This is a genomic window from Rhodococcus sovatensis, from assembly GCF_037327425.1.
GTDB classification, from domain to species: domain Bacteria; phylum Actinomycetota; class Actinomycetes; order Mycobacteriales; family Mycobacteriaceae; genus Rhodococcoides; species Rhodococcoides sovatense.
Genome location: NZ_CP147846.1, coordinates 3566710 through 4028082, shown reverse-complemented (window position 1 = coordinate 4028082; position 461373 = coordinate 3566710). Strand labels below are relative to the sequence as shown.

Sequence of the window (461373 nt, the reverse complement as noted above, 5' to 3'; positions counted from 1 at the left end):
TGATGAAGGAACACGCTCCGAAGTACACCGGTGGGATTGCCCTCGGTACGGCCGGGGACGACGGCAGTGGGATCATGCTTGCGACCGAGATCGGAGCGGCAACAGACAAACTCGGCAACGTATCGGCTTGGCGTTTCATCGTGCCTCCCGTTCCCTTCCTCGGCTCGCTGCTGGTCGACCGCGAGGGGAAACGGATGATCGACGAGTCAAGGTACGGCGCGGCCCTCGGTCACGCGATCGTCGAGCAGGGAGCTGGTCGCGGTTGGCTGCTCGCCGACGCCGATCTCGTCCGGCAGGCCAAGAAGCAACTTCCGTCGCAGTCCACCTGGTTCCAGCGTGTTCAGAACGCGGGACTGATGCGTACCGCGAAGCGCGGCAACACCGTCGAAGCAGCTGCCCGAGCTGCTGGAGTCGACCCGTCCGGGCTCCGGGCGACCGTCGAGGCGCACAACTCGGCCATCGCTGCGTCGACCGCGGACCCGTTCGGCAAGCACGACGACTTCCGTACTCCGGCGCTGAAGGCTCCGTTCACATTGTTCGACGCAGGGATTCCAGCCGGTTCGGCGGTGGCCAAGCTGATGAATCCATGCCCCATGCTCACCCTCGGCGGCCTTGTGGTCGATGAAGAGACTGGCGGAGTGAAAGACACGTCGGGATCGGCGATTCCGGGTCTGTTCGCCGCTGGGCGTACTGCCGTCGGCTTGTGCTCGAACTCGTACGTCAGTGGGTTGTCGCTGGCGGATTGCATCTTCTCGGGGCGCCGCGCCGGCGCACACGCAACGAAAGGGGAACTTCGTGCTGTCGACGCAGACGCGAATTGAACTCGCCGAACGGTTGGCGACGGCAGAGGTCACCAGGCATCCGATCGCGCCACTGCCGGTCATCGACGTCGTCGACGCCTACGAAATCCAGTTGCTGAACATCAGACGACGAGTCGAGGCGGGAGCGTCGATCGTAGGCCACAAGGTCGGCCTGTCCTCGCTCGCGATGCAGCAGATGATGGGCGTCGACGAACCCGACTATGGACACCTCCTCGCCGATATGGAGGTATTCGAAGATGTTCCCGTCGACACCGGGAGGTTCTGCTTCCCGCGGGTGGAAGTGGAAGTGGCATTTCTGCTCGGTGCAGATCTCCCGGGTGAGGGATGCACTGTCGACGACGTCCTTGCGGCGACGGCGTACGTCGCGCCGTCCATCGAGCTGATCGACTCCCGCATCGAGAACTGGAAGATCGGTCTGTCCGACACGATCGCCGACAACGCGTCCTCCGCCGGGTTCGTGCTAGGTCAGCAGCGAGTGCGACCGTCGGAGATCGATCTGCTGAGCATCGACGCCGTTCTCTGGCGAAACGGCGAGGTTGCAGCGAAGGGGCGGAGCGACGCGGTGCTCGGCAACCCGGTGACCGCGGTGTCCTGGCTCGCGCGCAAGGTCGCCGGATTCGGCGTCCGTCTGAAGAAGGGCGACATCGTGTTGCCTGGATCATGCACTCGGGCAATCGATGCCGAAGCCGGTGACTCCTTCCGCGCGGAGTTCACCGGACTCGGAACCGTCTCCCTCGAATTCACCTGAACAGAAAGGTCTCACTTCATGGCCACAGCGACCGTAGCGATAGTCGGTTCCGGCAACATCAGCACAGACCTTCTGTACAAGCTGCGAAGATCGGACTATCTCGATCCGCGCTGGATGATCGGGATCGATCCCGACAGTGAGGGATTGGCCCGCGCTCGCTCGCTCGGTCTCGAGACCAGCGCCGAGGGCGTCGACTGGTTGTTGGCGCAGGACGAACGACCGGACCTGATCTTCGAGGCGACGTCGGCGTACGTCCATCGGGCCGCTGCTCCGCGGTACGCCGAGGCCGGCATCCGCGCGATAGATCTGACGCCCGCAGCAGTGGGCCCTGCAGTCGTCCCGCCCGTGAACCTGCACGCACACGTCGACGCTCTCAACGTCAACATGATCACGTGCGGTGGGCAGGCCACCATCCCGATGGTGCATGCGGTGTCTCGGATCGTGGAGGTGCCCTATGCCGAGATCGTCGCATCCGTGGCCTCGGTGTCGGCGGGCCCGGGAACTCGGGCGAACATCGACGAGTTCACCAAGACCACCAGTCGGGGAATCGAGGAAATCGGCGGGGCCGCGCGAGGGAAAGCAATCATCATCCTCAATCCTGCGGATCCACCGATGATCATGCGAGACACGATCTTCTGCGCCATTCCCGAGGACGCCGATCCTGATGCGATCTCCGAATCTGTGTTTCGGATGGCGGCGGAGATTGCCGAATACGTGCCGGGCTACCGCCTGCTGAACGATCCGCAGTTCGATCCTCCCTCCGAGATCTCGGGCGGATTCGCAAAGGTGTCGATCTTCGTCGAAGTGGAAGGCGCCGGGGACTTCCTACCGCCCTATGCGGGAAATCTGGACATCATGACCGCTGCTGCCACCAAAGTCGGCGAGCAGGTTGCTCAACATATTCTGGAGGCGGGTGTTCGATGAGTCGGATACGAGTGACAGACACGTCCTTGCGCGACGGCTCGCACCACAAGAGGCACCTGTTCACCACCAGCGATGTGGAGAACATCGTCGCCGCGCTCGACGGCGCAGGAGTGCCTGTCATCGAGGTGACGCACGGTGATGGACTCGGCGGCTCCTCGTTCAACTACGGATTCTCCAGAACGCCGGAGCAGGAACTGATCTCGATCGCCGCGAAGACGGCGAAGAACGCAAAGATCGCGTTTCTGATGCTGCCGGGTCTCGGTGTCAAGGACGACATCGTCACCGCGCAGGGCAACGGTGCGTCGATCTGCCGGATTGCTACACACTGCACCGAAGCCGATGTGTCCGTTCAGCATTTCGGCCTCGCGCGGGAACGAGGGCTCGAGACCGTCGGCTTCCTGATGATGGCGCACTCGCAGCCACCCGAGGTACTGGCCAAGCAAGCGCGCATCATGGCCGACGCAGGGTGCCAATGTGTCTATGTCGTCGACTCGGCCGGTGCGCTGGTCCTCGAGCAGGTGTCGGACCGGGTGTCGGCCCTCGTCGCAGAATTGGGTGATGATGCGCAGGTAGGGTTCCACGGCCACGAGAACCTCGATCTGGCCGTGGCCAATTCGATATGTGCAGTTCGGGCAGGAGCGAAGCAGATCGACGGCAGCGCTCGACGGTTCGGCGCAGGCGCAGGCAATACGCCGGTCGAAGCGTTCGTCGGGGTGTGCGACAAACTCGGCATCGAGACAGGCATCGACTTCTTCAAGATCGCCGACGCCGCCGAGGATGTGGTCCGCCCGGTGATGCCGGCCGAGTGCCTGCTCGACCGGCAGGCGTTGATGATGGGATACGCCGGGGTGTACTCCAGCTTCCTCCGTCACGCCGAACGCCAAGCCGAGAGGTACGGCGTGTCCTCGGCGGAATTGCTGGTGCGGGCGGGTGCCAGGAAGCTGGTCGGTGGTCAGGAAGACCAGCTCGTCGACATCGCCCTCGAGCTCCAGAAGGAGGCCGCGGTCGGCTGATGTGCGGCTCCGCCGCAGTGGCCCTGGTGCGGCTCCGCCGCAGTGGCGCGGTTGAGTGCACTGGCGTGCGCTCAACCGCACCACTAGGGGCGCAGCACCTCGATCACGCTCGCCCCGTCGTCGGCGCCATGACCGCGGGCGATCGCGGCGTCGTACAGAGCTTCGACGGCGGCAGGTAGTCCGGCGGGAATTCCGAGGGACCGGCTGGTCTCGGTGATGTGTGCCGCCGTGGCGCCCATCATGGTGACTGTGCTCAGATCTCCTGGATAGGACCGAGCGTCGATGGACGTACCCAGTCCTGGGCCGACGATGGCCGGAATGGCCGCGATCATGTCGAGAGCCTCCGGCACGAAGTCGCTCGCGGTGACCCCTGCTGTGTTCACCAATGCGGTGGCGTGGAGGATCGCGGACAGTGACGTCAAGAACACTGTGAGCTGCGCTTGGTAGTAGAGCTGCGCCAAGCCCGGGTCGTGACCGAGATAGCGCGCGGATCCGATCGCTGCGAGCGTCGCTTCGACGGCGTCGAACGTCGAACGGTCACCGCTCTAATACACGTACGCGGAATCGGTTCCGATCATCGGCGCCGGGACCATGACGCCACCGGTGACGAAGCTCGCCCCCTGTGCACGTGCCCACTCGGCCGCCTCCCTGGTGCGGTCAGGTGTGTCCGAGCTGAGATTGACGAGAGTCTTTCCCATCAGCCGTGATCGGTAGGGCCCCAGGATGTCGTACATCGCGTCGTAGTGAGTGAGGCTGAGGACGATGATGTCACCGGCTGCGAGTGCACCCTCGACGGAATCGGCGACGGTGACGCCCGTCAGGCCGTCCGCTCGCGACCGGGTCCGATTCCAGACGGTCACCGGATGGCCGGCATCGACGAACGCCCGGGCCATTGCCTGCCCCATCGGTCCGAGTCCGATAATTGTGATTGTGTCAGACACGTTCTCCCCCATACGCGATGCTCTCGTAGATTCTGGCAAAGCGGCTCTTCAACTTTAACCGGGCAACTCAGCAGGAAGTCTGAATACTGGCCCGCGCGGAGCGGGTCGTGTGAAACCGTATCCGACGGGCCGAGTTGTCAACGTTCCGGAACCCACATGCGGATCGCTTTACCTGTTTTACCAGTCGGTTGTAGCCTTCCGTTTTGGCGTTGGTGATGCCGGTGGTGATGAACGCGTTGATTTCCGGCCACCACGTGTCGACCATCTTGGCCAACGTGAGCAGCTCCGGGACCTGCGAATCGGCGCACCATGTGAAGAACCGCTGCAACCGATGCGATGTCCGATGCCGATCCCCACCATCGCGGACGGTCGAGAGCAAGGTCCTCAATTCCTCCTTCGCGATATACGCGGACAAGATCTGAGCACTCGGATCCTGCGCGTCGATTTCATTCCACATTCGAGCAAACCCTCTGTCCGACATACGTTCCCGGCCACGCAGAAGTCGACGTCTGTTCGCCCATTCCGGGTCGATCGCCCGCCCACGCCGGGACCGCTGATCCCACGTCACCCGCTGCCGAACCTTGGTGACGGCGTCGTTGGCTTTGGCGACAAGATGGAAATGATCGACCACCAGCACTGCGTTCGGCAACAGGTCCGGGGTGCGGACCGCGGAGGCGTAGACAGCGGCGGGGTCGATCGCGACGTATTCGATGCCGTCCCGAAACTGCGCACTACGAGCACGGAGCCAGCCCACCACTGTCGCCGACGTGCGACCGCTTTGCTGCCCGAGCAAGCCCTGAGAGCCGCTGATGTCGACGAACCCGGTGTCCCACGGATCGGTCCGCACCCATGTGCCTGTCGTGGTGCAGCGGTCCCATCGCGGCTTGCCGCGGCGGGTCTCATCGATTCCCAACACTCTCACCGGGTCGGGTTCGGTCAACATCCGCCCGGCCAGATCGACGAACCCTCGATGCGCAGTCGGCCAGGAGACGCCGTGACTGGTCGCCACTTCGGAGACCGATCGGGCAGCGTCTCCGATAGCCCATCCCATCGCGCGACCGAGCCGGCCGGTCACCCTTGCCCGCGGGGGTAGCTCGTCGACGCTCTCGGTGAACGATCCGCGCTGGCAATACTCCTCCCGGCAACGCCACCGGGTTTTGGTCCACTGCAACAGTATTGATACCTCACCGTACGGAATGTCTTTCGGTCTGGTGACCGCATGCCCCTTCACCGATGTCGACACCACGCCGCAACCCGGGCATGCCGCGGCCCGTTCGTCGTCGGTGAAGAACTCCACCAATCGCACGCCGATATCGTCGGTGGACACACGGTCCACGCGTACTCCGGGCAACCCGAACAGCACTGTCGTACTCTGATCCATGCCCTTGGTTCCTTCTGCAGTCGGAATGTGTCGCAACATCCAGACTTCAGGGGCCAAGGGCTTTCAGCTGGTAGACGCGCCGAACGAGCTCAGGACCAGGGTTGCCCGGTCAAGATCGAAGAGCCGGCAAAGCTGTCTGCACCGCGTCCCTCGACCTGCTGACGGACATTCGTTTCTCCCTTCGTCGGTGAGAGAAAGGATTGCGCGCTACCGTGAATCCTGCAAGTACCCACTATTTTGTGCGCTACTGACTTATTCGTAAGCATGGAGGACGAACGATGGACCGCAAGCGTCGTGGGCCGTACATCTGCGGTATCGATGCCGCAATGGACGTGGTGTCCGGAAAGTGGAAGTCACTGATTCTGTGGGAGCTGAACAACTACGGCGTTCGACGCTTCGGAGAACTGAAGAAAGGACTCCCCGGGGTCAGCGAAAAGATGCTCGTACAGCATCTGCGCGAGATGGAGGAGGACGATCTCGTTCACCGCGAGGTATACCGAGAAGTGCCTCCGCGTGTCGAGTACTCGTTGACCGTCCACGGGAAATCACTCAACGCTGCGTTGGGTTCGCTCGGTGATTGGGGAACCGAGCGCCAGCAGCGGCTCCGCCGCAGTGGCGCGGTTGAGTAGGCCAGAACATACTTAACCGCGCCACTGATATGTAGAGAGATTTGTCAAGAGGGCATGGTGAGACGCCGCCGGGGAGCTACCCCGACGGCGTCTCGGCGCTTCGCCCGGCTGAGTCTGTGTGTGATGAGCGTGTCGTATCGCGACGCGCGGTCAGACTGATATACGCGGGTTGGTTACCGCAGGACGGGGATTCGGCTGGATCGTGTCCGCGTGTCTAGGATCGAGCGTCGACCCCCCAGTACAGAGGAGTCTGCTCATAGGGGCATCGCGGGTCGATCCACGCGCTGTCACCACATCGGCTCAGCTAAGCGAAGCAGTTCAAAGGGATGCTCAGGTCATCCGGCCGTCATCGTCCATGACAGCAAGCGACCAGCACCAGCCAGCGAGTTCACGCGCGATCGCGACGTTCGCCACGACCGGCCGCTTGCGACGCAGCCCGAAACGCACCCACCGCTCGTGCAGACGCGCATTGCCGGCTTGCCCTCGGGCACGTGCTGCCGGGTCGGCGAACTGTTGACGTCGCACCAACCCGGCACTGAGACGATTCTCGGGTCGGTGATGCCACGCCGACTCGATCAACAACCGCCGCAGATGTGTGTTCCCGGTTTTGGTGATCGAGCCTTGAACCCGGGAACCACCGGAGGAGTATTCGGTGGGAACCAATCCAACGAATGCTCCGATAGTATTGCCGGTGAACCGTTTCCAGTCACCGATCTCCACAGTCAAGGCGAGTGCAGTCAGTGTCGCGACACCGCGTAGACATCCCAGGCGGTGCACGATCGGGGTGAATTCACTGTTCTCGGCGATCTCTTCGATCGCGGTGTCCAGGCGTGCGCGGCGGGCGATCATGGTCAAGGTGTGGTCGTAGTCGGAGTCGAATGCCGCCCGTGACGCGGTTTCGGTCAGCAACGGGCGTGCCGTACTGCGCAGCCACCGGTCGTGGGTCTGCGTCCATGCTGAGCCGTCGCGGTAGACGATGTCGTGGCGGAGCAGCAGTTTCGAAAGGCGGTGGCGGGCCCGCATCAGATCGCCGCGGCAGTCTTCGCGGGCGCGGACCAGATCGCGGGCCGCTTCCTGGGCGACGGTGGGAATCGAGACGGCGGTGACTTCATCGAGTCGGAGTAGTTTCGCCAGGTGCAGGGCGTCGCGGGCATCGGTTTTGATGCGGTCCCCGGCCGGTCTTTGTAGTTTCGAGGGTGCAGCGACTGTGCAGTTGATCCCGGCGGCGGTCAAGGATCGGTAGAGCCCGAAGCCGGTGGGTCCGGCTTCGTAGACCACTGCTGTCGGGCCTGGTAGAGAGCGGATCCAGGACAGTATCTGCTGGTGATCGGTTGTGAGTTTGGATTCGAACACTTCCCCTGTCATGCCGTCGATTGCTGCTGCTGCAGTCGATCGTGCGTGCACATCCAGGCCGATACTCGTACGATTTGTATTCACCGGGGCCTCCCACCACTGTTGGATAGACCGGGCAGGGGGATTTCCTGCTCGGTAACCCACGAACATGGGTGAGAGGGGCCCCGGCCCGCAACCCCCGAAACCAACAAAAATTCGGGAGCATCCTCATACCGTCTAGTCGGGGACCGGCAGAATCCCCTCCATCACGGCGTGATCGATCGAGTCCTGCAACCGCGGACACGAGTCCTGAGTCGCCGAGCTGCCCGATTCTCGGAAGATCGGGCACGACTCGGTCGGTCGTGACGTCCACTGAACCGACGTCTGTTTGAGACTGTTCTTGCGCGCCAATACGCACGTTCCGCAGGCACGACATTCGACGGGGGTGAGTCGAGAGTCGAGGTAGTTCTCCTTGTCCAGGACCGTCTGCGCGTGGATCTCTTGAATCCGAGAGGGATCGTTCGCGAAATCAGGTGCCTTCGCCCACCTCACGCGTCGGCTTTCTCGGCCGCCTGCTTGGCGAGGTTCTCTTCGACTTCGTGCTGCCACGCCTCATTGGCTTTCGTGGTGTCGACCTCGAATTCGAAGCGCCCGGTCATCTTCTCGTTCACCTCGGCGACGTCGACGTAGAACTGGTCGTACCAGCGTCGCAATTGGTAGACCGGTCCGTCCTCCTCGCACAGCAGGGGATTGTCGATCTTGGTCTTGTTCTTCCAGATCTCCACATCCTGAAGGAAACCGACGCTGATGCCTTCGGTGAATTTCTCCGCCAGTTTGCTCGCGGTCTTGTCGTCGATACCTTCGGGCTTCTGCACGGTGATTCCCCATTGCAGGACGAACGAGTTCTGATCGATGGGGTAGTGGCAGTTGATCAGAACGCTCTTTACTTCGTAGCCGCCGTAGATATTGGTCAGTGGATTGATCATGTACGACGGACCGTAATACGACGCCTCGGACATCAGGAGAGTGTCGCCGCCGTACTGTGACGCCATTCCGATGTCCGGGCGGCCCTTGGTGTTCAAGTACTGCGACGCGATGTGACCTTCGAACACATTCTTGAAGTAGGTCGGGAACGCGTAGTGGATGTAGAAGAAATGAGCCATGTCGACGACGTTGTCGATGATTTCGCGGCAGTTCGCGCCTTCGATGACCATGGAGTTCCAGGTCCAGTCGGTCCAGTCGTCGCTGTAGGCGCCGTCGATGCGCGGAATGGTCACGTCCTCGGGCGGCGGATTGCCCTCGGCGTCGTTCCAGACGAACAACTGCCCGTTCCGATCGAGCGTCGTCCACGAACGCGTCCGGGCCAGAGGCGGGACGCGTCGGGCATAGGGAATCTCGGTGCACTTTCCACTGGCTCCCCACCGCCAGTCGTGGAAGGGGCATGCGATCTCGTCGCCCTTGACGGTTCCCTGAGTGAGATCTCCACCCATGTGTCGGCAGTAGCCGTCGAGGACGACGATCTTGCCCGACGAATCGGCGAACACGACCAGCTTGGTGCCGAAGGCAAGCACAGCGTGTGGGGCGCCGTCCATGAATGTCTTGGTCAGACCGAGGCAATGCCAACCGCGTGCATAGCGAGTCGGTGTCTCGCCGACGTCGATCTCGCGAATCCTTGCCATGTGCACCCCTAACTTGCCGGTCGATAGTTCTACTAGAACACGTTATAGAATGACCCATGAAATGGCTAGTGAATGCGTTGCAATGTCTTCTCGACAGTAACCGGAACGTGTTCTAGTCTGGGACGGGAACCCACTGAAGGCAGGAGTAGGCAAAAGTGACTCACGAGGTGATGGAGAGGCTGGACGCCTTGCTGCCGGCGCTGCGCGAACGCGCGCAGGAGACCGAGGATCTGCGGCGTCTTCCCGACGAAACGGTCAAGTCTTTGCAGGAGACGGGGTTTTTTCGTCTGTTGCAGCCCGCGCAGTGGGGCGGATACGAGGAAGACCCTGTGCTGTTCTACTCGGCGGTCAAGAAGATAGCGAGTGCCTGCGGATCGACGGGCTGGGTCTCGTCGATCATCGGAGTCCACAACTGGCACCTGGCCTTGTTCACGCAACAGGCGCAGGAGGACGTCTGGGGTCAGGATACCGACGTCAGAATCTCGTCGTCGTACGCGCCGATGGGCGCGGGAACCGTCGTCGACGGTGGTTATCGACTCTCGGGTGCATGGCAGTGGTCCTCCGGCTGTGACCATGCGTCCTGGGCGATGCTCGGCGGGCCGGTCATCAAGGACGGTCGACCGGTGGACTTCGTGACGTTCCTCGTTCCACGAGAGGACTACCGCATCGACGACGTCTGGAACGTGGTCGGTCTTCGCGGCACCGGCAGCAATACCGTTGTGGTCGAGGACAAGTTCGTCCCGACGCACCGAGTTCTGAGCTTCAAGAAGATGAACGACGGAACTGCCGAGGGGCTCGGGCGCAACACTGCGCCGGTCTACCGGATGCCTTGGGGAACAATACATCCGACGACGATCTCGGCACCGATCGTCGGAATGGCGGAAGGCGCCTACGCCGCGCACGTCGAGCATCAGGGCAAGCGCGTCCGCAAAGCATTCGTCGGTGAGACCGGCAAGGACGACCCGTTCGCGAAAGTGCGCATCGCCGAAGCCAGTAGCGATATCGATGCGGCGTGGCGTCAGCTGTCGGGAAATGTCGCCGACGAATACGAGGTGCTGAAATCCGGCAACGAGGTTCCCATCGAACTGAGACTGCGTGCCCGACGCGATCAGGTGCGCGCCACCGGTAGGTCCGTCGCGTCGATCGATCTGCTCTTCGAGAGTGCGGGCGCATCTGCGCTGCAGAACGATGCTCCGCTGCAACGATTCTGGCGTGACGCTCACGCCGGCCGCGTACACGCCGCGAACGATCCCGAACGTGCGTATCAGATGTTCGGCGGAGGCGAATTCGGGCTCCCGTTGAAGGACACGATGGTATGACCGCGGTAGCCGAATCGATCACCTACGAGTCGACGTCGAAGTTTGCCCAGGTGCGCGACGATCTGACCTTGCACTACCACGAAGCCGGCGTTGGAAACGACACCACGATAGTGCTGCTGCACGGTGGTGGGCCTGGAGCATCGGGCTGGTCCAACTTTGCCGCCAACATTCCAGTTCTCGCGCAACACTTTCACGTGCTGTGTGTCGACCAACCAGGATTCGGGCGGTCCGACAAGCCGACCGAGCATCCGCAGTACTTCGTGCACAGCAGTTCGGCTCTGAAGGATCTGCTTGCCCATCTGAAAATCGATCGTGTTCACCTGCTGGGGAATTCGCTCGGCGGAGGAACGGCGGTCCGGTTCGCACTCGACTATCCCGAGCGAGCGGGCAGATTGGTGCTCATGGGTCCCGGAGGGTTGAGCATCAATCTGTTTGCACCCGATCCCACCGAGGGCGTCAAGAATCTCGGCAACTTCTCTGCACCACCCGGGCCGTCGAAGGAGAAGCTCGAGGCATTTCTGAAGGTGATGGTCTACGACCAGTCGCTGATCACCGAGGAATTGCTGCAACAACGCTACGAACAGGCGTCGACGCCGGAGTCTCTCGCCGCGATGAAGGCGATGGGAAAGTCGTTCGGTGGCGCCGACTACGAAAAGGGCATGTTGTGGCGTGAGGCGTACAAGCTTCGGCAACGTGTGTTGCTGATCTGGGGGCGCGAGGACAGGGTGAATCCGATCGACGGAGCGCTCGTCGCGTTGAAGACCATTCCGCGGGCGCAACTTCACGTGTTCGGACGGTGCGGGCACTGGGCTCAGGTCGAGATGGCAGACGAGTTCAATCGCTTGACCACCGCATTCTTGACCGAGGGGAGCTGACAGGAATGGGAATCCGTTCACTGGCCTACATGCGCATCGAGGCCACCGACATGGACGCCTGGCGGCAGTACGGCCTCAAGGTGCTCGGCATGGTCGAGGGTAAGGGCGTCGTACCAGGTGCCCTGTACCTGAGGATGGACGACTTTCCGGCTCGTCTCGTCATCGTGCCGGGGGAGAAGGATCGCCTGCTCGTATCCGGATGGGAGACTGCGAATGCCGCCGAGCTGCAGTCCATTCGAGATTCCCTGGACGCAGCGGGAGTTCCGTACAAGGAGGGAACGGCGGAGCAGGTCCAGGATCGCCGCGTCGACGAGCTGATCGTGTTCGAGGATCCGTCGGGCAACACGCTCGAGGCGTTCCACGGTGCGGCGCTGGAGCATCGGCGACTTGTGAGTCCGTACGGACACAGGTTCGTGACGGGCGAGCAGGGTCTGGGACACGTGGTGCTGTCGACGGACGACGACGAAGTCTCACTGCGGTTCTACCGGGATGTCCTGGGATTCCGCCTGCGTGACTCGATGCGTCTGCCACCTCAGATGATGGGCAGGCCAGCAGACGGCCCGCCTGCGTGGTTGCGGTTCTTCGGATGCAACCCGCGGCACCATAGTCTGGCATTCCTGCCGATGCCGACTCCCAGCGGAATCGTCCACCTGATGATCGAGGTGGAGAATTCCGACGACGTGGGCTTGGCGTTGGATCGCGCGCTGCGGAAGAAGGTACCGATGTCGGCGACACTCGGCCGCCACGTCAACGATCTGATGCTCTCGTTCTATATGAAGACGCCTGGTGGATTCGACATCGAGTTCGGCTGTGAAGGACGGCAAGTCGAGGACGATGCCTGGGTCGCGCGCGAAAGTACAGCCGTGAGCCTGTGGGGACACGACTTCTCGGTCGGGATGAAGTAATGACGTTCGATCCCCGCACGTTCCGGACCACGCTCGGCCAGTTCTGTACCGGGATCACTATCGTCACCACTGTCGACGGCGATGATCCTGTCGGGTTCGCCTGCCAGTCCTTCGCGGCGCTCTCGTTGGAACCACCGCTCGTACTGTTCTGTCCGACAAAGGGTTCGAGGTCGTGGTCGGCAATCGAGAAGTCGGGACGCTTCGCCGTCAACGTGCTCGGTGAAGACCAGCAGGACACGTGCGCCAGGTTCGGCTCGCGGGAGCCGGACAAGTTCGCCGGCGTGCACTGGAGTCCGTCGGAACTGGGCTCGCCGATTCTGTCCGGATCGCTGGCGCACGTCGATTGCACGGTCGAGACTGTTCACGATGGCGGTGACCACTTCATCGTCGTCGGACGCGTCCATTCCCTCGGTGAAGTCCGCGGCGAACGCCCGTTGTTGTTCTACCGAGGTCAGTACTCCGGCATCGAGCCGGACAAGACTGTTCCGGCGCCGTGGCGCAACGATCTGGAGGCGTTTCTGACGGCCGCTTCCTCGGATACTTGGCTGTGATGGGACTACCGTGATCCTTCGTGATCACTTTTCGTCGTGTCGTCGAAGCGGACTTCCCGCTGATCGCTGAGTGGCTGTCACAACCCCACGTCGCGCGCTGGTGGAATCAGGAATTCACCGCGGAGGCGGTCGAACGAGACTTCGGGCCGGTCGCGCGCGGCGAGGAACCCGCCGAGGACCTTCTGGCATTCGAGGACGATGTACCGTTCGCGCACGTGCAACGGTGTAGGTGGAGCGACTACCCGGAGGAGCTCGACGCCATTGCACAGTTCGTCGAGATGCCCGACGAGGCAACGACGATCGACTACCTCATCGGGGACGTCGCTCAAACGCACAAGGGTCGCGGAACCCGCCTGATTGCGGCGCTCGTCGAGGACACATGGAATGCGTATCCGGCGTCGAACACGATCATCGTTCCGGTAGTTGCCGGCAACCGTGCGTCGTGGAGGGCGTTGGAGAGGGCAGGTTTTCGACGCGTCGGCGAGGCGCAATTGGCGGCCGACAATCCGATCGACCCGCCGTTGCACTACGTTCAGCGGATCGACCGTCCGGTCATCGGATCCTGACGGCGTCCCCGAATTCCATACGTAGAGAGGGCATATGCGTCGTCAGCAGTGCGTGTCGCGAGATGTCCAGCTGACGTAGCTCGGAAGCGAGCGGACCCTCGCCCAGGGTGAGTCGAGCGCCGCCCGGCCTCGTCCTGACTGTTCCGGGTGTCATCGTCCAGCTCGTGCTTCGGGTGACGCCGTCGAGACACGAGTAGGCATCGAGCGGCCGAGCGAATGCGCGGCCGGGGGCGGGCAGACCCGCACCCAGCTCGAGTCGGAGAATCTCCCGACCGTCCTGACTCAGTCGGCCGTCGAAAGTCGAACCGTACGAGGCGTCGAAGTCCGCCAGTTCCTTCGGAAATCCCCAGATCTGTCGGCCCGCCGCCATCGTGAAGTCGCCGTCGACGGGCAGACGATGGATGAGTACCCCCGTCGAAGTGGGGAAAATGACGCCGAATTCGTTGTACGGCCCGAGATCTCCGTCCTCGTAGCGCACGAAGATGAGCGCGCACAGCCCCCGCCCAGGCCGGAACGTGCGGATCTTCAGTCCCGCGTAGTCGATAGATCGTTGTGCGCGTGCTGCATCGACGGAGAACAACGCCATCGCGGACCTGGCGCTGCGGACGTGCACCGGCATCTCGATGCGCTGTCCGAGCACGGTATGCGAGGTCACGCCGTCACACCTCTGAGGCCGTCGGCGCCGAAGACTTGCTCGAGCATCGACGTGTAATCGGGTCCGCGGCGCAGGCTCTGGCCGCCGTCGACGTTGATGATCTGGCCGGTGATCCACGAGGATGCCTCGCCGAGCAGGAATATCGCGAGTGCGGCGATGTCCGATACCTCGCCGACGCGATTCAACGGCGTGCACTGCAGGTAGTCGTCGAGGATCGGTCCGCCGTCGGTGATCAACGCGACGAGATCCGTTCGAGTCAGACCTGGTCTGATGCCGTTGACACGGACGTTGCTCGCCCCGAGTTCGTCCGCGGCGAGTTTCACGAGATGGTCGACGCCGGATTTCGACACCCCGTATGCCCCGAACCATCGATGGGTGTTGTTGCTGGCGATGGACGATATCGCCACGAACGATCCGCCACCGCCGCGCACGAGTTCGCGAGCAGAATGCTTGAGCGTCAACATCGTTCCGGTCACGTTCAACTCGACGGTGCGGCGCCACGCCGCCGCATCGATCTGTGTCACAGGTGCAATCGTTTCGTTGCCGCCTGCGCAGGCGACAACGCCGTCGAGCCTGCCTGTGTGCGAGGTCGCGAAAGCGACAGCATCGACGACGGCATCCTCGTCGGTGACGTCGGCAGGGAAGGTTCGCAACGATGTGGCTTCGGCCGCGTTCTCGAGCTTGCTCTTGGTACGACCGACGATGGTGACGGTCGCGCCTGCGTCGGCGAGCGCGGTGGCGATGCCGAGCCCGATGCCGCTTCCCCCTCCTGTCACGAGGATCGACTTTCCTTCGAATTCGGTCATTGCTGCCTCTCGTAGGGTCTGCAGTCCATAATAGGAACATGTTCTAGTTTGGGGTGAGGTTTCCGCGGGCCGGGAGTGGAGTCTGCGGACATGTCGGCTGAAGGTGTCGTACCCGCGTGGGAGCATCGACCGGTGATCATGCATGCCGACCTGGACTCGTTCTACGCGTCGGTCGAGCAGCGGGATGACCCACGGCTACGAGGGAAACCCGTGCTCGTCGGCGGCGGAGTCGTGCTTGCAGCCAGCTACGAGGCCAAGGCGTTCGGAGTCCGCACTCCGATGAGCGGATCCCAAGCCAGAGCGTTGTGTCGACATGCGATCGTCGTCCCGCCGCGGATGGACGCCTATATCGAAGCCAGTAAGGCTGTCTTCGAGATCTTCCATGACACCACCCCGCTCGTGGAGGTCATCTCCGTCGACGAGGCATTTCTCGACGTCACCGGCCTGCACAAGATCCGGGGTACCCCCGTCCAGATTGCTCGGCGACTGCGCCGAGAAGTCAAGGATCGTGTCGGGCTCCCCATTACTGTGGGAATTGCCAGCACCAAGTTCCTCGCCAAGGTGGCCAGTGCCGTCGGCAAACCGGATGGGCTGCTGCTCGTCGAACCTGGCCGTGAACTCGAATTCCTGCACCCTCTGAAGATCGAGCGGCTCTGGGGTGTCGGCAAGGTCACCGCCGAGAGGCTGCATGCGTTCGACATCGTCACAGTCGGCGACATCGCTGCACAGTCCGAGGCATCGATCGTGTCGATCCTCGGAAAAGGCGCAGGCCACCATCTGTACTCGCTCGCGAACAATCGGGATCCCCGACGGGTGCAGACCTACCGCGGCCGCAGTTCCATCGGTGCCCAGCATGCGCTCGGACGAGGTCCGACGTCGCCGAAAGATGTCGAGGTGTCGCTCATTGCGCTGGTCGATCGTGTCACCCAGCGCATGCGGGCGGCCGACCGGACGGGCAGGACCGTCGTGCTCAGGGTCCGATTCGCTGATTTCACGACGATCACTCGTTCGCACACCCTGAACCGAGCCACGGCGGACACGCAGGATGTCCTCGATGCAGCGCTGACGTTGCTTCGTGACGTTGCGTCGTTGATCGCAGATCAGGGCATCACCCTCGTAGGTGTGACCGTCGCCAACATCGAGCGAAGCGGGGCCGAGCAGCTCGAGCTGCAATTCGAGCAGCGACAGGATGCGCCGAGTGCGTCAGCGCTCGACCTTGCGCTCGACGGCGTACACAGCAAGTTCGGAAAGAAGTCGCTGACGAGAGGTGTTCTGCTGGGCCGTGATTCGGGCCTTTCGGTACCGCTACTTCCGGACTGAGACGGACAGTTCGAAGTTCTTCGGCATCAGTGTCAGCCGTTCCTCGATCTGCAGTCGGTACGACGGGTCAGCGGAAAACTCGAACTGTTGCAAGATCGTCCCGATCACCAAGACGGCTTCGTGAATGGCGAATTGTCTTCCGATGCACGCTCGTTCGCCTGTTCCCCACGGCTTGTAGACATGCCCGGGACGGGCTCGGACGGCTGCCGACAGGAAACGGTCGGGGTCGAATTTCTCCGGGTCCTCGCCCCACACCGGATCGCGGTGCAGTCCGGGAATGAGCACGAACGCCCAGTCACCCTTCTTCATCTCGTGGAATCCGCCGATCACGGTGTCCTCCCGCGCCTCGCGTGCGAATGCGGGCGCGGTCGGCCACAGGCGCAGCGTCTCGTCGAGGATGCGTCGGACGAGTCTGAGCTTGGGAACCTTTTCGAAGGTAGGTGTGTCGGAACCCCATACCTCGTCGACCTCTGCACGGGCGGCGTCGAGGATATGCGGATTCTGCGCGAGGTAGTAGAGAGCGAAGGACAGCGCCCCCGAGGTCGTCTCGTGGCCGGCAATGAGAAAGGTCAGAATCTGGTGCCGAATGTTGATCTCGCTCAGCGCATTCGGATTCGTGGAATCACGGGCGGCATCGAGCATGATGTCGAGCAGATCGGAGGTGCCGGTGGCGGCCGGCGAGGCGGAGTCGCGGCGGGTTCTCACGATGTCGTCGAGAACCTCTGCGAGGTAGCGCTGATTCTCCGCGTTCGTGCGGTCTGCCTTGCGGAACACAATGTTCGCGAGCCACGGTATCGGGATGATCTCGCGACGTTGGTTGTGCGAGAGGACCCCGACCATGGCGTCGACGAAGGGGTGTGGGGTGTCCCGGGTGAACGAGTCGAAGGAGTAGCTGAACCCGGTTCGACCGATCGTATCGAGAGTCAGTTTGGTCATATCGGAAGACACGTCGACGGTGCTGTGTGCTCTCCAGTGCGCGACGAGGTCGGATGCGACGTCAACCATGATTTGGTGGTAGCTACGCATGGCGCTCTGGGCAAATGCGGGGCGCAGCAGATCGTGTGCCTTGTGCCAGTTCGGCTCGTACGAGTGGGCAGTGAACAGGCCGTCTCCGCCGATGGACCGGAGGCCCTCGATCGCGGGGGAAATGTGTTTGACGAACCTGTCTTCGTCACACAGTTCGCCGGCCAGGTCGGCGCCCGACACCAGGACGTACCGACGCCCCAGGACGACGCGTTCGAAGATCGGGCCCAGCTCTCTGGACAGGGCAATCGAATCCTGGACGGGTGTCGACGCGTGCACCCCTACGACATCGCCGAGAAACGGCAACCGTCTCGGGGGATGCGGCAGTGCCGAGGTCCGGGGAGCGACGTCGGTGACCATGTCAACCTCTTCGTTCGTTACTGAACGCCAATTCAACAACGAACGTACTCGCTACTGAATCCATGTCAAGTAGCATTGGCCGGGATATGACCAGCCCCCGAAAACGCTTGTCGCCGGACGCGCGAAGGACTCAGCTCCTCGACATCGGTTCTCGCCTGTTCGCCGACAGGCCGTACGAGGACGTCTGGATCGAGGAGGTCGCCGACCTCGCGGGAGTCTCCCGCGGGTTGATGTACCACTACTTCGCGTCGAAACGCGATTTCTTCGCGGAGATCATGAAGGTGGAGTCCGCGCGGATTCTCGACATCACGGCACCCGACACGTCACTGCCGGTCACTGAACAGGTCGCCGCGGGTCTCGACGCCTACATCCGATACACGGTCGAACACGAACACGGAGTGCGGGCGATCAATCGGGGAGCGATGCTGGGTGACGCGGAAATTCAGGCGATCTTGACTGCAGAGCTCGAAGTGCAGCAAGAACGCATTCTGGCCGCGTTGCCTGCCGGAGTGCGCGAGGACGAAATCACCAAGACGGCGCTTCGTGGGTGGGTCTCGTTCGTTCGGGCGGTGTGCATGGATTGGTTGGATCGTAAGTCGATCACGGAGGCCGACGTCAGAGACCTGTGTCTTCGTGCGCTCGAGGGGCTGCTCGAGACGTGAGGGAGGGACTATCGTGGCGGCATGTGCCGAAACATCACCACCCTGCGCGGGCTCGAACCGCACGCCACAGACGAGGAGATCGAAGCCGCCGCGAGGCAATACGTGCGCAAGATCAGCGGTGTTCAGAAGACATCCGACGCGACTCGTGATGCCTTCGAGATCGCCGTCGCCGAAGTGACCGCGACGACCCATCGATTGCTGGACGCACTCCCGGAGCGCAGGCAGCCTCCGCCGACGGTTCCGCCGCTCCGCAGACCGGAAGTTCAGGCGCGGATCGCAGCGAAAGCAACACCCTGACAGTCAGCCCACCGCGGCGAGGTACTCGCTGTAGAACAGGGCCATGCCGAGTGCCGATGCGATGGCTGCAAGCAGCCACAGTCGGATGATGACGGTGGTCTCGGGCCAGCTCGCCAATTCGAAGTGGTGATGGATGGGCGCCATTCGAAACACGCGAACTCCGTTGGTCCTGAATACCGCAACCTGAATGACCACCGAGGAAATCTCGGCGACGAACAGAGCGCCGATCACCACCGCGAGCAGCTCGGTCTTGGTGACGAGTGACAATCCTGCGAGCAAGCCGCCCAGCGCGAGTGAACCGGTGTCACCCATGAATATTTTCGCCGGCGCGGCGTTCCACCACAAAAATCCGATACAGGCTCCGGCCGCCGACGCGCACACCAGAGCAAGATCGAATGGATCGCGGACGTCGTAGCAACCCAGTCGTGGGTCTGCCGAACAGGATTGCCGATACTGCCAGAAGGTGATGACGGTGTAGGCGCCCAGCGCGAGGGACATCGAACCGGCAGCGAGGCCGTCGAGGCCGTCGGTGAGGTTGACGGCGTTGGACCACGACACGATCAGGATGCAGCAGAATCCCACGAAAACGAGTGTCGGCATGTACGCGATCGCCAAGTCTCGCACGTACGACAGATGCCTGCTTCCAGGTGTGACACCACCATTGTTCGGAAACCGCAGCACTAGGACCGCGAAAACGACTGCTGCAGTTATCTGTCCGGCGTACTTCGCCTTGGCGGTGAGGCCCAGGCTTCGGTTCTTCGTCAGTTTGACGTAATCGTCCGCAAACCCGACGAGACCGAGGGCGGTTGTCAGTCCGAGCACCAGAAGCGCCGACGCCGAGGGGCCGTCGACGTCGTAGCGGATACCGAGCACGTGAGCGCCGCCATAGCCGAGCCACAGCGCGGCGAGGATGGCGATGCCGCCCATTGTCGGAGTTCCGCGCTTCGACTGATGGCTCGCAGGACCTTCCAGCCGAATTTCTTGGCCAAGTCCCTGCTGTGAAAACTGCTTGATCAGGAGCGGCGTCAGGAGAATGGACACTAAAAATGCGACACCGCCGGCCGACAGGATCAAGATCACCGCGGCGAATCCATTTTCTCGTTCTCCCCCTGCTCGTGTTCGGTGTCTCCCGCGACACTGTGCCAAACACCGACCGCTGTCGCTTTCGATCCGACTAAAAGGTAGTCGACCCGTGACCGGCGGCGGAGTTCAAAGGCCGTGGGCTATCGCGTGGCTATTGCGCGATGGCGCCAGAACTCACCTAGTGCTGTCGGGGGGGACCTCCGGCAATCCTTCGCTTGCGCGTAGTTTTTCGGCCATCGAACTGAGAAGATTCTGCGATTCCTCGGACAGATCGAACGCGCGAGTCGACAGCCGCCGAAGGCCGTAGCCTTGCAGCTGAGTCACGAGTTCGAGATCCGTCTCGATCTGCGCGGCGTAGATGTCGTCGAAAAAGTAGTCGGGCTTGACCTTGAAGAATCGCGCGAGTGCCGCGACGGTCTCCTCCGACGGGTTCGTCCTCTGCCCGGAGCGCAGCTGCGAAATGTACGGTTTCGAAATCTGGTATCCGCCCTCGGCCAAAGCCTCGGCTACCTCGGCGTTGGTATGGGGCTTGCGGCCGGGTGGGTGCACCTTGTCGAACAGCGTGTTCAGCCGCGAGGCGAAGTCTGCAGGCATCGGGATCTACTGGCACCCTTCTCGGTCCACCCGAGCCGTACTCATGTTGACCCGGGAATGATAACGAGTAGGTAACCATATTCGGCGGTGGCCGGTTGGTTCGACCCGCCAAGGGGGCCACGCGGGCCGTTTGTGCTCCCGCATCCGCGAGTAGGTCGACCGGTCGGCCTGTTTTCGGGCTCGACGCGTCATTCGCCCGACCGACACGCAGGGCGTCGAGCAGATTCGGTCCTTCTGTGCGGTTGCTGAAAGTTAGCCCTTCCGGTCTACTGGTGGGTGAAAAGCGGCTGTCCCGACAGAGGCTTTCGGCGAGTGGCTGTCGATGAATGGCTTTCTGTGGTGTGGCGAAATGGGATGCGGGGGTGCTCATGAACGACAATCGCCGTCGAACGTTCGAAACCGGTGGTGGTGGGATCGAGGTCGTGTCCCCCCTAGTGCGGGCAGTTCTGTCCTACGCGCCGTGCGACGAACGCGAACCGATGCTTCCGACCGAGTGGATCGAACTGTCGGACGAGGTTGCCGGGCTGGTAGACGATGAACCGTCAGTCCGACTGCGGCTGAGTTGTGCGCAGCAACTCGGTCGCGGCGTGCCCGGCCCCTTCGGATCGATGTTCTACCCCGGTGACCACTTCGAGGTCATCGTGCCGTGGCGCAGCGCCGAGCAAGGTGCGCTCCTGATGATCAACATGCTCGACGCCTCGGCGCCGAGCAGATTCGAATTCGACACCGAACTCCCGGCCGGATGGAGTGTCCGAGTCGAACGCGATGGATCGGTCTCGATGGTCGACGACCACGGGGTGCCCCGAATCTTCATCGGCGCAACGTGGGCGCTCGACTCGCGGTCCGCTCGTGTCGGGACGCGATATACCTGCGAGCAGGGGAGACTCGTTCAGAACATCGACGTATGCGTCGAAACTTCGTTTCCCGTGCTTGTCGACCCGGATCCTGATGCGATCTTCACTCCCGACGGCTTCCTCGTCACCGACACCTGGGAACCACGCTTGATCCCCGACGAGACCGACATAGTGGTCGGCGACGCCTAGATTCGCTCGATGATCGTGCCGGTGGACAGCGCGCCACCCGCACACATCGTGATCAACGCGGTCGAGGCGTCGCGCCGTTCGAGCTCGTATAGAGCAGAGGTGATCAATCTCGACCCGGTACTGCCGACGGGATGCCCGATCGCGAGTGCGCCACCATTGACGTTGACCTTGTCCATATCGGGCTTGTGTACCGACGCCCAGGACAGCGGAACCGATGCGAACGCTTCGTTCACTTCGAAGAGATCGAGGTCCCCGATCTTCATGCCGCTCTGCTCCAATACGCGAGTTGTTGCCTGTACCGGACCGTCCAGATGGAACTCGGGTTCGGCGCCGACCAAGCACTGCGAGACGATCCGAGCTCGCGGGATGTATCCCAGCGCTCGGGCGCGGTCCTCGTCCATCAAAATCACGGCGGCGGCGCCGTCGGATATCTGCGAGGATGTTCCGGCGGTGTGGAGACCGTCCTCCATGACGGGCTTCAATCGCGCCAGCGATTCGGCGGTGGTATCGCGGAGTCCTTGATCCCGTGTGACGACCTCGTCGCCTACCCGGGTTGGAATTACCTCGCGGTCGAACCGGCCCTCGTCCCACGCCCGTTTCGCGAACGCTTGCGATCTGACTCCGAGGGACTCCAGGTCCGCGCGGCTCAGGCCGCGGCGTCGGGCAATGCGTTCGGCCGCTTCGAACTGATTCGGGAGGTCGATGTCCCACGAGTCGGGGCGTCGTGGACCTGCGTTCTCGCCGACGTTGGCGCCCAACGGCACACGACTCATCGCCTCGACTCCGCAGGCCATGCCGGCGTCGATCGCGCCGATGGAGATGAGGCCGGCCACAAGGTGATTGGCCTGCTGCGCCGAGCCGCACTGGGCGTCGACCGTCATACATCCGCTTTGCCACGGTAGACCCGCGTGAAGCCAGGCTGTCCGGGTGATGTTGTTGGATTGTTCGCCCGCCTGGGTGACGCACCCGCCGATTACCTGCTCGACATCCTCGGCGGCGATCCCGAGCCGATCGATTGCGCCACGTTGGACGACACCCAGTAACTCGGCGGCATGGAGTCCGGACAACCAGCCTCCTCGCTTGCCGATGGGAGTGCGCACTGCTTCGACGATGACGGGATTGCCCACGGTGGGCTCCTTTCTAGTCACCATGAAAGTAGAACATGTTCTCGAAAGATGGCAAGTGATTGCCTTCCCAGTGAGGCGGGGTTGTGCTTGAATGAATCTAGAACGTGTTCCACAACTGTTCGCCCCTAGCCTGGTCCGGCTTGCGGAGTGACCGAAAAGACTGTCAGGAGAACCCAGTGACAGATGTACACCAGGACGTTGCGCGTCCCGATCTGCCCGAGGGCTTCGACCCCACTGATCCGGGCATCTACGAACAACGGATACCGGTCGAAGAGTTCGCGGAGCTCCGTAAGACGGCACCGATCTGGTGGTGTCCGCAACCACCGACTGTCGGCGGCTTCGACGACGACGGATACTGGGTGGTCACCAAGCACGCCGACATCAAGGAGATCTCCAAGCGCAGCGACGTGTTCTCGAGCTTTGAGAACACCGCGCTGCCACGGTTCAACGACGACATCACCCGCGAACAGGTCGAGCTTCAACGCTTCGTGATGCTCAATCAGGATGCGCCGCAGCACACGAAGACGCGAAAGCTGGTGTCCAAGGGCTTCACTCCCAAGGCGATCAACGGCTTGCGCGAGGAGTTGGAGCGGCGTGCGAACGAGATCGTGAAGAATGCCGCGAAGAACGCCACGGGTGACTTCGTCACCGAGATCGCATCGGAGCTGCCGCTGCAGGCGATCGCAGACCTGATCGGCATTCCCCAGGAAGATCGACAGAAGATCTTCGACTGGTCCAACGAGATGACGTCCTACGACGACCCGGAATTCGACATCGACCCGGTCGAGGCGTCCACCCAAATCCTTGGCTACGCCTATCAGATGGCCGACGAGCGACGTAAGTGCCCGAAAGACGACATCATCACCACCCTCATCAACGCCGATATCGACGGTGACCACATGGCCCCGGAGGAATTCGGGTTCTTCGTCATCATCCTGGCGGTGGCCGGCAACGAGACGACCCGCAACGCGATCACTCACGGGATGGCCGCCTTCATGGACAATCCGGAGCAGTGGGAGCTGTACAAGAAGGAGCGTCCGGACACCACCGCCGACGAGATCGTGCGGTACGCAACTCCGATCGTCGCTTTTCAGCGGACGGCCAAGGAGGACTTCGACCTCGGGGGTACGACGATCCAGGCCGGTCAGCGAGTGGCGATGTTCTACAGCTCTGCCAACTTCGACGACGAAGTATTCGAGGATCCGTACAAGTTCGATATCCTGCGAAACCCCAACCCGCACGTAGGATTCGGCGGTCACGGTGCGCACTACTGCATCGGTGCGAATCTTGCTCGCATGGAGATCAATTTGATGTTCAATGCGATCGCCGACCACATACCCGATATCTCCAGGCTCGGCGATCCGCGTCGGCTGCGATCGGGTTGGCTCAACGGGGTCAAGGAGTTCCAGGTCGACTACACCGGTAAGTGCCCGGTCCAACACTAGCTCTTGTTCGCCACTGGCGGCTCCGCCGCCGAAGGCACGGGGCGGCTCCGCCGCCAGTGGCGCGGTTAAGTGTCATGGAGTGCACTTAACCGCGCCACTGGGGCTGGAGGCCCTTACATCACTGGGCCGGAGGCCTTCAGTGAATATAGATCTCGGCGAACTTCCGCATGGAGTCCTTCTTGGCTTCGAGCGGGCCGTCGAATCCGATGCCGTCGAAGATCCAGGGCACGGTGATGATGTCGGTAACGCCTGCCTCCTCCAGCTCGGCGTACCCGTCCTTGCCGAATCGGTCGATGCACACCGTCTGAATCTCGTACGGCTCGTCGGCCTTCCCGTACTCCGCGCGTAGCTCCTTCAACCGGGCGATGACGGACACCAGATCGTCGAACTTGATCATCGCCGACGTCCAACCGTCTCCGACACGCGCTGCTCGCCGCAACGCGACGTCGGTGTGGCCGCCCACGTAGAACGGAACCGGTTTCGTCGGCGCAGGACTCATCTGCAGCTTGTCGAAGTCGTAGAACTCGCCGTGATGCTCGACCATGCCGCCGCCGAGGATCGACTTGATGACCTCGATCATCTCGTCGACGCGCTTCCCACGTTTGGCGTAGGGCACTCCGCACCATTCGAATTCCTCAGGTGCCCAACCGATGCCGACGCCGAATCCGAACCGGTTGCCGGTCAACGCGGCAACCGATCCGACTTGACGTGCCAGGAGTACTGGATTGCGCGAACCCAACTTGAGCACCTGGGTGTAGAACTCGATTCTCGTCGTCACCGCACCCATCGCGGCGGCCGCGATCAACGGGTCGACCCACGGAGTCTCTTCGTTCCACATCCGCGAACCGTCCGGCGTGTAGGGGTAGTCCGCGGACTGAGTTTGCATGTAGAACAACGAATCCGGAAGTGCAATCGAGGTGAAGCCACACTCCTCCGCGGTCTGCGCCAGTGCTGTCAGCTCGTGCAACGGTGTCATCGCGATTCCGACGGTGTACTTCATGGCTGCTCGCTCCCTACTACCCACATCGAAAAGTACTGTGACCCTCCGCCGTACGCGTGACCGAGGGCCTTCTTGGCGTTCTCGACCTGGTGATCGCCCGCGCGCCGCATTACCTGCATCGCGGCTTCGGCGAATCGAATCATCCCTGACGCGCCGATCGGATTGGACGACAACACACCGCCGGAACAATTGACCGGCAACCGTCCTCCGATGGCCGTGTCTCCTGCCTCGGTGAGCTTCCATCCTTCACCTTCGGCCATGAACCCGAGGTTCTCTAGCCACATCGGCTCGAACCACGAGAACGGAACATAGATCTCTGCGACGTCGATCTCCTCCAGCGGGTCGGTGATACCGGCCGACTTCCACAAAGCGGCCGCGGCGTCGCGTCCAGCCTGCGGGTTCACTTGATCTCGCCCGGCGAACGTCGTAGGCTCGGTTCGCATCGCCGTCGCATGAATCCAGGCGACGGTCTTCCCATCGGCCTCGCGTGCGCGCGCGGTCTCCTCGTCGCCGATGACTACAGCGCAGGCACCATCCGAGGACGGGCAGGTCTCGTCGTATCGAATCGGGTCCCACAGCATCTGCGATGCCTGCACCGATTCGAAGGTGATGTCGGGCTGCTTGAGGTGCGCGTAGGGATTGATGCTGCCGTTCAGTCGATCCTTGACGGCGACCATCGCACCGATGTGCTCGGGTGCGTGGGACCTGCGAATGTACGAGCGGACGTGGGGCGCGAAGTATCCACCCGCGCCTGCGCCGACCGGCATGTTGAACGGAACCGGAATCGACAACGCCCACATGGCATTACTTTCGGACTGCTTCTCCCACGCCACCGCGAGTACGCGTCGATGCACGCCCGACTGCACGAGTTGCGACGCCACCACCGCAGTAGATCCACCCACGGACCCGGCGGTATGGACACGAAGGAGCGGCTTGCCTGTAGCGCCGATGGCGTCGGCCATGAACAGCTCCGGCATCATGACGCCTTCGAACAGGTCAGGAGCCTTGCCGACGACGACCGCGTCGATATCGTCCCAGGTCACCTCGGCGTCCTGCATGGCACGGTCTATGGCCTCACGGACGAGCCCGGACATCGAGACGTCGTGACGCTTGGCGACGTAGTGTGTCTGACCGGTGCCGAGGACGGCGGCGGGGTGCTTGCTCACTTACTTTCCCTCCATGACGGCGACCAGATTCTGTTGCAGCAGAGGCCCACTCGTCGCGTGTGCGAGAACTCTGCTGTCCTTGCCGTCGAATATGCGAGTTGCGGCATGCCCGATGCGCTCGAGTCCTGCAGAGAACATGGCATTCCCGACGAGGGTGCCCCCGGACGGGTTCACCGTCGTTCCGCCTGGTAGCCACTCCGACAGAATCAATTCCTGATGTGTGAACGGTGCATGCAATTCTGCTGCCGAGATGCTCGACAGATCCCCGCCGGATGCCTTCAGTGCTGCGTTGTACGCAGAAGGTGCGGTCGTGAGGTCGCGAGCGCCGAAATTGGGGGAGTCGACGAGATGCTCGATCCCGGTGATCCACGCCGGGTTCTCTCGCAGCGAGCGCGCCCGGTCGCCGGCAGCGAGGACGATCGCCGACGCTCCGTCGGTCACGGGTGCGCAGTCGTGTGCACGAAGGGGATCGGCGATGTAGTCGGCGGCGAGCAATTCGTCGATGTCGAGGACGCCTGTGAGTTGCGCGAGCGGGTGCGCATTCGCCCGGTTGCGTACGGCGACCTCTGCCATCGCGCGTTCGTCCCACTTGCCGGCATCGATCCCGGCACGTGCTTGAATTCCGGCCAGCGACAGCGAGTCCGGCCACAGCGGCGCGACGAGATACGGATCGAGCTGCAGTGCGAGTACCTTCGCGAGCGTGCCGGCGGAGGACTTGCCGAACCCGTAGACGAGAGCTGTCTCGACTTCTCCCGTCATCAACTTGATCCACGCCTCATAGAACGCCCATGCCGCGTCCATCTCGACGTGTGACTCGTTGATCGGAGGTACCGCACCGATCGCATCGATGGCGGAGATGAACGAGAACGCTCGGCCTGCCAGGTAGTCGGAGGATCCGGAACACCAGAATCCTATGTCGGACTTGCTTATTCCAAGTTCTGAGTACAGCTGCTGAAAGCACGGAACCAGCATTTCGACACCATTGGTGGTGCCTGCGGTTTCCGCGACGTTGGGTGCCTGTGCGAAGCCCACCACTGCGATATCGGTCATTGCTCGCCTCTCTACAGGTGGTGCTTGTAGGTGTCGTAGTCCGCGTCGGGCTCACCCGTCGGGCGGAAGTACTCGATGTTCTCGAGCGTGTAGCCCCACTCCTCACGAGGCTTCCACTTCGCTGCCACACGCATTCCCATCCGCACTTCGGCGGGCTCGCACTCCAGGATCAGGTGCAGAAACGCGATGTCGGCGCCGTCGAGCAACACGTAGGCGGCAATGTAGGGCGGTTTGATGCGTTGCCCGAGGAATGGAACGTTGACGATGCAAAACGTCGTGACGGTGCCCGTGTCGGGGAGTTCGACCTGCTCTGCCGTCGGCCGCCCGTCAGTGGGGCTGGCGCCGCGAGGGGGTACGTAGACTTTGCCCTCTGCGTCGGTTCGGCCGCCGAGAATGCGGCCCTCGGCGAGCCCGCGCAAGTAGTAGCTTTCTTCGGCCGACGCGGAATGCGTGTACTGCAGCCGGACCGGGGTGGTGATCATGGCGACAGGCTCGGCACCGGGATCAGAACCGGAATCAGGTTGGTCGTTGCCCTCTCCAGGTTCGAAGAATGCTACGTCATGGATGTCGCCTACCCGATCCTCTGCCCAACGAGCGTGGACACGCATCCCCGTCGACATGTTCGCCGACGAACCGGCGTCGACGGCATGCAGTAGCGCAGTGTCGGCTCCGTCGAGCTGGATCAGGGCGAAGGCAAAGGGGTGATCGAGCGGCTGCCCTTCGTACGGCACAGGTACCCATGACCACGACACGACGGTGCCGGACGATCCGACGTCGACGAAATCGGTTGTCGGTTCTTTTGTGGCCGAGTCGAATTCGGGAGGTGGTACGTACACCCTCCCGTCGCTTCCGCGTCCGCCGATGATCTGTTTGCGGCGCAAGCCCGTCAAGAACTCTCCGATTGTGGGCCCGACCGAGCGGGTGTAATCGAAGGCGTTGTTCAGAGGTGCGCTGAGTGGTGTGTTCACCATAGTCACATTTTTAGTAGAACAGGTTCTTATTATGGTGGCAAGGGTGGTCTGATGGAAGGCGTGCGAAATGAAGTTCGGATTGCAGCTCGGATACTGGGGCGCGCAGCCGCCGTCGGGGGTCGGGGAGCTCGTCGACGCGGCGGAGTCGGCGGGATTCGACGCCATCTTCGCCGCTGAATCGTGGGGATCCGATGCATTCGGCCCGCTTGCGTGGTGGGGGTCGCGGACGACGACAGTGAAGTTGGGGACCTCGGTGGCGCAGCTGTCGGCTCGTACGCCGACGAGCTGTGCGATGCACGCGCTCACGCTCGACCACCTGAGCGGCGGCCGCGCCATTCTCGGCCTCGGTGTGTCCGGGCCGCAGGTCGTCGAGGGGTGGTACGGGCAGCCGTTCGCAAAACCATTGGCGCGCACGCGCGAATACGTCGACATCGTGCGTCAGGTTCTCGCGCGCGAAGCTCCGGTGACCAGCGACGGACCGCACTATCGGCTTCCTGCCGGCGGGACTGGACTGGGTAAGGCGCTCAAGCCGATCACGCATCCGCTTCGCGCGGACCTGCCGATTTGGCTGGGGGCGGAGGGGCCCAAGAACGTGGCATTGACGGCGGAGATCGCCGACGGTTGGCTTGCGATCTACTATTCCCCGCGGCTGGCGCCGATGTACGACACGTGGCTCGACGAAGGGTTCGCGCGTGCGGGAGCTCGGCGGACCCGGAAGGATTTCGAGATCGCCGCAACCTGTCAGGTGGTTCTCACCGACGACCGAGCGGCGGCAATCGCCGAGCTCAAGCCCACGATCGCGTTGTACGTCGGTGGCATGGGCGCACCGGAGCTCAACTTCCATGCGCAGGTCTACCGCCGAATGGGGTACGAGCGCGAGGTCGACGAGATCGGACGACTGTTCATGTCCGGCCGCAAAGCCGAGGCCGCGGCTATCGTGCCCGACGACATGGTGGCCGAGACGATGATCATCGGCGACGCCGACCATGCCCGTCGCGAAGTGAAGCGCTGGGAGGATGCCGGAGTGACGATGTTGTTGGTTACGGCGCGCACTGCGTCGGAAGTGACCGCCTTGGGGGCCTTGCTCAACTAGTAGAACACGTTCTAGATTGAGGGCATGACGACTGCGACGCGAACGGGTGGACTCTGGAACATCGCGGCCGAGGAGCCGGACCGGATTGCATTGGTCGACGCCGGCCAATCGGGTGGCGTGAGCTACACATACGGCGAGTTGGTCTCCGACGCCAACAAGTACGGTCGGGGGCTGCAGGACATGGGGCTGCAACCCGGCGACAGCGTGGTGATGATGCTGCACAACAGCGCCGATCTCGTAGCGTTCTACTTCGCAGCGTTCCAGACCGGTCTCTACATCGTCGCGGTCAACTGGCATCTCACCGGACCTGAGGTCGCGTACATCTTGAAGGACAGCGAAGCGAAAGCCTTTGTCGCATCGGAGCGTTTCGCCGACGCCGCTCGTCAGGCTGCCGACGAGGCAGGCGTCCCGGGCAGGTTCTCGGTCGGATCGATCGACGGGTTCACGCCGCTGCGCGATCTCGGCGGTTCCGACGAGCGACCCGACATTCTCACCGCCGGTGGACCGATGCTCTACACGTCGGGCACGACCGGAAAGCCGAAAGGTGTAAGACGCCCGCTCACCGGCGCAGATCCGGACCAGGTGCCCCTGGCGTCGAGCGGATTCTTCGGGATCTTCGGGATCAAACCGTTCGACGATCACGTCCACATCTGCGGCTCGCCGCTCTATCACACTGCGGTGCTGAATTTCGTCGCGATCTCGATTCAGCTGGGGCACAAAGTAGTTCTGATGGATCGGTGGGATCCGGAAGAGATGCTCGCGCTGATCGACCGGCATCGCGTCACGCACAGCCATATGGTCCCGACGCAGTTCCATCGACTGCTTGCATTGCCGGAGGAAGTCCGCGCGAAGTACGACGTGTCCTCGCTGCGGGTGATGATCCACGGAGCTGCGCCGTGTCCGCAGGAGGTGAAACGGCGGATGCTCGAGTGGTGGGGTCCGGTCGTCACCGAGTACTACGCGGCGACAGAGGGTGGGGGCACAGTCATTTCCGGTGAGGAGTGGCTGCGCAAACCGGGTTCCGTCGGCACTGCATGGCCGAATTCGGTGGTCAAGGTGCTCGGCGACGACGGCAGCGAGCTTCCCGTCGGTACACCCGGTCAGGTGTACATGCGGATGGGCGGGTCCAGCTTTGAATATCACCACGACAAGAAGAAGACCGCGGAGTCACGCGTCGGGGATCTGTTCACGCTCGGTGATATCGGCTACCTGGACGAGGACGGGTATCTGTTTCTGTGTGATCGCAAGTCCGACATGATCATCTCGGGTGGAGTGAACATCTATCCCGCCGAGATAGAAGGTGAGTTGATCACTCACCCGAAGGTGGCCGATGTTGCGGTCTTCGGTGTCCCGCATGCCGATTGGGGTGAGGAGATCAAAGCCGTCGTGCAGCCTGAGGTGGGCGTCGAGCCGAGCGAGGAGCTGACCGAGGAGATCATGGTGTTCGCGCGGGAGCGGCTGGCCAAATTCAAGCTCCCGAAATCCGTCGACTACACCGACGAGCTACCGCGCGATCCGAACGGAAAGCTGTACAAGCGCAAGCTTCGTGATCCGTACTGGCAGGGCCGCGCGAACATTTAGGGCGCGGAGCGCCCAGATGGACTGGCCGATTACAGCGGATCGTGCTGCACGTGCTGCATTGGAGTGCCGACTTTGCGCAGCGCGTAGATGGTCGTTCGAACCATGGACGGCGAGCCGCAGATCTGGATCTGGCGATCCGCCCACGATCCGAACTGAGTGACCACTTTGCCTATCGGTCCGTGCAGTCGGTGGTGCATTCCCCACGGCAGTTCGTGCGTCCCTGTGGTGTGCCACCAGGGGTCTTCTTCCTCCTCCGTGACCGGAACGACGGTTAGCCAGGGATTGGACAGCGACAGTTGCCACAAGGTGTGCATGTCGTAGAGGTCCCGCGGAAAGGTGCCGCCCACGAAGAGATGGACACGGGGATTGCGGCTGTATCGCGCCATCTCCATGATCTGTGCGCGGAGCGGCGCCAAACCGGTGCCGCCCGCGATCATCAGTACGTCGTCTCGGAGGCTGCGATCGACCTGTAGTCCGCCCAGTGGAGGGCTGATGGCCCAGCGATCGCCGACGACCGACTCGGTGACGATTGCTGGGCTGACCCAGCCACCGGACACGCGTCGGACATGAAATTCGATCTCGCCCTGAGGGTTGCACGGTATCGCTGGGGAGAGGTAGCGCCACAGTTTCGGACGCTGCGGAATCTGCACGCTGACGTACTGGCCGGGAAAGTAGTGGATGCCCTCGTCGACCTGAAGTCGAACGATCGCCAGGTCGTCGAGCACGCGCTGATGCTCGACGATGGTCGCACCCCAGTAGGGCGGAAGTTCATCGGAGTCCGCTGCGACGGCCATGTTGTCGGTGACGAATGCAAGGGTCCTGTGCCATGCGCCTTCTACCTCGTCCGTCCACACTTCGTTGCCGACGAAGTTGCGGAACGCTGCGATCAGGGCCGACCCACCTGCGCGGAAATGTGATCCGTCGATCCCGTGCTTGCGGTGATCGCGTCCGAGTTGTCGAAGAAACGACTCGACGCGGTCGTCCTTGTCCAGGTTGTCGAAGACGTACGCCAATGCTCGAACGAAGTGGTCCCGTTGCTCATCCATCGATGCGGGAAAGTAGGACCGAAACTCGGGATGCGCGACGAACAATTGGGCGTAGAAGGACCGCGCGAGGTGCGCCGGTCCGTCATCAGCCGCCAGAACGGACTTGAAACCGGCGCGAACCAGGGAAATAGTTCGCGCATCGAGCATCGATCAACCTCCGCCATTGCTAGACGGTTCCGAAGTAGACCGCCCGAGGGTATCGCGTTTGCACTCACGTGGCCATGCTGCTGCGAGTCGACCGGTGAAGGCTCCCGGCAATATTTCTTAAGTTGAGCGGAACAGACTCAACCTTTGTAACGTTGTACCCATCGACATGAAGTTCTTCTCCGCAGAAAGAAGGTGACCGGTGGACAGTTTCACTCCCACCACGAAGACGCAGGCTGCGCTCAGCGCAGCTCTGCAGGCCGCGTCCGCGGCCGGAAACCCGGATATCCGTCCGGCGCACTTGTTGGTGGCGTTGCTCGATCAGACCGACGGCATCGCCTCCCCGTTGTTGAAGGCTGTCGGCGTCGATCCAGCTGCGGTGCGCAGTGAAGCACAGACACTGGTCGACCGCCTTCCGTCCGCTACGGGATCGACGACAACGCCGCAACTCGGGCGCGAAGCACTCGCCGCGATCACCACCGCCCAGAGCCTCGCAACCGAGCTCGACGACGAGTTCGTCTCCACCGAGCACCTGATGGTCGGTCTTGCGACGGGCGACTCCGACGTCGCCAAGCTCCTGACCGGCCGCGGTGCAAGTGCTGACGAGTTGCGCGACGCCTTCCAGACGGTCCGCGGCAGCGCCCGCGTCACCAGTGCAGACCCCGAGAGCACGTACCAAGCGTTGGAGAAGTACAGCACCGATCTGACCGCGCAAGCGCGCGAAGGCAAGCTCGATCCGGTCATCGGACGCGACACCGAGATCCGACGCGTCGTACAGGTTCTGTCTCGCCGCACCAAGAACAACCCTGTTCTGATCGGCGAACCCGGCGTCGGCAAGACCGCCATCGTCGAAGGTCTCGCGCAGCGCATCGTCGCCGGTGACGTGCCGGAGAGTCTGCGCGGAAAGACCGTCGTATCGCTCGATCTCGGTTCGATGGTCGCGGGAGCCAAGTATCGCGGTGAGTTCGAGGAACGGCTCAAGGCCGTGCTCGACGACATCAAGAACTCCGCGGGCCAGGTCATCACGTTCATCGACGAGTTGCACACTATCGTCGGTGCCGGCGCGACCGGTGAGTCGGCCATGGACGCGGGCAACATGATCAAGCCGATGCTCGCCCGAGGCGAACTGCGGCTGGTCGGCGCGACGACCTTGGAGGAGTACCGCAAGTACGTCGAGAAGGACGCCGCGCTCGAACGTCGATTCCAGCAGGTGTACGTCGGTGAACCGTCTGTCGAGGACACCGTCGGAATCCTGCGCGGTCTCAAGGAGCGTTACGAGGTGCACCACGGTGTCCGCATCACGGACTCCGCTCTGGTGTCGGCCGCGACCCTGTCCGACCGCTACATCACCTCGAGGTTCCTCCCGGACAAGGCCATCGACCTGGTCGACGAGGCTGCGTCGAGGCTCCGCATGGAGATCGACTCACGTCCCGTCGAGATCGACGAGGTCGAGCGGGCCGTCCGTCGTCTCGAGATCGAAGAGATGGCGCTCGAGAAGGAGACCGACGAGGCGTCGAAAGCACGGCTGGACAAGCTACGCGCGGAACTCGCCGACAGCCAGGAGAAGCTGAATCAGCTCAGTACTCGCTGGCAGAACGAGAAGAATGCCATCGATTCGGTGCGCGTTCTGAAGGAGGAGCTCGAAAACCTCCGCGGCGAGTCCGAGCGTGCCGAGCGCGACGGCGACCTGGGCAAGGCCGCCGAGCTTCGCTACGGGCGAATCCCGACGTTGGAGAAAGAACTCGCGCAGAAGACCGAAGCCTCGCCGAAGCAGGGCGATGTCATGCTCAAGGAGGAGGTCGGCCCGGACGACGTCGCCGATGTCGTCGCAGCCTGGACAGGTATCCCCGCCGGCCGAATGCTGGAGGGCGAAACCGCCAAGCTCCTGCGTATGGAAGACGAGCTGGGCAAGCGTGTCGTCGGCCAGAAAGATGCCGTACAAGCGGTGTCGGACGCAGTCCGGCGGTCTCGTGCAGGCGTCGCCGACCCGAACCGTCCGACGGGATCCTTCCTGTTGCTCGGTCCCACCGGCGTAGGCAAAACCGAACTTGCGAAGTCGCTCGCGGACTTCCTGTTCGACGACGAACGAGCGATGGTTCGGATCGATATGAGTGAGTACAGCGAAAAGCACGCTGTCGCACGGCTAGTCGGTGCCCCTCCCGGCTACGTCGGGTACGAGGCGGGCGGTCAGCTCACCGAAGCAGTTCGCAGACGTCCGTACACCGTGGTGCTGTTCGACGAGGTCGAGAAGGCCCACCCGGATGTCTTCGACATCCTGTTGGCGGTGCTCGACGAGGGCAGGTTGACCGACGGGCAGGGCCGAACGGTCGATTTCCGGAACACGATCCTGATCCTCACCTCGAACCTCGGTGCGGGCGGATCGAAGGAGGAGGTGATGGACGCTGTCCGGCGTGCATTCAAGCCGGAGTTCGTCAACCGACTCGACGACGTCGTGGTGTTCGACTCGCTGTCGGAGGAGCAGTTGGAATCCATCGTCGACATCCAACTCGGCTTCCTGGCGAAGCGGCTGGCGACGCGCAGACTGACGCTCGACGTGACCTCGCCGGCGAAGTTGTGGCTCGCCGCCCGCGGTTACGACCCGCTCTACGGTGCTCGTCCGTTGCGCAGGCTGATCCAGCAGGCCATCGGTGATCAGTTGGCGAAGCTGTTGCTGGCCGGTGAGGTTCGCGACGGCGATGTCGTGTCGGTGAACGTCAGCCCGGACGGGGACGGGTTGGTCTTGGGTTAGCGTCCCGCTCCACACCCGCGCGAGAAACACCCGGTGTTTCTCGCGCGAGTGTGGAGTTCGTCTACCGCGCGCCATGACTGTGGGGACGTACCCTCGATACATGACTTACCCGGAAGATCCGCGCGAACGGCCGTGGGACGACGGGACGGCGAACCCGCCGCCCGACCGTCCGGAAGCCGACCAGCCGACCGAGACGTGGCAGGCATACCCGGACTCCCAGCCGCTGCCGGATTCCGCGTCGTATCCGGATCAGCCGACCCAGCAGTATCCATCGGGCCAGCAGTACAGCCAGCCCCAGTACAACCAGCCCCAGCAGTACGGCCAGCCCCAGTACAACCAGCCGAACCCGACGCAGGCTATGCCGCCGTACGACCCGAACCAGCACTACGCGGCGAATCAGAACTATGCCAGTCAGAACTACGCAGGTCAGAGTTATGGGCAGCCGCCCATGTACACCGGCGAGACGGCGTACATCTCCGAGGATCCGGGGTCGGGCGGCAATTCCTCCAGAAAATGGCTGCTCGCGTCGGTGGCCCTTGTCGCGCTGGCCGTCGTCGTGCTGGCAGGCTTTCTCGTCCTGTCCAATCAGAAGTCGGAGCCGGCCACGGCGGCCGGACCCTCGTCGACTTCGCGGGCACCGCTACCGACGCTGCCGCCGAGTCAGCCCCCGTCCGTGTCACCTTCGGTTCCAGGGGGTTTGGTGCCGGGTGGAATCCCCGAGATTCTCGGTGAGTCCGGCGCCGCAATCGGAACCATCACCGCGATCGACGGCTCGACTCTGTCGATACAGGGCATCGACGGTGCACCGGTCACGGTTCTCGTCACCCCGCAGACCCAGGTGCTGTCGCTGTCGGGGTTCGATGTCTCGTCGCTGACAGTGGGTTCGCTCGTCGTGGTGAACGGTAGTCCGATGCAGGACGGCACGATCACCGCCGATGTCATCGTCGAAACGCCGGACCTCGGGGGATAGGCGCTTCCGGGTCGTTCCGCGGCCTTCGTCCGTCGACGCTATAAGCTGACGTCCGATGACGGCTATGTGGTTCGGACTTGCAGCGATCGCCCTCGTGGGCGCGGTCGCCCTTCTCTATATCGATCGTTCGCGTCGCGATCAGCTCGGACGCGTGCGTCAGATGTGGGCAAAGGCCCAGGGCTATTCCTACTCCGCCGACGACGAGGACATCGTCCATCGGTTCAAGCGTGCGGCGTTGGCCAAGCCTGAGCACACCACTGCACTCGATCTCGTACGTGGTGTTCGGCGTGGGGAGAAGTTCGTACTCTTCGACGTCGAGGAGCTCGCGACCATTGTCGCGGTACAGCGCCCGGTCGGGTCCGACGTGGACATCGATCTACGCCTCAAGTCGACACCTCCACCGCGAGATCCGGACATGGAGCTTCTCGGGGCGATCGGTCCGCGTGTCGTATTCGCAACCGATACCGATGTAGCCCGCCGGGTATGCGACCAGCGAATGGCTGCGTTCACCGAATCCGTTCCCGCGAAGATGTCGTTGATCTGGAGCGAGAACGACTGGACACTCGGTTCTTTGCCACTCGGGAGCACCGGTCGAGATTGGGACGCCGCGATCGACGCGGTGGCGCGGCTGTCGGGCATGCTGCACGTGCTTCCTCCAGTCGTTCGCGCGTCCGCCGGTTCGGCCAGGGTCGATGCACCGCAGCAGGGCCGTCGGTCGCAAACTCCTGCCGGACGCTCCGACATGGACGTAGCGCCGCGACGACGCGGTGGAAGCGTCACGGACGGTGGCCGACCTGCCGCAGGCCACGTGGACACCGGTCCCGGCCAAGCTCGTGATGCAGGAATTCGTCGCGACAATCCCCGGCCAGGCCCACGACCTGCGCCGCCGTCGCGGGGCGAGTCTCAGAATCGTCCGACGCCGATCACCCGCGATGCGGACCGGCGCCCGACCGACCACTGACCATTCTCGTCGCCGCGAGTCTGCAGAACTGAAGGCAAACGCCGTAGCCTTCAGTTCCATGACCGCCGAACCGATCGAACCTTCGTCCGCTGCCGCCATCCGTCCGGTTGCCCTTGTCACCGGTCCCACCTCGGGTCTCGGAGCGGGCTTTGCGACGCACCTGGCTGCACGTGGCTACGACCTGGTGCTCGTCGCCAGAAACGAACTCAAGTTGCGGGCGCTCGCCGACGACCTGCGGGTTCGGTTCGGCGCCGACTCGGAGATCATCGCCGCGGATCTGTCGACGCAGGCGGGCCGTGATGCGACCGCGGAGAGGCTGCATCGGGGCGTCGAGTTTCTCGTCAACAACGCTGGATTCGGGACGGCGGGTGAGTTCTGGACGGCTGAGCCAGAGCTCCTGCAATCCCAGCTCGATGTCAACGTCACCGCGGTGATGCAGTTGACGCGTGCCGCACTGCCGTCGATGGTCGCAGCTGCCAGAGGCACGGTCGTCAATGTTGCCAGCGTCGCGGGCATCTTGGCCGGACGAGGGTCGACCTATTCGGCGTCGAAGGCCTACGTCATCTCCTTCTCCGAGGGACTCTCCGGAGGGCTCGCAGGAACCGGTGTTCAGGTGCAGGCCTTGTGCCCCGGATTCGTCAAGACCGAGTTCCACCAGCGCGCGGGCATCGAGATGTCCTCGATTCCGAAGTTCATGTGGTTGAACGTCGAGCAGGTGGTGCGCGAATCGATGCGCGACCTAGGCAAAGGCAAAGTCATCAGCGTCCCTGGTGCCCAGTACAAAGTTCTGACCGCGGTCGGGACGAAAGTACCCAAGAGCGCAGTGCGCAAGCTGACCAATCTGGTCGGACGAGGGCGGGGACGAACTTAACGAGAATCTCCTCGCACGGGCGAGCCTCCGGGCGAGTTCTGTTTGGTCCCGTAAATTCAGACCTTGTGACTGTTTTTGTGATTGCGGCGATCCTCGTCCTTGCAGTTCTCGCGTACGCGGCGAGTGTCGAACGGCGTGTGCGTCGTTGCCGCTCGACCACGGTCGCGAGCAGAGAGCTCGTGACGGTCGAACTCGAGCGGCGTCATGGGCAGTTGGAACCGTTGATCGCGGCAATCGAGTCCTCGGATCTGGACCAGTCCCTTGTACGTCAACTCGTCGGCGCGCGTTCGTGGTCCAAGGCTGTGCGTGAGCGGGGACTCGGCCTCGCTGCCCAAGCCGCCGCCGAGAACGCACTGTCGGCGGCTGTGCACGCCGTACTGGCGGAGTCCGATATGCATCCGAGCCTCCGATCCAACTGGGCGTTCCAGGGACCCGCGGGAGACCTGGAAACGACCGAAAAGCGTATTGCGGGCGCAGTCCGGGTGTACAACGACAATGCGTACAAGCTTGCTCAGCTCCGCACGTCGTTCTCGACGAAGCCGATGGCGAAGGCGCTGAAGGTTTCCGCCCCCGAACCCTTCGTCGAACATGTCGCCCTCTTCGCCGACGGGCAGCCGGAGGATGTGCCCGCATAGTCCGACAACGAACGCGGTCGGTAGATTCATCCACGGAATCGACCGAAGGGAACCACAATGGCCGACAGTGCCCAGCGCGCCGAACTGGCCGAGCTGGTTCGGGAGCTCGCCGTCGTACACGGCAAGGTGACGTTGTCCTCCGGCAACGAAGCCGACTACTACGTCGATCTTCGACGCGCGACGCTCCATCATCGCGCGAGCGCGCTGATCGGCTCCTTGATGCGCGACCTCGTCGCCGACTGGGATTTCGACGCCGTCGGCGGGTTGACGATGGGAGCGGATCCTGTCGCACTGTCGATCGTGCACGCACCCGGTCGGCCGATCGACGGCTTCGTCGTGCGTAAAGCCGCGAAAGCGCACGGGATGCAGCGTCAGATCGAAGGTCCTGACGTCGTCGGGAAGCGAGTTCTTGTCGTGGAAGACACCACGACAACCGGTAACTCGCCGCTCACCGCAGTCAAGGCGCTCCGCGATGTCGGCGCGACGGTCGTCGGGGTGGCAACCGTCGTGGACCGAGCAACCGGCGCAGACGACGTCATCGCCGCCGAGGGGCTCGAGTACCGCTCGCTCCTCGGGCTGGCGGATCTAGGTCTGTAGGCGGCTCCGCCCCCAATGGTCACCTGGGGGCTCCGCCCCCAGTGGCACGGTTAAGTGTTCTGGAGTGCACTCAATCGCGCCACTGGGCCGGAGGCCAGCGGGCCTACTGCAACTGGGCGACGACGATGTAATTGTCGTCCGTGGGTTCCCCGTCACGAACGTCGCAGTTGGCGAGTATCAGTCGACCCGGCACCGATCGACGAAGTTCGTTGTCGCCCAACAGCGAACCCTTGGGTAGCGGTCCGACGGTCTCGACGGAGTACTGCAGAACCCCGGACGGTGTCGACAGCACGACCTGATCGCCGGGCTGCATCACGCTCAGCGCCTTGAAAGGTGCGTCGCGCGTCGAATAGTTGTGTCCCACAACCACGACGGTCTGCTGCGTTTCGGTTCCCGGCAAGCCACTCTCGGCCCACCAGGCCGGACGCTCGTCGACCGGGTTCAGAACCTGCCCGCTCTCACCGCCGCGGTAGAGCCCGTCAGGGTTTATCTCGTTGCTCATGTACGTCACCGAGTCGGCCGACCTCAGTTCGATCCAGCCGGGCTGCGCGGCGGTGACGGGAACCGGTGGAATCACCGAAATTCGTGACTCCGCCGGCGATCGATCCGCAGGTGCGCTATCGGGTTGCGTACTCGCACAACCCGATAGCAGCACCGTAACGCTCAGAGCGACTGCGAAACTACGAAGCCGCATCTGACGAGTTGCGACGACGGAGGTAGACGGTGCTGCCGACAGCAGCAACGCCGACGACTCCGACGCCGATCAGGATTGCGGGTAGATTGCTCGATCCGCTGTCGCTTTCTGCGCGTGCAGACGAATCGCCGAGTGCGAGGTCGACGGCAGGTAGTTCGCCCGCGGCGACGGTCACACCGTCTTCGTTGGTGGTGAAGTAGTCGACCACGGTGAAGGATCCGTCGTCGTTCGATACACCGACCAGTCGAACGCCCGTCTTGTCGACGACGACGGTGTTGGCGTCGACCTCGGTGACGTCGACACTCTCACGAACAGTGTTGCCCAGGTTGATCGTCCAGGTGAATTTCGGACCGCTCGCAGCGAGTTCGGCTGCCTCGGCCTTCAGGTCTGCCTCGGCCTTCGCTGCCGCGTCTGCCCCGGTCTTCGCCTCGGCTGCGGCAGCTTTCGCAGTCGCAGCATCTGCAGTTGCCTTGTCGGCCGCATCCTTCGCGTCCAGTGCAGCAGCAGCGAGCTCGTCCGCCTTGGTGGTTGCCGCTTCGGCGGCAGTCTCGGCGGCCGCGAGTGCCGCAGCTGCCTCGTCGGCCTTCGTCTGAAGATCTTCCGATGAATCTCCCGCGGTGGTGGCAGCGGACGCTGCTTCTTCAGCGGCCGTCGTCTTGGCTGCGGCATCGGCTGCCGCGGCATCAGCTGCTGCCCTTGCCTCTTCGGCTGCCTTGCCCGCTTCGATGGCAGCGTCGGTCGAGGTTGCAGCCGTTGCTTCCAGTTCCAAGGCCTTGGACTCGGCGGCGGCGGATATTGCTGCCGCACTTCGCGCTTCCACTGCCAGCGACAGTGCCTTCGCTGTGGCTGCTGCTGCCGCACGGACGGCGGTGTTGATCTTGGCGGCATTCAGAGTTTCGAAGGCCGCGGGCAAGGCGTCGAACGCTTCGCGCGCGGCGAGTGTCGCTGCATCGGAGTCGGCTTTGGCGGTAGCAGCAAGCTCGGCCTTTGCACTCGCATCGGCGCGAGCCTCGGCGGCGGCTTCGGCCGCTTCGGGAGTTCCGGCGGCGATGGCGTCGGCCTCCAGCTTTGCGGCGTTCGCCTCGGCAGCAGTCGCCTCCGCTGCCGCGGTGTCCGCTGCGGCCTTCGCATCCGCTGCGGTCTTGTCAGCTGCTGCAGCTTCCTCCTTGGCCTTAGTGGCAAGTCCTGACGCAGTAATGCTGTCGAGTTTGGCAGCTTCCGCGGCCTGGGTCGCCTTTGTTGCCTCGAGAGCGGCGGCCGCAGCGTCGACCTCTGCCTTGGCCGATGCTTCGGTCGTGTCGGCTGCGGCGGCGACTGCTGCGTCGTATCGAGTCTGCGCAGCCGCGGAAGCGTCGGTCGCTGCCTTCGTTGCCTGTTCTGCCGCAGCTAGAGCCGCCTTCTCGGCGTCGGAGAGCTGAGGAACGACGTCGACATTGAACGTGACGGATCCATCGGCGTTGACGACTACTCCGCCAGTGACCTGGGGCAGCGGGCGTTCAGCGGAGGGTGCAGGAGCAGCGGCGGTGTCACCCTCGGCAACTACCGCGTTGGGAACCACCAGGGGATCCGGTGTCTCCGCGGCGCTCTCGGAGGGAGAGCTCGGCGCCTCGGACTCGCCGGTCGAATCGTCGGCAGGGGGAGCTTCTTCTACGACGCTTTCCGGGGTGGGTGTCTCCTGGGCCAATGCCGTTCCTGGTCCTGCGACGGCGAACGACAGTGCAAGTGCAGCTCCGGCTGCAGCGAGGCGGGTCCGCCGTGATCGAGCAATCGACTTCTGCGACATGAATGTTCTAGCCCTTCGGTCGTGGTGGCTCGCGCCACCGACACGTCCGTCCCGATCCGGAAATGCTTTTAGTGAGGCACACGTACTTGTGCTTCAAGGACCGTAACCGACCGTTAGGTATTTGAACCTTTGCCGACAGTTTGGTTATAGAAGTGTTACTGATGGTGCTGCTGTGACATCAGTGGTTGTTGGGGCGGCCAGGTCTGGAGCGAAAGGCTATTTCGGTCACTCTGAGTGTGCGAACGACTCATTCGGTCACCTGGGGGCACCTGCATTCGGTCACCTGGGGGCACCTGCATTCGGTCACCTGGGGGCACCTGGGGGCGGGCGGACGCCTGGGGCTCAGCTCAGGCTGTTCCCGTCCATGAAGTTCTTGATCGCAAGGTCCCACTCGGATTCGCGCTGATTGTCGAGGTGGAAGCGATAGGCCGCATACAGGCCGTAGAGGAGAAGGTGCACCGTGAGCAAGCTCCCGATGCCGGTGAACAATGCCGCCGCGACGGCGTCGCCGTGCGTGAGTGGTTGCATCGACAGGATGCCGTTGTCGTTCACCCAGATGTCGGTCTCGGTGCCTGCCGGTGATCCGCTGACGGCTGAGATCTGGCCCTGGTGGTCGACGCCCGCATAGGTCCACGTCGCGTCGACGGTTGTTGTGGTCTGGACGCTGACGTCGGACTGCGCGAGCGTCGTGGGATTGGCATCCGCCGTCGTCGTGGCGGTGACGGAATGGCGGGAGTGCTGCTGCTCCGAGACCCGATCGGTCTGGACGGACAGGGTCGTCATCGCGAACCATGCAGAGAGTGGAAGCATGAGAATCATCAGGGTGACAACGATGCTCTTCGTCCGTGCCTGCACGCGATCGGATCTGCGAAGCAGAGGATTGTGACCGAGGTAGGGGTCGATACTGGACGCCTTGGCGTGGTCTGTGTGCTTCCGGCGCATTGTCGTCCCTACTTCCCGTGTCCTGTGTTTACCTTTCAACAGTGACAAGGTGCTGGGCTGCGAACAAGGAGAAGGGGCCAGCATCACATATTTGTTAGCTCGGCAAAATTACGGAGATGCCCGATGAAACGCTCGACGCTGTCCCGGCTCGCCTTCGCGGGGGTGACCTCGGCCACCGTGTTCGGGGCGGTCGCGGGCTCGGAGAAACTACAGCGAATCGCCAAGCCGTTGATGATTCCGGCGTTGGCTGCGCGCGGTGTTCGCCCCATGTCGACGCTCGGCATAGCGGTCGCGGCGGCCACCGTCGGCGATGTGCTGTTGATCGATCCGGACGACGACGCCCGCATTCTTCGAGGCGCTGCGGCGTTCGCAGTGATGCAAGGGTGCTACTGCTCGTTGCTGGCTGCGCGCGGTGCCAGGCCGACTCCTGCGAACGCCGGCCCGCGGCTCGCAGGGTGGGCAACCGCTGCCACGCTGCTGATGCAGAGGTCACCGGCGGTGGCCCCCGGGCTTGCAGGCTATGGATTGACCCTTGCGGCGATGTCGACCCTTGCCGCCGACCGAGCGGTTGCCCCGGGATCCGCTACTTTCGCGGGGGTGGTCGTGCCCGGCTCGGACCCTCGATCGCGGCTCGCGCTCGGCGGAATACTGTTCACCGTCTCGGACGCACTGATCGTGTTTCGGCGACTGTTTCTCGACAGGGAGTCGCATCGCCGAGTGGCCGAAGGCGCGATCCTTGCGACATATGCGGTTGCCCAACTATTCCTCGTCGAGGGGCTCTCGGGGGAGAAGTAGGACCCGGTGATGGTCCGAGGGATCTACCAAGATCGGCACGATCGCTCCGGCGTGGAACCGTTCTTTCTCTGCGGGTGGAATCGAGTAGACGATACGGCCCGCGAACGACGCCGATCCAGGGATCGTGAACTGCATCTGCAACTCACTGTGGGTGTCGTCGACCGGACGGACCTCTTCGACGGTGGCCCACCCTTCGACGCCGCTTCTCTCGAATCGCCGTTGCTCTGCCGTCCGCCTATTTGCGACCATCATGGCCAACCCCAGCGCGGTACCGAAGCCCGCGACCAGCGCCGCGAGTTGATAGGGGAGTGTGCCCGGTGGTGCGGCAACTCTGAACCATCCGATCCAGACAACGAGAACGACAAGATAGCCGGCAGTGACGACGGCCACTGCGCGCGCGGTTCGTTGGTGGTTCATCCGAAATCTCCTCGAGGCTTTTCCAGCCTAGCCCGAAATTGTGCACGTGGGGCTTACCGATAACCGCGGTAACGCCTATCATGTCGAAGTGTCCTCACCTACTGTGTTCATCACCGGCGCTGCCGCCGGGATCGGACGATCCACTGCCCTGAAATTTGCTCGTTCCGGTTACCTCGTCGGTGCGTACGACATCGACGAGACGGGGTTGGCCTCGTTGAACAAGGCGATAACCTCCACCGGCGGACGTGTAGTCACCGGAATCCTCGACGTCACCGACCCCAAGCAGTGGGAAGAGCGGCTGAAGGAGTTCGACGCCGAAGCGAACGGCCGTCTCGATGTCTTGATCAACAATGCGGGAATCCTCGTTGCCGGGCGCTTCGAAGAGATGCCCATCGAAGTCCACAAGCGCCAGATCGACATCAACTTCAACGGCGTCGTCTACGGGACTCTTGCTGCATTCCCGTACCTGAAGGCCACCCGAGGTGCGCAGGTCATCAATCTCTGTTCGGCATCGGCCATCTACGGTCAGCCCGAGTTGGTCACGTACGGAGCTACAAAGTTCGCGGTTCGGGGTGTCACCGAAGCGCTCGATCTAGAGTGGGCCGAGTACGACATCTCGGTGAAGGCGATGTGGCCACTGTTCGTCCAGACTGCGATGACGCAGGGCGTCTCGACCGGCACCACCAATTCGCTCGGCATCAAGCTGACCGCCGAAGACGTCTCTCAGGCGATCTTCGACGCCACCAGGCCCTCGAAGCGGCTTTATCACAAGGTGCACTTCCCGGTCGGGATCCAGTCCAAGGCACTCTCGCTGGGCTCGCGATTTTCGCCGGCCTGGCTTACTCGCGAGGTCAACAGGCGGCTCAGTCACAAGTAACCGCCTGCCGACGGCACGGTTCCTGCTACGCCGGTAGGGTCGCTCAGCAGTACGGGTGAGCGAAAGTGGGGTCGGGTTCTTCGATGGCGAATATGCGCGTGAACAAGCTTGTGGCAGTGGCGGCGTCGGTGGCGATCGCGGCAGTTCTGTCCGGGTGCGGCAGCGAGTCGGGTGCAGAATCCGCTGCCGCACCCGCTGTCACGACGACAACGGTTGCTCCGACCACCACTACGGAACTTCCCGCGCCCGTCACGACGACGACAGAGGCCGCTCCTCCTCCGCCGCCGCCCGTGGAACCCGAACCGATCCCGACGCCGCAGACCACATACGCAGCGCTGGACGGGGCCTATTATTTCTCTTCGCCCGACGGGTTGTTCCAATGCGGCATCGTCACCCTCGCCAGCAGGACCGAGGCAGGATGCCAAGGAACGACGGCGCCAGTGCCGCCGAGGCCCGAGGACTGCATGATCAGCTGGGGCAACGGGATTCGAGTCACCAATGCGGGCGAGGCCGAGTTCATGTGTTCCGGTGGCGCTGTATACACCTCGGGCGGCGAGAGCATAGATCCCCCGCTCGCGGTGGGTCAGTCGATCGAGGCCGACGGATACTCGTGCCTGTCCGCGTCGAACGGTATCTCGTGCACCAACGACGAGACTGGGCACGGCTTTCGCATTGCTCCTGACAGCAACGAAATCTATTGAGCAGCAACGATACCGAAGACGGCGCCGGTCCCACTGAGTGGGGCGAGCATCCGCGCGGCGTCGGGCCCTGGGAGCAGGAACACGACGAACCAAGGCCAGTGGGGTTGGAGTTCGACACCGAACTTCTCGACGAGGGCGATCGCCGCAACGTCGTCGACGCCTACCGCTACTGGACGCGGGAAGCGATAGTCGCCGATATCGACACCCGGCGTCATCCACTCCACGTTGCCATCGAGAATTTCGGCAACGATGCCAACATCGGGACTGTGGTGCGCACCGCCAATGCATTTGCTGCACAGGCAGTTCACATCGTGGGGCGCCGACGCTGGAACAGGCGAGGTGCGATGGTCACCGACCGCTATCAGCACATCCACCACCACGAGACGGTCGCAGATCTGCTCGTGTACGCCCGTGCCGAGGGGCTGACCGTCGTGGCCGTCGACAATACGCCGGGATCGGTGCCGATCGAGACTGCAGATCTACCGCGCGAGTGTCTGCTGTTGTTCGGGCAGGAGGGCCCAGGGGTGACTGCCGACGCACGGGCAGGCGCGTCGATGACGGTGTCCATTGCCCAGTTCGGTTCTACCCGAAGCATCAACGCCGGCGTCGCCGCCGGGATCGCGATGCACTCGTGGATCAGGCGTCATGCTGACCTGTCACAGGCTTGGCCCTGACTGTTTGTGTCGGTTCCAGTGGCAGATGGCAGGATCTTCGGTTATGCAGGAGCTATGGGCGCAGCGGGCAGACGCGGCGGAGGGGGCGGTTCTGGCGCGGCACGTGCGACGGCTGTGGGGTCTGCCGGGCACGGCGCTCGGCGTCGTCGCATGGCCACCTGTGCGGCGCGAGCGTCTGTTCCTCAAATGGCACTACTGGTGGCAGGCGCATCTGCTCGATTGCGCCGTCGATGCGGCCAGTCGTGAGCCTACGTCCAAGCGTCGCCGACGACTGGCGAAAATAGCTCGTGCGCACCGCATCCGAAACATCACTGGATGGACCAACAACTACTACGACGACATGGCGTGGCTCGGTCTGGCGCTCGAACGCGCTCAGCGGTTGCACTCGGTCGGTAACCGGACCGGTATCCAGAAGGTCGAGATGGAATTGTTCGACGCCTGGTCTCCGCGGGCGGGTGGCGGAATTCCGTGGCGCAAAGGTGACGACTTCTTCAATGCGCCGGCGAACGGGCCCGCATCGATCCTTCTCGCGAGGACAGGACGACTGTGGCGCGCGCAGGCGATGGCCGACTGGATGGATACCAAGCTGAAGGATCAGGAGAGCGGCCTGATTCTCGATGGCATCCGACCAGGCGGACCGGCCAGGGACCAGGGTGTGCTCGATCGGGCCGTGTACAGCTACTGCCAGGGTGTCGTGCTCGGCATCGAGACCGAGCTCGCAGTCCGGCTGGGCGACGCTCGGCATCGTGAACGTGTGCACGCACTGGTTGCGGCCGTCGAAACTCGGCTGTGTCGCGACCTTGTCATCGGCGGTGGCGGTGGTGGTGACGGTGGGCTGTTCAACGGCATTCTCGCCCGCTATCTCGCGTTCGTTGCGACCGACCTGCCCGGTGATACCGACGAGGATCAGGCGTCGCGCGCGCTGGCGGCCTCGATCGTGCTCGCCTCCGCGGACGCGGCTTGGGAGAACCGACTCGAGGTGGAGGACCACCCGTTGTTCGGTGCGGCGTGGGAGAAGCAGGCGCGCTTGCCTGGACCGGGCTTGTCCGTAGCGACCTTCAGCGGCGGAACGGTTCGATCCTCGCCTGTTCCCGAACGCGACTTCGCCGTCCAACTGAGCGGGTGGATGCTGATGGAGGCTGCGTTCACGGTGTCGGCAGCGGGCTTCCTCAGCTAGCGCAATTGGTTAGTTAAGGTATTGGATTGTGGCAACCTCGTGGAATCCAGCCGTGTACCAGCGCTACGCAGACGAGAGGACGCGGCCGTACTTCGAGCTCCTCGGCCGCGTACGGCACGAGTCGCCGAGGCAAGTCGTCGATCTCGGATGCGGCACTGGGGTGCAGACGGCGACACTGGCGGAGCGATGGCCGGAGGCGAACATAGTCGGGATCGATTCCTCACCCGACATGGTCGCCAAGCAGCCGAGTCGACTCCCGGCGAACGTCACGGTAGTCGAGGGTGACATCGCTGCGTTCGACGCGTCCGGCATCGATCTTGTGGTTGCCAACGCTGCCCTGCAGTGGGTACCGCAGCACCGAGAACTGATCCGCGCTTGGGCGTCGCAGTTGAATGCCGGTGGCAGCCTCGCGTGGCAGGTCCCCGGGAATTTCGACGCCCCGTCGCACGTCCTCATGCGCGGCCTCGCCGAATCCGCGGCCTGGTCGCCTCTCCTGCGTGGAGTTCTTCGCAGTGGGGATAGCACCGATCGGGCCGAGGAGTATGCGTCGGCGCTACTCGCCACGGGCATGGCCGTCGACGCCTGGGAGACGACGTACGTGCATGTGCTTCAGGGTGAGGACCCCGTGCTCGAATGGGTACGTGGGACCGGACTTCGGCCGGTGCTGGATGCCCTCGATGACGAGCAGCGGCAACGATTCGAGCAGCAGTACGCTCAACTGCTTCGTGATGCGTACCCGTCGACACCCGCGGGGACGCTGTTTCCGTTCCGGCGAATCTTCGTCGTCGGGCACAAGAGCTGACCTACTCGAGTACTTCTTCGACCTCGATGGTTTCGGCGGGTTTGGCCATCTCTTTTCGATATTGCCAGATGCCGAGGCCGGTGCCGGTGACAAGGAGAACGACCATCGAGATCAGGACTGCGGGCAATAGCCATGGCACCATCTCGAGAAAGCTCCCGAAGTAGAAGCCCAGAAGCAGGAGAACCGGTGCCCAGATGATTGCGCCGAGCGTGCTGGCGATGGTGTACCGACGGTGATTCATCTTCGCAGCGCCTGCAACCATCGGGCACAGTGTGCGGACCCAGGGAATCCATCGGGCCACCAGGACTGCCCAGAATCCGTGCTTTTCGAGCAGCAGGTTGACCTTGTGCAAGTTCTTGGTGTTGAGGTACTTGCCGTTCTTGCGCGCGACGAGCGTCGAGCCGGTTCGGTGTCCGATGACGTAGCCGACCTGGTTGCCCGCGATCGCCGCGATCATCGCGCCGGCCGACAGAGCCCACACGTGGGCTGTGCCCGACGCGTGCGTCGCCATGACGATGCCCGCGGTGATGAGCATCGAATCGCCAGGAAGGAACAGGCCGATGATGACGGCGCATTCGATGAACACGAACGTCACCACCACGATCCACACCACTAGTGGACCGGCGGTTGCGAGGGGGCCGAACTGGCCCATCGACTCAATCACGATTGCAGAGTTCCGCGGTCTAGGAGTGGGGATCCTGCTGCGCGTCGATGGCGTCCGTCGCTTCCGCCAGCGGCGTCTTGCGTGCCTTGAGCATGCGCTTGCCGACCTCGATGACGATCGGCAGCACCGAGACGAGGACGATCAGGATGAAGATGATGTCGACGTTGTCTCGGATGAACTGGATCTGACCGAGCAGGTAGCCGAGCATGGTCACGCCAGCACCCCAGATGACGCCGCCGACGACGTTGTAGGTGAGGAAGATCGAGTACTTCATCCTCGATGCGCCGGCGACGACGGGCGCGAACGTGCGCACGATCGGTACGAATCGAGCCAGGATGATCGTGATCGGGCCGTGCTTTTCGAAGAATGCGTGTGACTCGTCGATGTACTTCTTCTTGAAGAACTTCGAATCGTTCGACTTGAACAGAGCCGCGCCGCCCTTGGTGCCGATGAAGTATCCGACCTGATCGCCGAGGATGGCGGCGATCGGAATGAGGATGATCAGCACCCAGATGGACGCGAACGGGGGAATCTCGTCGGACTTCGATGCCGCGATCAAGCCGGCGGTGAAGAGCAGTGAGTCACCAGGTAGCAGCGGGAACAGCAGCCCGGATTCGATGAAGACGACGAGCAGCAACCCGACCAGCACCCAGGTGCCGAACGAGTTGAGCAGATTCACCGGATCGAGAAATCCGGGCAGAAGTGCCAGGTTTGTCGTCACGGATTCCGAGGCAGCAAGAAGACTCACGGCGCCCACCCTACCGGCCGAAGCTGGGACAACCGTAAGCAACAGCTGGTGAACTGCCGCGAGAGCGGTGTCCGATTCGTCACGTTCGGGAGTGGTGGTGCCGAGGGGGATGTGGGTGGGTACCGCGACACGCGGCGCTTGGACTTGCCATACTGCACTGGACAATCAATCTCTTCACATGGAGGAATGACGCCGTGCCGATAGCAACTCCCGAGGTCTACGCCGAGATGCTCGGCCGGGCCAAGGAACACCAATTCGCATTTCCGGCAATCAACTGCGTGGGTTCCGAGTCCATCAACGCCGCGATCAAGGGCTTCGCCGACGCGGGTAGCGACGGCATCATCCAGTTCTCGACCGGTGGCGCCGAGTTCGGCTCCGGCCTGGGTATCAAGGACATGGTCACCGGCGCTGTGGCGCTGGCCGAATTCGCGCACGTGATCGCTGCGAAGTACGACGTCACCATCGCGCTGCACACCGACCACTGCCCCAAGGACAAGTTGGATACGTATGTCCGCCCGTTGCTCGCCATTTCGCAGGAGCGCGTCGACGCAGGCCGTAACCCGCTGTTCCAGTCGCATATGTGGGACGGATCCGCGGTCCCGATCGACGAAAACCTCGAGATTGCGAAGGACCTGCTCGCCAAGGCTGCGGCTGCTCGCATCATCCTCGAAATCGAGATCGGCGTCGTCGGCGGCGAAGAGGACGGTGTCGAGGCCGAGATCAACGACAAGCTCTACACCTCCGAAGAGGACTTCTTGAAGACCGTCGAGGCTCTGGGCGCGGGCGATGCAGGATCCCGCTACCTCCTCGCTGCGACGTTCGGCAACGTGCACGGCGTCTACAAGCCCGGCAACGTGAAGCTGAAGCCGTCTGTGCTTGCCGATGGGCAGCGCGTGGCTTCGGAGAAGCTCGGACTTGCGTCCGGCTCGAAGCCGTTCGACTTCGTCTTCCACGGCGGATCGGGTTCGGCGAAGAGCGAGATCGAAGAGGCTCTGAACTACGGCACTGTGAAGATGAATGTCGACACCGACACGCAGTACGCGTTCAGTCGTCCGATTGCCGGTCATTTCTTCAGCAACTACGACGGTGTGCTGAAGATCGACGGCGAGGTCGGCAACAAGAAGGCCTACGACCCGCGTAGCTACCTCAAGAAGGCCGAGGCCGGTATGACGGCGCGCGTCATCGAGGCGTGCAACGACCTGAAGTCGGCAGGGCGCAGCGTTTCTGCTGGATAGCGCGTCCCGCGCAGTGGCACGGTTAAGTGTGTGATGGTGCACTTGATCGCGCCACTGCGGCGGAGCCGCACCGCTATTTCGGCTTCGTTACTCCGGATTGCAGACTTTCCAGTCCTCGCCTTCGAGCCGCAGATCGAACGTTCGCGGTGAGCGCTCGTTCGGATTCGCGGCGGTGTACGCGAGGACCTGCACGATTGCGGTGTCGCCAGTGATCTGTACGGCGTCGATACCGTCGACGACGGGGATGTTCCCTTGCTCGGCCGCTATCCGGTGCACCTCGGCGAACTCGGCGTCCGGGATATCGCGGTAGTACACGGCCAGGTCTCCACACGACGAAGCCCGGAGCGTCGCCAGATCCCCCGACGACAACGCCTCTGTGAACGACGTCACCTGCGTTCGGATTTGTGCGTCCGGGGAGTCTTCGGCGCGATCCCCGGACAGATAGAGGTATCCCGCGACGCCGACGGCTGCGAACAGCAACACTGCTGCTGCGAGCGCCGCGATCCACCGGCGTCCGCCTTTGCTGCGCGGCTTCGCCTGCTCGGGCGTCGGGCCGACTCGGAGCGGTTTCGCTTGCTGTGCGGAACCGCGGGACCGAGCGATCGCACCGCGTGCCTCGGCTCGGGCGTTCGGGTCCTCACCACGTGCTGGAATGCGACGCGGCCCGACCGGCGGCTTCGCGACCGCACGGGGTTGGCTGCGTACCACCTTCGGTAGCGCGGTGGTCTCGGCCTCGGTGGTGTCGGCCGCTGGGGAATCCGGTGTCGCAGGGTCGGTCTGTGCGCTGCTGGACTTCGTGATGTCGATGGCCTGCGTGGGCGCGGCGTCGACTACCGCCGCATCCTCTTTCGGCACGTCAGCTGCCGAGTCCTCTGCCGGAACCGATGTGGACGGAGCAGGTTCCGATCCTGCAGGATCGGGCTTCTCCGAGCTAGGTTGTGCCGCCGATCGAGGCGTGCTCTTCGGCTTGTCGCCCGACACCGACTTGGCTGGGGGAGTGGCGGCAGGCTCGGCAGGGCCGCCCTGCTTCGGGATTGCCTCGGTGGCAGGCTCGTCTGCCCGTGGTTTCGACTCGTCCTTCTCCGACACCTTGCCTACTCCCAACTGACCGAGACTGCGCGAAACAACGAGCCTAATGCGCCAGGGTGGGTGGCCGGCCGCAACCTGTGCGGGTGTCGGGGCACAATGGTCGTCATGACTTCTTTCGGTGACTTGCTCGGACCACAGCCAACGCTGCTTCCCGGCGACGACGAGGCAGAGTCCGCACTGCTGAACCACGCGGATCCGGCGAAGGTGGCGGCCGACAATCCGACGGCGTCCATCGCGTGGGCTTACCTGGCCGAGGCCGCTCTGGAGAGTGGGCAGACCATCACCGCGTACGCCTATGCTCGTACCGGATATCATCGCGGGCTCGATCAGCTTCGCCGCAACGGATGGAAGGGATTCGGGCCGGTCCCGTACAGCCATGAGCCCAACCGAGGATTCCTCCGATGCGTCGCCGTTCTCGCGAAAGCTGCGCGCGATATCGGGGAGAACGACGAGTACGCCCGTTGCCTCGACCTCCTCGAAGACAGCGACCCCAAGGCTGCGGAAGCTCTCGGCCTCGGCTGACACGCAGGCTTCCGACGCTCGCAGGCTCGAACGGCTCCGCCCGTCATCTCGGCGCGGCAAGGCTCGCATTCGGGCGGGGCGCGCACGTCTGCGGCTGTCGATTCTTCCGGTCGTGCAATGCGCACTGGCCGCGGGTCTCGCATGGTTCGTGGCGACCGACATCGTCGGCCACTCGCAGCCCTTCTTCGCCCCGATTGCGGCGGTGGTATCACTCGGAGTTTCCCTGGGTGCACGCATGCGACGGTCCGCCGAATTGGTCGTCGGGGTCACCGTCGGAATCGGTGTCGGCGATCTGATCATCTCCGCGATCGGCAGCGGCCCGTGGCAGATTGCGCTCGTGGTTGCCCTCGCAATGTCGACCGCGGTGTTCCTCGACGGCGGCCCCATCATCGCGATGCAGGCAGGCTCGTCGGCGGTGCTCGTTGCGACACTTATTCCTCCCGGTAATTCGGGCGGCGTCGACCGCATGGTCGACGCCTTGACCGGCGGTCTGGTCGGGATCGCCATTGTCGCCCTCATTCCGACGCACCCGGTCTGGCGGGCGCGCAAGGACGCTGCGAAAGTCCTCGGTATTGCGTCCGAAGTTCTGCAGAAGGTCGCTGACGGCTTGGTCGCGAACGATCCGAAGCCGATCGAGGAGGCGTTGCGGAAGGCGCGTGCGACGCAGTCCGACATCGATACGCTGAGGACGGACCTCAAAGGTGGTCGAGAGATCGCGCGGCTGTCCCCGCTGTTCTGGGGCCATCGAAACCGGCTGGCGGGGTTGGCAAAGACCGCCGATCCCATCGACAACGCGATCCGAAATATTCGAGTTCTGGCTCGCCGGTCGCTGACGCTGGTCCGCGACGACGAGATACTCGATCCGCGGGTGGTGGACGAGGTCGAGAAGCTGGCTCAGGCGACCGACGTGCTGCGGAGGATGGTTCTCGCGGATCCAGGCCAGCAGCCCGATGCAGCGGAGGCGGCCAGAGCGTTGCGGGCCGTCGCAGCAGGAGCCAAGCCGGAGCTGATCTCGAACGCCGGCCTGTCCGCGACGGTCGTGGTGGCGCAGTTGCGCTCGATCATCGTCGACTTGCTTCAGGTCGCCGGTTTGAAGCGAATTTCCGCCCTTGCGACGCTACCGCCGACGGTGCAGAAGCCGGATGTGACGCCGGATTTGTTCTGACGTGCCGTGACGGCAGGTCGAAGACATCCACGCGATTGCACATATGCATATGTACGCATATGGTGATTCCTGGATCGACAGAGCAACACGACGGACACCGAAGGGGAATCATGGGCGCGGGGCACGGGCACAGTCACGGAATGGGAGGCGCTGGCGAGACTGCAGCGCCGTCGACCAAACGCATCCGCAACATGGTGATCGCGCTCGGCATTCTCGTCGTGTTCCTCGTTCTCGAAGCGACGGTGGCGCTGATCATCAATTCGCTCGGACTGCTCGCCGACGCCGGACATATGCTCACCGATGTCCTCGGAATGTCGATGGGTCTCGTCGCGCTGTTGCTTGCTCGCAAGGGAAGTGCCGTTGCCGCCAGGACTTTCGGTTGGCATCGCGCCGAGGTTCTGACGGCCATCGCCAACGCGGTACTTCTTCTCGGGGTCGCCGCGTTCATCATGTACGAGGCAATCGACCGAATCGGTGACGCTCCGGAAATCCCAGGTCTTCCACTGATTCTTACCGCCGCGGCGGGCCTGCTGGCCAATCTCGTTGTCATGGTGCTCATTCGGGGCGACGCCAAGGAGAGCATTGCAGTTCGAGGCGCGTACATGGAGGTCCTCGCCGACGCCGTGGGTAGCGTCGGCGTTCTCGTGGCCGGGTTCGTCATGCTCGTGTTCGGGTGGACGTGGGCGGACATCGTCGTCGGTGTTCTGATCTCGCTGTGGGTCATCCCGCGGGCGATCAAGCTCGCCGGCTCCGCGCTACGGATACTGACGCAGGCGAGCCCTGGTCATGTCGACGTCGAAGCGGTCGAAGCGGACCTCGAGGCGCTGCCCGGTGTCGTCGGGGTGCACGACCTGCATGTCTGGACTCTCACTACCGGGATGGACGTTGCGACTGTGCATCTCGAATGCGACGGGTCCAGCTCGGTCCTACTGGAGCGGGCCAAGACGGTCCTGTCGACGTACGGTCTCGACCACGCCACCGTTCAGGTCGAACCGAGCGCCCATGGCGCAGCCTGCAAGGACGAGCTCACCTGGTGAGTTTCTGGCGTTGGGGACGGTCGTGAAGGGTCACTCGCCCGCCGCTTCCCGCCGCACCCGGAGCATGGTCAACGGGCCGCTCAGCAGCGGGAGTATCGCGTAGACCCGTGTCCTCGACGTGAGGCCGCGACCCAGAAGTGCCGCGAGCGCCACGCTCAGATACAGCGCCCCGTGTACCGGCCCGAGAGCGCTCGCGACCGCCTCGTCGTGCACTGTCAGTAGGTTGGCCGCGAGGGCGACGACGCTGATCAACTCGAGCGCGGACAGCACGCCCAGCGTCCGGAGCAGTGGCCTCACGAGTAGTCCGACGCGGGCCGCACGATCATCAGCACCACCACCGCGACCCACAGCAGGTTGAAGATCCCAGCCAGCATGCCGAGCCGGCGCAACTGGGTGCCGTCGTCAGGGGCGTCGAGCGCCTCACGTTGTCGCGGGACGATTTGGGTAGCCAGCAAGACACCGGCGACAGCCGTCAGCACCATCGCCACGACGACCCATATCTCGGTCGAGCGTCCCTGCACAGCGGCCAGGACGAGTCCCACTGCCGGGACGACGATCGCGACTATGCCGTAGCCCCTCGAGACGCGGTGCAGCATGGCCGCGGTGTCGGCGCTGCGGACGTCGCTCCCGGGCGCCGACGGGACCGACAACGGCGCATACCGGGGGAAGAGGCTGGCAGTGACCGCTACAGGACCGACGAAGAGGATGCCGGCGACCACGTGCACCGACAGCAAGAAAGCTTCCATACCTTCAGTTTAACTGAAGGTCAGAGGTTGCCCGTGACGATGTCCGCGAGTGGCTGCCGCTGAGGTGTAGCGCCTCGCTGCAACGACGCGAAGGAGACTGTGTAAGAACGGGAGTCGCGAACCCAGCTACGCTGGGGCGATGACCAGTACAGGTGTCGTAGCGGTGTGGCACTTCGAGGATGGCTGGGGCGTCGTCGAGTCCGCTGATACTCCGGGCGGCTGCTGGGTTCACCTCAGCATGTTGTGGGCGATCACGCTGCCTCCGGCGCGCGAGAATGAGATCATCCACGTTACGGGCTCGGGCGCCACCGTGATCGTGGGTGAGATTGTGGATTTCGAATGGGAGCAGGTACGTCAGGACGGTTTCGACTATCGCGGAATCAGCGTGCGGCCTCGTCGAGACGGCCCTGAAAAGACCGTCCGCTGGGTGTATGGAAGCGATCGCCATCCAGGGATTGTGGTGCGAACCGTTCCACGGCCGGAACAATGATCGGTTGCGCTATCGATTTCTGTCGTACGCCCAGTCCATCGGGCTGTAGAGGGCGTCCGGCTAGGTCGGCGAACATGGCTCGAGGGAGATCCATTGTGGTCCACCGTCGTCGGCGCCTACCTCCTCGAATTCGCTGACGCAGCCATGCAAGGGGGTCCTAGTTCCCGCTCATCGATGACTTGCCCGTGACGATGGCCTCGAAGTGACGGCGGAGTGCCGCGGCCAGACCCGGATGCCGTGCAACGAAGTCCTCGTCGAGCTGGGCGACGGACGCAGCGGCAGCGTCGAGCAGAGACTCGCCGGCGGCGGTGACGATCAGGGTCGATGCCGCACCAGCGTGAGCGGTCCCGTCGTCGACCAGGCCTGCCGACACGAGGGACGCCGTCGCGGCGTGAGCACTCTGCACCGTGATGCGCGACCGGCGGGCCAACTCGCTGAACGACACTCCGGGGCTCGACCTGATGTGCCCCAGCAGTCCGTACTTGCGCTGCGTCAGCCCTATCGGTCTCAGCGCGTCGGCCAGCGCGGCCTCCCAGGCACCGGCGAGAGCCAGCAGCGTGATCGATGGGCTGAACGGCGGCACCTCGGGCATGTCGGCAGCCTAATGGGACTCCAGCGGCGACAGTCGGCCGGTCACACCTGATCGGTACGGCCGCGTTTGGCCTGATAGAGCTCTGCGTCCGCACGAGCGAGAATGTCGGAGATCGGCTCGTCGGCATCTCTCGATGCCGCCACCCCGATGCTCGTGTAGGGCAAGGATTCGACGGTGGTCGAGACGAAATCGCCCACGATGTCTTCCGGGTGGCCGGACAGGAGGGCCGCGAATTCGTCCCCTCCGATGCGCGCGACCACAGTGCCGTCGGGCGCGGCTCGTTTCCAGGTCGCCGCCAGGTTCGCCAGCAATTCGTCACCTGCGCGGTGACCTTGGGTGTCGTTCACCGCCTTGAAGTTGTCGACGTCGACGATCACCACCGTCACGGGCAACTTCGACGGGTCGACGCGGCGTCCGCTCGGACCCGTGACCGCCTCCGTGGTCGCGATCTCCCACCCGGCGCGGTTGAGTACTCCAGTCAGTGGATCGGTGCACGAGGCTGCGATCAACGCTTTCGTGACCGAGCCGAATGCCTCGGCCGCTGCAAAAATTGCCACGGCAAAGATGATGTAGGTGATCGGATACACCGGCGCAGACGAGCGAAGCGTCGCCAGTAGAACCAGCGCGATAAGGACGCCGATCGCAATATGGGCGTCGCGGCTCGGATGGAATGCGCGGATGTACATCGCCAGAAACATCGCTGCGATCAAGCAGGGGAACAGCGCTGCGGTGAGGACATGGAACGCCATCACTGCAGGTGTTGCCAGCATTGCGGCGCCCAATGCGACGTGCTGCCCGGCGGTTGTTCGAGGACGAAGCCGCAACGTCACCAGACCGGCGATCCCGAGGCAGACAGCGACAATCCCACCGGTGATGTCGGCTGTGACCCGGCTTCCGTGAGGAAGGACCGTCGCGATCACGCCGGCCCCGTACAGAACGGTGGTGACCACGAGGAATTGCCTCAGAAGTCGCGTCCGAAGCTCCGCCACACCGTGCACCGATCCCGGATTGCGAACATGATCGAACAAGCGCATGCCCTTACTCTTCCAGGACGTACATTCGATGTCTTGGCCACACAGAGAGTCAATGGGCGTAGTGCGCGATTTCGATCAGATTGCCATCCAGGTCGCGGCAGTAGTGCGAGACCATCTCGCCCAATGCGCCGATTCTGATCACGGGGCCATCGATGATCGTGACGTTGCACGCGCGAAGGTGAGCGGCGACCTCGTCAGGTTTGGTGTCGGTGATGAAGCAGAGATCCTCGGAACCCGCTGCCTCAGTTCGGCCTGTCGCCCATGCGGGGTCCTGGTCCAGTGCCCCGAGCGGCCGCAGGTTGATCTTCTGATCGCCGAACGTGAGGGCGGTCCGGTTCTTCGGACCGAATCGAACGATTTTCATGCCGAGAACCCGGGCGTACCAGCGTGCAGTGGCTTCGACGTCATGGCAATTCACGACTATGTGATCGAACCGTTCGACGCGCAAGCTCATGGCAGGCACGGTAGCACCAGCATTCAGCAGAGCTCACCTGGTGAAAACCTTCACCGCCGCGCCGGGACGCCACAGCTCGATTTTCATGTGATCGTCGACCAGAGATGTCAGTACGACCTCGCCGATGTCGAGGTCGAAGACGTGGTACGGCGACAGTTCGGACGGAGCGGCGTCGAAAATTCTCTGCAGCACTTCGGGATCCACGAGTTCGACGGCCCTCCCCGAGATCTTCGCGTCGCCGCCGTCCATCGAGTGATGTCCCGGGTTGCTGTGTACCGCGAACCGTGCATCGCGTTGTAAGTCAACAGCTTTCAGTGCCTTCAGCATCGAACCGAGCCGTAGGGTCCCGTCGGCCGAGAATTCGACCTCGGTGCCACTGACGCGTGGTGATCCGTCGGATCGTAGCGTTGCCAGGACGTGATGCTTGTGTGCGCGAAATCGTGCGGCCACCGCCGCGGCCATGTCGGGTGCTGCGATGTCGAATTCTCTCCAGGAAGCCATGTATCGCAGTATCGCCGAGAATTACTGACACCTTCTGTCAGTAATTACTCGTAGGATCTGCACATGCGTTCGGCTCGCTTGCTGCAGTTGATGCTGACCCTGCAATACGGGCGCTCGGCGACGGCCCAGGCGCTCGCCGAGCAGGTGGGGGTGTCGGTGCGCACCATCTACCGTGACATCTCGGCACTCAGTGCGGCGGGAGTGCCGTTGTGGACCGAATCCGGGCCCGGAGGTGGAATCCGACTGCTCGACGGATGGCAGTCGAAGTTGAGCGGAATGACCGGCGTCGAGACCTCGGCTCTGATGCTGCTCGGAGTGCCCTCGATAGCGGCTGATCTCGGTCTCGCCGACGCGAGCGAGGCAGCCGAGAACAAACTGCTCGGCGCTTTGCCTGAGCCTTTGCGTGCCGACGCGCAACTGTGGCGTGAGCGGCTCCACATCGACGTGCCGGCTTGGTTCCGGCAACCCGCGTCGACGCCGTATCTACCAGTGATCAGTGCGGCGGTGTTCGGGGCACGTCGACTCGAACTGGGCTACCGCGGGTCTACGCGGCAGGTCGATCCGCTCGGTCTCGTCGTCAAGGCGGCGATCTGGTATTTGGTTGCCTCGCGAGCGGGAACGGTTCTCTCGTATCGGGTGGATCGCATCGAATCCGCGGAAATGACGTCCGACGTGGTCAACAGACCCGTCGGCTTCGATCTCGCCGAATGGTGGCGTGAAGCCGCCGCGTCCTTCGACCGGACCTTGCGGACCTACAACTGCCGAGTCAGGCTCTCACCGTCGGCGCTACGCATGCTCCCGAGCATCATCGGCCACGAGGCGACTCCCAAACTCCCCGTTCCCGACGAGGACGGATGGTCGACGACGGACCTCGTGTTGGAAACCGAGGAGGTTGCGCTCGGGCAGCTCATCGCCCTCGGCGCAGGTGTCGAGGTGATCGCGCCGCCGTCGCTGCGCGAAGGTATCCAGCGGGTCGCCGCCGACATGATCCGACTCAACTCCTGACTTTCCCAACGGCGACAGAATTGTTCGGAAATCTGGCGGTCAGAGCCAGAACCTCATGAGGTAGTTGCCGTACTGGGCGTAGATCTCCGGCACGCCGGAGAGGCCGAAGACGGTGTAGATGGCGTCGAAGAACAAAGAGTTGATCTGGGGCACGAAGAGGAACGCCACCAGGATCAGGATCCCGTATCCCTTGAAGTTCTCCAGTGCCCGACGAGTGTCGTGGGATAGATAAGGTTCGATTGCGGCGTACCCGTCGAGACCGGGAATCGGCAACAGGTTCAGGATCGTGGCCATGACCTGAAGGAACGCCAGAAAGCTCAGGCCCCACCAGAATGCGGAGTGGTCTCCGTCCATTCCGAACACCCGGATGACGATCAACAGGATCACCGCCACGATTGCGTTCGCAGACGGACCCGCCAACGCAATTCGCCTCTGAACCTTCGGCTCGAACATTCCGGTGCGCAGATATACCGCACCGCCCGGGAGTCCGATGCCTCCGATGGCGATGAAGGCGATCGGGAGTACGACCGACAGCAGGGGGTGGCTGTACTTCAGCGGATTCAGAGTGAGGTAGCCGCGAAGCTCGACCTCTCGGTCACCGGCTCGGTACGCGGTGTAGGCGTGGCCGAATTCGTGCAGGCACACCGTCAGTATCCAACCGGCGAGAACGAGCACGAACACCCCGATGCGGGCCGGCACGGCAGACTGGGCTGTCCACGCGAGTACGCCGCCCAGGGCGGTGATTGCCGCGACTGCGAGGAAGACCGGACTCGGTCTGACTGGGTTGCGCCGAACTGGAATGCTCACCGAACCAACAACCACTCCCGGTCGTGACGGTAGAACGTCGAACGCTTGACTTCTCTGTCGCCGGGGACTCCGTCTCGGGTGAGTTGAGCGGCGATGGCACCCAGCTGCATTGCTCGTCCGTGAGTCCAGCGTCGGCCGAAGAGACGCCGACGCCCCGTCACACGGGCTTTGAGGCCGGGCATCTCGGGAGTGGGGACCACTTCGACGCCTGAGACCGCACCGGAAAAAAGCTGGGTGTCGTCGACGTACGCTTCGCCTTCGAGCTCCGTACCTGCAGGCCCGCGCACCAGTGCGCGCCCGACGACGGCCTTGCCTGCGTCGTCTCGGATGAGGGGCATGGGTTTCGCAGTTCCGGTCAGGGCTACTTTCGCCGCACGCGAACCGGTGCCGAGCCGATAGATGTGTCCGGCCGACGTCGTTGTCTCGGGTACGAACGCAATCTCGAAGTGCAGTCGTTCGGTACGCATCAGTCGAGTCAAGACTGCGGCGAGGGAGGCATCGTTCCCCAGCACGATCACTCGGGGGTCGGCGATGGTGCCGACCGCGGAGAAGAGCGAGTCGCATTCCTCGTCGGTCGGTACAGGCGACGCAGACGTGAGGGGTACGTCCGTCAGCGAAATCGGCAGCGGAGGGCTTCCACAGTGCAGGACAAACGGTGTCACAGCGCTCCCATTGTCACAGTGCTCCCAGATCGGCCGGTGTTCGGTGTCGCAACTCCTCGCACACGAGCTGTCTTGTTCGACACCACCGTAGCGCCATGACGGGTGCCACACCCTCTCGGCTAGACTTACGTCCCGGCCTGCCCTGATACCTGGCAGCAACCTGCTTACGTCACTACACAGAAGAGACACCAGGAGAGCACATGCCGGCGATAGTCCTGATCGGCGCCCAATGGGGCGACGAGGGCAAAGGCAAAGCGACCGATCTGTTCGGCGAACAACTGCAGTGGGTTGTCCGCTACCAGGGCGGCAACAATGCAGGCCACACGGTGGTGCTCCCGAATGGTGACAAGTTCGCTCTGCACCTGATCCCGTCGGGCATCCTGACACCGGGCGTGAAGAACATCATCGGCAACGGCGTCGTCGTCGACCCCGGCGTTCTGCTGACCGAACTGGCTGGGTTGGAGGAGCGGAATGTCGACACGTCGGGCCTGCTGCTCAGCGCCGATGCGCACCTGATCATGCCGTACCACGTAGCCATCGACAAGGTCACCGAGCGTTTCCTCGGAGCCAAGAAGATCGGCACCACGGGCCGCGGAATCGGGCCGTGCTACCAGGACAAGTTCGCCCGTGTCGGCGTTCGTGCGGCCGATGTCCTGGACGAGAAGATCCTGACGCAGAAGGTCGAAGCGGCGCTCGAGTTCAAGAACCAGGTGCTCTCGAAGATCTACAACCGTCGGGCGTTGGATTCACAGCAGGTCGTCGACGAGGTTCTCGGCCAGGCCGAGCATTTCAAGCATCGCATCGCGGACACCCGGCTCGAGCTCAACTTGGCGCTGGAGCGGGGCGAGACGGTGTTGTTGGAAGGCTCGCAGGGAACGTTGCTCGACGTCGACCACGGCACCTATCCGTATGTGACGTCGTCCAACCCGACAGCGGGCGGCGCGGCTGTGGGTTCCGGTATCGGGCCCAACAAGATTTCGACCGTCCTCGGCATTCTCAAGGCCTATACGACGCGCGTCGGATCGGGCCCGTTCCCGACGGAGTTGTTCGACAACTTCGGCGAGTATCTCGCCAAGCAGGGTGGTGAGGTCGGCGTCACCACCGGGCGTGCTCGACGCACCGGTTGGTTCGACGCTGTCATTGCGCGCTACGCGACTCGCGTCAACGGAATTACCGATTACTTCCTGACCAAGCTCGACGTGCTCTCCAGTCTCGACACCGTTCCGATTTGCGTCGCGTACGACGTCGATGGTGTGCGGCACGACGAAATGCCGATGACGCAGACCGGTTTCCATCACGCGAAGCCGATCTACGAGGAGATGCCTGGTTGGTGGGAAGACATCTCTGCTGCACGCACTTTCGAAGATCTTCCGCAGAATGCGCAGAATTACGTTCTGCGGCTCGAGGAGCTCTCGGGTGCCTACATGTCGTGCATCGGTGTCGGTCCCGGACGCGACCAGACCATCGTGCGTCGGGACATTCTCGATTCCTAGTAGATAGCTCGGCATAGACAGTTCGATGCGCCCCGAGGCTTGAATGCCTCGGGGCGTTGTGCTGTCTGGACCATATCTGGGGCCGACTAGGGTCTTTCGGCACGTTGCGGATAGCCAAAGGATGTAAGTCTCGGTTGGTTAGATTCCTGTTAAAGAACTATCGGACTTTTACCTTGACTTTGCTAACGGGTTCCCTTCGCTTCCCGAAACAATAAGTGTCGCAATCAGTTGCGTTGGCCCACCAAAGCCACTCACTACCCCGGCGGGTAGTTCACGCCCGGCCCGTCGTACATGCAGGGCCGAACCCAAAGAGAAGAGAAGTTCATGAATAGAGCAACCAAGGGCGCCGTCGCCGCTGGCGCGGCCGCGGTGCTGCTACTCGGCGGACTAGGAACTCTCGCGCTGTGGCAGGACTCCGAAACCGTCGGCGGTGGTGCGATCAATTCCGGCGAGCTGAACTTCGAGCCGACCGGTACGCCCGGCGTCTGGACCGATGTCTCGGAGGGTGGATCGGTCGTCATCGGGGCCGATCCGTCCGGTTACCTGATCGTCCCTGGCGACGTACTGACCTACACCAACAGCTACACCGTCAACTCGGCGGGTGAGAATATCGAGGCCACGATCACGGCCGACTTCTCGCAGGTCACCGGCGACCCGGCTCTGGCTGCGGCGCTGGCTACCACGGTGGCAGTCGACGGCGGTGCCGCCCTGCCCAACGGTTCTGCCGTGGATCTTCCGCTGACCTCGCCCACACAAACCGTCGCCGTCGCCGTCACCATCACGTTCGACCAGGCGACGACCGATCTGGTGGCACAGAACGAGACCGTCAATCTGAATAGCTTCACCTTGACGCTCGACCAGGTTCGACCCGTCTAGCAGGTCGCAAGTGGCGATCAAGCACAGTCGGTACTGGGCGCTCGCGGCAGCGTCCGTCGTCGTGGTGATCTTCGGATCAGCACAGGCGACGGGCGCGCTGTGGCGCGACGAGGTAGCCGTCGCAGGCGGCACGCTCAACTCCGGCACGCTGGACATCAAAGTGGTCCCGACGGCGCCGAGGTCGACGACTATGTCCTCGCAGCGCTCGGTTCGACGAACCTCGGGCCGAACGGCTCCTCGCAGGCCCCGCTATCTATCCGCAACGCGGGCGACGTTGCTTTCGACTACAGGCTGCAAGGTTCGGCGGTGATCGGTGCGGTGCCCCTCAACCTGACCGCCACCCTCGTGTCCACGATGGGCGATTGTCCAGCAGTGGGTGCACCGACCGGCTCGGTGACCGTGCTCTACACCGGCAACGCGCAGGGCGCGCAGACCCTCGGCACGAGAGCGCTGGCCCCCGGCGCCAACCAGGTGTGGTGCTTCCACGTTTCCGTCGGCGCCAACTCGCCGCAGAGCCAAGCATCCACAGTGAGCTTTTCGTTCAGAGCGGACCAGACATGAGCACCGATGACACCGACGTGATTCCCGTCGCGAATGCTGACGAGGAGGACGAACAGACCGGTGCGTGGTGGTGGTTCAGCCGAATAGTGTCGTACACCCTGCTGGCCGCGATGCTGGCGGTTCTGGCGGCCACAGTGGTGATACCGCGGCTGACTGGTTCGACGCCGTACACCATCCTCACCAGCTCGATGAGACCCGCATATCCGCCCGGCGCCCTAGTCGTCGTCAAGCCAGCGGATCGCTCAGAACTCACAGTCGGAACACCGATCGCGTACCAGATTCGCTCCGGCGAACCCGAGGTCGTGACCCACCGCATCGTAGCAACCCAATTCAGCGGTGATGGCGTCACGACGTACATCACCCGCGGCGACAACAACGGGTCCGATGACGAGAACCCGGTTCGATACGGTCAGATTCGCGGGAAAGTTTGGTACTCGGTGCCCTATGTGGGCTACGTCGACAACTGGCTCAACGGCGAACAACGTCGAATCACGGTCACTGTCATCGTCATCGGACTGAGTGCGTACGCGCTGTACATGTTCGTCGGAGCCGGCAACGACTACCGAAAGCAGCGTCGAGAGTCGCGGGCGCCATGAAGAGGAATGCCGCAATTCTAGCTACCGGCGCGCTCGTCGCGATCGTGACACTGGTGCTCATCGGTGCCGAACCTTCGCGCCAGACCCCGACCGTGAGCTTCAGCAGTGACGGTCTGACATGGTCCTCCAGCCTACCGAACCCTCTGTTCGACAAGCGAATTCGGTGGATACCCGGTGACAGTCGAACCAGTACCTTCCATGTACTCAACGAGACCGATCACGGCGCGAATGTCCAGGTGTTCGCGACCAGCTCGAACCCAGCCTTCGTCGAGGCTCTCGAGGTGACCATCGACCGGGCCCGGGTGAACGCTGCCTGCGCCTTCGTCGAGGTCTTGCCCCGCGAGAAGAGACGGGTCGATACGACCGTCGCCATGGCAGTGAACGCGGGAGACGACACACAGAATTCCGGTGCGGATCTCGATTTCGTGGTGCAGTGGGACAACGAGGATGCGTGTTCCATCGGCGCCGATCGAAACGACAATACGGATGGAGTGCAGCGCTGATGGCGCGCCACAGTAGTGACAATACGGCGGGCAATGGGCTCGCACCGAGGACGATTCTGCAGCGCCTCGGGTCCGCGCTGATCGGTGCCCGCACTCGCGCCATCATGTCGATCTGGATCGTTCTGGGTCTCGGAGCTGTCGGAACGCTTGCCGCGTGGTCGGACACCTCGTCGGCAACGTCGGGCGCGTTCACCACAGGGACTATCGACATCAAGGTGGGCAACCCGGCGGTGGACAACAATCCGGTCGCCTTCGCCACCACATTGACCAAGGCCGACATTCTTCCGGGGCAAACCGTCAGCGCGCCCCTGCAGGTAACCAACAGTGGCACTGTAGGTTTCACGTACACGATTGCGGCCTCGACCAACAACGGCACGCTCGGTGTACTGCTGAATACCGCCGTGTACGCGGGCACGACCTGTACCGGAACTCCGCTCAGCACGATCACCGGCCTGACCGTCGCCCCTCAGAATTTCCAATCCAGTTCCGTTGCACTGTCCAGGCCGATCGGCTACGGCGATCCCGCGGACAACCTCTGCTTCTCGGTGACCATGCCGAGTACTGCGACCTCGCCGGCGACACCGATCTCCGGAACAGTTACCTATTCCCTTCTAGCGACGTCGGTGTAGTCATGTCCAACCACACATCTCCAGCTACCGCGCACACCAAGCGGCGCCGTCGAAAGCTGGCACGCGAGATCGCCCTCACCGCTGGGGCTGTCGCGGGCTTGTTCTGTGTGCTGGTCGCCCTGGCGGCAGTTGTTTTCGGGATCACACCGCTCGTCTTCCGATCGGGATCGATGTCGCCAGCCATCGACACCGGCGCCCTGGCCATCAGCAAGCAAACGCCCGCGACCGAGATCGAGGTGGGCGACATAGTCAACGTCACCAACGCCTCGGGCGAGGGAATCACCCACCGCGTCGTCGAGATCGGAGCAGTAGGTACCGACAGCGTCCAGCTCGTTCTCCGAGGCGACGCCAACACCGAGGCAGACGCCGAAACCTACATCGTCGCCGAGGTCGGCCGCGTGGTGTTCAGCGTCCCGAACCTCGGATACGCGGTGACCTGGATGAGCGGACCCGTTGCCGTCTTCCTCGGTGGGGTCTTCGTCGGTGTCCTCCTCATGATCGCCTGGCGCCCCAGGACCGACGAGGACCGCCACCACGATGACCGAGGTACGGACGAGCCGGGTGGGTCTGGTGGGCACAGCAAGGCCACGCTCACGGCGATCCTCGCCATCGGGGCGGTCGGGGCACTGGGGCTCGCTGCAACCAACACACCCACCACCCTGGCGGCATGGAACGATCCTGCGACCGCAACCAGCGGAACGTTCACGACAGGCCTGCCTCCGGTTCCGGTGCCGGGAGACCCGACGTGTGTCGACAGAGCAGGCTCCTTCGGTGTGGGCGCCTACGTGACGATGTCGTGGGCGCCTCCGCCGGGATCGGGCTACACCTACCGATGGACGATCACTCGGCTCGGGACAAGCTTGCCACCCCACACGGTGAATATTGCATCCGCTGATGTGCACAATGGAACCTGGTTCGAGACCCTGACCGGAACCTGGACCTTCACCGTACAAACGGTGTCCGGAACCCGGGTATCGGCGCCGAGCCGGGGGTTCACAGTGACGATGACCCTGACGACGTCGCCCCTGAACCTGTTTCCCGCCGCGCGATGTGGAGCTCTGGCTCCCGCATCGGCCCCGGCAGTGGCCCTAATGGCGCCGGAGGAAGTGTCGAGCTCGTCTACAGCAGAGGACCTGAGCACGTCAGAGATGTCCACCAGCGCTGAATCGTCGGTGATCGAGACCTCGCCGACGGAGACCACTGAGATCACCGGGACCACTGAGACCGTACTGACGGAGACTTCGCCGACCGAGACTGTGCCGACCGAGACTGTGCCGACCGAGGCCTCGCCGACGGAGGCCGAGTCTCCTGCCGCTCTGGCTCCGGAGACTTCCGAGGCTGCGCCGACCACAACCGAGGCTGCGCCGACCACAACCGAGGTCAAGCCTGCCGACCTGATCACTCCGCAGACCTCGCCGTCGGGGGCCTCGGTGGCGAAGGTCGTCGATATCGGCGGCTCGCCCACCCTGCAGATCACCGACACTGCCGACGGAGTGCAGTACAGCGCTCTAATCTCGTCGAGTTCGGAGTACGGGTACGGCGTGGTGTGGGGCTCCGGGGGCCAGCTATGGCTTCTGGGGTCGGAGCAGTTGGTTCGGCTGGACAACGCGGGGTCGAGTTGGACGCGCACGGTAATCGACGCCTCGGCGACAGACGAGATCCCCGCGGATATCGCGGCTTTGCTGAATTGAGGCCCGGACGAGGCTGTCGGCGACTCGCATCCCGTTTGGCTGGTTGAAAAATTCCGGGGGTTCGGTTTGATACCGAACTGCATAATTTGTGTACGCAAAATCGGCGTCGATCAGTCTATTTTCCTATACTCACCCTACAACGGCAATCATGCAGGAAAACTTGCATTAATTTGCTTCCAGCTTCTTTGTGAGTCATTCAGTCAATATATGCCCGCCGCGGAAATCAATGGTGTCCCGTTCATAACCTGTGCGACGCGAGGGTGAGTGTGCGGAAGTACACACAAATCGACCTCGGAGGGCCGGATGTGCCAGTCGTCCGGACAGTGACGTCGATTGCTGGTCGGTTCCCAATGCCTTGGAGGTGATTCGACGCGTCGAGCGCGGCGGGTTCAGCTACGCGAACTTCATGAGCCACGTGAAGTCGAGATGCACTGAAAAGTGCTTTGGCCGAGTTCTTTCCGGGTTGAAGTGACCATCGTTCGAGTTCGTCGGACCGAGTAGTTCAAGGATCGCGTCGCGGACACCCCGGCTCGAACTCGACTTGGAGTTGAAACGCGGTGAGAATGTGCTGGACGTATCGGTACGTGAGCCGTCCAACCCGACAATGCGTGCCCGTTCGGGCCTGTTCACGGCGGAGCTGTCGACAACCTCGGCAATCACCGACTCTTTCCAAGTCCGGAGTTTTTTTCTTCCGGTCGATTCCGGCGTACGGTCCTTTCTGCGCACCTGCGGGGAGTTCCTGCAATATATGTGAGTTATTCGTTGGTCCGACTCGGCGTATGAGGGGATACTCGACTTCAGGTACACGAGGAGGGGCGTGCGATGTCTACTAGTTACAGCGGTCTCGATGTTTTCGGGTTGCAATTCGATCGCTTCGCGTACGAACACACTTGGATCGGCGAGGAGGTCGGTGAGTTCATGCTCGGGCCGAATGGCGGCGGGATGCTCGAGTATCAGCATGCCACCGTCTTCGCTCTCCCCGAGGGTGGTGCGCACGAAGTGCATGGACCCATCCTCGAGTGGTACCTCGCCCACGGCGGCCCCTATGGCCCGCTCGGATACCCCATCAGCGACGAGAAGCCGACTCCGACAGGTTTCGGGCGATACAACTTGTTCGAACGCGGCGCAGTGGGCTGGCTGCCCGAGACTGGCGCCTTCACCATCGGCGGGGCGCGCGAAGATCAAGATGTGCGACCAGGCCCGGACGCGGAGGTCGTGTCCGGGGTGGACGCGTCGAGCGCCGAGTCCTTTCTGGTCTGATTCGATCGAGCGGTATGGTTCGGCTGCGTTACACCCGACGCTCATGGTGTAAATCAGTGCAAGAGCGTGTTTCATTCCCTGGGTATTCATTTCAATACAGCCAGTAGGAATTCTGATTTCATAACATTTCGAAATTCTTTTGAATTCCGGCAACACGCGGAGATTGTGCGCCGATGATGTGTTGAGCCAGCGCGGAATGCGCTCGCCTTCCGTTCGAGGAAAAGAGTCGGAGCATGAACGAACAGGTTCATAATTCAAATAGAAAACGCAAGATTCGGGCTTTGTTGGCAGGAGGCTTGGTTCTGGGTGTCGGCGCGGCAATAACTTTGGCCGCATGGACCGACAATGTTTTTGGAAATTCCGATTTCGCTACGGGTGATGAGGCGTGGAACATTCAAGCGAGTTTCAGTACGACGGCGACGGCGAACTGGGTCGAGGCCGACGTAAGCCCGGGTGAGCCTTTCGGATTTCCGGTCGCGCGGTTGAATCTTACGCCCGGCGAAACGGTCTACGCGCCCATCGCCCTGAGGTTGCAGAATGCACAAACTTTGAATGCGGATGTCACCTTGAACGGTGCGGTACCGGGTACGCCCGCGGGTTCGGCTGCGTTGACCAGCGCGTTGACGTACTCGGTCACCTCGGGCGGCACCGCTGAAGGGTGTGCTGCGGGCACTCCAGGGGGCACCTCGGTCGTTGCGCCAGGATCCGCGCTGACCACCGGGAGCGCGCCGAACGCAATAACGCTACTGGCGGCGGGTACGCCTGTACAGCTTTGTTACGCAGTGACTTTGCCGGCTGGCTCGCCCCTCGACCTGGCGGGTCTCAATACCGGGCAGCTGATCTGGCAGTTCGTCGGCACATCGGTCACCCCGTAGCACGTGCATTCTCAGCACGTGCTGTCTCACCGCAAGCAGCAGAGAAAGAGACAACGGCGGGCACTGGCAGCAGGCGGGATCGTCCTCGGTATCGGGGCGGTGCTCGTGGCGGCCAGCTGGACCGACCGGGTGCTCGGTAACAGTGACTTCGGATCGTCGAAGTTCGGGATCGAGTCGAGCACCGACGGTGGGTCTACGTGGTCGTCCCACCCTATCGGCGGGCCGAACTCGTTGGTGTTCACAAGCACCGCAACGGGTCTGGTGCCTGGTTCTGTGGTGTACGCGCCACTCCAGTTGCGTGTCGAAGTTGGTTCCGAACCAGCTTCCGTCGCGTTGCAGGGTGCGTCGTTCTCCGGCACCGGCGTCGGCAATTTGTCGACGGCACTCCGGTACCGGGTAGTCCGCAACGCACTGACATGTGACGCGGGAGCTTTTGCCTCGAGTCCGGCGTTCGTGGTCGGTGCCGGGGGAGCAGTAGCGCTGAACGTTCCTGCTCCATCCAGCTTTCCGCTCGTCGCTGGGGCTGTACCCACCGATGCCGGGCCAGCCGTTCCGTTGTGTTTCGAAATCAGCCTGCCTGCGACCGACGCCAATTGGTCCGACGCCGCATTGCCCAACAAGACACTGGTTGCCAACTGGCCTTTCGTAGGAACTATGTAGAAGGCAGAAGAAATGGGTGCGATGACACACACTGCAACTCCGCGAGCGAGACGCTCCCCCTGGACTGTTATCGGTGACATCTTGTTGAATATTCTTGCGATCGGCGGAGTCATTTGTCTCGCATTGGTTGCGTGTGCGTTCTTCTTCAACATCACGCTGATCATGTTCAAGACCGGTTCTATGGCGCCGTCGATTCCAGCAGGTTCGCTTGCAGTTGTCCGCGCCGTGCCCGCGGCTTCGGTGCAGATCGGGGACGTAGTCACTGTCGATCGTGAGGGCAAGCTCCCCGTCACGCACCGAGTGGTCGCGATCGATCCGATCTCGAAAACGGGAGTCACCGTTCTCGAACTCAAAGGCGACGCGAATGCCGACGCCGATCCGGGGTTGTACGACGTCACAGAGGTGCGCAAGGTGCTGTGGTCTGTTCCGGGGCTGGCACGCGTCATTGTCTACTTTTCCAATCCGTATGTTCTCGGCGCGATCACCTTGGCGATGGCAACCCTGGTAGTGGCGGTCTTTTGGCCGCGCGACCGCGACATCGCCGGTCCGCCGGAGGGTAGCGAGCGCTCTGGATGAGAAATCTCCGTCGACGGGCTCTCGAAGGGCGATGCTCCGCGCTGGTGTGTGTGGTGTTACTCGGCCTTGCGCTCGTATCGGGCAAGAGTCTCGTGGGGTATACGGCAGCGTTGTGGACCGATTCCGAGTATGTCGCCGGCACGGTCGGATCGGGATCGTGGGTCACCAATGGATACGGTCTCGGTATCGGTCCTCTGGTGAACAGTGCGGGTGGCATCTCGATTCTCCCCGACAATCCGACGCCTCTACCCTGGGACTCCGCAAGAAGCGGTCGCGATTCGACCAATCCCGGAACTGCAACGGTCGCGGGTACAGGGCCGTTTGCGTCGTCGGCTGTCGTGATGGTGAACCAATTAAGGATGTCCGGTGCTTCGGCGTCGACCGCTCCTGTCGGGGCGGCCGCCTGCGGTTCGTACGTAGTGGGCGCGGCCGGTGTTCCGACGTACTGCACCACCGGAACGCCCACGGCGAGTGCATCGGCGACAGTGTCTTCGATGCGACTGACCGGCAGCGTTGTGGGAGTCAGTTTGTTGGGCGTGATCAGCCTCGTCAACACCGACATCGTGGCCGTCAGTAGTGCCGGCCAGACCATCACAACTTCTGTTGGCTGCCAGTTGGACGTCGGTACGAACGTGTGGACTGTTCCTGCCGCCGCCAACACCACGACGGCCAATCCCAATGGAAGTGTTCTCGTCGGCGGTCGGTCCGTCCGCATTCCCAGTGCAAACTCCACGACCTCTCCCGGATCCTTTACCGATGGCCTCGTGGGGTACACGAACGTTGCCTTGACCAGTAGCCAGTCGCCGACGGGCGCAGCGGCAGGATTCAGTCGGCTGACATTGACGGGCTCGGTCAGTCTGCTTGCCCTCGGGGTTCTGCCTCTGACTTTCTCGATCGATCTCGTGAGTGCGGAATGCGGTCCAGGAGCAACGCCGGCGGCCGCGACCGCGGCTCAACCAATGGCACGCGGAGCAGCTCCAGCAGCAGTGACGACCACGCCGGAGGTCCCGAGTACCCCTGACGCACCGAGTACCACTGACTCTCCGAGTACCACTGCCTCTTCGATTACAACCGAGGAAGCAGCGGTCGCGCAAAGCCCTGAGGTGACCACCACAACCGAGGTGCCTACGACGACGGAAGCTCCGATCGAGACAGTCGATCCACCCCTTAGCGATCCCCCTGCTGATCCACCCCTGGACACTGCCAAGCCGACACCACCGGAATCGGCGACGGTGTTCACCGGTCCGATCGAAGGCAATGTCGAGTCGCTGACGTTCGACGGAGGCCTCGTGTGCAGCGCGCCTGCGGGGTCCGACTACACCGGAACCGTCGAATTATCCTGCAGTGATGGAAGTTCGATCGGTGCTCCCGGTTCGGCGCTGACGCCCGACGGCGTCGCCGAGGCAACAGTCGAGGGCGTGTGGGCGCCGGTGCTGACCCCCGGGGGTACTGCCCAACACGTCATTGCTGCGACGCGCAGGTAGCTCATTGGCGATCCCCCCGCTCAGAACAGCGTCGGCTCCCCGAACCCCGAGACTCCTTCGATGGCGAGTATTCGCTGCTTCGTCGACGCACCGCCGGGGGCCGAGAACCCGCCCACCTCGCGGCCGGCGCCGAGGACGCGGTGGCACGGGATGATGACGGGCACCGGGTTGCGCCCCAGCGCGCCCCCTACGGCCTGCGCACCACTTGGTCGGCCCACTTGGGCCGCCACGGCCCCGTAGGTGAGCGTCGAGCCGCGCGGGATCGAGCGAGTGACGTCGTAGACCGCTCTGTCGAAGTCCGACACGTCGAGCACCACCGGCACCGACGACAAATCCGCGGCCGAACCGTCGAGAAGCGCCTGGATCCCGTCGATCGCCTGCTGGGCCAGGCCGTCCGGGACGCCGACCACCGCCTCGAATCCGGCAAGGTAGGCGATCAAGGCGTCCTGGGGTTCCGGGAGTGCGACCGCGCTGACACCCTGGCGCGTCCACGCGAGGCCACACCGGCCGAGGGAGGTGTCGAAGAGCGCGTAGGGCACGCAACCAGTATGAACCACAGCAAAACCAGTCCACCAACCATCAAATTGGACTTGATTTGTCATACCAGTAGCGCGAATACTGACGCCATGGCGATCCGAGTCCTCAATGCAACGTCCCTGGCCCGCGATCTTGGGCGCTGGCGAACGGACGCCGAGGATGGGTCAGGGCCTCGACGGGCATCTCGCCGAACCTCACGTCCGACCTATCGCGCTTTGGCCGACGGCGTCAGGCTGCTGATCCACGACGGCCGGATTCCTCTCGGAGTCGGGTTGCCCAGCGAGCGAGACTTGTCGGCCGCACTCGACCTCAGTCGAACCACCATCACCTCGTCGTATGCGGTACTCCGCGAAGAGGGCTACCTGATCAGCAAGCAGGGCGCGCGCAGTACCGTCGCGCTTCCGGACATGGCGAGGCCGAACGGGCTGCTCGTACAGTCGCGCACGTCGAGCGGACCGGTCATCGACATGAGCCATGCCGCGATGGCTGCCCCGACCGAGGCCATGCTGTCCGCGTACAACGCTGCGCTGCAAGCGCTTCCGGCGTATCTATCCAACCACGGTATGGAGCCCATCGGACTGTCGGTGCTTCGCGAATCCATTGCGCGTCGCTTCGTCGAACGCGGGTTGCCGACGACCGAGGACCAGATCATGGTGACCTCGGGCGCCCAGCAGGCCGTCCGCCTCCTACTCGGTACGCTGACCTCGCCGGGTGACCGGGTGCTGATCGATCATCCGACGTATCCCAATGCCTTGGAGGCGATTCGACGCGTCGGGGCCAGGCCGGTTCCGGTGCCGATCCGGCCCGATGGCGATCCGTGGGACCTGGACGGAATCCGGAGCGCAGCAAGGCAAACCGCGTCGAAGGTCGCGTACATTATCCCCGATTTCCACAATCCCACCGGCCGATGCCTCGGTGCCGACGGCCGTGCCGAACTCGCCAGGATCGCGCGGGATACCTCGATGACACTGATCGTCGACGAGACGATGGTCGACCTGTGGCTCGATGCGCCCCCGCCGCCGCCGGTTGCGTCGTTCGGTCGGGTGTCGGGTACCGACATCGTCACGATCGGATCGGCGTCGAAGTCGTACTGGGGAGGTCTGCGCATCGGGTGGATTCGCGCCAACCCCTCGTTGATCAGCCGTCTGGCAGGCTCGCGCGCCGCGCACGACCTCGGCACTTCGGTGATGGATCAACTCGCCGCGGGATTCTTGCTACAGGATGCCGATGCGATCCTCGAGACACGGCGGATTCAGCTACGCGAACGTCGTGACGCACTGGAAGGTGCGTTGGCCGAACACCTTCCGGATTGGAGCTACCGTCGATCGACCGGCGGAATGTCGTTGTGGCTCCAACTTCCAGCGCCGGTGTCCAGCGCGTTGGCGGCGACGGTCCCGGCATTCGGCGCAGTGCTGGCGGCCGGGCCGAGGTTCGGCGTCGAGGGAGCATTCGAGCGGTTCATTCGTATGCCCTACACGCGTGAGCCCGTCGAGTTGGCGGCCGCCGTCTCGGCGACGGCGGCCGCATACCAGGCGCTTGCGCCGAACGTCGACGCCGAGCAACCAGCGTTGGTGTTCTGAAAGAGACTCAGCGCCACACTGACTCGGCGTCGACGGCAGTCGACGACGGAGCGGCTGGAATCCCGTTGGGCGTGCGTGAGAAACGCGGAGCCGGCCGATGTTGGGTGACTCCACCGACCTCGATGAGAGTCTCTCGTGCCTCGAGATGCACCTGCTGCGGAGCTTCGGCGAACGTCAGGACGGGTGAGACGCACGCGTCGGTGCCGTCGAAGATCGCCGCCCATTCGTCGCGTGTCTTCGTCTTGAATGTCGTCGTGAAGAGTTCACGCATCTCGGGCCAGCGGTCGCGCTCGCCTTGGCTCGGAGTGGTGGCCGGGTCGAGCTCGAGCAGTCTGAGCAGTTCTGCGAAGAACTGGGGTTCCAGGGCCCCGACCGCCATGTACTTGCCGTCGGAAGTTTCGTAGGTGTCGTAGTACGGCCAACCGGTGTCGAGCATGTTGACGCCGCGTTCGTCGGACCAGGCGCCGACGCCTCGCATGCCCCAGATCATGTGGGAGAGCGCGGCGGTGCCGTCGACCATTGCCGCGTCGACTACTTGCCCTTCGCCTGATGTCTGTCGCTCGAACAGCGCTGCGAGGATTCCGAAGATCAGGAACATCGATCCGCCGCCGAAGTCACCGACCATGTTGAGCGGTGGAACAGGGCGCTCGCCTTGCCTGCCGATGGCGTGAAGCACGCCCGTCACGGAGATGTAGTTGATGTCGTGGCCGGCAGCCGACGCCCATGGACCTTCCTGGCCCCAACCGGTCATGCGACCGTAGACCAGCCGCGGATTCCTGGCGAGCGCGGCGTCCGGACCGAGTCCGAGACGCTCGGTGACTCCCGGCCTGAAGCCCTCGATGAGGACGTCTGCACGCTCGATCAACCCGAGCACCTTCTCGATGTCGGCAGGGTCCTTGAGGTTGGCCTCGACGAGGGTGCGATTGCGGAGTTGCTGATCGTGTTCGGAGATCTGTCCCGTGCGCTGCACGCGGACGACGTCGGCACCCAGATCTGCCAGCAGCAACGCTGCATGCGGCCCCGGTCCGATACCCGCGAGCTCGACGACGCGAAGTCCTGTCAGCGGTCCACCACTACTCGACACGTTTCCCTCGTTCCGATCGGGCCGTCAATGTGAATTGAGGTTAACTTAAGCCTGGACGTCCAACTAGTCCGGGCCACGCTTTCGAGCAATGGATAATGGCCGAGTGAGCGCAGCTACGGAACCAACACGGATCGGCACACCACTGACGCCGGGGGCCACGCGAGTGATGCTGCTCGGCGCGGGCGAGCTGGGCAAAGAGGTGATCATTGCATTCCAACGCCTCGGCGTCGAGGTCATTGCCGTCGACCGCTACGACAATGCGCCGGGACATCAGGTAGCCCACCACGCGTTCACCATCGACATGAGCGATGCGGAACAACTCCTCGCGCTGATCGACGCCCAGCAACCCGACTACGTCGTGCCCGAGATCGAGGCGATCGCCACCGATGCACTGGCGGAGGTCGAGAAGCGCGGCCGGACCGTTGTCATCCCGACGGCACGCGCCACTCAGCTGACGATGAACCGTGAGGGCATTCGACGCCTGGCCGCGGAGGAGCTGGGATTGCCGACCTCGCCCTACGCGTTCGCCGAGTCGTTGACCGAAGTGCAGAATGCGCTGTCCACGATCGGTTTTCCCGCAGTGATCAAGCCCGTGATGTCCTCGTCGGGCAAAGGGCAGTCCGTCGTGCGGGGCGCCGAGGAGGTGGAAGCCGCGTGGGAGTACGCACTGAAAGGCGGACGCGTCGACCTGGGTCGTGTCATCGTCGAGGGATTCGTCGATTTCGACTACGAGATAACGCTTCTCACCATCAGGTCGATCCAAGGCACCGACTTCTGCGAGCCCATCGGTCACCTTCAGCGATCGGGTGACTACGTCGAATCCTGGCAGCCGCAACCGATGTCGGATGTCGCACTCGCGGGCGCGAAGGACATCGCCGAGAGAATCACGGCCGCCCTCGGAGGCCGCGGTCTGTTCGGCGTCGAATTGTTCGTCAAGGGTGACGACGTCTACTTCTCCGAGGTCAGTCCGCGCCCACACGATACGGGGTTGGTGACGCTTCGTACGCAACGTTTTTCGGAGTTCGAGCTGCATGCGCGGGCGATCCTGGGGTTGCCGGTGGACACGTCGCTGATCTCGCCCGGGGCGTCGGCGGTGATCTACGGCGGCGTCGACGCCGAGGGGATTGCATTCGACGGCGTCGGCGATGCCCTGGCGGTGCCCGAGACGGACCTTCGGCTCTTCGGCAAGCCCGAGAGCTTCGTTCGTCGACGCATGGGCGTCGCGGTGTCCACTGCGGGCGACGTCGACACGGCGCGTGCGCGGGCGACGGAGGCAGCAGGCAAAGTCAGACCAGTCCTGTGAGCGTCTGGGGGGAGCTGCTCGTCGGGCTGGCGATTCTCATCGGTTTGGCGGGCATCGTCGTGCCGATCCTGCCCGGAACGATTCTGATCTTCGCGGCAATTGCTGTGTGGGCGTTCATGACCGGCGGTGCGGCCGCATGGACTGCGTTCGCGGTCGCTGCGCTGCTGCTGGTCGCAAGCGGCGTCGTGAAATACACCTGGCCGGGGCGTCGAATGAAGGACGCGGGAATCCCGACGCGGTCGCTCATCGTCGGTGGCCTGGTCGGGATCGTCGGGTTCTTCGTGATCCCGATCGTTGGATTGTTCATCGGGTTCATCCTCGGCACCTACGCGGCGGAACTCCCGCGGCACCGAAATCACTCCGATGCTTGGCGATCCACCGTCCATGCGACCAAGGCAGCAGGACTGTCGATTCTCGTCGAGCTTCTGGGTGCACTGCTCGCCACCGGAGTCTGGCTCGGAGCGGCGCTGTTCATTTGACCCGATACCAGGCTCTGGCATTGCCGTCGAGGACTGCGGGGAGATCTCCGCCGACGGCTTCGGCGATCAGATCGATGTCGGATTCCTGGAACCGCCTCGGCGCGCGGGTTCCGGGGAGGTCGGTTCCGAACATCAGGGCGGCCGGGTTCACTGCATGGATCTGCCGCATCGCGTCGACGATATCCATGTCTATGCGGCCGAAGCCCGCTGCCTTCACTCGGACTCCACGATCCACGAGGTCGAGTAGATAGGGCAAACCCTGCGACGACATCCCAAGGTGGTCGATGCTGGCTGCCGGGAGTTTGCACAGGATCGGTTCGAGGGACAGCAGCATCGAGGCATCGACGTACAACTCGGCATGCCATCCGACCAGATCGTGCGCGCGTCTTGCCTGGGCAGTGAGGGTCTGAACGTCGGTGGCGCCGCGTTTGAGGTTGAGCCGAATGGCACGAACCCCCGCATCCTCCAGTGCGAGGATGTCCGCATCGGTGGCGTCGGGTTCGAGTTGCGTCACCCCGACCCAGCCGTCGCCGAGCGTCTCGAGAGCGGACAGCAGGAAGCTCTGGTCGGCGGCATGAAACGACGCGCTGATCACTGCTCCGCCGGTGATGCCCAAGCCGTCCGTGTCGCGGTCGTAGTCGGCGATCGTGTACGGATCGGGAACGAAACCCTGGTTCTCGATCAGCGGAAACCGAGGGTCGAGGATGTAGCGATGGGCGTCGAACACCCCGTCAGCATGCCAGCTGCGTCGTTCCGGCACCCGGCGACCCTGGCCGGTGTTTGAATTCGATACATGAAAGCCGAAGCCACAGTTGTCCTCGACGGTTACACCTACTTCGAATGTCCTCGCTGGCGCGACGGTCGTATCTGGGTGTCCGACTTCTACAGTCAGCAAGTTCTGTCGGCGCAGGAGGACGGGTCGGACGTGCGCGTCGAGGCCGAGGTTCCCCAGCAGCCGTCGGGGTTGGGCTGGCTACCGGACGGGCGGTTGCTGATCGTGTCCATGCGCGATCATACGATTCTGCGGCGCGAGGACGACGGTTCCCTCGTGGTGCACGCTGACCTGTCGTCGCACGTCGACGCCAACCTCAACGACATGCTCGTCGATTCCCGCGGCCGTGCCTACGTCGGCAATTTCGGTTTCGATCTGATGAACCTCGCAACACCCGATACTGCGGACCTGCTGCGGGTCGACCCCGACGGCTCGGTGCACGTCGTGGCCAAGGATCTGTACTTTCCCAACGGAATGGCGCTGACGCCGGACGGTGAGCTGCTGGTCGACGAGACCGTCGGTAATCGCATCAGTGTGTTCGCGGTCCATCCCGACGGCTCGCTAGGTGAGCGCCGAGATTGGGTCAAGTTCGCGGAACTCCCCGACATGAGCGATATGACGACAGCGTTGGGACAGCTGGTACTCGCACCGGATGGATGTGCGATCGACACGGACGGATCGCTCTGGGTGTCAGACGCTCTCGGTCAGCGCATCGTGCATGTGGTGCCGGGCAAGGGGGTCGTCGATCAGCTCGAGTTCGACACTGGCGTGTTCGCCTGCGGATTCGGCGGCGACGACGGCAGGACGCTGTTCGTATGTGCTGCACCGGACTTCGACGAGCACAAGCGCAAAGTCGAAACGGAAGGAAAATTACTGGCTGTACGGGTGTAGGCGCTGCGCGCCAGTGGCGCGATTAAGTGTCCCAGGGTGCACTTAACCGCGCCACTGGCGGCGGAGCCGCCTAGGCCTTGTCGGGCTCGGACGCCTTGAGCATGTCGTCGCGCTCGACGACCTTGACGCGTTCGCGGCCTTCGGGTTCGCCGAGGGAGCGTTCGTGGGCGTCGAGGCGGTACCAGCCGTCCCAGGTGGTGAAGGGGACCTGCTTGCCTTCGAGGAAGGCGGTGACGGAGTCGAGTTCGGGGTCGGTGGCTCCGGTGAAGGTGGGCGCGTCCTCGAGGAGGTTGGCGACGGTTTCGTTGGCGTCGCCCTTGGTGTGGCCGATGAGGCCGACGGGCCCGCGCTTGATCCAGCCGGTGACGTAGGTGGCGGGAACAGGGACCGTCGACGACGGAGATTCCACGACGCGGCCGGCTTCGTTGGGGATGGTGCCTGCCTGCTCGTCGAAGGGGAGCTGGCTGATGTTCTGGGAGAGGTAACCGACGGCGCGGTAGACGGACTGGACCTCCCAGTCGTTGTACTTGCCGGTGCCCTTGACGTTGCCGGTGCCGTCGAGTTCGGTGCGCTCGGTGCGGAGGCCGGTGACCTTTCCGTCTTCGCCGAGGATTTCGGTGGGCGATTCGAAGAAGTGCAGGAAAAGCTTGTGCGGGCGGTTGCCGACGTCGCGGATGGCCCAGTCCTGCAGGGTGTTGGCGACCATGTCGACCTGCTTGGAGTTGCGGCGGGCCTGTTCGGAGCCTTCGTCGTAGTCGATGTCCTCGGGCGCGACGATGACCTCGATGTTGGGCGAATGGTCGAGTTCGCGGAGTTCGAGAGGGGTGAACTTGGCTTGTGCGGGTCCGCGGCGGCCGAAGACGTGTACCTCGACGGCCTTGTTCGCTTTGAGGCCTTCGTAGACGTTGGCGGGGATCTCGGTCGGCAGGAGTTCGTCGCCGGTCTTGGCGAGGACGCGTGCGACGTCGAGAGCGACGTTGCCGACGCCCAGTACGGCTACCTTCTCTGCCTCGAGGGGCCAGGTGCGGGGGACATCGGGGTGGCCGTCGTACCAGGAGACGAAGTCGGCGGCGCCGTAGCTGCCGTCGAGGTCGATGCCGGGGATGTCGAGGGCGCGGTCGGCGTTGGCGCCGGTGGAGAAGATGACGGCGTCGTAGAAGCGGCGCAGGTCGTCGAGGGTGATGTCGGTGCCGTAGTCGATGTTGCCGAGCAAGCGGACCTGGGGCTTGTCCAGCACCTTGTGCAGGGCGGTGATGATGCCCTTGATGCGTGGGTGGTCCGGTGCGACGCCGTAGCGGATGAGGCCGAAGGGCGCGGGCATGCGTTCGAAGAGGTCGATGCTCACGCCGGGTCCGCTGACATTGTGGTCGGACTTCATGAGTGCATCGGCGGCGTAGATGCCGGCCGGTCCGGCGCCGACGATGGCGACGCGGAGTGGGCGAGTCTGATCAGTCATGTGCAGCGAACTACCTTCGTCGAGGGCAAGTACGGACACCCCAGCATAAATTAAGTGTTACCTGATCAGTGCTGGTGGGCGTAGCTACGGGGCATTGCCTCAGCCTTTCACCATTTCCTTCCATTCAGGTAGGGTTTGCGCTGTGCATACGACTTACCTGGTCCGGCGGCTAACCGTCGACTTCTGTCGTACTTGCACCACCATGTGTCGTCGGTGACGCGGCTCTCTGCTCCCGCCACTTCTCACCCCCCAGCTTCCCATTGTGCGCTCGTATCCAGCGCTGCTGCCCAGACCGTGCGAAAATCGCTCCGGGCTAGGAGAAACACATGACAATCCTGGAAAATTCAGTCGGCACATCTCTCACCCGCGAGACAGCTCTGGTCCCCGACAATCTGACCCTCGACAAGCTGGGGCCGCGATTCGGTGCCGAGGTCATCGGGCTCGATGTCGCTTCGGCCTCGGATGCCGAAGTCCTGGCTATCCGGGATGCACTCGTCGAACACAAGGTCCTGGTGCTGCGCGGCCAGTCGCTCGACGATGCCGGTCAGATCGATTTCGGTCGACGGCTCGGCGACCTGACGGCTGGGCACCCGGTGCATGACAGCGGTCATGTGGCAGCCGAGGTGTATGCCCTCGACAGCCAGGACAACGGGTTCGCCGACGTGTGGCACACCGACGTCACGTTCATGGAACGACCGCCGATGGGCTCGATTCTGCGACCGGTCGTGCTTCCTCCGCACGGGGGCGACACCAACTGGGCCGACAGTCAGCTTGCCTACGAGTCGTTGTCGGCACCCGTCCGTCAGATGATCGACCAGCTCACCGCCGTGCACGACGGCAATCGCGAGTTCGGCTACTACCTCGCGCAGAAGCGTGGCGGCAAAGGCAATGTCTGGGACGGGAAAGAAGTGACCGCGCTGGTACCCGTCGAACATCCCGTGGTTCGGGTGCACCCCGAGACCGGACGCAAGGGCATCTTCGTCAACCCTGGGTTCACCTCGCACATCGTCGGGGTGTCCGAGGCGGAGAGTCGTGGAATCCTCGACCTCCTGTACGCGCACCTGACCAAGCCCGAGCATGTCGTGCGGCACCGCTGGCGTCTCGGCGATCTGGTCCTGTGGGACAACCGCAGCACCTCGCACTACGCCAACCGCGACTACGGCACCGAGCACCGCGTCATGCACCGCATAACGTTGCGCGGGGATATCCCTGTCGGACCCCGAGAGCGATAAGTGTCGACCCTGCGGGAAGATTGCGGCTATGGCGTCGTGGCGTGAACGAAGACAGCAGTGGGCCGACAGCCGTGAGGAAGCGCAGAACAATGCATCCGCAGCGGCGGCAGAGACGGGTGAGCGTCGTCCGCCGACCCCCTGGCCGTTCATTCTCGCGGTCGGAATCGTCGTCGTTCTGCTCGCCGCTATCTTCCTGGCAGCCCGATTCGCGCCCGCCGAGGACAACGTCACGCAGGCGCAGTTGCTGACCGACAGCATCGACGATTTCGTCCAGGCGCAGAACGACGGTGACGCCGACCTACTACGGTCGACGACCTGTCAGGATCAGCTCGCCCAGTTGATCTCGGGGAGCGACGCGGACTACGCGTCGGCCCGAGCGGACGACGTCGACGAGAACGGAAAGCTCGTCGTGGACGGTGCTCCCACCGACTACGAGGTGAACGGTGATCGCGGAGTGGTGACGGTCCCGACCAAGCTCGAGAAGGTCGGCGCGACGTCGAGCGAGAAGTGGAAGTTCGTCCGCGTCGACGACAAGTGGCTGGTGTGCAATGTATGAAAGGTTGAGCCCGTGACTTACGCAGGTGACATCGCTCCGCAGGCAGCGTGGGAGTTGCTCGAGAACGATCCCGACGCAGTGCTGGTCGACGTGCGAACCCACGCCGAGTGGCAGTACGTCGGCGTCCCGGACACCTCGTCGATCGATCGGCCGACGCATCTCATCGAGTGGGTCAGTTACCCCGACGGTGCGCGGAACGTGCGTTTCGTCGAGCAGTTGAAAGAGGCTGGGGTGGACGGTGAGCGACCGGTGGTGTTCCTGTGCCGCTCGGGCCAGCGTTCGATCGGCGCCGCCGAGGCTGCGACTGCGGCAGGCATCGGGCCGTCGTACAACGTGCTCGACGGTTTCGAGGGTGCAACCGATGCAGACGGTCACCGCGGCGCCGTGGGGTGGCGTGCGGTCGGATTGCCGTGGAGGCAGGCATGAACGTGCCCAAAGGTGGAGGATTCCACAAGCCGCTCCCGGACGGTGTCGGGCAGGGAACCCTGGGTGTTCGCGGCGGTTTGATGCGGTCCGGGTTCGACGAGAACGCCGAGGCGCTGTACCTGACTTCAGGGTTCGTTTACGAGAGCGCGGGGGCGGCTGAGCAAGCGTTCACCGGCGATATCGACCACTTCGTCTACTCGCGATACGGCAACCCGACCGTCAAGATGTTCGAGGAGCGCCTGCGTCTCATCGAAGGTGCCGAGGCGTGCTTCGGAACCTCCAGCGGGATGTCGGCGGTGTTCACGGCCCTCGGCGCGTTGCTGAAGGCCGGCGACCGACTCGTGGCGGCCCGCAGCTTGTTCGGGTCCTGCTTCGTGGTGTGCAACGAGATTCTGCCGCGCTGGGGCGTCGAAACCGTGTTCGTCGACGGCGAAGACAACGCGCAGTGGGAAGAAGCACTCTCGGTTCCGACGACTGCCGTGTTCTTCGAGACTCCGTCCAATCCGATGCAGTCGCTGGTCGACGTCGAACGGGTGTCGGAGCTGGCGCATGCGGCGGGCGCAACAGTCGTGTTGGACAACGTTTTTGCGACGCCGCTACTGCAGGACAGTCTTGCGCTCGGTGCGGACGTCGTCGTGTATTCGGGCACCAAACACATCGATGGACAGGGCCGAGTGCTCGGCGGTGCGATCCTCGGTTCCCGTGAGTACATCGACGGACCTGTGCAGACGCTGATGCGCCACACCGGTCCTGCGCTGAGTCCGTTCAATGCGTGGACCCTGCTCAAGGGGCTCGAGACGATGCCGGTTCGGGTGCGGCATTCGACCCAGTCCGCGCTGGAAATCGCGACGTTCCTGGAGGCGCACTCGGCTGTGTCATGGGTCAAGTACCCGTACCTCGAGTCGCATCCACAGCACCAGCTGGCGAAGAAGCAAATGAAGGGCGGCGGCACGGTCGTCACCTTCGAGCTCGATGCGCCCGGTGGTGAGGCAAAGAAGCGCGCGTTCGAAGTTCTCGATGGGCTACGCGTGATCGACATTTCGAACAACCTCGGCGACTCGAAGTCGCTCATCACCCATCCGGCGACTACCACCCACCGCGCTATGGGTCCGGAAGGCCGTGCGGCAGTGGGCATTTCCGACGGTGTCGTGCGCATCTCGGTAGGGTTGGAAGACACCGAAGACCTCATCGCTGATCTGGATCAGGCGCTGGGCTGAGCTGGGGCCCCGGCGGCTCCGCCGCTAGTGGCACGGTTAAGTGTGTTGACGTGCACTCAACCGCACCACTGGTGAGGATCAGCCCAGCCCGAAAGCCGAGAGCACCGTCCGGAATTTCGCCGTCGTTTCGGCAAGTTCCGCTTCGGGGTCCGAAGCGTCGACGATCCCGCCGCCCGCGGTGGCGAGGGCAGTCAACCCGTCGGCGGCGAGTTCGAGTCCGCGGATCGCGACCATCCACTCTCCGTCGCCGGTGCCATCAGCCCATCCGACAGCTCCGGCATAGAAGCCACGAGGCCCCTCGATGCGCGCGATCGCATCCATCGCAGCCCTTCGGGGGACGCCTGCGACCGCTGGAGTCGGGTGCATCGCGATGGCGAGGTCGAGTGACGTTGTAGATGGATCACGGAGGATGCCGGTGATCGGTGTGCTCAGGTGCCACAGCTGCGGCGTGCTGCTGAGCTGCGGCGTGCTCGGGATCTGTAGGTCTGTGCACCATGGTTGCAGTGCGGTTCGAATTTCCTCGACGACGAATCGGTGTTCAGCCTGATCCTTGGCGCTCGCGGCGAGCTGGTCGGCGATACCGGCGTCCAGTGCGGGATCGTCGCTGCGTGCAGCGGTTCCGGCGAAAGGGTGGCACGAGACCGTGCGGCCGTGGCGTCGGACGAGTAATTCGGGGCTCGAACCGATGAGGAATCTGCCCGCGTAGCCTGCCCCTGCTGTCGACAGGTCGACGGCGTAGCCGTTGCCCAGTGGGTCGCCGCTGACGAGTGCTCCGAGAAGGGCGATCGGATCGATCGGGGTGTCAGCACGGAGTTGTAAGGACCGCGCCAGGACGACTTTTTCTGCAACGCCTTGCCGGAGTTCCTGCACCAGCGCACGGACTCGTTCGAGGTGAATATCAGCGGCAGGAACCTGCCCACCGATGCTTACCGGGGGGAGGATGGCCGGTTGATCAGCGGGGCGCCACGGTCCCTGGCGTTTGGTGAGTGTTCCGGGTTCGGTCAGCGCGATTGAGTCGGACATGTCGAAAGGCAGTGCCCCGACGACCGGTGTTCCCTCGCGGACGGCGTCTGTTGCGGCGGTGATCGTTGAAAACGCGCGTCGGACGCCGGTGGCCTCGATGTTGTACTCGCGTCGAGACAGCACGAAGCTCGTAGTGGCGCGGTTGAGTGCACCAGGGGAACCCTTCCCGTGCCACTGCGGCGGAGCCGCTGGGTGTGGCTGCGGCGGAGCCGGAGGGTGTGGCTTCTGCATCAGAAGGGCGACTGCGTTCGGCCGACGAGGTCGGCGACCGAGTTGATCACCTTGGTCGGACGGTACGGGTAGTTCTCGACCGACACGGTGGTCGAGATGCCGGTGAGAACCAGAATGGTCTGCAACCCGGCTTCGAGTCCCGACAGAACGTCGGTGTCCATGCGGTCGCCGATCATCAGGGTGCTCTCGGAATGACCACCGATTGCTCGGAGGGCGGAGCGCATCATCAATGCGTTCGGTTTCCCGACGTAGTAGGGCTCTTTTCCTGTTGCTTTGGTGATCAGCGCCGCGACCGATCCGGTGGCCGGTAGCGAGCCCTCGCGGGATGGGCCGGTGGCGTCGGGATTGGTGGCGATGAACCGTGCGCCCTTCTCGACGAGACGAATTGCCGTGGTGATCGCCTCGAACGAGTAGGTGCGTGTCTCGCCGAGCACGACGTAATCGGGACTGGAGTCGGTGAGTACGTAGCCGATGTCGTGGAGGGCTGTGGTCAAACCCGACTCTCCGACGACATAGGCGCTACCACCGGGGCGCTGGTTGCCGAGAAAATTAGCGGTAGCGAGTGCCGATGTCCAGATGGACTTCTCGGGGATGTTCAGGCCGCTGCGCTCCAGCCGTGCACGCAGGTCACGCGGGGTTCGGATGCTGTTGTTCGTCAGCACGATGAACGGTATGTCGTTCGATTGGAGCTCGGCCAAGAATGCGTCGGCTCCTGGAATGAGGTGATCCTCGTGGACGAGAACGCCGTCCATGTCCATGAGGTAGGTCCACTGTTGCGGTTCGTCCTGTGAGCTCACCAGTCCATTGTGCGCTACTCGGTGTCCCTTTCAGCCGGCTCTCTTGAGTGCGGCCCGTCTCAGCGCCCTTTCGCGTGCGGTCATTCCGCCCCAGACACCGAACGGTTCGTTGGTGGCGAGGGCGAACTGTTGGCACTGTGCGATGACCGGGCACTGGCCGCACAGAACCTTCGCCTGGTCCTCCCGCCGTCGTCGCGCGCTCCGGCCTTCTCCCGACGGGGAGAAGAACACGTCTGAGCTTTCGCCGTGGCATGCAGCGTCCACATGCCATTCTGTTGTTACGGATGCCATGGGCCGATGATGCCGTCCCAATAGACCGGGAAGAAGGTTTCAAATCATCGAGCGTCTAATGGTCTGATGAATTTCAGGTTCGAGTACCTGGCTGTGCCATGTGGTGGCGCGGTGGTCGGAATGGTCCTGAACGAACGCGGATCGGAAGATCTCCCGCATCTCGGCAGTACCGCGGCTGCAGCTCTGGCTGCGGTCGTGGCGGTGTTGGCAGTAGTGGTGCTCTCGCGCGCCGGGACGGCGGCTGGGGCTGGCGTGGCGGGGTCTGTGGCGGCTGGGGCTGCGCTGGTGTCGGTTCCGCTGCTGATCTCCGGGACGCCAGGCTTGTTCGCGAGCGGAACAGGAGCGGGGCTGATACTGGGCGGGCTCCTCGTGCTGTGCACGTCGCGAAGGAGCCTGCAGGCCGCGCTTGCCGTTGGTGTGCTGCTCGGTTCGCTCGGCCCCGTCAGTACGACGCCGCGGCGATATGCGGATTACTTGCCGGACGGTGAGGGTCTCGGTTCGTCGACGATGTGGCTACTCCTGGCTGCCACGGTGGGTTTCACCTTGCTCTGCTTGCCGGTTCGGTTGCGGGTCGAGGCGAGCGAGCTGCGGGCCCTGATTGTCGGTCTTGCTCTTCCCGCCCTCATGCTGCTAGTGCACTGGGTCTTTGGGCTCTCGATCGATGACCGCAGCTATCCGGGCGCCACGTGGCAGGCGACGGTTGCCTGGTCGGTCGTCGTCGCTGCGGTGGTTGGAGGTGCAGTGTGGCTACCCCGGGCGACGGGGCTGGTTCTGGTTGCCGGTCTCGCGATCGCGGCGGTCGATCCGCAACCGGTCTTCGTGACCGACCGATGGCTGGTCGTGGTCGTTGTGTCGACTTCACTCCCCGGGCTGTTTGCGGGGTGGAGGTGGCCGAAACCGGTCGTCGGAATCGGGCTTCTCGCCGTCGTCGCCGGTGTCGGACTCGCGGATGAGGGCCTCGTCGCGATTGCGCTGCCGTCCGTTGCGGCGTTTGTGCTCGCTTCCAGTTTGCCTGCGCCGGGTGGTGTTGCGGTCCCTGCGCTTCTCGCGCCGGTGTTGATCGTCGTTCCGTATACAGCGGATGTGGGGTGGACGGCGTACTCGGGGCAATTCGGTTGGGTGGCCATCGGACCTACGCAGGCAGCGCTCGTTGTGGCCGACGTGGCAGCGTTCGCGACGATCGCTGTGTGCGCTCTGGCGGCATGGCTGTTGACGCGGCGGGTAGGTTCGGTGGCTGTTCAGAATGGTGGGTAGCGGTAGCGGTCGCGTGCTGTGACGATGGCTCGGTGTTCGAGAAACCGTTCTCTGAGGAAGATCGCTTCTTCGCGGGCTTTCGGGTCCTCGAGTCGGGCGATATCGCCGAGTGAGGGCACGAAGGCTGCTCTGTCGGTGTCGATCAGATCGCCCCACTCGCTGTTCTCGCCGATGTTGGTTTCCCACCAGGTGGGTTCGTAGAGGTCATCGGCGGGTCGCTCGCGAACAGATGCCGCTGCCGCCTCCTCGGGAGCACATGGGTCAGCGACGTGTTGGTAGTAGTGATCGGTCGCGGGGTCCGGTGACGGTGACGAGGGCCGGTTGTGGACGAAATCGTCCGGAACCATCACCGACCCGTACGTCGAGGGTGTGATCCTGCGTAGACCTGAACATGAGGTCCAGAAGATTCCGTCTCCGTTCAATCGTGCTGCGGCCCACAGCTTCAGTGTTTTCGCTTGGTGATGGTAGTGGCACAGTGGTTGCAGATTCGACTGGATCGTCCAGCCGCCGGCGACCGGGTCGTTGTGGTCGAACGCGACGATGTGGTCGATGTCGCATCGGGCTGCGGGCACACTGCAGCCCGGGAAGGTGCACGTGCAATATGTTGCGCGCGTGAGCGCGACGAGTTCTGCCGATGGCCGGTACGTCAGTGCCCCCGGCGGTGGTTCGGTCATACCGCCGTGACCGTCCGGGTCACTCCCCGCCGCCAGTGACGGATCCGCGGCGGCTGCGGCGAGGAAAGCAGCAATAGCCTCCGACAGTGCCACCTCACCACCCGCGGAGGACCGTGCACGCCCAGCACCTCCTGCCACAGGTGAACGAGTTCGTCCGAGTGTCGGATCGGGAAGCGACGCGGCAGGACGAACCCGGCCCCGCGCGATGATCCGGAACGCACGCGGTCCACCGGCCGACCCGGAATTGGCGACACCACCACCAGACTCGGGCTCGGGCTCGGGCGCGGGCGCAGGCTCGGTCTCGGTCTCGGTCACGGACTCGGGCTCGGGGGCGGCGTCGGGGCTCGCCTGTGCCCGGGCAGCGTCGAGCACTTCGGTGAGAAAGACCTGCCATCGAGCATCACCGGCGATCATGCGCGCGGTCTCCGGATCGAGGACGGTCCCATCACCGAGAGTGGCCGGGTCACCGGACAATCCGAGCAGCGACTCGATACTGATCATGATCTGCAGCAGATGCGTACGGCGAGGCTTCATCAAATCCGCAGCACCACCGACCGCACACCCCTGATGGCCACACAGGCACGCGATCACATCCTCACGGTGAATCAGCGCAATCAACGCATACCCACGCAACTGCTTCTTGCTCCGCGGATCACGCGAACACACAGTCCCGGCCAACTCCTCGAGAAGGGAGTCACATTCGGCGCCCTCGAGCGCCGTCATCTTCGCAAACAAACTCGCCATACCGTCATCGCATCGCTTGATGCTCGCGCACCGTTCCTCGGATTCGGCAGCCTTTCGTGCCGCGTTCGCCTCGGCGTCGTCATGGTCGATCCACCGACTCCACACCCGCTCACGCAGCGCCTTGGCATTGCAGCGATACGCTGCAGCCAGCACATCAGCCTCGATCGCCTGCACCGTCTCATCACTGGCCTTGACCAACGTCAACGCAATCGCCCGCACCCGCGAATAATCCAGATCACCCGCAGCGAACGCAGCATCGACCCCATGCAGACGCCACGCCAACTGCTTACCGACCACGATCATCTCCCGCGTGACCGTCCGAGACAGCGACAGCGCCACCGCTGCTTCACATTCAGCAGCCCTCTCCGCACGCGCAAGATCGGCATCCCCACCGGCATCGAACAGCTCCGCCTCCGCACACACCCGGAAATCGACAAGACCGTACAACCGACGAACCAGGACCGCCGACGCAACATTCTCAGCACGCCGGGCATCGGACAAGCCGACCAGCAAGCTCGACACACCCAACTCGGTCTCGCGTCGCCACTCGTCCATATCGCCCCCCGGCATCCCCATAACACGAAGACTACTCGAACACCTGTTCGAACGCAAGGGTTCAGCGAGGAACACCGCCTCGAACCTCGCAGGATTCGAGAGCCACTTCGGGAACAATCCGCGCCGCGGGAAAGTTGGTCGGAGCATGACGCGAGTGGCGGTAGCAACAGCATTCGGTGGACCGGAAGTCGTACGCATCGTGGACGAGGCTGTCGCCGCACCCGCGGCAGGTCAGGTACTCGTCGAGGTCAAGGCGATCGGCGTGAACCCGTTCGACTACAAGTCGTACAGCGGGGCATTCGGGACGGATCCTTCGACTCTTCCCCTGCACCTCGGTAGCGAGGCAAGTGGTGTCGTGGTCGCGGTGGGGAACAACTCGTCAGGTCCGGGTGGTCCTGTTTCCGTGGGCGACGAGGTAATCGTGTCGGGCGCGCAAGGGACGTACGCCGAAAAGCTCTTGGTACCGGCCGAAGCCGTACTGCCGAAGCCGAAGACACTGAATTGGGAAGTTGCAGCCGGTCTGCTCGCGGTAGCGGGCACCGCGTTCGACACCCTCGAAGTGACCGGCGTATCGGAGGGGGACACCGTGCTCGTGCACGGTGCAGCGGGTGGTGTCGGATCGATGGTCGTTCAACAAGCGAAGGCGCGCGGAGCCCGCGTCATCGGCACTGCGCGTGCCGTCAACCATGATGCGCTGCGCGCCTACGGTGCGGAGCCGGTCGAATACGGCGACGGTCTGCTGGATCGAATCCACGAGATCGCGCCCAGCGGTATCGACGTCGCCATCGACACCGCGGGCACGGACGAGGCGGTGGACGTGTCGTTGGCATTGGTCGCCGACAAGAAGCGCATCGTCACTATCGCGGCGATGGGGCGCGCTACCGAGGACGGCTTCGTGTCGGTCGGGGGTGGGGACGGAGAAAGCGCGAAGCGGCGCAAGGCGGCTCGCCTCGATTTGGTGAACTTGGCTGGCGCAGGCGAATTGACGGTTCAGATCGCCAAGACCTTTCCGCTCGACCAGGCAGCCGAGGCGCACCAGGCACTGAAATCGGAGCACCCGCGCGGAAAGTTCATTCTGATCCCTTGACCGGCATCAGTAGTGGGACACGTCGAAACTACCTCGTCACTCCAGCTTGAAGCCGACCTTCACCGTAACCTGAAAGTGCGCGATAGCACCGTTTTCGATGTGGCCCCGGGTCTCGACGACCTCGAACCAGTCCAGGTTCTTCAGCGTGGCGTTCGCGCGTGCGATTGCCTTGCGCACGGCATCGTCGCTGCTCTCGCTCGAGGTTCCGACGATCTCGGTGACGCGGTAGACGTTGTCGCTCATGTGACGATGCTCCTGCTCGGTCGGTGGTCATCAGTCGTGCACGTCCATGCTTCTATGGATTCCTCGGATTCGAGGCATATTCGCGAGGCAGCTGCATGCTGATTCGCGCGGAATACGACAATGAGAGGCGGACGGTGAGTACGCAGTCCATCGGCGAACCCGACATCCACCCACTCGACGACCCCATCCGGGGGTCGCTGCGGGGAGCACACTCGCGGTTCGCGCAGACCGTCGGCAAGACCTCGCGCTTCGATCCGGAAATTTCACCGTTTCTCGGCCACCCGCCCGTCATCGAGGACGCGGACTTCGATGACATCGTGGAACTTTTCGGTCCCGGTCAAGTGGTCTCCCTGCGCGGCGTCGACCATCGTGTTCCCGCGCACTGGCACATCGTCGATCGATTCGAACTGGTACAGCTCGTCGGTCACCACCTCGATACTCGACCGCACCCCGATGCAGTCGTACTCGGGGCGTCGGACGTCCCTGACATGCTCGAACTCGTCAGGCAGACCAAACCCGGCCCGTTCCTGTCGCGTACCCACGAGCTCGGCACGTACCTCGGCATCAGGGAGGGTGGCAGGCTCGCCGCGATGGCCGGTGAACGGATGCGTCCGACCGGCTGGACCGAGATCAGCGCCGTGTGCACCGACCCTGCCTATCGGGGGAGGGGGCTGGCAACCGAGCTCGTTCGGGCCGTCGGCCACGGTATCCGCGAACGCGGGGAAACACCGTTTCTGCACGCGTCGGCCTCGAACGAAAGCGCCATCCGCCTGTATTTGTCGATTGGATTCGAGCTTCGCGAGAGGTCGCTGCTGACGCTGGTGCGCACGCCCACGAGCAGTCTCGACGGTGGACCGGCATGATGGAGTGGTGGCCGACTCACCGGAAACCCGTCCCGACGAGCGCTTCACCCTCGCCAGCGAACGGACGTTTCTCGCGTGGATGCGCACGTCGTTGGGACTGCTCGCCGGCGGCATAGCCGTCGTACATCTTGTTCCCGACTTCAGCACTGGATGGGTCAGGACGACGCTCGGTCTCGTGTTGATCGTGATGGCGGCATCCGCATCGATGGTCGGGCTTCGGAGATGGCTGCAGGTTCGTAAAGCCCTCGAAACCGGTGCACCGATGCCCGAGGCCAAAGACCTCTGGATCTTCGCTGTCGGGATCGGAGCCATCGCTGTGCTGGCGGCCGTAGTCACGGTATTGGGAATCAAGTAGTCGGTCCAGTGTGTCGGGCATCTCGACGCAGAGTGCACAATCGGAACACTTAGCGGTCTTAGAGAGGAAGCAGCGCGTGGCGAAGGCTTTGAAACTCGGATACAAGGCGTCGGCGGAACAGTTCGGTCCGCGGGAGCTCGTCGAACTCGGCGTTCTCGCAGAGCAGCACGGAATGGACTCCGCGACGGTCAGCGACCACTTCCAGCCGTGGCGACACGAAGGTGGGCATGCACCGTTCTCGCTGGCATGGATGACGGCGGTCGGCGAGCGAACCAACACGATCCAGCTCGGCACCTCGGTGTTGACGCCGACGTTCCGCTACAACCCCGCGGTCATCGCACAAGCCTTCGCGACGATGGGCTGCCTGTACCCGGGGCGGATCATGCTCGGCGTCGGCACCGGTGAAGCTCTCAACGAAATCGCGACCGGATTCACCGGCGAATGGCCCGAGTTCAAGGAACGCTTCGCACGGCTGCGCGAGTCCGTTCGGCTGATGCGCGAACTGTGGCTCGGAGACCGCGTCGACTTCGACGGCGACTACTACACCACCAAGGGCGCGTCGATCTACGACGTTCCCGAGGGCGGTATTCCGGTCTACATCGCGGCCGGCGGGCCTGTAGTGGCGCGGTACGCAGGGCGCGCAGGTGACGGATTCATCTGTACCTCCGGCAAAGGCATGGAGCTCTACACCGACAAGCTGCTTCCCGCCGTCGAAGAAGGCGCAGGCAAGGCCGAGCGCGACTCCGGCGAGATCGACAAGATGATCGAAATCAAGATCTCGTACGACACCGACCCCGACCTGGCGTTGGAGAACACTCGCTTCTGGGCACCGCTGTCGTTGACGCCGGAGCAGAAGCACTCCATCGAGGATCCGATCGAAATGGAGAAGGCTGCCGACGAACTGCCGATCGAGCAGGTCGCCAAGCGCTGGATCGTCGCCTCCGACCCAGACGAGGCCGTCGGACTCGTCAAGCAGTACACCGACGCGGGCCTGAACCACCTCGTCTTCCACGCCCCGGGCCACGACCAGAAGCGGTTCCTCGAACTCTTCGAGCGTGATTTGGCGCCGAGGCTCCGCGCGCTCGGCTGAGTTCAAGTAGTTCGCAGGCACCACACCGCTTGAAAGGTCCATTCATACGTCTATGGCGTATGAATGGACCTTTCAAGCGATGGTGGCCGGGCAGTCGGACCGCTTGAACGGACCTTTGCAGCTATCTGATCGTATGAATGGACCATTCAAGCGATGGTGGACGGGTCAAGCCGCGGACCATTCAAGCGATGGTCGACGGCTCAGCCCGCAGCCAGTGCGAACATCCTCATGTCCCGGTCGGTGCGATTCTTGTACTCTCCGTACACGCGGACCATGTCGTTGAAGGCGTCGTAGATTCTCGCTTTCTCGGCGCCGGTGACGGGTGTTGCCGTGACCGGGATTTTCTTGCCCCCGATGGCGACGGTTGCCCGGGGGTCGGCGAGCAGATTCGACGTCCACGCCGGATGGTGCTGCTGCCCGAAGTTGCTGCCGACGACGAAGAGTCGATCACCCTCGCGGTAGTACAGCAGCGGTGACGTCCGGGGCTCGCCGGACTTGCGGCCCGTCGTGGTCAAGAGCACGACCGGCGCGGCGATGGGACCGAGAACGGTGAACCGCCCGTTCGTGCGTTCGAGCAGCGCTCTGTCGACGCCCGCCAAATTTCTGATCACCCACGAACCGGGCTTGGTGGCCGCGAACGCAATCGCGGGCTTACGGATGAAGCTGGTCTCGCTGCCCCAACGGACGTCGGGAAACGGTGATTCGGCCATGACCGATCTGACTCCCGCAGGTCACGTTCTGTCAACTACCGACCCGCTACGCTGGCGGGCATGGCCGAGCCAGCATCGAGCATCTATATCGCCTCACCCGAGGGTGACACCGGGAAATCGACCATCGCATTGGGTGTGCTGCAGATGTTGTGTGCCTCCGCTGCCCGCGTCGGGGTGTTCCGTCCCATCGCGCGGTCGACGACGGAGACCGACTACATTCTCGAACTCCTCATCGACCACACGACGGCGGATCTGTCGTACGAGCAGTCGCTCGGTGTCTCGTACGAGGCGGTCCATTCGGATCCTGATGCCGCGCTCGGGGACATCGTCGCCAAATTCCACGATGTCGCGGCCCAGTGTGACGCCGTGGTCATCGTCGGCAGCGACTACACCGACGTCGGCAGTCCCAGCGAACTGAGCTTCAACGCGCGTATCGCGGCGAACCTCGGCGCCCCGGTCCTTCTCGCGTTGAGTGGATCGGAGAGGACGACGGAAGAGATCGTGCAGTTGGGGCAGCTGTGTCAGGCCGAGCTCCGCCAGCATCACGCGCACCTCGTCGCGGTCGTCGCGAACCGCTGTGATCCGGACAAGCTCGACGAGATCACCTCCGCGCTCGAACCTCTCGGTGTACCCGCGTGGAGTCTGCCCGAGATCCCGCTCCTCATCGCACCGACGATGTCCGAGCTGCTCGACGCTGTGGACGGGAAGATGTACAGCGGTGACTCCGAGCTGATGCAGCGCGAGGCACTGCGCGTCATGGTGGGCGGTATGACGGCCGAGCACATCCTCGAGCGCCTCACCGAAGGCGTCGTCGTCATCGCACCGGCGGACAGGTCCGACGTCCTCCTCGCTCTCGTCAATGCTCATGAGGCCGAAGGGTTTCCATCGCTGGCGGGAATCGTCATGAACGGTGGGATAGAGCCGCACCCGGCCATCGCGCGGCTGGTCGCAGGTCTCGGTCCGCGCCTCCCGATCCTGACGACCGACCTCGGCACCTTCGATACCGCATCCGCCGCCGCCAAGGTACGAGGCCGTGTGGCGGTAGGTTCGCAGCGCAAGGTCGACACCGCGTTGAGCTTGATGGAGCAACGAGTCGACGCGCGCACCTTGCTCGACCGGCTCGAACTGAGCATCCCGTCGATCACGACTCCGCAGATGTTCGAGTACCAGCTCATTCACCGGGCGCGGGCACATCAGAAGCACATCGTTCTGCCCGAGGGCGGCGACGACAGGATCCTCCGAGCAGCCGGCCGATTGCTGCAGCGGCAGGTAGCCAAGCTGACAATTCTGGGCGAAGAGGGTCCGATCCGTAGGCGAGCCGCCGAGCTGGGCGTCGACCTCGACGCAGCGCAGGTGCTCGACCCCAAGACCTCCGAATACGCCGAGGACTTCGCGGCCGAGTACACCGAGCTGCGCAAGCACAAGGGCATGCGCATCGAGCGTGCCCGCGAGATCATGACCGACATCTCGTACTTCGGAACCATGATGGTGTACAAGGGAATCGCCGACGGGATGGTCTCCGGCGCCGCCCACACCACCGCCCACACCATCCGACCATCCTTCGAGATCATCAAGACAGCCGACGGTGTCAACACCGTGTCCAGTATCTTCCTGATGTGTCTGTCGGATCGTGTTCTTGCGTACGGTGATTGCGCGATCGTGCCCGACCCGTCGGCGGAACAACTGGCCGACATCGCGATATCATCGGCTGTCACATCGGCGCAGTTCGGTATCGAACCACGTATCGCGATGCTGTCCTACTCCACCGGGGACTCCGGCAGCGGCGCAGACGTCGACAAAGTCCGCGAGGCCACTCGTCTTGTCCGCGAGCGCAACCCGGAGTTGCTCGTGGAGGGTCCCATTCAGTACGACGCCGCGATCGAGCCCTCGGTCGCGAAGTCGAAGCTCCCGGATTCCGACGTGGCCGGGCGGGCGACAGTGTTCATCTTCCCCGACCTCAACACCGGAAACAACACCTACAAGGCCGTCCAACGCAGCGCCGGAGCAGTCGCGGTCGGCCCGGTTCTGCAAGGTCTTCGCAAGCCGGTGAACGATCTCTCCAGAGGGGCACTCGTCGAAGATATCGTCAACACCGTTGCCATCACGGCAATCCAGGCTCAGGGAATCGAAGAGGGGAACCAAGCGTGAGCGTTCTCGTCGTAAATTCCGGCTCGTCCTCGGTCAAGTTTCAGTTGGTCGACCCGGTATCGGGGGAATCGTTGGCGTCGGGACTCGTCGAGCAGATCGGTGAGTCCGAGGGGCGCGTCGTACTCGAATACGGGGGATCCGAAATCGAGAATCGCCGTGAGATTCCCGATCACGGCGTTGGACTCGCGGTGGCCTTCGAGATGCTGGAGGCGTCCGGTGTCGAACTGCGCTCGGAGGTGACCGCGGTCGGACACCGCGTCGTGCACGGGGGAGAGGTCTTTTACCGGCCGACGCTCATCGACGACGATGTGCTGCAGCAGATCTCCGATCTCAGTGCTCTTGCGCCCCTGCATAATCCGCCGAACGTGCTCGGGATCGAAGTGGCCAGAGAGCAACTTCCCGACGTGTCACACGTTGCAGTATTCGACACAGCGTTCTTTCACGGACTCCCCGCTGCCGCGGCGACGTACGCCATCGATCGTGACGTCGCAAAGGCGCACGGTATTCGCAGGTATGGCTTCCATGGAACGTCCCACGAGTATGTGTCGCAGCAGGTTACGCGCTTTCTCGGGCGCGAGGGTCTGAACCAGATCGTGTTGCACCTCGGTAATGGGGCATCCGCGTCCGCCATCCGCTCCGGCGTTCCGATCGACACCTCGATGGGGCTGACCCCGCTGGAGGGTCTGGTGATGGGAACCCGCAGTGGCGACATCGACCCCGGAGTCGTCATGCACCTGAAACGTAGCGCGGGCATGGATGTGGATGCCATCGATCAATTGCTCAACCGAGCGTCCGGGCTCAAAGGTCTCGCTGGAGTCAACGACTTTCGTGTACTCGGCCGCAACATAGAGAACGGCGACGCCGACGCAAAACTGGCCTACGACGTCTACATCCACCGACTGCGCAAATACATCGGCTCCTACATGGTGCTGCTCGGTCGGCTCGATACCATCACCTTCACCGCTGGCGTCGGTGAGAACGCCGCAGGTGTTCGAGCGGACGCTCTCGCGAACCTCGAAGGGTTCGGTATCGAGGTCGACGCCGAGCGAAATGCTGTGCGCAGCAGAGAACCTCGAATCGTGTCGACCGATGCGTCGACCGTGACAGTGCTCGTGGTTCCCACCAACGAGGAACTGGCAATCGCACAGGCCACCGAGCAGGTAACTCTGTAGCAGGTGGCTCAGAACAGCGATTGAGGCCTGATCGCATTCGCCAGATCGACGAGGGTGTACCGGTGCGCGCGGTCGGTTGCGTTACGTGCCAACGCCCGAAGGCCAGCCTCGGTGCCGGTACGCAAACCGGTCTCGGTGAACGGCACGCCGAGGATCGGCTCGCGCTCGGCCTCCACCGCATGACCCGATCTGACCCAGTCCATTGCCATTGCCAGCACCAACGTCCGCATCTGAAGGGCGCGAGGTTCGCGGCGCGGCAACATCGCAACTCTCCGCGCAGCCTCCCTGAAGTCTTCCTCCACCAGGTCGGGTGACGGACGATCCATCAGCAACGTCAGTACGCTCGTCATCCGGGCCACGGCGTAGTGGCGCGAGCTGATGGGAACCTGATCGAGCACCGCCACCGCTGCCGTCGGATCGCTGCGGTACATCATCTGCCTGGCAAGGCCGAATGCCGAGCTCACCACCGCGCGGTTGGTGCGCCATACCGACAGGTAGTAGGACTCGGCGCAGGCCCGCCACTTCTCGCGTTCGTCCGTGTCGAGCCGCAGCGTGCCTTCCATGATCAGTTCGGCGCTCGCAGCGAGGGCGATCTTGGGTGCGAGCTCGCCTGGCATGGCGTCGAGCACCTTCTCGAAATGACTCGACGCATCACCGAACTCGTTCTTGAGCAATCCGATGAGTCCGGCGTACCACTCGACTCGCCACGGATCGGGACCGTTGGTGCGCACCTGCTTCAGGACGGACTCTGCCGTCCCGGTGTCCCCCAGATCGATGTGGGCTTTGACCTCGGCCAGCGTGATCTCCAGACCCCCGGGTGACCCGTCGGCGAACCGCTCGATTCCATTGCGCCGCGCGTGTGCAAGCGAATCCAGCGTTTGCTGCGGCTCGCTGTGCACCGCTGCTGCGAGAAGCGGCGCGCTGGGGTCGAGGGGATCGACGAGCGGTACCGGAAGAGCCGACACGACTTCTCTGGCGCTGATCCGGTCACCGCGTATCTTGCCGTCGACGTAGGTGTCGGTCCGACCGACCGATTCCTCGGTACCGAAAGTGGTACGCGGTGGACTGAATGCCGTCGACAGACCGGGGCGTTCGGTCCCGGTCTGCAGGGCGAGAATCTCGCGGAGCACACCCGTCGCCTGGCTCGCCAATACCTCGGCCGACGAAAACCTCTGTGCCGGATCGGGATTAGTAGCGCGCAGGAGAAGTCGCTTGAACGACGGGTACTTGCGGAGCAGCTCGTGGTCCTCGTCCGACGGAATGCCCGCGTCGTACTTTCCCTTTGTCGACGGCATCTCCAGAGTAAGGACCGCAAGCGTTCGGCCGGCCGTGTAGATGTCCGACGCCACCGTCGGACCCGTCTCGACGATCTCCGGTGCCTGGTATCCGGCTGTGCCGTACAGGTATCCGTAGTCCTCGATGCCCGCGACCGCCCCCAGGTCGATGAGCTTGATCTGGTCGTCGGTGACCATGATGTTCTCCGGCTTGAGGTCGTTGTAGACCAAACCGATCGAGTGCAGATACGACAGCGCAGGAAGAACTTCCAGCACGTAGGCAATGGCCTGCTCTACGGGCATCCGGGCGGACGTATCGCCTCGGGCGGACAGAATGTCCCGCAACGATCGCCCTCCGACGTACTCCATGACGATGAAACCGATCTTGGTTCCGTCGGATCGGGGCTGTTCGACGAAATTGTAGATCTTCACGACGCCCGGATGAGCCACCTCGGCGAGGAACTGACGCTCTGCGACCGCGACTGCGTGCGCCTCGTCGTCGCCGAAGTGCAACAGCCCTTTGAGGACAACCCAACGATCACTGACGTTGCGGTCGATCGCTAGATAGACCCAGCCGAGCCCACCGTGCGCGATGCAACCCTGGACCTCGTACTGTCCGACGACAAGGTCACCGGGTTCGAGGAGCGGTGTGAAGTCGAACCGCGCCCCACAGTGCGGGCAGGTTCCCGACGGATTGTCCGGCTCACCGTCGGCGCTACGACCGACCGGCGAGTTGCACTTCCAGCAGAAGCGCTTTCGAGCTGGCACAGTCGGATCGGACATGACCGCGGTAGCTGGATCGACCGGATCCACCCGCGGGATCTCCACCAAACCCGCGCCGAGGCGTCGCCTCGTGTCCGTGCGGTGTGATCGGCTCGAGCGGGTTCGCCCCGACGTCCGCGAAGAACGCACCGGGGCAGCAGCTGTGGCCTGTGTCCGAGCTGCTGCTTGGGTTCGTTCAACTGCTTGGGTTCGATCGACTGCCTGGGTCTGCTGCGACGGCGCGGTCGTCGGGCCGGTCGGTGTGTCGGAATCGCGAGTACTCATGCTGAGGCCGTCAGTCCACGTACTGGGGGAAGGGGGCACCGGGGGAGCTGCCCATTACGCTGAGCCAGCGGTCGTACAGGCGATTCCAGGTGCCGTCGCGTCGGATCCGTTCGAGCGTGCCGTTGACGAACCGGACCAAATCTTCGCTCTCCTTCTTGATTCCGACGCCGTAGGGCTCCGGGCTCAGACTGTCACCGACGATCTCCAGGTACGGATCCTGCGCGGCCAGGCCGGCCAGGATCGAGTCGTCGGTACTGATCGCGTCGACCTGCCTTTGCTGAAGCACGACGAGGCAATCAGACCACATCGGCACCGTCGTGATCTGTGCCGTCGGCACGATCCGCTGGAGCCTGCGCAGTGATGTCGTGCCGTCCACTGCGCAGACGCGCCTGTTCGCCAGGTCCGCAACACCGTTGATGCCGGAGCCTCGCACTGCGAGCACCCGATGCTGAGCCTGGAAGTACACGGTGGAGAACGACACCTCTTCCTTGCGGGCGCACGTGATGGTCATCGTCTTGACCACGACGTCCACCGTCGAATCCTGCAGTGCCTCTATACGTTCGGCAGACGTGAGGATCCTGAAGTCGACGCGTTCGGGATCACCGAAGAGGTCGCGGGCGATCTCGCGGGCGATGTCGACGTCGAATCCGACGAGCTTGCCTGTCATCGGATCGAGAAAGCTGAACAGATTGCTACCGGTATCGAGACCCACGATGAGTCTCCCTCGCTCCCGCACGGCGTCCACCGTCGGAGTCGGTGGCGCGTTCTCCGCGGCTACTCCGGCCGGCGTCGGACGAAGGCTGGCAGTGGGTCTGGCGCATTGCGCTTCGGTGGAACCAGGCTCGGGAGCATCGGTGGGCGGGCCTGCGCCGTCGGGAAGCGGTGGCTCGGTGTAGCTGACCTCGGTCTCGGGCGGAAGCGCCGGTGTTGCCACACAGCCGGTGGTGAGGATACCGACGAGGATCAGGGAGAGGAGTGCTACGAGTTTGTTCACAGGTACTCACGCAACCTAGGGATGAGACCGACGGCCACTGTCGCTGCAGCGGCGATCGTGAGAAAAATTGCGCCTGAAGACAATCCGGTCAGAGAGGTCTTGGCGCGTTCCACGTTGCCGCGGAGTTCACCGCGTGCGTTCTCGATACCGTCGATCAACATCTCGTCGAGTGCGTCGAACTGGAAGGCCGAATCCGCCACTCCGCTTCCCGTCGCAATCGTGACTGCGGTGTTGAAGTCACCCACGGCCAGTGCCCCGTCGATCCGCTCGTGAGCCATCTGCCATTTGGCGAGTGATTCGGTCATCGCCGCGTCATCTTCGAATAGTTCGCCGAGTTTCCTTGTGTTCTCGTCGAATTCGGCATCGTACTCCCGTGCACTTCCGCGGCGGACGAGGTTCAGGGTCTCGTCGGATCGGGCCTGTTGCGCGAGAATGAAGCCGGTGGTCAACTTCTGCAACGGCGCGACGCCTCGGTCGAGGGCGCGATCGGTCGCAGTTGCCGAGATCAGACCGGCCACCAACATCCACCCGAGCAGAAGCGCCACCATCGTCGACGCCGTCAGGAATCCCAGGTTCAGCGTGCGGTGCGTCCGAGCTGACAGATAGACCTGAGCCAGCACTAGCAGCGCGAGAGTCACGACGATCAGTCCGATGGCGAACACCGGCGGATTGACGAATCGCTCCTGATCGTTCGAGACGCGCGCAGCCTGCTCGGTGTACAACCGTTCGGCGCGGGGGAGGAGCGATGACTGCATCAGAGTCGACGCCTCACCCAGGTACGACGCGCCGACCGGGTTGCCGCTGCGGTTGTTGGACCGGGCCGTCTCCACCAGCCCGGTGTACACCGGCAAGGAAGACCCGATCTCGGTCAACGCGGTGCGGGCCTCGTCGTCGGTCTCGCCCAGACCGCCGGACGCGCGAATGATCTCGGCTCCCGCCTCACCGACGGCCTGAGCATAGCGATCGCGAACCTCCTGCGGTTCGAGTCCGCCGGAGATGAATGCCGTCGACGCTGCGGCGTCCGCAACCGACAGGGCCCCGTAGAGGTTCTGAGCCGAATTGGCCAGTGGCTCTGTGCGCACCAGCAACGAGTCCAAGGTTTCGGCTCGGTCGGACACCGCCCCTGCTGTCACGAAACCAGTGCCGACCGTCGCCAGCACAAGCAGCACGCCGAGAGCGATCATGCGCACCGGCGTCGACCGCGCCAGCCGTTGTAGCTCGCGTCGCGAGTCGCTTCCCGAGGCCGAAGCTGCTGTCGTGGGAGGTACGGCAGCAGTGGGTGTCGTGCCGACCACATTCACAGGTTCGAGCATATAAGTTCCGGGCCGTGACGCGTACGTGGACGCTGAAGACCCACGAAGAACGGTCCCCTAAGGTAGTGCAGTATGCGCGGCGACGGTGACGGGTGGGTAGTCGGAGAGAACGGCACGCGACACTGGGGTAAGCATGGCGCCGCAGGTCTGCTCCTTCGCGCGCCCTCGGCCGACGGCGAGCCGACGGTGCTGCTCCAACACCGAGCGCTGTGGAGTCATCAGGGTGGCACGTGGGCCCTCCCGGGCGGTGCCAAGGATTCCCACGAGAGCAGCGTCGTCGCCGCAGTCCGCGAGGCGGACGAGGAAGCCGGGATCGGTTCCGAGCGGCTGCATGTTCGAGGCGAGAAGGTCACCGCCCGGTTCTCGAGTGGGTGGTCCTACACAACGGTGTTCGCAGACGCAGAAGCGCAGCTGAACACGACACCGAACGGGGAAAGTACGGAATTACGGTGGGTCCCTGAGGTGATGGTCGATCAGCTGCCGCTTCATCCCGGTTTCGCCGCCAGCTGGCCGGCGCTACGAACAGAGCCTCTGCGGGTGCTTCTGGACACTGCGAACGTCCTGGGTTCCCGCCCAGACGGCTGGTGGAAGGACCGTAGCGGAGCGACCAAAGCACTACTGGCCTCGCTTGCCGACATCCTGCCGCGCACCGTCGAACTACCCGGTGGGAGCTTCGGGTGGTTGAAGGAAATCGAAGCGGTGCTCGAAGGCGAAGCGCGGGCTGCGCAGTTCGAGGACGTCCGTATCCCCATCTTTCACGCCTCGGCCAGCGGCGACGACGAACTCGCCCGGCGCGCCCACGAAGGTTCCGCATTGACCGCGCTCGTCACGGCGGACCGGGGACTCAGAGAACGACTGCCGACGACGGTGCATGTCCTGTCGCCGTCGACCGTGCTCGGCTGGCTGGACTAGCTTCGCGTCAGCTTCTGTGACAGTTCCTGCGCTGCGGCCTGTGGATCTCGGGCCTGCGTGATGGCACGGACCACGACGATCCGATCGGCACCTGCGGCGAGCACTTCGTCGACATTGCCTGCGTCGACGCCGCCGATGGCGAACCATGGGCGCGAGGGCGCGGATTCGGCGGTGCTGCGCAGCAGCTCGAGCCCGGCCGCCGTGCGGTTCGGCTTGGTGGGAGTCGCCCACACCGGTCCCGTCGCGAAGTAGTCGACGCCATCCTCGATGGCAGCCAGGCTCGCCTGGTTGCGATTCTGCGTCGAACGACCGATGACGACGTCGGGCCCGAGGATCTGCCGCGCGTAATGCACAGGCAGGTCGTTCTGGCCGAGATGCAGCACGTCCGCATTGGACGCCAATGCGAGATCCGCCCGATCGTTCACGGCCAACAGTGCACCGTGGCGCTTCGTCGCGGCGGACAGAACTGCCAACGCAGCTAGTTCGTCCTTGGCTTCGAGAGGACCGAACTCGCGCTCACCGGCCGAATTCTTGTCACGCAGCTGGATGATGTCGACGCCGCCGGAGAGCGCAGCCTCGGCGAACTGGGCGAGGTCGCCGAGCTCGCGCCTGGCGTCGGTGCACAGATACAGGCGGGCCGAGGTCAACCGCTCGCGCGCCGATTCGTTACGGGAGCTCTGAGTGGGATACACAGTGCAAAGGTAGTCTGTGAGCAGTTGGTCGATACACGGGAGTCCTGGGGTACGCAGGGCTGAGAGTGGGCACGCCGTCCTTACCGTCAATACCTGAACCGGATCATGCCGGCGCAGGGAGTGAGGTGGTTGTGAGATGTCCGGAACTCTGGCAGTGGTCGGCGGCGGTGTCATCGGCCTGGCGGTAGCAGTGCGGGCAGCGCGTGACGGCTGGTCGGTGCGGTTGTACGACCCGATGCTCGGCTCAGGGGCGTCGTGGGTCGCGGGCGGAATGCTAGCTCCGCTGTCGGAGGGATGGCCCGGTGAACACGAACTGCTCGCACTGGGCGCGCACTCGTTGGCGCGGTGGCCGGAGTTCGCTCGATCACTTCCCGGTGACGTGTTCTCCTCGACCGGTTCGCTCACCGTTGCACTCGATGCCGCCGACGCCGAGGATCTGCGAACCATTGCCGAATTCGTCGGGCAGCAGGGGCACGAACTCGAGATCCTCGGTCGCGCGCAGATTCGTGAACTCGAACCTTCGCTGGCCCAGAACATTCGCCTCGGGCTTCTCGCGCCCACCGAACTGGCCGTCGACAACCGGGCCCTGATGGCCGCGTTGAAGGAAGCCGCAGTTGGAGTGGAGATCATCGGCGAGGCGGTGACAGACCTGGACGCTCTGGATGCCGATCAGATCGTCGTCGCGGCCGGCGCGCAGACTGCGTCGTTGCTCCCTGCAATGCCGGTTCGCGCCGTGAAAGGCGAAATTCTCAGGCTGCGTCGACGCCCGAGCGCAGGTAGCGCCCCCACCCGCACGATTCGCGGCAGCGTTCACGGCCGCCCCATCTACCTCGTTCCGCGCGGCGATGGACTGGTCGTCGGTGCCACCCAGTACGAATCGGGCCACGACACACAGGTCACCGTCGCAGGGGTGCGTGACCTCATAGCCGACGCCGAACGACTCATGCCGAGCATCGGCGAATACGAACTGTACGAAAGCGCGGCGGGGCTGAGACCGATGAGCCCCGACGGGCTACCCGTCATCGGGCGTCTCTCCGAACGCGTCATCGTCGCATCAGGTCACGGTCGCAACGGAATCCTGTTGACGCCCATCACTGCAGACGCCGTCTCGGCGCTCCTCTGCGGCGACACACTCCCCGAAGCCAAGGCAGCAGATCCATCCCGATTCGAGCCCGTCCTTGGACCGAAAGGTTAGGAAAGAAATGATTACGGTCAATGGGAAAGAGCTGGACATCGCTGCGGACGTGACCATGCGGCAGCTTCTCTTGCAGCTGTCCATGCCCGAGCGGGGTATCGCAGTTGCCGTCGACGGAACAGTGTTGCCCAAGAGTAGATGGGACGCAACAACCGTCGAAAAGGGTTCTACCATCGAGATTCTCACGGCTGTGCAGGGTGGTTGAGCAAATGTCGGACGTATTGAAGATTGCAGACAAGGCCTTCGACTCCCGGCTCATCATGGGCACCGGGGGAGCCGCGAACCTCGCGGTGTTGGAGGACGCGCTCGTCGCGTCGGGCACCGAGCTGACCACCGTCGCGATGCGACGCGTCGACGCTGCGGGCGGTACCGGCGTGCTCGATCTGCTGCGCAAGTTGAACATCGCGCCGCTGCCGAACACTGCAGGGTGTCGAGGCGCCGCCGAAGCGGTCCTGACCGCTCAGCTGGGTCGTGAAGCTCTCGAAACGAATTGGGTGAAGCTCGAAGTCATCGCCGACGAGCGGACCCTGCTGCCCGACGCGATCGAACTGGTCAAGGCCGCAGAGCAACTGGTCGACGACGGTTTTCACGTCCTCCCGTACACCACCGATGATCCGGTGCTCGCGCTAAGGCTCGAGGACATCGGTTGCGCGGCCGTCATGCCGCTCGGTGCGCCAATCGGAACTGGTCTCGGCATTTCCAACCCGCACAACATCGAGATGATCGTCGACGCCGCGTCGGTGCCCGTCATCCTCGACGCGGGGATCGGAACCGCGAGCGATGCAGCGCTGGCCATGGAGCTGGGGTGCGATGCGGTCCTTCTCGCGACCGCTGTCACCCGCGCGAAAGATCCCGCGTTGATGGCGTCGGCGATGCGGCATGCGGTGTCGGCCGGGTACGAGGCTCGTCGAGCCGGCCGGATTCCGAAGCGGTTCTGGGCTCAGGCGAGTTCGCCTTCGGCGTAGTGGCACGGTTGAGTGCATCGGGGTGCACTCAACCGTGCCACTGGGCCGGGACGGCCCAGATCGTGCACTGGGCCGGGACGGCCCATCATCCAAAAGGATGACCAAGGTCGAGACTCGCGGGCGATGTGCTCGGCCCTGTCGGTGCGAGAGGGTTAGCGCCATGATCGAAGTGGCAGGACTGACCAAGCAATACGGAGCGGTGAAGGCTGTAGAAGACCTCACCTTCACCGTCAAGCCAGGAATTGTGACCGGCTTCCTCGGACCCAACGGTGCGGGTAAGTCGACGACCATGCGGATGATCCTCGGATTGGACCGCCCTACCAGCGGCCACGCCTTGATCGAGGGTAAGCCCTACAACCAACTCAAGCAGCCACTGCGTACCGTCGGAGCGCTTCTCGACGCCAAGTGGGTGCACCCCAACCGTTCTGCGCGAGCACATCTGGAATGGATGGCAGCGTCCAACGGGATTCCGAAGTCGCGGGTGGAGGAAGTCCTGCGCCTCGTAGGTCTGAGCGAGGTCGCCAAGAAGAACGCCGGTGGATTCTCGCTCGGTATGTCTCAGCGACTCGGACTCGCTGGCGCCCTTCTCGGAGATCCCAAAGTTCTGTTGTTCGACGAGCCGGTGAACGGCCTCGACCCCGAGGGCATCGTCTGGATTCGAAAGTTCATGCAGCGCCTCGCCGCCGAAGGTCGAACGGTGCTCGTGTCGAGCCACCTGTTGTCCGAGATGGCCCAGACCGCAGAGCATCTCGTGATCATCGGCCGCGGAAAGCTCATCTCCGACTCGTCGGTCCAGAGCTTCATCGATCACGCCTCCGAAGCGTCGGTGCGGGTTCGAAGTCCGCAGCTCGATGCGCTTCGTAGTGCACTGACTTCCGCGGGGCTCACGGTTCGCGAGCCGGGCGCCGGAAAGGAACTGCAGCCTTCGTTGGTCGTGGTCAACTCCACAACCGAAGCCATCGGTGATATCGCAGGCAGGTCCGGCATCGTCCTTCACGAATTGTCCTCGCAGCGTGGATCGTTGGAGGAAGCGTTCATGAAGCTCACCGGCGACGACGTTCAATATCACGGCGTAGAAGCCGAATCCATGGGAGGTGCACTCTGATGGGTGTATTGGCAGCAGAACGTATCAAGATCACCTCGACGAAGTCGCCGTGGTGGTGCACCATTGCCGTCGTCGTCCTCGGTCTGGGTCTGGGCGCAATCGTTGGATTCACCTCGAAGTTGAGCCTCGACTCGTACAACAACGATGTGGCAGCAGGGAATACCCCCGACTTCGATCCGTACTTGCCCACAGTGTTCGACGCAGTCGGAAGTGGCGTCGGTGGCTTCGGCGTCATGGTTCTGATGATCCTGGCGGCCCTGACGGTGACGAGCGAATACCGGTTCGGCGTCATCCGGACTACGTTCCAGGCTATTCCGAACCGCACCTCGGTGTTGGCGGTCAAAGCGCTGCTGATCGGTGTCTTCGGCTTCGTTTTGAGCTTCGTCCTCGGCCTCGGCGCGTTCTACCTCGCGAAGGCCCTCGCCGGACCGGACGCGGGAGCAATGCTGAGCTTCGATGTCGACGGAACCTGGCGGGTCATCTACGGAACCGCCATCCTCGCCTTCCTGCAGATCGTCGTTGCCGTCGGCGTCGGTGCGCTCCTCCGTCAGTCCGCAGGTGCGATTGCTCTGCTCCTCCTGTGGCCCTTGGTCGTCGAGAATCTGTTCGGACTCTTCGGATCCGTCGGCCGTGCGATTCAGCCGTTCCTCCCGTGGCTCAACGCGAGTCACTTCCTTGGATCCGACGGCGGGATCGACTTCCACTGGGGTCCGATCGGTAGCCTGATCTACTTCATCGGCTTCACCGCGATCGTGTTCGGGCTTGCGGTGTTCGTGGTCAATCGCCGAGACGCCTGACCTGGTTGCAGCTAGGGTGCTTGCATGCGAAGGATGAACCTACTTGCAAGTTTCGCAGTCGGCGCCCTGGTGCTGGCCGGTTGCTCGTCCTCTACGGATACATCCGAGGAGGCCGAGCAGCCGGCCGTTTCCGTACCGTCTCCCATTTCGACCGCGGACGGTCAAGGCTTGGCCGATGCGATCACCGAGGATGCCGTTGTAGGTCATCTCGAGGAACTCGAGCGAATTGCGTCGGAGAACAACGGAAATCGAGCGGCTGGTACCTCGGGATACGACGCCAGCGTCGACTACGTACAGAGCAAGTTGGATGCAGCGGGTTTCGAGGTAGAAACGCCGGAGTTCGAATTCGACCAGTTCGCAGCCGACACCCAATTGTTGTCCGCCGGTGATCAGCAGATTTCCGTAGCGGCACTGCAATACTCGCCGTCCACCCCGGAAGGCGGGATCACGGCGCGCGTCGTCGCCGCGCCGGCCGACGAATCACCCGGTTGTGAGGCAACGGATTACGACGGTCTCGACCTTGCGGGTGCCATCGTCGTCGTCAATCGTGGCGTATGCCCGTTCAGCGCCAAGCAGACCATCGCCGCAGACCTCGGCGCGGCAGCGGTGGTGGTGGTCAACAACCAACCCGGTCCTCTCGACGGCAGCACCCTCGGCGGGGCGGATGTCGCAAAAATTCCTACCGGCGGCGTCAGCCAGGAAGACGGACCCATCGTGGCGGCAGCACCGGAACTGACGCTGACGCTCGATACCGAAACCACGACAACCAAGAGCCGCAACATCATTGCGCAGACCAAAACCGGGGATAGGTCGAACGTTGTCGTCGCCGGTGCGCACCTCGACAGCGTCCCTGAGGGTCCGGGTATCAACGACAACGGCACTGGTACTGCAGCAATCCTGGAATCGGCGTTGCAATTGGGCGCAGAACCGGAAGTCACCAATGCAGTCCGTTTCACGTTCTGGGGGGCCGAGGAGCTTGGACTCGTAGGATCCGCTAAGTACGTCGAGGGACTGAGCGACGAGGACAAGGCGAACATCGCGCTGTACTTGAACTTCGACATGATCGGCTCGCACAACGCCGGCTACCTCGCCTACGACGGGGATGACTCCGACCAGGTAGGAGCGCCCGCCGGGCCTCCCGGATCCGACGCGATCGAGCGGGTCTTCGTTGAGCGCCTACTGCAAGAGGGCATCGCAGCCGACGGAACCGACTTCGACGGCCGCTCCGACTACGGCCCGTTCATCGAGGTCGGAATCCCCGCAGGGGGGGTCTTCACGGGCGCAGACGAGGAGAAGACACCTGAGCAGGCCGAGAAGTGGGGAGGCACAGCAGGTGAAACGTTCGACCAGAATTACCACACGGCCGAGGACACCCTGGCGAACGTCGACAGAGAGGCGCTGGCCGAGTACGCCTCGGCGGTCGGTTTCGGTATCGGCACCTATGCTCAATCGGTCGAAGGGCCCAACGGCGTTCCGGTCGGCGCTGCCCGCGCAGAGGCCCGAGCTGAGAAGTAGTTATGTGTAACCGTCGGTTACGCTCGGTTTCATGAATCCGTACGTGGCGTCGACGATCGAGTGGGTGCGCGGTGTGAATCGCAGCCCAGCGATCGTCGATGTCGTACGTCGGGTCAGGCGAGTGCTTCCCGGGGATCCGACATTCGGCGATCCGTTGTCCATGGCAGGCCCGGGTTCCGCACTGGCGGTCGCGCGCGCCGCGGACAAGTTTCTCGACGACGAGCCCGGGGCGTCTCGCGAGGTCGGACTCGGTGCGCTGCAGGTGTGGCAGGCGGTGCTCGAACGAACTGGCCGTGGTCGCGGCGAACGCGACGTCACCATCGTCTTCACCGATCTCGTCGGGTTCTCGTCGTGGTCACTCGTTGCGGGCGATGCTGACACCCTCACCTTGTTGCGCAAAGTCTCGAAGGCCGTCGAGCCGGCCGTTGCCACTTCCGGTGGCCACGTCGTCAAGCGACTGGGCGACGGCATCATGGCGGTCTTCTATCGACCGGACAAGGCCCTCGAAGCTGTGGTGAATGCGCGTGCCGCGCTCGAGGAGGTGAGTGTTAACGGCTTCACGCCGACGATGCGGGTGGGTATTCACACCGGCAGTCCTCGCCAGATCGGGTCGGATTGGCTCGGCGTCGACGTCACAGTGGCCGCACGAGTGATGCAGACCGGGGGCAATGGCAACCTGATGATCTCCCAGGTCGCGCTCGATGCACTGCCGGCTGGGACGCTGGAGTCGCTCGATCTGGCCGCGCGTCCATATCGGCGCGGCTTCTTTGCGCCGAAACTCAGCGGGGTGCCCGAGGACCTGAAGATTCTGCGCTTGGTGGCATCGCCGTCGCCTCGAGCTGAGAAGGCCCCTCCTATCGGCTGAGTCTCCACAGCGGTGAGACCGGGCCGTGCCCCGCGCCGAGGTCGTACGACGCAGCCAGGCATTCGGTGACCCAGTCCTTTCCGAACGCGACCGCGTCGGGAACCGAATACCCGTTGGCCAGGGCGCAGGTGATCGCCGCCGCCAGAGTGTCGCCGCCGCCATGATCGTTCCCGGTATCGATGCGCGGGCTCGTGAACTCGAGAATCGTGTCGCCGTCGAACAGAATGTCGGTGCTGTTGTCCGACGTCCGTAGGTGTCCGCCCTTGACCAGTGCCCACTGGGCGCCCAGAGCATGAAGGGCCTCCGCAGCCCGACGTGCAGTGGCATCGTCGATGACGTCGATTCCAGTGATCAGGCGGATTTCGTCGAGATTCGGCGTCACGATTGTCGCGATCGGAAACAGCGTGTTCCTGATGGCGTCGAGCGCTTCGGCGTGTAGGAGTGGATCGCCGTGCATCGATGCACACACAGGATCGACGACGAGGGGGATCGAGGCGTCTCTGCCGATCCCGACCTCGACGCACACCGACGTGACGGCTTCGATGATTGCGGTGGACGCGAGCATGCCGGTCTTCGATGCTCCGATTCCGATATCGCCGACGACCGTGCGTACCTGGTCGGCAACCACATGTGGCGGGATCTCATGGAATCCACTCACACCGACCGTGTTCTGCACGGTAACGGCGGCAACGGCAACGCACGCGTGGACGCCACACATCGCCATCGTTCGACTGTCGGCTTGTATTCCTGCGCCACCACCGGAGTCGGTACCGGCGATGGTGAGCGCGCGTACGGGGGTCGAGCCGTTGGGTGTCAGCGGTAGGAACTTCACGATCGTTGACAGTACCGGGAGCGGTGTAACTCACAGCGACAGATGCGCAGTCCGCTATGAATGTTGTTGCATCACAACATCGGTCGGGACCATCTGTGACGTCTACCAGTGCGAGTGTTGCAAGTACGTTTCATACCTACGCAACCGAAGGTTTGTTGGTACAAACGGGTGACAAGCTCAGTGATCGCATGTTTAATAGTGGTGCACGTCACAATTTACTAGAAATCTTCGCATCACCATCCACCTACGCAAAGGAGGTGACCCATGCTTGCCAGTACCCCCAGTGCCGATGTTTCCATCAATACCGACCAGAACCGCTTCGAGTTGAGGCTCAACGGTGATCTGGTCGGAATCGTCGGCTTCTACGAGGTCGAGGCCCCTGTCAAACGCGGTCGGACCCACGTCGTCTCGTTCATGCACACCGTCGTCACCGAGGACTTCGGGCATCAGGGCCTCGCCGCCATTCTCGTTCGCCGGTCGCTGGACAGTGCTCGGTCGTATGGATGGAAGGTGAAGCCGGTCTGCACGTACGTCCAACGATTCGTTGCTGCGAATCCGGACTATGCAGACCTCGTCGTTCCGCTCTGACGCGTCGCTCCCTCTGACGTAACGGTTGCAACTCGACGTGGCGTCGAATTGCTATCCGATTCACCGGTCGCACGGCGACCGATGCAGACCACTGTTCTCATGGTGAAATGCATCACAATAAAGTCGATCTCTCGAACCCCCCGGCGGTCGCCTCGTCGGTGCGTATCGAGGACAACGCCGCGTACAGCAGGTTCGACCTGTTCGTCGGCGATGATCTGATCGGAATTCTCGGGTACCGCGAGGCGGACAATGACTCCGTCGCGTTCATGCACACGGTCGTCAAAGAAGAATTCGGCGACCGAGGCTGGGCGGGTGTGCTCGTCCGCGGGGCTCTGAATACCGCTCGCGACCGCGCCTGGCGGATAGTCCCGGTCTGCACCTACGTGCGACGCTATCTCGCTCGAAATCTGGAGTACCTGGATCTGGTGGCGTGACGGTCGCGTTTCTCGTAGCCCCGCGAGAGCGGTGCTCTTGAACCGGCCTCCATTGTCGTGAATACTGCTCGCATGAGAGAGCGACGCTCTCGCGAGGGAGGGGTATTCGGGTGGACAGGCAACGATCGGCAGCTGCATTACTCGTGGGCGCGGGTGTCCTTTTCGCGATCTATCCGATACTGCGCCCGTACTCGTCGGAACTCGGACGAGCCGGCGCCGACGCGTTCGCGTCACCGCTGTGGATAGTCGCGCACGTCAGCGCGATGATCGGTTTCATCACACTTGTTCTTGCGCTTCGGGCGCTGAACGTCGGCACAGCCGCCGATGTGACGACGTTGATCGGCGTCGCACTGGTGTTGCCCTACTACGGCGCCGAGACGTTCGCGCTCAATGTCCTCGGCGCCGACGCGCTGGATACCGGCAACTATGGCGCGATGGACCTCGCCGAGCCCATTCGCTACGGGATGACCCAGTCGGTCATGTTCGGCGTCGGATTGGTCGCAATCGCAATCGGGGCTTTTTTAGTGGCTCGACGAGTTGCGTGTTGGCAGGGTTGGGTGTTCGCTGCCGGGTTCGTGCTGTTCCTGCCACAGTTCTTCGCTCCGCCGTGGATGCGGATCGCCCACGGGTTGCTGATCCTCGCCGGCGCTGTGCTGCTGGCCGCCCGGACGTTCGAGCGTCAGGAAATCTCGACGACGACCGGTGCGTGATCGCTCGCACCCTTGCCCTTGCGCTCGTCACGGTCGATCGATGCGCCTGACACTCGTGCGGCAAGAGCCGGGGACGCCAACGCCATATCGATGCGCAAGCCCTGCTTCTTCGGGAACCGGAGCTGGGTGTAGTCCCAGTAGGTGTAGGTCCGCGGCTCGGGCGTGAACTGACGTGTCACTTCGGTGAATCCGACCTCGCCGAATGCTTCGAACGCATCGCGTTCTGCCACCGACGTGTGAGTCTTGCCCTCGAACAGAGCCGGATCCCAGACGTCGTCGTCGGTCGGGGCGATGTTCCAGTCGCCTACCAACGCGATCTGCGCCTGTGGGTCCGACAAGAGCCAGGCCTGCGCGTCGGCCCGCAGCTTCGCCAGCCACTCGAGCTTGTACGTGTAGTGGGGATCCGCCAACTCGCGGCCGTTGGGAACGTACAGGCTCCAGATGCGGACGCCGCCGCACGTAGCTCCGATAGCGCGCGCTTCGCGAACAGCTTCGACCTCGGGGTCCTTGCTGAAGCCAGGCTGATCCTCGAAGCCGATCTGCACGTCATCGAGGCCGACCCGGGAGAGCAATGCGACACCGTTCCACTGGCTGAGGCCGACGTGGGCGACCTCGTACCCGATCTCGGTGAAACGTTCGTACGGGAACTGCGCGTCCTTGCACTTGGTCTCCTGCATAGCCAAGACGTCGACGTCGGACCGTTGCAGCCAGTCGACGATTCGATCTTGCCGAGAGCGGACGGAGTTCACATTCCAAGTAGCAAATCGCACGAGGGAGAGACTACTCGAGGTCTCCGACACGGCCCCGACCCTCCGGATCAGTGGCACGGTTGAGTGCACGCCAACGCGCTTAATCGCGCCACTGCGGCGGAGCCGCATAGCGATACCGATGATGCTCGACGAACCCGAGTTCCCGGTACATCGCGACCGCGCCCGCGTTGGCGGCCGCCACCTGGAGATATGCGTGCGTCGCGCCCTGGATTCGTCCCCATGCGACGAGCTCACCGCACATCCTGGTGCCGAGACCGTTGCGGCGATGCGCTTCGGCGACTTCCACGGCCGTCAGGCCGACCCAGCGGCGACCGTCAGGCCCGGACGTCACAGCGGCACGGCCGATCGCAAGCACGCCCAACGCTGCGCTTCCGATGCGGGCAAAGCCCGTCACACCATCGTGCACAGCCGAGATGACCTCGACAGCATCTGTGGGGAGGGGACGCCCGCGGTAGCGATACAGACCCAGCCAATCGTCGTCGGGTGCCTCGACAATCACCGACACCGTCTCCTGCGGCAGCTCGAGGCGCGAAATGTCGGCGGCCATCACCAGAGTCTCGTCACGCGTCGACCAACCAGCGGGCACCGAGCCGAGACGATCGGGAAGTAGGAGCACGGTCGGCAGTCCGCGCGAGCTGAACCACTCGGCGATCGCATCGAGATCGGCGACGGTTGCCTGCGGTTCCAGCGGTGCCGCCGAATTCGCCCGTCCGGTGAATCCGTGACCGGCGCGCATCAGCCAACCGCCGATCCACTCCTGCTCGACTCCCGGCCACCCATCAGCGGCAGCTCGTTCGAGCGACCTGATTTCGGAAGTACGAATCGGTCGAGGTCCGAGGGCCTTCAACGCGACGACTCGATCCCGAGAGATTCGCACGACGCGGCCGTCCGACGCCTTGACCGCCACCACCGAATCGTCGTAATCGATCAACGAGCCAATGACGTCGGTCATCGGATGGCTGTGACCGGGCGGCAGTCGGTACCGCATGGTGACGCGGCTACCGACCGCGACTGCGTCGGCCACTCAGTCGTCCTCGTGGCCGAACGGATCCTCCACTGTGCCGGGGATCCAGGACAGACCTGGTGTGCCCCATCCGGCGCGTTTGATGGCCTTCTTCGCGGCTCGTGCATTCCGCCCGATCAGTACGTCCACGTACAGGAATCCATCGAGATGTCCGACCTCGTGCTGCAGCATCCGCGCAAAAAAGCCCTTGCCCTCGATATCGACAGGGTCTCCGTTGGCGTCGGTGCCGGTGACCCGTGCCCAGTCGGCGCGGCCTGTCGGGTACTGCTCGCCGGGTACGGACAAGCAACCCTCGTCGTCGTCATCGGGATCGGGCATGGTCTCGGGAATCGCGGACGTCTGAAGGACCGGGTTGATCACTTCGCCTCGGCGACGGACCAACGTGCCGTCGGGCCCCTCGTCGGGGCAGTCGTAGATGAACAGCCGAAGCGGTTCGCCGACCTGATTCGCGGCAAGCCCGACACCGTTCGCGGCGGCGAGCGTCTCGTACATATTCGCGATAAGGTCGGCGAGCTCTTCGGGGGACTGAGTGACAGGTTGGGTGGGGGTGTGCAGTACCGGGTCGCCGACGATCCGGATCGGGAGAATTGCCATGGTCGACAAGAATACTGGCGTTCTGTCGAGGAGCGTGCACGCGGTGAACGCGCGCGACTCGCCGCGACTACCGTGAGCGGCCGTCCGCTCGTGCTCACCGTGGTTGAATAAGGACCGAAACACACGCGTGTAATTCGTGCCGGCTTCCCGCCTTCGGGTCCGTCGACGCGGTTCGAGGGGGGCTGACATGGCACGGGCAGCATTCAGGGCAGCAGGAACTAGGGTACGGGCAGCGGCACACGCACAGAGTAGGGATTCGCTCGGCGAGCGGATCCGAGAAGTCGAGGAGTGAGAATGGACGGCGCAGCAGCGCGTGACTCGAACCAGTCTCAGCAGTCTGACAAATCCCAGAACATCAACGAGGTCGGCGAAGACGGACTGACTCGACGCGAGCATGACATCCTGTCGTTCGAACGTCAGTGGTGGAAATACGCCGGCGCGAAGGAAGAAGCCATCAAAGAGCTCTTCTCGATGTCGGCGACACGCTATTACCAGGTCCTGAACGCTCTGGTCGATCGTCCCGAGGCTCTTGCCGCGGATCCGATGCTGGTCAAGCGGCTGCGCAGACTCCGCGCAAGTAGGCAGAAGGCTCGCGCTGCCCGGCGACTCGGCTTCGAGGTCTGAAGTAGGCATTCGGGGGGCGAGGGAGCCGGCGGCCGATCAACTAGTGTCTTCGAGTGTGAGCAGTCCCAATCCGGAATCGTCCGGCCCTCCGCTCCGCGCATTGGCAATGGTCCTCATTTCGCTCGCAATTCTGTTTGCGGCGATCGGTGCACTGTCGTTGACCGGCTCGGACGGCAGTGAAGAAGCAGCGGCACCCGATGCGACGAGCGAGGTAGCTCAGGCACCCGCGACATCGCAGGCCGCGCAAGCGCCACCCGCGTCCACCTCGGCGACATCATCTGCGCCCACGACCTCGGCCGACCCGTCGGACGTCGAGGTGCGAGTCCTCAACAACAGTGACGTATCCGGACTCGCCGCCAGCACCGCTGCGACACTCACCGCCGAAGGGTGGACGATCACCGAGACCGGCAACTACGCCGAGTCCCAGGTCGCGTCAACCACCGTCTATTACGGCACCGCTGCAGGCGCCGACGACGCAGCCCAGGAGATCGCCCAGCAGCTCGGTGCGAGAGCCGCAGCACTGCCTGCCACCATCACCGGCTTCGGCAACGGCGTGATCGTGATGGTCACCCAGTGACGGTTCTGCTCCAACAACGCAGTTCTGTCTCGACAACACTGTGAGTGAAGTACTACTACCGGGCATAGTTATGATCGACGCAACGTCCAGCCGGCCCCACGAAGGAGCTTTTTCCATGGCACCGACCAGTACAGCCCGATCGGGATTCCGCTCCTTGCGCCTCGCGACACCTCTCGTCGCCGTCGCTGCGTTCGGCTTGGTCGCGTGCACCGCTCCCGAAACGCCGTCCGACGTGCCCGGCACGACGCCGCCGGTGTGGACGGGCCACGAGGATCCGAGCGCAGAAGGCGTGGCAGCAGACGCTCCGGAGTCGGAGATGGAAGCAGAGTTCGAGAACGCCGAGGGCACCGCAGTCGGCACCGTTTCCATCGTCGAAGAGAACGATCACCTGGTCATCACCGTCGAGGCCGAGGACATGACTCCCGGCTTCCACGGACTTCACATTCACGCCACCGGCGTATGCGAACCGAATTCGGTTGCTCCAGCAGGCGGCGCGCCCGGTGACTTCCTGTCCGCAGGAGGGCACCTCCAGCTCGACGGCCGCACCGAGCATCCCGCCAGCGGAGACCTCACGTCACTGCAGGTCGGCCAAGACGGCACGGGCAAGCTCGTCACGACGACCGACGCGGTGACGCTCGACGACCTGCGCGCCGACGGTGGACGCTCGATCATCATCCACGCAGGAGCGGACAACTTCGCGAACATCCCGCCCCGCTACACGTTGGCCGACGGCGCCTCAGTGCCCGACATGACCACTATGACGACCGGAGATGCCGGCGGGCGCGTCGCCTGCGCGGTCCTGGGCTAGGTGACCCCCACAAGCCCGCCCGGCTCCGCGGGCTCCGCTCCTGTGCCTTCTGGTCGCTCCGCGGGCTCCGCTCCTGTGCCTTCTGGTCGCTCCGCGGGCTCCGCTCCTGTGCCTTCTGGTCGCTCCGCGGGCTCCGCTCCTGCCATCCATTTCAACAGCTCGCCCCGTCCGACTCTCGGCGTCGAATGGGAAATTGCGTTGGTGGACAACGGATCACTCGACCTCGTCAATTCGGCTGCCGAGGTCATGGACGGCATCACCGAGTTGGTCGGCTCCGAGACCCCTCGGGTTACCAAGGAGCTTCTCCGCAACACGGTCGAACTCGTCACCGGTGTGTGTGAGAACGTCGGCGAGGCGATGGACGACCTCGGGGAATCACTCGATCTCGTTCGTCGAGCGGCACATCCACTGGGAATCGAACTTGTCTCCGCTGGAACGCACCCGTTTGCCGAATGGTCGACCCAGGTGCTGACGAGGTCCCCGAGCTACGACGAGCTGATCGCGCGTACCCAGTGGTGGGGACGGCAGATGCTCATCTGGGGCGTGCACGTCCATGTCGGGGTTTCGTCCCAGGACAAGGTCTTTCCGATTCTCAACTCGTTGCTGCTTCAGTACCCTCATCTGCTGGCGCTGTCGGCATCGTCGCCGATCTGGGCCGGCAACGACACCGGTTATGCAAGCAACCGGGCGCTGATGTTTCAGCAGCTCCCCACCGCAGGTCTGCCGTTTCAGTTCGAGGACTGGGCACAGTTCGAGGGTTTCGTCCGCGACCAGATGAAAACCGGCGTCATAGAACAACTCGGCGGCCTGCACTGGGATATCCGACCCGCTCCGAGGTGGGGGACCATCGAGGTTCGAGTGTGCGACGGCGCGTCCACCAAACGTGAGCTGGCCGCGCTGGTTGCCCTGACGCACTGCCTCATCGTCGATCTGGACGAGCGCCTCGAAGCAGGCGAACAGCTCCCGAGCATGCCACCGTGGCACGTTCAGGAGAACAAGTGGAGGGCCGCACGCTACGGGCTCGACGCCGAGATCATCCTCGACGCGAACAGCAACGAACGCCTCGTCACCGACGATCTGAACGATCTACTCGAGCGGCTGACTCCGACAGCGGTTCGTCTCGGATGTGCTGACGAACTCGCTTCGGTCGCCGACATCCCCCGGCGTGGTGCGTCGTATCAGCGGCAGCGACGCGTCGCCGCCGAATCGGACGGAGATCTGCGCGCGGTCGTCGAGTCGCTCGTCACCGATTTGAAACAATCGTGACCGTCTCGATGTAAACAACTGTTCATCTACCGTTTACGATAAGCGGCGTGCTGCAGGGGGATGAGAGGAAGACACGCGCGGCTGCGCGCTCGGATGGGCGCTCGGATGGGCGCAGCAACCTGCGCCTGTATGGACTCGGTGCCGTCGCCGTCGTGCTGTTCCTCGGTGCATTGCAGATTGCGGCGATGATCAAAGGGTTCCCAGGCCCCGTTCCAAGTATGTGGAACGACATCGCCGGAACCCCGAAGTCGATGGCTGTCCCGTGGGGCGGCCTGGCGTTGGCTTTGGTCGGGGTGAACGTCCGGACGCGGATCTGGGCGCTGTCCCTGGCCGTGGCAATAGATGTCGTCGGCGCCATTCTCAGACTCGACGCCGGCCGACCGTTCGCTGTTGGCAACGGCGCAGTCATCGTGTTGGCCGGCCTCGCGGTGTACACGGTGTGGCACAGAGACGTGAGCGGGATCAGGTCGGTATGCCTCGGCGGACTGCTCATCTTGGCCACGAAGGCAGGCGACGCGTGGCTGCAGATCACGACCATCGTGCGCCCGTACGTCCTCGACGAGTACGCCCAGCTCGCCGACCATGCGCTCGGGAACCCGTCGTGGGTGGTGGCCAATTGGCTCGAGATTCTCGGACCAGGCGCGTACGCGGTGTTGCATTGGGTCTACATCCAGCTGCCGGTCGCCGCCATCGCCATCGCCATCTATCAACTGCGTGGCGTCGCCTCCGGTCGCCCGTGGCCCACGCACCACCTGGTACGGACATTTCTGTTGATCGGGCTGGTCGGCCCGATCTTCTACATCCTGTTTCCGGTCGTCGGACCCATGTTCGCGTTCGGTCCCGCGGGCGACGGTTTTCAGATCGCAAATCTCTGGCCGACGGTGGTGCCGTTCGACACGTCGCCGTCGGAAATCGGCTTTGACGGGGAAACCCCGCGCAACTGCATGCCCAGCCTGCATACGGCATGGGCGCTCAGTCTGTTCATCCACTCCCGGCGAGGTCCGTGGTGGATGCAGTGGGGCGGAACCGCGTGGCTCGTGTGCACGCTGGCGGCGACATTGGGTTTCGGCTATCACTACGGCGTCGATCTGGTCGCGGGGGTAGTGCTGTGTCTGACGCTCGAGTCGATCCTCCGCGATCCCGAGCGTGGCTGGGACCGCGGACGGATCAGGCTGGTCGCCTACGGATCCACGGTCATGCTCACATTGCTGCTGAGCTACCGGTACCTGGCGGTGCCGATCGGGACCTACCCCGAACTGTTCGGCCCCGCGATCGTTGTGCTGATGGGATCGGTCGTCGGGATGTTCTACGCAACGTTCTTCGCTGCCCCCGGGTCCGCGCTCGCGATCTGGGGTGGACGGGCGGGCGAGGAGACATTCAGTTCTGCTCGTCGGGCTCCATCTCGTTGATGATGAGCAGACCGTCTCGGCCACGTTGTTCCCGATAGGCGACGCGTCCGACGGTATGTGCGATGACCGGTGCCGTGACAATGGTGAAGACCCCGACCAACACCAGCATCCAGATGTCGACGTTGCCGCGCAGCTGAATTATTGCGCCGACGAGCACCAGGAAGAGACCGACCACCTGAGGTTTCGTTGCGGCGTGCATCCGGGAGAGCGTGTCGGGGAATCGGACGATGCCGACTGCTGCAGTGAACGCCAGAATCGCTCCCAGCAGAATCAGGATCGCCGAGACAACTTCGAGAATTGCGTTCATTCGTCCCTCACTCTGAATCGTGCGACGCTGACCGAACCGACGAAACTCACCAGCGACAGCGCGACGATGGCGGGCACGATCGTGGTGTCGAGGCTGTAGACAGACCACACGGCCAGGCCGCACATCGAGACCGCGAGGATGGTGTCCATCGCCACGAGTCGATCCAGCGTGGTCGGTCCGTCGAGCAATCGGTATGCGGTTATGATCGCGGCACCGATGAGCAGGATTCCGGAAATCGCGAGAACGATCGTCACGTCCAGTCCCCCTTTCGTTCGTCGTCGATCTTCTTGTCGTCGCGGCGCTTGTCGAGCGGCGTCGACTCGTCGCCGACAACTCCGTGGTACCGCTCGTACTCCTGGAAGTGCAAGGGGCTCGGCTTCCAGTCGGAGTCCCGCTCGAAGGCTGCGATGAAGAGTTTCTCCAGTCTTCGCACCGAACGGTAGAAGGAATCGACCGACTTTTGGGTGCCCATGTCGAGGACGTGCACGTAGACCAGTCTGCGAGTCTGATCGATCTCGAGGACCATCGTGCCGGGGATCAGATTCAATGCGTCGACGCACAGGGTCAGCACCAAGTCGGATTTGATCGCGAGGCGGCACCGCAGGACGCCTGTTACAGGCGGTGCCTTCGGTCTGATTGCCAGCCACGCCACACTGAGGCTGGATTCGGCTGCGTAGTACAGGAATACGCCGAGGAGTTTGATCAGCGACAACAGGTGGACCCGGCCCTCGACCGGCACCTTCGGAAGCGGTAGCAACACCATGATGCCGAGCCCGACGACGATTCCGCCCAGCACATTGGCGACACTGACGTTGCCCCACAACAGCACCCACACGGCGGTCAACCAGGCGAGCGTCCAGAGACGAAGCAGCAGAAAGCGATTCAGAATTTTCATCGTCCTGCCTCTTCTCCGGCGATCCGGTCTGTCAACCGGTCCCCGACGAACTCCGCGCCTCGGACCGCGTCGATGTAGACCGACCGGTCACGCAGGTCGACAGCTGCCCGGTCGCTGATGTCGATGATCCGACCAGCGAATACCGTCAGCGCCAGTCCTACGATAACGAGCCCTGCGGTCGGGATGAGCATGAAGGCCGGAATGCGGCCGACGTCCTCGCGGTCGGCGAGCTGGATGTCGCTGGAATCGTCGATGAGAGCAGAAGGGCTGTTGTCCGCCAGGTCGCCCTCGGGTGCGTCGGCGCGAGCCCGCCAGAATGCCTTGGTCCAGACGCGGGCTACGACGTACAGCGTCAGGAGGCTGGTGACAGTTCCGCCTGCAACGAGAATCCACGCCAACACGCTGCCCTGTGCACTACCGGCCTGCAGAAGAGCAACCTTGCCGATGAATCCGGAGAACGGCGGAATACCACCGAGATTCAGTGCAGGGACCAGGAACAGGATGGCGACCACGGGACTTGCGGCAGCGAGGCCACCGAGTCGCCGCAGTGACGATGATCCTGCCTGACGCTCGATCAGACCCACAACGAGGAAGAGCGTCGTCTGCACGATGATGTGGTGCGCTACGTAATAGATGGCGCCGGACAATCCCGACTGCGTCGACAGTGCGACGCCGAACACCATGTAGCCGATGTGGCTGACGAGGGTGAACGACAAGAGTCGTTTGATGTCGCTCTGTGCGATGGAACCGAAGATGCCGACGAGCATCGTGAGCAGCCCGCACACCATCAGAACGTTGTCGAGTGATCCGTCGGGGAACAGCAGAGTGTGCGCGCGAATGATGGCGTACACACCGACTTTCGTCAGCAACCCGGCGAATACCGCGGTGACAGGTGCCGGTGCGGTCGGGTAGGAGTCGGGCAGCCACGTCGACAGAGGGAACACCGCAGCTTTGATGCCGAACGCAACCAGCAGGACGGCGAAGATCGCGGTTCTCGTACCCGACGGGATGTCGTCCATCCGCACCGCGATGTGCGCCAGGTTCAGCGTCCGGGTGGCGCCGTATACCAGGGCGATGCCGACCAAGAAGATCAGCGAGGACACCATCGACACCATGACGTACGAGACACCTGCGCGCACTCGGTCCGCGCTGGCACCGAGGGTGAGCAGAACGAACGATGCCGCGAGCAGTACTTCGAAGCCGACGAACAGATTGAACAGGTCGCCGGCGAGAAACGCGTTGCAGATGCCCGCGGTCAGTGCGAGATAGGTGGGCAAGAAGATGGACACAGGCTGGTTCTCACTGCCGTCGCGAATGCCCTGCCCGATCGAGTAGATCATGACGGCGAGCAGCACGATCGAGCTGATGACCAGCATCATCGCAGCGAGTCGATCCACGACGAGTGAGATTCCGATGGGGGAGTCCCATCCGCCGACCTGCAGCGCGGACGTGCCGTCGCGATCTGCCAGGTAGAGCAGGGCTCCGGACACCGCAACGACGGCAACGAGTGCCACGACGGTAATGAATCGCTGAACCCGAGGACGCCGACCCGCGACGAGCGTGAGAGCTGCCGCGAACAGTGGGATCAGAACCGGTAGCGGCGTGAGGACGTCGATTGCGCCTGTGGAGACGGTCATTTTTCGTCTCCCTTCGAGCCGGTGTTGTCTTCTCTTGCGCTGGTGTCTTTCAGCGCACTGTCGATGCCGTCGAGACCGCGCATCTCGGGTTCCTCGTCGTCATCGTCGAAGTCTCCTTCGTGCAGATCCTCGTAGCATTCGAGATCTTCGATGTTCTTCAATTCCTCGATCGGGATGGGGTTGCCGCGAGAGTCGAACGCGTCGCCGCCGAAGCTCGGCTCGCCGGTGACCGGGTCGTCCGAGCGGTCGCGGTCGGGGGCCTCGGCCATGGATCGACGCTTGGAGACCTTCGTGTCCTCCGGGTCGTTCTCGACGTCGTCCTTGGTGTTGAGCGTGAACGAGCGGTACGCCAGCGCGAGTACGAACGCCGCGATACCCATGGTGATGACGATGGCGGTGAGAATTACCGCCTGCGCCAAGGGATCTGCCATGGACTCGTGGATGGAGGTGTTCCTGCCGACGATCGGTGGGTTCCCCGGAGGTCCGCCGGCGGTGAGGATCAGGATGTTGACGCCGTTGCCGAACAGCAGCAGGCCCAACAGCATCTTGGTTATGGAACGCTCGAGTAGGAGGTAGACGCCGCACGCGGCGAGAGCCCCGGCCACGATCAGCATTCCGAGATTCGCGGTCATCGGACGTTCTCCTGGCGCTGCATTTCCACCTGTGTATCGAGACGGGCGCCGAGGCTTCGGAGAACGTCGAGGACGAGACCGACCACGATGAGATAGACACCGAGATCGAAGAACAGTGCGGTGACGAGTTTGATGTCACCGAGAAGGGGCAGTGTCACTTCGAATGTCGCCGAGGACAACGCGGGGGCTCCGAGGAACATCGAGGCGATCGCGGTGCCGACCGCGAGCACCAGTCCGAGTCCGAGGATCTTGCCTGCGTCGATCGGGACTGTCTCGCCGAGTTCGTACCGACCACCGGCCAGATACCGCAGCACGAGTGCGAGCCCGGCCGTCAGGCCACCGGCGAATCCGCCGCCGGGCGCATTGTGTCCGGAGAAGAAGAAGTACACCGACAGCACCATGATGGTCGGAAAGATCAGCCGGGTGGTGACTTCGAGAACGAGCGAGCGGTGCCGCGGATCGATGAGGTCGCCGCCGAGCAGCCACGTCGTGTCCGATCCGGCGCCGTGGTCGTTGCCGGTGTTGGGGGCGTCGGCGACCCGCGGAGCGCTGCCGAACCGGCGGTTCCGGAACACGAGGCTCGCGACGCCGGTCGCTGCCACGAGCAGAACCGAGATCTCGCCCATGGTGTCCCATGCACGGATATCGACGAGTAGAACGTTGACGATGTTCCTTCCGTCGCCCAGCAGGTAGGCGGCGTCGGGTAGTTGGAGCGAGATCGGGACGCTGTTGCGGGCGTTCATTGCGTACGCGCCGAGAATTGTGATCGTCGCGCCGACGGCGACTGCCAATGCGGCGCGGGGGAGTCGTGATCCGGCGGACCCTCGGTCGTCGACCTCGGCGGGCAGCTTCCGCAGGACCAGCACGAAGACGACGAGGGTCAGGGTTTCGACGAGGAACTGAGTGAGCGCCAGGTCGGGTGCGCCGTGTACCGCGAAGATGACGCCGCAGCCGTACCCCGTCAATCCGACGAGAATGACGCTGGCGAGACGGTTGCGCATGACGGTGGCACCGAGGGCGCCGGAGATCATGACGAGCGAGATCACGATCTGGAGCGGGGTATCGAACAGGACGAAGTCCAGACCCGGCTCGAATCCGACCGCGAGCACTGCCATCGGCAGCAGCACCAGCGTCAACAGGATCGTTCCCTGGGTCAACGGTAGTGAACCGCGCTGTGTCGTGCCGGTGAGCCGAATGGAGATGGTGTCCATACCTCTGAGGACCGCGTCGTAGACACGGTCGGCGTTGCCGAGTGCCGGGTGCTCGAACTTGAGTCGGTTGACCATCCGGTGCGCGACGAACAGGGCAACACCACCGGTGACGACGATGACCGTCAGACCGAGCGGGAGGTTGAAGCCGTGCCACAGCGAGAGGTGGTACGGCGACTGCCCGTACGAATCCACCGTGCGCGCGTACGGGCTGACGATCTTGTCGACGACGGGCGAGAAGACCCCCGCCACCGCGCCCAGTACAGCGAGAAACGCGGGAGCAGCGATGAAGAGCGCCGCCGGCGCGTGCATGCTCTTGACTGCTGGGCTCGGACGCTTGAGCTGCTTGCGTCCGAACGCGCCCCACACGAAACGGATGCTGTACGTGACCGTCAGAATCGAACCGAGCACCATTCCCGTGACGACTACAGCACTGACAGTCGGGTTCAGGGCCGGGGTGCCGATCACCGCGGACAGCGCGGTCTCCTTTCCGACGAACCCGAGGAAGGGAGGTAGGCCCGCCATACTTGCCGCGGCCAATGCGGCGACGCCTGCGAGTATCGGCGCTTTCTTGCCGAGGTGGGCAAGCTTGCGAATGTCACGGGTGCCCGTCGTATGGTCGATGATGCCGACCACCATGAAGAGCGCAGCTTTGAACATCGCGTGGGCGATGATCATCGTCAGCCCCGCGAGCATGGCCTTCTCCGTGCCGATTCCCACGAGGACCATCAGGAAGCCGAGCTGGCTGACGGTGCCGAATGCAAGGATCAGCTTCAGGTCGAACGCGCGTAGTGCGCGCCAGCCGGCGACGATCATCGACAGCAGGCCGAGGGTGATGATCGTGGCTCGCCATGGGCCGGAGTCGGCGAACCCAGGCGCCAACCTTGCGACCAGGTAGATGCCGGCCTTCACCATCGCCGCCGCGTGCAGGTAGCCGCTGACCGGAGTCGGTGCGGCCATGGCGCCAGGGAGCCAGAAGTGCAGGGGGATGATCGCGGACTTCGACAGCGCGCCGATGAGGATCAGCACTATCGCGACGCCGGGAAGCCAGCCCGACGGGGCGTCGGCAATGACGTCGGACAGGTTGTAGCTGCCTGCCACCTGACCGAGGATGATGATGCCGACCAGCATCGCCAAGCCGCCGGCTGTTGTGACGAGAAGCGCCTGCGTAGCGGCGCGGCGGGAGGAGGCGCGTTCCGCGTAGTGGCCGACGAGGAGGAAGGACAGGACTGTCGTGATCTCCCAGAAGATGTACAGCACCAGCATGTTGTCACTGGTGATGAGGCCGAACATTGCGCCCGAGAACGCCACCATCTCGGCGGCGAAGATGCCGAGCCGTGGCTCGTCGTCCTCGAAGTATCGTGCGCAGTAGACCAGGATCAGCGCGCCGATTCCGAGGACGAGCAGCGACATGATCGCGGCGAGCGAATCGAACCGCATGTCGAAGTTCATCGACAGGCCGGGGACCCACTCGATGTCGACTGTCTGCTCGGTGTTCCAGTTCGCGAACACCCAGACGAGACTGACAAGCGGAACTAGAGCGAGTGGAAAGAAAGCGTTGCGGCCCCACCAGCGGACCAAAAGTGGTGCGCACAAGGCCGCGGCCAGGTGCGCAATCAGGATAGCGAGCAAAAGTACTCCGTCGTCTCTGGGTCGTGGCAGTCCTTGCGGACTGCCACGGTGGTCGTTGGGCGGCGTTGAGTAGTCGAACAAAACGGTAGGTATGCTCACGGGCCGTGTGCTCGGCCGGCGAGTATAAGTTGTGTCCATCCTACTTTGCGTGGTGGATGCCCCGCATTCGGCGTGAATCGGGCACGGCTGCCGTTGACGGGTGCGACTCGGCGGTCTATCGTAATCAACGAAATGGTTGATAAAGGAGATAGTTGACTATGCGGGAGTCGGAGTCGAACAGTGACCGGCTCGACGAAGGCTTCATGGCACTCGCCGATCCAGTTCGTCGGGCACTCGTCGCTCGTCTCAGTCGCGGCCCGCGCACGGTGAACGACCTCGCCGAACCGTTCGAGATCAGCAAGCAAGCCATTTCACGTCACATTCAGGTCCTCGAGAACGCGGGCTTGGTGACGAGGTCACGCGACGCTCAGCGTCGGCCGGTCCATCTCGATTCCGCGCGGCTCGAGGAGCTGACCGAGTGGATCGACAGGTATCGCATCATCCACGAACAGCAGTTCAGGAAGCTCGACGCACTGCTGTCCACAACGAAGGAGCGAAAACGATGAGTAATCCTCTTACGATCAGCCTCCCCGACGGGATGCCGTTCATTGCCATCTCTCGTGAGTTCGACGCACCCGTCGACGCCTTGTTTCGCGCCCACAAGGAACCCGAGCTCGTCAAGCAGTGGCTCGGCCCCAACGGCTACGACATGGAGATCGAGAGCTACGACTTCAGTACCGGTGGCAGATACAGGTACGTGCACATCGATCCAGAGGGAAACCGCTACGCCTTCAACGGTGTTTTCCATGTGGTGCGCGAAAACGAGTTCGCGATCCAGACTTTCGAGTTCGAGGGGTACCCGGACGTCGTGAGTATCGAGGCGCTGACATTCGTCGACCTCGGTGACGGCCGCACTCGGCTGGACATACACAGTGCATATCCGTCGCTCGAGTCGCGGGACGGCATGGCGCAGAGCGGAATGGAAAAGGGTGTGTCCGAGGGGTACGAGCGACTCGACGTCATCTTGAAGGGCTGAGGGCATGGACTGGACGCTGGAAGTAGTGATGGTCCCGGTCACGGATCTGGACAGGTCCATCGAGTTCTATCGCGACCGTATCGGATTCGACCTCGACCACAAGACCGTCAACGAGTTCATGACAGTCGCGCAGCTGACTCCTCGCGGATCGGGTTGTTCCATCGTCGTCGGCACGCTGCCGGCGCAGCAACAGATGACGCCCGGTTCGCTCAAGGGGCTGCAGCTCGTGGTCGCCGACGCCTATGCCGCGCGCGAGGAGTTGGTAGGCCGAGGAGTGGAGTGCGAGGAGATCACTGTGTTCGACGAACGGGACGGGGGGACTCTCTTCGGCTTCGCCGATCCCGACGGCAACACGTGGGCGGTTCAGCAGATGAAGGTGCGCGGGGAGAAACCGCTGATTCCGCGATAAATTTGGGGCGTGAGTGGAATTACGGAATGAACGGGAAGAACCAGATTCGCACTGCGGGTTTGGCGTTCGTCCGGGACCGTCGGATGCTTCAGGCCCGCTCGGTCGGGAAAGCGGCGTTCTATATGGCGGGCGGCAAGATCGACCCTGGCGAGACCCCCGAGGAGGCATTGCATCGGGAGATTCGCGAGGAACTCGATGCCGATGTGGTCGGTGTTCAGTTCCTCGGAATGTTCGAGTCCGAGGCGTGGGGTCATCCGTCGGGAACTCCGCTGGAGCTTCATTGCTTTCTTGCGAATTTGACGTCGGAACCTACGCCTACCAGTGAGATCGCCGAGATTCGCTTCTTCACGCGCGACGAGTATGCGGCGATGCCGTTCGTCGCTCCGGGGTCGTTGATGGTTTTCGATCGGATGAAGGAACTCGATCTGATCGATTGAAGGTAGCGCGCGGCTCAGGTAGGTTGGAATGCGGAGAACGTACGTTCTCCGCATTCGACCGCTAAGGAACCTCAATGACGAGCTTGTCCCAGAAGGCCACAACCCTCCTCGAACTGCACAAGCCGGGTACCCCCGTCGTGCTCCCCACCGTGTGGGACGCGTGGTCGGCCAACCTTGCTGTCTCGGCAGGCTTCGCTGCGCTCACCGTGGGTAGCCACCCTGTCTCCGATTCGATCGGAAAGCCGGACAACGAGGGCATCACTTTCGACGAACTGCTGGCTCGTATCTCGCAGATCAGCTCCGCCGTCGACGTTCCGCTGTCCGTGGACATCGAGTCGGGCTACGGCGAAGATCCCGAGCGGCTCATCGAGGGCTTGATTTCGGCGGGCGCTGTCGGTCTCAACATCGAGGACACGGTCCACAGCGAAGGTGGCCGGCTCCGTGAGGCGCAGGAGCACGCCGATTTCGTCGGCGCGCTGCGTGCAGCATCCGACGCGACCGACGTGCACGTGGTCATCAATGCGCGGACCGACCTGTTCGTCAAGCAGGTCGGCGACGAGAGCGACCGCGTCGACCGCGCAATCGCACGCATGAAGCTTGCGGCCGACGCAGGAGCCGACTCGCTCTACCCCGTCGGCTTCCACAACGATGCGGACTACACGCGTCTCGCCGAGGAGCTCCCGTTGCCCATCAATGCGATTGCCAACCCCGTCGACGGCGATCTGGCGCACTTCGCGTCGCTGGGAGTGGGCCGCATCAGCTTCGGGCCGCTGTTCCAGGGCGCGCTCGCTGGGGAAGCAGCCACGCTGCTTGCTCGCTGGAAGTAGGCGGCTCCGCCGCTAGTGGCACGGTTAAGTGCACCAGGGTGCGCTTAACCGTGCCACTAGCGCGTAGCGCTGTAGGCCTTCAAATGTTCGACCTGCTCGGGATCGAGCGACGGACGGACAGTACGGCGCGCGAACTCGACATCGGCGGCGGTGACGTCGGTGGCCTCCATGGACCGACGCATCGCAGTCAGTGCGGCCTCACGCAGTAGGGCCGAGCAATCCGCTGCGGAGTACCCGTCGAGCCCTTCGGCGAGCGAATCCAGATCGACGTCGTCCGCAAGCGGAATCGACTTGCCCGACGCCCGAAGAATGTCCTTGCGTGCGTCGGCATCCGGCGGTGGCACGAAGACCAGGCGTTCGAGACGTCCGGGTCTGAGCAGCGCCGGATCGATGAGGTCGGGCCGGTTGGTGGCGCCGAGAACGACGACATCACGCAACGGTTCGACACCGTCCAGCTCGGTCAGCAACGCCGCAACGACCCGATCTCCGACGCCGGAGTCCGAACTCTGTCCGCGTCGCGGCGCGAGCGCGTCGACCTCGTCGAGGAAGATCAGTGACGGTGCCGAGTCGCGGGCGCGTTGAAATAGTTCGCGCACAGCCTTTTCCGAGGAGCCGACCCACTTGTCCATCAGTTCGGCGCCCTTGACCGCGTGGACGCTCAGCTGGCCTGAGCTGGCAAGCGCACGGACGAGGAAGGTCTTTCCGCATCCGGGTGGACCGTAGAGGAGTACACCGCGGGGAGGCTCGATCCCTAGGCGCGAGAACGAGTCCGGATGCTGCAGCGGCCAGAGGACTGCCTCGGTGAGTGCCTGTTTGGTTTCGACCATGTCGCCGACGTCGTCGAGAGTGATACTCCCGATGGCCAATTCCTCTGCTCCCGAACGGGACAGCGGACGAATGACCTCGAGTGCGCCGAGAAGGTCCTGTTGAGTGATTCGTGGATCCGAACTATCCGAGCTCGCTCGGGATGCTGCCCGCAGCGCAGCTTCTCGGACGAGTGCGGCCAGGTCGGCTACGACGAAACCTGGTGTCCGTGAGCCGATCTCGCCGAGCGTCAGGCTGTCAGTGGGCGATGTGCGGAGGAGATGATCGAGCAGCGCGGTCCGGCCTGCGCCGTCCGGTAGAGACAGTGTGAGTTCGCGATCGCAGAGGTCCTGAGCACGAAGCCTCGCATCGGTGGCTTCGGGGTGTGCAGTAGTGGCGACGAAAGCAATCCCGGAGGTGTCGACCGCGCGCCTGAGCTGATCCAGGACGAGCGTCGACGCCGGTTCCGTTGTCGCCGGGAGCAGTGCGTCGATGTCGGTGATCAGCAGAACTCCACCCCCGGAGAGGCTGTCGACGGCAGCGGAGATGGCGTCCACTCGCGCGGGAGCGTCGAGTGCGCCGATCGAGGGGCCGTCCAGTTCGACGACGGGTCGGCCGGCCAGAACAGCGCGCGCAAGCGTCGCCTTCCCGACACCGGCGGGGCCGGTGACCAACACACCGAGGTGTGGCGACGCGCCGAGCTTCGCGAGGAGTTCGGCCTCGTCGAGCGCAAGCCGTAGCCACTCGGACAGCTTCGCCTGCTGCGCGGTCACCCCCACCAACTCGGTGACGGGCACCGCGGTCGTCACCGTGCGGACGGGCTCGACAGTGAGCTGGTGCGACCCTGCTTCGCCCCAGCTCACTGCCGAGTTGGGTTGCACGCTGACCGGCCCATCGGTCGGGTCCGTCGACGATACCGTCAGAAGTTCGGTGGTCCAGGCAACTCCGAAGGTACGTGACAGTGCTTGCGTAGCAGCGCTGGTGCTCGTTCCGGGGCCGAGATCGCGGGGCAGGAGCGAGACGGTGTCGCCGACGGTCAGAACCTTTCCGAGCAACGCCTGACGCAACGTGCTGTCGGAAATCGACCCGGCTGCAAGCGTCGAGCCTGCCAGGCGCACCGATTTTGCGCCGTACACCGTCACCGGCGCGATCGCGATCGAGCCGTTTTCCTTGATTCCTGCGTTGGACAGAGTGACATCGTCGAGCAACGCCGTTCCCTGAGGCGTGTCCGACGGGGCTCGTCCGGCAACCGCGGCTGTACGACGTGCACCGATGAGTGCGATGGCGTCCCATTCACGAATGCCGAGTGCGGCAAGCACTTCGGGATGCAGCCGCACGACACCTCGTCTGGCATCGGCCGCGGAGGTATTCAACCGAGCTGTCAGGACCAGCTCCGGCGTCGTCACAGCGGGGTCTTCGGCCTACGAAGACCGAGTCGGGCGGCGGAACGTCGGTTGTTGCCGGGAGCGCGGCGAATCGCGCGTCGTTCTGCGCGTCGTTCGGCAGGCTTGGCATCCCAGGTGTACGGGCGCGCAGCCACCCAGCGTTGCGAGCGGACCGCAAACGGTATGTGCGCCAGGTATATCGCGACCAGCACCATCAGCAGCACCAGCGGGAAGGTGATCAACGCAGCTGCTGCCAGTGCGACGAGGATCAGCAACGCAGCGGCCATACGTGGCGGTACCGACACCGTCTTCAAGGCGAGGGTCGGGATGCGGCTGACCGCGAGGGCGGCAGTGAACACGGTCCACCCGCACACCACGTAGAACGACGCCCACCAACCGTCGCCCCATTCCTGAAACGCGGCGATGGGAGTAAGAACGATCAGAGCCCCCGCCGGTGCGGGCACACCGGTGAAGAACTCGCTCGCGTATCCGGGGGTGTCGTCCTCTTCGAGAAGCGTGTTGAACCGAGCGAGGCGCAGCACCATGGCGACCGCGTAGACGAGCGCGATGATCCACCCGGTGCTCGAACCCTCCAACAGCGTCACGTACAGGACGAGCGCGGGCGCCACGCCGAAGGAGATCGCGTCGGCCAGCGAATCCAATTCGGCGCCGATCCTGCTGGTGGCGTCGAGCAGTCGAGCGATTCGTCCGTCGAGCGCGTCGAGAATCGCGGCCGCACCGATCATGGCGAGAGCGAAGCCCAGCTGCCCTTCGAGGGCGAACTTCACCGCCGACAGCCCCGCACACAGCGCGAGGATGGTGACTACCGAGGGCAACAATCGGACAGCAGCGGGTGGCCGGGCGCGTCTGGTGATCATCCTTGAAGACCCTTTACTGAGGTAGCTCGGCGAGCACCGTTTCGGCGCCGACCGCTCGCTGACCGCGTTCGACCAGCAGTGTGGTCCCGGCCGGGAAGTATGTGTCTACGCGTGACCCGAATCGGATCAGCCCGTAGGTGTCGCCGATCGAGAGTGTGTCGCCGACCTTCGCGTTGTTGATGATCCGTCGAGCGATGAGACCGGCGATCTGTACGACGCCGACGTCGTGACCGGACGGTGTCCGAATGTGCATACTGTTTCGCTCGTTCACTTCGCTGGCCTCGGCCAAGTCAGCGGACTTGAACTGCCCCTTGCGGTGAACGATTTCGAGGACCTGGCCGCCGACGGGCACACGCTGTACGTGCACGTCGAGAACGGACAGGAAAATGCTCACCCGTGGTACGGCGTCGGTGCCGAGATCGAGTTCTGCCGGGGGAACTGCCGTGTCGACAAGCGTGACGAGCCCGTCCGCCGGTGCCACCACGACACCGGGCCGATTGGGAGGAACACGACTCGGGTGCCGGAAGAACGTTGCGCACGCGCCAGCGGCGGTGAGCCCTGCGCGACGGATCCACTTGTGTCTGCGACCGAGCGCGGCGACTGCCAGCGGCCCGGCAACGAACGGTAATCCAGCTGGATGCAGCGGGGGAACGCTCTCTTTCACCAGGTCGGCGACGTGCGCAATGCCGCTGCGGGGCGGTTGACCGATCGGGGTGGGACGGCGGGCCACTTCGCTCCTAGTGCTGATCGACGTGCAGGTTCCTCAACGGACACTGCCGGGGCTTCACACAGTACGTGAGAAGCCCCGGCAGTTGCGATGCGCGCTTAGGTCAGACTTTCGAGCGACCCGCGACCAACTTGACGAGGAACAGAAGGATGCACGCGCCAAGCAGACATGTCAGGAAGCTGAAGATCCAGCCTCCGCCCTCGACGTCGAGGAAGGAGCTGAGAATCCAGCCGCCGAGCAGTCCACCGATGATTCCGACGACGATGTTCAGGATGATGCCCATCTGAGCATCGGTCTTCATGATTTTGCTGCCGATCCAGCCGGCGAGTCCGCCGATGATGATCCAGCCGATGATGCTTAGGCCCAACATGTGGTACCCCCTCTTGTTTGCCGCGAATGATGCTGAGGGGGAATTACCGCAAAGGTCAACCGGCAAACATCACTTCGCGGCGAGTTCGCTTTCCGACTTGATCCGACGGAGGGTCTCGTTCATTCCGTCGATCAGCTCGACGTCGAACTGCTCTGTGCCGCCGAGGACTTTGCTGACGAGAAAGCCAGAGACTGCGCTGGTGCCCGTCGGTGCCTCGCGCTTCTCGACGACGGTGGTCCCGGTGCCGTTCGGGGTGAGGGTGTACGACCAGATCGTCTTGTTCTCGACTATCCGGAACGCGATGGATTTGTTGGGGGCGAACTCGACCACCTTCGCAGTGGTCGGCCATACGAGGAATCCCTTGCGGTTGACGTTGAGCGTGGTGGTTCCTTTGCGAACATCACCGCCGAAAACCTTCATCTTCTTGCACTGTGGACTCCATTCGCCCATGCGCTTCAGATCCGACACGATCTTCCATACCTGTTCCGGGCTGGCGTCGACGTCGATGCTGGCTTCCAGGGTCTTGCTCACGCGTACCTCCGAGATCGGTGAGTGCAACCAGGCGTCACACACAATTCGTCACAGCCTAGCCAGGCTCATAGGCATGGTGGAACAGTTGCGCCGAAATGGTGTGGGTTTCGGCGAAACGGACGTGCCCATTACCTACGGGCAGCGCGGCGTCGGCGTACCACCTCGGCAATTTGCCGGGCAACCTTCTCGGGGTGCGCCATCACGTCGACCGCAGAGAATCTCAGTACCAGCCACCCGTCGAGCTGCAACTCGTTCTGGCGCGTGCGATCGCTGGTGAACACTTCCGGGGCGCTGTGGTACGCCCGACCGTCGACCTCGATGATCACCTTGGCCAACTCGTCCACGAAGTCGCAGATGTACCTGCCCACCCACACGTTCGTCTGCAGTCTCAATCCGAGCTGGATCAGCGTTCGATCGAGCACCCGCTCTGGTTCCGACGCGAACCCCACCGCGGCTTTGTCGATCTGGTCCAGTGCGCGCGCATTGCCTCGTCGTCGTGGACTGTTGCGAATCAACGCCCGCAAACGATCGACATCGATTTCGGCTGCGAGCCGTTCGTCGACTATTCGCGACACATCCGCCGGGGCCATGACTGCGCAACAGTCGATCAGCGCGCGTTCTCGACCTACGACAGGTAAGCACTGAACTTCGGTGGTCTCGCGGTCCGGTATCTCGCGGCGGTAGACGGTCAGCCACGAAGTCGAAGGGGCGCTCGACTTCGGTGGGATGGTGGCTTCGACGCCGGGGGACTCGGACACCCACCCGTACAGCCACGCTGCCGTGCGGTGACTGAGCAACGCACCGGGTTGCCACAGAGTCACGGCATAGCAGCGGGCGATGCGCGTGGGTTCTTCCGCGCTGTAGATCTTTGGAAGGATGCGGTGATACCTGCGTGTGATGGTGCTGTTCGGTATTCCGGCCGCGAGGAGTTCGGCGCGAGTCGCGACGCCATGTGGATGCATGCGGATGAGCATCGGCTGGGCGGGAGTGTTGCCGTTGCGACCGACCTGGGGAACGAAATTCCCTGTGGATAGCGGTCGCAGTTGGGGATGAATGAGCCTGGTGGCACAGTTGCGCCGAAATAACGTGGGATCCCACGTGATAACAGCGCAAGTGTGGCTTCCTGCTCACTTTTCCAGCCGGCTCTACTGGTAACGAGTCACATCTTCGCGTAGCGCGCGAGCACGAACGCGTACAACCCGTACAGCGCGATCCCTATCCCGGCGGCGACGAGCAACGCCTGGCCGAACGGCTGTGAGCCCAATGTCTTGATCGCCCCGTCGAGACCCGTCGCCTTGCTCGGGTCGGAGGTGAACACCGCGGCGACCACGAGGCCACCGGCGCCGATCAGCGCTATCCCTTTCGCCACGTAGCCTGCGATACCGAGACGCTCGACCGCCTTGCCGCTGTACCCCTCGAGGTCGTCGAGAAAGTTCTTCGACACGCCCTTGTATACGTGGTAGCCGCCTACTCCGACGACGACGAGGCCCACGACGATCAGCACGAGCTTGCCGAGTGTGGTCTCCATGAGCTGGGCAGTCATACCTGCGTTCTGCTGGCCGCTCGACTCACCGGATCCGCTCGCGAAGCCGTACGTCGACCAAGCGAAGGCGATGTAGACGACGGCGAGCGACGCGGCCTTGAGGCGGTCCGTCACGCTGCCCGCGTCCTCGTCGGACTTCTTGCCGACGATTGCTTCCATCACGCGCCACAGCGCCAGCGCCACGAACGCCAGGACGGCGACCCACAGGGCGATCGACCCGCCGGGCCTGCTTCCGAGTTCGGCGAGCGCGCCGGACTGGTCGGCGTTTCCGCCTTGGCCGAATGCGAGTCGGATCGCGATGTAGCCGATCAGGATATGCAGCAAACCGCTGACGAAGTGCCCGGCGCGGGCCGCCTTCTCGAAGAGGTCACTGTTCTGGACGTTTTCGACGGCTCCGGATGCCGATGTATTCATTTCTGCCCCCGATTCACAGTAGTGGTCCTGCCTGTACCCACCGAGGACACTGAAGAAACTCGTTCCCGCGCGCCTCACGCACAACCGGTAACGAGAGGCGAACACTGGTCGATAGAACGAACGAGGAACCAGGCCACAACCAGAATTTGTTCGGAGTGATCGATCGTGAACCTTCATTCGATCTTTTCTCGTCCAGGCTCGTCGGTGCCGCTACTCGATTCGGCACGGATGAGCGGAAGCCCACGTACGTGGCCGAGTGAGAAGCTCGAGCGGCTCTTGACGGCCCGCGAAATCGACATGATCATGAGAGGTCAGATCTAAGACCCTCGCAGGCTCGTCCCCGCAGCGGCATACTTGTAACCAAGTAGAAGCCCGACCGGGAGGGTCATGAAGCCTGCAATCCTCAGCGTCGACGACGATCCGGGTGTATCTCGATCCGTCGCACGTGATCTCCGTCGTCATTACGGCGAGAGTTACCGCATCATCCGGGCGGAGTCCGGTGCTCAAGCACTCGATGCTCTCAAGGAACTCAAACTGCGCGGCCACCCTGTCGCAATCCTGCTCGCCGACTACCGCATGCCTCAGATGAACGGCATGGAATTCCTCGAACAGGCCATGGACCTGTACCCCCAGGCGCGACGCGTGCTGCTGACCGCATACGCGGACACCGACGCCGCGATCGACGCCATCAACGTCATCGACCTCGACTACTACCTCCTCAAGCCATGGGATCCTCCCGAGGAAAAGCTCTACCCCGTGCTCGACGCCCAACTCGACGCGTGGTGTTCCTCGGATCATCGGCCGATCGAGGAAACCAAGGTTGTCGGGCACCGCTGGTCGGCTCGGTCCTCGGAGGTCCGCGAATTTCTCGCTCGTAACCAGCTTCCGTATCGCTGGTACATGTCCGACGAACCGGAAGGCGCTCGCCTGCTGACCTCCGCGGGTGTCGACGACACGGACTGTCCCGTGGTCGTCACCTCCGAGGGCAAGGCGCTGTGCGCACCGTCCGATTCCGAGCTCGGCGAACACCTCGGGCTGACGACGACTCCGTCGGGTGAGTTCTACGACCTCGTGGTCATCGGCGGTGGTCCCGCGGGGTTGGGTGCAGCGCTGTACGGAGCGTCGGAAGGACTTCGTACGACGCTCATCGAGCGGACGGCGACGGGCGGTCAGGCCGGCCAGAGTTCTCGCATCGAGAACTACCTCGGATTTCCCGACGGCGTTTCCGGTGCTCAGCTGGCCGAGCGGGCGCGTCGACAAGCACTCAAGTTCGGTGCCGAGGTGGTGACGACGCAGGATGTCGTCGGCCTGGAAGCCAACGGTTCGGCTCGGACGGTCCGATTCGCAGACGGTCGCAGTATCGACGCGCAGACCGTGATCCTGTCGACGGGCGTGGCATATCGACAATTGGCGACGCCTGGAATCGAGAACTTCACCGGCAGAGGCGTGTTCTACGGCTCGGCGATGACCGAAGCTGCGCGCTGCGCGGAACAGGACGTCTATATTGTCGGCGGCGCCAATTCTGCCGGACAGGCCGCGGTCTATCTGGCGCGTGGGGCGAAGTCGGTGACGATTTTGATCAGGGGGCAGTCGCTCGAGGCGTCGATGTCGTATTACCTGATCAAGCAGATCGACGAGCACCCCAGGATCAGTGTGCGCACGCGTACCGAGGTCGTCGGCGTCGCCGGTGACGATCACCTCGAGTCGATTACGTTGCACAACAGAGCGACGGACTCCGAGGAGACGGTAGCCGCGCAATATCTGTTTCTGTTCATCGGTGCGGCACCCCGAACCGAGTGGCTCGACGGTTTCGTCGTACGCGACGAACATGGGTTCGTCGTCACCGGGCCAGATCTCGTGGTCGACGGACGAGGTCCTTCGGGGTGGGATCGCGACAGGCTGCCGCACCACTTGGAAACCAGCGTTCCCGGTGTGTTCGCGGCGGGAGACGTGCGGTCCGATTCGGCGAAACGTGTCGCGTCGGCGGTGGGAGAAGGAGCGATGGCAGTGATGCTCGTACACAGATACCTGGCCAACCCATGACCGACCCGCAGCTCTCGTGTAGCCCGGAGGAGCTGAAGACACTCTTCCTGTTCGAGAAGCTGAGCGACGATCAGCTCGAGGAACTGTGCAGGCAAGGCCACGTGGAGATCATCGAGCCGGGTCCGGTGTTCGCCGAAGGTGAGCCGGCGACCTGCTTCTACGTGCTGATCGAAGGCTCGCTGGTTCTGTCCAAGCTGTCCGGTGGCGAGGATCTGGTGATCAGCCGGACCTCGCAACGCGGCGTCTATGCCGGTGCGTGGCAGGCGTATCTGCGAGAGCGGGTCCCGCAGGTGTATCCGAGTTCGCTTCGGGTGACCGAGCCTTCGCGATTCTTCGTGCTCGACGCGGACTGCTTCGCCGAGATCGTCGCAGAGTGGTTTCCGATGGCACTCCACTTGTTGGAGGGCTTGTTCATCGGTGCTCGCAATACCAAGCAGATCGTCGATCAGCGGGAACGGTTGCTGGCGTTGGGTTCGTTGTCGGCAGGGCTGACCCACGAGCTCAACAACCCTGCGGCAGCAGCAGTTCGGGCGACGTCGGCGCTGCGTGACCGCGTCGCGCACATGCGTCAGAAGCTGAAGATGATCGCGAACGGTTCGCTCGATCCCACGTCTCTCACCTCGCTCGTCGAGCTGCAGGAAGAAGCCGTCGAACTCGTCGCGAAGGCACCTAAGCTGACGCCGCTCGAGGCGTCGGACCGGGAGGACGAGCTCGGTGACTGGTTCGACGATCACGACATCGCGGGTGGTTGGGATTTGGCGCCGACGTTCGTGCAGGCGGGCCTCGACGTGGCGTGGCTCGAGAAGGTGGCTGCGACGGTCGACGAGTCCAAGACTCTCGAAGGTGCGATCAGGTGGCTCAACTACACCGTGGAAACGGAGTTGTTGATGAACGAGATCGCCGATTCGACGACGCGGGTGTCCACGCTCGTGGGAGCTGCGAAACAGTATTCGCAGATGGACCGTGCGCCCTATCAGACCGTCGACATTCGCGAATTGCTCGACAGCACACTGGTGATGCTCGCTCGGAAGATCGGGGACGACATCACCGTCGTCAAGGAATACGATCCAGCGGTACCGCCGATCCCCGCCTACGCAGCCGAGTTGAACCAGGTGTGGACCAATCTCATCGACAACGCAGTTCAGGCGATGGACGGAGTCGGAACCCTCACCGTGCGTACCGTTCTCGATCACGAGCAGGTACAGATCGAAATCTGTGACACCGGTCCCGGAGTGCCCGACGCGATCGAGTCCCGAATCTTCGAGCCGTTCTTCACCACCAAGCCGGTGGGTGAAGGAACAGGTCTCGGCTTGGACATCTCGTGGAGGATCGTCGTCAAGAAGCATCAGGGGGATCTCAACGTCGAATCAGAGCCTGGCAACACCAGATTCATCGTCCGATTACCCGTCGAACCTGCAGTGAAGGAAGACTGATGAGCGAGCCGATTCCGGGCATCGATACCCAGGTACCACCGTCGGGGTCGGGCTGTTCCGAATGTACCGACACCAAGGGCTGGTGGTTCCACCTCCGGCGCTGTGCGCAGTGCGGGCACATCGGGTGCTGTGATTCGTCGCCGTCGCAACATGCGAGCAAGCACGCCGAGAGCACGGGCCACCAGTTCATCCGGAGCTTCGAGCCCGGCGAGAGTTGGTACTACAGCTACGCCGACGAGCAGATGTACGACGGACCGGATCTTGCTCCGCCGCAGCATCATCCGCTCGATCAACCCACTCCGGGGCCGCAGGATCTGGTGCCGCCGAACTGGCAGCGATACCTGAACTGACATGAGCAAGAACAAGACCGAGCCGAGCGACGTCGATGCCCTCACCTGGCTGAACACCGTCGAACATCCGGTGCGCCGCGCGGACGGGCTCGCGCTACACGAGGCATTCGCACGCATAACCGGACAACCCGCAGTGATGTGGGGCCCGTCGATGGTCGGCTACGGTGCCTATCACTACCGCTACGCTTCCGGCCGTGAGGGTGATGCACTGGCGGTGGGGTTTTCGCCGAGAAAATCGTCGCTCGCCGTCTACGGCCTCACGTATGCTCCGGATTCGAAGGCGCTGCTCGACACGCTGGGCAAGCACAAGGCTGGCGCTGGCTGTCTGTACATCAACACACTTGCCGATGTCGACGTCGGTGTCCTCGAGCAGATGATCGAGGTCTCCTACCCCTACGTCGTGGGTACCCTCGGGACATGACCCTTATCGCTGAGGACGTGTTCCTGCTTCTTGTCGACGACAACAGCGGAAAGCCGATAGTCGACAGCACCAAATTCCCTCGCGTGCTTGCCGGTGGTCTGGTGCTCGAACTGGCGATGAACGGTTCGGTTCGCATCACCGTCAAGGGTGAGCAGGTCAAGGACGGCCGACTGGTGGTGTCCGGCCCACCGCCACCGGATCCGCTTCTCGCGCGAGCGCACGCGCTCATCGGTAGCCAGGGGAATCCGATGAAGCCGCAGAAGGCGATCGAGAAGCTGCAGAAGAACCTGCACAAAGAAATCGGATTTCGGCTCGCACAGCAGGGCTTCGTCACCGAGAGGCACGACAAGATCCTCGGACTCTTCCCGACGACCAGCTGGCCCGCCCAGGATGCGACACGAAAGAACTGGGCTCGTCAGTGGATCGGTAGCTCCATCATCGACGGTACGACCCCGACGCCAGAGATATCTGCGTTGATTTCCCTGGTATCGGCAATCGATGCCGTGCCCAAGGTTCTGCCGGGCGTCGACAAGAAGATGGCGAAGGCACGGGCCAAGCAGATCGCCGAAGGTGAATGGGCAAGTGCGGCTGTGCGGAAGGCGGTCCAGGACGTCAACGCCGCGGTCATGGCGGCCGTGATGTTGCCGATCATCGTGTCGACTTCCTCCAGTTGAGCGATTCCCAGCTGACCTGGTGCCGCTAGGATCCTCTGGTATGACGCGCTCGCTGGCGATTCTGCTGTTCGACGACGTCGAGGTTCTCGACGCCTGTGGACCTTTCGAGGTCTTCTCGGTGGCGAACCGAGTCACGACGAAGAGCGGCGGGGAACCAGCTTTCGACGTCGTGCTGGTCGGCATCGACGAGGGCCCTGTCCGCGCGCGAGGGGGTATGCGAATCGCGGTCGACACCACGATCGCGGACGAGCGTCACTACGACGTCGTCCTGGTGCCCGGGGGCGTCGTCGGTGGAGTGTCGGCGAATGCCCCGGTGATCTCCTGGATCGAGAGACGCTCTACGACAACAGAATTGATTGGATCGGTGTGTACCGGTGCATTCTTGCTTGCCCAGGCTGGGGTTCTGGATTCGCGACCGGTGACGACGCATTGGGAAGACATCGACGATCTCCGACGCCAGTGGCCGCAACTCGACGTCCGCGAAGACGTTCGGTACCTCGATCACGGTGACATCGCGACGTCGGCCGGCATCAGTGCCGGCCTCGATCTCGCCCTTCATCTGGTTGCGCGGTTGGTGAGCGCCGAGGTTGCGACGCTCACCGCGCGGCAGATGCAGTACGACTGGTCAGACGGTCAGCAGGCGTAGAACGAGCGCGGCGATTGCGATGACAGCGAGGAATGCCGCCGGGCCGATGCCGGAAATGTCCTTGACCCGCAGGTGTGCGATGACGGCACCGACGAAGTACAGAATCACTCCGATGGCTGCCGCGACACCGATAGGCCACCAGAAGAGGCCGACCGCGAGTCCGATCGCACCAGCGATTTCGAGGTACGCGAGGACGGGGATCTTGTCAGCGGGTACGCCGACTTTTTCCATGCCAGGGATGACGGAATCACTCTTGGTCAGCTTGCCTACAGCCGACATCGCGAGCGCGAATGCCAGGAAGATCGAAACGATCACGGTTGCAACGAACATGGCAGTCAGTGCTCTTTTCTGAAGTCGCTAGCAAAAACGAAGTGACACGTCAGACAGTAGCACTTCGGTAGGATGGTGCGTATGGCGAGCGGTGAAGTGCATGACGTGCGCGCGTGCGACGGTGCGCTTGCCCGCGCCTTCAAATTCTTGGGCAAACGATGGAACGGGATCATCCTCGCGACGCTCATGAACGGCCCTACAGGCTTCTCGCAGCTGCGGCGGTCGGTGGCAGGCATCAGTGATTCGGTTCTGTCCGAGAGGCTGGGGGAGCTCACGCGTGCCGGCCTCGTGGAACGGAACGTGGACGAGGGGCCGCCGATCTCCGTCGAGTATCGGTTGACGCGGTCTGGAAGCGCGCTGCTGCCGGCTCTACATGAACTGTCCATCTGGGCAGAGACAAACCTGGCCGAGACCTGAAAAGGGGCCCGGCATGCGCCGGACCCCTTCGTCTACTTACTCGGTGCCTCTACGAGTTCGGGTGCGTTTGTCCCTCATGGGAATCCGCGAACTCCTGGGTGTCGAACACCTCTCCGCCCAGCGGATCCACAGGTCCGCTGCTCGCCGAGTACTCGACTTCTCCGGTCTCCGGATGCACTTCCAGCGACTCGCTGTGCACCTCGTGCACCGCGAGCACAACGTCGCCCTCGTTGGACTCGGGGACTCCCACCCGTGACGGACTCAGGCCTGCGAACGTCGACGAGATCCCAGCTCCCCGAAAGCGTTTGGGGGTTCGAACGGCTTCGCCCGACGTCGTCGACGGAATGTCGACGGGTTCTTCGGAATCGGTCGCCGTCGAGGTCTGGGTGACCCGTACGTAACGTGGCGTCGTCGCGACGTCGTAGCGGAACGCCTTGAGCATGGACACACAGGCCAATACCAGAATGATCGAGAAGGGTACAGCCGTCGCGATCGACATCGTCTGCAGGGCAGTGAGAGAGCCGGCCCCGCCGATCAGAAGCAGAATCGCTGCGACGACGCCTTCGAGAACCGACCAATACATCCGAGTGATCTTCGGGGTATCGAGATCGCCTCCGGTGGAGAGGATGTCGATGACGAGCGAACCCGAGTCCGACGACGTCACGAAGAAGAACACGATGACCAGAATGGCCAGCACGCTGGTGATGATCCCCAGCGGGAGCCCGTCGAGCAGCTGGAAGAGGCTGGTGTTGGTATCGACTGCTCCGTCGACGAGCATGTCACCCTGTTCGCGCTGCCGGAGAATGCCGGCGTCACCGAAGATGGTGAACCACAGTGAGCCGATGACGGTCGGTGCCAGAAGCACGCCGAACACGAACTCGCGAATGGTGCGACCGCGCGAGATACGGGCGATGAACATGCCGACGAACGGCGCCCAGCTCATCCACCATCCCCAGTAGAAGATGGTCCAAGAACCGGCCCAGCCGTCGTCGGAGAAGGGCGAGGTGCGCAGCATCAGCTCGGGGAGCGCTTGGGCATAACCGCCGAGGTTCTGAACCCAGGACTGCAGGAGAAACAGCGTCGGTCCGAGAATCAGGACGAACAGCGCAAGGCCTGCAGCCATCCCCATGTTGATATTGGACAGCCACTTGAGTCCCTTGGAGACACCGGACACAACGGAGAACGTCGCGAGGCCGGTCACGAACACAATGAGAATGACAGTGGACCAGTTGTTGGTATCGACCCACCCGAGGTACTCCAGTCCTGCAGAAATCTGCTGGACGCCGAATCCGAGCGAGGTAGCGACGCCGAACAACGTACCGACAATTGCGATGGTGTCGATCGCGTGTCCGATCGGACCTTCGATCCGCTTACGTCCCAGCAGTGGCTCGAGAAGCCAGCGGATGGAGAGCGGACGTCCCTTGCGGTAGGTCATGTAGGCAAGGCCGAGTCCGACGACGACGTAGATGGCCCACGCATGCAGACCCCAGTGGAAGAGTGTCAGCTCCATCGCCTGATTGGCAGCGGGATCGGTCGACCCTGCGACACCCCCGGCCTCAGGCGGAACGACATAATGCGACAGAGGCTCGGCAACGCCGTAGAACACCAGACCGATGCCCATGCCTGCGCTGAACAGCATCGCGAACCACGACAGCACTCCGAATTCAGGCTTCTCGTCGTCGCGACCGAGCCGGATATTGCCGACACGACTCACGCCGCAGTAGATGGCGAAGACCACGAACCCGGTTGCGCTGAGGATGTACCACCACCCGACACCATCGGTGATTGCGGCGTTGAGCGATTCGAAGGCGCCTTCGGCTGTTCTCGCGAAGATGACGGAGAACGCGATCATCGCGAAGATGATGATGGACGCTGGGATGAAAACTGGCTTACGAAGGCCAGCCCACGCTTCCTTGACTGCGTTGGGCTTCTTTTCTGAACTCACTGGCGCTTCCGTCCTCACAATTTCGTATGCGAATCGTGGGCGGCGGCCGACGCTTGGCCACTCGGTTCGAGGTGCGGCGACCGTGCCGGGCCGACCACTTTCGGTTCTCGTACTTTTCGCTGTATATGGTCAAGTGCCATGGATAACCGTAGCCGACCTACCGTATGCATGCGAACCCGGTGAATCGCACGAGTCGCTGACGGACTGTCCTCCCACTACTGTTTTCTTCGTGCGGCAACCACGTATACCGGTCTTACCGTGACGCGCGGCCGCCTGGTGCCGGGTGATTCCTTCGCCGGGTACACCGTCGAGCGTCTGCTCGGGGTAGGCGGCATGAGCGAGGTGTACCTGGTTGCGGGCCGTGAGACGCTCAAAATCCTCAACAGTGAAGCCTCGCAGAGCGAACGGCTTCGAGCCAAGTTCGTCGGCGAAGCCGAGATCGCGGGGAGGCTGCACCATCCGAACATCGTGTCGGTGCACGCGCACGGAGAGTGCGAAGGCCAGTTGTGGATGTCGATGCACTACGTCGAGGGTTACAGCGCAGCACGTTTGGTGGCGCGGGGACAGATCGCGTTGGAGCCGGTCCGTGCAGCCCGCATCATCAGCGAAGTGGCAAAGGGGCTCGATTACGCCCACTCGTGCGGCATTCTTCACCGTGATGTGAAGCCGTCGAATATTCTGATCAGCACCGAAGCGCGGCCGGACGGATACGAGCAGGTCCTGTTGTCCGACTGGGGTATTGCGAGGCTACTCGACGATTCGACGCCGCTCGCGACTGGTGGGACCGTCATGGCGTCCATTCGATACGCCGCCCCCGAGTTGCTGAGAGGGGAGACGCTGACGGCGGCGACGGATATCTATGCGCTCGGAGCGACGCTGGTGGAACTGCTCACCGGAAAGCCGCCCTACCCGTTGTCGACCGCGCTGGCGATCACGGATGCTCACCTCAACGCATCTCCTCCCGTGGTGACCGAGCGTCGAACGACGCTGAGGAAGGGGCTGAACGGGGTCGTCGCGACAGCGTTGGCGAAGGACCCAGGGGACCGGTATTCGACGTGCAAGGAACTGAGCGACGCGGTTGCCCGTGCGCTTGCCGCCCCCGCTCCCGAACCCCCGCCCCGGAGGTCTCCCTTCGGGGCGGGGCTGCGAGGCGTTCTACGCCGATATCACTAGCGTCGGACTCGTCAGGTGTTGAATTCGTCGTCCTCGAGTGGCCTGTTGGCGACGACAGGGTAGTTGCCGGTGTACCCGAGACGCTCTTCGGCCACCGCGAGGACCTTGGCACGGACCAGGTACCAGCCGCCGATGAGCGCCGGGATGATGACGACGAGTGTCGCGATGGTCCACGAACCGATCGGTGCGTCGAATGCCATCAGCACGAGGACACCGAACAGGAACACCAGCGTCGCGTAACTGGTGTAGGGGGCGCCGAACAGCCGGAACTTCGGTCGTTCGAGGATTCCCTTCTTGGACCATCGGTAGAGCTGGATCTGGCAAAGCACGATCGTTGCCCAGCTCGCGATGATGCCCAGGGCTGACATGTTCAGCACGATCTCGAATGCCTCACCCGGCGCGATTGCATTGAGGGCGACGCCGAACAGTGTGATGAAGCAGGTCAGCAGAATGCCTCCGAAGGGCACGCCGCCCTTGGTCATCTTCTTGGTGAATTCGGGGGCGCTGCCGTTCATCGCCATCGAACGCAGGATTCGACCCGTCGAATACAGACCCGCATTGAGGCTCGACAACGCGGCTGTCAGCACGACGATGTTCATGATCGTGCCTGCGCCGCCGAGGCCGATGCTCGAGAAGAACGTCACGAACGGAGACGTGCCCGCCGAGTACGCGGTGTAGGGGAGGAGCAGTGCGAGCAGGACGAGGGAGCCGACATAGAACAGTGCGATGCGGGCGATGACCGAATTGATGGCCCGGGGCATGATCTTGGCAGGGTTCTCTGTCTCACCTGCGGCCGTACCGACGAGCTCGACGGCTGCATAGGCGAAGACGACACCCGAGATGACGATGACCAGCGGCCACGCACCCGACGGGAACAACCCGCCGTTGTCGGTGATCAGGCTGATTCCAGGCATCTCGGTCCCGACTGGAATGCGTCCGGCGAGGAAGACTATGCCCACGATCAGGAACGTCACGAGCGCGATCACCTTGATCATCGCCGCCCAGAACTCCATCTCACCGAACCACCTGACGGAGATGAGGTTGAGGCTCATGACGAGAACCAGCGCAATGAGTGCGATGACCCACTGCGGGATCACCTCGAACGAGCCCCAGTAGTGCATGTACGTCGCAATGGCGGTGACGTCGACGATGGCTGTCATCGCCCAGTTCAGGAAGTACATCCAGCCCGCGACGAAGGCCGCCTTCTCGCCGAAGAACTCGCGAGCGTAGGAGACGAACGATCCCGACGACGGACGATGCAGTACCAACTCTCCGAGGGCGCGGAGGATGAAGAAGACGAAGAGCCCGCATAAGGCATAGGCGAGGAAGAGGCCGGGGCCTGCGCTTTCGAGTCGTGCGCCGGCTCCGAGGAATAGACCGGTACCGATGGCTCCGCCGATCGCGATCATCTGAAGCTGACGGGGCTTCAGGCCTTTGTGATAGCCCTCCTCCTCGTGGTCCATCGCCGAGTTGTCGTAGGTGGTGTCGACCGAATCGGACATGTGATTCCTCGCTGCCTAAGTGAGTCCAGGGTGAATTGTCCGAATTAGTGGATGCTCCAATGCTCCTGTCCCGAACGGTATTTCCCTTCCATCGCGCAAGGAAAGGCGTTGGGTGTAAACAAAGCGTTCGGGTGTAAACAGTGGGTGAAAACGGACTTGGGGTGGTGAGCATCTGCTCGGCGCCTAGATCCGGTCGCGGGGTGCGCCCTCGGCGAACACTCACGATCGACCTTGCACTCGGCATGGGCGAGTGCTAGAAATGCAGTTGGCACTCGCGCCTTGTGAGTGCCAGGTCGGGACGGTGAGGCTGGGAATCATCGACACCCCTGGTCGTCCGTCGCGGGCACCGAACTCGGCCGAGCAAGTGCAGATGAGCGAGACGACACACGTTTCGTTCTGCGTGTCACCCCCAATCCGGAGGATCACTTCGCAATGGCCAAGATCATCGCGTTCGACGAAGAGGCACGCCGTGGCCTCGAGCGAGGACTCAACGCCCTCGCCGACGCAGTAAAGGTGACGTTGGGACCCAAGGGTCGCAACGTCGTGCTCGAGAAGAAGTGGGGAGCTCCCACGATCACCAACGATGGTGTTTCCATCGCCAAGGAGATCGAGCTCGAAGATCCCTACGAGAAGATCGGTGCCGAGCTCGTCAAGGAGGTCGCCAAGAAGACTGACGACGTCGCAGGCGACGGCACCACCACCGCTACCGTTCTCGCTCAGGCACTCGTTCGTGAAGGCCTGCGCAACGTCGCAGCCGGCGCGAACCCGCTCGGCCTCAAGCGCGGCATCGAGAAGGCTGTTGCAGCCGTCACCGAGTCGCTGCTGGCTTCCGCCAAGGAGATCGACACCAAGGAGCAGATCGCTGCTACCGCTGGCATCTCCGCAGGCGACCCGTCCATCGGCGAGCTCATCGCCGAGGCAATGGACAAGGTCGGCAAGGAAGGCGTCATCACGGTCGAGGAGTCCAACACCTTCGGCCTGCAGCTCGAACTGACCGAGGGCATGCGCTTCGACAAGGGCTACATCTCGGCATACTTCGCCACCGATGCAGAGCGTCAGGAAGCCGTCCTCGAAGACGCGTACATCCTGCTCGTCAGCTCCAAGATCTCCACGGTCAAGGACCTGCTGCCGCTGCTGGAGAAGGTCATCCAGTCGGGCAAGCCGCTCGTCATCATCGCCGAGGACGTCGAGGGCGAAGCTCTCTCCACCCTCGTGGTGAACAAGATCCGTGGCACCTTCAAGTCCGTTGCCGTCAAGGCTCCCGGATTCGGTGACCGTCGCAAGGCGCAGCTCGCCGACATCGCCATCCTCACCGGTGGCGAGGTCATCAGCGAAGAGGTCGGCCTCTCCCTGGAGACCGCCGGACTCGAGTTGCTCGGTCAGGCACGCAAGGTCGTCATCACCAAGGACGAGACCACCATCGTCGAGGGCTCGGGCGACTCCGACGCCATCGCCGGTCGTGTCAGCCAGATCCGCGCCGAGATCGAGAACTCCGATTCCGACTACGACCGTGAGAAGCTGCAGGAGCGCCTGGCCAAGCTGGCCGGTGGCGTTGCAGTCATCAAGGCCGGAGCGGCAACCGAGGTCGAGCTCAAGGAGCGCAAGCACCGTATCGAAGATGCTGTGCGAAACGCCAAGGCAGCCGTCGAAGAAGGCATCGTCGCCGGTGGCGGCGTGGCTCTGCTCCAGGCAGCGCCTGCACTCGACAACCTCAAGCTCGACGGTGACGAGGCAACCGGCGTGAACATCGTTCGCGTCGCGCTGTCCGCTCCGCTCAAGCAGATCGCATTCAACGCAGGCCTCGAGCCCGGCGTTGTCGCGGACAAGGTCTCCAACCTGCCCGCAGGTCACGGCCTCAATGCCGCGACCAACGAGTACGAGGACCTGCTCGCTGCAGGCATCAACGACCCGGTCAAGGTCACCCGCTCGGCACTGCAGAACGCAGCGTCCATCGCGGCTCTGTTCCTCACCACCGAGGCCGTCGTCGCCGACAAGCCAGAGAAGGCCGGAGCGCCCGCGGGCGACCCGACCGGTGGCATGGGCGGCATGGACTTCTGAGTCCGTCTCTCTCGAAAAAAGCCCGACTCCACTTCGGTGGGGTCGGGCTTTTTCGTGCGGAAGGGGCCTCGGTCAGGAGAATTGGGTGCATCCGGCCGCGCTCAGCGCGGTCGGATGCACCCGATTCCGACGCTATTCGACTGCGAGTTCGCCCAATTCGTTCCAGTCGGTCCCGTCGACCTCCTGGCTGATGATTTTCGGCGTCTCCTGCAGGTACTGCGGGAGATCCTTCTGGGCCTGCTTGAAGTGCGCCGAGTTCACGTGTGTGGCACCGGCATCGGGATCCTTGAAACCCTCCACCAGGACGTACTCGGTGGGGTCGTCGAGAGTGCGCGACCAGAAATACCACAGGCAGCCTTCCTCGGCCTGGCAGGCTTCGGTGAAGTCGCGTGAGATCTCAGGCCAGTTGTCGGCATGCTCGGGCTTCACTTTGAACTTGGCGGTGATGAAGATCAACGGTGCTCCTCGTGTCGATGCTGATGGTCCTTCGGCAGTACCCGAATAGTGCGGATGACAAGCCTGCCGTCACCTAGGCTCGGTTCATGGCCAGTAGCTCACCTGCGATCGAACTACCGGTCGGTGACCGCATCGTACGGATCTCGAACCCGGATCGGGTGTACTTCCCCGAGAGTGGGGCAACCAAGCTCGATCTGGTGAACTACTACCTCAGCGTCGGTGACGGCATCGTGCGCGCCCTTCGGGAGCGCCCCTGCATGATGCATCGCTTCCCCAAGGGTCTGGCAGGGGAGAAGGTGCACCAGAAGCGCGTGCCCAACGGCGCGCCGCCGTGGCTCGAGACCGTGCGGGTCACGTTCCCGCGCTACAACCGCACGGCCGACGAGCTGTGCGTCACCGAGTTGGCACACGTGGCCTGGGCAGTGCAGATGTCCACTGTGGAGTTTCATCCGTGGAACAGCCGACGGGCCGACGTCGAGAAGCCGGACGAGTGGCGCATCGACCTCGATCCGATGCCTGACTGCCCGTTCGACCGCGTCCGACGGGTCGCAGGTGTCGTGAAAGACGTGCTCGACGATCTCGGTGCGGTTGGATGGCCGAAAACCTCGGGCGGACATGGCCTGCACATCTACGTGCGAATCGACCCGGTGTACGGCGTCAAGGATGTACGCAGGGCCGCACTGGCTTTCGCCCGCGAAGTAGAGCGTCGCGCGCCGGAGGAGGTGACCACGACGTGGTGGCGCAAGGACCGTGACCCGACGAAGCTGTTCGTGGACTACAACCAGAATGCTCGCGATCACACCATCGCCAGCGCCTACTCGGTCCGCGGAAATCAGGAAGCCACCGTCTCGACACCGATCTCCTGGGGCGAGATACCCGACGTCGATCCGCTCGAGTTCACGATCTTCACGGTGCCGGCCAGGTTCGCCGAGCTGGGGGACCTGCACGCGGGCATAGACGATGCGGTGTTCTCGATCGAGCCGCTGCTCGAATGGGCCGAGCGCGACGAGCGCGAAGGGCTGACGGAGCCGGAGGAGTAGCTGGACGGTCTTAGGACTGGCTAGCCGAACTCGAAGTCGTGTACAGATTTCGGCGGATCTTACGCATAACTTCGAGTTGGGCAGGGGAGGGGAAGTCGGTCCCGGACTCGACGGCGGTGTGATCGAGCAGCGAGGCCCATCCCGTGCTGACCGTGTCGGTAGACTGTGTGTTGTGTTACCTCCCGCCTAGGACGTGGGATAAACCCTTGGAGGGTTGGTTGATTGCGTACTCCCCGCGGATACGGGGTAGATGCGGTGTCCGTGCTGTAACTTGCGTACCTTACATAACTTAGAAGTTTGATTCATAGGCCGATGATGCTCGTCAACTCCTCGGTGGAGTAGCTGCGACCTGTGTGCCGAGGCTGTCGTACGCCGGACGCGGTGGAGCGCCTCGCGACACGGCGTGAAGGTGGAGGGCGGTTGCACGGATCGGGGGCATGCGTTGTCTACGGTCACTTGAATCGGACAAACCGGGGGGTCCTGTGGTCAGTGGCATGTTGTCGAGTGCTTGGGCGAAATTTCGATTCGATACCGACGAGTCGCTGTCGCTGGTTCGCCACAGTGAGGATGCGGCTGCAATTGCAGCGCATCTGTGGGATGACTGGCTTCCGGCCTCGACCAAGACGTTCCTCTCCGGCGGAGCGTCCGAGGTCGAGACGCGGGCATTGGCCCAATGGCTCGCTGGGACTCATGACGTCGGAAAACTGTCGCCCGCGTTCGCAGTGCAAGTTCCGGTGCTTGCGGGCCAGATGCGCGATGCCGGCCTGAAGATGCGCTCAGAGATATTATTTCGCACCGAAGTGCCCCACTCTCTGGTGAGCCATCGTGCGATCCGAAGCTACTTCGAAGCTCGCGGGTGGGGTAGAGGAGTGGCAAGTTCGTACGCGGTAGTCGCCGGTGGACATCACGGTGTACCGCCAGCCCTCGCGCAGCTCCGAGATGACGAATTGCCGCGCCACTACGGCGGTCCGGAGTGGCGCACTACGCGCAACGAGCTGATCGGCCACGTCTCTGAGCTCACCGGGGCAGATCAGTTCTTCGACTCTTGGAGGGAGCATCCTCTATCGCCCCAGCAGCAGGTCCTGTGGACGGGGTTCGTGATCGTCGCCGACTGGATCGCCAGTAGCGACTACTTTTCGTTGGGACATCGCTCAGAATCCGTCGAGGAAGCTGCCGCTGCGTGGAACAAGCTCGATCTTCCGCCGCCTTGGCGGGCCGCACCGCCGTCGACAATCGATGAACTGGCCCATGCTCGGTTCGACCTCCCTGCGGGGGCGTCACCGAATTCGGTGCAGAGGGCTGTTGTTCAGGCCGCCCGAGAAATGGCCGAGCCTGGGCTGGTGGTCGTGGAAGCACCTATGGGCATCGGGAAGACGGAGGCGGCGCTCGCGGCATCGGAATACTTGGCCGAGAAGTTCGGCCAGGGTGGGGTTCTCGTCGCGTTGCCGACGATGGCAACCTCCAATGCGATGTTCAGGCGGGTGAAGCACTGGATCGAGCATCAGGACCCCGACGCGGTATCGAGCCTGACGCTCGCCCATGGGAAGGCCTCGCTCGAGGATTCGTACCGCGGGTTGATGCGACGGAGCCAATTCACCGACATCGGTCGCGACGTGGTGGTGGGCGACAGATCGTCTACGACGGAAGTCATTGCTCATCACTGGTTTTCAGGTCGCAAGAAAGCACTGCTGGCGGAATTTGCAGTGGGTACCATCGATCAGTTGCTGTTCGCTGGCCTCAAGGCGCGGCATCTCGCGTTGCGTCACCTCGCGCTGGTGAACAAGGTGGTAGTCGTCGACGAAGTTCATGCCGCCGATGTCTACATGATGCAGTATCTGATAAGAGTACTCGAATGGCTTGGCGCATATCGGGTCCCAGTAATTCTTCTCTCTGCTACTCTGCCCGCAGGCCAGCGTATTGCATTGGTCAACGCATACGAGAAGGGCCGCGGATGGAGCGGTGACGATGTTCAACTGGCCGGCGACATCGGCTATCCCTCAGTAACCGTTGTCGATGGCACTCGCCGGGTGATCCAGGTCGAATCGACGTCGTCGCCCGTCACTGTCGAGATCGAGAGACTCGACGACGGTATCGGCTCGTTGGTCGCGAGATTGCAGCGCGACCTGGTCGATGGCGGTTGCGTGGGAATCGTGCGGAATACAGTGCGACGCGCTCAGGAGACCGCTCGTGCCTTGGCCGAGCACTTCCCTGGTTCCGTCATTCTGGTCCATTCTCGATTTGTCGCGCAGCACCGCGCTGATCTGGAAAGTCGGCTGGTCTCGGAGCTCGGCAGGACGGGCGGGCGGCCGCACCTGCGAATTGTCGTTGGAACGCAGGTCATCGAACAATCCCTCGACGTGGACTTCGACCTGATGGTCAGCGACCTGGCACCCGTCGACCTGCTGTTTCAACGAATCGGCCGACTTCACCGACATTCTCGGGGGCGTCCTGCAGCGCTGTCCGCTCCGCGGTTGCTGATTGCGGGGGTTGAAGAGTGGTCGGACGAACCTCCTCAGGCTATACAGCAGTCACGCGGAATCTACGGAGACCTCCACCTGATGCGCGCGCTCGCAGTCCTGGCTGGCAAGAATGCAGTGACTTTGCCGTCGGAGATTGCCTCACTCGTACAAGCTGCGTACGACGACAACTTCACGTGGCCGACGGGGTGGGCTGACGCGGGAGCGGCGGCGGAGACTGCGTTCCGAGTGAAGGTGGCCGAACTGGAAAGCCGCGCGTCGACCTGGCGAATTTGGCAACCGTCGGAGAACCCGACGCTGGTCGACTGGCTCAAGCAGAACGTAGGGGAGGTAGATGACGCTCGGGGGCAGGCGAAGGTCCGAGACACAGAGGAGGGTGTCGACGTTCTGCTCACGAAGTCTGTCGGTGGTCAGGTGTATCTATTGGACCAGTGCGGAGGTGGGCCTGTCGGCACAACGTTTCCACCGGAGGATGCGCTCGCGCGGAGGGTTTTGACCGGATCGGTCAAACTTCCTCGCGAGTTCACCCATCCAGGGATAGTCGACCAAACGATCGACCTGCTTGAGCGGCAGATGTACGGCGGATGGCAGGAGTCCAAATGGCTTGCAGGCGAACTAGTTGTGGAGCTGGACGGTGAAATGGCGACGACGCTGCTTGGGTTCGATATCCGCTACGACCCAATCGAAGGACTTGTGGTGAACAGAAGCAACGAGAAATCATGACAGCGACTGAGGTGTCCTTCAATCTGGTAGATGAACCGTGGATACCCGTCCGAGCTGTGGACGGAAGTTCTCACGCGATGTCGATCGGTGGTGTTCTTGGTGGTAGTCGGCGCATAGCGGCGGTGTTGGGTGACGTCCCGACGCAGGCGTTCGCGATCCAACGACTCCTGATAGCCATAGTCCGTCGCGCTGTTGAGTGGGGTGACGATCCCGTCGGTACCTGGACACGAATCTGGGACACAGGAGCCCTTCCTGCCGAGCAGATCGAGCGATACCTCGCCGGAGTCCGGACGCGATTCGACCTACTCGACCCCGTCGAGCCTTTCTACCAAGTGCCGAGTTTCGAGTCCAACAAGGGTGATTACAAGCCGATTTCGTTGCTGATCAGCGACGTACCATCGGGTGAGAAGTACTTCACCACTCGAGCAGGATCGGGAGCATCGACGCTGAGCCTTGCCGAGACCGCAAGGTGGGTTGTCCACTGCCAGGCATTCGATTTCTCCGGAATCAAAACTGGGGATCCGCGAGATCCCCGGACAAAATCCGGCAAGGGATACCCGATCGGGGTGGCATGGGCGGGCCAGTTGGGTGGGGTTCTTTTCGAGGGACAGAGTCTGTTCGAGACGCTGATGCTCAATACCGTGGTCAAGACGAGCGATGCTTCTACCGTGCTGGCCCAGGACCTGCCGGTCTGGGAACGACCTCACTGTGGTGTCGGTGAACGCGTGGATGGACCCCCTTCCGGCCCTGTCGATCTGCTCACATGGCAAAGCCGTCGCATCCATGTCAGGTACGAGAACCGATTCGCAGTCGGCGTACTGGTGGGCAACGGCGACCCGATCCAATCGCACAACCGTCAAGCCTTCGAGTTCATGACTCGCTGGCGTTTCAGCGAGGTGCAGTCCAAGAAGTTCGGGGAACCTCGATACTTCCCCAAGACTTTCAGCCCGGACCGTGCCATGTGGCGGGGCATGGAAGGACTGCTGGCGGACACCGCTCCTGCGCCGGGAAAGACAAAGGATCTTGCACCGGGTACGTCGGACTGGTTCGACCTCCTCCTCGGGCGCGGCGTGCTTGCGGGGTCCGATGTTGTGCGTCCCCATGCATTTGCACTCGAGTACATCACCCAATCAAGTGTGATCGGTGCTGCCGTCGACGACTATCTGCAGCTACGCGTCGCTCTGTTCGGACGGACCGGCAGTCACCGGCAGTACGCAGCGGATGCCGTCAAGGCGGCGGATCGGGCGGTGGCAGCTTTGGTGCAACTGGCCGGAAATCTGGCGGAAGCGGCGGGTGGTCCGGCTGACGGTCCTCGAAGCACCGCACGAGGGCGTGGGTTCTTCTTACTGGACCAGCCATTTCGGCGGTGGGTCGCAGACCTCGGTATGTCCGAGGACATGGAGGATTTCCTGGACAACTGGCAAGAACAAGTTCGATCCATCGTCTCGAACGCGGGACGTGAGTTGATCGGAGATTCCGGGACGGCGGCTTTCCAGGGAAGGTTGGTCAGAGATCGTTGGCTCGATTCCGCGATCGCGTCTGGCTTCTTCTGGAGTGCACTTCGTAAAGCGCTGCCTAATGCTTTCGACAGTGAGAGGAAAGCTTCATGATTGAAAAACAGTCGCACACAACCCGCGACGAGTCCTTGCACAAGGCTGTGATTGGCCGAATCGGCGTCATTCAGGCCCGGCGCGGCGACGGCTTCCGACACCCGGACATAGATGCGCGTTTGGCGCGGTTGCGTCGTGCGGTGTTGGCCGAACCGGGTACTGTGCCTGAGATATGGGACGACACTGTCGGATCCCTGCCGGACGGTCTGCGATTCGGAGAAGGGCCGTCCCAGTGGGAATTCGCTGTCCATGAGGCGATGACGCTGTATGCCCTGCATCAGCAGTCCAAGGAAGCGCCTGTTCACAAGATTGGTGTATCCCTGGGAACAGCGGTTCAGAAACTTGTGCCCGCGTCGGAGCGCGACAAAGCCAATCCACTTCGTTCTAGGTTTCAGGCCGTGTCGCTTGCGCAGACGCGTGCCGGAGTTACCCATCACCTCCGATCGCTTGTTGCCTTGTTGCGGGCAGCAGATGAGCCGCTGGACTACGGCAAACTAGCCATCGACCTGCGGCAGCTGCAGGATCCCGTGCTTGCTCCGTACGTCCGCCTCCGTTGGGGACGAACCTTTGCGCGCGTAGCCAGCACCGAACCTGATGCAACACCCAATTCTCTACAAAACGGTTCTTCGACGACCGACTCTGAAGGGGCTTGAAAAGGTATGACCTACTTGGATATTCACATCATTCAGTCTGTGCCGCCGAGCAATATAAACCGGGACGACACGGGCAGTCCCAAATCGGCAACTTACGGCGGTGTTCGACGAGCACGAGTGTCGAGTCAGGCGTGGAAACGGGCTACGCGCAAGCGATTCAACTTGACTCTGAGTACCAGCGACATCGGACACCGAACAAAACGTGTGGCCGATCTCCTCGGCGAGCATATCGTTGGTGTCGACCAGGGTATTGACAAGACCGAGGCGCAACAGCTGGCCAGCGGCATACTCAAGGCTGCCGGAATCAAGCTGGCGACACCCAAACCCGCGAAGGTCACCCCCAAGGACGCGCCACCGCTACCCGACGAATCGGGATACCTGTTGTTTCTCAGTGCAGGTCAGTACCAGGCGCTAGCAGAAATGGCTGTCGCTGCCCGTGTGTCAGAGGGCAAGCTCGATGCCAAGGCAGTGAAGGCGGTGCTTCAGTCGAAACACAGCATCGATATCGCACTATTCGGTCGGATGGTGGCCGATGATGCAGAACTCAACGTCGATGCCGCAGCGCAGGTGGCGCACGCGATCAGTGTTCAAGCCGTCGAGCAAGAGTTCGACTACTTCACGGCCGTCGATGATGCTCAGGAGCGGGACCATGAGACCGGTGCCGGAATGATCGGTACCGTCGAGTTCAACTCGTCCACCTTGTATCGGTATGCCAACGTGAATATCGCGGGGCTACTGAAGAATCTCGGCGACTCCGCGGCGACGGCACGTGCGGCGGCCGCCTTCGTCGAGTCGTTCGCATTGTCGATGCCGACGGGAAAGCAGAACACTTTCGCCAATAGAACGGTCCCTGAAGCCGTTGTTGTGTCCGTACGTGACGATCAACCTATCAACCTCGTCGGCGCGTTCGAGAATCCGATCTCCAGATCGGAAGGTAGCAGCGTGGTCGAATTGGCGTCGACACAGTTGGTGAGCCGATACAACGACATTGCGCAGGTGTATTCAGCTCCGTCGAAGACCTGGGTAGTGGCGGTCGGTGACGCATCGGAACCACTGGCGGTGCTCGGCGATCGTATCCCCGTCGCACAGTTGATCAGTGAGATCGAGCAAGCGGTGCAGCTCAGTATCGGTGAGTCACGTTGACCGCATTGTTGATTCGCCTAGCGGGTCCGATGCAGGCATGGGGAGCGTCGAGTAGGTACAGTCGGCGCGATACAGAACAAGAACCTACCAAGAGCGGAGTGCTCGGCCTGTTGGCGGCAGCGCAGGGATTGCGTCGCACGGACGAACTCGCGCATCTAGCCTCGCTGAAATTCGGTGTGCGAGTCGATCAACCTGGTTCCTTGCTTCGCGATTTTCAGGTTGCCCGAAGCCTTGATGGGAAGAAGACGTTCCCGCTGTCGTACCGCTACTACTTGAGTGATGCCGTTTTCGTTGCGGGAGTGGAGGGGGAGTCTTCCTTGATCGAAGCTCTAAGCAGCGCATTGAAAAACCCGACATTCCCGCTCTACCTAGGCCGTAGATCGTGCCCACCGAGCTTCCCACTACTGCTGCGCACTTCTGATGAGTCACTGGAGGAATCGCTTCGACGCTTCCCCTGGCAGGCAGCCGAGTGGTACCGCGCGAAACAGGCCCCGCGAGTCGCTCTCCGAATCGCGTTGGATGGCATGGACGGCGTGGAAGGGGACATGGTCAAGGACGTCCCTGTCAGCTTCGATCCTAGGCACCGTCGCTACGAATGGAGGACCGTGGTGGATGAGAGAATGGACGTTGAAAATCCTTCGAGCCGAATTCGTGGACACGACCCTATGGCAGCACTCGGAGGATCCTGATCATGTACCTGTCGAAAATGCCTCTCAACAGGCGCAGGCGTGGTGCCGTCAAGCTGCTGTCCTCGCCACAAGCCATGCATGCCGCGGTTCAGTCGGCATTTGCTCCGGGATCCTTCGTCGAGTCGGAAGGGCGGGCTCTGTGGAGGGTCGATGAGTTGGGCCGCGATGGCATTGCTCTGTACGTGGTCAGCCCGGTTGAACCAGACTTGAGTCATGTTGTGGAACAGGCGGGATGGCAGACCGGTGAGATGTGGAAGTCCGTCGAGTATGGAGGCTTCCTTGCAGGCTTGCGGGCGGGCCAGCGCTGGGGGTTTCGGTTGCGTGCAAATCCCGTTCACAGTGTTTACAAGTCGGACAAGGCCTGGGGAGACACGAAACCCGTCGCACATCTGACGGTCAAACACCAGCAGACATGGTTGCTGGACCGGGCGGCGAAGTGCGGGTTTGCGATCCCTGACGGCCCGCAACACGAGGCCGCGTTGCGGGTCGTCGATCGTTCGACCTTGAAGTTCAACAAGGGCGGCCACTCCGTGACGATCGGGACTGCTACGTTCGAAGGTGTGCTGCAGGTCGAGGACCCGGTGCTGTTGCGTTCAGTGTTGACGAATGGACTGGGTCGCGCGAAGGCCTACGGATGCGGATTGATCACGTTGGCTCCCTTGGGAATAGGCTAGCCGATGGGAAACGTTCCGGGTCCGCCACCCACGAGACCGAGTGAGCTTGTTCGCGTCGCTGATCGAATATCGTTCATCTACTTGGAGCGATGCACCGTGCACCGCGACGGCAATGCCATTACCGCGACAGACGAGCGCGGCGTGGTGCATATTCCGACGGCGTCCATCGGTGCTCTTCTCCTCGGCCCGGGGACCCGGGTGACGCACCAGGCGATGGTCTTGATGGCAGAGTCCGGGTCCACGTGTGTGTGGGTCGGGGAGCAGGGTGTGCGGTATTACGCACATGGTCGTCCGTTGGGCAGAACAAGCAGGTTGCTCGACGCTCAGGCAAGGGCAGTGTCGATGCGGGACTCCAGACTGGCCGTTGCTCGCGCGATGTATGCGATGCGGTTCCCTGGTGAGGACACCTCGGAGCTCACGATGCAGCAACTACGAGGTAGGGAGGGAGCGAGAGTTCGGAAGAGCTATCGGGAGCATTCTGAACGAACCGGAGTGGAATGGGTGCGTCGGGATTACGACCCGAACGATTTCGCCGCTGGCGATGAGGTCAACAAGGCGCTGTCGGCGGCAACAACCTGCTTGTATGGGATGGCGCATGCGGTGATCGTGGCCTTGGGTTGTTCGCCCGGGCTCGGTTTCGTTCATACCGGACATGATCGATCGTTCGTTTACGACATCGCAGACCTGTACAAGGCAGAGTTTGCGATTCCGGTAGCGTTCGATGTTGCCGCGGAGCAGGTGGACGATGTAGCCGCGGTAACTCGCAGGAAAATCCGGGACTTGATCTACGCGGAGAAGTTGTTGCCGCGATGCGCGCACGATGTCAAGGCGCTGCTTGTTCCTGGCGATGAGGATGAATCGACGGAATGGGAAGCCGATGTCGTGTATTTGTGGGATGACAAGACCGGGGCCGTGGCCAGTGGGCAGTCTCACGACGAGACAGATTTCGACGTCCCATGGTGATTCTGATCGTCACCGCGTGTCCAGCCGGCCTGCGCGGCCACCTCACCCGCTGGCTGCTCGAGATCAGTCCCGGGGTCTTTGTCGGTGTCCTGTCGCGACGGGTACGAGAATTGCTGTGGCAGCGTTGCATTGAACTGGTCAAGGACGGACGCGCAATCATGGTCTTTCCCGCACGCAATGAGCAACGGTTGGATTTTTTGGTTCACCGACACGAGTGGGAACCAGTGGATATCGACGGGGTCTCACTCGTTCGTCGACCACACACCGGCGAGTCTCTTGACTCGGCTGCGAAGCCTCGAGCGGGCTGGAGTAAGGCGAGCCGGTACCGTAAGGCGCGGGCACGTCAAAATCGGCCAGACGCGTAGGAAGTGATTCAGAATCACACTTCGATCAGGAATTTCCCCTGGTCAGCAAGAGTGCTCCCCGCGGACGCGGGGATGAGCCCAAGCGCGCCAGTGCCGGGCCGCGCTTGCTCTTGTGCTCCCCGCGGACGCGGGGATGAGCCCGGTTGATCATCCAGCTCACGGCAACAATGGTCGTGCTCCCCGCGGACGCGGGGATGAGCCCTCCTCGTCGTTGACTCCGACGTTGACCCGGGCGTGCTCCCCGCGGACGCGGGGATGAGCCCGGGTCGGCCGCGGAGTACCTCGTGTCGCAGGGGTGCTCCCCGCGGACGCGGGGATGAGCCCTGTTCCTTCGGGTACATCGTGCCGAGCTCGATGTGCTCCCCGCGGACGCGGGGATGAGCCCCACGACGGCGCGATGCCCTCGATGGTCGCGGTGTGCTCCCCGCGGACGCGGGGATGAGCCCACGACGAATCGCGTCGAACGGGGATGGCTCCCGTGCTCCCCGCGGACGCGGGGATGAGCCAACGTGTCCTCGGGTCCGACGGATCTGGTCCTCGGGTGCTCCCCGCGGACGCGGGGATGAGCCCGTGGTGACCACTTCCTCGTCCATTCGATACATGTGCTCCCCGCGGACGCGGGGATGAGCCCGGGTCCGGGAACACACCGGAGCAATTGGCGTTGTGCTCCCCGCGGACGCGGGGATGAGCCCGGACCGGATCGGATGATGAGATTCGCCTGTGCGTGCTCCCCGCGGACGCGGGGATGAGCCCCGATTCTCAGCCGCACTCGAGCGCGTCGGCGGGTGCTCCCCGCGGACGCGGGGATGAGCCCGGACCCGGTTGAACCAGGTCGGCAGTCTTCGGGTGCTCCCCGCGGACGCGGGGATGAGCCCCGATGAAATCGCCTGCGGTGTCACCGAGCAGTGTGCTCCCCGCGGACGCGGGGATGAGCCCGCGCCGGGCAGGTTCGCCTTCTTCATCTCGGCGTGCTCCCCGCGGACGCGGGGATGAGCCCGTGAGGACGGGTCGGTCGGTTGGGTCATGGTGGTGCTCCCCGCGGACGCGGGGATGAGCCCGAGTTCGAAGGCCGCAGCCTGTTCGGGATGCCGTGCTCCCCGCGGACGCGGGGATGAGCCCGCCGGTCAGCGGGCCTTCGAAGGGGATGTCGAGTGCTCCCCGCGGACGCGGGGATGAGCCCTCAACGCCAATGGCATCGCCACCCTCGCGAAAGTGCTCCCCGCGGACGCGGGGATGAGCCCGAGCAGCTCGCGAACTACGACAACCGATCCGGGTGCTCCCCGCGGACGCGGGGATGAGCCCACGAGGACGTCTGGCTTGATCTCCGATTGCAGGTGCTCCCCGCGGACGCGGGGATGAGCCCACCCGCAGCAAGCGCGCAATGTAGGTGCGCAGGTGCTCCCCGCGGACGCGGGGATGAGCCCACCGGCACGGTCACGTTCGAGCCGGTCGGCGGGTGCTCCCCGCGGACGCGGGGATGAGCCCCCGGCAGTGAGGAGCGGGACACGTTCGTCCTTGTGCTCCCCGCGGACGCGGGGATGAGCCCGGGCTCGCCTGTCAGGCATTCCGTTCGGGGTGGTGCTCCCCGCGGACGCGGGGATGAGCCCGGCGCGGCGACGGGCTTTGCAGTTGCATGGGAGTGCTCCCCGCGGACGCGGGGATGAGCCCGGTCCGACCGTGAACACACGTAGTCACGGGTAGTGCTCCCCGCGGACGCGGGGATGAGCCCGTCCGCGAGTTCGCCGACTGGTCGCTGTATCCGGTGCTCCCCGCGGACGCGGGGATGAGCCCGCAGCCGAACTCGCACGCCAGATCGGCATGAAGTGCTCCCCGCGGACGCGGGGATGAGCCCAGTTCCATCGGAGTGTCCGGTGGCAACTGCACGTGCTCCCCGCGGACGCGGGGATGAGCCCAGCCGACGCAGTCAGAACATCGACACCACTGAGTGCTCCCCGCGGACGCGGGGATGAGCCCGGGTGGCCGATGTATGGGTCTCGTCTGCGATGGTGCTCCCCGCGGACGCGGGGATGAGCCCGATGTAGGGATCGAAGGGTTCTTCGCGCGGATGTGCTCCCCGCGGACGCGGGGATGAGCCCTCGGAAACAGGCTGCTCCCGCCCGACCCGGACGTGCTCCCCGCGGACGCGGGGATGAGCCCACCACCGCCCGAGGAGAAGCTCTGACCCTCTAGTGCTCCCCGCGGACGCGGGGATGAGCCCAGGGTTTCGACGTCGGTGCGAGAGTGCGCGATGTGCTCCCCGCGGACGCGGGGATGAGCCCGGCAAGAGGCGCAATACCGAGCCGACCTCGAAGTGCTCCCCGCGGACGCGGGGATGAGCCCTGATGGACACCCTCGCGCAGCGAATCACCAACGTGCTCCCCGCGGACGCGGGGATGAGCCCGGGGAATTCGGATTCGGCAGGACGGACCTCGCGTGCTCCCCGCGGACGCGGGGATGAGCCCCACCAGTGCCCTTGCCCCTGGTCGCCAATCCGGTGCTCCCCGCGGACGCGGGGATGAGCCCTCGAATTCGACCCCGGCGCTGCGTCCGACGAACGTGCTCCCCGCGGACGCGGGGATGAGCCCGCGGCCGACTATGATATGGACGCGCTTCTACGGTGCTCCCCGCGGACGCGGGGATGAGCCCCCTGCCAGGCACGCCGCCCAGTGTCGGTAACCGTGCTCCCCGCGGACGCGGGGATGAGCCCTCGTCGGCCGTGGATGCGGTGAGAGCTGATGAGTGCTCCCCGCGGACGCGGGGATGAGCCCGACAACGTGTGGGTCGCGAAGGCGAACGGCGTGTGCTCCCCGCGGACGCGGGGATGAGCCCGTACGTACGAACGTACGAACGAACGTAGATACGTGCTCCCCGCGGACGCGGGGATGAGCCCACGTCGAACGGGCCACCGGACAGTTCGACGACGTGCTCCCCGCGGACGCGGGGATGAGCCCAGGACCGTCGACGACGACACCGCCCTCCACTGGTGCTCCCCGCGGACGCGGGGATGAGCCCAGTGATACTGCGCGCTCACTGGTCCTCCTCAGGTGCTCCCCGCGGACGCGGGGATGAGCCCAGGTGGGGAGCTTTGGCGGTGGCGGAGGGATTGTGCTCCCCGCGGACGCGGGGATGAGCCCCTCGGAAAGTCGTCGACGGTTCCGAGCCCTGAGTGCTCCCCGCGGACGCGGGGATGAGCCCGACCCGGAAGAGTTGACCAACCAAGCCGAGTTGTGCTCCCCGCGGACGCGGGGATGAGCCCGTCGCTCGCCGCATCAATGGTGCGACGACGTTGTGCTCCCCGCGGACGCGGGGATGAGCCCAACAGTCGGCAACGGCTGGTCACAGCTCGGCAGTGCTCCCCGCGGACGCGGGGATGAGCCCAAGCCCGAGGTTGCAGCCGCACAGGCGTATTTGTGCTCCCCGCGGACGCGGGGATGAGCCCTCGTGCGCGGTGTGCAGGATCGACACACCCGGGTGCTCCCCGCGGACGCGGGGATGAGCCCGCGTTGGCTACCTCATACGGTTCCGCATACGCGTGCTCCCCGCGGACGCGGGGATGAGCCCTTCGAGGGATGGGAGCAGCTCGGCGACGGCAAGTGCTCCCCGCGGACGCGGGGATGAGCCCAAGGGGTGACACACATCTGTGCCGATGGGGATGTGCTCCCCGCGGACGCGGGGATGAGCCCCCTGACTCCCAGGCCGCCGCAACCACGTCGGAGTGCTCCCCGCGGACGCGGGGATGAGCCCGAGAGCACCTGAGTGGAGGTGTAGTGATGCTTGTGCTCCCCGCGGACGCGGGGATGAGCCCGGGCGGGTGATCGCCCGCGGCGCTTCACCGGTAGTGCTCCCCGCGGACGCGGGGATGAGCCCCCATTCGTGGAATTGACAGCTGATGCGGAGAGGTGCTCCCCGCGGACGCGGGGATGAGCCCTGGACCTCCTCACGCGAGAGCCGCCAGCCGGGGTGCTCCCCGCGGACGCGGGGATGAGCCCGGGTGCTCGATCCGGAGGAAACGTTCGAGGAGGTGCTCCCCGCGGACGCGGGGATGAGCCCCTGAACATCGTCGACGGTGCTCCGCATTTCGCGTGCTCCCCGCGGACGCGGGGATGAGCCCCACTGGTTGCCGTTGGCATCGGGAGTGGGGCCGTGCTCCCCGCGGACGCGGGGATGAGCCCATCTTGGTCGGCGGCCGATCTCCGTCGTACGTGTGCTCCCCGCGGACGCGGGGATGAGCCCGGCTCCGCTGCGGGGATGACTTTGCGGTAGTAGTGCTCCCCGCGGACGCGGGGATGAGCCCGGAGCGCTCGCTGTGACTTGTCCACAAGGCCGGTGCTCCCCGCGGACGCGGGGATGAGCCCCGGCCGCGGATGTTCCTCCGGATCGTTCTCCGGTGCTCCCCGCGGACGCGGGGATGAGCCCGGTCACGAGCCACCCATCGTCGGGGTGTGCGTGTGCTCCCCGCGGACGCGGGGATGAGCCCGCGCCCGCGCGCGCCTCGTCGAACGCGGGGCAGTGCTCCCCGCGGACGCGGGGATGAGCCCAGCCGTCAATCTGGCAACGGCCCGACAGTCCAGTGCTCCCCGCGGACGCGGGGATGAGCCCACGTGCGGTGGGTCGGTCTTCATGGCAGCCGCGTGCTCCCCGCGGACGCGGGGATGAGCCCTTCGGGACGGTGTAGCCCTCGACGACGGCGACGTGCTCCCCGCGGACGCGGGGATGAGCCCTCACCCTCGGTGACGGCTACACCACCGAGGACGTGCTCCCCGCGGACGCGGGGATGAGCCCGGCGCCGGAGGCAGAGGCATCTGGTGACGAAAGTGCTCCCCGCGGACGCGGGGATGAGCCCTGTCTGTCCGGTTGTCGGCGCAGGATCAGTTGGTGCTCCCCGCGGACGCGGGGATGAGCCCGCACGGTACCAGAGCTGCGGACTCTCGCCGAGGTGCTCCCCGCGGACGCGGGGATGAGCCCGTCCTGCACGGCGTCCTGTGCCGCCTCCGCTGGTGTGCTCCCCGCGGACGCGGGGATGAGCCCCGCGGGCGTACGCACTTCTTCGCGACAAGGGAGTGCTCCCCGCGGACGCGGGGATGAGCCCATGAGCGCTGCAGAAAGAATGTCAGCGAAGAAGTGCTCCCCGCGGACGCGGGGATGAGCCCTGAGGCATGAGTTTGCTCAGATCGACGGTGCCGTGCTCCCCGCGGACGCGGGGATGAGCCCGGCTGGTTCGTGCGAACGGGTCGAAGGCTGCGGTGCTCCCCGCGGACGCGGGGATGAGCCCGATCCGCTGCAACCGACACGCCCACCCCCTCTGTGCTCCCCGCGGACGCGGGGATGAGCCCGGCGCCGCGACGACAGCCAACACGGCAACCACGTGCTCCCCGCGGACGCGGGGATGAGCCCTGCAGGACGCGCGGGTCGGACCAATCCAGGAGGTGCTCCCCGCGGACGCGGGGATGAGCCCGGCCGACACTTCCTGCAGGCGACGGCAGCGAAGTGCTCCCCGCGGACGCGGGGATGAGCCCTGTCCTGACAATCAGGGCCGAGCGGCGGGGTGGTGCTCCCCGCGGACGCGGGGATGAGCCCAGTCGGATGATTTCGTCGACGGCTTTGCGTTCGTGCTCCCCGCGGACGCGGGGATGAGCCCGCTTCTTTGCCGGTTTCGCCTTCCGCCCACCGGTGCTCCCCGCGGACGCGGGGATGAGCCCCGTGCGAGCTCGCCGAGCTGTTCGGCCGTCGCGTGCTCCCCGCGGACGCGGGGATGAGCCCGCAGTCTGCACTGCCGACGCCGCCGCATTGAAGTGCTCCCCGCGGACGCGGGGATGAGCCCTGGCCTGATGGCCTCGGTGCCGCGAAGACAGAGTGCTCCCCGCGGACGCGGGGATGAGCCCAACGCGACGAGTTCGTCCTTGTTCTCCAGCAAGTGCTCCCCGCGGACGCGGGGATGAGCCCAGGTTGTTGACCCAGTCCAGCGCACGCTGGAGGTGCTCCCCGCGGACGCGGGGATGAGCCCGACGGCAAATCCCCGCCGATGATCCGCTGGCTGTGCTCCCCGCGGACGCGGGGATGAGCCGCAACGACTCCTCGACGATGGCCTGGTTGCCACCGTGCTCCCCGCGGACGCGGGGATGAGCCGGCGATGTCGTCGAGCTTCACCCGGGATCGAGTGTGCTCCCCGCGGACGCGGGGATGAGCCCGCACACTCACCCGAGTCGAACCGCGGCGTCGCGTGCTCCCCGCGGACGCGGGGATGAGCCCCCGGCCCCCTCTTCGCTTCCGCCGCCGTCGACGGTGCTCCCCGCGGACGCGGGGATGAGCCCAGCCTGGCCTGCGGGAGCTGCCTGCGTGAAAGGTGCTCCCCGCGGACGCGGGGATGAGCCCTCGAAGGCATTCAGGCGTGGCAGGACTCGCTCGTGCTCCCCGCGGACGCGGGGATGAGCCCACAAAGGGAGAATGAAATGTACGCCACCACCGGTGCTCCCCGCGGACGCGGGGATGAGCCCGAGAACACGATGACCGGTCCCTGGCCGAACGGGTGCTCCCCGCGGACGCGGGGATGAGCCCCTTGAACGTCACATCTGACGCGAAATCAGTGAGTGCTCCCCGCGGACGCGGGGATGAGCCCACGCCTCGGCCGAAGAGGAATTCGGGAGTGACGTGCTCCCCGCGGACGCGGGGATGAGCCCGATCGCGTTATTCCACAGCCACATGGCTGCATGTGCTCCCCGCGGACGCGGGGATGAGCCCCCGCGGTAGAACGGATCCATAGCCGTCATGTGGTGCTCCCCGCGGACGCGGGGATGAGCCCATCGCGGCGTTGACGTCGAGATTGCCGGCGACGTGCTCCCCGCGGACGCGGGGATGAGCCGCGGTGGTCGCAACAGTCGAACCCGCCCCCACTTGTGCTCCCCGCGGACGCGGGGATGAGCCCTTCAACGCCGAGACGGACTACGAGGAGGCGTAGTGCTCCCCGCGGACGCGGGGATGAGCCCTCGCCGTCGGCTGGATTCGAGCCGCCTTCGACGTGCTCCCCGCGGACGCGGGGATGAGCCCTGCTCGTGCCCGTAGTGCCGATCGGAGCCCGCGTGCTCCCCGCGGACGCGGGGATGAGCCCGTGTGTGCGCGATCATTGCGATCCCTTTGGTGGTGCTCCCCGCGGACGCGGGGATGAGCCCCGAGAGAGGTCAGGACGGATGGTGATCTTGGCGTGCTCCCCGCGGACGCGGGGATGAGCCCTGGCCGGCCCACTTGGACTGCAGGTTCTTGACGTGCTCCCCGCGGACGCGGGGATGAGCCCGACGTACTCGACGCCATCCTTGCTCCTGTTCGGTGCTCCCCGCGGACGCGGGGATGAGCCCAACGACGACGCTCGTCGACTGATCGAGGGCGTGTGCTCCCCGCGGACGCGGGGATGAGCCCGAATCACACCCTCGATCACAACGACAACCTGAGTGCTCCCCGCGGACGCGGGGATGAGCCCATAACCGAGCAGCACAAGATGCTCTATCAGGAGTGCTCCCCGCGGACGCGGGGATGAGCCCACCTCACGGGTATCGGCATTGAATCCGACCACGTGCTCCCCGCGGACGCGGGGATGAGCCCCCGAACTGCTCGAGCACGACGTTCGCGATCTCGTGCTCCCCGCGGACGCGGGGATGAGCCCCGAGTGCGGTCGACGTCGGTGCCGGCCGCGAAGTGCTCCCCGCGGACGCGGGGATGAGCCCGTGCGAGGCACCGAGTCGGACACGATCGAATAGTGCTCCCCGCGGACGCGGGGATGAGCCCAGTGGACCGCTGCGCTTGATGAGCACACCCTCGTGCTCCCCGCGGACGCGGGGATGAGCCCGGCGGTCGTCCCCGCTGGTCTGTGACGGACTGGTGCTCCCCGCGGACGCGGGGATGAGCCCTGGCTCTTCGGCCTGCGCGAGAGCATCATCTCGTGCTCCCCGCGGACGCGGGGATGAGCCCGTGGTGTCGTCGCGCAGGTGCAGCATGGCTACGTGCTCCCCGCGGACGCGGGGATGAGCCCGGTCATAAGACCACGTTGCAGTTGTCCGACGAGTGCTCCCCGCGGACGCGGGGATGAGCCCGCCACCGCGAGGAAGTCGGATGTTCAGCACCTGTGCTCCCCGCGGACGCGGGGATGAGCCCCGAGCGCTTCGTGCGCGAGGGCGCGCAGGTAGGTGCTCCCCGCGGACGCGGGGATGAGCCCATCTCGCGCCAGTTGTCCTTGAGGTAGCCCTCGTGCTCCCCGCGGACGCGGGGATGAGCCCACCGAGCCCTCGAAGTCTCGTTGCCCTTGTCGGTGCTCCCCGCGGACGCGGGGATGAGCCCGCCAGACCCCAGAGCGCGTTCATGCCGCAGTTGTGCTCCCCGCGGACGCGGGGATGAGCCCATGGGCGGTGGACTACACCCGAGGGAATCCCGGTGCTCCCCGCGGACGCGGGGATGAGCCCATCGTCGGTGACATTGCGTGGGTGTTCAATCAGTGCTCCCCGCGGACGCGGGGATGAGCCCACCGCGTGCAGGACCGCAGCGGTGATCCAACCGTGCTCCCCGCGGACGCGGGGATGAGCCCGTGTTTTCCTCCATGCGCCAACCGATGTCGGTGTGCTCCCCGCGGACGCGGGGATGAGCCCACCGGGCTCGAATACCTGGTGAAGAACAAAGGGTGCTCCCCGCGGACGCGGGGATGAGCCCATAACGCGAGTTATCGCTTTCCTCGCCACTTGGTGCTCCCCGCGGACGCGGGGATGAGCCCGAGATTCCGCTGAGAGTGAAGTTCGAGACCGAGTGCTCCCCGCGGACGCGGGGATGAGCCCCCGCCCCGAATCCCGAGCCATAGCGAACGCGAGTGCTCCCCGCGGACGCGGGGATGAGCCCGGGTGGCATCGAACTTCTCGGCGCCGTGGCGGGTGCTCCCCGCGGACGCGGGGATGAGCCCATCACCGGGCCTGGTGTGTGGGCGAGCTACGCGTGCTCCCCGCGGACGCGGGGATGAGCCCGGTCGTCGCCAGCTTCGGCAACGTCACCGCAAGTGCTCCCCGCGGACGCGGGGATGAGCCCGTATCGCGCGCCCGGCGATCGTGACCCACGACGTGCTCCCCGCGGACGCGGGGATGAGCCCACCAGCCGAGGCCTTGCCATCGAACCCCAGAGGTGCTCCCCGCGGACGCGGGGATGAGCCCACCCGCACCGGGTACCGCTCCGACATCGAAGTGTGCTCCCCGCGGACGCGGGGATGAGCCCGGGCAGATCGTGACTGTGATCCCTGCTGGCGCGTGCTCCCCGCGGACGCGGGGATGAGCCCAGCCCGGACATCTCCGTGATCGACGGCCACCGGTGCTCCCCGCGGACGCGGGGATGAGCCCCGCGACGGTAAGACTCAAGCCGAGGAGATCGCGTGCTCCCCGCGGACGCGGGGATGAGCCCTCGTCCACGGATCCAGCCATGGCGCTGGAGTCGTGCTCCCCGCGGACGCGGGGATGAGCCCCAACCCGGTCAACGGCGCGGTGGAGCCACTCGGTGCTCCCCGCGGACGCGGGGATGAGCCCGTGGAACCATCGGCGGGTAGTCGGATACTCGTGTGCTCCCCGCGGACGCGGGGATGAGCCCGGTGATGCCATGTCGAAACGGGCGGCGCCGCCGTGCTCCCCGCGGACGCGGGGATGAGCCCAGATGGCCAGCGGGAAGTGGTCGAACCGCGACGTGCTCCCCGCGGACGCGGGGATGAGCCCCGCAACTTCAAGCTGGCGGGTACGTTCACGCCGTGCTCCCCGCGGACGCGGGGATGAGCCCGAGGCCGTGACCGTGTGGTTCTTCACGGTGCTGTGCTCCCCGCGGACGCGGGGATGAGCCCGACGGGATCCCACACGTCCACGATGCGGCCCAGTGCTCCCCGCGGACGCGGGGATGAGCCCATCTGCACGCGGAGCGGGAACGCAGAGCTGCGGTGCTCCCCGCGGACGCGGGGATGAGCCCGGGTCGGACAGTCCCCGCGAAGTGAGCTGGGTGTGCTCCCCGCGGACGCGGGGATGAGCACCAGGTTCTCGCCGTAGCGTGGGACTCCGTCGTGTGCTCCCCGCGGACGCGGGGATGAGCCCGGCATGGACGTGTGGTGTGGCGACCACTGGGCGTGCTCCCCGCGGACGCGGGGATGAGCCCGCCTGGAACTCGTCACCACGGAAGTCGCGGATGTGCTCCCCGCGGACGCGGGGATGAGCCCAGCTCTCGTGTTGCTGCGCTGATCCGGCCGGTGTGCTCCCCGCGGACGCGGGGATGAGCCCGGGGCCGACGCGAAAGACGTACTCACCCCAGTGTGCTCCCCGCGGACGCGGGGATGAGCCCAGGCACAGACGATCTTGGAGAACAGCGGACCCGTGCTCCCCGCGGACGCGGGGATGAGCCCGCCGAACGAACCTACACCGATCCACACGTCACGTGCTCCCCGCGGACGCGGGGATGAGCCCACGAAGCTGGTGGCAGTAGCCGACCCGCCGTAGTGCTCCCCGCGGACGCGGGGATGAGCCCAAGGGCATCGAGTATCTGATCAAGAACAAGGGGTGCTCCCCGCGGACGCGGGGATGAGCCCAGCCGGGCACGAGCCTGCATCTGGGGACAGCAGTGCTCCCCGCGGACGCGGGGATGAGCCCCCCTGACCGACGTAGCTTCCTCGGCCCTCGGAGTGCTCCCCGCGGACGCGGGGATGAGCCCGTCGGGCGGACAGGTACAGCTCACTGCTGGTTGTGCTCCCCGCGGACGCGGGGATGAGCCCGGTGGTGATGCCGGTACCCCTGAAATGAAAGCGTGCTCCCCGTGTCCGTGGCCATGAAAAAGTACCCACGCGGACGCGGGGATGAGCCCACCACCGGCTGTTGCTGTCCCGTAGCCGCCAAGTGCTCCCCGCGGACGCGGGGATGAGCCCAACAGCGATAAAGGCGGTAGCATAAATGAGTGGTGCTCCCCGCGGACGCGGGGATGAGCCCCTTGAACCCGTTGTGATCGCCGAACTTTCGGAGTGCTCCCCGCGGACGCGGGGATGAGCCCGGGCGAGTACCGTCGTCATCGATTTCGATGACGTGCTCCCCGCGGACGCGGGGATGAGCCCACAGCAAGACGTTGTTCCTGAAAACCGAGCAGGTGCTCCCCGCGGACGCGGGGATGAGCCCTGGAACCGACTGGTGTTCCGAATCCGACGCAGGTGCTCCCCGCGGACGCGGGGATGAGCCCGATCAGTAGATAAACGCGAGTGCCTTGGACAAGTGCTCCCCGCGGACGCGGGGATGAGCCCGCCAACAACAGTTCAGCCGGCCTCTCGGTTGGGTGCTCCCCGCGGACGCGGGGATGAGCCCGGAAACAAATCGGCGTTCGCGTCGATCACAGAGTGCTCCCCGCGGACGCGGGGATGAGCCCAGATTGCGCAATTAGCCATCAACGCAGGCTTTGTGCTCCCCGCGGACGCGGGGATGAGCCCGGAACTATCGCGGAAGGTGTGGCGACGACTCTGTGCTCCCCGCGGACGCGGGGATGAGCCCATCAAGGATGGTCAGAACGTCGGTGACGGTGTGTGCTCCCCGCGGACGCGGGGATGAGCCCTCCGCACGGAACCGCTTCTCGACTTCCCGCGCGTGCTCCCCGCGGACGCGGGGATGAGCCCTCCGAGTTCGCGTCGAGCCAATCGATGGCCGCGTGCTCCCCGCGGACGCGGGGATGAGCCCTCCGCCAGGAGCCGTTCGAGCACAGTGGCATTGTGCTCCCCGCGGACGCGGGGATGAGCCCAAGTGGCTGGACGCGGCAGGCCAGAGTCCGTTGTGCTCCCCGCGGACGCGGGGATGAGCCACGCAAGACCGTGACCCGTGGACGAAGATGCCTAGTGCTCCCCGCGGACGCGGGGATGAGCCCTGCATGGAGCTAATGTTCATTCACGTGGCGAAGTGCTCCCCGCGGACGCGGGGATGAGCCCACACCCCGCAAGATGACGGTGACGGTCGATACGTGCTCCCCGCGGACGCGGGGATGAGCCCTCGCTGGCCTCCGCCAGGGCCGCGGCGGCAGCGTGCTCCCCGCGGACGCGGGGATGAGCCCGTCGGGCGGACAGGTACAGCTCACTGCTGGTTGTGCTCCCCGCGGACGCGGGGATGAGCCCGCAGGCAGCGATGTTGGCTTTGACGGCCGAGCGTGCTCCCCGCGGACGCGGGGATGAGCCCTCGGGCCATCCGAGGCGCTCGATCGCGCAGCGGTGCTCCCCGCGGACGCGGGGATGAGCCCGCTACCGTGGCCAAAGGTGTCGCGGCCAGCATGTGCTCCCCGCGGACGCGGGGATGAGCCCGTGGCGCCGAGAGAGGTGGACTCCGCGATCGAGTGCTCCCCGCGGACGCGGGGATGAGCCCGTGGCCGGGTAGATGATCCCGTTGATGACGAAGTGCTCCCCGCGGACGCGGGGATGAGCCCTCAGCCGCCACACGAGCCGCGTCGTACAGGTCGTGCTCCCCGCGGACGCGGGGATGAGCCCGAGGCTGATCGGGATGGCCACGATAACTACCGGTGCTCCCCGCGGACGCGGGGATGAGCCCAACGGATGCACCCACCTATTACGAGCCGCGACGTGCTCCCCGCGGACGCGGGGATGAGCCCAGGATGGTGCGAATGTCGACGTCCCGGTAGTCGTGCTCCCCGCGGACGCGGGGATGAGCCCCTGACGCCGTCATCGGACCCGTCAACGACGACGTGCTCCCCGCGGACGCGGGGATGAGCCCTCGTCTCCAAGCTGCTTCCAGCCGCTGTTGCCGTGCTCCCCGCGGACGCGGGGATGAGCCCACCATCCAGTCAATCGCCGACGCGCTCGAAGTGTGCTCCCCGCGGACGCGGGGATGAGCCCTGCTGCACGCTCGTAGATCCCATTCTCAACAACGTGCTCCCCGCGGACGCGGGGATGAGCCCAGACCGGCATCGATCATCTGTCGTGTCGATCGGTGCTCCCCGCGGACGCGGGGATGAGCCCGACTCGCGCCCATGCTGTCGGCGTTCAAGAACGTGCTCCCCGCGGACGCGGGGATGAGCCCCTCAATCCGGTTCGCCGAATAGGTGAACGGACGTGCTCCCCGCGGACGCGGGGATGAGCCCGCCAGAGGGGATGGGCTGGCACCTGTCGTGGAGTGCTCCCCGCGGACGCGGGGATGAGCCCCGGACTCCTTCAGTCGTTCCAGCCCCCTCCGTGTGCTCCCCGCGGACGCGGGGATGAGCCCAGGTAGCACGTGGCAACGCCGGTCGAGGTGAGGTGCTCCCCGCGGACGCGGGGATGAGCCCGCCAGTCGACAAACGGGCCGCGGCACTCGAGCGTGCTCCCCGCGGACGCGGGGATGAGCCCACTGTAGCCCTAGCGGCGCACCGCATCGCACTGTGCTCCCCGCGGACGCGGGGATGAGCCCACGCAGGCCGCTGTCGAAGGTTGGCTCGACACGTGCTCCCCGCGGACGCGGGGATGAGCCCACCTACATCACGGCGACTCTCGTGCCGTAGCTGTGCTCCCCGCGGACGCGGGGATGAGCCCACGCTCGTCTGGAACGGCCGAGGCTGGACGGAGTGCTCCCCGCGGACGCGGGGATGAGCCCTTCAACTTCCGTGGCATCGATGCTGTCGTGAAGTGCTCCCCGCGGACGCGGGGATGAGCCCTTGGGCACCGATTTCGTCGTGGTCGCGGAACGGTGCTCCCCGCGGACGCGGGGATGAGCCCCGACGTCGACGAGGACGGAATCGAGATCGTCCGTGCTCCCCGCGGACGCGGGGATGAGCCCTCCCGAAGCCGGATGACGGGCGTACCTGGGACGTGCTCCCCGCGGACGCGGGGATGAGCCCGGTATCGAGCGGACCGCGTACGACTTCGGCGCGTGCTCCCCGCGGACGCGGGGATGAGCCCTCGGCTGGGACTGGAAGGTTGAGCAGTTCGAGGTGCTCCCCGCGGACGCGGGGATGAGCCCCACACGCGCCAGACGCGCCGAAGGGCGGATACGTGCTCCCCGCGGACGCGGGGATGAGCCCAAGGCGCGCGCATCGTGGAGCTCGAGCCCAAGGTGCTCCCCGCGGACGCGGGGATGAGCCCCGGGAACCGGAACGCCTGGCTACCCATATCCCGTGCTCCCCGCGGACGCGGGGATGAGCCTCGAGAGCCGCAGCGGTGTCCTCGAGCGTGAGCGTGCTCCCCGCGGACGCGGGGATGAGCCCACATCCTCCGAACTACCCTCCTACCGGTTAAAGTGCTCCCCGCGGACGCGGGGATGAGCCCAGGCCACCGGTGAGAAGGTCGCCGATGTCCTTGTGCTCCCCGCGGACGCGGGGATGAGCCCGAGTGGCAGAAGATGCGCGGCGTCTCGTTCATGTGCTCCCCGCGGACGCGGGGATGAGCCCAGCGGTCGTGCTCGCAGCGCTACTGTCACGCCGTGCTCCCCGCGGACGCGGGGATGAGCCCGCCTCGCCCTTCACGCCCTGCGCTGCAGCGAGGTGCTCCCCGCGGACGCGGGGATGAGCCCGACTCGCGCCCATGCTGTCGGCGTTCAAGAACGTGCTCCCCGCGGACGCGGGGATGAGCCCATGGTCATGATCTTGACGATGAAGACTGCAGGGTGCTCCCCGCGGACGCGGGGATGAGCCCGCACCCGCACCGGACACCGACGCATCAACCACGTGCTCCCCGCGGACGCGGGGATGAGCCCGAGTCGGTTGGGAAGCTAAGGCCGCGAAGCCGGTGCTCCCCGCGGACGCGGGGATGAGCCCACCGGCTGGGGCGACGTCTCCGAGATGGCGACGTGCTCCCCGCGGACGCGGGGATGAGCCCCCAATCGGGCTCATCATCGCTCTATTGGCCGGGTGCTCCCCGCGGACGCGGGGATGAGCCCGGATCCTTGGCCGTCCGCGTGTCCTCGCCGTAGTGCTCCCCGCGGACGCGGGGATGAGCCCCTGTTGCACGGGCTGTTGTGCGACGGGCTGCGGTGCTCCCCGCGGACGCGGGGATGAGCCCCGAACCGAAGGACGACATTGTGACGACCAAAGGTGCTCCCCGCGGACGCGGGGATGAGCCCTCGACGACATCGACCGCGTCCTCGATGCCAGCGTGCTCCCCGCGGACGCGGGGATGAGCCCTACTGGGGGACAGGGCCAGATTCGGTGATCCGGTGCTCCCCGCGGACGCGGGGATGAGCCCGGATGCCCCGAATGCCCGTGCACCCATTGGATGTGCTCCCCGCGGACGCGGGGATGAGCCCACCTGGCGGAGTTCGTGTTCGATCTTCACCAAGTGCTCCCCGCGGACGCGGGGATGAGCCCTCGCCGCCGCGCACGAAACCTTCGGCACGCCGGTGCTCCCCGCGGACGCGGGGATGAGCCCCAGATCATCGCGCAGGTCGACGCATCGAACGCGTGCTCCCCGCGGACGCGGGGATGAGCCCTCGTTGACGTTGGACTTGGTGAACCCGGCGTTGTGCTCCCCGCGGACGCGGGGATGAGCCCGGTCGAGTCTGTCGATGCTGCGATGCGCAGCGGTGCTCCCCGCGGACGCGGGGATGAGCCCCGGCCGGACGACCCCAATTTGCCGCAGAAAATGTGCTCCCCGCGGACGCGGGGATGAGCCCATCAACCGCATCACCTTCCCGAACATCATCGTGTGCTCCCCGCGGACGCGGGGATGAGCCCTACGCCGTGCAGGGCCTGGCCGCCGACATGATGTGCTCCCCGCGGACGCGGGGATGAGCCCGACGTCGTTGCCGAGCGTTACCGCGCAGAAGAGTGCTCCCCGCGGACGCGGGGATGAGCCCAGCGGCTTCGCGGGGATCTTGCCGAGGTAGGCGTGCTCCCCGCGGACGCGGGGATGAGCCCGTCAGTATCGAGCACAAAGTCGAGTCGCCCGGGTGCTCCCCGCGGACGCGGGGATGAGCCCTGCGGACTAGAGCGTGTCTCTTAAATTGGGTCCGTTTTCGTTTTCATCGCCGGGCGGTGGTTGTGGTTGCGGGAGTGCAGAACTGCCGCGCACAGGACAACGCCCCCGAGGAATGTCATGGCGTACTTGTCATATCGAGTGGCCACACCACGCCACTGTTTGAGCCGCCCGAAGCCACGCTCGACGGTGTTGCGGTGCTTGTACATCGTCGGATCGAAACCCGGTGGACGACCACCGGCGGACCCCTTGTCGGCCCGTCGCTGCTTCTGGTCGCTGCGCTCGGGAATGGTGTGTTTGATCTTGCGGCGACGCAGTTCGGTGCGGGTACTGGGATGGGTGTACGCCTTGTCGGCGAGCAATCGGTAGTCCTGGTCCCCACCGGCAGCTCGGTGGGCATCGAGCAACGGCACCAACTGTGGATTGTCCCCGGCTTGCCCACCGGTCAGCAGCATCGTCACCGGCGAGCACGTCAGGTCGGTCAGTGCATGGATCTTCGTGGTGAATCCTCCGCGAGATCGACCCAACGCGTGGTCAGCGGGTTCGTCGACGGATTTCTTGTAATTCGACAAGGCCCCCTGTGAGAGTGTCGGCTCGCGCACCGGCCGCATGCTGATGCGCCCGGACGCTGGTCGAGTCGATCGAGAGCACCGCCCCGATATCGCCGTCGAGTTCTTCCGGGTCGAGACCGAACACCTCGGCCACCGCGGCAAGCATCTCGTCGTAGGTGCCATCGAAGGACCATCGGTGGTGGCGTTTCCACACCGTCTGCCACGGACCGAAGTCCTCCGGCAGATCTCGCCACGGACACCCGGTACGGAATCGGTATGCGATGCCCTCCAGAATTCGCCGGTGCTCGGCGAACCGCCGCCCACGTTTTCCCACGTCGGTGGGTATCACTGGCTCGACGATCTCCCAGAACTCGTCACTGATCACTCCCACGCGCGTCATCGAAATATCATCGCTGACAGCACCTCTCAAATTTGGGAGACACGCTCTAGCCGCGCTGACCGGGCCGTCACCGTGCTCCCCGCGGACGCGGGGATGAGCCCGCCGGGCTCGGTCAAGCGAAGATCGCAGACAAGTGCTCCCCGCGGACGCGGGGATGAGCCCAGGTGCAGCGGCATTACGTGCCCGCCCTCGAAGTGCTCCCCGCGGACGCGGGGATGAGCCCGCGCCGAAGCGTGTCGGCCGCCCGCGCAAGCAGTGCTCCCCGCGGACGCGGGGATGAGCCCACCTGTTACAACACCTCGCGTTATGCGCCCGTGTGCTCCCCGCGGACGCGGGGATGAGCCCCGGTGCGATCTTCCGACGTCCGGGTGGCACACGTGCTCCCCGCGGACGCGGGGATGAGCCCTTGCCTAGAAATACCAAGAGAGCAGACAGTAGGTGCTCCCCGCGGACGCGGGGATGAGCCCACCCGCCGGGTCTCGAAAGTGTCGAGCCTGCAGTGCTCCCCGCGGACGCGGGGATGAGCCCGACGCTGTCGATGCGCCCGCGGAGCTGCGCACGTGCTCCCCGCGGACGCGGGGATGAGCCCGACCCGGCCTCGACGACTATCGAGCAGGAGCCGTGCTCCCCGCGGACGCGGGGATGAGCCCGCATGAAACCCGCACTTACTCAACAAGATGACGTGCTCCCCGCGGACGCGGGGATGAGCCCACACACCAGGGCGCCTCTGGTACGGCGTGAACGTGCTCCCCGCGGACGCGGGGATGAGCCCATAACAACTGACGGCATGGACAGGTCGCCTTTGTGCTCCCCGCGGACGCGGGGATGAGCCCAGCTGGGCGCGAGCCTGCATCTGGGGACAGCAGTGCTCCCCGCGGACGCGGGGATGAGCCCGACGAGGTAACGAAGTGATCGGATCAGACGCAGTGCTCCCCGCGGACGCGGGGATGAGCCCACACGGACCCTGTCGAAGCTGCAGTACGTCGCGTGCTCCCCGCGGACGCGGGGATGAGCCCAGCCCGCCGCCGAGGTGATCCGAGAGCACACGGTGCTCCCCGCGGACGCGGGGATGAGCCCCACCGTGCGTGTTCTGGCACGCGAGATTGACGGTGCTCCCCGCGGACGCGGGGATGAGCCGTGATGTGTCGGTCGGAGATCGTGTGTCCGTCTAGTGCTCCCCGCGGACGCGGGGATGAGCCCCGCGGCAGGAGGCGCTGATGGTCGTCCAGCTCGTGCTCCCCGCGGACGCGGGGATGAGCCCCGACAGCGCATGTCTACATCGACGAGGACGCCGTGCTCCCCGCGGACGCGGGGATGAGCCCTGACCGGACGGGATCGGTTGGGTGCTGTGTACGTGCTCCCCGCGGACGCGGGGATGAGCCCTGTACAAATCTTGGAAGTCTTTCCACACAGCTGTGCTCCCCGCGGACGCGGGGATGAGCCCACGGTGATGTGCCGGTGTTTCGGGAGCAACCAGTGCTCCCCGCGGACGCGGGGATGAGCCCACAGGAAGATCCGTGTCCATGGTGGGGACAAAGTGCTCCCCGCGGACGCGGGGATGAGCCCAAGAATGAAGAGCCGCTCGCAGTGATGAGGGGGTGCTCCCCGCGGACGCGGGGATGAGCCCTGATGGATAGTTGGGGCAACGGTGAGTACGACGGTGCTCCCCGCGGACGCGGGGATGAGCCCGGCGCCCGGATCTCCAACTTCCTACTCCACACGTGCTTCCCGCGGACGCGGGGATGAGCCCACGATCCACATGCACAAACCCGGCATCATCGAGTGCTCCCCGCGGACGCGGGGATGAGCCCTGGATGAGTCGTCCCTCTACCGGAGATACATAGTGCTCCCCGCGGACGCGGGGATGAGCCCAGTTCAGCGCGGGCACCGGGGTAAGCGATCGCGTGCTCCCCGCGGACGCGGGGATGAGCCCACCATCGAACGCTGGGGCAGGGCTGGTGGCTGGTGCTCCCCGCGGACGCGGGGATGAGCCCCCGATCTGGGGGCAGCTCGAGGATTCGCAGGCGTGCTCCCCGCGGACGCGGGGATGAGCCCTCTCCGAGCTGCTCGGCGTAGGCGCCCGCGGTGTGCTCCCCGCGGACGCGCGGATGAGCCCGTCGACGGCCTTCGAGTCCTCGGTGAGGCCGAGTGCTCCCCGCGGACGCGGGGATGAGCCCTGGGTCTGCGCACAGATGCATGCCTACGGCTTGTACTCCCGCGGACAGCGGGGATGAGCCCGGAGAGGGACACCAGATAGACGTGTACGACGTGTGCTCCCCGCGGACGTGGGGATGAGCCCAACCCCACGCACGCGTTCTTCATGAGCCTCTGGTGCTCCCCGCGGACGCGGGGATGAGCCCTGCCCCTGCAATTCGAGACGCGTGGACGACAGGTGCTCCCCGCGGACGCGGGGATGAGCCCTGCACATACGCGGCGATCAACGGCCACAGTCCGTGCTCCCCGCGGACGCGGGGATGAGCCCGCGTGAGTGGAAACGCCGCGCAGCAACATCGAGTGCTCCCCGCGGACGCGGGGATGAGCCCTGCATGAATACGAGAATGTTGATCGGGGTCGCGTGCTCCCCGCGGACGCGGGGATGAGCCCCACGGTCGCAGGCTCCCAAGACATGGTTTGACGTGCTCCCCGCGGACGCGGGGATGAGCCCACACGAGCGAGCCGAGCCACATACTGCCGCAAGTGCTCCCCACGGACGCGGGGATGAGCCCGCGCTCGTGCGGTCGAGCTCATCACCGAGGGTGTGCTCCCCGCGGACGCGGGGATGAGCAACAACTCAATGAAGCGCACGGTGCGGCTATCGTGTGCTCCCCGCGGACGCGGGGATGAGCCCAGCACACCCGGCCGTGCCGTACAGCACATGGAGTGCTCCCCGCGGACGCGGGGATGAGCCCGCTTCTGTACCGGTCAGCATCAGCCGTTGAACGTGCTCCCCGCGGACGCGGGGATGAGCCCGTCCTCGACCTGTTCGTCGAAGATTCCCAGCGGTGCTTGTCAGCGGACATGAAAAACTGCCCACGGGCGGACATGAAAGTGCCCACTGACGGCCAATAAGAACTGCCCACCCGCGGACACGAAAGTGCCCACTGGCGGTCATGAATCTGCCCAGACCACCACCCATGCTCGGCGCGTCAGCGCCGAAGGGGCCTCTCCTGCGGTTTCGATACCGATGCCTAGTCCGTATCGAACCCACCGCAGGAGAGACCACTGTGAAGTCTGACGGAGAACTCATGGACATACTCAATGCGTACGACCTGACCGGCTCGTTCCGCGCGGCCGCCGACCTCTGCGGCTGCTCCCACCACACTGTGAAGAAGGCCGTCGAGGACCGCGACGCCGGCCTCCCGCCAGCAAGACGGCGCGCGAAGATCATCGACGACTGGCTCGAACTCCTCGAAGAGTGGGTCTCGAAATCCAAGGGGAAGATCCGCGGCGACAAAGCCCACGAACGCCTGACCGCCATGGGCCACACCGGCACCGACCGCACCACCCGCCGCGCACTTGCCGATGTCAAACATCAATGGCGGCTTGGCAATACAAGGGTGCATCGGCCCTGGATCACCGAACCAGGACTGTGGCTGCAATACGATTTCGGAGACGGCCCGATCGTCGATGGCCGCAAGATCGTCCTCCTCGTCGCCTGGCTCGCGTGGTGCCGCTACCGCATCGTCGTCCCACTGCGCGACCGGACCGCAGGCAGTGTCTTCGCCGGCCTGGACCGAGTGTTCCGCATCCTTGGCGGCGCCCCGACCTACCTGCTCACCGACAACGAAAAGACGGTGACCATCGTCCACGTCGCGGGCGTCCCGGTCCGCAACCGACAAGTAGTGACGTTCGGGCGCTATTGCGGCATCACGGTGCTGACCTGCCAACCAGCGGACCCCGCATCGAAAGGAGGGGTGGAAAACGCCGTCAAACTCGCCAAAGCCGACATCGTCCCCACCGAGACCAACCTGCTCCCGCAGTACGCCACCTTCGCCGACGTCGACACCGCCTGCACTGCGTTCATGACCGAAGTCAACGCCCGGGTGCACCGCACCACCCGCCGCGTCCCGAACGAGATGCTCGCCGAGGAACGCCCCCGACTGCACGCCGTCCCCGACCTCCCGCACACCGCGGCCCTCGGTGTCACCCGCAGAGTGCCGGACAATACCCCGATGGTCACCTTCGATCACTGCCAATCTCGATTCCCTCAACGCTATTGGGTCAGAGTGTGTGGGTGCGGTTGCACGACGGCACAGACGAGGTCATCATCTGCGCACTCGACGACGGCGGTCCGATCGAAGTCGCCCGACATCGCCGCACCACCCCGGGAACCCCCGCTCTCGACGACGCACACTTCCCCGGCCACCACGCGAGGATTCCCGGGGACTACAGCGTCCGCGCACGCACTGCCTCCGAACAAGCACTCCTCGCGATCGGCGAAGGCGCCGCGACATGGCTCAAAGAAGCAGCCGCAGTCGGCACCGAACGGATCTTTCAGAAGATGTCTCACGCTGTCGACGTTGCGCGTCTCGGTGGCCGCGCCGATGTCGATTGGGCGCTCGGGCACGCCGCCGTGCACGGCCGCTTCGCCACCGGCGACCTCGACTCCATCCTCGCGAGCAAAGGAATGGACCTCACACGCCGCGGAGCCTCGGAAACGACCTCCCTTGCACAGGGCACCGGAGGGTGGGATCTCCTCGGCAACAACAACATCGCAGACAAAACCACGCGGCGACACAGCGCCGACGAGGCGAACGGGAGCCCGACATGAACACCGCCACAGCAGAACTACCCGCCGACGTCGAAGCGCTGATGCGCCCACTCCGCCTCCCACACGCCCGCTCCATCGCCGCCGAAGTCCTCGCCACCGCCTGAGCCCAACGCTGGGACCCTGCCGAGGTCGTCAAAGCCCTGCTGACCGAAGAATCAGCCGGCCGAGCCCGATCGATGCTCACCTCACGCCGCAAAGCCGCAGGCTTCCCCACCGGGAAAACGTTCGACGTGTGGGACGAGAACGCATCGTCGATCCCGTTGCCCACCCAACAGGCCCTGCGGACCCTCGAATGGGTCGGGCGGCGGGAGAACCTCGTTGTCTGCGGACCCGCCGGAACAGGAAAGACGTTCTTCCTCGAAGCGTTGGGACAGAACGTGATCCAGGCGGGGATGCCCGTCGCGTGGTTCACCCTCGAGCAGATCGGTGTCCTCGTTCGCGCGCACCGCTCCGATGACTCCCTCGGCAAAGCGATCGCCAAGATCGTCCGAGCTAAGCTCGTGGTGATCGATGACGTCGGGCTGTTGCCGGTGGGGACCGACGCCGCCGAAGGGCTCTACCGGATCGTCGAAGCAGCCTACGAACGCAAGTCCGTGGCGATCTCCTCGAACCTGCATCCCAGTGGATTCGACGAACTGATGCCGAAGACTCTCGCCACTGCAACGGTCGACCGGTTGCTCCACCACGCGCACCTGTGCCAGACCAGCGGAGATTCCGTTCGCCTCGCCCAAGCACTGCACGCACACCTCGGCACGACCGGTTTCAAGGGTGGAGCCCGCATGTGGCCCGACGCCCCGATCACCAACTACGTGCTCCCCGCGGACGCGGGGATGAGCCCCGTGGCGAGCGGCCCGATCATCGACGACTGCCGGTGCTCCCCGCGAACGCGGGGATGAGCCCAAACCGAAGAAATCGGCTTCCATGCCAACATCGTGCATCCCCGCGGACGCGGGGATGAGCCCACGATGATCGCTACAGCGGCGAACAACCTCGCGTGCTCCCCGTGGACGCGGGGATGAGCCCTCTCCGTACACCTCACAACCTGCGTAAGTAGCGTGCTCCCCGCGGACGCGGGGATGAGCCCACTCAGCCACCCACTCTGTACCGGCGCGCAAGTGCTCCCCGCGGACGCGGGGATGAGCTCTCGCCGAAGGCTGGTATGACAGCACGCGCGACGTGCTCCCCGCGGAAGCGGGGTGCGCCCTAACTTGCGGGGTCGAATACCTAACCGAACGCGTTCTCCTCGAACCGCGCTGGCTGCCATCGGCTGCGGATGCCGATCCCAGCCGCTCACGGCGAACTGGTCGTGTCTGATCCCGTACACATACAACCACCCACAATCAGTACAAGCGTCATTGACGTCGCGGTTTGAATACGAGGCGCAAGGCCGAAGCGAGATCGAAGTTAAGCGCCGAAACCGGAGGAAATACGTACACAACCTCGAACTCGGCGATCCGGAGCAGCTAGCGCCGCAGCGACTCCACCGCCCCACGGACGGCGTCGAGGTGGGCGGCCATGGCCTGGGCAGCTTCGTCGTAGTTGCCCGACCGGATGCCCGCGACGATGGTGTCGTGCTCGATGTTGGACTTCTGCTGGCGTCGGGCGACGAGGTTGAGAGTTTCCGACTGTCGGGTCAGCGCACCACGAATGTCGACGATGATTGCTTCGAACACCCGATTCTTGCTGGCCCGTGCGATCGCGGTGTGGAACTGGCCGTCCAGCAGGACCCAGGAGTGGTGGTCATCCTCGTTGCGCATTTCGTCGGTGAGCCCTTCGAGCACCAGGAGGTCCTCGTCGGTGCGTCGTTCGGCAGCCCACCCGGCCGACGGTATCTCGACGTGGGGCCGTGCTTCCATGAGTTCGCGAGCCGCGTAGTTTCCGATGTCGAGATCGCCGGTGACTCGGTCTCGGACGACGAATGTTCCACGGCCGGTTTTGGTTTCGGTCAGCCCGAGTGCTGTACACGACCGTAGTGCTTCCCGGATCACCGATCGCGAGACTCCATGCCGGGTGGCAAGAGCGGACTCGGCCGGAAGTTTGTCTCCGATGGCCACCTGCCCCGACACGATCGCGTCGCGTATGTCCGCGAACACTGCTTCCGCTGCGCTCATTCTCATCGCGGTCGGCTGACTGACCGCCCAGCTGTCCGACAGGCTCATGCCTGAATCGTCCTCTTCCCGTATCGAGGCAGTCAAGCCAGCGGTTGACGGCTGACGTGTCCTAGTTCACACTCTAACCTGTCAGACAGCCGGACAGCCGGACGGCACCCGTCGAGTATTCAGGGAGCAAGCAGTGGACGCTATACGTGTCGAGAAGGACCTTCTCGGCGAGCGCGAGATACCCGCAGACGCGTACTGGGGTATCCACACCCTGCGTGCGCTGGAGAACTTCCCGATCACCGGGCGACCCATCTCGACCAATGCTCACCTGATCCGCGGCCTCGCCGCCGTGAAGTGGGCAGCCGCATCGGCCAACGAGGAACTGGGCATTCTCGACGCCACCCGCAGCGAAGCCATTCGTCAGGCCTGCCGAGACATCCTCGACGGCCGGCTGCACGAGGAGTTCGTCGTCGATGTCATCCAGGGCGGTGCAGGCACATCGACCAACATGAATGCCAACGAGGTGATCGCGAACCGTGCACTCGAGATCCTCGGATACGGTCACGGCGAGTACAGCCACCTGCATCCCAACGAGCACGTCAATGCCAGCCAGTCCACGAACGACGTCTACCCGACAGCTGTCAACATCGCGACGATCTACGCAGTGCATGAACTCATCGAATCGATGAAATTCCTGCGCGACGCCTTCCGTCGCAAGGCGACCGAGTTCGCCACCGTCGTCAAGATGGGGCGCACGCAGTTGCAGGACGCGGTGCCGATGACGCTCGGGCAGGAGTTCGGGACCTACGCGATCATGATCGACGAGGACTGCTCTCGGCTCGAGGAAGCCGCGCTGCTGGTGCACGAGATCAACCTCGGCGCAACCGCTATCGGAACTGGCCTCAACGCGCCGGTCGGATACACGACGTCTGCAGTCGCGCATCTGTGCGCCATCACCGGCCTGCCGCTGGTGACCGCAACGGATCTGATCGAAGCGACACAGGACGTCGGTCAGTTCGTACACCTGTCCGGTGTTCTCAAGCGCGTCGCGGTGAAGTTGTCCAAGATCTGCAACGACCTGCGACTGCTGTCCTCGGGCCCGCGCGCCGGCTTGAACGAGATCAATCTCCCGCCGATGCAGGCAGGTTCGTCGATCATGCCCGGCAAGGTGAATCCGGTCATCCCGGAGGTACTCAACCAGGTGGCCTACGAGGTCATCGGGCACGATGTCACCATCACCATGGCAGCCGAAGCAGGACAGTTGCAGCTCAACGCATTCGAGCCGATCATCGTCAAATCCCTGTCCGACGGCATGGCGCACCTGAGTGCCGCATGCCGTACCGTCGCCAGTCGCTGCGTCGACGGCATCACTGCCAACGTCGACCTGCTCCGTGCGCGGGTCGAGAACTCCATCGGTCTGATCACCGCACTGAGCCCGTATCTCGGGTACGCCGAGTCCACGGCAATCGCGCAGGAAGCCCTGCTCACCGGCCGCAACGTCGTCGATCTCGTACTCGAGAAGAACTTGATCGCTCGCGAGGAACTCGACCGTCTGCTCAGCCCCGAGCATCTCGCCAATCTGCGCGTCGCACCCATCGAACACGCCGACGCCCCCGACACCTCGACAAGGTAGGCATGCATGACCATCGACAGTAAAGTCGCAGTCAGGACCGAGGATCTCGGGTTTCGGAAGACACTGAAGCCCAGACAGATTCAGATGATCGCGATCGGCGGTGCGATCGGCACCGGCCTGTTCATGGGAGCCGGTGGCAGGCGTCGGACTCAATGCCGCTGTGCCCGCTCAGGCCTTCGAGATCGTCTTGAACCTTGCAGCTCTCGGTATCATCAGCGCATGGGCCGTGATCATCCTCTGTCAACTGAAGCTGTGGTCGCTCTCGCGCACAGGGCAGATCGAGCGGCCGAAGTTCCGAATGCTCGGTGCGCCCTACACCGGCATCGCAACGCTCGGATTCCTGCTGGCAGTGCTCGTTCTGATGGCATTCGACAAGCCGGTCGGCACCTGGACCATCGCCTCGATCCTGATCATCGCGCCTCTTCTGGTGAGTGGTTGGTTCCTGTGCCGCAATCGCATTCGTGCGCTGGCCGAAGAACGAGAGGTATGACAGCTTGTCTTACATTGCCCTGCTGACAACGGGCGGAACCATTGCCAGCAGTCGCGACGAGAACGGCATCAGTCGTCCGGGTCCCGGCGCCCTTGGACTCGATGTCGCGTCCGAGGTGAAGGTTCGCCACCTGATGTCCAAGGACAGTTCGACGTTCGACTTCTCCGACATGGGCCGGATTGCCGACGCCGTCGCCGAAGCACTCGTCGACGAGGCGTGCCAGGGCGTCGTCGTGCTGCACGGCACCGACACCATGGAAGAATCAGCGCTGCTGGTGGACCTGTTCCACGACGACCCTCGTCCGGTCGTGTTCACCGGCGCCCAGCGCACGTCCGACCACGACGCTCCGGACGGTCCCGTCAACGTGGCTGCCGCAACGGAACTGGTTCTCGACGACACCAACCGTGGACGCGGTGTTCTCGTTGTGTTCGGCGGACGTGCACTGCCCGCACGCGGCCTGTCGAAGTGGCACACAACCGATCTCGATGCGTTCATCAGCTCTGCGGAACCACGGGTCGTCGTCCCGAGAGTCGACCTGACAGGAGTGCGGGTCGACATCGTGGCCCTGTACCCGGGGGCCGATGCGGTAGCGATCGAGGCGTTCGTCGCTGCGGGTACCGACGGAATCATCCTGGAGGCAACAGGTTCCGGGAACACCAATGCGCAGATCGTCGACGCCGTGAAAAACTGCGGCGTCCCGGTGGTGGTCACGACGCGCGTGCCGGTCGGCCCAATCGAGCCCACCTACGGCGGTGGTGGAGGAGGGGCCGACCTCGTCGACGCCGGGGCGGTGTTCTCGCCGCTGCTGCGCGCAGGTCAGGCCCGAGTAATGCTCGCCGTGCAGATCGCGTCGGGGAGATCGTAGGCTGCCGCTACAGTTCCGTATCGCCCCAGCTCGCGACGGTGATGTCGTCACCCACGGTCACCGTCCCGCCACGGATGACGGTGAACTTCGATCCGAACGCCACGCCCTTCTGTCGTGCCGTGCGATACGTCGCCAGTGTCGCCAGCGGTTCGCGCCCGTCACGGCGGCCGAGGCTCTGATCGACAGTGGTGACGGGGCATCGGATCGCAAGTTTGGTGTAGGTGAGCTCGGTATCGCCGATCGCGACGCTGCGGACCAAGTCTTCGGTGTGCGGCGAATCCCAGCCGTCGACGACGATGTTGGGGCGGAAGCGGTTCATCGGCAACGCGGTGTCCAGCCGTGAATTGAGCCCGTCCAAGGTGGACTTCGACAGTATGTGTACGGCCGAACTGTCCGCGAATCCGGCTGTCCCGGGCGCTATTCCATCCGTGACCCGATGGAAGTCCTCGGGTACTGCGACGAGACGTGACTTCTCGCCGATCACCTCGCTCAGGAACGACGCAACGTCATCGCCTTGATCGATGCCGCGGAACGGGCGGCCGAACATCGTGACGTCGCACGACGAGGAAGCCTTGTCGATCGGGCAGGTCACCGAACCGGCGTCCGGGTAGTGGAGCGTCAATCCGTCGACGTCGATCGTGGGGCGAATCAGAGCCAACACCGGATCGCGTCGCTGGCTGCGGAAGGACAGATCCTCGTCGACGATCATGAATTCACGGTCGTGCTCGATACCGCGGAACGTCATGCGCGCGGACCGAAGCGAGAGGCCCGCACAACCCTTGACCGGGTAGCAGACCAACTCGGTAACCGCAGCATTCACAGTGACGAGGATACTGGGGTCATGACACGTGCTCTCCTACTAGTCGATGTACAGAACGATTTCACCGAGGGCGGTGCGCTCGGTGTCGTGGGCGGCGCCGAGGTCGCGCGGCGAATAAGCGGGCTTCTCGCGAGCGAAGGCGACGCATACGACGTCATCGTCGCGTCCCGGGATTGGCATGATGCCGACAGCGACAACGGTGGCCATTTCGCAACCGACGAGCCGGCGAACTTCACCACTACCTGGCCCGTCCACTGTGTTGCGGGCACCGAGGGTGCCGAATACCACCCGGACCTGGCCCTCGGATCGGTGGACGTACATGTGTTCAAAGGGCAGGGAAAGCCGTCGTATTCGGCGTTCGAAGGTTCGACGGACGACGGAGTGCCCCTTCGTGAGGTACTGGCGAGCAACGAGGTGACCGACATCGACATCGCCGGGATAGCCACCGACTACTGCGTCCGGGCATCGGCGCTCGATGCGATCGCCGCTGGGCTGAAGGTGCGAATCCTCACCGGCTTCATCGCAGGGGTGGCGTCTGAGACATCGAACGCTGCCTTGAACGAACTGTCCGACGCTGGGGCAGAACTCGACTAACGGGAGTCGACCGTCGTCGTGATCGAGGTGACCGAGGGAGCTGCGGGTGTGCTGCCGAATCCGAATGTCACTGGGGGAGTGACGGGCGTCAGGTGTCCGAGGTCTTCGCCGCGCCACGATGCCTCGGCGGCGGTGATCCTGTGCTGGTGACGGGCACCGTAGTACTCGCGTCTGCCGTTCCCCGCGCTGCCACGGGTGCGCACACCGCGCAGGACGACGCGGGCTATCGGGTCGGAGATGCGGCAGAACCACGGTGCCGTAGACACCGCGTTCGGGACCAGATGAAGCAGTCGGCCGAGTGCGGTCGGCTGCCCTGTCGTCACCGAGACGCGAAGATCGTCGGCAGCGAGTTCGACGCTGTTTCCGCGCTGGCTGAACTCCACCGGAGTGAGGTAGACCTCGTCGAACGTGTATGTTGCGGTAACGAATTCACGCACGTTCTCGTTGGGTGCGAGCAAGAGCCGATGGCCATCGGTGAACTGCACCATCACATCGGTGAACTCGCCGAGCGGTGAGTTGGTCCAGTGTCCGATCACTATGCGCACACCCGAGTCGGTGCCTATCCCGAATATCTCGCCGTGAAACCGTGACCTTCCCATCACACCGACTGTAGCCACAGAGGCGCCCCGGTCGGTGCATGATGGTTTCCATGGCGTCTTTGCAACCCACGATCTTCGTCCTGTTCGGCGCGACCGGTGACCTAGCCAAGCGGATGGTCCTGCCGTCGTTCTACCAACTCCACGTCGAGGGCCTGCTGCCCGATAAGTGGTTGCTCATCGGAAACGGTCGCCACGACACCCCGGACGAGGAGTTCCGCGATCACGTCCACGATGCGCTGAAGGAGTTCGGTTCCGACCTCGATCGCGCGGATTGGGACGAGTTCTCCCAGCGCGTCAGATTCGCTGGCAACGGATTCACCGTCGACGATCCGGGTCAGCTCCCCGAGGTGGTGGAGGCCGGGCGCACGGACGTCGGTGACGACGCGCAGCTCGTGCACTACATCGCGCTGCCGCCGAGTGCGTTCGAGGACTACACCGCGGCACTCGGCGCGCATGGCCTGGCACAGGGCGCGCGGGTGGTCTACGAGAAGCCGTTCGGCACGTCGCAGGAGGCATTCGAGCAGCTGGACAAGGCTGTGCACGCGGTACTGGACGAGAAACAGATCTACCGGATCGACCACTTCCTGGGTAAGGAGGCCACGCAGAATCTGCATGTCCTGCGGTTCGCCAACGGGATGATCGACGGAATCTGGAATTCCGACCACGTCGCGCAGGTGCAGATCGACGTGCCGGAAACCTTGAACATCGACGATCGAGCAGAGTTCTACGACAGCACCGGCGCTGTGCTGGACATGCTCGTCACGCACCTATTTCAGGTCGCTGCGGAGATCGCGATGGAGCCCCCGGCGTCGTTGCGGGCCGAGGACCTCCAGTCTGCGCGGGAGTCGGTCATCGGGTGCTTCCGGCCGATCGAGGTGTCCGAGGTGGTCCTCGGACAGTACGACGGATACCGGGACGTCGAGGGCGTCGCCGACGATTCGACGGTCGACACCTTCGTCGCCGCGAAGTTGTGGGTCGACACCGATCGTTGGCGCGGGGTGCCGTTCTTGCTGCGGACCGGAAAGATGTTGGGAGTCAGCGCACAACGAGTGTCGCTCGTGTTCACCAAGCCTGCGAACAGTCCGCTGACCGATCTTCCACACGACGGTGCAGTGCTGTCGTTCGATCTGTCCGGAAACGGTGCCATCGACATGGCGATGACGGTGAAGGAGCCGGGACCGAATTTCGATCTGTCGGTCGGGCATCTTTCCTTGCCGCTGCCGGAGGTTCCGGACGCCGAACCGCTGTCGCCGTATTCGCGGTTGATTCTCGATGTGCTCAACGGAGATCGTTCTTTGTTCACCAGACCGGACGGGCTGGCGCACGTGTGGGAGGTTGCGGCACGGCTGCTCGACAACCCGCCCGCGATCAAGCAGTACGCGGGCGGGTCGATGGGGCCGAAGGAGTCCGACGAACTTGCGTCGCCGTGCGGTTGGTTGGTGCGCTGACGCCGACTACCAGCGTGCCCGATCGACAGGTTCAACGCTGGGGCATCAGCATCCATGCGGCGAGGTAGACGAGTGCCAGCGTGCCGCCCGAGATGAAGGCGCCGATGACGGCGAGTACTCGGACGAGGTTCGGGTCGATCCCGAAGTACTCGCCGACGCCGCCGCAGACACCGGCGATCATCTTCTGCTTGTCGGAGCGTACGAATTCTTTGGGAGGGTTCGTGTATGTCATGGGAAGAATTCTGCGCGTCGCACGGGGTCCGGCACATCAGGAAGATCCCCTATCTTCGACCCTGAGGTTGTCGAGGTACCGCGAGTGTTCGAGCGTCTGGCGTTCACCGAACCGTCACCGTTTCGTTCCCGCTCACGGCTAGCTTTTTGCACCATGACTCTAGATTTCAGCTCGATCGGTGATATCGCCACTGCCGTCGACCTTGCGGACACCTCCGGATTCACCGTCGACGACAACGACGACGACGATCCCATCCTGCTGACCGTTCCCGACGGACGAGTCGTCGACACGTGGCGTGAGGACTATCCCTACGAGGAGCGGATGACGCGCGCGGAGTACGACATGGAGAAGCGGCTGCTGCAGATCGAGCTGCTCAAACTCCAGATGTGGATCAAGGACACCGGCCGACGCCACGTGATGGTGTTCGAAGGGCGCGACGCTGCGGGCAAGGGTGGAACGATCAAGCGCTTCATGGAGCACATGAACCCGCGCGGAGCACGCGTCGTCGCCCTGGAGAAGCCATCGGCTCGCGAGTCCACGGAGTGGTATTTCCAGCGCTACATCCAGCACCTGCCCGCTGCCGGCGAGATCGTGATGTTCGACCGCTCCTGGTACAACCGTGCAGGCGTGGAGCGTGTCATGGGGTTCTGTGACGAGGACCAGCATGCGCGGTTCGTCCGTCAGGCACCTCTGTTCGAGCAGATGCTCGTCGACGACGGTGTGAGTCTCACCAAGTTCTGGTTCTCGGTGTCTCAGCTCGAGCAGCGGACGAGGTTTGCGATCCGCCAGGTCGATCCGGTTCGGCAATGGAAGCTCTCGCCGATGGACCTGGCTTCTCTCGACAAGTGGGACGCGTACACGGCGGCGAAGGAGGAGAGCTTTCGAGCTACCGACACCGACGTCGCTCCGTGGACGATCGTCAAGAGCAACGACAAGAAGCGCGCCCGAATCAACGCGATGCGGTTCATTCTCAACAAATACGACTACGCGAACAAGGACTTGGAAATTGTCGGAGAAACCGACCCGTTGCTCGTCGGGCGCGCCCGTGACGTGATCGGCGAGTGATTCGCGCATTCCTTGCGAGTATTGGCAAGAAAATGACATGCCGCTTTAACCAGGGCTAATACCTGCAATAGCGGGGGCGTCGCCGCCTGCGCCCAATAATGCGGTAAAAACGTACATGAGCCGTGATCGATCGGCTCGTTTCCAATAGGAGGAGTGCTCATGGGTTCTGCAGAAATCTTCATCAACGACATCATCAGCGGCGTGTACGACGGCGTCATCGATGTCATCTCCGGCCGGATCGTCGACCTGCTGTTCTCGGGCAGCGCAGCCTGATTCGCTAGACCATACGCGGCGTCGGGGGCCGCGGTGGTCGAAAGTTGCCATCTGAAACAGGTTTCCTGTTTACCGGCGAAATACATGCATATGGACTTTTATTGTCGATTCGTAACCAATTCGCTGTGGGGTTGGTAGTAATACATCGGGCAGCGGGAGTATTCGAAAGATATTCGCTGACCAGGTATCTCACCTCGAATCGAAGGAGTTTCACAGATGTCCATCAAGCCCTCGAACAAGATCGAACTCTCAGACCTCCTCAGCCTCCTTTCGCTGCTGTCGGGCAGCTCCGAGTCGGGTTCGAGCGAGACGAGCGCATCGGCTTCCCTTTTCTGAGCGTGTAGCTCGAACGACCTCTTCCACGAACGCCGATCGAGACCGCTACCGGGGTTTCGGTCGGCGTTCGTCGTGTGCAAGTCTTTACCGAGTGCAGACCGTGCCGATCCAGATGCCCGACGGCTCGACCGTCCCGGTGAATCTGTTCGAATCCTCAGAGCCACGTTCCGATCTGCCGGTGATCGTCGTTCTCCCTGGTCTCGGCATTCCCGGCGGCTACTACGTTCTGTTCGCCCAGGCGCTGACCGCGCGCGGATTCCACGTGGCCACGGCCGACCTCCGGGGGCAGGGTGACAGCCGGCCCAAGCCGAGCGGGGCGAGCAAGTACGGGTATCAGGAACTGGTTTCGGTCGACTTTCCCGCCATTTTCGAGGTGGTCCGGGAGCGGTTCCCCGACGCCACCCCGTACGCTCTCGGCCACAGCATGGGCGGTCAGCTCGCATCGCTCTATGCCGCCCGTATCCGTGGTCGCCTCGGCGGTCTGATCCTGGTCGCCTCCGGCTCGCCGTACCATCGCGGTTTCGGTATCGCGCGCGGCGCGTCGCTGTTCGTCGGCGCTGCCGCTATGTCGTTGACCAGTAGTGTTGCGGGCTTCTGGCCCGGTGACCGCATCGACATCGGCGGTTTCGGGCGCCAATCCAAAGTGCTGATCGACGACTGGTCCCGTTTCGCCCGCTCGGGCAAGATCGAACCGGCAGGTGCGGACATCGACTACGAGGAACGCATCGCACGGCTGACCTTGCCGATCCTCGCTGTCACGCTCGCCGGCGACGACCTCGCTCCACGCAGCTCGATGACCAACCTGTTGGCCAAGTTCCCGAGGGCGGACATCACAAGGCGACACCTGGAGTCGCCGCGTGGTCACAATGAGTGGATCAGGCAGTCGTCGACGGTTGTGGACGAGATCGAGGCGTGGTTCGCTCGGTGACCCCTGGGTGGGTCAACGACTTCCAGAGGAACTGGTAGGCCAGCGCCGTCTTGAACGCCAACTGAGCGTTGTCGGCGGCGCCGCCGTGCCCACCTTCGATGTTCTCGAAGTAGCTGACGTCCTGGCCGACTTCTTCGAGCCGGGCCGCCATCTTGCGGGCGTGACCGGGGTGCACTCGGTCGTCACGAGTGGAAGTAGCGATGAGAATCGGTGGGTACGCTCGCTCGCTCGCCGGGACGACGTTCTGATACGGCGAGTACTCGGAGATGAACTTCCACTCCTCGGGGTCGTCCGGGTCGCCGTACTCCGCGACCCACGACGCCCCGGCCAGCAGCAGGTGATAGCGCTTCATGTCCAGCAGCGGCACCTGGCAGACGAGTGCCCCGAACAGTTCGGGGTACTTGGTCACCATGATGCCCATCAGCAGACCGCCGTTGCTGCCGCCTTGCGCACCCAACTGCTCAGGCGTCGTGATCCCGCGGTCGACGAGGTCACGCGCGACGGCAGCGAAGTCCTCGTGCACCAAATGCCGTCCGGCGCGCAGAACCTGAGTGTGCCAGTCCGGCCCGTACTCACCGCCGCCGCGAATGTTCGCCACGACGTAGGTCCCGCCGCGTTCCAGCCATGCAAGCCCGATCGAACCGCTGTACGACGGCGTCATCGAGATTTCGAATCCGCCGTAGCCGTACAGCAACGTCGGGCCCGGGTCGGCGTCCTGCCTGCGCACGACGAAGTAGGGGACCTCGGTGCCGTCTTCGGACACGGCGAAGTGCTGGGCAACGGACATGCCATGGGCGTCGAAGAACGACGGTGCCTGCTTCACGATCTCGAGGTCGCCGCCGACCGTGCCGAACAGCAGCGTCGCGGGGGTCAGGTATCCACTCGACGACAGAAAGAACTCATCGCCGTTCTCCTCCGGGTCGGTTCCGACGATCTCGGTGGAGGTCAAGTCCGGAAGCCCCGTGAGAGCTTCGTCGTTCCAGCCGTCCGCAACCGGGGTGAGGACGCGCATCTCGGTCTTCACGTCGACGAGGGTGACGACGATGAGGTGGTTCTCGGTCCAGGCGTACTGATGTAGCGAGCGGTGGGCATCCGGGGTGAACAGCACCGCCATATCTCGCTCGCCTGCCAGGAATGCGTCGAAATTCGTGGCGAGCAGCGCGCCGGACGGATATGTCACGTCGCCGATCGTCCACTCGGTCATCGTGCGGACCAGTAGCCACTGCTTGTGGACCGAGGTCGTTGCGTCGGTGGGCGTCTCGACGAGTGTGAGCACGTCGTCGTCGAGCAGGTAGAACTCTGCGTTGTAGAAGTCGGTTGCTCGTTGGACGAAGTCGCGTTCGAAGCCGGGAGTTCTGTCGTGCCACGCCGAGATCGAGATGTCGCTCGCTTCGCCCTCGTACACCACGGTCGCTTCGGCGAGCGGTGTGCCACGCAACCACCGTTTCACAATCCGCGGGTAGCCGGATTCGGTCAGTGAGTCCTCACCGAAATCGGTTCCGATGTAGACGGACTCGGCATCGATGTATCCGATGTCGGTCTTGGCCTCGTCGACATGGAAGCCGCCTTCGAGTGGGCCTCGGAATGACCTTGTCCGGAGATCGAACTCGCGTACGACGGTGGCATCGGCTCCACCACGGGACATGGTCACCAAGGCGATGTTCTGGTCGGGGCGTAGTACCTGTGCACCGCTCCACACCCAGTTCTCGCCCTCGGCTTCGGCGACGGCGTCGAGATCGAGCAGTACGTCCCATTCCGGTGACGCCTTGCGGTATTCGTCCATCGTCGTCCGGCGCCACAGCCCACGCACATGGGTGGCGTCGCGCCAGAAGTTGTAGAGGTATTCACCTCGGCGCCGCGCGTACGGAATTCGAGCGTCCGTGTCGAGGACCTGAAGGATGCGCGATTCGAGGGCGTCGAATTCGTCCCCGGCGAGGGCCGCCGTGGTGGAGACGTTTCGACTGCGGACCCAGTCGAGGGCCGTGTCGTCGGTGACCTCTTCGAGCCACAGATAGGGATCGCCGGTAATACTCATGCGTTCTTTCTACTGCACGAGCTCGCGGGTACTGTCCCGAAGGATGACCGGCCATGCGCTGACGCTCGCACTCGTAGGTCTCGTGGTCATGGTGTGGCCGTGGTCTGTTCTACCCGCATTTCTGCTCGCAGCGACCGAGCGCGGAGCAGCGAAGTCGGCCGCGTACGCGGTCGGGTACGTCGCGGCGCTCGCGATCGTCATGGTCCTCGCCGCAACGCTGTTGCCGCCGGGGCCACGCGCGAGAGCGACCGGGCATCTCGTCGCGTGGATCGAACTCGTGATCGGGATCGCGCTTGCGCTGTTCGTGTTGGTCCTGTGGATTCGGCAACGCAGGCGCGAGGAGGTGACACCCAAGTGGCTTCGCGGACTCGATCGCATCGGGATCGTGGCGGCCTTCGTGCTTGGGTTGTGGGTGCCGAACTACATGCTGGTCACCGTTGCAGTGGCCGAGCTGACGTTGCTGGGACTTCACGGTGTAGAAGCAGTCCTGGTGGCAGTGGTGTGGGTAGGTGTCGCCACATTGGGAGTGGTGACACCGCTGCTGGTGCTGGCTCGATCGGGCGCACGAGCCGCTGCAGTGCAACAGGCGTGGCGAACCTGGCTGGTCGAGCACAGTTCGGCGATCATCTACGTTGTTCTCGGACTGGTGTCGGTGGTGCTCGTCGTCAAGGGGGGAAGCGCGATATGAACCTGTGGGAACAGCACTCCTGTCTGCCGCTGGTCGAGACGGCCGACGTCGCGGAGCTGGCGAGGTATCCGCTGGGGAGCTACGTGTCCGTCAATGTCGGATACTCGCCGCACTCGAAGTCAGACTCCACGGCGCTGTGTGAAGACTTCCGGCGGAAGGCTCTTGCAGACAGTCGATTTCGGATGGTCGAGCAGGTCGAGCCCGGCGAGCAGGGCATGACGACGCTCGCTTTCGACCTGGAGGATTCCCGGCCGATCGAGGGCGACCTCGACAACGTCCGTCACTTCTACGACCTCGGCGTCAGGTCGATGCTGCCCACGTACAACTACGCCAACGCGGCAGGGTCCGGCTGCCTCGATGTCGACGACACCGGCCTGACGTCGTACGGCCGCGACCTGGTTCAGGAGATGAACCGCACGGGAATGCTCGTCGACGGTTCGCACTGCTCCATCCGCACCGGCCTCGACATCGCGTCGACGACGGAGCGGCCGATGATCTACAGCCACTCGAATTTCGCTGCGCTGTGGCGACATCCGCGCAACATCACCGACGAGCAGGCCATCGAATGCGCGAGGACCGGGGGAGTCGTCGGCATCAACGGCGTCGGGATCTTCCTCGGCGCGAACGGCCCGGACGAGGGGCTTCGCCGTGTGCAGGCGATGGCCGATCACATCGAGTACGGCGTGGAGCTGCTTGGGATCGACCACATCGGAATCGGCTCCGACTACTCGTTCGACGCAGAGGATTTCAACACCGAACTTGCGGCGAATCCGGAGGCGTTCTCCGAGGAGTACACCCGCTACGGCCCGCTGCAGTGGGTTCCGCCCGAGGATGTCGTCACACTGCCGGCGGTGCTGCGTGAGCGGGGGTTCGACGAGACCGCTGTTTCGGCTGTGTACGGCGGAAACTTCCGACGCGTCGCGGCAGGCTACCAGTGAGTAACTGGACCGTCTGAAGACAGGGATTCAGGACGGGACTATCCTGGTGAATCGTGACCTCACACTATGACGTCGTTGTCCTCGGAGCCGGTCCCGGTGGGTACGTCGCTGCTATCCGCGCGGCACAACTCGGACTGAGCACTGCCATCATCGAGAAGAAGTACTGGGGCGGTGTCTGCCTGAACGTCGGCTGCATCCCCTCGAAGGCACTTCTCCGAAACGCCGAGCTGGCGCACCTCTTCACCAAGGAGGCGAAGCTGTTCGGTATTTCCGGTGAAGCATCCTTCGACTTCGGTGCGGCTTTCGATCGCAGCCGCAAGGTTGCGGACGGCCGCGTCAAGGGAATTCACTTCTTGATGAAGAAGAACAAGATCCCCGAGTACGACGGCAAGGGCACGTTCACCGATGCCAACACCATCGAGGTGGAGCTGAGTAAGGGTGGCACCGAGACGCTCACGTTCGACAACGCGATCATCGCGACCGGCAGCACCACCAAGCTGCTGCCCGGCACCGAGCTGAGCAAGAACGTCGTCACCTACGAAGAGCAGATCATGACGAAGGATCTGCCGGGCTCGATCCTGATCGTCGGCGCGGGCGCCATCGGAATGGAATTCGGCTACGTCCTCAAGAACTACGGAGTCGACGTCACCATCGTCGAGTTCCTCGATCGCGCGCTCCCCAACGAGGATGCGGACGTCTCGAAGGAAATCGAGAAGCAGTACAAGAAGCTGGGCGTCAAGATCATGACCGGCGCGGCCGTTCAGAGCATCGACGACGACGGCTCCAAGGTCACTGTCGCGATCAAGAACAACGCCTCGGGCGAGACCGAGACGGTTACCGTCGACAAGGTCATGCAGTCCGTCGGCTTCGCGCCCCGAGTTGAGGGCTTCGGCCTCGAGAAGACCGGCGTCGAGCTCACCGATCGCGGCGCGATCGGTATCACCAACACGATGCAGACCAACGTCCCACACATCTACGCAATCGGTGACGTCACGGCCAAACTTCAGCTCGCTCACGTGGCCGAGGCTCAAGGTGTCGTTGCTGCCGAGACCATCGGCGGCGCGGAGACCCTGCCGATCGACGACTACCGCATGATGCCTCGTGCGACGTTCTGTCAGCCGCAGGTCGCCAGCTTCGGATTGACCGAGCAGCAGGCTAAGGACGAAGGCCGCGAGATCAAGGTTGCGAACTTCCCGTTCGCCGCCAACGGCAAGGCGCACGGACTCGGCGACGCCACCGGCTTCGTCAAGCTGATTGCCGACGCGCAGTACGGCGAGCTCATCGGTGGCCACCTCATCGGACCCGACGTCTCCGAATTGCTCCCGGAACTGACGTTGGCCCAGAAGTGGGATCTGACGGTCAACGAGTTGGCCCGCAACGTTCACACCCACCCGACGCTGTCGGAGGCTTTGCAGGAAGCCATCCACGGCCTCGCAGGACACATGATCAACTTCTGATCTTCGAATCGATCGGCGGCGACCACTTCGGTGGTCGCCGCCGTTGTCGTCTGCGCAGCCCTTCGGCCCCCGGCCCGATCCCATTCGACCAGGTAGAAGTCTGTGACTTTTCATAGCCACAGTAAGTGAGGAAAACGTCACTCGGCTGACCGCTGGCTGGTAATTTCCCTTTCCTGCGCGCGGGGGACTCGCGCTACACACGAGGCCGGGGGTGGGGAATTGTCGTCGCCGACTTCGACGCTCGCACGCGTGAGCGACGGAGTTTCCAGTGGATTCGCCTCGTTCGGTCAGACGCTGGAACTGGGCGTTCTAGCCTTCGTTCACCTCGTCCGCGATGTCGTCACGCTGCGACATCCGTGGCGCGACACCGTCGAACAAGCCTGGTTCGTCGTCACCGTCACAGTCGTTCCTGCAGTCCTGGTGTCGATTCCGTTCGGCATCATCGTCTCTGTCCAAGTCGGAAGCCTGACCGACCAAATCGGAGCGACGTCGATCGCCGGTGCTGCAGGGGGGCTCGGGGTGATCCGGCAGGGTGCGCCCATCGTTGCTGCGTTACTGCTGGGCGGTGCTGCGGGGGCTGCCGTTGCAGCGGATCTGGGGGCGCGCACGATCAGGGAAGAGATCGATGCTTTGCGCACCATGGGCATCGATCCGGTACGACGACTGGTCGTTCCGCGACTGGCGGCATTCATCGTGATCGCGCCGCTGCTGTGCATCCTCATCATCTTCATGGGACTCGCCGCCGGATACGCCATCAATGTCGGCTTTCAGAGCGGAACACCGGGCAGCTACATCAGCTCGTTCGCCTCGTTCGCGTCGGTCGGCGACTTGATCGTCGCCTTGGTGAAGGCCGAGATATTCGGCATCATCGTCGTAGTCGTCGCCTGCGACAGGGGACTGAACGCCGCGCACGGGCCGCGAGGAGTCGCCAACGCGGTCAACGCGGCGGTAGTGCTGGGAGTGGTGTCTGCGTTCGCGGTCAACGTCGTCGTCACTCAGTTGGTCGCGATGTTCATGCCGCAGAGGCTGGGCTGAGATGGCTACACCGTCGACATACACGGTTCATGGCACCGCCGGACTGACTCGCGTCCTTCGCCGGGTCGGTCGAATACCGGGCAATGCAGTCGAGATGCTCGGCCATCAACTCACGTTCTGCTTCAAAGTCCTCGTTGCGATACCGCACACCATTCGGTCCTACCAGCGTCAGACGTTGCTGATCTTGAGCGACATCACTTGGGGCAGTGGCAAGTTGATCGTCGGCGGTGGAACCGTGTCCGTGCTGGTCGTGTTGGGCGTCGCCGTGGGCGCATCCGTTGGTATCGAAGGATTCAACACCCTGGGCATGGTCGGGATGGAACCGCTGACCGGTTTCGTGTCGGCCTACGCGAGTACCCGTGAACTTGCCCCGATGATCGCGGCGATCGGATTCGCGACTCAAGCGGGATGTCGAATGACAGCCGAGATCGGTGCCATGCGCATCTCCGAGGAGATCGACGCTCTGGAGGCCCAGGGAATTCAGTCGATTCCGTTCGTCGTCACCACGCGGGTCGTCGCCGGGATCGTCACCATCGTGCCTCTCTATCTGTTGACGTTGATTCTGAGTTACGTCTCGTGCGCAGTTGTCGTACGAATCGTCGGTGGGCAATCGTCCGGAACGTACGACCACTACTTCAGCGCATTCCTTCAACCCGTCGACGTGCTCTACTCGCTGATCAAGGCCGCCGTTTTCGTCGTCACCGTCATCATCATCCACGGGTATCAGGGCTACTACGCAACAGGCGGACCCGAAGGCGTGGGACGCGCCTCCGGTCGAGCTGTCCGCGCCAGCCTGGTTGCGGTGGTCGTCTTGGACACGGTCATGACGTTGGTGCTGTGGGGATTCGACTCAGGGATAAGGATTTCAGGGTAAAGCGATGGCTGTGTTCGATGATCTGACCGGGCGTTCGGCCGGTCGCGCTACGCTCCGCCTGCGCGGTATTGCGGTCGCTGCGGTCGCCGTCGTGCTCGCGTGCACTCTGAGCGCGTATGCACGCGGAGCTTTCGAATCGACCTTCGAGCTGAGCATCGATGCCGCCTCGGTCGGGGACGGACTGACTCCCGGCGCCGAGGTCAAGTTTCGCGGGGTGTCGATCGGATCGGTAGTGCGGATCGAGACTGTCGGATTCGGACGGCAGCGTATCGACCTGGAGCTCGATCCGAGCCAGTCGCGAGAACTCACCGACACCATGCAAGCCCAGTTTTCTTCGTCCAACGTCTTCGGCTCCACGGCAGTCGAATTGGTCTCGGATGGAAGCGGTCGTCCGCTGTCGCACAACTCCACCGTGACGATCGCGGACGACAATCGTGGAGCGACAGTGACCGGGGTGTTCCGGCGCGTCGCAGATCTGACCGAAGTTCTCGATTCGGACCAGGTCCAGAACTTGCTGGATGTACTTGCAGACACCTCGGTCGATGTGAGCCGAAACTTGAAGCCGTACTTCGATACTGCCCAGATGCTCACCGATCACCAGACCGATCCGCTCGCTTGGAAGTTGCATCGTGGCGCGGAGCTCGGGGAGGGATTGAACAATCTGGTTCCGCCTGTGCTCGATCTGGTGATCGACATCCTGGACAAGAGCGCATACGTCGAAGGGCAGGCCGATCGGACGAGAACGCTGAACGCGATCAACGGACTCAGCGACCAGCTGCTGGTACCGATCGGGGATCTGTTGAAAACCGGCAACCCACACCTCACGAAACTGCTGTCCACGGTTCTGGATCTGTTGGTTCCGATCACCGCATCGCTCGGCACCCTGGCCCCGAGCTACGACAAGGTTCCCGAGGTCATCGACGGGATCGCTGACGCTTTCCCCCTGGTCGAGGGCAAGCCACAGCTTCAGCTCGATCTGATCGTCCGGACGATGCCCAATCTCGCGGGTGCGGTGGCGTCGTACGAGGAAGCTACGCGATGATCAAAGTTGCAGCGCCACTTGCCAAACTGCTCGCTTTCATCGCTGTCACTGCAGTATGCGCGGTGATCATCGTCGCCGCGCTGCGCACACCGGTAGCGGGGCCCACTTCGACATACGCTGCCGAGTTCGACGATGCATCCGGCTTGTACGTCGGTGACGATGTGCGCATGTCCGGGGTGCAGATCGGCAAGGTCTCCTCGGTCGAACTCGACGGTGGTCTCGCCCGGGTCGAGTTCAGCGTCGAAAATGCCAGGCCGGTGTTCGTCAGCACGCAGGCGGCGGTTCGTTACCAGAATCTACTCGGCCAACGCTATCTCGAACTGGTACAGACGGATCGCGACCCCGGCGCGGTCATGGCAGCGGGAGCCACCATTGCACGCGAGCAGACGATTCCGTCGTTCGACATCTCGGCGTTGTTCAACGGATTCGAACCGATATTCGACACACTCGACGCCGCTCAGCTCAATCAGTTCGCCGAGAATGTGTTGCGCATGGTCCAGGGGAACGGCAGTGGACTGGGGCCCGTGCTTCGGGACGTAGACCGCATCACGCAGTTCGCCGTGCAACGCGAGGCCATCATCGGGCTTCTGATCGACAACCTCGGCCAGATATCGGGGACGATCGGCGGGAAGTCGGCCGCGGTTGCCGATCTCATCGAGGAACTGACCGGGCTGGTATCGCGACTGAGTACCGAGATGACCGGAGTACTGGGCGCGCTCGATCAGGCGAACTATGGGTTGGGCCCGCTCGTCGGGCTGGCGGAAGGACTGCGCGACGCGTACGACGGGGGATACATGCCCATCGATGGTCTGCTGCGGCGTCTGTTGCCTCAGACCGAACAGGTCACCGAGATTCTGGCGTTGACGCCGGGACTTCTCACCGGACTCAATCGAAGTATCCCGACTCCGGCGGCGCAGACGTACACGTGCAGTAGAGGACAGCAGGACATTCCGGGTATCGGTCTCGTCGTTCTCGGTGGACAGAAGTTGGTGTTGTGCCGATGAAACGCAAAGGTGTACGTGACGAGCAGTCCGAGAACAAGACCCATCTCTTCTGGGGATCCGTCGGTGTCGCGGTGGTCACCGTCATGATGCTCGCAGCAGGTGCGGTCTACGCAATGCCGTTCGGGGAACGCACCTACACGGCCAACTTCGCCACTGCTGCCGGTGTGAAACCCGGTGACGAGATCAGGGTGGCGGGAATATCGGTCGGATCGGTCCGATCCGTCGCGCTGGCGGGAGACCACGTCGACATCGAATTCGGTGTCAGCCGTGAGGTCTTCGTCGGCGAGGCCTCGACGCTGACGGTGAAATTGCTGACGCCCATCGGCGGTCACTACATACTCCTGAAATCGGTCGGGAACGAAGAACTCGGCTCGACGGAAATTCCGCTCGAGCACACCGAGGTCCCGTACGAACTCTCCGACGTCATCGAGACATCGACGCCTCTCGTCCGCGACATCGACGGCAGTACCTTGCGGGAGACAGTTGCCGAACTCGACGCTGCTCTCGGAACTCAGCCGGAGTCGACCCGTGCCATCGTCGACAATCTTTCGTCGTTGACGGACGTGATCGCGCGGCGCACGGAACAGCTCGAACAAGGCCTTGTCGTGTCCGACGAATATGTCGGTGCGCTGTCGGACGATCGCGTGATGCTCACTGAGCTGGTCCGCCAACTCGGCACTCTCACCGAAGGATTCGGTAGCAAGCGGCAGGAGGTGGTGGGGGCGTTCGACCTGCTGCACAGGCTCTTCCTGTTGTTCCACCGGCCGGTGATGGCATTCGAGGAGGGGCTGGAGCCGTCGATCGTTCAGCTGGAGGAGATCACGCAGAAACTGTTCGCCAGGCTCGGCGAATTCGACGGGGCGATCACCACCATGAAACAGAGTTCGGATTCCCTCGCCACCCTGCTCGGCGAGGGCAATGGACCGATGATCGACCAGTCGCAGAGCACGATTGCCGGCATCGACGTATGCATCCCGTTGCCGGAAAGGGCGTGCTGATGCGCAAGACAGTGTTGCTCGGAGTGTCGGTTCTCGGCATCGTTGCGCTGACGGGGGGTGCGGCGTCGGCAAGTGGGGTGATCGACTTCTCTACTCGTACGTCGGCGGTCTGTGCGGAGTTCACCGATGCCGTCGGTCTGTACGAGGGGAATTCGGTGACGATGCTCGGGGTCGTCGTCGGGACGGTCGAGCAAATCGAAAGTTCGGGCGACGCCGTGGTCGTGACCATGGATGTCGACGACAGCGTTCGGTTGCCGGCCGACGTAGGGGCGGTCACGCTGTCGAGTTCGATCGTCACCGATCGTCGCGTGGAATTCACCGCGCCGTACCGTCAAGGTCCCGAGTTCGATCGCACGAGCTGTATCCCCCTGGACAGAACCAGAACCCCACTCGGGATCAGCGATACGCTCGACGCCGTCACGGAACTGGCGTCGGACCTTCTCGGCCCTGCGGACGCGACCGGTGCGCGTGAAGACATCCTCGGGGACACCTTACGGTCGGTCGACGGTTCGTTCCGGGGTTCGGGTGCGCAGTTGAACGCGGCGCTGAAGCAGTTGGCCGAGTTGGTCGGTGAGCCGGCAGACCGCGACACCACCGTTCGGCGACTGATCGACAATCTCGACGGCTTGATCGACACGTTCGCAGTGAGTTGGCCGGACGTGGCCAAACTTCTCGACAATCTGAAGGCCGGCATGATCACGTTGTCGGAATTCACGCAAGCCTTCGGGGGCGCGGTGCTGCTGACGGTCGACTTCATTCCGCCGCTCGTGCGCACCATCGCCAAGTACGACGACAAGGTCTACGGACTTGCCGACCAGTTGATCCCGGTCGTGGACGTGGCGCTCGGCAGAATCGGTGACATCAAGGACATCCTCGAGCAGGTTCCCACCGTCAGTGACAACTTGACGACGATGTACGACAGCGATCTGCAAAGCGGGCGGTTGATCTACCGCCCCCCACAATTCGAGATCGACACCAACTCGCCCAACGAGATCTGCGCGCTGCTGAACAAGTACTCGCCCACCTGCTCGGCGAACCAGCAACGCGGGGACGTCATCGATGTCGGCCTCGTTCAGCTCATCCTAGGGTCGGCGGGGTGGCGATGAAGCGCGCGATGAGCACCATCAGCAGCGTTTCGCTGGCCATGGTGCTTGTCGGGTGTGGTCTCGATCCGGTAGACCTGCCGATTCCCGGTAGCTACGTTGCAGGTGAGCAGTATTCCGTGGAGATCGAGTTCGCCAGTGTCCTCAACCTTCCGCGTAAAGCGAAGGTCGTCGTCGATGGTGTCGACGCAGGGGTCCTCGAGAAGGTGGAACTGGTCGGCACGACTGCGGTCGCCACTGTCGACCTCTCCAGTGCAGTGCAGTTGCCGAAAGACACCCGGGCCGAGCTCAGACAATCGACGATACTGGGCGAGATCTACATCGCGCTCCTACCGCCTGCTGAATCTTCCGGAACCGAAATGCCCACCGAAGCAGGCTTTCTCACTGACGGTGATGTGATACCGATCGAACGTACCGTGCCCGCGGACAACGTCGAAGATGTTCTTCGAGGGCTGTCGAACGTGGTAGCAGGAGGGCACTACGTGCAGCTGCAGGAGGCAGTCGACAACTTCAACGCCGCCGTCCCACCGGATCCGGCGGTCCTGGACTCCGTGAACACTGCAGCGCGCGCAGCTGTGACGGACATCGGCGACAACACCGACGAGATCGACCGGATTCTTGCAGCAGCGGAGGGCGTTTCGACGACGATCGTGGCGCGTCAGTCCGGTGTCGATCGAGTGCTCACCGTCGGCCCGTCTCGCGCATCGGGGTTGTCCGAGGTGCTGTTCAGCGTCGTCCACTTGATCTTCACCCTCGGCTACATGTCGCAGAATATCGGGGATGTGCTCGCCGAACCGTATGACGAGTTGCACGATGCCGTCGGCATCATCGCTCCTGCGCTCGTCACGATCGGCAGTGCGGACTCGACGGTCCCCATGAACGTGGACAAGGTGAACAGTCTGCTCCGCGACCGCCTGATCCCGTACTTCCAATCGACTCCGAACATCGCACTCCGTTCGGTCTCGGTCGAGGGTGCGACGGCACGAGCCGACGACATGATCGGAATTCTGCGCGGGATCGGAATCGTCCGATGAGATCGTCCGCGGTACTCTCGCTCGTCGCGCTGCTGGTTCTCACGTTCGCCGGGGTCGCCTACTTGACTGTCGGTGTTCTCGACATGGATCCACGACGGACGGACAACCATGTGACCGTCAAGATGGAATCTTCCGGTGGGTTGATGCAGACCTCGCAGGTGACTTCCCGCGGAATGAAAATCGGTACAGTGCAGGCGATATCGGTGACGCCGGACGGATTGGACGTGTCGATCGCCCTCGACGCGAGCAAAGACGTCGCCGTCGACTCCGACGTGGTCGTCGCCAACCTGTCCGCCGCAGGTGAGCAGTACATGGATATCCGGCCCCGTCACTCCGGCGGTCCCTACCTGCAGAACGGGGACGTGATCGAGAGCACCCGAGTGACCGCCGCCGCTACCGTCAGCGAAACCTTGCAGTTGGGTGATGCCCTCGCTGCACAACTCGATACATCGGCACTGTCAGGTCTGGCCGTGACGGCATCGGAGGCCATCGACGGGCGCGACAGTGACATCGACACGCTGGTGGAGACGTTTCGATTCCTGGCGGCGACTCTGCGGGACAAACGGACCCAGATCGAGAATCTGTACGACAACGCACAACAAGTCGGGCGGAACGGCTACGGATACGGCCCGGTCCTGACCGACGCAGCGCCGTACGTGGGAGAGACGGGCGCGGGTGTCACCGGGTTGCTCGAGTCCTTCAACCAGTACTCCTATGTGGCGTCCGATGTGTGGGACGATCCCCTCGGCCCACTGGCCGTGCGGATCGATGGATATCTCACGCCGCTCAACCCTGATCTCGCGCTGATCGCGACACTGCTGAAGCCGTATACCGCGCCGATCAAGCCCCTACGCGTAGACGCTGGCTCGATCGTCGATGTCTTGACCACTGTGTTTCCACGCGGAGGGCCTGCGAAGCTCTCGGTGGAGATGCCGAATTGATCGGAGAGGTCCGCATGACCGAAGTCGAGACAGAATCGACACGCGACAGCGAGACAGCAACCGCACCTGCTACTGGCAGCTTCTGGACTCGCTGGCTGCCGACAGGCATTGCAGTTCTCGGAATTGTCTTGGCCGTGGTGTTCGGATTCCTGTGGCGTTCTGCCGCGGGCGATCTGGCGGACTCGGCCGCCCGCGACCGCGATCGGCAGATTGCCGTGAACACGGCGACCGAATACACCGAACGATCGCTGACCTACGACTATCGAAACCTCGACGCCTTCTTCGGCGGGGTCGACGAGGGTGCGTCGCAATCCCTACGGGACAGGTACGACGGTGTCAGGGAGGCGCTGACGGCCATCATGACCGAATCTCAGGTGGTCGCGTCTGGTGAAGTGCTCTCTGCTGCGGTTGATTCCGAATCCGGCGGTGAGTACAAGATCACGGTGTTCGCGCAGCAGACTACGCACAATGTGCAGCAACCCGATGCCGGCGAGGTTCCGAACCTGCTGTCCCTCACCGTGACGAACCAGGGTGGACAGTGGCTGGTCAGCGATTACGGGCCGAAGACCTAGGCCTCGCTCGGCGGGCGTCAGGCTATTTCGGCTTGGTGGCGCTGACGAATTGGGCGAGTCCGCGGATATCCTGTTCGATCTCGGTCATCGACGCTTGCTCGAATCTCGATGTGAACGTGTCTTTGTCGAACATCCGCACTCCTACCCGCTCGGAGCCGATTCGCAACACCGTCCTCACGGGGGCGAGCTTTCGGCCGTAGCTGGTCATGATCGCGATCCGGCCGCCAGGGCGCAGTACGCGGAGCAGTTCTTCGACCACCACCAGCGGCTCGGGTATCAAGTACAGCGCCGCATAGCAGCAGACTGCGTCGAACGTGTCGTCGGCGAACGGAAGTGCTTGCGCATCACCTCGCGCATACGCGGCGTGCGAGCTTCGGTTGTCACGGACGGCGCGCGCGATCATCTGCTCGGAGATGTCGAATCCCACTGCAACACCAGCGCCGGACAGATGCGAGGCGAGGTGTTTGGTGAAGTTTCCTGGGCCCGACGCTACGTCGAGGACGGTCATCTCACCGGAGAGCCTCAGATCGGCGACCGCCTTTTCCCGTTCGGCAGACATCGACAGGCCTCCTACACCCATCATCGCGATACCCGCAGGCCGCCAGATCTTCTCGTATATCGATGCGACGAGCGGATTGTTCATGGCGCGGGTCGCGGCCGTCGTGGAGGGCGCGGACGCACCGCCGAGTAGTTCGACATAGCCGCCGGAGATGTCTGCGGCCGCGCGTAGTTCTGCGGGCTCGACGAGCGCAAGCGCGCGACGAAGGGCGGCGTCTACGGTCGACTCAGGTTTCTCGTCGGCTTCTTCAGTCGGCGGCGGCACGATCGAGTACGGGGGGGTTCCCGTGCCCTGCAGACGGTAGCGCCCCCAGAAGTCGATGTCACCGACGGTGACATCAGCATGGCCGACCTCGGTTCGCAGAGTTCCGGACCGACTGCGCCCGGCAGAGTTCTGCATGAACTCGTGCAGTTTCTCGTGCGGGTGGACGCGGCCGTACCAGCGATAGCGGCCATCGATCGGCTGAGAATGCCCACGTAGGTCCACTCGTACGTCGAACTCGACCGGCTCGTCGAATGCCAGCGTCGCGGTCCCGTGAAAGTCGGGTCTACCGGCCAGGTCGCTCACAGAAGTTCGTCTCCTTCGGTCGAAAACGCGGTGTGCAGGGGCTGGTCGGCATCGATAGTGACTCCCGCTATGACACAGGAGGACTCGACTATTCCCACCATGAGTGCGGCGACGTACGAAGCAAAGGTCTCTATTGTCATGACGGGCGGTCGTGCATCGGAGTCTCCCAGCCACCAATCCGTCGCCGACGCCACCGCGCCGAACGCGGAGTAGGAGACCAGTTCGATTGCGGAACTGTTCTCTGGATCCGCACCGGTAGCGTCAGCGAACACCTCGGCGAGCTTCCTGGCCGCAGCGCGCGCCGAGTCCAGTGCGGGATCGGGGCCTGCGCTCGATTCATCGGTGCGCCGGTTGCCGGCGCGTCCGGCGAAGTGACTGTGAACGAGAAAGCGGAACAGGTTCGGTTGTTCGGACACGATGACTGCGTACTCGGAAGTTCCACGCTCGATCAGAGTGCTCACGGAATCCTCGAACAAGTTGGTAGCAAGCAGGATTCGGTTCCACAGCATCTCTCGGACGTGTTCGACTATGGCCGCGTACAGATCGGACTTGTCGGCGAAATGGCGGTAGAGTTTCGGCTTCGCCGCACCGGCGGTGCTGGCGATATCGCCCATGCTGACGTCGGGACCGTGGCTGTCGATAGCCGTCAACGCGGCGTCGACGAAGCTCTGCCGCACCGCTTGGCGGTGCTCGCGCCACCGCTCACTGCGAGCGTCCGGCTTTGGCGGACTCTCGTCAGGGTTGACACGTTCGGTGACCTCGACCACACTTGGATAGTACCCATTACCGGCGGTACTGGCTAACGGCGGTACTGTAATTCGAATAGGGGTTCGGGGTGGGGTTCGGGCGCGCGGGCGGCCCGTCGAGCAGGGGAGGTCGGCAATGAGTCGAGTGAAGGTCGGGCGGCCGAATTTTTCGACCGAGGACGAGGTGACGGTGGGGGCCCGTACGGTCGGTCCGCGTGACCGAACTGCGCGACGGTTGTTGAAGTCGACCGCGAACAAGTTCTACGACGCCGAAGTCGATATCGATTGGGATGCTCCACTTGCGGACGGCAAGAAGTGGATGCCGGAACACAGGGTCTCGCTCTATGGCACGAAATTGTGGGGAAGGCTCACCGAGGAGCAGAAGGTCGAGCTCGGCAGACACGAGATCGTCAGCATTCTGTCGTTCGGCATCTATGCGGAAGGGTTCCTCAGCACCAATCTCCTCCGCGTGTTCGGACGAGGCTCGATGTCCGATCATTCTATGTACTCCATCGCCGAAATAGGTGAGGAGTCCAGGCATTCCATCATGTTCGGCAAACTCATCGAGAAGGCAGGCATCGAGCCGTACCTGTTGCCCAAAGGATCACTGCTCTTCGTCAAACTCGGTCAGTTCTTGCCGATCGGGCCCGCAACGTTCGGTGCGACGCTGCTCATCGAGGAGGTTCTGGACCGAGCACAACGCGAGGCACAGAACGATGTTGAAATTCAGCCACACCTACGCCAGATGATGCGCATTCACGTGATCGAGGAATCCCGACACATCACGTACGCGCGCGAGGAAATGGTGCGGAGGATGCGATCGACCAATCGAGTCAATCGAGCGCTTCACCGTCTCATTCTCGCTGTGATCGCCAACTTCACCTACCCCGTTCTGGTCAATCCGAAGGTGTATCGGTCGGTGGGGATCAATCCCATCCGAGGCATCGTGACCGCGATGTCGAGCGGCTCGTACAAGACCAACATGCAATTCGCGTCCGAGCCGATGATCCGGTTCTTCGCCGACGCCGGTATGTGCGACGGATTCGTGACCAAGCGGCTGTGGCGTATGACGCGCGCGATGCCGGACGATCTCGTATGACGGGCACGGCGAGGGTGCACTACGACCCACACGTCGACATCGACTGGGAATCACCTTGGCAAGTGGATCTGTTCGCGATGCCACCGGAATCGCTGTCGCTGTACGGGACTCGATGCTGGAAGGCGCTTTCCGCCGAGCAGCGGCGCACGTTGGCCCTTCACGAAGCGGTCAGCATGTGGAGTACCGTCGCATACCTGTCGGCGATCCTCACCGGCAATCAACTCAGGCGAGCCGCCGAGGAAGGGTTGAACAGTCCTGCTTCCCGCGCTGCCCTCGAAGAGGTGGCAGGCGGTTCACGGACGACGATCACCTTCGGACGGCTGATCCGGGCCACGTCGCTTCCGCCGTACAGACCTCCTGTCGGGACGGCGACTGCAGTCAAACTGCTCAGCTTCCTGCCGTTGGGGGCGGCGTCGCACGCTGCGACTCTGCTGGTGGAGGAGACCTTTGCGAGCACGATGGCAGGCACAGTCGCCGACGCGGGGGTGGAACCGCACGTTCGGCAGGCAGTGAAGATCCATGACCTGGACTGTGCGAGCAGGTTCCGGTTCGCGCGATCGGAAGTGATCGCGGCGCAGAACAAGTCGAACCGAATCGTCAGGGCCTACAACCGGCTTCTCTTGTCGATTCTCGCGAATGTGATTCTGCGGATCACCATTTCGCCTGCCGTCTATCGGTCGGTGGGACTCTCGTCGACGCGTGGGTTGCTCGGGTCGAGAAAGAACCGGGCCGACGCCAGGCGTCGGAACACCGCTTCGGTCGTCGAGTTTCTGGATTCGGCAGCGATGCTCGACGGCGTGCTCACCGCACGGTTGTGGAAGTTCACCGGCGCTCTGCCGCAGGAGGAGAATTCATGACGGTCCACCGCACGAACACGCTGATCATCGGGACCGGATTCTCTGGGCTGGGGATGGCCATGCAGTTGCTCGATCGGGGCCGTGCGGACTTCCTCGTGCTCGAGAAGGCAGAGTCGATCGGCGGAACATGGCGCGACAACACCTATCCGGGGTGCGCGTGTGACGTTCCGTCGCATCTGTATTCGTATTCATTCGAGCCGAATCCGAACTGGTCGCAGATGTGGTCCGGTCAGCCTGAGATTCTGCACTACCTCCAGGGTCTCGTCGACAAGTACCAACTCGACCGACACATCAGGTTCGGTACGGAATGCACGGGAGGGTATTGGGACGAGGTCGAATCACGCTGGCATATCACGGTTGCCGGCGGCGACGAGTACGTCGCGCAGTTCCTGGTGTCGGGGGTCGGCGCCTTGCACGTCCCGAGCACTCCGGTGCTGGCGGGTATCGATACTTTCGAAGGAGCAGCGTTTCATTCGGCCCGCTGGGACCATGAGGTCGATCTTGCGGGCAAGAACGTGGCGGTGATCGGAACCGGTGCGAGCGCCGTGCAGTTGGTCCCGCAGCTCGTCGATACCGTTGCCTCGCTGCAGTTGTACCAGCGTTCGCCTGCGTGGGTGCTTCCGCGTTCCAACTTTGCGATCCCTGAACCCGTTCGTCGCGCATTTCGACAGCTGCCGTTGCTGCGGAGACTGTTTCGCGACTCGATCTATTGGTTGGCCGAAGGAATGGCGCTCGGATTGAACGGACATTCGAACCTGCTCCGGCCGATCGAGTTCGCCGCGCGCAGGTTCATCGCACGAGAAGTGAGGGACCCTGAACTCCGCCGCAAGTTGACTCCGGACTATCGGATCGGGTGCAAACGAATTCTGGGCTCGAACTCGTACTACTCGGCCTTGACTCGATCGAATGCCGAGGTCGTCACCGACGGCATTGCCGAGGTACGGGCCAGATCGATCGTCAGCTCGGACGGGTCCGAGCGAGATGTCGATGTGATCATCTACGCCACCGGTTTTCACGTGACGGATGGTTTCGAGAGTGTGAATGTCGCAGGTGTCGGTGGAAAGAAGTTGGTTCCGCAGTGGAAAGCACACGGAATACAGACGCACCTCGGCATAGCGGCCGCGGGCTACCCCAATGCGTTCTTTCTCCTCGGCCCCAACACCGGACTTGGTCACAACTCGGTCGTCTTCATGATCGAACAGCAGATCAAGTACGTGCTGCAAGCGATCGACTTCATCGATGGCAGTGTTGCCGAAGCGTTGACAGTCCGACAGAAGGTACAGAACGAATTCACCGCTGACATTCAGCGCAAGCTCTCTGTTGGGGTCTGGTCGACCGGTGGCTGCTCGAGTTGGTATCTGGACTCTCAGGGCGTCAATCGGACGGTGTGGCCTGGCTTCACCTGGCAGTACTGGCTGCGGACCCGAAAATTCGAACCTGCCGACTACGAAGTTGTGGTTCCACGCGGCCTCGGAGCGAACTCCGGGGCGACCTCTGAATCGGAAGACGTGCTTGCATGAGAAATTTCGCAGACAAAGTGGCAGTCGTGACGGGCGCCGGCTCGGGAATCGGTCGTGCTCTTGCCCTGAACCTCGCGCGTCGTGGCACCGCATTGGCCGTCTCCGACGTCGACGGGCAGGCATTGAACGACACTCTCGTGCAGTGCAAGGACTTCGGCGCCCGGACGATGTCGTACGAGTTGGACGTCTCTGACAGGGCGGCCGTCTACGCGCACGCCGACGCAGTCGTCAGCGATTTCGGGCGGGTCAATCTGGTCGTCAACAATGCGGGTGTCGCACTCGGTGCCGATGTCCTCGACATGACGTGGGACGACTTCGAGTGGGTCATGAACGTCGACTTCTGGGGTGTAGCCAACGGATCGAAAGCGTTTCTGCCCGCACTGATCGAGTCGGGTGAAGGACACCTCGTCAACATCTCCAGTGTGTTCGGGCTGATGGGCGTTCCGGGCCAGAGCGCCTACAACTCGGCCAAATTCGCTGTCCGCGGTTTCACCGAGGCGCTGCGGCAGGAGATGAAGATAGCGAGGCATCCGGTCGGTGTGAGTTGTGTACATCCCGGCGGAATCAAGACCAACATCGTCGCCAATGCACGGGGGATGGACGCACTAGGCGATCATGACGAGGTCGCTCGGCGCTTCGAGCAGATCGCTCTGACAACTCCGACGAGAGCGGCGAAAGTAATTCTTGGCGGTGTCGAACGGAACAGGGCTCGCATCCTCATCGGGCCCGATGCGCGTGGCTTCGATCTGATCCCCCGCGTTGTCGGTCCGCGCTACCAGGACCTGCTGGCGCCGCTGCATCGGCTCGGGATCGAAGCGGGTAGGAGAAGTGGCGTCATCAAGCACTAATCGACGTCATGGACGCTTCGCCAGTGATGTTCTATGCGACCGAGCGTCGTGACGGGCGGTTCTCCGTACATCCATTCGCGCGCGATCCGATGCCAGTTCGCGGTGGCGTTCAGCTGCCCGAGGACTCCGAAGGTCATGAAATCTGCTCGGCGAGAGAACAGGTGCTCCGGCGGCAGAGTCTGGCTCTTCATGCCGCGGAACTGTGTGCCGCGCGGGTCCACTGCCAGCAACATGCCTTCGGACGCGAGAGACGGAGTGACGGTGAAGGTGTCGTCGACAAGATTCCATTCTGCTGCCGCATACGTGTAGTCCAGACACTCGTCGGCGGTCACCCCGGCATCGGGTTCGACTATGCCGCGCTCGATCATCGCCGCGAGCAAATCCTCGCCGCGCTCTTCCGCCGCCGCGCGAAAACACTCGAGTTCGAACTGCACGTGCTCGTGCAGCATGCGTTTGTAGAGGCCGAAGTCGACGAAACCGACGCGTCCGTCCTCGCACAGTAGGACGTTCCCCGGGTGTGGATCGCCGCAGAACTCGTCATGCCGGAACAGCGAACCGATGTAGAACCGGTAGATGATCTCACCGATGCGGTTGCGTTCGTCGGCGGACAGAGTCGCAATGTGCGAGAAGGTCTGGCCGCGAACGTATTCGGTGACCAGTACTCGTGGAGTCGACAGTTCCGCGATGGCGTCGGGAACTGCGATGAACGGATGTCCGGCGAACCGTCGGGCGAGTAGGTGTTGCGTGCGAGCCTCTTCCACATAGTCGAGCTCGCGCTCGAAGTTCACACGAAGCTCTTCTATGAGCGCCGATGCCGTGATCGACGGGACGGTGGACCGCCAGAACTTCAGGAACAGCGCTAGATTCTTCATGTCGGCCCTGATGGCCTTGTCCACACCGGGATACTGCACTTTCACGGCTACTTCTCGACCGCCGGCCAGTTCCGCCCGGTACACCTGGCCGATCGATGCCGCCGCAATGGGTGTTGCATCGAATGTTGCGAACGCGTCCTCGAGGGTGCGCCCGAGATCCTCCTCGATGACGTTTCTCATCGAGTCGAACGGCACCTGCGGAGCTTGATCGCGCAGCGCCGCGAGCTTCGCTTGAAAGCGCTCTCGGTGCTCGTCCGGGACCAACGCGAGGTCGAGCACGGAGAGCATCTGGCCGAGCTTCATGGCGGCGCCCTTCATGCCCCCCAGTACGTTCACGAGCTGGTCGGCCGCCTGGATGGACGCATTCTCGGCTATGCGTGCACGCAGCGCTTCGGATCGACCGACCATCGACATGCGGGTACCGGCCGTGCGAGCCGCCTGCCCTGCAACGGCACGGCCGAGTGCGCCGCCGCGAGCCAAACGTGATGTGGGCAGGTGATGTTCGCGCGATCGTTCAGGCATCGTTTGCTCCGGGTGGGTCGGGAATGTGACTCAGAAGTCGCGTTCGATGCGGAGCGTCTCGATCGTGGTTGCCAAACCGTCGTACTGACCTACCAGCAGCAGGAACTCGATGAGCTGACGCTCGTCGAACTCACCTGCGAGCGCCGACCAGGTGGTGTCGGACAAATTCTTGGTTCCGAGGAGCTCGTCGGTCGCAGTCAGGATCGTCCGGTGCCGTTCGCTCAGTCCCAGCGCATCCGGCCCTTCCTTCACCTGTGCAAGAAGCTCTTTCGTGACGCCGAAGCGCCGGCCGATTCGGCTGTGATGATCCATCTCGTATCCGCACTCGCGAAGGTGCGCCACCCGATTGATCACGAGCTCGGTTTCCATTCGGGAGATCTTGCCGCCCGGCATCAGTCGTCCGCTGAAGAAGAGCCACCCACGGAACAGTCCGCCGGTACGGCCCAGCGTGCTGAACAAGTGCGCGTTCGGGGTGCCTGCGACCCTCGACAGTATTCGCCACAGCACCCAGTTGATCGGGCCTAGGTCTTTGAACGAGCCGGTCGGAATTCGAGGTGTGCTCACGCCGTCGACGCTACCTTTTTACGTTTGCCGCGCACCAGGAGATAGGAATCGTCGATAAGATCCTCGAGGAGTGGTCGCGGAATTGTGTCGTTCAGGTAGACGGTCACCCAGTGTCGCTTGTTCATGTGGTAGCCGGGCACGATGTGTGCATGCTCCCCGACCAGCACCTCAGCGCGTTCGGGTTCGCACTTCAACGTAATCCGATCGACGCCGGCTTCGTCTGTTCCGATGGCGGCGAACATCTTTCCGTTCACCTTGTAGACCGCTGTCTCGTTGCCGAACGGGTACGAGAGTTCGGAATCAGGCTTGTCGGCACACAACTCGCGGTACCCGTGAGACACCATTGGAGTCTAGGACTTGCGCCAGTGATCGAACCGATCCTTGATGTCCGACGCCACGTCGCCGATGCCGTTACCGACGGCGTCCACGGCTCCGGTGAATCCGCTGCCGAGATCGCGGATGGTCTTGATCAGCGGATCCTCCGAGGTGTCGAAGTTCGCCTTGTACGATCGGGCGGCGTTGCGGAATTCGTCGGACGCCTTGGCCTCGTGATCGGTCGACCTTCGTGGGTAGTCGCCTCGAAGAACCGCCGCGTATTCACCGCTGTCGACCCACTTCTTCAACGCCGCGGCGCGCAGGACCGAGAACGGGTGTGCCATCAACTCGATGTTGAGGAGCTTGAGCACACCGTCGCGTAGATCCCCGCTGGATTCGTACTCGGCTGCCTGCGCGAGGAAGGCGTCGACGTCGATCTCGCTGATGCGTGCACCACCCGCCAACTTGAGCTGGACGCAAATTGCAGTGTGCACATCCTGGCCGCACAGCAAACCGGCTCTGTCGCCCGACAACTCGGACTTTCGTTGCCATTCCATCAGCCCTGCGATTATTGCGCGTAGCGCCCAACCACCCACCGGAATCCAACCGATGGTGCCGGCCAGTCGCATCAGGTGCATCAGCACGGTGCGGTAGACCGCGTGACCGGAGAGTGCATGGCCGAGCTCGTGGCCGACGACGAAACGCTGCTCCTCGTAGGTCATGATGTCGAGCAAGCCGGTCGTGACGACGATGAACGGGCGATCCATACCGATCGTGAACGCGTTGACCATCGGCGACTGCATGACGAACATTTCCGGGGTCTCGTCGGCGCCGAGAATCCGCACGCAATCGCTGCGTAGATCGTCGAGATCCTTGAATTGCCGCTCGTCGACGCGCACGGCCGTCGCGAGGTACATCAGACGGTGCTGCCGTTCGCGAAGCAGACCCGACAGTGTTCGCAAGACGGTGTCGAAACCCTTGAGAGTGCGAAGGGTGACCAGTGCTGCTCGGTCCGACGGGTGCTCCCACGTGCGAGAACTGATGTCGGGGAACTCGATACGGGTGCGGTCCGGCGCGGTTGTCAATTGGTTCTCCCAGCGTGATCGGTCTCAAGTTCAAAGTATCAGTAAAGCGGGGCAAGTGGTCCGAACAGCGCTGTGACGTGGGATCGGGAGCCGAGTAGTACGCCTCTGCAGAGCCTGATTGTGGTTAGGCTAACCTTCAAGTTCGATATTCAATGACCTCGACGGTCGAATGCATGGAGGTTACGACGGTGGTCACGTTCAAACCGGCTCTCGGGCTTCTGGCGGTTGCGCTCACGGTGGCAGCCGGGGTCAGCGGCTGTAGTTCGGCGAATGTCGGCGAGGGCGACGGTGCCACCCGATCGATCGAGACCGTCCGCGGAACCGTCGACGTCCCGGATTCGGCGCTTCGAATCGTCACTTTGGAACCGTTGGAACTCGACACCGCTGTTGCGCTCGGTGTCGTTCCCGTCGGCACTGCCGTACTCAGTGAGGCCGCCGGTGTGCCTGGCTATCTCGGCGACGAGGCTGTGAGCATCGAGATGGTCGGTTCTGTCACCGACCCGCGTATCGAGTCGATCGCAGCGTTGCAGCCGGATCTCATCCTCGGCACCGAGACTCGGCACGGCAAGTTCTACGACCAGCTGGCGGGCATTGCCCCGACGGTGTTCATGAAGTCGCAATCGGACCCGTGGAAGGACAACGTTCGTTTCGTCGGACGTGTGCTCGGCAAAGAGGGGAGCGCCGAGGATCTGCTCGGCGACTACGACGCGCGGTGCTCTGAAGTCGCCGAAGAACACGCGACCGAAGGCCGTACCGCGCAGCTGATCCGGCCGCGAAACGGTGAGCTGACCCTGTACGGACCGTCGTCGTTCGCGGGCAGCACCCTCGAATGTGCGGGATTCACGACGCCGCCGCGGCCGGAATGGGCCGAGGAGATCTCGATAGATCTGTCCCCGGAACTGGCCGGGGAGGCACGGGCGGATCTGATTGTCGTGACCTCGGTCGACCCGTCCGACCCCGCAGCGATACCCGAAACGATCAGCGACAATGCGGCAGCTCTACCGAACCCGCATGCGGTCGATCAGTCGTACTGGATCACCGGCGTCGGGCCGAAGGGTGGGCTGGCGGTGCTCGACGACATCGATCGGATTCTCTCGGAGCAGAATTGACGTCGCTCCGCGACGCAGTGGCACGGTTGAGTGTGCTGGAACATACATAACCATGCCACTGCGGCGGAGCCGCCTCGTGTCGCTGCGGCGGAGCCGCTCCGTGTTACTGCGGCGGAGCCGCTCAGGTTCGCACCGCACCAGCCAACGACGCTGCCTGCTCGGCTCGCGCGATGACACGGTCTCGCGAGGAATCGATGTGTGCCTCGAGTGCGGACAGTGCGTCGCCTAGTTTGCCGTCGAGCAGGAGTTCGCCGATGCCGATGTGCTCACCGATCTGTTCGCGAAAGTCCTCCGGGGACATCGGCCCGAGCATGCGGACCGGACGGACCTTTGCATTGACGGCACGGAGAGCGTCGGTGAGCGCAGAATTTCCCGATGCGGCGAGCAACGTCGTGTGAAAGCGCTCGTCCATCAAGACCACATCGGTGGATTCGAAAGAGGAGTCGAGCAGTTGCCGCCAACTGTTCACTTCGTCCTCGATGGACCGCCGATTGTGCTGAACGGTGGAATCCTCCATGGCGCGGACGATGCCGCGGGACTCGAGGGTGCGCCTGAGCTCGTACAGCCCGGCGAGGTCGTCTACGCGTGGTCGATATGGGTGCAGCCCGTCTTCGCTTCGTATGACTAGAGCGTGTCTCTTAAATTGGGTCCGTTTTCGTTTTCATCGCCGGGCGGTGGTTGTGGTTGCGGGAGTGCAGAACTGCCGCGCACAGGACAACGCCCCCGAGGAATGTCATGGCGTACTTGTCATATCGAGTGGCCACACCACGCCACTGTTTGAGCCGCCCGAAGCCACGCTCGACGGTGTTGCGGTGCTTGTACATCGTCGGATCGAAACCCGGTGGACGACCACCGGCGGACCCCTTGTCGGCCCGTCGCTGCTTCTGGTCGCTGCGCTCGGGAATGGTGTGTTTGATCTTGCGGCGACGCAGTTCGGTGCGGGTACTGGGATGGGTGTACGCCTTGTCGGCGAGCAATCGGTAGTCCTGGTCCCCACCGGCAGCTCGGTGGGCATCGAGCAACGGCACCAACTGTGGATTGTCCCCGGCTTGCCCACCGGTCAGCAGCATCGTCACCGGCGAGCACGTCAGGTCGGTCAGTGCATGGATCTTCGTGGTGAATCCTCCGCGAGATCGACCCAGCGCGTGGTCAGCGGGTTCGTCGACGGATTTCTTGTAATTCGACAAGGCCCCCTGTGAGAGTGTCGGCTCGCGCACCGGCCGCATGCTGATGCGCCCGGACGCTGGTCGAGTCGATCGAGAGCACCGCCCCGATATCGCCGTCGAGTTCTTCCGGGTCGAGACCGAACACCTCGGCCACCGCGGCAAGCATCTCGTCGTAGGTGCCATCGAAGGACCATCGGTGGTGGCGTTTCCACACCGTCTGCCACGGACCGAAGTCCTCCGGCAGATCTCGCCACGGACACCCGGTACGGAATCGGTATGCGATGCCCTCCAGAATTCGCCGGTGCTCGGCGAACCGCCGCCCACGTTTTCCCACGTCGGTGGGTATCACTGGCTCGACGATCTCCCAGAACTCGTCACTGATCACTCCCACGCGCGTCATCGAAATATCATCGCTGACAGCACCTCTCAAATTTGGGAGACACGCTCTAGACCGTCGGCCTGTAGTCGTGCGAGCGCCTCGCGCACCGGAGTGCGCGAGACGCCGTACAGGTCTGCAAGGCGTTCCTCGCCGAGTCGTTCGGTGGCGGTGATCGCGCCGGAGATCAGATCTCGGCGCAGCGAAATGTACACCTTCTCTCGAAGGTCCTTGCGCGGCATGACAAGCGCGATCAGATCGCCATCGCTGCGCGTACGTCGGCCTCGGAATCGGTGCCGCCTGCTCCGCTCGAGGTGATCCGCCCGGCTTCGAGGATGTAGTAGTTCTGGGCCGACTCGAGTGCGAAACCGATGTGCTGTTCCACCAGAAGCACGCCGAGTCCACCGCGCTGGGTGAGATCGAGGATCGTGCGTTCGATCTCGGCGACGACGGAGGGCTGAATCCCCTCGGTGGGCTCGTCGAGAATCAGCATTTTCGGTTCGGTGATCAATGCTCGGGCAATGGCGAGCTGCTGACGCTGGCCACCGGACAGCAATCCGGCGCGACGGGTCAACAGCTCCTTCAATGCCGGAAAGAGGTCGAGGGCCTCGTCGATCAACGCCTTCCCACGTTTACGACCGTCGGCGACGACCTGGAGATTCTCGGCCGTGGTGAGCTGCCCGAACGACTGCTGCCCCTGCGGGACGTACGCAAGCCCCCGCGCGACCCGTGCACTCGGACGAAGCGCACTGACGTCTTCACCGTCGAAGATGACCTTGCCGGAGGTGACCTTGAGTAGACCGACAGCAGCCCGGAGGAGCGTCGTCTTGCCGGCGCCGTTGTGCCCCATGACGGCGGCGACGCCGTCCGCCGGCACGGTGAGGGAAGCGCCGTGGATGACTTCGCTGCGGCCGTAACCGGTGCGCACGTCGACGAGTTCAAGCATGGCTGTCTCCTTGGGGGGTCTCGGCACTCTCTTCAGCGATCTGCTCGAGCTCTTCACCGGCTGCGGCTGTACCGAGGTAGACCTCCTGGACCTTGGGATCCGCCTGCACCTCGGCCACGGTTCCCTCGGAGAGGACCTTGCCGCCTGCGAGGACGGTGACGGAGGTGGCGAACGCCCGCATGAAGTCCATGTCGTGTTCGACGACGACCACTGTGCGCTCCCCGCCGATACGGCGCAGCAACTCACCGGTCTCTTCGCGTTCCTCGTGGCTCATTCCTGCAACCGGTTCGTCGAGAAGAAGCACATCTGCGTTCTGTACCAGCAGCATTCCGATTTCCAGCCATTGCTTCTGACCGTGCGCGAGGATTCCCGCCGGCTTGTCGCGCTCCTTCGTCAGGCCGATGGTCTCGAGTGCTTCCTCGATCTCGTCGCTGACGGCCTTGCGCTTGCGCAGCATCGTCATCATCGACCGCCCGGAGCCTGCCGCGATATCGAGGTTCTGGAGCACGGTCAGCTGCTCGAAGATGCTGGCAGTCTGGAATGTTCGACCGACGCCGAGGCGCGCGATCTGGTGCACCTTCTTACCGAGCAATTCGACGCCTGACTTGGTGACCGACCCCGTTGCCGGCACGAGTCCGGTGATGGCGTCGATCAGCGTTGTCTTGCCGGCGCCGTTCGGGCCGATGAGGAACCGCAGGTCGCCCTGCATGAGGGTGAGATTCACGTCGGTGTTCGCTTTGAAACCGTCGAAACTGACCGTGAGCCCGCGAACTTCGAGGTATTGGCTCGACATGCCGGCGTTTCCACCGAACGTCGGCTGGTGGTTGTCGATGTGAATCATTTGACCAGCTCTTTCTCTTCGACATCGACCACGAGGGGAGGTTCGTCCGCTTTCTTGCGTCTGCGCAATGCGAACAAGCCGGCGACACCGGCAGGAAAGAATCCGACGACGACGATGAACAGCAGGCCTTGCGCGTAGGTCCAGCCCGACGGGAACTGTTCGGACAGTGTGGTCTGCGCCCACGCAACTCCCAGCGCACCGAGGACCGGTCCGAGCAGAGTCGTGCGGCCACCGATAGCGACTCCGATGAGGAACGCGATGGACGGGACGATGCCGACGTCGTTGGGAGATACGATTCCGACGATCGGTACGAACAGCGCACCGGCGAGTCCAGCGAAGAACGCAGCGGTCACGTACGCGACGATCTTCACGTTCGCAGGGTCGTAGCCGAGGAAGCGGACGCGCTCTTCCTGGTCACGGACTGCAACGAGCAGTTCGCCGTAACGTGAGTACATCAGCTGGCGAGTGATGGCGACGACGACGAGCAGCACACCGGCGGCAATGAAGAACAGCATCTGCTTGTTGGCAGGATCGTTGAGGTTGAACCCGAAGAAGGTGCGGAACCTGTTGAGTCCGTTGGACCCTCCAGTGCTCTGCTGGCCGATCAGCAGGATCGCGAACGCGGCCGCGAGTGCCTGACTGAGGATGGCAAAGTATGCACCCTTGACCCGACGTTTGAAGACACCGAGACCGAGGACCAACGCGACGAGAGCGGGCACGAAGAGAATGCCGAGGACGGTGACGAACGGGGAGGTGAACGGAACCCAGTACGACGGCAGTTCACGGATGCCGGCGATCGACATGAAGTCCGGTACGTCGTCACCTCGGATCTCGGCGTCGGCGATCTTGAGATGCATCGCCATGATGTAGGCGCCGAGTCCGAAGAACACGCCCTGCCCGAGGGTGAGCATTCCGCCTCGGCCCCAGGCCAATCCGATACCGACGGCGACGATGGCGTAGCAGATGAACTTACCGAGGAGATTGAGCCGGAACTCGCTGAGAACGGCAGGCGCGACGGCGAACAGGAGGATGGCCGCAAGGGCAAAGCCCAACCAGGCACCGCGCTTCGCGATGAAGGTACTCATACCAAACTCCTTGTCTTGACCGCGAACAGGCCTTGCGGGCGGGCTTGGAGGAAGATCACGATCAACACGAACACGATGACCTTGGCGATGGACGCCGTGGTGCTGTATTCGATGAACGAGTTGATGGTGCCGAGTGCGAACGCTGCGATGACAGCACCCTTGATCTGGCCGAGTCCGCCGACGACGACCACCAGGAAGGCGTCGATCAGGTAGCTCTGGCCGACGGTGGAGCTCGTGGATCCGATGAGCGTCAGCGCGACGCCCGCGACTCCGGCGAGACCCGAGCCGATGAAGAACGTCGAGATATCGGTCTTGCGGCTCGAGATGCCGGAGGTTTCGGCGAGATCGCGATTCTGCACTACCGCTCGGATGCGGCGGCCCATCGGAGTCGTCTTGAGTGCGAACGACAATGCGACAACACAGATTATGGCGAGAACGAGAATGAAGATGCGGGTCTTCGGGACCACGGCCCCGAGGATCTCGACGCCGCCGGACAACCAACCGGGGGAGACGACGTTGACTGCGGGAGCTCCGAAGATGTCGCGCGCGAGCTGTTGCAGCACGAGCCCGACGCCGAACGTGACGAGCAGCGTGTCCAGTGGACGGTGGTACATGCGCTGGATCAGAGTGACCTCGAGCAGGACGCCCATGGCGCCGCCGACGAGAAATCCGACGATCAGTGAGATGAACAGCGACGCGCCGCCGGTCGAGACGACTTGCTGTACGACGTATGCGGTGTACGAACCGGCCATGATGAATTCACCATGGGCCATGTTGATGACGCCCATCTGACCGAACGTCAGCGAAAGTCCCAGAGCGGCGAGCAAGAGAATCGATCCGATACTGAGGCCGGTGAACAGCTGCCCGACTACGACATCCATGTGAGGCTCCTTCTTAGGATGCGGCTCCGCCAGTGGCACGGTTAAGTGCATTGGGGTGCACTCAACCGTGCCACTGGAGCGGAGCGGCTGGTCAGTTGAGGTCGGCGGCCCAGTCGTAGGTCTCCAGGAACGGATCGGGCTCGATCGGCGCCGGGGATTCCCAGATGGTGTAGATCAGGCCGTCCGGGCGGATCTCGCCGATGCGCGCGGTCTTGCTGATGTGGTGGTTGTCGCCGTTGATGACGACCTCACCCTCGGGCGCGGCAAAGCTGACGCCGTCGGCAGCAGCCTGAATGTCACTGACCGCGAACGAGTCTGCCTTCTCGACGGTGTTCTTCCATAGGTAGACCGAGGTGTAGGCAGCTTCCATCGGATCCGAGGTCGGCTTGTCGGCGCCGTACTTGGCTTTGTAGTCGGCCACGAACTTGTTGTTCTCCGGCGTGTCGACGGTCTGGTAGTAGTTCCAGGCGGTCAGCTGGCCCGCGATGTTCTGGGCGCCGATGCCTGCGACCTCTTCCTCGGCGATGGACACCGAAATGACCGGCATATCAGCGGCATTGAGTCCAGCGTTGGTGTACTCGCGGAAGAACGCGACGTTGGAGTCACCGTTGAGGGTGTTGAACACTGCATCGGCGTCGGCGGAGCGGACCTTGTTGACGATCGTGGAGAAGTCCGTCGAGCCGAGCGGGGTGTAGTCCTCGCCCTTGATCTCGATACCGTTGGCCTCCGCGTATGCCTTGATCTCGCGGTTGGCGGTCTGCGGGAAGACGTAGTCGCTACCGACCAGGTACAGGGACGTCACTCCCTGTTCCTTGAGGTAGTCCAACGCGGGGATGATCTGCTGGTTCGTGGTGGCGCCGGTGTAGAAGATGTTGTCCGAAGCCTCGAGGCCCTCGTACTGGACGGGGTAGTACAGCAGCGCGTCGTTGTCCTCGAAGACCGGGAGCATGGCCTTGCGCGAGGAGGAGGTCCAGCCGCCGAATACTGCTGCGACACAATCGCTGCTGATCAGCTTCTCTGCCTTCTCCGCAAATATGGTCGGTTCGGAAGCGCCGTCCTCGGCCACGACCTCGATCTGCTTACCGTTGACGCCCCCGGCAGCGTTGATCTCCTCGACGGCAAGAGCGATCGAATCACGCACTGTCACTTCGCTGATGGCCATGGTGCCGGACAGCGAGTTGAGCGATCCGACCTTGATGGTGTCGCCCGAGGTGTCGACGCAGGACTCGGCAGCTGTTCCACCGTCACCGGAAGCTGTGTCACTGGCCTTGCTACCGCACGCGGTGAGTGCCAAACCGACCATTGCCAGCGCGGCCGGAGCAACCAGCGCGCGCGTGGCGAACTTACTAGAAGGAAGAGCAGGCATCTGGCGCCCTTTCGCTTGTATACGGGGTTGTATTCGCGATTGCAGACAGTAAAGGGGAAGTATTGCGCGGGTATGTTGCACGATGACGAGTTCGTTTCGGACGTTACCGCGCGGTAAACATGCTGCTGCGCCAGCTATTCGGGCTGCTGTGAGGACTTACTCCCCGGTTGTGCGCTGAGGCGGGCCGCAGGCGCACAACCGGGGGGTATATCGCAGCAGCGCACCGAGCTATGACAAGTAGGGTTGACATTTTATGACAAGTCGGCTTGACTTTTGTCATGACCAACGCGCCCAGAACCAATGCGGTGCGTGACTATCGCAAGGCTGCGCGGCTGACGCAGGCCGAGCTGGGAAAGGCCTGCGGGGTCAGTAGGCAGAGCATCGTCTCCGTCGAAGGCGGTGACTATGCGCCGAGCGTTTACCTGGCGCTGAACCTCGCGACGGCCTTGGGTACCACCGTCGAAGCGCTGTTCGCACCCACACATGAGTCAGGGGAGTGACGACCATGAGTATCTTCACCAAGTCGATGAGGTTCGTCGGCGATCTGGACGACGGGTTCTACGACGACGAGCGTCAGCGAGATGTCTGGAACGAGGCATCCGCCGTCGGGTTTCAGCTTTTCATCTGGGCGTCGCTCCTGGCGGGTGCAGTGTTGCCCTGGGTCGCCGGACGGACAGGTAGCTGGATCGCCGTCGGGATTATCGTCGTCTACCTGACCATCTCGTTCGCAGTGCTCGCCTACTCGCGATCCCGCGGGCTGGACATGTACACGTCTCAGAAATTGGCTCGCCCACGCATTGCGCTCGTTGTCGGTCTCTACCTTGTCGGAGGAGCCGGCGCGGTGGTGAACTTGCTGTTCCGCGACGTCGGGAACGGTGCATTGTTGGCTGTCGCGATGGCGGGCGGCGCTGCGATCGGACTGTCGTGCGGCGCGATCGGATTGGCGCGCAAGCGGCGGCTCGACCGCGAGGACGAAGCCGCCGCAGAACAGGCAGAACTCGTCGAACTCGACAAGGAAGGCTGATCTTTCATGAGTGCGTTCATCAAGGCCATGTTCATCAAGGCGATGCGGTTCGTGGGCGATCTGGACGACGAGTTCTACGACGACGAGCGCCAGCGGGATGTCTGGAACGAATCCTCCGCCATAGGGTTTCAGTTGTTCTACTGGTCGATTCTGATTGCTGCCGCAGTGCTTCCATGGGCGTCCGGACAGACGGGAGCGTGGATCGGACTGGGCCTGCTCGTCGCCGCCACGGTCGTCGGTTGCGCGACGATGGGTTACTCGGCGGCACGCGGGGTCAATCTGTACACCGCGGCCAGGATGGGTCGGGTGCGCGGAATCGTGGTCGGTCTGCTCGTTGCCGTCGGAGCTATCAGTGTGCTCGTCACGTTGCAGCCGGAGGTGTATTCGGAACCATCCACCTGGGTGGGGGGAGCCGTCGGTGGCATCGTCGGCGGCGGCGCGGTCGGCGCGGCGATTTGGTACATGCGTCGTCGCAACGCGCGGTTCGAGAACGAAGAGGTCTAGGCAGAGCTCTACCGCCTCGACGGTTGATGCTGGGTAATGCAGTGAATTCCGCCGCCACGCGCGAACAGTGGACGCGCATCGACCGTCACGACCTCGCGTCCCGGATACACCTGCTGCAGAATCGATACGGCCTCCGCGTCGACTGGATCATCATAGCTACACGCGATGACACCACCGTTGACCACGAGATGGTTGATGTAGCTGTAGTCGACGAATCCCTCGGAATCGGACAGCGTTGCCGGAGCGGGCATCTCGACAATTTTCCACTCGTTGCCGTGACCGTCGTGGGAGGCGCGTAGCACCTCGAGGACGAGCCTGCTCACCTCGAAATCCGGGTGCGACGGATCGCGCTGAACGTGCACCATGACGGTCCCGGGCGTCGGGATAGATGCAACGATGTCGACGTGTCCTCGGGTGCCGAATCTTTCGGAGTCACGCGTCAATCCGCGCGGCAGCCAGATGACGTGCTTCGCACCGATCGTCCGCGCGAGTTCGGCCTCGACGTCGGTCTTGGTGAGGCCGGGGTTACGGCCGGGATCCAACTGTACTGTCTCCGTGACCAATACGGTTCCCGTTCCGTCGACCTGAATCCCGCCACCCTCGTTGACCAGATTCGATGCGATCCGCGGAACGCCGGAAAGGCCGGACACGAACTCGCCGATGCGAGAGTCCTTGTCCCACTGAGCCCAATCCTGTGCACCCCAGCCGTTGAACACCCAGTCCACCGCCGCCACGGAACCGTCCTCGGTGTGGACGAAGGTCGGCCCGATATCGCGCATCCAGGCGTCGTTCAACGGCGCTTCGACGATGTCGATGTCGATGGAGAGGTAGGTGCGGGCGATGGACACCTCGTTCGGATCGACGACGACGGTGACCGGCTCGAACTTCGCGATGGCGTGTGCGACGGCGGCCCACGTCGATCGTGCTTCGTCTTTGTCCTTCTCGTCGTCGCCGAGCGAATAGCCCTCGCACGGGAACGCCATCCATACCCTGTCCTGTGGTGCAGTCTCGGCGGGCATCAGGTATCGCGGTGCAGCCGTGCTCATTTCACGACCGCCGTCGCGGCGTGGCCGTCGCCGTAGGGGCGCGAGGTGTCTACGGGTTCGGTCAACCTGTCGTACGTGTCGGGTCGGCGTGTCAGGAGGAACGGGAAGAGCTCCAACCATTCCCGACGCTGGTCGAGGTCGAGATCGGCGACGAGCACTGCCGGTTCGTCTCGGGGAGCCTGAACGAGGATGCGTCCGTACGGGTCGGAGATGAACGAGGATCCGTAGAACGTGATCGCGCCCTCGTCGCCGCAGCGGTTCGGCACCACCATGAACAGTCCGCTCGAGATTCCGTTGGCGACGATGACCTGCTGCCACAGCGGCTGAGTGTCGAACTTCGGGAACGTCGGTTCGGAACCGATGGCCGTCGGATACGCCAGTATCTCTGCGCCGCCGAGTGAATAGCTCCGCGCGACCTCGGGGAACCACTCGTCCCAGCAGGTGGGCAGGCCCACTCGGGCTCCGCCGAGCTCTTCTGGAGCGTAGACGGGATAGGGGTCGTCGGCCGGGCCGGGCCGGAAGTAGGTGTCCTCGTAATATCCGGCCGAAATTGGGATGTGGAGCTTGCGAGTGCGTGCCAGCAACTCGCCCGTCGGTCCGACCATGATCGCGGTGTTGAACCCGAGACCGTCTGCTTCCTCGGCTTTTTCGTACAACGACGCATGGACGACGATGCCGTGTCCACGTGCGGCCTCGGCGGCCAGCGAGAACGTGGGTCCGGTCAGCAGATCCTCGGCGTCACGGCCGGGATTGTCCGACGCACGCGTGTCGGCCGGGTAGCGCAGCAGCGCGATCTCGGGGAGGAATACGACCTGGGCGCCCTGGTCTGCAGCCGAGGCGATGGCGTCGAGAAGTTCGCGGCGCAACTGGGCGGCGTCGGGTATCCATCGGTGTTGCACGAGCCCGACGCGCAAGGGTGCGCGGTCCGTCGGGGCGGTGCGGGTCAAAGGCTCGGCTGCGGTGAGATCCGTGAGGGTCTGCATGTGGACTCCTGTTAAAACGAATGTGATTCGTTAAGTATCGTGGATGTCTGCTTCGAACGCAACAGATACGGGAGAAATGCTGTGGGACGACCGTCGGCTCCACTTCTCGACGTCGATCGCATCACGACGGCGGCCCTGACTCTCGTCGAAGAGTCCGGTGGGTTCACCATGCCGCAGCTGGCCAAGAAGCTGAAGGTCAGTCCGTCCTCGCTGTACAACCATGTGTCTGGACGCGACGAGATCGTCGAGCTGCTGCGGGGACGGGCAATGTCCGAGGTTGATATGCCGGAGGTCGGCGCACCGTGGCGCGAGGCGCTCGCACAGATAGCGCGCGGGTACCGAGACAGCTACGGCCGCTATCCACGGCTGATCCCGCTACTGACGGCCCAGGCGGTGAACAGCAGCGCTGCGTTCGGGATGTACAACACGATGGCTCGGATCTTGTCCGAGGCAGGATTCGTACCGGCGGATGTTCTGCGCATCATCACCGTGTTGGACAGCTATGTCCTGGGTTCGGCGCTCGATCTCGCTGCCCCGGAGGCCCCCTGGGAAACGAGCGACGAGGTCGGAGCGGAGTTCCGGGCAGCCTTGGACACCATTGCCCGTACCGCTGGAACTCGTGCAGCACGGTCCGAGGACGCTTTCGAGTTCGGGCTGCGGGCACTCCTGGCGGGACTCGATCCTCGGTAGCTGCTACAGCCGCTTGGCTTCGATGCCGCCCATCCCCGGCATCTCCGGCCAAGTCTTGTGTAGGTGCTGTGCTGTTCACTCCTCCTGCGGGACGAACGTGGAGTCCTGCTCAGTCGTCGATGACGAGCACCGGGGTGTCCTTCTTCAGGATTCGACCCTTGAAGAACTCGGGCATGCGGATGGCGATGACGAACATCAGAACGACTCCGAGGGCGATGATGCCGACGCCGATGAGGAACACCATGCCGATGCCGAACAGTGACGAACCGCTGCCGAACTCCGGGTCCCACGCGTCGACCGAGGTCTGCACGAACACGACCGCCATGCCGATCCCGCCGAGCAGGGGAGCGAGGAACTTGAAGAAGAAGTTCCGCACCGAGGTGAACAGCTCCTCTCGGAAATACCAGACACACGCGAAAGCCGTTATGCCGTAGTAGAAACAGATCATCAGACCAAGGGCTGCAATGGTGTCGGTGAGCACGTTGTCGCTCACAACACGCATAACCGCGTAGAACCCGGCCGATGCGACGCCGGCGACGATCGTCGCGAAACCCGGGGTGCTGAACCGTGGGGTGATCGAGGCGAAGCGTTTCGGGATGGCCTGGTAGTGACCCATTGCCAGCAACGTGCGGGCGGGGGAGATGAAGGTCGCTTGTAGCGAGGACGCCGAGCTTCCGAGGACTGCGAGGGACAGCAGGACCGCGAACGGGCCCATCACCGGACCTGCCAACGCGGCGAAGACGTTGTCTGTGGTGTCCGGATTCTGCAGTCCGTTGCCGGTGTCGCCGGTTCCTGCGAACAGAAGCGTCGCAACCGCCGTCAGCAAGTACAGGACGATGATGAAGAATACGGTCACGATCGCGGCGCGTCCCGGAATCTTCTCGCTGCCCGCCGTCTCCTCGTTGACCGTCAGGCAGACGTCCCAGCCCCAGTACATGAAGATCGAGAGTGACAGCCCCGCCGTGAAGGCCGAGAAACTCTCGATACCGAACGGGTCGAACCAGTCGAGGCTGAAGCTGATGTCGTCGGCGCCCTCGCCCTGTCCGATCTTCACGAACGCGGCGATGATGAACCACGCCATGACCACGAGCTGGAACGACAGCATCGTGTACTGCACTTTCTTGGTCTCCTGCATGCCGCGGTAGCAGATCCACGCGGCCAACGCCATGAAGGCCAAGCACGTGATGATGTTGACAAGCTTGTTGCTCGACAGGTCCGCGAGCGAATCGTTGCTGGTGACCTGGGCGAGGAAGAGGTAGAAGAAGTCGACTGCGACGCCCGCGAGATTCGACAGGACGATGATGGTCGCGGCGATAAGGCCCCAACCGCCCATCCAGCCGATGTATGGACCGAAAGCCTTGGACGCCCAGGTGAACGACGTACCGCTGTCGGGTTCGGCGGAGTTCAGCTCGCGATATCCCAGTGCTACCAACAACATCGGGATGAATCCGACGATGAAGATCGCTGGCAGGTTGACCCCGACCTCGGACACTGTCGGCCCGAGGGACGCCGTCAGCGCATACGCGGGCGCGATAGTGGAGATGCCGAGGACGACGCTGGCGAGCAGTCCGAGTTGACCGGCGGACAGACCTTTGGATTCGACCTGAACATCGTAGTGCTCCTTCATGATCGATCTCCTACTCCGCGTGGTACCACGATCATCGGGACGGGAAGAACACGCAGGATCTTCGCTGCGGTGGAGCCGAGGAACAACCGTCGTGGCTGACCGAGTCTGCTCGACCCGACCATCAGAACGTCACCGTCGTGCCATTCCAGCGACGAGACGGCCTTCTCGATCCCGTTGCCCTCGGCGACGATCGACTCCACTTCGGTGCGCGACGGCAGCGATTCGAACGCCTTTCGGAGGTTGTCGTCGGCCTTGGCCATGTCGCGTTCGCGAGCGGCGCGAGTGCGGGTGTCCTCACCTGCTGCGCGGCTGTCGATCGACACGAGAGAGACGAGGCGCAGGGGGAGGAGGGCCTCGGTGCTCAGTTCGAATGCCGTGTCGGTCAATACCTCGGCGCCAGGACGGTTTCCGACGGCGCAGGTGATCCCTCGTAACCTTTCGACCTGGCTGTGTCGCGTGCCCCGGGGTGCGAGCGCCAACGGAACGTGGGCCACGTGCAACAGCTCGCTGGTGACGCTGCCGATCGCGTGCCTGCCGAGGAGGCCGTCGCTGGCCGCGCCGACGACGATCATGTCGGCGTCGCGCTCGGTGGCGATGTCGATGAGGCCCTGAGCGAAGGACTCGTCGAACAGCAGTCGCCCCTCGGCCTCGATGTCGTCGGGCACGAGCGCCATTGCCTCGGCGAGCCACTCCGTCGCCTGCTGAACGAGAATGTCGTCGTAGGCGACCTCGACCGGTGCTTTCGACGGCACCGGCCGTTCACACGGAAGCACGATGCAGATGTCCAACGTAGCGTTGAACGTGCGGGCAAGTATCGCGGCGAGAGCGATACCGTCCTCTCCGCTGGGCGTGGCTTGGTATCCGACGATCAGGCGCATGGTGCGGCCTCTCTAGTGCTGTGAATCTCTAGTGGCACGAACTGTCGGGGTCGGTGTGACAACTCTTGGCAGGTGAGGGCGCCACGTCCAGGGATGGGTTCCGATCGAAGAAGCCGAACGGTTTGAGCCAGAACGAGACCGTGTCCGCGGGCATCACCGGCCAGTCCTCGGGGCGGGTGATGTGGTGGATCCCGAAGGTGTACCAGAGCACGACATCGGTGTTCTCGATGGGCCGGTCCGCCTCGGTCCACTCGGGAAGGCCGTGGTCGACGCCACTCTGGTTGACGAATTCGCCACTGGGCCAACGCTCGTCGGGTGAATTGGGCGTCACCCACACGGTGTGACCGATAACCTGAGCGCGTTGGAACACCGGCGACGCCGGGTCGAACATCGATGGGATCGCGGCGCCGGGCACGAGCTTGTACGCCGGATGGGTACCGAGACCGTTGGTCACGTTGTCGTTGACGACCTTCCACGCCTTCTGCGTGTGCCAGTCGTAGTCCTGCTTGCCCTCGGACTCGGTCGTCAGCGGGGTGTTGAGCTGTGTCAGGGCGAGCCCGTACGGATTGTCCGGGCCCATCGGAACCTGTTTCGTCTCACTGGCATAGACGGTGTTCTCGGTGCCGTCGATGTCGAGATCGAGCCGTGCGACCAGGAAGTGCTGGTGGTAGGGCGCATAGGTCCGGTTGTCGACCAGCGTTCCCGACGGGTGGGTGCCGCCTTCTTCGAAGTGGGTGACCACCATGATGCCCGTCGCACGGACCTCGCACTCGATGTTGCCGTCCTGGTAGAAGCGCCAGTAGACGAGGTACTCGTAGTTCGCCACGGTGGCGTGGAAACTGACCGTCAGCCGTCGCATACGCCGGACCTCGGCGCCGGCGTCGTGATCGACGTGCTTCCACAGCACCGCGTTGTCTTCCTCGTGGATGCAGATCGCGTTGGTGATCGTGTACGGCTCCCCCTTGCTGTTGTGCAGCACCGCGTCGAGGTACCGGATCTCACCGAGACAGTCGCATCCGAGTTCGAGTGAGGTGGTCATGAAACCGAGACCCCATTCGCCGATGTCGAACGCAGTACGACGGTAGTGGTCCTCGGTGTGATCACGATAGGGAACGACCATCTCCGCGAACGATATTCGATTGGCAACGGACCTCACGTTGCCGTTGTCGTTGTACGTGACCGCGTGCAGCGTCATACCCTCGCGGTAGTTGAACCCCACGCGAAGGGACCAGTTCTGCCACGTCAACTTGTTGCCGTCGAGCTCGAACGACGGTCCGTCGGGTTGAGTGATCTCGAGGGGTTTCAGCGGCGGCCTCGTGCTCGAGTTCCTGATTCGCTCCGGAATGTGCCGTGGAACGTACTCGCCCATGATCTCCGGTCGCTCGACACGGTAGGTGTCCTCGATCTCGAGCAGTTCCATCGTGTTGACGTCGATGACGCAGTGGAAACCGCCCACCGGTCCGGCGTATGGATTGGCGCCCGCCGCGGCCTTGACCCAGGTATCGGACCAGCCGAGGCGTCGACCCTTGTACTTGTCGGGAGTCACCGCCTCGCCGTAGGTCCACGTGTCCATGAACACCATGTCCAGGTCGGTGATGCCTCGATCTGCAAGAGCGGCAATGACGTCGGGATGCGCACGTAGCACGGCATCCGCTTCTTCCCACTCGTCGACGGTGAAGTTCGCCTGCACGTCCGGGATATGCGTCCAGGACTCGATGACGAGTTCGTCGAGCGATACGACGGCCTTGAACGTCGTGTTGTCGGTCCGGTTCAACACCACCGTCACGGCCCGTCGGGCCGGCACCGTGCCATCGGCGTCGAATGCCGCGATCTCGGCCTTCGACGGTTCGATCATTTCGATCGAGGCGTACCGCCAACCGTCCCCGACGGCGTGGTCCCGCGCGAGTGTTGCTGCTACCGAGCTGAATTCGTCGGAGGACAGGGGGTCCAATGGGTGAAAGGTCATGCGATGGAATCCGTCGAGCTCATGACGTGCTTGATGCGGGTGTAGTCCTCCACGCCGTAAGCCGAGAGATCCTTGCCGTAACCGGAGTACTTGAATCCGCCGTGCGGCATCTCGGCGACGAGTGGGATGTGACAGTTGACCCACACACAGCCGAAGTCGAGCGCGGCCGAAAGGCGAAGACTCCGGCTGTGATCGGAGGTCCAGACGCTCGACGCGAGTCCGAAGTCGACGTCGTTCGCGAGGCGGATTGCCTCGTCTTCGTCGGTGAACTTCTGGACCGTCAGCACCGGCCCGAAGGTTTCTTCTTGGACGATGGCGTCGGATTGCTTCACGCCGGTGATGATGGTGGGCTCGAAGAAGAAACCGGTGTCGCCGATGCGCTTGCCGCCGGTGGCGATGGTGGCGTGCGGGCCGATTCCCTCGACCTTGGCCTTGACCTGGCCGAAGTGGTTCACGTTGTTGAGGGGTCCGTAGAACGTGTCGGGATCGTCGGGGAGGCCCACCTTCACCGACTTCGCTTTGGCAACCAACGCATCGACGAGCTGGTCGTGCACGGATTCGTGTACCAGCACTCGCGTGACGGCGGTGCAGTCCTGACCGGCGTTGAAGAATGCCGCGTCACCGATGCCGTCCGCTGCCTTCGCGATGTCGACGTCGTCGAACACCACTGCAGGTGCCTTGCCGCCGAGCTCGAGGTGAGCGCGTTTGAGCTCCTTGGCCGCACCGACTGCCACCGCTATACCTGCGCGCACCGAGCCGGTGATGGACACCAACGCAGGAGTCTTGTGATCGACGATGGCCGCACCGGTGCCGCCGTTGCCGAGAACGACGTTGAACACACCGTCGGGAATGATGCCCTTGGAAATTCTGGCCAGCACGAGCGTGCTTTCGGGCGTTGTGTCGCTCGGCTTGAGAACGATGGTGTTTCCCGCCGCGAGTGCGGGACCGATCTTCCAGATGGCCATCATGAACGGGTAGTTCCACGGCGTCACTTGGCCGACGACGCCGAGTGGCTCACGTCGGACGTAGGACGTGAAACCGTCCATGTACTCGCCCGCGGACTTTCCTTCCAACATGCGCGCTGCGCCCGCGAAGAAGCGGACCTGGTCGGCGCCGACGGTGATCTCCTCGGCCGCGATGGTCGCCTTCGGCTGCCCTGTGTTGCGGCTCTGCGCCTCTACCAACTCGTCGCTCGCGGCTTCGATGGCGTCGGCCAGTTTCAACAGAACTTTCTGGCGCGCACTGGGCGTCGTCTTGCCCCACGTAGTGAAGGCCTCGCGGGCCGCAGTCATGGCCGCGTCGACGTCGGCTGCGTCGGAAATCGGGGATCTGGCGACCACCTGTTCGTCGACGGGGTTCACAACATCGAGAAGCTCACTGCCCGAGGGCGTCACGAACTGTCCACCGATGTAGTTCTGCAGGACCTGCACAGTCATCGTGTTCATCCCATCTTCGACACACATTTTCGGTTCTGCACAGCGTGCACCCGCCGAGTGATCTTCGCTACCCGACAATATGTCGATTCGATTGCAACAGGACAGGACGAAGTGGTGTGTGTAGTCGCGGTTGGTGTCGGTTGACGACACCGGTACCGTCGTGCCATGAGTGTGGGGAAGGGACCGACGCAGATCGGCGACGGCATCTGGGCGTTTCTGTGGGAGCCGGGGGGCTGGGGGCAGACCAACACCGGTCTTCTCGTCGATCCTGGTTCGGCGTCGATGGTGATCGATACGGTATGGGACGTCGACCGTGCAGAGCGGACGGCAGCCGAGACTGCGGCATTGGTACGCGACGCGCCGATCACCGAAGTCGTCAACACGCATTCCGACGGAGATCACTGGTGGGGCAACGACACCGTCCCGGCCGACGCTCGGATCACGACGAGTTCGGCGTCGCTGCACGCGATGAAGGAAGAGACGCCGCCGTCGGGAGTGCACGCGTTCGCTTCGCTGGGGGCGCTCGTGAGGTGGGTGCCAGGACCCGTCGGTGCGATGGGCGGCTATATGAACCGTGTCCGAGGCGGCGCCACCTTCCCTCGGAAGACACCGAGGATGCCGGACCACACCTTCGACGTGACCGAGACGATCGCCGTCGGTGGCAGGGAGGTGCAGCTGAGGTATCTCGGTCCGGCGCACACCGTCGGAGACCTCGTCGCGCACGTGCCCGACGCCGGCGTCGTGTTCACCGGCGACCTGTTGTTCATCGGGTCCACGCCGATCCTGTGGCACGGTCCGCTCGGCAACTGGATCGACGCCCTCGACCACCTGCTGTCTCTCGACGCGAAGGTGTACGTGCCGGGACACGGTCCGGTGTGTGGAACGACCGAGATCGCCGCGTTGCGTGACTACTGGAACTGGGCGGACACGGCCGGCCGCGAACACTTCGATGCGGGCGTCGAGGCACCCCACGCGGCTCGAAACATGATGCGGTCGAAGGAGTTCGAGCAGTTCGCTGCATGGGACTCGCCGGAGCGGCTCATCCTGAGCATGTCGACGTTGTATCGATTGTGGGAGGGCAAGCCAGCGGCGCCGCCGACCCTGGCTCGACGAGCGCGGGCTTTCGCAGCAGCCGGGGCGTTCCTTCGAGAGTGAGATGGAGGGCGTCACCGCGCGGTGGTTGCCTGCGGGCTCGAGTGCGCGCTGAGTTTGCGGACCCCCATGAAGCCCACGAGGCCGACGACGATCAGGGTGATTCCGAGCCACAGGGGTCCCGAGTCGGTGATGAGAAGCGACAGACCTACGATCCCGATGAATGCCGGGATCCAGTTGAACAATTCGATCAGCGGAAGTGGCGGGTCCGTAGGTATGCCCGCGGCCATCGCCGCCTTGTTCGGAGCCACATCCGGATACCACTCGGTGAACGCGACGGCGAACAGCATGGCGCCGATCTGCAGGATCCACCCGGTCCAGAAGTTGTCCGAGGTATCCAACACGATGACCCCGTACAGACCTGCCAGTGCGGAGAAGCTGAACGCGAGTGCCCATGCGAGCGTGATGCGGTAGTTGACCTTTCGGAACAGCGGAGTGTCCCAGACTTCCTCCTCCACCTGTTCCTTCGCGTACTCGAGCGTGAACGGATTGCGCAGCAGTATCGAGCCGAACGCGAACACCACGAGCGCGATGTTGGTCATTTCGCCCGACCACAGTTCCATCCACGCGATCATCCCTGCCGTGGCGAAGAGCCCGATGCCCGAGATGATCGCGAAATACCCGACGTCGAACAGTTCCATCTTCTTGACCCGGCCGCCGTGCCGGTGGCCGAGGACGATGAACAGCACCGACATGCCAAGGGCAATGCTCGCGGCCTCCTCGAACCTTCCGGGCCCGACGATGAGCGACATCGCGATCCACGGCGCGAGCCCCGACAACGGGGATTCGAGGAAGGCGTCGATCAGGCTGCGTTTCTTGTCGGTGGCTTTCTCGTGTCCCATCAGATGATGGTCCATGGCCGGCGCCGCCGCGGAAAGATGAAAAGCGGGTGAAATCAGCGGACCAGATACGGGGACACCGAGCTGCGGTGTTCGTCGATGTCGAGCGCCTTGCCCAGGGGAGGGAAGGCGCGCTGCGGGCAGTTGGAGCGTTCGCAGACTCGGCAACCTGCTCCGATGGGCGTTGCTACCGAAGAACCGTGTAGATCGAGCCCGTCTGCGTACACCAGTCTGCCCGCATGGCGAATCTCGCAGCCCAGGCCGATGGCGAAGGTCTTGCTCGGTTGGCCGTATCGCGCCGCGCGTCGTTCGACGGTACGGGCGATCCACAGGTAGCTGCGACCGTCCGGCATCTCGGCGATCTGAGTCATGATCTTGCCCGGATACGCAAACGTCTCGTATACGTTCCACAGAGGGCACGTGCCGCCGCTCGACGAGAAATGAAAGCCTGTCGCGGACTGCCGCTTCGACATGTTGCCTGCGCGGTCGACGCGCACGAACGAGAACGGTACACCGCGCAGATTCGGTCGCTGGAGGGTCGAGAGTCGGTGGCAGATCGTTTCGTAGCTGACGGAGAAGAACGCGGACAGTCGTTCGATGTCGTATCTGAAGTCCTCTGCCACGTCGTGGAACAGGCGATACGGAAGGACCGTCGCTGCGGCGAAGTAGTTGGCGAATCCGAGGACTGCCAGCTTCCTCGACTCCTCACTCGTGAATCCTCCCTCGTCGACCATCTTGTCGAGTAGGTCGGCGCACTCGAGGTACGCGAGTTCGGCGGCGAACTTGAACATCTTCTGACCACCGGACAGGTGCGGCGAGATCTCGAGAAGTCGCGTGTTCGGATCGAACCTGTGCAGTACGTTCTCGCCGAGGTCGATCCGGTTGACGATCTTCACCTCGTGCACCGATTGCAGACGCTTGGCGATTTCACCTGCGATGTCCGCGCGGTGAAATCTGATGCGGGAGGTCAGTTCTTCGGCCGCAGCGTCCAACTCGTGGAGATAGTTCTGACGCTGGTAGAAGTAGTCGCGTACCTCCTCGTGAGGTTTGCTGATCGCACCACTGCCACTGCCGTCGCTGAACCGTTCCTCGGTGGCCGCCGCCAGCTGAGCCGTCGTGTTCCGGTAGCGGCGGTGCATGTTGACCATGGCCCGTGCCAGCTGCGGATGTGAGGACACCATCTGGGCGATCTCGTGGGCGTCGGCGACGATGCCCATGTCTTGATCGAGCGCGACCTCCCGGAGTTCTGCCACCAGGCGGGTGTCGTCCTCGGAAGAGAAGAAGGATGTGTCGACGCCGAATACCTCGGAAATGCGAAGAAGCACGGGGACGGTGAGCGGGCGCACGTCGTGCTCGATCTGGTTGAGGTAGCTGGCCGAGATCTGGAGCTGACCGGCAAGCGCGACCTGGCTCATCTTGCGTTCGGTGCGCAACTGTCGCAGCCGCGCGCCGACGAACGTTTTCGACATGGGCGCCAGGTTACGCCTGCGAAGAAGTTACTTAGCAACCTTCGCCTGGCCGGCCGAACATCACGATCCGGCCCGTTCGTCACAATTCGGTCGACCGGGGACGCGGAACCCGCGGAAGGGGCGTATACCGAATACATGCTCGTTTGCACAGGTAACTAAGAGGGAGACACCATGTTGGACAATTCTCGTGAAGTCGTGCGCGACGCACTCGTGTTGATCACCGGCGTCGTGCTTGTGACGTCGACGATCTGGCTGCCGGTCGGCGGCGACACCGGAGTGTCGGGGGCGATCCTCATCCTTGGGATGGTGTCGGCTGGAACGGCGCTGTGGGCGATGTCGAGCGCATCGAGGTCGAGTCACTGGGCGCACGTCACGCTCGGCGTGATGCTCGCACTGTCGCCGATCGTGCTCGCTTTCCCTGCTGGGCTCTTTGCTGCCGACATGTTCGCTCTGGTCGGCGGCGTGATCATCGCAGCAATGGGCGTTCTCGGAGTGTTGGACAGTGCTCGCGCTGCTGGTTCGTCGCGCACCGTTGTCGCTTCCCCCACGCAACTCCGGGCCCGCGTCGCGCGGTAGGGCTATAGGTGCACGCTGTCGGCCCGCGAAGCGATGTGATACTCGTCACAATCGTGGATCGAAGTTCGCAAAGGGCCGACTTTCTGGCTCGATTCAGACGACGTAGGTCTAGCCGTACGTTTGTCCGGTTAGATTTTCGTAAATTGCGTTCACGAACTGCGGTTTTCCCTACTGGCTGGTAACGAGGCCTGCCCGATCGGCGAGGTTCGTACGACCAAAATCTTCGCAACGTTAGCAAGGGGTTGTCGAAAGGTAGCCAAGATTGGCACTAGGAACAGGTAGACGGGCCTTTTTGGGTGTGCCATTGTTTGGAAGAACACCCGCAGGGCCTGGCAATGGTGTGAAGAAATTTGCACGAGCCGGCCGCTCAGATCAGAAATAGAACTGGAGCTGACGATGTCGACCACCGGCACACCGAAGACCACCGAAGAGATCCAGAAGGACTGGGACACCAACCCGCGCTGGAACGGCGTGACGCGTAACTTCACCGCCGAGCAGGTTTCGAAGCTGCAGGGCACCGTCGTCGAAGAGGCAACTCTCGCTCGTCGCGGCTCGGAGATCCTCTGGGATCTCGTGAACAACGAGGACTACATCAACTCGCTCGGTGCGCTCACCGGCAACCAGGCAGTGCAGCAGGTCCGCGCCGGACTCCGCGCGATCTACCTCTCCGGCTGGCAGGTCGCCGGCGACGCCAACCTTTCGGGCCACACCTACCCGGACCAGAGCCTCTACCCGGCCAACTCGGTGCCGACCGTCGTGCGTCGCATCAACAACGCCCTGCTCCGCGCCGACGAGATCGCCAAGGTCGAGGGTGACACGTCGGTCAGCAACTGGCTCGCCCCCATCGTCGCCGACGCCGAAGCCGGCTTCGGTGGCGCACTGAACGCCTACGAGCTGCAGAAGGCCATGATCGCGGCCGGCGCTGCAGGCGTCCACTGGGAGGATCAGCTCGCGTCGGAGAAGAAGTGCGGCCACCTCGGCGGCAAGGTTCTCATCCCGACCCAGCAGCACATCCGCACCCTGACCTCGGCGCGCCTCGCGTCCGACGTCGCCGACGTGCCGTCGGTCATCATCGCCCGCACCGACGCCGAGGCCGCAACCCTCATCACGTCCGATGTGGACGAGCGCGACGTGGAGTTCCTCGACGGAACCCGCACAGCAGAAGGCTTCTTCGGCGTGAAGAACGGCATCGAGCCCTGCATCGCTCGTGCGAAGGCATACGCTCCCTACGCGGACCTCATCTGGATGGAGACCGGCGTGCCGGACCTCGAGGTTGCGAAGAAGTTCGCCGAGTCGGTTCGCAGCGAATTCCCCGACCAGCTGCTCGCCTACAACTGCTCGCCTTCGTTCAACTGGAAGGCACACCTGGACGACGCCACCATCGCGAAGTTCCAGAAGGAGCTCGGCGCGATGGGCTTCAAGTTCCAGTTCATCACGCTCGCGGGCTTCCACTCGCTCAACTACGGCATGTTCGACCTTGCGCACGGCTACGCCCGCGAAGGCATGACGGCGTTCGTCGACCTGCAGGAGCGCGAGTTCAAGGCTGCCGAAGAGCGCGGCTTCACCGCCGTCAAGCACCAGCGTGAGGTCGGCGCGGGCTACTTCGACACCATCGCCACCACCGTCGACCCGAACACCTCGACGGCAGCTCTCAAGGGATCCACCGAAGAGGGCCAGTTCCACTGAGCTAGCACGCTTTCCCGGATCTTCAACGCACCAGTCAGGCGGTCTGCAACTCTCGTTGCGGGCCGCCTGATCTGTACCACGAAGGTCGTAGGGCCAGAGTTACCCCCCATCTCACCAGAGATGTTGTAGCGCAATGTTCCTTGAAGGAGTGTCACAGTGACGGTCGAGAGGGTGGGGATCGTCGGTGCCGGTCAGATGGGCGCTGGTATCGCCGAGGTGTGCGCCCGCGCACACGTCGACGTGTTGGTCTGCGAACAGACACGTGAGCTGACGACCGCAGGACGCACACGCATCCTGCGGTCGTTGGACCGTGGCGTCAGCAGCGGCAAGATCACCGAACGCGAACGTGAACACGCCGCTCGACGGCTCCGCTTCACCTCCGATCTCGGCGACTTCGCCGATCGTCAGCTCGTGGTCGAAGCCGTGCTGGAAGACGAGAAGGTCAAGGCAGGCATCTTCGCCGAGTTGGACTCGGTGGTGACGGATCCGAACGCCGTGCTCGCGTCGAACACCTCGTCCATTCCGATCATGAAGTTGGGGACCGCGACGAAAGCACCCGACCGCGTCGTCGGATTGCACTTCTTCAATCCGGTGCCGGTGCTTCCTCTCGTGGAGCTCGTCACCACTCTCAAGACCAGCGATACCGTCGCCGAGCGGGCCGAGAGGTTCGCCGGCGACGTGCTCGGCAAGCAGGTAGTCCGCTCCGCCGACCGTTCCGGCTTCGTAGTCAACGCGCTCCTCGTGCCGTACCTGCTCTCCGCGATCCGCATGGTCGAGTCCGGGTTCGCCACCAAGGAAGACGTCGACAAGGCAACGGTTCTCGGTCTGGCCCACCCGATGGGTCCGCTGGCGCTGGCCGACTTGGTCGGGCTCGACACCGTCAAGTCCATCGCCGACTCGATGTACGCAGAATTCAAGGAACCGTTGTTCTCGGCGCCGCCGCTGCTGCTGCGGATGGTCGAGGCAGGCCTGCTCGGAAAGAAGACCGGGTCGGGTTTCTACCGGTATGAGAACGGGCGAGTCGCCCGCTGACGGCCCGGTGCCCGGCCCTGGGCGCTCCGCGCCCAGTGGCATGGTTAAGTGCACCGGAACGCACTCAACCATGCCATTGGCGGCGGAGCCGCTCGGGCATCGGCGGCGGAGGCGCTGGTAACTGACGCCGTCTCTGCGTAGCTTTGGTTGCAGCGGCGCGACGGTGCGCCGACGAGCGGAACAGGGGACAACAGCGGTGAGCAAGTCGAATAAGTCGGGTGGGTTCCTTCCCAAGGCGTTCGGACTCGGATTGGCTGCGACGGGCGCAGCTCACTTCGTCGTTCCCGAAGCGTTCGAGGGCATCACCAAGCGTCCGTTCCCGAAGGACACCCGGGAGTGGATCAGCCGTAACGGCGCAACCGAACTGGCTGTCGGTGCAGCCATCGCGTACCCGAAGACCCGCACTATCGGTTTCGTGGGACTCGGTGCATACGTCGGTTGGCTGGGCTTCAACATCGCCCGAAACAGCTGAGCTGGAACTGTCGAATGTTGTGAATCACTCCTGTCAGCTGGGAATACCCAGTTGGCAGGAGTGTCCGCATTGCATAGTTACCGATGCGTAGGTAGCAATGTAGTTATGACTTCAGCTACCGCATACACGGCGACTGCCGCCGACGCCCCGCTCGAGAAGGTCACGATCGATCGACGTGAGCTCGGGCCGAAGGACATTTTGATCGAGGTGAAGTTCGCGGGGATCTGTCACTCCGACATCCACACCGCGCGGAACGAATGGGGCGGCACCAACTACCCCGTCGTTCCCGGGCACGAGATCGCGGGCATCGTTGCCGAGGTCGGCTCCGGCGTCAGCAAGCACAAGGTGGGCGATCGGGTCGGCGTCGGCTGTTTCGTCGACTCGTGCGGCGAGTGTGAGGCCTGCCTAGAGGGTGAGGAGCAGTACTGCTTCAAGGGCGTCACCGCCACCTACAACTCCAAGCTGGCCGACGGTTCCATCACCCAGGGCGGTTACTCGACGCATATCGTCGTCACCGAAGGCTTCGTGCTGTCGATCCCTGAGGGCATCGAGCTCGACGTCGCTGCGCCTCTGCTTTGTGCAGGAATCACCCTGTACTCCCCGCTCAAGCACTGGGGAGCCGGACCGGGCAAGAAGGTCGCCATCATCGGCATGGGCGGACTCGGCCACGTCGGCGTCAAGATCGCGCACGCTCTCGGCGCCGAGGTCACGGTACTGAGCCAGACGCTCAGCAAGGAAGAAGACGGCAAGCGGCTCGGTGCAGATCACTACTACGCCACCTCCGACAAGGAGACGTTCAAGAAGCTGCGCGGCCAATTCGACCTGATCATCAACACTGTCTCCGCCGAGATCGACATGGACAAGCACATGTCGCTGCTGGCGATCAACGGTTCGCTCGTGATCCTCGGCCTGCCGTCCGAGCCCATCAAGGTTCGCGGATTCACCCTCGCGGCAAACCGTCGTAGCCTCGCCGGATCGATGGTCGGTGGTATCGCGCAGACCCAGGAGATGCTGAACTTCTGCGCCGAGCACAAGATCGGCGCAGAGATCGAGACGATCCCCGCGGACAAGATCAACGAGGCGTACGAGCGCGTGTTGAAGAGCGACGTCCGCTACCGCTTCGTCATCGACGCTGCAACGTTCTAGACCACCCTGGTGCGCCCTGTGCGTCGTCGTAGCCGACGTACAGGGCGCATTCAGCTGTTCGCCAGCCGCTGCTTCTCCACCTCGACGTCGAAATCGGCTGCAGGCCAGTCGAGATCGAGTCTTTCGAGAGCATCGATCAACAATTCGGTGACTGCAAGCCTGCTGTACCACTTGCGGTCGGCCGGGATGACATGCCACGGCGCGTAGTCGGTGTTGGTGCGGTCGAGGATGCGTTGGTACGCGAGGCGGTACTGCGGTAGGAATCCGCGCTCGGTGACGTCTCCCGGGTTGTACTTCCAGTACTTGTCCGGCCGGTCGAGACGTTCCTGCAGGCGGGTGCGTTGCTCCTCCGGCGAGACGAAGAGGGCGACTTTCACGACAAGCGTCCCCTCGTCGACCAATTCCTTTTCGAACGCGTTGATTTCGTCGAAGCGAGGCTCCCACACCTGGCGCGGCACCAGATCGTGGACGGCGACGACCAGCACGTCCTCGTAGTGCGAGCGGTCGAACACACCGATCTTGCCTCCCCCCGGCAGCTCATTTCTGATTCGCCACAGGTAGTGGTGTTCGCGCTCTTCTTTCGTGGGCACCCCGAACGACGCGAGATCGACACCCTGTGGGTCGACCAATCCGATGACGTGTCGGACCATCCCGCCCTTGCCTGCGGTGTCCATTCCCTGTAGTACCAACAGGATCGAGCGCAGATCACCGGATCGACCGTTTGCGTACAGCTTCTCCTGCAGAGCGGAGAGAACCTGGCCGCGTTCGGCGAGCAACTCCTGTGCGTCCGCTTTGGTGCCGTCGAAACCGGGGGTCAACGAGAAGTCGATTTCTTCGACGCGAGTGTCGTCGGTCGCCCGGAGTACCTGTGCAGCAGGCGTCGACCAGAGGTTCGTACTCTTCTTCGAATGCTTTGCCATGGGCTGACCTTAGTCGCACTAGGCTGGTTTACATGGCTCCGAAACTGGCTTCCGCAGAATCCGTCGAGCGCGAGAAGTTGCTCGAGTTCATTCGTCCGCGTCACCGTTCGACGCTCATCACACACAAGCGTGATGGTGGGCTGCAGGTATCGCCGGTGACGTCCGGTGTCGATTCCGAAGGTCGCATCGTCATCGCCTCGTACCCGGAGCGCGCCAAAGTGGCCAACATCAGACGACATTCGGCGGTGACGGTATGCGTGCACTCGGACGAGTGGAACGACGCCTACGTCCAGGTCGACGGCACGGCCGAGATCCTCGATGTCCCCGACGCCGTGGAACCGCTCGTTGAGTACTTCCGCAGTATCGCGGGTGAGCATTCGGATTGGGATGAGTACCGCGAGGCGATGCGGAAGCAGGGAAAGTCGTTGATACGCATCATGATCGAATCCTGGGGCCCGGTCGCCGAGGGTGGCTTCCCCCCGGGGAGAGTGTGACGAGCCCCCCGGGGAGAGTGTGACGAGCCCCCCGGGGAGAGTGTGGCGAGCCTGCTCGTCAGCCCTGCAGAGGCGAGGCGAACAACGGAACCGCGTTCTCGATCGCGTACTGCGTTCCCGATGCCGACCCGCTGGAGAACGCACCACTGAGGTTCGTGTCGTCGAGAACTACGAGACGGCCGTCGCGGGCGACTGGAAGCCCTTGTATGGACGGGTCGGCGGTGATGATGTCGGCGGTGCCACCGATCGGAAACATGACCGTCAGGTCGGCGTCGAGCTGGGCGACGTTCTCGGCCGAGAGGTCGATGGAGAACTTGCCCTCCGTGGCCTGCGACTGGATCGCTTCGGAGTTGACGAACCCGAGCTCCTTCATGAACTCGACGCGTGCGTCTCCGTCGACGTATGCACCGAGCTGGCCGCTGTACACCGTGCCGACGGCGACGGTCTTGCCGGCGAACTCAGGGTTGGCTGCTACTGCCGCCTCGAAGTCAGCGTTGGTCTCGTCGATGAGTTGCGTACCCTCTTCGGACTTTCCGAGAGCGTCGGCGACCAATTGGGTCTGCGCATCCCACGTGGTGCCGTAGGCGATCTCGGTGCCGACGGGTGCGCCGACCGTCGGCGCGAGCTCGGACAGTTTGTTGTAGATCTCCGGATCGTTGGTGCTTCGGGTCCAGAGGATCAGGTCGGGCTCGAGAGCGGCCACCGACTCGATCTCGACGTCGTAGGTGCCGAGAATGGTCGGCGCGGCGTCGTAGGACTCCTCCACCCATGGCCCGAGACCGTCTCCGCCGACGGCGAGCCAGTCGCTGGCACCGACGGGCTGGACGCCGAGGGCGAGTGCCGTCTCTGCGTCGGACCATCCGAGGGCGACGACCCGTTGTGGGTTTTCGGGGACGGTGACGTCACCGAAGATCGTCGACACCGTAGGACCGTCGGCTTCCGAGCCCGAGTCGGAGCTGCTGCACGCGGACAGCGTCAGCGCGGCAACGGCGGCGACAGCGGGGACCAGAGTCGACAGGAGAGCTTTGCGCATAGGCAATGCTAACCTATGCTGCTGTTTTTCGAGAACTGTTCGACCAGCGCGGCGCAGAACGCTGGAAGGTCGTCGGGGTTCCGACTGGACACGAGATTGCCGTCGACGACGACTTCGAAGTCCACGACCGTTGCTCCCGCATTGCGAATATCGGTGCGGATGCTCGGGTACGAGGTCAACGTGCGGCCTCGAACGACATCGGCTTCCACCAGAATCCACGGCCCATGGCAGATGACTCCGACCGGTTTGCCGGACTCGACGAACCGTCGCACGAAATCGACAGCGTCGAAGTCCGTGCGCAGGGTGTCGGGATTCGTCGTGCCACCGGGAAGGATCAGGGCGTCGAAATCATCGACCGAGACATCGGCGACGACGCTGTCGACGGCAAAGGTGTTCGCTGCGTGAACATCGCTCGTCATGGCCTGAATGTCTCCGTGCGTGAGGGAGACGAGAGTTGTTGTGGCACCCGCAGATTGAACGGCATCGCGCGGTTGCACAAGTTCGACTTCTTCGACGCCGTCGGTGGCGAGAATCGCTACACGGCGTCCGGACAGCGGTGAGTTGCTCATACGACCGAGGTTGTCCGCCTCGATCCCTTTTCAAACTGAGCGCCCTGAGTAGGGTCAGGCACATGAGTTCAGACATCACCGACCCCAGCCCTGAAGTTTCCGTCGAAGACCGCGTGGACAGCCTTCGTGAGGACTCCGATCTGCCGACCACGGTCCCAGACGAAGCCGACCCCGCCGACTTCGTCGACCAGCACATCGAGGTGCCGATCGACGAAGAGGAGCGCTAGGTCGTTTCGGCTGCGTTCGGCTCGGATACCGCCTCGTCGACCAGAGGGTGAGGCTGCGATTTGAACTTCGCCGGTGAGCCGTCGGCCATGGCGACGCCGTGCACTCCGCCCCACGTCATCATGCACAGGTAGTCGATGAGGTCCTCGGCAGACATCGACTTGTTGGAAATCCACCAGTGCGTGGCGAGTTGAACAGCACCGACGATCGCGAACGCCCACGGGACCGAGCCGCCGGAGTCCATCTCGCGGACCCGTAGGCGTTCGCCCAGCACCGTGGCCAGCAGTTCCGCGATCATCCGTTCCGACTCGGCCACGACGTCGCGGTTGGGGCCGGCGTTGTTGGCCATGACGTAGAGGTAGACCTCAGGATCGGTCGCAACCGTCTCGACGTATGCAGCTATGACCGCCCGGGTGAGGTGATACTCGTCGAGTTCCTCGGAGATCGCGAAGTAGATGCGAGGAGCGAGTGTCGTCTCGACGTAGCGCGTCATCGTCGCGTTGGTCAGGTCGTTCTTGTCGGTGAAGTACCGATAGAGAACCGTCTTCGAGATACCGATCTCCGACGCGATTTCGTCCATTCCGATATCGCGACCGCGTAACCGGATGGCCGCCAGGGTGCCGTCGACCAGTTCTTCCCGCCGCGCGATCTTGTGTTCGCGCCACCGGCGCTTACGGCCGTCCGGCTTCTCGGTCTTGCCCTCCGAACTGGTCTCGGTCTTGTCCGCTGATGTCGCATTTCTCGCCACGTGTTCCCGCCGTATCCCATCGTCTTCGTATGAAGATCAGCTTAGGCGTCCATCGTGGGTTGCGCGTGTATGCGTGCGCGAAAGCGTGTGACCTTCGAACACAGGCACAATGGCGATTGTGGAATTGATGAATCTCGACGATGCGTCCAAACGCCACGACCTTCGCAGGATGAAGCTCGTCGCTACGGGCTTCCTCGCCTTCGCCACGGTGGTCTACCTGATTTGTCGCTGGCAGGAGTCCAAGGGTGCAGGGGAGTGGGTGGGATACGTTCGCGCCGCGTCGGAGGCGGGGATGGTCGGGGCGCTTGCCGATTGGTTCGCTGTGACGGCATTGTTCAAGCACCCGTTGGGAATTCCGATTCCGCACACCGCCATCATCAGGAAGAAGAAGGACCAGCTCGGAACGTCGCTCGGCTCGTTCGTCGGGAACAACTTCTTGGCGCCGGATGTCGTTTCCGACAAAGTCCGGTCCGCTCAGGTGCCGCTTCGGCTCGGGACCTGGCTCGCCGAGACCGAAAACGCCGAACGGGTTGCCGCCGAATCGGCGACGATCATGCACGGCGTCGTCGGCGTGCTCAACGACGAGGACATCACTCAGGTCATCGACAGCACGATCGTTCGTAGGCTCGCCGACCCGCAGTGGGGGCCACCGATCGGCAGGGTTCTCGACGAGCTCATCAAGGAGAACCGCCAGTTACCGCTTATCGACATGCTGGCTGAGCGGGCGCACCAGTGGGCGCTGGGGAGCGAGGAGACGATCGAACGCGTCGTGTCGCGGGATTCGCCGACGTGGTCTCCCAAATTCGTCGATGCGCTGCTCGGCGAGAAGATCTACAAGGAGGTCGTCGAGTTCACCTGGAAGGTTCGATCCAATCCCCAGCATGAACTGCGCCTCGCCGCCAACAAGTTCCTCGTCGATTATGCGCACGATCTTCAGCACGACCCGGCGACCATCGAAAAAGCCGAGTCGCTCAAGGCGCAGATCATGGGCAGGGACGAGATAACCGGTCTTGCTGCCGCCACCTGGAAGGTCGCCAAGCGCCTCATCACCGAATCCGTCGACGACCCGTCGAGCACGCTCCGACTCAAGATCAGCGAGAACGTGGCCAGTTGGGGCGTGCGGATTCGCGACGACGAAGAACTTCGCGAGAAGTTCGACGGCTGGCTGCTCGGGGGAGCGCGGTACATCGCGTCGAACTACGCAGGCGAGATCACCACGATCATCACCGATACGGTTGCCCGCTGGGATGCCGACGAAGCGAGCCGCAAGATCGAACTCCAGGTGGGTCGCGATCTGCAGTTCATTCGCATCAACGGCACAGTCGTCGGCTCCCTCGCCGGATTGGCGATCTACTCGCTGTCGAATCTGATGTTCGGATGAGTGCTAGCAGAGTGCTTGCAATAGTTAGCACCCTTGGGTAGCCTCGGTTCCCGTACACCGAAACCACAAGTTTCAGGTAGCGAATCGAGTGGTGAACATGACCCCTAGTAACGATGAACACTTCGACAACCAGGGGATAGTCGCCAAAGTGTCCGAGGCGACCGAGGTTGTCGCAGAGGCGAGTGATCTCGTCGCCAGCGTCGTGACAACTGCCGCATCGGATATCGGCAGCTATATCCGCTCGCAGCGCGAGGCCGCGCAAGTTTCCATGCGGCAACTCGCGTCCAGGGCGGGGGTGAGCAACCCGTATCTCAGCCAGATCGAGCGCGGGCTACGCAATCCCTCCGCCGAGGTGCTCACGCAGATAGCCAAGGGTCTGCGGGTGTCATCGGAAGCGTTGTACGTCCGGGCCGGGTTCTTGGAAGAACGTCCGCACGGTCCAGTTCGAGATGCATTGCTCGGCGACACGGAGATCACGGAACGGCAGAAGCACGTGCTGATCGAGATCTACGACTCGTTCCGTCGCGAGAACGAGCAAGCGCAGAAGGCCGGCGAACGCGAGGCCGACGAACACGAAGCCGAAAAGGCAGTGCCCGAACCAGATCTACCTACCGACACCGAACCACCCATACAGGAGTCTTCCCATGACTGATCCCAAGAACTTCGACAACGTAAAGACGCCTATCTACGCGGCAGTCGGCGCAGGCGACGCGGTAGTGCAGGCCGTTGCCGACGTCGTGGCCCAGGTGCGCTCGCGCGCCGAAACTCGCGGCACCGAGGTCACCGACCGCGTCGATACCGCGCGCGCTCGCATCGCCGACTTGTCCGAGGACGTCACCGAGGGTGTCGAGTCGCTGCGCGAGCGTCTGACGAACCTGCCGGCAGAGCTGCCTGACGAGATCGCCGACCTTCGTGAGCGTTTCACTCCGGACGAGCTTCGCAAGGTCGCCGAGGCATACCTCAAGGTTGCGTCCGATCTGTACACCTCCCTCGCCGAGCGCGGCGAGGAGACGGTCGAGCGGATTCGTCGCACGCCGGCAGTCGAAGAGGGCCTCGAGCGGGCCAACTCTGCCGCCAACGACGTCGTCGACCTGACCGAGCAGGCGCTCGGCACCGTTGCTTCGCAGACGCGCGCCGTCGGTGAGCGTGCGGCAGCCCTCGCGGGCATCGCCTCCGACAAGGTGCGTGACACCGCCGAAGATCTCGCCGACGAGATCGACGAAGCCGGCGACAGCGCCAAGGAAGCTGCCACCGATGCGTCGCAGAAGGTGAGCGGAACCGCAGGCAAGGTCGAGTCCAAGACTCGCGGCACAGCAGGATCGCCGATCAAGAAGGCCGAGCCTGCCAAGAAGGCGGCGCCGACCCCCGCAGCGAAGAAGACCGCAGCACCGGCCAAGAAGGCTCCGGCCAAGAAGACCACCAGCTGATCGCTTCGATCCAAGTCGACCCCTGCACCGCGCGGTGTGGGGGTCGATTTGCGTAGTATGGGCGCGTGCCTGTTGTGAACAGCTTGACGTCGTTGATCATGTTCGTCCTCCAGATCATTGCTCTGGGTGGCGCGGCCTACGCTGTCTTCCACGCTGTCCGGCAGCGGTCCGACGCGTTCCCCGCGGTGGACAAGCTGACCAAGCCGGTCTGGCTGGGCATCCTCGTCGTATCGCTGTTGGTGATCTTCGCCTTCGGGATCAACTTCCTCGGAATCATCGCGATCGTTGCAGTGTGCGTCTACCTCGTCGATGTTCGGCCCAAGGTCGACGGAATTCAGCGCGGTCCGCGCTGGTAGGTCCTCGGCCCACAGCGACAGCGTCGAACGCATATCGTTCAGAGATGATCGAGTATCGCGTAGACGATCTCGCGCGTCGGGCAGGTGTGAGCGTGAGGAACGTCCGCGTCTACCAGGACCGCGGCCTACTGCCACCACCCCGTCGAGAAGGCCGAACAGGCTGGTACAACGAGGCGCATCTGGCGCGGCTGGAGCTGATCAGCCGGATGTTGGAGCGCGGTTACACCTTCGCCACCATCAGCGAGCTGCTCAACGCCGCCCAGTCCGGACTACGCGTCGAGGATGTTCTGACCCCCGACAGTGCAGCGCGTCAACTACGTGAGACCAAGCACCTCGGCCGTGACGATCTACAGGATCTCTTCGGGTCGGACATCTCCGACGCCGATCTTCGACGCGGCGCCGACATGGGCGTCATCGTCGAGACGGGGAACGGATACCGCATCGACAACCCGGTGCTGCTCGAAGCGGCGCGACTGCTGCACGACGCAGGTATTCCACTGAGCACGACGCTCGATCAGACCGAGGCAGTTCGATCCGATCTCGACGATGTCGCACGCAGATTTGTTGCGTTGGTCACAGACAAGTTCCTCGATGAGGGCAAGGATCCATTCGATACCGATGCGCGGACGGTCGGCGAAGTGGCGGAACTGGTCAACAGCCTCCGTCCGCTGACCTACCGCGTCGTCGGCGCACTGTTCAGGGAAGCAATGGACCAGCGGATCACGTTGACCATGGAAGAAGTACTTGCGCAGTACGGTGACAAACCTGAATCGGCGAACGATCAGGCCAGTTAGAACAGGAGAGTTCGTGCTTTCACGCAGAGCAGTCGAGGGTGCCTTACTCGGCATCGGGGGTCTTGCCGCGGCCGCGGGGATCGGCGCACTCGTTCTACGGCATCGGCGTCGTACATCGTTCACCAAAACGACCGACACTCGGCCCGACGCGCTTCTGCGCAGGCCTACGTTCGTGCCTCGCGTCGTCCCCGTCGTCACCGACGACGGCGCCGAGCTGCACGTCCGTGTCTACGGAGACCCTGATGCACAGCCGATCGTCTTCAGCCATGGCTGGACGTGCTCGGCGGATTACTGGATTCCGCAGATCAACGCGTTCGCGGAGAATTTTTCGGTGATCGTCTACGACCAGCGTGGACACGGTCGCAGCGACGTCGGCACCCGGCCGCTGGGCCCTGACGTGCTGGCCGACGATCTCGCGGATGTTCTCGCTGCGACCGTCGCCGAGGACAACAAGGCAGTGCTCGTCGGCCACAGCATGGGTGGCATGTCGATCATGGCGTGGGCGGGGAGGTACCCAGAGCAGGTCGAGAACCTGGTGAGCGCGGTGTTGCTCGCGTCGACTGCGACGGACAGTCTCGTTCGAGAGACAACGGTCATCCCGCTGCCCAATCGGTTCCCGAGGGTGCCGGTCCAGGTCGGCCGTGTCGTTCTGAAGTCGGCGATCCCGCTTCGCCCGTCGACGGTGACTCGGCACGCGATCAAGTACGTGTCGATGGCACCGGGTTCGACGGACGCCGAGGTGGCGTTCTGCGAGAAGATCGTGCTCGAGTGCGAACCCCAGACGCGTGGTATCTGGGGCGCAGCACTGACCGATCTGGACATCCATGAGGCGTTGGCGAACATGAACGTCCCCACCTCCGTGCTGGTGGGCACCGCGGACAGACTGACCCCGCCCGTGCACGCCCGTAAGCTCGCCCAGGCCCTGGACGCTCACGATCACCTCAGCAAGCTCATCGAGATACCCGGCATCGGTCACATGAGTTCGGTCGAGGCGATCGACGAGTTCAACTCCGAGGTCGCCAGGCTTCGTTTGCTCTGACAGTTCTCAGGACGGGCGCTCGGCCTGGGACGGGCGCTCCGCGCCCAGTGGCATGGTTAAGTGCACTCCGATGCACTCAACCGTGCCACTACGGCGGAGCCGCCCATGCCACTGCGGCGGAGCCGCGTCAGCTGAAGACGACCGTTTTCTTTCCGTGCACGAGGACGCGATCCTCGAGATGCCACCGCAGACCGCGCGAGAGTACGAGTTTCTCGATGTCGCGCCCTTGACGGACCATGTCGGAGACCTCGTCGGCGTGATCCACTCGGATGACGTCCTGCTCGACGATCGGGCCTGCATCGAGCTCGGCCGTCACGTAGTGGCACGTCGCCCCGATGAGCTTGACGCCGCGCGCGAATGCCTGGTGGTACGGACGCGCACCGACGAACGACGGCAGGAAGCTGTGGTGAATGTTGAGTGCGCGACCGGCCCAGTGCGCACACAGCTCTTCGGGGAGCACCTGCATGAACCGGGCGAGTACGACGGCATGCGGGTCGTAGGAGTCGACGAGCGCCCGCACCTCGTCGAACGCCGGACCTCGCTCGGCTGGATCCTTCGCGAACTCGACGTGATGGAACGTGATGCCATGTGCCTTCGCGATGGGCTCGAGCGACTTGTGATTGCCGATCACCGCCGAGATCTCGGCCGGCAGTTCTCCGCCGGCAGCGCGGCCGAGGAGGTCGTGGAGGCAGTGTGCTTCCTTGCTGACGAGAATTACGACGCGCTTGTGCTCGCCTGAATCATGCAGTGCCCATTCGGTTTCCGGACCGATCTCACGGGCGACTGCCTCGAATCGGGAGCGCAATTCGTCGATGCTCATCTCCACCGACGACGCCCGCACGGCCTGGCGTGTGAAGAACCAACCGGTGTCCGGATCGGCGTGGTAGGCAGCTTCGACGATCCAACCGCCGACCTCGGCGAGGAACGTCGAGATCTTTGCGACGATGCCAGTACGGTCGGGGCATCCGAGGGACAGAACGTAGCGACGGTCGTCGGTGACAACAGAACTCATGGCCCGATTCTCTCAGGATGCCCGGATGCCGGTTGCCACCAGTGTGCTCGCGTCGACCGAATCGATCCCGCGGGTGGCGAGCAGCTCGAGAAATTCGCGCCGGATGCTCTCGCGCGCCTTGTCGTCGAATGCACTCAGGGCGCCGCGGAAACCGCTGCCGAGGACGAAGTTCCACGCGAAGACATCCGTCGTCGGAACGTGGTTCGACAGCTCCCGGACGCGCACGGATTCGCAGCCCCGCGCCTGCAGCCACGCACTCAAAGACTCGGCGGTTTCGACTCGTCGTATCGGATGGGAGGCGTATCCCTCCTTCGATCGCGGTCCGCTGTGCGCAACCTCGGGTGCGTAGCGGGCGACGACATCGAAGAACGCAGCACCGAACGTTTCGATCGCCCCCTTGCGCCACACCGTCACGCCGACGCGGCCGCCCGGACGAACCATCGCGACGAGTCGGGTGAACGAGACCTCCATGTTCGGGAGGAAGAAGATTCCGTACGAACATGACAGGGCGTCGTAGCCGCCGTCGATCGTGCTGGGCGCTTCCCATTCGGTGGCGTCCGCGCAGACGAATTCGACGTTCCGTAGCGCCGACGCGGTAGCTTTGGCGCGAGCCACCGTGAGTAGGTCCTCGGCGAGATCGATGGCGTGAACCGTCCCGCTCGGGCCCACGGCCATGGCCGCGGGCAGGGCCGACGCGCCGGTTCCTGCGCATACGTCGAGGACGGACTCACCGGCCCGCAGGTCGAGGGCGAAGCTCAGCGTCTGACCCGCCGGACCCCACACTGCAGGGGTAACGGAGTCGAACTCGTTGCTGGTGGAGTTGAAGGTGCCAGCGACCTGTGAAGCAGACATAACCGGAGAGTTTAGGCGCGCGTCGACTGTGGTTGGGTGGTCTCATGTCTCTTACCCGCGGCGCCCTGGCGCGAATGGTCGACCACACGTTGCTCAAGCCCGAAGCCAAGCCCGAGGACGTCACCGCGCTCATCGAGGAAGGGCTCGCCCTCGGTGTGCTTGCCGTCTGTGTGTCACCATCCATGCTGCCCGTGCGAGCCGATGGCCTCGTCGTCGCCGCGGTCGCGGGATTCCCGTCCGGCAAGCATCATTCGCTCGTCAAGGGTGCTGAAGCACGCCTCGCGGTGGATCAGGGCGCGAACGAAATCGACATGGTGATCGACATCGGTGCGGCCATCTCCGGCGACTACAACGCGGTGTTGTCCGACATCCTCACCGTGCGTGAGGCAATCGGTCCGACGACTGTGCTCAAGGTGATCATCGAGTCGGCGGCGCTGTCCGACGAGGCTATCGTCGAAACCTGCCTCGTGGCCGAGAAGGCGGGCGCCGACTTCGTGAAGACATCCACCGGCTTCCATCCCGCAGGAGGTGCGAGCGTGGAAGCCGTCAAGCTGATGGCCGACACCGTCGGCGGCAGGTTGGGTGTCAAGGCCAGCGGCGGCATCCGTACGACGGACGCCGCCCTGGCGATGATCGACGCGGGCGCGACAAGGTTGGGGTTGTCGGGAACCCGCGCTGTCATAGATGGACTTGCGACCTAGCCGACTCGAGGGACTGACGAGCTAGGCGAGTAGCCCGCATCCGTCGGGTACTTCGGTCGGCTGGTCCGTAGCCGGGATCGAGTACTGACCACCCTGGAGGGCCAGTTCTATACCCGCGTCGGTCACCGTCAGCGACGTGGGGACCATGTCGAGCGGGTACTGCTGGAGGCTGTCGGAGAGAACGCCGACGATGCTGTCGACGAGGTCGGTCGGTAGTCCCAGGCCGAGGATCGAGGCGTCGACGGTTTGCACGTCGACACGATCTCCGACCACCGTCGGTTTCACGGTCAGCTGAGCGAGGCCCCCGACGGCGAACGACAGGGTGCCCGCCGATGCGTCCGAGGTGACGCCCGAGACGAGCGCGCCGATTCCCTGAGCCTGCAACGTCCTGGCGATGCCGTCGGTGGACCAGTCGATATCCGCGCTGGAACTACCGATGCTGCCGTTGGTATCGGCGGTGCGTTCGAGGTTCACGTCCTCGACTTCGGCGTGGACGGTCATGCCTTCGGCAATCCCGAACCGGGCATCGTTGCTGTCGAGCGTCACAGAGGACACCTGCTTGTCGACGAGTGACACCAGGATGGGCTTCCAGCCGAGTCCGACGTCGACCTGGCTGCCGATCTCGCTTTCGAGCTGGCCGGCGAGGCAGGACTTGATCTGCTGACGTAGGTACAGTTCTCCGCCCAACAGCGCAGCGACGAGAGCAAGAACGACGAGCACCGCGATCATGGGAGCTTTGCTTCGTGTCATTCGCCGCAGTCTTCCCGATGATTCTGAAAGACCTCTGTGAATATCAGCTTCCCGTGGGACGACCTGGGTCGATTGTTGTGATGTACAACACATCGTGTCGTACTCTTGCGTGTATGGGAACGACACGACCGAGCACCGTCGAGCTTCGTCGCCTGGCTGCGAGTCAGGATGGATACTTCACGAGCGAGCAGGCCGAGGAGCTCGGATTCGTGGCTCCCGCCATGGTCGCGAACATCGCCGTCGGCGATTGGATCAAGGTGGAGCGCAATCTGTATCGGCTTGCGGACTGGCCGCACAGCGATCTCGAGCAGTTCGCGATGTGGTGCGCCTGGTTCGGCGGTAATGCTGTGATTTCTCACCAGAGCGCGGCCGAGCTCCACGGCTTCGGTCATCTGCATCCCCAATTCGTGCATGTCTCGGCGTACACGAACCTGCGCGTGGCCGACACGCGGCTGGCCGTACATCGTCTGCAACTCACCCCACACGATTTCGAATCCACCGGCACGTTCCGGATCACGACGCCGGTGCGCACCGTCCTCGATCTCGCTGCGGGTGGCATCTCACAGATCACCCTCGACGAGGTGGTCGGCGACGCGGTCGCGATCGGGCGGGTCGAGCCGGGGGTGTTGTACAAGGAAGCAGTCAACGGACCGGAGCGGGTGGCCGAGCGCGTCGAGCTGGCCCTGTCTGCTTGTACCTAGCTTCTAACGCGGTGCTACCGAGTCCCATGGCACGGTGAGGGTGTTGTCGCGCAACCGTCGCCGAGGCACTGTAGTCGGAAGTCCGTTCGCCGCAAGCTGTTTCAGCGCGGCACGCCACCGCACCCGCGGGCCGAAGGGGGCCAACGGTGCCGCGGTCGACCATGCTTTGTCCGCCGCGGTGAGCAGCTCGTGGATGCGTTCGCCCGGCACGTTCCGGTGGATCAGTGCTTTGGGCAGCCGCTCGGCTATGTCCGAGGGCGTGTGCACCGTGAACGGGTCCCACGCGAGCGTCAGCGACATCGGCCCCGAGCTGTCGAGGAGGATCCACGCACAGCGACGCCCGAGCTCGTCGCACGTGCCGTCGACCAGCAGGCCGCCGGGCGCCAGCCCCGCCAGGATCCGGGACCAGGCGTCGGGAACCGCGTTTTCGGGGTACTGACGGAGAACGTTGAAGGCGCGCACGAGGTTCGGTCGCAGCCCGGCGAGCTCGAAGCCGCCACGTGCGAACGTCACGTTCTCGGTCGCCGGGACGACGCGGGCCGGGTCGATTTCGAGTCCGGTGACCCGCAGGTCGGGCCGGATCGTGCGCAATCTGTGCGCGAGTTCGAGGGTTGTGTCGGGCCTGGCCCCGTATCCGAGGTCGACGACGAGAGGGTCCTGTGCCGCGGCGAGGACTCGGCGGACGAGCGGGCTGTGCACCAGCCACCGATCGCTACGACGGAGGCGGTTGATGCCCGTGGTGCCGCGGGTGATGGTGCCTTCGGGAGCGGGGGTCCTAGTTGTTCTGGGCAAGCCAGTCTGCCGTCACTTCACCCTCGCCGCGCCAGAGATCGCGCAGGTTCACCAGCATCAGCTGCTCGAGCTTGCCGCCGACGAACGGGAGAAACACCTTCGCTTCCGAGGACGTCCGCAGCGTAGATCCGGTTTCGGTGGCGAACAACGACGTGACGCCCTTCAAGCTGCCCGGACCGGCGGGAATCGACGCGTCGTAGTTGCCCACGGTGGTCTCCGTGTAGGGGTCGAAGTGCACGTTGCGGGTGATGACCATGTCCTTCTTCATCACCGTCTGCGCGATGTCCGGCAGTTCGGTTCTGGGAATTATGTGATGCATCACGACGTCGATCCCGTTGTCGCCGACCTCGAAACTCTTCAGCTCGTTGTGGGAGTACTTCTTCATCTCCTCGATTCGAGCGTCCCAGTGCTCGCGGCTCGACAACGCGGCGTACACCTGCTCCGTGGAGTAGGTGAACCGGGCTGAGTAATTCATGCGGCGCGCCATAGTGGGCAGGGTACCTACTTCAGGTTCTGTCCAATCCAGTTGCCCGTGAAGTCGTGCTCGTTGTCGATGAGCGAAAGAACCTGCTCGCTGATCATGGCTTCGATCTTGCCGCCGAAGATCGGCACCTTGACCTCGGTGTTGCCGGACAGTGACATCGTCGACGATGTGTCGTTGCCCTCGAGCAGCGTCGTCCCGGAGATCGTGGCGGGTGCGCCCTCGACCGTTGCGCCGAACTTGCCTTCGGCGCGACCGCCGCCGAGGGGTCCCCAGGACTCGGTGCGTTCGATGACGAGCGGCCCCTTCTTGAACGCAGTGACGGCAGCGGGAAGTTCTTCCTCCGGAATGGACTGCGTCATGACGACACTGATGGTTCCGTTGATTGCGGTGACGCTCACGAGGTGTGCGCTCGGGCCGCCGATTTCCTGGATACGGTCCTTCCAGTACTGCTCGGACACGAGCGCGGCGTGCACCTTGTCGACGGGTGCGGGAACGGACGCGCTGTGCGCGATGGGGCGAGGCATAGGCGGAGAGTACCGGCTGTGCAGGACCGGTCGGATTTCGACTGGCACGCCAGACCGGTAACCTGGACTCCCGTGCCTACCGCAATTTCCGAGCTCACCACCATGCGACTCGGTGGTCCGGCTCGCGAGTTCGCCGTCGCGACGACCTCGGATGAGTTGGTCGCCTTGGTTCGCGACGCCGATGCGTCGGGAACTCCTGTGCTGCTGATCGGCGGCGGGTCCAATCTTGTCGTCGGCGACCAGGGTTTCGACGGTCTCGTCGTCAAGGTGGAGACCTCGGGCGTGCGCGTCGACGGCAATTCGATGTCGGTCGCCGCCGGTGAGCGGTGGGACACAGTTGTCGCGACCTCGCTGAGCGAGGGATTGGCGGGGTTGGAAGCGCTCTCGGGAATCCCGGGACTTGCGGGTGCGACGCCGGTGCAGAACGTCGGGGCGTACGGAACCGTCACCTCCGACGTGCTGGACAGTCTCACCGTCTACGACCGAGAGACCGGAACTACCGAGGTCTGGACGCCCGATCGGTGCGGGTTCGGACTGCACCGTCAATCGGTCTTCAAGCATTCGACGCGGTACGTCATTCTCGACACGACGATGTCACTTCGACGTTCGCGATCCTCCGATCCGGTCCGCTACGCAGGATTGGCGGAGAGGTTGGGCGTCACCGTAGGAGACACGGTCGCTGCGGCCGAGGTGCGCGAGGCCGTGCTCGATCTGCGTGGGCAGAAGGGCATGGTTCTCGACGCCGAGGACCACGACACCTGGAGCGTCGGATCGTTCTTCCTGAACCCGGTGCTGACGAAGGTTCCCGCCACGGCGTCGAGAGCGCCGCAGTACCCGGACCCGTCCGGAATCAAGATTCACGCCGCGTGGCTGATCCAGAACGCCGGTTTCGCGCACGGATACGGCACCGACTTCGGGAACGGCACGGTGTCGCTGTCGACCAAACATGTGCTTGCGATCACCAACAGGGGTGGGGCGACGACTGCAGACGTCATGGCTCTGGCGTCGCACATCCGCGACGGAGTCCAGGCGGAATTCGGGATCACGTTGGTTCCCGAGTGCGATCTGGTGGGCTGCTCGCTCAACTGAGTCGGACGTAGCGCCTACCATCGAAGTTCAGTGCAAGTGAAGGAGTAGTTCGTTGCAGGTCACAAGCGTCGGGCACGCAGGATTCCATATTCAGACCGATGCAGGCAGCATCCTGTGCGACCCGTGGGTGAACCCTGCGTACTTCACGTCGTGGTTTCCATTCCCGGACAACACACAGCTCGACTGGGACGCGTTGGGTGACTGCGACTACCTGTACGTATCGCACCTGCACAAGGACCACTTCGATCCGCAGAACCTCGCCGAGCACGTCAACAAGGACACGACGGTTCTCCTGCCGGACTACCCGGTGCCGGATCTGAAGAACGAGCTGATCAAGCTCGGGTTCCACAAGTTCTTCGAGACCACGAATTCGGTCAAGCACCGTCTCTCCGGCCCCAAGGGCGATCTCGACATCATGATCATTGCGCTTCGCGCTCCCGCCGACGGCCCGATCGGTGACTCCGGTCTCGTCGTGACCGACGGAAAGACCGTCGCGTTCAACATGAACGACGCGCGTCCAGTCGACCTCGACGTGCTGACGGAGGAGTTCGGCCACGTCGACGTGCACATGCTGCAGTACTCGGGGGCCATCTGGTACCCGATGGTCTACGACATGGTCGAGCGCGCGAAGAAGGCCTTCGGTGTGCAGAAGCGTCAACGTCAGATGGATCGCGCGCGGCAGTACATCGAACAGATCGGCGCCACCTGGGTGATTCCGTCGGCCGGCCCACCGTGTTTCCTCGACGACGAACTTCGATTCCTCAACGACGTCTACGAGGATCCAGCAAACATCTTCCCGGACCAGATGGTCTTCCTCGATCAGATGCGGCGCAACGGTCACGACAAGGGCCTGCTGATGATGCCCGGCACCACCGCCGAGTTCACGGGGTCCACCCTCGACGCGTTGACCCATCCCCTTCCGGTCGAGGAGGTGGAAGCGATCTTCACCACCGGCAAGGCTCAGTACATCGAAGATTTCGCGCAGCGTCAGGCAGGCGTGATCGCTGCGGAGAAAGCCGCGTGGGCATCGGCGGAGGGCGAACCTCTGTTGGAGCCGCTGCGGCAGTTGTTCGAGCCGATCATGTCTGCGACCGATCAGATCTGCGACGGCATCGGTTACCCCGTCGCACTGATGCTCGGCGCCGAGACCGTCGTACTGGATTTTCCGAAGCGGATCGTGCGTGAGCCTTTGTTGAAGGAACGCTTCCGGTACAGCTTCACCATTGCGCCGGAGCTCGTTCGAACCGCGGTGCGCGACAACGAGCCGGACTGGGTCAATTCGATCTTTCTGTCGACACGTTTCCGGGCTCGTCGCGTCGGTGGCTACAACGAGTTCCTCTACACCTTCTTCAAATGCCTTACCGACGAGCGCATCGCATACGCCGACGGCTGGTTCGCCGAAGCACACGACGACACCGCCACCATCGTCAAGGACGGCTACGAAATTCAGCGGCGTTGTCCGCATCTGAAGGCGGACCTGTCGAAGTTCGGCATCGTCGAGGGAAACAAGCTCACCTGCAACCTGCACGGTTGGGACTGGAACCTCGACACCGGGCGCTGCCTCACGTCGCGAGGCCACGAGCTGAGGACGACGAAGCTCGAGGCTTGATTGCCGGATTCCGGCTGCGCAAGTTGCAGTGCAGGCGTCGGCTGAAAGGTGTGCGTTCATCGGGGTTCGAGACCGAATGAGCCATTCGGTCACCGTGGTTGTCGGGCCGCGCAGGTTGCAGCGCAGGCGCAAGTTGCAACCTGCGCGTGGGCTGGAAAGTGCGCGTCGGCGGCCCTCGTGGGCGAAATGTCTGGGTCCACCCGGGAATTCGGTGTGAATCTGCGCGCACCTGGGTGATCGATTGTGACCGTTCACTTTCCCGCGAGTACGTTGGAAGCCGTGCATGTGCAGGGAGAACAGACAAAACGGACGCGCCTGTTGTGGCTGGTCGTAGCGATCGCTGCGCTGGCGGCACTGGTTGCCGGGTGCACCGTCGGCGGCGGCAGTGGCTCGTCGGGCAATGCAGCGTCGACGACGGAGGCGCCCCCGGTTGCCGAGGTGGTGCAGAATCCGGCAGCCGGTGCGGGCGACGTCAGCCCGGTCGCTCCGATCTCGGTGACGGTGACGGATGGGACGCTGGCCGACGTCGTGCTCACCAACCCCGACGGCAAGGTAGTTCAAGGAGTGCTGGCGCCGGACAAAGCGTCGTACACCATTACCGAACCGCTCGGCTACGGCTCCACGTATACCTGGGCGGGCAATGCCATCGGTACCGACGGCAAGACCGTCCCCGTCGACGGCAGCTTCACGACGGTGACGCCCTCCAGCAGAACCTCCGTCAGCACCAACATCGGCGATGGCCAGGAGGTCGGCATTGCCGCGCCGGTCATCCTGCAGTTCGACTCCGCGATCGAGGACAAGGCTGCCGTCGAGAAGGCGCTGACGGTGACCACCAACCCGCCGACTCCCGGTGCCTGGGCATGGTTCCCCGACGACAACGGCTCACGCGTGCACTGGCGTCCCACCAACTACTGGACCCCGGGAACGACGGTGTCGGTGAAGGCGAACCTCTACGGCATCGACTATGGCGAGGGTAATTACGGCGCTGACGACGTGACGATCGACTTCTCCATCGGGCGCAGCCAGATCGTCGTCGCCGACGCGACGAGTCACCGCATGCAGGTCGTTCGCGGCGGCGAGACGATCATGGACATCCCCGTCAGTTACGGCGAGGGCAACGAGGATCGCAACGTCACTCGCAGCGGCATACACGTTGTCACCGAGAAGCACGAGGACTTCCTGATGTCGAACCCGCCGTTCTACGAGAACGTGCGCGAGCGCTGGGCAGTCCGCATCTCCAACAACGGCGAGTTCATTCACGCCAACCCGTTGACCACCGGGGTGCAGGGTGCTTCGAACGTCACCAACGGATGCATCAACCTGTCCGACGCGGACGCTCAGGAGTACTTCGGTACCGCGATGTACGGCGATCCGGTCGAGGTGACGGGAACCCGCATCGACCTCTCGGCGGCGGACGGCGACCTGTACGACTGGGCGATCGATTGGGCGACGTGGGAGTCGATGTCGGCTTTGCCGGCAGGCGCAGCGACGGCCTCCACACCTGCCCCGGCTCCAGCAGGCTAGGTCGCCAAGGCTCAGGGCGCTCCGCGCCGATTCAGCTCAGGGCGCTCCGCGCCCAGTGGCACGGTTGAGTGCACGGGAATGCACTTAACCGTGCCACTGGCGGCGGAGCCGCCTCACTTCCGGCTGAAGCGACCCGGACCAGCCTGGTCTCTGGGCTTGATGATGATCTGGTCGAGATTGACGTGCGACGGGCGCGAAGCCACGAAGCCGACGACCTCGGCGATGTCCTTGGCAACCAGTGGCGTGATCCCCCGATAGACGGCGTCGGCCTTGGACTCGTCGCCGTCGAATCGCACGAGCGAGAACTCCGTCTCCACTGCCCCCGGCGCGATTTCGGTGAGCCGCACTGGTTGACCGAGCAGTTCGCCGCGCAGCGTGCGGTGCAGGACGGCCTGCGCATGCTTGGCCGAGGTGTATCCCGACCCGTTGTCGTACGCCTCGAACGCCGCCACAGACGTGATCGTCACCACAAGCGCGTCGCCCGACTCGATCAGCTTGGGCAGCAACGCCTTGGTGACACGCAGCGTTCCGAGAACATTGGTCTCCCACATCCAGCGCCAGTCGTCGAGATCGGCGTCGATGACCGGCGCGAGTCCCTTGGCGCCGCCCGCGTTGTTGATCAACACGGATACGCGAGGAACGACGGCCGTGAACGCGGCAACCGAGTCCTCGTCGGTCACGTCGAGTTGCAGTGCAGTGCCACCGATTTCGGATGCAAGCTTCTCCAGCCGATCGACGCGCCGGGCTCCGACCACGACGTGGTAGCCCTGCGTCGCGAGCTGCCTGGCGGTGGCCTCGCCGATACCTGAGCTTGCTCCGGTGACGACGGCGATGCGAGCGTCGGACGGAATTTGTTCTGACAAGGTCATGGGTCGAATTCTAGTCGGCGGTGCCGGCGCTAGGGAGCGCGTATTGGTTAATGCACGCGGAAGTGTTAATTTTGCTTCATGTCCGCCAGCCATACGCCCGCTCTGCGCGTCACCTATGTGACCGCCGCTCTGGGTTCCCGGCTGCCGCTCCCTCGTGAACTGTGTTGTCTGAGCCTCCACGCCTGTAGCTGAATCGAAGAAAGCTGTCGCTGAATCGACGCGGTCATAGGCACTTGCCGTCAGCGCTTTCTCTTCGCATCATGCGTCACCCACCTGAAAAGTGGGTCTACTGCTGAGGACTAACACCAGTGTCACTTGCAACTTTGCCGATCTCTTCATCCGTCCCGAACCTTCGTGGTTCGCGGCCGACGTCCATCAAACGCCCGAGTGTGCGAGGGCGGGTCCAGATCGTCGCGCCCGATCTCCGAATCGCCGACAGTCCTGCCGCCGCAGTGCTACGTGTCGCCTCCGTCGAAGGGCCCATATCGCGTGGTATCGCTGCGCGCGCAACGGGATTGAGTATCGCCACCGTCAACCGCCAGGTGTCTTCTCTGCTCGGCGCCGGTCTGCTTCGTGAACGAGCGGATCTCAGCGCGTCGGGTGCGATCGGTCGTCCTCGGGTGCCGTTCGAGATCAATCACGAGCCGTACGCGACCATCGGAATCCACATCGGCGCACTCGTCACCGGGATCGTCGTGACCGATTTGCGCGGCCGCATACTCGGCGCCGTGGAGATTTCGACGCCCGGCGGCTCCGCGACCGAAGCGCTTACGAGCATCACCCGCAGCGCTGGTTCCTTCGCCTCCCGCTGGCATCGTCGGAGTCCGCTGTGGGTCGGTGTCGCGCTCGGTGGCCGCGTCGACGGTGTGACCGGAACCGCGGATCATCCTCGTCTCGGCTGGGAGAATGCTCAGGTCGGCGCGATCATCGGTGGCGGTCTTGGCCTTCCAGTGTCGGTGTCGGGTCATGTCGAAGCGATGGCGGGGTCGGAACTTCTGTTGACGCCTGCTCGAGCCGAGGCGGCGACCGGTACCAGCCTGTACTTCTACGCACGGGAAACCGCGGGTATCGCGTTGACGATCGACGGGCGCGTGCATACTCCCTCCACCGGTCCGGGTTCGATCGCACATCTACCGACAGGTTCGAATGCGCTGTGCGCGTGCGGTCATCGCGGATGCCTCGAAGCAACCGTCAGCGATCGCGCCGTGCTGGCCGACGCCGTCGAGCGCGGGATCGTAGCGTCGGGTGTCGGTATTGCCACGCTCTACCGGTCCGCGCACGACGGTTCGGTGCCCGCGCAGCAGATTCTGCTGGAGCGGGCCGAGATACTCGGTCGGGTTGTCGGGTTGCTTCGTGATCTGTTCAATCCCGATCGCGTCGTACTCGGAGGCCAGGCGTTCACCGAGTACTCTCCGGGGATCGCGCACGTGGCGGACGCATTCGGTCGAGCATCGACGTTGCCGCGCAAAGACATTCGAATCACTGGCTTCGGCAGCAAGGTTCAGCAGTTCGCGGCGGCGGTCGTCTCGCTCAGCTCGGTCTATGCCGACCCGCTCGCGTCGATGCGACGGGCCGCTGCCTGACGATTCACGGGTCGGATGGATCATGAACGGCATGACAGACATAGGACCGGTACGGCAGGCGGAAAGTATCGATGGCACGAACATCGTGTATCGAGTGTCGGGCGATCGGTCGCACCGCACAGTGGTTCTGCTGCACGGATGGGCGCAGTCCTCGGCATGCTGGGGTGAGCGGGTGCTCGCCGGACTCGCCGAGAAGTATCGGGTTGTCGCGGTCGACCTGCGTGGCCACGGATACTCCGACGCCCCAGAATCGGGTTACGCCGACTCGGCGAACTGGGCAGGCGACGTCCACGCAGTTCTCGCTCAGGAGGCAACCGAAACGAAGGCGATCCTCCTCGGTTGGTCGTACGGCGGGCTCGTCATCTGCGACTATCTAGCAGAGCATGGAACGGACGCGGTGGCGGGCGTGGTGTTGGTCGGGGCGATCACCAGCATCGGCAGGGGAGAAGCCGGTGGTCGCGTGGGTACTGCGATGCGCGCCGCGATTCCGGGAGCGATGGCCGACGAGCCCAGGGTGGCGATCAAGGCTCTCGGGAGCTTCGGTCAGGCGCTGACGGGACCGGTCGAAGGCAAGGGTGCGCAGGCGCAGGCGCTGTTCGGTCTGACACTGGCGACGCCACCGCGAGTGCGGGCGGCCCTGTTCGAGCGCGCCGCCTCGCACGATGACCTACTGCGACATCTCGATGTCCCGGCGCTCGTGCTGCACGGAACCGCGGACACCGTCGTCGACGTTGGTGCAGGTAGACACGCTGCGTCGTTGATCCCGACGGTGACGGAATCCTACTGGGAGGGCGTGGACCACGGTCCGTTCGTAGCTGACCCAGAGCGATTTCTCGTCGACGTGGAGAGCTTCGTGGACGGCGTGTGAGCCGAGCCCCGAACAGTGCGCGAACGAGCAGGCTTAAGGTGGGGGAGTGCAAAGTGGAGCGGTGAGTGGTCGTCAGTTGAACCGGGTTGCGGTGCTGTCGTTGCATACCTCCCCGCTGGCGCAGCCTGGAGTAGGCGATGCCGGCGGCATGAACGTGTACGTGTTGCAGAGCGCCAAGGAACTGGCCAAGCGGGGCGTGGAGGTCGAGATCTTCACGCGCGCGACATCCTCCTCCGACGAACCGCTGTGCGAGGCAGCCCCCGGCGTGATGGTGCGCAACATCGTCGCGGGACCGTTCGAGGGCCTCGACAAGCAGGATCTCCCGACGCAGCTGTGTGCGTTCGCGGCCGGGGTGCTCCGCGAGGAAGCGCGTCACGACGCCGGGTACTACGACCTGGTTCATTCGCACTACTGGCTCTCGGGTCAGGTCGGATGGTTGGCTCGCGACCGCTGGGGCGTGCCGCTCGTGCACACCGCCCACACGTTGGCTGCGGTCAAGAACGCGTCGCTTGCAGCAGGAGACGCTCCGGAGCCGGTGGCGCGACAGATCGGTGAACAACAAGTCGTGGCCGAGGCGGACCGTCTCATCGCCAACACCTCCGAAGAGGCCAAGCAACTCATCGAGATCTACGGCGCAAGTCCGGAATCGATCGATGTCGTCGCACCGGGCGCGGACCTGACTCGATACCGGCCCGGTGACAAGAGTGCCGCCCGGGCCGAGTTCGGCATCGATCCGCGAGAGACCGTTGTCGCCTTCGTGGGCAGGATCCAGCCGTTGAAGGCACCGGACGTGTTGCTGCGTGCAGCGGCGGAAGTAGTGGCACGCGACCCGAGCCTTCCGCTGCGGATACTCGTCGTCGGCGGGCCGTCCGGCAGTGGGCTCGACCGCCCGGACAGCCTGATCGACCTTGCCGAGGACCTCGGCATCTCGGCTCGCGTGACGTTCCTGCCGCCACAACCGTCGGAGCGATTGGTACAGATCTACCGCGCCGCGGACGTCGTCGCTGTGCCGAGCTACAACGAGTCCTTCGGGCTGGTCGCGATAGAGGCGCAGGCGAGCGGAACGCCGGTGATCGCAGCCGACGTCGGTGGTCTGGGTGTGGCAGTGCGCGCGGGCGAGACCGGGGTGCTGGTCCAGGGGCATCGGACTCACGACTGGGCGACCGCGCTGGGCAACATGGTCACCGATCGAGATGCGTTGGCAGCCATGGCGTCGAGAGCCCCGATTCACGCGGGGGACTTCTCCTGGGAGCACACGGCCGAGGGGCTGCTGGAGAGCTACCGAGCTGCACAGTTCCATTTCGATCGGCACGAGGCTCCCAGCGAGTTCTCGCCGCGGCGGTCCCGTGGACTGTCGAAGCTACGACGGGCAGGAGTCACGGCATGAGCGACACGATCACCCTCATCGACTCGATACTGAAGGAACGCGAACTCGAGTATCAGCGCAAGGGAGAGAATTCCTTCGTCGTCGAGCTGCCGGGTGAGCGCAAGCTCAAGACCACGACGATGCTGACCGTCGGGAATCACGGGGTCCGGATCGAGGCGTTCGTGTGCCGTAAGCCCGACGAGAACTTCGAGGGCGTCTACAAGTACCTGCTGCGACGCAACCGCCGGCTGTACGGGGTGCACTACACGATCGACAAGGTGGGCGACGTGTACCTGGTCGGCCGGTTGTCGTTGCATGCGGTCACCGGCGAGGAGATCGACCGCATTCTCGGTCAGGTTCTCGAAGCCGCCGATGGCGACTTCAACGTGCTACTCGAACTCGGTTTCGCCGAGTCGATCAAGCGCGAATGGGCGTGGCGGGTGTCGCGCGGCGAATCCCTCGCCAACCTCAAAGCCTTCGAGCATCTGGTGGAGAACCAACTGTAGGTCCTACCCTGCGGTTCGCAACCTCATCTGGTGCAGGGGATTTCGGCGACGGCGGCAGCTACGACAGAGGAAACGGCTCACCTCGCGAGACGGGCGAGTGACTCGCGAAATCATGCGGGCACCCCGCGTGGCGGGTAGCGTCTGCGAATCAGACAAACTTGCCGGGTACTTCGACGCTTGTTCATGAGACGAGCGAGCCGGGCAGCGACCTAAATGGAGGAAGTCTTGACCGTCGTCATCCGCTCACGCACTCGGAGACTGGCATTCGGCGGCGTCGCGTCGCTCGGCGCGCTCGCTCTCGTCGCAGGATGTGGCTCCGCGCCCGAAGACAACGGATCCGAATCCGGGGGTAGCGCTTCCGGCGACTTCAAGCCCTGCATGGTGTCCGACGCAGGAGGTTTCGACGACAAGTCCTTCAATCAGCTCAGCTTCGAGGGCCTGACCGAGGCGTCGGCGACCCTCGATGTCGAGCCCATCACCGTCGAATCGGCATCCCCGACGGACTACAACCCCAACATTTCCAACCTGATCGACCAGGGTTGCTCGCTGATCCTGACCGTCGGATTCGACCTCGCGGACGCCACGAAGTCCGCCGCCGAGGCGAACACCGATATCGACTTCGCCATCATCGACGACTCGAGCATCGACCTGCCGAACGTCAAACCGCTCACCTACGATGCGGCGCAGTCCGCCTTCCTGGCCGGGTACGCCGCTGCGAGTTACTCGAAGACGGGTGTCGTCGGAACGTTCGGCGGTTCGCAGTTGCCGACCGTCACCATCTTCATGGACGGATTCGCCGACGGCGTCAACTACTTCAACGAGCAGAAGAACGGCAACGTTCGGGTCATCGGCTGGGACGTTCCCGCGCAGAACGGTTCGTTCACCGGGGGATTCGAGGCGAACGCCGTCGCGAAGAACACCGCGCAGGGCCTCATCGACCAGAACGCGGACGTGATCTTCCCAGTCGGCGGACCGATCTATCAGAGCGCCGCGCAGGCCATTCGTGACTCGTCGCGGCCCATCGCACTCATCGGCGCCGATGCCGACGTCTTCGAGTCGGATCCCTCGGTCAGCGACCTCATGCTCACATCGGTGACCAAGGGCCTCAAGACCAGCGTCGACGAGATCGTCGCGACGTCGGGTGAGGGATCCTTCGACACCGCACCGTACGTCGGAACGCTCGAGAACGACGGTGTCGGAATCGCGCCGTTCCACGACTACGAGTCGCAGGTCGATCCCGCGTTGCAGAGCGAGCTGGACACCATCGAGGCGGGCATCATCGACGGCTCGATCACCGTCGAGTCGCCTTCCTCGCCGAAGTAGCCCCGACACACAGTAAGAGGACATGAACGTCGAAATGCCATGAAGCTGGAACTGCAGGGCATAACGAAGCGGTTCGGATCTCTCGTCGCCAACGACTCCATCGACCTCGTCGTCGAAACAGGCGAGATCCATTGCCTTCTCGGTGAGAACGGTGCAGGCAAGTCGACACTGATGAACGTGCTCAGCGGTCTGTATCGGGCCGAGGAGGGCAAGATTCTGCTCGACGGAGTCGTGCAGGAATTCACCGGACCGGGTGACGCGATGGCGGCCGGGATCGGCATGGTGCACCAGCACTTCATGCTGATCCCGGTGTTCACGGTGGCCGAGAACATCATTCTCGGCCACGAGACCACCAAAAGCGGTGGGCGCCTCGATCTCGATGCGGCTCGAAAACTGGTGCGCGAGATTTCGGCGCGCTTCGGTTTCGATCTCGACCCCGATGCCAAGGTCGACGACCTGCCCGTCGGAGTGCAGCAACGCGTCGAAATCATCAAGGCGCTCAGCCGTGATGCCACGGTGCTGGTCTTCGACGAGCCGACTGCGGTGCTCACTCCACAGGAAACCGACGACCTCATGCGCATCATGCGCGAACTCGCCGAGTCGGGTACCACGATCGTGTTCATCACGCACAAGCTGCGTGAGGTGCGTGAGGTCGCGGACCGTATCACCGTGATCCGGCTCGGAAAGGTCGTCGGCCAGGCCGAGCCGACGGCGACCAACGCGGAACTCGCCGCGATGATGGTCGGCCGCGACGTTCAGCTGACGGTGACGAAGCAACCGGCGCAGCCAGGTGAGGCGGCGTTGGTCATCAAGAATCTGACGGTCTTCGACGGGGACGGGCACGCGGTCGTCGACGACGTCAGCCTCGAAGTTCACGCCGGTGAGATCCTGGCGGTAGCCGGGGTTCAGGGCAACGGGCAGGGCGAGTTCGTCGAAGCGCTTCTCGGCGCTCGCGACCGGATCAGCGGAGAAATCCTTCTCGACGGCCGGTCGCTGGTCGGCTCCTCGGTCCACGACGTGTTGGCCGCCGGCGTCGGATTCGTGCCCGAAGACCGCACGGTCCACGGTCTGGTCGGCGAATTCTCGATCGCGGAGAACCTGATGCTCGACAGGTCGACGGGCGAGCCGTTCGTCCGCCGAGGAGCGATCCGCCGCGACTATCTGGACACGTTCGCTGCCGACAAGGTCCAGGAGTTCGACGTTCGGACTCCCGGCATCGACACCGCGGTCGGACGCTTGTCCGGTGGCAACCAGCAAAAGGTCGTCCTCGCTCGCGAATTGAGCCGTGAGCTTCGGCTGTTCGTCGCCTCGCAGCCGACACGGGGAATCGATGTCGGCTCGATCGAGTTCGTGCACAAACGAATCGTCGCGACGAGAGACTCGGGAATCCCGGTGATCGTCGTCTCCAGTGAGCTCGACGAGGTTGCTGCCCTGGCGGATCGAATAGCCGTCATGTATCGCGGCACGATCGTCGGCATCGTGCCGGCCGACACCTCCCGCGAAGTTCTGGGTTTGATGATGGGTGGAGAGCATGCCTGACGCGCAAGATACACAGCCGTCGCGCGCACATGTGGTTCTGCGGCAGATATTCACCGGCAGCGCAATCATTTCGGTGCTGGCAGTGTTCATGGCCGTGGTTGTGGGTGCGGTGCTCATTGCTGTCACCGACGAGCAGGTTCAGGAAGCTGCGGGCTATTTCTTTTCCCGACCGTCGGACATGCTCGTCGCGGTGTGGGACGCAGTCTCGGGCGCGTATTCCTCCCTGTTCCAGGGAGCGGTGTACAACTTCCGACGTCCAGGATTCGAGAACGGCATCAAACCGCTGTTGGAGACACTCACGTTCGCGACGCCGTTGATCGTCGCGGGTCTCGGTGTCGCGCTTGCTTTCCGGGTCGGAATGTTCAACATCGGCGGTCGCGGACAGATGCTGATCGCGGCCGCATGTGCGGGCTGGGTCGGGTTCTCCCTCCAGCTGCCCGCCGGTCTGCACTTGATCCTTGCCGTGCTCGCCGGAGTTCTGGGCGGCGCGGTGTGGGGTGGGATCGCCGGAGTTCTCAAGGCACGCACCGGTGCTCACGAAGTGATCGTCACGATCATGCTGAATTACGTCGCGTTCTACCTCGTTGCGTATCTGCTGAGGACGCCCGGCGCGCTGCAGGCACCGGGCCAGAACAACCCGAAGACCGCGGCCATGGAATCGACCGCGGTGTTCCCCAAGCTGTTCGGTGATCGATATGCCCTGCATCTCGGGTTCGTGCTCGTCGTCATCGTGACGATCGCGGTGTGGTGGCTGCTGGAGCGGTCGTCGCTCGGCTTCCGCTTCCGAGCCGTCGGCGAGAACCCGCACGCGTCGAAGATCGCCGGAATCAACGTCAACCGCATGTACCTGTATGCGATGGTGCTCTCCGGGGCGCTCGTCGGGCTCGCGGGCGTCGCCCAGGTGCTCGGGACCGTCACCACCGGGTTCGGTGCGGACATCGACGCCGGCATCGGTTTCGACGCCATCACCGTCGCGCTGCTGGGGCGGTCGAAACCGTGGGGCGTGTTCTTCGCGGGCATTCTGTTCGGCGGGTTCAAGGCAGGCGGATTCGCGATGCAGGCTGCAGAGGGTATTCCGATCGACATCGTGCTCGTCGTGCAGTCCGTCATCGTGCTGTTCATCGCTGCCCCGCCGCTGGTCCGTGCAGTGTTCCGGTTACCTCCGCCGGGCGCTGACATCGCGGCCCGCGCGGACACGGCCAAAGTGGGTGCGCTGTGACCGTAGTCGACGATCAGCGGGAGATCCTCGCGCCTTCGAAGAGTTGGAAAGTGCCCGGTGTTCTGGGCGTCGCGACCCTCCTGGCGCTGGTAATGTTCGTTCTTCGAGCGAAGTCGGGGACCACGACGTTCGCGCTGGCCAGCGACAACGACTTCGTCCAGCTCCCCGCGGTCGCGGTGCCGGCGGCAGCTACAGGCGTCGTACTGTTCGTGGTATTGACACTGGTCACCGCATTCGCCGCGTGGAATGTGGTGCGAGGCGCAGCAACTCCACTGTGGGTGCTTGCCGTCTATGCCGTGGTGTTCGTTCTGGGCTTTCTGACGTGGGCCGCCGTCGGTGCGACGGTGCCGGTACCGGGGCTGTTGATCGGAGCGGTCGCCCTGAGCACACCGCTCATCTTCGGTGCGATGGGCGGCGTCATCTCCGAGCGCGTCGGAGTCATCAACATCGCCATCGAAGGGCAGTTGTTGTCCGGTGCGTTCGTCAGCGCAGTCGTTGCGTCGGTGACAGGATCGACTTACGTTGCGCTCCTTGCCGCATTGGTCGCCGGAGCATTGACCGCATCACTGCTCGCGATGTTCTCGATCAAGTACTTCGTCAATCAGGTCATCGTCGGCGTCGTCCTCAACGTCCTGGTCGTCGGTCTGACGAGTTTCCTGTATTCGGTGGTGCTGACGAAGAACACGGAGACGTTGAACGCGCCACCTCGGTTCGCGCGCATCGAAATTCCGTTCCTGTCGCAGATTCCGGTGATCGGACCGGTGCTGTTCCGCCAGACACTGATCGTGTACCTGATGTATTTCGTGGTGGCCATGGTGTGGTTCGGGTTGTTTCACACCAAGTGGGGTCTGCGGCTTCGCTCGGTCGGTGAGCACCCACAGGCGGCGGACACCGTCGGGATCAACGTGGCTCGGACCAGATTCTGGAACGTGTGCCTGGCCGGTGCCATCGCGGGCCTCGGCGGTGCGTACTTCACGCTCGGATCAGTCGGAGCGTTCGGCAAGGAGATGACGGCGGGCGCGGGTTACATCGCGCTCGCGGCGGTCATCTTCGGACGGTGGGATCCGATCCGAGCGACGTTGGCCGCGTTGCTGTTCGGCTTCGCGTCGAACCTCCAGAACGTCCTCGGGATCATCGGATCCCCGGTACCTAGCGAGTTCATGCTGATGCTTCCGTACGTCGTGACCATCTTCGCGGTCGCGGGACTCGTCGGGCACGTTCGAGGGCCTGCAGCAGCAGGAAAGCCGTATTCGAAATCCTGACAGCCGTCAGTGACTCCGGGCGCCACCGGTGTGGTCGTGGTTCGAAGCAAACCGACAGGCGGCACGTAACTGACTCGGGAGTAGGGAAATGTCAGATGTGATGGCATTCACTGTAGTGTTTCGTCATAATTTCCGTTGCATGTTCGAAGGAGAGTCATGAGCTTCAACAGTCCCTTTCCCGACGTCGAGATCCCGAATCTGAGTGTCTACGACTACCTGTTCGGATCGATCGCGGACGCCGATCTGCAAAAGCCTGCGTTGATTGACGGCACCTCTGGGGCCGTCACCACGTATCAGGCCTTGATCGGGCAGATCAACGGCATCGCCGGCGCCCTCGCTGCGCGAGGACTCGAGCTCGGTGACGTCGTCGGCCTGCACTCGCCCAACGTGCCGGCGTTCGCGTCGGTCCTGCACGGCATTCTGCGTGCAGGTGGCACTGCCACCACCATCAATGCTCTCTACACGGCAGAGGACATCGCCAAGCAGCTCACCGGTTCGGGCGCGAAATTCCTCTTCACCGTCTCGCCGCTGTACCCGCAGGCGAAGGCAGCGGCGGAGAAGGTCGGGATCGCCGACGATCACATCATCGTTCTCGACGGCGTCGACGGGCACCCGAGCCTGAAGGACCTGCTCACTCAAGGCGCCACGGCACCGGACGTGTCGTTCGATCCGGCGACGCAGGTCGCAGTCTTGCCGTACTCCTCGGGCACCACGGGCGTCCCGAAGGGCGTGATCCTGACGCACCGCAACCTCGTCGCCAACGTCGCGCAGATGGAACCGCGGGTGGGCATCAACGCCGACGACGGCGTCCTCGCGGTGCTGCCGTTCTTCCACATCTACGGACTGACTGTGTTACTCAACATCGCGCTGAAGCTGCGTGCCCGGCTGGTGACGATGCCGAAGTTCGATCTGGTGGAGTTCCTCCGGATCATTCAGGACAACAAGCTGACGTACCTCTTCATTGCGCCGCCGGTGGCTGTCGCGCTCGCAAAGCATCCGCTGATCGATCAGTACGACCTCTCGAGTGTGCACACCGTCTTCTCCGGTGCTGCCCCGCTGGACGAGGAGCTCGGCAAGGCCGTCGCGACGAGGCTCGGCGCCCGCATCCGTCAGGGCTACGGGATGAGCGAGCTCAGCCCCGTCAGCCACGCGATTCCGTTCGATCGTGACGACATGCCGCTCAGCTCGGTCGGTCTTCCACTCGCGAACACCGTCAACAAGCTGGTCGACCCGGAAAGCGGTGAGGAGATCGATCTTCCCGCCGAGGGCAGGTCCAAGCCGGGTGAGTTGTGGGTCAAGGGCCCGAACGTCATGCTCGGGTACCTCAACAATCCCGCGGCTACGTCGGACACACTCGACGAAGACGGCTACCTGCACACCGGTGACATCGCTGTCGTCGACTCCGAGGGCGTGGTCTTCATCGTCGACCGGCTCAAAGAGCTCATCAAGTACAAGGGCTACCAGGTGCCGCCCGCCGAGCTCGAAGCGTTGTTGCTGACGCATCCGGAGATCGCCGACGCCGCGGTCATCGGCGTACTGGACGACGAGGGCGAAGAGGTGCCGAAGGCCTTCGTCGTACTGCAGGCGAACGCGACGATCGACGAGGACGGCGTCATGGCGTTCGTGTCCGAGCGTGTGTCCCCGCACAAGAAGGTGCGCAAGGTCGAGTTCATCGAGACCGTCCCGAAGTCCGCTGCGGGCAAGATCCTGCGCAAGGATCTGCGGGCTGCAGAATCGGCCAAGTAGCAGAATCGGCCGAGTAGCCGAGATAGTAACTGTGAGAACCCCCTACCCGATCGGGTAGGGGGTTCTCCTGTCTCGTCGGTACCCACTTGGGGCCGAACGGAACAGTCTCGCCCGAAATGACCGTCATTGCATCCGCAGCGGATCTAGCGTCGTTTTCAGCATCGTGGGTGTACCACCGCGTTGCGCGAATGACCTACTTACATCCGTTTCGCGGAGAGGATGCACTGCCATGCAGGTCGACGAACTGCTCAAACCGTTCCCCATCAAGGAGTTCCACCCGTTCCCTCGTGCCATGATGGGCCCGGGAGCACACGAGATGATCGGTCCCGAGGCGCTCAAGCTCGGGTTCAAGAAGACCCTCGTGATGACCACGGGGTTGCGTGGCACGGACACGGTGCACAAGATCGTCGAGTCGATGAAGTACCACGGCCTCGAAGTCGTGCTCTACGACAAGGTCGAGTCCAATCCCAAGGACTACAACGTCATGGATTCGGTCGCGATGTACACCGAAAACAAGTGTGACAGTTTCGTGTCCATCGGTGGAGGTTCTGCGCACGACGCCTGCAAGGGTGCTCGCATCTCCGTGGCGCACGACGGCCGCAGTGTCAACGAGTTCGAGGGCTTCAACAAGAGCGACAACCCGAAGAATCCGCCGCACATCGCCGTGTCGACGACGGCAGGGACCGGCTCGGAGACCTCGTGGGCATACGTGATCACCGACACCACAACCGATCCCGACAACCCGCACAAGTACGTCGCCTTCGATGACGCGTCGCTGACGTCCCTGGCGATCGACGATCCGGTCCTGTACTACACCTGCCCGACCGATTACACCGCACAGTGTGGATTCGACGTACTCGCGCATGCGAGCGAACCGTACGTGTCGCGACTGAACTTCGAGCCTTCGAAGGGCAACGCCCTGCACGCGATCAAGATGACCGTCCAGAACCTGCGTGCCGCAACATGGAACGGCGAGGACCTGCCCGGTCGCGAAGGAATGATGTACGCGCAGTACATCGCCGCCCAGGCATTCAACTCCGGTGGCCTCGGCATCATTCACTCCATCAGCCACGCGGTGAGCGCGTTCTACGACACCCACCACGGACTCAACAACGCCATCGCGTTGCCTCGGGTGTGGGCGTTCAACATGACCGCCGACTACCGCAAGTTCGCCGACATCGCCGTCGCCATGGGCATCGACACACACGGAATGACGGATCAGCGTGCCTCGCACGCTGCGCTCGAAGCCGCCATCCAACTCCTGCGTGACGTCGGCATCCCGGAGAAGTTCGCGGACGTCGACCAGAACAGCTACAGCAAGAACCGGCTCGGCAAGGGACCGACCAAGTTCTACGAGAATTCGCCGAAGATCGTCGGCGACGATGCGGACATCGACCGCATCACGAACCACGTTCTCGGCGACGCCTGCACCCCGGGCAACCTGAAGGAATGCACGTTCGAGACTGTTCGGCCTGTCGTCGAACACTCCGTTCACGGAGACCTCGACGATCTGATCGGCTGACTTTTCGCTCCCGCCCCCCGGTTTCGATGCCGTCGGTGGGCGGGAGCGCGAACGGCACAACCTAGTACCACTGCTCTGCTCTGGAAGGAACACCCACGTGTCAGTCCCGACGCCCATCAATGCTTCGGCACAGCATGATTTCGAATCCGTCGACGACGTCGTCGTGCGCTTCGGTGAGGCCGGATACATCGCCGACGACCGTCTCGCCACCACGGTGTTCTTGCAGTCCAGGCTCGACAAGCCGGTGCTGCTCGAAGGCCCCGCCGGGGTCGGAAAAACCGAGCTGGCAAAGACTCTCGCCGAGGTGACCGGACGAAGACTGTTGCGACTGCAGTGCTATGAGGGTCAGGACGAGACGAAGGCCCTGTACGAATGGGACTACGGCAAGCAGCTTCTGTACACCCAGGTGCTGAAGGAGAAGATCGGCCAACTGGTCGCCGACGCGGAAACTCTCGGCGAGGCGGTGGACCGGATCTCGTCGCAGGAAAGTGTCTTCTTCTCCGAACGGTTCCTGGCTCCGCGTCCGCTGCTCGAGGCCATCCGCTCCGAGGAACCCGTCGTGCTGTTGATCGACGAGGTCGATCGCGCCGACGAGGCACTCGAAGCGGTGTTGCTCGAATTGCTCGGCGAGAACCAGGTGTCCGTTCCCGAGCTCGGAACGTTCACCGCGAAGATCCCGCCCTACGTGATTCTGACGTCGAACAACACACGTGATCTGTCCGCTGCGCTGAAACGTCGTTGCCTGCACAGCTTCTTGGACTACCCGACGGCCGAGCGTGAACTCGACATCGTCAATTCGAAGGACACCGGCCTGTCGGAGGCTCTGGCCGGCCAGCTCGTTCAGGTGGTGCGCGGATTGCGAGAGCTCGAACTCCGCAAGTCGCCGAGCATCTCCGAAACCGTGGACTGGGCAAAGACTCTCGCCGTTCTCGGTGCAAGCGAGTTGACTGCAAAGTTGCTGAGCGACACGGTGTCCGTCGTCGTCAAGTACGACAAGGATGTGCGTAAGGCGACCGGTGCGATCCCGCGACTGATCGATCCGAACGCGGTGATCGACGAGGACCACGGACATGGTCATGGTCACGGCCATGGGCATGGTCACGAGGGGGACCATACTCACGACCCCGTCGCTGTTGTTGTCGACGAGGATGATTCGGGTCCGGACGGTCGCGCGATCCGCGCGGCGAAGAACGAACCCGGCCGCCACGGCAACTACTATGGCGGAACCAGTGCTGTCCCGCAGGCGCCCGCGAAGGACGTGCCGAAAACACAGGGGAGTCGTTCGTTCGCCGGCGGCTTCGGCGGCAAGAAGAACCGAAAGGGCTGAGCGGGTCGTGGAGCAGAGCCTGCATCGATTCGTGCGGTTACTTCGGTTGCGCGGTATGAGGATTTCGGTACCCGAGATGCTCGACGCCATGCAGGCCGCAGCACAACCCGGGATGCTGGAGAATCGACGGCTCCTGCGAGAGGCACTCCGCGTCTCACTGGTCAAGGATCGCGACGGTGACCCGGTGTTCGAGGAGGTCTTCGAGCTGTTCTTTGCGCTTGTGAAGGTGCAGAACGACGATGGCCAGCGTGGACACGGACATGGTCACGACGACCTCTCCGACGAAGGAGTCCTCGAATCCTTCACGCTCAGTGAGGAACCGGGAAATCTACCCGAGCAGGGGCACGAGCACGGGGCGCCCTCGGATATCCGTGAGTTCTTCGATCCGGATGATCTCGCGACGCAGTACAACTTGCATCAGGAAGCAAACAAGATCGACCTCGCCTCGATGACCGACGAGATCGTGTTCAGCAAGGACTCGACGAGCAATCTCGGTGAGGGTGAACGCGTACAGATCGAAACCGATCACCTCAAAGGCGGCGGTATCCCGGGTGCGATCTCAACGACCACCGGAACCAAAGTCGACGCGGACCTGTCCGTCGCCGAGCAGGATGCACTGTTCGGCTGGCTCGACGACCTTCCCGACGAAGTTCAGGGTGACGTTCTCGACGAGGCGACGGCGTTGCGTCAACGACTCGCCGGCGTCCTCGCCAATTTGCCCGAGGCATTGAAGCATCACTTGGAAACGCTTCTTGCACTGGAGAACACCATCGTCGAGGGCCGTGAGGACCGAGTCGCGAAGGTCGATCACGTCGGCGAGCTCGAGCGTGCCGAACTGGAGGAATCGTTGCGCCGGCTGACGCAGAGCCTGCACGGGGCACTGACGCACCGGCGGAAGGCGGGTGCACGGGGCCGGGTGGATTCGGGACGGACGATGCGCCGGAACATGCGCTACGACGGCGTCCCCTTCCGGCCGGTGACGGTGCAGCGAAGCGAGGACAAACCACGCCTACTGCTGCTGACCGACGTGAGCCTGTCGGTCCGCGCCACTGCGCGGTTCACGCTGCATCTGGTCCACGGATTGCAGGATCTCGTCAGCCAGGTTCGAACGTTCGCATTCGTATCGGATCTGGTGGAGATCACCGACCTTTTCGCCGACCACAGCGTCGAGCATGCGTTGGGGTTGGTCTTCGGTGGCGACGTTCTCGACGTCGATGCCAATTCCGATCACGGCAACGCGTTCAGCCAGTTCCTGGAGGACCACGGAAATGCGGTGAGCCGCCGAACGACGGTTCTCGTGCTGGCAGACGGTCGTTCGAACGGCCTGGATCCGCGCATCGAAGCATTCGCGGAAATCACCAGGCGCGCCAAGGAGACCATCTGGCTCACCCCGGAACCGCGGTACTCGTGGGGTCTCGGCTCCTGTGACCTGCCGGAGTACGCGCAGTATTGTCAACGAGTTCGCGTGGTCCGAGATCTGACGGGCCTGACCAGCACCGCCGACGCCTTGGCGACGGAACAGGTGGGGAGGTAATCAGTGCGGTTGGCCCACTCTTTCCGGTAGGAAGGATTCATGGACGTCACTGTCGACATTGCCCAGGGCCGGTTGCGCGGTCGCCGCACCGGAGCCGTCACCGAGTTTCTCGGAATTCCTTACGCCGAAGCACCCTTCGGATCACTGCGGTTTGCAGCCCCCTCGTCGCCGCCGTCCTGGTCCGGAGTACGTGACGCGGTGTCTCTGGGAGCCACTGCTCCCAAGATCGGGTACCGACCCCCGACCAGCGAGATTCTGACCGAACCCGTCGTACCGGGCCTGGACTGCCTGAATGTGAACGTGTGGACGCCGGATGTTGCCGAGTCCGGTCTGCCGGTCTTCGTGTGGATCCACGGTGGCGCGTTCGTCAACGGTTCCAACGCGGTCCCGATATACGACGGTTCGGCCTTCGCCCGGGACGGCATCGTCGCGGTGGCGATCAACTACCGACTGGGCGCGGACGGATTCGCTCGCGTCGAAGGTGCCCCGGCCAACCGTGGATTGCTCGACCAGGTCGCCGCGCTGGAATGGGTACGCGAGAACATCGCGGCGTTCGGCGGAGACCCTGCCCGGGTGACCATCGCGGGGGAGTCGGCGGGGGCCATGAGCGTCGGGACGTTGCTGTCGATGCCGCGTGCGTCCGGACTGTTCCAGCGCGCCATCCTGCAGAGCGGGGCGGGACATCACGTCATCTCCGAGGCCACTGCGACGAAGGTCGCGGCAGCGCTGGCCGAGGCGGTCGGGGTCGCCCCGACGGTCGATGGGCTCGGTTCGGTCCCGGTGGATCAGCTCGTCGATGCCCAGCGGGATCTCGGCGATCGGATCACTGCCGAAGCTCCGACCGGTGCATGGGGTGAACTGGCATTCAACATGATGCCGTTCGAGCCGTACATCGACGGTGATGTCGTCCCCGACCTGCCGTATCGACGGATCGCCGGGGGCGCAGGATCGAGCGTGGACATACTGATCGGCACTACGAGTGAGGAGTTCGCGTTCTTCCTCGTTCCCGCAGGAGTGACCGAGTACATCGACTCCGCGCGAGTCCGGTTGGTGCTTGCTGCCTACGGCGTCGACGTCGATGCGGCCGTCGATGCCTATCGCTCCCAGTTCCCGGACGCTACTCCCGGTGAGCTGTTCATCGCCCTTATGACCGACTGGTTCTTTCGTATTCCAGCGCTCAGGGTCGTCGAGTCGAGGGACGGGCGAGCATTCGTCTACGAATTCACGTGGCGTTCGCCGCTCTTCGACGGTCGGCTCGGCGCTTGCCATGCACTCGAGATCCCGTTCGTCTTCGATGTATTGGACAAGCCCGAAACAGCTCGCATCACCGGTACGAATCCTCCACAGAAGATTGCCGACGAGATGCACCGAGCGTGGGTCGACTTCGTTCGTGACGGTTCGCCTGGTTGGGTGCAGTACGGCAGTGACAGGTCGGTGATGATGTTCGGCGAGCAGTCCGGCGTGGTCGACGATCCGCGGCCCTCGACGCGGGAAGTATGGGCGGGGGTGCGCTGACCCACCCGGTGGGTGGCGGTAATTCCGCACGCACTACCAGCTCGACGGGGCTATAGTCACCAACATTCCGTTGAGCTGGGGTGGCCATGGACGCGTTGGATCTGTCGAGGTGGCAGTTCGGAATCACGACTGTCTACCACTTCGTTCTGGTGCCCTTGACGATCGGTCTTGCGCCGATGATCGCCGTCATGCAGACGATGTGGATGATCACCAAAAAGGATCATTGGTACCGCCTTACCAAATTCTTCGGCAAGTTGTTCCTGATCAACTTCGCGCTCGGAGTGGCGACCGGGATCGTGCAGGAATTCCAGTTCGGCATGAACTGGAGCGAGTACTCGCGCTTCGTGGGCGATGTGTTCGGTGCGCCGTTGGCGATGGAGGGGCTCGTCGCGTTCTTCCTCGAATCCACTTTCCTGGGTCTGTGGATATTCGGGTGGGATCGGCTGCCTCGTGGTGTGCACCTGGCCACCATCTGGTTGGTCGCGATCGGAGTCAATGCGTCCGGGTACTTCATCATCGTCGCGAACTCGTTCATGCAGCATCCCGTCGGTGCCGAGTACAACTCCGAGAGCGGACGGGCGCAGCTGACGAGCATCGGGGATCTGCTGTCGAACAACACGGCGTTGGTGGCGTATCCGCACGTCATCGCTGGAGCATTCCTGACGGCCGGAACCTTCGTCGCGGGGATTTCCGGCTGGTGGATGGTTCGAAATGTCCGCCGGGCCCGGGATGCTGAGGCGGGTCATGTCGAGGCGGGGGAGGCTGCACAACTGACCGACGATGCTCGGCGAATGTTCCGTCCGGCAACGCGATTGGCATTGCTGGTCATGATCGTCGCGGGCGTCGCGGTGGCATGGACGGGCGATTCGCAGGGCAAATTGATGTTCGTGCAGCAGCCGATGAAGATGGCGTCGGCGGAATCGTTGTGCAACACCGAGACCGATCCGAACTTCTCGGTGCTGACCATCGGTACACACAACAACTGCGACAGTGTCACCTCGGTGATAGAGCTGCCGTTCGTCCTTCCGTTCCTCGCCGAGGGCAAGTTCTCCGGCGTCACGCTGCAGGGCGTCAACCAACTCCAGGAGCAGTACGAGCAGGAATTCGGTCCGGGAAACTACACGCCCAATCTGTTCGTGACGTACTGGGCGTTTCGGGCGATGATCGGACTCGCAGCGGGATCGGCGGCCCTCGCACTGGCAGGACTATGGGTGACGCGTCGTGGGCGTGTCCCCGATCAGCGGTGGTACTCGTGGCTCGCGCTGATCGCAATCCCGATGCCGTTCCTCGCCAACAGTGCCGGATGGGTCTTCACCGAGATGGGTCGGCAGCCGTGGATGGTCCACCCCAACCCCACCGGTGTCGACATGATCAGGCTGACCGTCGATCAGGGCGTTTCGAATCACTCCGCGGCGACGGTGTGGGTTTCGATCATCACGTTCACGCTGCTGTACGGCGCACTGGGTGTCGTGTGGTTGAAACTCATGATTCGGTACGCGAAGGAGGGGCCGCAGGATCACGACAAGAATCCACCGGATCCTGCTGAGCCCAAACAGCTTTCGTTCGAGTACTAGGAGACTGCCATGGGACTTCCCGAACTGTGGTTCGTCATCGTCGCAGTGCTGTTCGTCGGCTATTTCCTGTTGGAAGGGTTCGACTTCGGTGTCGGGATGCTGATGCCCATCGTGGGTCGGCGAACGGGCATTCCGCCCGACGTTCGTCGCAGGGTCGCGCTCAACACGATCGGGCCGGTGTGGGACGGCAACGAGGTCTGGCTGATCACCGCGGGCGGAGCATTGTTCGCGGCGTTCCCGGACTGGTACGCGACGCTGTTCTCCGGCTTCTACCTTCCGCTGTTGATCATCCTGGTGGCGTTGATCGTTCGTATCGTCGCCATCGAATGGCGCGCGAAGATCGACGATGACGCCTGGCGTCGGCGGTGCGACTGGGGAATCGTCTTCGGTTCTTGGGTACCCGCGGTGCTATGGGGAGTTGCATTCGCGAACATCGTGCGCGGGGTCGAGATCGATGCGCAGAAGCAGGTGGTCTCCAGCTTCTTCGACCTTCTGAACCCGTACGCATTGTTGGGCGGCCTGACAACGGCTCTGGTGTTCGCGTTGCACGGTGCCGTATTTCTTGCCTTGAAGTCCGCCGACGAGATTCGAGGGGATGCAGTGGCGATCGCCGCGCGGCTCGCAATTCCGGCGGTTCCGGTCGCGGGTGCCTTCGTGTTGTGGACACAGATCGCATACGGAACGGGGTGGACATGGATCTTGGTAGCGCTCGCGGCCGGGGCTCTGCTCGCGGTCGTGGCGTTGACCCGGATGGAACGTGAAGGCTGGGCTTTCGCACTCACATCCGTGGCGATCGTCAGTACGGTGACACTGCTGTTCGCCTCGCTGTTTCCGAATGTCATGCCGTCCACGCTGGATCCGGAGTACAGCCTGACCGTGGCGAACGCGTCGTCGAGCCCCTACACGCTCGGTGTCATGACGTGGGTCGCGGCGTTCATGGCGCCGGTGGTCGTGCTGTACCAAGGCTGGACGTACTGGGTGTTCCGGCAGCGGATCTCCACCTCGGCGATCGGGCGCTCGCACGGGTTGAAGTTCACGAGCTGAATCGAGGGCTTTTCGGAACCTGGCACCTCTTTTGCCGACCTGGCACACGCGCTCGGACGTGAAAACTGTGCCTAGCTTGGCAAGAACGGTGCTAGCTTGCCTCGATTGATCCCGTGGAATCGCTTATCGTGCTACCCGTGAACCTACCGACGACGTCGTTCAGTCTCGCCCCGATGCGCCCACGCGATCCGCAGCAACCTCATCGTTCCGCGAGTCCGCTCGAGCTGTTCTTCGACCTGGTCTTCGTCGTTGCAGTCAGTATCGCCGCAGTGCAGTTGCATCACTCGTTGACCGAGAACCATATCGCCGAAGGCATCGTGAGCTACCTGATGGTGTTCTTCGCCATCTGGTGGGCGTGGATGAACTTCACCTGGTTCGCGACATCGTTCGACAACGACGACTGGCTGTACCGGGTGCTGACGGTCGTCCAGATGGCAGGCGTGCTCGTCCTGGCGGCGGGGATCGAGCCGGCGTTCGCAGACAAGGATTTCGCCATCCTGGTACTCGGCTACGTGGTCATGCGCATCGCGATGGTGGCGCAATGGTTGCGTGCCTCCACGTCGTCGGAACACCGCAGGACCGCGCTGACGTACGCGGGCGGAATCGCCGTAGTGCAGGTGCTGTGGGTGCTATGGCTCCTGATTCCAGGCGGTCCGGCTCAGGGAATCTTGTTCGTGGTGTTCGCCGCCGCGGAGATCATGATTCCTGTCGTCGCCGAGAAGACCGGCGGCACGACGCCGTGGCATCCCCACCACATCACCGAGCGCTACGGGTTGTTCACCCTCATCTTGCTGGGTGAGAGTCTGCTCGCATCGGCCAATGCGATCATCGAAGCCCTGCAGGAAGATACCGCTCTCGCACCGTTGATTTCGATCTCGGTGCTGACCCTCGTCGTGACGGCGGCGCTCTGGTGGATCTATTTCTGGCCACCGCACCACAAGGCGATCGGCACCCTCACGAACTCGCTGAAGTACGGGTACGTTCACTACTTCGTCTTCGCTGCCGCAGGCGCGTTCTCGGCAGGCATCGAGGTCGAGATCGACGTGCTGACCCATCACAGCGAGCTGGGCGACGTAGCCGCGTCGTTCACGGTGACAGTTCCGATCGCCGTGTTCGTACTCGGAATCTGGTTCATCGCCATCAAGGACAATGCCGATCGCCTCGTCAACACCGTTGTTCCGGTCGGTGCGTTGCTGATTCTTCTCGACCCACTGATCCCCATACCCATCACGCTGACGGCAGTGGTCATGGTTGTCGTCGTTGCGGTACTCGTCGTGCACCGACCCCTCGAAGCCGAACATGAGAAACTGACCCCATGAGCATCGGAACCTTGATTTTGCTTCGCCACGGCGAGAGCGAATGGAACGCGTCCAACCAGTTCACCGGATGGGTGGACGTCCGCCTGACGGAGAAGGGCGAGTCCGAAGGAAAGCGCGCGGGAGAGCTTCTGGCCGAAGCAGGTGTTCTGCCCGACGTGCTGTACACGTCGTTGCTGCGTCGAGCGATCAGTACCGCGAACATCGCGCTCGATGCAGCCGACCGCCACTGGATTCCCGTCGTCCGCGACTGGCGCCTGAACGAGCGTCACTACGGCGCCCTGCAGGGGCTCAACAAGGCCGAGACCAAAGACAAGTTCGGCGACGAGCAATTCATGCTGTGGCGTCGGAGCTACGACACCCCGCCGCCCGCGATCGAAGCGTCCAGCGAGTACAGCCAGGACGGCGACCCGAGATACGCGGATCTGCCGAGCGTGCCGATGACCGAGTGCTTGAAGGACGTCGTCGACCGGCTCATCCCGTACTTCGAGGAGACGATCGTCGCCGAGCTGAAAGCGGGCAAGAACGTGCTCGTCGCCGCGCACGGCAACTCGCTTCGCGCTCTGGTGAAGTACCTCGACGAGATTTCCGACGCCGACATCGCCGGCCTGAACATCCCGACGGGCATCCCGCTGCAGTACAACTTCGGTGACGGAGACGGAAAACTCGTCCCGACGAACCCGGGCGGAACGTACCTGGACCCGGAAGCTGCGGCCGCGGGAGCAGCTGCAGTCGCAAATCAGGGTGCCAAGTAAGCCCTGGCTCGATCCGCAGGGCCCGCAGCGGTGGGTCCTGCGGACAACTCCAGGTGAACGGTCGAAGAACACTGCCGACTTGGGCTATGACTACCAGGGAAATGCCTGCACCCTGCGTATGTGAGCTGTCCATCGAACGTACGATTCGGGTGTGAGTGTTACATCGGCTGTGCTGCTGGCTATTGCAACGGCCTTCGTGGGATATCTCGTCGGCAGCGTCCTGATCCCGTATCTCGCAACCCGACATTCGGAGCGGGCACGCGCGAGTTCTGGCCTGACGATGTCCCAGGTGCTGGATCTGATCATCCTCGCGTCGGAGAGCGGAATCGCAGTCGTCGACCGGTTTCACGACGTGGTGCTGTCGAATCCTCGGGCCGAGGAGCTCGGGTTGGTGCGTAATCGCCTGATCGACGATCGTGCGTGGGAAGCGGCTCAGAAAGTACTCGCAGACGGCAATCCGGTCGAAGTCGACATCAGTTCGAGAGATGTCCGAACCAGCACCAGCCGTGACCGCATGGCCGTGCGGTGCGTGGCGCGGATGCTCAGCAAAGAAGACCAACGATTCGTCGTCCTCTTCGCCGACGACGATTCCGAGCAGGTCCGAATGGAAGCAACGCGTCGGGATTTTGTGGCCAATGTCAGCCACGAGCTGAAGACGCCCGTCGGCGCGATGAGTTTGCTTGCCGAAGCGCTTCTCGAATCCGCCGACGATCCTGACTCCGTGCGCCACTTCGGCGGCAAAGTAGTGGCAGAATCCAAGCGGCTCGGCAACATGGTGACCGAACTGATCGCACTGTCGCGGTTGCAGGGCGCCGAGAAGCTGCCCGATCTCGAGGTCGTCGACGTCGATACCGTCGTCAACGAGGCGCTCGACCGATCGAAGATCGCCGCCGAGAATGCGGGCATCACGGTCACGACCGATCATCCGAGCGGTCTGGAGGTGCTCGGTGATCAAGCGCTGTTGGTCACCGCACTCGCGAACCTCATCCAGAACGCGATCGCCTACTCGTCCGATGGCTCACCGGTGTCCGTTACTCGTGCGCTGCGCAACAGTTGTGTCGCGTTCGCGGTCACCGACCGAGGCATCGGAATAGCCAAGGAAGACCAGGAGCGGGTCTTCGAACGATTCTTCCGCGTCGACAAAGCTCGTTCGCGGGCAACGGGAGGTACAGGTCTCGGCCTGGCCATTGCCAAACACGTCGCAGCCAACCACAACGGGAGCATCTCGCTGTGGAGCAAGCTCGGCACCGGATCGACCTTCACCCTGCAGATCCCCGCCTATTTCGAAGAAGACGACCTCGGGTCGACAGAAGGAGAACTACAGTGACCGGGAACTTACAGTGACCAACGTACTGATCGTCGAAGACGAAGAATCGTTGGCCGATCCGCTGGCCTTTCTCCTGCGCAAAGAAGGATTCGAAGCCACCGTCGTCGGCGACGGACCGTCGGCGCTCGCCGAATTCGACAGGGCCGGAGCAGATATCGTGCTCCTGGACCTCATGCTTCCCGGCATGAGCGGCACGGACGTGTGCAAGCAGTTGCGCGCGCGTTCCGGTGTTCCCGTCATCATGGTCACCGCACGGGACAGTGAGATCGACAAGGTCGTCGGACTCGAACTCGGTGCGGACGACTACGTGACCAAGCCGTATTCGGCGCGCGAACTGATCGCCCGCATCCGTGCAGTGCTACGCCGCGGCAGCGACGCGGAACTCGACGGCACGGCGGACACCGGTGTCTTGGAGGCAGGTCCGGTCCGCATGGACGTCGAACGCCATGTGGTGATGGTGAACTCCGAGCAGATCACATTGCCGCTCAAGGAATTCGATCTGCTCGAGTACCTGCTGCGGAATTCGGGACGGGTGCTCACGCGTGGCCAGTTGATCGACCGGGTATGGGGCGCCGACTACGTGGGCGACACCAAGACCCTCGACGTACACGTGAAGCGGCTTCGGTCGAAGATCGAGACCGACCCGGCCAAGCCCGAGCACCTCGTCACCGTTCGCGGATTGGGATACAAGCTCGAAGGATGAGCGAGGGTCAGGTCAGGAACCAGGTGTCGCGTAGTGGGTACTGGGCAGCCCGGACCAGCCAGCGACCTTCCTGACGGCATTCCTTCTGGACGTAGTGGCCGTCCCCGCGGCATTCGATCAACCTGGACGTTCCGTACGGACTGACGACGATCGACTTCGTGCCCGGCGTGTAGGCACTTCCGGTGCTGATACCGCCGGGTGCGAACACGTCCACGAACTCACCCGTCGCGTCGTACCAGGTCCATGGATCGGCAGACGCGGTCGGTGCTAGGCCGGCCGCCAAGCCGAGCGCGATTGCCGTCGTCGCAACCAGTTTCTTGATCATGAAATGCCCCTTCGTCGCCGTGTGTCGGTGTTCGCAGTGTCGTACCGGCATGCGGCCGAAAGGACTGATCGAGGTGATTTCACCCGAAAAGGATCAGGGGGTGGGCGCTCCGCACCAGTGGCGCGATTGAGTGCGCCCCAACATACTTAACCGTGCCACTGGCGGCGGAGCCGCCAGTGGACCAGCGCCCGCGGAGCCGCCCGGCGTTATTTGGTGCGCTGCGCCTCACGCGTCGCGGGGTGGACCGCGATGAGTCCGAGGCCGCGGCGGCGTGTGCACAGGGACGCCAGCTCCTCGTATGCGGGCTTGCCGAGCAACTCGATCAACTCGGGCCGGTAGGACTCGAACACCTGCTTGCTGCCGACGTGTGCGTCGGGGGAGCCGGAGCAGTACCAGGACAGATCGTGACCACCCTCGCCCCAGCCGCGGCGGTCGTACTCACCGATGGTGGTCTTGAGCACCTCGGTACCGTCCGGGCGCGTGATCCAATCCTGGGTGCGGCGGATCGGTAGCTGCCAACACACGTCCGGCTTCACCTCGAGCGGTTCGATGCCTTTGCGCAACGCCATCGAATGCAGTGCGCACCCGATTCCGCCGGCGAACCCGGGGCGGTTCTGGAATATGCATGCGCCCTTGTACCGGCGCGTGCGCAGTGACTGTTCGTCGTCGAGATCGTCGTACTCGACGTACCCCTTCTTTCCGAGGCCCTTGTCCATCAGCTGCCAGTCCTCGGCAGCGAGTAACTTCACCGACGCGTCGAGCTTCTTCTTGTCGTCGTCGTCGGAGAGGAACGCGCCGTGCGAGCAGCAGCCGTCATCGGGACGACCCGCGACGGTTCCCTGACATGCGGGGGTGCCGAACACACACGTCCAATTCGACAACAGCCATGTGAGGTCTGCCGCGATGATGTGTTCGGAGTTGTCCGGATCTGGAAATTCCACCCATTCGCGAGGAAAGTCCAGGTCGACTTCTGCAGCGAAAACCGGCTGCTTACTACCTGCTGTCACAAGAGACGACGGTAGACCCAGTACCGTGGGGATGTGCGATTAGGGGTGCTCGACGTCGGAAGCAACACCGTACATCTTCTGGTGGTGGATGCGCATCGCGGTGGGCACCCGACGCCGATGAGTTCGTCGAAGGCGACTCTGCGGTTGTCGGAGAACACCGATGCCGACGGAAACATCACGCGCGAAGGTGCAGATCGCCTGGTGGGCGAGGTCGGAGACTTCGCCGCGATCGCCAAGAAGTCGGGTTGCGAGGAACTCATGGCTTTCGCGACTTCGGCGGTACGTGATGCACACAACAGTGATGCAGTTCTTGCGCGAGTCCAGCAGGAAACCGGCGTGGCTCTACAGACGCTGTCCGGGGTCGACGAAGCGCGACTTACGTTCCTCGCGGTGCGCCGCTGGTACGGCTGGAGTGCCGGTCGCATCGTGAACCTCGACATCGGTGGCGGCTCCCTCGAATTGACGTCGGGAACCGACGAGGACCCCGACCAAGCGTTTTCGCTCTCACTCGGCGCAGGCCGCCCGACCAGGGACTGGCTCGACGAAGACCCGCCAGGCAAGCGGCGCGTCGCGGTTCTGCGAGACTGGCTCGACGCCGAGCTTGCGACACCGGCAAAAGAGCTTCTCGCGGCCGGGGAACCGGATCGGACGGTCGGTACATCGAAGACGTTTCGGTCGCTGGCACGGTTGACCGGCGCGGCACCTTCGGCAGCCGGTCCGAGGGTGACTCGGACGCTCACCGCGGACGGTCTCAGGCAACTCATAGCCTTCATTTCGCGGATGACGGCGTCGGACCGTGCAGAATTGGAAGGTGTCAGTGCCGATCGGTCACCGCAATTGGTGGCGGGGGCATTGGTAGCGGAAGCGAGTATGCGAGCACTGTCGATCGATACGATCGAAATTTGCCCGTGGGCGCTGAGGGAAGGGTTGATTTTGCGGAAGCTGGACACCGAAATGGACGGCGATCTGGTGGTGCGATCGACATGAGTGACAACAACGCTGACCCGGAAGACACCGGTCAGATTTCCGTTGCCGAGCTTCTGGCGCGCAACGGTCAGAAGTCGACGGGCGTCAGTTCGGGTGGACGTCGCCGTCGCGGCGTGAAGGGTGGCATCTCGGTAGCCGAGTTGACCGGTGAGATCCCGGTGGTTCGGTCCGAGCCCGCGTCCGCGCAGGCTCCGGTGATCGCAACCGAACCTGCGGCCCAGGACACCCCGGCCAAGGACACTCCGCCTCAGGACACTCCGCCGCAGGACACCCCGGCCCAGAAACCTCTGCCTCAGCAAAAGACTCCGACACGGCAGCCGCGGGACAAGACCACACCGGAACCGGAGTTGCTGTCCGGCTCGACGACAGCTGCCGGTGATCTGCTCAACCGAGCCCATGACGAGAGCGAGCGTCGCCCTTACGGTGCGACAGCGTCTCAGCGCCCGACGCCGAGCCAGCGACCCACGCCGAGCCAGCGGCCCACGCCGGTGACCGGTCGTCGGGCAACCGCTGACGAGACCGACGCGCGGGCCACCGATCGCCCGCAACGTTCCGCTGGGTTCGTGGCTCGGAGCCGAACCCAACCGGCCGTCACGGACGCCGAACCGGTCACCGACGTCACGCCGACACCTGACGCGGACGCGACGGCTCGGACGCCTGACCTGACCAAGAAGGTCGCTGCGCTCGAAGCACAGACCACGGCTCCGGACAAGTCAGCCGAAAAAGAGTCGGCCACAGAGAAGCCGGCCACAGAGAAGCCGACAACAGCACAGTCGACAGCAACGATCGACAAGAACATCGACAAGAACGAGGATGCACCCGGCACCGAGGACGACTCTGCTGGTGCAGCGGAGGTCGAGCCGTCGGCGACGCCTGCCGCCCCGGAACGTGTTCCAGGCAAGAAGGATGCGGCCAAGCAATGGCTCGCACTCGTCGGCCAGGGTGTCGTCGCCGTCATCGTCGGTGCGCTGCTGTTCAAGGGCTTCGAACGACTGTGGGACATGCTGCCCTGGGTGGCTCTGATTCTTGCAGTGCTCGTGATCGTCGGTCTGGTTGCGGTGGTGCGGATCCTGCGTCGAACCGACGACATGATCAGCATGGTGATCGCGATTGCCGTCGGAGTGTTCGTCACGCTCGGTCCGCTTGCGTTCCAACTGAGTACCGGCTGATCGGGCATCGGAAATGGGCGGTCGTGTCGCTGTTGGGCTGTCCACTGCCTCGGTGTACCCACAGAACACCGAGGCGGCGTTTCGGTATGCCGCCGAACTGGGTTACGACGGAGTCGAGTTGATGGTGTGGGCCGAGTCGGTCAGCCAGGACGTCGAAGCGGTCGGAGCCCTCGTACGGAGATACGGCGTCCCGGTGCAGGCGATTCATGCGCCGTGCCTGCTCATCTCGCAACGGGTGTGGGGTGCCGATCCGGCGGCGAAGCTGGAGCGTTCGGTGCAGGCCGCGGAGAAGCTCGGCGCGTCGACAGTCGTCGTGCACCCGCCGTTCCGGTGGCAGAAGAAGTACGCCGACGGATTCGGTGAGCAGGTTGCGGATCTCGAGATGGGATCCGACGTCATCGTCGCTGTCGAGAACATGTTTCCGATGCGGGCAGACCGATTCTTCGGCCGGAAGGAAGGCTCTGCAGCCCGCCTCCGCAAGCGTGGCGGCCCGGGTGCGGCGCTGTCGGCATTCGCGCCGTCCTACGATCCGACCGACTCGGGACACGCTCACTACACGCTGGATCTGTCGCACACGGCCACGGCAGGCACCGATGCTGTCGAGATGATGAACAGAATGGGTGACGGTCTCGCGCATCTGCACCTCGCCGACGGACGAGGCGCGTCGGTCGACGAGCACCTGATTCCGGGGCACGGTGATCAGCCCTGTGCCGAAGTCTGCACCGAGCTGCGGCGACGCGGGTTCACCGGTCAGGCCGTGATCGAGATCAACACGCAGAATGCGCGGACGCTGGCGGAGCGGTCGTCGATGCTCGGTCAGGCTCTGTCGTTCGCGCGTCGCTACCTGCAGTGAACGCGCGGGGTGTCACAGCGCCCCGACGCCGGCGACGACGACGGCAATACCGCTGACGAGGAGTCCGGCCGTCAGCGCTGCGGCACCCACCCACACCGCTGCCATCGCACGACCGGGCTTCTGCGGATCGGTTCCGAGTACCGACAGAAAGAACCTGCGGGGATGAAAATCGCTGCTGAGAGTACGGCGATCGAGCCCACCGCGGACCAGACGTCCGAGACGCCCGCCGCGTTCGTCACGAGGGCGACGACCAGTCCTAGCGTCACCAGGACGCCCGCGTGCGCGTGCCCGGCGCGGAAGAAGGTCTTCTGCAGAGCATTGGCTCCCTGCGCGCCGCTTGTCACCCTGAGCAGGAACGTTCCGCCGTATGCGATTCCAACGACGGTGATCAGAGTGATGCCGAGAGCGATGGTCAGCAGTGCGCTCATGTTGGGCTCCCTGTTAAAGTCGTCTGGATACTTTCACTATCTATAGTGGATAGTGAAAGTATCCGATATGTCAAGGGAGGCTGGAGTGCGCGTGTCCGAGCTGGTCGATGCGTCGGGACTCCCGCTCGCGACCATCAAGTACTACCTGCGTGAAGGTCTGCTCATGCCGGGCGAGGCAACGAGCGCCACGCAATCGAAGTACGGCGATCAGCACGTCGAACGACTCGTGCTGATCAAGGCGCTCACCGGGGTGGGTCTACCTATAGGCAGGATTCGGACCGTTCTGCAGCTGATCGAACACCCGGACAGCTCACTCGTCGAGACGTTGGGACGCGCCATTTCCGAGCTTCCGCCCTACCTGGACGGTGGCGACGCGTCCGAATACCCACGGGCGCGAGCTGCGATGGGGAAGTTGGGGCAGGTGTACGACCCGAGGTTCGCGGCAGTCGCGCAGCTCGAACGGGCACTCCAGTCGGCCGAGGACGTAGGCATACCCATGACCGACGAACGGTTGGAGGTCTATGGACGCGCGATCCGCCGGATCGCCGAATACGACCTCGCATTGATGCCGGAAACCACGGACGCAGCCGTCGAGTACGCCGTGCTCGGCACCGCGATCTACGAACCGATCATGACGGCCCTCAGACGGCTTGCTCACCAGGACATCGCGTCCACCACCCCTGAACCGAAGAACGTCTCCGAAAGGCAAGATCGATGAGCAGTCCATTCAAGTCGGCTACGACACTGACGACTTTCGACAGGACGGAGACCGACGGCTCCTACTCCGCGGTGATCGACTCGACGTGGACCATCGGACCCAAGGTCCACGGAGGGACGATGCTTGCCGCGTGCGCCGCCGCAGCAAAATCGCAGCTACGAGGCGACGATGTCCAACCACTGGCGGTGAGCGTCAGCTACCTCAATGCACCCGATCCGGGCGAGGTTGCACTGACCGCGATCGTCCGCAAGCGCGGCAAGCAGGTCTCGCACGTCGACGTCGAGATGACTCAGGGTGACCGGGTAGCGGCCCGTGCGATGGTGACATTGGGTCGGCCGGACGTCGACGCCCCCCGCCACGAGGTGCAGTCATCTCTGTCGTCGATGCCGGTAGAACCGCCCGCGGAGACCGAGGCAATCGGCGGCGACCATCCGATGGCTTCCATCGTGCACGTCGCGCGCGGATGTGAGATGAGAATCGACCCGACGTCGGCACATTTTCTGACCGGCAAGCAGGGAGAGCCGGAGGTTCGGATGTGGGTTCGGCCGCACGAGGGTGACGAGGCGGACGCGGACACATATGCATTGTTCGCGCTCATGACCGGGGATATCTGCGCGCCCGTGACGATGAACCGGGGCATGTTCGGATGGGCGCCGACTGTGCAGCTCACCACGTACCTGCGCCGACAGCCTGCTCCTGGCTGGCTCCGGGTCGCGGCCAGCAGCACCGTTATCGGAGGCACATGGTTCGAGGAGGACCACCTGGTGCTCGATTCGACCGGCGCCGTCGTGGTGCAGAGCAGGCAGCTGGCGATGGTGCCGCGCTGAGGCTCGACCAGCCGCCGATCTAGGCTTCCCGCATGACGAGAATTGCTGTAATTGGAGGCGGGCGCATCGGCGAGGCGTTGATCGCCGGACTGCTGGAAGCTGGATATGCAGTTCGCGACCTGGTGGTGGCCGAGAAGTTCGAGTCCCGCGCTGCCGAGCTGGCCTCGACCTTCGGGGTGCTGACGACGACGATCGCCGAGGCGTCCGAGAACGCCGATGTCATCGTGTTGGCCGTCAAGCCAGGAGACGTGGACGGCGCACTCACCGAGGTCGCCAAGACCGACCTCGACGGCGAACGTGAACAGCTCATCGTCTCGCTCGCCGCAGGTGTGCCGACTTCGAAGTTCGAATCGAAGCTGCCTGCGGGGTTCCCCGTCGTGCGCGTCATGCCCAACACACCGATGCTCGTGGGCGAGGGCGTCAGCGTTCTTGCACCGGGAAAGTACGCCAAGACCGAACATCTCGAACTCGTGCGGACGATTCTGTCCACGGTCGGCAAGGTCGTCACCGTGAAAGAGAACCAACTCGATGCCGTGACGGCGGTATCCGGGTCCGGTCCCGCCTACTTTTTCCTCGTCGTCGAGGCGATGATCGACGCCGGTGTCGGCCTCGGATTGACCCGCGAAGTCGCCTCCGCGCTCGTCGTTCAGACGATGGTCGGGTCCGGAGCGATGCTGGATCGGTCCGATGAGACGCCGGCGGAGCTTCGTTACGCAGTTACTTCTCCCGGCGGAACAACGGCAGCTGCCGTGCGAAAACTGGAAGAAAACGGCCTCCGAGCAGCATTTTTCGATGCGTTGGACGCCGCAAAAGCTCGTGCAGCTGAGATGGGCGTCACAGCGGAATAGAAAACTGATTCCCTACACCCGTCGCAGTAACCCCATTGGTCACGTTAAGCTCAGTGGTAGCACGTGCGTGTCTGTTCGGCAGGAGGGGAAGCCTGCCGCGCGAGACGTGCCGGAGGTATGTGAATAGATGGCGCCTGTAAACAAGCCGTCCAAGGGTGCGTCCCTGGATGGCCAACCAGCTCTGGCTGGAACGCAATTCCTCACAGTGGCCGAAGTGGCAACGCTGATGAGGGTGTCCAAGATGACTGTGTACCGACTGGTGCACAGCGGAGAGCTGCCTGCTGTACGAGTGGGTCGATCGTTCCGTGTGCACGCCAAGGCTGTGCACGATTACCTCGAGACCTCGTACTTCGACGCAGGCTGAGTCGCACCCCTTCGGTGTCGACTTGGCTCTATCGGGCCGGTTTCGTGGATCGTTGTCCACACCGGTAAGGTGGAGTCTCGTCGTGGCCGAGTAATATCGGCGCTCGTACCAGGGTCACGAGCAGAGCCTGCGAAGAGAGCAGGTTGGCGAGTAGTTGCATCGAGCTTCGACCTTGGAGGTTCAAGCAGATCGAGGCCCGAGCGCCAGCTTGGGGATCGAAGGCTCTTACCACGTGAAATTTGTGGGGGAGTTCGACGCTGCCAGGTAGGCGTACGCAACTTCGCGTGCGCGAAAACGCTAGAGAAGAACGTGAGGACACCCGCCATGGGTTCAGTGATCAAGAAGCGTCGCAAGCGCATGTCGAAGAAGAAGCACCGCAAGCTGCTTCGTCGCACTCGAGTGCAGCGCAGGAAACTCGGTAAATAGAGCTTCGAAAAGGAGCCCGTCACCAGCACTGGTGGCGGGCCTTTTTCGTTGGTCCGTACTCGACGCGGGCATGTCCGAACAAGCATTTATCCTGCACAGGGTGTCGAAATCGGTTCGCTCGCATCTTCCACGGATTCCAGTAGGCTGCAGGCCAGCGGCAATCAATCGGGGGTGTGAGTGACTTCGAACGAGCGAGGCGTTGCGGCGCCCAAAGTGGTGCTGGTCACCGGCGCGAGCCGCTTCCTCGGCGGGTACCTCGTTACCCGACTGGCCCAGAATCCCGCTGTAGAGCGCGTCATAGCCGTCGACTCCAGATCCCCTAGTAAGGATCTGCTGCGTCGAATGGGACGCGCGGAATTCGTCCGGGCCGACATCCGCAATCCGCTGATCGGGAAAGTCATCCGAAATGCGGGCGTCGACACCGTCGTGAATGCGGCGACCATCACCAAGCCCCCCAGATCCGGCGGGCGCGCGACGATGAAAGATCTCAACGTCATCGGCGCGATGCAGTTGTTCGCGGTGTGCCAGAAGTCCCCGTCGGTGCAGAAAGTCGTTCTTCGGTCCTCCTCTTCGGTGTACGGATGCAGTGCCAAGGATCCGGTCAAGTTCACCGAGGAGATGAGTGCGCGTAAACCTCCGTCGGGAGCATTCGCACGCGACACCATCGACATCGAGGGGTACATCCGAGGGCTCGGACGTCGCCGGCCAGACATAGCCGTGTCGATTCTGCGGATGGCGCCGTTGATCGGACCACGGCTCAACGGGTCCATTTCCCGTTACATGACCTCGCCGCTCATCCCCAGCATCATCGGGCGCGACGCGCGGATGCAGCTCCTGCACGAAGAAGATGCTCTGGCTGCGCTCGAGCGCGCGACGATGGGTGGGCCGGCCGGCACATTCAATATCGGTGCCGACGGCACCATCATGTTGTCGCAAGCCATTCGTAGAGCCGGGCGCATCGAGGTGCCGGTGCCGTTTGCGCTGTTCAAAAGCGTCGGCCGCGCGCTGATGGGCGGAATGATGCGCGAATTCACGACCGAACAACTGGACTACTTCCACTTCGGCTGCGGGCTGGATACCACTCGAATGCGATCCGACCTCGGATTCGAACCTCGGTGGACTACGGTTCAGGCATTCGACGACTTCGTTCGTGGCGCCGCAATTCGGCCGGTGGTCCGGACCGAGTGGGTGGACTCGGTCGAGAAACGTGCGTTGTGGGCTGCGGACGCCGGTGCAGCGTTGTCCAAAGCCGCATTGGCTGCGACTACAGGCAGGGAGAGGTGAACGAGGTGGCGAAGGTGATTCCGCTGCACGGTAGCGGCGCCGGACGCGACCGTACCGAGCATGCCAACCGGAGCCGCAACCGTGCCGAAGACAGTCGCAGTCGGCACCCGTCTTCGTACGCCGACACCACGCCGCCGATTCCGCTGGTGCCACCCGTGGCCGCCCATCCTCTCGATCCTGTGGGGCCGTCGGACGCTTCCCAGATCGCCGCTTCTCAGATAGACGCGGCGAAGACGAAACTCGTCGAGACCATCTCGGACACAGCCGAATTCGTTCGCCGCCGCATGGCCGGCGACTACGTCGTCGACGAGTTCGGCTACGATCCGCACTTCGCCGACGCCCTATGGTTGCCGCTCCTGCGTCCGCTTTTCGACAAGTGGTTCCGAGTCGAAATCAAAGGCATCGAGAACATCCCGAACGACGGTGGGGCACTCGTCGTCGCCAATCACGCCGGCGTGATTCCGGTCGATGCGCTCATGGCGTCGGTGGCCGTCCGTGATCACCATCCTGCGCACCGTCCATTGCGAATGTTGGCTGCCGACATGGCATTCGAGATGCCGGGCGTCGGGACCATCGCACGCAAAGCGGGTCACACGCTCGCCTGCAATCCCGACGCGGAACGTCTGCTTCGGATGGGCCAGGTGGCCGCTGTGTTTCCCGAGGGCTTCAAGGGCATCGGCAAGCCCTTCAGTGAGCGATACAAACTGCAGCGCTTCGGCCGGGGCGGGTTCGTGTCGGCCGCATTGAAAACCGGTGCGCCGATCATTCCGTGCTCGATCGTCGGTTCGGAAGAGATCTACCCCAAGATCGGCGACATCACCCCGTTGGCGAGATTGATGGGCATGCCGTATTTCCCGGTCACCCCGTTCTTTCCCCATCTGGGCCCGCTCGGTCTCATTCCGCTGCCGTCGAAGTGGTACATCGAGTTCGGCAAGCCCATCGCAACCGACTCCTACGATGCTCAGGCCTCGGAAGATCCGATGGTGCTCTTCGAATTGACCGACCACGTACGAGAGACCATTCAGCACACCCTGTACCGACTGTTGGCCAAGCGCCGCAACGTCTTCCTGGGCTGATCGGTACCCTGGTCCGGGTGCTGATTCGAGACACCACCACCGAGGACCTCTCAGCGATCCTCAGTATCCACAACGACGCCATCAGGAATACGACGGCCATCTGGGACGAGACCGAGGTCGGCCTCGACGAGCGGATGGAGTGGTTGGCCGGGAGGTTGCGGGCCGGCTACCCCGTTCTGACGGCCGTCGTCGACGGAGAGGTTGCCGGATACGCGTCGTACACGCAGTGGCGACCCAAGAGTGGCTACCGCCTCACCGTCGAGCATTCGGTCTATGTGGCGGACAGCTTCCAGCGCCGCGGACTTGCGAGTGCGCTACTCACGGAGCTGATCGATCGGGCGCGGTCGGCCGGAATCCACGTACTCGTCGGGGTCATCGAGTCGACGAACACGACGTCGATTTCACTGCACGAGAAGTTCGGGTTCGTCACTGTGGGACAGATGCCCGAGGTCGGCATCAAATTCGACCGGTGGCTCGACCTCACCCTGATGCAGCTGACGCTGTAATCCCGACGCGGCAAACCTGACGGTGGTCAGCCTGCTCGGCGGCGACCGATCACTGCCGCGAGCCCGCCGCCGACGGCGCCCAACGCGAGAGCGGTCGGTACCCCGATCTTCGCCGCCTTGCGGCCCGTCCGGAAGTCTCTGATTTCCCAGCCGCGGTTCTTGGCGAGTTCGCGCAGGTCCGCGTCTGGATTGACAGCGACGGCTGTGCCTACGAGCGAGAGCATCGGGACGTCGTTGTGACTGTCCGAATACGCCGTGCAGCGCTTGAGGTTCAACCCCTCGCGCACGGCCAGCGTCCGCACTGCGTGCGCCTTTCCGAGGCCGTGCAGAATGTCGCCGACGAGCCTGCCGGTGAATACGCCGTCCTTGCTCTCGGCGACGGTACCCAGCGCGCCGGTCAGCCCGAGCCGCTCGGCGATGATCTGCGCCAGCTCCAGGGGCGTGGCAGTCACGAGCCAGACTTGCTGGCCTGCGTCGAGATGCATCTGTGCGAGCGCGGCCGTGCCTGGCCAGATTTTGTCGGCGATGAGCTCGTCGTAGATTTCCTCGCCGAGCATGCGCAGTTCGGAGGTCGGTCTGCCCTTGATGAAGGAGAGCGCCTTCTCTCGACCGCTTGCGACGTCCTCGCTGTTCTCTTTGCCACTGACTCTGAATTTGACCTGCTGCCAGGCGAACTGAGCGAGGTCCCCACTGGTGAAGTACTTGCGCGCAGCGAGGCCGCGGGCGAAGTGGATGATCGAAGCGCCCTGGACCATCGTGTTGTCGACGTCGAAGAACGCCGCTGCGGTCAAATCCAGCGGAACCGATGCGCCGCCCTCTGTCTGCAGCGCGATGGCTGCGTCCGCGCTGGCCTCACCGGCGACGCTTGCCCGGACCTCGGCGTCGGAGGGACCGAGCGGGTTGCGGAGCCGTCGCTTTCGGCGCTTCTCTCGCTTGTCCTCATCGGGCCTGTCCGTCTCGACCATGTCCTCGTCGGGTACGTCGGACACCGGTAGATCGTCGACGCCCGGTTCCTCGGCCGTCGTGTCGTCGTCAGGCGTCTGAAAACCCCCGTTGCTCATCACGCGCACCTCCATGTTCGAGCAGTGCCATGAACCCTAGCCCGTACATCGAAACTCCGAACCGGCCGCACGGACCCGACCAGTGCGGACGTCGTCGCAGCGATGTGACGTTCGTCTCTCCGATGCGCATGGAAGGGTGGAAGCATGGTTTCTCCGGACCCGACCGTGGTTCTTCTCACCCGCGCAGGCTGTCACTCTTGCGTCGTCGCGCTCGCGCGTCTGCAGGAGGTGTGCAGCGATTTTGCGATCACCCCGACGTCGATCGACGTCGACGAAGTCGCCGACACAGCCCCTGACCTGCGCGCCGAGTTCGGTGATCGCGTGCCTGTGGTCCTGCTGGACGGCCGCGAGCACAGCTACTGGGAGGTCGACGAGCCTCGGCTGCGGGCGGACCTGACGGCTCGGAGGGCACCCTAAGAACGCGAGTGGGCTCTCGCTTTGCAGGTGAGGGCCCCTCTAGCACGGATCGAGCGACTTTGTTCATTCGTTCACAAGCGGTTACCGTGGTCCCAGCGCAGGAGTTGAAACCTGCAGAACGACCCAGGCTCGCAGGAGTGGAACCTGTGGAACCTGCATGAATTTTTCGATCGAGCTTGTCCAGGATCACCGTGAAGACCGGCATCGCAGCCGGTCGGACGAGGAGCCATGATTGTGACCGAAGAGCGCCCGGCCGTGCCGGTTGGTGTCGAACGGTCACCTGGTATCGGTCGATCTGCAGCTCCCGAACGCGTTATCCCACAGGCTACGGTGACGCGATTGGCGACCTACTTGCGGGTCCTCGGAATCCTGGCAGACGATGGAGTTCTCATCGTGTCCAGTGAAGAACTGGCCAATGCCGCAGGGGTCGGATCGGCCAAACTTCGCAAGGATCTGTCTTTCCTCGGGCCCAATGGTGTTCGCGGAGTCGGGTACGACGTCATGCGTCTGCGAGCGAAGATCGAAAGTGCACTCGGCCTCGATCGGGGGCACAAGGTTGTGCTGGTGGGTGTCGGAAACCTCGGGGAAGCGTTGGCTAGGTACGGCGGATTCGGTCGTCGAGGATTTTCGATGGTGGGGCTGTTCGATCGCAATCCGGAGCGGGTCGGCCTCGATGTCGACGGTCTCCGGGTGCAACACGTCGACTCTCTCGAGCAGGCGTGCCGCGACCTCGAAGCGACCATCGGTGTCATCGCTACTCCCGACGAGTCCGCGCAGTCGGTGGCGTCTTCGTTCGTCGCGGGCGGTGTCGAATGCATCCTCAGTTTCTCTCCGGTGACGCTGGACGTACCGGATCGAGTGGAGGTAAGGCGCGTCGACCTGGCCGTCGAGATGCAGGTTCTCTCGTTCAACAGCTCGCGTAACGAGGCTGCTCGTCGTGCGCCGGCGTTGTCTCCCAACCCTCGACTGGGTCGTAGTCGAGGACCGCGGGTAGTGCCCGGTTCGCTACCGAGCACGTCCGCCATCAGCCCCTCAGTAAACAGTTCGACAAGAAACGGATCGGTGATTGCACCGTGAGTGTCCTTCTCGTCGGGATTTCGCACCGTAGCGCTCCCGTCGCAGTCCTAGAGCGTGTCGCCATCACCGACACCGAGCGACCCAAGCTGACCGACAAGCTCATGGCCAGCGGCAACATCTCCGAGGTGATGGTCGTCTCGACCTGCAACCGGGTCGAGGTGTATGCGGTGGTGGACGCGTTTCACGGCGCTCTGGCAGCGGTCGGCGAAATACTCTCGGAGCACTCCGGTCTCCAGGTGCCGGAACTGACCAGGCACGCGTATGTGCGCTACAGCGAGGCGGCCGTCGAGCACCTCTTTGCCGTCGCCAGTGGCCTCGATTCGATGGTCATCGGTGAGCAGCAGATCCTCGGACAGATTCGCGCCGCGTACGCGTCGTCCGACAGCCAGCAGGCGTCGGGACGGGTTCTGCACGAGCTTGCCCAGCAGGCTCTACGCGTCGGCAAGCGGGTGCATTCCGAGACCGGGATCGACTCGGCCGGCGCGTCGGTGGTGTCGGTTGCACTCGATCGGGCCGCACTGCTCTTCGGTGGCAGCCTGAGGGGACGGACCGCAGTAGTTCTCGGCGCAGGAGCGATGGGCGGCCTGTCCGTCGCGCATCTCGGTCGCGCGGGGATCGAACGTCTCATCATCGTCAACCGCACACGGGAGCGAGCGGATCACCTTGCCGACACCGCTCTCTCGGCGGGTGTCGAGGCCACCGCGATGAACTTCGAGGACTTCGCGTCCGCGCTGGCCGACGCCGACATTCTCGTCACCTGTACCGGTGCGGTCGGGGCCGTTGTCTCGCTCGCCGATGCCCACGTTGCGCTTGCTCAGCGCGAGGCCGGACGCCCACTCGCAATCTGTGACCTCGGATTGCCGCGCGACGTCGAACCGTCCGTCGCCGGTCTGCCCGGCGTCGAGGTATTCGACATGGAGTCGCTCCAGCGTGACCCCGCTGCAGGCGCTGCATCCTCGGACGCGGCCGCGGCTCGTGAAATCGTTTCCTCGGAACTGTCCGGCTATCTCGCCGGCCAACGCCTCGCCGAAGTGACCCCGACGGTGACTGCACTACGCCAGCGCGCAGCCGAGGTCGTCGAAGGCGAACTGATGCGGCTCGAATCCAGGCTGCCCGGTCTCGACTCACCGCAGCGCGACGAGGTGGCACGCACTGTGCGACGCGTCGTGGACAAGCTTCTTCATTCGCCGACCGTGCGTGTCAAGCAACTGGCCACCACCCCGGGTGGCGACTCCTACGCAGCCGCGTTGCGTGAGCTCTTCGAGCTCAGCCCCGGTGCCGTCGAGGCGGTCGCGAGCCCGATAGAGATCAACGGAATGGAACTTGTGGACGACTTCACAGCCAGCCGGACAGAGGTTCGGAAGGGACAAGCGGAGTGAACGAGATCGGGAACGACTCGGACGCAACGGCGGTCGTTCGGATCGGAACACGTGGATCGCTGCTCGCTACGACGCAGGCCGAGACCGTCCGTCAGGGACTCATCGCGGCAGGGCTCGACGCCGAGCTCGTCATCGTCAAGACGGCAGGCGATCTTTCCGCGGCCCCGGTGCAGACAATCGGCGTCGGCGTGTTCACCGCCGCGCTGCGCGAAGCGCTGACCGACGGCAAGGTCGACATCGCCGTGCACTCGTACAAGGACTTGCCGACGGCCCCCGACGAGAGGTTCGTCATCGCCGCGATTCCCGAGCGCGAGGATCCGCGTGATGCGCTCGTCGCCCGAGACGGTCTCGTTCTCGGTGAGCTGCCCGCGGGTGCCCGCGTCGGTACTTCGGCGCCTCGCCGCGCAGCCCAGCTGCGAGCTCTCGGTCAGGGCCTCGACGTGCAGCCGTTGCGCGGCAACCTCGACACCCGCATCGGGAAGGTCGCGTCCGGGGAACTGGACGCAGTGGTCGTTGCGCGCGCCGGCCTGGCCCGTATCGGCCGTCTCGACGTCGTCACCGAGTCCCTCGACCCGGTTCAGATGTTGCCCGCGCCTGCTCAGGGTGCTCTGGCCGTCGAATGCCGCAGCGCCGATACCGATCTCATCGACGTGGTACGCAGCCTCGACGACGCGAATTCACGTGCGGCCGTTGCGGCCGAACGCGGCCTGCTCGCGGAGTTGGAAGCTGGGTGTACCGCTCCGGTGGGTGCGATCGCGGAAGTCGTCGAGTCCATCGACGAGGACGGCCGGATCTTCGACGAGATCTCGTTGCGTGGGTGCGTCGCCGCCATCGACGGCAGCGACAGCATCCGGGCCTCCATCGTCGGGTCGATCGACAATGCCGAGGAACTCGGCCGTGACCTTGCCCGCGAGTTGCTCGATCTCGGAGCTCGCGAGCTGGTGGCCGTCACCGAACCTGCAGCCTCACCATCGGCTGTCTCATCATCTGCTGTGTCATCACCACAGTCAGCGCACACCGGGGGAGCCACCCATGTCTAGGTCGATCACCGCACCGACTCGCGGACGTGCCAAACGCAGGGCCCCGCGGCCGCCGGTCAGAGGCGGATCCATCGCAACTGCGCGGTTGATCCCCAAGAGGGGCCCGGCCACCCCGATAGAACTGCATTACCCACACAAGAAAGCACTGGAGAACAACCGATGAGCCCAGTCCGCAAGAACGCCAACGGGCGGATCCTGTTCGTGGGATCCGGGCCGGGTGACCCGGCTCTGCTCACTGTCCGAGCACGTGAGGTTCTCGGCGCCGCCGAGCTCGCCTTCACGGACCCGGACGTCGACAAGGGCGTCGTCGCCCTCGTCGGCAACGACCTGCCCCGTGACCCGGAGACCGGCGCCAATGGCGTCGACGTCCGGCCGGCCCTCGGTGAGCCCGCAGAGGTCGCGAAGACTCTGCTCGCCGAGGCGAAGAACGGACACGACGTGGTCCGGCTCGTGTCGGGAGATCCGCTGACCACCGATTCGGTGATTGCCGAGGTCAGTGCCGTCGCCCGTACCCACGTGCAGTTCGAGGTTCTGCCCGGCCTGCCTTCCGGATCGGCAGTGCCGAGCTACGCGGGCATGGCGTTGGGATCGGGTCACACCGAGGCCGACGTCCGAGGAGAGGTCGACTGGGCTGCGCTCGCTGCAGCTCCCGGTCCGCTGGTCCTGCATGCGACGTCGGGACACCTCGCCGAGACCGCAAGCGCACTCGTCGAACACGGACTCGCTCCGCAGACGCCCGCCGCGATCACCGTCCGCGGCACCACTCGTCAGCAGCGCACCGTCGAAGCGACCCTCGCGACGCTCAACGACGCAGGTAGCGAGCTCGTGGGCTCGCTCGTCGTCACCGTCGGCAAGGTCGTCGCGGGACGAAACAAGATGTCGTGGTGGGAATCTCGGGCGCTGTACGGCTGGACCGTACTCGTGCCGCGTACCAAGGATCAGGCGGGCGAGATGAGCGATCGGCTCGTCACGCACGGCGCCATCCCCATCGAGGTCCCGACCATCGCCGTCGAGCCGCCCCGCAGCCCGGCGCAGATGGAACGCTCCGTCAAGGGACTGGTCGACGGTCGATACCAGTGGGTCGTCTTCACCTCCACCAACGCCGTTCGTGCGGTGTGGGAGAAGTTCGAGGAGTTCGGGCTCGATGCTCGTGCGTTCTCTGGCGTGAAGATCGCTTGCGTCGGTGAAGCTACCGCGGAGAAGGTCCGGTCGTTCGGAATCAATCCCGAACTGCTGCCGTCGGGGGACCAGTCCTCCCTCGGGCTGCTGGAGGACTTCCCGCCGTACGACGAGGTCTTCGATCCGGTCAATCGGGTTCTGTTGCCGCGTGCGGACATTGCGACCGAGACGCTTGCCGAGGGTCTGCGTGAGCGTGGTTGGGAAATCGACGACGTGACCGCCTACCGCACCGTGCGGGCCGCACCGCCACCCGCCGAGACACGCGAGATGATCAAGACCGGTGGATTCGACGCGGTGTGCTTCACGTCGAGTTCGACCGTTCGCAATCTCGTCGGAATCGCCGGTAAGCCGCACGCGCGCACGCTCGTTGCCTGCATCGGACCCAAGACCGCCGAGACTGCCGTCGAGTTCGGACTGCGGGTCGACGTGCAGCCCGAGACCGCGCAGGTCGGTCCACTGATCGAGGCGCTGGCCGAGCATGCCGCTCGTCTGCGCGCAGAAGGCGCCCTGCCGCCTCCGCGTAAGAAGTCTCGTCGGCGCTGAAACGAAGTGAGGCACCCTTGTTCCCGGTAGATCGTCCACGCAGACTCAGGCGCACCCCGGCGCTTCGGCGTCTTGTTGCCGAAACCTCGTTGCAGGCACGGCATCTGGTGTTGCCGATGTTCGTCGCGGACGGCATTACCGAGCAGCGGGAGATTTCGTCGATGCCAGGTGTCTTCCAGCACACGCTGGATTCGCTGAGCAAGGCCGCCGAAGAGGCGGTCGCTGCGGGCGTCGGTGGTCTCATGTTGTTCGGTGTTCCGCGGCCAGAGGACAAGGACGCAACCGGCACTGGCGCAAGCGATCCTGACGGGATCCTCAACCGAGGGCTGCGAGCGCTGAAGGCGGATCTCGGCGATGCGACGGTCATCATGGCCGATACGTGCCTCGACGAGTTCACCGATCACGGCCACTGCGGGGTGCTGACGCCCGAAGGTGTGGTCGACAACGATGCGACTTTGGCGCGCTACGTCGATATGGCTGTGGCACAGGCAGATGCCGGTGCACACCTGCTCGGACCGAGCGGAATGATGGACGGCCAGGTAGCCGCGATTCGCGACGGGCTCGACGCAGCCGGACACACCGAGGTCGGCCAGTTGGCGTACTCGGCGAAGTATGCGTCCGCCTTCTACGGGCCGTTTCGGGAAGCGGTCGGGTCTTCGCTGCAGGGGGACCGGCGTACCTATCAGCAGGATGCGGCGAACCGTCGCGAGGCCGCGCACGAGGTGGAGCTCGACCTCGCCGAAGGTGCAGACATGGTGATGGTCAAGCCCGCGATGTCGTATCTCGACATCCTTCGGGACGTTGCCAACATCTCGCCAGTACCTGTTGCGGCGTACCAGATTTCGGGTGAGTACGCGATGATCACAGCCGCCGCGCAGAACGGGTGGATCGATCGAGATGCGGCGGTGCTCGAATCGTTGACGAGCATCAGGCGCGCGGGTGCCGATGTCGTACTGACCTATTGGGCAACAGAAGCGGCAGGGTGGCTGTGAGCAACAACTGGCATCCCGAGAACGAGCAGCAACCTCCCCAGCCGGACTGGGAACGTTGGGAGGCCGAGCATGGCCCACCGCCGCTGCACCAGGTCGACCGACCGGCCCCGGTCGACGTCGAGACAGCTCGGCACCTCTTGTGGGGAGTGGCAGGGCTCGGACTACTCAGCTTGTTGATGACTTTGATCATGGTGAACGGTGAGCGGACGGTCTTCGCGCAACAGCTCGTCGACGACATCAAGGCTCAGGATCCCTCGCTGCCCCTGACGCTCGACTCCGCCGAGACATATCTGACGGTTGCCCTCGTGATGATGGCGTTGTTCGGGATCGGTTTCGCGGCGTTGTTCACCTACTGGGTACAGAAGATGCGGATGGGTCGACTGTGGGCCCGTGCGGTGTTGACGATGATCGGAACGGTCACCGTGGTGCTGGCGATCCCGCAGCTGTTCGGTTTCGGTGTCGACGGTGGTGCCTTGCAGATCGTCATGAGTGTGGTCTCGATCCTGCAAGGGGTGCTGGCCGCAGGAGCGAACTACCTACTTCACCGTAAAGAGTCCAATGCCTACTTCCTGGCTTCCCGTAAAGCCTGACGCCCTCGGCGTGTCACTCACGTCACTTCAGTAACATGTGATTAGTATCACCGTTCATGGGGGACCCTCGAGTGGACGGATCTGAAGACCCATGACGCAGCCCAATATTCGACCCGCCAGTATTCGACCTGCCGACATGCGATCCGCCGAGGATGTCGAGCGTGGCCGACCACTGTGGGCACTGCTCGGCCTCCTTGTCGCGGTATCCATCGCTGTGTTGATCATGACGTTGGGATTCAGTGCGGCGTGACCAGCTGCGTTTGAGTTCGGCGCGCTTCGGCAGGTAGCGTGATGGAAGTCACATACGGGACTTCCGAGGAGTTGCATGCAGGTCCGAGCGAAATCCACACCCCCGACGTCGATATCTCCGACGGCTGTGCCGGGGTCGCGTCCGCGTGACCTGCCCAGCAAGACGGTTCCGTGCGAACACGGCGTGGCACGAGAGCTGCTGTTGATCGGACTCGTCGTGGCGATAGGCGTACTCGCGGCTGTTGTGATTCTTCTGCCTGCCATGGTGACCGGCTGATCGACCCGGAAGCTGGGTATCAGGCGGCGTCAGGGCAGTATGGTGTCGTGAATTCCGACATCCCGACGGTAGACCGGCCACCGGCTCGGGAATGGTTCGCTCGTGTCCGATAGTCCAGTGTTGTTCGCCGAACCGGGCGCGCGTTGGTCGGCGCTTGCCTGGGGGCCCGCGTTCTGCTCGATCGTGCTGGTGGTGGAATTGCTGACCGGGCCGGTGGTGCACTGGTTCGCGCTGGCATTGTTCGCTCTGCTGCTCGTCGGATTCACCTACGTTCAGATTTCGGCTGCGCGACGCCATGTCAGCGTCGAACTCACGTCCTCGTACCTCCGGCAGGGGACGGAGACCGTCGAACTCGACGACATCGACGTGGTGCTGCCCCCCGCCGATTACTCGGACGGTGACTACGAGCCGAGGAAGTGGGAGACAGCCCGGGTGCTCGGCGAACTGAGTGGTGTCCCGCGTCGGCGTCACGGCATCGGTATACGTCTGGTCGGCGGAGCGCTGGTCCAAGCGTGGGCGAAAGACGACGACGGCCTCCGAGAAGCGCTAGGGGAGGTTTTGGTGAGTAGGGAATGAGGGGGATCGGGGAGGGCATCGGCGCGATTGCTCTGCTGGTAGTCGCCGTCGTGTGCTGGAATCTCGGAGTCACCGACAGCACATTCGCGGCCGTCGTCGGCGGGCAGCCCGAGTTCGTGTCCACCAGATACTCGGGATCGTGGATCGCAGCGGCTACGTTCTGCGTGCTCGTTGCGCTCTTGCTGTCGGTCGATGCAGTTCGATGGTCGGTTCTGCGGCGTTCCCATACCCGGTAGGGGTACCATCTTCTGGTATGAGTAGCTATTCGCCTGAACAGGACGATCTGTTGAAAAGATTGCGGCGCGTCGAAGGCCAGGTCGCGGGAATTTCGCGCATGGTCGCCGAGGACCGCTACTGCATCGACGTCCTGACGCAGGTGTCCGCAGCCACGAAAGCGCTGCAGTCCGTTTCGCTCAAGCTGCTCGACGCTCACCTCGCAGGGTGTGTCGTCGAGGCCGCCAAGAAGGGTGGTCCCGAGGCGGATGCCAAGGTGAAAGAGGCGTCCGACGCGATAGCGCGACTCGTCCGCTCCTGACTACCGTAAGAAGGTTCGAACCATGAAACGCAGTTTTGTCGTCGAGGGAATGACGTGCCAGCATTGCGCTGCTTCGGTTTCCGAGGAGATATCGGAGATCGGCGGTGTCGTCGGCGTCGAGGTCGACGTGGAATCGGGCCGAGTTCTCGTCACGAGCGAGACGGACATCGACGACGCCGCGGTGGCCGGTGCTGTCGACGACGCAGGCTACCGACTCGCCTCGTGACGGGTGTACGGGGCGTGCTGAACAGTACTTCCGCCCTGGTGTCGATCATGTGCCTCACGGTTGCCTGCTCGGCTGGACCTGAGTCGGAAGCGGCCGAGCCCAGCACGGTGCCACCGAGTTCGGTTACTGCGGTCGGCTCGTTTCCTGCCCTCGATGTGACCGTCGAAATGGATGGTCTCACCAAGCCGTGGGATGTTGTGTCCGCACCCGATGGGACGATTCTCACCGGCGAGCGCAGCGGGCGTTTCGTGGTCCAGCGCGCCGATGGGACGGTGGGTGATCTCGAGGCCGATCTCGCCGACCTCTACGCCCGAGGCGAGACCGGGCTCATGGGAATCGAATTGGCACTGGACTTCCCGACGTCGCGCGTGCTCTACACGTGCCAGGGCGTGGCGGGCGCCGACAATCGAATCGCGGTGCTCGAGTGGACCGTGGACGAGGACTGGACTTCGCTCACGCGGGTCAAGACGATCGTCGACGACATTCCCGTTGCAGACGGTGGACGGCACGGTGGATGCCGGATTCTGGCCGCGCCCGACGGCACGTTGTTCATCGGGACCGGGGACACTGCGAGTCCGTCGGTTCCGCAGGATCCGAACTCGCTGGGCGGCAAGGTATTACACGTCAACGCCGACGGCTCGGCGGCCGCGGATGCGCCGGGACGGGTCTACACGCTCGGACACCGCAACGTTCAGGGATTGGCGTTCGCGCCGGGAACCTCGCGCCTGTACGAGGTCGAGCAGGGCACAACACGGGACGACGAACTCAATCTGCTGGTGGCCGGCGGCAACTACGGCTACAAGCCGGACCGGTTGCCATCGACGTACGACGAGTCGGTACCGATGACCGATCCTGATCGCGTGCCGGGAGCGCGCGCAGCCGTCTGGAGCTCGGGAACGCCCACCATCGCGACGCCTGGGCTGACATTCGTCGACGGGCCTGCCTGGGGCGAATGGTCCGGTGCCGCCGTCGTGTCGAGCCAGCAGGGCGAGAAGCTCGTCTTTCTGAAGTTGAACGAGGACGGTACCGAGGTCACGCAGGAGGCCGTCGCGTTGGAGAACGCGTACGGGCGACTGCGTTCGCTGACTTCGTTGCACGACGGGTCGTTCCTGGTGACCACCGACAACGGATCGGACGATCAGGTACTGCGGGTGTCCCCGGCCCCGACCCCGTGAGTGCGTAGCTGCGTTTCGGATGCAGCTACGCACTCAGCTTCGGGTTCAGGCCTTGCTGGGGTGTGCTGCTTCTTCGTCGTCGCTACCGGCCTGCGGGTGGCCGAGCATCGCGGCACCGAGTAGCTGCTCGGGGACACCGAAGCCCTCGACCAGTTCGAGCGCGTGCGGGCGAAGAGTCTTGCAGCGCTCATTGATTCCGCGAGTCACTGCCTTGGACCGCTCGGTGGACAGGTAGCGGTGTTCGATGAACCACGCTTTGTCCTCCTCGATGACCGACAGCGCGTAGACGTCGCAGACCTGCTCGAGCAGCTGCTTGGCCGCCTCGTCCTCGCACGCCGCGATGCCGGCGACGAACGCCTCGAGAATGATCCGGTCGATGTGCGCGCTTGCGGCGTGAAGGACGTGATCCTGGACCGAGTTGAACGCGTCGAACGCGCTCATCTCCTTGGACTTGCGCTGCAGCCTGCGCGCCACGGTCGAGAGCAGGTAGTCCTCGCGGTCCTCGAACATCTTGACCTGAGTGCCGCGGTTGAACAGCGAGCCTTCCTCCTCGTTGTCCTGCCGGGTGTCGAGGATGGTCTGCATGATCGTCTGGGCCGCAGTCCGTTTGACGACGCGGTCACCGGCGAACTCGGCAGCGAACCGTACCCACTCGACAGGGCTCATGCTCTTGACGTCGTCGGCGTACGCGGTGAGCAGTTCCTTGGCGACGAGCTGCGTCAGCACATGGTTGTCGCCCTCGAAAGTGGTGAACACGTCGGTGTCGGCCTTGAGCGAGATGAGCCGATTCTCGGCGAGATAGCCTGCGCCGCCGCATGCTTCGCGTGCCTCCTGGATCGCCCGGGTAGCATGCCAGGTGTTCGCGGCCTTGAGGCCCGCTGCACGGGACTCGAGTTCGCGCTGCTCCTCGGCGTCCGGGTTGTCGGCCGTCTGTAGTTCGTGGAGCTTGGCGACGAGCTCGTTCTGCGCGAACTGCAGCGCATACGACTTCGCGATGAGCGGGAACAGGCGACGCTGATGGACCAGATAGTCCATGATCAGCACCTCTTCCTCGGACTTGGGCGCCGAGAACTGCCTACGCTGCAACGCATATCGAGTCGCGATGTCGAGTGCGACTCTTGCCGCAGCCGCTGCACTACCGCCGACGGTCACGCGCCCACGGATGAGCGTGCCGAGCATCGTGAAGAACCGACGGCTCGGATTCTCGATGGGGGAGGAGTAGGTGCCGTCGGCCGCGACGTCGGCGTACTTGTTCAGCAGGTTGTCGCGTGGGATCCGGACATGGTCGAACATGATCCGACCGTTGTCTACGCCGGGCAATCCGCCCTTGTACTGGCAGTCCGAGGTGGTGACGCCGGGCAGATCGTCACCGTTCTCGTCGCGCAGTGGCACGAAGAAGCAGTGGACGCCGTGACCTTCGGGCTCCTGTCCTGGGCCAGCGGTGATGAGTTGTGCGAATACTGCAGCCACGGTGGCTGTTTCGGCCGCTCCGCCGATGTAGTCCTTGCGCGAGGACGGCGTCGGTGAATGGACGACGAACTCACCGGACTCGGCGTCGTACGTCGCGGTGGTCTCGAGGGACTGCACGTCACTGCCGTGGCCCGTCTCCGTCATTGCGAAACAGCCGAGTAGATCCAGGTCGATGAGGCGTCGCACGTACTTCTCGTGATGACGCTCGGTACCGAGGTTTTCGATCGCACCGCCGAACAAGCCCCACTGGACCCCGGCTTTGACCATCAGCGACAGGTCGGACATCGCGAGCATTTCGATCATGGTGACTGCGGCGCCGACGTCACCGGTGCCGCCGTGTTCCTTCTTGAACCCGTCGTCTGCAGCTCCGTGCTGGGCGAGCAGCTTGAGCTGCTCGAGAGCCTTGGTGCGTGCGATGACGGTGTTCGGGGTGTAATGCGGACGAAATTCGTCGCGAACAAGTTGGGCGCGTGCCTCGTTCTTCACATCGCGCCAGCGACCGTCCAACGTGTTCCGAATGTGCTCCGAAGTCGTAGTCATACTCGACGGTAACCTTTTCCGGTTTCCGGCGAGGAGAGAAAGGTCACGAAGGCCACAGATACTCTCGGCCGATGTGCCGCACGCGGGCCCAGAACTTGCTTCGGCCGTACGGTCCATCACGGAATATCGACGCACCGTTGTCTTCCAGGGCGCGCGTGACGAGCGGGCTGTACCCGTCGAATTCTGCGATCAGGTGCTCCCGGAAGCCATCCGGCCAGGAGTACCGCGCTGGTTCGTGTTGTGCCTCCATGCTGGCGAGTGTAATGCAGACGTAACATGCGTGTTACAAGGATGAGTGCGGTTATTGTGTCCGCATCGACACGACAGAGATCTCCTCAATCGACGCTCGGCACGTCTGGCACCCGTACGGTGGGTTCCCGTCCACGACCAGGCCGCTCGTGGTTGCCGGCGCCGACGGTGTCCGGCTGACGCTCGCCGACGGCCGTGAACTCATAGACGGGATGAGTTCGTGGTGGGCAGCGGTGCACGGCTACCGCCATCCAGTGCTCGACGCCGCCGCCCGCGATCAGCTGGGCAGAATGAGCCACGTCATGTTCGGCGGACTGACTCACGAACCTGCGGCACGGCTCGCGGAACTATTGGTGCGTATCACGCCGGAGGGTCTGGACAAGGTTTTCTTCGCCGATTCCGGTTCGGTGTCGGTCGAGGTCGCCGTGAAGATGTGCATCCAGTATTGGCGTGCGCGCGGGCGGGAGAGCAAGCGCAGGCTGTTGACGTGGCGCGGCGGGTATCACGGTGACACGTTCGCGCCGATGAGCATCTGCGATCCCGATGGCGGAATGCACTCGCTGTGGTCGGACGTGCTCAATCGGCAGATCTTCGCGCCCGCACCGCCGCATGATTACGAGCCCGACTACGTGCGTCTCTTCGAGGAGCTACTCGAGCGGCACCGGGACGAGGTTGCCGCCATCGTGGTCGAACCGATCGTGCAGGGCGCGGGCGGAATGCGGTTCCATGATTCGAGGTACCTGACCGAGCTCCGTCGAATGGCCGACGAGCACGACGTTCTTCTGGTGTTCGACGAGATCGCCACTGGATTCGGACGTACCGGCGAGCTGTTCGCGGCGGACCACGCGGGTGTGGCACCCGATGTGATGTGCGTCGGTAAGGCGTTGACCGGCGGTTACATGACGCTTGCCGCTGCGCTGTGCACCTCGCCCGTTGCCGAGACGATCAGTGCGGGTGCGGCAGGCGGTTTGATGCACGGCCCGACGTTCATGGCAAACCCGCTGGCATGCGCGGTCGCAGTCGCAGCCGTCGAACTTCTTCTCGAACGGGACTGGCGAGCCGAGGTGGCGGGCATCGAACAGGGCCTGCGCGACGGCTTGGCTGGAGTCGAGACACTCGACGGCGTCGCCGACGTGCGTGTGCTCGGCGGCATCGGCGTCGTGGAGATGGACGAGCCCGTGGATATGCAACGAGCGACCGACGCTGCGGTAGCGGAGGGCGTGTGGCTGCGACCATTCGGACGTCTCGTCTATGCGATGCCGCCGTACATCTGCAGTGCAGACGAGATCGCGCGCATCTGTGCGGCGCTGGGGGCTGTCGCGCAAACTTGAACGCCGTTCAAGTAGGGTCGCTCGGGTGGCGACACTCGACTGGTTGACCGATGCGGCGACTCTGCGACTCGAGCGCGGCGTGCACCGAGACCTGCGCCCCCGCACGTGTGCACAGCCGGGGGTGATCGATCTCGCCTCCAACGACTACCTCGGACTGTGTCGCCACCCCGACGTCGTGGACGCTGCGTGCGCCGCGGTGCGCGATTGGGGTGCAGGCTCAACGGGTTCACGCCTGGTGAGCGGTACCACCGTCCTGCACGAGCAGCTCGACTCCGAGTTGGCCGCCTTCGTCGGAGCCGAGTCGGCTCTGGTTTTCTCCTCGGGGTACACCGCGAATCTCGGTGTTGTGGCAGCACTGTCCGGGCGGGGAACGCTGATCCTGTCCGATTCGGCGTCGCACGCATCTCTCGTCGATGCGTGCCGACTGTCGCGGGCACGCATCGAGGTGTACGACCGACGAAACCTGGCCGCGGTGGAGCTGGCGCTTCGCACGCGAACCGAAGACCGAGCACTCGTCGTCACCGATTCGGTCTTCAGTGCCGACGGGGATCTCGCGCCGCTCCGCGAGCTGCATGCGCTGTGTCGACGTCACTCGGCTGTTCTCCTCGTCGACGAAGCGCACGGGATCGGTGTCCGGGGCGACGGGGGCCGCGGGCTCGTCCACGAACTGGGCCTGCAGGGACTACCCGATGTGATCGTCACCGCGACACTGTCGAAGTCGCTGGCATCGCAGGGGGGAGTCGTCCTCGGCCCTGCCGCAGTGCGGGCGCATCTGATCGACGTCGCACGACCCTTCATCTTCGACACGGGCCTCGCCCCAGCCGCAGTCGGCGCTGCCCGTGCCGCGCTGGCGGTGCTCGCTCGTGAGCCCGAACGAGCCGCTGCGGTGCGTGTGCGCGCCGCTCAGTTGGCCGAGATCGTGGGCGCGGACGTACCCGAATCTGCTGTCGTCTCGGTAATTCTGGGAGATCCCGAGCGTGCTTACGATGCAGCACGCGAGGCATATTCACGAGGGGTGCACGTCGGATGCTTCCGGCCGCCGTCGGTACCGGAAGGCACGTCACGGCTACGGCTCACTGCGCGGGCGAACCTGACCGAGAACGAGCTGGACGTGATCGGGTCCGTTCTCGGTTCGGTCCTCGACGGTGCTCGGGTATGACGGTTCTGGTCGTGACCGGCACATCGACCGGCGTCGGGAAGACGATCGCGACGGCAGCGCTCGCTGTGACCGCGATGAACCTCGGTGCATCCGTCTCCGTCGTCAAGCCGGCTCAGACCGGCGTCGAGCCTGGCGAACCCGGTGACCTAGCCGAGGTTCGACGCCTGGCGGGCGTGGAGCGAACGGTTGAGTCGGCTCGCTACCGGGACCCGCTGGCCCCGGATGTCGCGGCACGCCTGGCGTCCGCGCCTCTCCTCGAACTCGGATCCGTGCTCACCGATATCCGATCACTCGATACCGACGTCGTTCTCGTGGAGGGTGCAGGCGGGCTTCTCGTGCGCCTCGGCGCGGACGGGTTCACTCTCCTCGACGTAGCGGCGGAGCTCGGTGCACAGGTCGTGGTGGTGTGCAGCGCCGAACTGGGGACGCTGAACCACACGGCGCTGACGGTCGGTGCCCTGAGCAATGCCGGGGTGTTCTGTGCCGGGCTGATCGTCGGGGCGTGGCCGTCAGAACCCGACCTGGCCGCGCGGACCAACCTCGTCGAACTTCCCGACGTCACCGGCCGACCGGTCCTCGGATGCATCCCCGCCTCGGTCGGGACCATGAGCAGGCAATCGTTCCGGTCGGCGGCCGATGGTTGGTTCGAGGCGACGGCGGTGGCAGACGTTCTGGGGTTTGCCTCGACCTCTGACGGGTAACCGATTATCTCGTCCGATAATTGGGGTAGGTAATGAATACAGCAGTGTGGATCGTCATAGCCGTCGTCGTCGTTCTGCTCATCGTGGCCATTGCGCTCGCGCTGACGCGTAAGCAGCAAGCGGCCAAACGAGTAGAGGCCGAGCGAATTCGCGAGAAGGCCGCAGAGCGGACAACCGAGGTCGACGAGCGTCAAGCTCTCGCCGACGAGAGCGCCGCCAAAGCCCGACGCGCGCAGGCCGATGCCGAGGCCAAGGCCGCCGAGGCTCGCAGGCTCAATCTGCAGGCCGAGACGCATCTGGGCGATGCTGCCACCTCGCGCGATGAGCTCGACGCCGAATACGAGCGGGCCAACAAGATCGATCCCGACGTCAAGCGCAACGCGCAGCCAGATGCAGCAGTCAAGCGCAACGCGCAGCCGGGTGCAGTAGGCGAGGCATCCGTGGAGGGCACACATGACGCCCGCCACGCACAGGTGAACCCTGCTGACACCGAACGTGACGCGGAGCGCCGCCGCCCGTAGCTCGACCCGAGACGTCCGTCGGCATCAGGCCCCTTCTGAACGAGGCCTGATGTCGGCGGCTTTCTTGTTTTCCGGAGGGTTGTCCGAAACCAAAGAGCTGAAGATGTCGGAGATAGGCGATAACCTGACAATTCGGATACCGATCGGTACGTCAGGAGTGCGAGATGAGTTCCGATATGGAGAAGCTGCGCGTCGGAACCGCCGAGCGTGAGGCGACAGCGAAGCTGCTCGGAACAGCGATGGCCGACGGCAGGCTGACACTTGCCGAGTACGAGGAGCGGCTCGACGCAGTGTGGCTGTCGGCAACGAGGGGTGAGTTGGCTCGGGTAACCGACGATTTGCCCGTATCCCCCAAATTCTCGGCCTCCGAAGATCCCGAATCGAAGTTCCTCGCGAAGTCCAAGGACGCCGCACAGTGGCGTGAGTACTTCGATGAGTGGCGTTGGTGGTTCGGTGGCGCCATCATCATGACGGGAATCTGGGGGTTTCAGTCCATCTCCGAAGGCGAACTGACCGGATACTGGCCGATGTGGCCGCTCGGTATCTGGGCGGTTGTTCTGGTCGCGATGATCGTCATGCCGGAGGACGAGGACGAGGACGACGAAGACAAGAAGGACAAGAAGCGCAAGAAGGGCTGATTATTACGCCCTGTAGTTGGCGAGATCGGCAAACCTGGGACACTGGGGTTCGTGACTGTATCCACCGGCAACGACGCCCCGATTTCGGCCCAGCTTTTCGAGCGCGCGAGCGCGGTCATTCCAGGCGGGGTGAACTCGCCGGTGCGCGCTTTCCACTCGGTCGGCGGTACGCCGCGCTTCATCACCGAGGCCAGCGGCTACACAATGATCGACGCCGACGGCAACAGCTACGTCGACCTGATCTCGTCGTGGGGCCCGATGATCCACGGACACGCGCATCCGGTCGTCGTGGAGGCGGTGCAGAAGGCAGCATCGACCGGGCTGTCGTTCGGCGCCCCGACCGAGCGTGAGATCGCGCTAGCCGAGGAGATCGTCCGTCGAGTAGGTCCCGTCGAGCAGGTTCGCCTTGTGAATTCGGGCACAGAGGCGACGATGAGCGCCGTACGGCTTGCGCGCGGTTTCACCGGTCGCACCAAGATCGTCAAGTTCTCCGGCTGCTATCACGGCCACGTCGACGCGCTGCTCGCCGACGCGGGATCCGGTCTCGCCACCCTCGGACTGCCCACATCTCCGGGAGTCACGGGCGCGCAGGCGTCGGACACGATCGTCGTTCCTTACAACGACCTCGCCGCAGTCACTGCAGCATTCGCGGCGAATCCGGGCGAGATCGCCTGCATCATCACCGAGGCTGCGGCCGGGAACATGGGCGCGATCCCGCCCGTCCCCGGATTCAACGAGGGGCTCCGACGCCAGGCCACCGACAACGGTGCGCTGCTCATTATGGACGAGGTGATGACGGGCTTCCGTGTCAGCGCCGCAGGGTGGTACGGCATCGACGGCGTTGCCGGCGATCTTTATACGTTCGGCAAGGTCATGTCGGGCGGGTTGCCCGCAGCCGCGTTCGGTGGACGCGCCGACATCATGGCCTACCTGGCACCGGCCGGACCCGTCTACCAGGCGGGAACGTTGTCGGGTAACCCCGTCGCAGTCGCAGCGGGGCTCGCGAGCCTGCAGCTTGCGGACGCGACCGTCTACGAGAAGCTGCAGAAGAACTCCGAGCGTCTCGGCGGACTGCTGGGCGATGCGCTGACCGAGGCCGGAGTTCGTCATCACGTGCAGTTCGCAGGCACTATGGTGAGCGTGTTCTTCTCCGACGGACCCGTCACCGATTATGCGGGCGCCAAAGCGGCCGAGACGTGGCGCTACCCGGCGTTCTTCCATGGCCTGCTCTCACGTGGTGTGTACCCGCCGCCTAGCGCGTTCGAGGCGTGGTTCGTGTCTGCGGCTCTCGACGACCGTGCTTTCGAGATCATCGCCGACGCACTTCCCGACGCCGCTCGTGCAGCGGCCCGAGCAGAAGCAGGAATCAAGTGAGCATCCCCGACTCCAGCGATCTCCACCCGCATCAGGCAACGCGGACGATCGTCCATGTACTGCGGCACGGTGAGGTGCACAACCCGAAGGGCATCCTGTACGGACGCCTGCCGGGCTTTCGTCTCTCGGTGACCGGGCAAGCGCAGGCCACTGCCGTCGCGAATGCTCTTGCCGGACACGACATCACGCATGTCGTCGCGTCGCCTCTTCAACGAGCGCAGGAAACGGCAGGTCCGATCGCGAAAGCTCACGGCCTTCAGATCGCCGAGGACGAGAACCTCATCGAGGCCGGCAACGAGTTCGAGGGTCTGCGGGTGGCGGTCGGCGACGGTGCGCTCCGTCGTCCGCGTCACTGGTGGAAGCTGCGCGACCCGTTCACCCCGTCGTGGGGCGAGCCCTACCTGCAGATCGCGCACCGAATGCTGGCCGCGGTGAATGCCGCGCGCGTCGCAGCCGTCGGACACGAGGCCGTGTGCGTCAGCCACCAGCTGCCCGTGTGGACGCTGCGTCGGTTCCTCCAAGGCGAGCGGCTCTGGCACGATCCGCGGCACCGTCAGTGCGGCCTGGCGTCGTTGACCTCGCTGGTCTACGAGGGTGACACCCTCGTAGACATCGTCTACTCCGAACCCGCCGGCGCCAGCGACCCCCGAGTGACCGGGGCCTGATACTCCGATGCGCAAGTTTCTTCTGTCCGCAGCAGCTGCACTGTCGGCGCTCACGCTCGTCTCCGGATGCGCGACCGGCACCGATGCAGTGGCAACCGGCGGAACGTTCGATTTCGTCTCACCGGGTGGCCAGACCGAAATCTTCTACGACCCGCCGTCAGAGCGCGGCACCCTCGGAGAGTTGTCCGGACCGGACTTGATGGAAGAGGGCAAGACCACCTCGCTGTCCGACTACGAGGACAAGGCGGTGGTGTTGAACGTCTGGGGTCAGTGGTGCGGGCCGTGTCGCGGCGAGGCCGACGATCTGGAAGAGGTCTTCGTCAACACCAAGGATCTCGGCGTCCAGTTCCTCGGTATCAACGTGCGCGACGCTGCCCAGGACAAAGCGCAGGACTTCGTCGTCGACAACAAGGTGACGTACCCGTCGATCTACGACCCGCCCATGCGCACGCTCACCGCGCTCGGCGGCATCCCCACGTCGGTCGTCCCGACGACCATCGTTCTCGACAAGCAACACCGCGTCGCAGCGGTGTTCCTGCGTGAACTCCTGACCGAGGACCTGCAACCCGTCGTCGAACGGATAGCGGGCGAGGAGCCCGATCAGCAGTGAGTCACCAGTTTTACGCGGCCGGTATAGGCGAGACGTTCCAGACGACGGCTGCGACGGGTCCACTGATTCTCGCGTTCGGTGTCTGCATCCTCGCCGGGCTCGTGTCGTTCGCGTCCCCGTGTGTCGTCCCGCTCGTTCCCGGCTATCTGTCGTACCTGGCGGGTGTCGTCGGCGCCGACGCTCCGGCGGTGACAGCGTCCGAAGCTGCGACGACGAAGGTCCGGGCATCGACCAGGTTGCGGGTCGCGGGTGCAGCCGGACTGTTCGTCCTGGGCTTCACCGTAGTGTTCGTACTGGCCACTGCGACCGTGTTCGGTGCGATTTCGGCACTGTCGGTCAACCGTGAACTGCTGATGCGCATCGGCGGAGTCATCACCATCGCAATGGGATTGGTGTTCATCGGACTCGTTCCGGCGCTGCAGCGTGACGTTCGGTTCGAGCCTCGACGGGTCAGCAGTCTGCTCGGTGCGCCGCTGCTCGGCGGGGTGTTCGCGCTCGGATGGACACCCTGTCTCGGCCCGACGCTCGCCAGCGTCATCTCGCTCGCGGCGGGTACCGAGGGCGCTACGGCGGCCCGCGGTGTCGCGCTGATCATCGCGTACTGCCTCGGCCTCGGTCTGCCATTCGTGATTCTCGCGTTCGGTTCGGTGAGCGCCCTACGCGGAGTCGGTTGGCTTCGCACCCATGCACGACAGATACAGGTGTTCGGCGGAATCATGTTGATAGCAGTAGGAATTGCACTCGTCACAGGTGCGTGGGACGTGTTCGTGAGCTGGGTCCGCGACGCATTCGTATCCGATGTGGTGCTCCCGATATGAGCGGCGATATGACGGATCTCGATACCCGCCCGCCGTCGAACCCTCCTCGGCAGTCGGCCGTCGGGCGCGCGGTTGCGTTGGTGCGCAACACGTGGCGGTCGCTCACGAGTATGCGGACCGCGTTGGTGCTGCTGTTCCTCCTCGCGTTCGCAGCGATTCCCGGGGCGTTGGTTCCGCAGCGGAGCCTCAATGCCGGCAAGGTCGACGAATACATCGCGGCCAGGCCGACTCTCGGACCGCTGATGGACAAGCTCGAGCTGTTCGACGTCTTCTCCAGTTTCTGGTTCACCGCCATCTATGCGCTCCTGTTCGTCTCGCTCATCGGCTGCATCGTGCCGAGGTGTATCGAGCATGCGAAGGCGCTGCGCACCAAACCCGTACCGACGCCTCGCAATCTCGCGAGGCTGCCGCACCACCGTGAGTACACCGTCGACGCCACGGCCGAGGAGACCGCAGCCAAGGTGAAGTCACAGCTGCGTGGCTGGAGGGTGGCAGTGCGTGGTTCGGGTGAGGAAGTGACGCTCTCGGCGGAGAAGGGATACTTCCGCGAGTTCGGCAACCTCGTCTTCCATCTCTCGCTCGTCGGACTGCTCGCCGCGATCGCGCTGGGCAAGCTTTACGGGTACGAGGGCAACGTCATCGTCATCGCGAACGACGGACCCGGCATCTGCAGTACTACGCCGGCCATCTACGACGGATTTCGCGCCGGCTATCGAGTCGACGGTACCGATCTGGAACCGCTGTGTATCCGTGTGAAGGACTTCAAGGCCGACTACCTCGATAACGGCCAGGCCGAGATGTTCACCTCGAACATCGAATATCAGGCCGAGGACGATCTGGCGAACAACGTCTGGCGTGAGGACGTACTTCAGGTCAATCACCCACTGCGCGTGGCAGGGGACAGGGTCTACCTGCAGGGGCACGGGTACGCGCCGACCTTCACCGTCACGTTCCCGAACGGCGAGACCCGCACCGAGACCGTCCAGTGGCAGCCGACCGACGCCACCACCTTCCTGTCCAGTGGGGTGCTACGGATCGACCCGCCCGGTGGTCTCTACCCGGAGGCGACGGAACGTAGACAGAACCAGATCGCGATCGAAGGACTGTTCGCGCCGACGGCGTTCTTCCATGGCAACCTGCTGTCGTCGAGCTACCCGGCGATGACCGATCCAGCCGTCGCGATCGATATCTATCGCGGAGACACCGGTCTCGACACCGGGTACCCGCAGTCGTTGTTCTCCTTGAATCAGGAGATGATCAACCAGGGCAGACTCGTCAAACAGGACCGTGTGAACCTGATGCCGGGGGAGAGTTCGACGCTCTCCGACGGCACCGAGGTCCGATTCGACGGTGCCGAGGAGTTCGTCAACCTGCAGGTCTCGCACGACCCGGCTCAGACGTGGGTGCTGGTGTTCGCGTTGACGATGATGGGTGGACTGCTGGTGTCCCTGGTGATCAAACGTCGTCGAGTGTGGGTCCGACTGCGCACCGATTCGGACACACGACGTACTGTAGTAGAACTCGGTGGCCTCGCTCGGACCGATCAGGCGGGCTGGGGCGAAGAATTCGACCGACTCTGCGAACGACTGATCGGCGATGTGAAGACAGTGGACACGAAAGATCAGGAGAACTGACCGATGCCGATCAACGAGACTCTCTCGCAGTACAGCGACTGGTCGTTCGAATCCGCGTTCACAATCTACGTGCTCGCATTCGTCCTGCTCATTGCGCAGTACGCATCGGCGAAGGCTACGGCGGTACAGGCCAAGGAGCTTGTCGGCAGCGGTGCGCCCGTCTTGGACAAGAACGTTCCTGGACGTCTTGTGGAGACCCCCAAACGACCGCTGTCGGAGCGGTTGTCGGGGATGGGTTTTGCGTTGCTGATCCTCGCTCTCGTGTTGCACGTGGCCTCGGTGGTACTCCGAGGGTTCGCCACGCACCGGTTCCCGCTCGGCAACATGTACGAGTTCGTCACCATGGCAACGGCGGCCGCCACGCTGACCTCGATCGTCCTGCTGCGCAAGCGCTCGATGCGCCCGATGTTGGTGTTCGTTCTTGCTCCCATCATCGTGCTGATGTTCCTCGCGGCAACCAAGCTCTACGCCGACGCTGCGCCCGTCGTGCCCGCGCTGCGCTCGTACTGGCTGCCGATCCACGTCACCATCGTCAGCGTCGGCAGCGGCATCCTGCTGGTCTCCGGCGTCGCCAGCCTGCTGTTCCTGCTGCGGATCAAGCAGCCCGCCGGTGAGGAGAGCCGAGGCTTCTGGGGTCGGTTCGCATCCAAGCTTCCCGACGCCCAGGCGCTCGACCGTCTCGCATACAAGACGACGATCATCGCGTTTCCGTTGTTCGGTGCGGGTGTCATTCTCGGTGCGATCTGGGCCGAGGCTGCGTGGGGTCGTTTCTGGGGATGGGATCCCAAGGAGACGATGTCGTTCATCACCTGGATCATCTACGCGGCCTACCTGCACGCTCGGGCTACGTCGGGATGGCGCAACACCCGTGCGGCCTGGATCAACATCGGCGGCTTCACCGCAATGCTGTTCAACTTGTTCATCATCAACATGGTCGTTTCCGGCTTGCACTCCTACGCAGGACTCAACTGACGCTGGTAACGTCCGCGTCGTCCGGCTGGGGAGTCCGGAACGACAGGGGGAATCGGTCGTGGCCGAATGGCAGATGAGCTCGTGGCAAGCGGTGAGTCCGGCCGAGCCCGGGGAGGACGGCGAGGAGTTGGCTTCGGCCCCTACGCCGGAGCCTGCTACCGCTACACCAGGGTTTCGCTCGACCCCCGTTCCGATGCCTCCCGAAGCGGCCGGGCCTAACTCGCGGCCCCTGGAACCTGAGCCCGGGCTGCAGGGCACGTTGCCGCCGGTGGCATCGGCATCCGCTCTCGATCTCACCAACGCGTTGCTCGTCAAGCACGTTGCACCGCCCCCGGCTTTCGGATGGCGGCGGTGGCTTCATACGATGACCGGCCGGCGTGTGAATCTTGGGAACAGTGCGCGTGACGAGCAGTTGGTGCGGCTGACTCGACAGGTGGACCGGCATCTCGTCGGCTGCTACCGCGTGTCGGTGCTCAGCCTCAAGGGCGGTGTCGGAAAGACGACGACGACGGCAACGCTCGGCTCTACGTTCGCGCGGATCCGAGGGGACCGCGTGATAGCAGTCGATGCAAATCCGGACCGCGGCACCCTGAGTCAGAAGGTGCCGCTGGAGACACCGGCGACTGTGCGGAACATGCTGCGCGACATCGACGATCTGAAGCGCTACAGCGACGTTCGGGCGTATACATCGCAGAATGCCTTCAGGCTCGAAGTGTTGGCATCGGACACGGATCCGGCGGTCTCCGAGGCGTTCAGTGGCCAGGACTACGACAGGGCCGTCGAGTTGCTGGAGAAGTTCTACAGCATCGTGCTGACAGATTGCGGGACCGGGTTGATGCACTCGGCGATGAGCAGCATCCTCGAAGGCTCCGATGCGTTGGTCGTTGTCAGCTCCAGTGCGGTCGACGGTGCCCGCAGCGCATCGGCAACATTGGACTGGCTCGATGCCCACGGGCACAGCGACTTGGTTCGATCGTCGGTTGCCGTCCTCAATGCCGTGCCGCCGGGAGCGCGGAAAGTCGATCTTGCCAAGGTGGTCGAGCACTTCGATCAGCGATGCCGTCAGGTGGTCTTGATCCCGTTCGACCCCCACCTCGAGGAGGGCGCGGAGATCGATATGAACAGATTGAAACGGCGGACCCGTGTTGCGCTGTTGGAACTCGCGGCAGCTGTCGCGTCGGGATTCCCCAGTAACCGACCCGAGGACGTAGTGCGCGCCAGTGATCTACGCAGCCCACGCCCCGGCACGGACACCAAGAGCATTCTCGGACGAGAACAGCCCGCCACATGAGACGGGCTGTTCTCTCTTTCTCGACACCTTTACTCGGCTGAATCCTGCTTGCCGGTTTCCCGTCCCTCGGTTCCCGAGCGACGGGCGTCTCGATTCATCCGCCACAGGAATTCAGGATCGTCGTCCGGGCCCTTGATCGGTCCGGCCGGTGCCTGCACGGTCGGACCGAAAGCCTTCCAGAACAGCACGATCACTACCACCAAACCGATCAACGCCAAAAGATAGATCACGACGCACCTCCTCACCCCAGGGTAGTCGCGTCAGGGTGCGGAGTGCACCCCAATGCGGTTTGCAAGTTCCTGAGAATTCGGTATGCGGTTTTGTGGTTTTCCTGCAGGTCGAGAGTTACTTGCTAGCGGTGTGCGGCCTCGGTCGTCAACGACGAGAGAAGCTGCATGACCTCAGCTTCGCGAAACCTGCGATGGCCACCTGGTGTGCGCAGCGAGCCGAGACGGCCGGCGTGCGCCCATCGGGTCACCGTCTTCGGATCGACATGAAAGAGCGCCGCTACCTGCCCGGGTGTGAGCAGTGAATCCTGAGCCTTGTGCAGTGTTGGTGCGCTCATCTTGGTCGTGTCCTCCTGCATGCTGTGTCCGGGCGGGCGGCGGCCCTTCCCTGTGCATCCGCGACCCTGGTCAGGTCGAGGAATCTGGTGCCGTTGCGCCGGACAGTGGATGGAGCAAATTCGTGTTCGAGCACCATGGTGGCACTCGAACCCCTAGGTACTCGACTGATCTAAAGTTGGTAAAGGGGAGGTAATGGACAAAACGGATAAGTCAGGCCGCCCGAAACGGGCGAATTTTGCTTGACGACCTGGGTTGCCGAGGCCGCTACAGCGGGCCCTTCCCGCGCGGTAACCTGGGGTTCGTGAAAGAACGCAACACGCCGCCCGTGCCCACCGCGACCAAGGGGCAGCTGTTCCGGGACGTTGCCCTCTACAGCGGCGCCCGACTGTTGCTCGTGGTCGTCATCGCTGCCGTCATCGTCGGAGTTGGCCTGCTGGTCGGAGTCGAGATTCCGGTTCTGGTCGCGGCCGTCTTCGCGGTACTGATCTCGTTGCCGCTGTCGCTCGTGTTGTTCAAATCGCTGCGGATCCGCGTCAACGAGTCGATCGCAGGTGTCGACGAGGGGCGTCGTCAGGCGCGGGCAGACCTGCAGGCGAAGCTGCGCGGCGAGGACGGCCGGTAGTGACCTCGATCGTCGATCATTCCGCCTCTCGCGTATGGGTCGACAATGCGGTCCGGCTCATCGACGCCGACGCTCAGCGGTCGGCCGACACGCATCTCCTGCGTTATCCGCTGCCATCGGCATGGAACGTCCAGCTCTATCTCAAGGACGAATCGACCCACATCACCGGCAGTCTCAAACATCGGCTTGCCAGATCGCTGTTCCTCTACGCAATCTGCAATGGCTGGGTCACCGAGAACACCACCGTCATCGAGGCTTCCTCCGGTTCGACCGCCGTCAGTGAGGCCTACTTCGCCGGACTGCTCGGCCTCCGCTTCGTCGCCGTCATGCCGCGCAGTACCAGTCCGACCAAGATCGAGCTGATCGAATCTCATGGCGGCAGCTGCCATTTCGTCGACGATCCGGCCGCGATGTATACCGAGGCCCATCGACTCGCGGCCGAACCCGACTGCCACTACATGGACCAGTTCACCCATGCGGAGCGGGCGACGGACTGGCGCGGCAACAACAACATCGCGGAGTCGATCTTCCATCAGCTCACGAAGGAAGAGTCGCCGATTCCAACCTGGGTCGTCGTCGGCGCAGGCACCGGGGGTACCAGCGCAACGATCGGTCGCTACATCCGATACCGCCGTCACGCAACGAGATTGGCAGTGGTCGATCCGGAGAACTCGGCGTTCATCGGTGGTTACGAGACCGGCCGCGCTGACTTCTCGACTGGAAAGCCCTCTCGCATCGAGGGAATCGGGAGGCCCATCGTCGAGCCGTCGTTCGTCGGACAGGTGATCGATCGCATGATTGCTGTGCCTGACGCCGCATCGGTCGCTGCCGCCCGGCACGCTTCCGATGTTCTCGGTCGACGTGTCGGTGGGTCGACCGGTACCAACATCTGGGGCGCGTTCGGTCTGATAGCCGAGATGATAGCTGCGGGGCAGAGCGGCAGCGTTGTGACGCTGTTGTGCGACGGAGGCGAGCGCTACGCGGGGACGTACTTCAACGACGAGTGGGTTGCTGATCAGGGCATGGATCTCGTCGGGCCCGCAGAGAAGCTGCGGGAGTTCACCCGGTCAGGGGAGTTCGCGGTCTGAGTGGTGTGCCGGTCCTGGGCCCGGGTTTGTGGCCTGGGTTCGTCAGGAGCGGCTGAGTACGAGTGACGCTGCTGCTGTGGCGCCGGCAGCGACACTGACCGCAGGCCAGGCCCCGATCTTCTTCGACAAGGGGTGCGATGCGCCGAAGCCGACGAGGTAGGTGCCGAGTAGTGCGCCCGCGACCTTCGGGCCGGAGGATGCGTTCCACGACGCCGTGCATGCGATACCGACCGCAGCAAGCACCGCGCCACCCAGTTGGCGATTCTTGGTCCTCTGCGCAACGGCGAACCCGCCCAGCAGCCCTCCCGCCGCGAGGGTCGAGGTTGCAAGTGCGGTGCTGTTGATCTTGTTCGAAGCCATGCTCTACAGCCTAGTTTCCTCTCCTCGGGTGGGGGTGTGCTGGTCTTCGCTGTGCTCGGCTAGAAGGGTGGGGGTTCGTTTCGTTCGCGGAGTTGTTCGCGGAGTTTTTGGATGTGTTTGTGTTGTCGGAACTGTCGGCGGATGATGCGGATTCGGGTGCGGGCGGTGTCGGTGTGGGCGGTGTTGAGGTCGGTGCGGGTGGGTGGGGTGGTGTGTGGGGGCATGTTGGTTTCCCACCAGGTGTCGGTGGTGAGGTCGGTGGTGGTGTCGGGGTCGGGGATGGTGTTTTTTCGGGCTCGTTTTCGGGTGCGGGGTGGTGTGGGGCAGCCGAGGTTGGGGAGGGTGATCGTGCGGAGGCCGGCGGGGCTGGTCCAGAGGATCGCGCCGCCGGTGAGCATGGCGGTGGTGAAGGTTTTGGCGGTTTTGAGTTGGTGGTGTCCGGTGCAGACGGGGTGGAGGTTTTCTTCGATGCTCCAGCCGCCGTGTCGGGGGTTGGTGTGGTTGTAGGGGACGATGTGGTCGAGTTGGCAGCGGGTGGAGGGGATGTCGCAGCCGGGGTGGGTGCAGGTGCTGTAGGTCATGCGGATGCGGGCGGCGAGTTCGGAGCTGGGTCGGTAGGTCAGTGCTCCTGGGGGTGGTGTTGTGTGTGCGCCGTGTCCGTCGGGGTGTAGTCCGGCGGCGAGTTCCGGGTTGTCGGTGATCGCGGTCAGGAGTGCGGTGATCAAGTGTGCGCGTGCGTAGTGCTCTCCGGGGGTCCTGGCGGTGCCGGCGGCTCTGCCGGTGCGGTGGCCGCGGTGGTGTTGTTTGGTGGTGGTGGGTCGGTACGCCGGGACGGTGGCGGCGGGTCTGATGCGGCCGCGGAAGAGTAGTCGCCATACTCGGGCGCCGCGGCTGGTCGGCCCGGCTGCAGCTTCCGGGTCGGGCCCGCTCGCCGTATCGGGTTCGGGTTTCTCGGGTGGCGGTGCTGTGGTGGTGTTGTTCGCGGAGTTCGTCTTTCGGGCCGGACCGGTGCCCGACCCGCTCCCCGTGTGGGGGCCACCGTCGTCAGGATCACCGTCGTCCGGGGCGCCGTCACCGTCCGGGCCACCGCCACCCTGCGGGCCATCGTCGTCCGGGCCGCCACCGTCATCGTCTGGACCACCGCCACCCCGCGGGCCGCCACTGTCGTCGTCCGGATCTTCGTCGTCCGGTTCACCGTTGTCCGGTTCATCGTTGTCGTCTGGCTCGTCGCTGTCGGTGTCGGTGCCCGGTGTTGTATTCGCATCCCCGGGCGACTGTGTTCGGCGGGCGTTGTGGAAGGCCTCGGATTGGGTCAGCTCGACCAGTAGGGCTTGCCATTTTCCGTCTTCGGCGAGCATCCGCGCCAACTCCGGATCCAGTGGTGTTCCGTCGGCGAGGACTGCGGGAGTCTGGCTCAACCCGAGCAACGTTTCGACTTCGATCAGGATCTGGATCAGATGTCCGCGGCGGCCGTCGGGGAGATCAGCGACCCCGTACTGCGGACACTGGTCACCGCGATCGCAGCGGCACTGCAGAGCGTGCTCGCCGTGCAGCAACGCCAGCAGTGCATCGACGCGTAATTCCCGTGCCGACCGCGGGTCCTGAGCGCAGACCGATCCGATCAGTTCTTCGATCAACGCTTCCGCTTCGGCGCCTTCGACGTCGGTCATGGTGACCTTGAGCTGTGAAGATCCGTCTCCTTCCTGGGTCATCGACAGTCTGCGTTGCCCTCTCACCGATGCCGAGCGCACCCTGGAGGCTTCTTGTGGGTCGTAGTCCATCCACATCTGCCACAGCATCAGCCGCAGGATCCGCGGACCGACCGACCGTCTCGGCGAGCGCGAGGGCCTCGAATTCGAGGGCGTCGATGGTGTCATTGCAGGCTTTGCCGAGTACCGATGCGATCGCGGTCACTCGTGCCCAGTCGAGGACTCCGCAGACCATCCGTAGCGCTGTCAGTGGCAGCCTGTTCAGGGTCAATCCGACATCGACGAGTGGACGCGCGACGCGTTGGGAGACCCCGAGTGCTGCCGCTACTTCGCAGACCACCGACCGCATCACCGTCAACGGATCGCCGTCGCTGGTGTCGGCGTCGGCGAATCGGATTTCGGCGATCTCGCACACTGTTTCCACCATCTGTGCGCGGGAACGGTTCTCCCTCGATCGGCAGCGGGCAGCGAACACCGACAATCCGGCTACACAGGCATCACTGGCCGCCGCATCCACCGACGGATTTATCGCGGTGTTGTGGCTGGTGGAGATACCCGCCGTATTCCCTGTCTCGAACATACGTTCGAGGATATCGGACCCCACCGACACGAACTGGGCAGCGAAAATTCCGCATTGAATATGTCCGGAGTTGGCGCGCGGCCGGGATCGCTGCGGCCCGGACGGAACGCACGTCTACTCGAGTGTTGCCGCCGGAGCAGAGGGCGTCGGATCCTCGGCCGCGACCTGCCGCAGGACGAAACGATGCTCCGCGCATTGTTCTCCGCGCTTGCGGCACAGGGGTCGGTGCTGGTGGTGGTCGATCAGCTCCACAACATCGGGGCACTGTCGATGGCGGTGGCCCGCGACAAGGGCATCGATGTCGCGTACCTGCTGGGCCTGCAGATGCGGTGGATTGCCGCGCTGTATCCAGGGCAGGCGAAACCGATGCGCGCGATGCGTTCATCATTGCCGACGCCGCCCGCGCGCTGCCCGACACATTGTTGCCGGTCACCCAGGACGACGACATCGTCGAACGTCTGCGGATGCTAGTCGGGTTCGATGCGGACCTGGCGACCGAGAAGAACCGCGTCTCGAGCCGTATCCGGTCAGTGCTTCTCTCGGTGCATCCCGCCCTCGAACGGGCCATCGGCAAACACCTGTACCGACCCGTCGCCCTGACACTGCTGGCGGAATTCGGCGGGCCGGTCGGCTTCGCAGCAGCAACTCCAGCGGCACTGCGACGCGTCGCGAAGCGGTCGGCACCGAGTATCGGGGACCAGATTGCGGAATCGATCATCGCTGCCCTGGCCGAGCAGACCGTGATCGTGCCGGGGGGCGGAGAAGTCGAACTTCGTACTGAAAACCCTTGTGCGGCAGCTGAGCGAGGTATGTCGTGCCTACGCCGAACCCGAGGAGCAATTCGAGTCCGAACTGACCAAACGCCAGGCCGGGCCGATCCTGACCTCGATGCCGGGCGTAGCACCCCGCACCCACCGCTCGGGAACCTCGATGTGAGGTGAGCATCGACAGCGCGGAGGAAACGCCAGACTCGAACGTGCACTGTATCTTTCGGCGTTCGCCTCGCTTCGCGAACCAGCGTCTCGTGAGTACTATGACCGGAAACGCGCAGAGGGTAAAGACCATCGGTCGGCTCTGATCTGCCTCGCTCGACGCCGCTTCAACGTGCTGTAGGCGATGTTGAGGACAGGGTCCGTGTATGAGGGCCGCGAATGTCGAGCAGTTGCTGCGTAGCTTCCTGGCGTACCCCTGTGAGAACCATAGGCAACAAGTCGGTTCTTGTTCCGGTTGCGCTGACTACGTGCCTGCATGGGTCTTTTCGCAATGGACACCGCTGTAATCGACACCGTCTCTGCAACGTCGAGCCGGTCTCGGCTCAACCGATCACGGGCCGACGGTTCTTGGTCAGGGAGTCGAGTTCGAGTTGCATTGCCTTGTGCACCCGCTCAGCGAAATTCTGCGCCGATTCGTCCGGTCGGGGGCGCATAGGTGGGAGTACCGATGTGTCGAGCTTGGTGGGCAGCGGGAGGTACGGGAGTAATCCGACCAGGCCGAGGTTGATTCCCCAGGGCAGCGACACGGACAGGGGAAGGGCTTTGAGGCGCAGCGCTTTGTCGAGTCGGAGTGCTGCGGCGAGGCGGTTGCCGCTACTGAGGACCAGCAGTGATTCGCCCGCGCCGGCAGTGACGACGGGGACTATCGGTACACCGGCCTCGAGTGCCAGGCGTGCGTATCCGGTGCGGCCGCAGAAGAGGATCTCGTTGCGCTGTTTCCATGATTTGAGTGCGTCGAGGTCGCCGCCGGGGAACACCAGGACGTTGTGCCCTTCCTCGAATGCGTCCAGCGCGGATTGTGTGTCTGCAGGTCTGGCTCCGAATGGTTCGACGAGTTTGTCTGCGTGCAGGGTCCAGGCGATCTGGTGAGTCAGTGTGATCACTTCTCTATCCAGGCCGATCTTGTCGTATGCAGCAGCGAACGCGACGACGTTCAGATCGATGATTCCGCCGAAGCCGTGGTTGGCGACGAACAGAACGGGCTCATCGGGGATAGGTTCTGAGACAGACACTTCATGCCGGTTGTAGAACCGCACGGCGTTGATTCCTACGGCGCGCAGCGCCCGCGCGATGTTGTCCACCCCACGCACCCTATTCCGAGAAACCACGCGAGACAGCACGTTCGATGTCACCACCGAGAATCGTGGCCACTGCAGCAGTTACCGACACGGTCGGGTCGAGCAGCGGTGCCGTTTCGAGACAGGCGGCGATGACATGAATGAGCATTTCGACCATCGCGTCGACCGAGAAGGCGGTGTCGTCGAGCCATCGGGCGGTGGTCTCGTCGATGGCCGCGACTGCAGCCCGACCGGCAAGAGCGACCGCAGCATTGTGAGGGTCCAGTCCGAGCAGCGTCGCACCGGCGATGAGGGCGCCGGTGCGTGCGTCCTCGAACACTTGCCAGGCTTCCGGATCGGCACCGCGCCCGCCCAGGATCATCCGTAGCGCCAACCCGCGGTGGGTGCGGAGGTGGGTCAGATGGGCCGCAAGTGCTGCGCGGATCTGGACGTCGGGTGCGCCGTCGGGGAGGTTCGCGAACGATTGGGAGAGCCCGTCGGCGGTGGCCCGCATGGCTTCGAGGTAGATGCCTCGCTTGTTTCCGAAGTAGTGGAACAGTAGGCCGTGTGCCACGTCGGCGGCCTCGACGATGTCTGTGACGCCGACTTTGTCGTAGGGGTTGTCGGCGAACAGGTCGACAGCGGTGTCGATCAGTCGCTGTCTGGTTTCCGCCGCTTGCGCGGCGCGGGCCTGCTTTCTCGAAGTCGTTTCCGGCACAATAGATCTCATTTCATGGCTCGCAGGCGATGTCGTCGCAGGCTGCGTCGAGTTCAGGTCATCGCTGCGGTGGTCGTCGTGCTAACCGTACGTCGATCACGTGTGCGGGGTGTGGATTCCGAGTGTCGTGGGCTAGACCGTCCTCGAGTGTGGTCACGATCGCCACCGGGCCGGTCACCCGCGCCATCGCGTCGCGAAACAGATCAGGATTCATGCGGTGAGGTCTTCTCCTCGAGGTAGGCGAATGTGGACAGCTACTACGCCAGAGAGCATCCGTTGCTTCAGGTGACCAGCGGTAGGCCGTGCTGATGAGCGAAATCGATGCACTCACGTCGGCTCATCATGGTGTTGGGGTCGGCCACCCCGATCAGCTCCGCAAACACAACACCCGCTGGTAGTCCGGCCGAGTGAACGAGCTGCAGTTTTCGCCTGTCTCGAACGGATCCATCGGAGGCAGGTTCAACTCCACACATCGGGCAGCGGGTAGCGCCACCTGCACGAACCCGGATCGTCCTTCGCCGTGGTCATCAGATGATCGGGGTGATGTGGTCGTGAAGTTCCACTCCCAGTAGCGCCTTGCCATACGTTTCGATCGACACCCGCGGCAGCATCACCGCGTGCCGGGCACCGACGTTCGAATCCCGCCAGATCCGTTGCAACGCATTGACATCTGCGAATGCGCCCGCACCGGTAGCGTCCAAAAGAGTGTTCAATGCCTCATTGATGCTTCGTAGCGCTGTTGCGGCGTCTCCGCGCACCCGTGCGCGCGCGAGCAGATCCGGATATTCGGCGGCCTCGGCCCAGCGCATCACGTCGTCGGCGGCGCGGTAGGCGTGCAGGTGGGCGGTGTCGATTTTCAGCGCGGCTTCGGCGACCAGCATCTGGAAGGCAACCGAATCGGCTTGGCGATCGAACACTGTGTAGGCGAGGGACTTCTCTGCCGCTTTGGTTCGTACCAATTCCAATGCTGCCCGGCCCATTCCGAGCTGCGGACCTACCAGAACCATCACCAGCATCGGCCCGAACGCCGACCGCGCGAATGCCGAGTCGGTGCGTTCGGCAACATACGATCCGCTGAACGCTCCCATCATCGACAGCATGCGATGCTCGGGCACGAACACATCCTCGGCCACGACCGTGTTGCTGCCGGATGCGCGCATTCCCGCCACGTACCAGGTGTCGTCGACGCGGTAGTCGCTGCGAGGGATCAGGGCCATTCCCTGATCTGCTACCGATCCGTCTTCGTCCTCGATCACCACGCCGCCCGTGCACCACGTCGAGTGCAGGCTTGCCGACGCGTACGGCCACTGACCACTGACCAGGTACCCACCCTCGACCGGTTTCGCGACGGCCGTGGGCGATACCACTCCGGAGATGATGACATCGGGCCCCTCGGCGTAGACCTCGGTCTGCGCCTGCTCGGAGAACATCCCCAGCGCCCAATGGTTGATGTTGGACAACGTGGTGACCCAGGATGCTCCGCCGTCACCTTCGGCGACAGTGGCGGAGACGTCGAGCATCGTGCGTAGGCCGGTTTCGAGTCCACCGAACCGTGCCGGTGCCGCAATGCGAAATGCGCCCGCTCGGCGAAGGGCGTCGACGGTGTCGTCGGAGAGTCGTCGGGCTTTCTCGTTCTCGGCCTCACCCTTCTTCAACTCGGGCACCAAGGCGCGCACGTTGGCCAACACGGCTGCTCCGGTCTCGATGGGCTGGTTCTCGAGCACGGGTGAGTCGGTCGTGGCAGTCATGGTTCCCCTTCGGTTTCGGCCCCAATCGAGTGAGGCGGCGAGAGATCTGAGTCACTCGACCGTAGGAGTTCGTTGACTTGATGTCAATGTTGACATCAAGTCAACTATGATGGGTAATCGTCAGTGACATCCACCATCGAAGGGACTCTGATGAGCACGACGACCACCATGAGCCGAGACATTGCTGCAACTGCCGAGGAAGTGTGGGGCACCGTCTCGGACGTGACCACATTCGAGTCCTGGCATGCGTTGCACGTCGGCTGGGAGGAACTGCCGCCGCAGACCATCGGGGTCGGGGCGGTCATGGTCGAAAAAATCAAGGTTGCAGCCCTCGTCGACACCATCACCTTCCAGGTCAAGGCGTTCAGTCCGCCGCACGAAATCGTCTTCGACGGCACAGGGTCGACCGGCTCGAAAATCCACATGCGCGTCGGATGTCAAGCGTCAGGGGACAATACGGCCGTCACTATCGACCTCGACGTCTCCAGTCCACTGCTGGTCGGCCCGATCGGCAAAGCGTTGCAAGGAACATTCAAGAAGAAGCTCGCAGAAACCCTCGACCGACTTTCGGACTATGTCACGCGGTCCTGATCAGGTCGTTACGCGCTCGCACACGAATTCCAAACCCTGTGGATGTGACGCGAGCGTGGAACGTCAGAAGAGCGCTAGCTGAGCCTGGTTGACACGACGGCGGCAGGTCCTCGGGGCACGAGTTCTTATCACCAGTATGAACGGGCATCACTCGTAACCCGGTCGGCTCTACAGCCCGAACGCCCGTCGCACCCTCAGCGCGCGGGCGAGATGATCTCGTTGCTCGATGACCAACCTGCGCAACGCGGCAGGAGCCCACTCGTGCGCGGACAGCCAGGCGTCGGCTGCGTCCGTCGATTCCTGCTGGGGAAAGAGGCCGACGACGAGTCGGCGCGCAATCTCGATGCTGCGCGTGGACCACAGATCTGCGATGGCGTCGAAGTAACGGTCGTCGTATATGGCGAGCAGGTCGCGCCGTCCACCTGCTCGCAGCCCGGTCACGGTGGCGTCGACCGCGTCGTTGGACAGTTCGGTCGACTCCATCAGATCGGACCACGCTCGGGCCTTGGCTTCGGCGGTCGGCTGTGCCGCGACTGCGGCCCGGTGTGAATTCAGCCCGGAAGCTGTCTTGTCGTTCTGTAATTCGGCGTCCAGTGCGGCTCTGGAGGTGTGGCCGAGGGCGCTCAATGAGCGGAGTAGCATCCACCGCTGCTCCGGGTCGAGTTCGAGGCCCTCGATGGGCAGGGTGCCGTCGACGAGTCTTTCGATCTCGCGAGCGCGGGCGTCCGACGCCTGGGATGCGGCCGCGACCGCTCTTAGCCATACGATCTGCGCATCGCTACCGGGGTCGGCCGATTCGAGTTGGCTCCAGCAGGTGGAAATCCATGTCTGCGAAGCGGCGTCGGAGTCGTCGAGATAGTGGTCGATCGCGTATTGGACGTTGGCAACGACGGCGCTGGCAACCCCGACCTTCGTCTCGGAACCCGCGAACTTCGATGCGATCTCGACGTAGGTACTCGGGTTCAGGTCGGCGTCACGGGTGGCGTTCCACAGAGCCGACCAGATCAGCCCTCGCGCAAGAGGATCCACGACTCGATCGAGTGACGTTTCGATAGTTGCAAGCGAGGACGCGTCGAACCGAATCTTCGCGTAGGTAAGGTCGTCGTCGTTGAGGAGAGTCAGCGCGGCGCTGGGGAGTTCGATCGGCGTGCTCGCCGTGCTGATGTCGATCTCGCGACGGTGGACACGCACCAGGTTGCCTTCGGAATCCTTGTCGTACAGACCGATCGCGAGCCGGTGTGGTCGTGGGTCGGTCTGTACGATCGCAGAGTCGGTGCATGACAGCGTCGACACCCCGGTTGTCTGCAGCCATGCCGAGGCCCAGTCGTCGAGATTGCGACCGGACGCCGCCGATGCGTGGACGAGTAGGTCTGCGAGCGTCGTATTGCCGTAGGCGAATTCGGCGAAGTACCTGCGCGAGGCTTCGAAGAACGCGTCCTCCCCGACATACGCCGCGAGTTGTTTGAGCACGCTCGCGCCCTTCGCGTAAGTGATGCCGTCGAAGTTCAGTTTCGCCGCTTCGAGATCAGGGATATCGGCGACGATCGGATGCGTCGTCGGGAGTTGGTCCTGCAGGTAGGCCCACGCTTTGCGTCGATTCGCGAAGCTCACCCATGCGTCGGTGAATCGTGTCGCATGCGCAGAGGCGAAGGCTCCCATGAAGTCGGCGAACGACTCCTTCAGCCACAGATCGTCCCACCACTCCATCGTGACGAGGTCGCCGAACCACATGTGGGCCATTTCGTGAAGAATGGTATTGGCGCGTTGCTCGTACTGTGCTTCCGTTGCAGCCGAACGGAATACATACGACTCGGTGAAGGTGACAAGACCCGGGTTCTCCATCGCTCCCAGGTTGTACTCGGGTACGAAGATCTGGTCGTATTTGCCGAAGGGATAGGGAAAGTCGAATTTGTCGTGGTAGAAATCGAGACCCTGCTTGGTGATCTCGAAGATGTCCTCGGGGTCGAAGTGCTCCGCGACTGAGGCGCGGCACAGCGCTGCCAGCGGGACGGTCAGAGTGCCTCTGGACCAGGTCGATTCCGCTCGGTGGTACGGGCCTGCGGCGACTGCAGTGATGTATGTCGAGATCGGGAGGGTCGGATCGAAGGTGACCGTCTCGCCGGAGCGGTTGCCGGTCCGATTCGACAACACTTCCCAGTGCTCGGGTGCCGAAACCTGAAACGTGAACGAAGCCTTGATATCCGGTTGCTCGAAGTTGGCGAACACCCGTCGGGCGTCGGCGGGCTCGTACTGGGTGTAGAGGTACACCTCGTCGTCGACCGGATCGACGAAGCGGTGCAGCCCCTCTCCGGACCTGCTGTACCGGCCGAGCGCATCGACGACGACTGTGTTGTGCCGACCCAGCCCGACGAGTTGAATCCGAGAGCCGTCGTGGTCGACGGGGACAGGCGTGCCGTCGATCGTCACGGACAGAACCTCGGGACCGATGAAGTCGAGCCATGTCGCCTCGGTGCTGGCGTCGAACGTGACGGTTGTTCGTGTGCCGAAGGTGTCTCGCTGGGCATCGGTTGCGCCTCGCAGATCCAACTCGATGCGATACGCGACGTTTGTGATGTGCCGTGATCGACGTCGGGTCTCGGTCCGGGAGAGGTTCGCAGTGTTCACGACTTCCAGGGTATGCGGCCTCGGTGGTTTGCACTGGCACGTCAACGAAGGTTGACGAAACTGTGTTGTCAACGTACGTTGACACTCATGACCGAAGCGACAACACTCGCGGCCGCGGCCGGTAGCCCGGACCCAAAGGAGGGTCTACGGGCAGTTCTTGCGCTCCGCCGACTACTCGAGCGGCTGGAGGCAATTCAGGTGCGCAACGCGCGACGGCAAGGGTGGTCCTGGCAAGCGATCGCCGACTCGCTCGAAGTGAGCAAGCAGGCCGTGCACAAGAAGCACAACGGAAACTAGGAGCAAGAAATGTTCGAGAAGTTCACGAGTGACGCGCGCGAGGCCGTCGTCGCAGCGCAGCGGGAAGCGCGGCGGCTGAAGGCAACGCGAATCGAACCTGTTCACGTATTTCTGGGTGTCATCGCATCGGCGAAACCTGGGCTCCGTGGCGCGTTGGAAGGAGAGGGGTATACCTCGGAATCGGTGCGATCGAGAGTGTCCGACGGGATCGCGTTGGGTGACGGGGATTCGAAGGCGTTGGAATCGATCGGTATCGACCTCGATGCTGTCCGCGCGAGCCTCGAAGCCACCTTCGGCGAAGGTGCGCTCGACCGACCTGCCGCAGAGAAGCGGGGGTGGCTACGTCGAAAATCTGGGCATATCGCCTTCGCGCCCGGCGCGAAGAAGGCGCTGGAGCTGTCGTTGCGGGAGGCTATTGCGCACAAGGATTCGCAAATCCGCTGTGAGCACCTGCTGCTCGGCCTGATTCGAGGCGCTGATGACGGCTTCCTCGACATCGTGCGCCAGCCTGATCGGCTGCGTGAGCGGATCGAATCCTTGGTCCCGTAGTGGCGCGGTCGAGCGCACCCAGGTGCACTCAACCGTGCCACTGGAGCGGAGCGACCGCTGCCCTGTAAGCGGAGCGACCACCATCCATGGCTACCGCGGCCCGCACCACCTAGGGTGTCTGACATGACATTTCTCGTACGGCTCGTCATCAACGCAGTCGCGATCTGGCTTGCAGCGCAGTGGGTCGACGGAATCGACCTCGCTAGCTCCGGTCGCGGTACCGGTTGGGATTTGATCGTCCTCGCGGGAATTGCAGCGGTGTTCACTATCGTGAACGCCTTCATCAAGCCGGTGGTGCAGTTGCTGTCACTGCCGCTGCTGATTCTGACGCTCGGGCTGTTCACCCTCGTCATCAATACACTGATGCTGATGTTGTCGGCGTGGATCTCGACGGCGACCGACTACGGATTGTTGATCACCGGCTTCGGAGCGGCTTTCTGGGGCGCACTGATCATCTCGATCGTGAACTTCCTGCTGGGGGCATTCGTTCCCGACAAGCGTTAGGCGAACGCCAGCGCAGCTCCGGTTGTGAGACCCCACACCAACATCGCGAGGCCGGAGTCGCGGAGTGCTGGAATGAGCGCCAACCCTGTCGCTCCGGTGCGGACTGGCTTGTTCGCCCGAGCGGCCAGGGGGAGTGCGATGAGCGCGACGAGCGCCCAGGGAGTGCGGGCGACGAGGGCCACGGTGACTGCGAACGGTACGACCATCAAAGCCAGGTGCAACAGCCGCGTCCGGGTGTCGCCCAACCGCACGGCGAGAGTGTGCTTTCCGGAGTCCGGGTCGGTGTCGATGTCGCGCAGATTGTTGGCAACGAGAACTGCGCTGGAGAACGACCCGACTGCCACGGCTGCGACGAAGCCGGCCCAATCGACCTTGCCTGCTTGAACGAACTGGGTTCCGAGCACCGCGACCAACCCGAAGAACACGAACACCGCGACCTCGCCGAGTCCGCTGTATCCGTACGGTTTAGCCCCTCCGGTGTAGAACCAGGCGCCCGCGATGCACACGACGCCGATCGCGACGAGCCACCATGCCGACGTTGCCGCCAGCGCCAGTCCCGCGACCGCTCCGACTGCGAAGCAGCCGATGGCGGCAGCTTTGACGGCCTGAGGAGATGCGACACTCGAACCGACGAGTCGCATCGGGCCTACTCGCTCGTCATCGGTTCCGCGAATGCCGTCGGAGTAGTCGTTGGCGAAATTGACCCCGATGATCAGGGCCAACGAAACGACGAGTGCCAACAACGCCTTCCACCACACCGCGCCGTCGAGCGAGGCTGCAGCACCGGTGCCGACGAGGACGGGTGCGATCGCATTCGGGAAGGTCCGCGGGCGTGCGCCCTCGATCCAGTGTGCTGTCGTGGCCATTGAATGATCTTTGCTTATCGCAGCATGTTGGTCTGCACGAGGTACGACCTGCCTCGAGGTGCCGAGCCGCTCAGGGGAACGGCAACCGCGGAAGTGCTGGTAGCTGAATCTGAGGTAGCTGGATCTGCGGGAGCTGAAACGGAACCGGTGGTGGTGGCGGAGGGGCGTGCGGCGCCACGTACGCATCGCTGTTGTATCGCGAAACGTATGGAGCCGGCGCTTGGGGATCTGGGCTCGGGGAGACCGTCGTCGTTGCCACCACCGGAGCGGAAGTAGGTGCCGTCGACATCGCTGCCGACCGATCGGACGCCGTGACGCCTGTCGTCGACGCCGTCTCGGCGATGGTGGTGACGGGTGTCCCGGCTACGGAACGGTCGTCACTTGCCTCCGGCCACAACATCCACGACAGCACACTGACGGCGACAATCGACGGTAGTCCGAATCTGAGCAGTGGCGTCAGCAACGTTCGAGCGCTGCGCCTCGCTGCGGTCGGTGTCGCCGGTTTTGCCTCGTCCACCCGCGTCGCGTAGAGCGCTGCCCCTTCGGCGGCGAGCAGCTCTGGGTTGTCCGGCACGATCACCGGAATACACAGGTAGCGTCGCAGCACGTCCTGGACGAGCGGAATGCGCGAGCCGCCACCGATCGCGACGACGACTTCGGGTGGAATTTCCGACATCTCCGCCAGATCGCGAAGTGCGATTGCGGATCGCTCGGCCGGTCGGATGATCTGTAGGTCGAACATACGACGGTCCATCAGCCGGAACTGCCCATCGGAGGTCTGCGTCGCCTCGTGCGTCGTGAGCGCTTCCTTGATCTCCTTGCTGAACTCGAGCAAGGAGGCTTCTTCCTCTTGATTGCGAGGAACCGCGAGAATGTCGAGAGTCAGAAGGTGCTCGCGGACAGTCCAGTCGATGGAGGAGCCGCTGAGCTCGGACGACCGCGTCGTAGCGTAGACGGTCCCGCTGTCGATGTCGGCGACGGTCATCTCCAGGCCGGTCGCTCCCAGGTCGTACAGCGCGACGGTGCGGTACTTGAACTCCGGATCCGATCGAAGCTTCTCGATCGTCCCGGCGATCTCCGAGATGATGTGTACTTCCGAGACGTATTCCTCGACCAGCGCGGTCTTCAGAGCAGCGCTGTAATCGGGATCGGGAAACGCGACGCCGAGCGAATGGGGGGCATCGGGCCGATCGACGATCGCGCGAATCGCGTGCGCAACATCTTCAGCGTCGGGTATCGGACCCGCCGACGGGAACCACTCGGCCGCAAACGACCGCCCGTCGGTGGTCCGGACCGCGCGTATGCCGCTGGTACCCATGGACATGCCGACTGACGAAACCATCGCTGCTCGTGGCCTCCCATCCCCTGACAGTACGTCGCATCCGCCGCGACGTACGTCTCCTCGGGGTTCACCATACCGTCTCGCGGTCTGTTTTCCGACCCATAACCGACTGAAAGGCGAATCTGGTGGCCGTAACGCCTGCTCACCTACGATGTCGATCAGTGCACGTGGACCGCGGAGACCACGCCGCTTGCGGGGGCTAGAGGGGCAACTCGGTCTCGGTGAGCCCGGGCCCACCACCGACGCGCCGGAACCACTCCAGGCCGAACGCCGTCTGCAGCATGTCGAGGGGCATGTCGAGGAACGGACCGAAGTCGCCGATCTGAGTTGCGTGCGCCTGCATCGCCCGACGTTTTGCATCCATGACCGAACCGACGTCGATGATGGTCGTGATCTCGGATTCGGGTAGTCCGAAGGACTCCATGTCGGGGGGACTGTTCTCTTCGGACCAGTTCGGATTCGCCTCGACGAGTGCCCTCATATGATCGCGATTGGTGGTCGTCTCGTAGACGTGCTTCGTGCCCGCGATCTCGGCCGCGCGGAGGCCGACGACGTGTACCGCGATGTGGTCGGGATGCCCGTAGCCCCCGTTCGGGTCGTAGATGGTCAGAACGTCGGCGTTCTCCTCGTTCAACACCGCAGCCAGCTTGCCGGCCGCATCCTCGACGTCTGCGTTGCAGAAGGCGTCGGGATTGCCGTTCTCCGGGGTCCCTGCCATGCCTGAGTCGAGGTAATGCAGCATCACTACTCGGCTCACCCCGAGAACGTCCGCCGATTCGGCCAGCTCTGACCGGCGTCGTTCGGCGAGCGTTTCACCGTCTGTCAGGATGCCGTCGGGAAACTCGCCGTGGGCACCGTCGGTGGCGGTGACGAGTACCACTCGATGGCCTGCGTCGGCAGCGAGGCGCATGACTCCGCCCGTAGTGAAGACCTCGTCGTCGGGATGGGCGTGAAAGCAGACCAATGTGCTCATGTACGAATGCTTGCACGGCGACCGCCGGCTGTCTCACTTGCAGGTTCACCGAACAGGAGTCAGCGTCTCCAACGCCACCCGCAGCCGATCGCGATCCAGCTTGCCGGGTCCCCGAATCGGAAGCGCATCGACCAGGTAGAGCTCGCGCGGAGCAGCCGTGGAATCCAACGTCAGCGCGATGTGCTCCCGCAGGTCCGCCAGCGTCACGGTCGACGACGCAACGATCGCTACGACGACTCGCTGGCCGAGCCTGGTGTCGTCCAGACCCACCACCGCGCACTCGCGCACCGCGGGATGTGTCGCGAGCGCGGCTTCGACGACCTGAGGCACCACGGTGAGACCGCCGGTGGAGATGGCTTCGTCGAGCCTGCCCTCGATCGACAGAACACCGTCCGTCAACCGACCTGCATCGTCGGTGCGAAACCAACCGGGCTCGGCGAACGCTGGATGGTCCGGCATGCCGCGGTATCCGAGCGCGACGGTCGCCCCGCCCAGCACGACGCGTCCCGAATCTATGTGCCCAGAATCTATGTGCCCAGAATCGAGGCGCAGACGGGTGCCGTCCAAGGGCACGCCGTCGTAGACGCATCCGCCTGCTGTCTCGCTCATGCCGTAGGTCCGGACGATCGAGATACCCGCCGCAACAGCCCTCTCTCGCAACGGAACCGGAGTCGCCGCACCACCGAGCAGCACGGCGTCGAACTCCGCCAACGCCTCGGTCGCAGCGGGATCGTCGAGAGCCTTGACCAGCTGCGTAGGAACCAGGGAGGTGTAGCGACGACCGGACATCCGGGCGACGGCAGCCGGTAGCGTCGAAGGATCGAAACCCGCACCGACGTCCAGTATCACCGGATCTGTGTTCGCGAGCACACTGCGCAGCAGCACCTGCATCCCTGCGATGTGATGGGCGGGCAACGCGAGAAGCCACGTCCCAGGACCGCCGAGGCGATCGTGCGTCGCGTTGCCACTTGCCCGCAGCGCCGACGCCGACAGCATCGCGCCCTTGGGTGTGCCGGTGGTGCCGGACGTCGCGACGACGAGGGCCGCCGCTGCCTCGATCTCGCTTCCCGGGGCCAACGCGTCGCGTAGCCGCTGCGCCTCGCGCTCGTCGGCAACAGGAACCGGCAACACCGCGGGAGAGGTCCCGGCCAGAACGCAGACCAGCTGCGGCAGGATCGCTGCCGCAGCGGCGCCGGTAGGAATCTGCAGTTCTTCGAGCATGTTCACAGGCTCGACAGTAGATCGTGAACAGATCCGCGACCTCATCGAAGCAGCGACGTCAGCGGCCGATTCAGGTCAGTTCGCTGAAACGTTCGGTGTCGCGTACTTGGCCGGAAACGATGATGGTGTCACCGGCAGAGATCACTGTGTCGGCGGTGGCGTAGGTGAAACCCTCGCCTGGGCGCTTGATGGCGACCACAGTGACTTTGTGCTTGGTTCGGATTGCGCTCCGGCCGAGATTGTCCCCGATGAGGAACGACGGCGGCGAGGTCTTGACCATCGCGAACCCGTCGTCGAACTCGATGTAATCCATCATCCGGCCACGCACGAGATGGGCAACTCGCTTGCCCATGTCGTGTTCGGGCCGGACTACGTGATGAACGCCGATCTGAGTCAAGATCTTTGCGTGGGCGTTGCTGATCGCCTTCGCCCAAATGTTGGTGACGTCCAGGTTTATCAGTGCGGAGGCAGTGAGCAGACTCGCTTCGAGGTCGGACCCGATACCGACCACGGCACGGTCGCATTCGTGCACCGAGAGTTGCCGCAGTGACTCCTCGTCGGTGGTGTCAGCGACAGCGGCATGGGTGAGCCGATCGGACACTCGTTGGACGACGGCCTCGTCGGTGTCGACGCCGAGGACCTCGGTGCCCTGTTCCATCAGCTCGAGTGCAAGGGATTTGCCGAAGCGGCCGAGCCCGAGGACGGCGACCACGTCGGAGGACGGTTTCCTAGCCAATGAACGGCCTTTCCATGGGAAGGTGGTACCGGCGGTCACGCTCTCGTGCGGCGAGTGCGCTGACGAGGGTAATCGAGCCGATGCGACCCAGGTACATGAGGACGATCAGTATCAGCTGTCCCCATGCGGGCAGTTGGGCGGTGATCCCAGTGGACAGCCCCACGGTGGCGAACGCGGAGACGACCTCGAACAACAGTACGTCGAGGTCGAAATCCGTTCCCGCCAGAAGAGCCACCACCGAGATCATCACGAGCGCGACGCCGACGAGAGCAACTGTCAGTGCCTGGCGTTGCACTCGAGCGTCGATTTGCCGGTCGAATACCGTCACGGTTCGGTCGCCCCGGACTTCGGCGATGATCACGAACAGCAGTAGCGCGAACGTGGTGACCTTGATACCGCCGGCGGTGCCGCCGCTGCCGCCGCCGATGAACATCAGTACGTCTGTGACCAGCAAGGTGGCGTTGTCGACCTGGGCGTAGTCGACGCTGTTGAATCCGGCGGTGCGCGGCATGATTCCTTGGAACGCTGCGACGAGGAGTTTGCTCCCGATGCCGAATTCGGTCAGGGTGCGAGACCATTCGAGCGCCAACACCAGAACCGGGCCGACTACGAGTAGGACGGCGGTGACCGACAGCGTCAGCCGGGTGTGCAGCGACCATCGCCGCTGGGAACGCCGTCGCATATGACGAAAGATCTCGAAGAGCACCGGAAAACCGAGACCGCCCAATACGACAGCGACCAGCAACGGAATGCACATCCAGGGGTCGGTGGCGAAGCCGATCATGCTGTCGCTGTACAGGGCGAATCCGGCGTTGTTGAACGCCGAGACGGAGTGGAAGATCCCCAGCCAGAGCGCACGGGTCGGTGATTCGCCGTACCCGACGGCGAAGCGGACCGCGAGAGCAGCAGCGACGATCGTCTCGATGATGACGCTGGTGCGGACAACGCCGATGACGACGCTTCGGACGTCGCCGAGCCCCGAGGTTCGTACTTCGGCTGCAGCGTTGAGTCGACCCCGCAGGCCGATTCGATCGGCGAGCACCAAACCGACCAGAGACGCCACGGTCATGATTCCGAACCCGCCGATTTGGATAAGGGCCAGGATGACCCCTTGCCCCAACCCTGACCAATGCGTCGGTGTGTCGACGACGATCAGACCGGTCAGGCACATCGCCGACGTCGCCGTGAACAACGCACCCAGTACGTCGGTGTCGCTGGCGGTCTCGGTCGCGGCCGGAAGCATCAACAACCCCGAGCCGACTGCGATGGCAGCGGCGAAGCCCAGTGCCACGAACCGCACCGGGGTCAGCTTCACCATCATCTTCACCGGGGCACCTGCTCGAACTCACCTGAGGCACTCGTCACCGGACGTAGCGTACTGGTCAGTGACGCGTTCGATCCGAATCGATCGGTCAGCGGGAGTCCGGGAAGGTTCTCGACCTTTCTCTGCCCGGCAACTGCGCCGCGTGTCGGCAGGCAGCTTCCTCATCCCGAGCCTATGGGGCGTCCCGCAGGCTCCACTCCTCCCCGACGTCAGATCGTGAAGGGATCGGCGAGAGGCCAACCACCGGCAGCGAGCCGAGCCGAAACCCGCGCGATGTCCTCGTTCGTCGGGTCATGGTCGACAAGTTCGCGGACGTACTGGGTGATCTCTTCGGTGGTAATGGCGCCGTCGTCGAGCGCGCCACCGATCGGTGACACCAAGCTCAGGACGACCTCCTTGACCTGAGCGTCGGTCAGTTCTGCCTTGCGTAGCAACGCGACGAGTGGGAAGCGGTCCTTGGGCGGGATGCCCTCGGGGTAACCGGCCCGCAGCCATTCGAGGATGGACGCGGGAAAGGTGGTATCGGACATTGCTGAGCCCTTCTGAAAACCTAGAAGACGGAGATGCCGAAGGTGCTGTCGAGGAAGTCCTTCATGATGAAGAGGATCCCCGCGACGATTGCGGCGACGACGACGGCGAAACATAGAACTGCAGCAGCGGTGGCGACGGCAGGGCGGGCTGTTGCGGCAGTGGTGGTTCCGGTCGAATTGTTGGACGCTTCGCCGACGGACAGCGCTCTGAGCCCGACTGCGAAGATGGCCGGAAGACCGGCACCGAGGAGAAGCCCGACGAGAACGACCTGCCACAGCGAGTCGAGAGTGTGCGCGAGTGTTTCCATGAGGAGTACTTCCTAAACTGTTGTCGGGGACTTCTCGTCGGCCGGAACCAGGCCGCCGTCCCACTCGTCGTTGACGTTGTTCGGGTCGATCGGTTGACGACGCGACCGGAGATACATGAAGGTGGCCAACCCGACGAGGATGGCGAACACGACGAGGACTCCGGGCAGGCCACCGACGATGTCGGCGAGGTACCAGCAGACGGCACCGACGATGCCTGCGAGGGGCAGTGTGATGACCCAAGCGACGGCCATGCGGCCCGCGACGTTCCAGCGCACCTGTGCGCCGGGCTTGCCGAGGCCCGACCCGAGGATGGAACCGGTCGCCACCTGTGTGGTCGACAGAGGAAGTCCTAGGTGGCTCGAGGTCAAGATTATGGCGGCCGACGAGGATTCAGCGGCCATACCCTGCGGAGACGCGATTTCGACGAGCCCCTTGCCGAGGGTGCGGATGACGCGCCAGCCCCCGAGATAGGTGCCCAGGGCGATCGCGAGAGCGCAGGTGACCTTCACCCAGAGTGGCATCTCAGCGTCCGGAGTAACCGTTCCGTAGGCGACGAGCGCGAGGAAGATGACGCCCATCGTCTTCTGCGCATCGTTGGTGCCGTGAGCGAGGGAGACCAGGGAGGCGGAACCGATCTGACCCCAGCGGAACCCCCGTTCTTTCGACTTCTCGGGAACCGCGTCGGTGATGCGGTAGATCCCCCAGGTGCCGACCGTCGCAACGAGGCCTGCAACGACGGGCGCGAGGACTGCGGGGAGAACGATTTTGCTCCAGACGCCGTCCCAGACGACACCGGAGGTGCCGAGTCCCGCGATGGTGGCGCCGATCAGGCCACCGAACAGCGCATGCGACGAGCTGGAGGGGATTCCGAGGAGCCATGTCGCGAGGTTCCACAGAATGCCTCCGACAAGGCCGGCGAAGATGATTGTCAGCAGGGCCTGACCGCCGGTGTCGCCGAGGTTGACGATGCCCTTGGCGACAGTGGCAGCCACCTCCACCGAAAGGAAGGCGCCGACGAGGTTCAGTACAGCGGACAAGGTGACAGCAACTTTGGGCTTGAGTGCGCCTGTTGCAATCGACGTTGCCATGGCGTTGGCGGTGTCGTGGAAACCGTTGGTGAAGTCGAAGGCCAATGCCGTTACGACAACTACCAGAAGGACGAGAAATTCTGCGCTCACAGCAAAAGTGTGAGCGTTCACGGGGGCGAAGTGACAATTTCGCGCGAAGTGTTCTCTTTCGATTCCTTTGCGACACGGTGAGTTCACCTCTGATTCACCTTTTTGCGTTAAATGCCCGAATTCTTCGAGGTGTGCGTCACATGGATGCTGACGGGCTCGTAGCGCTTGCTGTGGAACAGTGAAGGCGTGGAATTCGATGACGCGGTCGCGGCTGCCTTGTCGTACCTCGACTCGGTTGATCCGGCGTCGGCTGCGGACGCACAGATCGGGTGGGACGACCTGCGGAGCATCTCGCCGCGGAGTGGACCGACGCAGAATTCGGTCCAGACATTTCTGTGGTCCCGGCTCGCGGACGTCACAGACGACTCGGCACGCGCGTGGGACATTGCGCAGGCGGTGGCCGATCTGCTAGACCGGCTCGGACACGCCAGATATGCGGACATCGCGCGCAGCGCCACGACGCGGGCAATTCTCCTCGGTGACGACACCGGCGCCGCCGAGGACGGAGCAACGAGGCAGCAGCGCTATCTCGACGCCGTCGAAGAGTCCGGCATCGGCCCCGAGGACACAGAGCTGATCACCTGGATGGACGACCGCGCAGGCGTCGAACGCTCGGTCGCCGATCTGGTCAGCGAAACCCTCGAAGTAGCTTCTGTAGCAGGGGAGTTCGCGCCGACTCGGGAGGGAGGCCGGCCGCCACGCCCCGCAGCTCGGGTGGCCAAGCGGAGGCAGCTGACCGATTCGGTACTGCGATCGGAGCGTGCGGGCGGAGTGCTGCTCGAGCAACTACTCGATCACCGGATCGCACTGTGGACGCGGTACAGCCCACCGAGAGCCGAGCTGTACCGCGACCTGTCCGTACCGCTGCACGATGCCGTCGAACCTGCGTACTCGTGTGTCCGCAGGCTCGAAGGTCTGCTCGGCATCGTCGGCGATGGAATCACGCTCGACGAGAGGGGCTACCTGCCGGGAGCCGTCGTCGAACGCGCTGTCGGCACTCTGTGGACGCCGCGGGAATGGCCGTTTCCCGCTGGCGAAGAACTCGACACCGAACCGGTACTGCGCATTCGACGGTTGTTGCTGCGGCTCGGGTTGGTCCGTAAACACCATGGACGACTGCTCCCGACCGCCCGCGCCCGCGGAATGAGTGCGGACCGGATGTGGCGAATACTCGTGAGCCGGACCATCGGCACCGTGTACCACCCCGAAACGATTGCTGCGGAAGTCGTGCTCGCAGAGGTCGCCCGCGGGCGACGCCCGGAGGGCGTGAGTGCACTGCTCACCGAACTGCTCACCGCCGAAGGGTGGTCGCACGTCGGTGGAACGCACGCTGCAGATGCCGAACAACCACTCGGCGACGGTGTGCTGGCCGATCTGACCGCGCTGGGCGCTCTGTCGTACGGGGCAGGGGGGTCTCACGCCGGGCAGGGGACGGGAGGCACCGATGCGGTTGTCTCGCCCGATGGATCGCGACTCGCGGCGGCCCTGCTCCGGCACCGGTTGTTGCACACCCGGCTTCCGTCCGTCTGACACGGCGCTCGCGCGGATGCAGTCCGCGGCTAAGCTGACCTTCGGCCGCGCCACGCTCGGGGTTGGCCCGCGGAGCCTCGATTGGAGACGCAGGTGGAAGATGATCCGACCTTGCCGAACCGTCGATCACAGACGCGCAGACAGACCGACTCGGCCCGCCGCTATCTCGATCTCGAAGCGACTACCCCTGCGCTGCGGTCCACGGTAGAACTCGCCGCGCGAAGCGTCGGGTTCGCCATCGCACAGCTCAACATCCTCGATGAGACAACCCAATACACGCTCGTGAACATCGGCGGGCCGCCCGTGTCTGCGGTCGAACGTTCCACGACGTTGTGCGACGACGTCGTGCGGTCCGAGAAACCTGCGGTCGTCACCCGCAACCGAATCGACGCCACCGTCCGGCAGCGCAACATCCTCGACCAGAACGGGATTGCGGCCTACGCATCGGTTCCGCTGAGAGGTCGTGAAGGACTGGTGATCGGTTCGCTGTGCCTGCTCGACCGGATGCCGCGCGAGTTGAGCGAGGGGCAACTGCAAGAGCTCGAACAGTACGGGTCGGTTCTCGAAGAACAACTCGACCTGCATCGACGGGTTGGCTCGACAGCGGCCAAACTGGACAACGATCACGACTTGGCCGGTGCATTGGATTCGGGGCAGATCGTGCCGTGGTTCCAGTCGGTAGTGGATCTGCGTACCGGCTTCGCTGTTGGATTCGAAGCTCTTGCGCGGTGGCACCATCCGACGAGAGGGCTCGTCTCACCCGTCGACTTCGTTCCGTTCGCCGAGTCGAGCGAGCTGATCATCGACATCGATCTCGAAGTCCTCCGACTCGCGGTGAAGGAGGCGCAGGTGTGGCACGAGCATCAGCCGGACCTGCGGCTCAGCGTCAACATGTCCGGCAGACACCTCGCGCATCCCGACGCCGTCGCGCAGCTGCAGAGCGCCGTCGCGCAGTCCACGGTGTCGCCGCACATGATCTTTCTCGAACTGACCGAGACGTCATCGGTCAGCGACGGGCCCCTCATCCGCAGACACATCGACGACGTGCACGCCCTTGGATTTCAGGTGCTGCTCGACGATTTCGGTTCCGGTTGGTCCTCGCTCGAGCGTCTGGTCATCCTCGAGCCTGATGGCATCAAGATCGACGCCCAGCTGACCAAGTACATCGATACCGACCGTGGTCGGGCTCTGGTGCGCGCACTGTCCTCGGTCGCACGCGATCTCGGGTTGGTGATGATCATGGAGGGCATCGAGACCCGCAAGCAAGCCGAGATCGCGATCGAACTCGGCTGCACTCTTGCGCAGGGATTTCTGTGGTCACGACCGCAATCGGCCTCGGCTGTCCGAAGGCTCGTGAGCGGAGACGGCTAGCCGCGCACGTCGCACCGCAGTGGATGGTCGGAGGGAATCTCGACCAAGACGATCGGCACGCCGTCCGGGTCTCGAAGCCACAACTCGATCAGCCCCCAGGATTCCTGTCTCGCTTCGCGTTCGATCGCGATACCGCGGCTTCGGAGTTCCGTCGAGGCCGATTCGATGTCGCGGACCTGCAACCACAGAGCGCCGTCGAACCGCTGCGGTGACTCCGATCCTCCGTGTGCGGCTATCTCGAGAAGGGCTTGGCCGGCGAAGAAGACCGTTCCCGCACCGTATTCGCGATAGACGGCGAGCCCGAGACCGTCTCGATAGAAAGCGAGAGTGCGTTCGTAGTCGACGGGACGCAGAATCGTTCGGCCGCTCAGTATCTCCACAGCTCATCGATACCACACGTTTCGTGGGTCAGGGTGTCGCCTCGTGCCCGGGCTTGCCGTGGGTACGCCGTGACTCCTTCATCTCGGCTTCGAAGACGTGACGCTTTCCATCCTGTAGTTCTTCGCGGACCTGTTTCTCGTGGCTGCGGAATGCCGACCAATACAGGTCGTCGAACTCCTCGACGATCTGAAAGGACCAGCGACCGTCGATGGCGTTGCGTCCGATCATCTCCGTGGACAAACGGTCGGCCTGCTCGGCATGGCCGGCGTCTCGCAACGCATCTACGGCCTCCCCGAGCTGCAGATCTGCGTGGCCGATCAACTGGTGAAACGAGTAGAGGTGGCCGCGGGCGCGTTCGATGGTTTCCAACGCTTCCGAGACTTTGCCGACGGCGGAAATCGATTCGTCCGACATGGCCGGAGGTCGACGGTGCTCGGGCGACGGGGTCTGACGGTCTGTGCTCGTTCGGTTGTTGTTCATCGAATGGGTATTGCCGAAAAACGTCTCGATCTAACGACTGTTCTAGATCAGCGTCGTGACGACGCGATTCCCTCCTGCGGCTTTCGCCTCGTACATCATGGAATCCGCCACCCGAGATGCGACGCGCACCGTGTCGGTACTGGTTGTCCACAGACTCGACTCGGCGTAGAGAATCGCTGCCCCGACGCTTACCGTCACCGGGATGATGTCGTCTTCTCCGTGCAGTGCTCGTCGGATGCCGTGGATCAACGCGTCGATGTGCAGTCTGGAGGTGACGACGGCGGCCAGATATTCTTCGCCGCCGGTGCGTCCGAGAACGCCGAATCGTGCGACGTGCGCGGTCAGCCGCTCAGCGACGCGACAGATGACGGCGTCGCCCGCATCATGCCCGTAGATATCGTTGACGGACTTGAAGTTGTCGATGTCGACCACCACGACGGCTGCGCACTGACCCTCTCGTTGCCCCTGCGCCCACAGGTCTTCGAGCGCGGCGTCGAGACCCCGGCGATTGAGCAGTCCTGTCAGTGGATCGAGAACGGAACTGCGGGCGTCGGCGGACAGCGTCGTAAGGAAGATATGCGTGGTGACCGGAACACTCATGATGGCGATCAGGACCACATCCGCCTGGACGAAAAGGGTAAGCGTCTCCATCTCGCCTCGGAGGTAGAGAGCCGCGGTGAACGTCAGCGCGACGGCGGAGGTGAACACGAGGTGCGCCACCACCCACCGAGGGCTCAGGAAGAACGTGACGAACGCGCCGATCACTGCGAACAGGACACAGCCGATCAGTGCGTACTGCAGATCGAACACCGACAGTGTGGCCGCGACGCCGAGGTCGGCGTAGATGGCGAAGGCAACGACGCCGAGGCGTCCGGGAAAGGGTCGGACGAGCCACAGCACCGCGATGACGAGGTTGACGGTGCACAGTGTCAGCGTCAGTGCCGTCGCAGCTGGTCCGGTCGGGCCACCGTCCGCGAACAACGACACCAGCGACATGCCGCTGATATTGATCACCGACAAAGCCACGATGATCCCGATGATTTTTCCCGACGGGTGGGAGTTCTGGAACTCCTTCATCCACTCGTAGTCGTGCGGCTGCACGAACCACAGAGCGATCGCCGCCGCGGCACTGTCGGGCGCGCGACCGCGACGCGTGCGTGGCGTGCGGGAAACGGACATGTCCCTCAGAAGTATCTGGGAAACGGGGACCAGTCAGGGTCGCGCTTCTCCAGGAACGAGTCACGGCCTTCGACTGCTTCGTCGGTCATGTAGGCCAGACGAGTTGCCTCGCCCGCGAACAACTGCTGGCCGACCAGACCGTCGTCCTGCAGGTTGAATGCATACTTCAACATCCGTTGAGCCTGCGGCGACTTGGCGTTGATCTTCGCGGCCCATTCGATGGCCACGTTCTCGAGTTCGTCGTGATCGACGACGCGGTTGACGGCGCCCATTCGATGCATCTCCTCGGCGGTGTATGTATCGCCGAGGAAGAATATCTCGCGAGCGAACTTCTGTCCCACCATCTTCGCGAGGTAGGCGCTCCCGTAGCCGCCGTCGAAACTGCCGACGTCGGCGTCGGTCTGCTTGAACCGCGCATGCTCGCGACTGGCCAGAGTCAGATCGCAGACGACGTGCAGGCTGTGACCGCCGCCCGCGGCCCAGCCGTTGACCAGGCAAATCACAACCTTGGGCATGAATCGGATGAGTCGTTGCACTTCGAGGATATGAAGCCTGCCTGCGCGCGCCTTGTCTACGGTGTCCGCGGTTTCGCCACCCGCATACTGGTAACCGCTGCGGCCACGGATTCGCTGGTCACCGCCCGAGCAGAAGGCCCACCCGCCATCCTTGGAGCTGGGGCCGTTGCCGGTCAGCAACACCGTTCCAACGTCGGAGCTGACCCGGGCATGCTCGAGCGTGCGGTAGAGCTCGTCGACTGTGTGCGGCCGGAACGCATTTCGAATGTCCGGTCGATCGAACGCGATACGTACTGTGTCGTCGGTGACGTGTCGGTGATAGGTGATGTCGGTGAGGTCGTCGAACCCGGGGACTGTCTGCCAGAGCGAAGGAGTGAAGGTCACCTGCGCCACGATAGATCGTGGGGTTCTCCCGGTCGCGGATACCCGAGATGCTGCCGCAGGTTACGGTGCTGGGATGAGCGAAGAGGCAGGCCAGGACGAGTACGAGCACCATGGCGGGTTTCCCAAGTACGTCCCCGCCGACGTCGGGCCCGAATTCGGTCGCTTGGTGGAAGCACTGCGCACGTTGCAGGATCTCGCGGTCAGCACCGCACCGTCACCGGAAGTCACCCTCGACCTCGCCGAACGGGTCGAAGCGATCAACGACGTGCTGAAGACCTTCCAGGTACCCGAGGGACAGCCGCCCGCGGGACGAGTCATGACCCTGCCCGGCCGCGGATCTCTGCTGATGCTGCCCTGGACCGTCGAGAAGTTCGACGCCGAGGGAGTGCGAAGCCGGGGCGTGTTCCGCCGGTTCCACCTCGGTGGCAACGGGGCCGCACACGGAGGCACGTTGCCCCTGCTGTTCGACGACATGTTCGGGATGATCCAGCACGCCTACGGTCGGCCGATCAGCCGGACCGCCTATCTACACATCAACTACCGCAAGATCACCCCGCTCGACACCGAGCTCGTGATCGAGGGCAGCGTCGACCGCGTCGAGGGACGCAAGACGTTCATCAGCGCGGTGCTGAAGGACACGGAAGGGAACGTCCTCGCGGACTGTGACGCACTGATGGTCCAGCTGCTGAAAGGTCAGCCGTGATCCCGTCGATCGACGAAGTTCTCGACGGATCGCACGTCCTCTCGCTGCCGATGCGCACCAAGTTCCGCGGCATCACCACCCGCGAAGTGATGCTCGTTCGTGGTCCCGCAGGGTGGGGTGAATTCTCGCCGTTCACCGAGTACGACGATCAGGAAGCCTCCGCGTGGTTGCGTTCCGGGATAGAAGCGGCATGGGATGGGCCCCCCGAGCCGTATCGCGAACGAGTCCGTATCAACGCGACCGTCCCTGCGGTTCCACCGTCCGAAGTTCCGGGCATCCTCGCGCGGTACCCGGGCGTCGACACCGCGAAGGTGAAGGTGGCCGAGAAAGGACAGACGGTCGCCGACGACGTCGAGCGGGTTCGGGCCGTGCGCGCCGTAGTGCCGCGGGTGCGGGTCGATGCGAACGGTGGCTGGACCGTCGACGAGGCCGTCGACGCTTTGTCGTTGCTTCTGGAGGACGGCGAACTCGAGTACGCCGAACAACCGTGTGCGACGGTTCCCGAGCTCGTCGAGGTGCGTCGCCGTCTACCGGGGCTGCGGGTGGCGGCCGACGAGAGCATTCGGCGCGCCGAGGATCCGCTGCGCGTCGTGCGGGCAGGGGGCGCGGACGTCGCCGTCGTCAAGGTCGCACCGCTCGGTGGGATGCGTGCTCTGCTGGAGCTGGCGGGTGAACTCGGTGAGTACGGCGTACCCGTCGTCGTGTCGAGTGCGCTGGATTCTGCGGTCGGAATGGCGGCCGGGATCGCTGCCGCCGCGGCGATCCCGAAGCTCGAGTTCGCGTGCGGACTCGGAACCGGCAGCTTGTTCGTCGACGACGTCTGCCAGGGCCAGGAGCTCGTCGATGGAACCTTGCTTGCCAGTTCGGTCGAACCGGACCCGGCCAGGTTGGCAGCATCGGCAGCGTCGGAAGAACGTGTCCGGTGGTGGCACGAGCGAGTTCGGCGGACGTACGCGTTCCTGAACTGACCTGCCCGCTCCAGCTGCGGTAATCTTCCGACGGCCGCACGCCGACGTTGATGTGCGCGGAAACCGAAGAATCTGGGAGGACTTTCGAAGTGGTTGCTGCACTGAAGGAATCGTTGCTCGACGAGTCGAAGCGCGATGTTCTATTGTCCGACGTTCTGGCGCTGATCGACGCCGAGGTCTCGGACAAGAAGGGAGCCAGCGGCCTCGCGGTCAAGGGTGGGTACGGCGCGGTCAAGAAGGTCGGACCGTCGTACATCGAGAAGGCCGTCGAGGCGCTGTGGCCTGACTTCGTCGACCAGCTCGAGCCGTTCTGGCAGTCGTACAACGCGGCGCCGGCCGGTTCGTTCGCGGACTACCTCGTCGCGAACTCGGATCAGGTGTCGAACGCGCTGCTGTCGGTCACCGATTCGCGTATCGAGGACACGGACAAGAGCGTCGTGAAGAAGTTCTACGGCAGCCTGCGAGGGTCGGCGCAGAAGAACGTCGCCGAGGCGCTGCCGCGTCTGGGTGATCTGGTCACCAAGTACGCCGCGTAGTTCGGGCGACTCCGTCCCCAGTGGCGCGGTTATGTGCACCCTGTGACACTTAACCGCGCCGCTGGCGTGGAACGCACGATCAGAATTTCCGTGGAGCGCCAGGTCACGGTTGAGCGAAGCGGCCCTTCTTCACTGCCTCCACCAACAGCGCGTGGTCGGATTCGGTTTGATCTGCATACAGCCGCGCGAACCGGCACAGCGCGATATCGAGGATGTCGGAATCTCCTGTGTATCCCGCGATCATCGACGCCCCACTCGTGCGTGCGTGTCCCTTGGCAAGCAACCGGCCGACGACGCCTGCGTAGTCCACGAGCGCGGGTGCGTCGATCGAGCCGAGATCGATCGTTCCCTTCATGTTCCGGAACTGCCGGACGTAATACTGACGACCGTCGATCGTCGTCCACCCGAGCAGTGGATCGCTGACGGTTTGCAGATCCTGCTGGTACTCGACGACGCGTTGTCCTTGGTGCGCGTGCCACGCCGACTCGCCGTGCACGTACGGCGCCAGCACCGAGCGTCGCGCCTGCTTGAGCTGAAGGAACACCACATCGTCCGGACTACTGCCCTCGAGCAGCGCCACGTAGGCGCGCAGACCGACACTTCCGACGCCCACCACTCGGTGGGCCACGTCGATCAGCGTGTACCCGCCGAGCACTCGACGCCAATGCGGCGACAGCGTCTGCAGATAGTCGTCCAGTCCCTGCGCCAACAGTTCCTCGTCACGAGCCGGAAGGCGTGTCGTGATGGGTGGTTCCTCCACGAGCCGCCGGGTGCCCTCGTGCTCTTCGGTGAACCGCGGCAACACGCGATCGCTCGTTCGCCTGCGAGCTTTCTTGGTCGCCCTCTTGATCTCCTTGCGCAACGAGCCCTCGGTGGCGTCGGACTGTAATTTCTCCGCAGTGAGACGCTGGAACGAGCGCGACATCAGCGGCTCGTCGGCCAATCGCGACACCTCGACCCGATATGCCCGAACACACGCCGCGACGGCTTCCTCACACTGGTCCTCGGTCCGCCCGTTCTGTCGGCCTGCCACCCAGATGCTTGCGGCGAGGCGTCGTAGATCCCATTCCCAGGCGCCGGGATGTGCCTCGTCGAAGTCGTTGAGATCGATGACGAGATCGCGCTCGGGCGACGCGTAGAACCCGAAATTTCCGAGGTGCGAATCACCGCTGATGACCGGGGTGATGCCCGTCGACGGGAGCAGGGCGACGTCGCGGGCCATGACGATCGCCGTTCCCCGCAGGAAACCGTATGGTGACTCGGTCATCCGCTCGACCCGGACCGGAATGAGCCAGTCGATCCGACCCTCGTGGGAATGTTCGATCTGCCTGATCGGGTCGTGACGGTCCGCTGGGGGAGACCAGTCGCCCATCGACTCACGCGAGACGTGTTCACGCAGGCTCTTGCCCATCTCGTACCGCTCGGCGCGAGGCGTCGTCCTCGCCCGCAGCGTGGCGTAGGACTTGCTGTCCATATTGCCGACCTGGGGGACTACGGCATGGCCTGTATGGGCATCGGGCATGGAAGAACTGTATGTCGGACGGGTGTGGGCTGTTCGTGCGCCGTGCGGGGTAGGAGTGGGGTGACCGAATGAGTCATTCGGTGCAACCGAAGGAAGCCGGCTCACTTCTCCCGATAGTGCCGGACGATCTTCGTGCCGACGGGGACGGCGAAGAGCATCATGAACACCCTGATCACCTGGGCAGCGACGACGAAGGTCACGTTGGCGCCCGTGGAAGCCGCGACGGCGAGGACGGCGTATACCCCTCCTGGCGTCGTGGCGAGGTAGCCCTCGTAGGCGGTGATGGACGTCGACGCAGTGAGCCACAGACCCAGAAGTGCACACCCGACGGTGATGCCGATGATCAGTAGCAGCGCGGTCGGCAGCACCCTGGAGATCGATCGCAGACTGTCCATCGTGAAGCGCAAGCCGGCCTGCCAACCGATACCGATGTAGGCCGCCACCAACAGCAGCGGTGGAACGCCCGCGCCGAACGAGAATCCGAGCAGATCGGCCGCGGTCGTAGCGATCAGCGGACCGAGCAGACCCGGCGCGGGAAGCCTGGCGAGCACCGCGCCCGCGTAACCGAGAGCGCCGCAGATGACCACGAACAGCAGATCGACGAGCCAGGGTGCGTCCACGGCATCGACGACGATGCGATCGGTTCCTCGCGCCGAGAACGCCACCGTCGCGACGATCGGCATCGTGGTCGTCACGAGAACGACCCGTAGGTACTGCACCACTGCGACGACCCGTTCGTCGCCGCCGAGTTCCTGGGCAATGGCAACCAGACCTGACGCACCGCCCGCGACGAGGGCGAGGGCACCGGTGATCGTGTCGACGTCGCGCCGGAGTCCGAGCAGAGCGCCCGCCGCGAGAGACAACACCAAGGTCCCGATGCACGCGAGCACGACAGGGACCCAGTTGTCACCGAGGGTGGACAGAGTGTCGCGCTGCACGAGGGTGCCGATCTCGACGCCGAGAATCGCCTGCGCGGTGATGCCGACTTTCCTGGGGACGCCGGAGGACGGCGCCCAGCCGGCCAGCGCGAAGACGACGGCGACGAACAGGGCGACGAAGAGGCCGGCCGAGGGCACCCCGAGCTGCGACGCACCGAGCGTCAGAACGACGGTGACAACGATCAGGGAGAGCCAGCGGGTCAAGAAGGAGTGCCGGGCCGGTCGATCAAGCGCACCTGCGGTGGCAGACCCCATTCGTTGCGACCGAGACGGCTCAAGGGCGCGATCTTTTCGAACGACGGGAGCCCATCGTCGGCGATGAACTCCTCGCGCACGGCAAGGGCGACGACGCGTCCCATGACGACGAACGAGTTGCCGACCTCGACGACGCGATGCAGCGTCGCCTCGATGGCGATGGGGGATTCTGCGACTCGGGGAGGGGCGACCTTGTCGCTCGGTTCACCGACGATTCCGAGTTCTGCCCATTCACTGATGCCGTGCTCGTACCCAGCAGAGGAAGCGTTCACCTGTTCGGCGAGATGTTCGGTCGCCAGGTTGATGACGAACTCGCCTGTCGACTCGATGTTTCGCAGGCTGTCCTTGCGGCCGACGGACGTGAATTGCACTACAGGTGGGTTCGACGAGGACACCGAAAAGAAGCTGTACGGCGCGAGATTGGCCACGCCGTCCGCGGAAAGGGTCGATACCCAGGCGATGGGCCGCGGCACGACAGATGACGTGAGCAGGGGATAGAAGCCGCCGGGCGGCATCTCGGACGGATCGAAGACAGTTCGCACATCACCATGGTGTCAAACGATGAGCGGCCGGGCCGAATAGTGACGTTCGGCAGGAATCTGACAACCTGAAGGAGTGAACCCGTCCAGCGCCCAGGCCGCAGCCGTCGTCGATGAACTCGTCCGCGGCGGTGTACGAGATGTGGTTCTGTGTCCGGGGTCGCGGAATGCACCGCTTGCGTTCGCATTGCAGGAGGCCGACGGCGCTGGTCGGCTGCGGCTGCACATGCGCATCGACGAGCGCACCGCCGGCTTCTTGGCGATCGGTTTGATTCTGGGCGGGGGGCGCCCGGTGCCAGTGGTCATGACGTCGGGAACCGCTGTCGCGAATCTCGGACCTGCGGTTCTCGAAGCGAACTACGCACGGATGCCGCTGGTCGTGCTCAGCGCGAATCGCCCGTACGAAATGCTCGGCACAGGTGCGAACCAGACCGTCGAGCAGCTCGGGTTGTTCGGCAGCCAGGTCCGGGCGACGATCAGCCTCGGTCTCGCCGAGGACGGCGCAGGCCAGAACAGTCAGTGGCGCAGCGCGGTGTGCCGGGTGCTCGCTGCGGCCCGCGGAACTCGCTCCGGGAACGCCGGTCCGGTGCACTTCGACATTCCGCTCCGTGAGCCGCTGGTTCCCGACCTCGCCGACGTCGTTCCCGCCCCTGCCGGACGGGCAGATAACGCCGCCTGGACGACGACGCAGCAGGCGACGCTCGACGTGCCGGTCGACATCGATCTGTCGGTCGACACCATCGTCGTCTCCGGTCACGGCGCCGCCCTGCGCCCCGAGTTGGCAGGCCTACCGACGGTCGCGGAGCCCACGGCGCCGCTGCACGGCCTTCCGTTGCATCCTCTCGCGTTGTCGCAGCTGAAGCCGCGCCAGGCGATCATCACCGGCCGTCCGACGCTGCATCGGCCAGTGTCATCGCTGCTCGCCGATCCTGCGGTCGACGTCTTCGCACTGACGACGGGTCCGCGCTGGCCCGATGTCTCCGGCAACGTGCTGGCGACCGGAACCCGTGCCGTCGTCTCGGGCAGTCCTCGACCCGAGTGGCTGTCCAGGTGCACCGACCTGTCGGCCCGAGCCGACCTCGCCGTACGAGATCAGTTGGCCGCGCACCCCAAGCCGACGGGGTTGCACGTCGCTGCCACCGTCATGTCCTCGCTTCGCGACGGAGACCAGCTGTTGCTCGGCGCATCGAACCCGGTCCGCGACGCTGCACTCGTCAGCTATCCGACGCCGGGTGTTCGGGTGCTGTCCAACCGCGGCGTGGCGGGCATCGACGGGACGGTGTCGACGGCCGTCGGCGCCGCGCTCGCAAGAGAGGGGCGCACGATCGCCCTGATGGGCGATCTGACGTTTCTCCATGACGCGGCGGGCTTGCTCATTGGCACCGGTGAACCACGCCCGATCGATCTGACGATCGTGGTTGCCAACGACGACGGCGGTGGCATCTTCGAGCTGTTGGAACAGGGAGATCCGCAGTACGCCGGCGCGTTCGAGCGAGTCTTCGGGACACCGCACGGGATGGATCTGGCGGCACTGTGTGCCGCATACCGCATCACGCACCGCAGTGTGGACGGCGCGGAGTTGGCCGTTGCGCTCGAGGGGGCCGCGGACGGGATCCGTGTTCTCGAAGTGACGACGGAACGCTCGGGTCTACGCGAACTTCACGCCGGAATTCGCGCGCGCCTCTAGCTCTCTTCCTCGCCCTGGTTCTGGTTTTGCGCCCACTCGACCGTCTCGCGGGTTTCTCGATCGACCATGTCCTTGATCATGTCGACGATGAGCGACTCGATCTTGCCGCCGATCAGTGGGATCTTGACGGTCGACGTGCCTCGCACAGTAAGAATCGAACCTTCCCCGTCCGGACGCAGCGCCATCGTGCCTGCGACCTTCGCCGGGATCGACGAGGTCCCGCCCGCCAGGGTGCCGTCGGCGATATCTCCGACGAGGGGTCCCCAATGGTCGGTACGGGTGATCAGAAGCTTGCCCTTGATGACTTTCTTGACGAAGCCCGGCAGTTCCGACGTTCCGACTTCCTCCGAGATGTCGACGGTGAATGCGCCGTCCGCGTGCGTGATCAGCTCGTATCCGTCGGTCTTCTCGGCGGTCGCGAAGCGGGCGAGCCACTGATCCTCACTGGTCAGTGCCTGGTGCACGTCGGCAGTGGTGTGTACGGAGGCGATCGTGAACTCGAAGTCGCGAGACATGCCAGCAGACGCTACTACGGTAAAGCCCTCGTGGTCCGCACAGTAACGTCTATCGGCGTGAGTACCCCGAAAGCCCGGCGACGAACAAGAATCTCCATCCTGATCGTCGCGACCGGGATTTCCGTTCTCGCCTTCCTGTTGGTGGTCGCCGCATGGCAGAACGACCGTGCGATCACCTCCGACGAGGGCAGGGCGACCGCCGAGGTGCTGTCCGCGGGCAAGTTGAGGTCGGCAGTAAGCTTCGTGACTCCGGACGGCGTGACCCACAACCCACAACTCGGCGTTCTGTACCCGACGAATCTGATCGCGGGCCAGCGTATCGACGTCGAATTCGCGAAGTCCGATCCCGACCTCGTGCGGGTGTCCGGCCGCAACGCGAGTGTCGCGATCATCCCTGCCGCCTCGGTCATCGTCGTGACGTGGTTGATCGCCGCGCCTGCCCTTGTGCTCATCCGCCGTCAGGATCGGCAAGATCTTGTGCGTACCTAAGCGCTGAGAGGGTTGTTCTTCAGTGCGGCCGGGCAGAACCATTAGCGTGAACTTCGCTCGCCCGTAACGTCCGCGCTTCCCGGCGGCCCGAAGCGCTGCCCACACTGAGGACCGTGCGAGTAGCCATCGTTGCGGAATCGTTCCTACCCAACATGAACGGCGTCACCAACTCGGTTCTCCGAGTTCTCGAGCATCTCGAAAGAACAGGCCATGACGCCATGGTCGTCGCTCCGGACAATCCGTCGGGCAAACCCCGCGCCGCCGTCGAACACGGTCGCATCCCGGTGCACCGCGTGCCGGCCGTCATGGTGCCCAAAGTCAGTTCGCTCCCGGTCGGAGTACCTGGACCCGGTCTGACGGCCACGCTACGTGAGTTCGCCCCCGACGTCGTACATCTCGCGTCGCCCTTCCTGCTCGGAGCCGGTGGCCTCGCCGCGGCCAACCGACTCGACGTGCCCACAGTGGCCGTCTACCAGACCGATGTCGCCGGGTTCGCCGAAAGCTACGGGCTCGGTCTGACATCCAAAGCAGCATGGCGGTGGACCCGACGTGTGCATCGCGGCGCTGCGCGGACGCTTGCGCCGTCGACCTCCGCAGTCGAAGCACTCGAACTGCACGGGGTGCCGCGAGTCCACCGGTGGGCCCGTGGCGTCGACGCCGTCAGGTTCGCGCCGTCGTCCCGACGTGAGATTCTGCGGCGGCAGTGGTCTCCTGACGGTTCTCTGATCGTTGGATTCGTCGGCAGGCTCGCACCGGAGAAGCACGTCGAAAGACTTGCGGCGATCGCCCACGATCCGGCGATCCAGCTAGTGATCGTCGGAGACGGACCTGACCGGGCGTCACTGGAGAAGCTGATGCCGTCGGCGATCTTCACCGGGCAGCTCGGCGGTGACGAACTGGCGCAGGCATACGCGAGCTTCGACGTCTTCGTCCACCCGGGTGAGCACGAAACCTTCTGCCAGGCAGTGCAAGAAGCGCTCGCAAGCGGTGTCCCCGTCATCGGACCCGACGCGGGTGGCCCGCGCGATCTCGTCTCACACTGCCGCAACGGGTATCTGCTGCCCGTCGACCGTTTCACCGAACTCCTCCCCAGTGCTGTGGCGGCTCTCGAAGCCCCGACGATGCGCGCACGGTTCGGTGAAGCAGCACGTCGATCGGTCCTGCACCGCACTTGGCCCGCGATCTGCGATGAGCTGCTCGGGCACTACGGGGACGTGCTCGGCCACGAACGCCAAAGGTCGCTCAGAACGGCCTAGCCTGGTCACTCCGCAGGCTCCGCTCCTGCTTGGGGCTAAGCTCGAGCAGTGGCTACAAGTTCGCGTGCAACGCTCGAGAAGGAACCCCATGAGGTCGCGTCGATGTTCGACGGAGTCGCTCGTCGGTACGACCTGACCAACACGATTCTGTCCTTCGGGCAGGACCGAAGCTGGCGAAAACTGACTCGCGCCGCGCTGAATCTGAAGCCAGGGGAGAAGGTTCTCGACCTGGCGGCCGGCACCGGTGTGTCCACCGTCGAACTCGCGCGAAGCGGAGCGTGGTGCGTCGCAACGGACTTCTCGAAAGGAATGCTGAAGGCAGGCGCCGATCGTCCCGTGCCCATGGTCGCCGGCGACGCCATGCATCTGCCGTACGCAGACGCGAGCTTCGACGCAGCGACCATTTCCTTCGGCCTACGCAACGTCTCCGATTTCGAGGCCGGACTCCGCGAGATAGCCCGTGTCACCAAGCCGGGCGGCCGACTCGTCGTATGCGAATTCTCGACGCCGGTGTTCGCGCCGTTCCGGACGGTCTACATGGAATACCTGATGAAGGCCCTGCCGGCCGTCGCCCGCGCCGTGTCCAGCAATCCCGACGCGTACGTGTACCTCGCCGAGTCGATTCGGGCCTGGCCGACGCAGGAGCAGCTAGCCACCATGATCGCCGACAGTGGTTGGTCGAACGTCCAGTGGCGCAACCTTTCCGGCGGGATCGTCGCTCTACATCGAGCGGTCCGCTGATTCAAGTGTTGGGCTAGCTGAACGGCGGTCGTGTGTCGATCCTGAGCGACGCGCTTCCCGACGCCCTCCATGCGCGCGCGACCAGATCCGAATCCGCCTCGGTGACGAGATTGCCCATCACCCGCACGGCCACCGTCATCAGCGCGCGTGAACGCATCCCGACCGGTCCGGTTGCAGGCAGGAAGCGCGGCACCGTCAGGAGGCCGGCAAGCCGTCGGGCGATGGAAAACGCTTGCCCATAGTGCTCGCGCAATAGTGACGGCCAAGCCTCGGTGAGGTCCTTGACGTCGAGCATGTCTGCGATCATCCGGCCCCCTTCGAGGCCGTAGTCGATGCCCTCGCCGTTGAGTGGGTTCACGCACGCCGCGGCATCGCCGATGATGGCCCAGTTCGCTCCGGCGACGTTCGAGACCGCCCCGCCCATCGGTAGGAGCGCCGACGCCACCGCGCGCAGATCGCCCGACAACGACCAGTCCTCACGCCGCTGCGAGGTGTACAGGTCCAGCAGCGGACGCAACGCGCCGGGCCCGGGGCGCTTGGCCGTGGCCAGTGTCCCCACACCGATGTTCACTTCCCCGGTGCCGAGCGGGAAGATCCAGCCGTAGCCGGGTTGTACCGTTCCAGCGGCGTCACGGAGCTCGAGGTGCGAGGAGATCCACGGATCCGCCGAACGCTGCGACGAGATGTACGCGCGCGCCGCGACGCCGAATGTGGTGTCGCGGTGCCATTGCCTGCCGAGCTTCTTGCCGAGCGTCGAGCGAACACCGTCCGCGACGATCAGTCGGTTGCATTTGATCTCGTGGCCGTTCGAGAACATGACCGACGTGACCTCTCCATCGTCGAGCCGAATGTCGACCGCTTTGGCGCCCTGGAGCATCGCCGCGCCGGATTCGATTGCGGTGCCGCGTATTCGGTCGTCCAACTCGGTTCGGGGTACGGCGCTACCCACCGACGGCAGCGACCCACCCGGCCATTCGAGTTGCAGTTCCTGACCGAAGCCCGACAGTCGCAGCCCGCGATTCTCTGCCCGCCCGCGTACCCACTCGCCGATGCCGAGGCGGTCGAGTTCGGCAATCGCGCGGGGAGTGAGCCCGTCGCCGCACGTCTTGTCGCGCGGGAACGTCGCCGAATCTGCGAGCACGACGTCCCTGCCTGCACGTGCGGCCCAGGCAGCGGCCGCCGACCCGGCGGGGCCTGCGCCGACCACCAGCACGTCGGCTTCGTTGGGAAACTGCGATGCGGACGTCACCGTTCCAGTATCGCAGTGGCAACGACGGGCACCCCACACACCAGGGGCGTGGTCTACGGCACCTTCCGGCGCTGCCGTACTCGAGGTTCACTACGGTATAGGCGGGGTACGTCGCGAGAGAAACAGCGAACCGCTGAAATCGAAGAGGACAGGACGAACAATCGTGAGCACAGACGACACGGCCGGATCGACGGTCGTTGCCGGGGTGGATCTCGTCGATCCGGAGCTTGCACGAACCGTCGCCGCTGGGCTTTCGAGCGTCGAGAAGCTCATGATCGCCGAGCTGTCCGACGGGGAAGACTTCCTCACCGAAGCCGCATTGCACCTCGCGAAGGCGGGAGGCAAACGCTTTCGCCCACTGTTCACCGTTCTGACCGCACAGCTCGGCCCCAATCCGACCGACGAGTCCATCGTCACCGCGGCGACCGTCGTCGAGTTGGTGCACCTCGCGACGCTGTACCACGACGACGTCATGGACGAGGCGACGATGCGTCGAGGTGCGGAGTCAGCCAATTCGCGTTGGGGGAACAGCATCGCTATCCTCGCCGGCGACTATCTCTTCGCGCACGCGTCGCGGCTGGTGTCGACGCTCGGTCCCGAAGCCGTCCGCATCATCGCCGAGACCTTCGCCGAATTGGTCACCGGTCAGATGCGCGAGACGATCGGTGTCAAGAAGGACGAGGACCCCATCGCGCACTACCTGCGGGTCGTGTGGGAGAAGACCGGTTCACTGATTGCGGCGTGCGGCCGGTTCGGCGGGACATTCTCCGGCGGCAGTATCGATCACGTCGCCTCTCTGGAGCGTCTCGGCGACGCAGTCGGAACGGCCTTCCAGATCTCCGACGACATCATCGACATCTCGTCGGCATCCGAGCAGTCGGGTAAGACCCCAGGGACCGATCTACGCGAAGGGGTCCACACGCTTCCTGTTCTGTACGCACTCACCGAAGACGGACCGGACGGGGACCGCCTGCGCGTTCTTCTCGACGGCCCGGTTACCGAGGATGCCGCAGTCGCCGAAGCCCTCGAACTGCTCGGGCGTTCGCCGGGAATGGCGAAGGCCAAGGCCACGCTCGGTGAGTTCGCCGCGAAGGCACATGCGGAGCTGGCTACCCTTCCGCAGGGTGAAGCGAACGACGCCCTCGGACGCTTGGTGAACTACACGGTCGAACGCGTCGGCTGAGCTCGGGCGGGGTACGGGAACCTTGTCGGCTCTCGCAGTCGTTCTATCTTTCGAGAGAGAACGAGTTTTCTTCGGAAGAGGCGACCAATGAGTTACGCGAACGGCGCAAAGACATTCGGCCTACTGGTGGGAATGTCGGCGCTCATCGTCTTCATCGGCTCACTGTTCAACAGCTCGGCGATTCTCCTGCTGTCCGTTGCGCTCGCGGTCGGAGTCAACGGATACGTGTACTTCAACAGCGCCAAGCTTGCGCTGCGGTCGATGCACGCTCAGCCGGTCACCGAGGTCGAAGCGCCGGTCATGTACAGGATCGTGCGGGAGCTGGCGACCACGGCACATCAACCCATGCCGGCGCTGTACATCAGCCCGACCAACAATCCCAATGCGTTCGCCACCGGCCGGAATCCGCGCAACGCCGCGGTGTGCTGCACCACCGGAATCCTGCAGATACTCGACGAGCGGGAACTCCGTGCGGTGCTCGGCCACGAACTGTCGCACGTCTACAACCGCGACATCCTCATCTCGTCGGTGGCCGGCGCCATGGCAGCGGTCATTTCGGGCCTCGCGAACTTCGCCATGTTCGCGTCGATGTTCGGCGGACGAGGCAACAACGGTGCAAATCCGATTGCGCTGCTGCTGGTCGCGCTCCTAGGGCCCATCGCTGCCACCGTCGTCAAGCTGGCGATCTCACGTTCGCGTGAGTTCCAGGCCGATCAATCGGGTGCCGAGCTCACCGGAGATCCGCTCGCCCTGGCGTCGGCGTTGCGCAAGTTGGAGCGGGGCGTGCAGGCGGCCCCACTGCCTCCGGAGCCGCGTATCGCCGCGGAGTCGCACCTGATGATCGCCAACCCGTTCCGAGTGGGGGAGAAGGCCAGCAGGCTGTTCTCCACCCACCCTCCGATGGCGGAACGGATCGCCCGGCTCGAACGGATGGCGCGCGGGGAGTAGGTGCGGCTCCGCTGGCGCGCACCCCGGTGCGGCTCAACTGGCGCGCACCCCGGTGCGGCTCCGCCGCAGTGGCACGGTTGAGTGCACGCCAGGACACTTAACCGTGCCACTGGTGGCGGAGCCCCTACGTCCTACCGGTAGTTGACGAACTGCAGCGCGAGACCGAAGTCCTCGGATTTGAGAAGCTGCTGAACGGCCTGGAGATCGTCGCGCTTCTTGCTGCTGATTCGAAGCTCGTCGCCCTGGATCTGGGCCTTGACGCCCTTGGGGCCGTCGTCGCGGATCTTCTTTGTGAGCTTCTTGGCGTTCTCGGTGGAGATGCCCTGAACCAGCTTGCCAGTGACCTTGTAGACCTTGCCGGACGCCGCGGGGTCATTGGTCTCGAAGGCCTTCAGTGACACGTCACGTCGGATCAGCTTTTCCTTGAAGACGTCGAGTGCAGCCTTGACCTTCTCTTCGCTTTCCGACGTGATCGTGATCACCTCGGCGTCTCCGCTGCCGGACCACTCGATCACGGTGCCGGAGCCGCGGAAGTCGAACCGGGTCGCCAGCTCCTTCGCAGCCTGTCCGAGAGCGTTGTCCACCTCCTGGCGGTCAACTTTGCTCACTACGTCGAAGGAAGAATCAGCCACGTGCAACTCCTGAAGTCGAATCGTTTGTATCGGTCGTCGGCCCCGACGTTAGCCCGTTCGCACCCCGGCTATCCACCCGGTTTGCGTTGGAGGGGCACGTTCGTTGTATTCTTCTCTCCGCGTCGGAGAGTGAAACTTTTCGATGCATCCAAGGCAGATTGCCCGAGCGGCCAATGGGAGCGGACTGTAAATCCGTCGGCTTATGCCTACGTAGGTTCGAATCCTACATCTGCCACCCGTAGAGCCCCAGCGAGATAGTTCTCGCTGGGGTTTCTACTGTGAAGAGGGATCACACGAAGGTCGCTGAGCATGCAATTTGGTACTCGGTGCTCGGACTGTGTAACCTCTTGAAGGCTTCGGCGCACGGCTTGTTCGTGCGTCAGGAGTGCAGCCTGCGGAACGACCGTATTCGCAGGAGCAACGCCCCCTTAGCTCAGTCGGTAGAGCGTTTCCATGGTAAGGAAAAGGTCAACGGTTCGATTCCGTTAGGGGGCTCGCTGGATTGGATAGTTCGCCAGACACCCTCATCGCCGGGGAAATCCGCGGCAGTGAGATGATGTAGTGGTGGGCACCTGAGGCGGTGTAGCTCAGTTGGTAGAGCAAACGACTCATAATCGTTGCGTCGCCGGTTCAAGTCCGGTCACCGCTACACAAGAAGATTGCACAGTCCTGATTAACCGGATCAGATTTACCCGAAAGTAGGCATCCAGTGGCCTCCTCCACCGATGTGCGGCCCAAGATCACCTTGGCCTGCGAGGTTTGTAAGCACCGTAACTACATCACGAAGAAGAACCGCCGGAACGATCCCGACCGCCTCGAGCTGAAGAAGTTCTGCTCGAACTGCGGCACGCATCGTTCGCACCGCGAGTCTCGCTAGTCGCGAGCCTTCTCGGCTGCTGGTTTTCGTTCGGAGTCGACGCCACGCGTTAGGCTTACTTTTCGTGCCCTAACCGCACTTGCGTCCTGGGTAGAAAAGGTTCACTTAACAGCGTGACTGAGTCAGTGCAGGATCCAGAGGTTCAAGATCCAGCGGCGCACGCGGCGTCGATGGTGGGGCACCACTATCGCGTCGAGCACCCGTACGAGGTGGGTCGCGAGAAGGTTCGCGAGTACGCCCGGGCTGTTCAGGACTGGCATCCGGCTCACCACGACGAGGCGGCCGCCAAGAGCCTCGGTTACGACGGCCTTCTTGCGCCGCTCACGTTCATCTCGCTGGTGGGCATCATCGCGCAGACTCGGATGTTCAAGGAGTTCATCTCCGGTTACGATCCGAGCCAGATTTTGCAGACCGACCAGCGACTTCAGTTCCACAAGGCCATTTCGGTCGGTGACGAACTGTCGTGCGAGGTCTACCTCGAGTCGTTCCGTCAGATGAGCGGTAGTGACATCATCACTACCAAGAACATCGTGACCGATCAGAACGACGAATTGGTTCAAACGACGTGGACCACTCTCGTTGCCCGGACCGGTGGCGAAGTCGACGAGAATATTGCCCACGCAGTCAAGGACGTGATCATGCATGGCGCTTCGTAGCTTTGCGGACGTCGCGGTCGGCGACGAGTTGCCTGAGCGCATCGTCAAACTGACGCGCGGCGATCTGGTCAACTACGCGGGCGTGTCGGGCGATCCCAATCCGATTCACTGGAGCGATGAAGTCGTCAAGCTTGCCGGGCTCGACAATGTCATCGCCCACGGCATGCTGACGATGGGCCTCGGCGCCGGATTCGTCACATCGTGGCTCGGCGATCCTGGTGCGGTCACCGAGTACAACGTTCGATTCACCAGCTCCGTCTACGTACCCGCCGATTCGGCGGCATCCGTCGAATACACCGGCAAGGTGAAGTCGGTCGATCCGGATTCGAAGTCGGCGGTCATCGCTATCACCGCGAAGTCCGAAGGCAAGAAGATCTTCGGTAGAGCCACCGCGACGGTCCGCCTTGCATGATCGACCGAGTGGGATCGGATTTCTGGGTTCCACATCCTGTGCAGTACACTGAGATTTCTGGGGTTGTTCAGCGCTGCGCGCTGCCGAGGTGCTGGTTCGAAGGCCAAAGGTAGCGCGTACGTCATGTGAGACGGCGTTCGCGTCGGTCGAACATGGTGCAATTCCAGAACGGCGTCGTCCGATGGCGGACGTTGCCGAAGGGGCGTAGCTCAATTGGTAGAGCAACGGTCTCCAAAACCGTAGGTTGCAGGTTCAAGTCCTGTCGCCCCTGCCCATGTGGCTCCCTCATCGCGAAGTCGGTGAGGGTAGCGACGGTGTCAGCTACTGAGAGGAACGACGGGTGACCGAGGAGCGCGGTAAGCGCGACGACCAGTCCGAGGACTTGTCGGCGCCCGACTCGTCGACGCCTGACGCGTCGTCGACCGAGAGCTCTTCCGGCGAGTCGGACTCAGCCGGCGCGTCGTCTGCCGCTTCGGTCAGGCCGTCCGGAAAGCGGACTGCCCGTCGATCACGCACCGCAGGTGCATCGACCGAGAAGGTGTCGATCTCCAAGCCGGCAACAGCGAGGACGTCGGTCGCAACGCGTGCCGAGAAGTCCCGCGAGCCCAAACGTCCGAATGTGTTCAAGCGGCTGATCCAGTTCCTTCGCGAGGTCATCGCCGAGTTGCGCAAGGTCATCTGGCCCAACCGCAAGCAGATGGTCACCTATACCAGCGTCGTGCTCGTGTTCGTGACGTTCATGGTCGCGTACATCAGCGGTATGGACCTGGCGTTCACCCAAGGGATCGAATGGGTGTTCGGCTGACGCTGCGCGCTCGGACACGTTCGATGATCTTTACGACAAGCACGAAACGACAGAAAGGGTGCCTGCTGTGAGCACGCCGCACAACGACGCCACCGAAGTGGCCGCATTCGACGCCGATGTCGAGGCGACCAAACAGGGCCTCGAAGCGGAGCAGGCGGCCCAGGACCGCGAGACCGACGAGGCCATCAAGGCCGACGTCGCTGCGGCCACAGGTGAGGATGTCACCGCTGATGGCGACGTTGTCACCGCCGAGGGTGACGATGTCGCCGTCGACGAGACCGCAGACATCTCCGCCGAGCCCGAGGATCCCGTCGCCGAGATGAAGGCCGCGCTTCGCCGCGCCCCCGGTGACTGGTACGTCATCCACTCGTACGCCGGATACGAGAACAAGGTGAAGGCGAACCTCGAGACCCGTGTTCAGAACCTCGACGTCGGCGACTACATCTTCCAGGTCGAGGTTCCGACCGAAGAGGTCACCGAAATCAAGAACGGCCAGCGCAAGCAGGTCAACCGCAAAGTGCTTCCCGGCTACATCCTGGTCCGCATGGAACTGAACGACGAGTCCTGGGGCGCGGTTCGCAACACTCCGGGCGTCACCGGTTTCGTCGGTGCCACGTCGCGTCCGTCACCACTGACGATCAACGAGGTCGTCAAGTTCCTGATGCCGCAGCAGGGTCAGAAGAAGGACGCGAAGGCCGGAGGCGCCGCGGACGGCAGCGCGACCGAAAGCACGTCGAAGCCGACTATCGAGGTCGATTTCGAGGTCGGCGAGTCGGTCACCGTCATGGATGGCCCCTTCGCAACCCTCCCAGCCAGCATCAGCGAGGTCAACGCCGAGCAGCAGAAGCTCAAGGTGCTGGTTTCGATCTTCGGCCGCGAGACTCCGGTCGAACTCGGCTTCACGCAGGTCGCCAAGATCTAGCGAGAGCCGCACACACTTGCAGTAGTAACCGCAAGAAACCCGAGCGAATACAAGGAAAAAGAAATGCCCCCGAAGAAGAAGAAGCTAGCCGGGATCATCAAGCTTCAGATCCAGGCCGGAGCGGCAAACCCCGCTCCTCCCGTCGGCCCCGCGCTGGGCCAGCACGGCGTCAACATCATGGAGTTCTGCAAGGCGTACAACGCAGCGACCGAGTCGCAGCGAGGAAACGTCGTGCCGGTCGAGATCTCGGTCTACGAAGACCGCACGTTCGACTTCAAGCTGAAGACTCCTCCCGCCGCCAAGCTGCTGCTCAAGGCCGCTGGCGTTGCCAAGGGCTCCGGCGAGCCGCACAAGACCAAGGTCGCCAAGGTGACCATGGAACAGGTGCGCGAGATCGCCAAGACCAAGGCCGAAGACCTCAACGCCAACGACATCGATCAGGCCGCGAAGATCATCGCCGGCACTGCTCGGTCGATGGGCATCACCGTCGAAGGCTGATTCAGCCTTCACAGAACGTGGGAGGGCCGGCCAGGCCCGTCAACCACACTGAACTCGAAACAAAGGACAGTAAGACATGGCAAAGCGCAGCAAGGCCTACCTCGAGCAGGCCGCAAAGGTGAATGCAGACAACCTGTACTCGCCGCTCCAGGCAGCAAAGTTGGCCCGGGAAACCGCGTCGAGCAAGTTCGACGCAACCGTCGAGGTCGCCGTTCGTCTCGGCGTCGACCCTCGTAAGGCCGACCAGATGGTGCGTGGCACCGTCAACCTTCCCCACGGCACCGGCAAGACCGCTCGGGTTATTGTTTTCGCCGCTGGTGAGAAGGCTGCTGAAGCAGAGGCAGCAGGAGCCGACGTCGTCGGCGCAGAGGATCTGATCGAGCGCATCCAGGGCGGATTCCTGGACTTCGACGCTGCGATCGCCACCCCTGATCAGATGGCCAAGGTCGGCCGTATCGCCCGCGTCCTCGGACCGCGTGGCCTGATGCCGAACCCGAAGACGGGCACAGTCACCAACGACGTGACCAAGGCTGTCAACGACATCAAGGGCGGAAAGATCAACTTCCGCGTCGACAAGCAGGCTAACCTGCACTTCGTCATCGGCAAGGCGTCGTTCGACGACACCAAGCTGGTGGAGAACTACGGCGCAGCACTCGACGAGATCCTCCGCGTCAAGCCGTCCTCCGCGAAGGGCCGCTACGTCAAGAAGATCGTGGTCTCGACGACCACCGGACCGGGAATCCCCGTCGATCCGACTCGTACGCGCAACCTGCTCGAGCTCGACGAGAGCTGAGTCTGCTCGAACTCCACAAGGCCGGCGCCCCCGAGGGGGTGCCGGCCTTGTTTTGTGCCCGCCCCAGGGGTGACCGAAATAGACATTCGCTCACTCTGAGTGACTGAAACAGACATTCGGTCACTCTGAGTGACTGAAACAGGCATTCGCTCACTCTGAGTGACTGAAATAGACATTCGGTCCCTCCGGACCCGACCCTGCGAGCCCCGGCCCGCCAGCTCACACCCTCGCGAAGTTCGCCGCTAGCTCACCGAGGATTTCGTCCCACAACGGCCGCGGCAGATCGTGGCCCATGCCGCCGATGAGGTGGAGCGACGAGCCTTTGACAGCCCGGGCGATGGCTTTGCCGCCGCTCGGACGCATGAGGCGGTCCGCGCGGCCGTGGATCACGACGGTCGGTGCCGCGATTTGCGCCGCAATGCGGCGAAGGCTTCCGGTGCCGGTCACTGCAGCCATGTGTCGCAGTGCGCCGGCAGGATTGTAATTGCGGTCGTACATTTCGCCTGCGGTGACGAGGAGTTCCTCCATCGGCGTGGGGTACGCCGGACTGCCGATGATGCGTCGGGTGTTGGCCGAATGCGCGATGATCTGCTCGCGGCTTGCGCCCGGGCCGGGTCCCTTCATCAGGGGGAGCAGTGCGCGTGGGTCCGGTGGCGGTAGGAAGGCTTCGTTGGTGCTGGAGAAGATGATGCCGGTGCTGAGTACGCGTTCGGGATACAGCCCAGCGAATACCTGCGCGATCATTCCGCCCATGGACGCGCCGACGACGTGGACGCGCTGTATCTCGAGGTAGTCGAGGAGGCCCTTCGCGTCGAGGGCCATGTCCTCGAGGGTGTAGGGAACCCTGCTCGACGCGCCTAGCTGGGTGCGGAGGAGCCTCAGCAGAGCAGATCCTTCGATGCGTTGACCGTCCATCTTGGTCGACAGACCGATGTCACGGTTGTCGAAGCGAATGACCCGAAAGCCCTGTTCGACGATACGTTCACAAAACTCCGTCGGCCACAGCGTCATCTGGGCACTCAGACCCATGATCATCAGCACGACGGGATCGTCGGGATTGCCCATGTCCTCGTAGGCGAGCTCGATATCGTTCGACGGCGCGAAACCGGTACGCGACTGCATGTGTCTTCTCTACCAGCCAGGTTCGCCGAGTAGGGGGACGACGAGAAAGCTGGGGCTCTCGGCGTCGATCACCACGTCCTGCGCTTTGGCTTGGGTGCGGAGGAGGTCGGGCAAGATCGGCATGAAACGGGGCGCGTCGGTTGCGAAGATGTCGACGCGAAGCCGATGCCCTGTTTCGATGCGGGCCTCCGTGGTGAGCAGGTCGATGTCGAGAACGATGGTCTCGCCGATCGGCACCGGCAGCAATGTGCTCTCGGTCAAGGGGTGATGGGGCCGCGTGTAGTCGCCGTTCGGCGCGAACAGTGAGAGCTCGTCGTCGACGGCCCTGCGGGAGGCGAGGAGCGCACCGTTCGTCAGAACAGTCGATTGGCCGCTCGGGTCGACGTCGCACACCATGATCGCCCAGAGCGCCTCGGGTGCATGGCACACGACGAGCAGGTGGAGGTTCATCGGCCCCGAGATCACGGTGTCGGCGTCGGCGATTCCCGTGGTGAAGGTGATGGCACCTTTTTCGGCGAACCGGTTGTCGTAGGTGAAGCCACCGCCGAGTACAGCAGTCACACCCGCGAGGACCTGCGTGGTGTCACGTGAGATCACCGACCGTAGGTTCGGTCGGACAGAGAACGTTCCGGCAGACGTGTCGGCGTTGGCATGCAGGCTTCCGTCGGCCACCGCGTGCGGTGCGCTACCGGACGATACAGCGGACAAGTACAACCGTCTCGGCTCGGCGTGTGGCGCTGGGAATCTTCCGTGCGCCGTCCAGCCACCACCTTGCTGCCGGAGGGTGACCGGACCGTACTTCTCGATGCCGTTGTCCTCGTCGCGCAGCCATCGGTCGAACCATGCGCGCTCCAACACGTCCAGCCGCGGGGGAAACCGAGGTTCGCCGAAGCCGACGCCTGGATTGGCGTGGTATCCGTCGCCGACCAGTAGTTGCTTGTGCCCTCGCCCTCGCTCGAGTGCGAGGCGGTTGTAGATGTCGGGTGCGGCGCCGCCGAAGATGTCGTGCCAGCACCCGTAGACGAAGGTCGGGGCTTCGATGTCTTCGATGTCGGCGTCGATGGTGTCGTAGTAGGGATCGTCGTAGATCCTTCGGTCACCGCCCGAGACGAACCCCCTGGCGAGGTCGAGAAGATCGGTCGCAGGAGAGGAGAGCCGATCGCGCAACCAAGTGGCGACATCGAGGTCGCGGACGGACGGCACCCATTTGAGTCCGTTGACGGCGGTCAGCCACAGCGGGATGAACAGCGACGGCGCCCCACCTGTCGCGAAGATCTCGCGGACGATGTCGACCGATCCTTCGACCGCGAACACTGCCTGCAGTCCAGCCGGACGTTTCGCTGCGGCCTGGAGCGCGTTGATCGCAGAGTACGAGATGCCCGCCATTCCGATACGGCCGTTGCACCACGACTGGGCGCTGATCCATTCGATGGTCTCCAGCGAATCCTGCTGCTCCCGTAGTCCGAGAACGTCCCACGTTCCAGTCGAAGACCCGGTTCCTCGGACGTCGACGATCACCTGCACGTAGCCGCTGCGGACCAGGTGCCTGTTGACTGCCCCGACATCGGCGGCTCCGCCCGCGACAACCCGAGTGATCTCGGTGATGCCGTCGAACGGGGTGCCGGTGAGATCGAATCGGCGCGACAGCGTTCGGATCAGCGGCCCGAAGACGGGAGCGTTGAGGACAGTGTCGACACCCTTGATCAGCAACTTGTTGTACGGGGTGAGAGTGAGCACGGCGGGAAAGTCGCCCGCGACAGCATGACCCGCCGCATCGGCAGGCCGAAAGACGTAGGCGCGGAGTACGACGCCGTCGCTCATCGGGATCCGGACGTCGGCAGCGACCGAGACTTTCGGATAGCGCGGTTCTTCTTTCGCAATAGCGCTCCACGTCAGTGCCGCTTCACCGCCGCTCGGGTCGCGCCCTGGTTGCAAGAGCGGGTGTGGCTGCGCTGCCGTCATGTTCCGATTGAACCTCTCCGAACGATCCGTGTCACCTTTTCGTTTGTGCCGCGCCCGAATTCGCTGCATTGTCCATATTGTGCCGCGACGGACGGGCCCCGAGGCTGTGGAGATTGTGAAGTCACCCATCCGTGCGCCGCTGGATATAGCAGCAGTCATAAACATCGAAAGAAAGGAACCTGGAGCGTTTCCTCGACGCATATGATTCCGTTGCTTCCTGACCGGAAGTCAAACTGTATGGAGGCCAAGTGTACTTCGACGAACTTCTCGGGGACGGTTCTCTACGGCCCAAGTGGCCGCACGCGGACGCATTGATCAGCTCGGAATGTCCAGGGTTACGTTTCGACGGCAAATACGCGGACATCGTTGCGCTCAGCAACGGCGATCCGACGGCATTGCGTCCGCATATCGATGAGCAGACTCGTCGCCGTGTGGCAGAAATGCCCCCACCGCGGACCGACACCGCAATGGTGTTCGGTGCCAATGGATTCCTCGGTGCCCACCTGATCGGGAGATTGACCCGGGATTCACGGGTCGAGACGGTGTGGGCAGTTGTCCGTCCCACCGAGGAGCAGACTGCTGAAGAACGATTGCAGCGCACCTTCGACATGTATTCGATCGAGGTCGACGCACGCAAGATTCGCATCGTAGAGGGCACACCGACGAAATTTCGGTTCGGTCTGGACAAGGAACGCTATTTCGAGTTGGCCACGGACGTCGGACAGGTGTTCAACTGTGCCAGCTCGACCGATTACACCGAAAGCTACGTAGAGCTGCGCGAGGACTGGTTCATCAGTGTTCTGCGCATTCTCGAGTTCACTGTCGTTTCTGCGCGCAAGCACCTTACCTATGTCGGAAGCATCGGCGGGCATCTCTATCAGAGGCCGGATGACTTCCGTCGCCCCGACTCCTGGTGGTATTCCGGCTATGCGCAGATGAAGTGGGTGAACGCAGCTCTCCTCGGTTGGCTGTCGGTGTCGGATACCTATTCGGTGACGCTCTGCGAGGCACCGTACATCCTCGGAAGTACCGAACTCGGTCTCGATCCCGGTCGGGCGTACAGCTTTTGGCGAATCGTCGAGGTCGCGATCGCGTGTGGCGCGATCTGGGACGGTCCCGGCATGAATTACGTACCGGTGGATGTGATCTGCGACGTGATGGCAGGCAACGCACTCCACAGCCATCCGCTTGCCCGGTTGCTCCCGAGCAATACCACCGGGTACGGCCACGACCTGTACGCGGAATTGCTCGGTCTCGATCTCGTCAGCTGGGAGGAATTCGTCGAACGTGTGAGCGTGCGCATCTCGCCGAAATTCGCCGAGACCATGCTGGCGGACAACATCGACAAGCTCATGCGGTTGGTGCACAAGCCGGAAGCAATATTTCCCGTCGATCACGACGGCTCCTGGTGTGATCACCGAAGGCTCTTCGAGTTGTACTTCAGGAAGGCCGAGCTGAAGACTCTCACTCCCGTGTCCGTGGAATGACGTGATCGACAGACATGAACCGTCATCGGTTCGATTGCGCGACATCGACGTCCGGGCAGAGTCCGTCAATGCCGTTCTTTCCCTGGGCTTCTACGTGGTATGCGGCGCTATCGGTATGTGCCCGAGGCCGGTCCGAGACCAGCTTACGAACGCGTTCGTAAGCTGGTCCGAGGCTGTCGACGAACAGCGGTACTCATGAATGCAGTGGGCAGATGGGCGGTCGGCTCAGCGGCTGCCCTTCTAGGATTCATCGGGCTCTTTCTGTACTGGCGACTTCGATTCTTCTTTCGAGATCCGGACAGATCACCGCCTGCCGATACGAAGTCGATCGTTGCGCCTGCCGACGGATTCGTCACGTACGTCAAGCGGATCGAAAAGGGCGATATTCCGCATGCGGTGAAAAAGGGGCGAACCATCCCTCTCGAGGAGTTCACCAGTGTGAGCACCACGGCGAGCGGATACCTGGTGGGTATCTACATGACCGAGTACTCCGTTCATCGCAACCGAGTTCCGATTTCGGGAACGATCACATTGCGGCAACACCGATCTGCGGCCCCGGTCAATCGATCGATGGCCCGAATCGGCGCCAACCTCATCACCAGACATACCCCGTACGACGACGGTTGCGACTACTTGTTCACCAACGAACGACTGACCATTGCTGTCGAGCACGAGTCTGGAGCGGTTGTCACCGTGACCCAGATTGCCGACTTGTGGGTTGACAGGATCGTTGCACACGTCGACGTCGGTGACGTGGTTTCGCGTGGGGAGCAGTACGGAATGATCCGCTTCGGTTCCCAGTGCGATGTCTTCCTGCCCGACGAGCTCGTCACCGAAATCGACGTGGTGCCAGGGCAGTACGTCCTGGCGGGACACACGGTGGTGGCCACGTCACCGATCTCTGTCGACGAACTCTCACCCCCCGAAGAGGAACGATGATCACAGTCAGAGAAGTCACCACACGGGGTGAATGGTCGGACTTTCGGTCGGTCTCGACCGAGATCTACCGATCCGATCCTTACGGTCTGCCTGACGAGGCGATGGACATCGATCGTGTGTTGAGGAAGCCGCCGGCAGCCGTGGCGGCCACACGCACCATCGGGGCCTTCGTCGCTCGCGACGGTGACCTACCGGTCGGTCGCGTGGTCGCAATTCATGATCTGAGCTTCACCGAATACACCAGGGAGTCCATCGGATTCTTCGGCTTCTACGAAGCGGTCGAGGACCAAGACGTGGCGAACTTACTGTTGGACGCGGCGTCCGGGTGGCTTGCGGATCGGGGTCTGGCATCGATGTCCGGACCGTTCAGTCCCTCGATGTTCTACAGCGCGGGCATCGTCGTGGACGAGGCTCCGAAGCTTCCGCTAATCGGTATGCCTCACAACCCGCTCTATTACGCAGAGCATTTCGAGAAGTGGGGTTTGGTCGGCGCCAAGGACTTCTACAGCTACCTGTTCGACGACCCGTACATGCTCTACAAACGTCCCGAGTACAAGCGCCACCTTCAGATCTTCGAGAAGGTCAAAGCGCGTTCGGAAGTCACTTTTCGCACGATGAAGTATCGGAACCTGCGTAGTGACGCGCGAATCGTGCAGACTCTGTACAACCGCACATTCACGAACTTCTGGGGATTCTCGCCGTTGTCGTACGCCGAGTTTCTCGAGCTACTGAAGATGATGCTTCCCATCCTCGACCGTAAGCTCACTCTGCTGGCCGAACTGGACGGCAAGCCGGTCGGGTTTCTGATGGCCATTCCGGACGCGAATACCGCTGCGCTGCGTGCCTCTCGGCATTCGTCGAGATGGATGCGTGACCTCGCCACGCTCTGGCACGTGAAGCGTCGACGTCGAGACGTGGTCGACGGGGTGCGCGTGGACATGCTGTTCGTCGATCCGGAATGCCCTGATCGTGCGGTGGCATCGCTACTGATCATGGAAATGTCGCAGCGGATGAAGGATCGTGGATACACGCGAGTGGAAGCGGCGCCCGTGCTCGAAGACAGTCCGTGGATGAAGGGGTCGCTGCTCACTCGTGTGGAGCAGTCGCCGCACCGGGTCTATCGAATCTACCGTCGCGAACTCGACGAAATCGTAAGAGCAGCACAATGATCGATACGACCGACATCGCGAGACCGGACACAGGCTCGGCGCAGATCGGCGATCGGTGGGGCCGGCTCATCGCCCGAAGACGATGGATCGTCGCCGCGGTGTGGGTGCTGTTGGCCCTCGCATCCGCACTGATGTATCCGTCACTGCAGAACGGTCTTGTCGGAGTCAACTTCTCCGTTCCAGGAACGGATTCGAGCCGCGCCGACGAATTGGTCGAGCGCCATTTCGCGTCGTTCGGTTCCGAACAAGTGGTCGTCACGTTCTCGTCGGAGTCGGCGACCGTGCAGGACGGAGTCTTTCGCGATCGGGTGAATGAGGTGGTCTCCTCGCTCCGTCAGTCGCCCGACGTCGTGCGAGTAGTCGATCCGTACGAGTCGGCAGGTTTTGTTCCGCAGATATCCGACGATCGAACGTCTGCAGTGGCTCTGGTCGGCGTCACAGGTGACGCGCGTGATCGAGTGGCCGTCGCGGAGCGATTGCAGGACTTGCTGTCGGACGCGTCGCAGGACGGAATCGACGTGGCGATCACCGGCTACTCGCCGATGACCGTCGACCTCACTCGAGTAGAGTCCGACGACGCCCTCCGCGCCGAAAGCATCGGCCTTCCCATCGCATTCGTGGTGCTGATTCTCGCGCTCGGTTCGGTGGTCGCCGGGGTCATTCCGCTGGTGTCCACAGGGGTCGGTCTGCTGGCAGCGTTCGGTGTGTTCTCGTTGCTCGCGAACGTGATGACGTTCGACGTGTTGGTCACCACCGTCGCATCGATGATCGGGCTCGGGCTCGGAATCGACTACTCGCTGTTCATCGTCAGCCGCTTCCGCGAAGAGCTCGCGCGCGCTGGCGTGACCTCGCGGCGTGACCGAGTGCCCATCGACCGGGCGGTCGGGGCGGCGATGGGCACAGCAGGCCACACGATCGTCATCTCGGGTCTGGTGGTGCTGATCGCTCTCGGTGCGTTGACGATCGTCGAAGTCCCTGCGGTACGTAGCATTTCACTGGTGGTTGCCCTGACGGTCACCTGCGTCGTGATCGTGGCGTGGACGCTGCTGCCGGCGATTCTCGCGATACTAGGACCGTCTGTCGACACATTGTCCGTCCCGAAGCGATTGCGGCCGCCAACCGTCATGACCGAGGCGGCGACCGACGGTACGTGGTGGTCGCGTTGGGCTCATCACGTTATGAAGCGGGCGTGGCGGTATACAGCCTTGGCCACGCTCGTTCTGGTCGCCTGCATGGTTCCGATCGGCTCGATCCAGTACGGCGTCGATCTCGGCACCAGCGCACTGAGTTCGGAGCCGAGCGGACGCGCCAACACTGTGTTGACCGAGAAGTTCGCTGCCGGCACGATCTCTCCACTCACCGTGGTGTTCACGGGCGCGGACGACCAACAGCTGACGTCGAGCCAACTCGGTACGGTCGAGGACTTCGCGGCGCGAGTCCGCGCCGACGACCGTGTTGCCTATGCATTGACTCAGCAGAGCGACGGGCGTTCGATGCTCATCGTGGTGCCCTCGGTTCCTATCGACTCCACTGCCGCATCGGACCTCGTCGCGGAAGTGCGAGCACAGGCAACGGTGGCAGGTGACGCAGACGGTACGAGCGTGTCGGTCGGAGGAACCACGGCACTCGCCGCGGATGCTTCGCAGGAGATCTCGAGTAAGTTGCCGTGGGTGATCCTCGCCGTGTTGGCGTTCTCGTTCGTCTACTTGGCGTTCGTGTTTCGTTCTCTGGTGATACCTGTCAAAGCAGTGGCGATGAACGTTCTCGTCACCGGCGCAGCACTCGGACTCACCGTAGCGGTGTTTCAGTGGGGCTGGGCATCTGAGATTCTCGGATTCGAGAGCTCCGGCTACATCCAGGTGTACCTACCGGTGACGGTGTTTGCAGTGGTGTTCGGTTTGTCGATGGACTACGAGGTATTTCTCATCGGCAGGATGCGCGAGGTGTTCTGCAGAACAGGGGACAACGATGCTGCCATCGCCGACGGAATCGAACACACCGCCAGGCCCATCACCGCAGCCGCTGCAATCATGATCGCCGTGTTTGCCAGTTTCCTCACTGCGAACGTGCTGGAACTGCAGCAATTCGGGTTCGCACTCGCGGTCGCTGTGCTCTTCGACGCGATCCTGGTGAGAATGATGTTGGTACCGGCGATGATGAAACTGTTCGGCGCTCGCAATTGGTGGCCGGGCTCGCGCTTCGAGTCGAGTACGGACTCCGTCGTGGAGAAGGACACGGTCTCGCGGTAGTTCGCGAACGTCAGCGTCCAACCCTGACTCGTTTTGCAGATGTAGACGGGCTGTTGTAGTCTGGGCGACGGCTTCGAACCAGGTTCCGCTTGCGCGGGTGGCCAGCTCGGATCCGCCCAATCAAGTTCTACCCAAGACCGTTGGTCACCGCGTTCTCGAAGGTCGGTCCTTTCCGGGACTCCCGACGAATGTGCGGTTGAAGGTTCGAGGCGACTCGGACGGCCCACGCAGGAGGACGAGGTAAGGGACCTGTTCGATGGTAGTGGGTTTTCGAATCCACACACCGTCCGCCTGTCTACGCCCCGTGTGCTTCTTGCGCCGGGGCGTTCTTCGTTTCCGAAGGACCCTCTCGCGATCGACATTACTTCCCACGAGAGGAGGCGAAGTATGGCAAAGCCCGAAAAAGTCTCGGCAGTTTCCGAGATCACCGAACAGTTCAAGGGTTCGACGGCTGCCGTCGTCACGGAATACCGTGGACTGTCGGTATCCGGTCTGACTCAGCTCCGGCGTGCGCTCGGCGAGAGTGCCACCTACTCCGTCGCCAAGAACACCCTGGTCAAGCGCGCTGCTGCCGAAGCCGGCATCACCGGGCTGGACGAGTTGTTCGTCGGACCGACCGCCATTGCATTCATCAAGGGCGAACCGGTCGACGCTGCGAAGGCCATCAAGGCTTTCGCTAAGGACAACAAGGCCTTGGTCGTCAAGGGCGGCTACATGGACGGCGCAACGCTGACCGTGGACGAGATCAACAAGATCGCAGACCTCGAGTCCCGCGAAATCTTGCTTGCAAAGCTCGCAGGTGCCATGAAGGGCAACTTGTCGAAGGCTGCAGGTCTGTTCAACGCTCCCGCGTCGCAGATTGCACGTCTGGCCCAGGCATTGGCAGACAAGAAGGCCGCAGAAGCTCCGGCTGCCGCAGAGGCACCCGCTGCCGAAGCACCGGCTGAAGCAGAAGCTCCCGCCGAAAGCTGATCCGCACACAAGCGAACAGCTCCACCCGAAACACTTTTGGTCGCGGATCAGCGACTGGAGCACTTACAGGAAGGACCGCCACCATGGCGAAGCTCAGCACCGAAGAATTGCTCGACCAGTTCAAGGAGCTCACCCTCCTCGAGCTCAGCGAGTTCGTGAAGGCATTCGAGGAGACCTTCGAGGTCACCGCAGCTGCCCCCGTCGCAGTTGCAGCCGCAGGCGCAGCCGGTGCTCCGGCTGAGGCTGCCGAAGAGCAGGACGAGTTCGACGTCGTCCTCGAATCGGCCGGCGACAAGAAGATCCAGGTCATCAAGGTCGTTCGTGAGGTCGTCTCCGGCCTCGGCCTGAAGGAAGCCAAGGACCTCGTCGAGAGTGCTCCGAAGGCAATCCTGGAGAAGGTCGCCAAGGACGCAGCCGAGGCTGCCAAGGAGAAGCTGGAAGCAGCTGGCGCCAAGATCTCCGTCAAGTAATTCCTGCCGGAATTCTTCAGCGAAGGGCCATCCCCACTCGGGGGTGGCCCTTTGTTTTGCCTTTTTGCCTCAGATATCCCGTTTTTCCGGTCCGGTTCTGTGTGACTTCACAGTCGGTTGATGTTGGGTTATGTCACAAATCGGGCGAGTCGTACGCGTGTCGTGGTGATATGGGCCACACTGTCATCAGGACCACGGCCCGACTCGGGGAAGTTATTACTGGGCAGTAAGATCCTGTGTCGGAGCGGACACTCGTGTGCGATAGAGTGACCCAACCCACAACCGGGTTGATGTGTACGAACTGTGGAGGTCAGCGTGGGAGTCGAGGTTTCGGTCGAGGGATTGACCAAGTCTTTCGGAGTCCAGAAGATTTGGCAGGACGTCTCTTTGACGTTGCCGTCCGGCGAAGTCAGTGCACTCCTCGGCCCCTCGGGCACGGGTAAGTCCGTGTTCTTGAAGTCGCTTATCGGTCTGCTGCGTCCGGAAGAGGGCAAGATCTTCGTCGACGGAACGGACATCCTGCAATGCTCCTCGCGTGAGTTGTACGAGATCCGCAAGTTGTTCGGGGTGCTGTTTCAGGACGGTGCGCTGTTCGGGTCGATGAATCTGTATGACAACGTCGCGTTCCCGCTTCGTGAGCACACCAAGAAGTCCGAGTCCGACATCCGGGCGATCGTGATGGAGAAGCTCGAGCTGACGGGTCTGATCGGCGCCGAGGACAAGCTGCCCGGTGAGATCTCGGGCGGTATGCGTAAGCGCGCTGGGCTGGCTCGGGCGCTTGTTCTCGATCCGGAGATCATCTTGGTGGACGAGCCGGACTCGGGGCTCGACCCGGTGCGTACGACATATATCTCCCAGACGTTGATCGATATCAATGCCGAGATCGATGCGACCATTCTGATCGTGTCGCACAACATCAACCTCGCTCGTACGGTGCCGGACAACATCGGTATGTTGTTCCGTCGTCAGTTGGTGATGTTCGGTCCGCGTGAGGTGTTGTTGACCTCCGATGAGCCTGTGGTCAAGCAGTTCTTGAACGGGACGATGATCGGGCCGATCGGTATGTCGGAGGAGAAGGACGAGGCGCAGATGGCGCACGAGCAGGCGCTCGTCGACGCCGGGCATCATGCTGGTGGTGTCGACGATGTCGAAGGTATTGTGCCGCAGATGAAAGCGACGCCGGGGACTCCGGTTCGGCAGGCGGTGGGGCGTCGGCAGGAACGGGTTCGCCAGATCATGCACACGCTGCCGCACAGTGCCCAGGTAGCCATTCAGGAAAGCCTCGACTCGACGGACCCGGGTCAGCAGACTCCGGCGTACGCGGGCAATCAGGCCTACGAAAACCCTGGCCACGAAAACCCTGGCCACGAAATCCCTGGCCACGGCAATCCGGGCTACGACAACCCGGGTTACGACAATCCTGGCTACGACAATGCAGGCTACGACAACTCGGGTTACGAGACCGGATACAGCGATCAGGGCCGCGGCCCTGCGCAGGGGCGGGGACAGTAAGAACTATGGGGGGATCGAAGAAGTCCGCTCTTGCTCCGGCGGGCGCAGCACTCACGCAAGCCGGAAATATCGTCGAACTACTGGTAGAGGTCGCACGCAATACGTTCAGGCGGCCGTTCCAGTTCCGTGAATTCATCGAACAGGCGTGGTTCATCGCGAGCGTCACGATTCTGCCGACCGCTCTGGTGGCTATCCCGTTCGGAGCCGTGGTCTCCTTGCAGACCGGCTCGTTGATCAAGCAGCTCGGCGCCGAGTCGTTCACCGGTGCGGCCAGCGTGCTTGCCGTCATCCAGCAGGGCAGTCCGATCGTGACCGCGCTGCTGATCGCCGGTGCCGCTGGTTCCGCAGTCACCGCCGACCTTGGATCGCGGACCATCCGCGAAGAGATCGACGCGATGAAGGTGCTCGGCATCGACCCGGTGCATCGCCTCGTCGTACCGCGTGTCCTCGCAATGATCCTCGTCGCGCTGCTGCTCAACGGACTCGTGTCGGTGGTCGGTATTGCGGGCGGTTACTTCTTCAACGTCGTCCTTCAGGGCGGCACACCCGGCGCCTATCTCGCCTCGTTCTCGGCTCTCGCACAGCTGCCGGATCTGTACGTGGCGGAGTTCAAGGCGGCCATCTTCGGCCTCATCGCCGGAATCATCGCCTCCTACAAGGGATTGAACCCCAACCCGGGACCCAAGGGCGTCGGTGAAGCAGTGAATCAGACGGTGGTCATCACCTTCCTGCTGCTGTTCTTCGCCAATCTCATTCTCACCCTGGTGTACCTCCAGGTCGTGCCGGCGAAGGGAAGCTGACCCGCAATGACCATCGCCAAAGGTCGCGGCGACCGTACTCTCATGCGCGCGAAGCGAATCGCGGGCGCGCCGCTCACCGTGTTGGACAAAGCCGGCGAGCAGATGTCGTTCTACGTGCGCGCCATCGGGTGGATTCCGCGCACGCTGATTCACTACAAGAAGGAAGTTCTGCGTCTGCTCGCCGAGGTCACTTTCGGCACGGGAGCGCTGGCCGTCATCGGTGGCACCATCGGAGTCATCGTCATGATGTCCGGCGCCACGGGTGTCGTCGTCGGTCTGCAGGGTTACGCGGCGCTGGAGCAGCTCGGAAGTTCCGTCCTGACGGGCTTCCTGTCCGCCTACGTCAACACTCGTGAAATCGCCCCCGTCGTGGCCGGTCTGGCCTTGTCCGCGACGGTCGGCGCAGGATTCACGGCACAGCTCGGAGCCATGCGTATCTCCGAGGAGATCGACGCTCTCGAGGTCATGGCCGTACCCAGCGTTCCGTTCCTGGTGACGACTCGAATGATCGCCGGATTCGTGGCGGTGATTCCGCTGTACATCGTGGGTCTGCTCGCGTCGTACATCGCGTCACGCGGAATCAGTACGATCTTCAACGGTCAATCGGGCGGATCGTACGACCACTACTTCAATCTCTTCTTGCCACCGGAGGACGTTCTCTACTCGTTCCTCAAGGTGTTGATCTTCGCGTTCGTGCTGATCATGATCCACTGCTACTACGGCTTCCACGCTTCGGGCGGACCGGCGGGTGTCGGCGTCGCAGTGGGTCGGGCCGTGCGTACCGCCATCGTGACGGTTGCTGTTCTGGACTTCTTCCTCAGTCTCGCTATCTGGGGAACCACCACCACAGTGAGGGTTGCCGGATGATCGACTCGCCGTCGCGTTTGAGGCGACTACTGTTGGGTCTTGCGTTCTTCCTGGTGCTCATTCTCTTCTTGGGATGGTCGATCACCTCGTACAACAAGACGTTCAAGAAGGTCGTCAGTATCGATTTGGTGACCGATTCCGTCGGCAATGCGTTGCCGTCGAACGCCGATGTGAAGGTTCGTGGTCTGATCGTGGGCGAGGTCAGGTCGGCGTCGTCGGTCGATGGCGTCGTCACCGCGAAGCTGGCCATCGATCCGGACAAGGCCGAGCTGATTCCGTCGAACACCACCGCTCGGTTGTTGCCGAAGACTCTGTTCGGTGAACGCTATGTGGCACTGATGATTCCCGAGAACGACACCGCGTCGCCGATCACCGACGGCACCGTGCTTCGACAGGACACCAGCGGCAGCGCGATCGAGGTCGGTCAGCTGCTGGACAACCTGCTGCCGCTTCTCGAGGCGATCCCGCCGCAGGATCTGTCGAGCACGCTCGGCGCGTTGGCGCAGGGCCTGTCCGGTCGCGGAGAAGAACTCGGGATGACGATCGATCGGCTGGAGAACATCTTCAAGGGTCTGAACACCGAACTGCCGAACATTCAGGAAGACTTGCGCGGTCTGGCCGACTTCTCGCAGACATACGCCGATGCCGGTCCGCAGCTGATCGACGCGTTGGACAATCTGACGGTCACGGGCAACACGTTGGTCGAGCAGCGTCCTGCGGTCGATACGTTGATCTCCTCGCTGACTGCGACGAGTGCGTCGACGGCGGACTTCTTGGAAGCCAACGCGAACAACCTGATTCGGATCTCTGCCGATTCACGAGAAGCATTGGAACTTCTTGCGCAGTACTCGCCGTCGTTCGGATGCACGTTCAGCCAGTTCGTACCCGTAGTCGAGCGTGCGCAGGCCGTCATCGGTGCCGGCGACGAGTACCCCGGGATCAACGTGTCCGCGGCGTTCGTCAATCCGAAGGGCCGATACCTTCCCAATCAGGACGAGCCGCGGCTCTTCGACAATCGTGGTCCGCGGTGCTACACACCGGCCGATACCGCGGCAGGGGAGTTCTTCCCGCAGTACCCGGGTGGTTCCGCCAACGACGGGTCCTACCAGGTGCCGTCGAGAAACCCGGGGCCGCAGGATATTCCGGAGCTTCCGGCTCCGCAGTATTCGATTCTTCCCGGCACCGACACCGGTACGGGCCAGGCCGCTCCGGCGAGCTACGAGGGTTCGGATTTCGAGCGTGACACATTGGCCGTGATCTACGGCGAGGCGACAGGAACATCACCGGGGGACGTTCCCTCATGGGTGACATCGGCGGGGGCGCCGGCATTGAGGGGTGTGGAGGTGACCATCAAATGAGGGGGCTTCTCGCACCACTCGTCAAGCTGATCGTGTTCGCGGTGGTGACCATTCTGGCCACCGCAACACTGGCGTTCTCCATTGCGAACATCTCCGGTGGGGGTGGCGAGACCTACAGCGCCGTCTTCAGCGACGTCGCGTCTCTCAACAAGGGCGACGAGGTACGCATCGCGGGTGTTCGTGTGGGTGACGTCAAGAACATCGAGATCGTCAACGAGCGAGAGGCCAAGGTCGAGTTCTCGGTCGACGGTCGCGACTATCTGCCATCGACGGTGACGGCGAACCTGCGCTACCGCAACCTCGTCGGTCAGCGCTACATCGCAATCGAACAGGGCGCCGGGGACCAGGGCGGCAAGATCAACCCGGGTGAAACCATCCCGCTGTCGCAGACCAAGCCTGCCGTCAACCTCACCACGTTGTTCGACGGATTTCGGCCTCTCTTCCAGACGCTGAGCGCCGACGACGTGAACAAGCTGTCGTACCAGATCATCCAGGTGTTCCAGGGCGAATCCGGCACCATCTCGGAGCTCGTCCGCAGTACGGCGAGTCTGACCAACACGGTCGCCGACAAGGACGCTGTGATCGGTGCCGTCATCACCAACCTGAACACGGTGCTGCAGACGGTGAATCAGAACGACGATCAACTCGACAAGCTCATCGTCAACACACAGCAGCTGGTCTCCGGTCTGTCGGCGGACCGTGACGTGGTCGGATCGGCAGTCACATCGTTGGCCGGTCTCACCGATGCCACGGCCGACCTGCTCGAACCGACCCGGCCGTCGATTCAAGGGTCGGTCGCTGCACTGAACACGCTGGCGACGACGTTGAACGCCCGCGAGGACGACCTGACCAAGGTCATCCAGACTCTGCCGGTGAAGCTGGACAAGCTAGTTCGCACTGCCCAGCAGGGTTCGTGGTTCACCTTCTACCTGTGCGGTATCGACATCCAGGCAGGCCCTGGAACATCGCCGAATCTGAATCTCCCGACAGGACTGCCGACCGTGAATCAACCGCTGTACACGAACGCGGCCGAGCGTTGCAAAGCTGGGGGGATCAAGGAATGAAGAAGCGCAGTCCGCTTGTTCTCGGCGCGCTGGGTATCGCGATAGTGCTGCTCGCGACCGTGTCGGTGTTCTTTCTCGACAAACTGCCGATCCTCGGTGCAGGGTCCACCTACACGGCTCAGTTCACGGAAGCCGCAGGCCTCAAGCCCGGCAACGAAGTTCGTATCGCAGGAGTCAAGGTCGGCCAGGTCAGTGCGGTCGAGCTCGACGGCGACAAGGTCAACGTCGACTTTCGTGTGCAGGATGCCTGGGTAGGAAACAACTCGTCGGCGTCCATCCAGATCAAGACCTTGCTGGGTAGTAAGTACCTGGCCGTCGACCCACGGGGGGACGACGTGCTCAAGCCGAAGGATCCGATTCCGGTCGAGCGCACCACGTCTCCCTACGATGTGATCGACGCGTTCTCCGACGCTGCGTCGACCATCGAGGACATCGACACCGCGCAGCTCGCGACAAGCTTCGAGACGCTGTCACAGGCGTTCTCGGAGACACCGGCCGACATTCGTGCATCGCTCGACGGCGTGAGCCGGTTGTCCGAGACGATCGCGAGCCGCGATGCCGAGCTGCAGAAGCTGTTCGAAGCGACCGGTAGGACGTCGAAGGTGCTCGCGGACCGGAACGACGAGTTCAACCGCCTCATCTCCGATGCCGGACCGTTGCTGGAGGAGCTGAACAACCGTCAGCAGTCGATCTCTCAACTGTTGACGGGTGTGCAGCGTCTGTCTCAGCAGCTCACCGGACTGGTTCGGGACAACGAAGAGCAGATCACACCGATGCTCGAGCAGCTGAACGGTGTCATCGACATCCTCAACGAGAACAACGACGCGCTTGCGCGTGGACTCGAGCTCTACGCACCGTTCGTCCGCCTGTACGCCAACGTCGTGGGCAACGGGCGCTGGCTCGACATCACTCTGGCCAACCTCACACCTCCTGGACTGCCGCTGATTCCGGGCTACCGCGAGCCTGCGCGAGACCTGGGAGGGAACTGATGACCGATTCCGGAGAGAACGTGAAAAAGAGCGGCGGTAGCCGTGCCGTCATCGCAGGTGTCGTCATCGCGGCACTTGTCGTCGCAGGTGGATTGTGGTGGCTGTTCACCCGAGCGGGAACCACGAACATCACCGCCTACTTCGACAAGTCGGTGGGTATCTACGAAGGTTCGGATGTGCGTGTCCTCGGCGTCATAGTCGGTGACGTCACCTCGGTGGTCCCGCAGGGCGATCAGGTCGAGGTCAAGATGCGTGTTCAGCGCGGCATCGACATCCCGGCCGATGTACGAGCCGCGCAGATCACTCCGTCGTTGGTCTCCGATCGTTACGTTCAGCTCGCGCCGGCCTACTCCGGCGGCGACACGATGTCGAACGACTCCGTCATTCCTCGCGATCGAACTGCGACGCCGGTCGAGGTCGACCAGATCTATGCAAGCATCGACGAGCTCTCGAGCGCGCTCGGTCCGACCGGTGCCAACGCAAACGGTGCGCTCACCGATCTGGTCAATACAGGAGCGGCCAACCTCGAGGGTAACGGCGCGGCGTTGGGCGAGACCATCACTCAGCTGTCCGATGCCTCGCGCACCCTCAGTGATTCCCGCGGGGACCTGTTCGACACGGTCAAGAACCTGCAGACGTTCGTCTCCGCACTCGCGGCGAACGACGAACAGGTGCGCCAGTTCAACAACCAGCTCTCGGATCTGACGAGCTTCCTCAACGGAGAACGTGACGATCTGGGTGCGGCTCTGAACCAGCTGTCGATCGCCCTCGGCGACGTCGCAGGCTTCGTGGCCGACAATCGAGACCAACTGGTGCAGGCCGCCGACGGCCTGGTGCAACCGACTCAGACACTGTCGGATCAGCGGTCATCCCTCGTCGAAACGCTGACGATCCTGCCGCTGGCGATCAGCAACCTCGTCAACTCGTACGACGCGGAATCGGGCACGCTCGCCTCGCGGGCCAATCTGCAGAACGAGACTCAGGACCCGCTCGGAACTGTCTGCAAATTGATCGACCTCGGCAAGCTGGTACCTGGCGACCCGCGGTTCGAGCAGCTCGGTGCGCAGATTCAACCCATCATCGACCGGTGCGCCGAAGTCACGACACTGATCCAGGGACCGGTGCGCGACTCCGGTCTGGTTCTACCGTTCGGAGTGCTCACCAACGACACACAGCAGAACAACGTAGTGCCAGGCACCGTGCCCGGTGTTGTGTCACCGCGCCTCAGCGAGAACAACACACTGCCCGGTCTGCAGGAATCGATTGGAGGGGGACAGTGAGCACGCCGATGAAAGCCTGGATCGCAGGAAAGGGCGCCCGGCCGTTGACGGCGCTTCTCGGCGCGACAGTGGTCGTCATGTCCGCCACCGCGTGTTCTCAAGGTGTGTACGGGATTCCGCTACCGGGTGGTGCCGATGTCGGCAGCAACCCGATCCGCCTGACCATCCAGTTCGAGGACGTCCTCGACCTGGTTCCGCAGTCGACAGTGAAGGTCGACGGTGTCGAGGTCGGCAGAGTCGATTCCATCACCGTTGCCGACAACGAATGGACGGCGAACGTCGGCGTCATCGTCAACGACTCGATCGAGTTGCCGGCGAACGCCACGGCCGCGGTGGAACAAACATCCATCCTCGGTGAGAAGTTCATCCAGTTGACCGTTCCGGAGGGGGATGCAGATCCCCAGAAGCTCTCCGATGGTGACACCATCCCGCTCGATCGAACCAGGGTCACCACCAATATCGAGCAGGTGCTCGGCGCGCTATCACTGCTCCTCAACGGCGGTGGCGTCGGCCAACTCGCTCCGATCGTCAAGGAGCTCAACGCGGCGTTCGACGGGCGCGAGGGCACCACTCGGAGTTTGCTCGAAGAGGCCAACACATTGATCAGCGGTCTCGAGCAGCAGCGCGACGACATCACCCGTGCACTCGACGGTCTCGACGTCCTGACCACCCAGGTGAGTGCGCAGACGGACAAGATCGATCGGGTGCTGCAGGATCTGCCGATCGCGACCGAGGTTCTCGAACAGCAACGTCCGCAGCTGACGCAGATGCTCGGCCAGCTGGACCGCCTCGGCACTGTGGGCACCGATGTGATCAACCAGTCGAAGGACGATCTGATCGCCGATCTACGTGCACTGCGGCCGACCCTGCAGGCGCTCGCCGCGTCAGCCGACGACATCGTGACGACGTTGCCGCTGGTCCCGACGCTGCCGTTCCCGGACGGTATCGAGAAGATCACCCAGGGCAACTCGGCCAACCTCTACCTGTCGCTCGATCTCTCGATCGGTACGGCACTCCGCAACTTCGGCGTGGGTGAAGGGGATCCGGTCTACATCCCACCCAAGTACGGTGACCATCTTCCATCGGTCGATCCCAGCAACCCGTACTACAACGGAAACGGTCCTCGTCCGGGCTGGCCGACGATTTCGCTGTTGCCGCTGCCGCCGATCATTCCGGCGCCGACGCCGGCGCCGGGAGTTCCGGTCGCACCGGGCACCGAGCCCGACGAGGGTGAAACCGGTGCACCGACGCCGTTCGCACCGCTGAACGACCTGATCGAACAACTCGGAGGTGGGCTGTGAGATCGCGGCTGGTCAAGTTTCAGCTCATCGCGTTCATCGTCGTTGCCGTTGTCGGCATCGTCTATGTCGGCGGAAAGTACGTCCGACTCGACAACCTCCTCGGTTTCGGCCAGTACAGCGTCAACGCGCAGTTCGCCGACTCCGGCGGCATCTTCACCAACGCCGAGGTCACCTACCGGGGTGTACCGGTGGGCACCGTAGGCGCGCTGTCGTTGACGTCGGACGGCATCGACGTCGAACTGCTGTTGAACGACGGTGGACCGGAGATTCCGTCATCGGCCCGAGCAATCGTCGCCAACCGGTCGGCGATCGGTGAACAGTATGTCGACTTGCAGCCGACGAGTGACGAAGGCCCATACCTGGAAGATGGTTCGCAGATCGCGACCGCCGATACGCAGACTCCAGTACCGGTCGAGGACGTGCTCGCCAGTACCGATCAGCTGGTACGAACAGTTCCGCTCGAGAACTTGACGACGGTGGTCCAGGAGCTCGGTGCGGCGTTCGACGGTAAGGGCGAGGATCTTCAGACTCTGGTCGATTCACTCGGCACCTTGTCCCAGACGGGTGACGAAGCGCTTCCGCAGACGCTCGCATTGATCCGCGACAGCCGAACCGTGCTGGACACACAGTCCCAGCAGTCCTCGGCTATCCGTCAGTTCAGTGCAGATCTGAACTCGGTCACCGCGCAGCTACGTTCCAACGACCCGGACATCAGGCGGCTGATCAACACCGGCACCGCTGCCAGCGACCAGGTCGGCGCACTCATCGCCGAAGGCGGAGATTCGCTGACGACGGACTTGACCAACATCAACTCTGTCACCGAATTGGCTGCTCCGCGCACGCTGGCACTCAAGCCTCTGCTGATCTTCCTGCCTGCACTGGCTGCAGGCGCAGGGACGCTGACCCCGGGCGACGGCACGATCCACCAGGGTCTGCTGCTGGAGACGAACAATCCGCCGCCCTGCACCCAGGGGTACGAGGGCTCGCAGGCGATCCTCGACGAAGAGAAAGCGAAGAATCCCAACTTCGACCTCACCGAGGAGAACTACCCGCTGAACCTGCAGGCGAACTGCACGACTCCACAGGGCAGCGTGACTGGTGTCCGTAGCTCGAACCGCATTGTCTATGCGGACCCGGAAATCCCGCAGCCGTGGGACGACAAGCCGAAGGTCGATCCGGACAAGCTGAACCTCAACCCGATCGCTTCTCAGCTCGCTCCGCTCATCGGGGTCACTCCCAAGTAGGTCGTGTGCGAGTGGCGGTGGTTCTGCCGAAGTCGGCGGATCCACCGCCTTTCTCGTTTCGTGGTTCCCGTGGTCGGCCTCGGCGCGAATCGAGCCCGTGTTACCGAAGAGTAAGGTTTCAATTGTGAGTTCAAACACCGAGCCCGGTTCGACGGATGACGCGCAGAAGCCGTCGTCTGCCGAACCGAAGAACAAAGCAAAGCCGTTTCTGATCGGCGTATCCATCGTGGCCGCCCTCGCGCTCGCGGCAAGTGTGTGGTTCGGCATCGGCTGGAAGGACGCCGCAGCGGACCGCGCTGTCGCCGAGACCAGAGATTCCGCCCTCACCGGCGCGCAGCAGGCCGTGCTCAACATGACGACTTTGGACTCCGCGAATCTCGACCAGTCCTTCGACACGATTCTCACGTCTGTCACCGGTGACGACATGAGCAAGTTCATCGAGGACATGCGCGCGTCGTTCACCGAGGACCAGCGCGACCTGACGGCGAAGACCACCTCCGAGGTGCTGTCCGGAACGCTCACCGAATTCTCCGAGGACGAGGGCACCGCGAAGGCACTCGTCGTCGTAGCTACTACGACGACGCGCGACGGATACCAACCCTCACGACAGCGTCTTGTCATGGAACTGGGGATGCAAGACGTCGACGGGACGTGGAAGGCATCACAGGCGACGCCGATCGGGGAGCCTGTCCCACTCAATCCAGTGGCGGGCGCTGAGAATCCCAACGCTACTGCCGATCCCAACGCTGCTGCGGATCCTAACGCCGCCGATCCCAATGCGGTCGATCCGAATGCGACTGTCGATCCGAATGCGACTGTGGTACCGGCAGATCCAGGTGCCACCGAGGGCGCAGTGCCCAGCACGTCGAGCGGGCCGTAGAGCCAACACCGCGAGTATTCGCAGTCGTACCCGAAGTCGCGAGTCATACCTGAAATTTTCGAGGAGTTAGACCAGTGCCCCCACAGCGCCGCAAGATCGTTCCCCCGAACACGACGTCCAAAGCCCGGAAGAAGGTCGCGGGGGCAGGGAGGAAGGTCGAGGACTCCCAGCCGCCGACCACTGACACGGCAGAAACTGCCGCGACCGCTGATGCCACGACCGCTGATGCCGTAGTAGCTGATGCCGCGACCGCTGAGCCCGCTGTCGTCGATTCTGCTCCGGAGGCGACCGCCGAAGCCGACACAGTGAAGGCCGACACAGTGAAGGCCGACACTGCTGGAACCGACACTGCTGGAGCCGATACCGCTGCGACGGACACCGTGCAGGCCGACAAGCCGTCGCTCGATAAGAAGAAGTCGGTGGCCGGTGAAACGCCCAAGGATGCTGAAGCACCCGAGGTCGACTCTGAATCGTCGACGAGTGGGCGTACTCGGTGGATGCCGACGATCGTGGTGGGTGTTGTTGCAGCGCTGCTCATTGCATTTGCAACCGTCGCGGCCATGAAGCCGGGGACGTCGGTGGAGAACGCAGCGTGGGTCGACCAGGCAACGTCCGCCGAGGTGACTAGGGCTGCGACCGAGGGCCTCACGGCGCTGTACCGGTACAACTGGGAAACCATCGACGACGACCTGGCCAAGGCGCGTGAGTACATGGGGCCGACGTTGCAGGAGCAGACGAATCAGTTTCTCGATGCGATCAAGTCCGGCGCAGTGCAGACACAGACAGCCACCGAGGTCGACGTCATGGACATCGGACTGACGCGCCTCGAAGCCGACAAGGCAGAGGTACTCGCGAACATGAACGTCAGCTCGACGCGTGCAGGCGCTGCCTACGACAGTGCAATGTTCCCGATCATGGTGAACATGGAACTGATCGACGGGAAGTGGGTCGTTTCAGCGACCGAACTGAAGTGATCGTGTGAGATCTGTTACACGAGTCGATGGAAAGGCGAGACAAACCGACCGTAAGTGAGGTTTGTCGTACTGAATCCGTAGTCTGTGCATCTTTGTTCCGCTAACTACAGCCGTTAGGCAGTTACCATCGCGCTTGCGTCCCACAGTGGGGCGAGCTCTGGTTGCGCGAGATCGCCTCCCGGCAGCTTGCGCTACCGGAGGTGGTTTCGCGAGACACGGAGCACAGATGACCGACTTATCGATCGGACGAATTTCCACCGAACTTCCCACGGGCCGCGACGGCTATGCGACAAGTGTCAATCCTGAGTTGTTTCGGCTGCTGAAGGCCGTTGACTTGGACATCGAGTACGTGTCGGGTCAAGGCACTGCTCTGCACGACGCCTCGGGCCGTGTTCACCTCGATTTCGCTGGTGCCTACGGCGCACTTCCGTTCGGCCACAATCCTGACTGTGTGTGGCGTGCCATGGATACAGTCCGGGCCACTGGAGAGGCCATCTTCGTGCAGCCCTCGGTGCTGCACCCGGCAGGCGAGCTTGCGAACAAGCTCGTGGAGGTTGCGCCGCCGGGTTTGGGACGCGTGACCTTCGTCAACAGCGGTGCCGAAGCGATGGAGATCGCTATCAAGATCGCTAGGTCCGCCACCGGGCGGATGGGAGTTCTCAGTACACACAACAGTTTTCACGGGAAGACTCTCGGCGCTCTGTCGGCGACGGGCAACAGCAAGTATCAGCTTGGATTCGGTGCTCCGGTTTCCGGCTTCGAGGCGATTGCTTTCGGGGACAGTGATGCGTTGGAGCAGACTCTGAAAGACTCACCGGATCATTTCGCGGTGTTCGTCGTCGAGCCGATCCAGGGCGAGGGCGGAGTCGTCGTACCACCGGCGGGCTACCTGTCCCGGGTACGTGAAATCTGCACTGCGCACGGCGTTCTCATGGCTCTCGACGAGGTGCAGACCGGATTGGGCCGGACCGGAACGATGTTCGCGTGCGACTACGAAGGCGTCGTCCCGGACATTCTGGCCCTTGCGAAAGCGCTAGGGGGCGGGGTCCTGCCCAGCGGAGCAGTGCTGTGTCGAACCGAACTGGTGGGGGAGAGCTTCGCGCTCCGGCACACGTCTACTTTCGCGGGCAACGCGCTCACCGCGCGCGTAGGAATCGCGGTGCTCGACGAGTTGACGGCGGACGACAGTGCACTGGTGACGAGGGTCGAAGAACTCGGCGATACCGTGAAGAGCGAACTTCGCAAACTCGCGCTGAAGTACCCCACCGTAGTCACGGATGTACGCGGTCGAGGACTGCTACTCGGAGTCGAGCTCACCGAGGACATCAATTTCGTCGGCAGGCAGGCGATTCTCGGTTCCATTGCAGACCAGCAGAATCTGGCGGTGATGGTGTCGTCCTATCTGTCGCAGGTGGAGGGAATTCGCCTCGCTCCAACCCTTTTCGGGGCGCGTGTGCTCAGGGTGGAACCACCGCTCACGGTGACGGATTCCGAATGCCGGCGCATGGTGGCCGCGCTGGACCGTGCGTTCGCATTCGCTGCAGCAGGAGATCTGGGCGGCCTGATCGGACATCTCGTCGGACGGTCGCCGAAGCCTGCACCCACCACGAACTCGCTCATCGGTGCCAGGCTTCCGCACCGACCCGAGGTCGAGGGTGACACCCGCTTCGGCTTCATCGCCCATCCCTTGGACCTCGACGTCTTCGAAAGCTTCGATGCATCGTTGGTCGAGTTCTCGCACGCCGAACGGGAGGATCTGCTGAACAGATTCGCCTCGGCGACATCGGAACTCAACCCGTCCCCGTTCGTCGTCGGCAGCGGCAGAATTGTCACCGAACACGACGGTTCCGCCCACGGTAATCTGATCGGACTGCCGTTCACCTCGCGGGCATTGCTGAAGTTGCCGTCCGGGGCGGCTGTTGCGGCAATAGCCGCAGCCGCGAACCTTGCCTTCGAGCGTGGGGCGACGGTCGTCGGACTCGGCGGGTATTCCTCGGTGGTCACCGCGAACGGGCTTGCGCTCGGAACGATGGCAGGCGTTCTGACAACGGGCAATTCGTTCACGGCGGCCGCCAGCATACGGGCCGTCCACCGAGTGTGCGCTGAGCGACACATCGATCTGGGCACGACGCGTGTGACCATCCTCGGTGCAGCAGGAGCGATCGGGCGAACTATCGCGCGTGCATTGGCGCCCGACGTCGGTACCATCACCCTCGTCGGACGTCCGGGTGAGCACGGGCAGGTTGCACCCAAACTATGGGCCGCGGCGGGCGAGATCGCAGACGCGGCGCGGGGCGGATCAGGCGCTCTTGCCGCAGCGGCCAGCCGCGGATCGCTCGACGACCTGGTGGCAAGCGGGCATCTCGAGTTCTTCGACGATCCTGCCGCTGGAGTCGCCCGTGCCCACATCGTGATCGCAGCAACCTCGGCACCTCATTCGCTGATCGACGCGACGGATCTGGCGCCCGACGCCATAGTCTGCGATGTCGCGCAGCCACCGAACATTCCGCACGACGTGGGTCGTATTCGTCCCGATGTGACGGTGTTCGACGGTGGCATTGTTCGGCTGCCGGCAGGGTCGGACTTCGGGTTGAACTACGGTCTTGCCCCGGGACTGACGTATGCGTGCATGGCAGAGACGATGCTGTTGTCTTTGTCCGGAGAATTCGAACTTCGAAGCATCGGAACCGCTTTGGACAGTGCCAACGTCCATCGGCTCGGGGTGTTGGCCGATCGGTACGGGTTCGAGTTGGCCGAGGCCACCCGGTGGCGCGAGTCGCGCTAGTTGCGATCGGTCGTCGCGTGCTGTGGCCGGGGGATCAGCGTTCCCCGGCTACGGCACGCGGTCGTCGGTTGGAGCATCCGCGTCCAGAGCCCCCGACTCGTTCAGAACGACAGACCTCATCAGTCCCAGACCGCCGAGCTTTGAGCTACCACGTACACCCCTTCTGTCTCACTCCTCAGCTAGTTCATGACAATATCGTCACCTGTGGCATAGGTCACAGACAAGCTGCTTGACGACATCGTCATAAAAGTCGGCTCGCTGAGTGGGATCTAGACTTCCTGCGACAGCAGGCCTCGAGGTAGGAGCGATACGTGTCGGAAATCTACGGACTCGAGCGCCGCAAAGCACGGACGGTTCGACGTCGACGATCCCGATCGGGCGTTGGCTTAGGTGGCGGGCAGCCGGAGCGGGACGAAAGAGATGTGTGCGCGGCCTCTTCCTCAGTGCTGTGCCGCCGGCCTGCATTCAGTCGGAGATCCGCAGGCCCGGCTATCGACCCGGGCATGACAGCATAAGTCAGGGTCCTCGTGAAGACGGCTTTCCGGCGACTATCGAAACCGAGGTTGAACGTGTGATGGGCGCTCTTCGCGTTTGGTGGTCTGCCGCGGTCGACTACGACTGGGTGGTGAGTTATCACCGCACCCATCCGGTTCTGCGTACCGCGCCCTATCTGATTGCAACGACGTTTGCGCTGTTTGCGTTTATTGCCGCGCTGAATCTAGCCTCGAGTCGAGGTGAGGTTGCGCCCTATGCGCGTTGGGTTTTGGCCTGCGTCGTCGTGCTTTCGTTGATGAACGGCGTGTGGTGGCTGCAAGGAAAGTTGCCGACCAGAACCCAATCCCGGTGGTTTGTCGCGGTGGGTGACAGCGAAATCGCGGCGATGTTGTTCTCGCTGCCACAGACCCCGATAGCAATTGCGCTGGGCATGCTCTTTGCACCTGCGGGCAACTACACAAACGTGTTTCACGGCCCGCGTGCTTTTGTGGTTCACCATTTGTTGTCGTTGGGTGTTGTCGTAGTTCTCTTCTTTCGGGTGATCGTGTCAGAACCGGAGGAGACTTTAACTGCGCTGACAGCATTGATCGCTGTGATTATGGTGTTGTTTGCTGCCTCGCCACTCAACCACTTCTTTTTCGATAGCCTCCGACAGGACGCAGCGCGGTCGTACTTCGACCACTTGACCGGACTACGGAACCGACGAGGGTTGTTCGCGGCTGTGAACGTTCTTCTGCAGGGGCCGAAGGCTGGCGAGTCGCCGAACTTCCGCAGCGTGTCCGCGATCAGCATCGATCTGGACTCGTTCAAAGCGGTTAACGACAGGTTCGGTCATGCGACCGGGGACGAAGTTCTCCGAGATACAGCTGCTCGCATTCGTCGTCTGTGCGGTGACGAAGCGATCGGCGCGCGCCTGGGCGGCGAAGAGTTCGTCGTGGTACTCGTCAGCGAACCCGACCGGGCGGGCCAGCTCGCCTGTTCTCTCCTCTCGGCAATTTTCAACGCCGACGATCGCGCGCCGGTGTCAGCCTCAATCGGAGTCGCGTCGGCACCGATCCAGGATTTCGAATCCGGTGTAGACATGCCACGCACTGTGCGGGCCCTGATCGACGTCGCAGACGATGCGATGTACGAGGCCAAACGCCGAGGAGGGAATCGCATCGTTGTAGGCAGGGTTCGAGATTGACCGTATGACCACACGCCTTGCATACGGACGGGCTTAGTGGTGTACGCCAGTGGTTCGGCGGGGTCATGCTGGAACGCGGCTTCGGGCTGTCAGTGCGAGTTGCCGGTGTAGGTCGGCGGCGGGTGTATTTCCACGCGGATGACTGTGTGGTGCGTTTGTACCGGTCGGGAAGGCGTGCAACCGGTCTCGATGGCGGTGATTCTGGAAGTCGCGCAGTGTGAATGCCTTTCGTTGGACAGTGATGTAAAGATCGCGACCTGGTTCAGCCACGTGCGTGGACGGGGTATGCACCATGACCGCACTCGGGCACCGCGCGGTGATGCCGGTTCTCTACGTGCATCGGCTGGAGGCACGAGCAGTGTGGACGTCGCACGCGGCAAAGTAGGTGAGGCCGTGCCGCGGCGTCGGTAGTCATGGCTCACGCACATAGCTCGACCCACTCCAACGGCCGTCGGCCAGTTGTGGAGCTACCTCACGCGTTTCCAGATGATGATCGCAGCAGCGATCCCGACAAGGAGCAACGTGGCGACTATCCCGACTTTCCAGATGAAGTCGATGAGCAGGTGATGCACCAGTTCGTCTCCATCGGCCGCGAGCGTTGTCATGAACAGTCTCGGTCTCGGTCTTCGTCGAGCCGCTTCGCGGCCGATTTCGCGGCCCGGGTGGTCCATGACCCGCGGGCGGAGGACTGGGATCGCCGCGCGTACATATCGGCCGCGCGCACGGCCATCGGTCCGATGCGCTGTTTGGTGCCATCCCATCTACCGCGTCGTTTCAGATGCACCGCGATACCGAAGAGTGCGAGGGCGACGACGGTCACCAAGGCAGCGATGATAGCGAATCGGATGAGCAGCAAGGTCAGTACGGTCTCCACAACATCTCCTCTTTAGAAGCATGAACGTGCTAAATAAGAAAATAGCACAAGCCTGCTATAAAAGAGCAGTGCCGAGAATCGTAGATCCCACCGAGAGGCGTCAGAGAATCTTCGAGGCGGTCTTCGATGTGGTTGTCGAATCGGGAATCGAACAGGTCACCCTGCGTGCGGTAGCCGACGCAGCAGGTTTGGCGATCGGTTCTGTGCGCCACTACTTTCCGGCGCGTGACGAACTGATCGCCGCCGCCTCGAACGAGATCATCGATCGAGTCTCGGCTCGCATCGAGGCGCACCGAGATCGGTTGGATGGCAACGAGGACCGTCTCACGATTGCCGAAGACATGTTGGGTGAATTGCTTCCACTGAACGAACGAACGAGTCGGGAGGTCACCGTCTGGCTCGAGATCGTCACATCGGGACGTACCGATCCAGTTCTGGCGGCGGCGGCTGGGCGGCTCTTCGCGGGATCATCGTCGATGGCCAGGCTGATCGTCGTGCGAGCCGAGTTGGCCTCGGAAGCGGAGACGGCACTCGAAACCGAAAGGTTGGCGGCCGTGATCGACGGACTCGCACTCAGGGCAACACTGCATCCGGACATGACGCCGCCGACGGTTGCCAGGAATGTGGTCAGGCGACACTTGAGTCAGTTACGCACAACCAAGCCTTCCGATTCGTGACCAGTCGCTCACCGGCGGGACAGACTGAGATGCCGACGGAGCCGGTCGCGACCGTGGTCGATTCGGCGTCAACGACGGAAGAGTCTCAGCAACTGTCGGATGTGACAGTGCGAAGCAGGCGATGCGGATCCGGACCGGCGGTGTGTCGCTGACTGGTATTCGGGACGTGGCGGGTTGTTTTGCGGTCGACGTTGTAAGTAGCGATGTGGCAACGGTGAGATGTTGCGGCGGTGGTGTGTCGAGATGTCGTCAACGTGCGGCCGAGCGGATCGGTTACGGCCGGCGCAGTTCGTCTCGCTGGTGGCGAGGTCGATCGATGAACACGGCGTACAGCGCTGCACTGACGATCGTTATCACGGCGAGGGTTACGGCTTCGGCCCAGCTGACGGCGCTCGCTGAAATTCCCTAGTTTCGCTTATCGAAATTCCCTACCCGTGTGGCATCGCCAACGAGGGCGGGTCTCCACCGAAGCTGATGGTCTCTGACCACACACCAGCTATCGAAGGAGACCCGCTCCTCATGCTTACACAGGAGGAAGATGTGGAAATACAGGCCCTGAAGAAACGCGGGTGGACGACCGCTGCGATCGCCCGACACACCGGCCGAGACCCGAAGACGATCCGGTCGTATCTGAACGGCACCACCACCCCCGGAGTGCGCAAACGCAGCATCCCGGACCCGTTCGAGGTGTTCCTCGCCTACGTCACCGCACGGCTACTCGACGACCCCCACTTGTGGGTGCGCACGCTCTGCGACGAGCTCGAGGACCTTGGCTACGCGATGTCGTATCAAACGCTCTCCCGCAAGATCCGCGAGTTGGGACTACGCCCGATCTGCCAAGCCTGCCTGACCGCCACCGAAAGACCCAACGCTGTCATCGAACACCCGCCGGGTGAAGAGACACAATGGGATTGGGTCGATCTGCCCAACCCACCTGCCTCGTGGGGATGGGGATCGATGGCACATCTGTTCGTCGGGACCTTGGCGTGCTCGGGGAAATGGCGCGGAATCCTTGCACCCGAGATGACTCAGCCGCGTGTCGTCGACGGGCTCGACCGGATCTGCCGGGGCCTCGGCGGGGTGAGCAGGGTGTGGCGGTTCGACCGAATGGCGACCGTGTGTCTTCCCGAATCGGGTCGGATCACCGCCAGCTTCGCCGGCGTCGCCAAACATTACGGTGTGTCCGTCGCGATCTGCCCACCGAGGCGCGGGAACCGCAAAGGTGCAGTAGAGAAGTCCAATCACACTGCAGCACAGCGTTGGTGGAGAACACTGGCCGACGATCTGACGGTCGAGCAAGCCCAAGCCAGCCTCGATCGGTTCTGTAGTCTCCGCGGCGATACCCGTCTGCGAGCGACGAAAGACGGCAAAACATCGGTAGCAACGCTCGCCACCTCCGAAGGACTGCACCCGATGCCAGCGACCACCTATCCGGCGATCGTGACCACCGAACGAGTGGTCTCCCGGCAGGCGTTGGTGTCCTATCGCGGCAACCGCTACTCCGTCCCTCCCGAGCTCGCATCGGCCACCGTGACGGTCACCCAAGTCCTCGGAACCGATGTCATCGACATCGTCACCCCCTCGAACATCACCATCGCCAGACACCGGCTGGCAGCAGACGGAACCGGTGCGATGGTCCGCGATCACGGCCACATCTACGCCCTCGAACAAGCGGCGATGGCCGGCGCCAACACCGGTCGCCCGCACCGCCGCAAGGAACGCATCCCACCCGGACCCGAGTCTCTCGCTGCAGCGGACATCCTGCGAACCGCCACCGGAACAGCACACCCCACGCACGCAGAGTTGAACGAGGCCGGCAGTGGTGCAACTGAATCCGACACGAGCGATGCAATCGTCTACGACCTCTCGATCTACGAACGCGCCGCGCACGGAAGGAACACCCTGTCATGACCGACAACAAATCCACCGACCGGATACCGGCACCGAACACCGCCGAAGCAGCGAGCCTCTACCAACGCTTGCGCGGACATCTCGCAGTGCTGAAACTGCACGACGCGGCCGAAGCGCTACCGTCGGTCCTCGACCAAGCCGCAGCCGAGGAACTGTCGATGACCGCGGCGCTGGACCGGTTGCTCTCGATCGAGGTCGAGGCCACCGAAGCCCGCCGGTTGACCGGAAGACTTCGGTTCGCATGCCTACCGACACCAGCCTCGCTCGAGGACTTCGACTACGACGCCGCTGCCGGTGTCGACCGCAAGCTCATCGAGGAGCTAGCGACCTGCCGATACCTCGAAACAGCGACGAACGTGCTGCTCATCGGACCGCCCGGGGTCGGGAAGACGCACCTGTCCGTCGGGTTGGCGAGAGCCGCAGCACACGCTGGGTATCGGACGTATTTCACCACCGCAGCCGATCTCGCCGCCCGCTGCCACCGAGCTGCGTTGGAGGGCCGGTGGGCCACGACGATGCGGTTCTATGCCGGACCGACACTTCTCGTCGTCGACGAACTCGGATACCTACCGCTACCCGGTGAGGCAGCATCAGCGCTGTTTCAAGTTGTCTCGCAACGGTATATGAAGACATCGATCGTGATGACCACCAACCGTGGCGTCGGATCCTGGGGTGAAGTGCTCGGAGACAACACCGTCGCCGCAGCCATGCTCGACCGACTTCTACATCGATCGGTCGTGCTCAACCTCGACGGCGATTCCTACCGCCTACGAGACCACAACGCCAGATCGGAGAAGCTCCGCAAAGCCACCACCGGAACCCGCCAACCACTACAGTGAAGACCGCTCACGGGTAGGGAATTTCATTGAGCACGATCAGGGAAATTCGATGAGCGCCGTCACAGCCGTAGTACATCAGGAGCACTGCGGCCAGGGGCAACCCGGTGGCAACGACGCATCCCCACTTTCCGTGAGTCATCCAGCGCATTCGACATCCTCCTACTGCGGGAATGAAAGATACCAAGTGGCCTGATTCTGCCAGAATCAACAGCCGCGTGCGGGCCTGCGTGTTCACCTTCTAACTGTCTCGCCCATCCCGAAGCAGCGGCCACTAGACAGTCTCAGATGGGCTCGCCCGAAACTTCGAGCGAGGGGTGCACCTACACACTGACGACTTCTGGCACTACATAGTCGCTGGCGCGATCCCGCCCTACGAGCCAGCATCCGCCGCCCAAAACCAGACAGTCATGAATGTCATCGCCGGAGCCTCATTCGCCTATGCTGCAGGCAGATTCACAATGGTGCTCGACGGCATTGTTGGGCCGTGGATGCTCCAGCACTTCCGCTACCATGCGCCCGATATAGACGTCCACTACGTCGTACTGCGCCCCGATCGCGACATCACACTGGCGCGCGCTCAGGCGCGAACTGTTCCCCACGCGCTCGTCGACGAGCAGCCGATCATCACGATGTGGCACCAGTTCGCATCTATGGGTAGCTACGAGTCACACGTGCTCGACACATCGACAGATGACGCGCACCGCAGCATCGAGCGGGCCGCCGGCGTCGTTGCCTCCAATATGTTTCGTCTCAACGGATGAGCCTCGTCAACCAGGGCAAACCATCAACAGAGATCAGCTCACCGGAGCCAGGTCGAATCGTCACCTTAGGGCCAGACGGCAGTGGACATAGCCAAACGAACGGTTGTGAGTGACCCCGATGCGTCATGCAGGCAGTCGCCTACGCCTTGTACGAGCACACCTCACCCATCGAGACCATGCTGTGGACCTTCGCTTCACTGCTCTGCTCGTCGGGCAGCGGCCGGACGGTTCAGCCGGTGCACCACGGGTCCCTTGGGGCCGATTGTGGCGGTCCCTACCGGGGTAAATCCCATTGCAGTCCAGAACGGGACGTTGCCTCTCTTGCAGACGCCGAACATTGTCCGGCCTTCGCGGTCGACGCGGTCGAAGATCGCCTGCGACAGCGCCGCACCGACGCCGGACCGATGCGCTGTCGGTTCGACTCCCAGATAGACCCACAGCACGGCGTCGTCGTCGGGAGCGCCTGCATCGAGCATCCGGTCCATCTCGATGCCGGCTCGCACCCCCCGACCCATAGCCCACAGCAGGTGCGGACCCGCAACAAGACCCCGCCACCATTCGACTCGAGGAGCATCGTGGGGATGCCACAGGCTCACGCCGACGATCTTTCCGTCGAGGACCGCGATTTCCGCTCCGCCGACTGGTAGATAGCGGTGCCGTATGAGTGCGGACATCATCCGCCGCTGCATCTTCGGCCGGCGTCGGTCGTTGGGGAAGAAGTACGCGCTCACCGGATCGTCGGAGTGAAAAGCTCGAGCCATCATCGACGACATCTCCTTGATGTCGGACCTCGTCGCGACTCTGATGTCAACCGGCATGCGCGCTGTCCTTGTCCTGTAAAACCTGGTCGGATTCGGGTGTGGACGACGAGGGGTGCAACCACCAATTGGCGTTGCCCATCAGAGCGACGAGGGCAGGGACGAGCAGCATCCGGACCACTGTCGCGTCGAGGATCAGACCGACGATGACGCCGATGCCCAACAAGCGCATCATCGAAAGTTCGGACAGGGAAAAGGCCGCAGTCACCGTGATCAGCAGAAGGGCTGCTGCGGTGACGACCCGTCCGGTGCGGGCAGCCCCGATTCTGACCGCCTCTCGTGTAGACGCACCGCGATCGTGAGCTTCGACGATGCGGGAAAGTAGGAAGATCTCGTAGTCGGTGGAGAGCCCGAACACGACAGCGAGGATCAAGATGCTCATCGTGGCTTGGACCGGGCCCGGGGTGATGCCGAGGACACCGGCTCCGTGGCCGTCGTCGAAGATCCAGGTCAGCACACCGAAGGTGGCAGCCAGGCTGACCATCGCCATGAAAATTGCCTTGACGGACAGCACTATCGACCTGAAAGCGGCGGTGGTGACGACGAAGGTGGACGCGATCATGATCGCGAACATCCATGGAATCGTGTCGTAGATGGCAGAGATTCCGTCCTGGCTGAGCGCGGTCGGTCCGCCGACCCGGATCACGGTGCCGTCCGGCGGGGTGATCTCGCGAATGGAATCCACCGCTGCGAGTGCACCTTCTGTGCGGTCGGGGGAGGACAGGATGGCGCGCACCACCGCAAAGTTCTCGGCTTCGCCTGCCGGCGCCGCGGCTGCGATCCCGTTCTGGCTTGCCACCTCGTTCGAGACCTCCTGCACGGCCAATGGATCCGGTGACCCACCCTCTGCCGATTGCACCATGATGGTGACTCCGGAATTGGCAAGCGGGAAGTCGGAGAACAGCTTGTCGGTCGCTATCCGAGCCGGAGCATCCTGTGGCAACCCCTTGTGGTCGAGGTCCCCGAGTGTCAACCCGAATACGGGCGCACTGAGCAACGCGAGGAAAGCGAGAATCGCAACCGCAACGAGGATCGGTCGACGCATCACCCGACTCGCGACCGAACCCCAGAAACGTTCTGCACGTTCGTCTCCACGGTCGATAGCGCCCTTGCGCCAACTGAGCGAATTGATTCGATGCCCCAGGAGCATGAGGGTTGCTGGGAGCGCGGTCAGTGACACGAAGGCCGCGGCGCCGACTGCCGCCATGCCGCCGAAACCGAGCGAACGAACCATCGCTTGCGGAAAGATCAACATCCCGATGAAGCCGCACACCAACAGCAGACCGGAGAACGCGACCGTACGGCCCGCGGTCGCCATCGTGCGTCGTACCGCGTCCTCGGGCGTAGATCCTCGTCGAAGCTCTTCACGGAACCGGGTCAGCACGAACAAGCTGTAGTCAACCGCCATACCGAGACTGACCAGCGTCGCGATGTTGGTAGCGAAGATGCTGACCTCGGTGAAGTTGGTCAGTACTCGCATCACCGCAAGAGAAGCGAGAATGCTCGACCCTCCGATGCACAACGGAACTGCGGCAGCGGTGATTCCGCCGAAAATGACGAGCAGCAACACCATCAGTATCGGGAAGGTGATGATCTCGGCCCGGATCAGGTCGGCGCGAGCTTGCGTGTTGTAGGCGTCGGCGATGGCGGAGAATCCGCCGAATTCGACATCGATCCCGTCCAACATGCGGGCGTCCTTGATGTCACGGTAAGACTTGACCCGGGTATCCTCGTTGCCGGTGAAAGTCAGCACCGCGACCACGGATCGACGATCGAACGACGCCAGCCCCTCAGCGAAGGCAGGCGGCACGTTCCAGTACGTCAACGGAGCTCGTACGAGAAGGGATGCGTCGATCTCGGAGAGGTTGGCTTCGACGACGCCACGGATGTCGTCGATCGATCGGCCGTCTCGAGGCGTGTAGACGATCGCTATATCGGGTGCGGTACGGCCGAATTCGGCGTCGACTATATCGTCGACCTGCGCCGCTTCGCTGCCAGGATCGGAATATCCACCGAGGCTGAGATCGGACAGCACGCCCGCGCCCCAGATTCCAGCCGCGAGGACGACGGCGATGGAGGTGGCGACGACGAGACGAGCGCGCCCGATGATGGCTTCCACCAGTCGGTTACGTGAGTGAGGTGTCGATATCGATGTCGAAGCCTTGTGCAATGGACGTCCTGTTCGGTCGTTGAACGAGGGGTTCGTCGAGAAGCGGGGTCGTGGTGCGCGGCTCCGGGTTCACAAGTGACCGCGCGGCCTGAGCGGGACCCCCGTTGCCGCTGGTCAGCTGCGTCGTGTGCAGACCATACACCGATACGTTCCCGCCGTCGAGGCTGCCGGGCGTCATGATTGTCGGCACCGCCCGAACGAAGCGAGAGGGCTGCAAGTCGTTCGCTCGCAGTGTGATTCGATCGAGAAATTGATCCACGATTCAACTGTCCGTGAGGGGTGTCGACCAGCGAACCTACCGCTACAACTTGTCCAGGACACTTGCGATCTCGATCAACGCTGTGTCGATCTGCTCGATCGTGTGCTCGCTGGAGATGAACAAGCGAAGACGCTCTTCGCCGAGTGGAACCGAGGGGTACGTGATCGCGTTGACGTTCACGCCCGCTTCCAGCAGAGTCACTTGTGCGATGACCGCCTTCTGGGTGTCCGAAACGATGATCGGCAGAATCGGAGTGCCCTCGGCCAGTCCTGTCGACAGTCCGAGTGCCTGAGCCTTCGCGAAGGCGTACTGGGCGCGAGATTGCAATCGCGCGATTCTGTCCGGTTCGGCGTCGATGATGTCGATACTCGCGAGCGCCGCGGCGATCGATGCAGGCGCAGGCGCGGTCGCGAACATACTGAGCCCGGGCGCTGAGTACTTGAATGCGCGAACCAGTTCTCGGCTTCCTGCGATGAACCCGCCAACGCTGCCGAGTGCCTTGGACATGGTCCCCATCCACACATCGACCGCGTCCCCGGACAAGCCGTAGAGGTCCCTGATTCCATGACCTCGCTCCCCGAGCACCCCGAACGAATGGGCCTCGTCGATCATCACCGCGCAGTCGTACTTGCGCGCGACTGCGACGAGTTGTGGAAGAAGAGCGACGTCACCGTCCATGCTGTAGTGGCTTTCGAGGATGACCATTGCCCGTGTGAATCCCGCCCTAGACATCTTCAGTATCGCTTCGAGCGCAGCGGGGTCGTTGTGTCGGAACGTGACTCGACGGCACCCAGCCCACTCGGTGCCGGACACGATGCTGCTGTGCACCAGAGCGTCGCATACGGCCAGATCCCCGCGGCCGAGCAGATACCCCACCGCTGCAGCATTGGTGAGGTAGCCGCTCGTCGTGACTACGGCGTCGTCGACGTCGTAGATCTCGGCGATCCGTGATTCGAACCTCGCGTACAGCGGAATCTGACCCGACACGATGCGGCTGGCCGATACCGAGGTGCCGTACTCGTCGATGGCGGCTTTGGCTGCGTCCGCGACCCTGGCGTCGTTGCTCAGTCCCAGGTAGTTGAAGCAGCCGAAGTTGAGCATGTCTCGGTCGAGTTGTCGGATTACTGCGCCGCTCGTGCCTTCATGCTCCAGGTAGAGGGGATTGGGCACCCCCAGCGACGCGAACATTGCGTCGACGCCGTCGAATTGCGCGACCGTGGACACGATGTCCGGGTGATCGAGCAAGCCGCTTCCTACAGTGCGACTCCGCGGTGGAGGCGAGAATTCGGCGACGGGAACCGGGGCCCCGACGTGCGTCGAGGTGCCGGGATCGTCGACCTGCACTGTCGAATAGCCGCTGCGCGACAGCAGCTGTCGTGCTATTTCACGCGCATCGCTCGTCATGTCAGTTGCTTCCTGTCGTGTCCGTCATCAGGGCGCCTGCGCTGGCTGCGCTCTCGGCGGCCAGCGCTGCGTCGACCGGCTCGTAGGTCGGACCTGCGATGACCTCGATCTCGATGGGCGCAGGCTCCGGTGTGGAGGGCTCGGTCGGTGCTGGGACGCCAGCGGCGCGAGCGGTGAGTCCGGCGGCGAGCTTCCCGCCGATCGCAGCCAGACCATGGCCGCGACCGAACTCGAGGACTGAGAGCTCCAATCCCACGGTCTTTCCGACACGGGCCGCGAACTCGACTGCCATCAGGGAGTCGAGTCCGAGCTCGGGCAGTGGCGTCTGGACGTCGACGGCCTCTGCATCGATGCCCATCACGAGCGCCAACTGTTCGGCAAGGATGAAGGTGAGGACATCCGCTCGCTGATCCTCGGGAAGCGCGAGCACCTCGGCCTGGAGCGCCGAGATCCCGGATCCGCCAGTACTGGCTGCGGCGATGTGCGCGGCGAACCGCGGAATGGTTGCCGACGCCGGATTGGCGACGCCCCACTGTTCCCAGTCGATCCCGACGAGCGCCACGTGTGGGATGTCCAAAGTCAAGCATTCGTGCAAGAAGCGCGTCGCTTCGTCCATGTCGATGTTCTTGAAACCCAGCATGTCCAGGTAACGCACCACTTCTTGCTTCGCCTCGGCCATCCCGCCGCCGGACATCGAACCCCAGCTGACGGTGAAGGCCGGTTTTCCCCTCTGCCGACGTGTCCATGCCAATGCGTCGAGGACGGAGTTGGCGGCGGAGTACGACACCTGAGGTGCTCCACCGGTGAGGCTGCTCATCGACGAGAACATCACGAAGATGCTCGGATCGACTCCTGCCTCGTCCAATGCGCGATCGAGATTCATAGCACCGGTGACCTTGGGCAGGAAGATGTTCCGCAGCGAGTCGTCGGTGATGTCGTTGACGGCGTAGTTGTCGACGAGTCCTGCCGTGTGGAAGATGCCGGCGATGCTGCTGCCGCCGCATTTCACCCTGTTCACCATCTGCAGGACGGCGTCGTATTCGGAGATGTCGAGCAACTCCTCGGTGACGCTCACTCCGGCTGCTGCACATTCGGCCAGCGTCTCCTGAGCCCGCTCGGTGCTCGCGCCGCTCCTTCCGACCAGGACGAGGTTGCGTGCGCCCTCGTCGACGAGCCACCGAGCAACGGCGGTGCCGAACGCGCCGAACCCGCCGGTGACGATGTATGTAGCGGTGGGATCGATGTCGACCGTCGGGACTTCTGGACGGACGACGGGGGAGGCCTCGGCGAGATCGAGCACGACGCGGCCGGTGTGTGAAGAACGAATGACCGAATCGAATGCCTCGCCCACCCGGTCCATGGTGTACATCGTGTACGGAAGGTGCTCGAATTCTCCCGTCGACATTCGGTCCAACACCTCTCGGGTGACCTGACGCGCCAATTCGGGCTTGTGCTCGAACATTCGGTCCATGTCGACGGCGTAGAACGTCAGATTGCGATCGAAAGGCTTCAGATCCATGACGCCGCCGAAGTAGATGTCGGCCTTGCCGATTTCGATGATGCGCGCGAATTCGGCTGCGACGTGCAGGTTCTGCGCCATGATCTCACCCGGCGACGAGTTGAAGACGACATCGACTCCGCGTCCTTCGGTGAGCGCCATGACCTCCTCGGAGTAGTTGAGGGATCGCGACGCCAGAACTTCGTCAGCGCCGGCGTCGCGCGCGACGGCTCGGCGTTCGTCGGTGCCTGCGGTCGCGATGACGCGTGCTCCCATGAGCTTCGCCACCTGCACGGCTGCCAATCCCATGCCGCCTGCCGCACCGTGAATCAATACCGTCTCACCCGGCTGCACCTGCGCCAGATGCACAAGACCGTACTGCGCGCAGAGGAACGGCAGGATCGACGAGCACCACCCGGCTTCCCACGCCGACGGGATGGCCATCGTTCCGCCCTCCTCGATGCCGATCGTGACGTAGCGCCGCATCATGTTTCGTGCGCACACGCCCATGCGGTCGCCCGGAACGATCTCGGTGACGCCTGGCCCCACGCGCGTGACGATCCCGGCGCCCTCGAGGCCGAGCGTGGTTCCGAAGTACGTGCCAGCCAGCTCCTTGTCGGTGAGTACCCCCATCACCTTCAGCGGGTCCTTGTAGTTGAGTCCGACGGCTTCCATCTTCACTTCGATTTCGCCTGGACCGGGTTCTCGACGCCGGTGTGCGCGGAAGGAGATGTCCGAGAGCAGTTTCGAAGCCGGAACCTCGACGGCGAACGACTGCTCCGGGTCGCGGAGCGCTGTCGGTACTTCTCGAACGGCGAGATGTTCGTTCAGGTTGCTGCGCAGAGTGACGACCCAGCGAGAGCCCTGCCTCAGCGCAACCTCATCCACGACGTCGGTTGCGAACGGACCGAATGCGAAGGTTTCCGCAGTGATCTCGCGCAGCGTGGTCGACGGTTCGGTGTCGACGAAACGCCATGCGGCGGGGGACTGTTCGTTGCGCAACGACCGACGCGCGCCGACGAGACCCGCATGTGTGAGATCGGCGCCCTCGGTGTCACCCGGCATACAGAAGGCGCGCTCGGCGACGATGACTGCGCTCACACTGCCCGGGTCGACTGCGGGGCCGATCTCGTCGCCGTATATCGCCACGTGGACGGTACGAGCTGCGGTGAGCAGTGATCCGACCGCCGATGCCGGGTCTGAGAATCGTCCGGCGACTGCGACGATCGTGGCGCGGTCGATGGTATCGGCCGCCATCCCCGCTCGAAGCGCGGCGACGATCTCGGGGACGGACACGGTGTCGGCGTGGAGAATCATCGAGGACGGCCGTGACGTCGCAATCGCCTCGGCGCGTGTCTGCGCGGTGACGTCGGCGTCGCCGAGAATCAGAACGAGTGCGAAGTCGCGGGCGGCTTCGCTTCCTATCTCGTCGGCCTCGCGGTTGTCGTGCAGTTCCCACACCGGCTCGTAGAACACCTTCGACAGACGATGGTGGAGGGACTGCGGTGGTGCGATCGCTCGGAACTCGACGCCGCCGAGAGTGACTGCGGCTCGCCCTTCGGGATCGGTGATCGCGATGTCGGCGCGCATCGGGTCGACCGACGTGCGCTTCACGACGACGGTGGCGCGGTCGGGTAGCGGACCGTAGCGGCGCACGGTACCCATCGAGAACGGAACGACTGCACCGGATGAGCCGGAGGACAGCGTCGCTACGCACTGCAGCGCGGTGTCGAGAATCGCCGGGTGCACGAGATGGCTCGACCCACCGTGGCGTCCAGCGTCGATGGAGGCCACGATCGTGTCTCGGCCGATCGCAACGGTCTCTATGCCCTGGAACGCCGGGCCGTACTGCAGGCCTGCAGCAGCCAGAAGCGGGTACAGGTCTTTGCCGGAGATCTGGGCGGCATCGGGTGGCGTGTCGGAGGCGACGAACGGTGCATCGAAATGCCCCTCGACGAGTCGACCTGTGGCGTTGACCGTCCACACCATGTCCGCCGCCGAACGTGAGCGAATGACGAATCGCCGCGTGCTGTCCTCGACCGATACCTGGAGAACGGGAACATCGTGCTTGTCGACGACGAGCGGAGCTACGAACTCGACGTGTTCCAATCCCACCTCGTGCCGTCCTGAGCGGACGGCTGCCGCACTCAACGCCGCGTCTATGTATGCCGTGCCAGGGAGCAGCACCAGACCGTCGACGACGTGGTCTTGCAACCACGGCAGCTGTGCGACTGCTAGTTCTACTTGCCATTCCGACGCCGCTGAACCGGAGCGATCTCCGAGCATCGGGTAGATGGTGTCGGTTCCGAAGCGGTCGGCGACGGACGCGTCGTCCTCGGTCCACACCCGTGTCTTCTGCCACGGATAGGCGGGGAGCGCGACGTGCGGCGATGCAAGGGTGCCGTCGCTCGCGAAGACGCGACCGTCGAACGAACCCGCTGCGTACAGGTTCGACAGGGCGGTGCTCAGCGATTCCGCGTCGCTCTGCTTGCGTACCAGTGTGCCGATGGACGTTCCAGGATCGCCTGTCCTGATGAGGATTTCGCGAATGTTGCCGGACAGGACGGGGTGTGGGCCGATCTCGAGGAACACACGGTGACCGCGACCGACCAGCTCGGCGACCGTGTCGGCGAAGCGGACGGGCCGGCGGACGTTCTCGCACCAATAGGCGGCGTTCCAGTCGGCGCCGGTGACCTCGCTACCGGTGACCGTGGAGAACAAGGTCAGCTCGGGGGTGTGTGGGTCGAGTGAGGCGAGGCTGCTCGCGACCTCGTCGAGAATGGGGTCCATCAAGTGGCTGTGGTACGGCACCTCGACCTGGAGGGGCTTGGCGAAAATTCCGCCCTCGGTGAGCGCGTTTGCCAGAGCGGCGAGGTGCGAGGCGTCACCGGCCAGGGTGACTGCGCTGGGGCTGTTGATCGCGGCGACGGACACGTGTTCGGACATATCCGACCCGGCCTTCTCCAGATAGGCGATGGCCTCGGCCTCGGAAAGTCCGACGGCGAGCATCGAGCCGGTGCCGGCCGTGGTTGCCTGTAGCCGTGCTCGGTGGCAGCTGACCAGCAGGGCGTCGTGCAGACTCAGCGCGCCGCTGACGTATGCCGCGCTGACCTCACCGACACTGTGCCCGACGACGGTGTCGGGTTCGATACCGAGCGAGCGCAACTCGGCGACGAGGCACACCTGGACAAGGAAGTTGGCCGGTTGCGCCACCTCGGTATCGGTGACGCGAGAATGCTCCTCGTCGCGACACAGTTGCTCGATGATGGACCAGCCTGCGATCTCGATGAACTTCTCGTCGACGATGTCCGCCATGCGTGCGAATTCACCGCCCGCGTGCAGGAGTTCGCGGGCCATGCCCCACCACTGCGGCCCCATCCCGCTGAAGACGAAGACGGGTGCGGCGCCGGTGGTGTCGACGACGTGCGAAGTGGTGCCGGTACCCGATGCGACGTCGCGAAGCTTGGCCAGCAGGTCTCGCGCGTCGGTGAAACTGAGCGACGTGCGCACTGGGTGGTGCGCGCGCCTGGTCCAGGCGGCGGCCGTGAATCGACGTACGGTCTGGTCGTCTGTCCGATCGTCGTCGGTCTTCAGGGCTTCGAGGGTGTCTGCAAATGAGGACGCCACCGCGCGCAGAGCAACGTCGGTTCGGGCGGACAGCGGAAAAAGGCGCAGGGCGGAGGGACGTCGAAACGACGCGTCGGAATGCGGGGCGTTCTCCATGACGACGTGCGCGTTGGTGCCGCCGTAGCCGAACCCGTTGATGGCGACGACCGGCCGGTCGTAGTGCTCCGGGAACGGCTCGACCTCGGTGGGAATGCGAATTGCCAGCTCGTCGAACGGGATTGCCGGGTTGAGGGTGTCGAGCCATGCTTGCGGGACGATGGTGCGGTGGTGGATCGACAGGGCGCTCTTGATGAGGCTCGCGATGCCCGCCGCCGCCTCGGTGTGGCCGATCGATGCTTTGATCGAGCCTACGACGAGGGGAATCTCACGCCCCGCGACCGCACCGTAGGCGCCTCCGAGTGCTTCCAACTCGAGCGGATCGCCGACCGAGGTACCGGTGCCGTGCGCTTCGACGTAGCCCACCTGGCTCGGTTCGATGCCGGCTTCGGCGCAGACCCGTTCGGCGAGTGCCCGCTGCGATACCGGGTTCGGGACGGGAATCGCTATGGTTCGCCCGTCCTGATTGACGCCGGATCCGCGGATGACGGAGTAGATGCGGTCACCGTCGCGTAGCGCGTCGGCCAGCGGTCGCAGCAGCACAACCCCCGCGCCCTCACCGCGGCCGTATCCGTCGGCTGATGCGTCGAACGACTTCGAACGGCCATCGAATGCCAGGAAACGCCCCTTGCACATCGAGATGAATGTTTCCGGTCTGATCATCGTGTTGGCACCGCCGACGAGTGCCATCTCGCATTCGCCGCGGTCGAGCGCACGAACAGCCTCGTGGACCGCGACCAGCGACGACGAACATGCCGTGTCTATCGTCATCGACGGGCCGATGAGGTCGAGTGCGTACGAGATGCGATTCGACAACAGCGTGTGGGACGAACTCGTCGCGCTGTGGGCGTTGATGTGGGAGCGGCTCATCTTCGAACTGCGAAGTCCAGCAGAATCATTGGTGAAACCGCCGATGTACACGCCGATCGGCTGCCCGGACACTCTCCCGGCGTGACCCGCATCGTCGAGGGCTTCCCAAGCGACCTCGAGCAGCAATCTCTGCTGCGGATCGGTCACCGAGGCCTCGCGCGGTGAGATGCCGAAGAACTCTGGATCGAAGTCCCACAGCGACTGCGTCAGAAATCCGCCTTTGCGGGTGTACATGCGGCCGGGAGCGTCTGGATCCGGATCGTAGAATCTGTCCGCGTTCCACCTGTCCGCGGGGATATCGACGATTCCGTCACCCTTGGAGATCATGAACTCCCAGAAACTCTGCGCGTCGTGCACGCCTCCCGGAAACCGACACCCGATACCGACAACTGCAATCTCGACCATGACTCTCCTATGGCGCGTTGATGGCCCTGACGAGCGGAAACTCGAGGAGGCGCAGGTCATCGCGCATGCTCAGAGCTGTGCATACGAAAGTGTCGATCGACCACCGTGTTCCCCCCGAAACGCCGCCGTGCGCCGAGGGGTCGGTCTCCCGCTGCCGATCCACCCGTGCGCTGGCTGAAATATAAGCAGATACGGGCGGGATAAGCCATAGGAGAAACAGCGTGCGACGAGGCGTCTCGGATGTCTCAATGAACGATGGCAAGGTCCAGTTTTCAACATGTTTCGCGAATTCAGGCGGCGTGTGGGTCGCTCGCACTGCGAAACGGGGGACTGGTGGGTGGCGGATGTGTTGAGTGGCAGTGAGTTTCGGCGCGGTCCGCGGGTTGTTTGTGTATTGCTAAGTCGCACAGTTGCTTTCGCTGAGACTGTTGGTTGTCTGCCTCGCTCGGGGGGTGACCGAATGAGTCGTTCGCTGCGGTGTGGCCTGGTTGCGCAGGTTGCAGCCGGCGCGCAAGTTGCAACGCGTGCTCTGGCTGCAACGTGCGCGTGCGGGGTCGGAGGTGACCAAATGAGTCGTTCGCTGCGGCGGTGGGGTGTGCGGACCCAAGTGACCGAATGAGTCGTTCGCTGCGGTGTGGCCTAATTGCGCAGGTTGCAGCCGGCGCGCAAGTTGCAACGCGTGCTCTGGCTGCAACGTGCGCGTGCAGGGTCGGAGGTGACCGAATGAGTCGTTCGGTCCCCGAGCCCCGAGCCCCGAGCCCCGAGTTCTGAGCCCCCGGAACTGCGAACCCCCGGAACCTTGAACCCCCGGAACCTTGAACCTCCGGAACCCCGAGCCCCCGGAACTGCGAACCCCCGGAACCTCGAACCGGCCAACCCGCACCCAGCTCCTACGAACCGACCGGTCCTGTTCGCCGAGCCGATTGCCCGGACCGAGAGTGGGCACGAAATGTTCGCCTCGGCCCCCTTGACGCGCGGAGCCGCAAGGTTCACTCTTGTCCTCGTAGAGCACCCCGTGGCAAACCGGTCGAATGGTTGCCGGGCCCGCGACACGCAGTGGACGATCTTCGTGCGGGTTCCAAATGTCGGGTGCTACTTTTGATGCCCCTGTTGCGCGCTGCGCACATTTGGGGTACCTTTGGACGTTGCGCTGGCTGCCTCCTGTCCACCTCTCGATTGCTGTATGTCGAAGCACCGTCTTCGTACTGCTGCGATGGGGATTCGGTCTGGTTGTGACCAGCGAATTCGCCCCACATTAAGCAAGCAGATACAGCGGCGGTCGCACTGCACGAGCGGCCCGCGTGAGGTGCTGGAAGGACGCATCTTGGCAGTCTCTAGCCAGACCAAGGCAGTTGTCGGAACACCGGGAGCCCCGAGGAGGGTTTCGTTCGCGAATATTCGCGAGCCGTTGGAGGTACCCGGTCTCCTCGATGTACAGACAGATTCTTTCGAATGGCTGGTAGGTGCGCAGAGTTGGCGCGACCGCGCCGGCGCGCGCGGGGACAGCAATGTCTCCGGCGGTCTAGAGGACATTCTGACCGAGCTTTCCCCTATCGAGGATTTCTCGGGCTCGATGTCTCTCTCCTTCTCCGATCCACGGTTCGACGAGGTCAAGGCCTCGATGGACGAGTGCAAGGACAAGGACATGACGTACGCGGCGCCGCTGTTCGTCACCGCTGAGTTCATCAACAACAACACCGGTGAGATCAAGAGCCAGACGGTCTTCATGGGCGATTTCCCCATGATGACCGACAAGGGCACCTTCATCATCAACGGCACCGAGCGCGTCGTCGTCTCGCAGCTGGTCCGTTCACCCGGCGTCTACTTCGATCATTCGATCGACAAGACGACGGAGAAGGACCTGCACAGCGTCAAGGTCATTCCTGGTCGCGGTGCCTGGCTCGAGTTCGACGTCGACAAGCGCGACACCGTCGGTGTTCGTATCGACCGCAAGCGTCGCCAGCCCGTCACGGTGCTGCTGAAGGCTCTGGGCTGGACCACCGAGCAGATCACGGAGCGCTTCGGCTTCTCCGAGATCCTCATGGCCACGCTGGAGAAGGACAACACTGCCGGTACCGACGAGGCTCTCCTCGACATCTACCGCAAGCTGCGTCCAGGCGAGCCGCCCACGAAGGAGTCCGCGCAGACTCTGCTGGAGAACCTGTTCTTCAAGGACAAGCGCTACGACCTCGCTCGCGTCGGTCGTTACAAGATCAACAAGAAGCTCGGCCTCAACTCGGGCCAGCCGATCGTGGCGTCGACCCTCACCGAGGAAGACATCGTCGCGACCATCGAGTACCTCGTGCGTCTGCACGCAGGTGACACCTCGATGACGGCACCCGACGGCGTCGAGGTTCCTGTCGAGGTCGATGACATCGACCACTTCGGCAACCGTCGTCTGCGCACCGTCGGCGAACTGATCCAGAACCAGATCCGCGTGGGCCTGTCCCGCATGGAGCGCGTCGTTCGTGAACGTATGACGACTCAGGACGTCGAGGCCATCACGCCCCAGACCCTGATCAACATCCGCCCCGTCGTCGCCGCGATCAAGGAGTTCTTCGGAACGTCCCAGCTGTCGCAGTTCATGGACCAGAACAACCCGCTGTCGGGTCTGACGCACAAGCGTCGTCTGTCGGCTCTGGGACCGGGTGGTCTCTCCCGTGAGCGCGCCGGCCTCGAGGTCCGCGACGTTCACCCGTCGCACTACGGCCGCATGTGCCCCATCGAGACCCCTGAAGGCCCGAACATCGGTCTGATCGGTTCGCTGTCGGTGTACGCACGGGTCAACCCGTTCGGATTCATCGAGACGCCGTACCGCAAGGTCGTCGACGGTCAGGTCACCGACGAGGTCGACTACCTGACGGCAGACGAAGAAGACCGCCACACGCTTGCACAGGCCAACTCGCCTGTCGACGACAGCGGCCACTTCGTCGAGGACAAGATTCTCGTCCGTCGTAAGGGTGGAGAGGTCGAGTTCGTTTCGTCCTCCGACATCGACTACATGGACGTCTCGCCTCGCCAGATGGTCTCGGTCGCAACCGCGATGATTCCGTTCCTCGAGCACGACGACGCCAACCGTGCCCTGATGGGCGCGAACATGCAGCGTCAGGCTGTTCCGCTGGTGCGGAGCGAGTCGCCGATCGTCGGAACGGGCATGGAACTGCGCGCTGCAGTCGATGCCGGTGACGTCGTCATCAGCGACAAGACCGGTGTCGTCGAAGAGGTCTCGGCCGACTACGTCACGGTCATGGCCGACGACGGAAGCCGCAAGACGTACCGGATGCGCAAGTTCGCGCGCTCCAACCAGGGCACGTGCGCCAACCAGCGTCCCATCGTGGACGAGGGTCAGCGCGTCGAGTCCGGCCAGGTCCTCGCCGACGGTCCTTGCACCGAAGACGGCGAAATGGCGCTCGGAAAGAACCTGCTCGTGGCGATCATGCCGTGGGAAGGCCACAACTACGAGGACGCGATCATCCTGTCGCAGCGCCTCGTGGAAGAGGACGTTCTCACCTCGATCCACATCGAGGAGCACGAGATCGATGCCCGCGACACCAAGCTCGGTGCCGAGGAGATCACTCGTGACATCCCGAACGTCTCCGACGAGGTCCTCGCGGACCTGGACGAGCGCGGCATCATCCGCATCGGTGCCGAGGTTCGTGACGGCGACGTGCTGGTCGGAAAGGTCACGCCGAAGGGCGAGACCGAGCTGACCCCCGAAGAGCGCCTGCTGCGCGCAATCTTCGGTGAGAAGGCACGCGAGGTTCGCGACACGTCGCTCAAGGTTCCGCACGGCGAGAACGGAAAGGTCATCGGCATTCGCGTGTTCTCACGTGACGACGACGACGATCTGCCTCCCGGCGTCAACGAGCTCGTTCGCGTGTACGTCGCTCAGAAGCGCAAGATCCAGGACGGCGACAAGCTGGCCGGCCGCCACGGAAACAAGGGCGTCATCGGCAAGATCCTCCCGCAGGAGGACATGCCGTTCCTGTCCGACGGCACCCCGATCGACATCATCCTGAACACCCACGGTGTTCCGCGTCGTATGAACATCGGTCAGATCTTGGAGACCCACCTCGGGTGGATCGGCAAGACCGGATGGAATGTTCAGGTCGCGACGGACGGCACGAGGCCCGATTGGGCCGAGCGTCTGCCCGAGGAGATGCTGTCGGCACCTGCGGACAGCAACATCGCGACCCCGGTGTTCGACGGCGCCAAGGAGAATCAGCTCACCGGTTTGCTGGAGAGCACGATCCCCAACCGCGACGGCGAGCAGATGGTCGGCGCCGACGGAAAGGCCACGTTGTTCGACGGCCGTTCCGGCGAGCCGTTCCCGTACCCGGTGTCGGTGGGCTACATGTACATCATCAAGCTGCACCACTTGGTCGACGACAAGATCCACGCTCGTTCGACCGGGCCGTACTCGATGATCACGCAGCAGCCCCTCGGTGGTAAGGCTCAGTTCGGTGGTCAGCGCTTCGGTGAGATGGAGTGCTGGGCAATGCAGGCGTACGGCGCTGCCTACACGCTGCAGGAGCTTCTCACCATCAAGTCGGACGACGTTGTCGGCCGCGTGAAGGTGTACGAGGCCATCGTCAAGGGCGAGAACATCCCGGAGCCCGGTATCCCCGAGTCCTTCAAGGTGCTCCTCAAGGAGCTCCAGTCGCTGTGCCTCAACGTGGAGGTGCTGTCCTCGGACGGTGCAGCCATCACGATGGCCGACGGTGACGACGAGGATCTCGAGCGTGCCGCAGCCAACCTGGGAATCAACCTCTCCCGCAACGAAGCTGCCACGGTCGACGATCTCGCGCAGTAGTTCTATGGTCCGGAGGGCCTGCAGCGATGCAGGCCCTCCGGGCGATATTTCTTGTTTTTGATTCGGTATCACAACACCCATAACGGGGAAAGGAAGTTACGTGCTCGACGTCAACTTCTTCGATGAACTCCGCATTGGCCTTGCCACTGCAGACGACATCCGTCAGTGGTCCTACGGTGAGGTCAAGAAGCCGGAGACCATCAACTACCGCACGCTCAAGCCCGAGAAGGACGGCCTCTTCTGCGAGAAGATCTTCGGCCCCACTCGGGACTGGGAGTGCTACTGCGGTAAGTACAAGCGCGTCCGCTTCAAGGGCATCATCTGCGAGCGTTGCGGCGTCGAGGTCACTCGCGCCAAGGTTCGCCGTGAGCGCATGGGCCACATCGAACTGGCCGCACCCGTCACGCACATCTGGTACTTCAAGGGCGTCCCGTCACGCCTCGGATACCTGCTCGACCTGGCTCCGAAGGATCTCGAAAAGATCATCTACTTCGCTGCCTACGTCATCACCACCGTCGACGACGAGCTTCGCCACAACGAGCTCTCGACGCTGGAAGCCGAGATGGAGGTCGAGAAGAAGGCCGTCGCAGATCAGCGCGACGCTGACCTCGAGGCCCGTGCGCAGAAGCTCGAAGCCGACATCGCCGAGCTGGAGGCGGAGGGCGCCAAGTCCGACGTCCGCCGCAAGGTCAAGGACGGCGGCGAGCGCGAAATGCGTCAGCTCCGTGACCGCGCGCAGCGTGAGCTGGATCGTCTCGAAGAGATCTGGAACACCTTCACCAAGCTGTCGCCTAAGCAGCTCATCGTCGACGAGCTCATCTACCGTGAGCTCATCGATCGCTACGGCGAGTACTTCACCGGTGCCATGGGTGCCGAGTCGATCCAGAAGCTCATGCAGACCTTCGACGTCGACGCCGAAGCCGAGTCGCTCCGCGAGACCATTCGCAGCGGCAAGGGCCAGAAGAAGCTTCGTGCGCTCAAGCGACTCAAGGTCGTCGCCGCGTTCCAGGCCGGCCGCAACTCGCCGATGGGCATGGTTCTCGACGCTGTCCCGGTCATCCCACCGGAGCTTCGTCCGATGGTGCAGCTCGACGGTGGACGTTTCGCAACGTCCGACCTCAACGATCTGTACCGCCGCGTCATCAACCGCAACAACCGCCTCAAGCGACTGATCGACCTCGGTGCTCCCGAGATCATCGTCAACAACGAGAAGCGGATGCTGCAGGAGTCGGTCGACGCCTTGTTCGACAACGGCCGTCGTGGACGTCCGGTCACCGGACCGGGTAACCGTCCGCTGAAGTCGCTGTCCGACTTGCTCAAGGGCAAGCAGGGTCGCTTCCGTCAGAACCTCCTCGGAAAGCGCGTCGACTACTCGGGCCGTTCGGTCATCGTCGTCGGTCCGCAGCTCAAGCTGCACCAGTGCGGTCTGCCGAAGTTGATGGCTCTCGAGCTGTTCAAGCCGTTCGTGATGAAGCGTCTGGTGGATCTGAACCACGCGCAGAACATCAAGTCGGCCAAGCGCATGGTCGAGCGTCAGCGTCCGCAGGTGTGGGACGTTCTCGAAGAGGTCATCGCCGAGCACCCCGTGCTGCTGAACCGTGCACCTACCCTGCACCGGTTGGGCATCCAGGCGTTCGAGCCACAGCTCGTCGAGGGCAAGGCCATCCAGCTGCACCCGCTCGTGTGTGAGGCGTTCAACGCCGACTTCGACGGTGACCAGATGGCTGTCCACCTTCCGCTGTCGGCAGAGGCACAGGCCGAGGCACGCATCCTGATGCTGTCCTCGAACAACATCCTCTCGCCTGCTTCGGGTCGTCCGCTCGCCATGCCGCGTCTGGACATGGTCACGGGTCTGTTCCACCTGACTCGTCTCGACGACGGTGCCATCGGTGAACGTGCCGATGCCAAGACCGACGAGGCCGAGTTCGGTGCGTACTCCAGCCCGGCCGAGGCTCAGATGGCTGTCGATCGTGGTTCGCTCACCGTGCAGTCGCTCATTCGTGTGCGTCTGACGACTCAGCGTCCGCCGCTCGACGTCGAGGCCGAGCAGTTCCCGAACGGGTGGCGTCGCGGCGAAGCATGGACCGCTCAGACCACCCTCGGACGCGTCATCTTCAACGAGCTGCTCCCGGCGGACTACCCGTTCGTCAACGAGCAGATGCCGAAGAAGCGTCAGTCGACCATCATCAACGATCTCGCCGAGCGTTACCCGATGATCGTCGTCGCGCAGACCGTCGACAAGCTCAAGGATGCGGGCTTCTACTGGGCCACGCGTTCGGGCGTCACCATCTCGATCTCCGACGTCCTCGTGCCGCCGGAGAAGCCGCAGATCATGGAGACGTTCGAGGCTCAGGCCGATCAGATCGAGAAGAAGTACCAGCGTGGCGCACTCGACAAGGTCGAGCGCAATTCCGCGCTGGTCAAGATCTGGCAGGACGCGACCGAGCAGGTCGGTAAGGCCATGGAGGCACACTTCCCCGACGACAACCCAATCCCGATGATCGTGAAGTCCGGCGCAGCCGGAAACATGACTCAGGTGCGGTCGCTCGCCGGCATGAAGGGCCTGGTGACCAACCCGAAGGGTGAGTTCATCCCGCGTCCGATCAAGTCTTCCTTCAAGGAAGGCCTGACGGTCCTCGAGTACTTCATCAACACGCACGGTGCTCGTAAGGGTCTGGCCGACACGGCGCTTCGTACCGCCGACTCGGGCTACCTGACGCGTCGTCTCGTCGACGTCTCGCAGGATGTCATCGTTCGGGAGACCGACTGTGGCACCGAGCGCGGCATCGTCACGACCATCGCCGAGAAGCTCGCCGACGGCACGATGATTCGCGACGCACACGTCGAGACCAGTACTCGTGCACGCACGCTCGCAACGGATGCGGTCGACGCCAACGGCAACATCATCGTCGCCCGTGGACACGATGTCGGCGATCCCGCCATCGATGCCCTCATCGAGGCAGGCATCACCGAGGTCAAGGTCCGTTCGGTGCTCACCTGCACCACCGGCACCGGCGTCTGCGCTACCTGCTACGGCCGTTCGATGGCCACCGGCAAGCTCGTCGATATCGGCGAGGCCGTCGGTATCGTCGCGGCACAGTCGATCGGTGAGCCCGGAACTCAGCTCACCATGCGTACCTTCCACCAGGGTGGTGTCGCCGGAGATGACATCACCGGTGGTCTGCCTCGCGTGACGGAGCTGTTCGAGGCACGTGTGCCGAAGGGCAAGGCTCCCATCGCGGACGTGTCGGGACGCATCCAGCTCGAGGACGGCGATCGTTTCTACAAGATCACCATCATCCCGGACGACGGCGGTGAAGAGGTTGTCTACGACAAGCTCTCCAAGCGTCAGCGTCTGCGCGTCTTCAAGCACGACGACGGCACCGAGCGCCTCTTGGCGGACGGTGACCACGTCGAGGTCGGCCAGCAGCTCATGGAAGGTGCTGCCGATCCGCACGAGGTTCTGCGCGTGATGGGTCCTCGCCAGGTTCAGATCCACCTGGTCAACGAGGTCCAGGAGGTGTACCGCAGTCAGGGCGTGTCGATTCACGACAAGCACGTCGAGACGATCGTGCGCCAGATGCTCCGTCGTGTGACGATCATCGACTCCGGCTCCACCGAATTCCTGCCCGGTTCTCTGACCGAGCGCAGCGAGTTCGAGGCGTCGAACCGTCGCGTCGTCGCCGAAGGTGGTGAGCCCGCAGCCGGACGTCCGGTCCTGATGGGTATCACCAAGGCATCGCTGGCAACCGATTCGTGGCTGTCGGCAGCGTCCTTCCAGGAGACCACTCGTGTGCTCACCGATGCGGCTATCAACACCCGCAGCGACAAGCTCATCGGTCTCAAGGAGAACGTCATCATCGGTAAGCTCATCCCGGCTGGTACCGGCATCAACCGGTACCGGAACATCCAGGTGCAGCCCACCGAGGAGGCACGTGCCGCGGCGTACGCGGTGCCGTCGTACGACGATCAGTACTACAGCCCGGACGGCTTCGGCCAGAACACCGGTGCCGCAGTGCCGCTCGACGACTACGGTTTCTCGAACGAGTACCGCTGAGCGACGACAGTCGCAGTGGCACGGTTGAGTGTGCGTGAGCGCACTCAACCGCACCACTAGGGAAAGCCCCGCACCTACTTGGGTGCGGGGCTTTTTCGTGTTCCCGCGATTGTCATGTGTTCCCGCGATTGCAATCGGGCTCGCGGGAACCAAAGTCACTCGCGGGAACTGGGCTCAGACCTAGGGATGCGAGCTCGCCGCGCGCCGCCCGAGCCGCCACGGCAACTCCGACGATCGCGAGGGCGGCGAACGTGCCGAGCAGTAGCTGTGCCGAGTGTAGCGTCGAGGGCTCACCGATGTTCACCAGCACCCCCGCCAGAGCTGCGCCGAATGCGTTGGCTATCAGCTGAACTGTGTTGATGGCAGCCGATGCCCGTGCGCCCTCGCCAGGTTCGGCAACAGCAGTCATTGCACCGACCGCCAGGTGCGGCCAGGCGATGCCGATTCCGGCACCCGCGACAAGCAGTCCGACGATCCATGCGGCTAGCACCAATACCGTTCAGTTAGAGCCGTAGAATGGTGCAGTGCGGTGGTGTGATGGGTTGTGGATGGTGTTGGTGGTGGGCTCGTTTGGCTGCCCATTTGAAGATTTTGCGTTTGACAACGCGTGGGTTGGCTCGTAGTCGGCGTGCGGGATTGACTCGGCGTTGCAGCTTCTCGACAGCGTGGTCCCACAAACGGGTTATCGCTTTATGGTTGTGAGGGGGAAAAAGAGCTGTGCGAGAGCGATCTTCGCGTGATCCGGAGAGCTGCAACGAACGAGGTTCGGTCGGGGTCGTGTCCCCCTGCTCGCGCGGCGTCGACCATCAATGTTCGGATGGCGTAATGGCAGCACAAGTGTCCCCAGATCTCTTGGAGTACCAATGGCGGGGATTTCGACCGTAGGACTGCTCGTGCTCCGCGTTGATGGGTTTTCAGTTCGTCGAAGGTGTTCTCGATTTCCCAGCGTTGGGCGTAGGCGAGAGCCAGTTCTTCCGCCGGCGCCACGGTGTGGTCGAGGATCGTGGTCAGCAGCCGGTACTGCTCAGGGTTGCCTCGTCCGTCGTCGAGGGAGTAGTCGATCACCCGGACGGTCAGCGGTGTTCGATGCTGACGTCGGGCGCCGGAGGTGGGGATGATCGTTGCCAGCCAGGATCCGTCGTCGAGGGTCTCGACATGCTTCGGCGACAGTGTTGATTTGACGCGCCACAGCAGGTCCGCTCCGGACGCTGCGGCTCGGGTCCACATCTCGAAGCCATAGAAGCCGCGGTCGGCGAGCAGCAGCATGCCGGGCTCGAGTCGGTCGACGAGTTCACCTGCCAACTCTCGTTCCGAGGTCGTGCACCCGCCGACGGCGGCGTCGAAGAGGGCGTGGGTGCCGCATTCGGCGACCGCGACCAACCGTGCCTGCGGGTACGCGGACTGTTCCCCGCGACTGGACGGCGGTCTACCGAAATGCTCGACGTTGGCGGGCGTGTCGGCCAGGTCCAGGCAGGTGCCGTCGATGGCCACCATCCGACGCCCTGCAAGCCATGAACCGGGTGTGGCAGCGTCCGCCACCGGGCGAGCTATCCTCTGGAACAGCGCTTGAACCGGCTCCGAACCCAAGCGTGAACGAGCCTGAAAGATAGCTGATTTCGTTGGTGGCGCCCAAGATCGAGACCATCCCGAGGACCAGGACAACCCATCGGTGAGTTGCTCGAACACCTCCTCGTAGGACCCATCGGCATTCAGCGCCATACCGATCGCGAAATACGTTGTCACCCGCGCAGTCAAAGTCCGACTGCGCTGCTCTGTCCGGCCGCATTCCGCAATCACCGCATCCACCACATCCGGTGGGAACACCCTGGTCAACAACCCCACCGACACCAGATCCGACAACCGACGATCCGAGGCCGGTTTCACCCATCCGCTACGAGGCACACCCCATCATAACCGATGAAGCACTAACTGAACGGTATTGCGGCTAGCACACCGGCTCCCGCCTGATCGGTCAGAAATGCGGCCATGATTCCCAGCCCGGCGGCGACGAGAACCGGCCCGGCGATGACTATCCGCCGCACGACGCGTGGTGACGAGGCCGAGGCGCTGGGGATCTCACCCAGAGTCCACCCCAAAGCCAGAGCCGCACCGAGGAATCCGGCAGCGAGGGGCGCCAGTCCTGCGAGTCGTTGGCCGAACAGCGGAATGAACGTTTCGACGGTCGACGCAACGGCGAGCACGACAATCGTCAGGTACACCCACTTCAGCGAAGTCCGACCGAACGTCGACGGCGGGAGCACGCCATGATCCGATCGTCGGTCGGCTGCCACGAATGCGACCAGTAGTAGTACCGCTGCGACAACCATGGTCGCGGTGACGGCGAGATGGGACATGATTCCTGCGACGCTCACCAGCAGCGCTGCTGCGGTCAACAGCGCCAGCGAGAGAACCGGCACCGGGCTTCGGGTCGAGCTGCCGGCGGTATGCGCCGGAAGTGCACGGGGGACGAGGACACCCACCGCGATGGCAGCGATGACCAGCACGCCGAAAGCCAGTCTCCACGCGCCGAACTGAGCGAACACTCCACCGATCGCAGGCCCGGCGAACGTTCCGACACCCCACATTGCAGATACCAGCGCTGCACCGCGCGTCCAGAGATGTTTCGGGAGCGCGGCGTTGATGACGGCGTAGCCGAGACCGGCCAGCAGGCCACCTCCAGCGCCCTGAACAGTTCGGCCGACCAGGAGGAGTTCCATGGTCGGACTGACAGCGCAGACGACGGTGCCGAGCGCGAAGATCGTGAGTCCGATGAGGTAGGCCCCTCTCGGTCCGCGGGCAGCGAGGAGATTGCTGACCATCATCGAGGACACCACGGACGCGATGAGGAACACAGTCGCCGTCCACGCGTAGTAGCGTTCGCCGCCGATCTCCTCGATGGCGGTAGGTAGAAGACTGGTCGTGAGGTAGACGTTGGTCGCGTACAACGCGACCCCGCCTGCGAGAACCGTGGCGGTGCCGAGGTAGCGGCCGGTCAGCAGTTGTTGCCAGGTTCCTGCGGGAGAGTTGTTGGGGGAGTGCATGTCTACGAACGTAAAACCTCGAGTGCACTCCAGGTCAACCGAGGAACACGGTTCAGAGCAGGCGGACCGTCAGCGCCCGTCGGCGATCACCCGAGCCACGTTGCGCTCCGCGAGTGCCGTGATGGTCAGCGACGGGTTGACCGCGCCCGTACTCCCAGGGATCAATGCGCCGTCCATGACGTACAGACCGTCGTGACCCTTGACCCGGCCGTAGGAGTCGGTGACATCGCCGAGTACAGCGCCGCCGAGTGGATGCGCGGTGAAAGTATCGTCGACGTCACGGGTGAACGGTTCAGCAGACACGACGGTGCCCCCAGCCTCCGCCATTCGGTTCTGCACTGCGCGCAGCGCTTCCACGGTGTCACGACTGCCGCCCCGAGGCCAGGACAGCGTCATTCCGTCGCTCGCGGCGTCGTATCGGAAGTCCGCGCGTAACGGGTCGATGGTCATGCCGAGCGAGCCGAGGAATCCGAGATCCCATGGCACACCGGGGACGTACCAGTTCTCGACGGTGAGTGGAATGCTCGATTCGTCGACGATGCGCGAGGCGCACGGCGCTGCCTGCGGAACGCCCGCGGCAGGACCGAGCGAGCGCGTCATGGACGCATCGCCGTTGGTTCCCCAACCGCGGCCGACGAATTCGTTCAGATTCCCCAGCGCGCCGGTTGCCTGCGCACGCAGCAGAAGCTCCGTGGTGCCGATCGACCCGGCACCGAGGACGAGCTTGTCGCACGTCAGCGTCCTCGTCTCGAGGACGTTGCCTTCGGGATCGAGCCGCCGGACCTCGACGCGGTACCGACCGCCGGATTCCGAGCCGATCGAGGCCACCTCGTGGCTGTGGCACACAGTTGCACGGCCGGTGCCCTCGGCTTGTGGAATGTAGTTCTGCGTCAGGTCGTACTTGGCGCCGTTCGAATTTCCGAACGTGCTCGCCCCGACGATCGCCGACGGCCTGGAGCGCCCGGCGATCTCGTCGCGTACGACGTTCCAGTTCCAAGTTCCGTCGACCGCTTCCGGTTGGAAACCGGCGCGTCGGGCATGGTCGTCCCAGGTTCGTGAATGCGCGAAGTTCGGGCTGTCGTAGATATCGGCGGGCATCGTCGACGGCAGCAGCATCGACCGCGCCCTGGGGTACCAGGACGACGCCATCTCGGCGTAGTCGAGCCGACCGCCGAAGGACAGGTCGAAGAACCGCTTTTCGGGTGCGATGGTGACGCCGGTGTAGACGATCGATCCACCACCGACCGCTGCTGCGCGCCACACCGAGAGGTTTTCGAACCGGGTCGTGTCGAGTACGCCACCGAAACGGTCGACCGGCCCGACGGGCATGCCGGTGATGTTGGTGAACGAGTCCTGATGCCATAGGCCGCGCCCGTCCGCGGTCATGTCGGCCGTGAAGATCTCACGCCACGGATCACGCGGCCACCGGAGGCCGCGTTCGAGGATGGTGACCTGGCTACCGGCCTGGGCGAGTCGCAGAGCAGCTGCGCTGGCACCGAAGCCCGAGCCGATCACGATGACGGATGAATGATCGGGCGGGCGCGGAGGATCGGCGAACAGCTCGGGGACGAGTGAGCGGATCGAACCGACACCGATCGGTATCGCGCCTGCACGTCCGGCCGCGACGATGGGCGGTGCCGACAATCCGACCAGTCCTGCGGCTGCCAGCTGAAGCAGTTGCCTGCGTTTCACGTCTTGTCTGTCCCCTGCGCTCGATCCGACCCGAGAAGTGATTGTCCCTGTTCGTTCGGCGAAAAGCGACCGAACAGTAGCATGCGGTGAGATCTCCCAGACTCTCCTCAGATCGAGGTGGGAGACTACCCGAGATGATCATCGTTCTCGGCGCCGCTTTTGTGACGGCAGCACTATTGGCCGTGGTGGCGCACCTGGTGGATTCGAAACGTCAGGTCGTGCTCGTCGCCGGTGCACTCGCCCGTGTGCCGATGCTCGGTTCGATTCCGGGAGCAATTTTGTTGACCTTCGGCCTGGGGTGGACAGGAGCCGTGATCGGGGGTGGAGTGATTCTCGCGGCAGCCTGGACCCAGGCGCCGCTGAGGATTCGCCGGTTCCGGCGTCGACCGGCTTCGGGGACGCCGTTCACCGTCCTGCACGCGAACATCCTGCTCGGTCAGGCCGACACCGAGGCAATCATTGCTCTGCTGGACAAGCACGAACCCGATGTTCTGACGGTCGTCGAGCTGACCCCGCAGGCGCATCAGCGCCTTCTCGCCGCGGGTCTCCTCGACCGGTTGCCGGAGTCGTTCGTCAGTCCGGCGGCTGGAGGCAACGGCACGGGGATCTATTCGCGTCACCCGTTGTCGGATCTCGAGCGCCACGACGGCTATGTGACGGAACTGCTGTCAGCACGCGTCCACGTTCCCGGCGGGGCGTCACCTCTCGTGTTCGCGGCTCATCCCGTTCCGCCGTGGCCCCGCCGCCCCGAGGCGTGGGTGCGGGAGCTGGCCGCGATCGGGCAGATGCTCTCCAAGATCCCGGACGACGACGGCCCGGTCGTCGTTGCCGGCGATTTCAACGCCACCTACGACCACAAGCGATACCGCGACCTGTGTACCGACGGGTTTCGCGATGCCGCCATGGAGGTCGGGGCGGGGCATCTCGCGACCTATCACGCGGATTGGAAGCTCGCGTTCCCGCTGGCTACGCTCAGGCTCCCGCCGTTGATCGCGATCGACCACGTTCTCGTGCGCGGTGCGTCGGTGACCGAGGTGGGCGTAGTGGATCTGCCCGGATCCGATCATCGGGGCATCCGCTGCTCGCTCGTCCTCTAGCGCTGCGGGAGCTCCTGCACGGCCCACTTGTTTCCGTCGGGATCGGCGAAGAAGACGAACTTTCCCCAACCGAGGTCGACGACGGGTTCGATCTCGAGGCCGGCTGCGATGAGGTGGTTCCGGGCTTCCTCGGCGCTGTCGACGACAACCTGCATCCCCTCGACGCTGCCGGGGGCCGCGTCCGTGATGCCGGTTCCGACCGCGATCGAGCACGCCGATCCCGGCGGCGTCAGCTGGACGAAGCGAATTCCGTCCGCCGGACTCGCGTCGTGGTCGGCGTTGAATCCGATCCGGGTGTAGAAATCCTTGGCGCGATCCACGTCGGTGACGGGAATCATCACGAGTTCGAGCTTGATGTCCATGAGGTCCTCCTGTGTCGGGTAGAACAAGTCTGACGCCGATTGCGGACAGTTTCGGTCCTCGATCGCACGATCCGCACAAAGAAATATGCACGACGAGACGACGGTTGCGCTAGAGGTGATCCTGTCCCTGCTCGACCGGTCTCGAACCCGCGAAGGGTATTGCGATGGCGCTGCGCTCACCTCGACGATCGAGCGAGCGGTCAACGCCGAGAAGCTCGGTTATCACCGGTTCTGGGTCGCCGAGCATCACGGTGTTCCCGGCATTGCGAGCGGATCGCCTGCGGTTCTGCTCGCGGCGGTAGGTGCCCGGACGTCGAGCATGCGGATCGGATCGGGCGGTGTGATGCTGCCCAACTACCAGCCGTTCGTCGTCGCAGAACAGTTCGCGATGCTCGAGGCTCTGTATCCGGGGCGGGTCGACGTCGGCGTCGGTCGCTCGCTCGGATTCACCGAACCGGTACGGGCAGCTCTTCGCACCGGACGTGAGGAGTCCGACACCTTCGCTGACGATCTCGACGAACTGCGGAGCTACTTCGACGCGACGGCACCGGTGACGATTCGTCCCGCGGTTGCACCGCCGCCGATCTACGTCCTCGCAACAGGGCAAGGTCTCAGCGTCGCGGCCGAGGCCGGCCTGCCCGTGGTCGTTGGAGGCCCGATCCTGGCGAGCGACGGTTCGGCGCTCGAGGACTATCGACGTCACTACCGACCTACCGATCGGAACCCAGACCCTCGCGTCATCGTTTCGCTCGACATCACCGTCGCCGAGACCGCCGAACGCGCGCGCACCCTGGCTATCCCCGAGGCGTGGGCGATGGCCCAGTCGCGGCGGACCGGTGAATTCCCACCCCTGACGGACCCGTCGCAGATCGACCTGGGCGCTGCACCTGCGCGCACCCGTGAGCGCGTCGAAAGGTCCCTCGCATCCGCAGTTCTCGGAACTCCCGACGAGGTGGCTGATCAGCTGGAGAAGCTCATCGCTCGTACCGATCCGGACGAGATCCTGGCATCGACGTCGACGTACGACCGAAAAGCCTTGTTCGACGCCGATGCCCAGCTCATTCAGCTCGCACGCTCGCTGTCCAGGTGAGCCATGGAATGTCTGCATTGCGTACGCCAGGGTGGTGTCGGGCCTGCTCGGAGTCCCCGGCATAGGGCAGATGCGCGCTACTGTGGAGTGAGGCAGAGGTAAGCGGACTCACGAAAGGCGCACCATGGCTGGAAAGAAGCTCGACCGGGTTCACGCACAGTCCGCGCTCGAAACCGTCCGGGAGAACCCCGCGATCGCTCTCATCGCTGCAGCGCCGGCTCTTGTCGTCTTCGCAGTGGTCTGGTGGCTCGCAGGATTCGGTACAGCGCTGTTGCTGCTCATCGCGCTCGGCGTCGTCGGATTTGTCGTCGCGAAGATCCGTAGCTAAACCCCTCCCTAGTGACCGAATGATCCGTAGCTAAACCCCTCCCTAGTGACCGAATGTCTCATTCGGTCTCTGGTTGGGAGCGAACGACTCATTCGGTCACTTGAAGTAGACGAACGACTCATTCGGTCTCAGATTGGGAGCGAACGACTCATTCGGTCACCTGGAAGCGCAGCGAACGACCCATTCGGTCCTAGCGCGGAACGTGGAAAGCAGTGAGCGCCGCGGTACCGCGCCCGATTTCCGACCACGGCACGTCGACGGTCAGGACCGCCAGCGCGGACGTCGGGAACTTCCGCCCAATCTCGATGGCAGCCTCGGATCCTGTTGCCTCCGCCAATTCCAGTGCAGTGAACGGTATTCCGGGCGCATGTCCGACGACGAGGAGGGTGGTCACGGAGTCGTCGGTCTGCGCGATCTCTTCGATGATCTCCTCTGGTGACGCGCCGTAGATCAGTTCCTCGAACTTCACTTCGGCGACGATTCCAGTGGCCTCCAGAGTCTGGCGAGTCCGAGTCGCTGTCGAGCAGATCACCGCATCGACACCGCCTAGGGTGTCGGTGATCCATGCCCCAGCGAGTGCTGCTTCACGTTGGCCGCGCTCGGCGAGCGGTCGGTCGTGGTCCGGCGTTCCCTCTGGGTAGCCGGACTTGCCGTGCCGCATGAGGACGAGGGTTCGAGTCATGGCTACTACCGTATCGGCCCCACTTGTTCGATACCGGAGGTGGCGAGCGCGCAGCCGATACGTTTCGCTTCGAGCCCTTCGTGGATGCCACCACGACCGCACCTGCTACCTTGAACGCCGTTCAAGCTTGTATCACTAGGAGTGGTCATGTCAGGTCTAGAAGGCGTACGGGAGACAACGGTGTCGGGTTCGAAGGTGCGCATCTCGGCGCGAGAAATGGCGCAGATCGCGGTGTTCGCCGCGCTCATTGCTGCCCTCGGGTTGGCCGGCGCGATCACGGTCGGGTTCAGCGGTGTGCCGATCACACTGCAGACGCTCGGCGTCATCCTGGCCGGTGCCGTTCTCGGTCCACGCAAGGGTGTCGCCGCGGTTGCAGTCTTCATCGCGCTTACCCTCATCGGCCTACCGCTTCTGTCGGGTGGACGAACGGGACTGACAGCTCTGGCCGGGCCGAGTGCCGGATACCTCGTCGGTTGGATTCCGGCAGTCTTCGTCATCGGCCTGCTTACCGCCCGCATCCTGCCGAAATACCCGCTGGTGCTCGGCCTACTGATCAACGCGTTGGGCGGCATCGTGGTCGTCTACATCTTCGGAACCATCGGCCTGTTGCTGCGTACCGATCTCGGAGTGTGGGCTGCAATCTCGACCAACTTCGCGTTCCTGCCCGGTGATCTGGTGAAGGTAGTCATCGCCACAGTCGTCGCCAAGAGTGTGCACCGGGCCTATCCCGGCATCATCGCGACCAGGTGAGCTTGCGTCTGGGCGGGTCTGGCACCGATATCGCGATCGATATCGGTGGCAGACCTCTGTCCTACGACCGATTCGACGCTGCGGTCGCAGAGTGGCCCGATGCCGCGGTCCACGACGCCTCGGCACTGGCACTACCCGAAGCGCTGATCTGTGTGTTCGCCGCGGCGCGGCAGGGCGCAGCGGTGCGCGTCGAGGATCCAACCGCTCGTCCGGACCGCTCGGAGATCCCCACGGGTGCATTCCTGCTCGTCGGGACGTCCGGATCTACCGGCACGCCCCGTCCGCTGGCCCGAACGGCTGAGTCGTGGACCCACAGTTTCGATGAGTTCACCTCGATAACCGGGATCACTTCCTCCGACCGGGTGCTTGTGACCGGCCCGCTGCACGCCACGATGCATCTGTTCGGCGCTGTCCACGCCCTGTACGTCGGTGCGTGCGTCACCGACGACGAAAGCACGGCCACGGTGACGCACGCCGTTCCCGCAGTGCTTCGGGAGTTGCTGCACCGCGCGCCGAACCTGCACACCGCCGTTGTGGCCGGGGCCTCGCTCGATGCCGGCGCGGAAAATCGTGCGCGCGGTCTACGGCTCGTCGAGTACTACGGCGCCGCTGAGCTGTCGCTCGTCGCGGCGCGTGTGGTTCCCGGCCCCCTGCGGCTTCTGGATCGCGTCGAGGCCGAGATCAGGGACGGTCTGCTGTTCGTGCGTTCGCCCTACCGCGTTCTCGGTGCCGACGAGTGGGTCGGAGTCGGCGACCTTGCGGAACTGCGGCCAGGGGGCGAACTCGTCGTGCACGGTAGGGGGAGTGCGGCGGTGAACGTCGGAGGAACGACCGTTCTCGCCGAGGACGTCGAACGAATTCTCGACGCCATCGTCGGCGTCAAGGCATCTGCGGTCATCGGCACACCCCACGCTGTTCTCGGCGAGACGGTGACTGCGGTGCTCGAACTGGATCGCAGCTCGCGAGACGACAGCACGCCCGACCGGACCGCGCTGCTGACTCGAATAAAGGACCAGGCGCGGGCGTCGCTGCAGAAGGAGGCCATACCGCGTCGGTGGACCGTCGTCGACGAGCTCCCTCGCACGGGCAGCGGCAAGATCGCACGAGCTCGAGTGACAGACTCGCAACCATGACCCGATCAGCCACGAACGCCCCTGTTCTCGTCGCGCCGTGGCGGACACCGATCGGCAATGCCGGGCATGGCTTCGCGGACCTCACGACGACAGATCTGGCTGCTCCGGTTCTCCAAGCCGCGATGCGAACGTTGCTCGACGCCGGCTGTACTACCCAGGTCGACGATGTCGTTCTCGGCAACTGCCTCGGACCCGGCGGCGATCCCGCACGGATCGCCTCGTTGGCGGCAGGACTCGGCGTCGACGTTCCGGGTGTGACGGTCGACCGTCAGTGCGGGTCCGGACTCGACGCAGTCATGCAGGCAGCCGCGCGAGTCAGGTGCGGTGACGATCAGCTGATTCTCGCCGGTGGCGTCGAGTCGGCGAGCACTGCGCCCTGGCGGTTCTGGCCGACCCGCCGTAGTGCCAAGCAAGACAGTGGCGCTGAGCTGGTCAGGTACACCCGTGCGCCGTTCGCGCCGACAGGGTTTCCCGATCCGGACATGGGAGTGGCCGCCGACGATCTCGCTCGCATCCGCGGGATCAGCCGCGAGCGTCAAGACGCATACGCCTCACGTTCGCATATGGCCGCTGCTGCAACAGATTTCACCGATGAGATCGTGCCAGTGGCAGGCATCTTCCGTGACCAGCGGATCAGGCCGAACATGAGTGAGGGTAGGTTGGCGCGTTTGCGACCGACGTTCACTGCGGACGGGACTGTGACTGCGGGAAATTCGTGCGGAATCTCGGACGGGGCTGCGGTGATCGCGGTGACGACTGCCGCGCGCGCCGAAGGTCTTCCAGCCCTGCGGATTCTAGGATCTGCAGTCGCGGGTTCGGATCCTGCGTTGCCGGGGCTCGGCCCGGTCCCTGCCATCGAGAAGGTGCTTGCTCGCACCGGAGTTGCTCTGTCCGACATCGGCATCGTCGAGATCACCGAGGCATTCGCGTCCGTCGTTCTCGCGGTGTCCGACGAGTTGGGGCTCGACGAGAGCGCACTGTGCCCGCAAGGTGGCGCGATCGCGATGGGGCATCCGTGGGGCGCGTCCGGTGCAATATTGCTGGTGCGGTTGGCGCGTCAGATGTCCACCTCGTCCGGACCGGAACTCGGTCTCGCGGCCTGCGCGATCGGTGGAGGTCAAGGAATCGCAATGATCGTGGAGCGTGTGCAGTGAGTGAGATCGTCTTCGATGCCGTCCGGCACGCATTCGGAGAGCGGGAAGTGTTGCGCGGTATCGATCTTCGTATCACCGAGCGACGAGTCGGCATCATCGGATCGAACGGATCGGGCAAGTCGACGTTGGCGCGCACCATCAACGGACTGCTCGCACCGAACTCGGGGACCGTGACGGTCGACGGTGTCGACGCCGCGAAGAAGGGCGCGCAGGTCCGCAAGAAGGTCGGTTTCGTCTTCACCGACCCGGATACTCAGATCGTAATGCCCACCGTGGCCGAGGATCTCGCGTTCTCGCTGCGGCGCTCTGGGCTTAGCAAGCAGGACGTTGCAGAGCGCGTGCAGGACATCCTGGTTCGCTTCCGGCTCGACGGCCATGCCGAGCATCCAGCGCACCTGTTGTCCGGCGGGCAGAAACAGTTGCTCGCGATCGGCGCGGTGCTGATTCGTCGCCCCGAGGTCGTCGTCGCCGACGAGCCGACGACGCTGCTCGACCTCCGCAATGCCCGAGTCGTCGCCGACGCACTCGATTCGATCGACCAACAGGTCATCGTCGTCACCCATCAGCTGGCTTTGTTGGACTCGTTCGAGCGTGTGATCGTCATCGACGACGGCCTGGTGGCGTTCGACGGATCCCCAGCCGATGCGGTGCCGGCGTACCGGGAGTTGGTCATGTGATCGGTTTGTATCGGCCCGGTAGCTCGCTGCTGCATCGGATGCCCGCCGGAGTGAAGTTGCTGCTCCTGCTGCTGACGATCATCGCGGCGACTCTCTTCGCTCGCACGCCCGTCGCTGTCGGTGCTGTTGCACTCGTCGTCGCGGCGTTGTTCGCCGTCGCCCGGATTCCCGTGAAAGTCGCTCTGGCCCAGCTCCGACCGGTGCTGTGGATGATGCTGATCATCGGAATCTTCCAGCTGATCATCACGTCTCCGACGCGCGCGATCGTGGTGTGCGGGGTGCTGGTGATCTCGGTGGCGCTGGCTGCCCTCGTCACGTTGACGACGCGGGTTACCGACATGCTCGATACCGTCACACGGGTACTGCAGCCGGTGCGCCGCTTCGGTGTCGATCCGGACCGGGTAGGACTGATGCTTGCGTTGGCCATCCGATGCATTCCCATCCTGGCGACCATCGTGCACGAGGTGTCCGAGGCGAGAAAGGCTCGCGGACTGCAGTGGTCGATGACCGCGCTGGCCACACCGGTTCTGGTCCGGGCACTTCGTACGGCAGATGCCATGGGAGATGCGCTGATCGCCCGAGGAGTCGACGATGACTGAATTGCTTGCCGACCGCATCGCTCGCCACGTCCGCGACATCCCGCACAAGCTGGCCGTCGTCGACCGTCGGGAATCGGTGTCCTACGCCGAGTTCTGGGCCAGAGTGACCCGCGCGGCGGCGGGGATGCGCGGTATGCAGCGGATCGCTGTCCTACCGACGTCGGATGTCGGCTCACTCGTGGCCGTGACGGCGGCGATGCGCTCGGGCGTCGGGGTGGTGTTGTTGCACAGGCACTTGCTTGCCGGTCAGTTCGCGCAGGTCATCGAACTCACCCAGCCCGGCGCGGTGATCGCTGCGCCTGCTGGGCACCGGCGATTGCGCAAGCTCGGGTGCGAGAACCCGGTCACGAACGTCGATTCCGACGGGCCGCACGGGACGGCGTGTGCGCAGAGTGAATTGCTCGTGGGTATCACGTCGGGCACCACCGGCGAGCCCAAACTCTTCGTCCGAAACCAGTTGTCCTGGGCGCGGACGCTCGATCGTAGCGACGCGGTGTTCGACGTCCGGCGCGGTGACCGGGTGTCGACGCCGGGCGTCCTCGACCACACCCATTTCCTGTACGGCGCTTTGCATGGCTTGACCCGCGGTGCATGCGTCGATCTCCGGCCGGTCGCAGAAGCCCTGATCAGCTCTCCGACGCATCTGTACTCGGTTCCGACGATCGCCTGGGACGTGGTGCGATCAGGAATCGGGACGGTGCCGAGCGTCCGCGAGGTGCTGTCCAGTGCGGCGCGGTGGCCGTCCTCCGGGCGGGTGGCGCTGCAGACGGTGTTGCCCAACGCGTCGTTGGTGCATTTCTACGGCGCGTCGGAATTGAGTTTCGTGTCCTACGACCGCGGCGTCGATCCGGGTGCTGGAACCTTGTTCGACGGTGTGGATGCAGAAATCCGAGATGGAATCGTCCATGTTCGGAGCGACATGCTGTTCGACGGCTATCTCACTCGCGGCGGAATCTCGGGAGGGCCGGTGGACGGGTGGATGACGGTCGGGGACAGGGGAAGCCTCGAGGACGTGCACGGTGACATGGGTGGGGACACGGGTGGGGACACGGGTGGGGACATGGGTGGGGACACGGGTGGGGACATGGGTGGGGACATGGGCAGCCGTGCACTCACTCTGTTCGGCCGGGATTCCGAGACGTTGATCAGGGGAGGTCTGAACGTCGAACTCACACCGATCGAGGCTGCAGCACTGGATATTCCGGGTGTGGACGAGGCTGCTGTCGTCGCGATAGCGGATGAGCGGATGGGTGAAGCGCCTGCGTTGGCGGTGGTAGTCGATTCGGACGGACCGTCCGTTTCGGAGATCCGTCGCGCGTTGCGCGCGACTCTACCGAGCCCGAGCATGCCGTCGCGCATCCTTCTGCTCGCGGGACTCCCGCGGACGCCGCGCGGCAAGCTCGATCGTCAGGCTCTCGGGGCGACTTTCGCGACGCAGCGCGCGACGCCGGAGACCACGAACCACATCGTCAGTTCCCCGCCTTCGTAGCGGTGTCGAATGCTGACGTGCTCACCGGCGAGGATGGGGGACAGGTATTCGATGACTGCCCGGTGCGGGACGCTGAGCAGGTCACTCCGGTCGACGAGCAGTTCCTCGACGGCGTGCCAGTATGCCGCGTTGTTGACGTGGTTGAACGAGTCGATGTCGGTGGCGCGCAAAGGAAATTGCACGTCGGTATGCGACTGCGCGGGCGCAGGCTCGGTGAGCCATGCCTTCCAGCGCAAGCGATGCTCCTCGGTGGTGCGGGCCAGCAAGCCCAGTGCTTCGTCGCTGATGCGCGTCGGCATCCCGGTGGTGGCGCTGATGTTGATCCAGAAACCTTCGGTCTCGATCGACGCGCCCTTGTCGGTCGTGATGTCCACCCGCATGTTGGACCACCGAGTCGACATCGAGGAGCACCAGCGCCGCATGTGTACTCGGTCGGGAAACTTCACCGGAGTATGGACGTCGATTACCGTCCGACGCACGATCCAGAACGGATCGGTCTCGCCGAGCGGTGTGGCCGCGAGGTTGTCCGAACCGATGTCCTGCAGGTAGCGGGCGATACCGTCGAACCTGAGGCGGTTGTCGGGGTCGACGTCGCCGGTGCGCACGGTCCAGGCGGTTTCGAAGCCTTCCCCCGCCGGCGGGGCGGGGGCCAGCGGGTCGTCGAAGCTCAGAGGTTCGGTGCGGGTTCCGCTGGCCACAGGTGCGCTCCCTCGTTCGGCAGAGTTCATCGCCTAGAACCTACCTGCCCGTGCCCTCAGAGCACTCGACGCGCCTTCATTCCGTCGAACACCGGGCCGATCCGAACGACGTCGCCGAACGTCGGAGCGTGCACCATCTGGCCGTTGCCGGCGTAGATGGCGACGTGACCGGGTCCGCCTGCCTGCCAGTTGCCGAACAACAGGTCGCCTGGCTGCGCCATCGCCAACGGAATCTCGGTGCCTACGTTCCACTGTGTCTCCGACGTGCGCGGCAGCGTGATGGTGCCGCCGGACGCCTTGAAGACTGCATACGAGGTGAGACCGGAGCAATCGAAGCCGCCGCCGGACGGGCCGTTGATGTTGCCGCCTCCCCACACGTACGGCAGTCCGAGGTAGTCCATGGCCGAATTGACGGCACGGCCGCCGATTGCCGCGAGGTCGAGCGTCGAGAGCGGGTTGAGGATGCCGGCGAACTGCATCTCCGTCGCCCTGATCTTCGCGACGTACGGTTTGGTCTGATTCTCGTAATCCGGTGTTCCCGACGGCATTCCGCCAGATCGAAGAACAGCACCGGCACCTGCGTTGTATCCGGCGATGGTCAGATCCAGAGTGTCGCCGGAGACTCGCCCCTCGGACTTCCATTTTTCGACTTGGTTGTTGATGTCGCACAACAGATTTCCCGACGCCATCACCGAGTCGGCGATTCCGTTGATGTCGGCGATGCCGTCACCGTCCGCGTCCTTGCCGTACGTCTGCCAGGTTCCCGGCATGAACTGGCCGGGTCCGCGGGCACCGGTGGAGGACACGGGAGCGGTCGGGCCGTAACGGAATCCGTTCTCGGCAGCGTACAGCGCGGCGATGGTGGGCGCCTTCACTCCGTCGCAGATGGCTCCGGCTTTCATCAACCACGGTACGAAGGCCGTGATCGCTCCGATAGGAGAGGTCGAGACGCCGGTGAACGTAGCGGGCATTCCGGGAAACAGCGCTCGGCGAAGCGCTTCTGCGGCCGGCATGAACGCTGTCTGCGAGGCGAGGTCGCCGAGCGAGAAGGTGGAGGTGCCGAACTGGACGGCTCCGGCTCTGCTCGGAATCACTGCCCCGAGCGAGGTGATGGTGGAAGTCGGATTGCTGACCACGGGCGTCACGGCAGACGTCGTCGGCTCGGACGCGACCGACTCTGCCTCGTCGGGAGCGTCGATTTCTTCGGTTTCGGTCGGCGGCAACAGCGGTTCGGCGGCGTCTTCGACGGCAGTTGCTGCGTTGTCGAGCATGACGTCAGCTGTCTCGCGTTGAGCCTCCGGCAATGTGGCCAGCAGGCCGTCGAGCTGTTCCTGTAGACCTGGTTCAGCCTCCTCCGCTGCGGCGGCGACTCCTGCGGCACCGTCCTGGATGGGCGGTGGGAGGTCGGTCCCTGCTGCCGCTCCTGCAGCGGACACGAGTACGGCAACGATGACTGCGATTGGATCGCCTGCCATGTAACAACTCCTGGTGCCTGAAATTTCCCGCCCCGACGTACGACGCCCGCTCACTGTGGTGAGCTGACTCACATCATCATGCACTGCCGAATCGTTCCGTGGGGCGGATTACCGGGTGTCCCATTGTGTTGGGTCACAACCGGCGGCGCACGGTAGGTTGGCGGTGGCATGACCGCGACACACTGAGCCATGACCACGACAGACCGGGGAGGCCCGCCATCGACAAGTACCTGGTGTCACCGAAGACGGTGTGGGACCCAGGCGCCCAGCTGTTGTCCCAGTGCATCGTCGTCGCGAATCCTGCTCGCACGCTGTATCTGTCCGGGCAGACGGCTATCACTGCGGACGGACAGTTCGAGGGCGTCGGTGACGTAGAGGCACAGATCCGACTGTCGTTCGAGAACATTCGGCTGATCCTCGACGCGGCCGGTGGAACGCTCGACAACGTAGTCAAGCTGACGGTGTACTTCGTGAATCTGGGCGATCTCGACACCTACACCGGCATACTCGGTGAGCTGTTTCCGAGGATCAGGCCCGCGCAGACCGTTGTCGAGGTGTCACGTCTCGCGATGGACGAGTTGTTGATCGAAATCGACGCGACGGCAGTCCTCTAGAGCAGGGTTGCCCAGTAGTCGGAGAATCGGATGCCGATCAGCACGATCACCACGGCGTACCACACAGCCAGAATGGTCCAGCGCCACTCGATCAGCAGGCTCGGGACAGCGCCTGCGTGATCCCGGTCGACCAGTTGCGACAGAGACACCACGAATATCGGCATCGTCACTGCCCAGACCACCATGCAGTACGGGCAGAGGGCGCCGATTTCGTACAAGCTTTGAACGATGAGCCAGTGGACGAAGACCTCGCCCAGCAGAGTTCCCAACGACAGTCCGAGCCAGAACCAATGCGGCAGTTCGATCCGCGCCAGCGTCAGTATTCCGGTGACCACGACGACCGTGAACGCCACGATTCCGATGATGGGGTTGGGAAATCCGAACAGCGCTGCCTGATCGGTCGTCATCACCGATCCGCAGGAGAGAACCGGATTCAAGCTGCACGACGGCACGTACGACGCATCCTCGAGCAGCTTGAACCGCTCGATTGTCAGCGCCAGCGCGGCGAGAAGTCCGAGGGTCCCACCGACCGTCAGGACCCACGCAGTAGTTCTGCCCGCTTTCACTGCGCGGCAGCGATGGCCGCCCGCAGGCCGTCCGGCGTCGGGTTCGACACGGTTTCACCGTTGACCGTCACGGTCGGGGTGCCGGTGACGCCGCCGTCGAGGACGCTTTGCGTCTGGCTCGCAACGTAGTCGGTGTAGGCCCCGTCGGTGATGCAGCTGGTCACGTCCGGGCTGTCGATCCCCGCCAACTGGATGAGCCCGAGAAGATCGTCGTCGCTCAGGCCTGCGCCGCCCTCGGTGGGTTGCTGCTCGAACATCGCTTTGTGCCAGGCGGGCCACGCCGATATGTCGGCGTCGGCGACGCACAGGCTCGCGTTGGCTGCGCGCGTGGAGTAGTTGGTCGAGGACATGCGGTCGAGAATCGCGATCGGTTTGTAGTCGACTGCGATCGTGTTGTCGGCGACCAACTCGGACAGGGTGTCGCCGCTGATCGCCTCGAACTGCTTGCATGCCGGGCACTGGAAGTCCTCGACGACGGTGACGACCACGGATGCGTTCGGATCACCGATACGGATCGCGCCGTCCTGGGTGACCGACGACGGAGTTGCGGCAGGTACGGCGGTGGTGTCCTCGGAGTTGCTGCGCGCGATGCTGAATCCGATGGCGGCGACCAGGGCGATGAGCACGACTGCGACGGCGACCTGGATCAGTGTGCGGCGCTGCTTGTCCTTCTTGCCCTGCAGTGCGGCAGCTGCTGCCTGCGCCTTCTTCTTGCTGTTGTTGCTCACCGAAAGTGTCCCTTGCTCGCCGAGAAGTGTCCTCGGCACAGCATAGGTGGGTGAACCTGAGCTCTAGCTGAGTGCGATCAGCCTCTCGACGGCGTATCCGTAGCCTGCGATACCGAGGCCGGCGATGACGCCACTGGCGATAGGCGAGACGAACGAATGGTGACGGAACTCTTCGCGAGCATGGACGTTGCTGATGTGGACCTCGATGACCGGAACCTCGGGAATGACGAGGGCATCGCGTAGCGCGACGGACGTGTGGGTCAATCCGCCGGGATTGATGACGATTCCCGACGCCTGGCCGCGTGCCTCGTGGATCCAGTCGATGATCTGGCCCTCGTGGTTCGACTGCTCGGCGCGCACTGTCCGGCCGTGAGCCGCAGCGGTCTTCTCGCACAGGGCGACGACGTCGGCGAGCGTCTCGTGGCCGTACACCTCGGGCTGACGGGTACCGAGCATGTTCAAGTTCGGCCCGTTGAGTACCAAGATGTAGCCGGTCATGTGCTGAACCCACTTTCTTGTTGCTGCCTACCGCCGGGTGCGATCCTTCCACAACCCACCCGGCAGAATGTTCGCAGTGAGAACTGTGTGGGTGGTCTGGGGTGTCGGCGTGTTCGCGTACATCGTCGGCGTTCTGCACCGCACTGCGTTCGGCGTCGCCGGCCTTCAGGCCGCCGACCGATTCTCGATCAGCCCATCGTTGTTGGCGTCGTTCGTCGTACTGCAGGTCGTCGTCTATGCGGCGATGCAGATTCCGGCGGGTGTAGTTCTCGACCGAGTGGGATCGCGGAAGATGATCGCCGCCGGCGCACTCCTGATGGCGATCGCGCAGATCACGCTCGCTGTCACGGAGTCGTTGCCGCTGGCAGTCGCGGCGCGAGCCCTGGTAGGTGTCGGCGACGCGTTGACCTTCATCTCGGTTCTGCGTTTGGTGCCGCAATGGTTCGGGCCACGGCAGGTGCCGATCGTGTCGCAGCTGACGGGTCTTCTCGGTCAGACGGGACAGATATTCTCTGCAGTTCCGTTCTTGATGTTGCTCAACGGTCCGGGGTGGACGTTCGCCTTCGGCAGCGCGGCCTCGCTCGGTCTCGTGGCGTTCGTGCTGGTGTTGGCGCTGATCCGAGACGCGCCACCCGGGACAGAGATCGTCGAGAAACCCACGTCGATGCGCGAGACCTTCGCAACGATCGGCCAGGTCTGGAAACGGCCGGGAACCCGGCTCGGCTTCTTCAGTCACATGGGAACGCAGTTCTCCATCACCGTGTTCGCGCTGCTGTGGGGGATACCGTATCTGACGTCTGCGCAGGGCCTCTCGACGTCGACTGCGGGTGTACTGCTGTCGATTTCGGTGGTGTCCGCGGTTGTATCGGGTATCGGATTGGGGATCCTCACCGGACGCTATCCGATGCGTCGATCGTGGATGGTGCTCACGATCATGATCAGCAACGCAGCGATGTGGGGAATTGTTCTGGCATTACCCGGCCCGGCGCCGCTGTGGCTGCTGGTGGTCCTCGTCGTCGTCATCTCGGTGGGTGGACCGGGGTCGGTCATCGGGTTCGACTACGCCCGGACGTTCAACCCGAGCGCGAACCTCGGCACCGCGCAGGGCATGGTCAACATCGGCGGATTCCTCGCCTCGCTCCTCGTCATCGCCTCCATCGGGTGGATACTCGGCGCGCTCGGCGGCTACACGTTCGATGCGTTCAGGGTCGCGTTCCTGGCGCAGTATCCGGTGTGGATCGTTGCAATCACCGGATTGATCATCACTCGTCGTAAGACCCGCAGACAGTTGGCCGAGGAAGGTATCTATCCGCACACGATGCGCGAGATTCTGCAGCGGTTTCGGGACCGCTAGCGGACTGTTGCGATGGTGGTGGCCTCGGAGAGTCCTCTCAGGATCACCGGGTCCAGTGTTCGCCAGAGTTGAGCTTCGTCGGCGTTTGCGCGGTCGACCACCTGCTGGGCCACGAGCACCCGCGAGGGTTCACTCTTGGCGAGGTCGGACAGTCGGGCCGCGCAATTGACCGGTTCGCCGATGACTGTGTATTCGTAGCGTTGGGTTGCGCCGATGTCGCCGGCGAAGACTTGACCGGCGGCGACGCCGATTCCGAAGTCCATCGAGTCGAGCGATCTCAGCGCGACGCGGAGCATCCGCGCTGCCCGCAATGCGCCCGTGGCCGGGTCGTCGATCGGCTGTGGTGCACCGAAGATCGCCAGTGCGGCGTCGCCCTCGAACTTGTTGATGAAGCCGAGATTGGCGTCGACGGTGTCGACGACGATGGCCAAGAACTCGTTGAGTGCTTCGGCGACGCGTTCGGGCGGATGGTCGACGGCGAAGGCGGTGGATCCGACGAGGTCGATGAACAGGACTGCCGCATATTGGACGTCGCCGCGAGGGAAGTCGGATTGTTCCAGTGCACGCGAGGCGACCTGCGTGCCGACGTGTCGGCCGAAGAGATCTCGTAGTCGTTCGCGCTCGGTCAGGCCGGTGGACATGGCGTTGAATCCGCGTTGCAGGTCACCGATCTCGGACGAGTCGTACACGGGCACCTCGACTTCGGTGTTGCCGCTCTCGATTTCGGCCATCGCCGAACTCACCTCGCCGACCGGTTCGGATACCGATCGGGCCACGAGGATCGTTCCTCTCAGCCCGGTGCCGAGCGCGATCGCCGACACGATGAGTATCGGAAGTTCGATAGGGGCGGGGATTTCGACGGGTGTGCCGGTGGAGTGGGCGATGACGATCAGGGTAATCGCGGATACCGGAAACGCTGTGCACACGACCCAGGTGATGACGAGTCGGGCCAGCACACTCAATTCGCGACGTGCCCGGGGGAGCGCGGCCGATGCACGCACAGAGACCGGGCGGAGTGCGCGTTCGGTCAGTAGGTACCCCGTTCCGGCCGTCGTCACCGCGCCGAAGATGGTGCCGACGATGACGAGGATCGTGATGTCTCGTTCGATGCCGCGGGTCAGAAATGCCAGGGCGAACCCGAATCCGAGCCACAGTGCGAGGTGTGATGCTGTGTGATGCAGCGGTATTCGTACTGCGCGTCGCGCCTGGCCTGCCGTCGGAGCGTTGCTGCTTGTGATCCACCTCAGTGTCGGCACGATCAGCAGCGCGCCTGCGATCGCCCCCGTGGAGACGCCGAGCGGCACTATCCACCGGAACACACTGAAAGCAGGATCGGTCAGGATACTGCCCACTGTTGCTGTCTCCGAGCGCGCCAGGAGGGCTACGACGAACGTGACCTGTACAGCGGCGAAAACGTTGAGCACGACCAGCCCGAGGCCGTAGCGGACGGCGATGCTGCGAGCCTCCTGGGCCGTCATCCCTCGACCTCCTTCGCCGTCGGGGCAGGTGAGATCGCCGCAACGAGTGCCTTCATCGCCGAGTCGGCGCTGTCGGTTTCCGTCGGTCCGAGTGCAGCCAGTGCAGCGATGAGTGCAGCAATTTCTTCGAAGCTCAGATTCACCGGCGACGGTCGGGTGTGGCGGGGCAGCCGGCTTCCGCCGTTCGTGCCGGGAACCGAGACGATGGGGACGCCGGAGGAGACCAGGCGTCGGCGATCTCGTTCGACCGTTCTGACGCTCACCCGCAGCTTTTCGGCCAGTACTTCCGTCGACAGCGGAATGGCGGAATCGGCCAGGATCTCGATGAGGCGCTGCTGCCGGACGACGCGTCGCAGCGTCAGGTGGTTGTCGCGGCTCTCGGCGCTCGTATTTCTGGGCACAATCTGTCGATTATTTCCGATTCCCGACACCGGCGTGGCGGTAATGCGTCGTACGTTGCCTGTCATGACAACACGTGACCTCGAAACTATCGAGAGCTTCTTCGACCGCTACACCGGCTATCTCTCCGACGGCGACATCGACGGACTCGCCGATATCTACAATTATCCCGCCCTCGCGGTGTCCCCACGTGGCGTCCTGGCGGTGACCGAGCCGCAGCAGACACGCGAATTCTTCGGCCAGGGCCAGCAGTACTACCGCTCTCGCGGGATCCAGAGTGTCCGGGCCAAGGACATCGTCACCGACATCGAGGCGAACGAAATCTGGGTCGGGCATCTACTTCTCGAGAATCTCGACGACGCCGGCAACCCGGTCGGCGTCGAGCGGAACGCGTACCAGGTGGTCGTCGATCGAGATGGTCGACGCCGGATCGCGGTGACGACTCCGTTGGACGGCGTGTGAGCGATTGGTTTCGTCCGTCTGCGAGGTCTCGATTGCATGAACAGACGTGTGCAACTTGGCCCGGTCGACACCTGGTACGGCGAAGACGGTGAGGGCGAACCGCTGGTGTTCTTGCATCCCGGCGGCGTCGATTCACGAGCGCTGCAACCGAACCTCGTCGCTCTGACGCAACAATTTCGCGTCTTCACTCCCGAGCGACGAGGCCACGGCCGCACGCCGGGCGTCCCTGGACCGATGACGTTCGAGGACATGGTCACCGACACGATCGCCTTCGTCGAGACCGTGGTCGGTGGTCCGGCCAGGTTCGTCGGCTGCAGCGACGGTGCGGTCGTCGCGCTGATGGTGGCTCTGCGACGGCCCGACCTCGTGGAGCGACTCGCCTGCGTCGCCGGGGTGTTCCACCGTGATGGTTTCTACGGGACATGGAGTCGATCGGCAGCGCTGATCGACTGGTAGCGCTGTCCAGTCTTGCCCCGGTGCCCCGCGATTCGGGGCGCATAGCGGAAATCTACACCGTCCGAGACGGTACGACCGTCGGTTGATGCGAGTGTTCTACCTGTCCGCGTAGCTCAGTATCCGATCGTCACGGGAATCGGATGCCTACTATCGGCGCAAACGAGCGGAAGGAACACGTCACACCCAAGCCGGGATCAGGCTCGCCCGACGCCGCGAGAATGTTCTCTGGGCGATGCTCCGCGATGAGAGAATTTATGCAGCTACTGGAAGTGGGTCGACGGCAGCCTGAACCATCTCCCAACGCTCCACCGGTTGCAGCGGCCGAAAGATCCAGCACCTTTCGTTGGTCGGTGCGACACCGCGCGCACCCTGGGAATTCGGCAATCAGGGGCTCCTCGGTGCGTGAGGTCTTTCAGGACGTCATCTGCGTAGACGGCCACAACGCTGCGGGTATTTCGATGCAATCGCCGACCTCGGTGTGTGACGATTTGGACCCTGTCCCTCCAGGTCGGAGAGTACGCACTCACCGTGTATATTCCACGCGGGGGCGAGCTGGTCTGCATTCGTCACTCTCGACGGTTGGTCCCGGAGGAAGACATGGCGATTCGATCCACACTGATCCTGTCGACTGCTGCAGCACTGCTCGGTGGCGTGGGGATGTTCACCCCCATCGCCGACGCGACACCGGCAACGTCCATCGATGTACTTCCGCGGCTGATCGACGGTGCCGCAGCGGGCTATGCGCTGTCCTACCCGACCATTGACGAGCACGGCCGTCCCGCGATTGCCCGCGGCCAGGTCTATCTCCCGTCGGGCACTCCCCCAGCGGGCGGATGGCCGGTGGTGTCGTGGGCCAAAGGCACCGTCGGCGTGGGTGATTCATGCGCCATGAGCACAGCACTGGATGACGGGGTTGCCGAGGACCCGATGGCCGTCGAACTGTCGAAGCCCCTGCTCACTGCACTTCTCCGGAGCGGTACGGCCGTCGTATCGACGGACTACATCGGACTCGGAACCACCGACGCCCACCACTACCTGAACAGCGTCTCGGAGGCGAACGCCGTCACCGATATCGTGGGCGCAGCAGCGGACGAACTCCCCGAGTTGTCGCGTACCTGGGTCGCTGCCGGACACTCTCAGGGCGGCGCAGCGGCACTCACCACCGGAGCTCGCGCCGACATCTACGGAGAAGAGTCGGACTTTCGCGGGGTGATGGCGTTCGCACCGTCGTCGAACCTCGAAGCCATTTTGCCGCTGCTCTCGCCTTCCACTCCCCGGATTACACCGCTCGACAACATCACGGCCACCCTGATCTACGTCCTGTATGGGCTCAGGGATTCTCGGCCGGACATCGATGTGGACAGCTACCTCACCGAGCTGGGACGCGACTACCTCGCGCAGGCGGACGACACGTGCATCAGCGAGCTCCGCCAGAGGGTTATCGACGTTGCACCACAACAACTCCTGACCCGGCCACTATCAGACCCCGCGATGGCTTCGGCTCTCCACGAATACCTGGCGGTGCCGACCACCGGCTACACACGGCCGGTGGCCATCGAGCAGGGGCTGGCCGATACCGTCGTACCACCGGCGCTGACGACCGCCCTGTCCGCTGAACTAGTGGCCGCGGGCGTCCGCGACGTGACCTATCTGCCCGTTCCCGGTGCCACTCACCACGACGTCATTTCCGCCACCGTCGACGATGCCCTGCCGCGAATACTCGCCATGGTGCGCTGAACGGCGCTGGATCTGGCGGCTGACCTTTCGTTGTGCGCCTAGCCCTTCCCTCACGTAGTCCGCAGCCGCAGATCGACGACTGCTCATCGAGCAACCACAACGAGTCAAGTTGGAGGAAGCAAGACAACGATCGCCGTCGATGGCATCACGAATTTCGTGCGTGGCTACCACCACCGCACTTGCTCTCACACAAATCAGAACGGCGCGCCTCGTCTGTGCCTGCTGATCTGGACGCCGACAGTCAGGCCTATGGCGATTCCCATCGATGCGCTGCACTCGACGATAGGGTCAAGCTGAGTCCGAGGTTGCTTTGCGTGAACTTCGCCCCTGCCTGTTTCGCCCCTGCCTGTTTCGGTCCCGACCTTTTCGGTCCCGACCGATGCTGTCGGCACTGACTCAGCGGCTGGTTCCGTTGTAGTCACCAGCTCGGCCGCCGATCTTGGTCTGCGCTTGCGTGGTACGTGGGGGACCAGTGATTCCTCGACGAAATTCGTTGTACCGTAGGAGCTTCCCGGCACTGTGACCGCGGTCGTCCCAGAGCTGGATGTCCAATACTCCGCCGCGCCAGCGAGCATGGTCGGTGTCCATGCACCCATGGTTTTGAGTGAGTGGTGGTATTTGCAGAGGCAGTGCAAGTTGGTGAGGATGGTCCAGCCGCCTCGTGCGGGGTTGCGGTGGTGGTAGGGGACGACGTGGTCGATCTCGCAATTCGATGCCGGGACATGGCAGCCGGGATGGCGGCACGTGCGGTCTCGTTGACGGACGAGCTCGGCCAACTGCGCGCCAGGCCGGTAGAGCAGAGCTCCAGGCGGCGGTGCGTCGAACCCGCCGTGTCCGTCCGGGTACAGAGCGATGGCTAGCGCTGGATTCGCTGCGATGGCCTGCTCGAGCGCCGCGATGAAGGTGTAGCGGCCCTCGTGAGATTCGGAAGGAGCGCCGGTTCGCCTGGGTGTTGGGGAGGGCGCAGGCTTCGGCAACCTCATCCCTCGGCGTCGTCTTCCTCGTCCGAGCGGATGGAACGTCAGGTGTGCCGTGGGGCGGTTCGTACTCTCGGCCTCGGGATCCACGTCTTCCGTCGGTTCGTCGTCACTTCCGTTGGCGCTTTGGCAGTGGCTGGATCTGTCGTCGGCTGCGGTCGTTTCGGCTGCGGTTGTCTTGTCTGCGGTTGTCTTGTCTGCGCTGGCCGCAGCTTCGGAGGAATCGGCGGAGCAGTCGGTGTGCTCGCTGGTGATGTGGCCTAGTTCCCGGGCGAGGTCGAGTGCCTCGGTGAGAATGATCTGGAGGTCACTGTTTTCCGCGAGTTCGCGGGCGTAGTCGGCATCGATGTCACCGTGGCCGGCGAGGTACGCCGGAAGGTCGGCGAGTCCGAGGAGTGTGTCTATGTCGATCGTGATGTTGGTGAGGGGTTGGCGGTGATCGGGGAGTACGGGGTTCGCGGTGCAGGGGTGATCGCCGTCGGGCTCGCAGGTGCACGCGACGTACGTTTCGCGGCGCATGAGGGCGGTGTATGCGGCCGCCCGGCGTTGTCCACGTGTACGGGGGTCTCTGGGGCAGAGGGTGTCTGCCATTTCGTTGATCAGCTGCCAGCAGGCCGCGGCGTCGGCCGCCTCGAGGTTTGCCTCGATCGTCGCGATCATGTCTTTGTCGCGGTACCGCACTCCGGTCAACCTGGTGAGGTCCTTGCGTAGTTCGGCAGCTTCTTCTGGCGCACAGCGATGCATGATGGCGTTGATCTCGGTGGCGAGGGGGCCGGGGGACAGACGTGTAGCGGCGGTGAGGATCTCGGCTTCGGCGCGCTCGACGGCGTCGACGCTATAGGGATTGGTGACGCGGTAGATCGCGCGCACTCGTTGGAGATCGAGCTCTCCGGACTCGAACGATGCTCTGATTGCCGGGAATCGCAGGCGTAGGTCCATTCCGATCTCGGAGTAGGTGTCCGCCACAGTTTTCGAGCAGCCCAGGGTGGCTGCGATTTCAGAGGACGCGTAGTTTCCGGCGTCGGTGATGTGCTCGCCCACTTGGATGGTCTGGTGGATGCAGGAATCCCAGATGGTTGCTGCTACTGCGACTTTGCGAGCGCAGGCTTGATTTTCGATGACTGCGACATCCGAGATCTCGGACAGCAGGGATCCATCGATGGCGGGCTCTTTCTGTGGCCCTGCGTAGGCGGCGAATGCGCCCGCGAAACTTCCTGGCATTGTGTCCCCCCGACCAATGTCTCTGAATACCGGTTCGAAACTATGTTCGATAATACGGGTTGGTTGAGGTCTGGTCAAGGCAATTCGGTTGCGGCATAACATCATCGACGGGAACTGATGCAATACACCATGGCACCGACAAGTTAGGTGAGGTTCGGCGTAATGTGCAGCGCTCGTACCGTGCAGTGACTGGGCGTGGACGCCGACGAATGTGCATGCTGAGAAACGCGCAAAAAGGTCACGCGCATACGTGTCCGCTATTCCTTGTGGATCACATCGTTCGCACCGGCTCGGCGGGAGTGGCACGATTTCGGGAATGACGTTGACAGTCAAGCCTTGGGAGCACCCCGTGCCCGAACGGTCGCCTGGATCTTGTTCCCGCAGGCGTTGTGCACGCGCTGGCAGCAGGCGAGTCGGTTGCGCTCACACTCGACTGCGTGTCGCCCTACCTGGCGGCCTCTGAATGCCGTGGCCTGTGGCAGATGAGGAGCAAGCAGATAGTGCAGACCCCCGAGGATGCGCCGTGGATCACGCGGTTGATCGTCGACCCTCACGTCGCGGTGCCGGTCGGCGTTGCCGGATTCCACGGTGGTCCCGACAGGACTGGGATGGTCGAGATCGGGTATCGGGTCGACCCTGACCGGCGTCGACAGGGCTATGCGCGACGCTCCGTGGAGACGCTGCTCGACGTGGCGCACCGCCACGAGGACGTGAGAACAATTCGCGCCGCGGTCAGCCCCGACAACATGCCCTCGTTGGCCCTCATCAGGAGTATGGGGTTCGTCGAGACGGGCGAGCAGTGGGATGAGGAAGATGGGTTGGAGATCATCTACGAAGCTTCCGCGTCGGATTTTTCAGAGTCGTACCGCAGAAGGTGAACGGTGATGAGCGTCGACGATAGGCATCCCCCGGCGCGGCAGTCGGAGCCCAAGGCGATTACCTACAAGTCACCGGACGAGCCTGAACCGCTCCAGAACAACTTGCGTGTCGTCGTCGACGGTGAACTCGGGGTCGCCGAGGTCGCCCCGCATGTCCTCGGAATGCCAGAATTTCTCATGCGCGCGACGCCACTGGGCGACCGTCGTATGTCCTTCGCCTTCATCCCGAGCGTGCTTGGGGGTTACCTCGGCAAGCCGCACCACCTCGACCGACTCGGTCTCGATGACACCGACGACAGTGCCTGTCGAATCGACGACGCCCTGACGCAGACCGGCCACTGGGAGCGGTTCGATGCCCATCCGATATTCGCGAAGCAATGACGTGGTAGCCGTCTTGGTGCCTGAAAGTATCGAAGCAACAAGCGAATCCCGCAATTGTCCTGGAAACGCAAACTCGGCTGTGGGGAGATCGTTCATTGCCCAAGAATCTCAGATCTCCAGATCCACCCACACCATGCGGTGGTCCGACGGGTGTTCGACGTCGGCAGGCCAGTAGACCTCGGACCCGGAAACGGTCAGGTCACCGGACGGCAATGCGTAGTCGACCCGCAGGTCGCCGGGTACCGGGTCGGAGAAGTCGGCGGTGTCGGTGCCGTCCCCGGCTTCGGAGGTGGGAGCGGGATCCTGGATGCGCTGATTGTCGAGAAGTTGCTGAATCGACCCGGCCACCGAATCGCCGTCGACGGGGTCGCTGTTCTGATCGCCGAGTACGACGAACGACGCGCCGGATTCCAATCCGCCGCGTCTGCCGTTGTCGTCGTACAGATACTCGGCACCATCGATGTAGTCGGCCGTCAGCCTGATCTCATCGTGATTTCGCTTGCCGTTTCGATCTTCCGGACCGTCGAACGACGGCGGCGTGGGGTGGGACGCGAGGATATGCACCGATTTTCCATCGATGTCCACCGGCACGTCCCAGTGCGATTTGCTCGACAGTCGAAGGGAATCGGAGTTCGCACCGTAATAGTCCCGTGGCAGCAGTGAATCCGGCATGTCCTTCCACGGGAAGTTCTGGAACGTTCGAACCCCTGTGGTATCGATCGGGTACTTCGACAGAACCACCATGCCGTACTGGCCTGGGAACTGACCGAAACCGTATGCGTCGTTCGGGCCGCCGAGGGCGCCGTCGGAATCGAGATCGAGGCCCGAATCGACCCCGGTGTTGACGGGGGCGGTGAAGGCATACGGATACGCGCCGTCCAAGTAGTTGTCGCGAAACACGCCCAGAGCATCGGCGGAATAGTCGAACTCGTTGATCAGGAGGACGTCGGGAGCATTCTCGGTGATCACTTCGGCCACCGACCGGGCCTGAGCGTTCTCGCCGCTCAGCTCCGTCAGCAGCTGGCCTGCGGCCGCTCGGTTGAGGCTTGCGTTGAACGTTGCGACCCGGACTGTGCGCGTGTTGTCGTCCGGCGCAGGTTCGGACGAGGTGGAACATGCGGTCAGGACGAGGGCGGCGAGGACCAGTGGGATAGTTAGGGCGAACTTCACGCGTCGCACGGTAGCGCTGCCAAGCAAACGCGAGGTGACCTGGACACTCCAGTAGTGGCACGAATAAGTGCACTGGAATGCACTCTATCGTGCCACTGTGGGCGGAGCCTCCAGATTAACAAGCATGCATGCTTGCTTTTTCCGGTCTGCGATGTGAAGCTTTCTTCCATGGCCGACCTCGACTCCATCGTCGACGACCTCCGCGCCGAGGGTGATGCCCTCGACGCGCTGGTTGCAGACCTCTCCGACCAGCAATGGTCGACGCCGACACCAGCCGAAGGGTGGACCGTCGCCCATCAGATCGGGCACCTCTCCTGGACCGACAATGTTGCCGAGCGGACGACATCCGGCGCGGCAGGCGACACAGACGCCGCCGCAGAATTCGATGCAGCGCTGAAACAGGCATGGTCCGATCCCATGGGCTTCGTCGACACCGCTGCTGAGGAACAAGCGCGCGATCCAGCACTGTTGGCAACGTGGCGCTCGCGTCGTCGGGCTTTGACCGATGCGCTCGCGACGGTGCCGCCGGGCGTCAAGATTCCGTGGTTCGGGCCGCCGATGAGTGCTGCGTCGATGGCGACCGCGCGGCTGATGGAGACGTGGGCACACGGCCAGGATGTCGCCGACGCGCTCGGTGTCGTCCGCGAGCCGACCGAGCGGATCAAGGGCATCGCGCACATCGGTGTGCGGACCCGAGACTTCGCGTACGCGCTCAACCAGCAGACTCCGCCGGCCGAGCCGTTCCGGTTCGAACTCACCTCGCCAGGTGGTGAGCTGTGGAGCTGGGGTCCCGAGGACGCCGCCCAGCGCGTCACTGGTTCGGCTGCGGACTTCTGCCTGCTGGTCACTCAGCGGGCGCACCGCGACGATCTCGACGTCACTGCCGTCGGCGCCGACGCCGAACACTGGCTCACCATCGCCCAAGCCTTCGCAGGCCCTCCCGGAAGTGGACGACCCAAGCAATGACCGTCAGGATCGGTAACTGTTCCGGCTTCTACGGAGACCGGATCTCCGCGATGCGCGAGATGCTCGAAGGGGGTGAACTCGACTACCTCACCGGTGACTACCTGGCCGAGTTGACGATGTTGATCCTCGGTCGCGACCGCATGAAGGACGCATCCCGCGGATATGCGAAAACCTTTCTGCGCCAAGCCGAAGATTGCCTGGGACTTGCGCTCGACAAGGGAGTGAAGATCGTCGCCAACGCCGGCGGGCTCAATCCCAGCGGCTTGGCGAAGGCTCTCGACGAACTGGGGTCAGGAGCGAAGATCGCCTATGTCGAAGGCGACGACCTTCTCTCGCGCGCCCAGGAACTGGGCCTCGGCACACCGTTGACGGCCAACGCATATCTCGGTTCCTGGGGAATCGTGGAATGCTTGAAGTCGGGCGCCGACGTCGTGGTAACTGGGCGCGTCACCGACGCTTCGGTCATCGTCGGGCCCGCGGCTCACCACTTCGGTTGGTCGAGAACCGGTTACGACGCCTTGGCCGGTGCTGTTGTCGCCGGTCACGTCATCGAGTGTGGTACTCAGGCCACCGGTGGCAACTACTCGTTCTTCACCGAGATCTCCGATATGGGACGTCCAGGATTCCCCATCGCTGAAATCGAGGCCGACGGCTCCTCGGTGATCACCAAGCACGACGGTACCGGGGGAGCTGTCAGTGTTGGAACCGTGACGGCCCAGTTGCTGTACGAAATCACCGGGGGGCGTTATGCCAATCCCGATGTCACCGCACGCATCGACTCGGCAATCCTCTTGTCCGACTCCAGCGATCGCGTCCGGATCAGCGGTGTGCAGGGCGAGCCGCCGCCGCCGACGCTGAAGGTCTCGCTCAATGCGCTCGGCGGGTTCCGCAACGAGTTCACGCTTATCCTCACAGGACTCGACATCGACGCGAAGGCCGAACTTGCGCAGAAGCAGTTCGAATCGTGGCTCCCTGCCCGGCCGAACGAACTGGACTGGACGCTTGTCCGCACCGACAAGCCCGATGCCGACACCGAGGAAACTGCAAGCGCTCTGCTGCGCTGCGTTGCCAGGGACAGCGACCCGAACATGGTGGGCCGCCAATTCTCCTCGGTTGCAGTCGAACTTGCGCTCGCCAGCTATCCCGGGTTTTCGTTGACGGCTCCCCCCGGCAACGGCGCGCCCTACGGCGTGTTCACGGCGGCGTACGTCGACGCGGCCGAGGTGCCGCACGTCGCAGTGCTGCCCGACGGAACCTCGCGCGACGTTCCGCAGGCATCCGACACGAAGGAACTTGAACCTCTGCGGGAGCCGGAACTGCCGAGGGCGCGCCCGCAGGAACCCACCATTCGCGTACCTCTCGGCACGATCGCCGCAGCCCGAAGCGGCGACAAAGGTGGAAATGCCAACGTCGGCGTCTGGGTGCGCAGCGACGACGAATTCTCCTGGTTGGCAGCTGCACTCACAGTCGATCAGCTGAAGGTGATGTTGCCGGAAGCGAAAGCACTGACCGTCACCCGGCACGTCCTGCCTCACCTACGCGCCGTCAACTTCGTGATCGACGGGATCCTCGGTCAAGGCGTCGCTTCGCAGGCTCGGTTCGATCCACAGGCCAAGGGGCTCGGTGAGTGGCTGCGGTCTCGCCACATCGACATTCCCGAAACATTGGTATTTCAGGGAGAACTCGCATGACCATCTGGACCACCCCCGAACGACTTCAGTTGCGAAAGACCGTCCGCAGCTTCGTCGAACAAGACATCGCACCGCACATGGATCAATGGGAGTCCGACGGCGAAATCCCACGGGAGCTGCACAAGAAGGCGGCGGCCCTCGGCTTGATCGGCGCAGGATTCCCCGAGGAGGTGGGCGGTGATGGAGGAGACCTCGCCGACGCCGTCGTCATCTGCGAGGAGATGCATCAGGCGGGCGCGTCGGGCGGGCTGTTCGCGTCGCTGTTCACCAGTGGAATTGCATTGCCGCACTTGGTTGCAGCGGGTGACACCGACCAGATCGACAAGTGGGTGCGGCCCACGCTCGCCGGCGACAAAATCGGATCGCTCGCCATCACCGAGCCGGGTGGCGGTTCCGACGTCGGTCACCTCAGGACGAAGGCCGTCATGGACGGCGATCATTACGTCGTCAACGGATCGAAAACGTACATCACCTCGGGGTGCCGAGCCGATTTTGTCGTTACCGCGGTCCGCACCGGTGGCGAGGGCGCTGCAGGCGTTTCGCTGCTCGTGATCGAGAAAGGCACTCCAGGCTTCGAGGTGACGAGCAAACTCGACAAGATGGGGTGGCGGGCTTCGGACACGGCCGAGCTGTCGTTCGTCGATGCGCGGGTGCCCGTCGCCAACCTCGTCGGCGCCGAGAACAGCGGGTTCGCGCAGATCGCGCAGGCATTTCTGACCGAACGCATCGCCCTTGCCGCGCAGGCCTATGCGAGCGCACAACGCTGCCTCGATCTGACTCTGCAATGGGTCCGTGATCGCGAAACCTTCGGAAAGCCGCTGATCGCAAGGCAATCGGTACAGAACACCGTCACTGAGATGGCTCGCAAGATCGACGTAGCCCGTGTCTACACCCGCTCCCTCGTCGAACGGTCCCTGCAGGAGCACCAAGACTTCATCGCCGAGGTCTGCTTCGCGAAGAACACCGCCGTCGAATCCGGCGAGTGGGTCGCGAACCAGGCGGTACAGCTGTTCGGCGGACTCGGTTACATGCGCGAAAGCGAAGTCGAACGCCAGTACCGAGATATGCGCATCCTCGGCATCGGAGGCGGCACCACCGAAATTCTCACCGGGCTGGCAGCAAAACGATTGGGGTACCAGGCATGAGCGTGCTCAAGTCCACCCTCGACACCGCATCGGAGCAGTTCACCGGTGCAACCGAGGCAATGAACACCAAACTCGCGGAGATCGATGCCGAACACGGCAAAGCACTCCTCGGCGGCGGCGAAAAGTACATCGAACGGCACCGCAAGCGTGGCAAGCTTCTGGCCCGTGAGCGCATCGAACTGCTCGTCGACGAAGACTCGGCATTCCTCGAACTCTGCCCACTTGCGGGCTGGGGCAGCGACTTTCCAGTTGGCGCCAGTACCGTCATGGGAATCGGTGTTGTCAGCGGCGTCGAATGCCTCATCGTCGCAAACGACCCGACGGTTCGCGGCGGTGCCAGCAACCCCTGGACGTTGAAAAAAGGATTCCGCGCCAACGACATAGCGACCCAGAACCGGCTTCCGGTCATCTCGCTCGTCGAATCCGGTGGTGCCGATCTGCCCACCCAGAAGGAAGTGTTCATCCCGGGCGGACGCATGTTCCGCGACCTGACGCAGTTGTCCGCCCAGGGCATCCCGACGATCGCACTCGTGTTCGGCAATTCGACAGCCGGCGGCGCCTACATTCCCGGCATGTCCGACCACGTCGTCATGATCAAGGAACGCTCCAAGGTCTTTCTCGCCGGACCGCCCTTGGTCAAGATGGCCACCGGTGAGGACTCCGACGACGAATCGCTCGGTGGCGCCGAGATGCACGCCCGAAAGTCTGGCCTCGCAGACTACTTCGCCGTCGACGAGCAGGACGCAATCCGAATCGGCCGGAGCATCGTGTCTCGATTGAACTGGAAGAAGAAGGGCCCGGAGCCGCGCAAAGAGGTCATCGAACCTCTCGCCGATCCGGAAGATCTACTCGGCATCGTCCCGACAGACTTGAAGATCCCCTTCGACCCACGCGAAGTCATCGCACGAATCGTCGACGGCAGCGACTTCGACGAATTCAAGCCCATGTACGGATCCTCGCTGGTCACCGGTTGGGCGGAACTGCACGGCTATCCCATCGGCATCCTCGCCAACGCCCGCGGCGTTTTGTTCAGCGAGGAATCGCAGAAGGCGACCCAGTTCATCCAGCTCGCGAACCGATCGAACACTCCGTTGTTGTTCCTGCACAACACCACCGGTTACATGGTCGGCAAGGAGTACGAGGAAGGCGGCATGATCAAACACGGCTCGATGATGATCAACGCCGTCGCCAACTCGAAGGTCCCGCACATCTCGATCCTGCTCGGCGCGTCCTACGGCGCAGGCCACTACGGCATGTGCGGACGAGCCTTCGACCCGCGGTTTCTCTTCGCCTGGCCGAGTAGCAAGTCCGCAGTCATGGGCGGCGCCCAGCTGGCCGGAGTCATTTCGATCGTCGGCCGCGCCGCCGCCGAAGCCCGTGGCCAAGCCTTCGACGAAGAGGCCGACGCCGGACTTCGGGCGATGATCGAGAACCAAATCGAAGCCGAGTCGCTGCCGATGTTCCTCTCCGGGCGTCTGTACGACGACGGCGTCATCGACCCCCGCGATACCCGTACGGTAGTCGGAATGTGCCTGTCGGCCATCGCCACTGCCCCGATCGAAGGCACCGAGAACTTCGGCGTCTTCCGGATGTGAAGCCATGACGGTATCGTCTGTCCTCGTAGCCAACCGCGGCGAGATCGCCCGCCGCGTCTTCGCCACCGCTCGCGCCGAGGGCATCGCAACGGTCGCGGTCTTCTCCGACGCCGACGCCGACTCCCCGCACGTGCGTGACGCCGACGTCGCAGTACGTTTGCCCGGCAACGCGTCGAACGAGACCTACTTGCGCGGCGATCTCGTCATTGCCGCGGCGGTTCAGGCAGGCGCCGACGCCATCCATCCCGGATACGGATTTCTGTCGGAGAACGCCGATTTCGCGCAGCAGGTACAGAACGCTGGGTTGACGTGGATCGGGCCGCCGGTCAAGGCCATCGAACTGATGGGCTCGAAGGTCGAGTCCAAGCGGATGATGTCCGACGCGGGAGTGCCGGTGCTGACTCAGCTCGATCCCGCGAACGTGACCGAGAACGAATTGCCCGTTCTCGTCAAAGCCTCTGCCGGCGGTGGTGGCCGCGGTATGCGGATAGTTCGCGAACTCGCGGACCTGGAGACGGAAATCGAAGCGGCTCAGCGCGAATCGCTGTCGGCATTCGGGGATTCGACGGTATTCGTCGAGCGCTATATCGAGACGGGACGCCACATCGAGGTCCAGGTGATGGCCGACCGTCACGGCACGGTGTGGGCGGTGGGGGAGCGAGAATGCTCTATTCAGCGTCGACACCAGAAGGTCGTCGAGGAGGCCCCGTCACCGCTCGTCGAGCGAATCGACGGCATGCGGGACAGACTGTTCGACGCAGCCAGACTCGCAACCGAGGCGATCGGGTACGAGGGTGCAGGCACCGTCGAATTCCTGGCAGACGAGAAGGGCAACTTCTTTTTCCTCGAGATGAACACGCGTCTGCAGGTCGAGCATCCCGTCACCGAATGTACGACGGGACTCGATCTGGTCGCGTTACAGATTCTCGTCGCCGGCGGGGGCGCGTTGCCTGCCGAGCAGCCGGGGAGTCGTGGCCACTCCATCGAGGTTCGCCTCTACGCCGAGGATCCCGCGCAGGACTGGCAGCCGCAGAGTGGAATCGTGCACCGATTCGATATCCCCGGAGCCACGTTCGAGGTGCTCGGCAGAGCTGGAATCAGGGTGGATTCCGGAATCGGAACCGGTAGCGTCATCGGCACCTACTACGACCCGATGCTGGCGAAGGTCATTTCGTTCGCTCCTACCCGCGCTCAGGCCGCCAACCGGCTCGCGAAATCGCTGCAGCGAGCCACGATCCACGGGGTGAAGACCAACCGCGACCTGCTCGTCAACGTCCTGCAGCATCCGGCTTTCCTTGCCGGGGACACCGACACGGCATTTTTCGAGACACACGGTCTGGACTCTCTGGCGCAATCGCCCGTGCAGGGGCGGGATCTGCAACTGTCAGCGCTCGCTGCGGCCCTGGCCGACGCGGCTCACAACCGCGAGATCGCGCGGGTCAACAGCGGCCTACCGAGCGGATGGCGCAATCTGCCGTCCCAGCCGCAGCGGAAAAGCTACGACGACATCACCGTCGAGTACACACTCGGAAGATACGGACTGACGACGGATCTCGACGGCGTCTCCCTCGTCGAGCACACTCCGAACCGGGTCGTGCTCGTCGACGGCGGACTCCGGCGCGCGTTCTCGGTCAGCCGGTACGGATCCCAGGTGTTCGTCGACTCTTCGCTCGGCTCGGTGCGGCTGAACAGAATCCCGCGGTTCTCGGATCCCACCGAGGACGTGGCTGCTGGATCGCTGCTGGCGCCGATGCCGGGCAGCGTGGTCAGAGTCGCTGCAGCCCAAGGTGACACCGTCACAGCGGGTCAGCCGATTCTCATGCTCGAAGCGATGAAAATGGAACACACTGTCTTCTCGCCGACCGACGGTGTGTTGTCCGAACTGAACGTCACCGCCGGTCAGCAAGTCGAAGTCGGAGCAGTGTTGGCAGTGGTAACCGAAGGAGAGCAGCAGTGAGTTTCATCGAAACCGAGGAGCAGAAGGGTCTGCGGACTTCTGTGTCCTCGCTCGGCAAGCGGTACAACTACATCGACTACGTCCTACCCCGCGCCCGACGGGGCGAACCCCTCACCGAATTGTGGAACGAGGCAGGCAAACTCGGGTTTCTCGGCGTCAACCTCCCGGAGGAGTACGGCGGCGGCGGTGCGGGAATCTACGAGCTCGCCCTCGTCCAGGAAGAGCTGGCCGCGCACGGAGCAGGTCTTCTTCTGGTCGTGGTGAGCCCGGCGATCTGCGGCACCATCATCGGAAAGTACGGCACCGAGGACCAGAAGCAAACGTGGCTGACCGCGCTCGCCGACGGATCGAAGATCATGGCGTTCGGCATCACCGAACCCGACGCCGGTTCCAACTCGCACCAGATCACCACCACTGCGCGACGAGATGGTGACGATTGGCTCGTCAAGGGCAGCAAGATCTACATCTCCGGCGTCGATCAGGCCGATGCCGTTCTGATCGTGGCGCGTACCGAGGATTCCAAGACTGGGAAGCTGAAGCCCGCGCTGTTCATCGTCCCCACCGACTCCGAGGGTTTTCACAAGACTCGGATGGAGATGGACATCATCGAACCCGACCACCAGTTCACGCTGTTCCTCGACGATGTTCGTCTTCCTGCAGAAGCTCTCGTCGGGGAGGCCGACGCCGCGCTGATGCAGCTGTTCGCAGGTCTGAACCCCGAACGCATCCTCGGTGCTGCAATGGCCGTCGGTATGGGGAGGTACGCGCTGGATGCGGCGGTGAAGTATGCCAACGAGCGAACCGTGTGGAAGACACCCATCGGTGCGCACCAGGGCATCGCGCACCCGCTGGCCCAGGTCAAGATCGAGCTGGAACTGGCGAAGTTGATGATGCAGAAGGCTGCTGTCCTCTACGACAGCGGGGATGACTTCGGCGCTGCGGAGGCGGCCAACATGGCCAAGTACGCCGCCGCGGAAGCGAGCATCAAGGCTCTCGATCAAGCGATTCAGACACACGGCGGTGCTGGGCTGACCGAGGAGTACGGCCTGGCCGCGATGCTCGGCGCCGCGCGTATTGCCCGAGTCGCGCCGGTCAGCCGGGAGATGATTCTCAACTTCGTGTCGCAACATTCGCTCGGGCTGCCCAGGAGCTACTGATGGCGGTCCAGGTTCAGACCGATGCTGCGGTCACCACCCTCACTCTCGACACACCACACAATCGGAATGCGCTGTCGTCCGTTCTCGTCGAGGAGCTCACGGCTGGTCTCGACGCGGCCGCCGAGAATCCGGATGTTCGCGCAATAGTGCTGACCCATACCGGCGGAACATTCTGTGCAGGTGCGGATCTGTCCGAGGCGGGCGGGTCGGTCGAGGGTCGCACTTCGCAGATGCTCGGGCTGCTACGCGCTATTCTCGAGACTCCGAAACCTGTCGTCGGGAAGATCGACGGACATGTACGGGCGGGCGGTATGGGTCTCGTCGGAGCATGCGACATCGTCGTTGCAGGGCCGCAAGCGACGTTCGCACTGACGGAGGCGCGATTGGGGCTCGCGCCGTCGATCGTGTCGTTGACGCTGCTGCCTTGTATGTCGCCCCGCGCCGCGAGCCGATACTTCCTCACCGGCGAGAAGTTCGGCGCACACGAGGCGGAAGCCATAGGCCTCATCAGTGAGGCCAGCACCGACCCGGAAGTGACCGTCGGCGATCTTCTGGATGCGCTGTGCAAGGGATCGCCGCAGGGTCTCGCCGAGTCGAAGCGGCTCACCACCGCCTCGATTCTCGCTGGTTTCGACGCGCTTGGAACCGACCTGTCGGATCGTTCTGCGAACCTGTTTGCATCGGAGGAAGCGCGGGAGGGGATGATGGCCTTTCTGCAGAAGCGTCCACCCAGGTGGGCGACAGTGGAGCTTTAGATTTTTGCGATACGGAGTCGGGAGTGAAGTAGCAGATGGTGACGGCGCGTGAACCCAAGCAGGACCGGAGCAGGGCCACGCGCTTGCGGCTGCTCGAAGCAACCATTGCCTCGCTCGCCGATCAAGGATGGAGTGCGACGACCGTCGGGGTCGTCGCCGAGAAGGCCGGTGTGTCGCGCGGCGCGACACAGCACCACTTTCCGACACGCGAGGATCTGATCACCGCTGCGCTCGATTACATGTTCGACACCAGGATGGACGACGCCCGCCGCGAGTCCACAGCGTTGCCACCAGGGCTGGCGAGGACGGAAGCGGTCGTCGAACGGCTCGTCGAGTACTACACAGGTCCAGTGTTCAAGGCCGCGCTACAAGTATGGACGGCAGCGGCGGCGGATCCGGAAATGCGTGCACGTGTGCTTCCGCTCGAGGACAAGTTCGGCCGGGTCGCACACCGAATGGCCGTCGAGCATCTGGGCGTCGACGATCGTGACCCGCAGACCCACCGGCTGGTGCAGGCCACCCTCGACTTGGCCCGCGGCCTCGGGCTCGCGGACGTGCTGAGCGACGACTCTCGCAGGCGCGGAGAGATCGTGCGGGCGTGGGCAGGTGTGCTCGATTCGAGCCTGAAGATGAACAAGGGTGAGATCGCCGCGGCAAGCGGATGAATTGACAGCTTCGGCGAGCGCGAACGTCAGGCTCGTGGTTCGCTCTGAGCGTGAGTCAGGTACAGCAGTTGAGCTGGGTACAGCAGTGAGCCGGGTACACCGGGGACATGTTTTCCACATCGCAGGTTCGCCGACAGTCGACGGGGCCGCCGATGCCTTGGTCTCGATCCCGGACGGCGCGCTCGTCGTCGACGATGACGGCGTAGTCGTCTACGTGGGTGACTTCGACCGTGTTCCCCCGGACAGCGGCATCGTCGTCGACCATCGACCGGGCTTTCTGCTCCCCGGATTCATCGACACGCACGTTCATTTCCCGCAGACGTTCGTCGGCGACGCCTATGGCGGCGGGCAGCTACTCGAGTGGCTGAACGCGTGCATCTTCCCGTCGGAATCGATGCTGGCGGATCCACAGTTCGCTGCAGACGCTGCAGTCGCGTTCTGTGACCGCCGGATTGCGGCTGGAACCACGCAGGCGATGGTGTTCGGATCTGCGTTCCCACACGCGCAGGATTCGTTGTTCGAGGAGACTCGACGACGTGGATTGCGCGTCGTCAGTGGCCGCGGAGTCCAGACCACCGGGCCCGACTCCGCCCAGGCGCTGATCACAAGCGAAGAGGACGCGGTTCGCCTCGTATCGGAAGAGATCGAGAAGTGGCATGCGGCCGACACCGGCGACGTCGCGACCGCGAAGTTGCACGTTGCCGTCGTACCGCGGTTTTCCCTGTCGGTGACGACGGAGACGCTGAGGAATCTCGGCGATCTCTACGACTCCGTGCGCGGTCGCGGCGTGTACTTCCACAGCCATCTCAACGAGAACGATCGCCCCGGGACAGGCGAAGTTGCGACGACCAAGGAGACCTATCAGGTCGATTCGTACCTCGACACCTACGACGGAAGGTTCCTCCCCGGCTCGAAGGTCGGCGGAAAGAGCTTCCTCGGCAAACGAAGCATCCTCGCCCACTCGGTCCACTGTCAGGACGTCGAATTGGCCCGCATGGCCGAGACCGGCACGTCGATCTCGCACTGCCCGACGTCGCAGCAATTTCTCGGCTCGGGCACCATGCCGTGGAAGAGGACCGTGGCGTCCGGTGTGAACATCGCCATCGGCTCGGACTACGGCGGCGGTGACGAGTTCCTTCTGACACGAGTGCTCGGCGACGCCTTCAAGGTGCATATTTCCGAGGCGGGCGACGACGGTGTGTCGATCCATCCGGCCGAGCTGCTGTTCACCGGCACCCTGGCGGGGGCTCGTGCACTCGACATGGAAGACCGCATCGGCAACTTCGATCACGGCAAGGAAGCCGACTTCATCGTCGTCGACCCTGCTGCATGGCCACCTCTCGGTGGATTGATCGACCGCGGAGTTCGATCGGAGGAACCGGACATGGCACGAGACCAGACGCTGTTCGCACTGCTGATGGCGATGCGAGAACCTGCGATCACCGAGGTATACGTGCAGGGTCGACGCATCGACGCAGTCTGATGCTGACCGCACCGGCCACCGCGGTCAGCATCTTCCACCGCGAAGATTCCCGTGAGGCGTTCGCTGCTTGGGCAGCCGAGCTACAAGCGGCCGCCGAGCGTGCCCCCGGCTTCGACAGCGCGCTCGTATCGCACCCCGACACGACCAACTTCGAGTGGGCGGCGGCTGTGTCGTTCGACTCCGAGGAGCACCT

At 63.6% G+C, this 461373-nt stretch carries 440 protein-coding genes, 4 tRNA genes, 9 pseudogenes, 5 CRISPR repeat arrays and 1 riboswitch (2 of these 459 cut by a window edge); of the genes and pseudogenes, 288 read left to right on the top strand and 165 right to left on the bottom strand.

Features of this window, described 5'->3' with window-relative positions; all coding sequences use genetic code 11:
• The 4 genes in view from WDS16_RS18750 to dmpG are tightly spaced (at most 18 nt apart) and all read left to right on the top strand, a layout consistent with a single transcriptional unit that may run on beyond the window.
• Positions 1-821, top strand: partial view of an FAD-binding protein gene (locus WDS16_RS18750; protein WP_338886712.1) — the 3' portion only. Its footprint begins 805 nt before the window's first position; only the last 821 of its 1626 coding nucleotides appear in the window; the start codon falls outside the window, past its left edge; its stop codon occupies positions 819-821.
• Entirely contained in the window at positions 796-1569 is a 774-nt protein-coding gene (locus WDS16_RS18745) for a 2-keto-4-pentenoate hydratase (RefSeq protein ID WP_338886710.1), read from the top strand. Before WDS16_RS18750 ends, WDS16_RS18745 begins: the two co-directional genes overlap by 26 nt.
• A gap of 18 nt (positions 1570-1587) precedes the next feature.
• A complete protein-coding gene (locus WDS16_RS18740; RefSeq protein WP_338886709.1) occupies positions 1588-2493 on the top strand; it encodes an acetaldehyde dehydrogenase (acetylating) in 906 nt (301 codons plus the stop codon).
• Entirely contained in the window at positions 2490-3506 is a 1017-nt protein-coding gene (gene dmpG / locus WDS16_RS18735; RefSeq protein ID WP_338886708.1) for a 4-hydroxy-2-oxovalerate aldolase, read from the top strand. The genes WDS16_RS18740 and dmpG overlap by 4 nt, the downstream gene beginning before the upstream one ends.
• A gap of 83 nt (positions 3507-3589) precedes the next feature.
• Here the strand turns inward: dmpG and WDS16_RS18730 are convergent, their stop codons facing one another.
• The 3 genes from WDS16_RS18730 to WDS16_RS18720 all read right to left on the bottom strand — a co-directional run bounded on the left by WDS16_RS18730 (position 3590) and on the right by WDS16_RS18720 (position 5828).
• Positions 3590-3967: a hypothetical protein gene (locus WDS16_RS18730; protein ID WP_338886707.1), complete on the bottom strand. Its 378-nt coding sequence runs from the start codon at positions 3965-3967 to the stop codon at positions 3590-3592.
• Between the two features lie 84 nt (positions 3968-4051).
• Positions 4052-4447, bottom strand: a complete 396-nt coding sequence (locus tag WDS16_RS18725; protein WP_338886705.1) for an NAD(P)-binding domain-containing protein — start codon at positions 4445-4447, stop codon at positions 4052-4054.
• 67 nt (positions 4448-4514) lie between these two features.
• Entirely contained in the window at positions 4515-5828 is a 1314-nt protein-coding gene (locus WDS16_RS18720) for an ISL3 family transposase (RefSeq protein ID WP_338886703.1), read from the bottom strand.
• Positions 5829-6106: 278 nt separating this feature from the next.
• Here WDS16_RS18720 and WDS16_RS18715 point away from each other — a divergent pair, with 278 nt between their 5' ends.
• Positions 6107-6457, top strand: a complete 351-nt coding sequence (locus WDS16_RS18715) for a helix-turn-helix domain-containing protein (RefSeq protein WP_338886701.1) — start codon at positions 6107-6109, stop codon at positions 6455-6457.
• 330 nt (positions 6458-6787) lie between these two features.
• On the opposite strand, the gene WDS16_RS18710 is transcribed toward WDS16_RS18715, so the two are convergent.
• The 3 genes from WDS16_RS18710 to WDS16_RS18700 form a co-directional block, all read right to left on the bottom strand.
• Positions 6788-7894 (bottom strand): IS110 family transposase, encoded by a 1107-nt coding sequence (locus tag WDS16_RS18710; RefSeq protein ID WP_338886700.1) that lies wholly within the window; start codon positions 7892-7894, stop codon positions 6788-6790.
• 132 nt (positions 7895-8026) lie between these two features.
• A complete protein-coding gene (locus tag WDS16_RS18705; protein WP_338886699.1) occupies positions 8027-8341 on the bottom strand; it encodes a hypothetical protein in 315 nt (104 codons plus the stop codon).
• Complete coding sequence (locus tag WDS16_RS18700) at positions 8338-9468, bottom strand: Rieske 2Fe-2S domain-containing protein (RefSeq protein WP_338886698.1); 1131 nt, start codon at positions 9466-9468, stop codon at positions 8338-8340. The genes WDS16_RS18705 and WDS16_RS18700 overlap by 4 nt, the downstream gene beginning before the upstream one ends.
• A 170-nt stretch (positions 9469-9638) precedes the next feature.
• Here WDS16_RS18700 and hsaA point away from each other — a divergent pair, with 170 nt between their 5' ends.
• The 5 genes from hsaA to WDS16_RS18675 are packed head-to-tail and all read left to right on the top strand — an operon-like array spanning position 9639 to position 13684.
• Positions 9639-10787: a 3-hydroxy-9,10-secoandrosta-1,3,5(10)-triene-9,17-dione monooxygenase oxygenase subunit gene (gene hsaA / locus WDS16_RS18695; protein WP_338893531.1), complete on the top strand. Its 1149-nt coding sequence runs from the start codon at positions 9639-9641 to the stop codon at positions 10785-10787.
• Complete coding sequence (gene hsaD / locus WDS16_RS18690; protein ID WP_338886696.1) at positions 10784-11662, top strand: 4,5:9,10-diseco-3-hydroxy-5,9,17-trioxoandrosta-1(10),2-diene-4-oate hydrolase; 879 nt, start codon at positions 10784-10786, stop codon at positions 11660-11662. The genes hsaA and hsaD overlap by 4 nt, the downstream gene beginning before the upstream one ends.
• Before the next feature lie 5 nt (positions 11663-11667).
• Entirely contained in the window at positions 11668-12567 is a 900-nt protein-coding gene (gene hsaC, locus WDS16_RS18685; RefSeq protein ID WP_338886695.1) for an iron-dependent extradiol dioxygenase HsaC, read from the top strand.
• Positions 12567-13118, top strand: coding sequence for a 3-hydroxy-9,10-secoandrosta-1,3,5(10)-triene-9,17-dione monooxygenase reductase subunit (hsaB, locus tag WDS16_RS18680; RefSeq protein WP_338886694.1), 552 nt, complete (start codon positions 12567-12569; stop codon positions 13116-13118). Before hsaC ends, hsaB begins: the two co-directional genes overlap by 1 nt.
• A 20-nt stretch (positions 13119-13138) precedes the next feature.
• Positions 13139-13684 carry a GNAT family N-acetyltransferase gene (locus WDS16_RS18675; protein WP_338886693.1) on the top strand — a complete coding sequence of 182 codons (546 nt, stop codon included), beginning with the start codon at positions 13139-13141 and terminating at the stop codon, positions 13682-13684.
• Here the strand turns inward: WDS16_RS18675 and WDS16_RS18670 are convergent.
• Positions 13671-14339 carry an acetoacetate decarboxylase family protein gene (locus WDS16_RS18670; RefSeq protein ID WP_338886691.1) on the bottom strand — a complete coding sequence of 223 codons (669 nt, stop codon included), beginning with the start codon at positions 14337-14339 and terminating at the stop codon, positions 13671-13673. The genes WDS16_RS18675 and WDS16_RS18670 overlap by 14 nt on opposite strands.
• Positions 14336-15145, bottom strand: a complete 810-nt coding sequence (locus tag WDS16_RS18665; RefSeq protein ID WP_338886690.1) for an SDR family oxidoreductase — start codon at positions 15143-15145, stop codon at positions 14336-14338. Before WDS16_RS18665 ends, WDS16_RS18670 begins: the two co-directional genes overlap by 4 nt.
• Positions 15146-15235: 90 nt before the next feature.
• Between WDS16_RS18665 and dinB the strand changes: the two genes are divergently transcribed.
• Positions 15236-16465: a DNA polymerase IV gene (gene dinB, locus WDS16_RS18660; protein ID WP_338886689.1), complete on the top strand. Its 1230-nt coding sequence runs from the start codon at positions 15236-15238 to the stop codon at positions 16463-16465.
• On the opposite strand, the gene WDS16_RS18655 is transcribed toward dinB, so the two are convergent.
• Positions 16451-17848, bottom strand: coding sequence for a cytochrome P450 (locus WDS16_RS18655; RefSeq protein WP_338886688.1), 1398 nt, complete (start codon positions 17846-17848; stop codon positions 16451-16453). The two genes, dinB and WDS16_RS18655, sit on opposite strands and share 15 nt — an antisense overlap.
• Before the next feature lie 86 nt (positions 17849-17934).
• On the opposite strand from WDS16_RS18655, the gene WDS16_RS18650 reads away from it, so the two are divergent.
• Positions 17935-18510, top strand: coding sequence for a TetR/AcrR family transcriptional regulator (locus WDS16_RS18650; protein WP_338886686.1), 576 nt, complete (start codon positions 17935-17937; stop codon positions 18508-18510).
• Positions 18511-18531: 21 nt separating this feature from the next.
• The gene (locus WDS16_RS18645) at positions 18532-18807 is read left to right on the top strand and encodes a DUF2277 domain-containing protein (protein WP_338886684.1); all 276 of its coding nucleotides are present in this window, start codon (positions 18532-18534) and stop codon (positions 18805-18807) included.
• 3 nt (positions 18808-18810) lie between these two features.
• Here the strand turns inward: WDS16_RS18645 and mraY are convergent, their stop codons facing one another.
• Together mraY and WDS16_RS18635 are read right to left on the bottom strand one after the other, a co-directional pair.
• Complete coding sequence (gene mraY / locus WDS16_RS18640) at positions 18811-19887, bottom strand: phospho-N-acetylmuramoyl-pentapeptide-transferase (RefSeq protein WP_338886682.1); 1077 nt, start codon at positions 19885-19887, stop codon at positions 18811-18813.
• Between the two features lie 177 nt (positions 19888-20064).
• Positions 20065-20484 (bottom strand): helix-turn-helix domain-containing protein, encoded by a 420-nt coding sequence (locus WDS16_RS18635; protein ID WP_338886680.1) that lies wholly within the window; start codon positions 20482-20484, stop codon positions 20065-20067.
• Positions 20485-20852: 368 nt separating this feature from the next.
• On the opposite strand from WDS16_RS18635, the gene WDS16_RS18630 reads away from it, so the two are divergent.
• On the top strand, positions 20853-21527 hold the full coding sequence (locus WDS16_RS18630) for a hypothetical protein (RefSeq protein ID WP_338886678.1): 675 nt from the start codon (positions 20853-20855) through the stop codon (positions 21525-21527).
• Here the strand turns inward: WDS16_RS18630 and WDS16_RS18625 are convergent.
• Positions 21524-22654, bottom strand: a complete 1131-nt coding sequence (locus WDS16_RS18625; protein ID WP_338886676.1) for a steroid 3-ketoacyl-CoA thiolase — start codon at positions 22652-22654, stop codon at positions 21524-21526. The two genes, WDS16_RS18630 and WDS16_RS18625, sit on opposite strands and share 4 nt — an antisense overlap.
• Before the next feature lie 176 nt (positions 22655-22830).
• Here WDS16_RS18625 and WDS16_RS18620 point away from each other — a divergent pair, with 176 nt between their 5' ends.
• Complete coding sequence (locus tag WDS16_RS18620) at positions 22831-24099, top strand: cytochrome P450 (RefSeq protein WP_338886675.1); 1269 nt, start codon at positions 22831-22833, stop codon at positions 24097-24099.
• Positions 24100-24235: 136 nt separating this feature from the next.
• Here WDS16_RS18620 and WDS16_RS18615 read toward each other — a convergent pair whose 3' ends face one another.
• The 4 genes from WDS16_RS18615 to WDS16_RS18600 are packed head-to-tail and all read right to left on the bottom strand — an operon-like array spanning position 24236 to position 28286.
• Complete coding sequence (locus WDS16_RS18615) at positions 24236-25099, bottom strand: TIGR03619 family F420-dependent LLM class oxidoreductase (protein WP_338886674.1); 864 nt, start codon at positions 25097-25099, stop codon at positions 24236-24238.
• Positions 25096-26265, bottom strand: coding sequence for a thiolase domain-containing protein (locus WDS16_RS18610; RefSeq protein WP_338886673.1), 1170 nt, complete (start codon positions 26263-26265; stop codon positions 25096-25098). Before WDS16_RS18610 ends, WDS16_RS18615 begins: the two co-directional genes overlap by 4 nt.
• Positions 26266-27315, bottom strand: a complete 1050-nt coding sequence (locus WDS16_RS18605) for a thiolase domain-containing protein (RefSeq protein ID WP_338886672.1) — start codon at positions 27313-27315, stop codon at positions 26266-26268.
• An 11-nt stretch (positions 27316-27326) separates the two neighbouring features.
• Positions 27327-28286, bottom strand: a complete 960-nt coding sequence (locus WDS16_RS18600; RefSeq protein WP_338886671.1) for a Zn-ribbon domain-containing OB-fold protein — start codon at positions 28284-28286, stop codon at positions 27327-27329.
• 67 nt (positions 28287-28353) lie between these two features.
• Here WDS16_RS18600 and WDS16_RS18595 point away from each other — a divergent pair, with 67 nt between their 5' ends.
• Positions 28354-29379, top strand: a complete 1026-nt coding sequence (locus WDS16_RS18595; RefSeq protein WP_338886670.1) for an LLM class F420-dependent oxidoreductase — start codon at positions 28354-28356, stop codon at positions 29377-29379.
• Positions 29380-29403: 24 nt separating this feature from the next.
• Positions 29404-30960, top strand: coding sequence for an acyl-CoA synthetase (locus WDS16_RS18590; protein WP_338886669.1), 1557 nt, complete (start codon positions 29404-29406; stop codon positions 30958-30960).
• A gap of 29 nt (positions 30961-30989) precedes the next feature.
• On the opposite strand, the gene WDS16_RS18585 is transcribed toward WDS16_RS18590, so the two are convergent.
• Positions 30990-32153, bottom strand: coding sequence for a globin domain-containing protein (locus tag WDS16_RS18585; protein WP_338886668.1), 1164 nt, complete (start codon positions 32151-32153; stop codon positions 30990-30992).
• Positions 32154-32352: 199 nt separating this feature from the next.
• On the opposite strand from WDS16_RS18585, the gene clpB reads away from it, so the two are divergent.
• The 6 genes from clpB to pyrE all read left to right on the top strand — a co-directional run bounded on the left by clpB (position 32353) and on the right by pyrE (position 38933).
• Complete coding sequence (gene clpB, locus WDS16_RS18580) at positions 32353-34899, top strand: ATP-dependent chaperone ClpB (RefSeq protein ID WP_338886667.1); 2547 nt, start codon at positions 32353-32355, stop codon at positions 34897-34899.
• A gap of 100 nt (positions 34900-34999) precedes the next feature.
• Positions 35000-35869 carry a DUF5666 domain-containing protein gene (locus tag WDS16_RS18575; protein ID WP_338886666.1) on the top strand — a complete coding sequence of 290 codons (870 nt, stop codon included), beginning with the start codon at positions 35000-35002 and terminating at the stop codon, positions 35867-35869.
• A 64-nt stretch (positions 35870-35933) separates the two neighbouring features.
• A complete protein-coding gene (locus WDS16_RS18570; RefSeq protein WP_338893530.1) occupies positions 35934-36830 on the top strand; it encodes a hypothetical protein in 897 nt (298 codons plus the stop codon).
• A 58-nt stretch (positions 36831-36888) separates the two neighbouring features.
• Positions 36889-37701 carry an SDR family oxidoreductase gene (locus tag WDS16_RS18565; RefSeq protein ID WP_338886665.1) on the top strand — a complete coding sequence of 271 codons (813 nt, stop codon included), beginning with the start codon at positions 36889-36891 and terminating at the stop codon, positions 37699-37701.
• A gap of 65 nt (positions 37702-37766) precedes the next feature.
• Positions 37767-38336: a LemA family protein gene (locus WDS16_RS18560; protein ID WP_338886664.1), complete on the top strand. Its 570-nt coding sequence runs from the start codon at positions 37767-37769 to the stop codon at positions 38334-38336.
• Positions 38337-38393: 57 nt separating this feature from the next.
• Positions 38394-38933: an orotate phosphoribosyltransferase gene (gene pyrE, locus WDS16_RS18555; protein WP_338886663.1), complete on the top strand. Its 540-nt coding sequence runs from the start codon at positions 38394-38396 to the stop codon at positions 38931-38933.
• Positions 38934-39036: 103 nt separating this feature from the next.
• Here pyrE and WDS16_RS18550 read toward each other — a convergent pair whose 3' ends face one another.
• From WDS16_RS18550 to WDS16_RS18540, 3 genes are all read right to left on the bottom strand, one after another.
• Positions 39037-39510, bottom strand: coding sequence for a class F sortase (locus WDS16_RS18550; RefSeq protein WP_338886662.1), 474 nt, complete (start codon positions 39508-39510; stop codon positions 39037-39039).
• Between the two features lie 103 nt (positions 39511-39613).
• Positions 39614-41410, bottom strand: a complete 1797-nt coding sequence (locus tag WDS16_RS18545; protein WP_338886661.1) for a hypothetical protein — start codon at positions 41408-41410, stop codon at positions 39614-39616.
• Between the two features lie 342 nt (positions 41411-41752).
• Positions 41753-42352: a hypothetical protein gene (locus tag WDS16_RS18540; RefSeq protein WP_338886660.1), complete on the bottom strand. Its 600-nt coding sequence runs from the start codon at positions 42350-42352 to the stop codon at positions 41753-41755.
• Between the two features lie 123 nt (positions 42353-42475).
• On the opposite strand from WDS16_RS18540, the gene WDS16_RS18535 reads away from it, so the two are divergent.
• A complete protein-coding gene (locus WDS16_RS18535; protein ID WP_338886659.1) occupies positions 42476-43147 on the top strand; it encodes a lysoplasmalogenase in 672 nt (223 codons plus the stop codon).
• Here WDS16_RS18535 and WDS16_RS18530 read toward each other — a convergent pair.
• The gene (locus WDS16_RS18530; protein ID WP_338886658.1) at positions 43112-43564 is read right to left on the bottom strand and encodes a hypothetical protein; all 453 of its coding nucleotides are present in this window, start codon (positions 43562-43564) and stop codon (positions 43112-43114) included. The two genes, WDS16_RS18535 and WDS16_RS18530, sit on opposite strands and share 36 nt — an antisense overlap.
• A gap of 88 nt (positions 43565-43652) precedes the next feature.
• On the opposite strand from WDS16_RS18530, the gene WDS16_RS18525 reads away from it, so the two are divergent.
• The 5 genes from WDS16_RS18525 (at position 43653) to WDS16_RS18505 (ending at position 47795) form a co-directional block, all read left to right on the top strand.
• On the top strand, positions 43653-44441 hold the full coding sequence (locus tag WDS16_RS18525; protein ID WP_338886657.1) for an SDR family oxidoreductase: 789 nt from the start codon (positions 43653-43655) through the stop codon (positions 44439-44441).
• Positions 44442-44524: 83 nt separating this feature from the next.
• Positions 44525-45142 (top strand): DUF6636 domain-containing protein, encoded by a 618-nt coding sequence (locus WDS16_RS18520; protein ID WP_338886656.1) that lies wholly within the window; start codon positions 44525-44527, stop codon positions 45140-45142.
• Positions 45139-45816, top strand: a complete 678-nt coding sequence (locus WDS16_RS18515; protein WP_338886655.1) for an RNA methyltransferase — start codon at positions 45139-45141, stop codon at positions 45814-45816. Before WDS16_RS18520 ends, WDS16_RS18515 begins: the two co-directional genes overlap by 4 nt.
• A gap of 43 nt (positions 45817-45859) precedes the next feature.
• Positions 45860-46993, top strand: coding sequence for a glycoside hydrolase family 76 protein (locus tag WDS16_RS18510; protein ID WP_338886654.1), 1134 nt, complete (start codon positions 45860-45862; stop codon positions 46991-46993).
• 28 nt (positions 46994-47021) lie between these two features.
• On the top strand, positions 47022-47795 hold the full coding sequence (locus WDS16_RS18505; RefSeq protein ID WP_338886653.1) for a trans-aconitate 2-methyltransferase: 774 nt from the start codon (positions 47022-47024) through the stop codon (positions 47793-47795).
• A gap of 1 nt (position 47796) precedes the next feature.
• Here the strand turns inward: WDS16_RS18505 and WDS16_RS18500 are convergent, their stop codons facing one another.
• Positions 47797-48447: a DedA family protein gene (locus tag WDS16_RS18500; RefSeq protein ID WP_338893529.1), complete on the bottom strand. Its 651-nt coding sequence runs from the start codon at positions 48445-48447 to the stop codon at positions 47797-47799.
• 31 nt (positions 48448-48478) lie between these two features.
• On the bottom strand, positions 48479-49207 hold the full coding sequence (locus tag WDS16_RS18495) for a VTT domain-containing protein (RefSeq protein ID WP_338886652.1): 729 nt from the start codon (positions 49205-49207) through the stop codon (positions 48479-48481).
• A 194-nt stretch (positions 49208-49401) separates the two neighbouring features.
• On the opposite strand from WDS16_RS18495, the gene fbaA reads away from it, so the two are divergent.
• Positions 49402-50442 (top strand): class II fructose-bisphosphate aldolase, encoded by a 1041-nt coding sequence (gene fbaA, locus WDS16_RS18490; protein WP_338886651.1) that lies wholly within the window; start codon positions 49402-49404, stop codon positions 50440-50442.
• 87 nt (positions 50443-50529) lie between these two features.
• On the opposite strand, the gene WDS16_RS18485 is transcribed toward fbaA, so the two are convergent.
• Positions 50530-51546, bottom strand: a complete 1017-nt coding sequence (locus tag WDS16_RS18485) for a hypothetical protein (protein ID WP_338886650.1) — start codon at positions 51544-51546, stop codon at positions 50530-50532.
• A 90-nt stretch (positions 51547-51636) separates the two neighbouring features.
• On the opposite strand from WDS16_RS18485, the gene WDS16_RS18480 reads away from it, so the two are divergent.
• From WDS16_RS18480 to WDS16_RS18470, 3 genes are all read left to right on the top strand, one after another.
• Positions 51637-52053: a DUF3151 domain-containing protein gene (locus WDS16_RS18480; protein WP_068373479.1), complete on the top strand. Its 417-nt coding sequence runs from the start codon at positions 51637-51639 to the stop codon at positions 52051-52053.
• A gap of 94 nt (positions 52054-52147) precedes the next feature.
• Positions 52148-53218 carry an FUSC family protein gene (locus WDS16_RS18475; RefSeq protein WP_422395843.1) on the top strand — a complete coding sequence of 357 codons (1071 nt, stop codon included), beginning with the start codon at positions 52148-52150 and terminating at the stop codon, positions 53216-53218.
• A 110-nt stretch (positions 53219-53328) separates the two neighbouring features.
• Positions 53329-54255 (top strand): cation diffusion facilitator family transporter, encoded by a 927-nt coding sequence (locus tag WDS16_RS18470; RefSeq protein WP_338886649.1) that lies wholly within the window; start codon positions 53329-53331, stop codon positions 54253-54255.
• Between the two features lie 30 nt (positions 54256-54285).
• On the opposite strand, the gene WDS16_RS18465 is transcribed toward WDS16_RS18470, so the two are convergent.
• Positions 54286-54552 (bottom strand): hypothetical protein, encoded by a 267-nt coding sequence (locus WDS16_RS18465; protein WP_338886648.1) that lies wholly within the window; start codon positions 54550-54552, stop codon positions 54286-54288.
• Complete coding sequence (locus tag WDS16_RS18460; protein WP_338886647.1) at positions 54549-55001, bottom strand: hypothetical protein; 453 nt, start codon at positions 54999-55001, stop codon at positions 54549-54551. The genes WDS16_RS18465 and WDS16_RS18460 overlap by 4 nt, the downstream gene beginning before the upstream one ends.
• 139 nt (positions 55002-55140) lie before the next feature.
• On the opposite strand from WDS16_RS18460, the gene WDS16_RS18455 reads away from it, so the two are divergent.
• Positions 55141-55491, top strand: coding sequence for a hypothetical protein (locus WDS16_RS18455; RefSeq protein ID WP_338886646.1), 351 nt, complete (start codon positions 55141-55143; stop codon positions 55489-55491).
• Positions 55492-55648: 157 nt separating this feature from the next.
• Here WDS16_RS18455 and WDS16_RS18450 read toward each other — a convergent pair whose 3' ends face one another.
• The 4 genes from WDS16_RS18450 to WDS16_RS18435 are packed head-to-tail and all read right to left on the bottom strand — an operon-like array spanning position 55649 to position 58072.
• On the bottom strand, positions 55649-56083 hold the full coding sequence (locus WDS16_RS18450; protein WP_338886645.1) for a helix-turn-helix domain-containing protein: 435 nt from the start codon (positions 56081-56083) through the stop codon (positions 55649-55651).
• 41 nt (positions 56084-56124) lie between these two features.
• The gene (locus WDS16_RS18445; protein WP_338886644.1) at positions 56125-57117 is read right to left on the bottom strand and encodes a GGDEF domain-containing protein; all 993 of its coding nucleotides are present in this window, start codon (positions 57115-57117) and stop codon (positions 56125-56127) included.
• Between the two features lie 49 nt (positions 57118-57166).
• Positions 57167-57571: a VOC family protein gene (locus tag WDS16_RS18440; RefSeq protein ID WP_338886643.1), complete on the bottom strand. Its 405-nt coding sequence runs from the start codon at positions 57569-57571 to the stop codon at positions 57167-57169.
• 33 nt (positions 57572-57604) lie between these two features.
• The gene (locus WDS16_RS18435; RefSeq protein ID WP_338886642.1) at positions 57605-58072 is read right to left on the bottom strand and encodes a pyridoxamine 5'-phosphate oxidase family protein; all 468 of its coding nucleotides are present in this window, start codon (positions 58070-58072) and stop codon (positions 57605-57607) included.
• A 63-nt stretch (positions 58073-58135) separates the two neighbouring features.
• Here WDS16_RS18435 and WDS16_RS18430 point away from each other — a divergent pair, with 63 nt between their 5' ends.
• The gene (locus WDS16_RS18430; RefSeq protein WP_338886641.1) at positions 58136-59077 is read left to right on the top strand and encodes a YafY family protein; all 942 of its coding nucleotides are present in this window, start codon (positions 58136-58138) and stop codon (positions 59075-59077) included.
• A gap of 39 nt (positions 59078-59116) precedes the next feature.
• On the opposite strand, the gene WDS16_RS18425 is transcribed toward WDS16_RS18430, so the two are convergent.
• Positions 59117-59884, bottom strand: coding sequence for a site-2 protease family protein (locus WDS16_RS18425; protein ID WP_338886640.1), 768 nt, complete (start codon positions 59882-59884; stop codon positions 59117-59119).
• The gene (locus WDS16_RS18420) at positions 59881-60546 is read right to left on the bottom strand and encodes a hypothetical protein (RefSeq protein ID WP_338886639.1); all 666 of its coding nucleotides are present in this window, start codon (positions 60544-60546) and stop codon (positions 59881-59883) included. The genes WDS16_RS18425 and WDS16_RS18420 overlap by 4 nt, the downstream gene beginning before the upstream one ends.
• 200 nt (positions 60547-60746) lie before the next feature.
• Between WDS16_RS18420 and WDS16_RS18415 the strand changes: the two genes are divergently transcribed.
• From WDS16_RS18415 to WDS16_RS18355, 13 genes are all read left to right on the top strand, one after another.
• Positions 60747-62039, top strand: coding sequence for an adenylosuccinate synthase (locus tag WDS16_RS18415; RefSeq protein ID WP_338886638.1), 1293 nt, complete (start codon positions 60747-60749; stop codon positions 62037-62039).
• 324 nt (positions 62040-62363) lie between these two features.
• Positions 62364-62915 (top strand): alternate-type signal peptide domain-containing protein, encoded by a 552-nt coding sequence (locus tag WDS16_RS18410; RefSeq protein WP_338886637.1) that lies wholly within the window; start codon positions 62364-62366, stop codon positions 62913-62915.
• A 10-nt stretch (positions 62916-62925) separates the two neighbouring features.
• Positions 62926-63225 (top strand): hypothetical protein, encoded by a 300-nt coding sequence (locus WDS16_RS18405; RefSeq protein ID WP_338886636.1) that lies wholly within the window; start codon positions 62926-62928, stop codon positions 63223-63225.
• Entirely contained in the window at positions 63222-63476 is a 255-nt protein-coding gene (locus WDS16_RS18400) for a hypothetical protein (protein WP_338886635.1), read from the top strand. The genes WDS16_RS18405 and WDS16_RS18400 overlap by 4 nt, the downstream gene beginning before the upstream one ends.
• Positions 63473-64072 carry a signal peptidase I gene (locus WDS16_RS18395; protein WP_338886634.1) on the top strand — a complete coding sequence of 200 codons (600 nt, stop codon included), beginning with the start codon at positions 63473-63475 and terminating at the stop codon, positions 64070-64072. The genes WDS16_RS18400 and WDS16_RS18395 overlap by 4 nt, the downstream gene beginning before the upstream one ends.
• Positions 64069-64575 (top strand): hypothetical protein, encoded by a 507-nt coding sequence (locus WDS16_RS18390; RefSeq protein ID WP_338886633.1) that lies wholly within the window; start codon positions 64069-64071, stop codon positions 64573-64575. Before WDS16_RS18395 ends, WDS16_RS18390 begins: the two co-directional genes overlap by 4 nt.
• A complete protein-coding gene (locus WDS16_RS18385) occupies positions 64575-65204 on the top strand; it encodes a SipW-dependent-type signal peptide-containing protein (RefSeq protein WP_338886632.1) in 630 nt (209 codons plus the stop codon). Before WDS16_RS18390 ends, WDS16_RS18385 begins: the two co-directional genes overlap by 1 nt.
• Positions 65205-65206: 2 nt before the next feature.
• Entirely contained in the window at positions 65207-66895 is a 1689-nt protein-coding gene (locus WDS16_RS18380; protein ID WP_338886631.1) for a signal peptidase I, read from the top strand.
• Between the two features lie 822 nt (positions 66896-67717).
• Complete coding sequence (locus WDS16_RS18375; protein WP_338886630.1) at positions 67718-68155, top strand: hypothetical protein; 438 nt, start codon at positions 67718-67720, stop codon at positions 68153-68155.
• Positions 68156-68388: 233 nt separating this feature from the next.
• Positions 68389-69030 (top strand): SipW-dependent-type signal peptide-containing protein, encoded by a 642-nt coding sequence (locus WDS16_RS18370; RefSeq protein WP_338886629.1) that lies wholly within the window; start codon positions 68389-68391, stop codon positions 69028-69030.
• A gap of 18 nt (positions 69031-69048) precedes the next feature.
• The gene (locus WDS16_RS18365; protein WP_338886628.1) at positions 69049-69690 is read left to right on the top strand and encodes a hypothetical protein; all 642 of its coding nucleotides are present in this window, start codon (positions 69049-69051) and stop codon (positions 69688-69690) included.
• Positions 69691-69711: 21 nt separating this feature from the next.
• Positions 69712-70266, top strand: coding sequence for a signal peptidase I (locus WDS16_RS18360; protein WP_338886627.1), 555 nt, complete (start codon positions 69712-69714; stop codon positions 70264-70266).
• A complete protein-coding gene (locus WDS16_RS18355) occupies positions 70263-71750 on the top strand; it encodes a hypothetical protein (RefSeq protein WP_338886626.1) in 1488 nt (495 codons plus the stop codon). Before WDS16_RS18360 ends, WDS16_RS18355 begins: the two co-directional genes overlap by 4 nt.
• Positions 71751-71770: 20 nt before the next feature.
• Here WDS16_RS18355 and WDS16_RS18350 read toward each other — a convergent pair whose 3' ends face one another.
• A complete protein-coding gene (locus tag WDS16_RS18350) occupies positions 71771-72289 on the bottom strand; it encodes a methylated-DNA--[protein]-cysteine S-methyltransferase (protein ID WP_338886625.1) in 519 nt (172 codons plus the stop codon).
• An 87-nt stretch (positions 72290-72376) separates the two neighbouring features.
• Here WDS16_RS18350 and WDS16_RS18345 point away from each other — a divergent pair, with 87 nt between their 5' ends.
• The gene (locus WDS16_RS18345) at positions 72377-73867 is read left to right on the top strand and encodes a PLP-dependent aminotransferase family protein (protein WP_338886624.1); all 1491 of its coding nucleotides are present in this window, start codon (positions 72377-72379) and stop codon (positions 73865-73867) included.
• A 7-nt stretch (positions 73868-73874) separates the two neighbouring features.
• Here WDS16_RS18345 and WDS16_RS18340 read toward each other — a convergent pair whose 3' ends face one another.
• Positions 73875-74951, bottom strand: a complete 1077-nt coding sequence (locus WDS16_RS18340; protein ID WP_338886623.1) for a CaiB/BaiF CoA-transferase family protein — start codon at positions 74949-74951, stop codon at positions 73875-73877.
• Between the two features lie 166 nt (positions 74952-75117).
• Here WDS16_RS18340 and purT point away from each other — a divergent pair, with 166 nt between their 5' ends.
• Together purT and WDS16_RS18330 are read left to right on the top strand one after the other, a co-directional pair.
• The gene (purT, locus tag WDS16_RS18335; RefSeq protein ID WP_338893526.1) at positions 75118-76254 is read left to right on the top strand and encodes a formate-dependent phosphoribosylglycinamide formyltransferase; all 1137 of its coding nucleotides are present in this window, start codon (positions 75118-75120) and stop codon (positions 76252-76254) included.
• Positions 76251-76733, top strand: a complete 483-nt coding sequence (locus tag WDS16_RS18330; protein ID WP_338886622.1) for a DUF456 domain-containing protein — start codon at positions 76251-76253, stop codon at positions 76731-76733. The genes purT and WDS16_RS18330 overlap by 4 nt, the downstream gene beginning before the upstream one ends.
• Here WDS16_RS18330 and WDS16_RS18325 read toward each other — a convergent pair.
• Entirely contained in the window at positions 76726-77460 is a 735-nt protein-coding gene (locus WDS16_RS18325) for an amidohydrolase family protein (protein WP_338893524.1), read from the bottom strand. The genes WDS16_RS18330 and WDS16_RS18325 overlap by 8 nt on opposite strands.
• A gap of 66 nt (positions 77461-77526) precedes the next feature.
• Between WDS16_RS18325 and WDS16_RS18320 the strand changes: the two genes are divergently transcribed.
• On the top strand, positions 77527-78396 hold the full coding sequence (locus tag WDS16_RS18320; RefSeq protein WP_338886621.1) for an SMP-30/gluconolactonase/LRE family protein: 870 nt from the start codon (positions 77527-77529) through the stop codon (positions 78394-78396).
• A 70-nt stretch (positions 78397-78466) separates the two neighbouring features.
• On the opposite strand, the gene WDS16_RS18315 is transcribed toward WDS16_RS18320, so the two are convergent.
• Positions 78467-79852, bottom strand: a complete 1386-nt coding sequence (locus WDS16_RS18315; protein ID WP_338886620.1) for an FAD-dependent oxidoreductase — start codon at positions 79850-79852, stop codon at positions 78467-78469.
• Between the two features lie 326 nt (positions 79853-80178).
• On the opposite strand from WDS16_RS18315, the gene WDS16_RS18310 reads away from it, so the two are divergent.
• From WDS16_RS18310 to WDS16_RS18295, 4 genes are read left to right on the top strand one after another with little or no spacing between them, the layout of a single operon-like run.
• Positions 80179-81084, top strand: coding sequence for a TauD/TfdA dioxygenase family protein (locus tag WDS16_RS18310; RefSeq protein WP_338886619.1), 906 nt, complete (start codon positions 80179-80181; stop codon positions 81082-81084).
• Positions 81085-81112: 28 nt separating this feature from the next.
• A complete protein-coding gene (locus WDS16_RS18305; protein WP_338886618.1) occupies positions 81113-81640 on the top strand; it encodes a hypothetical protein in 528 nt (175 codons plus the stop codon).
• 12 nt (positions 81641-81652) lie between these two features.
• Positions 81653-82066, top strand: a complete 414-nt coding sequence (locus tag WDS16_RS18300; RefSeq protein ID WP_338886617.1) for a rhodanese-like domain-containing protein — start codon at positions 81653-81655, stop codon at positions 82064-82066.
• On the top strand, positions 82063-83283 hold the full coding sequence (locus tag WDS16_RS18295; protein ID WP_338886616.1) for an O-succinylhomoserine sulfhydrylase: 1221 nt from the start codon (positions 82063-82065) through the stop codon (positions 83281-83283). Before WDS16_RS18300 ends, WDS16_RS18295 begins: the two co-directional genes overlap by 4 nt.
• 78 nt (positions 83284-83361) lie before the next feature.
• On the opposite strand, the gene WDS16_RS18290 is transcribed toward WDS16_RS18295, so the two are convergent.
• The 3 genes from WDS16_RS18290 to WDS16_RS18280 form a co-directional block, all read right to left on the bottom strand.
• Positions 83362-84429 (bottom strand): isochorismate synthase, encoded by a 1068-nt coding sequence (locus WDS16_RS18290; RefSeq protein ID WP_338886615.1) that lies wholly within the window; start codon positions 84427-84429, stop codon positions 83362-83364.
• A gap of 107 nt (positions 84430-84536) precedes the next feature.
• A complete protein-coding gene (locus tag WDS16_RS18285) occupies positions 84537-85295 on the bottom strand; it encodes an HAD-IIA family hydrolase (RefSeq protein ID WP_422395842.1) in 759 nt (252 codons plus the stop codon).
• A 69-nt stretch (positions 85296-85364) separates the two neighbouring features.
• The gene (locus WDS16_RS18280) at positions 85365-85625 is read right to left on the bottom strand and encodes a WhiB family transcriptional regulator (RefSeq protein ID WP_338886613.1); all 261 of its coding nucleotides are present in this window, start codon (positions 85623-85625) and stop codon (positions 85365-85367) included.
• Between the two features lie 66 nt (positions 85626-85691).
• Here WDS16_RS18280 and WDS16_RS18275 point away from each other — a divergent pair, with 66 nt between their 5' ends.
• Complete coding sequence (locus WDS16_RS18275) at positions 85692-86879, top strand: hypothetical protein (protein ID WP_338886612.1); 1188 nt, start codon at positions 85692-85694, stop codon at positions 86877-86879.
• Here the strand turns inward: WDS16_RS18275 and WDS16_RS18270 are convergent.
• On the bottom strand, positions 86864-88873 hold the full coding sequence (locus tag WDS16_RS18270; RefSeq protein ID WP_338886611.1) for an HNH endonuclease signature motif containing protein: 2010 nt from the start codon (positions 88871-88873) through the stop codon (positions 86864-86866). The two genes, WDS16_RS18275 and WDS16_RS18270, sit on opposite strands and share 16 nt — an antisense overlap.
• A gap of 124 nt (positions 88874-88997) precedes the next feature.
• On the opposite strand from WDS16_RS18270, the gene WDS16_RS18265 reads away from it, so the two are divergent.
• The gene (locus tag WDS16_RS18265; RefSeq protein ID WP_338886610.1) at positions 88998-89939 is read left to right on the top strand and encodes an NADP-dependent oxidoreductase; all 942 of its coding nucleotides are present in this window, start codon (positions 88998-89000) and stop codon (positions 89937-89939) included.
• Positions 89940-89975: 36 nt separating this feature from the next.
• Here the strand turns inward: WDS16_RS18265 and WDS16_RS18260 are convergent, their stop codons facing one another.
• Entirely contained in the window at positions 89976-90182 is a 207-nt protein-coding gene (locus WDS16_RS18260) for a dodecin (RefSeq protein ID WP_338886609.1), read from the bottom strand.
• Positions 90183-90316: 134 nt separating this feature from the next.
• On the opposite strand from WDS16_RS18260, the gene WDS16_RS18255 reads away from it, so the two are divergent.
• The 3 genes from WDS16_RS18255 (at position 90317) to fgd (ending at position 92490) form a co-directional block, all read left to right on the top strand.
• On the top strand, positions 90317-91045 hold the full coding sequence (locus tag WDS16_RS18255; RefSeq protein ID WP_338886608.1) for a GNAT family N-acetyltransferase: 729 nt from the start codon (positions 90317-90319) through the stop codon (positions 91043-91045).
• Between the two features lie 7 nt (positions 91046-91052).
• Positions 91053-91400, top strand: a complete 348-nt coding sequence (locus WDS16_RS18250) for a YidH family protein (protein WP_338886607.1) — start codon at positions 91053-91055, stop codon at positions 91398-91400.
• A 76-nt stretch (positions 91401-91476) separates the two neighbouring features.
• Positions 91477-92490, top strand: coding sequence for a glucose-6-phosphate dehydrogenase (coenzyme-F420) (gene fgd, locus WDS16_RS18245; RefSeq protein ID WP_338886606.1), 1014 nt, complete (start codon positions 91477-91479; stop codon positions 92488-92490).
• Positions 92491-92690: 200 nt separating this feature from the next.
• Here fgd and WDS16_RS18240 read toward each other — a convergent pair whose 3' ends face one another.
• Entirely contained in the window at positions 92691-93200 is a 510-nt protein-coding gene (locus WDS16_RS18240) for a nitroreductase/quinone reductase family protein (RefSeq protein ID WP_338886605.1), read from the bottom strand.
• Between the two features lie 60 nt (positions 93201-93260).
• Between WDS16_RS18240 and pta the strand changes: the two genes are divergently transcribed.
• Positions 93261-95348, top strand: coding sequence for a phosphate acetyltransferase (pta, locus tag WDS16_RS18235; protein WP_338886604.1), 2088 nt, complete (start codon positions 93261-93263; stop codon positions 95346-95348).
• Positions 95345-96520, top strand: a complete 1176-nt coding sequence (locus tag WDS16_RS18230) for an acetate kinase (RefSeq protein WP_338886603.1) — start codon at positions 95345-95347, stop codon at positions 96518-96520. Before pta ends, WDS16_RS18230 begins: the two co-directional genes overlap by 4 nt.
• A gap of 8 nt (positions 96521-96528) precedes the next feature.
• Here the strand turns inward: WDS16_RS18230 and WDS16_RS18225 are convergent, their stop codons facing one another.
• Genes WDS16_RS18225 through WDS16_RS18215 form a run of 3 tightly spaced genes read right to left on the bottom strand, consistent with a single transcriptional unit; the run spans position 96529 to position 101136 of the window.
• Complete coding sequence (locus WDS16_RS18225; RefSeq protein WP_338886602.1) at positions 96529-98841, bottom strand: serine/threonine-protein kinase; 2313 nt, start codon at positions 98839-98841, stop codon at positions 96529-96531.
• 10 nt (positions 98842-98851) lie between these two features.
• Positions 98852-99835 carry a glutamate ABC transporter substrate-binding protein gene (locus tag WDS16_RS18220; RefSeq protein WP_338886601.1) on the bottom strand — a complete coding sequence of 328 codons (984 nt, stop codon included), beginning with the start codon at positions 99833-99835 and terminating at the stop codon, positions 98852-98854.
• The gene (locus WDS16_RS18215) at positions 99832-101136 is read right to left on the bottom strand and encodes a hypothetical protein (protein WP_338886600.1); all 1305 of its coding nucleotides are present in this window, start codon (positions 101134-101136) and stop codon (positions 99832-99834) included. Before WDS16_RS18215 ends, WDS16_RS18220 begins: the two co-directional genes overlap by 4 nt.
• 84 nt (positions 101137-101220) lie before the next feature.
• Between WDS16_RS18215 and WDS16_RS18210 the strand changes: the two genes are divergently transcribed.
• Positions 101221-102060 (top strand): NUDIX hydrolase, encoded by an 840-nt coding sequence (locus WDS16_RS18210; RefSeq protein WP_338886599.1) that lies wholly within the window; start codon positions 101221-101223, stop codon positions 102058-102060.
• Here WDS16_RS18210 and thiE read toward each other — a convergent pair.
• Positions 102057-102752, bottom strand: coding sequence for a thiamine phosphate synthase (thiE, locus tag WDS16_RS18205; protein ID WP_338886598.1), 696 nt, complete (start codon positions 102750-102752; stop codon positions 102057-102059). The genes WDS16_RS18210 and thiE overlap by 4 nt on opposite strands.
• Positions 102753-102777: 25 nt before the next feature.
• A riboswitch (TPP riboswitch) is annotated at positions 102778-102889 on the top strand.
• Between thiE and thiO the strand changes: the two genes are divergently transcribed.
• The 7 genes from thiO to WDS16_RS18170 all read left to right on the top strand — a co-directional run bounded on the left by thiO (position 102889) and on the right by WDS16_RS18170 (position 109194).
• Positions 102889-103947 (top strand): glycine oxidase ThiO, encoded by a 1059-nt coding sequence (gene thiO / locus WDS16_RS18200; RefSeq protein ID WP_338886597.1) that lies wholly within the window; start codon positions 102889-102891, stop codon positions 103945-103947. It overlaps the preceding riboswitch by 1 nt.
• 7 nt (positions 103948-103954) lie before the next feature.
• Positions 103955-104152 carry a sulfur carrier protein ThiS gene (thiS, locus tag WDS16_RS18195; RefSeq protein ID WP_338886596.1) on the top strand — a complete coding sequence of 66 codons (198 nt, stop codon included), beginning with the start codon at positions 103955-103957 and terminating at the stop codon, positions 104150-104152.
• Between the two features lie 4 nt (positions 104153-104156).
• Positions 104157-104912, top strand: coding sequence for a thiazole synthase (locus tag WDS16_RS18190; protein ID WP_338886595.1), 756 nt, complete (start codon positions 104157-104159; stop codon positions 104910-104912).
• Positions 104913-105072: 160 nt separating this feature from the next.
• Positions 105073-106017 (top strand): ATP-binding cassette domain-containing protein, encoded by a 945-nt coding sequence (locus WDS16_RS18185; protein ID WP_338886594.1) that lies wholly within the window; start codon positions 105073-105075, stop codon positions 106015-106017.
• On the top strand, positions 106017-106814 hold the full coding sequence (locus WDS16_RS18180) for an ABC transporter permease (protein WP_338886593.1): 798 nt from the start codon (positions 106017-106019) through the stop codon (positions 106812-106814). Before WDS16_RS18185 ends, WDS16_RS18180 begins: the two co-directional genes overlap by 1 nt.
• 24 nt (positions 106815-106838) lie before the next feature.
• Positions 106839-108329 carry a M28 family peptidase gene (locus WDS16_RS18175; RefSeq protein ID WP_338886592.1) on the top strand — a complete coding sequence of 497 codons (1491 nt, stop codon included), beginning with the start codon at positions 106839-106841 and terminating at the stop codon, positions 108327-108329.
• Positions 108330-108360: 31 nt separating this feature from the next.
• Positions 108361-109194 carry an adenylate/guanylate cyclase domain-containing protein gene (locus WDS16_RS18170; protein WP_338886591.1) on the top strand — a complete coding sequence of 278 codons (834 nt, stop codon included), beginning with the start codon at positions 108361-108363 and terminating at the stop codon, positions 109192-109194.
• On the opposite strand, the gene thiD is transcribed toward WDS16_RS18170, so the two are convergent.
• Positions 109184-110026, bottom strand: a complete 843-nt coding sequence (gene thiD / locus WDS16_RS18165) for a bifunctional hydroxymethylpyrimidine kinase/phosphomethylpyrimidine kinase (RefSeq protein ID WP_338886590.1) — start codon at positions 110024-110026, stop codon at positions 109184-109186. The genes WDS16_RS18170 and thiD overlap by 11 nt on opposite strands.
• Positions 110027-110290: 264 nt before the next feature.
• Between thiD and WDS16_RS18160 the strand changes: the two genes are divergently transcribed.
• The 3 genes from WDS16_RS18160 to WDS16_RS18150 all read left to right on the top strand — a co-directional run bounded on the left by WDS16_RS18160 (position 110291) and on the right by WDS16_RS18150 (position 111758).
• Entirely contained in the window at positions 110291-110614 is a 324-nt protein-coding gene (locus WDS16_RS18160) for a GNAT family N-acetyltransferase (RefSeq protein WP_338886589.1), read from the top strand.
• Positions 110615-110721: 107 nt separating this feature from the next.
• Positions 110722-111048, top strand: a complete 327-nt coding sequence (locus tag WDS16_RS18155) for a GNAT family N-acetyltransferase (protein ID WP_338886588.1) — start codon at positions 110722-110724, stop codon at positions 111046-111048.
• A gap of 110 nt (positions 111049-111158) precedes the next feature.
• Entirely contained in the window at positions 111159-111758 is a 600-nt protein-coding gene (locus WDS16_RS18150) for a hypothetical protein (RefSeq protein ID WP_338886587.1), read from the top strand.
• Here the strand turns inward: WDS16_RS18150 and WDS16_RS18145 are convergent.
• The 3 genes from WDS16_RS18145 to WDS16_RS18135 all read right to left on the bottom strand — a co-directional run bounded on the left by WDS16_RS18145 (position 111728) and on the right by WDS16_RS18135 (position 114146).
• Positions 111728-112528, bottom strand: coding sequence for an exodeoxyribonuclease III (locus tag WDS16_RS18145; protein ID WP_338886586.1), 801 nt, complete (start codon positions 112526-112528; stop codon positions 111728-111730). The two genes, WDS16_RS18150 and WDS16_RS18145, sit on opposite strands and share 31 nt — an antisense overlap.
• A 79-nt stretch (positions 112529-112607) precedes the next feature.
• A complete protein-coding gene (locus tag WDS16_RS18140) occupies positions 112608-113552 on the bottom strand; it encodes an N-acetylglutamate synthase, CG3035 family (protein WP_422395686.1) in 945 nt (314 codons plus the stop codon).
• Positions 113553-114146, bottom strand: coding sequence for a peptide deformylase (locus WDS16_RS18135; protein ID WP_338886585.1), 594 nt, complete (start codon positions 114144-114146; stop codon positions 113553-113555).
• A 294-nt stretch (positions 114147-114440) separates the two neighbouring features.
• Between WDS16_RS18135 and WDS16_RS18130 the strand changes: the two genes are divergently transcribed.
• The 5 genes from WDS16_RS18130 (at position 114441) to WDS16_RS18110 (ending at position 118830) form a co-directional block, all read left to right on the top strand.
• A complete protein-coding gene (locus tag WDS16_RS18130) occupies positions 114441-114770 on the top strand; it encodes a DUF3263 domain-containing protein (protein WP_068380227.1) in 330 nt (109 codons plus the stop codon).
• Positions 114771-114825: 55 nt separating this feature from the next.
• The gene (locus WDS16_RS18125) at positions 114826-115347 is read left to right on the top strand and encodes a LytR C-terminal domain-containing protein (protein WP_338886584.1); all 522 of its coding nucleotides are present in this window, start codon (positions 114826-114828) and stop codon (positions 115345-115347) included.
• Positions 115348-115462: 115 nt separating this feature from the next.
• Positions 115463-116155, top strand: coding sequence for a superoxide dismutase[Cu-Zn] (gene sodC / locus WDS16_RS18120; RefSeq protein ID WP_338886583.1), 693 nt, complete (start codon positions 115463-115465; stop codon positions 116153-116155).
• A gap of 108 nt (positions 116156-116263) precedes the next feature.
• Complete coding sequence (locus WDS16_RS18115; protein ID WP_338886582.1) at positions 116264-117421, top strand: glutamate--cysteine ligase; 1158 nt, start codon at positions 116264-116266, stop codon at positions 117419-117421.
• Positions 117422-117459: 38 nt separating this feature from the next.
• The gene (locus tag WDS16_RS18110) at positions 117460-118830 is read left to right on the top strand and encodes a phosphatase PAP2 family protein (protein WP_422395841.1); all 1371 of its coding nucleotides are present in this window, start codon (positions 117460-117462) and stop codon (positions 118828-118830) included.
• Here the strand turns inward: WDS16_RS18110 and mnhG are convergent.
• The 6 genes from mnhG to WDS16_RS18080 are packed head-to-tail and all read right to left on the bottom strand — an operon-like array spanning position 118799 to position 125141.
• Complete coding sequence (gene mnhG / locus WDS16_RS18105; RefSeq protein WP_338886581.1) at positions 118799-119137, bottom strand: monovalent cation/H(+) antiporter subunit G; 339 nt, start codon at positions 119135-119137, stop codon at positions 118799-118801. The two genes, WDS16_RS18110 and mnhG, sit on opposite strands and share 32 nt — an antisense overlap.
• Positions 119134-119391 carry a monovalent cation/H+ antiporter complex subunit F gene (locus WDS16_RS18100; RefSeq protein ID WP_338886580.1) on the bottom strand — a complete coding sequence of 86 codons (258 nt, stop codon included), beginning with the start codon at positions 119389-119391 and terminating at the stop codon, positions 119134-119136. Before WDS16_RS18100 ends, mnhG begins: the two co-directional genes overlap by 4 nt.
• Positions 119388-120023 (bottom strand): Na+/H+ antiporter subunit E, encoded by a 636-nt coding sequence (locus WDS16_RS18095; protein ID WP_338893518.1) that lies wholly within the window; start codon positions 120021-120023, stop codon positions 119388-119390. The genes WDS16_RS18100 and WDS16_RS18095 overlap by 4 nt, the downstream gene beginning before the upstream one ends.
• Before the next feature lie 5 nt (positions 120024-120028).
• The gene (locus WDS16_RS18090; protein WP_338886579.1) at positions 120029-121669 is read right to left on the bottom strand and encodes a Na+/H+ antiporter subunit D; all 1641 of its coding nucleotides are present in this window, start codon (positions 121667-121669) and stop codon (positions 120029-120031) included.
• Positions 121666-122301 carry a Na(+)/H(+) antiporter subunit C gene (locus WDS16_RS18085; RefSeq protein ID WP_338886578.1) on the bottom strand — a complete coding sequence of 212 codons (636 nt, stop codon included), beginning with the start codon at positions 122299-122301 and terminating at the stop codon, positions 121666-121668. Before WDS16_RS18085 ends, WDS16_RS18090 begins: the two co-directional genes overlap by 4 nt.
• Positions 122298-125141 carry a Na+/H+ antiporter subunit A gene (locus WDS16_RS18080; RefSeq protein ID WP_338886577.1) on the bottom strand — a complete coding sequence of 948 codons (2844 nt, stop codon included), beginning with the start codon at positions 125139-125141 and terminating at the stop codon, positions 122298-122300. The genes WDS16_RS18085 and WDS16_RS18080 overlap by 4 nt, the downstream gene beginning before the upstream one ends.
• A 257-nt stretch (positions 125142-125398) precedes the next feature.
• On the opposite strand from WDS16_RS18080, the gene WDS16_RS18075 reads away from it, so the two are divergent.
• The 5 genes from WDS16_RS18075 to WDS16_RS18055 all read left to right on the top strand — a co-directional run bounded on the left by WDS16_RS18075 (position 125399) and on the right by WDS16_RS18055 (position 127889).
• Positions 125399-125746: a metalloregulator ArsR/SmtB family transcription factor gene (locus tag WDS16_RS18075; RefSeq protein ID WP_338886576.1), complete on the top strand. Its 348-nt coding sequence runs from the start codon at positions 125399-125401 to the stop codon at positions 125744-125746.
• Positions 125743-126216, top strand: coding sequence for an SRPBCC family protein (locus WDS16_RS18070; RefSeq protein WP_338886575.1), 474 nt, complete (start codon positions 125743-125745; stop codon positions 126214-126216). Before WDS16_RS18075 ends, WDS16_RS18070 begins: the two co-directional genes overlap by 4 nt.
• A 4-nt stretch (positions 126217-126220) precedes the next feature.
• Positions 126221-126625, top strand: coding sequence for a VOC family protein (locus WDS16_RS18065; protein ID WP_338886574.1), 405 nt, complete (start codon positions 126221-126223; stop codon positions 126623-126625).
• A 26-nt stretch (positions 126626-126651) separates the two neighbouring features.
• Entirely contained in the window at positions 126652-127062 is a 411-nt protein-coding gene (locus WDS16_RS18060; protein ID WP_338886573.1) for an NUDIX domain-containing protein, read from the top strand.
• Positions 127063-127136: 74 nt separating this feature from the next.
• Positions 127137-127889 (top strand): isocitrate lyase/phosphoenolpyruvate mutase family protein, encoded by a 753-nt coding sequence (locus WDS16_RS18055; RefSeq protein WP_338886572.1) that lies wholly within the window; start codon positions 127137-127139, stop codon positions 127887-127889.
• 56 nt (positions 127890-127945) lie between these two features.
• On the opposite strand, the gene WDS16_RS18050 is transcribed toward WDS16_RS18055, so the two are convergent.
• The 7 genes from WDS16_RS18050 to WDS16_RS18020 form a co-directional block, all read right to left on the bottom strand.
• A complete protein-coding gene (locus WDS16_RS18050) occupies positions 127946-130099 on the bottom strand; it encodes an AAA family ATPase (protein ID WP_338886571.1) in 2154 nt (717 codons plus the stop codon).
• Positions 130096-130956: a CDP-diacylglycerol--serine O-phosphatidyltransferase gene (gene pssA, locus WDS16_RS18045; protein ID WP_338886570.1), complete on the bottom strand. Its 861-nt coding sequence runs from the start codon at positions 130954-130956 to the stop codon at positions 130096-130098. Before pssA ends, WDS16_RS18050 begins: the two co-directional genes overlap by 4 nt.
• A 13-nt stretch (positions 130957-130969) precedes the next feature.
• Positions 130970-131686 (bottom strand): phosphatidylserine decarboxylase, encoded by a 717-nt coding sequence (locus WDS16_RS18040; protein WP_338886569.1) that lies wholly within the window; start codon positions 131684-131686, stop codon positions 130970-130972.
• A gap of 100 nt (positions 131687-131786) precedes the next feature.
• Positions 131787-132053, bottom strand: coding sequence for a GlsB/YeaQ/YmgE family stress response membrane protein (locus WDS16_RS18035; protein ID WP_338886568.1), 267 nt, complete (start codon positions 132051-132053; stop codon positions 131787-131789).
• Positions 132054-132122: 69 nt separating this feature from the next.
• Positions 132123-132584 (bottom strand): SRPBCC family protein, encoded by a 462-nt coding sequence (locus WDS16_RS18030; RefSeq protein WP_338886567.1) that lies wholly within the window; start codon positions 132582-132584, stop codon positions 132123-132125.
• A gap of 128 nt (positions 132585-132712) precedes the next feature.
• Positions 132713-133546, bottom strand: a complete 834-nt coding sequence (locus WDS16_RS18025) for a DUF559 domain-containing protein (protein WP_338886566.1) — start codon at positions 133544-133546, stop codon at positions 132713-132715.
• 197 nt (positions 133547-133743) lie between these two features.
• Positions 133744-134541, bottom strand: a complete 798-nt coding sequence (locus tag WDS16_RS18020) for a DUF1206 domain-containing protein (protein ID WP_338886565.1) — start codon at positions 134539-134541, stop codon at positions 133744-133746.
• Positions 134542-134928: 387 nt separating this feature from the next.
• On the opposite strand from WDS16_RS18020, the gene WDS16_RS18015 reads away from it, so the two are divergent.
• Genes WDS16_RS18015 through WDS16_RS17990 form a run of 6 tightly spaced genes read left to right on the top strand, consistent with a single transcriptional unit; the run spans position 134929 to position 140108 of the window.
• Positions 134929-136584, top strand: a complete 1656-nt coding sequence (locus WDS16_RS18015; RefSeq protein WP_338886564.1) for an FAD-dependent oxidoreductase — start codon at positions 134929-134931, stop codon at positions 136582-136584.
• Positions 136581-138017, top strand: coding sequence for an ATP-binding protein (locus WDS16_RS18010; protein WP_338886563.1), 1437 nt, complete (start codon positions 136581-136583; stop codon positions 138015-138017). The genes WDS16_RS18015 and WDS16_RS18010 overlap by 4 nt, the downstream gene beginning before the upstream one ends.
• Positions 138017-138367, top strand: a complete 351-nt coding sequence (locus tag WDS16_RS18005; RefSeq protein WP_338886562.1) for a UBP-type zinc finger domain-containing protein — start codon at positions 138017-138019, stop codon at positions 138365-138367. The genes WDS16_RS18010 and WDS16_RS18005 overlap by 1 nt, the downstream gene beginning before the upstream one ends.
• A 1-nt stretch (position 138368) precedes the next feature.
• Positions 138369-138788: a DUF1801 domain-containing protein gene (locus WDS16_RS18000; RefSeq protein WP_338886561.1), complete on the top strand. Its 420-nt coding sequence runs from the start codon at positions 138369-138371 to the stop codon at positions 138786-138788.
• Positions 138785-139462, top strand: a complete 678-nt coding sequence (locus tag WDS16_RS17995; RefSeq protein ID WP_338886560.1) for a GOLPH3/VPS74 family protein — start codon at positions 138785-138787, stop codon at positions 139460-139462. The genes WDS16_RS18000 and WDS16_RS17995 overlap by 4 nt, the downstream gene beginning before the upstream one ends.
• Positions 139463-139502: 40 nt before the next feature.
• Positions 139503-140108, top strand: coding sequence for a DJ-1/PfpI family protein (locus WDS16_RS17990; RefSeq protein WP_338886559.1), 606 nt, complete (start codon positions 139503-139505; stop codon positions 140106-140108).
• Here the strand turns inward: WDS16_RS17990 and WDS16_RS17985 are convergent.
• Positions 140088-140438, bottom strand: coding sequence for a DoxX family protein (locus WDS16_RS17985; protein WP_338886558.1), 351 nt, complete (start codon positions 140436-140438; stop codon positions 140088-140090). The two genes, WDS16_RS17990 and WDS16_RS17985, sit on opposite strands and share 21 nt — an antisense overlap.
• Before the next feature lie 81 nt (positions 140439-140519).
• Between WDS16_RS17985 and WDS16_RS17980 the strand changes: the two genes are divergently transcribed.
• On the top strand, positions 140520-140855 hold the full coding sequence (locus WDS16_RS17980) for a helix-turn-helix domain-containing protein (RefSeq protein WP_338886557.1): 336 nt from the start codon (positions 140520-140522) through the stop codon (positions 140853-140855).
• Between the two features lie 49 nt (positions 140856-140904).
• Here the strand turns inward: WDS16_RS17980 and WDS16_RS17975 are convergent, their stop codons facing one another.
• Positions 140905-142800, bottom strand: coding sequence for a BCCT family transporter (locus WDS16_RS17975; RefSeq protein ID WP_338886556.1), 1896 nt, complete (start codon positions 142798-142800; stop codon positions 140905-140907).
• A gap of 258 nt (positions 142801-143058) precedes the next feature.
• Here WDS16_RS17975 and WDS16_RS17970 point away from each other — a divergent pair, with 258 nt between their 5' ends.
• Positions 143059-143973, top strand: a complete 915-nt coding sequence (locus WDS16_RS17970) for a serine/threonine-protein kinase (protein WP_338886555.1) — start codon at positions 143059-143061, stop codon at positions 143971-143973.
• 11 nt (positions 143974-143984) lie between these two features.
• On the opposite strand, the gene WDS16_RS17965 is transcribed toward WDS16_RS17970, so the two are convergent.
• On the bottom strand, positions 143985-145475 hold the full coding sequence (locus WDS16_RS17965; RefSeq protein WP_338886554.1) for an amino acid permease: 1491 nt from the start codon (positions 145473-145475) through the stop codon (positions 143985-143987).
• Positions 145476-145907: 432 nt separating this feature from the next.
• Here WDS16_RS17965 and groL point away from each other — a divergent pair, with 432 nt between their 5' ends.
• Complete coding sequence (gene groL / locus WDS16_RS17960) at positions 145908-147533, top strand: chaperonin GroEL (RefSeq protein ID WP_115967265.1); 1626 nt, start codon at positions 145908-145910, stop codon at positions 147531-147533.
• A 132-nt stretch (positions 147534-147665) separates the two neighbouring features.
• Here groL and WDS16_RS17955 read toward each other — a convergent pair whose 3' ends face one another.
• A complete protein-coding gene (locus WDS16_RS17955; RefSeq protein ID WP_338886553.1) occupies positions 147666-147989 on the bottom strand; it encodes a putative quinol monooxygenase in 324 nt (107 codons plus the stop codon).
• 86 nt (positions 147990-148075) lie between these two features.
• On the opposite strand from WDS16_RS17955, the gene ligD reads away from it, so the two are divergent.
• From ligD to cas2e, 9 genes are all read left to right on the top strand, one after another.
• The gene (gene ligD / locus WDS16_RS17950) at positions 148076-149029 is read left to right on the top strand and encodes a non-homologous end-joining DNA ligase (RefSeq protein ID WP_338886552.1); all 954 of its coding nucleotides are present in this window, start codon (positions 148076-148078) and stop codon (positions 149027-149029) included.
• Positions 149030-149523: 494 nt separating this feature from the next.
• Positions 149524-152229: a CRISPR-associated helicase Cas3' gene (cas3, locus tag WDS16_RS17945; protein ID WP_338886551.1), complete on the top strand. Its 2706-nt coding sequence runs from the start codon at positions 149524-149526 to the stop codon at positions 152227-152229.
• Positions 152226-153839, top strand: coding sequence for a type I-E CRISPR-associated protein Cse1/CasA (casA, locus tag WDS16_RS17940; protein WP_338886550.1), 1614 nt, complete (start codon positions 152226-152228; stop codon positions 153837-153839). The genes cas3 and casA overlap by 4 nt, the downstream gene beginning before the upstream one ends.
• Entirely contained in the window at positions 153836-154492 is a 657-nt protein-coding gene (gene casB, locus WDS16_RS17935) for a type I-E CRISPR-associated protein Cse2/CasB (RefSeq protein ID WP_338886549.1), read from the top strand. Before casA ends, casB begins: the two co-directional genes overlap by 4 nt.
• Positions 154493-154498: 6 nt before the next feature.
• Entirely contained in the window at positions 154499-155635 is a 1137-nt protein-coding gene (gene cas7e, locus WDS16_RS17930) for a type I-E CRISPR-associated protein Cas7/Cse4/CasC (RefSeq protein ID WP_338886548.1), read from the top strand.
• A complete protein-coding gene (cas5e, locus tag WDS16_RS17925; RefSeq protein ID WP_338886547.1) occupies positions 155632-156324 on the top strand; it encodes a type I-E CRISPR-associated protein Cas5/CasD in 693 nt (230 codons plus the stop codon). Before cas7e ends, cas5e begins: the two co-directional genes overlap by 4 nt.
• A 2-nt stretch (positions 156325-156326) precedes the next feature.
• Positions 156327-156998: a type I-E CRISPR-associated protein Cas6/Cse3/CasE gene (cas6e, locus tag WDS16_RS17920; RefSeq protein WP_338886546.1), complete on the top strand. Its 672-nt coding sequence runs from the start codon at positions 156327-156329 to the stop codon at positions 156996-156998.
• A gap of 3 nt (positions 156999-157001) precedes the next feature.
• Positions 157002-157961: a type I-E CRISPR-associated endonuclease Cas1e gene (gene cas1e / locus WDS16_RS17915; protein WP_338886545.1), complete on the top strand. Its 960-nt coding sequence runs from the start codon at positions 157002-157004 to the stop codon at positions 157959-157961.
• Positions 157955-158326, top strand: a complete 372-nt coding sequence (gene cas2e, locus WDS16_RS17910; RefSeq protein ID WP_338886544.1) for a type I-E CRISPR-associated endoribonuclease Cas2e — start codon at positions 157955-157957, stop codon at positions 158324-158326. The genes cas1e and cas2e overlap by 7 nt, the downstream gene beginning before the upstream one ends.
• Positions 158327-158377: 51 nt before the next feature.
• Positions 158378-169091: direct repeats of the CRISPR family, unit length 29 nt; unit sequence GTGCTCCCCGCGGACGCGGGGATGAGCCC.
• 120 nt (positions 169092-169211) lie between these two features.
• Positions 169212-174245: a CRISPR direct-repeat array (repeat unit 29 nt; unit sequence GTGCTCCCCGCGGACGCGGGGATGAGCCC).
• A gap of 20 nt (positions 174246-174265) precedes the next feature.
• Here cas2e and WDS16_RS17905 read toward each other — a convergent pair.
• A pseudogene (locus WDS16_RS17905) lies at positions 174266-175193 on the bottom strand (IS5 family transposase).
• A gap of 71 nt (positions 175194-175264) precedes the next feature.
• A CRISPR array of direct repeats spans positions 175265-177370; the repeat unit is 29 nt; unit sequence GTGCTCCCCGCGGACGCGGGGATGAGCCC.
• A 92-nt stretch (positions 177371-177462) separates the two neighbouring features.
• A CRISPR array of direct repeats spans positions 177463-178163; the repeat unit is 29 nt; unit sequence GTGCTCCCCGCGGACGCGGGGATGAGCCC.
• Between the two features lie 254 nt (positions 178164-178417).
• On the opposite strand from WDS16_RS17905, the pseudogene istA reads away from it, so the two are divergent.
• Positions 178418-179964 (top strand): annotated as a pseudogene (gene istA / locus WDS16_RS17900) (IS21 family transposase).
• Positions 179961-180701 (top strand): annotated as a pseudogene (locus WDS16_RS17895) (ATP-binding protein); the annotation flags it as partial. The pseudogenes istA and WDS16_RS17895, both read left to right, overlap by 4 nt.
• A 72-nt stretch (positions 180702-180773) precedes the next feature.
• Positions 180774-181106: a CRISPR direct-repeat array (repeat unit 27 nt; unit sequence GTGCTCCCCGCGGACGCGGGGATGAGC).
• 321 nt (positions 181107-181427) lie between these two features.
• Here the strand turns inward: WDS16_RS17895 and WDS16_RS17890 are convergent.
• On the bottom strand, positions 181428-182123 hold the full coding sequence (locus WDS16_RS17890; protein WP_338886543.1) for a FadR/GntR family transcriptional regulator: 696 nt from the start codon (positions 182121-182123) through the stop codon (positions 181428-181430).
• Positions 182124-182256: 133 nt separating this feature from the next.
• Between WDS16_RS17890 and aspA the strand changes: the two genes are divergently transcribed.
• The 3 genes and pseudogenes from aspA (at position 182257) to WDS16_RS17875 (ending at position 185051) form a co-directional block, all read left to right on the top strand.
• Positions 182257-183696 carry an aspartate ammonia-lyase gene (aspA, locus tag WDS16_RS17885; RefSeq protein WP_338886542.1) on the top strand — a complete coding sequence of 480 codons (1440 nt, stop codon included), beginning with the start codon at positions 182257-182259 and terminating at the stop codon, positions 183694-183696.
• A 139-nt stretch (positions 183697-183835) separates the two neighbouring features.
• Positions 183836-184186 (top strand): annotated as a pseudogene (locus tag WDS16_RS17880) (L-asparagine permease); the annotation flags it as partial.
• Positions 184187-184190: 4 nt separating this feature from the next.
• Positions 184191-185051: an asparaginase gene (locus WDS16_RS17875; protein WP_338886541.1), complete on the top strand. Its 861-nt coding sequence runs from the start codon at positions 184191-184193 to the stop codon at positions 185049-185051.
• A 7-nt stretch (positions 185052-185058) separates the two neighbouring features.
• On the opposite strand, the gene WDS16_RS17870 is transcribed toward WDS16_RS17875, so the two are convergent.
• The gene (locus WDS16_RS17870) at positions 185059-185871 is read right to left on the bottom strand and encodes an MOSC domain-containing protein (protein WP_338886540.1); all 813 of its coding nucleotides are present in this window, start codon (positions 185869-185871) and stop codon (positions 185059-185061) included.
• A 21-nt stretch (positions 185872-185892) separates the two neighbouring features.
• Between WDS16_RS17870 and WDS16_RS17865 the strand changes: the two genes are divergently transcribed.
• Positions 185893-186465 (top strand): isochorismatase family protein, encoded by a 573-nt coding sequence (locus WDS16_RS17865; RefSeq protein WP_338886539.1) that lies wholly within the window; start codon positions 185893-185895, stop codon positions 186463-186465.
• On the opposite strand, the gene WDS16_RS17860 is transcribed toward WDS16_RS17865, so the two are convergent.
• The gene (locus WDS16_RS17860; protein ID WP_338886538.1) at positions 186462-187064 is read right to left on the bottom strand and encodes a hypothetical protein; all 603 of its coding nucleotides are present in this window, start codon (positions 187062-187064) and stop codon (positions 186462-186464) included. The genes WDS16_RS17865 and WDS16_RS17860 overlap by 4 nt on opposite strands.
• A 41-nt stretch (positions 187065-187105) precedes the next feature.
• Here WDS16_RS17860 and WDS16_RS17855 point away from each other — a divergent pair, with 41 nt between their 5' ends.
• A complete protein-coding gene (locus tag WDS16_RS17855) occupies positions 187106-188512 on the top strand; it encodes a glucose-6-phosphate dehydrogenase (protein WP_422395840.1) in 1407 nt (468 codons plus the stop codon).
• 31 nt (positions 188513-188543) lie between these two features.
• On the opposite strand, the gene WDS16_RS17850 is transcribed toward WDS16_RS17855, so the two are convergent.
• The gene (locus WDS16_RS17850) at positions 188544-188744 is read right to left on the bottom strand and encodes a PspC domain-containing protein (RefSeq protein ID WP_338886536.1); all 201 of its coding nucleotides are present in this window, start codon (positions 188742-188744) and stop codon (positions 188544-188546) included.
• Between the two features lie 153 nt (positions 188745-188897).
• Between WDS16_RS17850 and ppk2 the strand changes: the two genes are divergently transcribed.
• Both ppk2 and WDS16_RS17840 read left to right on the top strand, forming a co-directional pair.
• A complete protein-coding gene (gene ppk2 / locus WDS16_RS17845) occupies positions 188898-189809 on the top strand; it encodes a polyphosphate kinase 2 (RefSeq protein ID WP_338886535.1) in 912 nt (303 codons plus the stop codon).
• 700 nt (positions 189810-190509) lie between these two features.
• The gene (locus WDS16_RS17840) at positions 190510-191346 is read left to right on the top strand and encodes an alpha/beta fold hydrolase (RefSeq protein WP_338886534.1); all 837 of its coding nucleotides are present in this window, start codon (positions 190510-190512) and stop codon (positions 191344-191346) included.
• On the opposite strand, the gene WDS16_RS17835 is transcribed toward WDS16_RS17840, so the two are convergent.
• Entirely contained in the window at positions 191294-193381 is a 2088-nt protein-coding gene (locus WDS16_RS17835; protein WP_338886533.1) for a prolyl oligopeptidase family serine peptidase, read from the bottom strand. The genes WDS16_RS17840 and WDS16_RS17835 overlap by 53 nt on opposite strands.
• Before the next feature lie 43 nt (positions 193382-193424).
• Between WDS16_RS17835 and WDS16_RS17830 the strand changes: the two genes are divergently transcribed.
• The 12 genes from WDS16_RS17830 (at position 193425) to WDS16_RS17775 (ending at position 205067) form a co-directional block, all read left to right on the top strand.
• Positions 193425-194069, top strand: a complete 645-nt coding sequence (locus tag WDS16_RS17830) for a GAP family protein (protein WP_338886532.1) — start codon at positions 193425-193427, stop codon at positions 194067-194069.
• Positions 194066-195007 (top strand): dipeptidase, encoded by a 942-nt coding sequence (locus WDS16_RS17825; RefSeq protein ID WP_338886531.1) that lies wholly within the window; start codon positions 194066-194068, stop codon positions 195005-195007. Before WDS16_RS17830 ends, WDS16_RS17825 begins: the two co-directional genes overlap by 4 nt.
• 53 nt (positions 195008-195060) lie before the next feature.
• Positions 195061-196464 (top strand): dihydrolipoyl dehydrogenase, encoded by a 1404-nt coding sequence (gene lpdA / locus WDS16_RS17820; protein WP_338886530.1) that lies wholly within the window; start codon positions 195061-195063, stop codon positions 196462-196464.
• Between the two features lie 249 nt (positions 196465-196713).
• On the top strand, positions 196714-197499 hold the full coding sequence (locus WDS16_RS17815) for an ABC transporter permease (RefSeq protein WP_338886529.1): 786 nt from the start codon (positions 196714-196716) through the stop codon (positions 197497-197499).
• Position 197500: 1 nt separating this feature from the next.
• Positions 197501-198373, top strand: a complete 873-nt coding sequence (locus tag WDS16_RS17810; protein WP_422395685.1) for an MlaE family ABC transporter permease — start codon at positions 197501-197503, stop codon at positions 198371-198373.
• A gap of 4 nt (positions 198374-198377) precedes the next feature.
• Positions 198378-199415: an MlaD family protein gene (locus WDS16_RS17805; RefSeq protein ID WP_338886528.1), complete on the top strand. Its 1038-nt coding sequence runs from the start codon at positions 198378-198380 to the stop codon at positions 199413-199415.
• Positions 199412-200419 (top strand): MCE family protein, encoded by a 1008-nt coding sequence (locus WDS16_RS17800; protein ID WP_338886527.1) that lies wholly within the window; start codon positions 199412-199414, stop codon positions 200417-200419. The genes WDS16_RS17805 and WDS16_RS17800 overlap by 4 nt, the downstream gene beginning before the upstream one ends.
• On the top strand, positions 200416-201417 hold the full coding sequence (locus WDS16_RS17795) for an MlaD family protein (protein WP_338886526.1): 1002 nt from the start codon (positions 200416-200418) through the stop codon (positions 201415-201417). Before WDS16_RS17800 ends, WDS16_RS17795 begins: the two co-directional genes overlap by 4 nt.
• A complete protein-coding gene (locus WDS16_RS17790; RefSeq protein ID WP_338886525.1) occupies positions 201417-202523 on the top strand; it encodes an MCE family protein in 1107 nt (368 codons plus the stop codon). The genes WDS16_RS17795 and WDS16_RS17790 overlap by 1 nt, the downstream gene beginning before the upstream one ends.
• Before the next feature lie 8 nt (positions 202524-202531).
• Positions 202532-203554 carry an MlaD family protein gene (locus WDS16_RS17785; protein WP_338886524.1) on the top strand — a complete coding sequence of 341 codons (1023 nt, stop codon included), beginning with the start codon at positions 202532-202534 and terminating at the stop codon, positions 203552-203554.
• Complete coding sequence (locus tag WDS16_RS17780) at positions 203551-204495, top strand: MlaD family protein (protein ID WP_338886523.1); 945 nt, start codon at positions 203551-203553, stop codon at positions 204493-204495. Before WDS16_RS17785 ends, WDS16_RS17780 begins: the two co-directional genes overlap by 4 nt.
• 14 nt (positions 204496-204509) lie before the next feature.
• Complete coding sequence (locus WDS16_RS17775; RefSeq protein WP_338886522.1) at positions 204510-205067, top strand: hypothetical protein; 558 nt, start codon at positions 204510-204512, stop codon at positions 205065-205067.
• 22 nt (positions 205068-205089) lie between these two features.
• On the opposite strand, the gene WDS16_RS17770 is transcribed toward WDS16_RS17775, so the two are convergent.
• The gene (locus tag WDS16_RS17770; RefSeq protein ID WP_338886521.1) at positions 205090-206193 is read right to left on the bottom strand and encodes a DUF4873 domain-containing protein; all 1104 of its coding nucleotides are present in this window, start codon (positions 206191-206193) and stop codon (positions 205090-205092) included.
• Positions 206190-206960, bottom strand: a complete 771-nt coding sequence (locus WDS16_RS17765; protein ID WP_338886520.1) for a TetR/AcrR family transcriptional regulator — start codon at positions 206958-206960, stop codon at positions 206190-206192. The genes WDS16_RS17770 and WDS16_RS17765 overlap by 4 nt, the downstream gene beginning before the upstream one ends.
• A gap of 115 nt (positions 206961-207075) precedes the next feature.
• Here WDS16_RS17765 and WDS16_RS17760 point away from each other — a divergent pair, with 115 nt between their 5' ends.
• Genes WDS16_RS17760 through WDS16_RS17745 form a run of 4 tightly spaced genes read left to right on the top strand, consistent with a single transcriptional unit; the run spans position 207076 to position 211263 of the window.
• Positions 207076-208038 (top strand): diiron oxygenase, encoded by a 963-nt coding sequence (locus WDS16_RS17760; protein WP_338886519.1) that lies wholly within the window; start codon positions 207076-207078, stop codon positions 208036-208038.
• Positions 208035-208895, top strand: coding sequence for a diiron oxygenase (locus WDS16_RS17755; RefSeq protein WP_338886518.1), 861 nt, complete (start codon positions 208035-208037; stop codon positions 208893-208895). Before WDS16_RS17760 ends, WDS16_RS17755 begins: the two co-directional genes overlap by 4 nt.
• On the top strand, positions 208892-210415 hold the full coding sequence (locus WDS16_RS17750; protein ID WP_338886517.1) for an NAD(P)/FAD-dependent oxidoreductase: 1524 nt from the start codon (positions 208892-208894) through the stop codon (positions 210413-210415). The genes WDS16_RS17755 and WDS16_RS17750 overlap by 4 nt, the downstream gene beginning before the upstream one ends.
• A complete protein-coding gene (locus tag WDS16_RS17745; protein ID WP_338886516.1) occupies positions 210412-211263 on the top strand; it encodes an SDR family NAD(P)-dependent oxidoreductase in 852 nt (283 codons plus the stop codon). The genes WDS16_RS17750 and WDS16_RS17745 overlap by 4 nt, the downstream gene beginning before the upstream one ends.
• Here WDS16_RS17745 and WDS16_RS17740 read toward each other — a convergent pair.
• The 4 genes from WDS16_RS17740 to WDS16_RS17725 are packed head-to-tail and all read right to left on the bottom strand — an operon-like array spanning position 211260 to position 214621.
• Entirely contained in the window at positions 211260-212657 is a 1398-nt protein-coding gene (locus WDS16_RS17740) for an AarF/ABC1/UbiB kinase family protein (protein WP_338886515.1), read from the bottom strand. The genes WDS16_RS17745 and WDS16_RS17740 overlap by 4 nt on opposite strands.
• Positions 212658-212687: 30 nt before the next feature.
• Positions 212688-213221, bottom strand: coding sequence for a carboxymuconolactone decarboxylase family protein (locus WDS16_RS17735; protein ID WP_338886514.1), 534 nt, complete (start codon positions 213219-213221; stop codon positions 212688-212690).
• Positions 213218-213562, bottom strand: a complete 345-nt coding sequence (locus WDS16_RS17730; RefSeq protein WP_338886513.1) for an MmcQ/YjbR family DNA-binding protein — start codon at positions 213560-213562, stop codon at positions 213218-213220. Before WDS16_RS17730 ends, WDS16_RS17735 begins: the two co-directional genes overlap by 4 nt.
• A 9-nt stretch (positions 213563-213571) precedes the next feature.
• On the bottom strand, positions 213572-214621 hold the full coding sequence (locus tag WDS16_RS17725; protein ID WP_338886512.1) for a M48 family metallopeptidase: 1050 nt from the start codon (positions 214619-214621) through the stop codon (positions 213572-213574).
• 173 nt (positions 214622-214794) lie between these two features.
• Between WDS16_RS17725 and WDS16_RS17720 the strand changes: the two genes are divergently transcribed.
• Positions 214795-215730 carry an iron-siderophore ABC transporter substrate-binding protein gene (locus WDS16_RS17720; protein ID WP_338886511.1) on the top strand — a complete coding sequence of 312 codons (936 nt, stop codon included), beginning with the start codon at positions 214795-214797 and terminating at the stop codon, positions 215728-215730.
• 121 nt (positions 215731-215851) lie between these two features.
• On the opposite strand, the gene WDS16_RS17715 is transcribed toward WDS16_RS17720, so the two are convergent.
• The 8 genes and pseudogenes from WDS16_RS17715 to urtA all read right to left on the bottom strand — a co-directional run bounded on the left by WDS16_RS17715 (position 215852) and on the right by urtA (position 222391).
• Entirely contained in the window at positions 215852-216247 is a 396-nt protein-coding gene (locus tag WDS16_RS17715) for an FCD domain-containing protein (RefSeq protein WP_422395684.1), read from the bottom strand.
• A gap of 121 nt (positions 216248-216368) precedes the next feature.
• Positions 216369-217296 (bottom strand): annotated as a pseudogene (locus tag WDS16_RS17710) (IS5 family transposase).
• 47 nt (positions 217297-217343) lie between these two features.
• Positions 217344-217514 (bottom strand): annotated as a pseudogene (locus WDS16_RS17705) (GntR family transcriptional regulator); the annotation flags it as partial.
• Between the two features lie 11 nt (positions 217515-217525).
• On the bottom strand, positions 217526-218218 hold the full coding sequence (gene urtE, locus WDS16_RS17700; RefSeq protein WP_338886510.1) for an urea ABC transporter ATP-binding subunit UrtE: 693 nt from the start codon (positions 218216-218218) through the stop codon (positions 217526-217528).
• Complete coding sequence (urtD, locus tag WDS16_RS17695) at positions 218211-219059, bottom strand: urea ABC transporter ATP-binding protein UrtD (protein ID WP_338886509.1); 849 nt, start codon at positions 219057-219059, stop codon at positions 218211-218213. Before urtD ends, urtE begins: the two co-directional genes overlap by 8 nt.
• Positions 219056-220144: an urea ABC transporter permease subunit UrtC gene (gene urtC / locus WDS16_RS17690; RefSeq protein ID WP_338886508.1), complete on the bottom strand. Its 1089-nt coding sequence runs from the start codon at positions 220142-220144 to the stop codon at positions 219056-219058. Before urtC ends, urtD begins: the two co-directional genes overlap by 4 nt.
• Entirely contained in the window at positions 220141-221025 is an 885-nt protein-coding gene (urtB, locus tag WDS16_RS17685; RefSeq protein WP_338886507.1) for an urea ABC transporter permease subunit UrtB, read from the bottom strand. Before urtB ends, urtC begins: the two co-directional genes overlap by 4 nt.
• Positions 221026-221116: 91 nt before the next feature.
• Positions 221117-222391, bottom strand: a complete 1275-nt coding sequence (urtA, locus tag WDS16_RS17680) for an urea ABC transporter substrate-binding protein (RefSeq protein WP_338886506.1) — start codon at positions 222389-222391, stop codon at positions 221117-221119.
• 278 nt (positions 222392-222669) lie between these two features.
• On the opposite strand from urtA, the gene WDS16_RS17675 reads away from it, so the two are divergent.
• Genes WDS16_RS17675 through WDS16_RS17665 form a run of 3 tightly spaced genes read left to right on the top strand, consistent with a single transcriptional unit; the run spans position 222670 to position 223919 of the window.
• Positions 222670-222891: a helix-turn-helix transcriptional regulator gene (locus tag WDS16_RS17675; protein ID WP_338886505.1), complete on the top strand. Its 222-nt coding sequence runs from the start codon at positions 222670-222672 to the stop codon at positions 222889-222891.
• Positions 222892-222896: 5 nt separating this feature from the next.
• On the top strand, positions 222897-223415 hold the full coding sequence (locus WDS16_RS17670) for a hypothetical protein (protein WP_338886504.1): 519 nt from the start codon (positions 222897-222899) through the stop codon (positions 223413-223415).
• Between the two features lie 6 nt (positions 223416-223421).
• Positions 223422-223919, top strand: coding sequence for a DUF2029 domain-containing protein (locus tag WDS16_RS17665; protein ID WP_338886503.1), 498 nt, complete (start codon positions 223422-223424; stop codon positions 223917-223919).
• Between the two features lie 8 nt (positions 223920-223927).
• Here WDS16_RS17665 and WDS16_RS17660 read toward each other — a convergent pair whose 3' ends face one another.
• The gene (locus WDS16_RS17660) at positions 223928-224965 is read right to left on the bottom strand and encodes an agmatine deiminase family protein (RefSeq protein ID WP_338886502.1); all 1038 of its coding nucleotides are present in this window, start codon (positions 224963-224965) and stop codon (positions 223928-223930) included.
• Positions 224962-225948, bottom strand: a complete 987-nt coding sequence (locus WDS16_RS17655) for a nitrilase-related carbon-nitrogen hydrolase (RefSeq protein WP_338886501.1) — start codon at positions 225946-225948, stop codon at positions 224962-224964. The genes WDS16_RS17660 and WDS16_RS17655 overlap by 4 nt, the downstream gene beginning before the upstream one ends.
• Positions 225949-226029: 81 nt before the next feature.
• On the opposite strand from WDS16_RS17655, the gene WDS16_RS17650 reads away from it, so the two are divergent.
• Positions 226030-226638: a TetR/AcrR family transcriptional regulator C-terminal domain-containing protein gene (locus WDS16_RS17650; RefSeq protein WP_338886500.1), complete on the top strand. Its 609-nt coding sequence runs from the start codon at positions 226030-226032 to the stop codon at positions 226636-226638.
• A gap of 109 nt (positions 226639-226747) precedes the next feature.
• Here WDS16_RS17650 and WDS16_RS17645 read toward each other — a convergent pair whose 3' ends face one another.
• The 4 genes from WDS16_RS17645 to WDS16_RS17630 are packed head-to-tail and all read right to left on the bottom strand — an operon-like array spanning position 226748 to position 232545.
• Positions 226748-228265, bottom strand: a complete 1518-nt coding sequence (locus WDS16_RS17645; RefSeq protein WP_338886499.1) for an APC family permease — start codon at positions 228263-228265, stop codon at positions 226748-226750.
• On the bottom strand, positions 228262-229143 hold the full coding sequence (locus tag WDS16_RS17640) for a universal stress protein (protein ID WP_338886498.1): 882 nt from the start codon (positions 229141-229143) through the stop codon (positions 228262-228264). The genes WDS16_RS17645 and WDS16_RS17640 overlap by 4 nt, the downstream gene beginning before the upstream one ends.
• A gap of 28 nt (positions 229144-229171) precedes the next feature.
• Positions 229172-231109, bottom strand: a complete 1938-nt coding sequence (locus tag WDS16_RS17635; protein WP_338886497.1) for a primary-amine oxidase — start codon at positions 231107-231109, stop codon at positions 229172-229174.
• Positions 231106-232545, bottom strand: coding sequence for a gamma-aminobutyraldehyde dehydrogenase (locus WDS16_RS17630; protein ID WP_338886496.1), 1440 nt, complete (start codon positions 232543-232545; stop codon positions 231106-231108). Before WDS16_RS17630 ends, WDS16_RS17635 begins: the two co-directional genes overlap by 4 nt.
• Before the next feature lie 165 nt (positions 232546-232710).
• Here WDS16_RS17630 and WDS16_RS17625 point away from each other — a divergent pair, with 165 nt between their 5' ends.
• Entirely contained in the window at positions 232711-233700 is a 990-nt protein-coding gene (locus tag WDS16_RS17625; RefSeq protein WP_338886495.1) for an MBL fold metallo-hydrolase, read from the top strand.
• Positions 233701-233711: 11 nt separating this feature from the next.
• On the opposite strand, the gene WDS16_RS17620 is transcribed toward WDS16_RS17625, so the two are convergent.
• A complete protein-coding gene (locus WDS16_RS17620; protein ID WP_338886494.1) occupies positions 233712-234539 on the bottom strand; it encodes a hypothetical protein in 828 nt (275 codons plus the stop codon).
• Positions 234540-234592: 53 nt separating this feature from the next.
• The gene (ramB, locus tag WDS16_RS17615; RefSeq protein WP_338886493.1) at positions 234593-236005 is read right to left on the bottom strand and encodes an acetate metabolism transcriptional regulator RamB; all 1413 of its coding nucleotides are present in this window, start codon (positions 236003-236005) and stop codon (positions 234593-234595) included.
• A 171-nt stretch (positions 236006-236176) separates the two neighbouring features.
• On the opposite strand from ramB, the gene WDS16_RS17610 reads away from it, so the two are divergent.
• From WDS16_RS17610 to WDS16_RS17590, 5 genes are all read left to right on the top strand, one after another.
• Positions 236177-236581, top strand: coding sequence for an SPW repeat domain-containing protein (locus WDS16_RS17610; RefSeq protein ID WP_338886492.1), 405 nt, complete (start codon positions 236177-236179; stop codon positions 236579-236581).
• A 396-nt stretch (positions 236582-236977) separates the two neighbouring features.
• Positions 236978-238267 carry an isocitrate lyase gene (gene aceA / locus WDS16_RS17605; RefSeq protein ID WP_338886491.1) on the top strand — a complete coding sequence of 430 codons (1290 nt, stop codon included), beginning with the start codon at positions 236978-236980 and terminating at the stop codon, positions 238265-238267.
• A 156-nt stretch (positions 238268-238423) separates the two neighbouring features.
• Positions 238424-239299, top strand: a complete 876-nt coding sequence (locus tag WDS16_RS17600; RefSeq protein ID WP_338886490.1) for a 3-hydroxybutyryl-CoA dehydrogenase — start codon at positions 238424-238426, stop codon at positions 239297-239299.
• Between the two features lie 196 nt (positions 239300-239495).
• Entirely contained in the window at positions 239496-239771 is a 276-nt protein-coding gene (locus tag WDS16_RS17595; RefSeq protein WP_338886489.1) for a hypothetical protein, read from the top strand.
• Positions 239772-239876: 105 nt separating this feature from the next.
• A complete protein-coding gene (locus WDS16_RS17590) occupies positions 239877-240917 on the top strand; it encodes an NAD(P)-dependent alcohol dehydrogenase (protein WP_338886488.1) in 1041 nt (346 codons plus the stop codon).
• 50 nt (positions 240918-240967) lie between these two features.
• Here WDS16_RS17590 and WDS16_RS17585 read toward each other — a convergent pair whose 3' ends face one another.
• On the bottom strand, positions 240968-241837 hold the full coding sequence (locus WDS16_RS17585) for a PPK2 family polyphosphate kinase (protein WP_338886487.1): 870 nt from the start codon (positions 241835-241837) through the stop codon (positions 240968-240970).
• A gap of 32 nt (positions 241838-241869) precedes the next feature.
• Between WDS16_RS17585 and WDS16_RS17580 the strand changes: the two genes are divergently transcribed.
• Positions 241870-242331: a PPOX class F420-dependent oxidoreductase gene (locus WDS16_RS17580; RefSeq protein ID WP_338886486.1), complete on the top strand. Its 462-nt coding sequence runs from the start codon at positions 241870-241872 to the stop codon at positions 242329-242331.
• 58 nt (positions 242332-242389) lie between these two features.
• On the opposite strand, the gene WDS16_RS17575 is transcribed toward WDS16_RS17580, so the two are convergent.
• A complete protein-coding gene (locus tag WDS16_RS17575; RefSeq protein ID WP_338886485.1) occupies positions 242390-243364 on the bottom strand; it encodes an iron-siderophore ABC transporter substrate-binding protein in 975 nt (324 codons plus the stop codon).
• An 8-nt stretch (positions 243365-243372) separates the two neighbouring features.
• On the bottom strand, positions 243373-243933 hold the full coding sequence (locus WDS16_RS17570; RefSeq protein WP_338886484.1) for a type 1 glutamine amidotransferase domain-containing protein: 561 nt from the start codon (positions 243931-243933) through the stop codon (positions 243373-243375).
• A gap of 62 nt (positions 243934-243995) precedes the next feature.
• Here WDS16_RS17570 and WDS16_RS17565 point away from each other — a divergent pair, with 62 nt between their 5' ends.
• Positions 243996-244160, top strand: coding sequence for a hypothetical protein (locus WDS16_RS17565; protein ID WP_338886483.1), 165 nt, complete (start codon positions 243996-243998; stop codon positions 244158-244160).
• On the opposite strand, the gene WDS16_RS17560 is transcribed toward WDS16_RS17565, so the two are convergent.
• On the bottom strand, positions 244157-244906 hold the full coding sequence (locus tag WDS16_RS17560; protein ID WP_338886482.1) for a TetR/AcrR family transcriptional regulator: 750 nt from the start codon (positions 244904-244906) through the stop codon (positions 244157-244159). The two genes, WDS16_RS17565 and WDS16_RS17560, sit on opposite strands and share 4 nt — an antisense overlap.
• A 109-nt stretch (positions 244907-245015) precedes the next feature.
• On the opposite strand from WDS16_RS17560, the gene WDS16_RS17555 reads away from it, so the two are divergent.
• From WDS16_RS17555 to WDS16_RS17530, 6 genes are all read left to right on the top strand, one after another.
• The gene (locus WDS16_RS17555; protein ID WP_338886481.1) at positions 245016-246287 is read left to right on the top strand and encodes a DUF445 domain-containing protein; all 1272 of its coding nucleotides are present in this window, start codon (positions 245016-245018) and stop codon (positions 246285-246287) included.
• A gap of 97 nt (positions 246288-246384) precedes the next feature.
• Complete coding sequence (locus tag WDS16_RS17550) at positions 246385-246939, top strand: helix-turn-helix domain-containing protein (RefSeq protein ID WP_422395683.1); 555 nt, start codon at positions 246385-246387, stop codon at positions 246937-246939.
• Entirely contained in the window at positions 246932-247714 is a 783-nt protein-coding gene (locus tag WDS16_RS17545; RefSeq protein ID WP_338886479.1) for a heparin-binding hemagglutinin, read from the top strand. Before WDS16_RS17550 ends, WDS16_RS17545 begins: the two co-directional genes overlap by 8 nt.
• A gap of 65 nt (positions 247715-247779) precedes the next feature.
• Complete coding sequence (locus WDS16_RS17540; RefSeq protein WP_338886478.1) at positions 247780-248070, top strand: DUF2516 family protein; 291 nt, start codon at positions 247780-247782, stop codon at positions 248068-248070.
• 44 nt (positions 248071-248114) lie between these two features.
• A complete protein-coding gene (locus tag WDS16_RS17535; protein WP_338886477.1) occupies positions 248115-248864 on the top strand; it encodes a MerR family transcriptional regulator in 750 nt (249 codons plus the stop codon).
• A gap of 13 nt (positions 248865-248877) precedes the next feature.
• Complete coding sequence (locus WDS16_RS17530; RefSeq protein ID WP_338886476.1) at positions 248878-249903, top strand: alpha/beta hydrolase; 1026 nt, start codon at positions 248878-248880, stop codon at positions 249901-249903.
• A 127-nt stretch (positions 249904-250030) separates the two neighbouring features.
• Here WDS16_RS17530 and purU read toward each other — a convergent pair whose 3' ends face one another.
• The gene (gene purU, locus WDS16_RS17525) at positions 250031-250915 is read right to left on the bottom strand and encodes a formyltetrahydrofolate deformylase (RefSeq protein ID WP_338886475.1); all 885 of its coding nucleotides are present in this window, start codon (positions 250913-250915) and stop codon (positions 250031-250033) included.
• Between the two features lie 12 nt (positions 250916-250927).
• A complete protein-coding gene (locus WDS16_RS17520; RefSeq protein WP_338886474.1) occupies positions 250928-251767 on the bottom strand; it encodes a class I SAM-dependent methyltransferase in 840 nt (279 codons plus the stop codon).
• Positions 251768-251811: 44 nt separating this feature from the next.
• On the opposite strand from WDS16_RS17520, the gene deoC reads away from it, so the two are divergent.
• Positions 251812-252468, top strand: a complete 657-nt coding sequence (gene deoC / locus WDS16_RS17515; RefSeq protein WP_338886473.1) for a deoxyribose-phosphate aldolase — start codon at positions 251812-251814, stop codon at positions 252466-252468.
• A 21-nt stretch (positions 252469-252489) separates the two neighbouring features.
• Here deoC and WDS16_RS17510 read toward each other — a convergent pair whose 3' ends face one another.
• Positions 252490-253218, bottom strand: coding sequence for a DUF2993 domain-containing protein (locus WDS16_RS17510; protein ID WP_338886472.1), 729 nt, complete (start codon positions 253216-253218; stop codon positions 252490-252492).
• A 113-nt stretch (positions 253219-253331) separates the two neighbouring features.
• On the opposite strand from WDS16_RS17510, the gene WDS16_RS17505 reads away from it, so the two are divergent.
• Entirely contained in the window at positions 253332-253919 is a 588-nt protein-coding gene (locus WDS16_RS17505) for a type IV toxin-antitoxin system AbiEi family antitoxin (RefSeq protein ID WP_338886471.1), read from the top strand.
• Positions 253920-253922: 3 nt separating this feature from the next.
• On the opposite strand, the gene WDS16_RS17500 is transcribed toward WDS16_RS17505, so the two are convergent.
• The 3 genes from WDS16_RS17500 to WDS16_RS17490 are packed head-to-tail and all read right to left on the bottom strand — an operon-like array spanning position 253923 to position 255719.
• Positions 253923-254711, bottom strand: a complete 789-nt coding sequence (locus tag WDS16_RS17500) for a class I SAM-dependent methyltransferase (protein WP_338886470.1) — start codon at positions 254709-254711, stop codon at positions 253923-253925.
• Complete coding sequence (locus WDS16_RS17495; protein ID WP_338886469.1) at positions 254695-255198, bottom strand: DUF2505 domain-containing protein; 504 nt, start codon at positions 255196-255198, stop codon at positions 254695-254697. The genes WDS16_RS17500 and WDS16_RS17495 overlap by 17 nt, the downstream gene beginning before the upstream one ends.
• A gap of 14 nt (positions 255199-255212) precedes the next feature.
• A complete protein-coding gene (locus WDS16_RS17490; RefSeq protein ID WP_338886468.1) occupies positions 255213-255719 on the bottom strand; it encodes a DUF2505 domain-containing protein in 507 nt (168 codons plus the stop codon).
• Between the two features lie 72 nt (positions 255720-255791).
• Between WDS16_RS17490 and WDS16_RS17485 the strand changes: the two genes are divergently transcribed.
• The 3 genes from WDS16_RS17485 (at position 255792) to WDS16_RS17475 (ending at position 259941) form a co-directional block, all read left to right on the top strand.
• Positions 255792-256808, top strand: a complete 1017-nt coding sequence (locus WDS16_RS17485; RefSeq protein ID WP_338886467.1) for a UDP-N-acetylmuramate dehydrogenase — start codon at positions 255792-255794, stop codon at positions 256806-256808.
• 52 nt (positions 256809-256860) lie between these two features.
• On the top strand, positions 256861-258417 hold the full coding sequence (locus WDS16_RS17480; RefSeq protein ID WP_338886466.1) for an MBL fold metallo-hydrolase: 1557 nt from the start codon (positions 256861-256863) through the stop codon (positions 258415-258417).
• Between the two features lie 279 nt (positions 258418-258696).
• Positions 258697-259941: a L,D-transpeptidase gene (locus WDS16_RS17475; protein WP_338886465.1), complete on the top strand. Its 1245-nt coding sequence runs from the start codon at positions 258697-258699 to the stop codon at positions 259939-259941.
• Positions 259942-260054: 113 nt separating this feature from the next.
• Here WDS16_RS17475 and WDS16_RS17470 read toward each other — a convergent pair whose 3' ends face one another.
• The gene (locus WDS16_RS17470) at positions 260055-260810 is read right to left on the bottom strand and encodes an SDR family NAD(P)-dependent oxidoreductase (protein WP_338886464.1); all 756 of its coding nucleotides are present in this window, start codon (positions 260808-260810) and stop codon (positions 260055-260057) included.
• A 308-nt stretch (positions 260811-261118) separates the two neighbouring features.
• Here WDS16_RS17470 and WDS16_RS17465 point away from each other — a divergent pair, with 308 nt between their 5' ends.
• The 19 genes from WDS16_RS17465 (at position 261119) to WDS16_RS17375 (ending at position 284839) form a co-directional block, all read left to right on the top strand.
• A complete protein-coding gene (locus tag WDS16_RS17465) occupies positions 261119-262393 on the top strand; it encodes an ROK family protein (RefSeq protein ID WP_422395682.1) in 1275 nt (424 codons plus the stop codon).
• Positions 262394-262424: 31 nt separating this feature from the next.
• The gene (locus WDS16_RS17460) at positions 262425-263261 is read left to right on the top strand and encodes an alpha/beta hydrolase (RefSeq protein WP_338886463.1); all 837 of its coding nucleotides are present in this window, start codon (positions 262425-262427) and stop codon (positions 263259-263261) included.
• 61 nt (positions 263262-263322) lie between these two features.
• Complete coding sequence (gene mshA / locus WDS16_RS17455; protein WP_338886462.1) at positions 263323-264648, top strand: D-inositol-3-phosphate glycosyltransferase; 1326 nt, start codon at positions 263323-263325, stop codon at positions 264646-264648.
• A complete protein-coding gene (locus WDS16_RS17450; RefSeq protein ID WP_338886461.1) occupies positions 264645-265133 on the top strand; it encodes a YbjN domain-containing protein in 489 nt (162 codons plus the stop codon). Before mshA ends, WDS16_RS17450 begins: the two co-directional genes overlap by 4 nt.
• A 225-nt stretch (positions 265134-265358) precedes the next feature.
• Entirely contained in the window at positions 265359-266456 is a 1098-nt protein-coding gene (locus WDS16_RS17445) for a BMP family ABC transporter substrate-binding protein (protein WP_338886460.1), read from the top strand.
• 39 nt (positions 266457-266495) lie between these two features.
• Entirely contained in the window at positions 266496-267995 is a 1500-nt protein-coding gene (locus WDS16_RS17440; RefSeq protein ID WP_338886459.1) for an ABC transporter ATP-binding protein, read from the top strand.
• The gene (locus tag WDS16_RS17435) at positions 267988-269214 is read left to right on the top strand and encodes an ABC transporter permease (RefSeq protein WP_338886458.1); all 1227 of its coding nucleotides are present in this window, start codon (positions 267988-267990) and stop codon (positions 269212-269214) included. The genes WDS16_RS17440 and WDS16_RS17435 overlap by 8 nt, the downstream gene beginning before the upstream one ends.
• Complete coding sequence (locus WDS16_RS17430) at positions 269211-270476, top strand: ABC transporter permease (protein ID WP_338886457.1); 1266 nt, start codon at positions 269211-269213, stop codon at positions 270474-270476. Before WDS16_RS17435 ends, WDS16_RS17430 begins: the two co-directional genes overlap by 4 nt.
• Positions 270477-270632: 156 nt before the next feature.
• Positions 270633-272222, top strand: a complete 1590-nt coding sequence (locus tag WDS16_RS17425) for an AMP-binding protein (RefSeq protein WP_338886456.1) — start codon at positions 270633-270635, stop codon at positions 272220-272222.
• 229 nt (positions 272223-272451) lie between these two features.
• On the top strand, positions 272452-273744 hold the full coding sequence (gene mdo, locus WDS16_RS17420) for an NDMA-dependent methanol dehydrogenase (RefSeq protein ID WP_338886455.1): 1293 nt from the start codon (positions 272452-272454) through the stop codon (positions 273742-273744).
• Positions 273745-273841: 97 nt separating this feature from the next.
• Positions 273842-275071, top strand: coding sequence for a MoxR family ATPase (locus WDS16_RS17415; protein ID WP_338886454.1), 1230 nt, complete (start codon positions 273842-273844; stop codon positions 275069-275071).
• 7 nt (positions 275072-275078) lie between these two features.
• Positions 275079-276605, top strand: coding sequence for a VWA domain-containing protein (locus WDS16_RS17410; protein ID WP_338886453.1), 1527 nt, complete (start codon positions 275079-275081; stop codon positions 276603-276605).
• A gap of 39 nt (positions 276606-276644) precedes the next feature.
• Positions 276645-278120, top strand: a complete 1476-nt coding sequence (locus WDS16_RS17405; RefSeq protein ID WP_338886452.1) for a carboxylesterase/lipase family protein — start codon at positions 276645-276647, stop codon at positions 278118-278120.
• A gap of 86 nt (positions 278121-278206) precedes the next feature.
• Complete coding sequence (locus tag WDS16_RS17400; RefSeq protein WP_338886451.1) at positions 278207-279694, top strand: cytochrome ubiquinol oxidase subunit I; 1488 nt, start codon at positions 278207-278209, stop codon at positions 279692-279694.
• Between the two features lie 9 nt (positions 279695-279703).
• Positions 279704-280738 (top strand): cytochrome d ubiquinol oxidase subunit II, encoded by a 1035-nt coding sequence (gene cydB, locus WDS16_RS17395; RefSeq protein WP_338886450.1) that lies wholly within the window; start codon positions 279704-279706, stop codon positions 280736-280738.
• Positions 280739-280911: 173 nt separating this feature from the next.
• A complete protein-coding gene (locus WDS16_RS17390; protein ID WP_338893512.1) occupies positions 280912-282057 on the top strand; it encodes a low temperature requirement protein A in 1146 nt (381 codons plus the stop codon).
• The gene (locus WDS16_RS17385; RefSeq protein ID WP_338886449.1) at positions 282054-282809 is read left to right on the top strand and encodes a phosphoglyceromutase; all 756 of its coding nucleotides are present in this window, start codon (positions 282054-282056) and stop codon (positions 282807-282809) included. The genes WDS16_RS17390 and WDS16_RS17385 overlap by 4 nt, the downstream gene beginning before the upstream one ends.
• Positions 282810-282960: 151 nt before the next feature.
• Positions 282961-284136: a sensor histidine kinase gene (locus WDS16_RS17380; RefSeq protein WP_338886448.1), complete on the top strand. Its 1176-nt coding sequence runs from the start codon at positions 282961-282963 to the stop codon at positions 284134-284136.
• 13 nt (positions 284137-284149) lie between these two features.
• On the top strand, positions 284150-284839 hold the full coding sequence (locus WDS16_RS17375) for a response regulator transcription factor (RefSeq protein WP_338886447.1): 690 nt from the start codon (positions 284150-284152) through the stop codon (positions 284837-284839).
• A 7-nt stretch (positions 284840-284846) separates the two neighbouring features.
• Here WDS16_RS17375 and WDS16_RS17370 read toward each other — a convergent pair whose 3' ends face one another.
• Together WDS16_RS17370 and WDS16_RS17365 are read right to left on the bottom strand one after the other, a co-directional pair.
• Positions 284847-285164, bottom strand: a complete 318-nt coding sequence (locus WDS16_RS17370; protein ID WP_338886446.1) for a hypothetical protein — start codon at positions 285162-285164, stop codon at positions 284847-284849.
• A gap of 206 nt (positions 285165-285370) precedes the next feature.
• On the bottom strand, positions 285371-286171 hold the full coding sequence (locus tag WDS16_RS17365) for a hypothetical protein (RefSeq protein WP_338886445.1): 801 nt from the start codon (positions 286169-286171) through the stop codon (positions 285371-285373).
• A 33-nt stretch (positions 286172-286204) separates the two neighbouring features.
• Between WDS16_RS17365 and WDS16_RS17360 the strand changes: the two genes are divergently transcribed.
• The 3 genes from WDS16_RS17360 to WDS16_RS17350 are packed head-to-tail and all read left to right on the top strand — an operon-like array spanning position 286205 to position 289180.
• Complete coding sequence (locus WDS16_RS17360) at positions 286205-287158, top strand: Ppx/GppA phosphatase family protein (protein ID WP_338886444.1); 954 nt, start codon at positions 286205-286207, stop codon at positions 287156-287158.
• The gene (locus tag WDS16_RS17355; protein WP_338886443.1) at positions 287155-288327 is read left to right on the top strand and encodes a hypothetical protein; all 1173 of its coding nucleotides are present in this window, start codon (positions 287155-287157) and stop codon (positions 288325-288327) included. Before WDS16_RS17360 ends, WDS16_RS17355 begins: the two co-directional genes overlap by 4 nt.
• Before the next feature lie 13 nt (positions 288328-288340).
• Positions 288341-289180: a sugar phosphate isomerase/epimerase gene (locus WDS16_RS17350; protein ID WP_338886442.1), complete on the top strand. Its 840-nt coding sequence runs from the start codon at positions 288341-288343 to the stop codon at positions 289178-289180.
• A 71-nt stretch (positions 289181-289251) separates the two neighbouring features.
• Here WDS16_RS17350 and WDS16_RS17345 read toward each other — a convergent pair whose 3' ends face one another.
• Positions 289252-289608, bottom strand: a complete 357-nt coding sequence (locus WDS16_RS17345; RefSeq protein ID WP_338886441.1) for a hypothetical protein — start codon at positions 289606-289608, stop codon at positions 289252-289254.
• Positions 289609-289693: 85 nt separating this feature from the next.
• Between WDS16_RS17345 and WDS16_RS17340 the strand changes: the two genes are divergently transcribed.
• The 8 genes from WDS16_RS17340 to WDS16_RS17305 all read left to right on the top strand — a co-directional run bounded on the left by WDS16_RS17340 (position 289694) and on the right by WDS16_RS17305 (position 295657).
• On the top strand, positions 289694-290326 hold the full coding sequence (locus WDS16_RS17340) for a MerR family transcriptional regulator (protein WP_338893510.1): 633 nt from the start codon (positions 289694-289696) through the stop codon (positions 290324-290326).
• Entirely contained in the window at positions 290323-291153 is an 831-nt protein-coding gene (locus WDS16_RS17335; protein WP_338886440.1) for a thioesterase family protein, read from the top strand. The genes WDS16_RS17340 and WDS16_RS17335 overlap by 4 nt, the downstream gene beginning before the upstream one ends.
• Before the next feature lie 32 nt (positions 291154-291185).
• On the top strand, positions 291186-292001 hold the full coding sequence (proC, locus tag WDS16_RS17330) for a pyrroline-5-carboxylate reductase (protein WP_338886439.1): 816 nt from the start codon (positions 291186-291188) through the stop codon (positions 291999-292001).
• Positions 292002-292128: 127 nt separating this feature from the next.
• Entirely contained in the window at positions 292129-292365 is a 237-nt protein-coding gene (locus tag WDS16_RS17325) for a helix-turn-helix domain-containing protein (protein ID WP_338886438.1), read from the top strand.
• Between the two features lie 324 nt (positions 292366-292689).
• Complete coding sequence (locus WDS16_RS17320; protein WP_003402602.1) at positions 292690-292791, top strand: 30S ribosomal protein bS22; 102 nt, start codon at positions 292690-292692, stop codon at positions 292789-292791.
• Between the two features lie 177 nt (positions 292792-292968).
• A complete protein-coding gene (locus WDS16_RS17315) occupies positions 292969-294075 on the top strand; it encodes an NAD-dependent epimerase/dehydratase family protein (RefSeq protein WP_338886437.1) in 1107 nt (368 codons plus the stop codon).
• On the top strand, positions 294072-295151 hold the full coding sequence (locus tag WDS16_RS17310) for a lysophospholipid acyltransferase family protein (protein WP_338886436.1): 1080 nt from the start codon (positions 294072-294074) through the stop codon (positions 295149-295151). Before WDS16_RS17315 ends, WDS16_RS17310 begins: the two co-directional genes overlap by 4 nt.
• A 17-nt stretch (positions 295152-295168) precedes the next feature.
• Entirely contained in the window at positions 295169-295657 is a 489-nt protein-coding gene (locus WDS16_RS17305; protein ID WP_338886435.1) for an N-acetyltransferase family protein, read from the top strand.
• 26 nt (positions 295658-295683) lie between these two features.
• On the opposite strand, the gene WDS16_RS17300 is transcribed toward WDS16_RS17305, so the two are convergent.
• Positions 295684-296622 carry an HAD-IB family hydrolase gene (locus tag WDS16_RS17300; protein WP_338893508.1) on the bottom strand — a complete coding sequence of 313 codons (939 nt, stop codon included), beginning with the start codon at positions 296620-296622 and terminating at the stop codon, positions 295684-295686.
• 240 nt (positions 296623-296862) lie between these two features.
• On the opposite strand from WDS16_RS17300, the gene WDS16_RS17295 reads away from it, so the two are divergent.
• The 14 genes from WDS16_RS17295 (at position 296863) to WDS16_RS17230 (ending at position 306973) form a co-directional block, all read left to right on the top strand.
• Positions 296863-297135, top strand: coding sequence for a glutaredoxin family protein (locus WDS16_RS17295; protein WP_338886434.1), 273 nt, complete (start codon positions 296863-296865; stop codon positions 297133-297135).
• A 228-nt stretch (positions 297136-297363) separates the two neighbouring features.
• Positions 297364-298212, top strand: coding sequence for a redox-sensing transcriptional repressor Rex (locus tag WDS16_RS17290; RefSeq protein WP_338886433.1), 849 nt, complete (start codon positions 297364-297366; stop codon positions 298210-298212).
• Positions 298209-299591: a glutamyl-tRNA reductase gene (locus tag WDS16_RS17285; RefSeq protein WP_338886432.1), complete on the top strand. Its 1383-nt coding sequence runs from the start codon at positions 298209-298211 to the stop codon at positions 299589-299591. The genes WDS16_RS17290 and WDS16_RS17285 overlap by 4 nt, the downstream gene beginning before the upstream one ends.
• Entirely contained in the window at positions 299588-300631 is a 1044-nt protein-coding gene (gene hemC / locus WDS16_RS17280; RefSeq protein ID WP_338886431.1) for a hydroxymethylbilane synthase, read from the top strand. Before WDS16_RS17285 ends, hemC begins: the two co-directional genes overlap by 4 nt.
• Before the next feature lie 159 nt (positions 300632-300790).
• Entirely contained in the window at positions 300791-302353 is a 1563-nt protein-coding gene (locus tag WDS16_RS17275) for a bifunctional uroporphyrinogen-III C-methyltransferase/uroporphyrinogen-III synthase (protein WP_338886430.1), read from the top strand.
• A 17-nt stretch (positions 302354-302370) separates the two neighbouring features.
• Entirely contained in the window at positions 302371-303345 is a 975-nt protein-coding gene (gene hemB, locus WDS16_RS17270) for a porphobilinogen synthase (protein ID WP_338886429.1), read from the top strand.
• Complete coding sequence (locus tag WDS16_RS17265; protein ID WP_338886428.1) at positions 303342-303935, top strand: hypothetical protein; 594 nt, start codon at positions 303342-303344, stop codon at positions 303933-303935. The genes hemB and WDS16_RS17265 overlap by 4 nt, the downstream gene beginning before the upstream one ends.
• Before the next feature lie 91 nt (positions 303936-304026).
• Complete coding sequence (locus tag WDS16_RS17260; RefSeq protein WP_338886427.1) at positions 304027-304185, top strand: hypothetical protein; 159 nt, start codon at positions 304027-304029, stop codon at positions 304183-304185.
• Between the two features lie 75 nt (positions 304186-304260).
• Positions 304261-304461: a hypothetical protein gene (locus WDS16_RS17255; protein ID WP_338886426.1), complete on the top strand. Its 201-nt coding sequence runs from the start codon at positions 304261-304263 to the stop codon at positions 304459-304461.
• Positions 304462-304563: 102 nt separating this feature from the next.
• Positions 304564-305037: a hypothetical protein gene (locus WDS16_RS17250; protein ID WP_338886425.1), complete on the top strand. Its 474-nt coding sequence runs from the start codon at positions 304564-304566 to the stop codon at positions 305035-305037.
• Complete coding sequence (locus WDS16_RS17245; RefSeq protein ID WP_338886424.1) at positions 305034-305273, top strand: hypothetical protein; 240 nt, start codon at positions 305034-305036, stop codon at positions 305271-305273. The genes WDS16_RS17250 and WDS16_RS17245 overlap by 4 nt, the downstream gene beginning before the upstream one ends.
• A gap of 17 nt (positions 305274-305290) precedes the next feature.
• Positions 305291-305572 (top strand): metal-sensitive transcriptional regulator, encoded by a 282-nt coding sequence (locus tag WDS16_RS17240; RefSeq protein WP_068380163.1) that lies wholly within the window; start codon positions 305291-305293, stop codon positions 305570-305572.
• 22 nt (positions 305573-305594) lie between these two features.
• Positions 305595-305798, top strand: coding sequence for a cation transporter (locus WDS16_RS17235; protein ID WP_338886423.1), 204 nt, complete (start codon positions 305595-305597; stop codon positions 305796-305798).
• A 47-nt stretch (positions 305799-305845) separates the two neighbouring features.
• Positions 305846-306973, top strand: coding sequence for a PQQ-dependent sugar dehydrogenase (locus WDS16_RS17230; RefSeq protein WP_338893506.1), 1128 nt, complete (start codon positions 305846-305848; stop codon positions 306971-306973).
• A gap of 45 nt (positions 306974-307018) precedes the next feature.
• On the opposite strand, the gene WDS16_RS17225 is transcribed toward WDS16_RS17230, so the two are convergent.
• Together WDS16_RS17225 and WDS16_RS17220 are read right to left on the bottom strand one after the other, a co-directional pair.
• The gene (locus tag WDS16_RS17225) at positions 307019-308983 is read right to left on the bottom strand and encodes an acyl-CoA dehydrogenase (protein ID WP_338886422.1); all 1965 of its coding nucleotides are present in this window, start codon (positions 308981-308983) and stop codon (positions 307019-307021) included.
• A gap of 43 nt (positions 308984-309026) precedes the next feature.
• The gene (locus WDS16_RS17220) at positions 309027-309233 is read right to left on the bottom strand and encodes an inositol 2-dehydrogenase (RefSeq protein ID WP_068380180.1); all 207 of its coding nucleotides are present in this window, start codon (positions 309231-309233) and stop codon (positions 309027-309029) included.
• Positions 309234-309297: 64 nt separating this feature from the next.
• Between WDS16_RS17220 and WDS16_RS17215 the strand changes: the two genes are divergently transcribed.
• From WDS16_RS17215 to WDS16_RS17160, 12 genes are all read left to right on the top strand, one after another.
• On the top strand, positions 309298-310563 hold the full coding sequence (locus tag WDS16_RS17215; RefSeq protein ID WP_338893504.1) for an adenosylmethionine--8-amino-7-oxononanoate transaminase: 1266 nt from the start codon (positions 309298-309300) through the stop codon (positions 310561-310563).
• Positions 310564-310588: 25 nt separating this feature from the next.
• Positions 310589-311722 carry an 8-amino-7-oxononanoate synthase gene (locus tag WDS16_RS17210; RefSeq protein WP_338886421.1) on the top strand — a complete coding sequence of 378 codons (1134 nt, stop codon included), beginning with the start codon at positions 310589-310591 and terminating at the stop codon, positions 311720-311722.
• Positions 311719-312423, top strand: a complete 705-nt coding sequence (bioD, locus tag WDS16_RS17205) for a dethiobiotin synthase (protein WP_338886420.1) — start codon at positions 311719-311721, stop codon at positions 312421-312423. Before WDS16_RS17210 ends, bioD begins: the two co-directional genes overlap by 4 nt.
• A 32-nt stretch (positions 312424-312455) precedes the next feature.
• On the top strand, positions 312456-312944 hold the full coding sequence (locus WDS16_RS17200; protein ID WP_338886419.1) for a hypothetical protein: 489 nt from the start codon (positions 312456-312458) through the stop codon (positions 312942-312944).
• A 164-nt stretch (positions 312945-313108) separates the two neighbouring features.
• Positions 313109-313582, top strand: a complete 474-nt coding sequence (locus tag WDS16_RS17195; protein WP_338886418.1) for a DUF1707 domain-containing protein — start codon at positions 313109-313111, stop codon at positions 313580-313582.
• A gap of 51 nt (positions 313583-313633) precedes the next feature.
• The gene (gene hemL, locus WDS16_RS17190; RefSeq protein ID WP_338886417.1) at positions 313634-314956 is read left to right on the top strand and encodes a glutamate-1-semialdehyde 2,1-aminomutase; all 1323 of its coding nucleotides are present in this window, start codon (positions 313634-313636) and stop codon (positions 314954-314956) included.
• Positions 314957-314958: 2 nt separating this feature from the next.
• The gene (locus WDS16_RS17185) at positions 314959-315621 is read left to right on the top strand and encodes a histidine phosphatase family protein (RefSeq protein WP_422395839.1); all 663 of its coding nucleotides are present in this window, start codon (positions 314959-314961) and stop codon (positions 315619-315621) included.
• Between the two features lie 7 nt (positions 315622-315628).
• Positions 315629-316231, top strand: a complete 603-nt coding sequence (locus WDS16_RS17180) for a TlpA disulfide reductase family protein (protein ID WP_338886415.1) — start codon at positions 315629-315631, stop codon at positions 316229-316231.
• Positions 316228-317049 (top strand): cytochrome c biogenesis CcdA family protein, encoded by an 822-nt coding sequence (locus WDS16_RS17175; protein ID WP_338886414.1) that lies wholly within the window; start codon positions 316228-316230, stop codon positions 317047-317049. Before WDS16_RS17180 ends, WDS16_RS17175 begins: the two co-directional genes overlap by 4 nt.
• 8 nt (positions 317050-317057) lie before the next feature.
• Positions 317058-318683, top strand: coding sequence for a cytochrome c biogenesis protein ResB (resB, locus tag WDS16_RS17170; RefSeq protein ID WP_338886413.1), 1626 nt, complete (start codon positions 317058-317060; stop codon positions 318681-318683).
• Between the two features lie 3 nt (positions 318684-318686).
• Entirely contained in the window at positions 318687-319655 is a 969-nt protein-coding gene (ccsB, locus tag WDS16_RS17165; protein WP_338886412.1) for a c-type cytochrome biogenesis protein CcsB, read from the top strand.
• Between the two features lie 58 nt (positions 319656-319713).
• Entirely contained in the window at positions 319714-320946 is a 1233-nt protein-coding gene (locus tag WDS16_RS17160) for a MinD/ParA family ATP-binding protein (protein ID WP_422395681.1), read from the top strand.
• A 29-nt stretch (positions 320947-320975) separates the two neighbouring features.
• On the opposite strand, the gene WDS16_RS17155 is transcribed toward WDS16_RS17160, so the two are convergent.
• Positions 320976-321176, bottom strand: coding sequence for a hypothetical protein (locus WDS16_RS17155; protein WP_338886411.1), 201 nt, complete (start codon positions 321174-321176; stop codon positions 320976-320978).
• A 122-nt stretch (positions 321177-321298) separates the two neighbouring features.
• On the bottom strand, positions 321299-321511 hold the full coding sequence (locus WDS16_RS17150; protein WP_068380265.1) for a BldC family transcriptional regulator: 213 nt from the start codon (positions 321509-321511) through the stop codon (positions 321299-321301).
• A gap of 302 nt (positions 321512-321813) precedes the next feature.
• Between WDS16_RS17150 and WDS16_RS17145 the strand changes: the two genes are divergently transcribed.
• Together WDS16_RS17145 and WDS16_RS17140 are read left to right on the top strand one after the other, a co-directional pair.
• The gene (locus WDS16_RS17145) at positions 321814-322134 is read left to right on the top strand and encodes a DUF4229 domain-containing protein (protein WP_338886410.1); all 321 of its coding nucleotides are present in this window, start codon (positions 321814-321816) and stop codon (positions 322132-322134) included.
• Positions 322134-323222, top strand: a complete 1089-nt coding sequence (locus WDS16_RS17140; protein ID WP_338886409.1) for a PLP-dependent cysteine synthase family protein — start codon at positions 322134-322136, stop codon at positions 323220-323222. The genes WDS16_RS17145 and WDS16_RS17140 overlap by 1 nt, the downstream gene beginning before the upstream one ends.
• A gap of 42 nt (positions 323223-323264) precedes the next feature.
• Here the strand turns inward: WDS16_RS17140 and WDS16_RS17135 are convergent, their stop codons facing one another.
• Both WDS16_RS17135 and WDS16_RS17130 read right to left on the bottom strand, forming a co-directional pair.
• The gene (locus tag WDS16_RS17135; RefSeq protein WP_338886408.1) at positions 323265-323582 is read right to left on the bottom strand and encodes a hypothetical protein; all 318 of its coding nucleotides are present in this window, start codon (positions 323580-323582) and stop codon (positions 323265-323267) included.
• 59 nt (positions 323583-323641) lie between these two features.
• Complete coding sequence (locus WDS16_RS17130; protein ID WP_338886407.1) at positions 323642-325381, bottom strand: HNH endonuclease signature motif containing protein; 1740 nt, start codon at positions 325379-325381, stop codon at positions 323642-323644.
• A gap of 68 nt (positions 325382-325449) precedes the next feature.
• Here WDS16_RS17130 and WDS16_RS17125 point away from each other — a divergent pair, with 68 nt between their 5' ends.
• A complete protein-coding gene (locus WDS16_RS17125; RefSeq protein ID WP_338886406.1) occupies positions 325450-325929 on the top strand; it encodes a hypothetical protein in 480 nt (159 codons plus the stop codon).
• Between the two features lie 2 nt (positions 325930-325931).
• Positions 325932-326812, top strand: a pseudogene (locus WDS16_RS28240) (IS110 family transposase).
• A gap of 374 nt (positions 326813-327186) precedes the next feature.
• Here the strand turns inward: WDS16_RS28240 and WDS16_RS17100 are convergent.
• The 3 genes from WDS16_RS17100 to WDS16_RS17090 all read right to left on the bottom strand — a co-directional run bounded on the left by WDS16_RS17100 (position 327187) and on the right by WDS16_RS17090 (position 330387).
• Complete coding sequence (locus tag WDS16_RS17100) at positions 327187-327945, bottom strand: lysophospholipid acyltransferase family protein (RefSeq protein ID WP_338886405.1); 759 nt, start codon at positions 327943-327945, stop codon at positions 327187-327189.
• Positions 327946-327955: 10 nt separating this feature from the next.
• Positions 327956-328639, bottom strand: coding sequence for a TetR/AcrR family transcriptional regulator (locus WDS16_RS17095; protein ID WP_338886404.1), 684 nt, complete (start codon positions 328637-328639; stop codon positions 327956-327958).
• Positions 328640-329166: 527 nt separating this feature from the next.
• A complete protein-coding gene (locus WDS16_RS17090) occupies positions 329167-330387 on the bottom strand; it encodes an oxidoreductase (RefSeq protein ID WP_338886403.1) in 1221 nt (406 codons plus the stop codon).
• Between the two features lie 150 nt (positions 330388-330537).
• Between WDS16_RS17090 and WDS16_RS17085 the strand changes: the two genes are divergently transcribed.
• Positions 330538-330978, top strand: coding sequence for a type II toxin-antitoxin system Rv0910 family toxin (locus WDS16_RS17085; RefSeq protein ID WP_338886402.1), 441 nt, complete (start codon positions 330538-330540; stop codon positions 330976-330978).
• Positions 330979-331146: 168 nt separating this feature from the next.
• Here the strand turns inward: WDS16_RS17085 and pepN are convergent, their stop codons facing one another.
• A complete protein-coding gene (gene pepN, locus WDS16_RS17080; protein ID WP_338886401.1) occupies positions 331147-333603 on the bottom strand; it encodes an aminopeptidase N in 2457 nt (818 codons plus the stop codon).
• 87 nt (positions 333604-333690) lie between these two features.
• On the opposite strand from pepN, the gene WDS16_RS17075 reads away from it, so the two are divergent.
• The 3 genes from WDS16_RS17075 to WDS16_RS17065 all read left to right on the top strand — a co-directional run bounded on the left by WDS16_RS17075 (position 333691) and on the right by WDS16_RS17065 (position 334953).
• Positions 333691-333900 carry a hypothetical protein gene (locus WDS16_RS17075; protein ID WP_068376555.1) on the top strand — a complete coding sequence of 70 codons (210 nt, stop codon included), beginning with the start codon at positions 333691-333693 and terminating at the stop codon, positions 333898-333900.
• A gap of 9 nt (positions 333901-333909) precedes the next feature.
• The gene (locus WDS16_RS17070; RefSeq protein WP_338886400.1) at positions 333910-334449 is read left to right on the top strand and encodes a Clp protease N-terminal domain-containing protein; all 540 of its coding nucleotides are present in this window, start codon (positions 333910-333912) and stop codon (positions 334447-334449) included.
• A 123-nt stretch (positions 334450-334572) separates the two neighbouring features.
• Entirely contained in the window at positions 334573-334953 is a 381-nt protein-coding gene (locus WDS16_RS17065) for a phage holin family protein (protein ID WP_338886399.1), read from the top strand.
• Here the strand turns inward: WDS16_RS17065 and WDS16_RS17060 are convergent.
• From WDS16_RS17060 to WDS16_RS17020, 9 genes are all read right to left on the bottom strand, one after another.
• Positions 334950-335819: a 1,4-dihydroxy-2-naphthoate polyprenyltransferase gene (locus WDS16_RS17060; RefSeq protein WP_338886398.1), complete on the bottom strand. Its 870-nt coding sequence runs from the start codon at positions 335817-335819 to the stop codon at positions 334950-334952. The genes WDS16_RS17065 and WDS16_RS17060 overlap by 4 nt on opposite strands.
• Positions 335820-335889: 70 nt before the next feature.
• Entirely contained in the window at positions 335890-337161 is a 1272-nt protein-coding gene (locus WDS16_RS17055) for an Hsp70 family protein (RefSeq protein WP_338886397.1), read from the bottom strand.
• A gap of 199 nt (positions 337162-337360) precedes the next feature.
• Positions 337361-338134 carry a PIG-L family deacetylase gene (locus WDS16_RS17050; RefSeq protein WP_338886396.1) on the bottom strand — a complete coding sequence of 258 codons (774 nt, stop codon included), beginning with the start codon at positions 338132-338134 and terminating at the stop codon, positions 337361-337363.
• 45 nt (positions 338135-338179) lie between these two features.
• The gene (gene menE / locus WDS16_RS17045) at positions 338180-339361 is read right to left on the bottom strand and encodes an o-succinylbenzoate--CoA ligase (protein WP_338886395.1); all 1182 of its coding nucleotides are present in this window, start codon (positions 339359-339361) and stop codon (positions 338180-338182) included.
• Between the two features lie 64 nt (positions 339362-339425).
• A complete protein-coding gene (locus WDS16_RS17040) occupies positions 339426-340091 on the bottom strand; it encodes a TrkA family potassium uptake protein (RefSeq protein ID WP_338886394.1) in 666 nt (221 codons plus the stop codon).
• On the bottom strand, positions 340084-341412 hold the full coding sequence (locus tag WDS16_RS17035; RefSeq protein WP_338893500.1) for a TrkH family potassium uptake protein: 1329 nt from the start codon (positions 341410-341412) through the stop codon (positions 340084-340086). The genes WDS16_RS17040 and WDS16_RS17035 overlap by 8 nt, the downstream gene beginning before the upstream one ends.
• A 212-nt stretch (positions 341413-341624) precedes the next feature.
• Complete coding sequence (locus WDS16_RS17030) at positions 341625-341945, bottom strand: DUF3349 domain-containing protein (RefSeq protein WP_338886393.1); 321 nt, start codon at positions 341943-341945, stop codon at positions 341625-341627.
• A gap of 20 nt (positions 341946-341965) precedes the next feature.
• The gene (locus tag WDS16_RS17025; RefSeq protein WP_338886392.1) at positions 341966-342253 is read right to left on the bottom strand and encodes a hypothetical protein; all 288 of its coding nucleotides are present in this window, start codon (positions 342251-342253) and stop codon (positions 341966-341968) included.
• Positions 342254-342265: 12 nt separating this feature from the next.
• On the bottom strand, positions 342266-343432 hold the full coding sequence (locus WDS16_RS17020) for an inorganic phosphate transporter (protein ID WP_338886391.1): 1167 nt from the start codon (positions 343430-343432) through the stop codon (positions 342266-342268).
• A 186-nt stretch (positions 343433-343618) separates the two neighbouring features.
• Between WDS16_RS17020 and WDS16_RS17015 the strand changes: the two genes are divergently transcribed.
• Positions 343619-344962, top strand: coding sequence for a hypothetical protein (locus WDS16_RS17015; RefSeq protein WP_338886390.1), 1344 nt, complete (start codon positions 343619-343621; stop codon positions 344960-344962).
• 93 nt (positions 344963-345055) lie between these two features.
• Positions 345056-346333: a sensor domain-containing phosphodiesterase gene (locus WDS16_RS17010; protein ID WP_338886389.1), complete on the top strand. Its 1278-nt coding sequence runs from the start codon at positions 345056-345058 to the stop codon at positions 346331-346333.
• Here WDS16_RS17010 and WDS16_RS17005 read toward each other — a convergent pair.
• The 4 genes from WDS16_RS17005 to WDS16_RS16990 are packed head-to-tail and all read right to left on the bottom strand — an operon-like array spanning position 346330 to position 349272.
• On the bottom strand, positions 346330-346713 hold the full coding sequence (locus WDS16_RS17005; protein ID WP_338886388.1) for a VOC family protein: 384 nt from the start codon (positions 346711-346713) through the stop codon (positions 346330-346332). The genes WDS16_RS17010 and WDS16_RS17005 overlap by 4 nt on opposite strands.
• 28 nt (positions 346714-346741) lie before the next feature.
• Positions 346742-347194: a hypothetical protein gene (locus WDS16_RS17000; RefSeq protein WP_338886387.1), complete on the bottom strand. Its 453-nt coding sequence runs from the start codon at positions 347192-347194 to the stop codon at positions 346742-346744.
• Between the two features lie 42 nt (positions 347195-347236).
• Positions 347237-348373: a GGDEF domain-containing protein gene (locus tag WDS16_RS16995; RefSeq protein WP_338886386.1), complete on the bottom strand. Its 1137-nt coding sequence runs from the start codon at positions 348371-348373 to the stop codon at positions 347237-347239.
• Between the two features lie 5 nt (positions 348374-348378).
• Positions 348379-349272: a 1,4-dihydroxy-2-naphthoyl-CoA synthase gene (locus tag WDS16_RS16990; RefSeq protein ID WP_068376602.1), complete on the bottom strand. Its 894-nt coding sequence runs from the start codon at positions 349270-349272 to the stop codon at positions 348379-348381.
• Between the two features lie 73 nt (positions 349273-349345).
• Here WDS16_RS16990 and WDS16_RS16985 point away from each other — a divergent pair, with 73 nt between their 5' ends.
• The 3 genes from WDS16_RS16985 to WDS16_RS16975 all read left to right on the top strand — a co-directional run bounded on the left by WDS16_RS16985 (position 349346) and on the right by WDS16_RS16975 (position 351479).
• Entirely contained in the window at positions 349346-349975 is a 630-nt protein-coding gene (locus tag WDS16_RS16985; protein WP_338886385.1) for a PaaI family thioesterase, read from the top strand.
• Positions 349972-350943: an o-succinylbenzoate synthase gene (locus WDS16_RS16980; RefSeq protein ID WP_338886384.1), complete on the top strand. Its 972-nt coding sequence runs from the start codon at positions 349972-349974 to the stop codon at positions 350941-350943. Before WDS16_RS16985 ends, WDS16_RS16980 begins: the two co-directional genes overlap by 4 nt.
• 89 nt (positions 350944-351032) lie before the next feature.
• Positions 351033-351479: a DUF6918 family protein gene (locus tag WDS16_RS16975; protein WP_068376609.1), complete on the top strand. Its 447-nt coding sequence runs from the start codon at positions 351033-351035 to the stop codon at positions 351477-351479.
• A gap of 103 nt (positions 351480-351582) precedes the next feature.
• Here the strand turns inward: WDS16_RS16975 and WDS16_RS16970 are convergent, their stop codons facing one another.
• From WDS16_RS16970 to WDS16_RS16960, 3 genes are all read right to left on the bottom strand, one after another.
• Complete coding sequence (locus WDS16_RS16970; RefSeq protein ID WP_422395838.1) at positions 351583-352953, bottom strand: DUF2252 domain-containing protein; 1371 nt, start codon at positions 352951-352953, stop codon at positions 351583-351585.
• A gap of 149 nt (positions 352954-353102) precedes the next feature.
• Entirely contained in the window at positions 353103-354143 is a 1041-nt protein-coding gene (locus WDS16_RS16965) for an AbrB family transcriptional regulator (RefSeq protein WP_338886382.1), read from the bottom strand.
• Positions 354140-354736 (bottom strand): flavin reductase family protein, encoded by a 597-nt coding sequence (locus WDS16_RS16960; RefSeq protein ID WP_338886381.1) that lies wholly within the window; start codon positions 354734-354736, stop codon positions 354140-354142. The genes WDS16_RS16965 and WDS16_RS16960 overlap by 4 nt, the downstream gene beginning before the upstream one ends.
• Positions 354737-354809: 73 nt before the next feature.
• On the opposite strand from WDS16_RS16960, the gene menD reads away from it, so the two are divergent.
• The gene (gene menD, locus WDS16_RS16955; RefSeq protein ID WP_338886380.1) at positions 354810-356420 is read left to right on the top strand and encodes a 2-succinyl-5-enolpyruvyl-6-hydroxy-3-cyclohexene-1-carboxylic-acid synthase; all 1611 of its coding nucleotides are present in this window, start codon (positions 354810-354812) and stop codon (positions 356418-356420) included.
• Here menD and WDS16_RS16950 read toward each other — a convergent pair.
• Positions 356417-356935 (bottom strand): DUF2505 domain-containing protein, encoded by a 519-nt coding sequence (locus WDS16_RS16950; RefSeq protein WP_338886379.1) that lies wholly within the window; start codon positions 356933-356935, stop codon positions 356417-356419. The two genes, menD and WDS16_RS16950, sit on opposite strands and share 4 nt — an antisense overlap.
• Positions 356936-356992: 57 nt before the next feature.
• On the opposite strand from WDS16_RS16950, the gene WDS16_RS16945 reads away from it, so the two are divergent.
• The 3 genes from WDS16_RS16945 (at position 356993) to WDS16_RS16935 (ending at position 359421) form a co-directional block, all read left to right on the top strand.
• Complete coding sequence (locus WDS16_RS16945) at positions 356993-357424, top strand: DUF3592 domain-containing protein (protein ID WP_338886378.1); 432 nt, start codon at positions 356993-356995, stop codon at positions 357422-357424.
• A 113-nt stretch (positions 357425-357537) separates the two neighbouring features.
• Positions 357538-358680 carry a glycosyltransferase family 1 protein gene (locus WDS16_RS16940; protein ID WP_338886377.1) on the top strand — a complete coding sequence of 381 codons (1143 nt, stop codon included), beginning with the start codon at positions 357538-357540 and terminating at the stop codon, positions 358678-358680.
• Positions 358681-358728: 48 nt separating this feature from the next.
• On the top strand, positions 358729-359421 hold the full coding sequence (locus tag WDS16_RS16935) for a demethylmenaquinone methyltransferase (RefSeq protein WP_338886376.1): 693 nt from the start codon (positions 358729-358731) through the stop codon (positions 359419-359421).
• A gap of 13 nt (positions 359422-359434) precedes the next feature.
• On the opposite strand, the gene WDS16_RS16930 is transcribed toward WDS16_RS16935, so the two are convergent.
• A complete protein-coding gene (locus WDS16_RS16930; protein ID WP_338886374.1) occupies positions 359435-360670 on the bottom strand; it encodes a geranylgeranyl reductase family protein in 1236 nt (411 codons plus the stop codon).
• A 163-nt stretch (positions 360671-360833) separates the two neighbouring features.
• Here WDS16_RS16930 and WDS16_RS16925 point away from each other — a divergent pair, with 163 nt between their 5' ends.
• Complete coding sequence (locus WDS16_RS16925) at positions 360834-361853, top strand: polyprenyl synthetase family protein (protein WP_338886373.1); 1020 nt, start codon at positions 360834-360836, stop codon at positions 361851-361853.
• 87 nt (positions 361854-361940) lie between these two features.
• Positions 361941-362801, top strand: a complete 861-nt coding sequence (gene htpX / locus WDS16_RS16920; RefSeq protein ID WP_338886372.1) for a zinc metalloprotease HtpX — start codon at positions 361941-361943, stop codon at positions 362799-362801.
• Between the two features lie 131 nt (positions 362802-362932).
• On the opposite strand, the gene WDS16_RS16915 is transcribed toward htpX, so the two are convergent.
• Positions 362933-363433 (bottom strand): YajQ family cyclic di-GMP-binding protein, encoded by a 501-nt coding sequence (locus WDS16_RS16915; protein ID WP_338886371.1) that lies wholly within the window; start codon positions 363431-363433, stop codon positions 362933-362935.
• A 152-nt stretch (positions 363434-363585) separates the two neighbouring features.
• Here WDS16_RS16915 and WDS16_RS16910 point away from each other — a divergent pair.
• The 11 genes from WDS16_RS16910 to rplA all read left to right on the top strand — a co-directional run bounded on the left by WDS16_RS16910 (position 363586) and on the right by rplA (position 368396).
• Positions 363586-363668, top strand: a tRNA-Tyr gene (locus tag WDS16_RS16910).
• A gap of 187 nt (positions 363669-363855) precedes the next feature.
• A tRNA-Thr gene (locus WDS16_RS16905) sits at positions 363856-363928 on the top strand.
• An 81-nt stretch (positions 363929-364009) separates the two neighbouring features.
• Positions 364010-364082, top strand: a tRNA-Met gene (locus WDS16_RS16900).
• A gap of 60 nt (positions 364083-364142) precedes the next feature.
• Positions 364143-364310: a 50S ribosomal protein L33 gene (rpmG, locus tag WDS16_RS16895; protein WP_068376643.1), complete on the top strand. Its 168-nt coding sequence runs from the start codon at positions 364143-364145 to the stop codon at positions 364308-364310.
• A gap of 170 nt (positions 364311-364480) precedes the next feature.
• The gene (gene hadA, locus WDS16_RS16890; RefSeq protein ID WP_338893498.1) at positions 364481-364966 is read left to right on the top strand and encodes a (3R)-hydroxyacyl-ACP dehydratase subunit HadA; all 486 of its coding nucleotides are present in this window, start codon (positions 364481-364483) and stop codon (positions 364964-364966) included.
• On the top strand, positions 364953-365378 hold the full coding sequence (gene hadB / locus WDS16_RS16885; protein ID WP_068376649.1) for a (3R)-hydroxyacyl-ACP dehydratase subunit HadB: 426 nt from the start codon (positions 364953-364955) through the stop codon (positions 365376-365378). The genes hadA and hadB overlap by 14 nt, the downstream gene beginning before the upstream one ends.
• Before the next feature lie 198 nt (positions 365379-365576).
• Positions 365577-365649: transfer RNA gene (locus WDS16_RS16880), tRNA-Trp, on the top strand.
• Between the two features lie 69 nt (positions 365650-365718).
• Positions 365719-366183, top strand: a complete 465-nt coding sequence (secE, locus tag WDS16_RS16875) for a preprotein translocase subunit SecE (protein ID WP_338886370.1) — start codon at positions 365719-365721, stop codon at positions 366181-366183.
• Between the two features lie 67 nt (positions 366184-366250).
• Complete coding sequence (gene nusG / locus WDS16_RS16870; protein WP_338886369.1) at positions 366251-367105, top strand: transcription termination/antitermination protein NusG; 855 nt, start codon at positions 366251-366253, stop codon at positions 367103-367105.
• Positions 367106-367168: 63 nt separating this feature from the next.
• Positions 367169-367603: a 50S ribosomal protein L11 gene (rplK, locus tag WDS16_RS16865; protein WP_338886368.1), complete on the top strand. Its 435-nt coding sequence runs from the start codon at positions 367169-367171 to the stop codon at positions 367601-367603.
• Positions 367604-367679: 76 nt separating this feature from the next.
• Complete coding sequence (rplA, locus tag WDS16_RS16860) at positions 367680-368396, top strand: 50S ribosomal protein L1 (protein ID WP_068376657.1); 717 nt, start codon at positions 367680-367682, stop codon at positions 368394-368396.
• A gap of 219 nt (positions 368397-368615) precedes the next feature.
• On the opposite strand, the gene WDS16_RS16855 is transcribed toward rplA, so the two are convergent.
• A complete protein-coding gene (locus WDS16_RS16855; protein WP_338886367.1) occupies positions 368616-369518 on the bottom strand; it encodes an alpha/beta hydrolase in 903 nt (300 codons plus the stop codon).
• Positions 369519-369527: 9 nt separating this feature from the next.
• The gene (locus WDS16_RS16850) at positions 369528-371480 is read right to left on the bottom strand and encodes a CocE/NonD family hydrolase (protein ID WP_338886366.1); all 1953 of its coding nucleotides are present in this window, start codon (positions 371478-371480) and stop codon (positions 369528-369530) included.
• 248 nt (positions 371481-371728) lie between these two features.
• Between WDS16_RS16850 and WDS16_RS16845 the strand changes: the two genes are divergently transcribed.
• The 19 genes from WDS16_RS16845 (at position 371729) to WDS16_RS16755 (ending at position 395501) form a co-directional block, all read left to right on the top strand.
• Positions 371729-372967 carry an SDR family oxidoreductase gene (locus WDS16_RS16845; RefSeq protein ID WP_338886365.1) on the top strand — a complete coding sequence of 413 codons (1239 nt, stop codon included), beginning with the start codon at positions 371729-371731 and terminating at the stop codon, positions 372965-372967.
• A gap of 195 nt (positions 372968-373162) precedes the next feature.
• Positions 373163-373906, top strand: coding sequence for a phosphatidylserine decarboxylase (locus tag WDS16_RS16840; RefSeq protein WP_338886364.1), 744 nt, complete (start codon positions 373163-373165; stop codon positions 373904-373906).
• Positions 373903-375075, top strand: a complete 1173-nt coding sequence (locus WDS16_RS16835) for a GNAT family N-acetyltransferase (protein ID WP_338886363.1) — start codon at positions 373903-373905, stop codon at positions 375073-375075. The genes WDS16_RS16840 and WDS16_RS16835 overlap by 4 nt, the downstream gene beginning before the upstream one ends.
• A complete protein-coding gene (locus tag WDS16_RS16830) occupies positions 375072-377324 on the top strand; it encodes an MMPL family transporter (RefSeq protein WP_338886362.1) in 2253 nt (750 codons plus the stop codon). The genes WDS16_RS16835 and WDS16_RS16830 overlap by 4 nt, the downstream gene beginning before the upstream one ends.
• Before the next feature lie 387 nt (positions 377325-377711).
• The gene (gene rplJ / locus WDS16_RS16825; RefSeq protein WP_068376682.1) at positions 377712-378296 is read left to right on the top strand and encodes a 50S ribosomal protein L10; all 585 of its coding nucleotides are present in this window, start codon (positions 377712-377714) and stop codon (positions 378294-378296) included.
• Positions 378297-378379: 83 nt separating this feature from the next.
• Positions 378380-378766 (top strand): 50S ribosomal protein L7/L12, encoded by a 387-nt coding sequence (rplL, locus tag WDS16_RS16820; protein ID WP_032380460.1) that lies wholly within the window; start codon positions 378380-378382, stop codon positions 378764-378766.
• A 315-nt stretch (positions 378767-379081) separates the two neighbouring features.
• Positions 379082-380278, top strand: coding sequence for an ABC transporter ATP-binding protein (locus WDS16_RS16815; RefSeq protein ID WP_338886361.1), 1197 nt, complete (start codon positions 379082-379084; stop codon positions 380276-380278).
• A 5-nt stretch (positions 380279-380283) separates the two neighbouring features.
• On the top strand, positions 380284-381078 hold the full coding sequence (locus WDS16_RS16810) for an ABC transporter permease (RefSeq protein ID WP_338886360.1): 795 nt from the start codon (positions 380284-380286) through the stop codon (positions 381076-381078).
• 6 nt (positions 381079-381084) lie between these two features.
• A complete protein-coding gene (locus WDS16_RS16805; RefSeq protein WP_338886359.1) occupies positions 381085-381945 on the top strand; it encodes an ABC transporter permease in 861 nt (286 codons plus the stop codon).
• Positions 381942-383303 carry an MCE family protein gene (locus WDS16_RS16800; RefSeq protein WP_338886358.1) on the top strand — a complete coding sequence of 454 codons (1362 nt, stop codon included), beginning with the start codon at positions 381942-381944 and terminating at the stop codon, positions 383301-383303. The genes WDS16_RS16805 and WDS16_RS16800 overlap by 4 nt, the downstream gene beginning before the upstream one ends.
• The gene (locus WDS16_RS16795) at positions 383300-384367 is read left to right on the top strand and encodes an MCE family protein (protein WP_338886357.1); all 1068 of its coding nucleotides are present in this window, start codon (positions 383300-383302) and stop codon (positions 384365-384367) included. The genes WDS16_RS16800 and WDS16_RS16795 overlap by 4 nt, the downstream gene beginning before the upstream one ends.
• Positions 384364-385356: an MCE family protein gene (locus WDS16_RS16790; RefSeq protein WP_068381492.1), complete on the top strand. Its 993-nt coding sequence runs from the start codon at positions 384364-384366 to the stop codon at positions 385354-385356. The genes WDS16_RS16795 and WDS16_RS16790 overlap by 4 nt, the downstream gene beginning before the upstream one ends.
• Positions 385356-386636 carry an MCE family protein gene (locus WDS16_RS16785; RefSeq protein ID WP_338886356.1) on the top strand — a complete coding sequence of 427 codons (1281 nt, stop codon included), beginning with the start codon at positions 385356-385358 and terminating at the stop codon, positions 386634-386636. The genes WDS16_RS16790 and WDS16_RS16785 overlap by 1 nt, the downstream gene beginning before the upstream one ends.
• Positions 386637-386644: 8 nt before the next feature.
• Positions 386645-387937, top strand: a complete 1293-nt coding sequence (locus tag WDS16_RS16780) for an MCE family protein (RefSeq protein ID WP_338893496.1) — start codon at positions 386645-386647, stop codon at positions 387935-387937.
• On the top strand, positions 387934-389181 hold the full coding sequence (locus WDS16_RS16775; RefSeq protein WP_338886355.1) for an MCE family protein: 1248 nt from the start codon (positions 387934-387936) through the stop codon (positions 389179-389181). Before WDS16_RS16780 ends, WDS16_RS16775 begins: the two co-directional genes overlap by 4 nt.
• 124 nt (positions 389182-389305) lie before the next feature.
• Positions 389306-390061, top strand: coding sequence for a hypothetical protein (locus WDS16_RS16770; protein WP_338886354.1), 756 nt, complete (start codon positions 389306-389308; stop codon positions 390059-390061).
• 74 nt (positions 390062-390135) lie between these two features.
• On the top strand, positions 390136-391035 hold the full coding sequence (locus WDS16_RS16765; RefSeq protein WP_338886353.1) for a hypothetical protein: 900 nt from the start codon (positions 390136-390138) through the stop codon (positions 391033-391035).
• A gap of 226 nt (positions 391036-391261) precedes the next feature.
• Positions 391262-393820 (top strand): aminotransferase class III-fold pyridoxal phosphate-dependent enzyme, encoded by a 2559-nt coding sequence (locus WDS16_RS16760; protein WP_338886352.1) that lies wholly within the window; start codon positions 391262-391264, stop codon positions 393818-393820.
• Between the two features lie 574 nt (positions 393821-394394).
• Positions 394395-395501 carry a GGDEF domain-containing protein gene (locus WDS16_RS16755; protein ID WP_338886351.1) on the top strand — a complete coding sequence of 369 codons (1107 nt, stop codon included), beginning with the start codon at positions 394395-394397 and terminating at the stop codon, positions 395499-395501.
• 467 nt (positions 395502-395968) lie between these two features.
• On the opposite strand, the gene WDS16_RS16750 is transcribed toward WDS16_RS16755, so the two are convergent.
• Positions 395969-396106 (bottom strand): hypothetical protein, encoded by a 138-nt coding sequence (locus tag WDS16_RS16750; protein ID WP_338886350.1) that lies wholly within the window; start codon positions 396104-396106, stop codon positions 395969-395971.
• A complete protein-coding gene (locus WDS16_RS16745) occupies positions 396103-396375 on the bottom strand; it encodes a hypothetical protein (protein WP_338886349.1) in 273 nt (90 codons plus the stop codon). Before WDS16_RS16745 ends, WDS16_RS16750 begins: the two co-directional genes overlap by 4 nt.
• A 68-nt stretch (positions 396376-396443) precedes the next feature.
• On the opposite strand from WDS16_RS16745, the gene WDS16_RS16740 reads away from it, so the two are divergent.
• The 3 genes from WDS16_RS16740 (at position 396444) to istB (ending at position 399802) form a co-directional block, all read left to right on the top strand.
• Complete coding sequence (locus WDS16_RS16740; RefSeq protein ID WP_338886348.1) at positions 396444-397052, top strand: TetR/AcrR family transcriptional regulator; 609 nt, start codon at positions 396444-396446, stop codon at positions 397050-397052.
• A 519-nt stretch (positions 397053-397571) separates the two neighbouring features.
• Positions 397572-398963, top strand: coding sequence for a Mu transposase domain-containing protein (locus WDS16_RS16735; RefSeq protein WP_338886009.1), 1392 nt, complete (start codon positions 397572-397574; stop codon positions 398961-398963).
• Positions 398960-399802, top strand: a complete 843-nt coding sequence (istB, locus tag WDS16_RS16730) for an IS21-like element helper ATPase IstB (RefSeq protein ID WP_338886008.1) — start codon at positions 398960-398962, stop codon at positions 399800-399802. Before WDS16_RS16735 ends, istB begins: the two co-directional genes overlap by 4 nt.
• Positions 399803-399809: 7 nt before the next feature.
• On the opposite strand, the gene WDS16_RS16725 is transcribed toward istB, so the two are convergent.
• Complete coding sequence (locus tag WDS16_RS16725; protein WP_338886347.1) at positions 399810-399950, bottom strand: hypothetical protein; 141 nt, start codon at positions 399948-399950, stop codon at positions 399810-399812.
• 259 nt (positions 399951-400209) lie between these two features.
• Between WDS16_RS16725 and WDS16_RS16720 the strand changes: the two genes are divergently transcribed.
• A complete protein-coding gene (locus WDS16_RS16720; RefSeq protein ID WP_338886346.1) occupies positions 400210-400563 on the top strand; it encodes a hypothetical protein in 354 nt (117 codons plus the stop codon).
• 194 nt (positions 400564-400757) lie between these two features.
• Here the strand turns inward: WDS16_RS16720 and WDS16_RS16715 are convergent, their stop codons facing one another.
• From WDS16_RS16715 to WDS16_RS16695, 5 genes are read right to left on the bottom strand one after another with little or no spacing between them, the layout of a single operon-like run.
• Complete coding sequence (locus tag WDS16_RS16715; protein WP_338886345.1) at positions 400758-401381, bottom strand: N-acetyltransferase; 624 nt, start codon at positions 401379-401381, stop codon at positions 400758-400760.
• Positions 401371-403500, bottom strand: a complete 2130-nt coding sequence (locus tag WDS16_RS16710; RefSeq protein ID WP_338886344.1) for an MMPL family transporter — start codon at positions 403498-403500, stop codon at positions 401371-401373. The genes WDS16_RS16715 and WDS16_RS16710 overlap by 11 nt, the downstream gene beginning before the upstream one ends.
• A gap of 7 nt (positions 403501-403507) precedes the next feature.
• Complete coding sequence (locus tag WDS16_RS16705; RefSeq protein WP_338886343.1) at positions 403508-403810, bottom strand: hypothetical protein; 303 nt, start codon at positions 403808-403810, stop codon at positions 403508-403510.
• Between the two features lie 42 nt (positions 403811-403852).
• The gene (locus WDS16_RS16700) at positions 403853-405214 is read right to left on the bottom strand and encodes an aminotransferase class I/II-fold pyridoxal phosphate-dependent enzyme (protein WP_338886342.1); all 1362 of its coding nucleotides are present in this window, start codon (positions 405212-405214) and stop codon (positions 403853-403855) included.
• A 1-nt stretch (position 405215) separates the two neighbouring features.
• The gene (locus WDS16_RS16695; protein WP_338886341.1) at positions 405216-411710 is read right to left on the bottom strand and encodes a type I polyketide synthase; all 6495 of its coding nucleotides are present in this window, start codon (positions 411708-411710) and stop codon (positions 405216-405218) included.
• Between the two features lie 1306 nt (positions 411711-413016).
• On the opposite strand from WDS16_RS16695, the gene rpoB reads away from it, so the two are divergent.
• Complete coding sequence (gene rpoB, locus WDS16_RS16690) at positions 413017-416523, top strand: DNA-directed RNA polymerase subunit beta (protein ID WP_338886340.1); 3507 nt, start codon at positions 413017-413019, stop codon at positions 416521-416523.
• Between the two features lie 100 nt (positions 416524-416623).
• Positions 416624-420580, top strand: a complete 3957-nt coding sequence (locus WDS16_RS16685) for a DNA-directed RNA polymerase subunit beta' (RefSeq protein WP_338886339.1) — start codon at positions 416624-416626, stop codon at positions 420578-420580.
• Positions 420581-420692: 112 nt separating this feature from the next.
• Here WDS16_RS16685 and WDS16_RS16680 read toward each other — a convergent pair whose 3' ends face one another.
• From WDS16_RS16680 to WDS16_RS16665, 4 genes and pseudogenes are all read right to left on the bottom strand, one after another.
• Positions 420693-421070 (bottom strand): hypothetical protein, encoded by a 378-nt coding sequence (locus tag WDS16_RS16680; protein ID WP_422395680.1) that lies wholly within the window; start codon positions 421068-421070, stop codon positions 420693-420695.
• A gap of 200 nt (positions 421071-421270) precedes the next feature.
• Entirely contained in the window at positions 421271-422482 is a 1212-nt protein-coding gene (locus tag WDS16_RS16675) for an IS4 family transposase (protein ID WP_338886338.1), read from the bottom strand.
• 44 nt (positions 422483-422526) lie between these two features.
• Positions 422527-423621, bottom strand: a pseudogene (locus tag WDS16_RS16670) (MFS transporter); the annotation flags it as partial.
• A 69-nt stretch (positions 423622-423690) separates the two neighbouring features.
• Positions 423691-425313 (bottom strand): GMC oxidoreductase, encoded by a 1623-nt coding sequence (locus WDS16_RS16665; protein WP_338886337.1) that lies wholly within the window; start codon positions 425311-425313, stop codon positions 423691-423693.
• A gap of 134 nt (positions 425314-425447) precedes the next feature.
• On the opposite strand from WDS16_RS16665, the gene WDS16_RS16660 reads away from it, so the two are divergent.
• A complete protein-coding gene (locus WDS16_RS16660; RefSeq protein ID WP_338886336.1) occupies positions 425448-426410 on the top strand; it encodes an endonuclease/exonuclease/phosphatase family protein in 963 nt (320 codons plus the stop codon).
• On the opposite strand, the gene WDS16_RS16655 is transcribed toward WDS16_RS16660, so the two are convergent.
• Positions 426407-426772, bottom strand: coding sequence for a VOC family protein (locus tag WDS16_RS16655; protein WP_338886335.1), 366 nt, complete (start codon positions 426770-426772; stop codon positions 426407-426409). The genes WDS16_RS16660 and WDS16_RS16655 overlap by 4 nt on opposite strands.
• An 85-nt stretch (positions 426773-426857) precedes the next feature.
• On the opposite strand from WDS16_RS16655, the gene WDS16_RS16650 reads away from it, so the two are divergent.
• Both WDS16_RS16650 and WDS16_RS16645 read left to right on the top strand, forming a co-directional pair.
• Positions 426858-427862 carry an MsnO8 family LLM class oxidoreductase gene (locus WDS16_RS16650; protein ID WP_422395679.1) on the top strand — a complete coding sequence of 335 codons (1005 nt, stop codon included), beginning with the start codon at positions 426858-426860 and terminating at the stop codon, positions 427860-427862.
• 124 nt (positions 427863-427986) lie between these two features.
• Positions 427987-428190, top strand: a complete 204-nt coding sequence (locus WDS16_RS16645; RefSeq protein ID WP_338886334.1) for a hypothetical protein — start codon at positions 427987-427989, stop codon at positions 428188-428190.
• A gap of 190 nt (positions 428191-428380) precedes the next feature.
• On the opposite strand, the gene WDS16_RS16640 is transcribed toward WDS16_RS16645, so the two are convergent.
• Positions 428381-428872 (bottom strand): histidine phosphatase family protein, encoded by a 492-nt coding sequence (locus WDS16_RS16640; protein ID WP_338886333.1) that lies wholly within the window; start codon positions 428870-428872, stop codon positions 428381-428383.
• 216 nt (positions 428873-429088) lie between these two features.
• Here WDS16_RS16640 and WDS16_RS16635 point away from each other — a divergent pair, with 216 nt between their 5' ends.
• From WDS16_RS16635 to WDS16_RS16610, 6 genes are read left to right on the top strand one after another with little or no spacing between them, the layout of a single operon-like run.
• Positions 429089-429622 carry a biotin transporter BioY gene (locus WDS16_RS16635; protein ID WP_422395837.1) on the top strand — a complete coding sequence of 178 codons (534 nt, stop codon included), beginning with the start codon at positions 429089-429091 and terminating at the stop codon, positions 429620-429622.
• Complete coding sequence (locus WDS16_RS16630) at positions 429619-430755, top strand: AMP-binding enzyme (protein ID WP_338886331.1); 1137 nt, start codon at positions 429619-429621, stop codon at positions 430753-430755. The genes WDS16_RS16635 and WDS16_RS16630 overlap by 4 nt, the downstream gene beginning before the upstream one ends.
• Complete coding sequence (locus WDS16_RS16625) at positions 430752-431909, top strand: thiolase family protein (protein WP_338886330.1); 1158 nt, start codon at positions 430752-430754, stop codon at positions 431907-431909. The genes WDS16_RS16630 and WDS16_RS16625 overlap by 4 nt, the downstream gene beginning before the upstream one ends.
• A complete protein-coding gene (locus WDS16_RS16620) occupies positions 431906-432586 on the top strand; it encodes an ABC transporter ATP-binding protein (RefSeq protein WP_338886329.1) in 681 nt (226 codons plus the stop codon). Before WDS16_RS16625 ends, WDS16_RS16620 begins: the two co-directional genes overlap by 4 nt.
• Positions 432583-433185 (top strand): energy-coupling factor transporter transmembrane protein EcfT, encoded by a 603-nt coding sequence (locus WDS16_RS16615; RefSeq protein WP_338886328.1) that lies wholly within the window; start codon positions 432583-432585, stop codon positions 433183-433185. Before WDS16_RS16620 ends, WDS16_RS16615 begins: the two co-directional genes overlap by 4 nt.
• The gene (locus WDS16_RS16610) at positions 433178-434674 is read left to right on the top strand and encodes an AMP-binding protein (protein ID WP_338886327.1); all 1497 of its coding nucleotides are present in this window, start codon (positions 433178-433180) and stop codon (positions 434672-434674) included. Before WDS16_RS16615 ends, WDS16_RS16610 begins: the two co-directional genes overlap by 8 nt.
• Here the strand turns inward: WDS16_RS16610 and WDS16_RS16605 are convergent.
• Both WDS16_RS16605 and WDS16_RS16600 read right to left on the bottom strand, forming a co-directional pair.
• Positions 434593-435402: an acyl-[acyl-carrier-protein] thioesterase gene (locus WDS16_RS16605; protein WP_338886326.1), complete on the bottom strand. Its 810-nt coding sequence runs from the start codon at positions 435400-435402 to the stop codon at positions 434593-434595. The two genes, WDS16_RS16610 and WDS16_RS16605, sit on opposite strands and share 82 nt — an antisense overlap.
• A gap of 26 nt (positions 435403-435428) precedes the next feature.
• Complete coding sequence (locus WDS16_RS16600) at positions 435429-436847, bottom strand: bifunctional lytic transglycosylase/C40 family peptidase (RefSeq protein ID WP_338886325.1); 1419 nt, start codon at positions 436845-436847, stop codon at positions 435429-435431.
• Between the two features lie 233 nt (positions 436848-437080).
• On the opposite strand from WDS16_RS16600, the gene WDS16_RS16595 reads away from it, so the two are divergent.
• Complete coding sequence (locus WDS16_RS16595) at positions 437081-437461, top strand: RidA family protein (RefSeq protein WP_338886324.1); 381 nt, start codon at positions 437081-437083, stop codon at positions 437459-437461.
• On the opposite strand, the gene WDS16_RS16590 is transcribed toward WDS16_RS16595, so the two are convergent.
• The 3 genes from WDS16_RS16590 to aroQ form a co-directional block, all read right to left on the bottom strand.
• Positions 437458-438027, bottom strand: a complete 570-nt coding sequence (locus tag WDS16_RS16590) for a vitamin K epoxide reductase family protein (RefSeq protein ID WP_338886323.1) — start codon at positions 438025-438027, stop codon at positions 437458-437460. The two genes, WDS16_RS16595 and WDS16_RS16590, sit on opposite strands and share 4 nt — an antisense overlap.
• Positions 438024-438755 carry a DsbA family protein gene (locus WDS16_RS16585; RefSeq protein ID WP_338886322.1) on the bottom strand — a complete coding sequence of 244 codons (732 nt, stop codon included), beginning with the start codon at positions 438753-438755 and terminating at the stop codon, positions 438024-438026. The genes WDS16_RS16590 and WDS16_RS16585 overlap by 4 nt, the downstream gene beginning before the upstream one ends.
• Before the next feature lie 63 nt (positions 438756-438818).
• Positions 438819-439253, bottom strand: a complete 435-nt coding sequence (aroQ, locus tag WDS16_RS16580) for a type II 3-dehydroquinate dehydratase (RefSeq protein WP_338886321.1) — start codon at positions 439251-439253, stop codon at positions 438819-438821.
• Positions 439254-439320: 67 nt separating this feature from the next.
• Between aroQ and WDS16_RS16575 the strand changes: the two genes are divergently transcribed.
• Positions 439321-440607, top strand: coding sequence for an MFS transporter (locus WDS16_RS16575; RefSeq protein WP_338886320.1), 1287 nt, complete (start codon positions 439321-439323; stop codon positions 440605-440607).
• On the opposite strand, the gene WDS16_RS16570 is transcribed toward WDS16_RS16575, so the two are convergent.
• Positions 440604-442085 carry an adenylate/guanylate cyclase domain-containing protein gene (locus tag WDS16_RS16570; protein WP_338886319.1) on the bottom strand — a complete coding sequence of 494 codons (1482 nt, stop codon included), beginning with the start codon at positions 442083-442085 and terminating at the stop codon, positions 440604-440606. The two genes, WDS16_RS16575 and WDS16_RS16570, sit on opposite strands and share 4 nt — an antisense overlap.
• Entirely contained in the window at positions 442082-442552 is a 471-nt protein-coding gene (locus WDS16_RS16565) for a helix-turn-helix transcriptional regulator (RefSeq protein WP_338886318.1), read from the bottom strand. The genes WDS16_RS16570 and WDS16_RS16565 overlap by 4 nt, the downstream gene beginning before the upstream one ends.
• Here WDS16_RS16565 and WDS16_RS16560 point away from each other — a divergent pair.
• The 4 genes and pseudogenes from WDS16_RS16560 (at position 442551) to WDS16_RS16545 (ending at position 445139) form a co-directional block, all read left to right on the top strand.
• The gene (locus WDS16_RS16560) at positions 442551-442946 is read left to right on the top strand and encodes a hypothetical protein (RefSeq protein WP_338886317.1); all 396 of its coding nucleotides are present in this window, start codon (positions 442551-442553) and stop codon (positions 442944-442946) included. The genes WDS16_RS16565 and WDS16_RS16560 overlap by 2 nt on opposite strands.
• Positions 442947-442982: 36 nt before the next feature.
• Complete coding sequence (locus WDS16_RS16555) at positions 442983-443402, top strand: alpha/beta hydrolase (protein ID WP_338886316.1); 420 nt, start codon at positions 442983-442985, stop codon at positions 443400-443402.
• Positions 443366-443691, top strand: a pseudogene (locus WDS16_RS16550) (transposase); the annotation flags it as partial. The gene WDS16_RS16555 and the pseudogene WDS16_RS16550, both read left to right, overlap by 37 nt.
• 308 nt (positions 443692-443999) lie before the next feature.
• Positions 444000-445139, top strand: coding sequence for a lipase family protein (locus tag WDS16_RS16545; protein ID WP_338886315.1), 1140 nt, complete (start codon positions 444000-444002; stop codon positions 445137-445139).
• Positions 445140-445333: 194 nt separating this feature from the next.
• Here the strand turns inward: WDS16_RS16545 and WDS16_RS16540 are convergent, their stop codons facing one another.
• Positions 445334-447337, bottom strand: a complete 2004-nt coding sequence (locus WDS16_RS16540) for an HNH endonuclease signature motif containing protein (RefSeq protein ID WP_338886314.1) — start codon at positions 447335-447337, stop codon at positions 445334-445336.
• A gap of 437 nt (positions 447338-447774) precedes the next feature.
• Between WDS16_RS16540 and WDS16_RS16535 the strand changes: the two genes are divergently transcribed.
• Entirely contained in the window at positions 447775-448215 is a 441-nt protein-coding gene (locus WDS16_RS16535; RefSeq protein WP_338886313.1) for a GNAT family N-acetyltransferase, read from the top strand.
• Positions 448216-448284: 69 nt separating this feature from the next.
• Here WDS16_RS16535 and WDS16_RS16530 read toward each other — a convergent pair whose 3' ends face one another.
• Together WDS16_RS16530 and WDS16_RS16525 are read right to left on the bottom strand one after the other, a co-directional pair.
• Positions 448285-448692, bottom strand: coding sequence for an ASCH domain-containing protein (locus tag WDS16_RS16530; RefSeq protein WP_338886312.1), 408 nt, complete (start codon positions 448690-448692; stop codon positions 448285-448287).
• A gap of 12 nt (positions 448693-448704) precedes the next feature.
• Positions 448705-449766, bottom strand: a complete 1062-nt coding sequence (locus WDS16_RS16525; RefSeq protein ID WP_338886311.1) for an endonuclease/exonuclease/phosphatase family protein — start codon at positions 449764-449766, stop codon at positions 448705-448707.
• A 168-nt stretch (positions 449767-449934) separates the two neighbouring features.
• Here WDS16_RS16525 and WDS16_RS16520 point away from each other — a divergent pair, with 168 nt between their 5' ends.
• The 10 genes from WDS16_RS16520 to WDS16_RS16475 form a co-directional block, all read left to right on the top strand.
• A complete protein-coding gene (locus WDS16_RS16520; RefSeq protein ID WP_338886310.1) occupies positions 449935-450732 on the top strand; it encodes a TIGR03084 family metal-binding protein in 798 nt (265 codons plus the stop codon).
• Positions 450729-452423 (top strand): acyclic terpene utilization AtuA family protein, encoded by a 1695-nt coding sequence (locus WDS16_RS16515; protein WP_338886309.1) that lies wholly within the window; start codon positions 450729-450731, stop codon positions 452421-452423. Before WDS16_RS16520 ends, WDS16_RS16515 begins: the two co-directional genes overlap by 4 nt.
• The gene (locus tag WDS16_RS16510) at positions 452420-453568 is read left to right on the top strand and encodes an acyl-CoA dehydrogenase family protein (RefSeq protein WP_338886308.1); all 1149 of its coding nucleotides are present in this window, start codon (positions 452420-452422) and stop codon (positions 453566-453568) included. The genes WDS16_RS16515 and WDS16_RS16510 overlap by 4 nt, the downstream gene beginning before the upstream one ends.
• The gene (locus WDS16_RS16505) at positions 453565-455163 is read left to right on the top strand and encodes an acyl-CoA carboxylase subunit beta (RefSeq protein ID WP_338886307.1); all 1599 of its coding nucleotides are present in this window, start codon (positions 453565-453567) and stop codon (positions 455161-455163) included. Before WDS16_RS16510 ends, WDS16_RS16505 begins: the two co-directional genes overlap by 4 nt.
• Before the next feature lie 4 nt (positions 455164-455167).
• Positions 455168-457120, top strand: coding sequence for an acetyl/propionyl/methylcrotonyl-CoA carboxylase subunit alpha (locus WDS16_RS16500; RefSeq protein ID WP_338886306.1), 1953 nt, complete (start codon positions 455168-455170; stop codon positions 457118-457120).
• Positions 457117-458277, top strand: a complete 1161-nt coding sequence (locus WDS16_RS16495; RefSeq protein WP_338886305.1) for an acyl-CoA dehydrogenase family protein — start codon at positions 457117-457119, stop codon at positions 458275-458277. Before WDS16_RS16500 ends, WDS16_RS16495 begins: the two co-directional genes overlap by 4 nt.
• The gene (locus WDS16_RS16490) at positions 458277-459032 is read left to right on the top strand and encodes an enoyl-CoA hydratase family protein (RefSeq protein WP_338886304.1); all 756 of its coding nucleotides are present in this window, start codon (positions 458277-458279) and stop codon (positions 459030-459032) included. Before WDS16_RS16495 ends, WDS16_RS16490 begins: the two co-directional genes overlap by 1 nt.
• Before the next feature lie 35 nt (positions 459033-459067).
• Complete coding sequence (locus WDS16_RS16485; protein ID WP_338886303.1) at positions 459068-459697, top strand: TetR/AcrR family transcriptional regulator; 630 nt, start codon at positions 459068-459070, stop codon at positions 459695-459697.
• Between the two features lie 85 nt (positions 459698-459782).
• Positions 459783-461180, top strand: coding sequence for an amidohydrolase family protein (locus tag WDS16_RS16480; protein WP_338886302.1), 1398 nt, complete (start codon positions 459783-459785; stop codon positions 461178-461180).
• Positions 461180-461373, top strand: partial view of an antibiotic biosynthesis monooxygenase gene (locus WDS16_RS16475; RefSeq protein WP_338886301.1) — the start only. 790 nt of this gene lie beyond the right edge of the window; only the first 194 of its 984 coding nucleotides appear in the window; it begins with the start codon at positions 461180-461182; its stop codon lies beyond the right edge, outside the window. The genes WDS16_RS16480 and WDS16_RS16475 overlap by 1 nt, the downstream gene beginning before the upstream one ends.

Bases quoted from the DNA above. Each gene is read 5' to 3' on its own strand.
- aroQ (WP_338886321.1), bottom strand. From the start codon at position 439,253: ATGACCGGCTACATCTTGGTACTCAACGGGCCGAACTTGAACATGCTC.
- WDS16_RS17090 (WP_338886403.1), bottom strand. From the start codon at position 330,387: ATGACTGCCACGACCGACTCACCCGTGCTCGAGAACCAGCCCATCGAG.
- WDS16_RS18025 (WP_338886566.1), bottom strand. From the start codon at position 133,546: ATGCATCCACATGGCGTCGCGACTCGCGCCGAACTCCTCGCGGCCGGA.
- WDS16_RS18060 (WP_338886573.1), top strand. From the start codon at position 126,652: ATGAACGGGAAGAACCAGATTCGCACTGCGGGTTTGGCGTTCGTCCGG.
- WDS16_RS18595 (WP_338886670.1), top strand. From the start codon at position 28,354: ATGAAGTTCGGATTGCAGCTCGGATACTGGGGCGCGCAGCCGCCGTCG.
- WDS16_RS18570 (WP_338893530.1), top strand. From the start codon at position 35,934: ATGTGGTTCGGACTTGCAGCGATCGCCCTCGTGGGCGCGGTCGCCCTT.
- WDS16_RS17855 (WP_422395840.1), top strand. From the start codon at position 187,106: ATGGTTTCCATGGCGTCTTTGCAACCCACGATCTTCGTCCTGTTCGGC.
- WDS16_RS16750 (WP_338886350.1), bottom strand. From the start codon at position 396,106: ATGACAACGCTCGCGGCCGATGGAGACGAACTGGTGCATCACCTGCTC.
- WDS16_RS16645 (WP_338886334.1), top strand. From the start codon at position 427,987: ATGGCTGGAAAGAAGCTCGACCGGGTTCACGCACAGTCCGCGCTCGAA.
- WDS16_RS17405 (WP_338886452.1), top strand. From the start codon at position 276,645: ATGGACGTCACTGTCGACATTGCCCAGGGCCGGTTGCGCGGTCGCCGC.
- WDS16_RS17660 (WP_338886502.1), bottom strand. From the start codon at position 224,965: ATGAGCACGGCTGCACCGCGATACCTGATGCCCGCCGAGACTGCACCA.
- WDS16_RS17055 (WP_338886397.1), bottom strand. From the start codon at position 337,161: ATGGTTTCGTCAGTCGGCATGTCCATGGGTACCAGCGGCATACGCGCG.
- WDS16_RS16515 (WP_338886309.1), top strand. From the start codon at position 450,729: ATGACCGTCAGGATCGGTAACTGTTCCGGCTTCTACGGAGACCGGATC.
- WDS16_RS16520 (WP_338886310.1), top strand. From the start codon at position 449,935: ATGGCCGACCTCGACTCCATCGTCGACGACCTCCGCGCCGAGGGTGAT.
- WDS16_RS18185 (WP_338886594.1), top strand. From the start codon at position 105,073: ATGATCGAAGTGGCAGGACTGACCAAGCAATACGGAGCGGTGAAGGCT.
- WDS16_RS18440 (WP_338886643.1), bottom strand. From the start codon at position 57,571: ATGAGCTTGCGCGTCGAACGGTTCGATCACATAGTCGTGAATTGCCAT.
- WDS16_RS16575 (WP_338886320.1), top strand. From the start codon at position 439,321: ATGTTCGCAGTGAGAACTGTGTGGGTGGTCTGGGGTGTCGGCGTGTTC.
- WDS16_RS17625 (WP_338886495.1), top strand. From the start codon at position 232,711: ATGAGTGTGGGGAAGGGACCGACGCAGATCGGCGACGGCATCTGGGCG.
- WDS16_RS17030 (WP_338886393.1), bottom strand. From the start codon at position 341,945: ATGTCCGATACCACCTTTCCCGCGTCCATCCTCGAATGGCTGCGGGCC.
- hsaB (WP_338886694.1), top strand. From the start codon at position 12,567: ATGACGTTCGATCCCCGCACGTTCCGGACCACGCTCGGCCAGTTCTGT.
- WDS16_RS18545 (WP_338886661.1), bottom strand. From the start codon at position 41,410: ATGTCGCAGAAGTCGATTGCTCGATCACGGCGGACCCGCCTCGCTGCA.
- WDS16_RS18225 (WP_338886602.1), bottom strand. From the start codon at position 98,841: ATGAGTACTCGCGATTCCGACACACCGACCGGCCCGACGACCGCGCCG.
- WDS16_RS17035 (WP_338893500.1), bottom strand. From the start codon at position 341,412: ATGATGGTGAAGCTGACCCCGGTGCGGTTCGTGGCACTGGGCTTCGCC.
- WDS16_RS18665 (WP_338886690.1), bottom strand. From the start codon at position 15,145: ATGACCGAATTCGAAGGAAAGTCGATCCTCGTGACAGGAGGGGGAAGC.
- WDS16_RS17125 (WP_338886406.1), top strand. From the start codon at position 325,450: ATGGTGTCATTGCAGGCTTTGCCGAGTACCGATGCGATCGCGGTCACT.
- WDS16_RS17440 (WP_338886459.1), top strand. From the start codon at position 266,496: ATGAAGCTGGAACTGCAGGGCATAACGAAGCGGTTCGGATCTCTCGTC.
- WDS16_RS18455 (WP_338886646.1), top strand. From the start codon at position 55,141: ATGACCAGTACAGGTGTCGTAGCGGTGTGGCACTTCGAGGATGGCTGG.
- WDS16_RS16795 (WP_338886357.1), top strand. From the start codon at position 383,300: ATGAGGGGGCTTCTCGCACCACTCGTCAAGCTGATCGTGTTCGCGGTG.
- WDS16_RS17795 (WP_338886526.1), top strand. From the start codon at position 200,416: ATGAAACGCAAAGGTGTACGTGACGAGCAGTCCGAGAACAAGACCCAT.
- WDS16_RS16555 (WP_338886316.1), top strand. From the start codon at position 442,983: ATGAACAGACGTGTGCAACTTGGCCCGGTCGACACCTGGTACGGCGAA.
- WDS16_RS17520 (WP_338886474.1), bottom strand. From the start codon at position 251,767: ATGTCTGCTTCACAGGTCGCTGGCACCTTCAACTCCACCAGCAACGAG.
- hsaD (WP_338886696.1), top strand. From the start codon at position 10,784: ATGACCGCGGTAGCCGAATCGATCACCTACGAGTCGACGTCGAAGTTT.
- thiS (WP_338886596.1), top strand. From the start codon at position 103,955: ATGATTACGGTCAATGGGAAAGAGCTGGACATCGCTGCGGACGTGACC.
- WDS16_RS16625 (WP_338886330.1), top strand. From the start codon at position 430,752: ATGACCCGATCAGCCACGAACGCCCCTGTTCTCGTCGCGCCGTGGCGG.
- WDS16_RS17550 (WP_422395683.1), top strand. From the start codon at position 246,385: ATGACCCCTAGTAACGATGAACACTTCGACAACCAGGGGATAGTCGCC.
- WDS16_RS18265 (WP_338886610.1), top strand. From the start codon at position 88,998: ATGACGCGAGTGGCGGTAGCAACAGCATTCGGTGGACCGGAAGTCGTA.
- WDS16_RS18540 (WP_338886660.1), bottom strand. From the start codon at position 42,352: ATGCGCCGGAAGCACACAGACCACGCCAAGGCGTCCAGTATCGACCCC.
- WDS16_RS17555 (WP_338886481.1), top strand. From the start codon at position 245,016: ATGGCGATTGTGGAATTGATGAATCTCGACGATGCGTCCAAACGCCAC.
- istB (WP_338886008.1), top strand. From the start codon at position 398,960: ATGACCGACAACAAATCCACCGACCGGATACCGGCACCGAACACCGCC.
- WDS16_RS17355 (WP_338886443.1), top strand. From the start codon at position 287,155: ATGAGTGACAACAACGCTGACCCGGAAGACACCGGTCAGATTTCCGTT.
- WDS16_RS18005 (WP_338886562.1), top strand. From the start codon at position 138,017: ATGAGCGAGCCGATTCCGGGCATCGATACCCAGGTACCACCGTCGGGG.
- WDS16_RS17300 (WP_338893508.1), bottom strand. From the start codon at position 296,622: ATGGTCGAGACGGACAGGCCCGATGAGGACAAGCGAGAGAAGCGCCGA.
- WDS16_RS18280 (WP_338886613.1), bottom strand. From the start codon at position 85,625: ATGGCATCCGTAACAACAGAATGGCATGTGGACGCTGCATGCCACGGC.
- WDS16_RS18135 (WP_338886585.1), bottom strand. From the start codon at position 114,146: ATGGCAATTCTCCCGATCCGGATCGTCGGCGACCCGGTACTGCACACC.
- WDS16_RS18070 (WP_338886575.1), top strand. From the start codon at position 125,743: ATGAGTAATCCTCTTACGATCAGCCTCCCCGACGGGATGCCGTTCATT.
- WDS16_RS18530 (WP_338886658.1), bottom strand. From the start codon at position 43,564: ATGAACCACCAACGAACCGCGCGCGCAGTGGCCGTCGTCACTGCCGGC.
- WDS16_RS17180 (WP_338886415.1), top strand. From the start codon at position 315,629: ATGCGCAAGTTTCTTCTGTCCGCAGCAGCTGCACTGTCGGCGCTCACG.
- hadB (WP_068376649.1), top strand. From the start codon at position 364,953: ATGGCGCTTCGTAGCTTTGCGGACGTCGCGGTCGGCGACGAGTTGCCT.
- WDS16_RS17435 (WP_338886458.1), top strand. From the start codon at position 267,988: ATGCCTGACGCGCAAGATACACAGCCGTCGCGCGCACATGTGGTTCTG.
- WDS16_RS16560 (WP_338886317.1), top strand. From the start codon at position 442,551: ATGACAACACGTGACCTCGAAACTATCGAGAGCTTCTTCGACCGCTAC.
- WDS16_RS16510 (WP_338886308.1), top strand. From the start codon at position 452,420: ATGACCATCTGGACCACCCCCGAACGACTTCAGTTGCGAAAGACCGTC.
- WDS16_RS17230 (WP_338893506.1), top strand. From the start codon at position 305,846: ATGTGCCTCACGGTTGCCTGCTCGGCTGGACCTGAGTCGGAAGCGGCC.
- WDS16_RS18415 (WP_338886638.1), top strand. From the start codon at position 60,747: ATGCCGGCGATAGTCCTGATCGGCGCCCAATGGGGCGACGAGGGCAAA.
- WDS16_RS18160 (WP_338886589.1), top strand. From the start codon at position 110,291: ATGCTTGCCAGTACCCCCAGTGCCGATGTTTCCATCAATACCGACCAG.
- WDS16_RS18295 (WP_338886616.1), top strand. From the start codon at position 82,063: ATGAACGTGCCCAAAGGTGGAGGATTCCACAAGCCGCTCCCGGACGGT.
- urtD (WP_338886509.1), bottom strand. From the start codon at position 219,059: ATGATTCACATCGACAACCACCAGCCGACGTTCGGTGGAAACGCCGGC.
- WDS16_RS18630 (WP_338886678.1), top strand. From the start codon at position 20,853: ATGAACGACAATCGCCGTCGAACGTTCGAAACCGGTGGTGGTGGGATC.
- WDS16_RS18645 (WP_338886684.1), top strand. From the start codon at position 18,532: ATGTGCCGAAACATCACCACCCTGCGCGGGCTCGAACCGCACGCCACA.
- WDS16_RS18520 (WP_338886656.1), top strand. From the start codon at position 44,525: ATGGCGAATATGCGCGTGAACAAGCTTGTGGCAGTGGCGGCGTCGGTG.
- WDS16_RS18650 (WP_338886686.1), top strand. From the start codon at position 17,935: ATGACCAGCCCCCGAAAACGCTTGTCGCCGGACGCGCGAAGGACTCAG.
- WDS16_RS16700 (WP_338886342.1), bottom strand. From the start codon at position 405,214: ATGACGAGCGATGCGCGTGAAATAGCACGACAGCTGCTGTCGCGCAGC.
- ligD (WP_338886552.1), top strand. From the start codon at position 148,076: ATGGCCAGTAGCTCACCTGCGATCGAACTACCGGTCGGTGACCGCATC.
- WDS16_RS18305 (WP_338886618.1), top strand. From the start codon at position 81,113: ATGGCGTCGTGGCGTGAACGAAGACAGCAGTGGGCCGACAGCCGTGAG.
- rplK (WP_338886368.1), top strand. From the start codon at position 367,169: ATGCCCCCGAAGAAGAAGAAGCTAGCCGGGATCATCAAGCTTCAGATC.
- WDS16_RS18285 (WP_422395842.1), bottom strand. From the start codon at position 85,295: ATGGACATGGACGGCGTTCTCGTCCACGAGGATCACCTCATTCCAGGA.
- WDS16_RS16855 (WP_338886367.1), bottom strand. From the start codon at position 369,518: ATGCAGTCGCGTACCGGTTTCGCGCCGTCGAACGATATCGAGCTCGCC.
- WDS16_RS18345 (WP_338886624.1), top strand. From the start codon at position 72,377: ATGGCGATCCGAGTCCTCAATGCAACGTCCCTGGCCCGCGATCTTGGG.
- WDS16_RS17495 (WP_338886469.1), bottom strand. From the start codon at position 255,198: ATGGCGCGCCGCATGAATTACTCAGCCCGGTTCACCTACTCCACGGAG.
- WDS16_RS17320 (WP_003402602.1), top strand. From the start codon at position 292,690: ATGGGTTCAGTGATCAAGAAGCGTCGCAAGCGCATGTCGAAGAAGAAG.
- WDS16_RS17460 (WP_338886463.1), top strand. From the start codon at position 262,425: ATGACAGACATAGGACCGGTACGGCAGGCGGAAAGTATCGATGGCACG.
- cas1e (WP_338886545.1), top strand. From the start codon at position 157,002: ATGGGAAACGTTCCGGGTCCGCCACCCACGAGACCGAGTGAGCTTGTT.
- WDS16_RS17510 (WP_338886472.1), bottom strand. From the start codon at position 253,218: ATGACACGAAGCAAAGCTCCCATGATCGCGGTGCTCGTCGTTCTTGCT.
- WDS16_RS17400 (WP_338886451.1), top strand. From the start codon at position 278,207: ATGGACGCGTTGGATCTGTCGAGGTGGCAGTTCGGAATCACGACTGTC.
- WDS16_RS16545 (WP_338886315.1), top strand. From the start codon at position 444,000: ATGGCGATTCGATCCACACTGATCCTGTCGACTGCTGCAGCACTGCTC.
- urtB (WP_338886507.1), bottom strand. From the start codon at position 221,025: ATGGATGTCGTAGTCGGGCAGCTGTTCACCGGCCTCAGTATCGGATCG.
- WDS16_RS17620 (WP_338886494.1), bottom strand. From the start codon at position 234,539: ATGGGACACGAGAAAGCCACCGACAAGAAACGCAGCCTGATCGACGCC.
- deoC (WP_338886473.1), top strand. From the start codon at position 251,812: ATGTCTCTTACCCGCGGCGCCCTGGCGCGAATGGTCGACCACACGTTG.
- WDS16_RS17890 (WP_338886543.1), bottom strand. From the start codon at position 182,123: ATGAGCCTGTCGGACAGCTGGGCGGTCAGTCAGCCGACCGCGATGAGA.
- WDS16_RS17085 (WP_338886402.1), top strand. From the start codon at position 330,538: ATGAGCACGACGACCACCATGAGCCGAGACATTGCTGCAACTGCCGAG.
- mnhG (WP_338886581.1), bottom strand. From the start codon at position 119,137: ATGAACGCAATTCTCGAAGTTGTCTCGGCGATCCTGATTCTGCTGGGA.
- WDS16_RS17635 (WP_338886497.1), bottom strand. From the start codon at position 231,109: ATGACCTTTCACCCATTGGACCCCCTGTCCTCCGACGAATTCAGCTCG.
- WDS16_RS18385 (WP_338886632.1), top strand. From the start codon at position 64,575: ATGGCGCGCCACAGTAGTGACAATACGGCGGGCAATGGGCTCGCACCG.
- ppk2 (WP_338886535.1), top strand. From the start codon at position 188,898: ATGACTCTAGATTTCAGCTCGATCGGTGATATCGCCACTGCCGTCGAC.
- WDS16_RS17750 (WP_338886517.1), top strand. From the start codon at position 208,892: ATGACGGTCCACCGCACGAACACGCTGATCATCGGGACCGGATTCTCT.
- htpX (WP_338886372.1), top strand. From the start codon at position 361,941: ATGAGTTACGCGAACGGCGCAAAGACATTCGGCCTACTGGTGGGAATG.
- WDS16_RS17965 (WP_338886554.1), bottom strand. From the start codon at position 145,475: ATGTCCGATTCGGTCGACACCACCTACGACAACTCGGCGATGGACCAC.
- WDS16_RS17780 (WP_338886523.1), top strand. From the start codon at position 203,551: ATGAGATCGTCCGCGGTACTCTCGCTCGTCGCGCTGCTGGTTCTCACG.
- WDS16_RS18190 (WP_338886595.1), top strand. From the start codon at position 104,157: ATGTCGGACGTATTGAAGATTGCAGACAAGGCCTTCGACTCCCGGCTC.
- WDS16_RS18390 (WP_338886633.1), top strand. From the start codon at position 64,069: ATGAAGAGGAATGCCGCAATTCTAGCTACCGGCGCGCTCGTCGCGATC.
- urtE (WP_338886510.1), bottom strand. From the start codon at position 218,218: ATGCTTGAACTCGTCGACGTGCGCACCGGTTACGGCCGCAGCGAAGTC.
- WDS16_RS18635 (WP_338886680.1), bottom strand. From the start codon at position 20,484: ATGCCTGCAGACTTCGCCTCGCGGCTGAACACGCTGTTCGACAAGGTG.
- WDS16_RS18130 (WP_068380227.1), top strand. From the start codon at position 114,441: ATGGACGGCGCAGCAGCGCGTGACTCGAACCAGTCTCAGCAGTCTGAC.
- WDS16_RS17260 (WP_338886427.1), top strand. From the start codon at position 304,027: ATGACGCAGCCCAATATTCGACCCGCCAGTATTCGACCTGCCGACATG.
- WDS16_RS18380 (WP_338886631.1), top strand. From the start codon at position 65,207: ATGTCCAACCACACATCTCCAGCTACCGCGCACACCAAGCGGCGCCGT.
- WDS16_RS18035 (WP_338886568.1), bottom strand. From the start codon at position 132,053: ATGTTGGGCCTAAGCATCATCGGCTGGATCATCATCGGCGGACTCGCC.
- pyrE (WP_338886663.1), top strand. From the start codon at position 38,394: ATGGCCGACAGTGCCCAGCGCGCCGAACTGGCCGAGCTGGTTCGGGAG.
- WDS16_RS17150 (WP_068380265.1), bottom strand. From the start codon at position 321,511: ATGAGCGCACCAACACTGCACAAGGCTCAGGATTCACTGCTCACACCC.
- WDS16_RS18315 (WP_338886620.1), bottom strand. From the start codon at position 79,852: ATGACTGATCAGACTCGCCCACTCCGCGTCGCCATCGTCGGCGCCGGA.
- WDS16_RS16605 (WP_338886326.1), bottom strand. From the start codon at position 435,402: ATGAACTCTGCCGAACGAGGGAGCGCACCTGTGGCCAGCGGAACCCGC.
- WDS16_RS18430 (WP_338886641.1), top strand. From the start codon at position 58,136: ATGCGTTCGGCTCGCTTGCTGCAGTTGATGCTGACCCTGCAATACGGG.
- WDS16_RS16695 (WP_338886341.1), bottom strand. From the start codon at position 411,710: ATGGTCGAGATTGCAGTTGTCGGTATCGGGTGTCGGTTTCCGGGAGGC.
- resB (WP_338886413.1), top strand. From the start codon at position 317,058: ATGACGGATCTCGATACCCGCCCGCCGTCGAACCCTCCTCGGCAGTCG.
- WDS16_RS16850 (WP_338886366.1), bottom strand. From the start codon at position 371,480: ATGACGGCAGCGCAGCCACACCCGCTCTTGCAACCAGGGCGCGACCCG.
- WDS16_RS17135 (WP_338886408.1), bottom strand. From the start codon at position 323,582: ATGGCTTCGAACAAGATCAACAGCACCGCACTTGCAACCTCGACCCTC.
- WDS16_RS16810 (WP_338886360.1), top strand. From the start codon at position 380,284: ATGGGGGGATCGAAGAAGTCCGCTCTTGCTCCGGCGGGCGCAGCACTC.
- thiO (WP_338886597.1), top strand. From the start codon at position 102,889: ATGTCCGGAACTCTGGCAGTGGTCGGCGGCGGTGTCATCGGCCTGGCG.
- WDS16_RS17655 (WP_338886501.1), bottom strand. From the start codon at position 225,948: ATGCAGACCCTCACGGATCTCACCGCAGCCGAGCCTTTGACCCGCACC.
- WDS16_RS17245 (WP_338886424.1), top strand. From the start codon at position 305,034: ATGAGGGGGATCGGGGAGGGCATCGGCGCGATTGCTCTGCTGGTAGTC.
- WDS16_RS17740 (WP_338886515.1), bottom strand. From the start codon at position 212,657: ATGCCTGAACGATCGCGCGAACATCACCTGCCCACATCACGTTTGGCT.
- WDS16_RS16490 (WP_338886304.1), top strand. From the start codon at position 458,277: ATGGCGGTCCAGGTTCAGACCGATGCTGCGGTCACCACCCTCACTCTC.
- WDS16_RS17990 (WP_338886559.1), top strand. From the start codon at position 139,503: ATGACGCGCTCGCTGGCGATTCTGCTGTTCGACGACGTCGAGGTTCTC.
- WDS16_RS17830 (WP_338886532.1), top strand. From the start codon at position 193,425: ATGACCGGCCATGCGCTGACGCTCGCACTCGTAGGTCTCGTGGTCATG.
- WDS16_RS17980 (WP_338886557.1), top strand. From the start codon at position 140,520: ATGGCGAGCGGTGAAGTGCATGACGTGCGCGCGTGCGACGGTGCGCTT.
- cas6e (WP_338886546.1), top strand. From the start codon at position 156,327: ATGTACCTGTCGAAAATGCCTCTCAACAGGCGCAGGCGTGGTGCCGTC.
- hsaA (WP_338893531.1), top strand. From the start codon at position 9,639: ATGGAGAGGCTGGACGCCTTGCTGCCGGCGCTGCGCGAACGCGCGCAG.
- WDS16_RS16635 (WP_422395837.1), top strand. From the start codon at position 429,089: ATGGCGCAGATCGCGGTGTTCGCCGCGCTCATTGCTGCCCTCGGGTTG.
- WDS16_RS17290 (WP_338886433.1), top strand. From the start codon at position 297,364: ATGATTGTGACCGAAGAGCGCCCGGCCGTGCCGGTTGGTGTCGAACGG.
- WDS16_RS18000 (WP_338886561.1), top strand. From the start codon at position 138,369: ATGAGCAAGAACAAGACCGAGCCGAGCGACGTCGATGCCCTCACCTGG.
- WDS16_RS17640 (WP_338886498.1), bottom strand. From the start codon at position 229,143: ATGCGCCTGATCGTCGGATACCAAGCCACGCCCAGCGGAGAGGACGGT.
- WDS16_RS17470 (WP_338886464.1), bottom strand. From the start codon at position 260,810: ATGACCTTGTCAGAACAAATTCCGTCCGACGCTCGCATCGCCGTCGTC.
- casB (WP_338886549.1), top strand. From the start codon at position 153,836: ATGATTGAAAAACAGTCGCACACAACCCGCGACGAGTCCTTGCACAAG.
- WDS16_RS17295 (WP_338886434.1), top strand. From the start codon at position 296,863: ATGGTTTCTCCGGACCCGACCGTGGTTCTTCTCACCCGCGCAGGCTGT.
- WDS16_RS16600 (WP_338886325.1), bottom strand. From the start codon at position 436,847: ATGGCAGGCGATCCAATCGCAGTCATCGTTGCCGTACTCGTGTCCGCT.
- WDS16_RS17630 (WP_338886496.1), bottom strand. From the start codon at position 232,545: ATGACTGTGCAGGTCCTGCAGAACTACATCGGTGGACAGTTCGTGACG.
- WDS16_RS18715 (WP_338886701.1), top strand. From the start codon at position 6,107: ATGGACCGCAAGCGTCGTGGGCCGTACATCTGCGGTATCGATGCCGCA.
- WDS16_RS18470 (WP_338886649.1), top strand. From the start codon at position 53,329: ATGGGCGCGGGGCACGGGCACAGTCACGGAATGGGAGGCGCTGGCGAG.
- WDS16_RS17490 (WP_338886468.1), bottom strand. From the start codon at position 255,719: ATGCCTCGCCCCATCGCGCACAGCGCGTCCGTTCCCGCACCCGTCGAC.
- WDS16_RS16735 (WP_338886009.1), top strand. From the start codon at position 397,572: ATGCTTACACAGGAGGAAGATGTGGAAATACAGGCCCTGAAGAAACGC.
- WDS16_RS16995 (WP_338886386.1), bottom strand. From the start codon at position 348,373: ATGTCCGTTTCCCGCACGCCACGCACGCGTCGCGGTCGCGCGCCCGAC.
- WDS16_RS16660 (WP_338886336.1), top strand. From the start codon at position 425,448: ATGATCATCGTTCTCGGCGCCGCTTTTGTGACGGCAGCACTATTGGCC.
- WDS16_RS17760 (WP_338886519.1), top strand. From the start codon at position 207,076: ATGAGTCGAGTGAAGGTCGGGCGGCCGAATTTTTCGACCGAGGACGAG.
- WDS16_RS18435 (WP_338886642.1), bottom strand. From the start codon at position 58,072: ATGGCTTCCTGGAGAGAATTCGACATCGCAGCACCCGACATGGCCGCG.
- WDS16_RS17675 (WP_338886505.1), top strand. From the start codon at position 222,670: ATGACCAACGCGCCCAGAACCAATGCGGTGCGTGACTATCGCAAGGCT.
- WDS16_RS18210 (WP_338886599.1), top strand. From the start codon at position 101,221: ATGCGCGGCGACGGTGACGGGTGGGTAGTCGGAGAGAACGGCACGCGA.
- WDS16_RS16830 (WP_338886362.1), top strand. From the start codon at position 375,072: ATGATCGATACGACCGACATCGCGAGACCGGACACAGGCTCGGCGCAG.
- dmpG (WP_338886708.1), top strand. From the start codon at position 2,490: ATGAGTCGGATACGAGTGACAGACACGTCCTTGCGCGACGGCTCGCAC.
- WDS16_RS18260 (WP_338886609.1), bottom strand. From the start codon at position 90,182: ATGAGCGACAACGTCTACCGCGTCACCGAGATCGTCGGAACCTCGAGC.
- WDS16_RS18565 (WP_338886665.1), top strand. From the start codon at position 36,889: ATGACCGCCGAACCGATCGAACCTTCGTCCGCTGCCGCCATCCGTCCG.
- WDS16_RS17720 (WP_338886511.1), top strand. From the start codon at position 214,795: ATGGAGGTTACGACGGTGGTCACGTTCAAACCGGCTCTCGGGCTTCTG.
- WDS16_RS18090 (WP_338886579.1), bottom strand. From the start codon at position 121,669: ATGACCGTCTCCACAGGCGCAATCGACGTCCTCACGCCGCTACCGGTT.
- ramB (WP_338886493.1), bottom strand. From the start codon at position 236,005: ATGTCGAAAACGTTCGTCGGCGCGCGGCTGCGACAGTTGCGCACCGAA.
- WDS16_RS16565 (WP_338886318.1), bottom strand. From the start codon at position 442,552: ATGACAGGCAACGTACGACGCATTACCGCCACGCCGGTGTCGGGAATC.
- WDS16_RS17670 (WP_338886504.1), top strand. From the start codon at position 222,897: ATGAGTATCTTCACCAAGTCGATGAGGTTCGTCGGCGATCTGGACGAC.
- WDS16_RS16970 (WP_422395838.1), bottom strand. From the start codon at position 352,953: ATGGACAGCAAGTCCTACGCCACGCTGCGGGCGAGGACGACGCCTCGC.
- WDS16_RS18585 (WP_338886668.1), bottom strand. From the start codon at position 32,153: ATGCTCGATGCGCGAACTATTTCCCTGGTTCGCGCCGGTTTCAAGTCC.
- WDS16_RS18590 (WP_338886669.1), top strand. From the start codon at position 29,404: ATGACGACTGCGACGCGAACGGGTGGACTCTGGAACATCGCGGCCGAG.
- WDS16_RS18395 (WP_338886634.1), top strand. From the start codon at position 63,473: ATGAGCACCGATGACACCGACGTGATTCCCGTCGCGAATGCTGACGAG.
- WDS16_RS16485 (WP_338886303.1), top strand. From the start codon at position 459,068: ATGGTGACGGCGCGTGAACCCAAGCAGGACCGGAGCAGGGCCACGCGC.
- WDS16_RS18055 (WP_338886572.1), top strand. From the start codon at position 127,137: ATGACGAGCTTGTCCCAGAAGGCCACAACCCTCCTCGAACTGCACAAG.
- WDS16_RS17240 (WP_068380163.1), top strand. From the start codon at position 305,291: ATGAGTAGCTATTCGCCTGAACAGGACGATCTGTTGAAAAGATTGCGG.
- WDS16_RS17665 (WP_338886503.1), top strand. From the start codon at position 223,422: ATGAGTGCGTTCATCAAGGCCATGTTCATCAAGGCGATGCGGTTCGTG.
- WDS16_RS17130 (WP_338886407.1), bottom strand. From the start codon at position 325,381: ATGCTGTGGCAGATGTGGATGGACTACGACCCACAAGAAGCCTCCAGG.
- WDS16_RS17070 (WP_338886400.1), top strand. From the start codon at position 333,910: ATGTTCGAGAAGTTCACGAGTGACGCGCGCGAGGCCGTCGTCGCAGCG.
- WDS16_RS18600 (WP_338886671.1), bottom strand. From the start codon at position 28,286: ATGGTGAACACACCACTCAGCGCACCTCTGAACAACGCCTTCGATTAC.
- WDS16_RS16755 (WP_338886351.1), top strand. From the start codon at position 394,395: ATGGGCGCTCTTCGCGTTTGGTGGTCTGCCGCGGTCGACTACGACTGG.
- WDS16_RS18445 (WP_338886644.1), bottom strand. From the start codon at position 57,117: ATGCGCTTGTTCGATCATGTTCGCAATCCGGGATCGGTGCACGGTGTG.
- rplL (WP_032380460.1), top strand. From the start codon at position 378,380: ATGGCGAAGCTCAGCACCGAAGAATTGCTCGACCAGTTCAAGGAGCTC.
- WDS16_RS17545 (WP_338886479.1), top strand. From the start codon at position 246,932: ATGACTGATCCCAAGAACTTCGACAACGTAAAGACGCCTATCTACGCG.
- purU (WP_338886475.1), bottom strand. From the start codon at position 250,915: ATGAGTTCTGTTGTCACCGACGACCGTCGCTACGTTCTGTCCCTCGGA.
- casA (WP_338886550.1), top strand. From the start codon at position 152,226: ATGACAGCGACTGAGGTGTCCTTCAATCTGGTAGATGAACCGTGGATA.
- bioD (WP_338886420.1), top strand. From the start codon at position 311,719: ATGACGGTTCTGGTCGTGACCGGCACATCGACCGGCGTCGGGAAGACG.
- WDS16_RS16800 (WP_338886358.1), top strand. From the start codon at position 381,942: ATGATCGACTCGCCGTCGCGTTTGAGGCGACTACTGTTGGGTCTTGCG.
- WDS16_RS16610 (WP_338886327.1), top strand. From the start codon at position 433,178: ATGACTGAATTGCTTGCCGACCGCATCGCTCGCCACGTCCGCGACATC.
- WDS16_RS17060 (WP_338886398.1), bottom strand. From the start codon at position 335,819: ATGGCCACGACAGCACACTGGATCGAGGGCGCACGCCCGCGGACCTTC.
- proC (WP_338886439.1), top strand. From the start codon at position 291,186: ATGACGAGAATTGCTGTAATTGGAGGCGGGCGCATCGGCGAGGCGTTG.
- WDS16_RS17805 (WP_338886528.1), top strand. From the start codon at position 198,378: ATGGCTGTGTTCGATGATCTGACCGGGCGTTCGGCCGGTCGCGCTACG.
- WDS16_RS17425 (WP_338886456.1), top strand. From the start codon at position 270,633: ATGAGCTTCAACAGTCCCTTTCCCGACGTCGAGATCCCGAATCTGAGT.
- WDS16_RS18450 (WP_338886645.1), bottom strand. From the start codon at position 56,083: ATGCCCGAGGTGCCGCCGTTCAGCCCATCGATCACGCTGCTGGCTCTC.
- cas3 (WP_338886551.1), top strand. From the start codon at position 149,524: ATGTTGTCGAGTGCTTGGGCGAAATTTCGATTCGATACCGACGAGTCG.
- WDS16_RS18375 (WP_338886630.1), top strand. From the start codon at position 67,718: ATGTCTACTAGTTACAGCGGTCTCGATGTTTTCGGGTTGCAATTCGAT.
- WDS16_RS18175 (WP_338886592.1), top strand. From the start codon at position 106,839: ATGCGAAGGATGAACCTACTTGCAAGTTTCGCAGTCGGCGCCCTGGTG.
- WDS16_RS16840 (WP_338886364.1), top strand. From the start codon at position 373,163: ATGAATGCAGTGGGCAGATGGGCGGTCGGCTCAGCGGCTGCCCTTCTA.
- WDS16_RS17000 (WP_338886387.1), bottom strand. From the start codon at position 347,194: ATGAACAACAACCGAACGAGCACAGACCGTCAGACCCCGTCGCCCGAG.
- WDS16_RS18575 (WP_338886666.1), top strand. From the start codon at position 35,000: ATGACTTACCCGGAAGATCCGCGCGAACGGCCGTGGGACGACGGGACG.
- WDS16_RS18655 (WP_338886688.1), bottom strand. From the start codon at position 17,848: ATGGTCACCGACGTCGCTCCCCGGACCTCGGCACTGCCGCATCCCCCG.
- WDS16_RS17325 (WP_338886438.1), top strand. From the start codon at position 292,129: ATGGCGCCTGTAAACAAGCCGTCCAAGGGTGCGTCCCTGGATGGCCAA.
- rplJ (WP_068376682.1), top strand. From the start codon at position 377,712: ATGGCAAAGCCCGAAAAAGTCTCGGCAGTTTCCGAGATCACCGAACAG.
- WDS16_RS17535 (WP_338886477.1), top strand. From the start codon at position 248,115: ATGATCGAGTATCGCGTAGACGATCTCGCGCGTCGGGCAGGTGTGAGC.
- WDS16_RS18615 (WP_338886674.1), bottom strand. From the start codon at position 25,099: ATGAAGTACACCGTCGGAATCGCGATGACACCGTTGCACGAGCTGACA.
- WDS16_RS16725 (WP_338886347.1), bottom strand. From the start codon at position 399,950: ATGCGCTGGATGACTCACGGAAAGTGGGGATGCGTCGTTGCCACCGGG.
- WDS16_RS17755 (WP_338886518.1), top strand. From the start codon at position 208,035: ATGACGGGCACGGCGAGGGTGCACTACGACCCACACGTCGACATCGAC.
- urtA (WP_338886506.1), bottom strand. From the start codon at position 222,391: ATGCCTGCTCTTCCTTCTAGTAAGTTCGCCACGCGCGCGCTGGTTGCT.
- WDS16_RS16500 (WP_338886306.1), top strand. From the start codon at position 455,168: ATGACGGTATCGTCTGTCCTCGTAGCCAACCGCGGCGAGATCGCCCGC.
- WDS16_RS18700 (WP_338886698.1), bottom strand. From the start codon at position 9,468: ATGGCAAGGATTCGCGAGATCGACGTCGGCGAGACACCGACTCGCTAT.
- WDS16_RS17335 (WP_338886440.1), top strand. From the start codon at position 290,323: ATGAGCAGTCCATTCAAGTCGGCTACGACACTGACGACTTTCGACAGG.
- WDS16_RS17370 (WP_338886446.1), bottom strand. From the start codon at position 285,164: ATGATCAAGAAACTGGTTGCGACGACGGCAATCGCGCTCGGCTTGGCG.
- WDS16_RS18535 (WP_338886659.1), top strand. From the start codon at position 42,476: ATGAAACGCTCGACGCTGTCCCGGCTCGCCTTCGCGGGGGTGACCTCG.
- WDS16_RS16835 (WP_338886363.1), top strand. From the start codon at position 373,903: ATGATCACAGTCAGAGAAGTCACCACACGGGGTGAATGGTCGGACTTT.
- WDS16_RS18355 (WP_338886626.1), top strand. From the start codon at position 70,263: ATGAGAAATCTCCGTCGACGGGCTCTCGAAGGGCGATGCTCCGCGCTG.
- WDS16_RS16780 (WP_338893496.1), top strand. From the start codon at position 386,645: ATGAAAGCCTGGATCGCAGGAAAGGGCGCCCGGCCGTTGACGGCGCTT.
- purT (WP_338893526.1), top strand. From the start codon at position 75,118: ATGCTGCTCGGCGCGGGCGAGCTGGGCAAAGAGGTGATCATTGCATTC.
- WDS16_RS18015 (WP_338886564.1), top strand. From the start codon at position 134,929: ATGAAGCCTGCAATCCTCAGCGTCGACGACGATCCGGGTGTATCTCGA.
- WDS16_RS17785 (WP_338886524.1), top strand. From the start codon at position 202,532: ATGAGCACCATCAGCAGCGTTTCGCTGGCCATGGTGCTTGTCGGGTGT.
- WDS16_RS17390 (WP_338893512.1), top strand. From the start codon at position 280,912: ATGCGCCCACGCGATCCGCAGCAACCTCATCGTTCCGCGAGTCCGCTC.
- WDS16_RS16720 (WP_338886346.1), top strand. From the start codon at position 400,210: ATGAATGTCATCGCCGGAGCCTCATTCGCCTATGCTGCAGGCAGATTC.
- WDS16_RS16760 (WP_338886352.1), top strand. From the start codon at position 391,262: ATGACCGACTTATCGATCGGACGAATTTCCACCGAACTTCCCACGGGC.
- WDS16_RS18065 (WP_338886574.1), top strand. From the start codon at position 126,221: ATGGACTGGACGCTGGAAGTAGTGATGGTCCCGGTCACGGATCTGGAC.
- WDS16_RS18605 (WP_338886672.1), bottom strand. From the start codon at position 27,315: ATGACCGATATCGCAGTGGTGGGCTTCGCACAGGCACCCAACGTCGCG.
- WDS16_RS18155 (WP_338886588.1), top strand. From the start codon at position 110,722: ATGCATCACAATAAAGTCGATCTCTCGAACCCCCCGGCGGTCGCCTCG.
- WDS16_RS17835 (WP_338886533.1), bottom strand. From the start codon at position 193,381: ATGAGTATTACCGGCGATCCCTATCTGTGGCTCGAAGAGGTCACCGAC.
- dinB (WP_338886689.1), top strand. From the start codon at position 15,236: ATGTCGGCTGAAGGTGTCGTACCCGCGTGGGAGCATCGACCGGTGATC.
- WDS16_RS17745 (WP_338886516.1), top strand. From the start codon at position 210,412: ATGAGAAATTTCGCAGACAAAGTGGCAGTCGTGACGGGCGCCGGCTCG.
- WDS16_RS16640 (WP_338886333.1), bottom strand. From the start codon at position 428,872: ATGACTCGAACCCTCGTCCTCATGCGGCACGGCAAGTCCGGCTACCCA.
- WDS16_RS18275 (WP_338886612.1), top strand. From the start codon at position 85,692: ATGAATTTCAGGTTCGAGTACCTGGCTGTGCCATGTGGTGGCGCGGTG.
- sodC (WP_338886583.1), top strand. From the start codon at position 115,463: ATGGCACCGACCAGTACAGCCCGATCGGGATTCCGCTCCTTGCGCCTC.
- groL (WP_115967265.1), top strand. From the start codon at position 145,908: ATGGCCAAGATCATCGCGTTCGACGAAGAGGCACGCCGTGGCCTCGAG.
- WDS16_RS17645 (WP_338886499.1), bottom strand. From the start codon at position 228,265: ATGAAGGAGCACTACGATGTTCAGGTCGAATCCAAAGGTCTGTCCGCC.
- WDS16_RS17610 (WP_338886492.1), top strand. From the start codon at position 236,177: ATGTTGGACAATTCTCGTGAAGTCGTGCGCGACGCACTCGTGTTGATC.
- WDS16_RS17505 (WP_338886471.1), top strand. From the start codon at position 253,332: ATGGGAACGACACGACCGAGCACCGTCGAGCTTCGTCGCCTGGCTGCG.
- WDS16_RS16655 (WP_338886335.1), bottom strand. From the start codon at position 426,772: ATGGACATCAAGCTCGAACTCGTGATGATTCCCGTCACCGACGTGGAT.
- WDS16_RS18180 (WP_338886593.1), top strand. From the start codon at position 106,017: ATGGGTGTATTGGCAGCAGAACGTATCAAGATCACCTCGACGAAGTCG.
- WDS16_RS18020 (WP_338886565.1), bottom strand. From the start codon at position 134,541: ATGAATACATCGGCATCCGGAGCCGTCGAAAACGTCCAGAACAGTGAC.
- WDS16_RS17385 (WP_338886449.1), top strand. From the start codon at position 282,054: ATGAGCATCGGAACCTTGATTTTGCTTCGCCACGGCGAGAGCGAATGG.
- WDS16_RS16785 (WP_338886356.1), top strand. From the start codon at position 385,356: ATGACCGATTCCGGAGAGAACGTGAAAAAGAGCGGCGGTAGCCGTGCC.
- ccsB (WP_338886412.1), top strand. From the start codon at position 318,687: ATGCCGATCAACGAGACTCTCTCGCAGTACAGCGACTGGTCGTTCGAA.
- WDS16_RS17995 (WP_338886560.1), top strand. From the start codon at position 138,785: ATGACCCTTATCGCTGAGGACGTGTTCCTGCTTCTTGTCGACGACAAC.
- cas7e (WP_338886548.1), top strand. From the start codon at position 154,499: ATGACCTACTTGGATATTCACATCATTCAGTCTGTGCCGCCGAGCAAT.
- WDS16_RS17255 (WP_338886426.1), top strand. From the start codon at position 304,261: ATGCAGGTCCGAGCGAAATCCACACCCCCGACGTCGATATCTCCGACG.
- WDS16_RS17275 (WP_338886430.1), top strand. From the start codon at position 300,791: ATGAGCCCAGTCCGCAAGAACGCCAACGGGCGGATCCTGTTCGTGGGA.
- WDS16_RS17715 (WP_422395684.1), bottom strand. From the start codon at position 216,247: ATGGAGGATTCCACCGTTCAGCACAATCGGCGGTCCATCGAGGACGAA.
- WDS16_RS17580 (WP_338886486.1), top strand. From the start codon at position 241,870: ATGGCTCCGAAACTGGCTTCCGCAGAATCCGTCGAGCGCGAGAAGTTG.
- WDS16_RS16805 (WP_338886359.1), top strand. From the start codon at position 381,085: ATGACCATCGCCAAAGGTCGCGGCGACCGTACTCTCATGCGCGCGAAG.
- WDS16_RS17235 (WP_338886423.1), top strand. From the start codon at position 305,595: ATGAAACGCAGTTTTGTCGTCGAGGGAATGACGTGCCAGCATTGCGCT.
- WDS16_RS18360 (WP_338886627.1), top strand. From the start codon at position 69,712: ATGACACACACTGCAACTCCGCGAGCGAGACGCTCCCCCTGGACTGTT.
- WDS16_RS18510 (WP_338886654.1), top strand. From the start codon at position 45,860: ATGCAGGAGCTATGGGCGCAGCGGGCAGACGCGGCGGAGGGGGCGGTT.
- WDS16_RS18310 (WP_338886619.1), top strand. From the start codon at position 80,179: ATGACAATCCTGGAAAATTCAGTCGGCACATCTCTCACCCGCGAGACA.
- WDS16_RS17825 (WP_338886531.1), top strand. From the start codon at position 194,066: ATGAACCTGTGGGAACAGCACTCCTGTCTGCCGCTGGTCGAGACGGCC.
- pssA (WP_338886570.1), bottom strand. From the start codon at position 130,956: ATGATCACCAGACGCGCCCGGCCACCCGCTGCTGTCCGATTGTTGCCC.
- WDS16_RS17450 (WP_338886461.1), top strand. From the start codon at position 264,645: ATGAGCGACACGATCACCCTCATCGACTCGATACTGAAGGAACGCGAA.
- cydB (WP_338886450.1), top strand. From the start codon at position 279,704: ATGGGACTTCCCGAACTGTGGTTCGTCATCGTCGCAGTGCTGTTCGTC.
- WDS16_RS18010 (WP_338886563.1), top strand. From the start codon at position 136,581: ATGACCGACCCGCAGCTCTCGTGTAGCCCGGAGGAGCTGAAGACACTC.
- rplA (WP_068376657.1), top strand. From the start codon at position 367,680: ATGGCAAAGCGCAGCAAGGCCTACCTCGAGCAGGCCGCAAAGGTGAAT.
- WDS16_RS18085 (WP_338886578.1), bottom strand. From the start codon at position 122,301: ATGACCGCGAATCTCGGAATGCTGATCGTGGCCGGGGCTCTCGCCGCG.
- WDS16_RS17345 (WP_338886441.1), bottom strand. From the start codon at position 289,608: ATGAGCGCACTGCTGACCATCGCTCTCGGCATCACTCTGATCACCGTC.
- WDS16_RS18740 (WP_338886709.1), top strand. From the start codon at position 1,588: ATGGCCACAGCGACCGTAGCGATAGTCGGTTCCGGCAACATCAGCACA.
- WDS16_RS17850 (WP_338886536.1), bottom strand. From the start codon at position 188,744: ATGACATACACGAACCCTCCCAAAGAATTCGTACGCTCCGACAAGCAG.
- WDS16_RS18480 (WP_068373479.1), top strand. From the start codon at position 51,637: ATGACTTCTTTCGGTGACTTGCTCGGACCACAGCCAACGCTGCTTCCC.
- WDS16_RS16505 (WP_338886307.1), top strand. From the start codon at position 453,565: ATGAGCGTGCTCAAGTCCACCCTCGACACCGCATCGGAGCAGTTCACC.
- WDS16_RS16570 (WP_338886319.1), bottom strand. From the start codon at position 442,085: ATGACGGCCCAGGAGGCTCGCAGCATCGCCGTCCGCTACGGCCTCGGG.
- WDS16_RS17200 (WP_338886419.1), top strand. From the start codon at position 312,456: ATGAATACAGCAGTGTGGATCGTCATAGCCGTCGTCGTCGTTCTGCTC.
- WDS16_RS16950 (WP_338886379.1), bottom strand. From the start codon at position 356,935: ATGTCTCGCGACTTCGAGTTCACGATCGCCTCCGTACACACCACTGCC.
- WDS16_RS18370 (WP_338886629.1), top strand. From the start codon at position 68,389: ATGAACGAACAGGTTCATAATTCAAATAGAAAACGCAAGATTCGGGCT.
- WDS16_RS17810 (WP_422395685.1), top strand. From the start codon at position 197,501: ATGGCTACACCGTCGACATACACGGTTCATGGCACCGCCGGACTGACT.
- WDS16_RS18410 (WP_338886637.1), top strand. From the start codon at position 62,364: ATGAATAGAGCAACCAAGGGCGCCGTCGCCGCTGGCGCGGCCGCGGTG.
- WDS16_RS16985 (WP_338886385.1), top strand. From the start codon at position 349,346: ATGAGCGAAGAGGCAGGCCAGGACGAGTACGAGCACCATGGCGGGTTT.
- WDS16_RS17860 (WP_338886538.1), bottom strand. From the start codon at position 187,064: ATGGGAAGGTCACGGTTTCACGGCGAGATATTCGGGATAGGCACCGAC.
- WDS16_RS17570 (WP_338886484.1), bottom strand. From the start codon at position 243,933: ATGAGCAACTCACCGCTGTCCGGACGCCGTGTAGCGATTCTCGCCACC.
- WDS16_RS17575 (WP_338886485.1), bottom strand. From the start codon at position 243,364: ATGCGCAAAGCTCTCCTGTCGACTCTGGTCCCCGCTGTCGCCGCCGTT.
- WDS16_RS17790 (WP_338886525.1), top strand. From the start codon at position 201,417: ATGCGCAAGACAGTGTTGCTCGGAGTGTCGGTTCTCGGCATCGTTGCG.
- WDS16_RS17585 (WP_338886487.1), bottom strand. From the start codon at position 241,837: ATGGCAAAGCATTCGAAGAAGAGTACGAACCTCTGGTCGACGCCTGCT.
- aceA (WP_338886491.1), top strand. From the start codon at position 236,978: ATGTCGACCACCGGCACACCGAAGACCACCGAAGAGATCCAGAAGGAC.
- WDS16_RS16530 (WP_338886312.1), bottom strand. From the start codon at position 448,692: ATGAACGATCTCCCCACAGCCGAGTTTGCGTTTCCAGGACAATTGCGG.
- WDS16_RS17195 (WP_338886418.1), top strand. From the start codon at position 313,109: ATGAGTTCCGATATGGAGAAGCTGCGCGTCGGAACCGCCGAGCGTGAG.
- WDS16_RS17025 (WP_338886392.1), bottom strand. From the start codon at position 342,253: ATGGAAACACTCGCGCACACTCTCGACTCGCTGTGGCAGGTCGTTCTC.
- WDS16_RS18240 (WP_338886605.1), bottom strand. From the start codon at position 93,200: ATGGCCGAATCACCGTTTCCCGACGTCCGTTGGGGCAGCGAGACCAGC.
- WDS16_RS18720 (WP_338886703.1), bottom strand. From the start codon at position 5,828: ATGGATCAGAGTACGACAGTGCTGTTCGGGTTGCCCGGAGTACGCGTG.
- WDS16_RS17350 (WP_338886442.1), top strand. From the start codon at position 288,341: ATGGGCGGTCGTGTCGCTGTTGGGCTGTCCACTGCCTCGGTGTACCCA.
- hadA (WP_338893498.1), top strand. From the start codon at position 364,481: ATGGTGGGGCACCACTATCGCGTCGAGCACCCGTACGAGGTGGGTCGC.
- WDS16_RS18270 (WP_338886611.1), bottom strand. From the start codon at position 88,873: ATGGGGATGCCGGGGGGCGATATGGACGAGTGGCGACGCGAGACCGAG.
- WDS16_RS17075 (WP_068376555.1), top strand. From the start codon at position 333,691: ATGACCGAAGCGACAACACTCGCGGCCGCGGCCGGTAGCCCGGACCCA.
- WDS16_RS17865 (WP_338886539.1), top strand. From the start codon at position 185,893: ATGACACGTGCTCTCCTACTAGTCGATGTACAGAACGATTTCACCGAG.
- WDS16_RS17220 (WP_068380180.1), bottom strand. From the start codon at position 309,233: ATGGAGGCACAACACGAACCAGCGCGGTACTCCTGGCCGGATGGCTTC.
- mdo (WP_338886455.1), top strand. From the start codon at position 272,452: ATGCAGGTCGACGAACTGCTCAAACCGTTCCCCATCAAGGAGTTCCAC.
- WDS16_RS18460 (WP_338886647.1), bottom strand. From the start codon at position 55,001: ATGGAAGCTTTCTTGCTGTCGGTGCACGTGGTCGCCGGCATCCTCTTC.
- WDS16_RS17565 (WP_338886483.1), top strand. From the start codon at position 243,996: ATGAGTTCAGACATCACCGACCCCAGCCCTGAAGTTTCCGTCGAAGAC.
- urtC (WP_338886508.1), bottom strand. From the start codon at position 220,144: ATGAGTACCTTCATCGCGAAGCGCGGTGCCTGGTTGGGCTTTGCCCTT.
- WDS16_RS16715 (WP_338886345.1), bottom strand. From the start codon at position 401,381: ATGCCGGTTGACATCAGAGTCGCGACGAGGTCCGACATCAAGGAGATG.
- WDS16_RS17985 (WP_338886558.1), bottom strand. From the start codon at position 140,438: ATGTTCGTTGCAACCGTGATCGTTTCGATCTTCCTGGCATTCGCGCTC.
- WDS16_RS16650 (WP_422395679.1), top strand. From the start codon at position 426,858: ATGCACGACGAGACGACGGTTGCGCTAGAGGTGATCCTGTCCCTGCTC.
- WDS16_RS17225 (WP_338886422.1), bottom strand. From the start codon at position 308,983: ATGACTACGACTTCGGAGCACATTCGGAACACGTTGGACGGTCGCTGG.
- WDS16_RS17775 (WP_338886522.1), top strand. From the start codon at position 204,510: ATGACCGAAGTCGAGACAGAATCGACACGCGACAGCGAGACAGCAACC.
- pta (WP_338886604.1), top strand. From the start codon at position 93,261: ATGGCCGAGCCAGCATCGAGCATCTATATCGCCTCACCCGAGGGTGAC.
- WDS16_RS17050 (WP_338886396.1), bottom strand. From the start codon at position 338,134: ATGAGCACATTGGTCTGCTTTCACGCCCATCCCGACGACGAGGTCTTC.
- WDS16_RS17065 (WP_338886399.1), top strand. From the start codon at position 334,573: ATGACATTTCTCGTACGGCTCGTCATCAACGCAGTCGCGATCTGGCTT.
- WDS16_RS18170 (WP_338886591.1), top strand. From the start codon at position 108,361: ATGAATCCGTACGTGGCGTCGACGATCGAGTGGGTGCGCGGTGTGAAT.
- hsaC (WP_338886695.1), top strand. From the start codon at position 11,668: ATGGGAATCCGTTCACTGGCCTACATGCGCATCGAGGCCACCGACATG.
- WDS16_RS16540 (WP_338886314.1), bottom strand. From the start codon at position 447,337: ATGCCAGGAAGTTTCGCGGGCGCATTCGCCGCCTACGCAGGGCCACAG.
- WDS16_RS17800 (WP_338886527.1), top strand. From the start codon at position 199,412: ATGATCAAAGTTGCAGCGCCACTTGCCAAACTGCTCGCTTTCATCGCT.
- WDS16_RS16790 (WP_068381492.1), top strand. From the start codon at position 384,364: ATGAAGAAGCGCAGTCCGCTTGTTCTCGGCGCGCTGGGTATCGCGATA.
- WDS16_RS17590 (WP_338886488.1), top strand. From the start codon at position 239,877: ATGACTTCAGCTACCGCATACACGGCGACTGCCGCCGACGCCCCGCTC.
- WDS16_RS18075 (WP_338886576.1), top strand. From the start codon at position 125,399: ATGCGGGAGTCGGAGTCGAACAGTGACCGGCTCGACGAAGGCTTCATG.
- cas2e (WP_338886544.1), top strand. From the start codon at position 157,955: ATGGTGATTCTGATCGTCACCGCGTGTCCAGCCGGCCTGCGCGGCCAC.
- WDS16_RS18500 (WP_338893529.1), bottom strand. From the start codon at position 48,447: ATGGGCCAGTTCGGCCCCCTCGCAACCGCCGGTCCACTAGTGGTGTGG.
- WDS16_RS18320 (WP_338886621.1), top strand. From the start codon at position 77,527: ATGAAAGCCGAAGCCACAGTTGTCCTCGACGGTTACACCTACTTCGAA.